At 65.5% G+C, this 461,373-nt stretch carries 395 protein-coding genes, 2 tRNA genes and 2 pseudogenes (1 of these 399 cut by a window edge); 183 read left to right on the top strand and 216 right to left on the bottom strand.

Going from position 1 to position 461,373, the window contains the following annotated elements; all coding sequences use genetic code 11:
- Positions 1 to 104: 104 nt before the first annotated feature.
- The 3 genes from BRADO_RS11345 to BRADO_RS34950 all read left to right on the top strand — a co-directional run bounded on the left by BRADO_RS11345 (position 105) and on the right by BRADO_RS34950 (position 3,653).
- The gene (locus BRADO_RS11345; protein ID WP_011925461.1) at positions 105 to 1,901 is read left to right on the top strand and encodes an NAD(P)/FAD-dependent oxidoreductase; all 1,797 of its coding nucleotides are present in this window, start codon (positions 105 to 107) and stop codon (positions 1,899 to 1,901) included.
- Positions 1,902 to 2,706: 805 nt separating this feature from the next.
- Positions 2,707 to 2,886 (top strand): hypothetical protein, encoded by a 180-nt coding sequence (locus BRADO_RS11335; RefSeq protein WP_011925459.1) that lies wholly within the window; start codon positions 2,707 to 2,709, stop codon positions 2,884 to 2,886.
- A 182-nt stretch (positions 2,887 to 3,068) separates the two neighbouring features.
- A complete protein-coding gene (locus BRADO_RS34950; RefSeq protein WP_011925458.1) occupies positions 3,069 to 3,653 on the top strand; it encodes a hypothetical protein in 585 nt (194 codons plus the stop codon).
- 250 nt (positions 3,654 to 3,903) lie between these two features.
- Here BRADO_RS34950 and BRADO_RS11325 read toward each other — a convergent pair whose 3' ends face one another.
- Positions 3,904 to 5,451: a winged helix-turn-helix domain-containing protein gene (locus tag BRADO_RS11325; protein ID WP_011925457.1), complete on the bottom strand. Its 1,548-nt coding sequence runs from the start codon at positions 5,449 to 5,451 to the stop codon at positions 3,904 to 3,906.
- Between the two features lie 97 nt (positions 5,452 to 5,548).
- Between BRADO_RS11325 and BRADO_RS11320 the strand changes: the two genes are divergently transcribed.
- Positions 5,549 to 6,028 (top strand): cupin domain-containing protein, encoded by a 480-nt coding sequence (locus BRADO_RS11320; protein ID WP_011925456.1) that lies wholly within the window; start codon positions 5,549 to 5,551, stop codon positions 6,026 to 6,028.
- Positions 6,029 to 6,107: 79 nt separating this feature from the next.
- Here the strand turns inward: BRADO_RS11320 and BRADO_RS11315 are convergent, their stop codons facing one another.
- Positions 6,108 to 6,599: a CBS domain-containing protein gene (locus BRADO_RS11315; protein WP_244423019.1), complete on the bottom strand. Its 492-nt coding sequence runs from the start codon at positions 6,597 to 6,599 to the stop codon at positions 6,108 to 6,110.
- A 463-nt stretch (positions 6,600 to 7,062) separates the two neighbouring features.
- Here BRADO_RS11315 and BRADO_RS11310 point away from each other — a divergent pair, with 463 nt between their 5' ends.
- The 8 genes from BRADO_RS11310 (at position 7,063) to soxA (ending at position 14,599) form a co-directional block, all read left to right on the top strand.
- On the top strand, positions 7,063 to 8,463 hold the full coding sequence (locus BRADO_RS11310) for an MFS transporter (protein WP_041756373.1): 1,401 nt from the start codon (positions 7,063 to 7,065) through the stop codon (positions 8,461 to 8,463).
- Between the two features lie 137 nt (positions 8,464 to 8,600).
- Entirely contained in the window at positions 8,601 to 9,050 is a 450-nt protein-coding gene (locus tag BRADO_RS11305; RefSeq protein WP_011925453.1) for a (2Fe-2S)-binding protein, read from the top strand.
- 11 nt (positions 9,051 to 9,061) lie between these two features.
- Positions 9,062 to 11,245, top strand: a complete 2,184-nt coding sequence (locus BRADO_RS11300; RefSeq protein WP_041756372.1) for a molybdopterin cofactor-binding domain-containing protein — start codon at positions 9,062 to 9,064, stop codon at positions 11,243 to 11,245.
- A 55-nt stretch (positions 11,246 to 11,300) separates the two neighbouring features.
- Positions 11,301 to 12,581 (top strand): NAD(P)/FAD-dependent oxidoreductase, encoded by a 1,281-nt coding sequence (locus BRADO_RS11295; protein ID WP_011925451.1) that lies wholly within the window; start codon positions 11,301 to 11,303, stop codon positions 12,579 to 12,581.
- On the top strand, positions 12,565 to 13,011 hold the full coding sequence (gene soxX, locus BRADO_RS11290; protein ID WP_041756371.1) for a sulfur oxidation c-type cytochrome SoxX: 447 nt from the start codon (positions 12,565 to 12,567) through the stop codon (positions 13,009 to 13,011). The genes BRADO_RS11295 and soxX overlap by 17 nt, the downstream gene beginning before the upstream one ends.
- A 6-nt stretch (positions 13,012 to 13,017) precedes the next feature.
- Positions 13,018 to 13,506, top strand: coding sequence for a SoxY-related AACIE arm protein (locus BRADO_RS11285; RefSeq protein WP_011925449.1), 489 nt, complete (start codon positions 13,018 to 13,020; stop codon positions 13,504 to 13,506).
- Positions 13,506 to 13,826 (top strand): thiosulfate oxidation carrier complex protein SoxZ, encoded by a 321-nt coding sequence (gene soxZ / locus BRADO_RS11280; RefSeq protein ID WP_011925448.1) that lies wholly within the window; start codon positions 13,506 to 13,508, stop codon positions 13,824 to 13,826. The genes BRADO_RS11285 and soxZ overlap by 1 nt, the downstream gene beginning before the upstream one ends.
- Positions 13,823 to 14,599 (top strand): sulfur oxidation c-type cytochrome SoxA, encoded by a 777-nt coding sequence (soxA, locus tag BRADO_RS11275; RefSeq protein ID WP_011925447.1) that lies wholly within the window; start codon positions 13,823 to 13,825, stop codon positions 14,597 to 14,599. The genes soxZ and soxA overlap by 4 nt, the downstream gene beginning before the upstream one ends.
- Positions 14,600 to 14,681: 82 nt before the next feature.
- Here the strand turns inward: soxA and BRADO_RS11270 are convergent, their stop codons facing one another.
- Positions 14,682 to 15,641 (bottom strand): LysR family transcriptional regulator, encoded by a 960-nt coding sequence (locus tag BRADO_RS11270; protein WP_041756370.1) that lies wholly within the window; start codon positions 15,639 to 15,641, stop codon positions 14,682 to 14,684.
- A gap of 100 nt (positions 15,642 to 15,741) precedes the next feature.
- On the opposite strand from BRADO_RS11270, the gene BRADO_RS11265 reads away from it, so the two are divergent.
- The 3 genes from BRADO_RS11265 to BRADO_RS11255 all read left to right on the top strand — a co-directional run bounded on the left by BRADO_RS11265 (position 15,742) and on the right by BRADO_RS11255 (position 17,306).
- Positions 15,742 to 16,173, top strand: coding sequence for a DoxX family protein (locus tag BRADO_RS11265; protein ID WP_011925445.1), 432 nt, complete (start codon positions 15,742 to 15,744; stop codon positions 16,171 to 16,173).
- A 64-nt stretch (positions 16,174 to 16,237) separates the two neighbouring features.
- Positions 16,238 to 16,708: a hypothetical protein gene (locus BRADO_RS11260; RefSeq protein ID WP_041756369.1), complete on the top strand. Its 471-nt coding sequence runs from the start codon at positions 16,238 to 16,240 to the stop codon at positions 16,706 to 16,708.
- On the top strand, positions 16,701 to 17,306 hold the full coding sequence (locus tag BRADO_RS11255) for a TlpA disulfide reductase family protein (protein WP_244423018.1): 606 nt from the start codon (positions 16,701 to 16,703) through the stop codon (positions 17,304 to 17,306). The genes BRADO_RS11260 and BRADO_RS11255 overlap by 8 nt, the downstream gene beginning before the upstream one ends.
- A 175-nt stretch (positions 17,307 to 17,481) precedes the next feature.
- Here BRADO_RS11255 and BRADO_RS11250 read toward each other — a convergent pair whose 3' ends face one another.
- On the bottom strand, positions 17,482 to 19,137 hold the full coding sequence (locus BRADO_RS11250) for a hypothetical protein (RefSeq protein WP_011925442.1): 1,656 nt from the start codon (positions 19,135 to 19,137) through the stop codon (positions 17,482 to 17,484).
- An 85-nt stretch (positions 19,138 to 19,222) separates the two neighbouring features.
- Positions 19,223 to 19,909, bottom strand: a complete 687-nt coding sequence (locus BRADO_RS11245) for a cysteine hydrolase family protein (protein ID WP_011925441.1) — start codon at positions 19,907 to 19,909, stop codon at positions 19,223 to 19,225.
- A gap of 562 nt (positions 19,910 to 20,471) precedes the next feature.
- Between BRADO_RS11245 and BRADO_RS33935 the strand changes: the two genes are divergently transcribed.
- Complete coding sequence (locus BRADO_RS33935; protein WP_244423017.1) at positions 20,472 to 20,741, top strand: hypothetical protein; 270 nt, start codon at positions 20,472 to 20,474, stop codon at positions 20,739 to 20,741.
- A gap of 580 nt (positions 20,742 to 21,321) precedes the next feature.
- Here BRADO_RS33935 and BRADO_RS11240 read toward each other — a convergent pair.
- Complete coding sequence (locus BRADO_RS11240) at positions 21,322 to 22,356, bottom strand: S1C family serine protease (protein WP_011925440.1); 1,035 nt, start codon at positions 22,354 to 22,356, stop codon at positions 21,322 to 21,324.
- A 152-nt stretch (positions 22,357 to 22,508) separates the two neighbouring features.
- On the opposite strand from BRADO_RS11240, the gene BRADO_RS11235 reads away from it, so the two are divergent.
- Positions 22,509 to 23,276, top strand: a complete 768-nt coding sequence (locus BRADO_RS11235; protein WP_041756368.1) for a thermonuclease family protein — start codon at positions 22,509 to 22,511, stop codon at positions 23,274 to 23,276.
- Positions 23,277 to 23,433: 157 nt separating this feature from the next.
- Here BRADO_RS11235 and cyoD read toward each other — a convergent pair whose 3' ends face one another.
- The 6 genes from cyoD to BRADO_RS11205 all read right to left on the bottom strand — a co-directional run bounded on the left by cyoD (position 23,434) and on the right by BRADO_RS11205 (position 30,077).
- The gene (gene cyoD / locus BRADO_RS11230; RefSeq protein ID WP_011925438.1) at positions 23,434 to 23,841 is read right to left on the bottom strand and encodes a cytochrome o ubiquinol oxidase subunit IV; all 408 of its coding nucleotides are present in this window, start codon (positions 23,839 to 23,841) and stop codon (positions 23,434 to 23,436) included.
- The gene (gene cyoC / locus BRADO_RS11225) at positions 23,838 to 24,479 is read right to left on the bottom strand and encodes a cytochrome o ubiquinol oxidase subunit III (protein ID WP_011925437.1); all 642 of its coding nucleotides are present in this window, start codon (positions 24,477 to 24,479) and stop codon (positions 23,838 to 23,840) included. The genes cyoD and cyoC overlap by 4 nt, the downstream gene beginning before the upstream one ends.
- Before the next feature lie 24 nt (positions 24,480 to 24,503).
- Positions 24,504 to 25,337 carry a COX aromatic rich motif-containing protein gene (locus BRADO_RS11220; protein ID WP_011925436.1) on the bottom strand — a complete coding sequence of 278 codons (834 nt, stop codon included), beginning with the start codon at positions 25,335 to 25,337 and terminating at the stop codon, positions 24,504 to 24,506.
- 72 nt (positions 25,338 to 25,409) lie between these two features.
- Positions 25,410 to 26,738: a sorbosone dehydrogenase family protein gene (locus BRADO_RS11215; protein WP_011925435.1), complete on the bottom strand. Its 1,329-nt coding sequence runs from the start codon at positions 26,736 to 26,738 to the stop codon at positions 25,410 to 25,412.
- 81 nt (positions 26,739 to 26,819) lie between these two features.
- A complete protein-coding gene (locus BRADO_RS11210; RefSeq protein ID WP_371259357.1) occupies positions 26,820 to 28,616 on the bottom strand; it encodes a chloride channel protein in 1,797 nt (598 codons plus the stop codon).
- Positions 28,617 to 28,844: 228 nt separating this feature from the next.
- The gene (locus BRADO_RS11205) at positions 28,845 to 30,077 is read right to left on the bottom strand and encodes an acetyl-CoA C-acetyltransferase (protein WP_011925433.1); all 1,233 of its coding nucleotides are present in this window, start codon (positions 30,075 to 30,077) and stop codon (positions 28,845 to 28,847) included.
- A gap of 445 nt (positions 30,078 to 30,522) precedes the next feature.
- On the opposite strand from BRADO_RS11205, the gene BRADO_RS11200 reads away from it, so the two are divergent.
- The 4 genes from BRADO_RS11200 (at position 30,523) to BRADO_RS11185 (ending at position 35,229) form a co-directional block, all read left to right on the top strand.
- Positions 30,523 to 31,971, top strand: a complete 1,449-nt coding sequence (locus tag BRADO_RS11200) for an MmgE/PrpD family protein (protein ID WP_011925432.1) — start codon at positions 30,523 to 30,525, stop codon at positions 31,969 to 31,971.
- Positions 31,972 to 32,056: 85 nt separating this feature from the next.
- Positions 32,057 to 33,028: an amidohydrolase gene (locus BRADO_RS11195; RefSeq protein ID WP_041757447.1), complete on the top strand. Its 972-nt coding sequence runs from the start codon at positions 32,057 to 32,059 to the stop codon at positions 33,026 to 33,028.
- A gap of 48 nt (positions 33,029 to 33,076) precedes the next feature.
- The gene (dctA, locus tag BRADO_RS11190; RefSeq protein WP_011925430.1) at positions 33,077 to 34,399 is read left to right on the top strand and encodes a C4-dicarboxylate transporter DctA; all 1,323 of its coding nucleotides are present in this window, start codon (positions 33,077 to 33,079) and stop codon (positions 34,397 to 34,399) included.
- A 17-nt stretch (positions 34,400 to 34,416) separates the two neighbouring features.
- On the top strand, positions 34,417 to 35,229 hold the full coding sequence (locus tag BRADO_RS11185; protein WP_041756367.1) for an ABC transporter substrate-binding protein: 813 nt from the start codon (positions 34,417 to 34,419) through the stop codon (positions 35,227 to 35,229).
- Positions 35,230 to 35,270: 41 nt separating this feature from the next.
- On the opposite strand, the gene BRADO_RS11180 is transcribed toward BRADO_RS11185, so the two are convergent.
- Complete coding sequence (locus tag BRADO_RS11180) at positions 35,271 to 36,407, bottom strand: amidohydrolase family protein (RefSeq protein WP_011925428.1); 1,137 nt, start codon at positions 36,405 to 36,407, stop codon at positions 35,271 to 35,273.
- A 138-nt stretch (positions 36,408 to 36,545) separates the two neighbouring features.
- Here BRADO_RS11180 and BRADO_RS11175 point away from each other — a divergent pair, with 138 nt between their 5' ends.
- The 7 genes from BRADO_RS11175 to BRADO_RS11145 all read left to right on the top strand — a co-directional run bounded on the left by BRADO_RS11175 (position 36,546) and on the right by BRADO_RS11145 (position 45,660).
- Positions 36,546 to 37,109 (top strand): MarR family winged helix-turn-helix transcriptional regulator, encoded by a 564-nt coding sequence (locus BRADO_RS11175; RefSeq protein WP_011925427.1) that lies wholly within the window; start codon positions 36,546 to 36,548, stop codon positions 37,107 to 37,109.
- Positions 37,110 to 37,426: 317 nt separating this feature from the next.
- Complete coding sequence (locus BRADO_RS11170; RefSeq protein WP_041756366.1) at positions 37,427 to 38,344, top strand: PepSY domain-containing protein; 918 nt, start codon at positions 37,427 to 37,429, stop codon at positions 38,342 to 38,344.
- A gap of 377 nt (positions 38,345 to 38,721) precedes the next feature.
- Positions 38,722 to 40,302 carry an efflux transporter outer membrane subunit gene (locus BRADO_RS11165; protein ID WP_011925425.1) on the top strand — a complete coding sequence of 527 codons (1,581 nt, stop codon included), beginning with the start codon at positions 38,722 to 38,724 and terminating at the stop codon, positions 40,300 to 40,302.
- On the top strand, positions 40,302 to 41,417 hold the full coding sequence (locus BRADO_RS11160) for an efflux RND transporter periplasmic adaptor subunit (protein WP_041756365.1): 1,116 nt from the start codon (positions 40,302 to 40,304) through the stop codon (positions 41,415 to 41,417). Before BRADO_RS11165 ends, BRADO_RS11160 begins: the two co-directional genes overlap by 1 nt.
- A 29-nt stretch (positions 41,418 to 41,446) precedes the next feature.
- The gene (locus BRADO_RS11155; RefSeq protein WP_011925423.1) at positions 41,447 to 44,524 is read left to right on the top strand and encodes an efflux RND transporter permease subunit; all 3,078 of its coding nucleotides are present in this window, start codon (positions 41,447 to 41,449) and stop codon (positions 44,522 to 44,524) included.
- Positions 44,525 to 44,637: 113 nt separating this feature from the next.
- Positions 44,638 to 45,327, top strand: a complete 690-nt coding sequence (locus BRADO_RS11150; protein WP_011925422.1) for a PadR family transcriptional regulator — start codon at positions 44,638 to 44,640, stop codon at positions 45,325 to 45,327.
- 30 nt (positions 45,328 to 45,357) lie between these two features.
- Complete coding sequence (locus tag BRADO_RS11145; protein ID WP_011925421.1) at positions 45,358 to 45,660, top strand: DUF3861 family protein; 303 nt, start codon at positions 45,358 to 45,360, stop codon at positions 45,658 to 45,660.
- Positions 45,661 to 45,979: 319 nt separating this feature from the next.
- On the opposite strand, the gene BRADO_RS11140 is transcribed toward BRADO_RS11145, so the two are convergent.
- On the bottom strand, positions 45,980 to 46,816 hold the full coding sequence (locus BRADO_RS11140; RefSeq protein WP_011925420.1) for a class III extradiol dioxygenase family protein: 837 nt from the start codon (positions 46,814 to 46,816) through the stop codon (positions 45,980 to 45,982).
- A gap of 5 nt (positions 46,817 to 46,821) precedes the next feature.
- Entirely contained in the window at positions 46,822 to 47,175 is a 354-nt protein-coding gene (locus tag BRADO_RS11135; protein ID WP_008966510.1) for a protocatechuate 4,5-dioxygenase subunit alpha, read from the bottom strand.
- 124 nt (positions 47,176 to 47,299) lie between these two features.
- On the opposite strand from BRADO_RS11135, the gene BRADO_RS11130 reads away from it, so the two are divergent.
- Positions 47,300 to 48,232, top strand: a complete 933-nt coding sequence (locus BRADO_RS11130; protein WP_041757443.1) for a LysR family transcriptional regulator — start codon at positions 47,300 to 47,302, stop codon at positions 48,230 to 48,232.
- 18 nt (positions 48,233 to 48,250) lie between these two features.
- Here the strand turns inward: BRADO_RS11130 and BRADO_RS11125 are convergent, their stop codons facing one another.
- The 3 genes from BRADO_RS11125 to BRADO_RS11115 form a co-directional block, all read right to left on the bottom strand.
- Entirely contained in the window at positions 48,251 to 50,479 is a 2,229-nt protein-coding gene (locus tag BRADO_RS11125; protein ID WP_041756364.1) for an alkaline phosphatase family protein, read from the bottom strand.
- A gap of 162 nt (positions 50,480 to 50,641) precedes the next feature.
- A complete protein-coding gene (locus BRADO_RS11120; RefSeq protein WP_011925417.1) occupies positions 50,642 to 51,919 on the bottom strand; it encodes an NAD(P)/FAD-dependent oxidoreductase in 1,278 nt (425 codons plus the stop codon).
- Entirely contained in the window at positions 51,912 to 52,631 is a 720-nt protein-coding gene (locus BRADO_RS11115) for a dihydrofolate reductase family protein (RefSeq protein WP_011925416.1), read from the bottom strand. Before BRADO_RS11115 ends, BRADO_RS11120 begins: the two co-directional genes overlap by 8 nt.
- Before the next feature lie 157 nt (positions 52,632 to 52,788).
- Here BRADO_RS11115 and BRADO_RS11110 point away from each other — a divergent pair, with 157 nt between their 5' ends.
- Positions 52,789 to 54,303: an alpha/beta fold hydrolase gene (locus BRADO_RS11110; RefSeq protein WP_011925415.1), complete on the top strand. Its 1,515-nt coding sequence runs from the start codon at positions 52,789 to 52,791 to the stop codon at positions 54,301 to 54,303.
- Positions 54,304 to 54,366: 63 nt separating this feature from the next.
- Entirely contained in the window at positions 54,367 to 54,720 is a 354-nt protein-coding gene (locus tag BRADO_RS11105) for a DUF2200 domain-containing protein (RefSeq protein ID WP_011925414.1), read from the top strand.
- Positions 54,721 to 54,742: 22 nt separating this feature from the next.
- Here BRADO_RS11105 and BRADO_RS11100 read toward each other — a convergent pair whose 3' ends face one another.
- Complete coding sequence (locus BRADO_RS11100; RefSeq protein WP_011925413.1) at positions 54,743 to 55,657, bottom strand: PaaI family thioesterase; 915 nt, start codon at positions 55,655 to 55,657, stop codon at positions 54,743 to 54,745.
- Positions 55,658 to 55,986: 329 nt separating this feature from the next.
- On the opposite strand from BRADO_RS11100, the gene BRADO_RS11095 reads away from it, so the two are divergent.
- On the top strand, positions 55,987 to 56,664 hold the full coding sequence (locus tag BRADO_RS11095; protein ID WP_011925412.1) for a hypothetical protein: 678 nt from the start codon (positions 55,987 to 55,989) through the stop codon (positions 56,662 to 56,664).
- A 68-nt stretch (positions 56,665 to 56,732) separates the two neighbouring features.
- Here the strand turns inward: BRADO_RS11095 and BRADO_RS11090 are convergent, their stop codons facing one another.
- Positions 56,733 to 58,274: a L,D-transpeptidase gene (locus BRADO_RS11090; RefSeq protein WP_041757442.1), complete on the bottom strand. Its 1,542-nt coding sequence runs from the start codon at positions 58,272 to 58,274 to the stop codon at positions 56,733 to 56,735.
- Between the two features lie 522 nt (positions 58,275 to 58,796).
- On the opposite strand from BRADO_RS11090, the gene fabA reads away from it, so the two are divergent.
- Positions 58,797 to 59,321, top strand: coding sequence for a bifunctional 3-hydroxydecanoyl-ACP dehydratase/trans-2-decenoyl-ACP isomerase (fabA, locus tag BRADO_RS11085; protein ID WP_011925409.1), 525 nt, complete (start codon positions 58,797 to 58,799; stop codon positions 59,319 to 59,321).
- 12 nt (positions 59,322 to 59,333) lie between these two features.
- On the opposite strand, the gene BRADO_RS11080 is transcribed toward fabA, so the two are convergent.
- The 13 genes from BRADO_RS11080 to BRADO_RS11020 form a co-directional block, all read right to left on the bottom strand.
- Positions 59,334 to 60,209, bottom strand: coding sequence for a bifunctional helix-turn-helix transcriptional regulator/GNAT family N-acetyltransferase (locus BRADO_RS11080; RefSeq protein WP_011925408.1), 876 nt, complete (start codon positions 60,207 to 60,209; stop codon positions 59,334 to 59,336).
- A 335-nt stretch (positions 60,210 to 60,544) separates the two neighbouring features.
- Positions 60,545 to 61,480, bottom strand: a complete 936-nt coding sequence (locus BRADO_RS11075; RefSeq protein WP_011925407.1) for a sugar-binding protein — start codon at positions 61,478 to 61,480, stop codon at positions 60,545 to 60,547.
- A gap of 93 nt (positions 61,481 to 61,573) precedes the next feature.
- Positions 61,574 to 62,671, bottom strand: coding sequence for an ABC transporter permease (locus BRADO_RS11070; protein ID WP_011925406.1), 1,098 nt, complete (start codon positions 62,669 to 62,671; stop codon positions 61,574 to 61,576).
- Complete coding sequence (locus BRADO_RS11065) at positions 62,671 to 63,423, bottom strand: ATP-binding cassette domain-containing protein (protein WP_011925405.1); 753 nt, start codon at positions 63,421 to 63,423, stop codon at positions 62,671 to 62,673. Before BRADO_RS11065 ends, BRADO_RS11070 begins: the two co-directional genes overlap by 1 nt.
- A gap of 46 nt (positions 63,424 to 63,469) precedes the next feature.
- The gene (xylA, locus tag BRADO_RS11060) at positions 63,470 to 64,792 is read right to left on the bottom strand and encodes a xylose isomerase (RefSeq protein ID WP_011925404.1); all 1,323 of its coding nucleotides are present in this window, start codon (positions 64,790 to 64,792) and stop codon (positions 63,470 to 63,472) included.
- Between the two features lie 6 nt (positions 64,793 to 64,798).
- Complete coding sequence (xylB, locus tag BRADO_RS11055; protein WP_011925403.1) at positions 64,799 to 66,247, bottom strand: xylulokinase; 1,449 nt, start codon at positions 66,245 to 66,247, stop codon at positions 64,799 to 64,801.
- A gap of 115 nt (positions 66,248 to 66,362) precedes the next feature.
- On the bottom strand, positions 66,363 to 67,391 hold the full coding sequence (locus BRADO_RS11050; RefSeq protein ID WP_011925402.1) for a LacI family DNA-binding transcriptional regulator: 1,029 nt from the start codon (positions 67,389 to 67,391) through the stop codon (positions 66,363 to 66,365).
- A gap of 119 nt (positions 67,392 to 67,510) precedes the next feature.
- Complete coding sequence (locus tag BRADO_RS11045) at positions 67,511 to 67,843, bottom strand: PAN domain-containing protein (protein ID WP_011925401.1); 333 nt, start codon at positions 67,841 to 67,843, stop codon at positions 67,511 to 67,513.
- Positions 67,844 to 68,186: 343 nt separating this feature from the next.
- Positions 68,187 to 69,326, bottom strand: coding sequence for a sensor domain-containing diguanylate cyclase (locus tag BRADO_RS11040; RefSeq protein WP_011925400.1), 1,140 nt, complete (start codon positions 69,324 to 69,326; stop codon positions 68,187 to 68,189).
- Between the two features lie 1,056 nt (positions 69,327 to 70,382).
- Positions 70,383 to 71,729 carry an IS1182-like element ISBrsp2 family transposase gene (locus tag BRADO_RS11035; protein ID WP_050781079.1) on the bottom strand — a complete coding sequence of 449 codons (1,347 nt, stop codon included), beginning with the start codon at positions 71,727 to 71,729 and terminating at the stop codon, positions 70,383 to 70,385.
- A 280-nt stretch (positions 71,730 to 72,009) separates the two neighbouring features.
- Positions 72,010 to 73,617 (bottom strand): tannase/feruloyl esterase family alpha/beta hydrolase, encoded by a 1,608-nt coding sequence (locus BRADO_RS11030; protein ID WP_085972862.1) that lies wholly within the window; start codon positions 73,615 to 73,617, stop codon positions 72,010 to 72,012.
- Between the two features lie 156 nt (positions 73,618 to 73,773).
- Entirely contained in the window at positions 73,774 to 74,946 is a 1,173-nt protein-coding gene (gene pobA, locus BRADO_RS11025; RefSeq protein WP_041756362.1) for a 4-hydroxybenzoate 3-monooxygenase, read from the bottom strand.
- A gap of 162 nt (positions 74,947 to 75,108) precedes the next feature.
- On the bottom strand, positions 75,109 to 76,029 hold the full coding sequence (locus BRADO_RS11020; RefSeq protein WP_011925396.1) for a helix-turn-helix domain-containing protein: 921 nt from the start codon (positions 76,027 to 76,029) through the stop codon (positions 75,109 to 75,111).
- A gap of 135 nt (positions 76,030 to 76,164) precedes the next feature.
- Between BRADO_RS11020 and BRADO_RS11015 the strand changes: the two genes are divergently transcribed.
- A complete protein-coding gene (locus BRADO_RS11015) occupies positions 76,165 to 77,328 on the top strand; it encodes a cytochrome P450 (RefSeq protein ID WP_011925395.1) in 1,164 nt (387 codons plus the stop codon).
- A gap of 376 nt (positions 77,329 to 77,704) precedes the next feature.
- Here BRADO_RS11015 and BRADO_RS11010 read toward each other — a convergent pair whose 3' ends face one another.
- Positions 77,705 to 78,823 (bottom strand): NADH:flavin oxidoreductase, encoded by a 1,119-nt coding sequence (locus BRADO_RS11010; RefSeq protein WP_011925394.1) that lies wholly within the window; start codon positions 78,821 to 78,823, stop codon positions 77,705 to 77,707.
- A 181-nt stretch (positions 78,824 to 79,004) separates the two neighbouring features.
- On the opposite strand from BRADO_RS11010, the gene BRADO_RS11005 reads away from it, so the two are divergent.
- Positions 79,005 to 79,328, top strand: a complete 324-nt coding sequence (locus BRADO_RS11005; protein WP_011925393.1) for a helix-turn-helix domain-containing protein — start codon at positions 79,005 to 79,007, stop codon at positions 79,326 to 79,328.
- A 20-nt stretch (positions 79,329 to 79,348) separates the two neighbouring features.
- Here the strand turns inward: BRADO_RS11005 and BRADO_RS11000 are convergent, their stop codons facing one another.
- Positions 79,349 to 80,833, bottom strand: coding sequence for an AMP nucleosidase (locus tag BRADO_RS11000; protein WP_011925392.1), 1,485 nt, complete (start codon positions 80,831 to 80,833; stop codon positions 79,349 to 79,351).
- Between the two features lie 257 nt (positions 80,834 to 81,090).
- Between BRADO_RS11000 and BRADO_RS10995 the strand changes: the two genes are divergently transcribed.
- Genes BRADO_RS10995 through BRADO_RS10985 form a run of 3 tightly spaced genes read left to right on the top strand, consistent with a single transcriptional unit; the run spans position 81,091 to position 83,989 of the window.
- A complete protein-coding gene (locus BRADO_RS10995) occupies positions 81,091 to 81,933 on the top strand; it encodes a shikimate dehydrogenase (RefSeq protein ID WP_011925391.1) in 843 nt (280 codons plus the stop codon).
- A gap of 24 nt (positions 81,934 to 81,957) precedes the next feature.
- Positions 81,958 to 82,809, top strand: coding sequence for an amidohydrolase (locus tag BRADO_RS10990; RefSeq protein ID WP_011925390.1), 852 nt, complete (start codon positions 81,958 to 81,960; stop codon positions 82,807 to 82,809).
- A gap of 25 nt (positions 82,810 to 82,834) precedes the next feature.
- Positions 82,835 to 83,989 carry an ABC transporter substrate-binding protein gene (locus BRADO_RS10985; protein WP_041756361.1) on the top strand — a complete coding sequence of 385 codons (1,155 nt, stop codon included), beginning with the start codon at positions 82,835 to 82,837 and terminating at the stop codon, positions 83,987 to 83,989.
- A gap of 71 nt (positions 83,990 to 84,060) precedes the next feature.
- Here the strand turns inward: BRADO_RS10985 and BRADO_RS10980 are convergent, their stop codons facing one another.
- From BRADO_RS10980 to BRADO_RS10935, 10 genes are all read right to left on the bottom strand, one after another.
- Positions 84,061 to 85,020: a Gfo/Idh/MocA family oxidoreductase gene (locus BRADO_RS10980; RefSeq protein WP_011925388.1), complete on the bottom strand. Its 960-nt coding sequence runs from the start codon at positions 85,018 to 85,020 to the stop codon at positions 84,061 to 84,063.
- Positions 85,021 to 85,884 (bottom strand): class III extradiol dioxygenase subunit beta, encoded by an 864-nt coding sequence (locus tag BRADO_RS10975; protein WP_006609597.1) that lies wholly within the window; start codon positions 85,882 to 85,884, stop codon positions 85,021 to 85,023. It abuts the gene before it with no gap.
- Entirely contained in the window at positions 85,885 to 86,274 is a 390-nt protein-coding gene (gene ligA, locus BRADO_RS10970) for a protocatechuate 4,5-dioxygenase subunit alpha (protein ID WP_008965157.1), read from the bottom strand.
- 12 nt (positions 86,275 to 86,286) lie between these two features.
- Entirely contained in the window at positions 86,287 to 87,201 is a 915-nt protein-coding gene (locus BRADO_RS10965) for an amidohydrolase family protein (RefSeq protein WP_011925387.1), read from the bottom strand.
- Between the two features lie 8 nt (positions 87,202 to 87,209).
- Complete coding sequence (locus BRADO_RS10960) at positions 87,210 to 88,133, bottom strand: NAD(P)-dependent oxidoreductase (protein WP_011925386.1); 924 nt, start codon at positions 88,131 to 88,133, stop codon at positions 87,210 to 87,212.
- Positions 88,134 to 88,136: 3 nt separating this feature from the next.
- On the bottom strand, positions 88,137 to 88,832 hold the full coding sequence (ligK, locus tag BRADO_RS10955) for a 4-carboxy-4-hydroxy-2-oxoadipate aldolase/oxaloacetate decarboxylase (protein ID WP_011925385.1): 696 nt from the start codon (positions 88,830 to 88,832) through the stop codon (positions 88,137 to 88,139).
- A gap of 13 nt (positions 88,833 to 88,845) precedes the next feature.
- The gene (locus tag BRADO_RS10950; protein WP_011925384.1) at positions 88,846 to 89,871 is read right to left on the bottom strand and encodes an amidohydrolase family protein; all 1,026 of its coding nucleotides are present in this window, start codon (positions 89,869 to 89,871) and stop codon (positions 88,846 to 88,848) included.
- 34 nt (positions 89,872 to 89,905) lie between these two features.
- Positions 89,906 to 91,282: an MFS transporter gene (locus tag BRADO_RS10945; RefSeq protein ID WP_011925383.1), complete on the bottom strand. Its 1,377-nt coding sequence runs from the start codon at positions 91,280 to 91,282 to the stop codon at positions 89,906 to 89,908.
- Positions 91,283 to 91,555: 273 nt separating this feature from the next.
- A complete protein-coding gene (locus BRADO_RS10940) occupies positions 91,556 to 92,455 on the bottom strand; it encodes a LysR substrate-binding domain-containing protein (RefSeq protein ID WP_041756360.1) in 900 nt (299 codons plus the stop codon).
- Positions 92,456 to 92,824: 369 nt separating this feature from the next.
- Positions 92,825 to 93,238 carry a TspO/MBR family protein gene (locus BRADO_RS10935; protein WP_011925381.1) on the bottom strand — a complete coding sequence of 138 codons (414 nt, stop codon included), beginning with the start codon at positions 93,236 to 93,238 and terminating at the stop codon, positions 92,825 to 92,827.
- Between the two features lie 267 nt (positions 93,239 to 93,505).
- Between BRADO_RS10935 and BRADO_RS10930 the strand changes: the two genes are divergently transcribed.
- Positions 93,506 to 94,465: a MoxR family ATPase gene (locus BRADO_RS10930; RefSeq protein WP_011925380.1), complete on the top strand. Its 960-nt coding sequence runs from the start codon at positions 93,506 to 93,508 to the stop codon at positions 94,463 to 94,465.
- A gap of 5 nt (positions 94,466 to 94,470) precedes the next feature.
- Entirely contained in the window at positions 94,471 to 95,844 is a 1,374-nt protein-coding gene (locus BRADO_RS10925) for a VWA domain-containing protein (protein WP_011925379.1), read from the top strand.
- A gap of 278 nt (positions 95,845 to 96,122) precedes the next feature.
- On the opposite strand, the gene BRADO_RS10920 is transcribed toward BRADO_RS10925, so the two are convergent.
- Complete coding sequence (locus BRADO_RS10920) at positions 96,123 to 96,398, bottom strand: hypothetical protein (RefSeq protein WP_041756359.1); 276 nt, start codon at positions 96,396 to 96,398, stop codon at positions 96,123 to 96,125.
- A 758-nt stretch (positions 96,399 to 97,156) separates the two neighbouring features.
- Here BRADO_RS10920 and BRADO_RS10915 point away from each other — a divergent pair.
- Positions 97,157 to 97,714 (top strand): DUF1236 domain-containing protein, encoded by a 558-nt coding sequence (locus BRADO_RS10915; protein ID WP_011925377.1) that lies wholly within the window; start codon positions 97,157 to 97,159, stop codon positions 97,712 to 97,714.
- Between the two features lie 5 nt (positions 97,715 to 97,719).
- On the opposite strand, the gene BRADO_RS10910 is transcribed toward BRADO_RS10915, so the two are convergent.
- From BRADO_RS10910 to BRADO_RS10895, 4 genes are all read right to left on the bottom strand, one after another.
- The gene (locus tag BRADO_RS10910; RefSeq protein ID WP_371259356.1) at positions 97,720 to 98,007 is read right to left on the bottom strand and encodes a hypothetical protein; all 288 of its coding nucleotides are present in this window, start codon (positions 98,005 to 98,007) and stop codon (positions 97,720 to 97,722) included.
- A 30-nt stretch (positions 98,008 to 98,037) separates the two neighbouring features.
- A complete protein-coding gene (locus tag BRADO_RS10905; protein ID WP_011925375.1) occupies positions 98,038 to 98,481 on the bottom strand; it encodes a RidA family protein in 444 nt (147 codons plus the stop codon).
- Positions 98,482 to 98,502: 21 nt separating this feature from the next.
- Positions 98,503 to 100,176: a benzoate-CoA ligase family protein gene (locus BRADO_RS10900; protein ID WP_011925374.1), complete on the bottom strand. Its 1,674-nt coding sequence runs from the start codon at positions 100,174 to 100,176 to the stop codon at positions 98,503 to 98,505.
- A 175-nt stretch (positions 100,177 to 100,351) separates the two neighbouring features.
- Positions 100,352 to 100,846, bottom strand: a complete 495-nt coding sequence (locus tag BRADO_RS10895) for a MarR family winged helix-turn-helix transcriptional regulator (RefSeq protein ID WP_011925373.1) — start codon at positions 100,844 to 100,846, stop codon at positions 100,352 to 100,354.
- A 317-nt stretch (positions 100,847 to 101,163) separates the two neighbouring features.
- Here BRADO_RS10895 and BRADO_RS10890 point away from each other — a divergent pair, with 317 nt between their 5' ends.
- Both BRADO_RS10890 and BRADO_RS10885 read left to right on the top strand, forming a co-directional pair.
- Positions 101,164 to 102,336 carry an ABC transporter substrate-binding protein gene (locus tag BRADO_RS10890; protein WP_011925372.1) on the top strand — a complete coding sequence of 391 codons (1,173 nt, stop codon included), beginning with the start codon at positions 101,164 to 101,166 and terminating at the stop codon, positions 102,334 to 102,336.
- Between the two features lie 20 nt (positions 102,337 to 102,356).
- A complete protein-coding gene (locus tag BRADO_RS10885; protein WP_008963203.1) occupies positions 102,357 to 102,815 on the top strand; it encodes a cupin domain-containing protein in 459 nt (152 codons plus the stop codon).
- Positions 102,816 to 102,932: 117 nt separating this feature from the next.
- Here the strand turns inward: BRADO_RS10885 and BRADO_RS10880 are convergent, their stop codons facing one another.
- The 4 genes from BRADO_RS10880 to BRADO_RS10865 all read right to left on the bottom strand — a co-directional run bounded on the left by BRADO_RS10880 (position 102,933) and on the right by BRADO_RS10865 (position 108,311).
- Entirely contained in the window at positions 102,933 to 104,180 is a 1,248-nt protein-coding gene (locus BRADO_RS10880) for a flavin-dependent oxidoreductase (RefSeq protein WP_011925371.1), read from the bottom strand.
- Positions 104,181 to 104,234: 54 nt separating this feature from the next.
- Complete coding sequence (locus BRADO_RS10875; RefSeq protein WP_041757440.1) at positions 104,235 to 106,583, bottom strand: bifunctional salicylyl-CoA 5-hydroxylase/oxidoreductase; 2,349 nt, start codon at positions 106,581 to 106,583, stop codon at positions 104,235 to 104,237.
- Positions 106,584 to 106,670: 87 nt separating this feature from the next.
- A complete protein-coding gene (locus BRADO_RS10870; protein WP_011925369.1) occupies positions 106,671 to 107,507 on the bottom strand; it encodes an enoyl-CoA hydratase family protein in 837 nt (278 codons plus the stop codon).
- A 42-nt stretch (positions 107,508 to 107,549) separates the two neighbouring features.
- The gene (locus BRADO_RS10865) at positions 107,550 to 108,311 is read right to left on the bottom strand and encodes an SDR family NAD(P)-dependent oxidoreductase (RefSeq protein ID WP_011925368.1); all 762 of its coding nucleotides are present in this window, start codon (positions 108,309 to 108,311) and stop codon (positions 107,550 to 107,552) included.
- Positions 108,312 to 108,481: 170 nt separating this feature from the next.
- Here BRADO_RS10865 and BRADO_RS10860 point away from each other — a divergent pair, with 170 nt between their 5' ends.
- The 5 genes from BRADO_RS10860 to BRADO_RS10840 are packed head-to-tail and all read left to right on the top strand — an operon-like array spanning position 108,482 to position 114,200.
- Positions 108,482 to 109,309, top strand: a complete 828-nt coding sequence (locus tag BRADO_RS10860) for an alpha/beta fold hydrolase (protein WP_011925367.1) — start codon at positions 108,482 to 108,484, stop codon at positions 109,307 to 109,309.
- Positions 109,306 to 110,592 carry an acyl-CoA dehydrogenase family protein gene (locus BRADO_RS10855; protein ID WP_041756358.1) on the top strand — a complete coding sequence of 429 codons (1,287 nt, stop codon included), beginning with the start codon at positions 109,306 to 109,308 and terminating at the stop codon, positions 110,590 to 110,592. The genes BRADO_RS10860 and BRADO_RS10855 overlap by 4 nt, the downstream gene beginning before the upstream one ends.
- Before the next feature lie 3 nt (positions 110,593 to 110,595).
- Positions 110,596 to 112,110: a class I adenylate-forming enzyme family protein gene (locus tag BRADO_RS10850; RefSeq protein ID WP_011925365.1), complete on the top strand. Its 1,515-nt coding sequence runs from the start codon at positions 110,596 to 110,598 to the stop codon at positions 112,108 to 112,110.
- Between the two features lie 12 nt (positions 112,111 to 112,122).
- Entirely contained in the window at positions 112,123 to 113,217 is a 1,095-nt protein-coding gene (locus BRADO_RS10845) for an NAD/NADP-dependent octopine/nopaline dehydrogenase family protein (RefSeq protein ID WP_041756357.1), read from the top strand.
- Positions 113,214 to 114,200 carry a 3-hydroxybutyryl-CoA dehydrogenase gene (locus BRADO_RS10840; RefSeq protein WP_041756356.1) on the top strand — a complete coding sequence of 329 codons (987 nt, stop codon included), beginning with the start codon at positions 113,214 to 113,216 and terminating at the stop codon, positions 114,198 to 114,200. The genes BRADO_RS10845 and BRADO_RS10840 overlap by 4 nt, the downstream gene beginning before the upstream one ends.
- Positions 114,201 to 115,796: 1,596 nt before the next feature.
- On the opposite strand, the gene BRADO_RS10830 is transcribed toward BRADO_RS10840, so the two are convergent.
- The 6 genes from BRADO_RS10830 to BRADO_RS10805 all read right to left on the bottom strand — a co-directional run bounded on the left by BRADO_RS10830 (position 115,797) and on the right by BRADO_RS10805 (position 122,234).
- A complete protein-coding gene (locus BRADO_RS10830) occupies positions 115,797 to 116,843 on the bottom strand; it encodes a hypothetical protein (protein WP_011925362.1) in 1,047 nt (348 codons plus the stop codon).
- Positions 116,844 to 116,876: 33 nt separating this feature from the next.
- Complete coding sequence (locus BRADO_RS10825; RefSeq protein ID WP_011925361.1) at positions 116,877 to 117,638, bottom strand: ABC transporter permease; 762 nt, start codon at positions 117,636 to 117,638, stop codon at positions 116,877 to 116,879.
- The gene (locus tag BRADO_RS10820; protein ID WP_011925360.1) at positions 117,635 to 118,411 is read right to left on the bottom strand and encodes an ABC transporter permease; all 777 of its coding nucleotides are present in this window, start codon (positions 118,409 to 118,411) and stop codon (positions 117,635 to 117,637) included. Before BRADO_RS10820 ends, BRADO_RS10825 begins: the two co-directional genes overlap by 4 nt.
- A complete protein-coding gene (locus BRADO_RS10815) occupies positions 118,408 to 119,253 on the bottom strand; it encodes an ABC transporter ATP-binding protein (RefSeq protein ID WP_011925359.1) in 846 nt (281 codons plus the stop codon). The genes BRADO_RS10820 and BRADO_RS10815 overlap by 4 nt, the downstream gene beginning before the upstream one ends.
- A 271-nt stretch (positions 119,254 to 119,524) precedes the next feature.
- Complete coding sequence (ilvD, locus tag BRADO_RS10810) at positions 119,525 to 121,231, bottom strand: dihydroxy-acid dehydratase (protein WP_011925358.1); 1,707 nt, start codon at positions 121,229 to 121,231, stop codon at positions 119,525 to 119,527.
- Between the two features lie 25 nt (positions 121,232 to 121,256).
- The gene (locus tag BRADO_RS10805; RefSeq protein ID WP_041756354.1) at positions 121,257 to 122,234 is read right to left on the bottom strand and encodes an ABC transporter substrate-binding protein; all 978 of its coding nucleotides are present in this window, start codon (positions 122,232 to 122,234) and stop codon (positions 121,257 to 121,259) included.
- A 469-nt stretch (positions 122,235 to 122,703) separates the two neighbouring features.
- Here BRADO_RS10805 and BRADO_RS10800 point away from each other — a divergent pair, with 469 nt between their 5' ends.
- Positions 122,704 to 123,054: a RidA family protein gene (locus tag BRADO_RS10800; protein WP_008965519.1), complete on the top strand. Its 351-nt coding sequence runs from the start codon at positions 122,704 to 122,706 to the stop codon at positions 123,052 to 123,054.
- Positions 123,055 to 123,074: 20 nt separating this feature from the next.
- Here BRADO_RS10800 and BRADO_RS10795 read toward each other — a convergent pair whose 3' ends face one another.
- The 8 genes from BRADO_RS10795 to BRADO_RS10760 all read right to left on the bottom strand — a co-directional run bounded on the left by BRADO_RS10795 (position 123,075) and on the right by BRADO_RS10760 (position 134,642).
- Positions 123,075 to 123,311: a hypothetical protein gene (locus BRADO_RS10795; RefSeq protein WP_011925356.1), complete on the bottom strand. Its 237-nt coding sequence runs from the start codon at positions 123,309 to 123,311 to the stop codon at positions 123,075 to 123,077.
- A gap of 58 nt (positions 123,312 to 123,369) precedes the next feature.
- Complete coding sequence (locus tag BRADO_RS10790) at positions 123,370 to 124,728, bottom strand: sigma-54 dependent transcriptional regulator (protein ID WP_011925355.1); 1,359 nt, start codon at positions 124,726 to 124,728, stop codon at positions 123,370 to 123,372.
- A gap of 12 nt (positions 124,729 to 124,740) precedes the next feature.
- Entirely contained in the window at positions 124,741 to 126,543 is a 1,803-nt protein-coding gene (locus tag BRADO_RS10785) for an ATP-binding protein (RefSeq protein ID WP_050780990.1), read from the bottom strand.
- Positions 126,544 to 126,709: 166 nt separating this feature from the next.
- Positions 126,710 to 128,032 (bottom strand): NAD(P)/FAD-dependent oxidoreductase, encoded by a 1,323-nt coding sequence (locus BRADO_RS10780; RefSeq protein WP_041756353.1) that lies wholly within the window; start codon positions 128,030 to 128,032, stop codon positions 126,710 to 126,712.
- Positions 128,033 to 128,227: 195 nt separating this feature from the next.
- Positions 128,228 to 129,547: a dicarboxylate/amino acid:cation symporter gene (locus BRADO_RS10775; protein ID WP_011925352.1), complete on the bottom strand. Its 1,320-nt coding sequence runs from the start codon at positions 129,545 to 129,547 to the stop codon at positions 128,228 to 128,230.
- A 423-nt stretch (positions 129,548 to 129,970) separates the two neighbouring features.
- Positions 129,971 to 130,312 carry a hypothetical protein gene (locus tag BRADO_RS10770; protein WP_244423016.1) on the bottom strand — a complete coding sequence of 114 codons (342 nt, stop codon included), beginning with the start codon at positions 130,310 to 130,312 and terminating at the stop codon, positions 129,971 to 129,973.
- A gap of 107 nt (positions 130,313 to 130,419) precedes the next feature.
- Positions 130,420 to 132,729, bottom strand: a complete 2,310-nt coding sequence (locus tag BRADO_RS10765; protein WP_011925350.1) for a TonB-dependent siderophore receptor — start codon at positions 132,727 to 132,729, stop codon at positions 130,420 to 130,422.
- A gap of 773 nt (positions 132,730 to 133,502) precedes the next feature.
- On the bottom strand, positions 133,503 to 134,642 hold the full coding sequence (locus tag BRADO_RS10760) for a PepSY domain-containing protein (RefSeq protein ID WP_011925348.1): 1,140 nt from the start codon (positions 134,640 to 134,642) through the stop codon (positions 133,503 to 133,505).
- A gap of 640 nt (positions 134,643 to 135,282) precedes the next feature.
- On the opposite strand from BRADO_RS10760, the gene BRADO_RS10755 reads away from it, so the two are divergent.
- Both BRADO_RS10755 and BRADO_RS10750 read left to right on the top strand, forming a co-directional pair.
- Positions 135,283 to 135,504, top strand: coding sequence for a hypothetical protein (locus BRADO_RS10755; protein WP_041756352.1), 222 nt, complete (start codon positions 135,283 to 135,285; stop codon positions 135,502 to 135,504).
- Between the two features lie 11 nt (positions 135,505 to 135,515).
- The gene (locus BRADO_RS10750; protein ID WP_050780989.1) at positions 135,516 to 135,920 is read left to right on the top strand and encodes a hypothetical protein; all 405 of its coding nucleotides are present in this window, start codon (positions 135,516 to 135,518) and stop codon (positions 135,918 to 135,920) included.
- A 257-nt stretch (positions 135,921 to 136,177) separates the two neighbouring features.
- On the opposite strand, the gene BRADO_RS10745 is transcribed toward BRADO_RS10750, so the two are convergent.
- From BRADO_RS10745 to BRADO_RS33895, 4 genes are all read right to left on the bottom strand, one after another.
- Positions 136,178 to 136,939, bottom strand: coding sequence for a Crp/Fnr family transcriptional regulator (locus tag BRADO_RS10745; RefSeq protein WP_041756351.1), 762 nt, complete (start codon positions 136,937 to 136,939; stop codon positions 136,178 to 136,180).
- The gene (locus BRADO_RS10740; RefSeq protein ID WP_041756350.1) at positions 136,936 to 140,100 is read right to left on the bottom strand and encodes a CheR family methyltransferase; all 3,165 of its coding nucleotides are present in this window, start codon (positions 140,098 to 140,100) and stop codon (positions 136,936 to 136,938) included. The genes BRADO_RS10745 and BRADO_RS10740 overlap by 4 nt, the downstream gene beginning before the upstream one ends.
- A 295-nt stretch (positions 140,101 to 140,395) precedes the next feature.
- Positions 140,396 to 140,848 (bottom strand): hypothetical protein, encoded by a 453-nt coding sequence (locus BRADO_RS35610; RefSeq protein ID WP_011925343.1) that lies wholly within the window; start codon positions 140,846 to 140,848, stop codon positions 140,396 to 140,398.
- A gap of 75 nt (positions 140,849 to 140,923) precedes the next feature.
- On the bottom strand, positions 140,924 to 141,148 hold the full coding sequence (locus BRADO_RS33895; RefSeq protein ID WP_244423015.1) for a chemotaxis protein CheB: 225 nt from the start codon (positions 141,146 to 141,148) through the stop codon (positions 140,924 to 140,926).
- 191 nt (positions 141,149 to 141,339) lie between these two features.
- Here BRADO_RS33895 and BRADO_RS10730 point away from each other — a divergent pair, with 191 nt between their 5' ends.
- Together BRADO_RS10730 and BRADO_RS10725 are read left to right on the top strand one after the other, a co-directional pair.
- Positions 141,340 to 141,741, top strand: coding sequence for a response regulator (locus BRADO_RS10730; RefSeq protein ID WP_041756348.1), 402 nt, complete (start codon positions 141,340 to 141,342; stop codon positions 141,739 to 141,741).
- Positions 141,742 to 142,089: 348 nt separating this feature from the next.
- On the top strand, positions 142,090 to 145,209 hold the full coding sequence (locus BRADO_RS10725) for a DEAD/DEAH box helicase (protein WP_244423014.1): 3,120 nt from the start codon (positions 142,090 to 142,092) through the stop codon (positions 145,207 to 145,209).
- Positions 145,210 to 145,232: 23 nt separating this feature from the next.
- On the opposite strand, the gene BRADO_RS10720 is transcribed toward BRADO_RS10725, so the two are convergent.
- From BRADO_RS10720 to BRADO_RS10665, 12 genes are all read right to left on the bottom strand, one after another.
- A complete protein-coding gene (locus BRADO_RS10720) occupies positions 145,233 to 147,767 on the bottom strand; it encodes a YbcC family protein (protein ID WP_371259355.1) in 2,535 nt (844 codons plus the stop codon).
- Positions 147,764 to 149,392, bottom strand: a complete 1,629-nt coding sequence (locus BRADO_RS10715; RefSeq protein ID WP_011925338.1) for an NADH-quinone oxidoreductase subunit L — start codon at positions 149,390 to 149,392, stop codon at positions 147,764 to 147,766. The genes BRADO_RS10720 and BRADO_RS10715 overlap by 4 nt, the downstream gene beginning before the upstream one ends.
- Positions 149,393 to 149,407: 15 nt before the next feature.
- Entirely contained in the window at positions 149,408 to 150,277 is an 870-nt protein-coding gene (locus tag BRADO_RS10710) for an NUDIX domain-containing protein (protein WP_011925337.1), read from the bottom strand.
- 23 nt (positions 150,278 to 150,300) lie between these two features.
- Positions 150,301 to 150,579 (bottom strand): 4a-hydroxytetrahydrobiopterin dehydratase, encoded by a 279-nt coding sequence (locus BRADO_RS10705; RefSeq protein ID WP_041757434.1) that lies wholly within the window; start codon positions 150,577 to 150,579, stop codon positions 150,301 to 150,303.
- A gap of 30 nt (positions 150,580 to 150,609) precedes the next feature.
- Positions 150,610 to 150,906 carry a BMC domain-containing protein gene (locus BRADO_RS10700; protein ID WP_011925335.1) on the bottom strand — a complete coding sequence of 99 codons (297 nt, stop codon included), beginning with the start codon at positions 150,904 to 150,906 and terminating at the stop codon, positions 150,610 to 150,612.
- Between the two features lie 115 nt (positions 150,907 to 151,021).
- On the bottom strand, positions 151,022 to 151,363 hold the full coding sequence (locus BRADO_RS10695; RefSeq protein WP_041756347.1) for a BMC domain-containing protein: 342 nt from the start codon (positions 151,361 to 151,363) through the stop codon (positions 151,022 to 151,024).
- A gap of 51 nt (positions 151,364 to 151,414) precedes the next feature.
- Positions 151,415 to 151,675 carry a carboxysome peptide B gene (locus tag BRADO_RS10690; protein WP_011925333.1) on the bottom strand — a complete coding sequence of 87 codons (261 nt, stop codon included), beginning with the start codon at positions 151,673 to 151,675 and terminating at the stop codon, positions 151,415 to 151,417.
- A complete protein-coding gene (locus tag BRADO_RS10685) occupies positions 151,665 to 151,955 on the bottom strand; it encodes a carboxysome peptide A (RefSeq protein ID WP_011925332.1) in 291 nt (96 codons plus the stop codon). Before BRADO_RS10685 ends, BRADO_RS10690 begins: the two co-directional genes overlap by 11 nt.
- A complete protein-coding gene (locus tag BRADO_RS10680; protein WP_011925331.1) occupies positions 151,952 to 153,484 on the bottom strand; it encodes a carboxysome shell carbonic anhydrase in 1,533 nt (510 codons plus the stop codon). The genes BRADO_RS10685 and BRADO_RS10680 overlap by 4 nt, the downstream gene beginning before the upstream one ends.
- On the bottom strand, positions 153,481 to 155,181 hold the full coding sequence (locus BRADO_RS10675) for a CsoS2 family carboxysome shell protein (protein ID WP_244423012.1): 1,701 nt from the start codon (positions 155,179 to 155,181) through the stop codon (positions 153,481 to 153,483). The genes BRADO_RS10680 and BRADO_RS10675 overlap by 4 nt, the downstream gene beginning before the upstream one ends.
- A 10-nt stretch (positions 155,182 to 155,191) precedes the next feature.
- The gene (locus BRADO_RS10670) at positions 155,192 to 155,533 is read right to left on the bottom strand and encodes a ribulose bisphosphate carboxylase small subunit (protein WP_011925329.1); all 342 of its coding nucleotides are present in this window, start codon (positions 155,531 to 155,533) and stop codon (positions 155,192 to 155,194) included.
- 71 nt (positions 155,534 to 155,604) lie between these two features.
- Entirely contained in the window at positions 155,605 to 157,044 is a 1,440-nt protein-coding gene (locus BRADO_RS10665) for a form I ribulose bisphosphate carboxylase large subunit (RefSeq protein WP_011925328.1), read from the bottom strand.
- A 150-nt stretch (positions 157,045 to 157,194) separates the two neighbouring features.
- Between BRADO_RS10665 and BRADO_RS10660 the strand changes: the two genes are divergently transcribed.
- The gene (locus BRADO_RS10660; RefSeq protein WP_011925327.1) at positions 157,195 to 158,079 is read left to right on the top strand and encodes a LysR family transcriptional regulator; all 885 of its coding nucleotides are present in this window, start codon (positions 157,195 to 157,197) and stop codon (positions 158,077 to 158,079) included.
- A gap of 232 nt (positions 158,080 to 158,311) precedes the next feature.
- Here BRADO_RS10660 and BRADO_RS10655 read toward each other — a convergent pair whose 3' ends face one another.
- From BRADO_RS10655 to BRADO_RS10615, 9 genes are read right to left on the bottom strand one after another with little or no spacing between them, the layout of a single operon-like run.
- A complete protein-coding gene (locus BRADO_RS10655) occupies positions 158,312 to 159,187 on the bottom strand; it encodes an intradiol ring-cleavage dioxygenase (RefSeq protein WP_011925326.1) in 876 nt (291 codons plus the stop codon).
- Between the two features lie 19 nt (positions 159,188 to 159,206).
- A complete protein-coding gene (locus tag BRADO_RS10650; RefSeq protein ID WP_011925325.1) occupies positions 159,207 to 160,961 on the bottom strand; it encodes an FAD-dependent monooxygenase in 1,755 nt (584 codons plus the stop codon).
- Positions 160,962 to 160,989: 28 nt separating this feature from the next.
- The gene (locus BRADO_RS10645) at positions 160,990 to 162,051 is read right to left on the bottom strand and encodes a branched-chain amino acid ABC transporter permease (protein ID WP_011925324.1); all 1,062 of its coding nucleotides are present in this window, start codon (positions 162,049 to 162,051) and stop codon (positions 160,990 to 160,992) included.
- 11 nt (positions 162,052 to 162,062) lie between these two features.
- A complete protein-coding gene (locus BRADO_RS10640; protein ID WP_011925323.1) occupies positions 162,063 to 162,926 on the bottom strand; it encodes a branched-chain amino acid ABC transporter permease in 864 nt (287 codons plus the stop codon).
- On the bottom strand, positions 162,923 to 163,630 hold the full coding sequence (locus BRADO_RS10635; protein ID WP_011925322.1) for an ABC transporter ATP-binding protein: 708 nt from the start codon (positions 163,628 to 163,630) through the stop codon (positions 162,923 to 162,925). The genes BRADO_RS10640 and BRADO_RS10635 overlap by 4 nt, the downstream gene beginning before the upstream one ends.
- Positions 163,630 to 164,349 carry an ABC transporter ATP-binding protein gene (locus tag BRADO_RS10630; protein ID WP_041757432.1) on the bottom strand — a complete coding sequence of 240 codons (720 nt, stop codon included), beginning with the start codon at positions 164,347 to 164,349 and terminating at the stop codon, positions 163,630 to 163,632. Before BRADO_RS10630 ends, BRADO_RS10635 begins: the two co-directional genes overlap by 1 nt.
- Positions 164,350 to 164,373: 24 nt before the next feature.
- Positions 164,374 to 165,654, bottom strand: a complete 1,281-nt coding sequence (locus tag BRADO_RS10625) for an ABC transporter substrate-binding protein (RefSeq protein ID WP_011925320.1) — start codon at positions 165,652 to 165,654, stop codon at positions 164,374 to 164,376.
- A 41-nt stretch (positions 165,655 to 165,695) separates the two neighbouring features.
- Positions 165,696 to 166,766, bottom strand: coding sequence for a maleylacetate reductase (locus tag BRADO_RS10620; RefSeq protein WP_011925319.1), 1,071 nt, complete (start codon positions 166,764 to 166,766; stop codon positions 165,696 to 165,698).
- The gene (locus BRADO_RS10615; protein ID WP_011925318.1) at positions 166,763 to 167,578 is read right to left on the bottom strand and encodes a dioxygenase; all 816 of its coding nucleotides are present in this window, start codon (positions 167,576 to 167,578) and stop codon (positions 166,763 to 166,765) included. The genes BRADO_RS10620 and BRADO_RS10615 overlap by 4 nt, the downstream gene beginning before the upstream one ends.
- Before the next feature lie 147 nt (positions 167,579 to 167,725).
- On the opposite strand from BRADO_RS10615, the gene BRADO_RS10610 reads away from it, so the two are divergent.
- Positions 167,726 to 168,673 carry a LysR family transcriptional regulator gene (locus tag BRADO_RS10610; protein WP_011925317.1) on the top strand — a complete coding sequence of 316 codons (948 nt, stop codon included), beginning with the start codon at positions 167,726 to 167,728 and terminating at the stop codon, positions 168,671 to 168,673.
- Positions 168,674 to 168,757: 84 nt separating this feature from the next.
- Here the strand turns inward: BRADO_RS10610 and BRADO_RS36000 are convergent.
- From BRADO_RS36000 to BRADO_RS10565, 9 genes and pseudogenes are all read right to left on the bottom strand, one after another.
- Positions 168,758 to 168,937: pseudogene (locus BRADO_RS36000) on the bottom strand (hypothetical protein); the annotation flags it as partial.
- 73 nt (positions 168,938 to 169,010) lie between these two features.
- On the bottom strand, positions 169,011 to 169,826 hold the full coding sequence (locus tag BRADO_RS10600) for a cytochrome c (RefSeq protein ID WP_011925315.1): 816 nt from the start codon (positions 169,824 to 169,826) through the stop codon (positions 169,011 to 169,013).
- Entirely contained in the window at positions 169,823 to 171,448 is a 1,626-nt protein-coding gene (locus BRADO_RS10595; RefSeq protein WP_011925314.1) for a b(o/a)3-type cytochrome-c oxidase subunit 1, read from the bottom strand. Before BRADO_RS10595 ends, BRADO_RS10600 begins: the two co-directional genes overlap by 4 nt.
- Positions 171,435 to 171,998, bottom strand: coding sequence for a cytochrome c oxidase subunit II (locus BRADO_RS10590; RefSeq protein WP_011925313.1), 564 nt, complete (start codon positions 171,996 to 171,998; stop codon positions 171,435 to 171,437). Before BRADO_RS10590 ends, BRADO_RS10595 begins: the two co-directional genes overlap by 14 nt.
- Positions 171,995 to 172,171, bottom strand: a complete 177-nt coding sequence (locus BRADO_RS35395; RefSeq protein WP_011925312.1) for a hypothetical protein — start codon at positions 172,169 to 172,171, stop codon at positions 171,995 to 171,997. Before BRADO_RS35395 ends, BRADO_RS10590 begins: the two co-directional genes overlap by 4 nt.
- Before the next feature lie 9 nt (positions 172,172 to 172,180).
- The gene (locus tag BRADO_RS10580; RefSeq protein WP_011925311.1) at positions 172,181 to 173,428 is read right to left on the bottom strand and encodes a cytochrome c; all 1,248 of its coding nucleotides are present in this window, start codon (positions 173,426 to 173,428) and stop codon (positions 172,181 to 172,183) included.
- A 20-nt stretch (positions 173,429 to 173,448) separates the two neighbouring features.
- Positions 173,449 to 174,231 carry a c-type cytochrome gene (locus BRADO_RS10575; RefSeq protein ID WP_083794856.1) on the bottom strand — a complete coding sequence of 261 codons (783 nt, stop codon included), beginning with the start codon at positions 174,229 to 174,231 and terminating at the stop codon, positions 173,449 to 173,451.
- A 163-nt stretch (positions 174,232 to 174,394) separates the two neighbouring features.
- The gene (locus BRADO_RS10570; protein WP_050780988.1) at positions 174,395 to 175,063 is read right to left on the bottom strand and encodes a PepSY domain-containing protein; all 669 of its coding nucleotides are present in this window, start codon (positions 175,061 to 175,063) and stop codon (positions 174,395 to 174,397) included.
- A gap of 99 nt (positions 175,064 to 175,162) precedes the next feature.
- Complete coding sequence (locus BRADO_RS10565) at positions 175,163 to 175,912, bottom strand: AraC family transcriptional regulator (RefSeq protein ID WP_197535380.1); 750 nt, start codon at positions 175,910 to 175,912, stop codon at positions 175,163 to 175,165.
- A 688-nt stretch (positions 175,913 to 176,600) separates the two neighbouring features.
- Between BRADO_RS10565 and BRADO_RS10560 the strand changes: the two genes are divergently transcribed.
- Entirely contained in the window at positions 176,601 to 177,716 is a 1,116-nt protein-coding gene (locus BRADO_RS10560) for an AraC family transcriptional regulator (protein ID WP_011925307.1), read from the top strand.
- 20 nt (positions 177,717 to 177,736) lie between these two features.
- On the opposite strand, the gene BRADO_RS10555 is transcribed toward BRADO_RS10560, so the two are convergent.
- The 5 genes from BRADO_RS10555 to BRADO_RS10535 form a co-directional block, all read right to left on the bottom strand.
- Positions 177,737 to 178,687, bottom strand: coding sequence for an HlyD family secretion protein (locus BRADO_RS10555; protein WP_244423010.1), 951 nt, complete (start codon positions 178,685 to 178,687; stop codon positions 177,737 to 177,739).
- A 7-nt stretch (positions 178,688 to 178,694) separates the two neighbouring features.
- Positions 178,695 to 181,022, bottom strand: a complete 2,328-nt coding sequence (locus tag BRADO_RS10550) for an ABC transporter permease (protein ID WP_041757429.1) — start codon at positions 181,020 to 181,022, stop codon at positions 178,695 to 178,697.
- On the bottom strand, positions 181,022 to 182,068 hold the full coding sequence (locus BRADO_RS10545; protein ID WP_157872550.1) for an HlyD family secretion protein: 1,047 nt from the start codon (positions 182,066 to 182,068) through the stop codon (positions 181,022 to 181,024). The genes BRADO_RS10550 and BRADO_RS10545 overlap by 1 nt, the downstream gene beginning before the upstream one ends.
- A 266-nt stretch (positions 182,069 to 182,334) precedes the next feature.
- Positions 182,335 to 183,288: a subclass B3 metallo-beta-lactamase gene (gene bla / locus BRADO_RS10540; RefSeq protein WP_244423009.1), complete on the bottom strand. Its 954-nt coding sequence runs from the start codon at positions 183,286 to 183,288 to the stop codon at positions 182,335 to 182,337.
- A gap of 84 nt (positions 183,289 to 183,372) precedes the next feature.
- Positions 183,373 to 186,153, bottom strand: coding sequence for an FAD-binding and (Fe-S)-binding domain-containing protein (locus BRADO_RS10535; RefSeq protein WP_197535379.1), 2,781 nt, complete (start codon positions 186,151 to 186,153; stop codon positions 183,373 to 183,375).
- A gap of 478 nt (positions 186,154 to 186,631) precedes the next feature.
- Between BRADO_RS10535 and BRADO_RS35995 the strand changes: the two genes are divergently transcribed.
- The gene (locus tag BRADO_RS35995; protein WP_371259364.1) at positions 186,632 to 187,144 is read left to right on the top strand and encodes an integrase core domain-containing protein; all 513 of its coding nucleotides are present in this window, start codon (positions 186,632 to 186,634) and stop codon (positions 187,142 to 187,144) included.
- Here the strand turns inward: BRADO_RS35995 and BRADO_RS35940 are convergent.
- The gene (locus BRADO_RS35940) at positions 187,047 to 187,517 is read right to left on the bottom strand and encodes an inositol monophosphatase family protein (protein ID WP_083794854.1); all 471 of its coding nucleotides are present in this window, start codon (positions 187,515 to 187,517) and stop codon (positions 187,047 to 187,049) included. The genes BRADO_RS35995 and BRADO_RS35940 overlap by 98 nt on opposite strands.
- Before the next feature lie 2 nt (positions 187,518 to 187,519).
- Positions 187,520 to 188,515 carry an inositol 2-dehydrogenase gene (gene iolG, locus BRADO_RS10520; protein ID WP_041757426.1) on the bottom strand — a complete coding sequence of 332 codons (996 nt, stop codon included), beginning with the start codon at positions 188,513 to 188,515 and terminating at the stop codon, positions 187,520 to 187,522.
- Between the two features lie 237 nt (positions 188,516 to 188,752).
- On the opposite strand from iolG, the gene iolD reads away from it, so the two are divergent.
- The 7 genes from iolD (at position 188,753) to BRADO_RS10490 (ending at position 199,026) form a co-directional block, all read left to right on the top strand.
- Complete coding sequence (gene iolD / locus BRADO_RS10515; RefSeq protein WP_011925299.1) at positions 188,753 to 190,591, top strand: 3D-(3,5/4)-trihydroxycyclohexane-1,2-dione acylhydrolase (decyclizing); 1,839 nt, start codon at positions 188,753 to 188,755, stop codon at positions 190,589 to 190,591.
- Positions 190,592 to 190,606: 15 nt separating this feature from the next.
- Positions 190,607 to 191,506 carry a myo-inosose-2 dehydratase gene (gene iolE / locus BRADO_RS10510; protein WP_011925298.1) on the top strand — a complete coding sequence of 300 codons (900 nt, stop codon included), beginning with the start codon at positions 190,607 to 190,609 and terminating at the stop codon, positions 191,504 to 191,506.
- 1,405 nt (positions 191,507 to 192,911) lie between these two features.
- Positions 192,912 to 194,033 carry an SGNH/GDSL hydrolase family protein gene (locus BRADO_RS10505; RefSeq protein WP_011925297.1) on the top strand — a complete coding sequence of 374 codons (1,122 nt, stop codon included), beginning with the start codon at positions 192,912 to 192,914 and terminating at the stop codon, positions 194,031 to 194,033.
- 5 nt (positions 194,034 to 194,038) lie between these two features.
- A complete protein-coding gene (locus tag BRADO_RS10500; RefSeq protein ID WP_011925296.1) occupies positions 194,039 to 194,464 on the top strand; it encodes an SxtJ family membrane protein in 426 nt (141 codons plus the stop codon).
- Between the two features lie 32 nt (positions 194,465 to 194,496).
- The gene (locus BRADO_RS35390) at positions 194,497 to 194,646 is read left to right on the top strand and encodes a DUF5989 family protein (RefSeq protein WP_085972790.1); all 150 of its coding nucleotides are present in this window, start codon (positions 194,497 to 194,499) and stop codon (positions 194,644 to 194,646) included.
- A 9-nt stretch (positions 194,647 to 194,655) separates the two neighbouring features.
- On the top strand, positions 194,656 to 196,491 hold the full coding sequence (locus tag BRADO_RS10495; RefSeq protein ID WP_011925294.1) for a carbamoyltransferase: 1,836 nt from the start codon (positions 194,656 to 194,658) through the stop codon (positions 196,489 to 196,491).
- 306 nt (positions 196,492 to 196,797) lie between these two features.
- Positions 196,798 to 199,026 carry an AAA family ATPase gene (locus tag BRADO_RS10490; protein WP_050780987.1) on the top strand — a complete coding sequence of 743 codons (2,229 nt, stop codon included), beginning with the start codon at positions 196,798 to 196,800 and terminating at the stop codon, positions 199,024 to 199,026.
- Positions 199,027 to 199,184: 158 nt separating this feature from the next.
- Here the strand turns inward: BRADO_RS10490 and BRADO_RS10485 are convergent, their stop codons facing one another.
- The 9 genes from BRADO_RS10485 to BRADO_RS10445 all read right to left on the bottom strand — a co-directional run bounded on the left by BRADO_RS10485 (position 199,185) and on the right by BRADO_RS10445 (position 209,826).
- Positions 199,185 to 199,568: a helix-turn-helix domain-containing protein gene (locus BRADO_RS10485; RefSeq protein ID WP_050780986.1), complete on the bottom strand. Its 384-nt coding sequence runs from the start codon at positions 199,566 to 199,568 to the stop codon at positions 199,185 to 199,187.
- 225 nt (positions 199,569 to 199,793) lie between these two features.
- Positions 199,794 to 201,254, bottom strand: coding sequence for an undecaprenyl-phosphate glucose phosphotransferase (locus BRADO_RS10480; RefSeq protein WP_050780985.1), 1,461 nt, complete (start codon positions 201,252 to 201,254; stop codon positions 199,794 to 199,796).
- 218 nt (positions 201,255 to 201,472) lie between these two features.
- A complete protein-coding gene (locus BRADO_RS10475; RefSeq protein WP_011925290.1) occupies positions 201,473 to 202,498 on the bottom strand; it encodes a peptidylprolyl isomerase in 1,026 nt (341 codons plus the stop codon).
- On the bottom strand, positions 202,495 to 203,088 hold the full coding sequence (locus BRADO_RS10470) for a hypothetical protein (protein ID WP_011925289.1): 594 nt from the start codon (positions 203,086 to 203,088) through the stop codon (positions 202,495 to 202,497). The genes BRADO_RS10475 and BRADO_RS10470 overlap by 4 nt, the downstream gene beginning before the upstream one ends.
- 1 nt (position 203,089) lies before the next feature.
- A complete protein-coding gene (locus BRADO_RS10465; RefSeq protein ID WP_041757421.1) occupies positions 203,090 to 204,955 on the bottom strand; it encodes a putative porin in 1,866 nt (621 codons plus the stop codon).
- Between the two features lie 62 nt (positions 204,956 to 205,017).
- Entirely contained in the window at positions 205,018 to 205,746 is a 729-nt protein-coding gene (locus tag BRADO_RS10460) for a TonB C-terminal domain-containing protein (RefSeq protein ID WP_050780984.1), read from the bottom strand.
- 20 nt (positions 205,747 to 205,766) lie between these two features.
- Positions 205,767 to 206,171 (bottom strand): biopolymer transporter ExbD, encoded by a 405-nt coding sequence (locus BRADO_RS10455; protein ID WP_011925286.1) that lies wholly within the window; start codon positions 206,169 to 206,171, stop codon positions 205,767 to 205,769.
- Between the two features lie 4 nt (positions 206,172 to 206,175).
- Positions 206,176 to 208,131 carry a DUF2341 domain-containing protein gene (locus BRADO_RS10450; protein ID WP_011925285.1) on the bottom strand — a complete coding sequence of 652 codons (1,956 nt, stop codon included), beginning with the start codon at positions 208,129 to 208,131 and terminating at the stop codon, positions 206,176 to 206,178.
- Complete coding sequence (locus tag BRADO_RS10445) at positions 208,132 to 209,826, bottom strand: ShlB/FhaC/HecB family hemolysin secretion/activation protein (RefSeq protein WP_011925284.1); 1,695 nt, start codon at positions 209,824 to 209,826, stop codon at positions 208,132 to 208,134. It lies immediately after the preceding gene.
- 349 nt (positions 209,827 to 210,175) lie between these two features.
- On the opposite strand from BRADO_RS10445, the gene BRADO_RS35730 reads away from it, so the two are divergent.
- Together BRADO_RS35730 and BRADO_RS35605 are read left to right on the top strand one after the other, a co-directional pair.
- Complete coding sequence (locus BRADO_RS35730) at positions 210,176 to 210,928, top strand: RNA polymerase sigma factor (RefSeq protein ID WP_011925283.1); 753 nt, start codon at positions 210,176 to 210,178, stop codon at positions 210,926 to 210,928.
- Entirely contained in the window at positions 210,870 to 211,031 is a 162-nt protein-coding gene (locus BRADO_RS35605) for a hypothetical protein (protein WP_244423008.1), read from the top strand. The genes BRADO_RS35730 and BRADO_RS35605 overlap by 59 nt, the downstream gene beginning before the upstream one ends.
- 210 nt (positions 211,032 to 211,241) lie before the next feature.
- Here BRADO_RS35605 and BRADO_RS10435 read toward each other — a convergent pair whose 3' ends face one another.
- On the bottom strand, positions 211,242 to 212,090 hold the full coding sequence (locus BRADO_RS10435) for a lytic transglycosylase domain-containing protein (RefSeq protein ID WP_244423007.1): 849 nt from the start codon (positions 212,088 to 212,090) through the stop codon (positions 211,242 to 211,244).
- A complete protein-coding gene (locus tag BRADO_RS35725) occupies positions 212,090 to 212,557 on the bottom strand; it encodes a hypothetical protein (protein WP_244423006.1) in 468 nt (155 codons plus the stop codon). The genes BRADO_RS10435 and BRADO_RS35725 overlap by 1 nt, the downstream gene beginning before the upstream one ends.
- Before the next feature lie 186 nt (positions 212,558 to 212,743).
- Here BRADO_RS35725 and BRADO_RS10425 point away from each other — a divergent pair, with 186 nt between their 5' ends.
- The gene (locus BRADO_RS10425) at positions 212,744 to 213,025 is read left to right on the top strand and encodes a hypothetical protein (RefSeq protein ID WP_011925280.1); all 282 of its coding nucleotides are present in this window, start codon (positions 212,744 to 212,746) and stop codon (positions 213,023 to 213,025) included.
- On the opposite strand, the gene BRADO_RS10420 is transcribed toward BRADO_RS10425, so the two are convergent.
- Positions 212,979 to 214,184 carry a glycosyltransferase gene (locus BRADO_RS10420; protein ID WP_244423005.1) on the bottom strand — a complete coding sequence of 402 codons (1,206 nt, stop codon included), beginning with the start codon at positions 214,182 to 214,184 and terminating at the stop codon, positions 212,979 to 212,981. The two genes, BRADO_RS10425 and BRADO_RS10420, sit on opposite strands and share 47 nt — an antisense overlap.
- Positions 214,185 to 214,243: 59 nt before the next feature.
- Positions 214,244 to 215,350, bottom strand: coding sequence for a polysaccharide biosynthesis/export family protein (locus BRADO_RS10415; RefSeq protein ID WP_011925278.1), 1,107 nt, complete (start codon positions 215,348 to 215,350; stop codon positions 214,244 to 214,246).
- A gap of 872 nt (positions 215,351 to 216,222) precedes the next feature.
- On the opposite strand from BRADO_RS10415, the gene BRADO_RS10405 reads away from it, so the two are divergent.
- Positions 216,223 to 216,528, top strand: coding sequence for a hypothetical protein (locus BRADO_RS10405; protein ID WP_011925277.1), 306 nt, complete (start codon positions 216,223 to 216,225; stop codon positions 216,526 to 216,528).
- 51 nt (positions 216,529 to 216,579) lie between these two features.
- Here the strand turns inward: BRADO_RS10405 and BRADO_RS10400 are convergent, their stop codons facing one another.
- The 4 genes from BRADO_RS10400 to BRADO_RS35720 all read right to left on the bottom strand — a co-directional run bounded on the left by BRADO_RS10400 (position 216,580) and on the right by BRADO_RS35720 (position 233,340).
- On the bottom strand, positions 216,580 to 229,707 hold the full coding sequence (locus BRADO_RS10400) for a filamentous haemagglutinin family protein (protein ID WP_083794852.1): 13,128 nt from the start codon (positions 229,705 to 229,707) through the stop codon (positions 216,580 to 216,582).
- A 322-nt stretch (positions 229,708 to 230,029) separates the two neighbouring features.
- Positions 230,030 to 230,932 (bottom strand): hypothetical protein, encoded by a 903-nt coding sequence (locus BRADO_RS33280; RefSeq protein WP_050780983.1) that lies wholly within the window; start codon positions 230,930 to 230,932, stop codon positions 230,030 to 230,032.
- 277 nt (positions 230,933 to 231,209) lie between these two features.
- Complete coding sequence (locus tag BRADO_RS10390) at positions 231,210 to 232,721, bottom strand: substrate-binding domain-containing protein (protein ID WP_011925275.1); 1,512 nt, start codon at positions 232,719 to 232,721, stop codon at positions 231,210 to 231,212.
- Between the two features lie 349 nt (positions 232,722 to 233,070).
- Positions 233,071 to 233,340, bottom strand: coding sequence for a hypothetical protein (locus tag BRADO_RS35720; protein WP_244423004.1), 270 nt, complete (start codon positions 233,338 to 233,340; stop codon positions 233,071 to 233,073).
- Here BRADO_RS35720 and BRADO_RS10385 point away from each other — a divergent pair.
- The 5 genes from BRADO_RS10385 (at position 233,324) to BRADO_RS10365 (ending at position 240,143) form a co-directional block, all read left to right on the top strand.
- Positions 233,324 to 234,004: a peptidylprolyl isomerase gene (locus BRADO_RS10385; RefSeq protein WP_244423003.1), complete on the top strand. Its 681-nt coding sequence runs from the start codon at positions 233,324 to 233,326 to the stop codon at positions 234,002 to 234,004. The two genes, BRADO_RS35720 and BRADO_RS10385, sit on opposite strands and share 17 nt — an antisense overlap.
- Before the next feature lie 66 nt (positions 234,005 to 234,070).
- On the top strand, positions 234,071 to 234,982 hold the full coding sequence (locus tag BRADO_RS10380) for a glycosyltransferase family 2 protein (RefSeq protein ID WP_011925273.1): 912 nt from the start codon (positions 234,071 to 234,073) through the stop codon (positions 234,980 to 234,982).
- Between the two features lie 22 nt (positions 234,983 to 235,004).
- Positions 235,005 to 237,197 (top strand): glycosyl hydrolase family 28-related protein, encoded by a 2,193-nt coding sequence (locus tag BRADO_RS10375; RefSeq protein ID WP_011925272.1) that lies wholly within the window; start codon positions 235,005 to 235,007, stop codon positions 237,195 to 237,197.
- A 178-nt stretch (positions 237,198 to 237,375) separates the two neighbouring features.
- Positions 237,376 to 239,175 (top strand): carbamoyltransferase C-terminal domain-containing protein, encoded by a 1,800-nt coding sequence (locus tag BRADO_RS10370; protein WP_011925271.1) that lies wholly within the window; start codon positions 237,376 to 237,378, stop codon positions 239,173 to 239,175.
- 8 nt (positions 239,176 to 239,183) lie between these two features.
- Positions 239,184 to 240,143: a bifunctional 2-polyprenyl-6-hydroxyphenol methylase/3-demethylubiquinol 3-O-methyltransferase UbiG gene (locus BRADO_RS10365; protein WP_011925270.1), complete on the top strand. Its 960-nt coding sequence runs from the start codon at positions 239,184 to 239,186 to the stop codon at positions 240,141 to 240,143.
- A 63-nt stretch (positions 240,144 to 240,206) separates the two neighbouring features.
- Here BRADO_RS10365 and BRADO_RS10360 read toward each other — a convergent pair whose 3' ends face one another.
- Positions 240,207 to 241,640: an MBOAT family protein gene (locus BRADO_RS10360; protein WP_011925269.1), complete on the bottom strand. Its 1,434-nt coding sequence runs from the start codon at positions 241,638 to 241,640 to the stop codon at positions 240,207 to 240,209.
- A complete protein-coding gene (locus BRADO_RS10355; RefSeq protein ID WP_157872549.1) occupies positions 241,640 to 242,482 on the bottom strand; it encodes a hypothetical protein in 843 nt (280 codons plus the stop codon). The genes BRADO_RS10360 and BRADO_RS10355 overlap by 1 nt, the downstream gene beginning before the upstream one ends.
- Positions 242,483 to 243,037: 555 nt before the next feature.
- Between BRADO_RS10355 and BRADO_RS10350 the strand changes: the two genes are divergently transcribed.
- The 3 genes from BRADO_RS10350 (at position 243,038) to BRADO_RS10340 (ending at position 247,198) form a co-directional block, all read left to right on the top strand.
- Positions 243,038 to 244,693 carry an FAD-dependent oxidoreductase gene (locus BRADO_RS10350; protein WP_050780982.1) on the top strand — a complete coding sequence of 552 codons (1,656 nt, stop codon included), beginning with the start codon at positions 243,038 to 243,040 and terminating at the stop codon, positions 244,691 to 244,693.
- On the top strand, positions 244,690 to 245,664 hold the full coding sequence (locus BRADO_RS10345; RefSeq protein ID WP_011925266.1) for an aldo/keto reductase: 975 nt from the start codon (positions 244,690 to 244,692) through the stop codon (positions 245,662 to 245,664). The genes BRADO_RS10350 and BRADO_RS10345 overlap by 4 nt, the downstream gene beginning before the upstream one ends.
- 247 nt (positions 245,665 to 245,911) lie before the next feature.
- Positions 245,912 to 247,198, top strand: a complete 1,287-nt coding sequence (locus BRADO_RS10340; RefSeq protein WP_011925265.1) for a glycosyltransferase WbuB — start codon at positions 245,912 to 245,914, stop codon at positions 247,196 to 247,198.
- A 91-nt stretch (positions 247,199 to 247,289) separates the two neighbouring features.
- On the opposite strand, the gene BRADO_RS10335 is transcribed toward BRADO_RS10340, so the two are convergent.
- A complete protein-coding gene (locus tag BRADO_RS10335; RefSeq protein WP_083794851.1) occupies positions 247,290 to 248,705 on the bottom strand; it encodes an oligosaccharide flippase family protein in 1,416 nt (471 codons plus the stop codon).
- A gap of 162 nt (positions 248,706 to 248,867) precedes the next feature.
- Between BRADO_RS10335 and BRADO_RS10330 the strand changes: the two genes are divergently transcribed.
- From BRADO_RS10330 to BRADO_RS10320, 3 genes are all read left to right on the top strand, one after another.
- Complete coding sequence (locus BRADO_RS10330) at positions 248,868 to 249,593, top strand: tetratricopeptide repeat protein (protein WP_157872547.1); 726 nt, start codon at positions 248,868 to 248,870, stop codon at positions 249,591 to 249,593.
- Between the two features lie 134 nt (positions 249,594 to 249,727).
- Positions 249,728 to 250,567 (top strand): methyltransferase domain-containing protein, encoded by an 840-nt coding sequence (locus BRADO_RS33870; protein WP_083794850.1) that lies wholly within the window; start codon positions 249,728 to 249,730, stop codon positions 250,565 to 250,567.
- Entirely contained in the window at positions 250,491 to 251,885 is a 1,395-nt protein-coding gene (locus BRADO_RS10320; protein ID WP_157872546.1) for an O-antigen ligase, read from the top strand. The genes BRADO_RS33870 and BRADO_RS10320 overlap by 77 nt, the downstream gene beginning before the upstream one ends.
- Here the strand turns inward: BRADO_RS10320 and BRADO_RS10315 are convergent.
- From BRADO_RS10315 to BRADO_RS10300, 4 genes are read right to left on the bottom strand one after another with little or no spacing between them, the layout of a single operon-like run.
- Entirely contained in the window at positions 251,865 to 252,797 is a 933-nt protein-coding gene (locus tag BRADO_RS10315) for a general secretion pathway protein GspK (RefSeq protein ID WP_011925260.1), read from the bottom strand. The genes BRADO_RS10320 and BRADO_RS10315 overlap by 21 nt on opposite strands.
- Positions 252,794 to 253,486 (bottom strand): prepilin-type N-terminal cleavage/methylation domain-containing protein, encoded by a 693-nt coding sequence (locus BRADO_RS10310; RefSeq protein ID WP_041756332.1) that lies wholly within the window; start codon positions 253,484 to 253,486, stop codon positions 252,794 to 252,796. Before BRADO_RS10310 ends, BRADO_RS10315 begins: the two co-directional genes overlap by 4 nt.
- A gap of 8 nt (positions 253,487 to 253,494) precedes the next feature.
- Positions 253,495 to 253,893 (bottom strand): type II secretion system protein, encoded by a 399-nt coding sequence (locus BRADO_RS10305; protein WP_011925258.1) that lies wholly within the window; start codon positions 253,891 to 253,893, stop codon positions 253,495 to 253,497.
- Positions 253,871 to 254,359 (bottom strand): prepilin-type N-terminal cleavage/methylation domain-containing protein, encoded by a 489-nt coding sequence (locus tag BRADO_RS10300; protein ID WP_011925257.1) that lies wholly within the window; start codon positions 254,357 to 254,359, stop codon positions 253,871 to 253,873. Before BRADO_RS10300 ends, BRADO_RS10305 begins: the two co-directional genes overlap by 23 nt.
- Before the next feature lie 340 nt (positions 254,360 to 254,699).
- On the opposite strand from BRADO_RS10300, the gene gspD reads away from it, so the two are divergent.
- The 8 genes from gspD (at position 254,700) to BRADO_RS10260 (ending at position 264,793) form a co-directional block, all read left to right on the top strand.
- Positions 254,700 to 256,958 (top strand): type II secretion system secretin GspD, encoded by a 2,259-nt coding sequence (gspD, locus tag BRADO_RS10295; protein WP_244423002.1) that lies wholly within the window; start codon positions 254,700 to 254,702, stop codon positions 256,956 to 256,958.
- Between the two features lie 30 nt (positions 256,959 to 256,988).
- The gene (locus tag BRADO_RS10290; RefSeq protein ID WP_011925255.1) at positions 256,989 to 257,486 is read left to right on the top strand and encodes a tetratricopeptide repeat protein; all 498 of its coding nucleotides are present in this window, start codon (positions 256,989 to 256,991) and stop codon (positions 257,484 to 257,486) included.
- 114 nt (positions 257,487 to 257,600) lie between these two features.
- Positions 257,601 to 258,266, top strand: coding sequence for a transglutaminase-like cysteine peptidase (locus BRADO_RS10285; protein ID WP_050780980.1), 666 nt, complete (start codon positions 257,601 to 257,603; stop codon positions 258,264 to 258,266).
- A 390-nt stretch (positions 258,267 to 258,656) separates the two neighbouring features.
- Positions 258,657 to 259,586 (top strand): Hint domain-containing protein, encoded by a 930-nt coding sequence (locus BRADO_RS35715; protein ID WP_371259354.1) that lies wholly within the window; start codon positions 258,657 to 258,659, stop codon positions 259,584 to 259,586.
- Positions 259,587 to 259,814: 228 nt separating this feature from the next.
- The gene (locus BRADO_RS10275; protein ID WP_011925251.1) at positions 259,815 to 260,654 is read left to right on the top strand and encodes a Hint domain-containing protein; all 840 of its coding nucleotides are present in this window, start codon (positions 259,815 to 259,817) and stop codon (positions 260,652 to 260,654) included.
- Between the two features lie 184 nt (positions 260,655 to 260,838).
- Positions 260,839 to 261,897 (top strand): GDP-mannose 4,6-dehydratase, encoded by a 1,059-nt coding sequence (gmd, locus tag BRADO_RS10270; protein WP_011925250.1) that lies wholly within the window; start codon positions 260,839 to 260,841, stop codon positions 261,895 to 261,897.
- A complete protein-coding gene (locus BRADO_RS10265) occupies positions 261,878 to 262,834 on the top strand; it encodes a GDP-L-fucose synthase (RefSeq protein WP_011925249.1) in 957 nt (318 codons plus the stop codon). Before gmd ends, BRADO_RS10265 begins: the two co-directional genes overlap by 20 nt.
- A 399-nt stretch (positions 262,835 to 263,233) precedes the next feature.
- A complete protein-coding gene (locus BRADO_RS10260; RefSeq protein ID WP_157872544.1) occupies positions 263,234 to 264,793 on the top strand; it encodes a hypothetical protein in 1,560 nt (519 codons plus the stop codon).
- Positions 264,794 to 264,882: 89 nt separating this feature from the next.
- Here the strand turns inward: BRADO_RS10260 and BRADO_RS10255 are convergent, their stop codons facing one another.
- The 3 genes from BRADO_RS10255 to BRADO_RS10245 form a co-directional block, all read right to left on the bottom strand.
- Complete coding sequence (locus tag BRADO_RS10255) at positions 264,883 to 265,275, bottom strand: WD40 repeat domain-containing protein (protein ID WP_157872543.1); 393 nt, start codon at positions 265,273 to 265,275, stop codon at positions 264,883 to 264,885.
- On the bottom strand, positions 265,235 to 266,368 hold the full coding sequence (locus BRADO_RS10250) for a toll/interleukin-1 receptor domain-containing protein (protein ID WP_011925246.1): 1,134 nt from the start codon (positions 266,366 to 266,368) through the stop codon (positions 265,235 to 265,237). Before BRADO_RS10250 ends, BRADO_RS10255 begins: the two co-directional genes overlap by 41 nt.
- A 391-nt stretch (positions 266,369 to 266,759) precedes the next feature.
- Positions 266,760 to 266,834: transfer RNA gene (locus tag BRADO_RS10245), tRNA-Gln, on the bottom strand.
- Positions 266,835 to 267,126: 292 nt separating this feature from the next.
- Here BRADO_RS10245 and BRADO_RS10240 point away from each other — a divergent pair.
- On the top strand, positions 267,127 to 268,905 hold the full coding sequence (locus BRADO_RS10240) for an acyl-CoA dehydrogenase (RefSeq protein WP_011925245.1): 1,779 nt from the start codon (positions 267,127 to 267,129) through the stop codon (positions 268,903 to 268,905).
- A 727-nt stretch (positions 268,906 to 269,632) separates the two neighbouring features.
- Here BRADO_RS10240 and BRADO_RS10235 read toward each other — a convergent pair.
- Positions 269,633 to 270,340: a hypothetical protein gene (locus BRADO_RS10235; protein ID WP_157872542.1), complete on the bottom strand. Its 708-nt coding sequence runs from the start codon at positions 270,338 to 270,340 to the stop codon at positions 269,633 to 269,635.
- A 407-nt stretch (positions 270,341 to 270,747) separates the two neighbouring features.
- Here BRADO_RS10235 and BRADO_RS34945 point away from each other — a divergent pair, with 407 nt between their 5' ends.
- Both BRADO_RS34945 and BRADO_RS10220 read left to right on the top strand, forming a co-directional pair.
- Complete coding sequence (locus BRADO_RS34945) at positions 270,748 to 271,122, top strand: hypothetical protein (RefSeq protein ID WP_157872541.1); 375 nt, start codon at positions 270,748 to 270,750, stop codon at positions 271,120 to 271,122.
- A gap of 201 nt (positions 271,123 to 271,323) precedes the next feature.
- Positions 271,324 to 271,581 carry a hypothetical protein gene (locus tag BRADO_RS10220; RefSeq protein WP_041756328.1) on the top strand — a complete coding sequence of 86 codons (258 nt, stop codon included), beginning with the start codon at positions 271,324 to 271,326 and terminating at the stop codon, positions 271,579 to 271,581.
- Positions 271,582 to 272,503: 922 nt separating this feature from the next.
- On the opposite strand, the gene BRADO_RS10210 is transcribed toward BRADO_RS10220, so the two are convergent.
- A complete protein-coding gene (locus tag BRADO_RS10210) occupies positions 272,504 to 273,772 on the bottom strand; it encodes a DUF892 family protein (RefSeq protein WP_011925240.1) in 1,269 nt (422 codons plus the stop codon).
- 469 nt (positions 273,773 to 274,241) lie between these two features.
- Between BRADO_RS10210 and BRADO_RS10205 the strand changes: the two genes are divergently transcribed.
- The 4 genes from BRADO_RS10205 (at position 274,242) to solA (ending at position 277,173) form a co-directional block, all read left to right on the top strand.
- Entirely contained in the window at positions 274,242 to 274,601 is a 360-nt protein-coding gene (locus BRADO_RS10205; RefSeq protein ID WP_244423001.1) for a hypothetical protein, read from the top strand.
- Positions 274,601 to 274,972, top strand: a complete 372-nt coding sequence (locus tag BRADO_RS10200; RefSeq protein WP_041756325.1) for a hypothetical protein — start codon at positions 274,601 to 274,603, stop codon at positions 274,970 to 274,972. Before BRADO_RS10205 ends, BRADO_RS10200 begins: the two co-directional genes overlap by 1 nt.
- 230 nt (positions 274,973 to 275,202) lie before the next feature.
- Positions 275,203 to 275,967, top strand: a complete 765-nt coding sequence (locus tag BRADO_RS10195) for an enoyl-CoA hydratase-related protein (RefSeq protein ID WP_011925237.1) — start codon at positions 275,203 to 275,205, stop codon at positions 275,965 to 275,967.
- A gap of 21 nt (positions 275,968 to 275,988) precedes the next feature.
- The gene (gene solA / locus BRADO_RS10190) at positions 275,989 to 277,173 is read left to right on the top strand and encodes an N-methyl-L-tryptophan oxidase (protein ID WP_011925236.1); all 1,185 of its coding nucleotides are present in this window, start codon (positions 275,989 to 275,991) and stop codon (positions 277,171 to 277,173) included.
- Positions 277,174 to 277,176: 3 nt separating this feature from the next.
- Here solA and bla (BRADO_RS10185) read toward each other — a convergent pair whose 3' ends face one another.
- Entirely contained in the window at positions 277,177 to 278,064 is an 888-nt protein-coding gene (bla, locus tag BRADO_RS10185; protein WP_041756324.1) for a subclass B3 metallo-beta-lactamase, read from the bottom strand.
- Positions 278,065 to 278,189: 125 nt separating this feature from the next.
- On the opposite strand from bla (BRADO_RS10185), the gene BRADO_RS10180 reads away from it, so the two are divergent.
- From BRADO_RS10180 to BRADO_RS10150, 7 genes are all read left to right on the top strand, one after another.
- Positions 278,190 to 279,866 carry a bifunctional UDP-sugar hydrolase/5'-nucleotidase gene (locus BRADO_RS10180; protein WP_041756323.1) on the top strand — a complete coding sequence of 559 codons (1,677 nt, stop codon included), beginning with the start codon at positions 278,190 to 278,192 and terminating at the stop codon, positions 279,864 to 279,866.
- Positions 279,867 to 279,977: 111 nt separating this feature from the next.
- Positions 279,978 to 280,907, top strand: a complete 930-nt coding sequence (locus tag BRADO_RS10175; protein WP_011925233.1) for a histone deacetylase family protein — start codon at positions 279,978 to 279,980, stop codon at positions 280,905 to 280,907.
- Between the two features lie 99 nt (positions 280,908 to 281,006).
- The gene (locus BRADO_RS10170; RefSeq protein WP_006611439.1) at positions 281,007 to 281,258 is read left to right on the top strand and encodes an exodeoxyribonuclease VII small subunit; all 252 of its coding nucleotides are present in this window, start codon (positions 281,007 to 281,009) and stop codon (positions 281,256 to 281,258) included.
- 1,130 nt (positions 281,259 to 282,388) lie between these two features.
- A complete protein-coding gene (gene dxs / locus BRADO_RS10165) occupies positions 282,389 to 284,314 on the top strand; it encodes a 1-deoxy-D-xylulose-5-phosphate synthase (RefSeq protein ID WP_011925232.1) in 1,926 nt (641 codons plus the stop codon).
- A gap of 31 nt (positions 284,315 to 284,345) precedes the next feature.
- The gene (locus BRADO_RS10160) at positions 284,346 to 284,900 is read left to right on the top strand and encodes a nucleoside 2-deoxyribosyltransferase (protein WP_011925231.1); all 555 of its coding nucleotides are present in this window, start codon (positions 284,346 to 284,348) and stop codon (positions 284,898 to 284,900) included.
- Between the two features lie 379 nt (positions 284,901 to 285,279).
- On the top strand, positions 285,280 to 286,017 hold the full coding sequence (locus BRADO_RS10155; RefSeq protein ID WP_041756322.1) for a TlyA family RNA methyltransferase: 738 nt from the start codon (positions 285,280 to 285,282) through the stop codon (positions 286,015 to 286,017).
- Positions 286,010 to 287,245, top strand: coding sequence for a class I SAM-dependent RNA methyltransferase (locus BRADO_RS10150; protein ID WP_011925229.1), 1,236 nt, complete (start codon positions 286,010 to 286,012; stop codon positions 287,243 to 287,245). The genes BRADO_RS10155 and BRADO_RS10150 overlap by 8 nt, the downstream gene beginning before the upstream one ends.
- Before the next feature lie 105 nt (positions 287,246 to 287,350).
- On the opposite strand, the gene BRADO_RS10145 is transcribed toward BRADO_RS10150, so the two are convergent.
- Positions 287,351 to 287,923: a septal ring lytic transglycosylase RlpA family protein gene (locus BRADO_RS10145; protein ID WP_011925228.1), complete on the bottom strand. Its 573-nt coding sequence runs from the start codon at positions 287,921 to 287,923 to the stop codon at positions 287,351 to 287,353.
- Between the two features lie 318 nt (positions 287,924 to 288,241).
- Entirely contained in the window at positions 288,242 to 289,093 is an 852-nt protein-coding gene (locus BRADO_RS10140) for a DUF1194 domain-containing protein (RefSeq protein ID WP_041756321.1), read from the bottom strand.
- A 232-nt stretch (positions 289,094 to 289,325) separates the two neighbouring features.
- On the opposite strand from BRADO_RS10140, the gene clpS reads away from it, so the two are divergent.
- Positions 289,326 to 289,631: an ATP-dependent Clp protease adapter ClpS gene (gene clpS / locus BRADO_RS10135; protein WP_041756320.1), complete on the top strand. Its 306-nt coding sequence runs from the start codon at positions 289,326 to 289,328 to the stop codon at positions 289,629 to 289,631.
- Positions 289,632 to 289,640: 9 nt separating this feature from the next.
- Here clpS and BRADO_RS10130 read toward each other — a convergent pair whose 3' ends face one another.
- The 4 genes from BRADO_RS10130 to fabI form a co-directional block, all read right to left on the bottom strand.
- Positions 289,641 to 290,828 carry an adenylate/guanylate cyclase domain-containing protein gene (locus BRADO_RS10130; RefSeq protein WP_011925225.1) on the bottom strand — a complete coding sequence of 396 codons (1,188 nt, stop codon included), beginning with the start codon at positions 290,826 to 290,828 and terminating at the stop codon, positions 289,641 to 289,643.
- Between the two features lie 42 nt (positions 290,829 to 290,870).
- The gene (gene aroC, locus BRADO_RS10125) at positions 290,871 to 291,956 is read right to left on the bottom strand and encodes a chorismate synthase (RefSeq protein ID WP_011925224.1); all 1,086 of its coding nucleotides are present in this window, start codon (positions 291,954 to 291,956) and stop codon (positions 290,871 to 290,873) included.
- Positions 291,957 to 292,072: 116 nt separating this feature from the next.
- Positions 292,073 to 292,672 carry a histidine phosphatase family protein gene (locus BRADO_RS10120; protein ID WP_011925223.1) on the bottom strand — a complete coding sequence of 200 codons (600 nt, stop codon included), beginning with the start codon at positions 292,670 to 292,672 and terminating at the stop codon, positions 292,073 to 292,075.
- 12 nt (positions 292,673 to 292,684) lie between these two features.
- Positions 292,685 to 293,518: an enoyl-ACP reductase FabI gene (gene fabI, locus BRADO_RS10115; RefSeq protein WP_011925222.1), complete on the bottom strand. Its 834-nt coding sequence runs from the start codon at positions 293,516 to 293,518 to the stop codon at positions 292,685 to 292,687.
- A gap of 201 nt (positions 293,519 to 293,719) precedes the next feature.
- Here fabI and BRADO_RS10110 point away from each other — a divergent pair, with 201 nt between their 5' ends.
- The gene (locus tag BRADO_RS10110; RefSeq protein ID WP_011925221.1) at positions 293,720 to 294,208 is read left to right on the top strand and encodes a sigma-70 family RNA polymerase sigma factor; all 489 of its coding nucleotides are present in this window, start codon (positions 293,720 to 293,722) and stop codon (positions 294,206 to 294,208) included.
- Between the two features lie 100 nt (positions 294,209 to 294,308).
- Positions 294,309 to 295,082 (top strand): anti-sigma factor, encoded by a 774-nt coding sequence (locus tag BRADO_RS10105; RefSeq protein WP_011925220.1) that lies wholly within the window; start codon positions 294,309 to 294,311, stop codon positions 295,080 to 295,082.
- A 133-nt stretch (positions 295,083 to 295,215) separates the two neighbouring features.
- Here BRADO_RS10105 and BRADO_RS34940 read toward each other — a convergent pair whose 3' ends face one another.
- From BRADO_RS34940 to BRADO_RS10095, 3 genes are all read right to left on the bottom strand, one after another.
- Complete coding sequence (locus BRADO_RS34940) at positions 295,216 to 295,479, bottom strand: hypothetical protein (protein WP_157872540.1); 264 nt, start codon at positions 295,477 to 295,479, stop codon at positions 295,216 to 295,218.
- Positions 295,480 to 295,585: 106 nt separating this feature from the next.
- Positions 295,586 to 296,548: a DnaJ C-terminal domain-containing protein gene (locus BRADO_RS10100; protein ID WP_011925219.1), complete on the bottom strand. Its 963-nt coding sequence runs from the start codon at positions 296,546 to 296,548 to the stop codon at positions 295,586 to 295,588.
- Positions 296,549 to 296,660: 112 nt separating this feature from the next.
- Positions 296,661 to 297,023: an RT0821/Lpp0805 family surface protein gene (locus BRADO_RS10095; protein WP_371259353.1), complete on the bottom strand. Its 363-nt coding sequence runs from the start codon at positions 297,021 to 297,023 to the stop codon at positions 296,661 to 296,663.
- 167 nt (positions 297,024 to 297,190) lie between these two features.
- On the opposite strand from BRADO_RS10095, the gene pdxH reads away from it, so the two are divergent.
- Both pdxH and BRADO_RS10085 read left to right on the top strand, forming a co-directional pair.
- On the top strand, positions 297,191 to 297,841 hold the full coding sequence (gene pdxH / locus BRADO_RS10090) for a pyridoxamine 5'-phosphate oxidase (RefSeq protein WP_011925217.1): 651 nt from the start codon (positions 297,191 to 297,193) through the stop codon (positions 297,839 to 297,841).
- A 138-nt stretch (positions 297,842 to 297,979) separates the two neighbouring features.
- Positions 297,980 to 298,732, top strand: coding sequence for an SDR family NAD(P)-dependent oxidoreductase (locus tag BRADO_RS10085; RefSeq protein WP_041756319.1), 753 nt, complete (start codon positions 297,980 to 297,982; stop codon positions 298,730 to 298,732).
- 437 nt (positions 298,733 to 299,169) lie between these two features.
- On the opposite strand, the gene BRADO_RS10080 is transcribed toward BRADO_RS10085, so the two are convergent.
- Both BRADO_RS10080 and BRADO_RS10075 read right to left on the bottom strand, forming a co-directional pair.
- A complete protein-coding gene (locus tag BRADO_RS10080) occupies positions 299,170 to 299,406 on the bottom strand; it encodes a hypothetical protein (protein WP_041756318.1) in 237 nt (78 codons plus the stop codon).
- A gap of 393 nt (positions 299,407 to 299,799) precedes the next feature.
- Complete coding sequence (locus BRADO_RS10075; protein WP_011925215.1) at positions 299,800 to 300,777, bottom strand: magnesium transporter CorA family protein; 978 nt, start codon at positions 300,775 to 300,777, stop codon at positions 299,800 to 299,802.
- Positions 300,778 to 301,121: 344 nt separating this feature from the next.
- On the opposite strand from BRADO_RS10075, the gene BRADO_RS10070 reads away from it, so the two are divergent.
- Entirely contained in the window at positions 301,122 to 301,802 is a 681-nt protein-coding gene (locus BRADO_RS10070) for a L,D-transpeptidase (protein ID WP_011925214.1), read from the top strand.
- A gap of 170 nt (positions 301,803 to 301,972) precedes the next feature.
- On the opposite strand, the gene BRADO_RS10065 is transcribed toward BRADO_RS10070, so the two are convergent.
- Positions 301,973 to 303,091 (bottom strand): extensin family protein, encoded by a 1,119-nt coding sequence (locus BRADO_RS10065; protein ID WP_041756317.1) that lies wholly within the window; start codon positions 303,089 to 303,091, stop codon positions 301,973 to 301,975.
- A 128-nt stretch (positions 303,092 to 303,219) separates the two neighbouring features.
- Here BRADO_RS10065 and BRADO_RS10060 point away from each other — a divergent pair, with 128 nt between their 5' ends.
- From BRADO_RS10060 to BRADO_RS10050, 3 genes are all read left to right on the top strand, one after another.
- Positions 303,220 to 304,848: a fatty-acid--CoA ligase gene (locus BRADO_RS10060; protein ID WP_011925212.1), complete on the top strand. Its 1,629-nt coding sequence runs from the start codon at positions 303,220 to 303,222 to the stop codon at positions 304,846 to 304,848.
- Between the two features lie 168 nt (positions 304,849 to 305,016).
- Positions 305,017 to 306,222, top strand: a complete 1,206-nt coding sequence (locus BRADO_RS10055; protein ID WP_011925211.1) for an ABC transporter substrate-binding protein — start codon at positions 305,017 to 305,019, stop codon at positions 306,220 to 306,222.
- 232 nt (positions 306,223 to 306,454) lie between these two features.
- Entirely contained in the window at positions 306,455 to 307,333 is an 879-nt protein-coding gene (locus tag BRADO_RS10050; RefSeq protein ID WP_011925210.1) for a DUF1499 domain-containing protein, read from the top strand.
- A gap of 121 nt (positions 307,334 to 307,454) precedes the next feature.
- Here BRADO_RS10050 and BRADO_RS10045 read toward each other — a convergent pair whose 3' ends face one another.
- The 4 genes from BRADO_RS10045 to ribB all read right to left on the bottom strand — a co-directional run bounded on the left by BRADO_RS10045 (position 307,455) and on the right by ribB (position 312,380).
- On the bottom strand, positions 307,455 to 308,399 hold the full coding sequence (locus BRADO_RS10045; protein ID WP_050780978.1) for a metallophosphoesterase: 945 nt from the start codon (positions 308,397 to 308,399) through the stop codon (positions 307,455 to 307,457).
- Positions 308,400 to 308,919: 520 nt separating this feature from the next.
- Entirely contained in the window at positions 308,920 to 309,834 is a 915-nt protein-coding gene (locus BRADO_RS10040) for an MBL fold metallo-hydrolase (protein WP_011925208.1), read from the bottom strand.
- A 190-nt stretch (positions 309,835 to 310,024) separates the two neighbouring features.
- Positions 310,025 to 311,239, bottom strand: coding sequence for an acyl-CoA dehydrogenase (locus BRADO_RS10035; RefSeq protein WP_011925207.1), 1,215 nt, complete (start codon positions 311,237 to 311,239; stop codon positions 310,025 to 310,027).
- Between the two features lie 64 nt (positions 311,240 to 311,303).
- Complete coding sequence (gene ribB / locus BRADO_RS10030) at positions 311,304 to 312,380, bottom strand: 3,4-dihydroxy-2-butanone-4-phosphate synthase (protein ID WP_011925206.1); 1,077 nt, start codon at positions 312,378 to 312,380, stop codon at positions 311,304 to 311,306.
- A 178-nt stretch (positions 312,381 to 312,558) separates the two neighbouring features.
- Between ribB and BRADO_RS10025 the strand changes: the two genes are divergently transcribed.
- Positions 312,559 to 313,797, top strand: coding sequence for a PLP-dependent aminotransferase family protein (locus BRADO_RS10025; protein ID WP_011925205.1), 1,239 nt, complete (start codon positions 312,559 to 312,561; stop codon positions 313,795 to 313,797).
- A 12-nt stretch (positions 313,798 to 313,809) separates the two neighbouring features.
- On the opposite strand, the gene BRADO_RS10020 is transcribed toward BRADO_RS10025, so the two are convergent.
- Entirely contained in the window at positions 313,810 to 315,087 is a 1,278-nt protein-coding gene (locus BRADO_RS10020) for an amidohydrolase family protein (protein WP_041756316.1), read from the bottom strand.
- A gap of 175 nt (positions 315,088 to 315,262) precedes the next feature.
- Here BRADO_RS10020 and BRADO_RS10015 point away from each other — a divergent pair, with 175 nt between their 5' ends.
- Positions 315,263 to 315,712, top strand: coding sequence for a hypothetical protein (locus tag BRADO_RS10015; RefSeq protein WP_011925203.1), 450 nt, complete (start codon positions 315,263 to 315,265; stop codon positions 315,710 to 315,712).
- 146 nt (positions 315,713 to 315,858) lie between these two features.
- Positions 315,859 to 316,071 (top strand): hypothetical protein, encoded by a 213-nt coding sequence (locus BRADO_RS10010; protein WP_011925202.1) that lies wholly within the window; start codon positions 315,859 to 315,861, stop codon positions 316,069 to 316,071.
- Positions 316,072 to 316,143: 72 nt separating this feature from the next.
- On the opposite strand, the gene BRADO_RS10005 is transcribed toward BRADO_RS10010, so the two are convergent.
- From BRADO_RS10005 to BRADO_RS09995, 3 genes are all read right to left on the bottom strand, one after another.
- Positions 316,144 to 316,965 (bottom strand): aldo/keto reductase, encoded by an 822-nt coding sequence (locus tag BRADO_RS10005; RefSeq protein WP_011925201.1) that lies wholly within the window; start codon positions 316,963 to 316,965, stop codon positions 316,144 to 316,146.
- A gap of 182 nt (positions 316,966 to 317,147) precedes the next feature.
- Positions 317,148 to 317,591, bottom strand: a complete 444-nt coding sequence (locus BRADO_RS10000) for a hypothetical protein (RefSeq protein WP_041757404.1) — start codon at positions 317,589 to 317,591, stop codon at positions 317,148 to 317,150.
- Between the two features lie 336 nt (positions 317,592 to 317,927).
- On the bottom strand, positions 317,928 to 318,809 hold the full coding sequence (locus tag BRADO_RS09995; RefSeq protein WP_011925199.1) for an aldose 1-epimerase family protein: 882 nt from the start codon (positions 318,807 to 318,809) through the stop codon (positions 317,928 to 317,930).
- Positions 318,810 to 319,069: 260 nt separating this feature from the next.
- Here BRADO_RS09995 and BRADO_RS09990 point away from each other — a divergent pair, with 260 nt between their 5' ends.
- Positions 319,070 to 320,266 carry an amidohydrolase family protein gene (locus BRADO_RS09990; RefSeq protein ID WP_011925198.1) on the top strand — a complete coding sequence of 399 codons (1,197 nt, stop codon included), beginning with the start codon at positions 319,070 to 319,072 and terminating at the stop codon, positions 320,264 to 320,266.
- A 482-nt stretch (positions 320,267 to 320,748) separates the two neighbouring features.
- On the opposite strand, the gene BRADO_RS09985 is transcribed toward BRADO_RS09990, so the two are convergent.
- The 8 genes from BRADO_RS09985 to BRADO_RS09950 form a co-directional block, all read right to left on the bottom strand.
- On the bottom strand, positions 320,749 to 321,264 hold the full coding sequence (locus tag BRADO_RS09985; protein WP_011925197.1) for a MarR family winged helix-turn-helix transcriptional regulator: 516 nt from the start codon (positions 321,262 to 321,264) through the stop codon (positions 320,749 to 320,751).
- A gap of 13 nt (positions 321,265 to 321,277) precedes the next feature.
- On the bottom strand, positions 321,278 to 321,982 hold the full coding sequence (locus BRADO_RS09980) for an ABC transporter ATP-binding protein (RefSeq protein WP_011925196.1): 705 nt from the start codon (positions 321,980 to 321,982) through the stop codon (positions 321,278 to 321,280).
- The gene (locus tag BRADO_RS09975) at positions 321,979 to 322,770 is read right to left on the bottom strand and encodes an ABC transporter ATP-binding protein (RefSeq protein ID WP_011925195.1); all 792 of its coding nucleotides are present in this window, start codon (positions 322,768 to 322,770) and stop codon (positions 321,979 to 321,981) included. The genes BRADO_RS09980 and BRADO_RS09975 overlap by 4 nt, the downstream gene beginning before the upstream one ends.
- Positions 322,767 to 324,653: an ABC transporter permease gene (locus BRADO_RS09970; protein ID WP_011925194.1), complete on the bottom strand. Its 1,887-nt coding sequence runs from the start codon at positions 324,651 to 324,653 to the stop codon at positions 322,767 to 322,769. Before BRADO_RS09970 ends, BRADO_RS09975 begins: the two co-directional genes overlap by 4 nt.
- 166 nt (positions 324,654 to 324,819) lie before the next feature.
- A complete protein-coding gene (locus tag BRADO_RS09965) occupies positions 324,820 to 326,007 on the bottom strand; it encodes an ABC transporter substrate-binding protein (RefSeq protein ID WP_085972789.1) in 1,188 nt (395 codons plus the stop codon).
- A gap of 41 nt (positions 326,008 to 326,048) precedes the next feature.
- On the bottom strand, positions 326,049 to 326,633 hold the full coding sequence (locus BRADO_RS09960) for an amino acid synthesis family protein (protein ID WP_011925192.1): 585 nt from the start codon (positions 326,631 to 326,633) through the stop codon (positions 326,049 to 326,051).
- Positions 326,634 to 326,675: 42 nt separating this feature from the next.
- On the bottom strand, positions 326,676 to 327,563 hold the full coding sequence (locus BRADO_RS09955; RefSeq protein WP_041756314.1) for a UPF0280 family protein: 888 nt from the start codon (positions 327,561 to 327,563) through the stop codon (positions 326,676 to 326,678).
- Positions 327,560 to 329,011: a 6-hydroxynicotinate reductase gene (locus tag BRADO_RS09950; RefSeq protein WP_085972788.1), complete on the bottom strand. Its 1,452-nt coding sequence runs from the start codon at positions 329,009 to 329,011 to the stop codon at positions 327,560 to 327,562. Before BRADO_RS09950 ends, BRADO_RS09955 begins: the two co-directional genes overlap by 4 nt.
- A 271-nt stretch (positions 329,012 to 329,282) precedes the next feature.
- Here BRADO_RS09950 and BRADO_RS09945 point away from each other — a divergent pair, with 271 nt between their 5' ends.
- From BRADO_RS09945 to BRADO_RS09905, 9 genes are all read left to right on the top strand, one after another.
- Positions 329,283 to 329,765, top strand: a complete 483-nt coding sequence (locus BRADO_RS09945) for a (2Fe-2S)-binding protein (protein WP_011925189.1) — start codon at positions 329,283 to 329,285, stop codon at positions 329,763 to 329,765.
- Positions 329,765 to 333,304, top strand: coding sequence for a molybdopterin cofactor-binding domain-containing protein (locus BRADO_RS09940; RefSeq protein ID WP_011925188.1), 3,540 nt, complete (start codon positions 329,765 to 329,767; stop codon positions 333,302 to 333,304). The genes BRADO_RS09945 and BRADO_RS09940 overlap by 1 nt, the downstream gene beginning before the upstream one ends.
- A gap of 153 nt (positions 333,305 to 333,457) precedes the next feature.
- On the top strand, positions 333,458 to 334,240 hold the full coding sequence (locus tag BRADO_RS09935; RefSeq protein WP_011925187.1) for an IclR family transcriptional regulator: 783 nt from the start codon (positions 333,458 to 333,460) through the stop codon (positions 334,238 to 334,240).
- Positions 334,240 to 335,115 carry an ABC transporter permease gene (locus tag BRADO_RS09930; protein ID WP_011925186.1) on the top strand — a complete coding sequence of 292 codons (876 nt, stop codon included), beginning with the start codon at positions 334,240 to 334,242 and terminating at the stop codon, positions 335,113 to 335,115. Before BRADO_RS09935 ends, BRADO_RS09930 begins: the two co-directional genes overlap by 1 nt.
- 8 nt (positions 335,116 to 335,123) lie before the next feature.
- Complete coding sequence (locus tag BRADO_RS09925; RefSeq protein WP_041756313.1) at positions 335,124 to 336,002, top strand: ABC transporter permease; 879 nt, start codon at positions 335,124 to 335,126, stop codon at positions 336,000 to 336,002.
- Positions 336,003 to 336,016: 14 nt separating this feature from the next.
- Complete coding sequence (locus tag BRADO_RS09920) at positions 336,017 to 337,081, top strand: extracellular solute-binding protein (RefSeq protein ID WP_011925184.1); 1,065 nt, start codon at positions 336,017 to 336,019, stop codon at positions 337,079 to 337,081.
- Positions 337,078 to 338,166 carry an ABC transporter ATP-binding protein gene (locus BRADO_RS09915; protein WP_011925183.1) on the top strand — a complete coding sequence of 363 codons (1,089 nt, stop codon included), beginning with the start codon at positions 337,078 to 337,080 and terminating at the stop codon, positions 338,164 to 338,166. Before BRADO_RS09920 ends, BRADO_RS09915 begins: the two co-directional genes overlap by 4 nt.
- Before the next feature lie 84 nt (positions 338,167 to 338,250).
- The gene (locus tag BRADO_RS09910; RefSeq protein WP_371259363.1) at positions 338,251 to 339,339 is read left to right on the top strand and encodes a DUF917 domain-containing protein; all 1,089 of its coding nucleotides are present in this window, start codon (positions 338,251 to 338,253) and stop codon (positions 339,337 to 339,339) included.
- Entirely contained in the window at positions 339,340 to 340,893 is a 1,554-nt protein-coding gene (locus BRADO_RS09905; protein ID WP_011925181.1) for a hydantoinase/oxoprolinase N-terminal domain-containing protein, read from the top strand.
- 32 nt (positions 340,894 to 340,925) lie between these two features.
- On the opposite strand, the gene pncA is transcribed toward BRADO_RS09905, so the two are convergent.
- Entirely contained in the window at positions 340,926 to 341,549 is a 624-nt protein-coding gene (pncA, locus tag BRADO_RS09900; protein ID WP_041756311.1) for a bifunctional nicotinamidase/pyrazinamidase, read from the bottom strand.
- A 183-nt stretch (positions 341,550 to 341,732) separates the two neighbouring features.
- Between pncA and BRADO_RS09895 the strand changes: the two genes are divergently transcribed.
- On the top strand, positions 341,733 to 342,023 hold the full coding sequence (locus tag BRADO_RS09895; protein ID WP_041756310.1) for a hypothetical protein: 291 nt from the start codon (positions 341,733 to 341,735) through the stop codon (positions 342,021 to 342,023).
- A gap of 59 nt (positions 342,024 to 342,082) precedes the next feature.
- Positions 342,083 to 342,295, top strand: a complete 213-nt coding sequence (locus BRADO_RS09890) for a hypothetical protein (protein ID WP_041756309.1) — start codon at positions 342,083 to 342,085, stop codon at positions 342,293 to 342,295.
- Here the strand turns inward: BRADO_RS09890 and BRADO_RS09885 are convergent.
- Positions 342,292 to 342,492 carry a DUF3606 domain-containing protein gene (locus BRADO_RS09885; protein WP_011925178.1) on the bottom strand — a complete coding sequence of 67 codons (201 nt, stop codon included), beginning with the start codon at positions 342,490 to 342,492 and terminating at the stop codon, positions 342,292 to 342,294. The two genes, BRADO_RS09890 and BRADO_RS09885, sit on opposite strands and share 4 nt — an antisense overlap.
- Before the next feature lie 76 nt (positions 342,493 to 342,568).
- Positions 342,569 to 344,116 (bottom strand): aldehyde dehydrogenase family protein, encoded by a 1,548-nt coding sequence (locus BRADO_RS09880; protein WP_041756308.1) that lies wholly within the window; start codon positions 344,114 to 344,116, stop codon positions 342,569 to 342,571.
- Between the two features lie 954 nt (positions 344,117 to 345,070).
- On the opposite strand from BRADO_RS09880, the gene BRADO_RS09870 reads away from it, so the two are divergent.
- From BRADO_RS09870 to BRADO_RS09860, 3 genes are all read left to right on the top strand, one after another.
- The gene (locus BRADO_RS09870; RefSeq protein ID WP_011925176.1) at positions 345,071 to 345,841 is read left to right on the top strand and encodes an SDR family oxidoreductase; all 771 of its coding nucleotides are present in this window, start codon (positions 345,071 to 345,073) and stop codon (positions 345,839 to 345,841) included.
- Positions 345,842 to 345,954: 113 nt separating this feature from the next.
- Positions 345,955 to 346,404, top strand: coding sequence for an NUDIX domain-containing protein (locus tag BRADO_RS09865; RefSeq protein WP_011925175.1), 450 nt, complete (start codon positions 345,955 to 345,957; stop codon positions 346,402 to 346,404).
- Positions 346,328 to 348,082, top strand: a complete 1,755-nt coding sequence (locus tag BRADO_RS09860; RefSeq protein WP_157872539.1) for a hypothetical protein — start codon at positions 346,328 to 346,330, stop codon at positions 348,080 to 348,082. The genes BRADO_RS09865 and BRADO_RS09860 overlap by 77 nt, the downstream gene beginning before the upstream one ends.
- A gap of 77 nt (positions 348,083 to 348,159) precedes the next feature.
- Here the strand turns inward: BRADO_RS09860 and BRADO_RS09855 are convergent, their stop codons facing one another.
- Positions 348,160 to 348,990: a hypothetical protein gene (locus BRADO_RS09855; RefSeq protein ID WP_011925173.1), complete on the bottom strand. Its 831-nt coding sequence runs from the start codon at positions 348,988 to 348,990 to the stop codon at positions 348,160 to 348,162.
- 998 nt (positions 348,991 to 349,988) lie between these two features.
- Between BRADO_RS09855 and BRADO_RS09850 the strand changes: the two genes are divergently transcribed.
- Positions 349,989 to 350,777, top strand: coding sequence for a serine acetyltransferase (locus BRADO_RS09850; protein ID WP_041757401.1), 789 nt, complete (start codon positions 349,989 to 349,991; stop codon positions 350,775 to 350,777).
- An 84-nt stretch (positions 350,778 to 350,861) separates the two neighbouring features.
- A complete protein-coding gene (locus BRADO_RS09845) occupies positions 350,862 to 351,149 on the top strand; it encodes a hypothetical protein (protein ID WP_011925170.1) in 288 nt (95 codons plus the stop codon).
- Between the two features lie 133 nt (positions 351,150 to 351,282).
- On the opposite strand, the gene BRADO_RS09840 is transcribed toward BRADO_RS09845, so the two are convergent.
- From BRADO_RS09840 to BRADO_RS09830, 3 genes are all read right to left on the bottom strand, one after another.
- Positions 351,283 to 352,020, bottom strand: a complete 738-nt coding sequence (locus BRADO_RS09840; RefSeq protein WP_011925169.1) for a thioredoxin family protein — start codon at positions 352,018 to 352,020, stop codon at positions 351,283 to 351,285.
- 181 nt (positions 352,021 to 352,201) lie between these two features.
- Positions 352,202 to 352,672, bottom strand: coding sequence for a DoxX family protein (locus BRADO_RS09835; RefSeq protein ID WP_011925168.1), 471 nt, complete (start codon positions 352,670 to 352,672; stop codon positions 352,202 to 352,204).
- Between the two features lie 108 nt (positions 352,673 to 352,780).
- Positions 352,781 to 354,793 carry a PAS domain-containing protein gene (locus tag BRADO_RS09830; protein WP_011925167.1) on the bottom strand — a complete coding sequence of 671 codons (2,013 nt, stop codon included), beginning with the start codon at positions 354,791 to 354,793 and terminating at the stop codon, positions 352,781 to 352,783.
- Between the two features lie 234 nt (positions 354,794 to 355,027).
- On the opposite strand from BRADO_RS09830, the gene BRADO_RS09825 reads away from it, so the two are divergent.
- Positions 355,028 to 356,428, top strand: coding sequence for an amidase (locus BRADO_RS09825; RefSeq protein WP_041756306.1), 1,401 nt, complete (start codon positions 355,028 to 355,030; stop codon positions 356,426 to 356,428).
- A gap of 41 nt (positions 356,429 to 356,469) precedes the next feature.
- On the opposite strand, the gene BRADO_RS09820 is transcribed toward BRADO_RS09825, so the two are convergent.
- From BRADO_RS09820 to BRADO_RS09810, 3 genes are all read right to left on the bottom strand, one after another.
- Complete coding sequence (locus tag BRADO_RS09820) at positions 356,470 to 358,167, bottom strand: response regulator (RefSeq protein WP_011925165.1); 1,698 nt, start codon at positions 358,165 to 358,167, stop codon at positions 356,470 to 356,472.
- Entirely contained in the window at positions 358,157 to 359,677 is a 1,521-nt protein-coding gene (locus BRADO_RS09815) for an ATPase domain-containing protein (protein ID WP_011925164.1), read from the bottom strand. The genes BRADO_RS09820 and BRADO_RS09815 overlap by 11 nt, the downstream gene beginning before the upstream one ends.
- A 185-nt stretch (positions 359,678 to 359,862) precedes the next feature.
- Entirely contained in the window at positions 359,863 to 360,924 is a 1,062-nt protein-coding gene (locus BRADO_RS09810) for a YihY/virulence factor BrkB family protein (RefSeq protein ID WP_011925163.1), read from the bottom strand.
- A gap of 279 nt (positions 360,925 to 361,203) precedes the next feature.
- Between BRADO_RS09810 and BRADO_RS09805 the strand changes: the two genes are divergently transcribed.
- The 3 genes from BRADO_RS09805 (at position 361,204) to BRADO_RS09800 (ending at position 362,698) form a co-directional block, all read left to right on the top strand.
- On the top strand, positions 361,204 to 361,449 hold the full coding sequence (locus tag BRADO_RS09805) for a DUF3551 domain-containing protein (protein ID WP_011925162.1): 246 nt from the start codon (positions 361,204 to 361,206) through the stop codon (positions 361,447 to 361,449).
- Between the two features lie 221 nt (positions 361,450 to 361,670).
- Positions 361,671 to 361,799 carry a hypothetical protein gene (locus BRADO_RS35870; RefSeq protein WP_011925161.1) on the top strand — a complete coding sequence of 43 codons (129 nt, stop codon included), beginning with the start codon at positions 361,671 to 361,673 and terminating at the stop codon, positions 361,797 to 361,799.
- Positions 361,800 to 361,807: 8 nt separating this feature from the next.
- Positions 361,808 to 362,698 carry a hypothetical protein gene (locus tag BRADO_RS09800; protein WP_041756305.1) on the top strand — a complete coding sequence of 297 codons (891 nt, stop codon included), beginning with the start codon at positions 361,808 to 361,810 and terminating at the stop codon, positions 362,696 to 362,698.
- A gap of 84 nt (positions 362,699 to 362,782) precedes the next feature.
- Here BRADO_RS09800 and BRADO_RS09795 read toward each other — a convergent pair whose 3' ends face one another.
- A complete protein-coding gene (locus BRADO_RS09795) occupies positions 362,783 to 363,298 on the bottom strand; it encodes a GNAT family N-acetyltransferase (protein WP_011925159.1) in 516 nt (171 codons plus the stop codon).
- Between the two features lie 99 nt (positions 363,299 to 363,397).
- The gene (locus BRADO_RS09790) at positions 363,398 to 363,670 is read right to left on the bottom strand and encodes a hypothetical protein (RefSeq protein ID WP_011925158.1); all 273 of its coding nucleotides are present in this window, start codon (positions 363,668 to 363,670) and stop codon (positions 363,398 to 363,400) included.
- 251 nt (positions 363,671 to 363,921) lie between these two features.
- On the opposite strand from BRADO_RS09790, the gene BRADO_RS09785 reads away from it, so the two are divergent.
- Complete coding sequence (locus tag BRADO_RS09785) at positions 363,922 to 364,716, top strand: Crp/Fnr family transcriptional regulator (protein ID WP_011925157.1); 795 nt, start codon at positions 363,922 to 363,924, stop codon at positions 364,714 to 364,716.
- Positions 364,717 to 364,861: 145 nt separating this feature from the next.
- Positions 364,862 to 365,704 (top strand): hypothetical protein, encoded by an 843-nt coding sequence (locus BRADO_RS34935; RefSeq protein WP_157872538.1) that lies wholly within the window; start codon positions 364,862 to 364,864, stop codon positions 365,702 to 365,704.
- On the opposite strand, the gene BRADO_RS09780 is transcribed toward BRADO_RS34935, so the two are convergent.
- On the bottom strand, positions 365,641 to 365,916 hold the full coding sequence (locus tag BRADO_RS09780; protein ID WP_011925155.1) for a hypothetical protein: 276 nt from the start codon (positions 365,914 to 365,916) through the stop codon (positions 365,641 to 365,643). The two genes, BRADO_RS34935 and BRADO_RS09780, sit on opposite strands and share 64 nt — an antisense overlap.
- Positions 365,917 to 366,227: 311 nt before the next feature.
- Between BRADO_RS09780 and BRADO_RS09775 the strand changes: the two genes are divergently transcribed.
- The 15 genes from BRADO_RS09775 (at position 366,228) to BRADO_RS09705 (ending at position 381,845) form a co-directional block, all read left to right on the top strand.
- Positions 366,228 to 367,343 carry an inositol-3-phosphate synthase gene (locus tag BRADO_RS09775; protein WP_011925154.1) on the top strand — a complete coding sequence of 372 codons (1,116 nt, stop codon included), beginning with the start codon at positions 366,228 to 366,230 and terminating at the stop codon, positions 367,341 to 367,343.
- 2 nt (positions 367,344 to 367,345) lie between these two features.
- The gene (locus BRADO_RS09770) at positions 367,346 to 367,942 is read left to right on the top strand and encodes a histidine phosphatase family protein (protein WP_041756304.1); all 597 of its coding nucleotides are present in this window, start codon (positions 367,346 to 367,348) and stop codon (positions 367,940 to 367,942) included.
- Positions 367,939 to 369,039, top strand: coding sequence for a glycosyltransferase (locus tag BRADO_RS09765; protein ID WP_011925152.1), 1,101 nt, complete (start codon positions 367,939 to 367,941; stop codon positions 369,037 to 369,039). The genes BRADO_RS09770 and BRADO_RS09765 overlap by 4 nt, the downstream gene beginning before the upstream one ends.
- A gap of 1 nt (position 369,040) precedes the next feature.
- Positions 369,041 to 369,841 (top strand): nucleotidyltransferase family protein, encoded by an 801-nt coding sequence (locus BRADO_RS09760; protein WP_011925151.1) that lies wholly within the window; start codon positions 369,041 to 369,043, stop codon positions 369,839 to 369,841.
- Positions 369,838 to 370,602: a TIGR04290 family methyltransferase gene (locus tag BRADO_RS09755; protein WP_011925150.1), complete on the top strand. Its 765-nt coding sequence runs from the start codon at positions 369,838 to 369,840 to the stop codon at positions 370,600 to 370,602. Before BRADO_RS09760 ends, BRADO_RS09755 begins: the two co-directional genes overlap by 4 nt.
- Positions 370,599 to 371,543, top strand: a complete 945-nt coding sequence (locus BRADO_RS09750; protein ID WP_011925149.1) for a beta-xylosidase — start codon at positions 370,599 to 370,601, stop codon at positions 371,541 to 371,543. Before BRADO_RS09755 ends, BRADO_RS09750 begins: the two co-directional genes overlap by 4 nt.
- Positions 371,531 to 372,754: a phosphopentomutase gene (locus BRADO_RS09745; protein WP_011925148.1), complete on the top strand. Its 1,224-nt coding sequence runs from the start codon at positions 371,531 to 371,533 to the stop codon at positions 372,752 to 372,754. The genes BRADO_RS09750 and BRADO_RS09745 overlap by 13 nt, the downstream gene beginning before the upstream one ends.
- A 122-nt stretch (positions 372,755 to 372,876) precedes the next feature.
- On the top strand, positions 372,877 to 373,986 hold the full coding sequence (locus BRADO_RS09740; RefSeq protein WP_011925147.1) for an NAD-dependent epimerase/dehydratase family protein: 1,110 nt from the start codon (positions 372,877 to 372,879) through the stop codon (positions 373,984 to 373,986).
- Positions 373,983 to 375,044 carry an NAD-dependent epimerase/dehydratase family protein gene (locus BRADO_RS09735; RefSeq protein WP_011925146.1) on the top strand — a complete coding sequence of 354 codons (1,062 nt, stop codon included), beginning with the start codon at positions 373,983 to 373,985 and terminating at the stop codon, positions 375,042 to 375,044. The genes BRADO_RS09740 and BRADO_RS09735 overlap by 4 nt, the downstream gene beginning before the upstream one ends.
- On the top strand, positions 375,041 to 376,330 hold the full coding sequence (locus BRADO_RS09730) for a TIGR04295 family B12-binding domain-containing radical SAM protein (protein ID WP_011925145.1): 1,290 nt from the start codon (positions 375,041 to 375,043) through the stop codon (positions 376,328 to 376,330). The genes BRADO_RS09735 and BRADO_RS09730 overlap by 4 nt, the downstream gene beginning before the upstream one ends.
- Positions 376,327 to 377,451: a glycosyltransferase family 4 protein gene (locus BRADO_RS09725; RefSeq protein WP_011925144.1), complete on the top strand. Its 1,125-nt coding sequence runs from the start codon at positions 376,327 to 376,329 to the stop codon at positions 377,449 to 377,451. Before BRADO_RS09730 ends, BRADO_RS09725 begins: the two co-directional genes overlap by 4 nt.
- Positions 377,448 to 378,575 (top strand): glycosyltransferase, encoded by a 1,128-nt coding sequence (locus BRADO_RS09720; RefSeq protein WP_011925143.1) that lies wholly within the window; start codon positions 377,448 to 377,450, stop codon positions 378,573 to 378,575. The genes BRADO_RS09725 and BRADO_RS09720 overlap by 4 nt, the downstream gene beginning before the upstream one ends.
- Positions 378,572 to 379,660, top strand: coding sequence for a glycosyltransferase (locus tag BRADO_RS09715; protein ID WP_011925142.1), 1,089 nt, complete (start codon positions 378,572 to 378,574; stop codon positions 379,658 to 379,660). Before BRADO_RS09720 ends, BRADO_RS09715 begins: the two co-directional genes overlap by 4 nt.
- Complete coding sequence (locus BRADO_RS09710; RefSeq protein ID WP_011925141.1) at positions 379,657 to 380,796, top strand: glycosyltransferase; 1,140 nt, start codon at positions 379,657 to 379,659, stop codon at positions 380,794 to 380,796. The genes BRADO_RS09715 and BRADO_RS09710 overlap by 4 nt, the downstream gene beginning before the upstream one ends.
- Positions 380,793 to 381,845: a UDP-glucuronic acid decarboxylase family protein gene (locus BRADO_RS09705; protein WP_011925140.1), complete on the top strand. Its 1,053-nt coding sequence runs from the start codon at positions 380,793 to 380,795 to the stop codon at positions 381,843 to 381,845. Before BRADO_RS09710 ends, BRADO_RS09705 begins: the two co-directional genes overlap by 4 nt.
- 66 nt (positions 381,846 to 381,911) lie before the next feature.
- Here the strand turns inward: BRADO_RS09705 and BRADO_RS09700 are convergent, their stop codons facing one another.
- The 5 genes from BRADO_RS09700 to BRADO_RS09680 all read right to left on the bottom strand — a co-directional run bounded on the left by BRADO_RS09700 (position 381,912) and on the right by BRADO_RS09680 (position 386,885).
- Positions 381,912 to 382,445: a DUF4142 domain-containing protein gene (locus tag BRADO_RS09700; protein WP_011925139.1), complete on the bottom strand. Its 534-nt coding sequence runs from the start codon at positions 382,443 to 382,445 to the stop codon at positions 381,912 to 381,914.
- Between the two features lie 164 nt (positions 382,446 to 382,609).
- Positions 382,610 to 384,343, bottom strand: a complete 1,734-nt coding sequence (locus BRADO_RS09695) for a methyl-accepting chemotaxis protein (protein WP_011925138.1) — start codon at positions 384,341 to 384,343, stop codon at positions 382,610 to 382,612.
- Positions 384,344 to 384,489: 146 nt separating this feature from the next.
- Positions 384,490 to 386,160, bottom strand: coding sequence for an FAD-dependent oxidoreductase (locus tag BRADO_RS09690; protein ID WP_041756303.1), 1,671 nt, complete (start codon positions 386,158 to 386,160; stop codon positions 384,490 to 384,492).
- 64 nt (positions 386,161 to 386,224) lie between these two features.
- Positions 386,225 to 386,719 (bottom strand): MarR family winged helix-turn-helix transcriptional regulator, encoded by a 495-nt coding sequence (locus BRADO_RS09685; RefSeq protein WP_041756302.1) that lies wholly within the window; start codon positions 386,717 to 386,719, stop codon positions 386,225 to 386,227.
- An 89-nt stretch (positions 386,720 to 386,808) separates the two neighbouring features.
- Positions 386,809 to 386,885, bottom strand: a tRNA-Pro gene (locus tag BRADO_RS09680).
- A gap of 230 nt (positions 386,886 to 387,115) precedes the next feature.
- On the opposite strand from BRADO_RS09680, the gene BRADO_RS09675 reads away from it, so the two are divergent.
- From BRADO_RS09675 to BRADO_RS09660, 4 genes are read left to right on the top strand one after another with little or no spacing between them, the layout of a single operon-like run.
- Positions 387,116 to 388,117 carry an L-threonylcarbamoyladenylate synthase gene (locus BRADO_RS09675; RefSeq protein ID WP_011925136.1) on the top strand — a complete coding sequence of 334 codons (1,002 nt, stop codon included), beginning with the start codon at positions 387,116 to 387,118 and terminating at the stop codon, positions 388,115 to 388,117.
- An 18-nt stretch (positions 388,118 to 388,135) separates the two neighbouring features.
- Positions 388,136 to 389,563 carry an FAD-binding oxidoreductase gene (locus tag BRADO_RS09670; RefSeq protein WP_011925135.1) on the top strand — a complete coding sequence of 476 codons (1,428 nt, stop codon included), beginning with the start codon at positions 388,136 to 388,138 and terminating at the stop codon, positions 389,561 to 389,563.
- A gap of 9 nt (positions 389,564 to 389,572) precedes the next feature.
- On the top strand, positions 389,573 to 390,028 hold the full coding sequence (locus BRADO_RS09665) for a GNAT family acetyltransferase (RefSeq protein WP_011925134.1): 456 nt from the start codon (positions 389,573 to 389,575) through the stop codon (positions 390,026 to 390,028).
- Positions 390,029 to 390,040: 12 nt separating this feature from the next.
- Positions 390,041 to 390,622, top strand: a complete 582-nt coding sequence (locus tag BRADO_RS09660) for a pyrophosphatase (RefSeq protein ID WP_011925133.1) — start codon at positions 390,041 to 390,043, stop codon at positions 390,620 to 390,622.
- A 157-nt stretch (positions 390,623 to 390,779) separates the two neighbouring features.
- Here BRADO_RS09660 and BRADO_RS09655 read toward each other — a convergent pair whose 3' ends face one another.
- Positions 390,780 to 391,550, bottom strand: a complete 771-nt coding sequence (locus BRADO_RS09655) for an SOS response-associated peptidase (protein ID WP_083794848.1) — start codon at positions 391,548 to 391,550, stop codon at positions 390,780 to 390,782.
- 62 nt (positions 391,551 to 391,612) lie between these two features.
- Here BRADO_RS09655 and BRADO_RS09650 point away from each other — a divergent pair, with 62 nt between their 5' ends.
- The 5 genes from BRADO_RS09650 to BRADO_RS09630 all read left to right on the top strand — a co-directional run bounded on the left by BRADO_RS09650 (position 391,613) and on the right by BRADO_RS09630 (position 394,768).
- Complete coding sequence (locus tag BRADO_RS09650; protein WP_041756301.1) at positions 391,613 to 392,167, top strand: hypothetical protein; 555 nt, start codon at positions 391,613 to 391,615, stop codon at positions 392,165 to 392,167.
- A 63-nt stretch (positions 392,168 to 392,230) separates the two neighbouring features.
- A complete protein-coding gene (locus BRADO_RS09645) occupies positions 392,231 to 392,659 on the top strand; it encodes an NUDIX hydrolase (RefSeq protein ID WP_011925130.1) in 429 nt (142 codons plus the stop codon).
- A 31-nt stretch (positions 392,660 to 392,690) separates the two neighbouring features.
- The gene (locus BRADO_RS09640; RefSeq protein WP_041756300.1) at positions 392,691 to 393,101 is read left to right on the top strand and encodes a TIGR02301 family protein; all 411 of its coding nucleotides are present in this window, start codon (positions 392,691 to 392,693) and stop codon (positions 393,099 to 393,101) included.
- A 306-nt stretch (positions 393,102 to 393,407) separates the two neighbouring features.
- On the top strand, positions 393,408 to 393,674 hold the full coding sequence (locus tag BRADO_RS09635; protein WP_041756299.1) for a hypothetical protein: 267 nt from the start codon (positions 393,408 to 393,410) through the stop codon (positions 393,672 to 393,674).
- A 575-nt stretch (positions 393,675 to 394,249) separates the two neighbouring features.
- On the top strand, positions 394,250 to 394,768 hold the full coding sequence (locus BRADO_RS09630; RefSeq protein ID WP_011925127.1) for a protein phosphatase CheZ: 519 nt from the start codon (positions 394,250 to 394,252) through the stop codon (positions 394,766 to 394,768).
- Positions 394,769 to 395,037: 269 nt separating this feature from the next.
- Here BRADO_RS09630 and BRADO_RS09625 read toward each other — a convergent pair whose 3' ends face one another.
- Positions 395,038 to 396,372, bottom strand: a complete 1,335-nt coding sequence (locus BRADO_RS09625; RefSeq protein ID WP_011925126.1) for a dihydroorotase — start codon at positions 396,370 to 396,372, stop codon at positions 395,038 to 395,040.
- Between the two features lie 197 nt (positions 396,373 to 396,569).
- Between BRADO_RS09625 and BRADO_RS09620 the strand changes: the two genes are divergently transcribed.
- The 5 genes from BRADO_RS09620 to BRADO_RS09600 all read left to right on the top strand — a co-directional run bounded on the left by BRADO_RS09620 (position 396,570) and on the right by BRADO_RS09600 (position 402,364).
- Positions 396,570 to 397,454: a folate-binding protein YgfZ gene (locus BRADO_RS09620; RefSeq protein WP_011925125.1), complete on the top strand. Its 885-nt coding sequence runs from the start codon at positions 396,570 to 396,572 to the stop codon at positions 397,452 to 397,454.
- Positions 397,455 to 397,460: 6 nt separating this feature from the next.
- Complete coding sequence (locus BRADO_RS09615; RefSeq protein ID WP_011925124.1) at positions 397,461 to 398,087, top strand: DNA-3-methyladenine glycosylase I; 627 nt, start codon at positions 397,461 to 397,463, stop codon at positions 398,085 to 398,087.
- A complete protein-coding gene (locus BRADO_RS09610) occupies positions 398,084 to 398,701 on the top strand; it encodes a YfbR-like 5'-deoxynucleotidase (RefSeq protein WP_011925123.1) in 618 nt (205 codons plus the stop codon). Before BRADO_RS09615 ends, BRADO_RS09610 begins: the two co-directional genes overlap by 4 nt.
- Before the next feature lie 134 nt (positions 398,702 to 398,835).
- A complete protein-coding gene (locus tag BRADO_RS09605; RefSeq protein ID WP_011925122.1) occupies positions 398,836 to 399,342 on the top strand; it encodes a tyrosine phosphatase family protein in 507 nt (168 codons plus the stop codon).
- A gap of 337 nt (positions 399,343 to 399,679) precedes the next feature.
- A complete protein-coding gene (locus BRADO_RS09600; protein WP_011925121.1) occupies positions 399,680 to 402,364 on the top strand; it encodes a DUF2339 domain-containing protein in 2,685 nt (894 codons plus the stop codon).
- A gap of 3 nt (positions 402,365 to 402,367) precedes the next feature.
- On the opposite strand, the gene BRADO_RS09595 is transcribed toward BRADO_RS09600, so the two are convergent.
- The 6 genes and pseudogenes from BRADO_RS09595 to BRADO_RS09570 all read right to left on the bottom strand — a co-directional run bounded on the left by BRADO_RS09595 (position 402,368) and on the right by BRADO_RS09570 (position 410,195).
- Positions 402,368 to 404,053, bottom strand: a complete 1,686-nt coding sequence (locus BRADO_RS09595) for a methyl-accepting chemotaxis protein (protein WP_041756298.1) — start codon at positions 404,051 to 404,053, stop codon at positions 402,368 to 402,370.
- 203 nt (positions 404,054 to 404,256) lie between these two features.
- Positions 404,257 to 405,945 (bottom strand): methyl-accepting chemotaxis protein, encoded by a 1,689-nt coding sequence (locus BRADO_RS09590; protein ID WP_011925119.1) that lies wholly within the window; start codon positions 405,943 to 405,945, stop codon positions 404,257 to 404,259.
- 712 nt (positions 405,946 to 406,657) lie between these two features.
- Positions 406,658 to 406,891, bottom strand: a complete 234-nt coding sequence (locus BRADO_RS09585) for a hypothetical protein (protein WP_011925118.1) — start codon at positions 406,889 to 406,891, stop codon at positions 406,658 to 406,660.
- Between the two features lie 327 nt (positions 406,892 to 407,218).
- Positions 407,219 to 407,785: pseudogene (locus BRADO_RS09580) on the bottom strand (hypothetical protein); the annotation flags it as partial.
- Between the two features lie 114 nt (positions 407,786 to 407,899).
- Positions 407,900 to 408,886 (bottom strand): MDR family oxidoreductase, encoded by a 987-nt coding sequence (locus BRADO_RS09575; RefSeq protein WP_011925116.1) that lies wholly within the window; start codon positions 408,884 to 408,886, stop codon positions 407,900 to 407,902.
- Positions 408,887 to 408,950: 64 nt separating this feature from the next.
- The gene (locus tag BRADO_RS09570; RefSeq protein ID WP_011925115.1) at positions 408,951 to 410,195 is read right to left on the bottom strand and encodes an MFS transporter; all 1,245 of its coding nucleotides are present in this window, start codon (positions 410,193 to 410,195) and stop codon (positions 408,951 to 408,953) included.
- 369 nt (positions 410,196 to 410,564) lie between these two features.
- Between BRADO_RS09570 and BRADO_RS09565 the strand changes: the two genes are divergently transcribed.
- Positions 410,565 to 412,190, top strand: coding sequence for an L-aspartate oxidase (locus BRADO_RS09565; protein WP_041756296.1), 1,626 nt, complete (start codon positions 410,565 to 410,567; stop codon positions 412,188 to 412,190).
- Positions 412,191 to 412,357: 167 nt separating this feature from the next.
- On the opposite strand, the gene BRADO_RS09560 is transcribed toward BRADO_RS09565, so the two are convergent.
- The 3 genes from BRADO_RS09560 to BRADO_RS33845 form a co-directional block, all read right to left on the bottom strand.
- The gene (locus tag BRADO_RS09560; protein WP_041757399.1) at positions 412,358 to 413,836 is read right to left on the bottom strand and encodes a cell wall hydrolase; all 1,479 of its coding nucleotides are present in this window, start codon (positions 413,834 to 413,836) and stop codon (positions 412,358 to 412,360) included.
- Positions 413,837 to 414,198: 362 nt separating this feature from the next.
- A complete protein-coding gene (gene ppdK / locus BRADO_RS09555) occupies positions 414,199 to 417,150 on the bottom strand; it encodes a pyruvate, phosphate dikinase (RefSeq protein ID WP_011925112.1) in 2,952 nt (983 codons plus the stop codon).
- Positions 417,151 to 417,254: 104 nt separating this feature from the next.
- Positions 417,255 to 417,410 carry a DUF3096 domain-containing protein gene (locus BRADO_RS33845; protein ID WP_011925111.1) on the bottom strand — a complete coding sequence of 52 codons (156 nt, stop codon included), beginning with the start codon at positions 417,408 to 417,410 and terminating at the stop codon, positions 417,255 to 417,257.
- Positions 417,411 to 417,666: 256 nt separating this feature from the next.
- Here BRADO_RS33845 and BRADO_RS09550 point away from each other — a divergent pair, with 256 nt between their 5' ends.
- The gene (locus BRADO_RS09550; protein ID WP_011925110.1) at positions 417,667 to 418,014 is read left to right on the top strand and encodes a DUF1236 domain-containing protein; all 348 of its coding nucleotides are present in this window, start codon (positions 417,667 to 417,669) and stop codon (positions 418,012 to 418,014) included.
- A 403-nt stretch (positions 418,015 to 418,417) separates the two neighbouring features.
- On the opposite strand, the gene glyS is transcribed toward BRADO_RS09550, so the two are convergent.
- From glyS to BRADO_RS09515, 7 genes are all read right to left on the bottom strand, one after another.
- Entirely contained in the window at positions 418,418 to 420,736 is a 2,319-nt protein-coding gene (gene glyS / locus BRADO_RS09545) for a glycine--tRNA ligase subunit beta (RefSeq protein WP_011925109.1), read from the bottom strand.
- A 125-nt stretch (positions 420,737 to 420,861) separates the two neighbouring features.
- On the bottom strand, positions 420,862 to 421,107 hold the full coding sequence (locus BRADO_RS09540) for a CDGSH iron-sulfur domain-containing protein (RefSeq protein ID WP_008961216.1): 246 nt from the start codon (positions 421,105 to 421,107) through the stop codon (positions 420,862 to 420,864).
- On the bottom strand, positions 421,104 to 422,036 hold the full coding sequence (locus tag BRADO_RS09535; RefSeq protein WP_041757398.1) for a glycine--tRNA ligase subunit alpha: 933 nt from the start codon (positions 422,034 to 422,036) through the stop codon (positions 421,104 to 421,106). The genes BRADO_RS09540 and BRADO_RS09535 overlap by 4 nt, the downstream gene beginning before the upstream one ends.
- Positions 422,037 to 422,162: 126 nt before the next feature.
- Complete coding sequence (locus BRADO_RS09530) at positions 422,163 to 422,354, bottom strand: hypothetical protein (RefSeq protein ID WP_011925107.1); 192 nt, start codon at positions 422,352 to 422,354, stop codon at positions 422,163 to 422,165.
- Positions 422,355 to 422,458: 104 nt separating this feature from the next.
- Positions 422,459 to 423,376 carry a S49 family peptidase gene (locus BRADO_RS09525; protein WP_041756295.1) on the bottom strand — a complete coding sequence of 306 codons (918 nt, stop codon included), beginning with the start codon at positions 423,374 to 423,376 and terminating at the stop codon, positions 422,459 to 422,461.
- A gap of 234 nt (positions 423,377 to 423,610) precedes the next feature.
- Positions 423,611 to 424,384, bottom strand: a complete 774-nt coding sequence (locus tag BRADO_RS09520) for a tRNA1(Val) (adenine(37)-N6)-methyltransferase (RefSeq protein WP_011925104.1) — start codon at positions 424,382 to 424,384, stop codon at positions 423,611 to 423,613.
- Entirely contained in the window at positions 424,377 to 424,604 is a 228-nt protein-coding gene (locus BRADO_RS09515; protein WP_011925103.1) for a DUF2007 domain-containing protein, read from the bottom strand. Before BRADO_RS09515 ends, BRADO_RS09520 begins: the two co-directional genes overlap by 8 nt.
- 132 nt (positions 424,605 to 424,736) lie before the next feature.
- Between BRADO_RS09515 and BRADO_RS09510 the strand changes: the two genes are divergently transcribed.
- A complete protein-coding gene (locus tag BRADO_RS09510; RefSeq protein WP_011925102.1) occupies positions 424,737 to 425,747 on the top strand; it encodes a polyprenyl synthetase family protein in 1,011 nt (336 codons plus the stop codon).
- Between the two features lie 261 nt (positions 425,748 to 426,008).
- Here the strand turns inward: BRADO_RS09510 and BRADO_RS09505 are convergent, their stop codons facing one another.
- The 3 genes from BRADO_RS09505 to BRADO_RS09495 all read right to left on the bottom strand — a co-directional run bounded on the left by BRADO_RS09505 (position 426,009) and on the right by BRADO_RS09495 (position 430,771).
- Positions 426,009 to 426,911, bottom strand: a complete 903-nt coding sequence (locus BRADO_RS09505) for a 4-(cytidine 5'-diphospho)-2-C-methyl-D-erythritol kinase (protein WP_011925101.1) — start codon at positions 426,909 to 426,911, stop codon at positions 426,009 to 426,011.
- Positions 426,912 to 427,072: 161 nt separating this feature from the next.
- Entirely contained in the window at positions 427,073 to 428,869 is a 1,797-nt protein-coding gene (locus BRADO_RS09500; protein ID WP_085972787.1) for a tetratricopeptide repeat protein, read from the bottom strand.
- Positions 428,870 to 429,112: 243 nt separating this feature from the next.
- Positions 429,113 to 430,771 carry an electron transfer flavoprotein-ubiquinone oxidoreductase gene (locus tag BRADO_RS09495; RefSeq protein WP_011925099.1) on the bottom strand — a complete coding sequence of 553 codons (1,659 nt, stop codon included), beginning with the start codon at positions 430,769 to 430,771 and terminating at the stop codon, positions 429,113 to 429,115.
- Between the two features lie 307 nt (positions 430,772 to 431,078).
- Here BRADO_RS09495 and BRADO_RS09490 point away from each other — a divergent pair, with 307 nt between their 5' ends.
- Complete coding sequence (locus BRADO_RS09490; RefSeq protein WP_041757397.1) at positions 431,079 to 431,897, top strand: uracil-DNA glycosylase family protein; 819 nt, start codon at positions 431,079 to 431,081, stop codon at positions 431,895 to 431,897.
- A gap of 153 nt (positions 431,898 to 432,050) precedes the next feature.
- On the opposite strand, the gene BRADO_RS09485 is transcribed toward BRADO_RS09490, so the two are convergent.
- The 3 genes from BRADO_RS09485 to BRADO_RS09475 all read right to left on the bottom strand — a co-directional run bounded on the left by BRADO_RS09485 (position 432,051) and on the right by BRADO_RS09475 (position 436,035).
- Positions 432,051 to 433,559, bottom strand: a complete 1,509-nt coding sequence (locus BRADO_RS09485; protein ID WP_011925097.1) for a glycosyltransferase family 39 protein — start codon at positions 433,557 to 433,559, stop codon at positions 432,051 to 432,053.
- A 197-nt stretch (positions 433,560 to 433,756) separates the two neighbouring features.
- Positions 433,757 to 434,599 carry a ribonuclease HII gene (locus tag BRADO_RS09480; RefSeq protein WP_041756294.1) on the bottom strand — a complete coding sequence of 281 codons (843 nt, stop codon included), beginning with the start codon at positions 434,597 to 434,599 and terminating at the stop codon, positions 433,757 to 433,759.
- A 260-nt stretch (positions 434,600 to 434,859) separates the two neighbouring features.
- Complete coding sequence (locus BRADO_RS09475; protein WP_041756293.1) at positions 434,860 to 436,035, bottom strand: PA0069 family radical SAM protein; 1,176 nt, start codon at positions 436,033 to 436,035, stop codon at positions 434,860 to 434,862.
- 191 nt (positions 436,036 to 436,226) lie between these two features.
- On the opposite strand from BRADO_RS09475, the gene BRADO_RS09470 reads away from it, so the two are divergent.
- From BRADO_RS09470 to BRADO_RS09460, 3 genes are all read left to right on the top strand, one after another.
- Entirely contained in the window at positions 436,227 to 438,641 is a 2,415-nt protein-coding gene (locus BRADO_RS09470; RefSeq protein ID WP_041756292.1) for a phosphoketolase, read from the top strand.
- Between the two features lie 161 nt (positions 438,642 to 438,802).
- Positions 438,803 to 439,375 (top strand): glycosyl transferase, encoded by a 573-nt coding sequence (locus BRADO_RS09465; protein WP_011925093.1) that lies wholly within the window; start codon positions 438,803 to 438,805, stop codon positions 439,373 to 439,375.
- Between the two features lie 66 nt (positions 439,376 to 439,441).
- Entirely contained in the window at positions 439,442 to 440,380 is a 939-nt protein-coding gene (locus tag BRADO_RS09460; RefSeq protein ID WP_011925092.1) for a helix-turn-helix domain-containing GNAT family N-acetyltransferase, read from the top strand.
- A 171-nt stretch (positions 440,381 to 440,551) separates the two neighbouring features.
- Here the strand turns inward: BRADO_RS09460 and moaB are convergent, their stop codons facing one another.
- Complete coding sequence (gene moaB / locus BRADO_RS09455; RefSeq protein ID WP_011925091.1) at positions 440,552 to 441,112, bottom strand: molybdenum cofactor biosynthesis protein B; 561 nt, start codon at positions 441,110 to 441,112, stop codon at positions 440,552 to 440,554.
- Between the two features lie 11 nt (positions 441,113 to 441,123).
- A complete protein-coding gene (locus tag BRADO_RS09450) occupies positions 441,124 to 442,044 on the bottom strand; it encodes a neutral zinc metallopeptidase (RefSeq protein WP_041756290.1) in 921 nt (306 codons plus the stop codon).
- Positions 442,045 to 442,429: 385 nt separating this feature from the next.
- On the opposite strand from BRADO_RS09450, the gene BRADO_RS09445 reads away from it, so the two are divergent.
- A complete protein-coding gene (locus BRADO_RS09445; RefSeq protein WP_083794846.1) occupies positions 442,430 to 443,563 on the top strand; it encodes a site-specific DNA-methyltransferase in 1,134 nt (377 codons plus the stop codon).
- A 4-nt stretch (positions 443,564 to 443,567) separates the two neighbouring features.
- Here the strand turns inward: BRADO_RS09445 and BRADO_RS09440 are convergent, their stop codons facing one another.
- The 5 genes from BRADO_RS09440 to mutY all read right to left on the bottom strand — a co-directional run bounded on the left by BRADO_RS09440 (position 443,568) and on the right by mutY (position 451,286).
- Entirely contained in the window at positions 443,568 to 444,596 is a 1,029-nt protein-coding gene (locus BRADO_RS09440; protein WP_011925088.1) for a hypothetical protein, read from the bottom strand.
- 439 nt (positions 444,597 to 445,035) lie between these two features.
- The gene (locus tag BRADO_RS09435) at positions 445,036 to 447,597 is read right to left on the bottom strand and encodes an HWE histidine kinase domain-containing protein (protein ID WP_011925087.1); all 2,562 of its coding nucleotides are present in this window, start codon (positions 447,595 to 447,597) and stop codon (positions 445,036 to 445,038) included.
- Positions 447,594 to 448,184, bottom strand: coding sequence for a biliverdin-producing heme oxygenase (locus BRADO_RS09430; protein WP_011925086.1), 591 nt, complete (start codon positions 448,182 to 448,184; stop codon positions 447,594 to 447,596). The genes BRADO_RS09435 and BRADO_RS09430 overlap by 4 nt, the downstream gene beginning before the upstream one ends.
- A 229-nt stretch (positions 448,185 to 448,413) precedes the next feature.
- Positions 448,414 to 449,034, bottom strand: a complete 621-nt coding sequence (locus BRADO_RS09425; protein WP_011925085.1) for a glutathione S-transferase family protein — start codon at positions 449,032 to 449,034, stop codon at positions 448,414 to 448,416.
- A 1,157-nt stretch (positions 449,035 to 450,191) separates the two neighbouring features.
- Positions 450,192 to 451,286 (bottom strand): A/G-specific adenine glycosylase, encoded by a 1,095-nt coding sequence (mutY, locus tag BRADO_RS09420; RefSeq protein ID WP_011925084.1) that lies wholly within the window; start codon positions 451,284 to 451,286, stop codon positions 450,192 to 450,194.
- Between the two features lie 119 nt (positions 451,287 to 451,405).
- Here mutY and BRADO_RS33830 point away from each other — a divergent pair, with 119 nt between their 5' ends.
- The 10 genes from BRADO_RS33830 to BRADO_RS09370 form a co-directional block, all read left to right on the top strand.
- Complete coding sequence (locus tag BRADO_RS33830) at positions 451,406 to 451,690, top strand: type II toxin-antitoxin system RelE/ParE family toxin (RefSeq protein WP_083794845.1); 285 nt, start codon at positions 451,406 to 451,408, stop codon at positions 451,688 to 451,690.
- Entirely contained in the window at positions 451,662 to 451,982 is a 321-nt protein-coding gene (locus BRADO_RS09410; protein ID WP_011925083.1) for a HigA family addiction module antitoxin, read from the top strand. Before BRADO_RS33830 ends, BRADO_RS09410 begins: the two co-directional genes overlap by 29 nt.
- A gap of 18 nt (positions 451,983 to 452,000) precedes the next feature.
- On the top strand, positions 452,001 to 452,480 hold the full coding sequence (locus BRADO_RS09405) for a DUF721 domain-containing protein (RefSeq protein ID WP_011925082.1): 480 nt from the start codon (positions 452,001 to 452,003) through the stop codon (positions 452,478 to 452,480).
- Between the two features lie 118 nt (positions 452,481 to 452,598).
- Positions 452,599 to 453,255 (top strand): DsbA family protein, encoded by a 657-nt coding sequence (locus BRADO_RS09400; RefSeq protein WP_041756288.1) that lies wholly within the window; start codon positions 452,599 to 452,601, stop codon positions 453,253 to 453,255.
- A gap of 242 nt (positions 453,256 to 453,497) precedes the next feature.
- On the top strand, positions 453,498 to 456,962 hold the full coding sequence (smc, locus tag BRADO_RS09395; RefSeq protein ID WP_011925080.1) for a chromosome segregation protein SMC: 3,465 nt from the start codon (positions 453,498 to 453,500) through the stop codon (positions 456,960 to 456,962).
- A 62-nt stretch (positions 456,963 to 457,024) separates the two neighbouring features.
- Positions 457,025 to 458,014 carry a small ribosomal subunit Rsm22 family protein gene (locus tag BRADO_RS09390; RefSeq protein ID WP_041756287.1) on the top strand — a complete coding sequence of 330 codons (990 nt, stop codon included), beginning with the start codon at positions 457,025 to 457,027 and terminating at the stop codon, positions 458,012 to 458,014.
- A 177-nt stretch (positions 458,015 to 458,191) separates the two neighbouring features.
- The gene (locus BRADO_RS09385; RefSeq protein WP_011925078.1) at positions 458,192 to 458,587 is read left to right on the top strand and encodes a hypothetical protein; all 396 of its coding nucleotides are present in this window, start codon (positions 458,192 to 458,194) and stop codon (positions 458,585 to 458,587) included.
- Between the two features lie 189 nt (positions 458,588 to 458,776).
- The gene (locus BRADO_RS09380) at positions 458,777 to 459,334 is read left to right on the top strand and encodes a LemA family protein (protein ID WP_009028732.1); all 558 of its coding nucleotides are present in this window, start codon (positions 458,777 to 458,779) and stop codon (positions 459,332 to 459,334) included.
- Between the two features lie 33 nt (positions 459,335 to 459,367).
- A complete protein-coding gene (locus tag BRADO_RS09375; protein WP_011925077.1) occupies positions 459,368 to 460,546 on the top strand; it encodes a M48 family metallopeptidase in 1,179 nt (392 codons plus the stop codon).
- Positions 460,547 to 460,813: 267 nt separating this feature from the next.
- Positions 460,814 to 461,373, top strand: the 5' portion of a protein-coding gene (locus BRADO_RS09370; protein WP_041756285.1) for a hypothetical protein. 202 nt of this gene lie beyond the right edge of the window; the window shows 560 of its 762 coding nt (coding positions 1-560); its start codon is at positions 460,814 to 460,816; the stop codon falls past the right edge of the window.

Genomic DNA, 461,373 nt, shown 5'->3' with positions numbered 1-461,373 from the left:
CCAAAAACGCAGAAATTGAACGGCACGAGTCTGGATTCGCTCCATGGTTGAGATAAGCTTGCGCCAAACTCGCAGAGCAATCGAGAACGAATGGGGAGGACATCATGCTCGACACCACGCTTGCCGCACGCGTGCAGGCTTTTCTCGACAAGTTCGAAGCCACGCTTGTTGCGCGAGATCTCGACGCCGCCGCGAGCCTGTTCGCTGCTGAATGCTATTGGCGCGACCTCGTCGCATTCACCTGGAACATCAAGACGATGGAAGGCCGCGACCAGGTTCGCGACATGCTCGGCGCCTGCCTGGCGCAGGTGAAGCCGCGCGATTGGAAAATTGCCGACGGCGAGACACCGACCGAGGCCGATGGGGTGACCGAGTCCTGGATCTCGTTTGAGACCGAGGTCGCGCGCGGATACGGCCTGATCCGCCTCCAGAACGGCCAGATCTGGACGCTGTTGACGACGATGGTCGAACTGAAAGGTCATGAGGAGAAGGCCGGCTTCACCCGTCCGCTCGGCGCCCGGCATGGCGTCAATCCCGGCGCCAAGACCTGGAAGGAATTGCGCGACGAGGAAACCGAGCAGCTCGGCTTCAAGACCCAGCCCTACGTGGTCGTCATCGGCGGCGGCCAGGGCGGGATCGCGCTCGGCGCGCGGCTGCGTCAACTCGGCGTGCCCACCATCATCATCGAGAAGAATGCCCGCGCCGGCGATTCCTGGCGCAACCGCTACAAGTCGCTCTGCCTGCACGACCCGGTCTGGTACGATCACCTGCCCTACATCGACTTCCCGAAGAACTGGCCGGTGTTCGCGCCCAAGGACAAGATCGGCGACTGGCTGGAGATGTACACCAAGGTCATGGAGCTGAACTACTGGACCAGCACCACGGCCAAGCACGCCGCATGGGACGACGCCAAGAAGGAATGGACCGTCGTCGTCGAGCGCGACGGCAAGGAGATCACGCTCAGGCCGAAGCATCTCGTCTTTGCGACGGGCATGTCGGCCAAGCCGAACATGCCGCAGTTCAAGGGCATGGACAGCTTCGAGGGTGAGCAGCATCATTCCTCGCGCCATCCCGGTCCCGACCGCTACAAGGGCAAGAAGGTGGTGGTGATCGGCTCGAACAATTCCGCGCATGACATCTGCGCCGCGCTGTACGAGGCGGGCGTCGACGTCACCATGGTGCAGCGCTCGTCCACCCATATCGTGCGCTCGGATTCGCTGATGGAATCCCTCGGCGATCTGTATTCCGAGCGCGCGGTCCGCAGCGGCATGACGACGGCGAAGGCCGACCTGATCTTCGCCTCGCTGCCCTACAGGATCCTCAATCAGTTTCAGAAGCCGGTCTACGACAAGATCCGCAAGGACGACGCCGACTTCTACGCGGGGCTGGAGAAGGCCGGCTTCCGGGTCGATTTCGGCGACGACGAGTCCGGGCTGTTCATGAAGTACCTGCGCCGCGGCTCCGGCTACTACATCGATGTCGGCGCCTCGCAGCTCATCATCGACGGCAAGATCAAGCTGGTCGCCGGCCAGGTCGAGGAAATCACGCCCCATGGCGTCAAGCTCGACAACGGCAAGGAGCTGCCGGCCGATGTGATCGTCTACGCCACCGGCTACAGCTCGATGAATGGCTTCGTCGCCGATCTCATCAGCCGGGACATGGCAGACAAGGTCGGCAAGGTCTGGGGACTCGGCTCCAATACGACCAAGGACCCCGGCCCATGGGAGGGCGAACAGCGCAACATGTGGAAGCCGACGCAGCAGGAAGCGCTGTGGTTCCACGGCGGCAATCTGCACCAGTCGCGCCACTACTCGCAATTCCTGTCGCTTCAGTTGAAGGCGCGCTACGAGGGCATCCCGACGCCGGTCTATGGCCTGCAAACCGTCCATCACAAGGCCTAGGATCGCGCCGGGCTCCTCGGCAAGCATGGCCGGCTCCTGCACGAGCCGGGCAACCCTGCGCGCACGCGGGATGGAGAATTCTCTGGCGGCTGGTTCGGCAGCGATCAGTCCCGCGTGCTGTTTGGAATCGGCCGTTTGCGACACCATGAAGGCCTGATCTGGTCGCGCAGTTCTGTCGGCCAAAATCGCCGAGCGAAACTGGACACGCGCGATCTCATCCGATGCGGAGTTAGCCGTCAAACATTCACCAAAGAATTGACCTATTCGCCACAGCTGCCCGACCGGTGCGGCCGGGCGGAATGGGAGGTTTCGACATGCGCGGAATGTTGCCACCGGGCGAAGCACGGATGCGTATGTGCGTCATGCAGATCGACAAACGCGGGCGATGGACGTACCGGGACTGGGCGAGATGGCGCTTCCTGTGGAAGTTCTTCCCCTGGTATGCGCGCGAGATGCGTTATCGCGGAGATTTTTGTATCGCAGCGGGCTGCATGCACTGGTTCTGGGAGGACGCGGACAAGAAGGAGCGAGGCTATTGCTCCGCGGCCGTCTCGCGGACGCAGCACATGATGTGGCAGGATGAATGGGAGGGGCAGAATGACCGACCAGCTCCTCGCGCCGCGAAGACTTTGCCGCGGCGATAGTCAGGGCGGAGCGGCCTTGGTGCCCGGGCCCAGTCTCCGTCGGCGACGGTGTTTCGCGAGTGGCCATGCTTCCCTGCCCAACGCGAGTCGGGACTGGAAACGGCCGTTCAAGTCAAGACGCGAAGCGAGAGCCGGTCATGCGAACAGGATCGCCTTGACCAATGTGGGCATTCACTGCTGCCATCGTCGTGTTCGTCCTGACACAGGTCATAAGCGTCCTCCTGATGTTCCGATACGGCCTGCGCGATAATCAGTCGCTCCCTCCCAGCCGAGCGGCCGAAACGACACTCATGGTCGGAACACTGATCGCCATCGCCCTCGCACTCGTCGCATCGCTGTGAAGCAATCGGAGAGTTGCCCGCGCGGTTTCCTCCCCGGGCCCGCCGGGACACACTGAGTCTGCTTCATCGAAATTCAATCATGTGGCAAATTTCCAATTGACGCATCCGGCACTTGCAACCTAGGCGTTTTCAGGGCTGGACGCGCCGTGGGCGTTGAACCTTCCGGATTCCAAGAGAAGCGGATGTCACGTAGCTTTCGAGTTTTGCCACTCGGTGTTGAAGGGCAGTACTTCAAATCGACTGCAGAGGGCTGGGTGTTTGGCGCTCCCAGACCATGGCTGACGTTTGGTCCGCGTCCCACCTACTTGGTGACTGACTCACAAAGGGCCGCGCTCGCCGACCGCATTCGGCTGAGCCGCTATCTCCGCTTACCTCTAGCCGTTCCTTTGGCCACGGTGATTTTCAGTTCTCCGCATTTCATACCGGGTACCACGCTCGTCGGAACAGCGGTGATTGCTCTGATCGTCTACGTGATGGTCGCGCATCTTGTCGAATACCTGATGATCAAGTCGCTTATTGCGGGGCTTCCACCCGGGGCAGAGCGCATGACGTTGAGTGGCATGCACCGCCAGCAGTCGAAGACGATGTCCTTGAGGGCGCAGGCCGCGCTGTGCATCTTCTTCGGCCTCATCTGCGCCGGAAGTCTGGCCTGCCTTCCGTTTGGAACGCCGGACGACCGACAGATGATCATCTATCTCGCATGTCTCTCCGGCGGCTTCTTCGTTATCTGGACCCGCATGTTGATAGCGAAACTCTTCAGTCCCTGAGCCAAGCGGCAGCTCATTCCGCTTGGGCCGAAAGCGGCCATCCAGAAGTCTGACGGCATACTTCCGGTTAAACCCGGAAAGCGGACGTTGCGGGCGGCCCGATATTGCCGCTCCCTTCTGCGTTCCCTTACCCGCGGTTTCCCCCTTTGGAGGCTTTCGGACGCCGGCCGCCCGAATGTGCCGCACCGTCAATCATGCGGCCGGCATCCGAAACCCTTCACAATAACCGATGTGTTTGCGCGTCGACGGATCATTCGGGCAATCCAGATGCGCGAAGGGACTTGCCTAGTTTCGATGCCAATTCAGGCGCGCAATCTACGCCGGCGAATTGTCCGCTGATGCGAAAGCCAGGCTGCAATTCCAGCACGCAAGCTGCCGCGGCCCTCGCCTCTTCCATACGTCCGAGCGCGGAAAGCGAAGCGGCGAGTTGCACCCAGGTGATGCTATGACCGGGATTGGCGAGGTTGGCCTTGTAGGCGGCGCTGGCCGCCTCGGCGTAACTACCGCGGTTGAAATGACCGAGCGCCTGGGCGTCGTAAGCCGCGAATGCCCAGGGATCGAACGGACTCAAGCGCATGCCGCGCTCGCTCCACTCAATCGCACGCTCAGCGTCGCCCGCCCATCCGGCTACGACGCTACCGAGGATCCAGGCAAGCGCGGTCGATGGACTTAAGGCAAGTGCGGCTTCGAAGGCCGCAAAGGCGGCCTGGCGATCATGCGCGTCCATGCCAAGCGAGAACCCGGCAAAGGTAAGCGCCAGCGCATCGTCGCGGCCATGCTCGATTGCAAGGCGCGCATGCCGCACCGATGCGATGCGGTCGTCTTCGTTCAGCCCGGCGCGCAAAAAGCGGTTGTGATGACTCATCGCGGCCAGTCCGTGAGCGAGGCCATAGGTGGGTTCGAGAGCAAGCGCGCGCGACAACTGCGTCAGAGCGACATGAGCGCGATCGGGCATGCCGGAATCAACATCGGGTTGCGCGCGCAGAACAAGCTCGTAGGCATCCAGACTGTCGGGCCGTTTGCGGAGGATACGGTCAAGTTCGGCGCGCCGCAGGCTCGGCTCGATGGCGGCGACGACAGCGAGCGCGATCTCGTCCTGCAGGGCGAACAGGTCGCCCACGGTGCGGTCGTAGCGTTCGGCCCAAATCTGTGCACCACTTGTGGCGTCCGCGAGCTGCGCGTTGATGCGGACGCGATCATCGGCGCGGCGCACGCTACCCTGCAAGACATAACGTACCCCGAGATCATGGCCGACTTGCTTCACGTCAGCGATGCGACCGCGCCAAACGAAACTCGAGTTGCGCGCGATCACGAACAGCCACCTGATGCGCGACATTCCGGTGATGATGTCGTCGACGATGCTGTCGGCGAACCAGCCGGCCTCGCCGGATTGCTCGAACGGCAGCACGGCAATCGAAGGCTTTTCGGGTCTAGGAAGCGCGGCCGGTCGAGAGGCCTCGGCGTTCGCTTCGACGCGCGTCACCGGTGGGCCAATATAGCGATAGCCGCGTCGTGGAAGGGTCTCGATCCAGCATGCGCCGCCTGGCTCGAGTGCGCGGCGAAGCGCTGCAATCTGCACGGTGAGATTGCTATCGTCGACGGCGAGCCCCGGCCACGCGGCTTCGATCAACGCGTCCTTGCTCACCGGAACTGCGGCTCGCTCCAGCAGCAGGCGCAGCAGCGCCGTGCCGCGCTGGCCAAGCAAACTAGGTGCACCGTCGCGAAGCAGCGCGCCGGTCTCGGCATCGAGGGAAAATGAGCCAAATCTGTAGGCTGCTGGCGCGCGTCGGTCGATCATTTTGGCGACATTTTGTAACAATTTCGGAGATGCTTCACGACCTTGGGATGATCTACCGGCAGATTCAAGCTCCCTGAACACCCATTGGAGAGCCATCATGAACCGACAGCCGATCATCCGAAGCCCCGGCGAAGGCAAATTCGTCAAACTCGCCGGCCAGCCCATGGGATTTCTGGTCACCGGCAAAGATACCCGGCACACGTCGATGTTCGAGTGGACAATCCCGCCCGGCTTCTCTACCGGCCTGCATGTTCACCGGGTGCAGGAAGAAACTTTTTACGTGCTGGAGGGCGAGTGCGACTGGCAGGTCGGCGACAAACGCGTGCGAGCGACCCCTGGCACCTATCTCTTCTTACCGCCGGGCGTGCCGCACAATATCGCCAACGCGTCCGACGCAATCGCCCGCGTGCTCATGACCGTGTCGCCGCCCGGACACGAGCGCTATTTTGAGGAGCTCTCCGAGACAGTGGCGCGGGGCGGGGCCGATGCAGCGACGATCGCGGAGTTGCGGGCTCGCTATGATACGGATCAGCTATCGGCACTCGAAAGCAAGGCGCTTTCCAAGCCCACGGCCTGAGCATGCAATTCTGTCGGCTCCCGAATTGTCTCGTTCGGGTCACGAGCAGACATGCTGCGGATTGCACCACCCTCCTCTGTCACCCCCCCGGGCCGTCCTTCAGGATGTAACCCATCAGGTCGTCCACATTGTGCTCCAGGTCGCGGATGATGTTCTTGACGACGTCGCCGATCGAGATCACGCCCACAACCTTGCCCGCGTCGATCACGGGCAGGTGGCGGAAGCCGCGCTGGGCCATCATGGCCATGCAGCCGTCCAGCGGATGGTCCGGCCTGACCGTCACCGGGTTGGCCGTCATCACCTGGGCGACCGGCGTCTGCTTCGCATCGAGCCCCGGCAGCAGCACCTTGATAGCGCAGTCGCCCTGGGTCACGATGCCGACCAGCACGTCGTCGTCCATGACCAGCACCGACCGGACGCGGTTGTCACGCATCTTTTGCAAGGCTTCGACGACCATGTCGCCGGACCGAACCTGGATCAGGCCGCCACTCTTCTGGGCCAGAGCGCTTCTGACTGTGCTCATCGATGTTCTATTCCACTCCCTGGTCTGTCGCGCCTTGCCGGTCTGCATGGAAGCGTAAACGAAATAGGTTGCCTCGTCAGCACTGCGCCGTCGCCCGGAGGTCCGCCACCGATGGTGCGCCGCGGTGAGCGGCAGATGCGCCAGGCGTTCGGAAAGACAGGGAGGACGCGCGTTCTCTCCTAGCGCCGTTCCGGGGCGCGCGCAGCGCGAGCCCGGAACCCATACCCGCAAGACAGGGTGTGGGGCACGCCGCTGGTGGGCATCTCGTCACCCACTTCTGTCGGTCGTCATTCCGGGCCCATTCGCGCTGCTTCAAAACGGCTGCGCCGTTTTGCGCGCGAACGCCCCCGGAATGACGGAGCGAGACGGGATATCTCCTCCCGTATCGGCCTTCTCGCCTCGCAGCCTCGCGCATAAGCCCATGCGTGCGTGACGGCTGGGGCGGCCGCCCGCTCCCGTGTACATGCTGGTCCGCACGCGCCCCGCGAACCGATGGTCTCCCAAGGTCCCCATGTCCAACCGCCTCCACGCGACCAAGCCTGCCGTTGACGGCTCGACTGACGGCCTGCCCGCCAGCCAGCGGCCCTGGGCGATCGCGGCGATCTTCACGGCGCTGTCGATGGCATCGCTCGACGTCGCCATCGCCAACATCGCGCTGCCGGCGATCTCGGCCGATCTCCATGTCTCGCCGGCCGAGGTGGTGTGGGTGGTCAACATCTATCAGATCGCCCTCGTCGCGACCTTGCTGCCGCTCGGCGCGCTTGGCGAGATCGTCGGCCACCAGCGCATCTATCTCGGCGGCCTCCTGCTGTTCACGCTGGCCTCGGTCGGCTGTGCGCTGGCGTGGTCGCTGCCGTCCCTGGTGGTCGCCCGTGCGTTGCAGGGGCTCGGCGCCAGCGGCATCATGAGCGTCAACACCGCGCTGGTGCGCTACGTCTATCCGGGAAAGATGCTGGGACGAGGCCTCGGCCACAACGCGCTGGTGGTCGGCATTTCCTTCACCTTCGGACCGACGATCGCCTCGGCCATCCTCTCGCTCGGCTCCTGGCCATGGCTGTTCGCGATCAATTTGCCGTTCGGCGTGATCGCGATCGCCATCGGCCTGAAGATGCTGCCGCGCACGCCGCGCGCCGACCACGGTTTCGACTTTCTCGGCGCCGGCCTCGCCGCGCTCTGCCTCGGCCTCTTCATCACCGGCATCGGCAGCGCCGCGCATGGCGCGACGGCCCCGATGGTGGTGGCGGAGCTCGCCGGCGCGCTCGTGCTCAGCATCATCCTGACGCGACGCCAGGCCGATCATCCGGCGCCGATGCTGCCGATCGACCTGTTCCGCCGCGGTGTGTTCGCGCTGTCGGCGGCGACCGCGGTGTGTTCGTTCTCCGTCCAGGGCCTCGGCTTCGTCTCGCTGCCGTTCTACTTCGAGGACATTCTGCAGCGCTCGCAGGTCGAGACCGGCTTCTTCATGACACCCTGGCCGCTCGCGGTGACGATCATGGCGCCGATCGCCGGCCGGCTGTCGGACCGCTTTCCCGCCGGCCTGCTCGGCGGCATCGGGCTCGTGATGCTCGGAACCGGCATGGCGCTGCTGGCGATGCTGCCGGAGAACCCGAGCATCCCCAACATCGTCTGGCGGATGCTGATCTGCGGCATCGGCTTCGGCTTCTTCCAGGCGCCGAACATGAAGGCCATCATGTCGAGCGCCCCGCCTCATCGCAGCGGCGGCGCCAGCGGCATCGTCGCCACCGCGCGGCTGACGGGCCAGACCACAGGCGCGGCGCTGGCCGCGCTGTGCTTCAGCCTGGCGGGACGCGAGGGCGCAACCCTGGCACTGGCGCTCGGCGCAGGCTTCGCCGCGCTCGGCAGCGTGATGAGTTTCCTGCGACTGGCCGTGGCGCCACCGCGGGCCCAGTGAAGCCGAACGACAAATAACCCCGCCGCTTCACAAATCTTCCGCGCCGCAAACGCATATTCTTGATTTGAAGGATTCCAACGTTCGCGCCACAGTGCGGCCCTCAGTTCAACTGGCGAGTTGAACGAAAGGGATCTGCGATGGCAAACCTGACGATTAATGGAAAATCCTATTCGCTCGACGTCGAGCCGGACACGCCGCTGCTGTGGGCGATCCGCGAGAACGCCGGATTGACCGGCACCAAATATGGCTGCGGCATCGCACAATGCGGGGCCTGCACCGTGCATCTGGACGGCACCGCCGTGCGCTCCTGCGGGGTCACCGTCTCGGAAGCCGTCGGCAAGCACATCACCACGATCGAAGGCCTGGCGGGCGACAACGGCCTGCACAAGGTGCAGCAGGCCTGGCTCGAGAACGACGTTCCGCAATGCGGCTACTGCCAGAGCGGGATGATCATGGCCGTCGCCGCGCTGCTCAAGGACAATCCGAAGCCGAGCGACCAGGACATCAACGACGCCATCACCAACATCTGCCGCTGTGGAACCTTCGCGCAGGTGCGCGAGGCGATCCACGCCGCCGCGAACGCCTGAAGGAGGCCGGCATGAATCAGCACGTGACGCCGCGCCTCAACCGCCGCTCCTTCGTCATCGGCACCGCCGCGCTCGGCGGCGGCCTCGCGCTCGGGCTCGACATTCCCTTTGGCGGACCTCAGGTGGTCCGCGCGGCCGACGGCTCTCCGGAGGTCAACGCCTGGGTGGTGATCCGCCCAGATGACACCGTGGTGATCCGCATCGCCCGCTCCGAGATGGGCCAGGGCTCGCTGACCGGTCTCGCCCAGCTCGTCGCGGAAGAACTCGCCTGCGACTGGAGTAAGGTCACTACCGAATATCCGACGCCGGGCCAGAACGTGGCGCGCAAGCGGGTGTGGGGCGATTTCTCCACCGGCGGCAGCCGCGGCATCCGCTCGTCGCAGGACTACGTCCGCAAGGGCGGCGCTGCCGCGCGCATGATGCTGATCCAGGCCGCCGCCGACGAATGGAAGGTGCCGGTGGCGGAATGCACGGCGGCAAACAGCGTCATCACCCACAAGGCGTCGGGGAAGACCACGACCTACGGCAAGGTCGCGGAAGCCGCCGCCAAGCTTTCGCCGCCGGCCGACGTCAAGCTGAAGGATCCGAAGGACTGGACCCTGATCGGCAAGGGCGTGAAGCGCCTCGACACCGCCGACAAGGTCACCGGCGCGATGATCTATGGCGCCGACATCAAGCTGCCCGGCATGCTCAACGCCGCGATCAAGGACTGCCCGGTCACCGGCGGCAAGCTGAAGAGCTATGACGAGGCCAAGATCGCCGGCATGAAGGGCGTCAAGAAGGTGGTCGCGGTCGACGGCACCGCGGTGGCCGTCGTCGCCGACACCTGGTGGCACGCGAAGACGGCGCTCGATGCGCTGCCGATCGTGTGGGACGAAGGCCCCAACGCGAAGGTGTCCTCGGAGTCGATCGGCAAATGGCTCGCGGAAGGCTTGGACTCCGGTCCTGCTTTCGTCGGCAATGAGAACGGCGATGCCAAGGCCGCGCTGGCCGGCGCGGTGAAGAAGGTCGAGGCGGTCTACAACTATCCCTATCAGAACCACGCCACGATGGAGCCGATGAACGCGACCGCGCTCTACACGCCCGAGCGCTGCGAGGTGTGGTGCGGCACGCAGAATGGCGAGGCGGCATTCGCCGCTGTGCTGGAAGCCTCAGGGCTGCCGGCCGACAAATGCGAGGTGCACAAGCTGATCCTCGGCGGCGGCTTCGGCCGGCGCGGCCAGACCGACTACGTCCGCCAGGCCGTGCAGATCGCCAAGGCGATGCCGGGTACGCCGGTCAAGCTGTTGTGGTCGCGCGAGGAGGACATGACGCATGGCCGCTATCACCCGATCACGCAGTGCAAGCTGACCGGCGGCTTCGACGCCGACAACAACCTGACCGCGCTGCACATGCGCATCTCCGGCCAGTCGATCCTGTTCAGCCTGCGCCCCGATGCGCTGGTCAACGGCAAGGACCCCGCGACCTTCCAGGGGCTTGCGCCCTCGGGCGAGGCGACGATCGGCTATTCCGTGCCGAATTTGCTGATCGAGCACTCCATGCGCAACCCGCACATCAATCCGGGCTTCTGGCGCGGCGTCAACGTGAACCAGAACGCGATCTATCTCGAATGCTTCATGGATGAGCTCGCCAATGCCGTCGGCCAGGATCCGCTGGAGTTCCGCCGCAAGCTGATGGCGAAGAATCCGAAGCATCTCGCGGTCCTCAATGCCGTGGCCGAGAAGATCGGCTGGGGCACGCCGGCGCCGGAGGGCGTGCATCGCGGCCTCGCTCAGTTGCATGGCTATGGCAGCTATGTCGCGGGTGCGGCCGAGATCTCGGTGATCGACGGCAGCAAGATCAAGGTCCACCGCATCGTCGCGTCGACCGATCCGGGCTATGTCGTCAACCCGGCGCAGGTCGAGCGGCAGATCGCGGGCTCGTTCGTCTATGGCCTGTCGGCGCTGTTCTATGGCGGCTGCACGGTGAAGGATGGCCGCATCGAGCAGACCAATTTCGACAGCTACAACTCGATGCGCATCGCCGAGATGCCGAAGGTGGAAGCGATCATGGTTCCGAGCGGCGGCTTCTGGGGCGGCGTCGGCGAACCGACGATCGGCGTCGCTGCTCCTGCCGTGCTGAATGCGTTCTTCGCCGCGACCGGCAAACGCATCCGCTCGGTGCCGCTGCGCGACCAGAACATCACCTTCGCATGATCAGCGTAGCGGCAGCCATTGGGACCAATGGCTGCCGCCGTGCTATTCTCACGCAATGATATCTACCCGCAAGCGTACGCGCAGAGAGGTCGGCGGCCTGATCGCGGCAAGTGCTGCCCTGATCGCCGCGCCTGCCGTGCTGCGCGCGCAGACGGCGGCGCGCGTGGTCGTGATCGGCGGCGGCTTCGGCGGCGCCAGCTGCGCCCGCGCGCTGCGCAAGGCGGATGAGAAGCTCGACGTCACGCTGGTCGAGGCCAACAAGATCTTCACGTCGTGTCCCCAAAGCAACGAGGTGATTGCCGGCCTGCGCGACCTCGGGGAGCAGCAGTTCGGCTACGACAAGATCGCTGCCGAGGGCGTTCGCGTGATGTTGCAGGCGGCCACTGCAATCGATGCGCAAGCGCACAAGGTGACGCTCGCGGACGGCACCACCTTGAGCTATGACCGCCTCGTGCTCGCGCCGGGCATCGACATCGATTTCACCGCGCTGCAAGGCTATGACGAGGCCGCGTCTGCCATCATGCCGCACGCCTACAAGGCCGGCGAGCAGACGGTGCTGTTGCGCCAGAAGATCGAGGCGATGCCGGACGGCGGCACGGTGGCAATCTCGGTCCCCGCCAATCCCTCGCGCTGCCCGCCCGCGCCGTATGAGCGTGCCAGCCTGATCGCGCACTACCTCAAGACCCGCAAGCCGAAGTCGAAGGTTCTCATCCTCGACGCCAAGGACAGCTTCTCGCAGCAGAAGCTGTTCGAGCAGGCGTGGCAACAGCTCTACCCCGGCATGATCGAGCGCATTCCGTTGTCACAAGGCGGCCGCGTCACCGGCGTCGACGTCGGCACGCGCACCGTCGTCACCGAATTCGGCAACTACAATCCTGATGTCGCCAACATCATCCCACCACAGAAGGCCGGCCGCATCGCCGCACTCGCCGGCGCGATCGACCGTACCGGCTGGTGCCCGATCGACGCCGCGACCTTCGCCTCCAAGCTCGTGCCGGACGTCCATGTCATCGGCGACGCCTGCCTCGGCGGCGGCATTCCGAAATCGGCCGGCGCAGCGCAGGCGCAAGGCAAGGCCTGCGCGGCCGTGATCGCGCGGGACCTGATCGCACGGCGGATCGAGCCGCCGCCGCTGCTGACCGGCATCTGCTACAGCCTCGTCGCACCGGACTACGCGTTCTCGCTGTCGGGCGTCTATCAGCCCAAGGGAGATCTGTTCGCCGAAGCGGAGGGTGGCAAGGCAAGCCCGGTCGACGCCCCGCCGGCCGCCCGCGCGGCCGAGGCGAACGCGGCAACAGCCTGGTTCAAGGCGCTGACCGATGATGCGTTCGGCTAGCCGGGTCATCGCCGTGATCGTTGCCGTCCTGCCTGCGGCCGCCGCCGCGCAGGCGCTCGCGCCGTACACGATCAGCGGCGACGGCATCGCGCAATCCCTCACCGGCCAGCCGGGCGACGCCACGCGCGGCCGCGCCCTGGTGCTCGCGCGCAGCTCGACCTGCATCCTCTGTCATTCCGGCCCGTTCCCGGAAGCGCGTTTCCAGGGTGACCTCGCGCCGAGCCTCGCCGGTGCCGGCAGCCGCTCCACGCCCGCGCAGCTGCGCTTGCGGCTCGTCGATGCTCCCAGCATCAAGCCCGGGACGATCATGCCGTCCTACTATCGCGTCGACGGCCTGACCCGCGTCGGTTCCGCCTGGCGTGACAAGCCGATCCTGACGGCGGTACAGATCGAGGACATCGTCGCCTATCTCGCGACCCTGCGCGAGTAAGCTTATATGCAACGCATGTTCACCCCACCCCACCTCTCGCGCCGCCACCTGCTGCAACTGGCGGCGACGGCCACCGCGGCCAGCGCGCTACCGCTGATCACCGTTCGGCCGGCGCAGGCGACGCCGGCGATGCTGGCGTCCGCCATCCGCAACGTCGTCGGCGAGGCCAAGCTGCAAGTCGGCAAGGTCCGGCTCGATATTCCGCCACTGGTCGAGAACGGCAACACCGTTCCGATGACGGTCAGCGTCGATCACCCGATGGCGCCGGACAGCTACGTCAAGAGCATTCACGTCTTCAACGAGAAGAACCCGCAGCCCAACGTCGCCAATTATCATCTCGCGCCGAGCGCCGGCCGCGCCCAGGTGACCACCCGCATCCGGCTCGCCGACACGCAGAAGGTCGTCGCGATCGCAAAGCTCTCCGACGGCACGTTCTGGTCCGCGACCGTCGACGTCATCGTCACGCTCGCCGCTTGCACCGAGGAGATGCCGTGATGCCCGCCGCCCTCGTCAACGTTCCCGCGAAGGCCAGGCGCGGCGCGGTCATCGAGATCAAGACCTTGATGAGCCACGTCATGGAAACCGGCTATCGCCACACCGCCGCCGGCGAGGTCGTGCCGCGCGACATCATCACGAGCTTCACGTGCAAGTTCAACGGTGCCGAGATCTTCCGCGCCGATCTCTATCCCGCCATCGCCGCCAACCCGTTCCTGTCGTTCTTCACAACGGCCAGCGAGAGCGGCAGGTTCGAATTCGAGTGGATCGGCGACAACGGCTTCGTCGCCACGGCGTCCGCGGCGATCACCGTCGAATGAGGCCCTACGCGCTCCTCGCTACGGCTCTGCTGATCTTGGCGCTGCCCGTGCTGGCCGGCGAGATCGCGCCCTCCGACCGCCGCTCCGGCTATGAGTTCATGTCGTCCGACAGCAAGGCTATGCAGGATGACGACACCGCCAATCCCGCGATGCTGTCGGTGCTCGATGGCGAGACGCTGTGGAGCACGAAGTCCGGCGCGGCAAACAAGTCCTGCAACGACTGCCACGGGGACGTCACCGTCGGCATGAAGGGCACGGCGGCACGCTATCCAGCCTTCGACGCAACGAGCGCCACGCCGGTCGATCTCGGCCAACGCGTCAATCTCTGCCGCAGGCAGCATCAGCAAGCGGATCCCTTTGCGCCAGAGAGCCGCGAGTTGCTCGCGCTGACGGCGCTGATCGCAAAGCAGTCGCGCGGCATGCCGATCAACGCCGGCGACGATCCACGCCTCGCCTCATCGGTCGCGCGCGGCCGCGAGCTGTTCTTCCAGCGCCAGGGCCAGCTCAACCTCGCCTGCGCCAATTGCCACGACGACAATTGGGACAGGCACCTCGCGGGCTCGTCCATTACGCAGGGGCAGCCGACCGGCTACCCGATCTACCGCCTGGAGTGGCAGGGCATGGGCTCGCTGCAGCGCCGCCTGCGCGGCTGCATGACCGGCGTCCGCGCCCAGGCTTTCGACTTCGACGCGCCGGACATGATCGCGCTCGAGCTCTATCTGATGTCGCGCGCACGCGGCATGAAGATCGACGCACCCGCGGTGCGGCCGTGAGCGGTCAAGCCCCACGCGCCGTCAAGTGAGTGACTCGTCATGCCCGGGCTTGACGGCCGAGAGACCTTCGGCCCCAAGATCCTCACGCCTCCATTTTCCTCCCTTTCCTCGCCAGCACCGCGATCGGATCGATCGCGGACGCCGGGCCGTCCGACGCCTGCTTCATCAGCGGATCGGCGGCGATGAAATCGATGAAGGTGCGGACCTTGGCGGAGAGATATTTGCGGCTTGGATAGACCGCCAAGAGCGGCGCCTTGATCGTCAGCAGCTCCGGCAGCACGGCCTCGAGCCGCCCGGCTGCGAGATCGTCCGCCATCAGCCAGCGCGGCAGCACGGCCATGCCGAGGCCTGCGACGGCGGCCTGGTGCAGCAGCGTCTCATTGCCGCTGATCAGCACGTCGCGGAAGCCGAGCGCGACCTCGCCGTCGGCGTGGGGGACCATGATCGTCCGCACCGGATAATGCGCGTACTTCAAAAAGCCATGACCGTCGAGATCGGCGAGCGTCGCCGGCCGCCCCGCGGCGGCCAGATAGGCCGGTGACGCCACGAGCTGCATCAGCACCGGCGGCAGCGGACGCGCGATCAGCCCGTCACCCGGCGTCGCGGAGACGCGGAGCGCGAGATCAAACCCCTCCTCCACAAGGTTGACCAGCCGTCCGCTGAGATCGAGGTCGAGCACCACGTCCGGATGGCGCGCGTGATAGGCCGCGAGCATCCCGGCAAACAGCGGATTGGCGAACCACACCGGCGCGCTGACCTTCAACGTACCGCGCGGGATCACCGTGGCCTTGCTCACGACGGCCTCGGCCTCGTCGAGCTGATCGAGCATCGGACGGACCTGGTCGAAATACACCTGCCCCGCCTCGGTCAGGCCGACCCGCCGGCTGGTGCGGTTGAGCAGCCGCGTCGACAACCGCTGCTCCAGCTGCATGACGTGCTTGGACGCCATCGCCGGCGACAGGCTCAGGCGGTCGGCCGCCGCCGCGAAGCTCTTGAGCTCGGCGACTTGGCAGAATACCCGAATACTGACCAGCGTATCCATTATCAACCATAAAGAAATGATGCTTCAACGATCAGCATAATGATCAAACCAGACGAAATCATCAAGATCGGGGCTCGATTTCACTCTTGGAGACCCCGCGATGTCCGCGACGACGACGAACGACCTCCCTCTCCAGCCCTCCCTGGCGCTGCGCATCGGATTGTGGACCGCACAGGCCCTGGTCTTTGCCCTGTTCGCCTTCGCCGGCGTGACGAAGCTGTTCACGCCGATCCCGGAGCTTGCGCAGATGATGCCGTGGGCCGGGGAGTACTCGGTCGGCTTCGTCCGCACCATCGGCCTGATCGATCTCGCCGGCGGACTCGGCATCCTCTTGCCCTCGCTGACCCGGATCCTGCCGCGCCTGACGGTTCTCGCCGCGCTCGGCTGCTCCACCCTGCAGGTGTTCGCCCTTGCATTCCACCTCTCCCGCGGCGAGGGCGCCGTGACGCCGCTCAACATCGTGCTGCTGGCGCTGTCGCTCTTCGTGCTGTGGGGCCGCAACAGCAAGGCACCGATCGCACCGCGCGGCTGATCCGGCGACCACCGGCCCTGGCGAAGCCAGGGCCGACATTCCCACCGCAACATTGAGGAAGCCCATGAGCGAGCCTGTTGCACCAGTATCGCGCCGCGGCTTTCTCGCTGGCGCGACGGCCCTCGGCGCGCCAGCCCCCGCCGTGCCGGCTGTCGCGCAGCAGCACGCGAGCAAAGGCGTGGTCGTGCTGATCGACAGCAACGAGCCGCGCGTGATGGGCCACGCCATCAGCTATACGGCGAACCTGTCCAAGCATTTCGCCTCGAAAGGCCAGACCGCGCCGATCGAGATCGTCGCCAACAGCCAGGGCATCGACGTGTTTCGCGCCGATAAGTCGCCGCTCAAGGAGCCGCTCGCCGCGCTGCGCCAGATGTTTCCGACCGTCGTCCTCAGCATGTGCGCCTCGTCGAAATCGATCGCGGAGAGCAAGGAAAACCTGATCATCCCGCTGGTCGAGGGCGCAAGGCTCGTCCCGTTCGGCATCGGCCGCGTCGTCGAGTTGCAGATGAAGGGCTGGGCCTACGTCCATGGCTGAGTCCCCCAGCGCGCTCACGCGTCGTGCGGCGCTGCTCGGAGCCGCGAGCACCCTTGTCGTGTCCTCGTCCCCAGCCCACGCCGCCGCTGGCGATCCGAGCCCGCCGATGTTTCGCAGCGGCCGCAGCCAGTTCATCGTCGAGCGGCCGCGCAATCCGCTGCCGGCGCTGAAGCTGCAGGACATCAGCGGCAAGGACGTCACGCTCGCGCCGACGTCCGGCCATGTCACGCTGGTCAATCTCTGGGCCACCTGGTGCGCGGCCTGCAAGATCGACCTGCCGACGCTCGCCGCGCTGGAGCGCGCGCGGATGCCGGGGCTCGACATCTGGACCATCTGCACCGACCGCCGCGACATCAAGACGATCCGCCGCTATGCTGAGGCGATCGCGATGCCCCGCTCCTCCTTCTCCGATCCGCATGCGCAGGCGACCAACCCGGCCAACGCCGAGGCCTCCCTCTTCGCCACGCCGGCAATGCCGATCACCTATCTGATCGGGACGAGCGGCTTGATCGAGGGCTATGTCACAGGCGCGGCCGAATGGCTGTCGGATCCCGGCCAGGCCCTGCTGCGCTACTATCTCGATCAGCCGGCGGCGTGATTGGCGGAAGGCGTCACGAACGCTGATCGCGAGCATTCTCCATCAAGACCCCATCACTCCGCCGCGCGATCAAATACGAGGGAGCAAACTTTACAACTCGCCTGTCTCCAGGTCGTCATGGCCGGGCTGTCCCGGCCATGACGGGACACGAATTGGCTATCGTGGCGCAGTCGTCCTACTCCGCCGGCGCCGCATGCATGTCGGCGTGCGGCACGTAGCTCTCGGACATGCCGAGCCGTCCGAGCCAGAACAGCCCCCCGGCGACCACGACATAGGCCAGCGCCACCGCCGGCGTGACACCGAAGCCGCCGCCGATGCCGACGGCCTCGCCATGCATGAAGCCGAAATAGGTCATCACGGCGCCGGCCAGCGCGAACGCCGCCGCCTTGGTGAAATCGCGCTCGATCACGAACACGCCGATCGCGCCGAGCACGAGGCCGGCGAGGATCGAGCCGCCGCCCATCACCTCCAGCCCGTGATACAGCACGCCCTGCTGCGGCAACGCCGCGATCGCCGCGGTCTTCACCGCATCGACCTTGTCGGCCGCCAACCCGCCCACCGCCTGCGCCGCCGTGACCGTCGAGGCCAGCATCGTGTCGATCTGCAGCTTGGCCCAGGCGGCGAGATGCGGCGTGAAGGCGAGCACGATCGCGGGCGCGTGCTTGACCGGCGTGGTCTGGAACGCCTGCGCGCCGATCAGCATGCCGATGTAGAGCAGGATCGGCGAGATCGCGACCACCGGCACCAAGGCCAGCAGCACCGAGATGATGCCGAGCCAGGACAGCACGATCACCATCAGGCCGGTCGCCGCGGAATAGCCGATGCGGCCGCCCATCGCCTTCCAGCCGGGATGGCCGATATAGACGGCGTTGATGAACGGGTTGCCCATCATGCAGCCGATCAGGCTGACGACGCCATCGGCCGTCAGCACCCGCGTCGTCGGATATTCGTCGCCGGCCGCTTCCGCGCTCTCGACATTGTCCATGGCCTCGACGAGATCATAGATGCCGAACGGGATCGCGGTGACCAGGATGATGCCGAGATATTCGAAGCCGGAGAACACGGTGCCGAACGCCGGCAGCGGCACCGAGAAGCCGAAGCTCGCGAAGGCATCGCCGACGCCCTTGACGCTGAGACCGCCGAGCCCGAGGCCGAACAGGTTCGAGCCCCAGGCGATGATCATGCCGACGGCGATCGCGACGAGGCCGGCCGGCAGACCCTTTGGATATTTCACGCCGCCGAACCAGCTGACGAGAATGATCGCGAAGCACACCAGGCCGATCTGCGGCGTCATGTACATCTCCAGCGCCGGGCGCATGGAAATGAAAGTGACGGAGACGCCGGCGAGCGTGCCGAGCAGCGCGGCGCGCGGCGTGATCTTGCGGATATAGGGTGCGACGAAGCCGCCGATCATCAGGATGAAGCTCTGGAAGAACACCCAGACGAGGCCGGCCGACCAGCCCTTCAGGGGATCGCCGGTCTTGAGCGTGATCGGCAGCATGATCACGAAAGTGACGATGAACATGTGCGGCACGCTGACGCCCGACGGCAGCGCGCAGACGTCGGTCCGTCCGGTCTTCTGCGCCAGCCGATAGGCGAGAAACGCGTAGTACAGTGTCGACAGGCACATCATCAGGCCGAGTGCCGGCAGGATGCGGCCGAACACCAGGCTGTCCGGCATCTTCAGCACGAAGCGCAACAGCCCGGTGAGGACGAGCATGTTGACGAGGATGTTGGTGCCGAACCCGAAGAACGCGTTCCAGTCTCCGGGTGTCCAGAGCACCGGCTTGAAATCAGCCTTGACCGAGCTTGCCGTCCCGCTTCCGCTCATCGCCTTGCTCCCCTGTTTGCCGTCAGCGACTACATGATCGAACTCATCCGTCTCAGATCTCTCAGTCCGTCTCTCAGGCCGGTTCTCAGACCATGGCCTTCAGCACCGCGGCTGACTCCGCGACCCAGCCGAAGATGCCGCCCTGGGCCTTGATCATCTTCAGGCCCATCTCGTGGAACTCCGGGAAGTAGGACGCGCAGCCGTCGGAGACGACCACGCAGCGATAGCCGCGGTCATTGGCCTCGCGCACGGTGGTGTTGACGCAGACCTCGGTGGTGACGCCGCACACCAGCAGGTTCTCGATGCCGTGCTGCTTCAGCACGTCGCCCATCTCGGTGGCGTAAAACGCGCCCTTCCCCGGCTTGTCGATCACCACTTCGCCGTCCGTGGGATAGAGCGCGGGAATGATGTCGTGCCCGGCCTCGCCGCGAATGAGGATGCGGCCCATCGGGCCGGGATCGCCGATGCGCAAAGACGGCGCGCCGCGCTCGACCTTGGCCGGCGGCGCGTCGGAGAGATCAGGCTTGTGCCCCTCGCGGGTATGGATGACCAGCATGCCGGCCTTGCGCGCCGCGGCGAGCACGTTTGCGATCGGCTGCACGGCACGCGCGAGCTGCGACACGTCATTGCCCAGCGTCTCGCCAAAGCCGCCGGGCTCCATGAAGTCGCGCTGCATGTCGATGATGACCAGCGCCGTCTTCGACAGATCGAGCGCGATCGGCTCCGGTTCGGCCATGATCGTTGCGGTTGCCGATGCAGCTAGGTTCGCCATGTCGCCGCGTGCCTCCCCGCGAGAATGCGTCGCAGACAACGAAGCAAGCGGTGTGCCATTGTGTACAATTGGGCAGACAGCGCCGGCGGCCGCGAAGCACGAACTAATTCAATAGGTTGCTGATGTCGTTGAAGTTGCCCCTTTGCTGAGCAGTCTCCCTCCACGGGAAACTCAGCACATTTCATGAGCGGTCATTGCATGCAACGATCACCCTGATGCAACTCTGTGCGGCAAGAAACCGACTGAGTGAGACTTCGTACCATGCCGGAGGCACGACCAACCGATCGCGCCAACTAAAAGGTGTCGTCCCGGGCTTGACCCGGGACCCACAATCACCGGCTACTCTTTGACCCACAGACGTCGACCAGATCGCTCTCACCACTCCGGCCGCGGCGTATAGGTCCCGGGTCAAGCCCGGGACGACGGCGGAGGGCGACGCGTCACCTTCCGATAAAGAAAATTTTCTTGCTATTTTTCGGAACTCATGATCATCTCCGCGCATCCCGCCTCATGCAGAAGGGGCGTAGCGCGCGATCGTCACGACACGCGAGGCGGGGATGCGATGGCCGCGAGAGCTCGCAGCGTGCTCGGCAACGAGGGCGCGGACGAACGATCGATCGCGGACGTGAAGTCGCAGCGTCCTGATACCCCGATGCTGGTATCAAGCCGCGATGGCACTGACGTGCCGCGTGGTGATGGTGGCCAACAAGCCCGGCGCACCAGGGAGACTGCGTATAAGCGTGAAGACCATCGCGCAGGGAATGCCGGCGTGTTCCGGCTTTGCCTGTGGTACCTGCCGCCTGCATTTTTTCAGCAGGCGGGCCATGGGTGAGGCTGTCACCCGGCATTCCCTGCGCCCTCTGCACGATTGCGAGGGACGGACTGATACAAGCCTCGGGCAGACATGCCGCGAGATCGCGATGACGCGCCATGCTGTTTGAGACCGTGAAACCGACCACAAGCGACGCCGCCGTAGGGTGGCAAAGGCGCGCCATGAACCTGCGTTGCCAGAGAAGCACCATCGCGCGCCGTGCCCACCATTGTTACCGAGCAGGCGGATGAAAGGTGGGCACGGCGCGCTATCGACCGGAGCAAACAACTCAAAGCCCGGCGCGCCTTTGCCCACCCTACGGACCAACCACTTGCTTCAACAGCACGCCGCACGGCGATATAAGAATGCACAGTGCTCGTAACAGCGCCCTCTCCCCTTGTGGGAGAGGGCATGTAGGAAAGTTCAGCAAGCTCGGTTGGGTGAGGGGTCTCTCTCCAAAGATCATACTCGTAGAGAGAAACCCCTCACCCAACCGAGTACGCCGATGGGCCGAACATGCCCTCTCCCACAAGGGGAGAGGGCGGTGCATTGCACGGCCGTAACTAACGACCAGCGAGCGATGACGCCCCTGCTCTCCACTTCAACCCCCGGCCTGCCTCGCCGGCTTGCGCTCGACCGGGTGGATGTCGATGCCGCGCAGCCTTCCCAGCCGCAGCACGTCCATCGCGACCGTGCGGCCGATGCGGTCGCGATCGAGGATGCGGATCAGGTCGTCGACGCCGTTGATGTCGACGCCGTCGAGCCTGATCACGACATCGCCAGGCAACAGGCCGGCGCGCGCCGCCGGGCCGTCCGGCTCGATCTGCATCAGCAGCGCGCCCATCTTGTTCTCGACGCCGGCGAGCACGGCGTGACGCCGCGGCACCGGCGCGGTCTGGCCGGAGACGCCGATATAGGCGCGGCGGACGTAGCCGTGGCGGATGATCTCCGACAGCACGAACTGCGCGGTGTTGCTGGCGACCGCAAAGCAGATGCCCTGCGCGCCCTGGATGATGGCGGTGTTGATGCCGATCACCTCGGCCGCCGACGACACCAGCGCGCCACCGGAATTGCCGGGATTGAGCGCCGCATCGGTCTGGATGACGTCCTCGATCATCCGCCCCGACACCGAGCGGATCGAGCGCCCGAGCGCCGAGACGACGCCGGCCGTCACCGTCGACTCGAAGCCGAGCGGATTGCCGATTGCGACCACCAGCTGGCCGCGCCGCAGGCTCTTGGAATTGCCGAGCGCGGCATAGCGCAGGTCGCGCGCATGGTTGGCGCGCAGCAGCGCGAGATCGGTGTCGGGATCGACGCCGAGCACTTGCGCGTCGGTCACCACGCCCTCGACGTCGCGCAGCCGGATGGTCTTCGAGCTGCCGACCACATGGCTGTTGGTCAGCACGAGACCGTCGGGCGAGATCACGATGCCCGAGCCGAGGCCGCCGCGCTCGGCGCGGGAGCCCGCTTTCGGTCCAGTCTCGACGCGAACAACGGCGGGGCCGACCCGCTCGGTGACGTCGATGACCGCATTGGAATAGGCGTCGAGAAGCGCCCGGTCATCGACCGGGACAGCATCGGATGCCTGCGCCGGCGACAGCGCGTCGCCGGCGACATCGGAAGTGAAATCCAGCATGACGTAAATCCTTTGTAACGCCAGATGGGTAGCTGGTCGCCCGGGCGCAAGACGGGTCGCCGGCCGCGAACCCTTCGGGCCTTGGCGAGACTCATGGTCGATGTGATAGGACTTCAACCGGCTATGTCATGAATGTGATTGCGGGAGGATGCATGCGGCTGCGAGACCGGCTGTTGTCATTATGTGGAGCCATCGTCATCGCCGCCGGCCTGACCGGCAGCGTGCTGGCCGCGACCGCCACGGTGCGCAGCGGCGATACGATCCAGCTCGGCGACACCGTGTATCGGCTGGACGGCATCGACGCGCCCGAGGTCGACCAGCTCTGCATCGACGATCACGCCGATCCCTGGAGCTGCGGTGTCGAGGCGCGCGAGCAGCTCACCAAGCTGATCGCCGGCCGCCCGGTTCGCTGCGAGGATCTCGGTCCGGACAAGCCGCTGAAGACCCGGAAGATCGGGATTTGCGCGGTGGACGGCGACAAGGTCAGCCTCAATCAGCAGATGGCGCGCGCAGGCCTCGCGGTCAGCGTCGAGCCGGCCGTCAAGGCTCGCGTCAAGGACGATGTCGCCGCGGCCAAGGAGGGCTTGCGCGGACTCTGGAAGGGCTGCTTCGTTGCGCCGGCCGAGTTCCGCGCCGACAAGAAGGACGGCGCCCTGCTCGGCGCCTCCTGCCGCGCCGACCGCGACCGCGAGATCCGCGCCGTGCTGTTCCCGGAGACACCGAGCGCCCCGCCTGGCTGCACCATCAAGGGCAAGTTCGCGGTGCGCGCCCGCGTCACCGGCAACATCGGCATCTACCATCTGCAGGGCTGCCCGAGCTATCCGGCGACCACTGAGCCCGACCGCTGGTTCTGCTCAGAGGATGACGCAAAGGCCGCCGGCTTCCGCCGCGCCTTCAACTGCCGGGCCCAAAAGAAGTGAGTCCGTAAGGTGGGCAAAGGCGCGCCCCTGGATCGGCCGGATCATTCCCAACTCGCGCGCGCCGTGCCCACCGTCCCCACCGCGTGCGCTGAAAGATGGTGGGCACGCGCCGCCTGCGGCGTCGCTTTGCCCACCCTACGCACCGAGCAAGACCGGCTCAGCGCTGCATCTGCATCAGCTGGGTCATCGGCATCATGTTGTGGTTGAGGTTCGCCATGATCCACAGCGAACCGCCTACGACGAGGACAACGATGATCAGCCCGAACGCCAGCGCCAGCACGTTGTTGGTGTTGTCGGGGCCGGTGGTGATGTGCAGGAAGAACACCAGGTGTACGCCCATCTGCGCGATCGCCAGCACGATCAGCGCCACGGGAATCGAGGGCCGCCAAACGAGATGGGTGCCGGCGATGAAGAACGAGGTCGCCGTCAGCAGCACCGCAAGGCCGAGGCCGGCGAGGTAGAACAGGATGCGCGCGCGCAGTTCGCCGGGCTGCTGCTCGCCGGGCGCAAGGTCGCTGCGGTCGCCAAACTCCTGCTTGCCGAGCTCCTGAGCGTGATCGGTCATGTCGCACTCCCGAGCAGATAAACGACGGAGAACACCGCGACCCAGATGATGTCGAGCGCATGCCAGAACAGCGCGAAGCACAGGATGCGGCGCTCGATGTCGGCGCGGAAGCCCTTCGCCACCACCTGGGCCATCATGGTGAGCAGCCAGAGGATGCCGGCCGCGACGTGCAGGCCGTGGCAGCCGACCAAGGTGAAGAACGCCGACAGAAAGGCGCTGCGGCTCGGCCCGTCGCCGCGGCCGACGAGATCGGCGAACTCCCTGACCTCGAGCAGCAGGAAGGCGGCGCCGAGCAGGCCGGTCACAGCCATCGCGACCTGGAACCAGAGCGCGTTGTGGCGGTCGGCGGCGATGCTCGCCATGCCGCAGGTGAAGCTCGACAGCAGCAGCAGCGCGGTCTCGATCGCGACGTTGCGGATGTCGAACAGCTGGGCTCCGCCGGGCCCGCCGGCCGTGCCGCCCGACAGCACCGCGAAGCTCGCGAAGAAGCACGAGAACATCACGATGTCGGAGAGCAGGAAGATCCAGAACCCGAATCCGGTCACGATCCGCTTCGGCGCCGGCCCGGGATGCTCGGTCACGCGCAGATGATGCGGATCGGCATAGGCGGGCGCCTGCTCGACGGATGTCACCGACATCGGTTCGCTCCGGCGACGAACAGCTCAGTGCGCATGCGACGCTCCGCTCTCTTCCCGCGCCTGGTTCTCGCTGAGCTGCGGTCCCGGCGCCGGCGGGATATGCTGCATGGCGATCTTGCCGAACAGTTCGGGATCGCTGAGCCGGTAGGTCCGCGGCGTCTTCTCGACGGATTGCGCCGCAAGCTGCTTGTAGCTCGCCTCATCCAGGACCTGATCGGACTTGGCCGCATTCGCCACCCAATTGGTGAAATCGGGCTGCGCGACGACGTTGGTGTCGAACATCATGTCGGGAAAGCCGTCGCCGCTGAATTGCGAAGCGAGGCCCTTGTAGATGCCGACGTGGTCGCCGCGCAGATTGAGCCGGGTCACCATGCCGTTCATGGTGTAGATCATGCCGCCGAGCTGCGGGATGAAGAACGCGGTCATCACGCTGCCCGAGGTCAGCTCGAATTGCAGCGGCGCGCCGATCGGAACAGTCAGGCTGTTCACGGTCGCGACGCGCTGGTCGGGATAGATGAACAGCCACTTCCAGTCGAGCGACACCGCCTGGATGCGGATGGGAAGCCCGGTGCCGTCGACCGGCTTGGCGGGATCGAGCTGGTGCGAGCCGATCCAGGCGACGCCGCCGAGCAGGATCACGGTGAGCGTGGGGATCGACCACACCACGAGCTCGACCGCTCCCGAATAGGCGAAGTCCGGCCGATAGCGCGCCTTGCCGTTGGAGCTGCGGAACCACCAGGCGAAGGCCAGCACCGCGATCGAGGTCGGAACGATGATCGCCAGCATGATGATCACGGAATCGATCAGGATCGTCTGCTGGGCGGCGGCGATCGGTCCCTTCGGATCGAAGATGTTCATGCAGTCTTCCGGCGTTCAACCCCGCTCATAACCGCGTTGCGATGCCGAGGTTCCTGCGCCGCACGACACACATCAGCGGCTGACGCGCCAGATCGTGCCGTTGCCGTCCTCGGAGATCAGCAGGCTGCCGTCGCGCGCCACGGTGACGCCGACCGGCCGGCCCCACACTTCGCGATCATTGACGACGAAGCCGGTGACGAAGTCCTCGTACTCGCCCGTGGGCATGCCGTCCTTCAGCCGGATGCGGATCACCTTGTAGCCGGTGCGCTTCGACCGGTTCCACGAGCCGTGCTCGGCCGCGAAGCCATCGCCGCGATACTCCGGCGGAAACAGGTCGGCGTCGTAGAAGGTCAGGCCCAGCGAGGCGGAATGCGCCTGCAGCAGCACGTCGGGCACCGTGATCTGGCCCTTGAGATCCGGCCGCTCGCCGGCATGGCGCGGATCGGGGTTGTCGCCCATGTAGTACCAGGGCCAGCCATAGAAGCCGCCCTCCTTCACCCGCGTGACGTAGTCCGGGACGAGATCATCGCCGAGCCCGTCGCGCTCATTGGTCGAGCACCATGGCATGCCGGTCGCGGGCTGGATGGCGAGGCCGACGCAGTTGCGGATGCCGCTCGCGAACAGGCTGCGGCTCTTGCCCTCGGGATCGAACGCCAGCACGCCGGCGCGATCGGTCTCCCCGCCCCAGGCGGCGCCGAGCGGATGCGCCTTGATCCAGGCGGCGAGGCCGCCGGCCGGCTCGCCCAGGGCTTCGCCGACATTGCCGGCCGAGCCGACCGAGACCAGCATGCGCTGGCCATCTCTGGTGAAGACAATGTCGCGGGTGGAGTGGCCATAGCCTGCGGGGAGATCGGGCACGACGACCTGCATCGCGCCGGACGCCTTCATGTCGCCCGTGCGATAGGGAAAGCGCATCACCCGCTCGGTGCTCGCGACATAGACCCATTGCGGATCGGCGATCGGGTAGAACGCGATGCCGAAGGGATGGCCGAGACGATCGGCGAAGATCTCCGTCGCCTCGGCCTTGCTGCCATCCTCGTTCGGCCGCAGCACGCGGACCCGGCCCGCGCGCGTCTCGGCGACGAAGATGTCGCCGTTGGGCGCGGTGCGGATGATGCGCGGCCCGCTCAGCCCCTCGGCGAACAACGCGACCTTGAAGCCGTCGGGCACCTTGGGCACAGCAGAGGCCGGCCGCTGCACCACGCGCGAGACGTTGGCGGCAGACGCCGTCGCTCCGGGCTTCGGCAGGTTCTCGGGACGGATGAGGCGAACAGTGCCTGGCGCATCTCCCTGCCAGCCGCCGAACGCGTCCTTGCCCTTGAGCACACCAGGCTCGGCGGCAGCGGCCGTCACCACTACGCCAAGGATGGCCGCGGCAGCCGTCGTGATCCGTCTCGTCATGTGGTCCTCATCCGTCTCGCGTATCCGGCAGCCTACCCCCGTCCCGGCTCCGAGATCACGCGGGGCGGCAGACCAACGCGATCACGACAGCGCGCCGAGCACCCCGCGCGTGGCCTGGTCGATCTCCTCGACATAGCGCCGGCGCGCGAAGGACTCGGTCAGGAAGCCGATCACCTTGCGGCTGTGCTCCGACTCCAGCACGGCGAGTTCCTCGGCGCCGGTGTCGTCGAAGATCCGCATTGCCGTCTTGACGTTCATTTCGGGCAACAGCGCGACCTCGAAATATTTGGCGAGTTCGACCACCTGAATCTCGTCGGCGATGGAATCCAGCTCGCCCGAGAAAAGGTCGGGCAAGGACACCAGCCCACAATAATCGTCGCTGTTGTTGACGACCACGACAGCCTGGCGCGTGCCCAATGCAAATTCGCGGCGGCAGGCGGCGATCGAGGTGGTGGTCGGCACCTTGGCGACGTCGGAGCGCATCAGACGCTCGACCGTGAGGTTGCGCAGCCAGCCCACATCGTTGGCGCTGCGGATGGTCTCGCCACGCAGATGCAGCCGCCAAGTCGAGAACGAGTGCCCGAACAGCACGCGCACGCACACCGAGGTGACGATGCAGGCGCCGAGCACGACGGCCGTGACGTCGACGCTGCGGGTCATCTCGAGCACCAGGAAGGACATCGTCAGTGGCCCGCCAACGATGGCGACGCCGAGCGTCGCCATGCCCGTGAGCATCGCCACCAGCGGGTCGAGCGCCAGCGGCAGGCCGGCCACAGCGAGCAACCCGGCGAACAGCTTGCCGAGCAGGCTGCCGACGAACAGCGAGGCGAAGAACAGGCCGCCGCGGAAGCCGGAGGCCAGCGAGATCAGGCAGGCGGCGAGCTTGAGCACGATGATGGTGGCGATGATGCCCAATGCCATCTCGCGATGAAGGTCGAGCAGCATCGCGCCGTGGCCGGCCGCCAGCACCTGCGGCGTCACGATCGCCATAACGCCCACGCAGAGGCCGCCGATGATGGGACGAATCCAGACCGGGATACGGACGAACAGCCGCTCCACCGCAGGCGAAGCGCGCATCACCACGATGCCGATGAAGGCCACAAGCAGCGCCAGCACGAACAGCGCGATATATTGCTCGAAGCCGACGGCGCCGACCTTCTGGATCTCGAGCGAATACGGCGCGCCGGTCAGATATTGCGAGGTCAGCGCCCCCGCGAGGGATGCCGCCAGAATAGGCGCTGCGCTGCCGACCGAGTAGACGCCGACGATCAGCTCACAGGCATAGAACGCGCCGGTGATCGGCGCGCCGAAGGCGGCGGCGATGGCGGCGGCGGCGCCGCAGCCGACGATCAGCCTGAGGTCGTTGCGGCGAAGGGTGAGATACTGGCCGAGCAGCGAAGCGACGCCGGCGCCGATCTGAGTGTAGCCGGCCTCGAGGCCAACCGAGGCGCCGGAGCCGTTGGAGACCAGGGTCTGGCTGCTCACCACGATGCTGTCGCGCATCGACAGCCGGCCGCCGCGCAGCGCGTTGGCCTCGACCGGGTCGACGGCGGCCGCGATCTTCCAGCGCCGCCGCAACCATTCCATCAGTCCGAGGACGAGACCGCCGCAGGCCGGCGCGATCAGCGCCACTGCCGGGTTGACCCAGGCATTGGCACTGAGCCGGACGTCGATCGGGATGCCGTAAATGATCACATGCGCGAATTGCGCGATCAGGCTCATCACCGTCACGATCGCGCCGGTGCTGACCCCGATCACCAGCGCCAGCGGTATCAGGTAGAACTCGTTGCTGCGCAGCAGCGCCCGCAGCCGCGTGACCACCCGGTTCGAGGCCTTGCGATCGATGATGTGCGACAGCGTCGAGAGCACGAGAGCCATTTCTTCTACGAGGAGGCCTCTCGGTGGCAATAACCTGTCGCAAGTAGCGGAACAAGCGCGAATTCCTTTCCAGTCGAAACGTGGTTGACTGGTCCGGAAAGTGGAACCGTCGGGCCTCTGCGAGGAGCAGGCGTCAACGACGCAGAGCCTGGAAAGTCGCAAAGCGCCCCTCACCCGCTGCGGGTCGTCCGTAGCGGATGTTGATCAATGCGATCGAGAAATGGTCGCTCAGACGCGCTCGATGATGATCGCCGGAGCCATGCCGCCGGCGGCACACATCGTCACCAAGCCGCGCTTGAGGTCGCGCCGCTCCAGCTCGTCGAGCAGCGTTCCGATCAGGATGGAACCGGTGGCGCCGATCGGATGCCCGAGCGCAATCGAGCCGCCGTTGACGTTGACCTTGGCGCGGTCGAGCTTGAGGTCGCGGATGTACTTCTCGGCCACGACGGCGAAGGCCTCGTTGATCTCGAACAGGTCGATGTCGTCGATGGTCAGCCCGGCCTTGGCGAGCACCTTACGGGTCGCCGGCACCGGGGCGTTAAGCATCAGCGTCGGGTCGTCGCCCATATTGGCCATCGCCACCACTCGCGCCCGCGGCTTCAGGCCGTGCGCCTTGGCGTAGGACGGCGAGGCCAGCAGGATCGCCGCGGCGCCGTCGACGACGCCGGAGGAGTTGCCGGCGTGGTGCACGAACTGAATATCGAGACCCGGGTAGCGCTGCAGGATCAGGTTGCGGTAGGTCGTGCCCTTGTCGTCCAGCGCATAGTCGGCGATCGCGGGGAACGCCGGCTTCAAGCCGGCGAGCGCCTCGGCCGTGGTCTGCGGCCGGGGATACTCCTCGTGATCGAGCGCGAGGCTGCCGTCCTCGCGATGCACCGGCACCAGGCTCTTCTTGAAGTGCCCGCCCGCGATCGCCGCCGCCGCCCGCTTCTGGCTCTCCAGCCCGAGCGCATCGACATCGGACCGCGTGATGCCTTCCATGGTGGCGATGGCGTCCGCGCAAACGCCCTGGTGCGACTGCGGGTGCAGCGCGCGGAGATGCAGATTGCCGGCATCCATCATCAGCGGCCCCTCGCCGCGCCGACCTTCCATGGACATCATCTCGCAGCCGCCGGCGACGACGAGATCCTCCTGCCCGGCCATGATCTGGGCAGCCGCAATGTTGACGCTGGTGATGCCGGAGCCGCAGAAGCGGTCGAGCGTGACGCCGGAGGCGCGGATGTCATAGCCGGCATCGAGCGCCGACATGCGGCCGAGATCGCCGCTCTGCGGTCCGCGCTGCGACGAGCAGCCCCAGATGATGTCGTCGACATCGCCGGTGTCGATGCCGGTGCGCTCGGCCAGCGCACGCAGCACGGTGGCGCCGAGATGCTGCGGATGCAGACCGGCCAGCGCCCCCTTGCCGGCCTTGCCGATACCTCGCGGGGTCCTGCAGGCATCGATGATGAGTGCGTCGACCATGGCGTTTCCTTTGCCCGATGTTGTCGTGCGGTCGGCGCTCGCGCCGCCGCCTTCACTGTCGCATAGCATCGCGCCCGCGGTCGCGACAACGGTGGTTGAAGCTGCCAGCACATGCCCAAAACGCACGCCATGGCGTTGAAGCCACTCGCCTTTCCGCCACGCGGACAATCAACCGAAGCGGATTGATGGAGCCTGCTCCTGGCAGATCGGTTGAAGTTTCGCCCCGTCTCGCCGACCGGGCTGCAGTTCAGCTTGAACCGAGCAACCGCCACATGACCAATCAGCTCTCAGAGCGTTGTCCAACCTGGAGAACTGACCGTTCGTCCAACGCTCCTTGTCATACCGGGGGTGACTGCAGGATCGTCGCCCGCCATCAGCGGAGCGGGGTTTCTCCGCTCGTCCAATCACAACACGGCGCCCACCAACGCCGGTTCGGGAGGACCTCATGATCACGATGTCTCGCCGCCGCGTTCTGGCGGGTGCGGGGGCCTTGACGCTGGTCCCGCTCGTCAAGACGCGGGCAGCGGCCACCGAAACCGTCAAATCCGATCCCAAGGACGTCACGGCGACCCTCGCCCGTTACCTCGTGAATGCGCGCTACGAGGACCTGCCCGAGAACGTCCGTCAGGAAGGCGTCCGAACTCTGCTCAATTATGTCGGCGTCGCCATCGGAGGCTCGCAGCACGAGACGGTCGACGTCGCCGTCGCGGCGCTCACGCCCTTCTCGGGCCCGCCACAGGCGCGGCTGTTCGGCCGCACCGAGCGGTTCGACATCATGAACGCGGCCTTCGTCAACGGTGTGTCCAGCCACATCTTCGACTACGACGATACGCATCTGAAGACGATCATTCATCCGGGCGGCCCGGTGATCTCCGCCATCCTCGCGCTATCCGAGATGACCCCGGTCAACGGCCGCGACTTCCTGAATGCGCTCGTTCTGGGCGTCGAGACCGCATGCCGGATCGGCAACGCGGTGTACCCGAACCACTATTACGTCGGCTGGCACATTACCGGAACGGCGGGCGTGTTCGGCGCGGCCGCGGCGGCCGGACGGCTGATGGGCCTGACCGAGCAGCAGATGGTGTGGGCGCTCGGACTTGCAGCGTCCCAGCCGGTGGGCCTTCGCGAGTCGTTCGGTTCGATGAACAAGAGCTTCAATCCGGGGCGTGCCGCCGCCGACGGCCTGTTCGCGGCGATCCTCGCGTCCAAGAACTACACCAGCTCCGACGGCATGATCGAGGCCAAGCGCGGCTGGGCCAACACGATCAGCACTAAGCAGGATTATCGGGAGATCACTGGGGACCTGGGTCAGCGCTACGAGGCCGCTCTCAACACCTACAAGCCCTTCGCCTGCGGAATCGTGCTGCATCCGGCGATCGACGCCGCGATCCAGCTGCGCAACGAGTACGAGGTGACGGCGGCGCAGGTGGCATCGATCGAGATGCGGGTCAATCCGCTGGTCCTCGAACTCACTGGCAAGAAGACGCCGAAGGAAGGTCTCGAGGGCAAATTCAGCGTCTACCATTCGGTCGCCGTGGCCCTGATCGAAGGTGCCGGCGGCGAGAAGCAGTTCTCCGACCGCGCGGTGCAGGATCCGACGGTCGTTGCGCTGCGCGGCAAGGTCAGTCCTACGATCGACCCCACGATGAAGCCCGAGCAGGTCGAGATGTCGATCACGCTCAACGACGGCCGTGTGCTGACGAAACGGATCGAGCACGCGATCGGCAGCCTGGAGCGGCCGATGAGCAACGCGGATCTCGAGCGCAAGTTCAAGGATCTCGCCGACGATATCCTGCCTCCGCAGCAGATCGCGACCGTGATGGAGCGCTGCTGGCGGGTGGAAACCCTCGCCACCGCCGCCGACATCGTCGCGGCCGGCTGCAAGACGGCGTGACCGCACCGGGATCGCCGCCAGCCACCTCATCTTGAGCCGGCGACGCAGCCGTCGCTACGGCTTCCTTCTGAAGGAGACACCGACGATGTTACGACGAGACGTGCTGGCAACCATGGCCGGACTTGGCGCGGCAACCGCTCTCGGCGCGGCGCCCGCGCGCCTCGCTGCCGATGAGGCCAAGATCCCCAGTATCCCTGGCCCGGATCCCGCCACGCACACGCCTAGCTTCAGGGCCCCGCCTGGCAGCGTCGACACCCACACGCACATCTTCGGACCCGCATCGACCTATCCGTTCTCGGCTACCCGCCCCTACACGCCGCCCGATGCGCCGCTGGAGATGTTCCGGTCACTGCATGCCAAGATCGGCGTCGAGCGTGCCGTCATCGTCAACGCCACCGTCCATGGCACCGATAATCGCGTCGTCACCGACGCGATCGCGCAGAGCAATGGCAACTACAAGGGTGTCGCCAACATCAATGCCGCAATGTCGGACGCTGATCTCGACTCGCTCGGCAAAGCCGGCATCTGCGCCTGCCGTTTCGCCTTCCTCCGCCGCCTCGGCGGCGTCGGCGACATGAACGTCTTCCGCACCCTGGTCGATCGCGTCGCGGCGATCGGCTGGCATGTCGACATCTATCTCGAGGCCGGCACGATCAAGGAGTTCGTGCCGATCCTCAAGGCGCTACCGGTCACCTACGTGATCGACCACATGGGCACGATCAGCGCCGCCAACGGCCTTGACGACGCCGAGTTCGCAGCGCTGCTCGACCTGCAGGCGAGCGACGACAAATGCTGGGTCAAGATCACCGGTCCGGAACGCGCATCGGCGGCCGGAGCACCTTTCCTCGACGCCGTGCCATTCGCCAAGAAGCTGATCGACAATGCGCCGGACCGGGTCATCTGGGGCACCGACTGGCCGCATCCGAACGTCAAGATCATGCCCAACGATGGTGATCTGGTCGATCTGATCCCGCTCTACGCACCGGATCCGGCGATCCAGCGCAAACTCCTTGTCAGCAACCCCGAACGGCTGTTCAAGTTCGAGCCCAAGAGCTGACGCGGGCCGAACGCGCCGGGCGATTCGAACGTAACGACAGGACAGATCATGACTGCCACGACCCTCACTGCCGACAGCAAAGCCGGCGCCCGTCGCGCCTGGTGGAAGGAGCTGTGGGTCCAGGTCATGATCGCGATGGCCGCCGGCATCCTGCTCGGCGCTGTCAAGCCGGATCTCGGCGCCCAGATGCAGCCGCTGGGCGACGCCTTCATCAAGGCGATCCGCATGCTGATCGCGCCGATCATCTTCTGCACCGTGGTCAACGGCATCGCCCATATGGCCGACATGGCCAAGGTCGGGCGGGTCGCGATCAAGGCGCTGATCTATTTCGAGGTGATCACGACGTTGGCGCTGATCATCGGGCTTGCGGCGGTGAACCTGTTCCAGCCCGGAGCCGGCATGAATGTCGACCCGGCGACGATCAACTCCGCGACCATCGAGCCCTATGTCAAGCAGACCGCGGCGGTCGGCTTCGTGCCCTTCCTGCTCAATATCATTCCGCAGACCTTCGTCGGCGCCTTCGCCGAAGGCAACATTCTCCAGGTGCTGTTCATCTCGGTGATGTGCGGCTTCTCGCTGATCTGGCTCGGCGACCGCGCCAAGCCCGTGACCGACGTGATCGAAATCGCCGGCCAGATGATCTTCGGCGTCGTCAAGATCGTGATGTGGGCCGCGCCGCTCGGCGCCTTTGGCGCGATCGCGTTCACGGTCGGCAAGTTCGGCATCGCCTCGCTGGTCAAGCTCGGCCTGCTGCTCGGCAGCTTCTATCTGACCTGCGTGATCTTCATCGCCGTGGTGCTCGGCCCCATCGCCGCCTACACCGGCTTCAGCCTCTGGAAGCTGATCCGCTACATCCGCGACGAGGTGCTGGTCTGCATCGCGACCACGTCGTCGGAGACGGTGCTGCCGCGCATGCTGGTCAAGCTCGAGGCTGCCGGCTGCGAGCGCAGCGTCGTCGGGCTGGTGATACCGACCGGCTACTCGTTCAATCTCGACGGCACCTGCCTCTATCTCGCCACCGCGGCGGTGTTCCTCGCGCAGGCAACGAACACCCCGCTCGACATCGGCCACCAAATCGGGCTGCTGCTGATCCTGCTGGTGACATCGAAAGGAGCCGCCGGCATCGCCGGCGCGGCCTTTGTCGTGCTCGCCGCGACGCTTGCCGCCACCGGGACCATCCCGGTCGCCAGCGTCGCGCTGGTGCTCGGCATTCATCGGCTGATGTCGCAAGGGCTGACCCCGACCAACCTGATCGGCAACGCGGTGGCGACGATCGTGATCGCGAAGTGGGAAAACGCGCTGGACCAGTCGCGTCTCACGCAGGTGCTCGACGGCGGCGCCGACGCAAGCTCACTCCGGATAAAGCGTTGACCGAAGGGGAGATCGGCATGCGGCGCATCAATTCCGTGCTTGGACAAGCCCTGGCTGTCGCCCTGCTCGCCTGCGCGATCGTGCGGCCCGATCCGGGCCTGGCCGCGGACGGTGATGCTGCGACTGTTCTGGCGCCGAGCGGACGCCTGCGCGCGGGACTCTACCCGGGAACGCCGACCTCCATCCTTCCCGATGGCACCGACAATCCGCGTGGCGTCGGCTATGCCATCGGCAAGGAAATGGCGCGTCGCCTCCATGTCGACTACGAGCCCGTGGTGTTCACCAAGAATGCCGAGGTGCTCGAGGCCGTCAGGACCGGCGCAGTCGACGTCGCCTTCACCAATGCATCCGCTGCCCGAGCCAAGGAGATGGACTTCGGCCCTGTCTATCTGGAGATCGAGCTCGGCTACCTCGTGCCCGATGGCTCCACGCTGGCCAATGCCAGCGATGTCGACGCAAGCGGACGCAAGGTCGGCGTCACGACGGGCAGCACCTCGGATGCGACGCTGGGGCGCGAACTGAAGCAGGCCGCGCTGGTCCGGTCGCCGACCTTGAAGGATGCCGTCGCCCTGCTGAAGGGTCGTGAGATCGATGCCTTCGCCACCAACAAGGCAACACTGTTCGAGATGGCCGAACAGGTGCCGGGATCACGCGTACTCGACGGCCGCTGGGGCGAGGAGCGCCATGCGATCGCTATCCCCAAGGGCCGCGATGCCGGACTCGATTTCGTGCGCGCGTTCACCGCCGAGATCCGGTCGTCGGGCCTCGTCAGCACCGCCGCCGAGCGCGCCGGGCTGAAAGGCGTGATGGTGCCCGGAAAGCAGCCTTGACGCGTCAGCGGCTGCTCCAGGATCTCAGTCCGACCTCGCGCTCAGACGAGCTTGAAAAGCCGACGTGTATTGCCGCCGAGTATCGCAGCCTTCTCCGCCTCGGACAATGACAGGCTGCGAATGAGTGGAACGCCGTCCTGAAACCAGTCGCGGCGGATCGGATAGGACGCGCCGTAGAGGATGTGATCGGCGCCGAACACCTTGACGGCGCATTCGAGCTGCGCCCGTCCCCATTGCGGCGCCCCTGAGAGATCGAAGAAGATGTTGCGTGCGAGATAGCCGCGCAGCTTGGCGCTCTCATCCTCGAACCGGTCGACGGCATCGCGTCCGCCGGTGCTGGGGGGCACCAGCATGTCTGCGAAGGCGAAGAAGCCGCCGCCCAGCATGGAATGCACCAGCCTGAGATTTGGAAATTCGTCGAACAGCCCGCTGAACAGCTCGCGCCCGACAGCGGTGCCCTGGGCGAGGCAGCGTCCATACTGCCGGCGCAGGTTCGGATACTTCACGATGGCAGCGTAATCGACCGGCAGCGGCGTGTGATGCACCACCACGGGGACGCCGAGTTGATCGAGGAATTTCAGATGCGGCTTGAACGCGGGGTCGTCCAGATAGAGCTGGCCGTAATGCGCGGCCATCTGCACGCCGACAAAGCCGAGATCATGGACGCAGCGCTCGACCTCCTTCAGCGCATCAGGCGTTCCCCAAGGCGGCACGACGGCCAGCGCCTGGAAGCGGCCCGGATGGCGCTTGAGATGCGCAGCGAGCCCGTCATTGACCCGTCGGCACAGTTCGAGCGGCAGCCATTCCTGCCAGCACGGCAGCCGCAGGATCGCCTGCGCGATGCCCGCCTGGTCCATGTCGGCGATCTGCCCGGCCGCGTTGTACTGGTTCTCGGCGTAGTTCAGCACCTCGTAGCCCAGCGGCTGCTCGATCACGATCTGGCGCAGGGGCTTGCCGGGAACGGGCATGACCTTGGCGTGAATGCCGTATTCACGCGGCACCGCGCCGGCGAAGGCCGTCAGCAGCCTCTCGTCGCTGAACAGATCCTCGGGAAGCCAATGCATGTTGGCGTCGATCACGGCGCCGTCCGGCGCCTGCGCTTGGGCAGCGCCGGTGGTGACGCCGGCAACGGCCCCTGCTGCTGCGAGCTGTATCACTTCGCGTCTGCTCCTCGTCATGATGGTGGTCTCCTGGGTACACAGAACATCGCGGCGCCATCAGTGCGCCGCACTTGATATCTTTCTCGAAAGACATATAACTCAGCCTATATCTTTCTTGAAAGATATCTCTTCATGATTTTTTCGTAAGGAGAGCCGATGACGGCCGAGCGGACACCGATCGACGACTTCCTGGCGCTGCGGGCCAAGACCTGGCCCGAGGCCGCCACGCCCATCGTTGGGTTGATGGTCCGCGTCTTCCGCCTGAACAGCCTGATGCTCGAGCAGACGGAGCGTCTCGTTGCGGCCCACGCGCTGAGCTTCACCGAATTCGAGGTGCTGGTGACCTTGCGCGGACAGCCCGCGCCGCATCAGTTGCTGCCCACCGATCTCTACAGCGCCATCCTGATCTCTTCCGGCGGGCTTACCAAGGTGCTCCATGCGCTGGAGGCCCGTGGCCTGATCGCGCGCGGCCAGGACAAGGACGATCGGCGCAGCAAGCCGGTGCGCCTGACCGCAAAGGGCCGCGCCACCGCTGAGCGCGCCATGCGCGACGTGCTCGAAGCCGACGAGGCCCTCATCCACGGCACACTGTCCTCATCGGAGGTCGCTGCGCTCACGAAGCTTCTCGGCAGGCTGCTGCGCACGATCGAGCCTGGCGCCGGGCCAGCGGAGCACGAGCAAGCAGCTTCTCCACAAGGTCACCATGCTCGCTCGGAGTAGGTGTCTGATGACGCTTCGGACGGGGGACCGGAATGTTGCTGCTCTTTTCGAGCATCGTGCGGCGCGCGCTGAATCCTTGCAGCTGACAGAGCCTCGTCGCCGCCGCATTGATGCCGATCAATCGACGCATGACCTAAAATTAATAGTTCTGCTGTTTCGCAAGCGCTGCACGCTCAGCTAATAGAACGATCGCGACGACTTCTCGCGATCGCCGTACGGTCCCGCGAGAAACGATAAGAAACAATACGGAGCGAACGTCCGCGGACCACCGTCGATTGGCATCGCGCCATCGGCATGAAGATCATTCGGAGACAATCATGAACAAGCAGCTGCTGCTCAAACTCCACCGCTGGGTCAGCCTGACCTTCGCGCTGCCGCTGCTCGTGATCATCGTCACCGGACTGATCCTCTCCTTCGAGCCGATCGCGCAGGTGGCCGCCGTGAAGCCCGGCAGCGTCGATCCGGCCCGCGTGGTCGCGCTGATCAAGCAGTACGATCCCGACGGCAAGGCGCGTGGCCTCTCGATCAATCCGACGACCCAGCATCTCACCCTGCAGGGCCGGCCCGGTACCGAGCTCGACATGACGACCGGTGCAGCGGCCGACAAGCCCGCAGCAGCGAGCGTGTTTCAGTGGGCGCGCATGACCCATGAGCATCTGATCGGTCTCGAAGGCCTCACGACGATCTCCACCATCGGCATGATCGTCATCATGATCATCGGCATCCTCATGGGCCTGCCACGGCTGCGCAACACGCTGTCCGGCTGGCACAAGGGCGCGGCCTGGTTCACCTTGCCGCTGATCCTCCTGAGCCCGCTGACCGGCGTGCTGCTCGACGCCAGCAACGGCATGTTCGGCACGCCGCCGGGCGCTGCGAGACGAATCTCGCTGCCGGAGGCGGTCAGCATCGTTGCGAAGGATCATGATCTCGCGACCGTCAACATGATCGGCAATCGCGGCGGCCGAATGCTGGCGCGAATGATCGAGGGCGACGAACTGCGCGCCTATGCGATCACGCCGGACGGTCTTTCCGCGCTTCCGCGCAACTGGGTGCGGCTGCTGCACGAAGGCAACTGGTCGCTGATCGGCAGCGCCGCCAACGTGCTGATCTCGGTGGTCCTGCTGACGCTCTTGCTGACGGGCGTGCTGATCTGGACCCAACGCCGGCTGCGCCGCCCCAACCGGGCACGCGAGGTTCCGACGAAGCCCGCCGTCGCTTCCTCGATGACGTCCTGATCTCCGCGCGCCTTGCGCGCGCCCGCCGGTCAATCCTTCAGCATCTTCACCACGGCCATTCCGGGCGAGGCCATCGGTCTTGAACCGGAAGAGCCGCGACGTCGCGTCGCTTCCCTCCCTCCACGCCCAGCCGTTGCGCGCCAGCATCCGCCGGTCTGCTGATCGGCCGTAAGAGCGCCGTGCCGTGGCGACGCATCGCGCCTGAGATCTAAAAATCAGATGATCATCAGCTCGGTCGTACCCGCAGCGACCGGCGGCGGCAAGGCGTGTCGCGTCCACAACAGAGATCGCGCAGCATCGGCCCTGTCATCAACGTGACTTGACGACTCCCGGAGCGGCGAGCATCGTCCAGGCACAAAACGAAACGGTTTAGTTTTATGTCTGATCATGTCGAAATGTTTCACGCCGGCTTGCGGTGGGGCGCGGTGCGGCGCGCGACGTTGCTGCCCATCAGCCTGATCGGTTGCGGCGTCCTGCTTGCATCATGCGCCGTCGGCCCGGATTTCCTGTCACCCGATGCGCCCGCATCGGCCGGCTACGTCCGCGAGCAGCGCCTCGCTGCAACCGCCGGCGCCGCAACGCTGGGCGGTGATGCGCAGAGCTTCGCAGCAGGCGGCGACCTGCCTGCCGTCTGGTGGTCGCTGTTTCACTCGCGGCAGATCAACGCTTTCGTCACCGAGGCGATTCGCAATCATCCGGACATCGAGGCCGCGCAATTGGCGCTGCGCGCAGCGCGCGAGAACGCGCTGTCCCAACAGGGCGCGCTGTTTCCGCAGGTGAGCGCGAGTGGATCGGCCGAGCGCACCCAGGGATCCACCACCCAGCAGGGATATTGGCCGGGTCAGACGTCGCTGTATACGCTCTATGGCGCCTCGGTCAGCGTCAGCTATGCGCTGGATATCTGGGGCGGCACACGGCGTCAGGTCGAGGCGCTGCAGGCGCAGGCCGACTACCAGGCCTTCCGGATGGAGGCGACGTATCTGTCGCTCACCGCCAATGTCGTGACGGCCGCGATCACCGATGCCTCGCTGCGCGACCAAATCGCGGCGACCGAGGAGATCATCAAGGCCGAGACCGATCAGCTCGGCCGCATCCAGCGCCAGTTCGACGTCGGCGCCATCTCCAGATCCGACGTGCTGTCGCAGGAGGCGACCTTGGCGCAGGCCAAGGCCACGCTCGCTCCGTTGCAGAAACAATTGGCGCAGCAGCGCAACCAGCTGATGGCCTATCTCGGCCGGCTGCCGTCTCAGGACCGCGGCGAGCATGTGACGCTTGCGGAGCTGAGACTGCCGCGCAAGCTGCCGGTCTCCCTGCCCTCCTCGCTGGTGCGCCAGCGTCCCGACATCCGCCAGGCCGAGGCGACCCTGCACCAGGCCACCGCGACGGTGGGCGTGGGCATCGCCAATCTGCTGCCGCAGCTCACCTTGTCGGGCAGCTATGGCGCGAGCGGGCCGGAGCGGCTGTTCTCGCCGACGACCATCGTGTGGGAGGCGGCCTCCGGCGTCAGCCAGAAGCTGATCGACGGCGGCGCGCTGTATCACACCAAGGAGGCAGACGTTGCGACCTTCGAGCAGGATCTGTCGCTCTACAAAAGCACCGTGATCACCGCCTTCCAGAATGTCGCCGACTCGCTGCGCGCCATCCAATACGACGCCGAATCCCTGAAGGCGCAGGCGGCCGCCGAGAAGGCTACCGCCGACAGCCTCGCGATGGCGATCGAGCAATTCAAGAGCGGCGCCGTGCCCTACGCCAACGTCATCACGGCGCAGCAATCCTATCTCAACGCCCGCGTCTCCCGCATCAAGTCGCAGGCGACGCGCTTCACCGACACCGCCGCCCTGTTCCAGGCGCTCGGCGGCGGCTGGTGGAACCGCCAGGACGAGACACCGGCGGCGATGCCGCGCGCCAACCCCGGCTATTTCGCCGGCCCTACTCGCACGATCCAGGAAGCAATGTAATGAAGAAGCGCATGGTCATCATGCTGGCCGCGATGGCCGTTCTGTTCGGCGGCCTCTACGGTTTCCAGACGTTCAAGGGCATCATGATCGCCAAGGCGATCGGCGCCATGGCCAACCCGCCGCAGACGATCTCGACCGCGACGGCAGCGACTGCGCCGTGGCGCTCGAAACTCACCGCCGTCGGCTCGCTGCGTGCCGTCAACGGCGCCGACCTGGCGCTGCAGGCGTCGGGCATCGTGCAGAGCATCCAGTTCAATTCCGGCGATGCCGTCGAAGCCGGCCAGCCGCTGCTGCAGCTCGTCGCCACCGACGACGTCGCCAAGCTGCAGTCGCTGCAGGCCACCGCGGAGAACTACGCCATCGTCGTCAAGCGCGACGAGGAGCAGATCAAGTTCAACGCGGTCAGCCAGGCGACGCTGGACACCGACCGCGCCAACCTGAAGAACGCGCAGGCGCTCGTCATGCAGCAGAAGGCAATCGTCGAGCAGAAGGCATTGAAGGCGCCGTTTGCCGGCCGCCTCGGCATCCGCGCCGTCGATCTCGGCCAGTATCTCGGCGCCGGCACCACGATCGTGACCTTGCAGAGCCTCGATCCGATCTTCGTCGACTTCTATCTGCCGCAGCAGTCACTCGCCGACATCAGGATCGGCCAGGACGTCGGCATCTCAGTTGATGCCTTTCCCGGCGAGCGCTTCACCGGGCAGATCTCCGCGATCAACGCCAAAGTGGATTCTACCAGCCGCAACGTCCAGGTCCGCGCCACCCTGCACAATGCCAGCGCGCGCCTGCTGCCGGGTATGTTCGCCAAGGTCGAGATCGGCATCGGCCAGCCGGAGCAGCTCGTCACCCTGCCGCTCACCGCCGTCGTCAGCAATCCCTATGGCGATCTCGTCTACGTCGTCGATGATCTCAAAAACGGACAAGGCAAGGCGCGGCAGATGTTCATCAAGAGCAAGCCGGCCAAGGGCGATCGCGTCGCCATCACCGAGGGCGTCAAGCCGGGCGAGACCGTGGTGATCGCCGGACAGATCAAGCTGCGCAATGGCAGTCCCGTGAAGATCGATAACTCGCACGTGCCCGCGGCGGAAGCTGCGCCAAACGTCGTCGATCAGTAACCGCGCAAGCCCCACGTTCAGAGCTACCCATGCGTTTCACAGACATCTTCATCCGCCGGCCGGTGCTGGCGCTCGTGGTCAGCGCGCTGATCCTCGTGCTCGGCCTGCGCTCGATGACCACGCTCGCCATCCTGCAATATCCCCGCACGCAGAACGCCATCGTCACGGTTAGCACCGCCTATGCCGGCGCCGACAGCGACATCATCGCCGGCTTCATCACGACGTCCCTGGAGAACGCGATCGCCCAGGCCAACGGCATCGACTACATGACCTCGACCAGCGTGACTGGCAGCAGCACCATCACCGTCAACTTGCGGCTGAACTACGATTCCGGCAAGGCGATGACCGAGATAAACGCCAAGGTGAACTCGGTGCTGAACCAGCTGCCGACCGGCACGCAGCAGCCGACGCTCACCCTGAAGGTCGGCCAGACCATCGATGCGATGTATATCGGTTTCGCCAGCGAGGTGCTGGCGCCGAACCAGATCACCGACTACCTCACCCGCGTGGTGCAGCCGAAGCTGCAGGCCGTCTCCGGCGTGCAGACCGCCGAGCTGCTCGGCGCCAAGAAATTCGCGCTGCGCGCCTGGCTCGATCCGGACAAGCTCGCCGCCTACGGTCTGACCGCGACAGACGTATCGACGGCGCTGTCGGGCAACGACTACATCTCCGGTCTCGGCACCACCAAGGGTCGCCTGGTGCAGGTCGATCTTGCCGCCGCAACCAACCTGCATTCGCTGGAGCAGTACCGCAATCTCGTCATCAAGCAGGTCAATGGCGCGATCATCCGACTGCGAGACGTGGCCAATGTCACGCTCGGCAACGATGACTACGACAGCGCCACACGTTTCAACGGCAAGACCGCCGTCTATATCGGCATCCAGGTGGCGCCGACCGCCAATTTGCTCGATGTCATCAACGGCGTGAAGGCAGTCCTGCCGGACCTGCAGCGCCAACTGCCGAATGGCATCACCAGCGAGGTTCTCTACGACTCCACCGACTTCGTGAACTCCTCGATCGACGAGGTGGTCCACACGCTGGTGGAAGCGATAGCCATCGTGATCTTCGTCGTGTTCATGTTCCTCGGGTCATGGCGCTCGGTGCTGATCCCGGTGATCGCGATCCCGCTGTCCCTGATCGGCACCTTCGGCCTGATGCTGCTGATGGGGTTCTCGATCAATCTCTTGACCCTGCTGGCGCTGGTGCTGGCGATCGGCCTCGTCGTCGACGACGCCATCATCGTCGTCGAGGCGGTGCACCGGCTGATCGACGAGGGCGTCTCGCCGGTCGAGGCGGCGATCCAGTCGGCCCGATCGCTGGCGAGCCCGATCATCGCCATGACCGTGGTTCTGATCGCGGTCTACGTGCCCGTCGGCTTCCAGGGCGGCCTCACCGGCGCACTGTTCACCGAGTTCGCCTTCACCCTCGCCGGCGCCGTCACGGTCTCGGCGGTGATCGCGCTGACTCTGTCGCCGATGAACTGCGCCTGGCTGCTGCGCCGGACCGCGCGCGACGCCACCACCATCGAGGCGCGCCTCGTCCGCACCATCGATCACGTGCTCGAACGGCTCTCCGATGGCTATCGCCGCGGCCTCGAGAGCGTCTTTACTACCAAACCTGTCGTCGTGGTGTTCGCGCTCTCGCTGCTGGCGATGATCCCCTGGCTCTATGTCAGCTCGACCAGCGAACTCGCGCCCGACGAGGACCAGGGCATCGTGCTGTCGCTGACCAACTCCGCGCCCTCGGCCACGCTCGAGCAGCGCGAGTTCTACGGCCAGCAGCTGTTCGGCCTGATCGCGCAGCGTCCGGAGACCCGCACCGTGTTCCAGATCGACACCCCGACGCAGGCGATCGGCGGCTGGGTGCTGAAACCCTGGGATCAGCGCAAGGCGACGACCAAGACCCTGCAGCCGGAATTCCAGCAGATGCTGAACGGCATCGCCGGGGCGCGCTCCGTGGCGTTCCAGCCCGCACCGCTGCCAGGCAGCAACGGCCTGCCGGTCCAATTCGTGATCGGCACCACCGGATCGTTCTCCGAGCTCAACGACGTCTCGCGCGACTTCATGGCCAAGGCGCTGGCGAGCGGCAGGTTCATCTTCCTCGATACCGACCTGAAGATCGACAAGCCGCAGACCACCGTCGTGTTCGACCGCGACAAGGCCGCCGATCTCGGCCTGAAGATGAGCGATCTCGGCGCCGCGCTCGCGACCATGCTCGGCGGCAACTATCTGGATTATTTCAGCCTGGAGGGCCGCTCCTACAAGGTGATCCCGCAGGTTCGCCAAAATGACCGCCTCACCGACAATCAGCTGCTCGACTATTCGATCCGCACCAGCGGCAACGCGATGGTGCCGCTGTCGACGGTGGCCCGGCTCGAGCACAAGACGATTCCGGAATCGATCAACCACTTCCAGCAGATCAACGCCGCGACGATCTCGGGCGTGGCGATGCCGGGCGTGGCGATGGGCGATGCGCTCGCCAGCCTGAAGCAGCTCGCGACGTCGCTGCCATCCGGCTACTCGATCGATTATGGCGGCGCCTCGCGGCAGCTCGAACAGGAATCCGGCGGCTTCGTCACCACCTTCGTGTTCGCGCTCATCATCATTTTCCTGGCGCTCGCCGCGCTGTTCAACAGCTTCGTCGACCCGATCATCATCCTGGTCTCGGTGCCGATGTCACTGGCGGGCGCGCTGATCTTCATCAACCTCGGTCTGGGCGGCGCCAGCATCAACATCTACACCCAGGTCGGCCTCGTCACCCTGATGGGCCTCGTCAGCAAGCATGGCATCCTGATGGTCGAGGTCGCGAACGAGCTGCGCGAGCACGGCAAGGACCGCACCGAGGCAATCATCGAGGCCGCCACCATCCGGTTGCGGCCGATCCTGATGACGACGGCGGCCATGGTGCTCGGCGTCATCCCGCTGATCACCGCCAGCGGCGCCGGGGCGGTGTCGCGCTTCAACATGGGCCTGGTGATCGCCACCGGATTGGCCATTGGCACCCTGTTCACGCTGTTCGTGGTCCCCGTCGCCTACACCCTAATTGCCCATCGCGGGACGGCGCATGAGACGGCGGCTCTCGGAGGCGAGGCCACGGCAACGTCCTGATGTGCCCATAAAATCAATGGCTTGATGGGAGAATCGGCAAGTCACATCAATCGCCATTGACAAACGAAACACTAAAACGATATATCATTCGTACGAAACGGAGATCATATCGTATGAGACATCATCATTGGAATTTCGGCCCCTCCCACCGGGACGACGAGCGGCAGGAGCGCGGCTGGGGCCGTCGCGGACGGCATGAGCGGCACGGCTTCGACGAGGCCGGCGAGGAGATGCGCATGGGCGGGCGCGGCGGCGGCTTCGGCCCGCGTGCGGCCGGCCTGTTCGAGCGCGGCCGGCGTGGCGGCCGCGAGGAGTTCGGGCGTGGCGGCGGCGGCCGCTTCTTCGGCCCGGGCGATCTGCGCAGCCTGCTGCTGTGGCTGATCGGCGAGAAACCGCGTCACGGCTATGAGCTGATCAAGGCGGTCGAGCAGCTGGTCGGCGGCGCCTATTCGCCGAGCCCCGGCTCGGTCTACCCGATCCTCAATCTGCTCGAGGACATGGGCCAGATCGAAGCCGCGTCGTCGGAAGGCGGCAAGAAGCTGTTCGCGATCACTGACGCCGGACGCCAGGCCTTGAAGGACGATGCCGCCGCGATCGAGGGGCTGCTCAGCCGCCTGCGCATCATGGCGCGCTCGATGGGCGGCATGCATCCGCCGGAGCCGGTGCTGCAGGCGGTGCAGACGCTGAAGATGGCACTGAAGATGCATCGCCCTGGCTGGAGCGAGGCGGAAGGCCAGCGCGTCAGCGGCATCCTGATGCGCGCCATCGCCGAGATCCAGGGCGACGACGACTCCGCCACCTGATCACGCCCGTTTGTTGCAAGGAGCGACGAGATGCCTCACACCTATGCGATCGAAGTCAGCGACATCGGTCCGCGCGCCGACGGCGGCGCCGGCCCGACCTATGACTTCACCATCACCAGCCACGACGATCTCAACGAGATCGTCGCCCGCGTCCAGCGCCGCGGCCTGTTCGACCCGAACGAGAGCAAGGCCTTCGTCACCGGGCTGAAGCTGCTCGGCGGCGTCCTGCTGAAACACCGCGGCGAGCCGCTGTTCGCCGAGCTCGGTCCGGCGTTCCGAGAGTTCATGAAAAAGCTGAAGTCGGGCGCGCAGGCGCCGCAGGCGGAGGCTTAGCTGCGCCTCACAATCGCGCGAGCCTTGCGTCACAAAGACGCTGCGCTCCCTCTCCCCGTTCTTCACGGAAAGAGGGTCGGGTTCGGGGGCGGACGCACGGGTCGTGTCAGTCAAGGCAGTGCAACTGATAGCAACGTCCCTCGATAGCTTCCGCGGTATGGGTCCCGGCGTTCGCCGGGACGACACCTTTTATATCGCGCGGTCGCGCCAAGCCCTCCGCTGTCGTCCCGGCCTTGAGCCGGGACCCATACCGCGTGATGGTCATTGGCGGAACAGCTCGCTGTAATCGCCATCCAGAAAACAAATCCTGGAGCAGCCGTTACACCGGCTCCAGCACCATCAATCCGGTCGCCGTGTTGGAGATCGGAATGTGATAGTTCGCATGCTCCTTGCGGACCTTCTCCGGCAGCGCGCCGCGCGCGACCATCCAGTTGAGCAGCTCGACGCCCTGCGTGCCCGACAGCTCGACGAGCTCGGTCGTGGAGTACTTCGTCGCCCAGGCCGGGTCGTCGACCATGCTGGCCATGAATTTCTCGTCGAAGTCCTTGTTGATGAATCCCGCCCGCTCGCCGTCGAGCTGATGCGACAGGCCGCCGGTGCCCATCACCACCACGCGCTCGTCCTTCGGCCAGGACTCGATCGCGCGCGCCAGCGCCTGTCCGAGCTTGTAGCAGCGCGCGGCCGAGGGCAGCGGCGCCTGCACGGTGTTGACGACCACCGGCACCACGCGTACCGGCCATTTCTGGTCCGGCCAGCACAGCGCCATCGGCAAGGTGAAGGCGTGATCGACGACCATCTCCTGGCAGGTGGTGAGGTCGAAATCCTCTCCCACCAGATGCTCGATCAGGTGCCAGGACAATTCGCTGTCGCCCTTGAACGGCGCGGTCTGCGGAATGCCCCAGCCCTCGTCGGCATTGCTGTAGCTCTCGCAGGCGCCGATCGCAAAGGTCGGCATCTTGTCGAGGAAGAAATTGAGGCCGTGATCGTTGTAAACGAGCACGACGACATCCGGCTTCACCTTGGCGAGCCAGTCGCGGACGTGCGGAAAGCCGTCGAAGAACGGCTTCCAATACGGATCCTGCTGCAGCCCCTTGGCGATCGCGCCGCCGATGGCCGGAACGTGAGACGTGGTGATGCTGCCGACGATCTTTGCCATGATGCTTACCCCCTCGCCGCCAGAAGCTTGGCCTTGAACTGATCCTTGGTGAGTCCGGTCTGCTGCGCGCCGATGTCCTGCATGTCCAGGCCGAAGATGCCGGCGAACTTGGCGAGGTAATAGGCGTTGCCGCCGGCCTCGATCAGCGCGAGCACGTTGCGGCTCTTGATCGCGGCGCGCTGCTGGTCGTTGAGACCATACTTGCTGCAATAGCCGTCCTCGTCGGCGACGAAGGCCTTGCGGTTGGCGGCGTCGTTGAACGAGTAGCACATCTTGTTGAGCGCATAGCCCTTGCGGGCCTGCTCGCCGTCGAAGATTGTGGTGCCGGGCACAGGCTGCCGGGCCGATGTGGCGGACATTGGGTCCCTCCCCTGAAAGCGTTCTGACGGGCCGCGTTTGATCTGGATCAAACGCGGCGTGGTCCGTGCCCGCCAGTATCGTCAGGAGACACCGCCGATCAAGGCCATCAGGCCGATCCGATCCATGAGCCAATTCGATCATTTGGACCTCGACGGCCACCTGCTGCAGCTGCTGCTCGCCGTGATCGAGGAGGGCTCGGTGACGCGCGCCGCGCATCGGCTCGGCGTGACGCAATCGGCCGTCAGCCATCTGCTGGACAAGCTGCGCGCCATCACCGGCGATCCGCTGTTCGTGAAATCGGGCCGCGGCATCGTCCCGACGGCGCATGCGCAGCTGCTCGCCTTGCGCGCCCGAGCGCTGCTCGACGACCTCCGCAGCTTCTCGCATGCCGCCGCCTTCGAACCGGCCAAGATCTCCGCGCAGGTCACGATCGCCGCCAACGATCTGCAGCGCGATCTGCTGCTGCCGTCCCTGCTGCGCTATGCGCGCGCGCAAGCGCCCGGTCTCAGCCTGCGCGTGATCCAATCAGGCGCGCCGACACCGGAGATGCTGCGTGAGGAGCACTGCCAGCTCATGATCACGCCGCGCCCGCCCGAGGGCAGCGACATCATGCAGAAGCGGCTGTTCGAGGACAGCTACCGCGTGTTCTACGATGCCAGCCAGCGCGAGCCGCCGCGCAGCCTGGACGAGTATCTCGCAAGCGATCATGTTACCGTCGTCTATGAGCCGCGCCGCCGGCTCGACATCGATGAGGTGCTGGCCGAGCGCGGCCTCGTCAGGCGCTTCGTCGCGCAGGTTCCGGGCTTCGGCGGCATCGGCCCATTCCTGCGCGGCAGCCGCATCATCGCGACGTTGCCGGGTCTGCTGCGCGCCTACATGCTGCGCGGCCTCGCCATCGCTCCGGTGCCGGTCCCCTGCCCCGTCATGCCGATGTACATGGTCTGGCACCTGCGCCACCACGACGATCCTCTGCACCGCTGGCTGCGCCAGCAGCTCGAGATCGTGGCCGCGCCGAGCCTCGCCGCGGCGGCCGAGCACATGCCGGCCGTCGCGTAGTCGTTCAGTCTGCGCAGCTCAGCGCAGGATCTTGTGCAGCACCTCGCCATCGACCTGCTGCGGCTTGACGCCGAGGATCCGCATGATGGTCGGCGCCACGTCGATGTTGCGCATCCGCCGGATCGTCGTTCCCTCGCGAATGTCGGGACCAGCGGCGATGAAGGTCGCGCTCATCTCGGCGATCTCCGGATCGTGGCCGTGGGCGCCGTAGAAGTTCGGCATCGACAGCGTCGTCGTGGTCGCGTTGAACGGCGCGTCGCCGAGGCGGGCTATGCCGGGGTTCTGGATGCCGTCGAAATTATAGCCGGGCGCCATCAGCGCGAACACGTCGCCGAAGTCCTGGCCGATGGTCTTGCTGGTGCAGAGCCCCGTGCCGGCGTCGCATTGCAGCGGCCGGCTCTCGACCACCGTGAACAGGCGGCCGTCCTTGAGCGAGGTGTTGAACTTCGGATTGGGATCGACGGCATTCTTCACGGCATTGGCGACCTGCGTCACCAGCGCATTGTAGCTCGCCGGATCGACAGTGCCGCCCGCCTCGCGGTTCTGCAGGTTGACGTAGATGTTGACTGCGGGGCCCGAGGTGCGGATCGCCAGTTTGGTGGTGTCGATGCCGGCGTTGCGCAGGATGTTGAGCATGCTCACCGAGGTGTGGAACGGCGCGAAGCCGTGATCCGACACCACGATGACGTTGCTGTCACGGCCCGCGGTGTCGCTGATCCGCTTCACCGCCTTGTCGGCCGCCTGATACGCCGCCTTGATGTAGGACGCGTAGCGCGCGACCTTGGCTGGGTCTTGGCCGGCGCCGATCGAGTTCGGATCCTTGGGGTTGGTGCCCTGGCGCGGATCGGTCAGCAGGAACTGGTGCTCGGAGCCGTCGGGCTGCTCGATATAGATCATCACGAGATCAGCATCCGAATGCTTGCGGATGGCGCGCTCGCCGATCGCCGCCTGGTAGCGCACGAAGGTTTTGACCATGTCCTCGAACATGGCCTCGATCTCGACGTCCGGGAAGCTGGTGAAGCCCGGGCTCAGCCGCTCGGGGACGCGGTAATCGGCCTGCGGGCGCCAAAAGCCGATATTGTTGTTGATGTCGTCGACATCGGCCAGCACGGGCGCGTTGCGCGGGATGTAGTTGGCGCCGTAGCGGGCGAAGCGCACGGTCGAGAGATCAGGCGCCAGCGCGGAGACGAAATAGGCCGTGCCGACCTTGGCGCCGCTGCCCTCGAAGAAGAATGGAGCATTCTCGCCGCCGATCTTGGCGAAAGCGGGTCCCGTGGATGGCGCCTGGAACGGCCCCGCGGTGATGCCGCGGGTCGTATCGAAGAACACCAGCGTGTCGTAGTTCACCTGACCGTCATTGCTGGTGTCGATCGCGGCGACGCGGATCGCGTATTTCAGGTCGAGCGTCGCGGCACTGGTACAAGTCGCGGGCGCCGCGGAGGCGCAGGAGAAGGTCTCGATCGGCGCCGCCGTGACGAGCACCGGGCTGTAGGACGAATGGCCCGCCGACTGCAGCGCCGCGATCACGGCCGGATCCGTCACGAAGTCGCTGCGCGTCAGCGAAAAGCCTTGCGCCGACAGGCCGCCGAAGGCGCCGAACGGAACGGTGTAGTCGGTGATACGGGTCGGCTGCGCCGGCTGCACCACGGTATTGTTGATCGAGATGTCGGCGCCGTCGCCGCCCGGCCAGGTCGCGGTGACCACCTTCTTGCCGTGCTGGCGCAGTTGCACCCACAAGGGCGCCGCGGTCGGCTGCGGGCTCGGCCCGAGCGGGCTCAGCCGGTAGCCGCCGATCGGCGCGGCGAAACCGCTGATGCTGGAGGTGATCGGCGCCACGATCGCCTGAAACGTGTTCGACGGAATGTCGTTGTGAACCGCCGTGGAGCCGGTGGCGATCTCGACATGCGACACCGCCGTCAGTGATGGCGACGCCGTCACATTCTGCTTCGCGACCGCGCCGCGGCGGCTCAGCCGGGCCAGCCCGCCGTCGCGCGGCAGCACGCCCTGCTCAATGAATTTCTCGATGAAGTCGGGCTTGGCGCCGTCGAGCGAGATCAGCACCACGCGCGGCGATCGGCGGCCGCGCCGATCGTGATCGCGGTCGCGATCATGGTCGTCATCGCGGTCGTGATAGGAGCGATCGCCATTCGCATCGCGATCATCGGCGTGCACAGGCACCGCGAAAGCCGCAAGCAGGACCGCGAGCGCCGCGCTCGACAGCGCCCGGTGAAAATTCCTCGACCGCATCAGATGCCCCCATCGCTGCGCAACCTGCGCGCTCATTCTTGAAACGGGAGTATCGACTACCGGGCTTGGCTGACGCGCATGTGACGCGCGCGCGACAGATATGACGATCTCGCGACAGATGACGTGTGAACGCGCGACGTCACGCGTCCGCCGCGGAGGCGATCACCTTGCGAGGATGAGCTGCGCCGTCTGTTGACCGCTCGCCAGCGCCGCTTCCACCGTGCCCATGTCACGGCCGCGATACAGCGCCTCGCCGGAGATCAGCACCGGCCCGCCATCCCGGCGCGCAAGCAGGTCCTGGGCGCCTCGCGTGGCGAGCGTTGCGTAGGAATAGGCGCCGCGCGCAAACGGGTCCCTTGCCCAGTCGGTGACATGCGCCGCGGTGAGCTCCTGCCGGAGCACGGTCACCGGCTTGGCGAAGATATCAGCAAGCGCGACGAGCCCGGCCTCGACCAGCGCTTGGTCGTCGAGCGCCGCGAAGCCGTCGGTGGCTGGGCCGGCGAGCCAGCCGGTCAGCACGGCGTGATCGTCTGGATGCTGCGTCCACCACACCGGCACGATCGCATCCGACAGCACGAACAGCACGTCCGACAGATCGCGTGCCTCCATCGCCGTCCACCAGCGCCGCTCGAAGCGCAGCAGCAGCTTGATGACGTTGCCGAAGCCGATATCGGCGCTGGCCGCAACCTGGGCCCGCATCGCCGGCGGCAGCGCGATGGACGATAACAACGGCAGCGGCACCGTCAAAATGACCATGTCAGCGCGATGTGTCCGGCCGTCAGCACAGCGGACGAGCGCTCCGCAGTCCCCGCTCTCGATCGCCGTCACGACCGCCTCGAACGCAAACGTCACGCCGCGCGCACGGCATTCGGCGACGAGATGGTCCAGCAGCACGCCATAACCGCCGACGATACGCGCCTGCCCGCCGCGCTCGCCCCCCATCCACTCCTCGCGCAGCGCGAACACGCTGGCGCGATCGGGATCGGCGGCATCATATCCCTTGACCATGCCGAGCACGGAGTCGCGCAAGGCCGCGAACTCGGCGCCGGCGAAATGGCGATCGAGCAGCGCCGTCACCGTGAGATCCGCATCGAGCTCTGCCAGCACCCGATACAGCTGCTCCATCTGCCGGTCGGCGGGATCCCGCCGCGAGAACACGCCGTTGTCGACATGCCATCGCTCGCCTGCGATCGACTGCGCGGCGAGCCCGGCCTCAGCCAGCAGCCCGCGGGTGACCGGCGCGTCGCCATGAATGAACTCGGCGCCCGCCTCTGCCCTGTATCCGAAGGCGCGCTCGCTCAGCGGATGGATCCGGCCGCCGCAGCGGTCGCGCGCCTCGAGCAGCGTCACCGTGCGGCCGGCGCGCGACAGCTCGCGCGCGGCCATCAGTCCCGCAGCGCCGGCGCCGACGATGATGACGTGATCGCTTCGCTCATCCATGGCTGGCCTGGGCCGGCACGGCGGCGGCGTTGGTGAGCTTGTAACGCAGCCACAGCGCCCCGCCTTCCAGCGCCGTCGTGCTTTCCAGCGACATCGCCGTCACAGGCGCGCGCTGGTCGGATTCGGCCTCCGAGGAATCGAACACCATCGGCGCGCCCTTCGCGCCGTCCACGGCCGGACACAGCACGAGGTTGAGCTCGTCGACCAGCCCGGCGCGCAGGAACGTGCCGTTGACATGGCCGCCCCCTTCGAGCAGCAGACGCTTGACGCCGAGCTCGCGCGAGAGGATGTCGAGGACGCGCGGCAGGTCGATCGAGGTTGCGCCGGCGAAGATGTAGGAGACGCCCTCGCTGCGCAGACCTGCGAGATGGGCATCCGAAACGGCTTCGGTGAGCACGACGACGATCGGATCGCCGCCGATGTCCGAACGTCCCCAGCAGATCTTGCCCTGGCCGTCGAGCACCACGCCATAGGCCTTGGCCTCGCGCCTCGCGATCCAGTTCTCGCGCGGAAAGCGTTCGGTCGTCGTCGCGGGATAGGTCGTGCCCTTGGCGAATTCCTGGCCGGTGACGCGGCCGATCAGCCAGGCATCGCCGCCGAGCTTCTCGTGGACCTGCTCGAACAGGTCGCCCGAGCCCTTCGGCCGCCAGCGGCTCGGCCAGGTCCGGCCATCGACGCTCGAGGCCATCAGGCAGATCACCTCCGGTTTCATGCATCCTCCTTGCCGTTTGACGGCCCACCGAACAGGGCCGCCGCGGCGTTGTCAACGAAGCGGCGTGGGTTTCGTTCGATGCCGCCATGCCGCCGGTCGACCGGCGACTGTTACGGCGCGCATCCCTGCGCTAGGGTCGGCGGGAACGGAGCAGGTCATGGAGCGCGCGACGCGCAAGCCACACGCCATCGGGACACGCGGGATCGCCCTGCTTGTCGGCCTCGCGCTCTGCGTCACCGGCATCTTCTGGCTCGAAAGCGAGCGTGCGGGCGTGACCATCACGTCGCTGCAGGCCGGATCGACGCCCATGACGGTGTATCGTCGCGACGGCGCTCCGGCGTCGCCGGTCGTCGTGATCGCGCATGGCTTTGCCGGCTCGCGCCAGTTCATGGAGGCCTATGCGCTGACGTTGGCGCATGCGGGCTATCTCGCGGTCTCGTTCGACTTCGAAGGCCACGGCCGCAATCCCACGCCGATGTCCGGCGACGTCACCCGCGTCGACGGCACCACCCGCAAGCTGATGAGCGAGATCGGCCGCGTCACCGATGCCGCGCTGGCGTTGCCGGGCGCCGACGGCCGCGTGGCGCTGCTCGGGCATTCGATGGCGTCGGATATCATCGTTCGCCAGGCGCTGGCGGATCCGCGCATCGCGGCGACGGTGGCGATCTCGATGTTCTCGGAAGCGGTGACGGCCGGCGCGCCACGCAATCTGCTGATCATCACCGGCGAATGGGAAAGCGCGCTCCGCCGGGATGCGCTGCGCAACCTTCGGCTCGCGGATCCCGCTGCGCATGAAGGCGACACGGTCGGTGATCCCGCAACTGGCGGCGGACGCCGCGCCGTGGTGGCGCCGGGCGTCGAGCATGTCAGCGTGCTGTATTCGACGACGGGGATGCGCGAGGCACGCGACTGGCTCGACCGGGTCTTCGGTCGTACGAGCAGCGGTCCCGTGGCTGCGACCGGCGGCGCCATCGCACTGCTGCTCGCCGGCATCGTGCTGCTGGCCTGGCCGCTGGCCGCGCTGCTGCCGGCAAGCGATGCATCACCAGCGCCGATCGCCTTGCGCAGCCTCGCCATGGCGACCGTGGTGCCGGCGGTGGTGACGCCGATCGTGCTGCGGTTCGTCAATACGCGCTTCCTGCCGGTGCTCGTCGCGGACTATCTCGCCGTGCATCTGTTCGTCTATGGCGTGCTGTCTCTCACCATGCTGCGCCTGATGGGCGTCCGCTTCGGCCGCGTGGCGTGGCTTGCGGCGCTCGCGCTCGCCGCCTATGGCATCGCCATCTTTGGCGGCGCGCTCGATCGCTATGTCGCATCGTTCATGCCGATCCCCGCCCGCCTGCCGATCATCGCGGCGATCGCCGTGGGTGCCGTGCCCGCCATGCTGGCCGACAGCATCGCCAACCAGGGCGGCCATGCAGCGCTGTGGCGGACATTGTGGATCCGCACCGCCTTTCTGGCTTCGCTCGGCGGCGCGGTCGCACTCGATCTCAGGCGGCTGTTCTTCCTGCTGATCATCATCCCGGTCATCGTGCTGTTCTTCATCGTGTTCGGACTGATCGGCGGCTGCGTCGGCCGCAGGACCGGCTCACCGATGGCCGAAGGCATCGGCCTCGGCCTGATCCTGGCCTGGGCGATCGGGGTGTCGTTTCCGATGTTCCTGCCAGCCTAGCGCTCCGCTTCGATCTGCATGCGCGGTCTGCGGTGTGATATCATCGTCGGAGAGGAGATGCTGATGGCGAAACACCGCATCACCACGGCGAGCTTCGCGAGCGTGTACCCGCTCTACGTCGCCAAGGGCGAGAAGAAGGCGCGCAGCAAGGCCGAGGTCGACCAGATCATCCGCTGGCTGACCGGCTACGATCAGGCGCAGCTCGAGGCCCAATTGGAGCGGCAGACAGACGTCGAGACCTTCTTTGCGCAGGCGCCCGCCATGAACCCGGCGAGGTCACTGATCACCGGCGTCGTCTGCGGTGTCCGCGTCGAGGAGGTGAAGGAGCCGACGATGCGGGAGGTCCGCTACCTCGACAAGCTGATCGATGAGCTCGCGCGCGGCAAGGCCATGGACAAGATCCTGCGCAAGCCGTGATCGCGGGTCAAAGCGGCCGGTCTCAATCCTGCTCCTGCCCCGGCAGCTGCCGCAACATGAAGTGGCCGAACGCGGTCGCGATCGGCTTCGTGGCGTCATCCTGCCAGGCCCGCGCCTCGAAGGCGACGACGTGGCGGCCCTGCTTGACGATCGACGCGGAGGCGATGCTGTCGAGCGCGCGGCCCGAGCGCAGATAATTGATGGTGAGGCCGATCGGCTTCGGCGGCGGCACGCCCAGCTCGCGCATCACGGTGACGATCGCGGCGGTTTCGAGGAACGCGCCGGTCATGCCGCCATGGATCGCGGGCAGCACCGGATTGCCGATGATCTGCCGCGAGAACGGCATCACCAGCGTGTCGTCGTCGGCGAGGCGGATGCCGAGGCAGCGGGCGAACGGGCTATTGGCAAACAGCCCCGCGCCACCGTCCGGCGCTTCGAGCGGCGGCGGCGCGCCGGTGAAGGCCGGCCGGTCGGTCAGCATGTTGGTGCGGTTGGCGCCGATCATGAAGCAGGCCGTCGCGGTCGCGACCGGCTCGCTCTCCTCGTCCTGATAGGCGGTGGCGCGGACGAAGGCGATCGAGCGGGTGACGCGAAAGCACACCGCATGCGCCTTGATGTCGAGCCCGGGCGTCGCCGGCTTCTGGTAGTCGATGCGCAGATCCAGGGTGGTGATGGCGCTCGTGCCGTCGAGCGCGAGCTGCACCGCCATGCCGCAGCTCTCGTCGAGCATCGCCGTGACGACGCCGCCATGGATCACGCCGGTGTCGCTGTCACCGACGAACACGTCGCGATAAGGCAAGATCGACCACGCCTCGCCCGGAGCGAAGCGCTCCATCGTGAGGCCGCTGATATGGCCATAGACCGAGCGGCGATGCCGGATCGCCTCGGCAAGCTGTTCGAATGGCGGAGGAGCCGCGTTGTTCGGGGTATCGGACATGGCTGCGATTTAGATCATGATCGGCGTAGCGTGCGAAGTGCTTTTCCGGAGGGTGAGGCGCGCATGCGAAGAGCAGCCTCGTCTCGCAAGACACAGTGAGGAGAGCCGGAGAGCCGCAGCCTACGACGCCATTCCGATCGACAACCTTCAGATGCAATCAAGAACGACAGCACCTTGAAGCGGCCCGCTTTGTAGTTCAGCGCCGATGCCGTCGCACGCTCGCCCCGCAAATCTACGTGGCTCGAATGTCGCGCGGACGCGGCGCGCTTAGAACATTAGCAACCTTAATATGGTCATAATGGTCTCAATCGAATCTCGGAGACCCGCCGATGCACAAATCCACCAAGACGCCGGACGTCCCGCCGAAGAGCGGCACGGCCTCCCTCCGTATCGCCATGAGCCTGGCGCTCGCCGCGAGCGCCGGCGTGATCTGGTGGAGCGGCGGCGGCGCCCAGAGCCTGTCGTTCTCGATGGAGCGTTCGCCTTCGCTCGAGACCCGCGTCGCCGCACTGACCTCTGAGCTCAACCAGCTCAAGACGGAAACCGCGCGGCTCCGCGAGCGCCAGAACGACACGTCCGGCGAGCTGATCCAGCTGCGCGCCAGCCTGACCAGTGCGGAGACTGGCCTTGCGACCTTGCGCACCGCCGCCGACGAGAGCGAAACGCGCCGTCGCGACGTGGCCGACCGGATCGAGTCCGACATCGCGCTATTGAAGCGGCAGGCCATCCGCCTGCGCACCGCCCAGGAAGACACCTCGGCTGAGCTGAGCGGGCTGCGCGCGGCCGCGGCGACCAATGAGATCGGCATCGATCAGCTGCGCTCCACCACCGGCGAGATCCGCCAGCAGGTCGCCCGCATCGAGACCGCGCGCGACGCAACGAGCTCGATCAGCCGCCCGCACAAGCATCGTGTCCGCCGCATCGCCCGCGCATCCGAAGCCGAGCCGCAGACCGTGCAGCCGTTCGCGATGCAGTGGCCCGGCGTGGTGCCGGCCGGACGCAACTGAGCCTGCTTGAACGACCGAAATGAGATCGACCGCGCGCCCCGCGCGCGGTCACGCACCGGCCCGGCTGGCTACCACCAGCTCGGCTGCACCGGCCGGTAGTAGACCGGCGGGCCGCGGCGGCGCGACGGCGCCATGGGCTGGCCGTCCCAGCTGCGCTGGAAGAAATTGCCGAACCCCTCATCGGATCCGTCATCGCTCGCCATATCGACATTGGTCGTCGGCCGTCGCGTGACGAAGCCGCCTTGCGGCTGATTGCTCAGCACCGCCACGAACTCCGTGCGATAATTGGTCTCGCTCGACAGCGGCTCGTCGGAGACGATGATCGACGAGCGCGGCACCGCCGTCGGCGCGATCCGGGCGAGCACATCCTTTGGAATGGTGATGCGGTCGAGCGCATCCTTGGCGTCGTCGCCGTCGTCGATGGTGACGGCGGTCCAGCGCAGCCCCGCGCCATTCTGCGCCACCGCGGTGAAGATGTGCGTGCCGAGCGGCCGGTCGGGATCGCGGATCGTGACCGGCGACTCGATCGAGGTATCGAACACCTCGCCGCCGCCGTCGGGCGCCGGCTTGTGGGTGTTGCGGCGGACATAGAGCATCTGTGTCGAGCGGCTGATGTAGACCGAGACCGGCTCGCCGGCGAGCTTCGCCTCGGTGGCCGCCTTGCTGGTCTCGGACTTCTTCGCCGCCGCCGCCTTTGCGGCGTCCTTCGTCGTCGCTGCGGCGGCGAGCTTGGCTGCCGTATCCGTCTTGGCGGTCTCGAACTGCGCCGCCGCCTCGGTCGCCTTGGTGTCGGCCTTCTGCCTCGCCTCCTCGGCCTGAGCCTTCGCCTGGTCGGTCTTGGCGGCGGCGAGCTTCTTGTCGGCGGATTTCAACTCGGCCTCGGCCCTGGCCTTGGCCTGCTCCAGCTTGCGCAGCGCGGCCTTGAGCGATTTGGCGTCGCGCTCGGCCGCGGCGGCGGCCGTCTTCGCCTCGTCGGCGATCCTGGCGGCGTCCTCGGCCTCGCGGCCCAAGGTCGCGGCCCGCGACGGCGCGGCGGCCAGTGCCTCCGCACTCGGATTGAACAAGGCAGGATGCGAAAACTCCACCGGGACGGGATCGCCGGGCGCGATGATCACGCGCATGCCGATCCAGGTACGATCGAACAGCTTCTCGGCAAAGCCATAGGGCATGCGGACGCAGCCATGCGAGGCGGCGTAGCCCGGCAGCGGTCCGCCATGCAGCGCGACGCCGTTCCAGGTGATGCGCTGCATGTTCGGCATCCAGGCATCGTCATAGAGCGTCGAATGGTGGTCCTTGTCCTTCTCGATGATCGCGAACACGCCGGCCGGCGTCTCACGGCCGGACACGCCCGTCGAAACCGGCGCGCGCCAGATCCACCCCTCGGAATCATAGAAGGTGACCTTCTGGGTCTTGATCGATACGATCGCCATGATCGGATCGCCATGCGCGCGCGGCGCCGTCGCCTCGGTGACCGGGGCGGGCCGCGCCTGCCGCGCGCTGGCACCGGTTGCGGGCAGAGCCCATGTCATGACGGCCGCAACGGCCAACATGGCTGCTCCCCGCCCCTGCAGCGCTGCGATGGCCCGAGCTCCCGTCGATCGTGTCGGCATGCCGTATCCCGATTCAATGCTGTTCATCTGCGCCCTGCGCGAGCCGTGCCCGGGCATTTATAAGCTCGAACATGTGTTGGGGTGAAGTGAGGCGAAATCTCACCAGCGCTGCAACGCGCGTCGGGCCGTGAATGTGTCGAATTCTGGAACACGGCATGACGCGACGTCGTCGCCCCTTCTCTCGATTCGCCCACCCGCCCATTCCGTTCATCAAGCCGTTGCCGAGCCATTAACGCCGATCCGGCCGCGGAGGTCCGCTGGTCCGGAGCGCGGCGCGTTCGTGTGAGACGCTCGCTCATCGGCCGCCGGTTCAAAGCCAACTGACGCGAAGCCCGGGCTTGGCTAAGGCGATCTGCATTTTGATCGGCCGCGGCAAGCGCAACAGGCGATGACCGGATCGCTCACGAATCCCGACACTGTCACACGCTCAGCTATTTCGCTGCGGTCGCTTGAAGCATCGGCACTGCACTCCCATCCTTTAGCCGCGGAACCGCCGCCGATGGCAGAACCGGAGATGATGCCTTGCCCGATCCCCGCGACTTTCACGTGCCGCAATCGTCCTACAGCAAGCAGGATCTGCTTCGCTCCAGTGAGGGCGGCTATTTCGGGCCGGGCAACGCGCAGCTGCCGGCGCCGCCGATGCTGATGATGGACCGAATCACCGAATTGAGCCTGGACGGCGGCCGCTATGGCAAGGGGCGCATCGTCGCCGAGTTGGACATCACGCCGAAGCTCTGGTTCTTCGACTGCCTGTTCCGCGGCGATCCCGTGATGCCGGGCTGTCTCGGCCTCGACGCGATGTGGCAGATGGTGGGCTATTGGCTCGGCTGGTCGGGCTCGCCCGGCAAGGGCCGCGCCACCGGTGTCGGCGAGGTGAGCTTTCGCGGCGAGATCACGCCGGAGGTGAGTTGCGTGCGCTATGAGGTCGACATGCGCCAGGTCCGCCGCGGCCGCCTCGTGCTCGGCCTCGCTGATGGACGCGTGCTCGCGGACGACCGCTGCGTCTATGAAGCGCGGGACATGAAGGTGGCGCTGACGACAGCATGACAATCGATGCTGTCATGATAGACGCTTCTCGAAGAACAGGTCCGGATAGGGATCGTCGTTGAAGCGGTCGATCTCGGTCCATCCGGTGGCGCGATAGAGCTGCTGCGCCTCGCCGAGCGCGCTGTTGGTGTCGAGCCGCAGCGTCGTGATCGACAGGCTTCGCGCGGCCGTTTCGGCTGCGTCCATCAGGCGCCTGCCGAGGCCGAGGCCGCGGGCGGCCGGGGCGACCCAGAGGCGCTTGATCTCGGCGACCGCGCCGCCCGAGCCCTTCAGCCCGACGCAGCCGAGCGGCAGGCCGTCGGACAGCGCGACGAAGAAGGCGCCGCGCGGCGCCATCATGTCCAGTGCGTCGGGATCGCGCGACAGCGCGACGTCAAAACCGCGCGCGAAACGGCGCGACAGCTCGGCGTAGTACTCGCCGAGGCAATAGCGCGCGGGATCGCCGCGCGGATCGACCTCGTCGATGCGGATGCGGTCGCGACCGAGCGCGGCAGCGACCATGTCCATCGCCGCGAGCAGTGCCTCGCGCTGGCTGGAGCGCGCGAGCATCGCGGAGGCCTGCGCATTGGAGAGCGTCTCATAGGCCTCGAACTCGCGCCGGCCGGCGGCGGTGAGCTTCGCGCTGCGGCGGCGCGCATCGTCGGGATGCGGCTTCGTCGTGATCAGCCCCTCGTCCTCGAGGCCGCGCAGGAAGCGGCTCATCAGTCCGGAATCGAGCGCGAGATAGTCGCGCAACTCCGCCACGTCGCTGCGGCCATGGCCGATCGCATTGAGCACGCGCGCCGCGCCGAGCGGCCGGCCTCGGCCGAGGAACGACGTATCGAGCGCGCCGACCTCCGAGGTGACGGCGCGGTTGAAGCGGCGGACGCGAGCGACGGGATCGAGCATGATATCTGACTTAGGTCAGACATCATTCCTTGTCAACTTGAGGCATGCGGCGCGCCTTCACCAACGCTGTCATCATCCGCGCAGGCGGATGATCCAGTACGCCGCGGGCTCTCGATCGATCACGGGCGCCTCCGAATACTGGATCGTCCGCCTGCGCGGACGATGACAGGTGTGGAGGCGGTTGGCGGCGTGATCTACGGCACGGAGTGGCGCAATCATACCTGGCTTCGCCGAGCGCCCGATGCGGCAGGCGTCTGCGGCACACAAAAAGGGCGGCCCGGCCGCCGGCCGAAGCCGGGTGCCGGACCGCCAGGTTTTCCCCGGGAGGAACCGTATTAGTTCAAGAGCTTGGCGACGTTGTCCTTGGTGACGAGGTCGAGGCCGGTGTAGATCACCTCCGGCACCTTCTCGCCCTTCTTGATCGCCAGCAGCGCGTCCATCGACTTCTCGCCCATCTCGAACGGACGCTGGCCGGTCAGCGCGTTGGAATAGCCGTCGCGCAGCAACTCGAGCTGCATCTTCAGCGTATCGGCGACCACCAGCGTGAGCTTGCCGGCGTCGATGTCCTTCTTGTTCTTGTTGACGAACGCCTTGTAGCCCTCGGGCGCGAACATCGGCCAGCCGCCGACCGGGACGATCGCGCCGAGGTCCGGCGTGGCGGTGCGCAGGTCAGTCATCTGCTGCACGGCGAGTGCGGAATCGTCGTTGCAGAAGGTCGGCGAGCCCGCCACTTCGGTCCACTTCGAGCCCTTGAGCGCCTCGCGCACGCCCTCGACGCGCTCGGCCAGGTTCTTGGCGCCCGGGCCGCCCGACACCATGGCGTATTTGCCGCCGTCAGGCCGCAGCTCGCGCAGCTGCTTGCCGAGCGCGAGGCCGAAATCCTTGTTGTTGGTGCCGATATAAGCGAGGCGCTTGGAGCCCGGGGCGTCAGCGTCGAAGGTGATGACGGGGATGCCGGCCGCGGTCGCCGCGTCGATCGACTTGGTCATCGCCGCGACGTCGGCGACCGAGATCGCGAGGCCGTCGACCTTCTGGGTGATGAAGTCCTGGATGATCTGCGCCTGGGTGGCCGGCTCGTGCTCGATCGGCCCCTTGTAGATGCACTCGACATTGCCGAGCTCCTTGGCCCGCTTCATGCAGCCGTCGCGCGCGACGTCGAAGAACGGATTGTTCATCGCCTTAGGCACGACGGCAAAACGGTACTTGGTCTCGGCCTGCGCCGAGCCCATCAGGAGCGCGAGCGATGCGACCGCAAGAACGATCTTCTTCATGGGTTTCCCTCCTCATCGTCTATCCATGATGATTGTCTGTGCCGGGTGCGGATAGACGTGATCAGTCTCATCCCGGCCAGTATCCTCATTTGACTACAGCAGCCGCGAGCGGATGCGATCGACCAGTACGGCGGCGATGATGATCACGCCGACCAGCGTCTGCTGCCAGTACGAATTGACCTGCGCCAGCACCAGCCCGTTCCTGATCACCTCGAGCAGCACGCAGCCGACGATGGCGCCGAGCGGACCGCCGAGACCGCCGGCGAGATTGGCACCGCCGATCACGGCGGCGGCGATCACGTTGAGCTCGTAGGACGTCGCCATGTTGGCCGGCGCCGAGCCCAGCCAGCCGGAGATGATGATGCCCTGCAGCCCCGCAGCCACCGCGCCGATCACATAGACCTCGATCTTGACCCGCGTCACCGAGATGCCGGTCAGCTCGGCCGCCTTCTCGTTGCCGCCGATCGCGAAGACGTGGCGGCCGAACGCGCTGTGATGCAGAACCAGCGCCATCGCCAGCGCCAGCACCATCAGGTAGATGAACGGCGCCGGCACGCCATAGACGTCGCCCGAGGTCAGCGCATAGAAATAGTCGGCATCCGGACCGCCGGGAAAGCTGCCGCGGCCGTTGGAGATGACGTAGCAGAGGCCGCGCACGATCGAGAGCATGCCGAGCGTGGTCACAAACGGCGACAGGCCGAGAATGGCGATGCACATCCCGTTGATGAGGCCGACCAGCACCGACACGGCAAGCCCTGCCAGCACCGACACCAGCAGGATAAGCCCGGGCACGTTGGCGACCACGGTCTTGCCGTCGGCGGCGAGATGCACGAACAGCGCGGCCAGCGGCGTGCCGGGCGTCGACAGCGTCACCATCACCATCGAGGTGATCATCGCGGCGAGGCACATCATCGAGCCGACCGACAGGTCGATGCCCCCGGTGATGATGACGAAGGTGATGCCGAGCGTCGCGATCGCGATGAAGGAGAAGTTCTTGGCGACGTTCTGCAGGTTGCCTTCGGTGAGGAAATAAGGGCTGGCGAAGCTCATCACGATGATGAGCGCGACCAGCGCCAGCGTCACATAGGCGGTCTGCGAGGCGAACACGCCGCGGTGCCACCAGCGTGCGGCGCCGACATTGGTGAAGGTGACGTCGGGGCTCGCGGGGCTGGTCTCGGATGGAACGGACATCACGCCGCCTCCTTGGCGCCGGTGATCAGCGCGGTGACTTCCTCGGGACTGGTCTCGCCGACCGGCTTGTCGGCCCTCTTCTCGCCGCGCCGCATCACCACGACGCGGTCGCAGACTGCGAAGATGTCGGGCATGCGGTGCGAGATCAGGATCACGGCGATGCCCTGCTCCTTCAGGCGATGGATCAGGCTCAGCACCTGCTCGACCTGGCGCACCGAGATCGCTGCGGTCGGCTCGTCCATCATCACCAGCTTGGCGTTCGAGAGGCGCGTGCGCGCGATCGCCACCGCCTGGCGCTGGCCGCCCGACATGTCCTTGACGAGATCGTGCGGCCGCGTCTCCGAGCGCAGCTCGCGGAACAATTCCAGCGCGCGCGCCTCCATCCCCTTGTGATCGAGCAGCTTGAGCGGACCAACGCTGCGCTTCAGCTCGCGGCCGAGGAAGACGTTGGCCGCGGCAGTGAGATTGTTGGCAAGCGCGAGGTCCTGATAGACGACCTCGATGCCGACGCTGCGCGAATCCATCGGGCGATGGAAATGCACCTCGCGTCCGTCGAAGTTGATCGTGCCCTGGCTCGGCGGGAAGTTGCCGGCGATGATGCGCACCAGGGTCGACTTGCCGGCGCCATTGTCGCCCATCAGGCCGACGACCTCACCGGGACTGATCGAGAGATCGACCGCGTGCAGGGCGCGGATTGCGCCGAACTGCTTTCCGATGCCCTTGAGCTCAAGGACCGGTGAGGTCGCGGCCATTGCGGCGGCACCAGCCGCGCCCGTCGGTTGATGCAGGCTGCTGTCGTCAGACATAGCGGTTCACCACGCTTTCAAGATATTCCTGCCGGCCGGAGCGCGGCTGCGGATCGAGGCTGGTGTTGACGGCGCGATCGGCGAGTTCGGCGAGCGAGCGGCGCCCGGCGAGGATCGACTGTCCCTCCTCGCCGTCCCAGCCGGCATAGCGCTGCGCGAGCGGCGCCGTCAGCGCGCTGTCGGTGAGCATCTCGTCGGCCGCGATCAGCGCCCGCGCGCACGCATCCATCGAGCCGACATGGGCGTGCAGCAGATCGTCCGGATCGATCGACTGCCGGCGGATCTTGGCGTCGAAGTTCAGCCCGCCCGTGGTGAAGCCGCCGCCTCTCAGGATGTCGTGGAACACCAGCGCCAGCTCCGGCACATTCATCGCGAACTGGTCGGTGTCCCAGCCCAGCAGATCGTCGCCGCGGTTGATGTCAACAGAGCCGAACACGCCGAGCGCCTGCGCCAGCGCGATCTCGTGCTGGAACGAGTGGCCGGCCAGGATGGCATGGTTCTGCTCGATGTTGAGCTTGACGTCGGCGAGCAGGTCGTAGCGTTTCAGGAAGCCATAGCAGGTCGCGACGTCGAAATCATACTGATGCTTGGTCGGCTCCTTCGGCTTCGGCTCGATCAGCAGCGGGCCCTTGAAGCCGATCTTGTGCTTGTGCTCGACCACCATCGCGACGAAGCGGCCGAGCTGGTCGAGCTCGCGCTTCATGTCGGTGTTGAGCAGGGTCTCGTAGCCCTCGCGGCCGCCCCACAGCACGTAGTTGGCGCCGCCGAGCCGATGCGTCACCTCGAGCGCGGCGCGCACCTGGCCGGCGGCATAGGTGAAGACGTCGGGATCGGGGTTGGTCGCCGCGCCCGCCATGTAGCGGCGGTGCGAGAACAGATTCGCGGTGCCCCACAGCAGCCGCACCTTGGCGGAGTCCATCTTCTGCTCGAACAGGTCGGCGATGGCGTTGAGGTTGGCCACCGACTCCTTCAGCGTTGCGCCTTCCGGCGCGGCATCGACGTCGTGGAAGGTGAAGAACGGCACGTCGAGCAGGCGGAACAGCTCGAACGCGACATCGGCCTTGGCGCGCGCCATCGCGAGCGCGTCGTTGCCATGCTGCCACGGCCGCAGGAAGGTTTCGCCGCCGAACGGATCGCTGCCCGGCCAGCAGAACGAATGCCAGTAGCAGACGGCGAAGCGCAGATGGTCCTCCATGCGCTTGCCGCGGATGACGCGATCCTTGTCGTACCAGCGGAACGACAGCGGGCTGCGCGACTCCTGGCCGCCATAAGCGACGGTCGCGCCGGTGTGGAAGAAGGGAGCCTGGACGTTCACGAGCGGTTACTCCTTGAGAGCAGGATAGAGCTTGCGCCAGCGCGCATAGGCATCGTCGTAAGCGGTGCGCTGCGCGGCGCGCGGTTCGAAACTCTGCAGCCGCCGCGGCTTGCGGCACACATCGGCGGGCGCCTCGCCGGTCGCGGCGAGACGGCCGAGCCTGGCGGCGCCGATGGCGGCGCCGACCTCGCCCTCCTCGACGCGATGCACCGTCACGCCGAGCACATCGGCCATGATCTGCGCCCACACGACGGAGCGCGAACCGCCGCCGACCAGATCGAGGGCCGTGATCTGCTGCGCGCTGCGGCCGAGCGCGGCGAGCATGTCGCGCGAGGCATAGGCGACGCCTTCGAGCACGGCCTGCACGAGATCGTCGCGCGACGCGGCGCTGCGCAGACCGACCAGCGCGCCCGCCGCATGCGCGTCATTGTGCGGCGTGCGCTCGCCATCGAGATACGGCAGGAACTGCACCGGGCTCGGACGATCGACGCGGACGCCGAGCGGCGCCAGCAGCGCAGATTCGGGCGTCGCGAGGATGCGCGCCAGCCAGGACAGCGAGGCCGCGGCCGACAGCATCACGCCCATCTGGTGCCAGAGCCCGCCGAGCGCGTGACAGAACGCATGCACGGCCGCCTCCGGCGCCGGCGCGAAGCGGTCGGTGACGCGGAATAGCACGCCTGAGGTGCCCAGCGACAGGAATGCGTCGCCGGGCGTGATCGCGCCGAGCCCGATCGCGCTGGCGGCATTGTCGCCTGCGCCGCCGGCGATCACGACCTCGCCGCTCATGCCCCAGCGCTGCGCCAGCGCGCGCGACAGCACCGCGCTGCGCTCATTGCCTTCGACCAGCCGCGGCATGTGATCGAGTCCGAGATCCGTCGCCGCCAGCAGCTTCTCCGACCAGCGCCGCGCGCCGACATCGAGCCACAAGGTGCCTGCTGCATCCGACATGTCCTCGGCCATTTCTCCGGACAGTCGGTAACGCACATACGCCTTCGGCAGCAGCACCTTGGCCACCTGAGCGAAGATCTCCGGCTCGTGCTTTGCCACCCACACCAGCTTCGGTGCGGTGAAGCCGGGCATCGCGAGATTGCCGGCGATCGCGTGCAACTCCGGGCAACGCCGTTCGAGCTCGGCGCATTCAGCTTGCGAGCGGCCGTCATTCCACAGGATCGCAGGCCGCAGCGGCCGGCCGTCGCGGCCCAGCAAGGTGGCGCCGTGCATCTGGCCGGACAGGCCGATGCCGCGCACCACCGCAACCTCGCGCGGATGACGCGCAGCGAGATCGTCGACCGCGCCGATGACGGCCTCGACCCAATGATCGGGATTCTGCTCGGACCACAAAGGCTGCGGATGCGACAGCGCCAGCGGACGGCCGGCGCTCGCGACCAGCGCGCCCGCCTCGTCCTCCAGCACGGCCTTTACGCCGGATGTGCCGACATCCAGTCCGAGAAACACGCTTCCCTCCTCCCATACGGGCCGTCGGTCGTGAGCGATCTTCGTCGCTTCGGGACCTGGCCCACTTTCGTTTCGTTGCGTGATCGGCCGGCTGCGTAAACCGCAGCCGCCCGGCTCACGGTAGATTGTCCCGCATCACGATGTCGATGCGGATCGCTTCCTGTTCACTCAGGATCGGCTCACCGCGCGCCAGCGCCAGCAGCACGCGCACCGCGGAGCGGGCCTCGTGCCCCGGATTCTGCGAGATCGCCGCGGCCATCACGCCCGACAGCAACAGCTTGCGCGTCAAGGCGGTGACATCATGACCGACGAACACGATGTCGCCGGCACGGCCGGACTCGGTCAGCGCCTGGGCGACGCCCGCCGTGCCGGCGCCGACATTATAGAGAGCGACGATGTCGCTGGTCTCGGCGAGCAGCGCCCGCATCAGCTGTTCCGAGCGATCATCCGCATCATGCCCCTCGGCGACCGGCAAAATCTCGAGGTGCCGAAACTCCGCCGCCAGCACCTGGCTGAAGCCGAAGATGCGCTCGGCATGATCGCGCAGGCCCTGTGAGCCCGCCATGATCGCGACCCGCCCCGGCTTGCCGCCGGCGAAACGTCCGACCAGCGCGCCAGCGGTTCGGCCGGCGGCGATATTGTCGATCCCAACATAATGGTGCCGGCGCGACGACGGCACGTCCGACACCAGCGTCACCACCTTGGCGCCGGCCTCGACGAGATCGTTGATCGCCGCGCGCACGCTGGGATGATCGAGCGCGACCACCGCGACGCCGTCGACGCGCCCGACCAGATCTTCGAGCTTGCCGGCCAGCACCGCCGGATCGAACACGTCGGTGGTGACGACATCGGTCATCAGCCGTCGCGCGGCCATCCAGGCCGCGAGCTCGCCGAGATGCGCCTGGATCTGCTGCATGAAGGGATTGACGCCGGCGGGCATCACGAAGGCAAAGCGCCGCGAGCGCGCGCGGGCGAGCTCCGAGGCCGCCGCATGCGGCTGGAACGCACTGCGCGCCATCGCGTCCTTGACACGCCGCACCGTGTCCGGGCGCACGCCCGGCCGGTTGTGCAGCACGCGGTCGACGGTGGCCAGACTGACGCCGGCCTGCCGCGCGATGTCCCGCAATGTCAGCGGTGCGTTCATGCTCCTCCCCTTCGGGTTGAGGAACTTAGCGCGATTTCTGAGGTGCGCAACTCATTTTTGAGGGCGCAGAGCGCCCCTACGGAAGACAACAGACGGGCGTCGGAGTGTGAAGGGCGCTCCTAATCGATCCTCTGGCCGCCGGAAATGCCGGAGATACAACACGGATTGGCTCGCGCCCGCGGCACGACGGCCTTCAACCAGCACCGCGCGGGCGGCTGCTGCAGCCCGTGCCAGAAGGTCGGCGGCTTGACATAGGTCCAGGCGCGACAGCGCGGCAACTCGCGATTGCAGGTCTGCCGGCAGGCCTGCGCGTCGTCGAAGGTGTCGAAGCTGCGGTAGTCGCCGCCGGGACGATCGATGCTGGTCGCGAAGAAGTCGTTTGCCGAAACAGGCGTGGCAAGTGCCGAGGCGAGCCCGAACGCTGCCGCAGCCACCAGGTAACGAAGATGCATGGTGGCCTCCTGTCAACTTACGCGATCAAGTAAAGAGCAGCTCGCCCGTGTTGTCAAAACCCCGGGTCTGCTCGCCTTGGACATGGTGCGCGCGGGGGCGCGCTCTGCCCGATGCGAGCCAGGGCCATCGTGTTCGCAGATTGCGGCCAATGCGCCAGGCACCCCCACCAATCCACTCATGCCCGCAGAATAAACGGACACAACGCATCCAGCGTCAGGTTCGAGCCTCGCAGGCAGGGCGGGAACGCCCCTGCTCCGCAGCGAGGTGAACTACACGAATGCAACCTCGATGCGCTGCTCGGTGCGTGCGGTCATGCGACAGGCGCGCGAGAAGCCGTCGCTTTCAATCGCGAGCTTGAACTGCTCGGGAAGGTCGGCCGTCGAGATCACCTCCAGCGCGGCGGGTCTCCGACAGCGCGCGGACCGTGCAGTCGAAGGTGGAGCGTCCGGCGTTGAAGGCGATCTGCCCGGCCTTGAAGACGCGCCGCAGTGTCGGGGCGATCGAGGGCGCGGCCTCGACCCAGGCGATGACCTGGTTGCGGCCGCCGTTCTTCGCTGCATACATCGCGCGATCGGCGCGCGCGAGCATGGCATCGAAGGGTTGCCCGGGCGTGAGGTCGACGGCGCCGAAGCTGGCGGTGATGCGGATCGGTCCCGACGGGCTCTCGATCGAAAGGTCGGCGACGGCGGAGCGCATCTTCTCGAGCACAGCCATCGCGTCGTCCAGGCTCGTATGCGGCAGGATGATGCCGAACTCCTCGCCGCCGAGACGGCCGATCACGTCGGAGGCGCGCAGGACGTTCTGACAGGCGCCGACCACCTTCGACAGCACGAGGTCGCCGGCCGCATGGCCATGATTGTCATTCACGGATTTGAAGTGATCGACGTCGAGCAAGGCGCAGGTGAGCGGGTGACGATGGCGCTCCGCGAGCGCCCGCAGGCGCTCGCCCTCGCTGCGGAAGGCGCGGCGCGAGAGCGCACCGGTGAGACCGTCGCGCAGGCTCAGATTGCGCAGCATCAGCTCGTCGACGGCGAGCGCCGCAAGGTCCCGGAGCATCTCGACGTCGCGTGCACCGAACACCCGCGGCCTGGTGTCCATCGCGCAGAGCGTGCCGACATTGGTTCCGGAAATACGAAGCTGCGCGCCGGCATAGAACCGGATGAACGGTTTGCCATAGACCAGGACATTGCCCGCCAGGCGCGCGTCCTGATGAGTATCGAAGATGACGAGGGGCTCGGACTGCCGGATCGCAAGGTTGCAGAGCGCCGGCCGCCGGTCGCCCTCGCGCTCGGTCATGCCGTCGGCCGCCTTGAACCATTGGCGATGGCCGTCGATGAAGGTCAGCGTCGACATCGGCACGTCGAAGATCTTGCGGCACAACCCGGTGAGCCTGTCGAACGCGCGCTCGCGCGGCGTATCCAGTATATCCAGTTCCGCCAGTGCCTCCAGGCGGCAAGCATCGTCATGGTGTTCAGCTGACATCGGCAACTCCTTGGCGCCAACATCGCCCGTGCCGCTTAACGCTGGATTTAACAGCAGGATGAGGGAACTCCTAACCGAGCCGATCTCGCGCATGGAACTCGCGGTCCATCCGGACGTACTCGCTCCGGTTTAACGTGCAGGGATTGGAACGGCTCCCGACAACCATGTTCGCCGGCGCAGCGACCAGCCGCTGAACAGATTGTCGGTCCAGAAACTTCCGCTTTCCAGAAGATTCTTCTTTCGCTTTATCGGAAGATGTGCTTATCTTGCGGCCATCCTGCCTCAACGAGAGGGGCGTTGCGCGCGATCGTCACGACACGCGAGGCGGGGATGCGGTGGCCGCGGGAGATCGCAGCAGGCTCGGCGACGAGGTTGCGGACGAACGATCGCCTGCGGACGTGAAGTCGCAGCGGCCCGACACCCCGAAGCTGGTGTCATCCGCGCCATGCGCGCAAGCGCATGGTCGCGAACGCGACGAGGCTCGCCTCGCGCGGAGGTGGCCAACACGCCGGCGCACCAGGGCGACTGCGTATAAGCGTGAAGACACCGCGCAGGGAATGCCGGATGCTCGGCTGAACCTGTGGTACCTGCCGCCTGCATTTTTTCTCGCAGGCGGGCCATGGGTGAGGCCCTCACCCGGCATTCCCTGCGCCCTCTCATTGTTCGGAGGGACATGATCGATGCACGGCTCGGGCGCGATGCGCCGCGAGATCGGGATGTCATGTTCCGCGCTGTTTGAGATGTGAAGTCGCTCTTTTCAGCCGTCGTCCCGGACAAGCCGCGACGCGCAAAGCGCGGCACGGCGCCGATCCGGGACCCACAAGCCGCGGCAGACGTGTTGGGCACAAAGCCAATGACCAGCCTACCTCAAATAGCTCCCTGGGGGTATGAGTCCCGGCTCGAGGCCGGGACGACAGCGGGGCCGTAGAGCTTGTGAGCCAATTTGAGTTCAGGGCTGAGTTTGCGACGAGGGGGCTGTCGCCGCGGGATAGCCGTTGTGGGCGGCTCTGTGCGGCGGATTGTCCCGGAGGATCCCTCGGATGCCGCTCCCGGCGACTATGATGCTGCTTTTTGACAGGCGATGAGGTGCAATCCTTGCAGAAGGTTGTTGGTGAACGCGTACCAGCTCACGACGGCGCGAACCTTGTCGATGCCGCGTACCGTCACTTGCCGGAGGTCCCAGTTGCGCCAGCGGGCGTGGATGCATTCGCACAGCGAGCGGAGCTGATACTGAGCCTTGCCGGCTTCGCTCGCCATGCGCGCTCGCCAGGCCGCCACACCAGGGCCATCGGTATCTCGGGGCAGATAAGGATCAACACCGCTTTTTTGCGAGCGCGGCGGACAGTAGATCTCGATGTTCTGGCCATGCGCCCATTCGATGTCGTCGCCACGGCAGTATCCGCCATCGACGAGGTAGCGCCTGGGCAGGCGTTGCAGCTTGTCGCGCAGCCGCTCCAGCATCGGTCGCATCAGGCCGCCGTCTGATCCGTTGTTGTCGATGTCGATTGCGACCACGATCATCGCAGCTGCAGCGCTGACGACCTGCACGTTGTAGGCGGGACGGAAGCCGGCATCGGCCATCTTCATCCGCCGCGCCTGCGGATCGGTGGTGGAGGCCCGAGGCTCCTTCGGCTTCTTGCCGTTACCGCCTTTTTCCTCGAGCTTCTGGCGCTTGCGCTTGATCTCCTCCAGCGCCGCCTGCGCCGCTTCGACCTTCTGTTTATGCTCGCGTGCGGCGCGCTCACGCGCCGCGCGGATGCGCCGGTTGCTGGCTTCTGGATCTGCATCGACTTCCCGCTTGAGCTCTTCCACCACCTCCGTTGCTTCCGCCAGCTTCTGCTGCAGCCTCGCTTCGCGCCGGAACGAGCTGGCCCCCGCATTGGCGCGGATCCGCACCCCGTCCTGTGCCAGCGTATCGAGATCGACCAGCCCGGCCTCGCTCAACGCCGCCAGATGTTCGCTCATCAGGCGGTCGAGCACATCGGCACAGCCGACGCGGAAGTCCGATAGCGTGTGATAGTTCAGCGATACCCCGCCACACAGCCAGCGATAGGCATCATGGCTCTCGCACAGGCGATCCAGCGCCCGAGCACTGCCGACGCCGTCGCTGGTGGCATAGAGCCAGAGCGCCAGCAAAAGGCGTGGCGACGGTGCCGGATGACCAGGCCTGTTCTCCCGCGCCTTCACTCGGTCTTCCAACTCGCTCAGGTCGAGCGTCTCGACATAGGTCCAGATCATCCGCGCCGGATGATCCTGCCCGATCAGGCTGTCGATATCGACCGCGCGCAGCTCGACCTGGTTGCGCTCCGGAACCCGCAGACGAGGCGCACCCTTCGGAAGCTCCCGCGCTTTGGGACCCGACTGCTCCGGCAATCCATCGAAAAGCTCGTCCTTAGCCATCATGACCTCCAGCAAACCGCTCCGCTCAGAGAATCATAGTCAGCGAGAATAGGCATCGAAAGATTCACAGCCTCGTAGGGTGGGCAAAGGCGCGCCACCGCCGCAACTGATCGTCTGCGCTCCCTCCCGCGCCGTGCCCACCGCGCCTCCTGCACGCGGCAGGCGAATGGTGGGCACGGCGCGCGACACGGCAGCGCAAACATCGCGCAGCATTGGCGCGCCTTTGCCCACCCTACGTTTTCGACGTGCGCGGCCGCGACGCCGCCGACGCTCTCCCCCGCGACTACTGCGCGCACACAAAGCTCGCCGCCTGCTCGACAGGTCCCGCCTTGTAGCGCGGCCAGGCCGGCCAGCGGCACAGCGGCAGGCTGCGCGTCACCGTGAAGGCCGGCGCCTCGATCTTCTGCTCGACGACGGCGAGATCGTCCGGCGCCTTGCCGGTCTCGACCCAGTCGACCAGCACGCTCAGCATGTCGACATTGGCCGGCGCGCCGTTGCCGACATGATCGACGCCGGGCGCGGTGTAGAGCCGCGCGAATTCCGCCGTCTCGGCCTTGCCGAGCTTGCGCTCGACGCTCTCGAAATAGCGGATGCCGGCGTAAGGGCTCTGCGCATAATCGGCCATATGCTCCAGCATGACGAGCTTGCCGCCGCGGGCACGGAAGCGACTGAGATCCGGATCCGTCGAATCCATCAGTTGCGACACCTGCAGCAAGCGATCCTTGTAGTCCTCCGGCTTGTACTTGGTGACATCGAGCTTGGGATCGCGCGCGAACACATATTGCGTGCCGCCGGTGCCGAACACCCAGGCGATGCCGTTCGCGGGCGTCGGGGGCTGCGTGGGTGCCGCCTTGCCGAGCCACCACGAGATCCAGCCGCCTGCAGAGGCGAAGCCCTCGGTGTCCTCGCCGGAGATGCCCCAGCCCGGATAATCATCGAGCCCGTTGGCAAGCGCGAACGGGAACTTATACGGCGCGTGCAGCGTCGCAATCGCCTTGATCTGCGCGTCGCTCAGGCAAGCCTCGCCGCTCTTGCCGTCGGGACAACGCAGGCCGTCCAGCTTGAAACTCGCCTTGCAGTCAACCGGATTCGCGATCAGGCCATCTGCGACGCCGTCCGCCTTGTCGCAGCTCTGGCGCACGGCCTCCGCAACCAGCTTGACCTGCGCCGGGCTGATCCAGCCTTCACCCATCGTCACCAGCCCGCCGCGCGTGCCCGCATGCTGCAGCCCGACCCAGTTGATCACGGGCACACGGGCAAAGATGCCGTCGAAATCATCTGGATAACGCTGCGCCATCGTCAGCGCCTCGCGGCCGCCTTCGGACGATCCCATGAAGTACATCTTGTCAGGCGCCTTGCCATAGGCGCTCTTCATCACCGCGACCGCCGCATCGCGGACTTTCTTGTACGCGACGTGAGCAAAGTGTTCGAATGCCTCATCACTGAGCGCGAAGGTCTGCGGCGGCTCGCCCGGCTTGGACTCGTGACCGGAGTCGGTGCCATAGGTGACGAAGCCGCGCGCCAGCGGCGAGGCCTTGTCGAACGGATAGGCCGGCGGCAGACCGAGCCCGGTGATCAGCACGCCATTGAAGCCGCCGCCGCCATATTGCAGGGAGCGGCCATTCCAATCGAGCGGCAGGTTGATTTCGAACTTGATCGGCGGCGCCTGCGGATCCCTGGCCTCGAGATGCCCCAGCACCTTGCAGAAGGCGGGATTGGCCGGAACGACGCGCGCGGCCGGAGATCCGGCCTTCTCGGCGACGGTCAGTGGCGACGGCGCCTGCATGGCGGCGCTGTCGATCCGCATCGCGCCGTCGGAAACCCCAGCCAATCCGCTGCAGGTCGCTGTCGGTTCGCCGACCAGGGCCGCGGCGCCCGCGGGACCGATCATCAGCAGCGTCAGCAGGACACCGACCGCGCCCGCACGCGGCAAGCTCGTGAATGTCGTCATGTTCGTTTCCTCACCTTGTTCGTCCCGTTCAGCCGGGATCTCGAATCCGCGCCATCGCGGCGCGGATTCCCTCGTCATGTCCTAGCAGATCGATGCCTAATAAGGCAGTCCGACATAGTTTTCCGCAAGCGAACGCTGGGCTGCATCGGAGGAGAACAGATAATCGATCTCGGTGCTCTGCAGCCGGTCCTCATAGGGCAGCCGGTCCGGGAAGCGGTGCAGCAGCGTCGTCAGCCACCAGGAGAAGCGCTGCGCCTTCCAGATGCGCGCCAGAGCGCGCTGCGAATAGCCGTCGATGCCGGAATCGTCGCCCTTCTTGTAGTGATCGAGCAGCCCTTGATAGAGATAATAAATGTCGGACCCGGCCGAGTTCAGCCCGCGCGCACCGGTCGGCGGCACGATGTGGGCGGCGTCGCCGGCGAGGAACAGCCGGCCATAGCGCATCGGCTCGCAGACGAAGCTGCGCAGCGGCGCGATGCTCTTCTCGATCGACGGTCCCGTGATCAGCTTGGCAGCAACCTCTTCGGGCAGGCGGCGCTTCAGCTCCGCCCAGAACGCGTCGTCGCTCCAGTCCTCGACCTTGTCGGTCAGCGGCACCTGGACATAGTAGCGGCTCAGCACCTGCGAGCGCAGCGAGCACAGCGCGAAGCCGCGCTCGTGCTTGGCATAGATCAATTCCGGCGACACCGGCTTGGTCCTGGAGAGCACGCCGAGCCATCCGAACGGATAGACCCGCTCATACTCCTTGATCTTGTCCTGCGGGATCGACTTGCGGCTGACGCCGTGAAAACCGTCGGCGCCAATGATGTAGTCGCAGTCGACGCGGATCACCTCCTCGCCGCTGCGATAGGTGACGTAGGGCCTGTCGGTGGCGATGTCGTGGGGGGTCACGTCGGCCGCGTTGTGCACGACCTTGCCGCCGAGCTTGTCGCGGGCCTCGTAGAGATCTCGGGTCAGCTCAGTCTGGCCGTAGACCATCACCGAGTTGCCGCCGGAATATTTGTGCAGGTCGACACGGTCAAGCTTGCCGTCATGGGCGATGTAGAAGCCGTGATGGATCTCGCCTTCGCGATCCATGCGCTCGCCGCATTGCGCCTCGCGCATCAGCTTGGCGAAACCGTGCTCGAGCACGCCGGCGCGGATGCGGGACAGCACGTAGTCGCGGCTGGATTTTTCGAGGATGATCGTATCGATGCCCTGCAGGTGCAGGAGCTGCGACAGCATCAGGCCGGAGGGGCCGCCACCGATGATGCAGACTTGGACTTTCATGGGCCTCTTCTCCCGGATTCGCGACAACAGGGTTGTTGGCTTTGCTTGTCAGTCGCGAATTTTATCAAGGAGCGTGCCTGCTCACTTGGATGGACGCTGCATTCTCTTGCACTTTTCCAACGTCGCGACGGAACACCGCAGCGGTATCCGGACCCGGCGGGGTCAACGGCCGGAACCGGCGGCCTCGTCGGCCACGCCCATCGCGCGGCGATAGTCACGCGGGCTGGCGCCGGTGTGGCGCTTGAAGAAGCGACAGAAATAGGCGGGATCCTTGAAGCCGAGCTCGAATGCCAGCTTCGACACCGGCGCTGCAATATAAGTCAGCCGTCGGCACGCCTCGCGGGCGAGCCGCGCATGCACGATATCGAGCGCAGACTGTCCGGTCTCCGTCCGCGTCAGCCGGTTCAGCCGCTCCGGCGTCATGCCGAGCTCGTCGGCATAACGGGCGACCGACCAATGATCGCGGTGATGGGCCTCGACCAGCACGATGAAGCGCGTGAACAGATCCGCATGCCCGCTGCCACGCCGTCCGCCCTGCGACAGCCGCGCGCTCTGCTGCGCAAGCCGCCACACGATCGAACGCCCGAGCCAATGCGGCACCGGCGAGGCAGCCGAGTCGGCGGCGCCGAACTCGTCGGCGAGGTCGACGAACAACGCCGCAATGCGGCCCGTCGCCACCGCCTGCGGCTCGAGATGCAGGATCTGCGCTGTTGCAAACAGGTCGCGGAGCGCTTCGCCGGTGGCCGGCACGTCGCCCTCGACCACGGCACGCGGATTGAACGTGAGAACGAAACCGTCGGTCTCCCGCGAGAAGCGGAAGGCATGCACGACACCGGGCGGAATGATCACCGCAACCGGGCCGCTGCAACGCTCGCGGCGTTCGTCCAGGGCGATCTCGGCCGGGCCGGCGGCGACCCACAGGATCTGGTGCAGACCCTGATGCGTATGCGCCTCGATCTCCCAGCGATACAGCTTGCTGCGCACCTGGATCGGCTCGATGTGCAGCATGTCGGGCTGCGCGGCGGAGGCCTCGCCATACAGCGCGAAGGCGGGGATCGACGGTTTGGTGCGAAAGCGTGGCATGAGCGCGATCTAAGCCGGGATGTCGGAAAAGTGCAAGTCTTGACCGGCGTTCGTGTCTTACGCGGCGGCGACGCTCCGCTTAGGATCGTGAAAAGAACAACAACGACCATACTCAATGGAGAGGAGGCCCGACAGATGTTCACATTCGATCCGTATTCGCCGGCGGTCGATGCCGACCCGTTCCCGTTCTACAAGACCTTGCGCGACGAACATCCCTGTTTCTGGAGCCCGCAGGCCCAGGTGTGGATCCTGTCGCGCTACGCCGATGTCGCGGCGGCCGGCACCAACTGGCAGACCTATTCCTCGGCCAAGGGCAACCTGATGACCGAACTGCCGAACCGCGCCGGCGCGACGCTCGGCACCACCGATCCGCCGCGTCACGACCGCCTGCGCGGCCTCGTCCAGCACGCTTTCATGAAGCGCAATCTGGAGAGCCTGTCCGGCCCGATCCGCGACATCGCCCGGGACAGCGCCGAGTCGCTGCGCGGCCAGGAGCGCTTCGACTTCATCGAGGCGTTCTCGTCCAAGTTCACCGTGCGTGTGCTGTTCGCCGCGCTCGGCCTGCCGCTCGGCGACGAGCAGACGGTGCGCGACAAGGCGGTGCTGATGGTGCAGAGCGACCCGGTGAGCCGCGCCAAGGGGCCGCAGCACATTGCCGCCTACAATTGGATGCAGGACTATGCGGCCGGCGTGATCGCCGAGCGCCGCGCCCGGCCGCAGAACGATCTGATCTCGCATTTCAGCATGGCCGAGATCGACGGCGACAAGCTCGACGAGCGCGAGGTGCTGCTGACGACGACCACCCTGATCATGGCCGGCATCGAGTCGCTCGGCGGCTTTATGAGCATGCTGGCCTATAACCTGGCCGATCACCCAGACGCGCGGCGCGCGGTCGTCGCCAATCCCGATCTGCTGACGGATGCGGTCGAAGAGTCGCTGCGCTTCAACACCTCGGCCCAACGCTTCCGACGCTGCCTGCAGAAGGATCTCACCCTGCATGGCCAAACCATGCGCGAAGGCGACTTCGTCTGCCTCGCCTACGGCTCCGCCAATCGCGACGAGCGGCAGTTTCCCAATCCCGATGTCTACGACATCACCCGCAAGCCGCGCGGCCATCTCGGCTTCGGTGGCGGCGTGCATGCGTGCCTCGGCTCCGCGATCGCGCGCATGGCGATCAGGATCGCATTCGACGAGCTGCACAAGGTGGTGCCTGAGTATCGCCGCACCCAGGAGCAACTGCCCTGGATGCCGTCGTCGACTTTCCGCAGCCCGTTATATCTGGAGCTGACGGTGCATTAGGTGCGGGAGTGAGAGTCCCATTGTGCAAGGCGCAGCGAACATAGTTGCCTCTCACCAGACAACAACATCCGCTCCACGTCTTGGCGGGGAAGGACTAACGGGCCGCAATGGCGGTGCACCCTCTCCCCTTGTGGGAGAGGGTGGATCGCATGAGCGCAGCGAATGCGAGCCGGGTGAGGGGTCTCTCTCCGCGAGCTCCCGTGCGGACAGAGACCCCTCACCCGCCTCCGATGCTTTGCATCTCCGGCACCCTCTCCCACAGGGGGAGAGGGTGCACCGACTCCGTGGTTTTTATTCGCATCCAACTAACAACGCAGGCGACCCACGCTCTAGCAGGAGGACGCGAACGGACTTGGTGAAGAAGCCGCGACCCAACTCACACCAGCGCGCCGAGGTCCGCGGCGTTGAAGCCCTTCAGCCCGGCCTTGTCGCCGGCCTTGATCTTGGCGACCCAGTCGGCATCGCTGATCAGCGCGCGGCCGACGGCGATGAGGTCGAACTCGTCCTTCGCCATCCGCTCGAGCAGCGCGTCGAGATCGGCCGAGGTCGACGGCTTGCCGGCGAACGCCGAGAAGAACTCGTCGGACAGCCCGACCGAGCCGACACTGATGGTCGCGGCGCCCGTGATCTTCTTGGCCCAGCCGGCGAAGTTGAGCCCCTTCTCGCCGTCGATCTTCGGGAATTCCGGTTCCCAGAAGCGGCGCTGCGAGCAGTGCAGGATGTCGACGCCGGCGTCGACCAGCGGCTGCAGCCAGTCGCCCATCAGCGCCGGCGTCTCGGCCAGGCGCGTCGCGTAGTCCTGCTGCTTCCACTGGCTGACGCGCAGGATGATCGGGAAGTCGGGACCAACAGCCTTGCGGATCGCGGAGACGATCTCGCCGGCAAACCGCGAGCGCTCCTTGATGGTCGGGCCACCATAGCGGTCCTCGCGCTTGTTGGTGCCGGACCAGAAGAACTCATCGACAAGATAGCCATGGGCGCCGTGGATTTCGACCGTGTCGAAGCCGGTGCGCTTGGCATCGGCCGCAGCCTGCGCGAAGGCGGCAACCGTGTCGGCGATGTCGGTCTCGGTCATGATGTTGCCGCGTGGCTTGCCCGGCGCGACCAGGCCCGACGGGCTCTCGACCGGCGCGTCCGGCTCCCAGCGGCTTATGCCCTTGGTGGAGCCGGTGTGCCAGATCTGCGGCGCGATGCGGCCGCCGGCGGCGTGCACGGCGCTCGCCACGCTCTGCCAGCCGGCCAGCGCGGCCTCGCCGTGGAAGAAGGGAATGTTAGGCTCGTTGCGCGAGGCCGGACGGTTGATCACCGTGCCCTCGGTCAGGATCAGCCCCACGCCGCCTTCGGCGCGGCGGCGGTAATAGGCGGCGTTGGCTTCGCCGGGAACGCCGTTCGGCGCGGCGTTGCGCGTCATCGGCGCCATGACGATGCGGTTCTTCAGCTCCAGCGATTTCAGGCGAAACGGACGAAACAGCACGCTGGTATCGAGATCGGACATTCAGAAGGCTCCCTTGCGTTCGGAACCGCTCCAGTATACTTCGTAAACCTGAAGTCAATGGGGCACCCGAAGTCGCTCAGGTATCCCAAAGGAAACCACCGCCGTGACCGATGCTTCGACGTCCGAGACCGCCCCGCTCCGCTGCAAGCCGCAGCACTTCTCATCGGAATGCCCGAGCCGGGTGCTGATCGACCAGATCGCCGACAAATGGTCGATGATGGTGCTGGCCGTGCTCGACGGCGGCCCACTGCGTTTCAACGCGATCAAGAAGCAACTCGAGGGCGTGACGCAGAAGGCGCTGACGCAATGCCTGCGCCGGCTCGAGCGCAACGGCCTCGTCGCGCGCGAGGTGATCGCGGACTCGCCGGTCGCCGTGCAATACGAGATCACCCCGCTCGGCCGCACCCTGCAGCCGCCGTTCCGGGCGCTCTATGCCTGGACCATCGCCAAGATGCCCGAGGTCGAGCAGGCCCGGCAGGTGTTCGACCAGCGCCGGGGGCGCTGATTCCAGGCGGCCGCGAGCCGCTACTGAAACGCGACCTCGGCGAAGCTGCGCAGCTTGCGCGAATGCAGCCGCTCCGATTCCTGGTGCTTCAGCAATTCCAGCGCCTTCAGGCCGATCTGCAGGTGCTGGCCGACGCGCTGGCGATAGAAATCGCTGGCCATCCCGGCGAGCTTGATCTCGCCATGCAGCGGCTTGTCGGAGACGCAGAGCAAGGTGCCGTAAGGCACGCGGAAGCGATAGCCATTGGCGGCGATGGTCGCCGATTCCATGTCGAGCGCGATAGCGCGCGATTGCGACAGCCGGCGGATCACGGCCGGGCCGGAGATCTCCCAGTTGCGGTTGTCGACGCTGGCGACCGTGCCGGTGCGCATCAGCCGCTTCAACTCGAATCCGGAATACCCGGTCACGGCCTCCACCGCCTCCTCCAGCGCGACCTGCATCTCGGCAAGCGCGGGGATCGGCACCCACGGCGGCAGTTCCTGGTCGAGCACGTGATCCTCGCGGACATAGCCGTGCGCCAGCACGTAGTCGCCGAGCCGCTGCGTGTTGCGCAGGCCCGCGCAGTGCCCGACCATCAGCCAGGCATGCGGCCTGAGCACCGCGATGTGGTCGGTGACGTTGCGCGCGTTCGACGGCCCGGTGCCGATGTTGATCAGCGTGATGCCCTGGTGGCCGTGCTCGACGAGATGGAAGGCCGGCATCTGCGGCGTCCGTGCCGGCGCGGCGCCCGTGGTGCCGCCGCCGAGCCGCGCGCTGGCCGTGATCACGTTGCCGGGCTCGACGAAGGCGTCCGCGCTGCCCTGCCCGGCCGCCAGTTGCTGGCGGCCCCAGTCCGCAAAGGCATCGACGTAGAACTGGTAGTTCGTGAAGATCACGAAATTCTGGAAATGATCGGGATCGGTCCCAGTGTAGTGATAGAGCCGGCGCAGCGAGTAGTCGACGCGCGCGGCGCGAAACAGCGACAGCGGCTCGGGCATGCCCGGCTTGAGCTCCAGCGTGCCATCGGCGATGGCATCGTCCATGGTGGCGAGGTCAGGCGCGTCGAACACGTCGCGCAGCGAGCGCGTCACCAGCGGGCTCTCGTGATGCGGCAGCGCCGTCTCGATATTGATGTCGCGGCGATAGGCGAAATGCACCGGGATCGGCTCGGCGGATTCGCCGATCTCGACAGGCACGCCGTGGTTCTCGATCAACAGCCGGATCTGCTCGGTGAGATAGGAGCGGAACAGATCCGGCCGCGTCACGCTGGTCTCGTGCACGCCGGGTCCCGCGACGAAGCCGTAAGCGAGGCGCGAGTCCAGCCGGGCGTGGCTCGCCGTGGTGAGGCGCACGAACGGATAGGTCGCGCGGATGCGGCTCGCCGGCACGACGCCGTTGGCATAGGCCTCGAAATGAGAGCGCAGGAAGGCAGTGTTGCGCTCGTAGATCTCCTGGAGCCGCGCCACTGCAGCAGCGGCGTCGGTGAAGCTTTCGGTCGCGATAGAGAGCGGAGACTGAATGGTCAATCGAGATCCCTCGTAGCCGGTCGGACGCGGCCTGGAGGCTCGGCGCGACTGTGGTTCGCGATCATAGAAACCTGCCGCCACTTTGCCCAGAGGCAGGGTACTGCGATGCTGCATCCAGTCCACACCATGAAACGATGCGTGCATTGCGAAGGACACTGTGACGGAATGTTTCAATTGCATGGCTGGATCATTGTCCATAAGACGATTTCATATCGGCCGGAACAGGCCGAAATCCCGACGGGAGGCCTTGGCGCAGCATGTCGCAAGCGAACGGATTTGGACTGGCTGGCGTCATCGGCATGCCCGTCGCCCACTCGCGCTCTCCCACGATTCACAATTTCTGGCTGAACGCGCACGGGCTGCGCGGCGTCTATGTCCCGCTGGCGGTGCAGCCGGAGCGGCTCAAGGATGCCCTTGCGGGGCTGGTGGCGCTCGGCTTTCGCGGCTGCAACGTCACCATGCCGCACAAGCAGACGGCGATGCCCCTGCTGCACCGGGTCAATGACACCGCGCGGCGCATCGGCGCCGTCAACACCATCGTCGTCGAGCAGGATGGGACGCTGAGCGGCTTCAACAATGACGGCAATGGCTTCGTTCAGAGCCTCCGCGACGCCAAGCCGGCTTGGCGCGCCGACGAGGGTCCGATCCTGCTGCTCGGCGCCGGCGGCGCGGCGCGCGCGGTGGTCGTCGCACTGCTGGAGAACGGCGCCCGCGAGATCCGCATCAGCAACCGTACTGACGACAAGGCGAAAGCCATCGCCGCGGAGTTTGGCTCCGTCATCAGCACGGTGACTTGGGATCATCGCTCCGGCGCCGTCGCCGATGTCGCGCTGCTGATCAACAGCACTGATCGCGGCATGATCGGCAAGCCCGCGCTGGAGATCGACCTGACGCGGCTGTCCGCGAAGACGCTCGTGGCCGACCTGATCTACACGCCGCTGGAGACGCCCTTCCTGGCGGACGCGCGCGCCCGCGGCTGTACCACCGTCAACGGTCTCGGCCTGCTGCTCAACCAGGCGCGTCTCGCCTTCCAGGCCTGGTTTGGCGTTCTGCCGGACGTCACACCGGAGCTGATCAAGGCCATCCAAGCGACGTTCTGATGCTCAGACAATAACAACCCCGCCATGGCGCTCCCGACAGGACCACGGATCGACTGCCATATCCACGTCATCGATCCCGCGCGCTTTCCCTATGCGGCGGATACACCCTACCGCCCGACCGGAGCAGAAATAGCTCCGGCCGCACATCTGGTGCGCGTGCTCAATGTCTTCGATGTCAGGCACGCGCTGATCGTCGCGACGAACTCCGGCTACGGCTCCGACAGCCGGGTCTTGCTCGACGCACTCCGTCTCGGGAACGGGCGCTTCAAGGGCGTCGCTGTGGTCGAGAAGGATGTCGGGATCAAGGAGTTGGAACGCCTCAAGGCAGCCGGCGTGATCGGCATCGCGTTCAACGTGCCGTTCTACGGCACCCATTACTACCAGGACGCCGCGCCGCTGCTCGAGAAGCTCACCGAGCTCGATCTGTTCCTGCAGGTCCAGGTCGAGCAGGATCAGCTGCTCGACTTGCTGCCGCTGATCGAGCGATCCCGCGTTCGGCTAGTGTTCGATCATTGCGGTCGGCCGGTCGTCGAACACGGCGTCGAGCGTCCCTCGTTCCAGGCGCTGCTCGCGCTCGGTCGCGAACGCGATGCCGTCATCAAGCTCTCGGGCTACTACAAGTTCGCCAAGCAAGCTTGGCCCTACACCGATACTTGGCCCTTCATCGCCGCGCTGGTCGACGCCTTCACACTCGACCGCTGCGTCTGGGGCTCCGACTGGCCGTTCCTGCGCGCGCCCGAGCGACTCGATTACGGGCCGCTGCTGGCGGGAATCTCCGAGATTTTTCCGGATCCGGAGGATCAGCAGCGCCTGCTTTGGAAGACGCCGCGACGATTGCTCGGCTTTGCGGAGGCGCCGCCGGATCGATCGACATAAGCAAAAAAGAAATGGGGAGGACATCATGAGGCATTTGAAATTATTGAGAGGGGTGGCGTTGGCCGCCACGCTCTGGGCAGGCGCGGCGCAAGCCGAAAACACGGTCTACATTCCCGACGTCGTCGAGCTGTCCGGCCCCGGCGCGGTGTCGGGCACCAATTGGCGCGACGGTGTCGCGCTGGCGGTCGACGAGATCAACGCCGCCGGCGGCATTCTCGGCCGGAAGATCGTGACCGAACATCTGGATACGCAGAGCAATCCGGGCGTGTCGCGCGCCCAGGTGCAGAAGGTGCTCGATCGCGAGCCGTACGTGGTGCTGGGGCCGATCTATTCCGGCTCGGTCAAGGTCAACATGGCGCTGACGCAACAGGCGGAGGTGCCGCAGATCGTCGGCGCCGAGGCCGCCGATATCACCACGCAGGGCAATCCCTGGATCTTCCGCACCGCCTTCGGCCAGCAGTTCAGCATGCCGAAGATCGCCAACTATCTGCACGACCAGCTCAAGGTGAAGTCGGTCGCGGTCGTCTGGGTCAACAACGATTTCGGCAAGGGCGGCCGCGACAGCTTCGTCAAGGAGATGAAGGTCCGCGGCATCGAGATCGCGTCCGACCTCTCAACCGAGCAGGGCCAGGTCGATTTCGGCTCCGACGTCATCAAGCTGAAGAACGTCAAGGCCGATGCCGTCTTCGTCTACACCAACGAGGAGGAGAGCGCGCGCTTCCTGATCGAGGCCAAGCGTCAGGGATTGACGGTTCCGCTGTTCGGCGAGACCACGCTCCTGAGCCAGAAGGTCGTCGAGCTCGCGGGCCCCGCCGCCAATGGCGTACGCGGCCACGTCGGCCTGAGCGCGGATGCGCCCGTTCCGGCCATTCAGGCATTTGCGAAGAAGTTCAGCGATCGCTATCGCTATTGGCCGGATCACAACGGCATCAAGGGCTATACCGCGGTCTATCTCGTCAAATACGTGACCGAGATCATCGGCAAGTTCGACGGCCACGCCTTCGGCACGACCATGAAGGGCCTGACGCTGACGCCCGACAAGGCGCCGGGCATGCTGATGGAAGCGAGCTGGGATCAGAACGGCGACATCGACCGCGAGAGCTTCCTGGCGGAGATCGTCGACGGCAAGCAGAAGATCGTGGCGACCTTGCCGAAGCTGAAGCCGTCCAAGGCGCCGTAACATCGGCGCAGCCCGGCTTTCGGCCCGCAGAAGTCCTCCCCGCGCACACCGCGCGCGAGGAGGAGTTGATATCAACCCTTGGCGAGCTGCTCGTCGAGGTCGTGCAGCACCTGGTAGCAGGGCAGCACCTGGGCGACGGACGCATTCGGCTCGCGGCCCTCGCGGATCGCGGCGAAGAACTCGCGGTCCTGCAGCTCGATGCCGTTCATGGAGACGTCGACCTTGGAGACGTCGATCTTCTCTTCCTTGCCGTTCACCAGATCGTCGTAGCGGGCGATGTAGGTGCCGGTGTCGCCGATGTAGCGGAAGAAGGTGCCGAGCGGGCCGTCATTGTTGAACGACAGCGACAAGGTGCAGATCGCGCCATTGGCCGCCTTGAGCTGGATCGACATGTCCATGGCGATGCCGAGCGTCGGGTGGATCGGGCCCTGGATCGCATTGGCCTTCACGATCGGCGAGCCCGCCTGATAGGCGAATAGGTCGACGGTGTGGGCGGCATGGTGCCACAGCAGGTGGTCGGTCCAGCTGCGCGGCTGGCCCAGAGCGTTCATGTTGGTGCGGCGGAAGAAGTAGGTCTGCACATCCATCTGCTGGATGTGGAACTCGCCAGCCTTGATCTTCTTGTGCACGAACTGGTGGCTGGGATTGAAGCGCCGCGTATGACCGCACATCGCGACCAGCCTGGTCTCCTTCTGCAATTCGACGACCTGCTGCGCGTCCTTCAGCGAGTCCGCCAGCGGGATCTCGACCTGCACATGCTTGCCAGCCTTGAGGCAGTCGATCGCCTGCGCCGCGTGCATCTGCGTCGGGGTGCAAAGAATGACGGCGTCGACCTCCGGCAGCTTGAGGCTGTCGGCAAGCTCCGTCGAGACGTGCTTGATGCCGTATTTGTCGGCGACTTCCTTGGTCTGGTCGAAGCGGCGGCCGACCAGCGACACGACCTCGACGCCGTCGATGTTCTTGATGCCGTCGAGATGCTTGATGCCGAAGGCGCCGGCGCCGGCGAGCGCGACCTTGATCGTGTTGGCCATTTAGTTGTTCTCCAGGATCACATGGCCGACCGCGGTGTTGCTGGCCGGCACATGGTAGAAGCGGTGACGCACGGTCGGCGCGTTGCCCTTCTTGGTCTCGTTGACGTCGCTCATGGCGCCGCGCGCGATCAGCCACATCACGAGCTCGATGCCCTCGCTGCCGGCCTCGCGGACGTAGTCGATATGCGGCACCTTGGACAGCCCTTCCGGATCGTTGATCAGCTTGTCCAGGAAGGCGTTGTCCCATTCGCGGTTGATCAGGCCGGCGCGCGGACCCTGCAACTGGTGGCTCATGCCGCCGGTGCCCCAGATCTGCACGTTGAGCGGCTCGTCATAGCTCTCGATCGCCTTGCGGATCGCCTTGCCCAGCATGAAGCAGCGGCGGCCCGACGGCACCGGATACTGCACGACGTTGACGGCGAACGGGATCACCGGACACGGCCAAGCATCGACCTGGCCGAAGATCAGGCTGAGCGGCACGGTGAGGCCGTGGTCGACGTCCATCTTGTTGACGATGGTGAGGTCGAAATCGTCCTGGATCACCGACTGCGCGATATGCGCGGCGAGCTTCGGATGCCCGATCACCTTGGGCACCGGGCGCGGGCCCCAGCCCTCGTCGGCCGGCTGATACTCGGCCGCGGTGCCGATGGCGAACGTCGGGATCATATCCAGGCTGAAGGCGGTCGCGTGGTCGTTGAAGACCAGGAACACGACATCCGGCTTCTGCTCCTTCTCCCACTGCTTGGCGAAGTCATAGCCGGCGAACACCGGCTTCCAATAATCCTCGCCGGTCTTGCCGAGGTCGAGGGCGGCGCCGATCGCCGGAACGTGCGAGGTGAAAACGCTTGCGGAGATTTTTGCCATTTACTTCTTCTCCCCGGTGTAGCGGTTGCCCTCGGGCGAGCGGCCGCCCTTGATCATCATCTCGCGATATTGCTCTTCGGTCATGCCGGTCATGCTGCCGGCCATCTGCTGAAAGCTCTTGCCGTCGGTCGCACCGATCTTGGCGAGAAAGTAGATGTTGCCGCCGAGCGCAATGCAGCGGTTGAGGTCGCGGTCGAGAACCGCCTGCTTCTGCTCCTCGCTCATCGGCCATTCGTCGAGATAGGCGCGCTCATTGGCCTTGAAGCGCGCGCGGTTCTCGGCCTTCATGAGCGACATGCAGAACTGGTTGAGGTGATAGCCCATCCGCGACATGTCGGCGTCGAAGATGGTCGTGCCGGGAACGTCGGTATAGGGTTTGTCGAGCGACATCGCTTGCCTCCTTCAGGATTCTGCGGGCCAGTACAGCCGCATCGGATTGTCGACCAGGAGCTTCTTCTGCAGTTCCTCGGTGACGGCGATATGGGGAATGAAATCGACCAGCAGGCCGTCATCGGGCATGTGGTCCTTCAGGTTCGGATGCGGCCAGTCGGTGCCCCACAGCACGCGATCCGGGAAGGTCTCGACGATGCGCTTCGCGAACGGCACCACGTCGCGATAGGCGTTTGGCTCGCCGTTCAGCGCCGGCGGTCCCTTGACGGAAAGACGCTCGGGGCAGCTCACCTTGGACCAGACGTTGGAGTGCTCGCGCATGAACTTCACGAAGAGCTCGAACTCCGGGCCATCGACCGGCTTGGTCACGTCGGGCCGGCCCATATGGTCGACGACGACGGTGGTCGGCAGCGAGGTGAAGAAGTCCCACAGCTCCGGCAGGTCGACGGCCTCGAAGTAGATCACGACATGCCAGCCGAGCTTGTTGATGCGGTTGGCGATCTCGACCAGTTCGTCCTTCGGCGTGAAGTCGACCAGGCGCTTGACGAAGTTGAAGCGGACGCCGCGCACGCCGGCGTCGTGCATCGCCTTCAGCTCATCATCGGTGACGCTGCGCTTGACGGTCGCGACGCCGCGGGCCTTGCCGTTGGAATGCACGAGCGCATCGACCATCGCGCGATTGTCGGCGCCGTGACAGGTCGCCTGCACGACGACGTTGCGGGCGAAGCCGAGATGGTCGCGCAGCGCGTAGAGCTGGTGCTTGGAGGCGTCGCAGGGCGTGTACTTCCGCTCGGGCGCATAGGGGAATTCGGCGCCGGGGCCGAACACGTGGCAATGCGCATCGACGCTGCCGGCCGGCACCTTGAAGCGCGGCTTCGACGGGCCGTCGTACCAGTCGAGCCATCCCGGGGTCTTCTGGAACTCCATGAGGTTCCCTACTCCTTGGATCTGATCTTGTTGAGAATGCGATCGGCCTCGGTGCGCCAGTCCGGGCAGCGCGCGAAGTCCTTGGTGCCGCGGGTGCCGAACAAGCCGTCGTCGGCGAGATCGGCGACCCAGGCCTGGCGCTCGGCGGTGCCCTCAGCCGACCACGGCGTCAGGCCGATATCGCGCACGGTCTCGGCGACCTCCCTCACCTCCTCGGCGCGGCGGCGGCCATGCTCGATCACGCGCTGGAAGAAATAGGCGCCCTGCTTCTCCCAGTCGATGCCGGGGAAGGTCTCCTTCAGCGAGGCCAGCACGGCATCTTCCACGCCATAGGCGCGCGCGGTGGTGAAGCTCTCGATCACCATCGCCTCGAGGCCCTTGATCATGATGCTGCGGCACATCTTTGTCGCGGAGGCTACGCCGAGCTTGTCGCTGGCAGGCTTTGCGGCAAAGCCGAGATCGTTGAGCAGCGGCGCCAGCTCGCGCGCCCCGGCGCCGCCGAGCAGCAGCGGCACCTTGATGCGATACGGCGGCACCGAGGTCATGACCGCGCCCTCGACATAGCGCCCGCCGGCGCCGTCGATCAGCGCGGCAGCGCGCTGCTTGGCGCCGGGCGAAGCCGAGTTGAAGTCGAGGAACCAGGCGCCCGGCTTGATCGCCGCAGCGCAGGCCTCCGCCACCGCCACGTCCTGGCTCGCCGTGACCGCCGACACGATGAAGTCGGCCTGCGCCGCCAGCTCCGCATGCGACGCGGCCAGCGTCACGCCGATGCTGTCGGCATGCGCGCGCATCGCGTCGCCCCTGATGTCAGCGAGCTTCACATCATAGGCCGAGACATCAACGCCGTCCTTGCGCAGATCCTCGGCGAGGATCTTGCCGACCTCGCCGTAGCCGATCAGCCCGACATGCCACTGGTTGGACGCCGCCGTCATCGCTCAATCGATATATTTGAGCCCGGCCTTCGCCAGCGGCTCGCGCATCTTGTACATGTCGAGACCGAGCACGCCCGACGCCAGCTTCTCGCGCTTGTCGGCCTCGTTGGCCTCGCGCGCCGCCGCGGCGTCCGCCGCCTGATGCGCGACCGCAGCCGGCACCACGACGATGCCGTCGACATCGGCGACGATCACGTCACCAGGATTAACCGCGGCCCCGGCGCAGACGATCGGGATGTTGACCGAGCCGAGCGTCGCCTTCACCGTGCCGCGGGCGCTGATCGCGCGCGAGAAAACCGGGAACTGCATCTCCGTGAGATCGGCGACGTCACGGACGCCGCCGTCGATGACCAGACCCTGCGCACCGCGCGCGCGAAAACTGGTGGCCAGGAGATCGCCGAAGAAGCCGTCGGTGTTCTCCACCGTGCAGGCCGCGACGACGACGTCGCCGGGCTGGATCTGCTCGGCCGCGACATGCAGCATCCAGTTGTCGCCGGGCTGAAGCAGCACGGTGACGGCAGTGCCGCACATCTTTGCCGTCGGATAGATCGGACGCATGTAGCACTGCATCAGGCCGACCCGGCCCATCGCCTCGTGAATGGTGGCGACGCCGAACTTGGACAGCTTCTCCACCGCCGCCTTGTCGGCGCGGGTGATCTTGGTCTTGACGATGCCGAGATTGTTCATGGGGGTGCTCATGGCTCGCTTTAGATTACTTGCCCTTGGCCTTCAACGCGGCGTCGAGACGCGGGAACACGCGCCGGGCGTTGCCTTCGTAGATCTGGTGGCGCTGCTCGGGCGTCAGCTTGGCGGCCTCGATGTAGCGCTTGGTGTCGTCGTAGTAGAAGCCGGTCTCGGGATCGATGCCGCGGACGGCGCCGATCATCTCCGACGCGAACAGAATGTTGTCGATCGGGATCACGCCGGTCAAAAGGTCGATGCCAGGCTGATGATAGACGCAGGTGTCGAAGAAGATGTTGTTGAGCAGGTGATCCTTCAACAGCGGCTTCTTCAGCTCCTGCGCCAGGCCGCGGAACCGACCCCAGTGATACGGCACCGCGCCGCCGCCATGCGGAATCAGGAACTTCAGGGTCGGGAAGTCCTTGAAAAGGTCCGACGTCAGGCACTGCATGAACGCGGTCGTATCGGCGTTGAGATAATGCGCGCCCGTGGTGTGGAAGCAGGCGTTGCAGCTGGTCGAGACGTGGATCATCGCGGGGATGTCGAGCTCGACCATCTTCTCGTAGATCGGATACCAGTGCCGGTCCGACAGCGGCGGCGAGGTCCAGTGGCCGCCGGAGGGATCCGGGTTCAGATTGATGCCGACGAAGCCATACTCCTTAATACACTTTTCCAGTTCGGGAATGCAGGTCTTGGGGTCGACGCCCGGCGACTGCGGCAGCATGGCGACGCCGATGAAATTGTCGGGGAATAGCTGGCTGACACGGTAGCACAGCTCGTTGCAGATCCCAGCCCAGGTCGAGGACACCTGGAAGTCGCCGATGTGGTGGGCCATGAAGCTGGCGCGCGGCGAGAACACCGTGAGATCGCTGCCGCGCTCCTTCATCTTCTTGAGCTGGTTGCTCTCGATGCTCTCGCGCAGCTCGTCGTCGCTGATCTTGAGCTCGGAGGCCTTCGGCATCACCGAGGGATCCTTGATGCCCGCGATCTGCCGGTTGCGCCACTCTTCCAGCGCCTTCGGGGCCGTCGTGTAATGGCCGTGCACGTCGATGATCACGTCAGTCTCTCCCTCAAATTTTCTTGCGAACCGCTCAATGCGCGACCACGGGGGCGCCCGCATCCTTGCCGCTGGCGCGGCCAGCCGGTCCCACGACCTGCTTTACCACAAGGGCGAGCGCCGCGATCAAGCCGGGAACTGCGATCACGGTGAAAATCTCGCTGAAGGTCAGGTGCCGCGCGGTCAGTTCGGCGACCAGGAAGGAGCCGGCGATACCGCCGAAGCGGCCGATGCCCATCATCCAGGCGACGCCGGTGGCGCGGCCCTGGGTCGGGTAAAACGACGCCGCCAGCGCCGGCAGCGACGACTGCGCCGTGTTCATGACGACGCCGGCGACGAACACGATCACCACCAGGAAGCCCATGTTGCCGGCCGCCTGCCCGATCAGGAAGATCGTCACCGCCGTCAGCGCATAGCCGACCGCCACGATCCGGTTGGCATTGAAGCGGTCCATCAGGAACCCGAAGAACACCGCGCCGACGCCACCGAGCGGGAACAGCGCCGAGATCAGGGTCGCGGTCTGCGGGTTGAGTCCGACATCCTTGAACAGGATCGGCATCCAGTTGATCAGCGAATAGAAGATCACCAGGCCCATGAAATAGGTGACCCACAGCATCAGCGAGCCGATCCGCAGCACCGGCGACAGCACCATGCCGATACCGGTCGCGTTCACGCGCCGGGTGGTCTCCGCGTGCTCCGGCTCCAGCATCACGAACTGGCCGACATCGGCGGCCTTGGCCGAGATCCGGCGCATCACCTTGCGGACGCGTTCGACCGAAGCGCCGCGCGACAGCAAATAGTGGACGGATTCAGGCAGGATCGCGATCAGCAACACCGTGAGCACCAGCGGCGTGACGCCGCCGAGCACCAGCACGCTGCGCCAGCCCCATTGCGGGATCATCCAGGCCGCGAGGAAGCCGCCGCAGGCCGCGCCCAGCGGGAAGCCGCAGAACATCAGATTGGTCATCGTGGCGCGCAGCCGGCTCGGCGAGTACTCGCTGAGCAGGGTCACGGCGTTGGGCATCGCCGCGCCGAGGCCGACGCCGGTGACGCAGCGGAGCACGGTGAGCTCGGTGAGGTTGGTGGCGAACGCCGAGGCGAGACAGGCCACGCCGAAGATCAGCACCGAGCCGACCAGCACCAGCTTGCGGCCCAGACGGTCGGCCACCGGACCGGCGAACAGCGCGCCGGCGGCCAGGCCGAACAGCGCGGCGCTCAGCACCGGCCCGAGCGCCGACTTCTCGATGCCCCACTCCTTGAGCAGCGACGGCGCGATGAAGCCGATGGCAGCGGTGTCGAAGCCGTCCAGCAGCACGATGACGAAGCCGAGCGCGAAGATCAGCCACTGGAAACCGGAAAACGGGTGGTCGTCGAGAAAGGCCTGGACGTCGACACGGGCGGTCGTGGGCATCGCTTCTGCTTCCCTTGGGTGCTCTTGGGTGCTGTTCTGGCGCGTTGACCGAGGTCCGCAGGCGCGCGTTCGTGGCGCGGATGGGTCCTGCAGCTTCGGCAGCTTGACCGGGTATGTGACCGAGCGCGCCGGCCGGCGCCAGCGCCGGGGGGCTTCTATCAGCTATTCCGAAACGGCATAAGAGATCAGATGAGCCATGCTGAATTTAGAATGGGTCTGGAAGACGTGGAACGTAGCCTCGTGCGGCTTGTTCGGTGCACCTCGCCCCGCTCGCTAGCGCGGCAGTTTCCTGATCAGCGCCGTCGCCAGCTTGATCGTCTGCTGCGCCAGTGGCGTCGGCCGCTTGTGCGCTGACGTCACGAAGCACAGCACGCTGGTCGGGGCCGGTTCGGTCAGCGGCCGGATCGTCAACTCGCTGGCGCGGCCGGACGCTGCGACGCCGCTCGGGGTCAGCACGGCGTGGCCGTAGCCGGCGCAGACCAGATCGATGATCGAGGGCACGCTCGACACCTCCCAGGCGATGTCGAGCCTGATGCCGGCCAGCGCCGCCTGCGTCTCCAGCAGCCGCCGCATCGCGTGCACGCGCTCCGGCATGATCAGGCTGTAGCGCGACAGCTCGGTCATCGGCAGCGGCGCGGTGACGCGGCGCTTGCCCTTCGGCGCGTGGCTGACCAGCGCCAGCGGCTCCTGCAGCACCGGCGTGATCTCGATGCCGGCCTGGGCCTCGGGATTGTAGACCATGCCGACATCGATGCGTCCCGTGGTGACCCACTCCACCACATGCGTCGACAGGCCCTCGACGACGGCGAGCCGCGCTGCCGGATACTCCTTCCGGAAGCGATCGATCAGCGGCAGTGTCAACTGCCGCGCGATGCTCGGCGGCAGGCCGATGGTGACGCGGCCGACCGGCGCGTCACGGCTGGCGCCGAGATCCTCGCGCGCATGGGCCACCAGTTGCAGCACGCCGACGCTGTGGTCGAGCAGCCGCTTGCCGGCCTCGGTGAGCTCGACGCCGCGGCCATTGCGCGCGAACAGCTGCTGCTTCAACTCCGATTCCAGCGCCCGGACCTGCCGCGACAGCGCCGGCTGGGCGACGTCGAGCACGCTTGCCGCCTTGCTGAACGAGCCGAGCTCGGCCACCTGCACGAAATATTCGAGCTGCTTGAGGTTCATGGACGAACGCCCCGGCCATCCAGCGTAAGACTGCCCCGCTGCCAGCCCCACCCCCAGCTGTCGTCCCTGCGAACGCAGGGACCCATAACCACCGGCCGTGATTGTTGCGCGCGAACGGCGACTCCGAATCTTTTCCAACAATCAGCCGTCGGCGGTATGGGTCCCTGCGTTCGCAGGGACGACAGCGGAGGATGCGGCGGCAGCACGCGCCACAGTTGGCGGAGTCCCGGCGCTTGCCGGGAGGACAGCCTCGTAGGGTGGGCAAAGCGAAGCGTGCCCACCATCGATCTCCGAATCCGACGGCCGGTGGGCACGGCGCGTTGCGCCTTTGCCCACCCTACGATTCTCGGCTGCCGGTGGTCCCTCATCTCAATTCAACACATTCACCGAAAAATTCAGCACCGACGCGAACGCGACCCAGCAGGCATAGGGCACGAACAGCAGCGCCGCGATCCGGTCCGCGCGCCATTGCATGACGATGAAGGTCACGATCAGCACGAACATGCTGGCGATGATCGCGAATGCGGGCCACATCAGATGCGCGGTGAAGAACACCGGCGACCAGGCGAAGTTCAGCACCAATTGTCCCCACCACACCTGCATCACGGCGCCGCTGACCACCCGCTCATAGGTGCGCCAGCCGGCCACCGCGACCAGGATGTAGATCACCGTCCAGGCGATCGGAAACAGCCAGCCCGGCGGGGTGAACCAGGGCTTGTTGAGCGAGCCGTACCAGGCGCCGGGCATGTTGGAGGCGCCGATGATCCAGCCGCCTCCGACCACGAGGACCAGGAGGACGAGAAGATGCAGGATGGATCGGTTCATATTCCGCTCGGCGTGATTTTCGGGGGGGGCTGTCCGCCGGCGCCCGGCAGCCATGCGGCCGGAGCACCCACGCGCGCACTGGACAGAGCCGCCCTCTGCGCGTAGCCAGGACATAACACAATGCGAGGAAAAGTCAGGGTTTTCCCCTGACGCCAACGTCCAGGGACCGGAAACGCCGATCACGTCTGCGCCGGGGCCCTGATACCAGGAAACGGAGCACCGTCAGTGGCTGAGTCCCCGGCCCCCTCTCCAGCCGTTGCATCGATCCAGGCCGTCGAAGCCGGCCTTGCCGCCCAGGGCTACATCGCCAGCCGCCAGATCGCCACCGCCGTCTATCTGTCGCAGGCGATCGACAAGCCGATCCTGGTCGAGGGGCCCGCCGGCGTCGGCAAGACCGAGCTTGCGAAAGCGATCGCCGCCTGGCGCGGCCTGAAGATGATCCGGCTGCAGTGCTACGAAGGCCTCGACGAGGCCAAGGCGCTGTACGAGTGGAAATACGCCAAGCAGCTGCTCTACACCCAGATCCTGAAGGACAAGCTCGGCGAGGTGCTCGGCGGCGCCCAGACCCTGCATGCCGCGCTCGGTCAGCTGCAGGATTTCGGCGACGTGTTCTTCTCGAAGGAATTCGTCGAGCCGCGGCCGCTGCTGCAGGCGCTGCTCGAGCCGAATGGCTGCGTGCTTCTGATCGACGAGATCGACAAGTCCGACGCCGAGTTCGAATCGCTGCTGCTCGAGATCCTCTCCGATTTCCAGGTCACGATCCCCGAGCTCGGCAGCATCGCCGCTGCGAAGGCGCCGACCGTGATCCTGACCTCCAACTCCGAGCGCAATCTCGGCGACGCCTTGAAGCGGCGCTGCCTGCACCTGCACATCGGCTTCCCCGAGCAGCGGCTGGAGGAGCGCATCGTCGAGAGCCGCGTGCCCGGCATCTCGCAGATCCTGCGGCGGCAGCTCGTCGCCTTCATCCACGACATCCGCACGCTCGACCTGAAGAAGCAGCCCTCCGTCAGCGAGACCATCGACTGGGCGCGCGTCCTGGTGCTGCTGCAGGCGGCCGAGCTCGGCCATGAGGTGGTGAAGGATACGCTGAACGTGCTGCTGAAATACGAGTCCGACATCGAGGTGGCGCAGCCGCAGGTGACGAGTTTCGTCGCCAAGGCGCAGCGCCAGAACATCTTCGGGTAGGCGCCATGCAGGAGAACCTGCATCGGTTCTTCCGCGCGGCGCGCGGCGCCGGCGTCCACGTCTCGCCGGCCGAAAGCATCGACGCGATGCGCGCTGTGGCAAGTGTGGGTGTCGTCGATCGCACCGTGCTGCGCGACACGATGCTGCTGACCTTGGCCAAGAGCGAGGACGAGAAGAAGGCGCTCGGCGCCTGCTTCGACCTGTTCTTCGCCCATGTCGATCCGGCGCAGGCCGAGGCCAATGACGACGCGGCGCAGGATGGCGCTTCGAGCGAGGCCCAGGCTGCGCCACCGTCGGGACAGCCGAGCGGCGGTGAGGCGAATGCCGAGCTCGGCCCCCTCGCCCAGATGCTCCTGGCGCAGAACACCGCCGACATCTCGGCCGCGATCGCCAACGCCTCCAGCGCCGTCGGCCTGTCCGAGATCCGCTATTTCACCCAGCGCGGCCTGTTCTCCAGCCGCATGCTGGAGACGATGGGCATCCAGCGGCTGCGCGACGATCTCGATGCGCTGACGGAGACCAACCCGGCGCTGGCCGAACGGCTGCAGGCCGGCCTCGACGGCCTACGTGACACCGTACGCGACGCGGTCGCCCAGGCGCTGGCGCTGTACGGCCGCGAGGAGACCGAGAACCTGCGCCACGAGATCCTGCGCAACGCCCAGCTGTCGCGGATCGAGCCGCGCCAGGTCGCCGAGATGCGCGCGCTAATCCGGCAGATCGCCCGCCGCCTGCGCGAGCGCTACAGCAAGCCGCGCAAGCGCCAGCGCCGCGGCCATCTCGATATCAGACGCACGCTCCGCCGCAACGCCGCCTGGGGCAGCGTCCCCTTCCTCACCGCCTGGAAGCGGAAGCACCGCGACCGCCCGAAGATCGTGGCGCTGTGCGACGTCTCCGGCTCGGTCGCCCGCGTCTCCGACTTCTTCCTGCTGCTGATCCACAGCCTGCACGACGTCGTCAGCGACGTCCGCTCGTTCGCCTTCTCCGGCCATCTGATCGAGGTCAGCGAGATCCTGGAGCAGAAATCGGCCGAGGAGGCGATGGCCGAGATCATGCACAAGGTCGGCTTCGGCTCGTCCGACTACGGCTCGTCGCTGGTCGATTTCGAAAGGCAGTTCATGGCCTCGGTGACCCCGCAGACCACCGTGATCGTGCTGGGCGACGCCCGCAGCAACAAGCTCGATCCGCGCGCGGATATTTTGAAAGCCATCTCCGAACGCGCCAAGCGCGTCGTCTGGCTCAACCCCGAGGGCCGCGTCACCTGGGGCTGGGGCGATTCCGAAATGCCGCGCTACCAGACCTTCTGCAACGTGGTGCGCCCCTGCGCGACGGCGCAGCAGCTGGAGCGCGCGGTGAGCGACATCGTCTCGGCGTATCAGTAGGCCACTGCTCTCTATCCACGCGTCATTGCGAGCGCAGCGAAGCAATCCAGGGCCGTTTCCATAACTCTGGATTGCTTCGTCGCTGCGCTCCTCGCAATGACGCCGAGGGATTCGTAGTCCGTAGGGTGGGCAAAGACATCGGGCGGCGTAAGCCGCGCGATGGCGTGCCCACCGGCGGTCTATCGACGAAGAATGGTGGGCACGGCGCGATCGGACAGTACGAACAAACAACTCCCACCCGGGCGCGCCTTTGCCCACCCTACGCACCGTTCCCTGAGCTACCTTGCTCCCGCCGCGCGCTTCAACAGCGCTGCGCGCTGCGGGTCCGTAAAACTCACGCCCGACTTCTTCTCCACCACCTTCACCGCCCATGACCGCATCGGATCGTCATCCGCCCGCGCCGGCTCGCGCAGGATGGCGACGCCGATCTCCAGCATCTTGGCGTCGGCCTGATGCTCGATACCGCCGCCTGCGGTGCTCGTCACCACGAACACGCCGGCTGCCGCGCCGATCGCGGCCGCCAACGCCGCCGTCACGAAGAGTCTCCAGTCCAAGTCTGCCCCCTGCTCTCATCGCCATTGCGCGGCCACGTTCGAACAGGTTGATGGCTGCGGCATGGCGTTCCCACGTCCGTCGTCCGGCGGCATGCACATCCGTCGACCACATTTGTTCGATCGACGAATACGGTGGCCCATCCGTGTGTGACGTCATGTGTGACTGCCCGTCGCGTTACCTTGTCGCACCATCCAGCCCTTGTGTCGTCGGGCAAATCAGCACGATGCTTGCGCCCAACCTGCTTCGTGAAGAGGGACGTACGCGTCGTCACGATACGTGAGGCAGGCCGCGGTGGACGTCGTGCATCATGCGCTTTTGCGCGGACGAGTGATGCGGGACGTCCGGTGAAGTCGTGATGTCCTGATACCCCGATGCTGGTATCACGTTCGCGGCGATGCCCAGCGCATGGCGCGGACAATGGTGGCCAACAAGCCCGGCGCACCAGGGAGACCACGTATAAGCCGATAAAACATCGCGCAGGGAAGGCCGGCATGTTCGGCCCACCTGTGGTTCCTGCCCCGTGCTTTTTTTACCGCACGGGGGCCGCGGGTGTGGTGAACACCCGGCCTTCCCTGCGCCCTCGATACTGAAGGGCGGCATCAACCGACACACCTCGGACCGGACCGGTCGCGGGAACGCGATATCATGTTCAGCTGATTATTTGACCTGAGGCGGAGCGCAGCATCATACGCGGCGCGCCAGGAGGAACGGATGCCGGCGACGATGCTTAGCTCCGCAGCATCTCGCGGAGGGTTCCATGATCACCAACGATCGCAACGATCCGAATCGCCGGCGGATCAGCGTGATAGCGATGGCCGGCGGCGGCGCGATCGCCGTGCTGTTCGTCGCCCTCATCGCCTGGCCGCTGGTCAGCCGCAATCCGACCGGCACGCCGAACAGCGGCGCCAACCCCTCCTCCGCATCCGACAGCACGGTCGGCCGCACCATGCCCGCGCAGCAGGCGGCGGAAAGCGCGGTCGGCAAGAACGATCCGGCGGGCCAGGCCGACGCGACCGGCGGCCGCGAGCGCGCCATCAAGCAAAGCTCGCAGCCGCTGTCGCTGAGCGATCAGGCGCGCAACCAGGTCAAGGATGTCATCCGCAGGCAGACTGCGCCGCGCGTGCAGCAGGCGCAGTTCGAGATGATGATCGGCTCGGCAGTTCCCGGACAGGTGCAGCTGCAGGACATCCCGCCGGAGATCACGCAGATCATGAACGGCTATTGGGGCGATCAGTACGTGCTGGTGCAGGACAAGCTGGTCATTGTCGACCAGCACACGCGCCGCGTCGTCGCGATCGTGCCCGGCGTCGCCTGAACCGGTCAGGCGATGTCAGGCGCCTGGTTGACCGCAAACCGTCGCTCATGTGCGGAGATGGCAAGGTTCGCCATCCTCAACCGGTTGGTCTGGCCGCGATCCACCATCCGCGAGATCTCGGCCGCCAGAAACTGATAGGTCTCGAACTCGTCGCGGACCGCGCCGGTGCGCCAGAGGAAGTCGAGCGCGATGTCGTAGGCCTCCGCGGCCGCGGGCTGTCGGACGTCACTGAAGATCAAGCGTGCCATCGAGGAGAAGGCGCGGAAGCGAGTCTGGTTCCTATAGCGGGACATGATCTCGTGAACTCCGTACCGGCGCGGACCTCAGCGCGGCACCACCGCGGTGGCCTCGATCTCCACCCGCGCCGCCTTCTCCACCAGCCTGACAACCTGCACCAGCGCCATGGCCGGATAGTGGCTGCCGAAGATCTCGCGGTAGATCTTCCCGAGCTCCTTCAGATTGCCGAGATACTCATCCATGTCGACGACGTACCAGGTCAGGCGCACAAGGTGCTCTGGACGCGCGCCGCCTTCCGTCAGGATCGCGGCGATGTTCTGCAGTGCCTGCCGGACCTGCGCGACAAAACCCTCGGCAAGCTTCTCCTCCGCATCCCAGCCGATCACACCGCCGGTGACGACGATGCGCCCTTCGGCGCTGATGCCGTTGGCATAGCCCTTCGGCATCGGCCAGCCGCTCGGCTGCAGCACGCGCAGGCTCGAATCGTCCTGCTTCACCACGGCGAGCGTGGGCGCTTTGGTCGTGCTCACGAACGTCTCTCCTTGTCTCTGCTACGCGGCCGGGCCAGGCGCAGCCGCGGCCTGCGCGATCTGCCGCAGGGCGAACCGCTTCAGCTTGCCGGTCTCTGTCTTGGGAAGCTGCGTCACGAACTCAATCGCGCGCGGATATTTGTACGGCGCGATCTCGCGTTTGACGTGCTCCTGCAGCTCGGCCACCAGCGCCGTTGTACCTTCCGCACCCGGCGCCAGCACGACATAGGCCTTCACGACCATGCCGCGGGCCTCGTCCGGCGCACCGACCACACCGCATTCGGCCACGGTCGGATGCGTCAGCAGGGCGGCTTCGACATCGGTGCCTGCGATGTTGTAGCCCGACGACACGATCATGTCGTCGGAGCGCGACTGGTACCAGAAGTAGCCGTCCTCATCCATCACATAGGTGTCGCCGGTGACGTTCCAGCCGTTCTGGACATATTTGCGCTGGCGCTCGTCGGCGAGATAGCGGCAGCCGGTGGGGCCGCGGACGGCGAGCCGGCCCATCGTGCCCGGCGGCACGTCGCGGCCCTCGTCGTCGACGATCTTCGCCTCATAGCCCGGTACGGGCTTGCCGGTGGCGCCGGGGCGGATCTCGTCCTCAACGGCGCTGATGAAGATGTGCAGCATCTCGGTCGAGCCGATGCCGTCCATCAGCTTGAGCCCGGTGGCCTTGAGCCAGGCATCGAAGGTCGGCTTCGGCAGCGTCTCGCCGGCGGAGACGCATTTGCGCAGAGAGGAGATGTCGCGGCCTGCGAGCTTTCCGATCATCGCACGATACGCTGTGGGCGCCGTGAAGCAGACCGTCGCTCTATAGCGCTCGATGGCAGAGAGCAGGTCGTCCGGCGAAGTCTTTTCCAGCACGACATAGGAGGCGCCGATATGCATCGGGAACAGCACGCCGCCGAAGCCAAAGGTGAAGGCGAGCGGCGCGGTGCCGATGAATCGGTCGCTCTGGCTGGCGCGCAGCACGTTACGGGCATAGCCGTCGCACACCGCGAGCATGTCGCGGTGGAAATGCATGGTGCCCTTGGGATCGCCGGTCGTGCCGGAAGTGAAGGCGATCAGGCACAGATCGTCGGACGCCGTGTCGAGGGCGGCGAAGTCGGGGCTTGCATCCGCGATCAGCGCTTCCAGAGCGTCGGGCTGCCCGTTGCCCCAATACACGACCTGCTTCAGCGCCGGCGCGACCGCGCGGGTCTTCTCCATCTCGTCGGCGAGCTTGCCGTCGCACAGCGCCAGCGCGATCTGCGCCTTCTGAATCGGATAGGACAACTCCTTCGCGCGCAACAGCGGCATGGTCGCGACCACGATGCCACCGGCCTTGATCGCGGCGAGATAAGTCGCGACCATCATCGGATTGTTGGCGGACCGCAGCAGCACGCGGCCGCCGGGCACCAGGCCGAGCTTGCCGACGAGGACGTTGGCGATCTTGTTCACCAGCGCCTGCAGCTCACGATAGGTGTAGCTGACCTCCGTGCTGATGATGCAGGGCGCGTCGCCGCGTCCCTCTTCCACCCAGCGGTCGAGGAAATGCGTCACGCAGTTCAGCCGCGGCGGGTACTGGAGTTCGGGGCGGCTGAACACGAAATCCGGCCACATCTCGCGCGGCGGCAGATTGTCCTGGGCGAAGGTGTCGACGTGGGCGCTGTGCGCGCTCTCCGGCTGCTGAACCTTGGCGGCAGTGGCCATCACACGCTCCTGTCTCTAAGGGAAGGACGCCCGGCACGTTTCAGTCCTAAACATTTTAGACTTAAAACAATTGGACGCAAGAGGCGAAGAGAGCCGAAGATTGTGCACTGCCCGCAAATTGTTTGAGCGTTTGCCGCGCGCGGCGGCGCGGCCGCGACGTCGTGTCAGGCCGGCATCAGTCCTGCCGTCGCTGCACGGCCTTTTGCGCGGAGCCCTTGGTCTTGGCCAGCAGACGCATCAGCTCGCGCACGTCCTTCTCGGTCAGATCCCCGAAGATGTCCGCGATCCAGGCCTCGTGCTCGGCCGCCATCTTGCGGAATTCGGCACGGCCGAGCTTGGTCAGCCGGATCACCTGGACGCGGCGGTCGGTGTCGGAGGTGCGGCGGTCGAGATGGCCGGACTCGACCAGGCGCTCGACCAGACCCGTCACATTGCCGTTCGAGACCATCATGCGCTTGGACACGTCGGACAGAGTCATGCCGTCAGGCGCCTTGTCGAGCTGCGCCATCAGGTCGAACCGCGGCAAGGTCACGTCGAAGCGCTCGCGCAAGCGGCCGCGGATCTCCCCCTCGATCAGGGTCGTGCAGGTCAGCAGGCGCAGCCACAGCCGCAGCTCCTCGGCATGGTCCTCGGGCAGCTCGACGGCCTTGGTCTCGGAATCAAGCGTCATGACGGAATCACTTGGACGGAATGGCTTGGGGCACGTTCAGCCTCGTCGGCTGGGCTCATGAGTTTGACCTTCGGGACCTTGCGGGAGCAAGGAAAAACGTACCGGCATTTACGCCGGAGGATGATCCGGACAATTCTTTTAACCTTCAAGCAATTGGCGCGACGCTTGCATACGGCCCAAACTGCCCTTTCCGCAAGCAGTTCGCTTGCGGCTGGGGGCGTCATCAGACTAGGCTTGGTCCCAAGCTGCGGTCTGACCATCATTCGGTCAGGTGCAAAAAACATAAACCTGAATTTCCGCATCCCGGGGGAGTTGTCATGAAAGTGAGTTCGAAGCTGGCCGGTCTCGGCGTATTGGCCTGCCTGCTGGCGCAGCCAGCGCTGGCCGCCGACAAGATCAAGATCGGCGTCATCGTCACCCTGTCCGGCCCCGCGGCCGCGCTCGGCGGACAGGTCCGCGACGGCTTCAACCTTGCGATCAAGGACCTCGGCGGCAAGATGGGCGGTAAGGACGTCGAGGTGGTCGTCGCCGACGACGAGCTCAAGCCTGACGCCGCCATCACCAAGGCCAAGGGCCTGCTCGAGCGCGACAAGGTCGACTTCGTTGTCGGTCCGATCTTCTCCAACATGTTGCAGGCGATCCACCGCCCGATCACCGAGAACAAGACCTTCCTGATCAGCCCGAACGCCGGCCCCTCCAGCTACGCGGGCAAGGAGTGCAGCCCCTATTTCTACGTGACCTCGTACCAGAACGATCAGGTGCATGCGGTGCTCGGCAAGGTCGCCCAGGATCGCGGCTACAAGAAGATGTATCTCCTGGTGCCGAATTATCAGGCTGGTCGCGACAGCGTCGCCGGGTTCAAGCTCGACTACAAGGGCGAGATCGTCGAGGAGTCCTACGTTCCGCTGAACACGCTCGATTTCCAGCCCGAGCTGTCGAAAATCTCCTCGCAGAAGCCGGACGCCGTGTTCACCTTCATGCCGGGCGGCATGGGCGTGAACCTGGTCAAGCAGTTCAAGCAGGCTGGCCTCGCCGATACCGTTCCGGTGCTCTCGGCGTTCACCGTCGACGAATCCACCCTGCCCGCGCAGCAGGACGCCGCGGTCGGCATGTTCGGCGGCGCCAACTGGGCGCCCAATTTCGACAATCCGCAGAGCAAGAAGTTCGTCGCCGGCTACGAGGCCGCCTATAACAGCGTACCCGGCACCTACGCGATGCAGGCCTATGACGCCGCGCTCTTGATCGACAGCACCGTGAGGGCGGTCGGCGGCGACCTCTCGGACAAGGACAAGGTGGCGGGCGCGCTCAAGAAGGCCGACTTTGCCTCGCTGCGCGGCAACTTCAAGTTCAACACCAACGGCTATCCGATCCAGGACTTCTATCTGACCAAGGTCGCCAAGCGTCCCGACGGCAAGTTCCAGACGGAGATCGTGCAGAAGGTGTTCGAGAACTACGCCGACCGCTACGCTAGGGATTGCGCGGCCAAGTAATAACAGGGAGCGAAACCACCATGAGCCATCCGGAAATCGCCGGCATCACCCGGGCCAATGAGGGCATCCAGGGTATCTCCTGGAACATCCTCGGCCAGATCTACGTGCCGAAGAACCGCACCGAGCACAGCTTCTCCTGGCATGCGACGTTCCCGGTCGGCACCTTCGTGCCGCCGCACATCCATCCCGATCAGGACGAGTATCTCTACATCCTCGAAGGCCGGCTCGATTTCTTCCTCGACGGCGCTGAGGAATACGCCACCGCCGGCGACACGGTGCGGCTGCCGATGGGCAAGCCGCACGGCATCTTCAACAAGTCGCAGCAGACCGCGAAGACCCTGTTCTGGGTGTCGCCGACGCGGCGGCTCTATGAGCTGTTCTGGGCGATCCACAACATGCGCGAGCAGAACCCCGACGACGTGGTGAAGCTGGCCGCCGAGCACAACATCCACTTCCTGCCCCCGCCTCCGGGGGCGTGAGGCGAGGGAGGGATTGGCTTACGACTCATGCGCAGCAGACCGTGCGCTCCCTCTCCCCGTCGTTCACGGGGAGAGGGCTGGGGTGAGGGGCAGCTACTCGGGCAGTCTCAGCGACGACTACGACGCCTGCCGCGTCACCATCCGCGCCGCGAAGCCCGCCCGGCTCGCATAGCCGCGCACGATGCCCTCGCGGGCCTCGTAGTTGAGAATCGTATTGATGTCGGTGAACCCCTGCGGCGCGAGCTGCTCGACCGCATCGATCACGCCCTCCGGCCCGCCACGACGGTTCGACGCGACGATTTCGGCAGTCATCGGCAGCCGCTTCTGCTCATAGGCCATCAGCGCCTGGCGCGGGTGCTCGGAGCGGGCGAGCGCATCGGCAAGCGCGCGCGCATCGAGGATGGCCTGCGACGCGCCGTTGGAGCCGACCGGATACATCGGATGCGCGGCATCGCCGAGCAAGGTGACGCGCCCGCTCGACCAGTACGGCAGCGGATCGCGGTCGCAGCAGGGATATTCCCAGAACTCCGGCGTTGCGCGCACCATGGCCGCGAAGTCGACCTGGGGAATGGAAAAGCCGTTGACGTGCGGCATCAGCTCGTCGGCGCGGCCCAGTCGCGACCAGTCCTCGCGCCGCGGCGGCGCGGTGTTGGCATCGCCGATGCGCACCAGCACCGCCCAGTTGGTGAGCCGGGTCGCCGGGCTCGAACCTTCGGCGATCGGATAGATCACCGCCTTGGCGTTGAGGCCGCCGGCGATGATCATCGACCGCCCGGTCAAAAACACCGGCCAGTCGGTGGCGCCGCGCCACAGCATCAGGCCGTTCCAGCACGGCGCGCCCTCGTTCGGGAACAGCGTCTGCCGGACCTTGGAATGAATGCCGTCGGCGCCGATCAGCACGTCGCCACGGGCGGTGTGAACATGGGAGCCGCTGCGGTCGAAGAAATAGGCGGTGACACCGCCCTCGTCCTGGGTGAAGGAGCCGAGCCGGCAGCCGGTGTGGACCTTCTCCGGCCCGAGCCGCTGCATCACCGCTTCATGGATCACGCTCTGCAGCCGGCCGCGGTGGATCGAGAATTGCGGCACGTCGTGGCCTGCATCGACGCCGCGCGTCTCGTGCCAGACCTCCTGGCCGCGGCGGGTCAGGTAGAACAGCTCGTAGGTGCGGATGGCGAACTCATCGAGCCGGTCGAGCAGCCCGAGCTGGGCGAGCTCGCGGATCGCATGCGGCAGGGTGTTGATCCCGACGCCGAGCTCGCGGATCGCCTCGGCCTGCTCGAAGACCTCGCAGTCCATGCCGCGCGCCCTCAGCATCAAAGCCGTGGTCAATCCGCCGATACCGCCGCCCACGATGATCGCCTTCATCGTCCCCTACTCCACCTACATTGGACGTACCGGGCGGCAGCGTGGCACAGCGGCTTACTCCGCCGCAAGCGGCTTCGCAGCCTCGGCCTTCAGCTCCGCCCGAGTCTTCGGTTTAGCCTTAATCTTCAGCTCCTCGAAATCCTGCCGCTCGCGCACGCTGTTGCGGAAGATCTGCTCCTTACCCGGCAGATATTGCGGCGGACAGAACATGTCCGCGCCGTACCAGGCGGCAGCCTTCATGGTGAAGGCCGGATCGACCAGATGCGGACGGCCGAGCGCGACGAGATCGGCGCGGCCGGCGGCGAGGATGGTGTTGACCTGGTCTGCAGTGGTGATGTTGCCGACGCACATCGTGGCAACATGGGCCTCGTTACGGACCTGATCGGAGAACGGCGTCTGGAACATACGGCCGTAGATCGGCCGGGCCTCGCGCACGGTCTGGCCGGTGGAGACGTCGACGAGATCGACCCCCGCCTCGCCGAACGCGCGGGCGATCCGCACGGCATCATCGCCGGTGATGCCGCCCTCGGCCCAATCGGTTGCGGAGATGCGCACCGACATCGGCTTGTGCGCCGGCCACGCCGCGCGCATCGCCGCGAAGACTTCGAGCGGAAAGCGCAGCCGGTTCTCCAGCGAACCGCCGTACTGATCGGTCCGCTTGTTGGTCAGCGGCGAGATGAAGCTCGCGAGCAGATAGCCGTGGGCGCAATGCAGTTCGAGCATGTCGAAGCCGCAACGGTGACCGCGCTCGGCCGCCGCAACGAAGTCGGCCTTGATCGCATCCATCGACACGCGGTCGAGTTCGCGCGGCACCTGGCTGTCGGGGAAGTAAGGCAGCGGCGATGCCGAGACGACATCCCAGCCACCCTGCTCCAGCGGACGGTCCATGCCGTCCCACATCAGCCTGGTCGCGCCCTTGCGGCCGGCATGACCGACCTGCAGCGCGAACTTCGCCTGCGAGTTGGCGTGCACGAAATCAACGATGCGCTTCCAGGCCGCTTCCTGCACGTCGTTCCACAAACCGGCGCAGCCAGGCGTGATACGGGCATCGCGGCTGACGCAGGTCATCTCGGTGAACAGCAGGCCGGCGCCGCCGATCGCGCGCGAGCCGTAATGCACGAGATGGAAGTCGCCTGGCACGCCCTCCGCGGCCGAGTACATGCACATTGGCGAAAGCACCGCGCGATTGGCGAGCGTCATCTCGCGCAGCTTGAGCGGCTGGAACATTGGCGCGACCGGTTTGTCGACATCGACATCGAAACCCGTGGATCGCACTTGGCGCGCGAACGACTTGTCGACTTCGGCGACGAAATCCGGCGCGCGCAAGGTGAGATTGTCGTAGGTGATCGCCTTCGAGCGTGTCATCACGCCGAACGCGAACTGCACGGGATCGAAATCCCAGAAGCGGTCGACATGCTCGAACCAGACCAGCGACACGTCCGCGGCGTGCTGGGTCTTCTCGACCTCCTCGCGCCGGCCGTGCTCATAGAGATCGAGCGCCGCTGGAATGGTCGGTGCCCGCTGCATGGCGTCGGCCAGCGCGATGGCATCCTCCATCGCGAGCTTGGTGCCCGAGCCGATCGAGAAATGCGCGGTCGACTTGGCGTCGCCGAGCAGTACCATGTTGTCCTTGACCCAGCGCTTGTTGCGGATCATCGGGAAATTGCGCCACATAGAGCGGTTGATCAGCAGCGGGTGATCGCCGAGAAACCAGCCGAAGATGTCCTTCATGCGGTCGGCGGATTGCCGCTCGTCGAGCCCAGTCAGGCCGGCTTTCTCGAACGTCCGCGGATCGGTCTCGAAGATCCAGGTCGAGTGCCCCGCCTCGTATTGATAGGCGTGGGCGATGAACGGGCCCCACTCCGTCTCCTGGAAGATGAAGGTGAAGGCGTCGAGCGGCTTGGTCGAGCCCATCCACGCAAACTTGTTGGCGCGCAGGTCCACCTCGGGCTGGAAATGATCGACATACTTCTGGCGGAAGCGGCTATTGATGCCGTCCGACAGGATCAGCAGATCGGCATCCGCAAACTGCGTCTCCTCTTCGAGATCGACCTCGAACTGCAAGGTGACGCCGAGCTCGCGTGCGCGCTCCTGCAGAATTCGCAACAGCGTGCGGCGCGAGCAGCCGCAGAAGCCGTTGCCGCCGACGCGGTGCACCGTGCCGCGGAAGTGCACGGCGATGTCATCCCAGTAGGCGAACTCCTGGGTTATGCGCTGGTAGCTCGGCAGGTCGTTCTTTTCGAAATTATCGAGCGTGGCGTCGGAGAACACCACGCCGAAGCCGAACGTATCGTCGGCACGGTTGCGTTCGTAGACCGCGATGTCGGCCTTGGGCCGCTGCTTCTTGAGCAATATCGCCGCATAGAGACCGGCAGGTCCGCCGCCGATGATCGCGATCTTCATGAGCGCCTCCACTGGAGAGCCGAGCCAATGGAAATTATTTTAGACCTAAAATATTTCCTGGCAAGCCCCTTCGGTTCCTACAGCTGCTCAATTCCCCTGGAAGACCGGCTTCGACTTTGCCGCAAAAGCTTCGAACGCGCGGTTGAAATCCTCTGTCGTCATGCACAAGGCCTGGGCAACTGCCTCCGCCTCAATCGCTTCCTCGACGGACATCGCCCATTCCATCGCCAGCATGCGCTTAGTCATTGTGTTGGCGAAGGTCGGACCATTCGCGATCTCGGCGGCCAACGTCACCGCCTGAGCCAGAACGTCAGCGGGAGCGACGATCCGACTGAAGAAGCCCCACCGCTCGCCCTCGTCGGCGCTCATGAAGCGGCCGGTGTAGAGCAGCTCGGAGGCGCGGGACTGGCCGATGATCCGCGGCAGGATCGCACAGGCGCCCATGTCGCAGCCAGCCAGGCCGACCTTGTTGAACAGGAACGCGACCTTGGCGCCGGTCGCGGCGAGCCTGATGTCCGAGGCCATCGCAACGATCGCGCCCGCCCCCGCGCAGATCCCCTCGACAGCAGCAACGATCGGCTGCGGACAGGCGCGCATCGCTTTGACGAGGTCGCCAGTCATCCGCGTGAACGCGGTCAGACCCTTGGTGTCCATCTTGACCAGCGGACCGATGATCTCGAACACGTCGCCGCCAGAGGAGAAATTGCCGCCCGCGCCGGTCACGACAATTGCCTTGACGTCGTTGTCGAACGCGCAGGCGCGGAAGAAGTCCGTCAACTCGCGATAGCTCTCGAACGTGAGCGGATTCTTCCGCTCCGGCCGGTTCAGCGTCACCGTCGCGACGCGATCCTTGACCGTCAGCAGGAAATGGCTGGGCTTGTAGTCAGCCAACGGCACGGTGACGGGATTGGCGGGCTTGGACATGTGAGCTCCCTCGGTTCGATTGTTCTGATTGGACGACGCGGCCTAGACTTCGCCGCCCGCCACTGCGATCGCTTGCCCCGTGATGGCGCCAGCCCCCTCACCGCACAGCCACAGCACGGTATCGGCAACCTCCTGAGGCTTGATCAGCCGTCCCTGCGGATTGTGCTTGGCAAGCTCGGCGATCGCCTGCTCGCGGCTGCGACCGGTCTTCTTCATGATGTTGTCGACGCTGTCGGCAACGAGGTCAGTGCCAGTGAAGCCAGGGCACACAGCGTTGACGGTGACGCTCGTGGCGGCCAGCTCCAGGGCAAGCGATCGCGTGAGGCCGACGACCGCATGTTTCGCGGCCGTGTAGGCGCTGACATAGGGATAGCCCTTCAAGCCCGCCGTCGACGCGACAGCAACGATGCGGCCGTAGCGGCCGCCTTTCATCGCGGGCAACACGGCCTGCACCGCATGCACGACGCCCATGAAGTTGACGTCCATCATGCGACGGAACAGTTCGGCGTCCGATTTCAGGAACGGCGCCGACTCCGCGCTTCCGGCGTTGGCGACGAGGATCGTGATCGGCTGTCGCGCGGCCGCAGCGGCGACCGCCTCGCCAAGCGCAGACTGATCGGCGACATCGGCAACGGCGGCGTGGTCGGCACATCCGGCCGCGATGGCCTCACCAAGCGTTGCGCGGTTGCGCCCGACAATCGTAACGGTTGCGCCGCCGCGCTTCAGGGACTGCGCGATCTCGCGCCCGATGCCGCGGCCGCCGCCGGTCACTATCGCATGCGCTGCTGCAGGCAGTCCGGACATGCGCGGGTCTCCTCACCTTTTGCCACACGATCGCAGCTCGAGATTATTTTAAACTTCAAATTTTTGCAACAACACGGCCGAAGCGGCTTGACACTCTTGTCGACGCGGCTAGCGTTCGAAGGCCTGGAGCAAGCAGCGTTGCGGCCTCGGGCGCCATCTCGGAGGTCTGCGTGTCCGCGCTGCAAATCCTGACCACCAAGGACGGCCGCTTCGGCTACGAGGCCGCGGGAGCGCCCGATCGGCAGACCCTGGTGTTCCTGCACGGCATCGGCGGCGCGGCGCGCGCCTGGCGCGGCCAGCTTGCGCATTTCGGCGAGCGCTTTCATACGGTGGCGTGGGACATGCCAGGCTATGGGCGATCCACCAGACTCGATACGGCGAGCATCATCACGCTGGCCGCTGCGCTTCAGGACTTCCTGATCCAGATCGCCGCCCGCAAGCCGATCCTGGTCGGACATTCGATCGGTGGGATGATCGTCCAGGAATGGCTGATGACTCATGCGCAGGCTGCCAGCGCTGTGGTGCTGGCGCAGACCAGCCCGGCGTTCGGCAAGGCCGATGGCGACTGGCAGAAGTCCTTTATCGAGGCGCGCCTCGGGCCACTCGATCGCGGTGCCACGATGGCATCGCTGGCTCCGGACCTCGTGAAAGAGTTGGTCGGCGATGATCCCGACCCGCAGGGACTCGAACTCGCGACCTCCTGCATGGCGGGCGTTCCCGAGGCGAGCTATCGCGCCAGCATGCTGGCGCTGCTTGGCTTCGACCGGCGGCAGGCCCTCAAGGACATCAAGGTGCCGACGCTGGTGCTGTCGGGATCGAAGGATCGCAATGCGCCGGCGCCGATGATGGAGAAGATGGCGGGCTTCATTCCCGGCGCTCGATACGTCGAGCTCGAAGGGGCGGGTCATCTCGTCAATCTCGAACGTCCCGGCGAATTCAACGCTGCGCTCGACTCCTTTCTGAAATCATACGGCACGACGACTGCGGAGGCACGATGACCATCCAGGTGCAGAAGACGGCAACGGCCTCCGGTGAGGCGCTCGATGCGCCGATGTTCGATCCGGCTGCCTATCGGCTGACGTCTGAGCAGGCCGACATCATCAGCCGCGCACGGCAACTCGGGCAGAGCGTGCTGGCCGGCCGCGCGGCCATCTGGGACCGCGAGGCGACGTTCCCGACCGAGAACTACAAGGACCTGCATCGCGCCGGCCTGCTCGGCATCTCCGTACCGAAAGAGCTGGGCGGCCTCGGCGCCGGTTATCAGACCTACGCGCTCACCGCCGCCGAGATCGGCCGCTACTGCGGCGCGACCGCGCTGACCTGGAACATGCATGTCTGCTCGACCTTGTGGTCGGGACCGCTCGCCGACGATCTCGACATGGAGGACGACGTCCGCGCCGAGCACCAGCGGCGGCGTGCGATCCACTATAAGCGCATCGTCGAGGACGGAGCCATCTACTCGCAGCCGTTCTCCGAGGGCGGCGCGGCGGCGGCGGGCGGCGTCGCGTTCGGCACCGAGGCGAAGCCGGTGAAGGGCGGCTGGCTGGTCAGCGGCAAGAAGATCTTTGCCTCGCTCTCCGGACACGCTGACTATTACGGCGTGCTGTGCACGGAGATCAGCGAGGGCGAGAAGGCCTCGCGGCGGAATACGCTGTATCTCGCGATACCCGCGAAGAGCGAGGGCGTCTCGGTGGTCGGCGATTGGGACCCGCTCGGCATGCGCGGCACCGTGTCGCGCACGCTGATCTTCAAGGACGTGTTCGTCGACGAGGATGCGGCGCTGATGCCGCGCGGCGTCTATTTCCAGGCGGCGATGCGCTGGCCGCACATGTTCATGACCTTGTCGCCCACCTATATGGGCCTGGCGCAGGCCGCCTATGACTTCACCCGAAAGTATCTGCGCGGCGAGGTGCCGGGCATGCCGCCGGTCAAGCGGCGGATGTATCCCACCAAGCAGATCGCGGTGGCGCAGATGCAGATCAAGCTGGAGCAGATCAAGGGCATCTGGTTCCAGGCGGTCACCGAGGCGCGGGCCAATCCGACCAAGGAACAGGTGCTGCGCGCCTACGCCGCGCAGTACTCGGTGATGGAAGGCGCCAACGAGCTCGCCGCGCTCGCGATCCGCACCTGCGGCGGGCAGTCGATGCTGAAGACCCTGCCGCTGGAGCGCATCTATCGCGACAGCCGCTGTGGCTCGCTGATGCTGCCCTGGACCGCCGAGCTGTGCCTTGACCGCATCGGCCGCGAGGCGCTGTACGAGCCCGGCGAGACGGACGAGTAAAGCGTGGACCTCTGCAGCCTGATCGAGCGCAACGCGGCGTTCACGCCGGACAAGCCGGCGATCCGTTTCGAAGGCGCGACGCTGACCTATGCCGAGTTCAGCGCGCGGATCGCAGCGATGGCGCGGGCGCTGAAGTCCGAGTTCGGCGTCGGGCGCGGCGACCGCGTCGCCATTCTCAGCCTGAATCGGCCGGACTATCTGGTTCTGCTCTATGCCTGCGCCCGGCTCGGCGCGATCCTGGTGCCGCTCAACTGGCGGCTGGCGGTGGCCGAGCAGGTCTTCATCCTGTCGGATGCCGCCGCCAAGGTGCTGGTGCTGGAGCAGGCCTTTGCGCCGGTGCTGCCGGCGCTGGCGGAGCAGCATCCCGAGACGGTGCCGGTCGGCGTCGACTTTACTCCGGCGAGCGGGTTGCAGATCGACGACCTGCTCGCGCGCGGTCACGGCGATGACCGCAATCCGCATATCGATCTCTCCTGCCCGCTCCTGATCGTCTACACCTCCGGCACGACGGGCCGGCCGAAGGGCGCCGTGCTGCGGCAGGAGGCGCTGCTGTGGAACGGGGTGATGAGCCAGCACATGCATGGCCTCACCTCGGACGATCACGTGCTGACGGTGCTGCCGCTGTTCCACGTCGGCGGCCTCAACATCCAGACCACACCGGCGCTGCATCACGGCGCCACAGTGACGCTGTATGCACGCTTTACGCCGGACACGACGCTCGCAGCGATCGTCCACGAGCGGCCGACGTTGACAGTGCTGGTACCCGCAACCATTCAAGCTGTCACCGAGCATCCCGGCTGGGCGGCCGCGGACCTTTCTTCGCTCAAGGCCGTTTCGACCGGCTCGAGCATCGTGCCGCCGGCGCTGATCGATCGCATCACCGCACGCGGCGTGCCGGTGCTGCAAGTCTATGGCTCGACCGAAACCTGCCCGATTGCGGTCTACACGCGGCTCGGCGGCGACCTCTCCCGCACGGGCTCGACCGGGCTGCCCGGGCTGTGCTGCGAAGCGAAGATCATCGATCGCGAAGGTGATGAGCTCCCGGCCGGCAAGGCCGGCGAGATCGCGGTGCGCGGGCCAAACGTGTTCTTCGAATATTGGGGCAACGCCAAAGCCACGCAGCAGGCCATCCACGACGGCTGGTACCGCACCGGCGACATCGCGCAGCGTGATGCCGATGGGTACTTTTACGTGCTCGAGCGCAAGAACAACATGATCATCTCGGGCGGCGAGAACGTCTATCCGGCCGAGATCGAGCGCGTGCTCTCCGAGCATCCGGACGTCGTCGAGTGTGGCGTGATCGGCCGGCCTGATCCGCGCTGGGACGAGGTGCCGGTGGCCTTCGTCGTCAAGCGCAAGGATTGCGCGCTCGATGCGGAGACGTTGCGCGCGCATCTGCAATCGCAGCTCGCGCGCTACAAGGTGCCGCGCGACATCGTCTTCGTCGACGATCTGCCGCGCACCGCGCTCGGCAAGGTGCAGCACCATCTGCTGCGCCAGAGGCCTGATGACCGATAGGGAGACGTGCTCTTGAAGATAGCAGTGCTCGGCGGCGGCAACGGCTCGTTCGCGGCCGCGGGTGATTTCACCCTTGCAGGCCACGAGGTCCGGTTCTGGCGCCGCGATGCGGAGGCTGTGGCGCAGCACAGGGCGGCGGGCTCGATCATCACCGTCAAGGACGTCAGCGGCCGGCATGAGGCGAAGCTCGCGCTGGTGACGACCAATATCGACGAGGCGGTCCGGGGCGCCGAGTTGATCCTCTGTCCGGCGCCGGCGTTCGCGCAAGCCGATATTGCGAAACAACTCGCGCCGCATCTCACCGATGGACAGGTCGTGTTCCTGCCGCCGGCGACGTTCGGCACGATGATCTTCGCGGCAGCGGCGCGCGACGCCGGCAACAGTGCCCAGGTCAGCTACGCCGAGACCGGCACCCTGCCCTGGCTGACGCGCAAGCACGGGCCGTTCGAGGTGGCGATCACCATTCGCGCCAAGCGGCTGCCGGTCGGCGTGTTTCCGCTGAAGACGGCGGAGCATGCGCTCGACGTGATCAGCAAGGCATTCCCCGGCGTGATCGAGCCATGCGGCGATGCGCTGTCGGGCGCGCTGATGAATGCCGGCTGCATCATTCATCCGCCGCTGATCGTGATGAATGCCGGGCCGATCGAGCATTTCGAGCGCTGGGACATCCACAAGGAAGGCACCCAAGCCGCGATCCGCCGCGTCACCGATGCGCTCGACGCGGAACGGATTGCGGTGCGCGAGGCGCTCGGTTACGGCGCGCCGCATTTCCCGCTGGCGCATCACTACGCCAAGGACGGCGAGATCTGGATGTATGGCCGCGGCTCGCATGACCGTCTCACGGACTCCGGCGACTGGCGCGAGCAGCTGGTGCTGACGGAGCATCGCTACATGCGTGAGGATCTTCGGCTCGGACTGTCATTCCTGATCTCGGCTGCGGAGTTGACCGGCACGCCCACGCCGCTTGCTCGCGCGTTCCTCGCCATTGGCGGCGCGATCTGCGGCGAGGATTTCATGGCGACCGGACGCACGCTGGCCAGCCTGGGCTTTGGCAGTCTCGACCGGACCGCCTTGCAGACTCTGCTGCGCAACGGGTTCGCCGCATGAGCGCGCGCGGTCAAATCGCCTGTCTCGGCGCCGGCCGCATGGGCCGCGGCATCGCCGTCGCCTTCGCCTATGCCGGTCATCCCGTCACGATGATCGACATCAAGCCGCGTACGGCCGAGGAGTTCGGCAGGCTGGAGCGCGAGGCGCTCAGCGAGATCAGTGCGACGTTCGCGACGCTGGCGCGGCTCGGAATGCTGCAAGCCGCCGATGCCGACAGGCTGATGGGAAAGATCGACGTCGCGCCGGCGAGTGCGAGCAACGACGTGCTGGCGCAGACGACGCTGGTGTTCGAGGGCGTGCCGGAGATCGTCGATCTCAAGCGCGAGGTGCTCGGCGCGGCCTCGCGCGCCGTGGCGCCCGACGTGATCATCGCGTCGACGACGTCGACGATCCTGGTCGATGATCTCTCCGGCGCAATCGAGAAGCCCGAGCGCTTCCTCAATGCGCACTGGCTCAATCCGGCCTATCTGATCCCGCTGGTCGAGATCTCGCCGGGCCAGGCGACCGATCCCGACGTCACGGCGCGGCTGAAGGCGCTGCTCGAAGGCATCGGCAAGGTGCCCGTGGTGTGCGCGGCGACGCCGGGCTTCATCGTGCCGCGCATCCAGGCGCTCGCGATGAACGAGGCCGCGCGCATGGTCGGCGAAGGCGTCGCCAGCGCCGAGGAGATCGACAAGGCGATCCGCTACGGGTTCGGCTTCCGCTACGCGGTGCTCGGCCTGTTGGAGTTCATCGACTGGGGCGGCGGCGACATTCTGTACTACGCGAGCCGCTATCTCGAAGGCGCGCTGGGCAGCGATCGCTATCGCGCGCCCGAGGTGATCGAGCGCAACATGGCCGAGGGCCGCATCGGCCTGCGCACCGGAACGGGATTTCTCAATTATTCGGGAATGGACGTGAGCGCCTATCGCGAGCAACGGCTTGGGGCGCTGGTCGAGATGCTCAGGCATTTCAAGCTGGCCAGGCCGCCAGTGGTGGATTGAGGGCGGCACCGTAGGGTGGGCAAAGGCGCGGCACATCATCGCCGTTGCGCGACGATGTCTCTCGCGCCGTGCCCACCATCTCGCTCAACATCCGCAGATGCATGGTGGGCACGGCGCCAGCACCAGCTGAAATCCGAGACGCAGCACGGCAGCGCCTTTGCCTACCCTACGGCAGTGGGCTTCGGCCTTTCCGACGTTGATCGCGACTGCATCAACAAACACCGTCGTCATCCCGGCGAACGCCGGGATCCATAACCCCAGGGAGCGATTTGAGGCAGGCTGGTCATTGGCATTTTCCCGGCACCTCTGCTGCGGCGTATGGGTGCCGGATCGGCGCCATACCGCGCTGGCGCGCGTCATGGCTTGTCCGGGACGACAATTGTGGGTTAGTCGGATACACGGGTCAAACAGCGATCGAGATGAGTACGCACGATATGAATACGTGCGGCATGAGGACGTATTCTCGCGGCGCGTTGCGCCCGAGGTGTGCGATCAGTTCGTCCCTCTCACAATGCAGAGGGCGCAGGGAAGGCCAGGCGTGGGCTGACGCCTGCGGCCCGCCTGCGAAAAAGAATGCAGGCGGCAGGTACCACAGGTGCAGCCGGACAACGCCCGGCCTTCCCTGCGCGATGGGTTGACGGCTGCTTCGCGATCTCCCCGGTGCGCCGGCTTGTTGGCCACCGTCGTTCCCGTGATGCGTCAGCACCAGCACGAAACTTGACCTCAGCTTCGGGAGGCCAGGACCACGCGACTTGACCGTCCGCGAAAGATCGTTCGTCCGCGTCCTCGCAAGAAGACGCTGCGATCTCTCGCGGCCACCGCTCCCCGCCTCGCGTGTCGTGACGATCGCGCGCTACGCCCCTCTGCTTGAGGCGGGATGACGAGAGAGAACCATATATTCCGAAAAATGGCAAGTGATTTATTTTTTTCGGAATACATTCGATACTCGGATCGCCATCGACTGCACTTCGTCATATTGAGGCGACCTGCCGCCGCGATCGCGGTGCGCTCCCCTCCCCCAAGCGAAGCGGAGCTTCGCAAGGCGGGGAGGGGTCGGGGGTGGGGGTCTCCAGGCGCTGAACGGCGCGGGGTTCGCCAGCGCTTCAATGGACCATGCGGGTATCATCGCTGCTCGGAAACACGAGCCGTCATTGCGAGCGCAGCGAAGCAATCCAGGGTGGTGAGCGTGGCTCTGGATTGCTTCGCTGCGCTCGCAATGACGCGGTGGGGTCATCAACTTAAACTCACAGTGATCCCGCAGATGGTTTCTCAGTTCTCCTCGCTGAGAGCGGAGTGCGGGGCCCCCTCCCCGCAAGGGCAGGGCTATCGCATTTGGAGATCGCGGTTATATGCTCGTCTCTCTCCACGTCGTCATGGCCGGGCTTGTCCCGGCCATCCACGTCGTCCGGTGCCCTGAGAACGACGTGGATGCCCGGGACAAGCCCGGGCATGACGGAGTAACAAGTGAGCAGGATCGTTCGCCGGCACAGCTCCGCATCGCAATATGCGATACCCCTCCCCGCAACGGGCAGGGGAGCGCACCGCCATCGGGGCGATTGTTCGCATACGACTAAGAGCGCTATCCGAACGAGAGAACTACCCGAACACGTCCTGCAGCACGCCTTGCTTGATCACCGCAACGCCGTCCAGCTCGATCGTCGTCCCCATCATCGGCAGATCGAAATGCCCCGCTGTGTAGCGGCCGGCGAATTCGTTGGCGCCGGTGGAGAACAGGAAGTTGCCGGGGACGGCGCGCAGCTCGGTGCCGTTGGTGTCGCGCTGGTCGTACATCGTCAGCGCCTCGTAGCGGGCGCCGGGGTTCATGCCCCAGCCGACATGCGAGACGGCGTAGGCCTCGCGGTCACCCCAGGACGCCAGATAGGCGCGCATCATCGCGGCGTCGGCGCCCTCGCCTTCCAAATTCGTGATGTAGTCGTCGCGCATGGTCAGCGTGACGGGCGAGGACAGATAGCGCTTGAAGGTGAGGTTGATGTCGCCCGGCGCCATCACGATGGTGCCGTTGACGGAGCCGCTCTTGGGGAAGCTGACGACGATGCCGCCCGGCCAGTGCGCCAAGGTGCCGGGACGATCGGTCCAGCCCCAGACGCCGACCGTCGAGGCGCCCTCCATGATGACGTCGAGATCGGTGCCGGCCTTCGACGTCACGCGCATCCGCTTCGTGCCGCGCAGCATCTTTGCGGCGGCGCGGACGCGCTTCTCCAGCGCCGAGTCAGGCCGCATGCGCTCCAGCGCTTCGGGGTGCTCGTTGGAGATCACGAGAATGCGTGCGCCGGCTTTGAGGATCTCCGGCGTCTCCACGGCGTGCATCAGGCCTTCGATGGTGCAGTCGACGACGAAGCCGGCCTGCTGCAAGGCGGTCACGACGGGGCCGAGCTTGCCGATCGCCTCGGACGCGCCGGTCGAGCGCACCGGGACCGGATGCGGGTTGCGCGGCGTCGGCACCACGACGTGGAAGGGCCGCGCGCCCATGCGCAGCAGCGCCAGCTCGGCGATGTGCACGTTGAGCGGACGTGACTGCGTCTCCGACAGGATCGCGGCGGTGTCGCCGGCCTTCACCGCGCAGCGCTCGAAGATCTCGCAGAATGCGTCGATCCATTTCGCCTCGATGCGATCCGCTAGCATGGTCGTTCTCCCGATTGTCGTTCGTTGTGTTTATCAGACTGAGGGGAAGCCGCGCAGCAGATAGGCGCGCAGGCCCTGCAGCAGGGCATTGAGGATGAGACCCAAGAGCGAGATCGTGATCAGCGGCACGAACATGTCGACCGCCTGGAAGGTGCGCGCGGCGGTGACAAGCACATGGCCGAGCCCGTCGGTCGAGGTGATCATCTCCGCCAGGAACACGACGATGCAGGAAATCACGAGGCCGATGCGGCAGCCGGTCAGGATCGAGGGCATGGCGGCCGGCAGCACCACCTTCCACAGCACGTCGCGCGGCGGCGTGCCGGCGGCGAGCGCCGACCAGATCAGCTTCTGCTCGACATTGGTGGCGCCGTAATAGGTGGACAGCAGGATCGGGAACAGCGCATCCGCCGCCACAAGCATGACCTTGGATTCGTGGCCGAAGCCGAGCAGCAGCAGAAAGGCTGGATAGAGCGCGACCTTCGGCAGCGGCGCCAGCACGCGCACGATCGGCTTGACGGCGGCGTTGATCGGCGGACTCACCGCTGCGGCGATGCCGAGCGAGACGCCGAGCACGACGGCGATGGCGAAGCCGGCGAACAGCCGGAACAGCGTCGCGGCGATATCCTGCTGGAAGGTGATGCTGGAGAGTTGCTGCGCCATGCGCAGGAAGACCTGCCCGGGCGGCGGCAGCAGGGTCGCCGGCGCGTAGCCGAACGACACGAGACCCTGCCACAGCAGCAGGACGAGCACGATCGGCGCGGCACCCAGCAGGATATCGTTGGAGGTGCGCGTCATGAGAAGCTCAGGGGCATGTCGAATTGCGGCTCCGACCAGCGCACCAGCCAGCGCCTGACGATCTCGAACGCCGCGTCGAGACAGATGCCCATGGCTCCGACGATGATGATCATCGCGAACACCGTGTCGTACTGGCCCATGTCGAGCGCGTTGAACAGGATGTTGCCGGCGCCGGACTGCCGCGCGATCATCTCGCTGGTCACCATCGTGATCAGCGCCAGCACGAGCCCGGTGCGGCAGCCGGTCAGGATCTCCGGCAGCGCGGCGGGCAGCACGATGCGCAGCAGGCGCTCGGACGGCGACAGGCCCATGGCCGCGCCCGACCAAAGCATCTTCTCCTCGACGGCCTTGGCGCCTTCGAAACTGTGATAAATCACCGGCAAGCTGACGCCGAGGAAGATCACCAGCGTCTTCGAGACGTCGCCGACGCCGAGCCACAGCATGATGATCGGCATCAGGGCGGCCTTCGGCACCGGGTAGATCAGCATCAGGAGCGGATTGAAGAAGGCGGCGGTGGCGCGGCTGCGGCCCATCAGCAATCCCAGCGGGATCGAGAAGGCCAGCGCCAGCGCGAAACCGATCGCCATCCGCCGCAGCGACGCCAGGATGTTGATCAGCGATTCCTTGTCGGTGAGGATCGGCGGGATCGCGCGCAGCGACTCCAGCGCCGTCGGGAAGCTGTCGTTCTTAAGCCCGAGCGAGGCGAGTTGCCACGCCAGCAGCAGGCCGCAGCAGGCCAGCACCGGCGCCAGCGGCTTCATGAGCCCGTTCATGACGGCAGCTCGTTATCGCCGGAGGCGTCGAACATGCGCTCGATCTCGACGATATATCTCTGGTAGTTGGGATCGAGCAGCAGCTCCTCGCGTCGGCGCGGGCGCGGCAGGTCGATGTCGATGACCTCGCGGATGCGACCGGGCGAGCGCGACATCATCACCACCTTGTCCGAGAGGAACACGGCCTCCTCGACCGAATGGGTCACGAACAGCACGGTCTTGCGGTCGCGCTCCCAGATGTCGAGCAGGTCGTTCTGCAGCCGCGTCCGCGTGTGCGCATCAAGCGCGCCGAACGGCTCATCCATCAGCAGCACTTCGGGTCCGTAGGCCAGCGTGCGCGCCAGCGCGACGCGCTGCTTCATGCCGCCGGACAGCTCCTTGGGATAGAACTTCTCGAAGCCGGTCAGGCCGACCATTGCGAGCAAGGTCCGCGCCAGCGCCTCGGCCTTCGACGGCTTCATGCCCTGCTGCAGCGGGCCGTACATGACGTTGCCGAGCACGCTTTTCCAGGGAAACAGGGCGAACTCCTGGAACACCGGGCCGCGATCGGTGCCGGGGCCGGTGATCGGCTTGCCTTTCATCTTCGCGGCACCGCTGGTCGGCTTGACGAAGCCGCCGACGATGTAGAGCAAGGTCGACTTGCCGCAGCCGGAGGGACCGAGGATCGAGACGAAGGCGCCCTCGCCTACCGTCAGCGAGATGTCCGACAGCGCCGTGTGGTCGCGGCGCGACGAGGTCTTGAACACCTGCGAGACGTGCTCGATCTCGATGATCGGCGTGGCCGCGCGGCGGCCGAGGGAGACGCCCGCGAGCTGCCCGGGGCGGATCGGGGTCACGCCCATGTCGGCTTCTCTTTCCAGTGCAACACGCTTAGAGGCTCCAAATTATCATGACGGCAAACGCAGGGACTCATCTCCGTCCACATCCACCGTCATTCCGTGGCAAGACCGAAGGCCTTGAACCCGGAATCTCGAACTGGCCGGACGTTCATGCTCAACAAGCTCGAGGTTCCGGGCTCAATCATCGAGGCTTCGCCTCGACGATTGCCCTGGAATGACGGGGCGTGTGGTCGCAAGATTAGCAAAAACCCTGCCAATCGTCGCGCGTCGCGGTTCATTCCTGCTCCTGATCGAACCAGGGCCATTCCGCCGGTCCCTCATGCGTGACCGCGCCGAGCGGCGCCTGCCCCACCAGTTTCGCGTATTTCGCCAGCGCTCCCGCGCGATGCCGCGGCGGCCGCTGCGTCCACGCGCTGCGACGCGCGGCGAGCTCGCCCTCGTCGAGCAGCACGTCGAGCGTGCGCGCTTTCGCATCGATGCGAATGGGATCGCCATCACGCACCAGCGCCAGCGGGCCGCCGACGAAGGCTTCCGGCGAGACGTAGCCGATGCATAAACCGCGGGTGGCACCGGAGAAGCGGCCGTCGGTGATCAGCGCGACCTTCTCGCCCATGCCCTGGCCATAGATCAGCGCGGTGACGCCGAGCATCTCGCGCATGCCGGGGCCGCCGACCGGCCCCTCGTTACGGATGATCAGCACCTCGCCCGCCTGGTAGTTGCGGGCGCGGACGGCGGCGACGCAGGCTTCTTCATCTTCAAACACGCGCGCGCGGCCCTCGAACACCAGGCTCTTGAGACCGGCGACCTTGATGACCGCACCATCCGGCGCGAGATTGCCCTTGAGCACGGCGACGCCGCCGTCGGCCATCATCGGCCTGGCCGGCGTGAACACGACCTCGCCATCCGGCGCATTGGCCGCGCCGCAGGCCTCGGCGAGCGTACGGCCGGTCACCGTGATGCAGGAGCCGTCGATGTGGCCGCTGTCGATCAGCGCGCGGATCACGACGGCCGCGCCGCCGATGTCATACACGTCCTTCGCCGTATACTTGCCGCCGGGCCTGAGATTGCCGATCAGCGGCGTGCGCGAAAACACCTCGCCGACATCGTCGAGCGTGAAGCGGATGCCGGCCTCGTTCGCGATCGCAGGCAGATGCAGGGCCGCGTTGGTCGAGCCGCCGGTGGCGGCGACGATCGCCGCGCCGTTCTCCAGGGATTTGCGGGTGACGATGTCGCGCGGCCGCGGGCCATCGTTGGCGAGCATCTGCATGATCAGGCGCCCGGCTGCGCGCGCGACATGGGCGCGCTCGGCATAGACGCCGGGGATCATCGAGACGTTGGGCATCGACAGGCCCATCGCCTCAGACAGCATGCCCATGGTGTTCGCGGTGAACTGGCCGGCGCAGGCGCCGATCGTCGGCAGGCACGAGCGCTCGATGCCTTCGAGCGTGGCGGCATCGATCTCGCCGGTCATGTAGCTGCCGACCGCTTCGTAGGAGTCGAGCACCGTGAGCGTCTTGCCCTGGTACTTGCCGGGCAGCGCGCTGCCGCCATAGATGAAGATCGACGGCACGTTGCAGCGGACCATACCCATCATCACGCCGGGCAAGGTCTTGTCGCAGCCGCCGAAGCCGATCAGCGCGTCATAGGCTAGGCCGTGCACCACGGCCTCGATCGAATCGGCGATCAGCTCGCGGGAGAACAGAGAGAACTTCATTCCCTCATGGTTCATGCTGATGCCGTCGGAGACGGAGACGGTGGCGAATTCGCGCGGCGTGCCGCCGGACTCGGAGATGCCGGTCTTGGCGGCATCGACCTGGAAGTCGTGCGTCATGTTGCAGGGCGTCTGCTCGCCCCTCTGACTGACGATTCCGATCATCGGCTTGGCGATGTCGGCGTCATCGAGGCCCATCGCGCGCATGAAGGCGCGGTGCGGGGCGCGGTCGAGCCCCTCCACCGTCACGCGCGAACGCAGCTTCCTCATCGATGCGAGCTCCGCGTCGCGACGCCTACTGGATCGGCGCGACGATGGTGGGGTGCTTGAACTGGGCGACGTCGAGCTTCGGCAGCATGCCGGTCTCGGCGTAGATGTCGAGCATCTTCTGGATCGCGGGGAAATTCGGCGCGGCGACGGGATCGCGGCCGAAATCATTGTCCTTGAGCAGATAGGTCTCGATGACAGGCACCGGCACCTTCATCACTTCGGACACGACCTTCAAGGTCTCCTCGCGGTTGGCGAGCGCCTTCTTCATGCCGGTGGTGATGTCGCGGACATAGGCCTTCACGAGATCCGGATTCTTGTCGACGAAATCGGCGCGACACGCCTCGAGGATGTGGACGATGTTCGGCATCGCCTCGGAGAGCTGGAACAGCTTGCGGGTGCCGCCCTTCGCCTCGGCGCGCGCGGCGAACGGCTGGTTCATGTTGACGGCGTCGACGCGGCCCTGGCGCAGCGCATCCTCGGCGGTCGCGAAGCCGACCTCGACCAGCTTGATGTCCTTGGCGGGATCCAGCCCGGCCTGCTTGAGCAGCAGGTTGAACGGCCCCTGCGTGCCGCCGCCGATGACGGAGATGCCAACGGTCTTGCCCTTGAGATCGGCGATCGTCTTGATCGGCGAATCGTCCTTCACCGCCCAGTACACCGAGAACCCACCCGGCTTCTCATAGACGTGCTGGGCGACGATGTAGGCCTTGAGGCCGCCGCCAACGACGCCGTTCGACAGCGACAGCGGCGCCTGGGTCGCGCAGTCGAGCGCGCCGGCGGCGAGCGCCTGGGTCATCGGTGCCGTGCCCTGGAACTGCGTCCACTCGATATTGTAGGTCTTGCCGAGATCCGGAAACTCGGTCGGCCGCTTCATCATCCAGTACTTGGATTCTTCCGCCGGAATGGTCCAGCCGACGCGGATTGTCTGCTGCGCAAAGCTCGCTCCTGCACTCGTCGCCAATGCGACCGCCGACAGCGCCGCCAGCATCAACCGTTTCCGCATCACGCCCCTCCGAAATGGTTTAAAAGGAACCTCGCCCGGAATGTTTCATGTCTCAAATATCGGTGCAAGCGCGGAAAACGCTCCGTGCTTGCCTGCCACATGGGCAAGCCCCTGTGCAGCGCGGCGAGACAGCTTCAAACCGCAAATGTCGCTGTCCGTGTGCGATGGATACGCCGGCAACGCAAGGTCGTGCGTCGAGGCCTCATGGTTCGAGACGCGCCGCGAGCGGCGCTCCTCACCATGAGGGAATGGATTGCCCGTCAGGAATTCCGGCCTCGTCTTGAGGAGCCCGCCAACGGCGGGCGTCTCGAAAGACGATGAAGGGCACATTCCTGACCAGAGCATTGGCCAGGTCGCTTAAGAGAGGCTCATTCGCCGTCCCCGCCGCCCCTGCTTCAGCCGACTGGCGCTGCCGCGTCGCACGCGCTAGGGAAAGGCCCCGAATTGACCCTCTGAGGAGTTTCTCTCGATGTCCATCCAGCGTTTCGAAGTCGGCCCGCGCATGAGCCAGGTCGTCGTTCACGGCAATACCGTCTATCTCGCAGGCGTCGTCGCGCAGAAGACCGCCGGCGAAAGCGTGACCAAGCAGACCGAGGAGATCCTCTCCATCATCGATGGTCACCTGGCGAAGGCCGGCACCGACAAGACCAAGCTGTTGTCCGCGACGATCTACCTCACCGACATCAAGACTTTCGGCGAGATGAACGCGGTGTGGGACGGCTGGGTGTCGGCCGGCAACACGCCTGCCCGCGCCACCGTCGAGGCCGGCCTCGCGGCGCCGCAATACACGGTCGAGATCATGGTGATCGCGGCGAAGTGAGCCGCATGGCCGTCGCGACGCTATTTGGTGTCGCGGCGGCCGGTGTTGCGATTGAGCGGATCACGCCGCTCGCGCGTGAGGCCTTCGGGCAGCACCGGCTCGGTGCCGGGCAAAGGCTCGGCGCGCACATCGGCGCCCCACTGCTCGCGCTGTCGGGGCGTCGTTGCGTCCTTGACCTGCTGCGGCTGCGGCAAGCCGTCCTTGCTGACGGGATCGTAGGCGCCGGAGCGCAGGTCGCGGGTGTCTCTGCCTGTCATGGGCCGTCAACGGCGCTGCCGCAGCGTTCGTTCCTCGCCGTCACGCCGGGGAGCCGCGTCAGTGGCGCTCGCGGATGCCATCGACGTCGATCGCGAGCCGCTTGATCTTGTCGTACAAGGTCTGCTTCGGCACGCCGAGCATGGCCGCCGTCGCCGGCACGTCGCCGAGCTTGCGGCGCAGCGCGTCCTCGATGATCGAGCGTTCGACGTTCTCCAATTGCCGCGGCAGCGACAGCTCAGAGGATGGGGAAGCGGACCGGCTCAGCACCCTCCGGTCGAGCACGCCGAGCACGAAGCGGTCGGCGACGTTGCGCAGCTCGCGGACGTTGCCGGGCCAGGCATAGCCGAGCAGCAACGACATCGTCGCATCGTCGACGATTGGCGCGTCGCGCTCGAAGCGCTTGGCGGCGTCGAGCGTGAAATGCTCGAACAGGATCGGAATGTCCTCGCGCCGCTCGCGCAGGGGCGGCAGCTCGATGAAGGCGACGCCGAGGCGGTAGTAGAGATCGGCGCGGAACTGCCTGCTCTCGCTGAGCTCATAGAGATTGGCCTTGCTGGCGGCGACGACGCGGCACTCCACCGCGACCGGCTTGTTGGAGCCGACGCGCTCGATCGCGCGGTCCTGCAGCGCGCGCAGCAGCTTGACCTGGACGCTGAGCGGCATGCTCTCGATCTCGTCGAGGAACAGCGTGCCGCCATGGGCGTATTCGATCTTGCCGATGCGCTGCTTGGTGGCGCCGGTGAAGGCGCCGGCCTCATGGCCGAACAATTCGCTCTCGACCAAGGATTCCGGCAGGCCGCCGCAATTCACCGCGACGTAGTTGCCGCCGCGCCGGGCACTATGCGCATGCAGGCAGCGCGCGACGACGTCCTTGCCGGTGCCGGTCTCGCCATAGATCGTGACGTCGACATTGGTCGAGGCGAGATTGGCGACGATGCGACGCACCTCCTGGATCTGCGGCGAGCGCCCGAGCAGGCTGGCCTCGATGCCTTGGCGGTCGGCGAGCGCCGAGCGGAGGGTGCGCACCTCCAGCGTCAGCCTGCGCTTGTCGAGCGCGCGGCGCACGACGGACACCAGCTGCTCGGACGAGCACGGCTTCTCGATGAAGTCATAGGCGCCGTGGCGCATCGCCTCCACGGCCATCGAGATGTCGCCATGGCCGGTGACCAGGATCACCGGCAGGTCCGGGTCGAGCCGGTGCAACTCGGAGAGCCATGCCGTGCCGCTCTTGCCGCGCAGCTGCACGTCGGACACAACCACGAACGGCATGTCGGCACGCACGACCGCGCTCGCCGCTTCGACTGAGGCGAACGGCGTCACCGCGAAGCCGGCGAGCTGCAGCGCCTGCACGGCGCCGATGCGCACGTCCTCGTCGTCCTCGACATAGATCACGCCGATCGGCTGTTCAGAACTCATGAGCGGACCTTCTCACGCGGCAAGCGGCAGCAGCACGACGAACTCGGCCCCGATGGGCTCGAGATTGCGGGCCCGCAGCTCGCCGCCGAACGAGCGCGCGATATGATTGGCGATGACCAGGCCGAGGCCAAGGCCCTTGCCGGCCGGCTTGGTCGTCACGAACGGCTCGAACATGCGCTGCAGCACATCGGCGGCAATGGCCGGACCGCTGTTGACGATGGCGATCCGGCACTCCCCCTCGTCGCGCTCGGCGCGGATCGAGACGGACCGGCGCGCGGCTCCCTCGACGGCATCGAGCGCGTTGGCGACGATGTTGCAGAGCAATTGCTCGAGCCGGATCTGATCGGCGCGGACATACAGATCCGGCGCCAGATCGATGCTCATCTCGACGCCCCCATCCTTGACCCGCGCGCCGAGAATCGTGAGCGTCTCCGACACCGCCTGCTCGATCGAGACCACGTCGAGCGGCGCGTTCGATTTGTAGGCGAACACGCGCAGCTGCCCGGTGAGGCGCGCCAGGCGGCGCACCAGCTCACCGATACGGAGGAGATTGCCGCGGGCCTCGCTGACCATGCCGCGGTCGACAAACTGCACGGCATTGTCGGACGCGGTCTGCAGCGCCGCCAGGGGCTGATTGATCTCGTGCACCAGGCCGGCCGACATCTGGCCGAGCACGGCGAGCTTGCCGGCATGCACGAGCTCATCCTGCGCGGCGCGCAATTCCGCGGTGCGCTCCTGCACCCGCATCTCCAGCCTGTCATTGGCGGCCTGCAGCGCGGCCTGGCTCGCCAGCCGTTGCCGGATTTCGTTGCGCCGCTGCGCCAGCAGCCCGAACAGCAGCAGCGCCACGATGCAGGCGAGGCCCGAGAGCGTGCCGATGATGGAGGCCGTGCGCCGGATCGGCGCCTCGTCGTCGAGCAGCATCAGCTGCCATTGCCGCTCGTGAAGCGGCCGCTCGTCGATGCTGTAGACCGCACCGCGCTCGGTCGTCACCCGCCCGCCGCGCTCCGCGCGTTCGATGAAGGTCCAGCCGAGCGGAGAGAGGCTGGAGCTGCCATACGGCTTCGACGTCGCGATCTCCTCCAGCGCATCGACCGCGAGCGGCGTCAGCGGGCGAAAGCGCCATTCGTCGCGCGAGGAGAGAATGGTGACGCCGCGGGCGTCGGCCAGCAGCACGTCGGCGCCGCGGCTGCGCCATTCGCGCTCGAACGCATCGAGATTGACCTTGACCACCGCGACGCCGATCGTGCGTCCCTCGCGCTTGACCGCGTAGGAGAGATAATAGCCGGCGCGGGCGCTGGTGATGCCGATGCCGAAGAAGGCGCCGCGGCCGGTCGCAAGCGCCTGGCGCATATAGGGCCGGTACGACAGATTGCTGCCCACGGGCGTGCCCGGCTGGTCGAAATCGGCGGCGGCAATCGCGTTGCCGTCGACGGTCAGCACATAGAGGTTGTCGGCACCGGCCAGCAGATTGATCGACTTCAAATACAGGCTGACGCTCTGCTGCAGCGCGCGATCATCGGGCGTTCCGAGCAGCCTGAAGACGTCCGGCGACGTCTCGAGCAGCGACGGCAGATATTCGAAGCGCGAGAGATAGCCGTCGAGCTGCGCGGCTTCGACCGCCAGCCGCTGCTGGGCCGAGGCATGGCGCTGGTCGAGCCCCCGGGCGAAGGCGATGGCATAGCCGAGCCAGGCCGCCGCGCCGACCAGCACGATGGCCAGCAGGCCGCGCGCGAGCCACCCCGCGCGCGCCTGAACCACCGCGGCAACGTCGGGATGTCCCTCGAGGCCGGTCCGGAAGGGGAGGTCCGTCATCGCCTGTGCCAGGTCAATCCGGGGCGTAGCGGGCCGCGCCCATCGCGCCCGCAGGTCCACCCTAAGCCTAAGGTCTTACAAAAGAATTTGCGACCGCAAAATCCCCGCCGGTACCGCTATGCAGAGTTCAACCTCCAGCTGCGCGGAGCGGTACCATGGGCATTGATCAATGCAGCTTCACATGCGGCTCGGTGCGGCGGGTGATCAGGCGCGCCAGCGTGTCCAGCGTGACCTTGGCGAGGCCATGCAGCGCGTATTCGTGCATCTTGTACAGCGCCAGATACATCATGCGCGCGAACAGCCCCTCGAACACCAGGTTGCCGCCGACCAGCGCGCCCATCATCGAGCCGACGGTCGAGAACTCGCCGAGCGAGACCAGCGAGCCGAAATCGTGGTAGCGGTAGTCGCTGAGCGCCTCGCCCCGGATGAAGCGCGGGATCTGCTTGTAGAGATGCGACGCCTGCTGGTGCGCCGCCTGCGCCCGCGGCGGCACGTTGCCGCGCTCGCCCCACGCGCAGGCCGAGCAGTCGCCTATCGCGAAGATGCGCTCGTCGCGCGTGGTCTGCAGCGTCTGCTTCACCACGAGCTGATTGATGCGGTTGGTCTCCAGCCCCGCGATGTCCTTGAGGAAGTCCGGCGCCTTGACGCCGGCGGCCCAGACGATCAGTTCGGCCGGGATGACGCGGCCATCGGCGAGGCTGACGTGATCGGCTGCGACCTGAGCGACCTTGGCGCCGACCAGCACCTCGACGCCGAGCCTTTCCAGGAGCTTGCCGGTCTCGCTCGACACCCGCTCGGGCAGTGCCGGCAGCACCCGGGGCGCGGCCTCGATCAGCGTGATCTTGATGTCCTTCTCGGCGTCGACCTGGTCGAGCCCATAGGCCACGACCTCGCGCGTCGTGCGATGCAGCTCCGCCGCCAGCTCGACCCCGGTGGCGCCGGCGCCGATGATCGCGACCTTCAGCTGATGCAGCGCGATCGGCGTCGATTGCGAGTGAGCGCGGATGCAGGCATTGATCATACGCTCGTGGAAGCGCCGGGCGTCGCGCTGCGACTCCAGCTTGATCGCGTGGTCGACGACTCCCGGCGTGCCGAAATCATTGTTCTGGCTGCCGATGGAGATGACCAGCACATCATAGGGAATGGTGCGCTGCGGCGTCACCTCGCGCCCCTCGGCGTCGAGATAGGGCGCGACCAGCACCTCGCGCTTGTCGCGATCCAGCCCGATCATGTCGCCGATACGATAGTGGAAGCCGTGCCAATAGGCCTGCGCCAGATAGTCGACCTCGTGCGCCGAGATGTCCATGCTGCCGGCGGCGATCTCATGCAGCTTCGGCTTCCACACATGCGTGCGGTTGCGCTCGACCAGGGTGACGTCGAGCTTGCCCTTGCGGCCATATTTGTCGCCGAGCCGCGTCGCCAGCTCCAATCCGCCGGCGCCCCCGCCGACGATCACGACGCGAGGGACTCCTGACTGCGCAACGGCCATCACCAACCTCCCCAAGGGCGACCGCGGCGCCGGCGCTATCACGCCGTCAGCGCCACGTCCGCGATACCTTAGCAGATCATTTGATGTTGACCGCATCACGATTGGGCCTCGCCGGCGCGTCCGCCGGTTCAGCTCGGGATCGCCGCGAGCTGGCGACGCGCCGCCTGGCGTCGCCGCGCGCGAGCGGCGTCGGCTTCAGCCGGTCGTGACGGCGACCTCGACATCCGACGGATCGATGTCGCGGTCGAGCGCCGCGCGCAGCTTGTCGCGGTCGAGCTCGCCCTCCCACCAGGCGACGATCACGCAGGCGACGCCGTTGCCGCAGAGATTGGTCAGCGCGCGGCACTCGCTCATGAACTTGTCGATGCCGAGCACGATGGCCATGCCCGGAACGAGCTCCGGCCGCACAGCGGCGAGCGTGCCGGCCAGGGTAATGAAGCCCGCGCCGGTGATGCCGGAGGCGCCCTTCGAGGTCAGCATGGCCACGAGCAGGATCGTGATCTGCTCGCCGAAGGAGAGGTGCACGTTCATCGCCTGGGCGATGAACAAGGTCGCCAGCGTCATGTAGATGTTGGTGCCGTCGAGATTGAACGAGTAGCCGGTCGGTACGACCAGGCCGACGACCGGCTTGGAGCAGCCGAGCCGCTCGAGCTTCTCCATCATCTGCGGCAGCGCGCTCTCCGACGACGAGGTGCCGAGCACGATCAACAGTTCGTCCTTGATGTATGTCAGGAACTTGAAGATCGAGAAGCCGGCGATGCGGGCGATGATGCCGAGCACGATGATGACGAAGGCCAGCGCGGTGAGATAGAAGGTCGCGATCAGGCCGGCGAGGTTGCCGAGCGCCTGCGGGCCATAGCGGCCGATGGTGAAAGCCATCGCGCCGAACGCGCCGATCGGGGCGGCCTTCACGACGATGGCGATGACGCCGAAGATCGCATGCGCCGCGTCGTCGACGAAGGCGCGCATGGTGTGGCCGCGCTCGCCGAGGCTCATCAGCGCGATGCCGAAAAGGATCGAGAACAGCAGCACCTGCAGTATCTCGCCTTGCGCAAACGCGCCGACCACAGTGTCCGGAATGATGTGGAGCACGAAGTCGACCGACTTCATCTCGCTCGCCTGCTTGGCGTAGTTGGCAACCGCGGCGGCGTTGGTCTGGCCCTGGAAGCCGGCACCGGGCTGAATGACATTCGCGACGATCAGCCCGAGCGCAAGCGCGAAGGTCGAGACGATCTCGAAATAGATCAGCGCCTTGATGGCGACTCGGCCGACCTTCTTCACCTCGGAGACATGGGCGATGCCCGAGACGACGGTACAGAAAATGACCGGCGCGATCACCATCTTGATCAGCTTGACGAAGCCGTCGCCGAGCGCCTTGATCCAGTCGTTCTTGCCGATCTCGGGCCATAGCCAGCCGACGATCACGCCGAGCACGATCGCGACCAGAACCTGGATATAGAGGACGCGGTAGAACGGCTTCTTCGGGGCCGCGGCTGCTGGTGTGGTTGCAGACATTGAATTCGATCTCCCTGGTCTCAAGCGTCTCAATCTCGTCTCGCCGGTGACGTCCGCTTCTCCCTGCAAGCCGGGCCGAAGTCACACGTCCACGAGCGCGCGGTCCGTGTCAGGCGCGCGCGACGCGGCGCCGCCGCAAGGGCCCGCTCAGAGGTCAAGGATGGCTGTGGATTGGCATCCGGACGTTCCCTCGCGTCGTTGTTCTGGAGCTGGCGCTCGTTTGGCGGCACGCTAAGCAGCAATCGTGCCAGGGGACCCGCACGCGCGGACGCGGACGCACCGCCTTCAATTCGCTAGGTTTTCTCGACGATGCCCGTGCTGCAGACGGGGATCGGCGCAGGCCTTGTCCGAAGTTTCGGAAACGGACGGAAGGGGCCGTCCGGAAAACCGGACGGCCCGTCTGGCCGCGACGATCGGAAGGCGTCAGCCGGGGTCCGCGGGCGCGGGCTTGGCTGGCCGGCGCCGGCGCGCGCCGAACCGCGATCGCCGAATCCGCCGCTTGCGGAATTCCAAGCCGCACATGGTGCTGTCGATGCTCTCGGCCGGACGGCGCAGACGCCGGCCGTGAGAGCCGAGCCACTTGTCGACTTGCCGCAGCAGAAGACGGTCGCGCCCCAGGCGCCGCAACAACTCGTCGCGCGTATGCAGCGACGCTATGTCGACGAGATAATCGAGCTGCTCGGACAGCGTTCTTCCCACCAGCCGCGCGTAGTCACTGGATATCAATAAAGTCACGATCCGCTCGGGCAGATGCGGCTCAGCCATGTCCCATTCCCGCAATCAGCCGTGCCTTGCGGGCCGTCGACGTGCCGGCCTTGCAAAACCGACCGTGCACGCCGCTGATCCGGCCCGCAATGCACCGGCTCCCGCCGTCAGAAATTGAAGGTGGTCGAGACGAGATAGGTGCGCGGCGCACCCAGCGTGATCACGCCGCTATAGGCCGACGCCCAATACGCCGTGTTGAAGACGTTCTCGACGCTGCCGCGCACCACGATCGGCTTGCCGTTCCAAGGTGATTTGAACGTGTAGCGCGCGCCCAGATCGATCCGCGTCCAATCCGGCAAAGACAGCGTATTCGTGGCGTTGACGTATTGCGCCCCGGTGTAGACGACACGCCCTGTGAGCGTCAGATCCCGGACGAACGGCGTATCCCATTCGGCACCGAGATTCACGGTCAGCTCAGGCACGCCGATCGCGCGCTTACCGTCGGTGGTCGCGCTTGCGGTCTGCTCCTGCGCGCCGTGAATGTAGGCCATGCCGCCCAGCAGGCGGAACGCCGGGGTGACCTCGCCGAAGACGTTGAACTCGGCGCCGGTATTGCGCTGAAGCCCGTTCATGACCTGCGTCAGCGCTCCACTCGAGCTCGCCGTCGTGATGACGCTCGGGCGCGAGATGTCGAACGCGCTGAGCGTGGTCGTGATACGGCCGAAATCGACCTTGATGCCGGTCTCGGCCTGCTTGGTCTGGCCGAGCGGAAACACCTGGCCGCTGTTGGTGTAGCCCGTTGCAACGACCGCAGGGGTCTGCAGGCCTTCGATATAGTTGGCATAGAGCGAGACGCGCTCGACCGGCTTGACGACGAGCGCATAGGCCGGGGTCCAGACCGACTGATCCTCGAACGGCCGGCTCGCCGCCGGCGCGAGATCATTCGTCACCTCCGTGCCGGCGGTCTGCCGGCGGACACCGACGGTCAGCTGGATCCGCTTGTTCAGGAGCGACATGGTGTCGGAGATTCCGATGCTCCAGAGATTCGCGCCGACCGTCTGATTGCCCTGAAGCGTCGCAAAGCCCGGCAGCGCGACACTGGTAGGCTCGGTGTAGAGGCTCCAGGTCGCGCTCTTGCCGACAACCAGCAGCTGGGTATAGGTGCGGTCGGTGATGGAGTAGCCGACGTTGATGGCGTGGTTGATCGGACCGGTGTCGGCGGTCATCCGCAGGCCGGCCTCGCCCGCGAAGGTCTTGTAGGTTTCGCTCGCGGATCCAGGCGTGCCCGACAGCAGGCCGGCATTGGTCGCGAGGGTCGGCGAGGGATAGCGGTAGTTGATGTTGCTGTCGTGATAGCCGAAGCCGGCATAGGCGGTGATGCGGTCGTTGAGATCGACCTCGCCTTTCACAGTCGAGAAGAAATCCGTCGGCGCATAATACGCCCATGGCACCTGGAAATTGGTGCCAGCCGACGGCGGCGACGGAATGCTGGTGACCGAGGGGCCGACACCGAGGAAGCGCAACGGCGGGTTCAGCTTGTCGGCCTGATACCCGACATCGGCGTCCACCCGGACGTTCTCGCCGTAGTAATCGACTGCGAGGTGCGCGTTGCCGAATTCGTCGTGCTGACGGTTCCACGCCGTGTCGCCGTTCGCATAGGTGCTGTTGAGCCGTACGCCCCATTCCTTGTGCTCGCCATAGCGGCGGCTGACGTCGATCTGCTCGCCGAGCTGCGATTTCGAGGCATAGGTGGTCGTCAGTTGCGTAATGTCCTCGAGCGGCGCGTGCTTGGTGACGAGGTTGACGCTGCCCCCCACCGCGCCGCCGCTCGACGCGCCGGTGCCGCCGATCGTCATGCCGTTGAGCAGCGCGGCAGGCCCCTTCAGCAGCTCGACGCGCTCGATGAAGTTGGCGCCGGTCGAGTAATATGGCGCGATTCCGGCGAGGCCGTTCAGGCCATAGTCGCCGCTGTCATAGTAGAAGCCGCGGATGAACAGCCCATCGGCTCCGCCCCCCGCGGCCTGCACCGCCCGCACCGACGGATCGTTGATCAGCACGTCGCGGATGGTGCGAGCCTGCTGGTTCTGGATCAGCTGTGCGGTGAAGCTCGTCTGGTTGAAGGGCGTATCCATCACCCCGCGATTGCCGAGCAGTCCAAGCCCGCCCCCGCTCGCGACCTGACCACCGGCATAGAGCGACGGGGGCGCGCCGATCGTCCCCGTCGATGGCGTCACGTAGGGCACCGGAGCGCGGGGTGGCAGATTGCGCGCGGCGACGCGTCGCTGCGTGTTGCGCGTCGAGGCTGCCTGGCTCCTCTGGGTCGCCTGCCGCGTCTTCGGCTTGGGGGCATCGACAGTCACGTCGGGAAGCTTCATCTGAGCGAAGGCCGGCTGAAAACCTCCGATGCTCAACGTCAGCGCCAACGCGCTCACGAGCCCCAACGACCCGACGCCTCTATCCTTCACGCAAACAATCATTCCAATACCCCGATCATTCCAAGTTCCAAACCTGGTTCGTCGGCGCTCCTAACACACAGGTATTCGGGGATGGCGTCCTTGCACGTAGAAGTCATCTAACAAGCAGCAATTCTGTCGCGACGGATGATTCAAGAGTTTGTCGTTCCAGCAGGAATTGGCATGCAACGGATTCTTCGAAAGCCTCCAAAGAAGCGCACGCTTCCATCATCTCGAGTAGCCGTCAGCTGTCGCCTCAAGGCTTGGTGTCCCGATCACGCGGCACGCGTGAGGCGCATGACGATGAGTTCGCATGAGGCCGGCTATGAAAGTCCAAAATCCCGCTATAAATTCGCTTGGGATCGACCGCCGGCTCGTGACTATCCATCGATTTGTGTATCTAGATATTTCGCTACGGCCAAAAGTCCGCGCCTGCTGCGTCGTCAATGACGGACCGAGCAGTGGCGAATCCAAAGAGCCTCTGCGACAGCCTATCGCACCGGCGTTACTGCATGCGGCTCGCCTGCCCAGACCCGCGCTCGGATCCGCCTGAACGTACTATGACGATGATGATAGTGATGATGCGGAGCTGACGCAGCGCGTCCTGCGCATGCCGTGGATCAGCGACAGCACAATGGGCACGGACAGGCCGAGCCAGCACAGGCCGTCCCACAGACCGTCGCCAAACAATCCGAACGCAAGTCCGGCCGCCGCGACAAGCCCCGTCAGCAGCGGCGCTCGAAACACTTGCCATGTCGACCGTTGCGCGGAGCGCGACGGTGGCGCCGCGAGTGAGCTCATGACGACACCGCTGCCGCCGCGACCGCAACGCTCGACGACTTGCGTCTGGTGCCCCAGCGCTTTGCGACCCAAAGATAAAGACCGCTGCAGAGTACGATGATGGTGATGATATCGAGCAAGGCCCAGATGATCTTCAGCGGCAGCCCGCCATAATCGCCGAAATGCAGCGGCCGCGAGACCTGCAGCGCACGCAGGTACCAGGCCAAGGCCGGCGCAATCAGCTTGGCGCTGTCCTGGTCGTGAATTTCTTGGGCATCAACCAGAACAGGCGTGTACATGCGCGCCGTGAAAGGCGTCGTGCCCTTCGTCCAGACGATGAGGTGCTGAGGACTGCCGAACCGCGTCGCGGTCGGCATCGTCACCGATGCGACGACGCGATCCGGATAGGCGGTGCGGACCGCATCGACCGCGGCTTGAACCGATTTTGCCTCGGCGAGCGGCTTGCCCTGATGGGGCCCGAGCAGGGCCGGCATCGTCTGGGCGCGCCAGAGTTCCGACAGCGGCACGGCGAGCGTGTTGATCGTCCCGGTCACCCCGACCGCAAGGGTCCAGCTTACCGTGACGATGCCGAGCAGATTGTGCAGGTCGAGCCATTTGAGACGTCGCGAGCGATCCCGCACCGTTCCGAACTGCAGCCGTCGCATGAACGGCCAGTAGACCACGACGCCGGATACGATCGAGGCTGCGAAGACGAGTCCCATCAGGCCCAGAAAGAGCTCGCCCGGCAATCCAGCGAACATGTCGCGGTGGATGCGCAGGATCATGTCCATGACGTCCTGGTGCGGCGCCTCGTCACCGAGGATGGCGCCGCTGCGGGCATCGACTGTGAGCCGGTGCAGCTGTCCCGGCATCGGGACCGCGGTCGGCGACATCGCGACCACGACAAGCGGCTCGGCCGCCTTGAGGCTGACGAACAGCACATGCTGCTTCGGCTGCAGTTGCCTGGCAGAGGCGATCAGGCGGTCGAGCGGCAAGACCGGCGTATCCGCCGGCATTGCCGGCGCAGGGATGTCGTCTTCGAGGAGATGGTTGATCTCGTCATGGAAGATCAGCGGCAGCCCGGTCAGACACAACATCAGCATGAACATCATGCTGATCAGCGAAGTCCACGTGTGCACCTGAACCCACAACCGCATGACCTATGGACCCACCCTGGTTCACCATCGCGCCGAGGCGCCCTCGCCCGACCGTTGCGCTCGTCGTTGACATCGCGACGTCCGAATTTTCAGGTCGTCCGCGCGCGCCGCGCCGTTGAAGTCCGACCAATTCAGACATGATCAGGCTGAGCACCGCGCCGGCGGCTGCGTCACGATGGTTATTTGCTCCGGATCGAAGACGGCTAACAAGCCGGACAAGAACGCTCACCCTCGAGACAATCGAGAGCCGGCATCATGCTGACCGGTGCCCGCCGAGCAAATAAATTCGGCAGCAGCGCCGCTGGAATTTCTTTAAGGTGGCGCACGAAATGTGGCTTCCCGCTCGCTCGTCTCCACAGCGAATGTGCGTCGCGATGGTCGCAACGGGGCGACATTCTGAAGGCCGCCGGCACGTGCGAGCTGTCGCGTGACGAAAGCAAGGCGAAGCGTTGAGGTCCTCGACAGAGTGACGCGGCATCTCGACGCGAGACACACGGGTGACAGCAGGCGCCGCTTCAGCCTGAGCCGCCCGACGAGCGCGGCCCCCCCGATCAACGCGACCGCGACAGGAACCCTTTCGGGCCGCGCCTGTTGCGGTCACAGACCACGCGGGGACTCATTCCCCCTCAGGAGGCTCGTCATGGCAGTCCAGATCGTGATGGATCGAACCGGCGACAGCCGCTACCCGTTCGACCCGGCCAGCGCGGCGCAGGTGGCGGAAGCCGAGCGGCGCTTCCAGCAGCTCACCGGGCGCGGCTTCACGGCGGCGGCCCGGGTCGCGCCCGGACGCGTGGAGGTCATCCGCTCGTTCGATCCGCGTGTGGACGAATGCGTCTTCATCCCCCGGCTGGTGGGCGGCTAGCGGCGGCGGACATGTTCGGCCTTCTTCGATCGGAGACGCGCGCTCTGCGGCGCCTGCGCGCGGTGAATGCCCTGTTCGGCCAGCACCGGGCGCATCGCACGCCGGCTGGCCGCTCCCGGCGCCTGCTGCAGCAATGGTTGACGCCGGCGCAATGGAAGCAGTTTTGCTCCCGCGGCTATTTCGACGTGGTCGGCTCGCATAGCGGCCGCCGCTACAGGATCTACAAGGGCTCGGCAATGAATGTCTGCCTGCTCGACGAGCGCGGACGCGTCCGCCGCGGGTTCTGTTTCGTGCCGGTGGGCGACCTGCCGGCGTGCGACGTCATGCTGGCGCAGAAGCTCGCGCTGGAACTGTGCGAGGACAGCGCGATGATCGTCGCCCGCGAGTTCATCCCGCGCGCGATGTATTGGAACTGACGGCGCGCGAGGCGGCTCACGGCGGGCTGCCGCTCTGTCATCTCGTTGGAAGCATGTCTCGTTGGAAGCATGTCGTGATGGATGTGCCGTCCTTCGGGACGAGGCTGACGCGGACCTTCTCCATCCCATGGTCCGCCTTGCGGCTCGTGGCGGCCAACGCCTCGATCGTCGCAGCAGCCGCCTGCATCGAGGCGCGGGAATGCGGCGCGGCGCGCCGGGACACACGAATTCTTCCCGTGCGTCCAAGCTGAATTCATTCAACCCGGCGACGCGTCATGCGGAGATCCGTAATGCAGATACTCGGGGTCGAACATCGCAGCCTCCATCAGCGCCTTGAAATCCGGCACGGTCAGCGTCCGGTCGCGCAGCACGATGAGGCCGGCGGAGCGCAGCTCTTGCAGAGTGCGATTGACGTGAACGACCGACAGGCCGGTGGCGTCGGCGAGATCCGTCTGCGTGATCGGAAAGGTGCAGCTGGCGCCGTCGATCAGACCGACCGTTCGTAGCCGCGTCATCACCTCGCACAGCAGGTGCGCGACACGCTCATAGGCGTCGCGGCGGCCGAGGTTCAGCGTCCATTCGCGCTGGATCGCGGCATTGGAGAGCGTCTCGCACCAGAAGGCTTCTGCCAGCCTGCGGTCGCACGCGATGAGGCTCTCGAAGCGCTCGCGGTCGAGTTCGGCGTAGCTGACCGGCGTCAGCGCCGCGATCGAATGATCGAGCCGCTTCACGAAATAGACCTGCGCATCACAGGTGTCGCCGGGCAGCGCAAGGTTGACGATCTGTCGGCGGCCGTCCTCCAGCATCTTATAGCGCGCGGCCCAGCCGCTCAGCATCATGAGGACGCTGAGCGCGGCGTCTCCTTCGCGGGCCAATTCCTGTCCGGCCGGCGCGACCAGGATGTGACCACGGACCGCCTGCTCGAGCATTGCGGCCGCCTCGTCGGAGACCGCGCGGAACGCAAGCAGCCGGCGAAGCACGACATCCGCCGTGTGCGTACTGATGCTGCGCCCGCTCATCGCTGGCCGGTCGCAGGGCCCTGGACGAAACTGCGGCTGAGCGGAAGGATGATTTGAAATTGCATGCCGGCCGGATTGAACGACAATTGCGTCCTGCCCTTCAGCTCAAACGCCAGGGTGCGCTCCAGAATTTCGCTGCCAAATCCCTTTCGTTTCGACGGCTTCACCTCAGGCCCTCCTCTCTCTCGCCATTCGAACACCAATTCCTTGGGAGTCACGCTCTCATCGATATGCCAGCTGATATCGATGCGCCCGGTGGGCTGGCTCAGCGCGCCGTATTTCACCGCATTGGTCGCCAGCTCGTGGATCGCCAGCGACAAGGTCTCCGCGGCCTTGGGCTGCAGCCGCATCGACGGTCCGGAGATGCGCACCTGCTCGCCCTCGCGCGCCTTGTAGGCCATCAGTTCGTCGGCCAGGAGATATTCGAGATCCACCCCCGCTTGGGGGTCGCGCGTCACCGCCGCCTGGGTGCGCGCCAGCGCGCCGAGCCGGCCATCGAGGTGGGCGGCATACTCTTCGACGGTCGAACTGGTCTGGGCCGAGCGCCGCGCGATCGAGCGGACCACGCCGAGCGTGTTGCGCACGCGATGCTGCAGTTCGGCGAGCAGCAGCCGCTGGCGCTCCTCGGCGCGGGTGATCGCGGTAACGTCGATGAAGGTCATCACCACGCCGGCGATGAAATTATCCACACTTCGATAGGGCAGCATCCGCACGATGAACCGGGTGCCACTATCGGGCGCGATCAGCTCGCGCTCGGCGCTGGCGAGCGTGCGGAGGACCCGGCGGATGTCCTCGTACAACTCCTTGATCGGGATCCTTGCTTTGATATGCGCGATCGGCCGGCCGACATCGGTCTCGACGAGATGCAGCACCTGGGTGATGGCGGGAGTGAAATTCATCACCCGCAGATCGTTATCCACGAATACGGTCGCGATCTGCGTGCTCTCGAGAAAGTTCTTCAGATCGCTGGTCGCGCGTGTCAACTCCTGGACACGATGGGCCAGCTCGCCATTGACCGTCGTCAGCTCCTCGTTGACCGATTGCAGCTCCTCGCGCGAGGTCTCCAGCTCCTCATTGGCGGATTGCAGCTCCTCGTTCAGCGATTGATATTCCTCATTGGAGGATTTCAGCTCCTCGTTGGTGCTCTCCAGCTCCTCGATCGTCGCCTGGAGCCGCTCGCGCGTCGCCCGCAGCTCGCTCTCGAGCCGCTCGACATGCTCGCTGCGCACCAGCGCGCTGCTGCCGCTGGCCAGCGCCGTGGCGGGCGGGCGCAGCGGGCCGTCCTTGAACAGCACGACAAAGTTGCGGTGACCGTTGTCGCTATCCTCGACTGGCTCGACCGTGATGTCGACGCCGATCGTATGGCCGTTGACGCCAAGCATCACCTGGTCGGCATGCACGATCTGATTGAAGTCGCGGGCATGACCGAGCGCCGTCCGCAATTCGAGCCGCAGGTCGCGATGAACGAGGCCGAGCAGATCCAAGGTCGCGACGCCGGCGGTCGGCTCGATGAAGCGGCCGGTGCGGCCGGAGAAGTGCAGGATCTGGAAGTTGCTGTCGGTGATGACATAGGCCGGCGCATAACGCTCGGCGATGCGCTGTGCCTTGCGCTCCAGCCCGACATCGGCATTGAAGGGGCGGATCGCCGGCATGTCGACCGTCGCGCGTCCCGCGGCCGTGCTGATCGGGAATTCCGGCGGGAGCCGCGACCCGCCGTCGAGCTTGCGGAAGATGCGCGCGCGACGGTCGACCGGCGCAAACAGCTTCGGATGCCGCGTCACGTTCTCCGAATTTCCCAGGAACAGAAAGCGGCCCGGCAGCAGCGAGAAGTGGAACAGCGGGATCACGCGGTTCTGCAACTCCGCGTTCAGATAGATCAGCAGATTGCGGCACGACACCAGGTCGAGCTTCGAAAACGGAGCGTCCTTGATGACGTTGTGCTGGGAGAAGATGCACATCTCGCGCAGCTCCTTGACCACGCAATAGGTGTCACCCTCGCGCACGAACCAGCGCGCCAGCCGTTCCGGCGAGATGTTGGCTTCGATGTCGGTCCGGTAGCGGCCGACCCGCGCGGCCGCCAGCGCCTTTCCGTCGATATCGGTCGCGAAGATCTGCAGCGGGGGAGGCGCGTCGAGCCTGGCGGCGTGCTCACGCAGCAGAATGGCGATCGAATAGGCCTCCTCGCCGGTGGCGCAGCCCAGGACCCAGACGCGGATCGGATGTCCGCGCTGCCTGCCGGCAAAGATCTGCGGAATGACATCCTGCTCCAGCACCTCGAACTCCCGCCTGTCGCGAAAGAACTCGGTCACGCCGATCAGGAGGTCGTTGAACAGGTGTTGGACCTCGTCCTTGTCGTTGCGCAGGAAATCGACATAGGCGGAAACATCGCCGATCTGCGCCACCTGCATGCGGCGTTGGACGCGGCGCAGAAAGGTATTCTGCTTGTAGCCGTGGAAGTCGTTGCCGGTCTTGGTGCGCAGGATGTCGGCAATGCGGTCGAGCGAGGTGGCGGCTGCGGCGAGCACCTCGTCGAAGCCCTGGCGGTCCTCCAGCCTGCGAAGGTGACGGGCGTAGACCTGGATGTGATCCGGGATGTCCTCGGCCGCCAGCACGAAATCGGCGATCGCGGCGGCCCGGCTGCTGTCCTGCGGTTCCTCTTCCTCGCCGACCGGGCGCTCGGCGAGGGCGAGCCCGCCATGATCCTTCAACGCCGCGACGCCGAGCGTGCCGTCACCACCGGTGCCAGCCAGAATAACGCCGATCGCCTGCTCCGCGCGCTCCTCGGCAAGCGACACCAGGAGGCTATCGATGGTGGCACGCTCGCCCGGCGCCTGCGGGCTTTGACGCAGGACCGCGCGGTTGTCGTGCAAGGTCGCGATCATGTCGGGCGGACAAAGATAGATCACCTGCCCTTCGATCTCGGCGCCGTCCTCGAGAGCCCGGAGGCGGACGTTCTCCAGCGGCTGCAGCACCTGGCGCAGCCATTCTTCGTCCAAACCCTCGCGATGCCGCAGCACGAGCACAATGGCAAGGTCCTGATCGAGCGCAGCTCTGGACAGGAACCGGGCAAGGCTTTCGGTATGGCTGGTGGAGGCGCCGACGCCGATCACCAGCGGCCGCCGCTTCTTGTCGCCCGATTGAGAGACGCCGCCTGTGGCCATGTCCCGCTGCAAATCAAATCCGCCTCAGCCGAAAAGAGACGCAAGCTAGCCCATCCGTCCCGCGAACGAAATAGCCGCCTCCCTGCTCACGGAGCGAAACAACGCGCTCCTCGCCAAGGAATCCGGCGCATGCCGCTTGATCGGCCGCAAGATCGACGACGCGCTTGTCCTCGACCTGATGACCCAGGTCCGAGCCACTCAGCCTTCCGAGTCCGCACATGCAGCGGGACGGTTTAGTTCCCGGCCAGGGCCTGCACCTCGCCATGGAAGACGTCGAGCGCCTATTCGGCCTAAACTATTCACGACCGGCCGCATCGGGAACTTCGCGGACGGACATGACTGCATATTCGCCTGGTGCGCGACGGGCATCCAGTTCATCAAGCTGCCCCGCTACGAGGCCTGACGCGCAAACAGACCGGGCCAGAGACGGCGCAACATTGCCGGTCAGCGCTTCCGCTCGCGCGCGGCGAACGTGCAGATAGGCCAGCCGCTGTTCGATCAGCGCGCGATGCCGCTCCCATTGCTCCAGGCTGCCGCGCATCAGGGTCGCGAGCCGCTCGGCCTCGTCTCGCGTCCTGCAGCCGGCCGTTCCCGTCCCGGGCTCATGCATATCGGCAACCCGGCGTTCCTGATGGCGCAGTCGGATCCGGCCATCCGAGATGGATGCGATCGCCTTCTGCAGCTGCATCTGCTCGGAACGAATTTCGGCTTCTGTCTGGTCCGCATCGTCATGCGGAACGCTCGGCATGTTTGCTCCCCTTTCAGTCGGCTCCGGCGCAGGCGGCGCGATAGCGACCTGACTGATCAGATGACGGAACTCGCCTCAGCGCAAGCCGCAGCATCTCATCAGCAAGCACGTCCGATGGTGCCTGGACCGCCGCCATTCGGCCGCAGCTCGCTTCATCGCGTTGAGACCAGCCGTACCATCTGATAAAAGCCTACGTAGGACGATTCCGATGACCCTTGGCCCATCCTGCAGCGCCGCAGATCGGAACAAGGGCCCGACGGCATCGCGAACCATGTTCTCTTGTCGACGACGGCCGAGCATGATCGGGCCGTCCACGATCAGCCGACGATGATCAGGTGCCGCGAGCTAAACTGTTCCATGACCGACCGACAATCCAAGGTCCGGTTCCTCCCAAGCGCCGGTAATGGCAACACGGGTGCTTCCACACCATTTCGCGACAAGGTATTTGTCCGACAGTCGTTCCTATCGGTCATTCTCGTAGGAGAAACCTCATGCGTCAGGGCTCTGCCATTCCCCGCATGTCCTCACAGCCCTTTGCCAGGCGGTCCATCCTGATTGTCGAGGACGAGTATTTCCTGGCCGACGATTTCGCTGCCGCCTTCCGCCGTCTCGGCGCTGACGTGATCGGCCCGATGTGTGACATCGACGAGGCTCAGGTGCTGCTACGATCGGGACAGCCCGTCGACGCAGCTGTGCTCGACATCAATGTCAGGACCGAGATGATCTTCCCGGTCGCGCGCATGCTGCGTGAGCGCAACATTCCATTCGTCTTTACGACCGGCTATGACAAGGCGTCCATCCTGCCCGAATTTGCCGACGTTCCGCATTGGGAGAAACCAGTGGATGTCATGTCCGTGGCCAATGTCCTGGCGACGATGGTCGGCGCGCGTTGACGCCCCTCCTCGACGCCACCTCCCTTTGTCACTGAAGACCTCACGGAGGTCAGCGGCCGCATCGCAGCGTTTCGAACGTCCGCGCCACCCGAAGGTGCGGTGCCGCAGAGTCCGCCGCTCGACCGGTGGCCAGGACTGAGCGTCGGCAAGCGGCGGCGGAACTCTTAGGGATGAGCCAGTGTTTGGTCGGGGATGGCCAAGTCTGCAACTCCCTCGAGATCCAAACCCTCCGATGCGGTTCAGGACGCGTCCGCGCGGCCGCCGCGCCAAGTGCCGGCGTCGGACGCGCCCCTCGGACTGGTTGCCTCTCATCTGCTCCGGCTCTGGCAACAGCCGAGCACGCGAGGCGTGGTCTTCCTCTCGAGCGATGAGGCGCGTGCCGAACGTATCGCCGCCGTGCTTCACGCGATGGATCCTGACTGCGGCGTGCTGGTGCTGCCGCGCTTCGACACCGTGCCGTTTGACGACGCGGCGCCGTCGCGCGAACTCTCAGGGCGTCGCGCCCATGTGCTGAGACGGCTGGCCGAGCACGCTCGTCATCCTCTGCTCATCTCGACCGTCGAAGCCGTTCTTCCACTCGTTCCGCCACAGCGATGCTGGACCGCTGCCAGTCTGCACCTCAAGGCCGGACAGCCGATCGATTTGGAAGGGTTTCGCAACTCTCTGGCGAAACTGGGCTATGCGACCGACGAGCCGCCTGACGATCCCGGCTCCGTTCTGTTTCATGGCCAGACGACCGAGTTGTTTCCCGCCGGCGCGCTCGGCCCGGTCAGGATCAATCATGCTGACGGCATGATCAGCGACATTCACTTCTTCGATCTCGGGCATCAGAATGCCGTCGTCGCCGCCGAAACGCTGGTGATCGATCCCATGTCGGAGCGCAGTGTTGGTGGCGAAGCGCTGGTCGACCTCTTCACCTATCTGGACGGCAGTGAGATCATCGTCGACAGCACCGTACCGGATCACGCCGAGATGCGGCTTGCTGCGCTCGACGAGAGCGACGTCGACAAAGAACGTCGCAAGCGCGCCTTCGTCGATCGCAGCACCTGGCGCCACGCGTTGCGCCTCGCCACCGTTCTGCCGGCGAAGGGCCACAGCGAGCCGATTCCTGTGTTTGCCCAGCAGAGGTCAGCTCGTGCGACGCTTCGGCGCTTCATCGAGAGCGCGAGGCAGCGTGGCGCCCGGATCCTGTTCACTGCCGCAACCGAGCGCGATCTGCAGGGCATGGAGCGCGTGGCTGGAGAGAAAGCGGAGCGGCGCAAGAATTGGGCGGCAGCAACACGAGCGCGAGACGGCGCCATCACCTCGCTGCTGATCGATCTCGACCGCGGCTTCACGACCGGGACGCGCCGGCCGCTGATCGTCATAACTGCTGCCGAGGTACTCGGCAGCAGGGCGCGGCATCTGCTGCCGATGGCCAGGCAGGCTGCGGTCGCAGGCATCACGATTCCTGTGCCGGGAAGCGCGATCATCCATCTGCAGCGCGGCCTCGCACTGCTGGACGGCCTCGAACTCATTTCCGCACCCAATGTCAGCGCGCGCGACATGATCCGCCTGGTCTTCGCAAACGACGAGGCGATCCTGGTGCCGATCGCCGATCTCGGGCTGATCTGGCCCTACGCGGGCGATCCAAGCGGCGTCAAGCTGGACGATGCCGACGGCCGATCATGGGCGGCTCGCTGTCTGCGGGCGGAGGATGAGATCGATCGGACCGCCGTGAGACTGTCCGATCAGATCCGCGCGCGGCGACGCGCCGAGGCGCCGCGCATCGTTGCTCCTGCAGTGGAGTACGAGCGCTTCGTCGCACGCTTTCCCTATCTGGTCACCCCCGATCAGGCCGCCGCGATCGAAGACGTGCTGAAGGATCTCGGCGCCGGCCATCCCATGGACCGGATCGTGTGCGGCGACGTGGGCTTCGGAAAGACCGAGATTGCCCTGCGGGCCGCGGCGGCGACTGTGTTCGCCGGGCGGCAGGTTGCTCTCATCGTCCCCACGACGGTGCTTGCTGCCCAGCATGTCCAGACCTTCGTGAAGCGCTTCGCGCCGTTCGGGATCAGCGTCGGACATCTCTCGCGCCTCTCGACGACGGCGGACGCGCGGAGCACCAGGCGGCAACTCGCCGACGGTACGCTCAAGCTCGTCATCGGAACGACGGCGCTCGCCGCCGATGACGTGCGATTTGCCGATCTGGGCCTCGTCATCGTTGACGAGGAGCAGCATTTCGGGGCCGCCGACAAGGCCAGGCTTTCTGCATTGCGAGCAGGCGTCCACGCACTGACGATGAGCGCGACCCCGATCCCGCGCACGATGGCGGGCGCCATGGCAGGCTTGCGCGATCTCAGCATCATCGCGACGCCACCGGTGCGGCGTCGTCCGGTATTGACCAAGGTCGAGCCGCTGCTCGATGCCACGCTGTCGATGGCGCTCCGACGTGAGCATCGGCGAGGCGGGCAGAGTTTCGTGATCTGCCCGCGCATCAAGGATCTTGCACCGATGCGGGAGCGCCTCAGCCATCTCGTTCCCGAACTCGGCATCGCCATGATCCATGGCCGCATGCCGGCCCGCGAGATCGACGCGGAGATGATGCGGTTCGTGGCGGGCAAAGCCGACATCCTGCTGGCGACCAACATCGTCGAAAATGGGCTCGACATCCCTCGCGCCAATACGATCCTGATCTCGGGCGCCGAACATTTCGGCTTGTCGCAGTTGCATCAGCTACGCGGTCGCGTAGGACGCGGCGGCATCCGCGCCTATGCCTACCTGCTCGCCGACACTCCGGGCGACGCCGCCCAGAAGCGACTTTCCGCTCTGCAAGAGCTCCACTTCGCAGGCGCCGGATTTCAGATCAGCGCACGGGATCTCGATCTGCGCGGTGCAGGCGATCTGTTGTCCGAGCAGCAGGCTGGCCATGTCCAGGTTTTCGGGCCGGCCCTCTATCAAGAGCTGCTGTCGCGGGCCTTGCAAGGACGGCCGCACCGCGCCGCCGAGTTCTGGCTTCCGGAATTGCGCATCGACCGTCCGGCATTCCTGCCGTCGGACTACGTGCAGGACCAGGTCACGCGGCTCGACGTCTACGCCCGCCTGGCTCACGCCGAGACGGTGGCCGACATCGACGACATCGAGGACGACATGCAGCTCCGCTTCGGTCATCCGCCGCAAGAAGCGAGCAATCTGATCGCGTCAGCCCGCATCCGCCTGGACTGCCATGCCCTGGGCATCGCGCGGCTCGACGTCGGAACAGAGGGCATCGCTGCACGGCTGAGACCTGCTGCAACGGCGGGCACTCCGCGCCCCGGCCGTCCGCGCTCACGGCTCGTCTACAAGCACAAGATCCGTCCCGACCGGATCTTGACCGCCGCGATCCGATTTCTCGCTGCCCTCAAACGCGACGCTTCGAACAAGCAAGGGCAGCCTACGTCGCGGCAGCGGAGTCGCGGACGCGCGTCGCCGGTCGGAGACTCTCCCTGACCTTTGCAGGTCCTCAAACTCGATTACGATTGCGGATCAATTGCCTGCCACTGCAGTCCACTGCGATAACGATGCGACACGCGGCCCTGGCCGGATATGGCGTAAAGATGCAGCCAGGCGTTATCGACCAGCTCGCGCACACCGCTATTCTGCGCGATCACGCGGCCGATCGCTTCCAAGGGCGCCTCGATCAGCACCGCGAGCCGCAGCGGCTCGTGCACGAAACGTGTGCCGTCGTGGACGGATTGCCACGGCAGCCCCACTTTGAGATCGCCGGCATTGCCCTCCAGCACGCCGATCGTACCGGCGACGTTGTGAAGGACCTTGTTTCCGGCACCGAACGCGGCGTTGTTGACGGTCGAGCCGTAGTATTGAAGATTGATCCAGCTCGCCACCACCATCGGCGCTGTCATGATCAGCTGCAGCGTGGCGAAGTCCTTGTCCTGCCGCCAGTCATACTCATGCAGGAAGGCACGTCCACCCAGATCGATGCCGCGTGTGCGGGCGCGGGGCGCAGCGATGAAGCTGGCATTTCCGGCAAGGCCCCATTCGGGCCGCACCTGGGCCCAGTCACGGCTGCGCGTGACGACCCGCTGCTCGGCATCGGCGCGGCCGGCGACGCCGAGCAGCGTGGCACGCTCAAGGCGCGTCAGCGAGGTGGCCTTTGCCAGGAGCTCTCGGAGCACGCGCAGGTCCTCGCGATGCGATGCAGGGAGACGTTCCAGATCGTACAATTTGATCTCGTCGGTGGTCGTGTCGTGCAGGCAGCCGAGGAAGAACGTGTCCTCGGGAATATCGATGCCGCGGTCGCGCAGGCCGGCCCGGACATCGGAATCATTAAGGATCGCTGCGGCGACGCGCGCATTGGCTTCGCCGGTGTTACCGCCGCACGCGCCGCAATCGAGCCCCGCCGCGTGCGGATTGTTCACGGACGTGCTGCCGTGGCCGGTGAGCATGACGAGCCGCGCGAACGGTCCCGTCATCGACATCGCCCGCAACACGGCCTCCGCCATCGCCACGCGCTGCGCCTGGTCGAAACCGGTCGCGCGCCCGCCGACAAGACGGGGAGAGATGCGTGGGCCGAGGCGGCCGATCACAGCATCATCCAATCCATCGGTGTTCGGATCATGCACCGTACGGGTCACGGCGAGGCTGTCGCTCAGGATCTTGCCGGCGAACAGCAGCCCGGCGGTCTCGACATAGATGAAGGAGGAGACCGCCGACAGCTTGAACGACTTCCAGGCCTTGCGCACGCGGCGGCGCAGCAGGCGCATGACCAGGATCTCGGAATCCTCGTCTTCGCTCGTCCCATCCACGGCCTCGCAGACGGTGAATTGCGGTCGCAGCAGCACTGGACAATGCGCGCGGCCGGTGATGTGACCGATCGGCACAAACTCGATCGGAAAGCCGAAGAAGCCGGCGAAACCGATGGTCTCGACCGCGCTGCTGATGGATTCCATCGCGCGCCGATACACTTCCGAGCGCACGTCGATGCAGAACGCGGCCTGCACAGCCGGCCTCGCGCCCGATGCCTGCGCCGCAGGCGACTGCCCGAGCCGATGCAGCAGGCGGCGGCGGAACGCGATCTCATAGGCTTCCTGCAGCACCATGTTGATGCACAGATCCGGATCGCCGCCGAGCTTGTCGTCGAGGGGTGGCAGTGCCGCCTGCTCCATCGCCCGCCGCCATGCCTCGCGAAACTCCGCATCGGTGCGCTGGACAAACAACGCGTAGCCCCAGACGACCCGGATGGCCAGCAGTTGCTCAAGCGTGTCGTCACGATCGCCCGCGAGCTCGTGATCCCACATCAGGTAGCGCGCATAGGCCGCCCACCCGCCGATCTCGAGCAGCGCCTGATGCAGATAGTCCTCGATCGCGCGCGCCGGCACGCCGAGTCGATCGACCACCGTTGCGATCGCAGCGACGTAGTCCTCCGGCAACTCCGCGACCAGCTCGCGAAAACGCGCGATGCCCATCGCTTCGGGGTTGCGGTCGTATCGGACACTGGCGCGCCAGGCAGCATACGGACGCAAGCCGCGCGCCGGCATCCGCCACACCGATTGTCCCTCATCGAAATATGCCGCGCACCAGCGCGAGATCTCGTCGGTCATGAACGCCGTGCGGGCGACATGGCGGTCGCCGGCAGCGAGTTCGGTGAGCACCTCCGCCACCGTCGCGACCACTGCGGGATGCTTCCGCACCGTCTTGTCGTTGTCCGCGAGCTTCAGCAACTCGCCGACTTCGGTCGGCAGGCACCAGTCGGCGGGGGCGGCGGCGAGTGCCGCCGCAAGGTCGGCTCGTTCGATCGTTCCGGAACGGATCGCCTCGCGGTAGAACGCGCGCGGCATCAGCGTCTCGAGCCGAGCGACCCGGTGCAAGGTCGCGCAGGTGGCGTGGAAGCTCTGACCGCTGAAGCCCATGAATGGATTGACCGCGACAAAGTTTTTCAGCGGCCACAGCGGTGCGATGCGGCGACAGGCTCCCGCGATGGCGGCGTGCAGGGCTGGCGTTGGCGCAAGGGCGACGGCCGGTGCGTCGCATTCGATCACGTCGCTCATGTGGGCTCCCTCAGCACAATGGGAAGAGCAATCGGAGCGGGCTTCGGCGCTGGGCCGGGCCAATACTGCAGGACCAGGCGATTGGCGATGGTGTTGACATAGAAGCCGTTGGCAACATGCACGTAGAGCGCCTGCCAGCGTGGCTCCGTCGCCTGCTTCGGCACCAGGCCCTGCAGGAACGTCACAGCCGCGAAGGACAGCACCACCAGCGCCACGATCACGATCCCGATCGGCCCGCGCATCGCTTCGAGCTTCGGCAGAGCCGCGGCAAACAATTGCTCCGCGACCAGTTGCAGGCCGAAATAGGCGCCGGCAACCACGGCTGCCAAGAGCAGCGTGCGCAGCACGACGTAAGCGTTCGGCCGTTCGTCGATGCCGTTCGCGACGAGGTGGATCATGCCGAGCAGGAGCACAGCGCCGAGCGCGAAGACGCCGGGCTGGCGGGCCGGCGTCGCGCCGGTCAGCAGGCTGAACAACAGCGTCACCAGCAGCACGCCGATAATGGAGATGATCAGCCGGAATGGATGCGGCTTGCCGCCCGGGCTCGGGGTCCACGAGGCGCGAGCGATGTCGATGACGCTGCCTGAGGACAGGAAGGCATGCGCCTTGTAAAGCGAGTGGGCGACGATGTGCAGCAGCGCCGCGGCGAAGGCGCCGAGACCGCATTCCAGCATCATGAATCCCATCTGCGCGATCGTCGACCAGGCAAGCGAGACCTTGATCGACGTCTGGGTCAGCATCACGACCGAGCCAAACAACGCCGTGAAGCCGCCGACCACCGCAAGCAGGTCGAGCGACGCAAGCGACAGCGTAACCACGTCGGTGAAGCGCAGCACCAGGAACCCGCCGGCATTGATGATGCCGGCATGCAGCAGCGCCGACACCGGCGTCGGGGTCTCCATCACCTCGATGAGCCAGCCATGCAGCGGGAATTGCGCCGACTTCAAGAGACCCGCAAACACCATCAGAACAGCCGCGATCTGGATGCCGAGCGGCACCGTCTCCTGCGCCCGCATCGCCTTGGCGGCCGAGAACATCGTCTGGTAGTCGAGGCTGCCGAAGGCGGCATAGAGCAGCACCATGGCCGTGACCAGGAACAGGTCGCCGAGCCTGCTGGCGATGAACTTCTTGCGGGCGGCAATCACCGCCGCCGGCCGTTCGGCGTAGAACACCAGCAGACGATGCAGCGCCAGGCTTGTCGCCGACCAGGCCAGCGTGAATTGCAGCAGATTGCCGGATATCGCTAGCGTCAGCACCGCCGCCAGCGTCAGGCACATCAGACGGATGAAGCGGATCTGGCCGGGATCGCCGTCCATATAGGTGAAGCTGTAGCGCAGCACGATAACGCCGATGAAGGACACCAGGCAGAACATCGTGGCACTCACGCTGTCGAGATAAAGGCCAAGACCGACGCCGTTGATCGCAAGTGACGGCGTGTAGAGCGGTCCACTGATGCCGACCTGGAGCGCGGTGACGAAGGCAACCGCGCAGGCCAGACCCGAGGCGAGTCCAGCCAGGCGATTCATCGACGGATGCGAGATCGTGGGATGGATGGCCGGCACCAGCGAGGCCGCAAGCAGCGCGCCAGGACCGGATATTGCGAGCCAGAGCGAGGACGTCATCATCTTCGCAGTCCCATGTTACGAGGGGCGTGAAGTGTCGCGGATGGTCTTGTCAGCTGTCTTGAACAGCGGCAGCGGGGCCGCGGTGTCATCGGTGCGGAACATGGTGAAATGGGGCGTCCGGCTGCTCGCCGGATGCGCCGGTGTCGCGATCGCGAAATCGGCGCCAAGATGTGCCGCAAGCACGAGGTCGTTGCTGTCGCTGCAGGCCGCGCCCCACAGCGGCAGGTTGGGCCGCACCGTGCTGCGCCGCAGGTTCGCAGGGCCGACGAACGCACCGTGGGCCCCGGCGCGCTGGGCCTCCAATGCCGGCCCCTCGAGCAAAACGCGCAGATCGGCGGCCGCTGCGATGATCCGTCGTGCCAAGGCGACGCGCTGGCCGGGCGCGCATTGCGGTGCGCGTACGATGATCAAACCGGCGCCACGATCGCGAGCGGCCCTGGCTGCGGCCACAGCACCGGAAACATCGTTAACGTCGATGCAGGCCAGCAGGCGTGGCAAGCCGAGCGCAGACATCGCGCGGCCGTTGCTCGGCAGCACTGGCGCCACCGAAGGGGCTGCCGGATCGACCCAGGCGAGGCGCTGGCCTTCGCGGCCGTGCGGTGTCCCGCGCCAGGATTCGACACGATGGATGTGCAGGCGCACGCGCTTGGTGGGAAAGGCGTGCACATAACAGAGCCATGGGCGAAGCCCCGTCGCGTGGATGCCGATCTCCTCGCTGAGCTCGCGCGCGGCAGCTTCTGCGGCGGCTTCGCCCGGTTCGATCTTGCCGCCTGGTAGTTCCCAGAAGCCGGCCGCCACCTGCCGTGCCGTCCGCTCGGCGAGCAGCACGCGGCCGGAGGGCTCCTGAACCACCGCAACGGCGACATCGATCAAGGGCGGACTCATCGCACACCTCCGAATTCAATCACTCACCGGATGGTCCACGCGGCCGCCAGCACCGCGGCACGGCGCGCATAGTCGATCTCGGCCGGACCGGGCACTCCGCCGTCGCGACCGCGCAGGGTGATGTTGACGAAGGTGCGGGCAAAGCCGAGATCGGGGAACAGGCGCGTCTCCTCGGACAGCACGGCCAGCGCGTCGAGGAATTCGCGCGTCTGCGCGTAGGACGCGAACTCATATCTGCGGAACAGCGAGGGTGGTTGGCTCACCGACTTCCACGAATCGGGCAGTTCGAGAGTGGGCTGCATGTTCGCCTCCATGGCAAGGATTTGTGAGGACTACTGCGCGGCGACTTCGTCACTCAGCAGTTCGCCCTGCGGATATAGCGGCAGGATGTGCTCGACCTCGCTATGGGGGCGCGCGATGATATGGGCCGCCGCCAAGCCGTCGCCGACGCGCTCGCAGGCATCCGCGCCCGCGCGCACCGCGGCGTTGACCGCACCGGTCTCGCCGCGCACCATCACCGTGACATAGCCGCCGCCGACGAACTGGCGGCCGATCAGCCGCACCTCGGAGGCCTTGGTCATCGCATCCGCCGCCTCGATCGCCGGCACGAGACCTCGCGTCTCGATCATTCCCAACGCAATTCCAAATCGCTCGCTTGCCATTATCCTCTCCTGTCCGATCCTTATGATGGTGTTTGATCTCCGGCTGGCGTCGCTTCGAACGATCCGCTCACCGGATGAGTGGTCACTCTGCCGCCGGAATGCGCGGCATGCTCTGGTCCTCGAGACGCGTCACGCCCGGTCGCGGCAGCACGTGCTCGACCTCGATGTGCGGGCGCGCGATGATATGCGCGGCCGCCAGGCCGTCGCCGACGCGCTCGCAGGCATCGGCGCCGGCGCGCACCGCGGCGTTGACCGCGCCGGTCTCGCCGCGCACCATCACTGTGACGTAGCCGCCGCCGACGAACTGCCGGCCGATCAGCCGCACCTCGGAGGCCTTGGTCATCGCGTCCGCCGCCTCGATCGCCGGCACAAGGCCGCGTGTCTCGATCATGCCCAGCGCAATTCCCATCTTCTCTGTCGCCATCGTCCTCTCCCTTCGCTCGATGTTGATCGTCCGCTCAGCCGCGTTTCGCCGTCAGGCGCGCCAGAGCTCCTCGCTCCAGTCGTCGATGATCCCGCCGATCGTCAGATCGGTCGTGATGTTCGGATTTCCCGCCGCGGCGCGCGCCGCGGAGTAGCCGATGGTGATGACGTAGTCGCCCGGCTTGGTGCCGATCGGATCGACGACCACATCGAGATTGCCGGCGGGATCCTCGACCACGCGCAGCGATTTTGAGGCGAGCCAGAACACGCGCTTGGTGGTCACGAGGTCCCGCACGACGCGGCTAATCTGCATTGGCCACCACCTTCTGCGCGGCCCTGCCGGCCGGGTCGTCCCAGAAGTCGATGATGCCGACGATGGTTAGATCGCTTGGAAAATCCTTGCTGCCGGCGGCATCGCGGGCGGCCGAGCTGCCGACGGCGATCACCCAGTCTCCGGGCTTGCAGCCGACCGGGTCGACCGCGACCTGCTTGGCGCTGCTGCCGCGCTCCTTGACCACGAGCAGCCGGCGATTCAAGAGCCCGGGAATGCGGGCAGTCGCCACGAGCGTGCCTTCGACTTGGCAGATCTTCATCGGTGAGCCTCCGGTGGCGCGTCGTCCTGCGACGCCGTGAGATCGATCGGTGTGAGCACGCTGCCATCCGCGGCGCGAACCACGGCGGCAACAACGAGCTCGCCCTGTGCGGCCAGCACGCCGTGACGCGCCGTGATCGCGGCTGCGAGCCGACGCGCGTGCTGCCCGGCGGCGGCAAAGGCGCCTGGAATGCGCGGGTCGAACCTGATATGAACCAGCACCGGCACCGGCAGCCGGTGCGGTGCGTGATGGGCGCGCAGAATGCGGATGCCGACGTCGAGATCGTCCGCGCCCTCCTCGACGGTGCGCATCTGCGCCTGGAACGCCAGATTGCGCAGTTGCACGTCGTCGACGGGATCGCCGACCACGATCAGCCGCTCGGTGTGTCCGGCATCGGCGTAGCGCCCCTGATGCCAGTCCCGCACCGCCTCGACCTGACCGATATTGTTCTTCAGAAGATAGCCGCAGAACCAGCGCATGCCCTCGGTCTCGAGATCGTCGGCGGACGCGCCGGCGCAGGCCGCCACGGCGTCGCGAATGGCCTCCTTGGCGCTCTCGCGCGGCAGACGCGACGTGGCGTCGTACAGGCTCCCGCTGTCGACGTGGCGGCGAATGTCCATGCGGCCCGACGCATCGGGCACGTGCACGCGGATCGCGTCCGTATCCGTGTCGACGCCGACCAGCAACGTCGCGACAGACGCAGGCGCGCCGTGCAAGGCGCGCACGGCCTGCTCGAAGGCGTTCAGCCGCTCCAGCAGCGCGGAGGCGGCGCGCGTCTCGTCGCTGCCATGGGCGGCGCAGCCCTCGTGCTGCGGAGCCACGCTGCTGTAATGATAGACGCCGATCTTGAGATAACGCGTCGGTGCGTCCGCGGCATTCGGCCAGGCATCGCGCCAACGCCGCAGCTCGACGCTCTCCCAGTGCCGGACGGCGTTGTCGACGTCGAACATCGCGCCGGCGTACGACTCGCGGAATGCGACGATGCTGGAAGGCACCCGCAGAATATAGTCCGTCACACCGCTCAGCCGGCCATCGGCACAGGGTGTGATGTCGACCGCATGAAAACCCCAGCGACAGATCAGCGCATCAGCTGGCTCGCCGTCGGAGAGATTCGCCAGGCCGCGGTCGAACGCGCGCTCGATCAGCCGGCAGAACGTACCGAGCACGCATCGCGCATGCAGCGCGCGCATGTCCAGCGGCGCGGTCCAGCTCGCCGTCAGGGCCGCGTGCGGAATCTCGAGCTTCAGACGAGCGCGCATGGTCTCGGCGGCGACCTGCGCGAACTCCGGCGCGAACTGGCGCGGAGCCAGCTCCTGCAAGGTCGGCGCGATCTCGCCGAACGCAGCCTCGATCTCGTCGGCTCTCCGCCGGAGTGCCTGGCTGATCGCTCGGTCGGCGAGCGGGTGATAGCGGGCGATCGGCGCATCATCTGCCAGCGACAGACCGTCCCAGCCACGCGGCTGAATGCGGAGCCGATGGTGCGGACCGACCGAGGCGCGGCGCGCTGCGTATAAGGCTGGCCCTCTCAACTTTGTGCTCCACCGGATAGCGTGACACGGGCACCCGTCTTCGAGAAGTAGCCGAACATCCCGGTCACGAGCTGCCTGGCCTCCTCGCGCGTCGCCTTCTGCTTGAAATTGACTGCGCCAGCGAACGGCTTGGCGCGCGGGCCGCGCTCGCTCGGATTCCGCTCGACGGTGAACGCGCCTTCGGTCCCGGTCACTCGGGATGTGTCGGACCAGGCATCGCCGGTGACGACACCGTGGCTGATGCCCTCGCCCGTCAAGCGGCTGTGTCCGGCTGTGTCCCCGGCCTGGCGCAGACGGCTGCGCCCTGAGAACTCGAGATTGCCAGTGACTTTGCTGCCACCGGCTGCGAATGCGCCGGTGATGCGCCCGCTGCTCGTCACCGGGTCAGACGCCCCTGCCCGCAACTGCGCGTCGCGTTGCGGCGATCGGATCGAGAAACGCTGGCTGATCGCATCGAGCGAAATCGCGCCGACCGCATCGCCGGCTCCCACGCTTTCGGCGTGCCCATAAGGCGTGCCCGTGATGTCGCGCATGGCTCCCCGGGCGGTGCCGGTGACGCTCCGATCGTGCCTTGGCGTATCGCCGGTCACGAGCGTGGACGCGGTGCGACGCTGCCAGCGAGCGGCGGCGTCCGGCTCGGCCCATTGCGCTGCGGTCGCAGGCCCCTGGTACTGATTTCCAGTGAGCAGCAATGCGGCCGCCGGAGCATCGCCAGTGACGCGATGATGGTGCTCGACATCCGGCCCCGTGATGCGCTGTCCGCCCCAGCTCTGCGCGACCGCCACCTTCGAACGCGCGGCGGCGGCGGGCGGCGCTCCCGCGCGGGTCAGATGCTGCACGCCCGTCACTTGGTGGCCAGCCGCTGCGACATCATCGCCAGTCAGGCGCGATGAGCAACCAGGTGAACCACCTGTGACCGGCTGTCCGCTGTCGGTGATCTCGACACGCGGCGGACGCTGCCGCTGACGCGATCCGCGCGTGGCCATCGGCGCGGGTCGTCGAGTCAGATCATCCTCGGGCCCCTGCTCCACCTCACCGGTGATCGTCAATCCGCGCCCGGGCTCATCGCCGGTGATCGCCACCGCACTGCGTGTGAGCGTGCCGGACACGACGAGACCATTGCCCGTGCGTGACAGCCCGACCTTGGCCGCAGCCGGCCCCGATGCCGCGCCAGAGCTCGGCCCGAGATATTGCGTCCCGGAGACGACGTGATGCGCACCTTGCGCATCGCCGGTGATCCGGCCGCCATATCCGATGTTGCGGCCGGTGACCCTTTGGCCGCCCTGCGTGTCGGACTCGGTGACCTTCGGCACATAGCTGCGCGGCCGCTCGCGCGTCGGCGGCACAGGTGCCGGCGGCTCGATCTCGCGCGCCATCGCTGCGGGCAGCGCTGCCGTGCCGGCCTGCAGCGCCTTCTTGCCTCCTGACAACAGACGTCGCCGCTGCATCGACAACGTCCGTCCGGACAGACCAGGCGTCACAGGAGCCGGTGAAGCAATCGCGGCGGGCGTCGCGGCGGACGAGCTGATCGTCACTCCGCGCGCGAGCGCGGCATCGCTGGGCCCCCGCAGCGAAGCACTGCGAAAGCCGTCGCGCACGCGCTCGCCCGCGGGCGGCAGCGCAGTTTTGCCGGCCGCGAGGGCCGAGCGGCGCGCCATCGAAGCGGCGCGACCGGACAGAGACGATGAAGCGGACATGACTGGACCTCTAGCGTCCGCCGGCGCGATAGACGATGAACGCCGTGCCCTGTGACTGCGAGTAGTTGTCGTAACCGATCAGCCGCACGTGATGGCCGGGATTGGTGCGATGACACGCTTCGAGCTCACCCAGGATGCGCTCGATCGAGCGCTCACCGAACATCGGCAGCTTCCAGAGATACCAGAAGCTCGACATCGACTTTTCCGGCTCGGTGTGCTCGATCGCAGGGTTCCAGTTCTGCGCGATCAGATAGGCAATGTTCCGGCGCAGCCGGTCTTGCGTCATCGGCGGCAGATACGAAAACGTTTCGCCGCGGCGTTCGGCGGATTTGTAGGCGACGGCTTCGGACATGGCTATTCCCTGGCGTTCGGCTGACGCGTTGATTGCGACGATGATGGTCGAGAGATGCGGCCGCGGCCGCCTCAGGCGTTGACGACCCGGAGCATCGGGCCGGTGTCGAGCTTGTCGACCACGTCGAACTCGAACTTGATCTCCTTCCAGGTCTCCATCGCGATCTTCAGCTCGGGCGAATGCTGCGCGGCCTCGGTGAGGATCTCGCGGCCCTCGCGCTCGACCGGCCTGCCCTGGTTGCGCGCCTCGACACAGGCTTCAAGCGCGACACGGTTGGCATGTGCGCCGGCAGCATTGCCCCAGGGATGGCCGAGCGTGCCGCCGCCGAACTGGAAGCAGGCATCGTCGCCGAAGATCGCGGTGAGCGCCGGCATATGCCAGACGTGAATCCCACCCGAGGCCACCGGCATCACGCCGGGCATCGCGCCCCAATCCTGATCGAAGAAGATGCCGCGCGCGCGGTTCTCTGGAACGAAGGGCTCGCGCATCAGGTCGACCCAGCCGATCGTCGCCTCGCGATCGCCTTCGAGCTTGCCGACCACCGTGCCGGAATGCAGGTGGTCACCGCCCGACAATCGGAGGCACTTGGTCAGCACGCGGAAATGGATGCCGTGCATCGGATTGCGATCGAGCACGGCATGCATGGCGCGGTGGATGTGCAACAGCATGCCGTTCTCGCGGCACCAGTTCGCAAGACCGGTGTTTGCGGTGAAGCCGGCCGTCAGGAAATCGTGCATGATGATCGGCGCGCCCAGCGACTTGGCGAACTCGGCGCGCTTGTACATCTCCTCCGGAGTCGGCGCGGTGACGTTGAGATAGTGCCCCTTGCGCTCGCCAGTTTCAGACGTCGCCTTGTGCACCGCCTCCATGACGAATTCGAAACGGTGCTGCCAGCGCATGAAAGGCTGGCTATTGATGTTCTCGTCGTCCTTGGTGAAATCGAGGCCGCCGCGCAGACACTCATAGACGGCACGACCATAGTTCTTCGCCGACAGACCGAGCTTCGGCTTGATGGTGCAGCCGAGCAGCGGACGGCCATATTTGTTGAGCCGGTCGCGCTCGAGCTGAATGCCGTTCGGCGGCCCGCCGCAGGTCTTCACATAGGCCAGCGGAAAGCGGATATCCTCCAGTCGCAGGCTGCGCACGGCCTTGAACCCGAACACGTTGCCGACCAACGAGGTCAGCACGTTCACGACCGAACCTTCCTCGAACAGATCGATAGGATAGGCAATGAAGGCATAGAACGCGTTGTCGTCACCGGGAACCGGCTCGATGCGATAGGCGCGGCCCTTGTAATAGTCGAGATCGGTCAGCAGGTCTGTCCAAACCGTGGTCCACGTTCCCGTAGACGACTCCGCGGCGACTGCCGCCGCGGCTTCCTCGCGTGGCACGCCGGCCTGTGCGACGATCTTGAAGACCGCGAGAAGATCGGTGTCGAGCGGAACGTATTCCGGCGTCCAATACGTCTTGCGATACTCCTTGACGCCCGCCTGATAGCTCTTCTCTGCCATACCAACCTCCCTGTCGTCGTTCGTTGGGAGGAGAAAAACATCAGCTGCGTCGAATGAAAATTCAGAGGTTCTTATGCTGGCATTTGCGTTCTTGATGATTGCGCGATGCGTGCTATCGTCCGGCCGTCGAGTGCAGCGCAAAGGCGTGGCATGCACATTACTCTGCAGCATCTGCGAATCTTCGAAGCGGTGAGCCGTCATGGCGCGATCACGCGCGCGGCCTCCGAACTGCATCTGACGCAGCCGGCCGTTTCGATGCAGTGCAAACAACTCGAAGATCAGATCGGGCTGCCGCTGATCGAGCAGATCGGCAAGAAGCTGCAGCTCACGGAAGCCGGGCGCGAGTTGCTTGTTCACGCGCAACGCATCGCGGCACAGATGACCGAGCTCAAGGCTGCGATGGATCAGTTCCGTGGGCTGGAGCGCGGCGTGTTGCGGCTTGCAGTCGTATCCAGCGCCAACTACTTCCTGCCGCCGGTGATCGCCGCATTCACGCAGCGTCACCCCGGCGTCCGCGTCAGCCTGCGGGTGGTGAATCGCGACGCCGTGCTCGCGGCCTTGGCCGACAATCAGACCGACCTCGCCATCACTGGTCAGCCACCTGACAGCGCCGACATCGTCAGCCATTACTTCATGGACAACCCATTGGTCGTGGTCGCGCCGCCGGGACATCCACAGGCGGGACGCGGTACGATCGACATCGCGGCGCTGGCGGATGAGACGCTGGTGCTGCGCGAGCCCGGCTCGGGCACACGCGCAACCGTGGAGCGCTACCTCGCCGATCACAATGTGACTTTCCGGCCGGGATGCGAGCTAAGTACGAACGAAGCCGTCAAGCAGGCCGTGCAGGCAGGCCTCGGCATCGGCATCGTTCCCGCTCAGACCATCGAGCTCGAGGTCGAAACGGGACGGCTGGTGATCCTTCCCGTGGAAGGCTTTCCGCTGAACCGGCGCTGGTTCATGTTGCACAGAAGGGACAAGCGCCTGTCCGGCGCCGCCGAGGCATTCCGCGACCTGCTCGTGCGCGAGAGCTGAACAGACCAACTCCGTCGTAAAAAGTACCGATCGGTCGACGCGGAAAACGGCCACTCACGACGCCCGGCACCTTTCAGAACCACACATCGGCAGACTCGCCCCGCAATTTGATTATCGGCCGTCACACGCGATACCTGCCGGCCATGCGGGATGACCGAGCGGGAGGAAGCTGGGGCTTATGAGAGACAGGCCGCCCCTCCAGGTCGCCCGCTGCGGCGTTCGTGCGCGATATTCAGCGTGCGAGAACGAAGTCGAAGGTCGTCTCCCAGAACGGATTGGTGAATGCGAGCTGCTCGGCGCGGCTCCGATCGTCAATCCGGTCAAATTTCGCGAGCAGGCTCTTCTTGACCCCGAAGACCGCATCGGAATCGATATAGCGATCGTCAGGATCGAAGATGTGCGTCGTCAGCGTCTCGAAGCCGTCGGCCGAGATGATGAAGTGCAGATGCGCCGGCCTGTAGGGATGCCGGCCGAGCTTGCCCAGCAGCTGGCCGACCGGGCCGTCATCGGGAATCGGATAGAACCGCGGCTTGACGGCGCGGAACCAGTAGCGGCCGGCCTCGTCGGTGCGGAACACGCCGCGCAGGTTGAAGTCGGGCTGCAAGCCCTTCTGCTGCACGTCGTAGAAGCCGTCGTCATTGGTTTGCCAGACGTCGATCTTGGCGTTCGCAATCGGCCGCCCCTCGGTGTCCCGAACGACCCCGGAGATCACCATGTCCTCGCCCTTGCGGTCGAGGCAGATGTTGCTGCCGAGCGGCAGCTCCGGCGCATCGTGCACGTAGAACGGCCCGAGCACGGTGCTTTCGGACGCGCCGGCCGGCTTGCGATGATTGATCGCGTCCACCAGCATCGAGACGCCGAGCACGTCCGACAGCAAAATGAACTCCTGCCGCCAGTCGGTACACATCTGGCCGGTGCGGGTCAGGAACATGATCGCCTCGAACCATTCCTGCTGGGTCGGCTCGATCTCCTTCACCGCCTCATGCAGCTTGCGGGTGATGACCGCCATCACCTCCTTCAGCCGCGCGTCCTTGGCGTTCTTGTTGCGGCCGATCACGACCTCGGCGGAGTTCTCTTCGGTGAAATAGCCCTGCTCATGATCATCCATGAGGTCTTCCCCTTCGGCTTCAGTTCGCCAGGATTTGCTTGAACACGCGGCGCAGTTCCGCGGCCGGATCCTCAGCCAAGGTCTCGCGCCGCCAGCAGACGTGCTGATCGGGCCGAGTCAGCACGATGCCGCCGTCCCGCACCTCGCGCAACCGCGACCAGTCGCCGTCGAGATCCTGCCAGACCTGGCGCGGGCCGATGACATGCGCATCGATCTCGATGCCGAGCTCCTGGCCGAGCTTCCTGGCGGCCTGCACCCAGGTCTCACCGCCGATGCCGGTCAGCACCGTGAACTTGCCATGACCGGCAAGGTCGAGCGTGGAGATCTTGGTGCCGTCCTTGCCGAACAGCCAGGCATGCGGCAGCCGCGCGCCGGGCCAGGTCGTCTGCTGGAAATGCAGCTCGGGATCCCGGGTGAAGGCCGGCTCGGCCTGCCCATCGGTCACGATGGCGTCCGAGCGATAGCGGTGGTTCATCTCGACGCCGTGCGCGTCGAACTCATAGACCTTGCTGGCGATCGTCTCGCGGATCTTCGCGCGCTGCTGCTCGGCCTGCTCGGTGCGGTCGCAGCGCGCGTCCATGTTCTGCTGCATCTTCACGGGATCAACCGAGTCCAGCAGCCCTAGCGCCTGGAAGATCGGGCCGAACTCCTCGATCGACTTGTTGGCGCGGGTGACGATCTGCTTGGCGACCGGGGCGCGCTCGATCGTGTAGCTGTCGAGCAGCTTTGGCCCGGCGCGGTCCTTGAGGACGTAAGCGAGCTTCCAGGCCAGGTTGAAGGCGTCCTGGATCGAGGTGTTCGAGCCGAGACCATTCGACGGCGGATGCCGGTGGATCGCATCGCCCATGCAGAATACGCGGCCATGCGACGTCCGCGTCGCATACATGTTGTTGACGGTCCAGGTCGACACCGACTGCAGCTCGATCTGCAGCTCCTGATCGCCGACGAGATCCCGCGCGACCTTCACCGCAAAGGCCTCGTCGACCTCCGGCGCCGGCTGGTTGATGTCATAGCCCCACACGATCAGCCATTCGTTCCACGGCCTGACCATGCGCACCAGCCCCATGCCGATGCCGCCGACATCGGCGCCCGGCTGCACCACCCAATACAGCACCGACGGCCGGTGGGCGACGTAGCGCGACAGATCGGCCTTGAACAGGATGTTCATCGAGCCGCCGACACCCATCTTGCCCTCGAATGGGAGGCCGGCATGCTGGGCGACCAGCGAGTTGCCGCCGTCGGCGCCGATCAGATATTTCGAGCGCACCGTGAAGGTCTTGCCCGTCAGACGATCGAGCAAGGTCGTGGTGACGCCGTGATCATCCTGAACGTGGCTCTCATACACCGTGGACATCCGCGCCTGCGTGCCGCGCGAGCATGCGGTCTTGAACAGCAGCGGCTCCATATAGGTCTGCGGCAGATCGTTCATCTTCGCCGGCGACGACAGCTGATGCTCGGCGCGCGACAGCGGGTGATTGCCCCAGGTCTTGAGCCGGCCGATCTCCTCGCCGGCGAGCGAGGTGCAGAACACGTTCTCGCCCATGATGTCCTGCTGCGAGGCGAACATGTAGGCTTCGTTCTCGACGTCGCGGCCAAGGTCGCGCAGCACCTCCATCGTGCGCTGGTTGGTGATGTGGGCGCGCGGCGTGTTGGCGAGCCAGCGATAGCGGTTGACCACCATGTTCTCGACGCCATAGGTGGACAGCAGCGCCGCCGCGGCCGAGCCGGCCGGACCGGTACCGATGATGAGAACGTCTGTCGTGATGTCGGCCATCGGGCCCTCCCTGTCGTTTGTCGTCTTGTCAGTTGTCGATTGATCCGCCGCGCAGCAGGCGGCGGACCGGCAGCAGCTGGATGCCGGTCCGGCTTGCGAACAGGCCCCATAACCCTTGCGGCGCGAACAGCATGATGACGATACCGATCAGGCCGAGCGCGAGCAGATACAATGAGCCGAAATCGGCCAGCAGCTTCTGCAGGCCGAAGAAGATCAGGACGCCGACGATCGGCCCCTCGATGGTGCCGATGCCGCCGATCACCACGATGAAGATGACGTAGGCCGTCCAGTCGATCACCGAGAACGCCGCGTCCGGCGAGATCCGCGCCTTCTGCACATAGATCAGCGCGCCGACGAGCCCGGTCAGCGCGGCGCTGGTCAGATAGACCATCGCCTTCAGCCGCCGCGCATCGACACCGATGGCGCGCGCCGCCTCCTGATTGTCGCGCACGGAGGCGAGCGCGAGACCATGGCGCGAGCGCAACAGGCGATACACCGTGAAGATCGTCGCGACCGCAAGCAGCAGCGCCAGCCAGTAGCAGATGATGTCGACCGCCTGCGCCGGCCGCACGCCGAGCAGACGCTGCACGACATCGGTGCCGAACATCGCGCGAGTCGCCGCGCCCGGCAGCGAGGTGCCAGTGCCGCCGCCGAGCGTCTTCCACTGCGCGACGAGCAGTCGCACGATCTCCGCGACCACCCAGGTGCCGATCGCGAAGTAAGCGCCCTGCAGACGGAAGGCGAAAAAGCCGGCGGGAATGGCGAGCAGTGCGGCGGCGGCGCCGCCGAGCAGGACTGAGACCAGCGGATCGAGCTTCAGCAGCACGACGCCCGCGAACATCGCGTAGGCGCCGAGGCCGACGAAGGCCTGCTGGCCGACGGAGACGAGACCGGCATAGCCCGCGAGCAGATTCCAGCTCTGCGCCAGCACCAGCATGGTCAGGATGAAGAACAGGTCCTGCAAGGTCGAGCGCGGCAGATAGGCCGGCGCGATCACGCCGGCCACGACGATGAGCGCCGCGATCACGGCAAACACAATCGAGGCCTTGGTCCTCGTCTCGACACGCCAGGGGATGGATCGTCTGTGCATCGCCCTGCCCCTCAATCGACCGCGCGCGGGAAGAAGCCGCGCGGACGGACCAGCAGCACCAGCACGAACGCGATGTGACCGGCCAGGATCTGCCATTCCGGATTGATCGCGCCGCCGACCGTCTGCGCCACGCCCAGCACGACGCCGCCGGCCAGCGTGCCCCAGAGCGAGCCGAGCCCGCCCATGATCACCGCCTCGAACGCATAGATCAGGCGTGCCGGACCGATGGTCGGATCGAAATTGGCGCGGGTACCGAGAAACACTGCGGCGATCGCGACGATCGCCATGGCGATGCCGGTCGCCACCGCGAAGGTCCGGTTGGGCCGGATGCCCATCAGTCCGGCGGTGACGGCATCATCCGACGTGGCGCGGAAGGCGCGGCCGAGCTCGGTGCCGTAGAGCACGCGGTTGAGGATCAGGATCACGGCGACCGCCGAGGCGAAGGTCAGCATCGGCATGACGCCGATGTTGAACGGACCCAGCGCGACCGACGCGGTTTCCAGAGAGCCAGAGGGAATGCGGCGGCTGTCGGCGGAGTACGCCTGCAACAGCCCGTTCTGCAGCACCACCGAGAGCCCGAAGGTCACTAGCAGCGGCGGCAGGATATCCGGACCGAGCGTCCGGTTGAGGACATAGGCTTGCAGCAGCCAACCGATGCCGAACATCAGCGGCATCGCGATCAGCACAGCCACGAACGGATGCAGGCCGAGACCGCTGACCAGTACCAGGATCAGATAGGCCGCGAGCACGATCAAATCGCCATGCGCGAGGTTCACCAGCCGCATGATGCCGAACACCAGCGAAAGACCTGCAGCGAACAACGCGTAGAGGCCGCCGAGCAGCACGCCCTGCAGGATGGTGTCTGCCCAGCTCATGCGTGTGCTCCGAAATACGCCGCGTGGATCGCCTCGCGGCTGAGCTCGGCAGGCCGGCCGCTCAGGGTCACGCGGCCCTCCATCATGCAGTACAGCCGATCGGCGACCTTCATCGCCTGGCCGATGTCCTGCTCGACGATGACGATCGAGGCGCCGCTGGCGCGGATCTCCGGGAACGCCGCATAGATATCCTTGATGATGATCGGCGCGAGGCCGAGGCTCAGCTCATCGCACAGCAGCACGCGCGGGTTCGACATCAGTGCCCGTCCGATCGCCACCATCTGCTGCTGGCCGCCGGACAGCGCGGTGCCCGGGGTGTGGCGCCGCTCCTTCAGCACCGGGAACAGCCGGTAGATCGTCTCGAGCGACCACGGTCCCGGCGTCGCGCGGCCGTAGCGTCCGATCAGCAGGTTCTCTTCCACCGACAGCGAGGGAAACAGTTTTCGTCCCTCCGGCACCATCGCGACGCCGAGCGCCACGACGTCAGGCGCAGCGAGCGCGCCGATCGGACGTCCGTCGAACACGATCTGATCGGCGCCGTTGCGCAGCACGCCGGAGATCGAGCGCATCAAAGTCGACTTGCCGGCGCCGTTGGCGCCGACGATCGCAATCGTCTCGCCCGCCTCAAGCATGAGGTCGACGCCGAACAGCGCCTGGAAGTCGCGGTAGAAGGCGGTCAGCCCCTGAATTTCGAGCAGCGCCATCAGACCTCGATCCCCAGATAGATCTCGCGCACCGCGCTCGAGGCCATGATCTCCTCGGGCTTGCCGATGCCGATGACCTTGCCGAAATTGAGCACGAGTAGCCGCTGCACCACGGCGTTCAGTGCATGCAGCACGTGCTCGATCCAGACGATGGTGACGCCCGAGCCGTGAATGCCGCTGATCGTCTCGACCAGCGAGCGGCATTCGGCCTCGGTGAGACCGCCGGCGATCTCGTCGAGCAGCAGCAGCTTCGGATCGGTGGCGAGCGCGCGCGCCAGCTCGAGCCGCTTGCGCTGCAGGAGGCCGAGCCCGCCGGCCAGCGTGTTGGCGCGGTCGATCAGGCCGGTCTTGACCAGGATGTCGGCGCAGCGATCGGTGACCTCGGATTCCGCCTTGCGCGATCCCATGCTCGCGGCCACCACGAGGTTCTCGAACACGGTCAGCTTCTCGAACGGCTGCGGGATCTGGAAGGTGCGCCCCACGCCCGCATGGCAGCGCGCCATCGGCGGCATCCGCGTGACGTCGACACCGTCGAACGCCACGCGGCCCGCATCGACGCGCAGATTGCCCGTGATCAGGTTGAACAGCGTCGACTTGCCGGCGCCGTTCGGACCGATGATGCCGAGCGCCTCGCCCGGCGCGACGTCGAAGGTCACGTCATCCGTGACCTTCAACGCGCCGAAGCGCTTGGCGACATGATCGAGTTCGAGGATGGGCACGCCGGCTGCTCCGCTCATCACGCGTCAGGCGATCGGCTCGATCTTCCCGCCAGCGGGAATGTTGGGCGCCGTCTTGTTGTCGGTGATGACGAGGTCGTAGCCGCCGCCCTCCTTGAGCCGCCACTGGCCGCCAACCAGCGGCGTCTTGCAGACGTTCTTCGCGGCGAACGGCGGCAGCTTGGCGCCGTTCCACGCGATCGGACCCACAATAGTGTCGAGCTTGGTCGCCGCGACCGCGGCCGTCACCTTGTCGGCATTGCTCGGATCGTCGACGCGCTTCAGCACATCGGCTGCAATCTCGAACAGGGCGTGCACGAAGCCGATCGGCTGCGTCCACGGCCGCTTCGTCGCGGCGGTGAAGCCGTCGGCAAGCTCCTTCGCCGAGGCGCCTGTCAGCGACGATTTGAACGGATGGCTCGGCGTCCACCACACTTCGGAAGACAGATTGTGCCCCTGCTTGCCGAGCGCCTCCACGGCTTGCGGGAACAGCAGCGCCTTGCCGATCGAGGCGATCTTCGGCGCAAAGCCCTTCTGCTTGGCCTGGTTCCAGAAGGTGGTGAAATCCGGCGGGATCATCACGCCCGTGACGATCTCAATATTGCCGGTCTTAAATGCGTTGATCTGCGCGGAGAAATCATCCGACAGGTTCTGGTAGCGGCCGGGATCGATCAGTCTGTAGCCCTTCTCGGTCAGCACCGGCGGGAAGCCGACCTTCGGATCTCCCCAGGCGTTGCCGTCGCCGTCATTCGGGAAGAGACCGCCCACTTGTTTGTTGGTCGACAGCTGCGCCCACATGTTGGTGAAGACGGCGATGACGTCCTCCAGGCCCCAGAAGAAGTGATAGCTGGAGCTGAACGGCTTCCAAGAGGCGGGATCGCCTGGGTTGCCCTGCTGGCCGATGAACCAGGGCTGCCACGGCGCGACGGTCGAGATGCACGGCAGACCTTCGGACTCGCAGGTCGTCGACACCGGATTGGTCGTCTCCGGCGTCGAGGCGACGAGCATCAGATTGACCTTGTCGCTGACGATCAGCTCCTTGGCGACCTCGGCCGCGCGGTTCGGATTCGACTGGCTGTCCTTGACGACGACCTGAACCTGGAGGCCGGCCGCCTTCGCAGCGGCGTTGAAGCCGTCGATGATGAACTTGTCGGCCTCGGCGAAGGCCGCGAGCGGGCCGCTCTGCGGGCTGACATAGCCGATCTTGGCCGCCTTCCCGGCCGCGAGCGCGGGCTTGAAGATCGTATCAGTCGCCGTCAGCAGGCCGCCCGCGGCGGCCGTTTCGAGAAGCCTTCGTCGCGTAATCATGTCTCGTTCTCTCCCTGATATTTTTTAAGTCAACGATCGTTCTAGAGCGGTGGTTCTGTGCCGGCCCAGGCGTCCCGCAGCAGCGCGCGGATGTCAGCCTGGCTGAACGACCGCGGATTGGCATAGGGGTTCTTGACCGCGATCGCGGCGGCCCGATCGAGATCGGGTTCGGTCAGGCCGAGATCCTTCAGCCGCGTGGGCGCGCCGAGCTGCGTCGCAAAACGGTGCAGCGCCTTGCCGGGCGTTGCTCCGCCGAGGGCCGCGGAGAGCGGCGCCAGCAGATCGCCGGCGACCGCCACGTTGAAGCCGATCGTGTGCGGCAGCAGGATCGCATGCGTCTGCGCATGCGGCGTGTCGAAGCTGCCGCCCAGCGTGTGGCAGAGCTTGTGATGCAAGGACATCGAGGCGCCGCCAAGGGTCGCGCCGCACAGCCATGCGCCGTACAGCGCATCGGCGCGAGCGTTCTTGTCGGAGAGGTTCGCGATCACGGCGGGCAAGGCTGTCGCAAACGACCTGATCGCATCAGCCGCCATCAGCGACAGGATCGGATTGCGATCCGGCGCATACAGCGCCTCGGCCGCATGCGCGATCGCGTTCAGGCCCGACGAGACCGTCATGTCCTTCGGCAAGGTCAGCGACAGGTCGACGTCGTAGATCACCGTCTCCGGCAGGATCGCCGGATCGCGCCGGGTGGTCTTCTCGCCGCCGCTGGTCTCGCCGAGGATGTCGGTCATCTCGGAGCCGGCATAGGTGGTCGGGACGGCGATCTGATCGGCCCCGGTGCGCAGCGCGATCGCCTTGCCGAGCCCAATCGACGAGCCGCCGCCGAGCGCAATCACGCAATCCGCCCCGCTCTGCGCGTAGGCCGCCACGGCCTCGCGCGTAACGTCGACCGGAGTGTGCATGACAGCGCCGGCAAACACGCCGGCGGACGCGCTGCCGAGCCGGTCGGCGAGCGCATCGATGTCCATGCGTTGCTGCGGCGTCGCCAACAGCAACGCACGCTTGCGGCCGAGCCGCTCCATCTCGGGGACGAGCTGCGACAGCGTACCCGCGCCGAACACGACGCGCGAGCGGATGCCCGGGAAGATGAACGCCCGTATGCTGGTCATGTGGTGCTCCGCGTCTTCGGCGCGCGCGCCATGACGAAGGTGTAGGTGAGGCTCCAGGGCACGTCCTTGCGTCGCGTCGGCTTGAAGTCGGCGAGCAGGCTCGGCTTCACGCAATGCAGCGCGTCTTCGGTCGTATCAGCGCGATCGAACAGCTGCGTCGTGATCGGCTCGAAGCCATTGGCGGAGACGATGAAGTGAATGTTGGCCGGACGCCGCAGCGGACAGCCGAGCTGGCCGAGCAGCCGGCCCGCGGGACCATCGACCGGCACCGCGTAGCTCCCCGGCTTCACCGTGAGATAGTGGAACGCACCATCAGCATCGGTCGTGAAGATACCGCGCAGATTGCAGTCCGGCTGTTCGTCCGGCTGCTGGTTCTCGAAGAAGCCCTGCCCGTTGGCCTGCCAGGTCTCGACAATGGCGCCGGCAATCGGATGCCCGTCGAGATCGACCACCCTGCCCTGAACCGCAAGCGGCTCCCCGATCCTGTCGAGACAGATGTTCGCGCCATTGGCGCGGCGTGGCGCATCGCCGCGATAAAATGGTCCGCGCGGCGCGTTCGGCGTGGCGCCAACGGGCCGGCGACTGTTGATCTCCTCCACCAGCGCGGTGGCGCCGAGGAGATCGGCCAGCAGCACCCATTCCTGGCGGTTGTCGGTCGTGGCCTCGCCGACGGCCGCGAGAAACGCCATCGCCTCGCGCCACTCGGTCCGGGTCGGACGAAGGTCGCGGATCAGCTGATGGATGTGGCTGACGATGGCGATCATGCCGGTCGCAAGCCGGTCGTCGCCGGACCGCGCGATGCGCTCCGCCATGGCCTCGCCCGGCCGTCCGCCAATGCGATCGATGGGCAGCTCCTGCCGCATCGTCCCTCCCCGGAAACGTCGTCTGTTTTGAGGAACGGTAGCAGGACCCGCCAGGGGCGTTGATGATTTTTGCGCGGGATAATATAGCAGATTGCTATGAAGATCGACGAGCGTCACTTGGTCCAACTCGCCGCCGTGATCAATGCCGGCGGCGTGACCGAAGGCGCCGCGCTGCTCGGCATGACGCAGCCGGCGGTCTCGCGCACGCTGGCCGCGCTGGAGAAGCGGCTTGGCGAGCCGCTGTTCGTGAAAGGCCGCCGCCCGTTGCGCCCGACTCCATTCGGCCGGGCGCTCGCCGATCACGGCCAGGCCATGCTGCTCGCCTCACGCAAGGCGTCCGAGCTGATCGACAACTTCCGCCACGGGCTGGCCGGGACCGTACGCGTCGCCGGAACACCGTTCTTCATGGACGGCCTGATTTCCGGCCTGATCGCGGAATTCCACAACGCCCGTCCCGACGTGCGCGTGATCCAGAGCTACGGCTACATGCCGGAGCTGCAGGAGGCGATCCGCGCCGATCGCATCGATCTCGCCATCTGCCCGGTCGACGTGCTCGACGGCGACGATCTCGAGTTCCAATCGATCCTTCCCGGCCGCAACGTCGTCGCCTGCCGCGTCACCCATCCGCTGCTGATGAAGCGCAAGTTGAAGGGCCCGGAGATTCTGGACTTCCCCTGGATCGCACCGCCGCCGAACAGCCCGCTGCAGGCCGACATGCGCGCGCTGCTGCTGTCGTTCGGATCGACGGGCGTCAGCATGCCTTACGTGGGCGGCTCGCTGGCCAGCGCAATGAACTATCTCAAGCGCACCGACGCGTTGACGATCCTGCCGCACGGTGTCGTCTTCGCCTACCGCAGGGACCGCGAGATCACCGCGCTGCCGCTGCGCGTGCCGCATCCGGAGCGCGCGCTCGGCATCCTCCGGCTGGCCGGCAGCCCGCAGTCTCCAGCGGTGATGGCGTTCGCAGCATCCATCGCAGCCGGATTCGCAACACTCGCCGACCTCATCCGCCGTCACGAGCAATCCGTGATTTGGAAGGCCTAGCAAAGGCTATCTGCCAAGTTCTCGAACTTATGCCGTCGGCATTCAACTCTCACAGCTTTGCAGCTATCTTCATATTCGTTTCGCCTAAAGCGATGAGATTAAGTTCGATATCCCAAGTTTTGAGATAGTTGGCAGATTCTTTTGCGAAAAGGCCTCGAGAGCGACGGCAATTGCGGCACAAACCGTGTCGACGATTCGCGCGGCGGCCTTGCGGAGAAGGTGCTTGAGCTTCGCGAAGACCTGTTCGATCGGGTTCAGGTCGGGCACGTGGCGGCGCTTGTCATGCCACGGCCATCACCGCAGCCTCGTGGTGCATCCGCAGCGCTTTGCGGCCGGCCTATTCGGCTGCTCTGATCGTTTCGACGGGCTGCGAGGCGTAGTAGCCTGCGGCCTCCTCGATCTCCTGCGGTGTCATCGCGCGCGCGATGTTGCGCATCTGGGCGCTGATGTCGTTGCGGCGATGGCCGGACGCAAAGGCCTCGAGCTGGGCTTTCAGATAGACCGCCGACTGTCCTTCCAGCCACGGGCTGCCGGTCTTGTTGTCGAGGCTGCCATGGCAGGCGCCGCACGGCGCGATGCCGCGGGTCGGCGCGCCATAGACCACGATGCGCGTCGGGATTTGCTGCGGCTCCGGGTGATAGGCCGGCAGGCGCGGCAAATAGGCGTAGTAGGCCGCGAGATCGACCATGTCCTGGTCGGACAGATTGGCCGCGAATGGCGACATCACTGCGTTGACACGCGCACCGGAGCGGAAATCCTGCAGCTGCTTGTAGACCACGGCGCCATATTGCCCGGCGAGGTTCGGGAAGTCGGCGCGGCTGATGCCGGTCGGACCGTGGCACATCGCGCAGCGCTGCGCCAAGGTCGCACCGCGGCCGATCGATTGCGGACTGGGCTTTGCCAGGGTCGCCGCGGTCAGCACGACCTTCGAGGTCGGCGCCGCCGCGGGCCGATCCGGCGCCGGCGCGGCGTCGCGCGGCAGTCCGGCTGCCCGGCAGATCACATCCCAGAGGCCGGCGAGATCGGCCTCGCGCTGCGCATAGGGCAACACGATGAAGCCGAGCAGAGCCGTCAACACCAACAGCCCGAGCGTCACGCCGACGCTGATCCGGACATGGGGATTGCGCAGCGACAGCATCTCGGAGCTTTTCATCGCTGCGCTCCCACATAGACGGCAGGCACGGAGGTGTCGGACCGCACCGCCAGATTGAGGATCGGAACGCCATAATTGGTGATGGTCAGCACGAGCATCAGGGCGATCCACAGCCCGTGGCTGTTGAGCACGACAGGCAGCCGTGTCGGCGGATGCAGGGCCCGGCTGAACCGGTAGGCCCCGGCGTCCTGCTTCGGCGTCCTCTGCCCCCGCGCCAGGATCACCAGGAACAAGGCTCCGGAGACCAGGATGATCAAGGCACCGATCACCGAGATGATCACCGACAGCGCCTCGGGCGCCAAGGCCGGATGACTGAAATCGAAATAGGCCATGCGGCGCGGCATGCCGAGGATGCCGACATAGTGCCAGGGGAACGTCGTCACCACCATGCCGACCGTCCACAGCCAGAGCTGCAATCGCATCAGCCTGACATCGGCCAGCGGGCGCCCGGTGAGATGCGGCCACAGATCATAGGCGATGGCGAAATACATGATGACGATGGCGCCGCCAAAGATCAGGTGGAAATGCCCGGTGATCCACTGGGTGTTGTGGATGGAGGCGTCGAGCTGGTAGCTCATGTTGATCAGCCCGCCGGCCCCTCCGAAGCCGAGCATGACGAAGGAGAACGTCGCCGCCAGCATCACCGGATTGTCCCAGGGCAGCGCCTTCACCCATCCGAACAGGCCGCGGCCCCCGCGCAGACGGGCGGCGATCTCGACCGAGGCGCAGATCGTGAACACCGTCAACAAGGTCGGCAGCGCCACCAGCGCGGTGAAGGCGGAATGGATGAACTTGAAGCCGGCGCCGACCATCGGGTCGGCGAAGACGTGATGGACGCCGATCGGCATCGCCACCACCAGGAACAGGATGAAGGAGATCCGTGCCATGGTGTCGCTGTAGAGCAACCCGCCGATCGCGCGCGGCACGATAGTGTAGTAGGCGATGTAGCTCGGGATCAGCCAGAAATAGACGATCGCATGTAGGGTCCAGGAGAAGAAGATGCGCGAGAGCCCGGCGTCGATGGTGGACTTGAAGCCGAGCGCCACCGGAATGATCTGCAGCAGCAGTTCGAGCGCGGCGCCCACCGCCGTCCACGCCCACAGCGAGGCGCCCGCGACATTGGCGAACATCGCCAGCGGCACCGGCTCGCCTGGATTGGCCTTCTTCCAGACCCGCAGATTGATCGCCATCAGCGCGACCCAGATCCAGGAGCCGACCACGATCAGCACGATGCCCAGGTAGTAGAACGGGCTGCCGATCAATGGCGGATAGAAGGTGTAGAGCACCGAGGCGCGTCCAAGCGACACCGGAATCATCGCCGTGACCGCGCCGGCAGCGACCAGGCCGAAGCCAGCCCAGGCCCAGCGTGCGCCGAATAGCCGCTGCGACAGCGCGGACTCGCTGATCGCGTAGCCGAAGCCCATCGCGACCAGGGTCGGGAAGACGTAGGCCATGACGGTGCCGTGCGCCGTCAGCGAGCGGTAGTACCACTCGGGATCCGAGAGCCAGGTATGCAACGGGCTGCGGATGAACATCTGCCAGGCGCCGAGCAGCAGCGCCAACGAGAACACCCCGAACGCGAGCCAGAAATGCGCGAGAACGAGCTTCCTATTCGCCAACACAGCTGAGCCTCCCACCGCCCTTCGCACGCTCGGCGAACGCGGCCTTGTCGATCACCCTCACCTTGCCCCACATACCCTCATGGCCGAAGCTGCAGAACTCCTGGCACGGCATCAAATAGTCGCCGGTCCTGCTGAAGCGCATGGGCTGCTCCGAGATGTAACCGGGCACGAGCATGGTGTTGATGTTGGTGCCCTGGACCAGGATGCCGTGCACGACGTCGGCGCTGGTGGCGCGCAAGGTGATCGGCGTGTCCGTGGGCACCAGGATGCAGGCCGGCGTGAAGGAATATTGCTGGCCGATCGCGCGCACGGTCACCGCGCCATCGGCGCCGAGCTCCGTGCCGAGATTGGATTCGATGAACTCGCCGGAGAGATGCAGGCGCGAGGGATCGACGGTCTGGACCTGGGACTGCGGCATGGTCGCCCGATGCAGGCCGGCGCCGGCGGCGAGCCCCGTCATCACGACGATGATGACGATCGCGATCATCGCCCAGTTGCGCTCGGTCCGCGCGGCCACCGCGGCGGCGTCGCGGCTTTGCTCGATGCTCATTGCAGCGCTCCCCGGGGCAGGAAAACGAACAGGTAGAAGGCCAGCCACAGGCCGATCACGATCGCGGTGGCGATGCCCGCGATGGTCAGCGCGCCGTGCGGACCGGCGGCGACGGCGTGGCGGACGGCCTGCTCATCGGGGCCGCCGGTCTCGGACGATTCGGAATTCAGCATGGGGGACCTTCAATCGAGCGGTGCGGAGCGCAGCTCGTTGGCGTCACGGGCGCTCACGGGCGTGCCGCGATTGCCCCAGGACGTGCGGATGTAGCTGACGACGGCGGCAATCTCGTTGTCGGACAGCAGGCCCGCGAACGGGGGCATGCCATACGGCCGCGGATTGCCCTTGGTGCCCGGCGGATAGCCGCCGTTCAGCACCATGCGGATCGGATTGACGGCGGATGTCATGTTGATCGACTGGTTGTTGGCGAGCGGCGGCCAGTGCGGCGGCCTGCCCTCCCCGTTCGTCCCGTGGCAGCTGGCGCAGCGCGCGTCATAGACGGTCTTGCCGAGGCTGATCAGCAGGCTGCTCTCGCTGCCCGGCAGGTTTGAGGCCGGCGGCGCCTTCGACGACGGCTCGGCAATGCCCTTGAGGTAGATGGCCATCGCACGGGCATCCTCATCGGTGAGATATTGCAGGCTGTTGTGGACGACCTCGGCCATCGGGCCGAAGACCACGCCGCGGTTCGACACGCCGGTCTGCAGGAGGTCGGTGATGTCCTTGATGCTCCAATCGCCAAGTCCGGCCTCGCGGTTGGACGTCAGCGAGGGCGCGTACCAGTTCTGCATCGGGATCAGCCCGCCCTTGAACGCGTCGGACTGCGAGCTGCCGCCGAGCGCATTGATCGGCGAATGGCACATGCCGCAATGACCGAGGCCCTCCACAAGATAGGCGCCGCGATTCCACTCGGCCGATTTGGACGGATCGCTCTTGAACTCGCCTTCGCGGAAGAACAGCGTCCGCCAGCCCAGGATCAGTTCGCGATTGTCATAGGGAAAGCGCAGATCGTGGCTGCGGTTCTTCTGGTTCACGGCTGGGATCGACTTCAGATAGGCGAAGATCGCATCGCTGTCGGCGCGCGTCACCTTGGTGTAGGAGGCGAAGGGCATCGCGGGATACAGCAGGCCGCCATCGGGGAAGCGCCCGGTATGCATGGTCTTGTAGAAATCGTCTGCGGTCCATCGACCGATGCCGGTCGCCGGGTCCGGCGTGATGTTGGAGGTGTAGAGCGCGCCGAATGGCGTGTTCATGGCGCGGCCGCCGGCGAAGGGCTGGCCCTCCGGCGCGGTGTGGCAGGCGATGCAGTCGCCGGCGCGGGCCAGGTACTCGCCACGCGCCACGATGTCGCCGCCCGCGTTCGGCGCGCTGGACTGCGCATGCACAGCCGGCGCCGTGAACGGCAGCGCGATGATGAGCGAGAGACAACGGAGCATCGGTCGCATGGTCCTGCTCCTCAATTCGGCGCGCTGCCGCAGGCGAACGGTAGGACGTAGATGCCCTTCGGCAGCGGCGCCGCGTTCTCCGATGCCGGCAGGGTGGCGAGATAGGCCGCGACCGCGGTCACATCGGCCTCGGTCAGTTTTGCCGCGACCCGCTGCATGCAATCCGGCGACTTCGCCGTGCGGGTGCCGTAGCGCCAAGCGCCGAGCTGGGCGCTGACATAATTGGGCCGTAAGCCGAGCAGCCCGGGAATCCCCGGCTCCATGCCGGTCAGTTGCAGACCGTGACAGCTGGCGCAGGCCGGGATCTGTGAGGCTGCATCCCCGCCGGTCACCAGCACCTCGCCGCGGCGCAGGATCTCATCACTCACCGCCGTCGCGGCCGGCTGCGGCAGCGGCGGACGCTGGCCGGCGAAATAGTCCGCCATGTCCTGCAGATAGTCGTTCGGCAGGAACTCGAGCAGATAATTCATCGGCGGATATTTGCGCCGGCCGGTGCGGAACGCGAGCAGCTGATTGTAGAGATAGCCGGACGGCTTGCCGGCGAGCCGCGGGAAGTAGATATCGCTGGTGCCCTCGCCCTTGTTGCCGTGGCACGGCGTGCAGGCCTCGACGCGCGCCGCCATCGTGTCAGGCGGCTGATGGGGTGCCGTCTGCGCCAGAACCGGCGACACTTGCCGCACCAGCACAAACAACAGGCCGGCTGTCAGCAAGGTCAGCGCCAGCAGCGCTGTTGAGGACAGCGTCCTCTTTTCCACGCCCTGGACAGCTAATATCTGAGGCTTCTCTTCGGACATGTGATCGAGCTCTATGCGGGGCCTTGCGAACGGAGACAATTTTTCGCAGCGCTATCGCAGACTGATAATAAAGCAGGGGTTGCTCCGCGCATCTTGCATGCCCCGGCTGTGATTTGACTGATCTTGCGCGACCGAGCGTCTGACGCCGGTCTACAGCACCCTCTTATCTCTTGACGCCAGCGGCAGCTGCGGGCGGTTCGAGCAACACCTGCTTGAGGTCATTGCCGTCGACGCACACGATGACGAATTGCAGCCGGCCTTTATCCACCATCAGCCCAGCGCTGATGGCCTTGCCGCCGGTGGCGCGTTCTGCCACGGCGATGCCGTCCAGCAACTCCGGTCGAACGTTGCGGAGCCGGACGAGCAGCTCGCGATCGTGCGCTTCGAGATCATCGAGCGACGACACGACTGCGGTCTTGATCGTGTTGCCGGTCAGGGCATCGATGGTGGTCTCCCAAAGGCGGTTTCCTTTGACCATCCTGACCTGATAGGTCGGAGCACCGGTCTCGCCGTCGAAACCTGCATCCACCGCCCGCGATCCGGCCTGCCGCTCCTGCGCGATCGAGAGCGCTTCGCGCAGAGAAATCGATGCGGTCTTGAACCGGTCGATTTCAACCTGCAATGCCTCCTGCTCCGAGGCCTTGCTGCTTTCGGCAGAATCTCCGGCCATGACGGCCGGGGGCTCTTGCCGAACGCCGCCATGCGCTGCCGTGACCAGCAACAAGCTCAGCATGATGAGACCTGCCTGCGGCAAGGCATGTTTGCGGGCAGTCATTCCGCATCCGGCCGGCTTGCCGGCGCGTGCGATCTCTTCAAGACGTCCGGGCTTCATCGGCACGAGTTCTTTCTGGCGATTTGTCTGGGCTGGAATAGGCGTGGCACTCCGCGGCGCGAGGCGCCGCGGACGAGACAATCAGGATGCGCGTGACCTCTAGACCGGCAGCCGCTTCCGGGCGCGCTCGCGCGAATAGGCACCGGGCGTGTGCCCCGTGTAGTGCTTGAAGCGACGCGTGAAGTGGCTCTGATCGGCAAAGCCGACGGTTTGCGCAACGTCGGCGAGCGACATCTCGGCACGCTGGATCAGGTCCTTCGCCCGCTCGATGCGCGTCCGCTCGAGGTAGGCGATCGGCGACAGGCCAAAGTGCTTCTTGAAAATGCGGCTGAGGTGGAAGCGACTGATGCCGGAGGCATTAGCCAGCTCGGCCAAGGTGATCTTCGTGTCCAATGGCTGCCGCATGAACTCCAGCGCCCGCCGGATGGCTGCGACATTGCTACCTGCCAAATCGCCGTGCGCCTCTGTCACGGCCGCGTGGGTGCGCAACAGATGCGCCGAAAGCGCGGTGACGGCGGATTCCATCAGCAGATCCTGCGTCGGATGCGACGGACGCCGCAGCTCGGCCGAGAAGATCTCGCCGAGACGGTTCAGCACCGGATCCTGGGTACGAAAAACGTTCGTCAGCTTGGGCCGCGCATAGACGCCACGCCGGCCCAACGAATCTGCGATCTCGATCAGATGGTCGGGCGACAGGCCGATGCGCAGGTGAGATGGCAGGCGACCGCGAAAAACCGTTTCATGGCCGGCGGGAACGATCGACACGTCGCCAGGCCTGCACGCACTTTCGAAGCGCTGGCCGGCGCGTTGTTGCAGCACATAGGACGAGTGATCGCGCGCGATCAGCACGACATGATGGTCGCGCGGGGGCATTGGATCGCCCTGGCCGGCGTGAAACGGGCCATACTCGTCAAGCCAAAATCCGTCCCAGCACCGTCCCTCGCTCGTCGCCACCCGCGGGCGATCACCCAGCTGACGCCGCGCGAGATTGATGCTGCCGGCTCCATCTCGCTCGGATCGATATTCCATAAGCATGTTCGCGGACTCTCAAGCTTCGGCAAAGTGATTGATCCTCCGCGCAAATAACTTTGGCCGACGTTCAATGTGAAGGCTCGCTCCGGTCAGTTGTCATACCTAACCGGACAAGTCAGTCTTGAGCCGAGATTAGCAATCTGAGTTAGCGCCGCTCTGGCGTACTGGCTTTCAACGCAAACGCCGGGCCGTGCGGACGGCGCGATTGTCGCGTCCCACGATGGCCTTCTGTCCGGCATCGTCGTCGTCACACAACCATCGAGCGAATTCTGTCATTGATCAGCTGCGCGGCGGTTTGATTTCGGCAGACCTGGTCGAGGTCACTGGCCAGGCGCGCGGCAGCTGCCTGGAAGAGCAGCCATCATTGATCCTGAATGTCATATGATACCTTCTTGATTGTCGCAGAGCGCGCCACTATGAAACATTCCGGACATATAAATTTGCCGGTTGCCTGGTCATTCCGCTCGACGAAGCAGGGACGGGCTGAGCCGGCCAGCCAGTTTCAGTGCGAGGGCAATTTCCGTTGCAACAGCCCAGTACGTCGTCGCGTCGAAACGGATCAGCCCGCACCGGCGCGGTGGACGACTCCGTGGTCGGGCTCCACGAGCGGCTCTACGTCCCAACGAAGCTGGCGTCGGTCTACGACGCGCTCCTGAACGAGGGTCACTCACCATCGGACGCCTTGAAGGGCATCGGCCTGAAGCCTGATGACGTCCATTCGCCGAACACCCGGATTTCGCTCAGTCAGCTGATCACGGCCTATCGGAACGCAATCAGGCTGTCGGCCGATCCCCACATTGCCTATCGGATTGGCAAAACCGTCCATGTCTCGGCCTACGGCATGTATGGATATGCGATCATGTGCAGCCCCGACTTTCGGACTGCCGTGGATGTCACGATCCGCTACCACGTACTGGCCACGCCGCTGGCCTCGGTCGGGCTGACGGAGCAGAACGGTTTGGCCACCTGGACATTCGAGCCCAACGCCCACATCCTGGACGACGCTCCCCTTTATCGTTTCGTGCTGGAGAAGCAGGTTGGAATCCATATCTCCGTCATGCGGGACATCATGGGGACGACTTTTGTTCCGGAAGCCATCGATCTGACCTACGGCAAGGGCGGTGATTTCGACATCGACCCGGGTGATGCCGGTTGCGAGGTCCGCTATTCGCAGTCGGCCAACCGGATCGTCTTCAAGAGCGAGTGGCTGGACTCCAAGGCGACCTTGGGCAACCGGACGACGTTCTCGCACATGCTCGACCTGTGCAACACCCTGCTCGCCGACATCACATTGCGCGCAGGCGTGGCCGGACAGATCCGCGAGATTCTGCTGCGCGACATTGCCAATCCGCCCTCCTTCGAGGCCGTCGCGCGTCAGCTTGGCTCGAACGAGCGGTCGCTGCGGCGGGCGCTCGAGCGCCAGGGTCTGTCGTTCCGGACTCTTCGCGACGAGTTGCGGGGCCGGCTGGCGCTGGAATATCTGCGCGGCACCTCCCTTAACAACGACGATATCGCGGTCGCACTCGGGTTCAGCGATGGCGCGGCGTTCCGGCGCGCGTTCCAGCGCTGGACCAACAAGACGCCCAGCGACATCAGGAGCGAGCAGCCGCGGGCGAGATAGGTGGCGGTGGGAGACCTGACTCATCGCTCGATCCAGACAGTCATGCCAGGCTCCAGATCGGCCACCCTGCCTGAAGGATCGACCCGCAGCCTCAGCGTGTTCCGGTCGTGATCGCCGACAACCCGTCGCGCCTGCCAGGTCGCGAACGGACCGAGTCGGCGGATCTCGGTCACCGAACCGGCGAAGGTGTCCCGGATGCCGCCGCGGCCGAGCTTGACGCTCGTACCAACGCTCAGTCCGTCGAGGTGGTCCTCGCGGACGTTGAACGACAGCCATTCCTGGCCGCTGGCCTCGACGGCGAGGACGGGCTGCCCGGCACGAACGTTCTCGCCCACCTCGGCAACAACGACACTCACGATGCCATCCGCCGGCGCGCGCAGCACCATCTTGTCGAGCTTGCGTGCGAGGACCGCGACCGCCGCCGACGCGGCCTGGACCTGGGCATCGGAAATGGCACGCTCCTGAGGCGTCGGTCCCGCCACGGCCGCATCGTAGTTGGCCTGGGCTTGAGCGACATCCATGAGGGCGCTATCGGCGTCGTGTTGTGCCTGATCGAGGGCCTGCAGCGATTCGACATTCTGCCGCGTCAGCGAGCTCGTACGCGCCAGCTGCGCCTGGACGTAATCCAGCCGAGCATTGGCCTTTGAGATCCCGCTCCTCAGCGAATCCACCTGCTCGCGGCGTACGCCCGCGTAGACATGGTCGCGGTTCGCGACCGCCGCAGCAAGCGCAGCGCGCGCCTGATCGAGTTGGGCCGTCAACTCCACCGCATACAGCGTCGCCAGCACGTCTCCGGCATGCACGCGCGCGCCCTTGTGCACCTCGATCGAGGCGAGTTGGCCGCTGACTTCCGGGGCGATGGCGATCTCGGTCGCCCGGACGACACCTACGATCGCCGGCGACCGCTCGGCGGACGGCCTGTCATAGATCGCAATACCCGCGACCGCGGCGGCGACGATGGCTGCCGTCACGACAAGCCTACCCTTCATGTGCCAGCCTCCTCCTGGTGATGCCCGCGGAGCTTACGGCGAGTCCAAAATACACAACGACCAGGCACCACAACCCCATCCAGCTGGATGCGACCTCCCAAAGGCTCGCGCCGAGCTGATTGATGCGGACCAGTCCGTTGATGGCAAAGTCCGCAGGAAAGATCCGGCCAAGCGCGAGAGCAACATCGGGGATCGCTTCGCGCGGCCATGCGAAGCCGGTCGTGAAGAACAGCGGCAGGCTTGTCGCCAACAAGAGCAGCGTGGCGTTCTCCGGTCGCGTGAGCAGCGTGCCGATCGCCTGGCCGAGAAAGCTCGTGGCGAGCACGAACAGCGCAGCGAGGGCGAACAGCTCCGGCAGATGGCCGAGAGTGGAAAATCCGTACACATGCGGCAGCACGATCAGGTACAGCGCCAGCGCTGGCATCAAAAGCGTGAGATGCGCGATGCCTCGGCCCGCCACAGTGACGAATACGCGGCCGCCGGCGCTCAATGCCTCACGCGTCAGCATGGCCGCGCCGATCAGCAATGTCTGCTGCAGAATGAGGATGAAGACCGCGGGAACGATATAGCTGGCATAGCCACCAACCGGGTTGAAAATCGGCTGCAGCAGGACATCGGCCGGGCTGGTCCCGGCGAGCTTCGCCTTGACGAGACTGCCATCCGAACGGCCGCCTCTCGAGACGAGCTCGGAGCTCAAGGTGCCCATCGCGGTGGCGATGCCGCTCGCTGTCGACCGGAAGATGAAAAGATAGGTGGCGTCCGCATAGACGGGAACATGGACGTTGATCCCCTTGAGGAGGTCACGCTCCGTTCCTGCCGGCACCTCGACTGCGGCGAAGGCCAGGCCGCGATCGATGACGTCGCGGGCCTCTGCGAGCGTCCGGGGCCGCGCGACGACCCGCAACGCGCCGCTGACGTCCAGCGTTTCGGCCAGACGGCGGCTGACATCGCTCATGTCGCTGTCGACGACGGCGATCGGCAGCTTGCGCAGGATCTGGTTGAGATAAGGCTGCGGATAATAGAGACCATAGATGACCGGCGCGATGATGATGATCGTGAAGGCGCTGCGGGTGCCCAGCACGCGCCGCCATTCGGTCAGAAACGCACCGCCTACGCCGCTCGCTCGCTCGCCGATCGTGGCTTGCCCTGCCGCGCCGGCGTCGGCGGCCGGAAGGCTCCGGATCAGACCCCTCAGCCGAAGACATGTGAGCGCCATGGAGATCGCCGTCAGCGCCGCGAGCATGGCAAATGACAGGGCGGAGTCCGCGACAGGCAGACCGCGTGCGGCCTGGCCCAGCAGGATCGACATGTACCAGCGCAGCGGCAGGATGGCGCTCAAGCCCTGCGCAAAGAGATTCATGCCGCTGACCGGGAAGCCCACGCCTGCATAACCGAATGCCGGAGATACCAGCAATCCGGTCAGGCCGAGTCCCGTCGCGAGGTCGCGCGTCAACAGCTGCAGCAGCGCGCCCAGCGAGAGATAGCAGGCGATAAGGAGCAGGCTCGAGGCCACAAGCATCGGCAGATCGCCCTTGAACGGGATTTCCAGCACGCCCTCGAGCAGCAGCGGCACCGCGAACATCATCACGGCGAACAGTCCGAACAGCGGCGCGAGCTTGCCGGCGAGGGCAATGACTGGACTGCCGTCCGCGCACACGATCCATTCCCTCAAATTCCGCTGACGAAACTCGGATCCGACCGAATAGCCGCCGGCCACCGTGATGACGACGTGGATGACCATCGGCAGCAGGGTCCGCAACAGGAACTGGGCGTAGTTCTTCTGAGGATTGACCAGCGTGATGGTCTCGCTCACCAGCGTTCCGGTCGCGGTCGGCGCAGGCGCCGCGCGCCCCGCCGGGGCGGCGGCCGCGGCGGCCGCCGTCAACGCGTCGCTGAGTCCCGAGGAGGCGATGCCTGCCGCGGTCAGGAATTGCTGATTGTAGAACCCGACCACCTGGGGCCGCCGCTGCGCCTTCAGGTCACGTTCGAAATTCGGAGGGATGTAGACCGCGGAGATGGAATTGCCGGACCGCAGGTCCTCGACCGCATCCGACAAGCTCGCAGATCGGCCGGCAATCTGCAGGCTCGGAGATGCCGCAATGGATTCCGCTAGGGCGTTCGATGCGTCCGACCTGTCTTCGTCAACGACCGTGACGCCCAGCCCGCGGATGACCGAGTGGCTGAAGACCGTCGTGAGAACCAGAAATGCAAACAGGGGAACGGCGAAGATCAGGATCAGCGCGACACGATCGTGAAGCAGCCAATGGCACTCGCGACGGACGACGCGCAGGAAGGCCGAGCCGGAGACCATGCTCATCAGCGCGACCGCCAATCGAGATAGGCGCTCATGCCCGGCCGCAGCTCGGGCACCGGCTCGACCGGATACGCACGGATCGAAAACGTCCGCAGATCGAAATCACCCGTGGCGCGCGTCGCGCGCCAGCTTACATACTCGCCCTTCGACGCGATCAGCTTGACGACCACCGTGATCTTGCGGTCGTCGAGCGCGGGAATCCGCACGTCGAAACGGTCGCCGGTCTTCACATTCCGCATCAGATCCTCGCGAAGATCGAAGTGGATCCAGAGATCGTCGAGATTGATCAGCGATAGCAGGGGAACGCCTGGCGCGACATATTCGCCGGGCTCGACATTGCGCTGATAAACCTGTGCGGCGAGCGGCGCCTGAACGACCAGCTGATCGATCAGCGATTGAACGACCTTGATGTCCGCCTCGGCCTTCTCGACATTGGCCCTGGCGATGTCGCGCTCCTCCTTGGTGTAGCCGTTGACGGCCTGATCGTAGGCCGACTGAGCCTGATCCACGGCGCGCTCGCTCTCGTGAAGCGTGTCCGTTGCCTGATCCAGACGCGCCTGGGGCGCATTGCCCTGATCGGCCAGCGTACGCGCGCGATCGAACGTCTTCTGGGCGAGAATCCGATTGGCCTGCGCACGCTCCAGCTCGGCCTTTCGCGCCGCCACGGTTTCCGGCCGCGTACCGGCGAGAACATTGGCGAGCTGGGCCTCCGCGACCGCCTTTCCGGCCACCATCTGGTCCCGTTTGGCGACGGTCTCCGGATTGTCGATGCTCACCAGCACGGCACCTGACGCGACGTTCTGGCCGCGCGCGACCGGCACGTCCTTGACCCGGCCATCGACCCGCGCCGCGATGTCGAGCCGGGTCGCGTCAACCTCTCCCTGGACCAGCAGCGGCTGCGGCTTCAGGAGGTAGTACACGGACAGGCCGGCGACGGCGGCAGCGATCAGCAGCACGATGGCGAACGGGACCGAGGTCGAGCGCGCGCGAAGCTCTCGATCGATCGGAACGGACGACTGTCGTGATGCCGGGCTCGGTGAATCTTGCATGTCTGGCTCTGTCATCGGACCGATTACGAAACACGGCGCCTCATATTCGGACGGATCGGCGCTTCAGGCCACCAATGCGGGCCCGCGGAGCAGCCGACGCGTCCAGATGAATCGTACGGGTGAGAGATAACCGCCAAGCATCCCGCAAGATTGCGCATGGTTGCGCCGCGTTGAACGAAATTGCTCGGGATGAGCCGTTCTCGCGCCGATGCGACCGTTCAATGAGTCCACCTCCGCATTCGCGGCGACCTTTGTCCGACCACGCGCTATCTGTTGTTGCTAGGCGCGTCGGCCGACGATGTCGCGGCGGCTTTGGGAGCCCCAAGCTCCTCGTCGACCTCGTCCTCGAACGCGCGCTTCTTGCCGGCAATGAAGCGGCGATAGCCTTCCGGATCGATCCAGGCGCTGACGCCCTGCGTCTCCGCACGCTTCCGCTTACCTTCGAAATCGTAGTATTCGTTGTGCTGCGCCAGCCAGATGTCCGGCTTGATCATCTCGAGAGCGTGGTGGGTCTTGCGGTAGTCGCCCTCGATGCCGGGATACGACGGGTCCTTCGCCAGGCGGTAGCCGGGGTTGACGCCGGCGCCGTCCGGGAATGCCACCAGATAGGCCTTGCCATCCACGACGAGGTTGGCGATCCATGTGGTCGCTCCCCGCGTGTGGCCCGGCGTGTGGTAGGCGGTGAGCAGGACATCACCCATCCTGATCTGGTCGCCGTCGCGCAGCACCCGGTCGACCGTCACGCCTTCATAGGCCAGGTCGTCCGCATACTTGAAATCGCCCCTGTCGCCGCTCTCGATCGCCGCGACATCGTCCTTCATGATGGCCAGCTGCGCCCCCGTCAGCCTTTTCATGAAGGCGAACGCACCCGCATGATCGATATGCGCGTGGCCGTTGATCATCAACTTGACGTCATCCGGCTTGAAGCCAAGCTTGCGAATCGACTCCACGATCATCGGTCCGGACGACGGCATCCCCGTGTTCATCAGGATGTGTCCCTCCGACGTCACGATGAGGAATGCGCCGAGGCCTCTGGTCCCCACGAAATAGATCGGTCCTACGATCCGCACCGGCTCGGCGGGCTCCTCCCACTTGAAGATCTTCCTGGCCAGCGAAAGGAACAAATGATTGTCGTTCGCGAGCTGCTCCTTGGATGGCACGTTCGGCGGCAGCACCTGAGCCTCGACCGGCCACGCGAGCGCCAGCAGGAGCGTTGACATCAGCGTTGCGGGAAGCCGCATCGGCATTTTGATCTTTCTCATCATCACAGAAAATCACCCTTAAACCGGCAGGTCTTGTCGCCGCTAACTTGCTCGATTGGCGTCTTGCGGACGGCTCAGCTCTTCGAGCAGGAACACGAAGGATTCATAGGGGTAGCCGGTCGCATGCCGCAGCCCCATCTCACAGGTGCGGTTGGCTGAGACATAGACGTCCGCGGGATGGGCATCGAGAACGGCCTTGATCTCACGCGTCGCCGAACGGACGAGCTCTGGATGCAACAGTCCGCGATCGCCGGCGGTACCGCAGCAACCCGTCCCGATCGGGATCTCCACATCGGCGGCCAGATGCTCCGCGATATCTCGCAGTTGCTTGGCGAGGCCGAGATGGACGACGGAGCAATTGGGATGGACCGCCACCCTGTTCACTTGTCGTGAGATCGTGAGCGCGGGAAGCAGGCTGTGGCACCACGCGATCGAGTCGATGATATTCAGCTTCTCGTAACGCGCTTTCGCCTCGTCTGTGAGCTGAGAGGCGATGTCCTCGACCAGGCTCAATGAACAAGCCGCCGCATCCACCACGATCGGCAGCTTGCCTCCGTCGCTCCAACGCCAGAGCGCCTCGGCCGTCGCACGTGCCATATGTTCATGGCCATCGGCATAGGCCTTCGATTTCCACGGCGACGAGCAGCAGAAGCCACCGCAGTCGGGCGGGATCCATAGTTGTCTGCCGGCGCGTGCGGACAGCCGGACCAACGCTTCCGGCAGGGAAGGCGCTGCCGGGCTGGCGGGATCGCGTCCGAAGATCCGATTGATGCAGGCCGAGAAGTAGACCGCTGCCGGCCCCTCTCGCTCAGTCTGCGGGAGAGGCTTTGCCGGCCGCGGCATCGGACCTGGGACGGAGGGAACGAGGTCCGGACTGATCATGCTTCGCACCAGGCCGGCGAGCGCGGTAAGCGGCCTGGTCCCGATCACGCTGGAGACCAGGTGGGTGCCCGCGAGCGCAACTCGCGAAACGCTCTCGACAGTTCTCCAGTTTTTCGCGACGCGTAATGCCACCTTGTTGGACGTCGGCCCGTTTTCCTTCGCGCGCAGCTCCTTGATCACGGCGCCGGTGTTGATGCCGATCGGGCATGGGATCGCGCACGTGCCGTCGCCGGCGCAGGTTTCGATGCCATCATATTGATAGTCGGACTGCAGCTGAGCCAGCATGTCCGAACCCGGTTGCTGACGCGCCATTTCGCGCCGCAGCACGATGCGCTGACGCGGTGTCATGGTGACGTTGCGGCTCGGACAGACCGGTTCGCAGAAGCCGCATTCGATACATTGCGAAGACCCCATGATCCCCTCGATCTGAGGGACCGACTTCAGGTTCTGCATATGGAGGTTGGGATTGCGGGTCAGGATCACATTGGGCGCGAGCACGCCATGGGGATCGGCGAGCTGCTTGATCCGCCACATCATGGAGGTCGCCTTCTCACCCCATTCCGCTTCCAGGAACGGCGCCATGTTGAGGCCGGTGCCGTGCTCCGCCTTCAGCGAACCGTCATGTTTGCGAACGACGAGGTCGACGAGCTCGGCGATGAAGGCGCCGTAGCGCGTCACATGTTCCGGGATCGTAAAATTGGCGATCAGGGAAAAATGCAGATTGCCATGGCCCGCATGGCCCGCGACCCCCGACGGGAAGCCGTGCCTGGTCATGAGCGCCTGAAGGTCGTGCACGCCCTGGGCGAGTCTGTCCGGCGGAAAGCAGACATCCTCCGTGATCAGCGTCGAGCCTTCCGCGCGATTCTTTCCGATCAGGCCAAGCAGCCCCTCGCGGACATGCCACGCGAGTTCAATCGCTTCCTCGACGCTGGTGAACTCGACCGGACGGATGAGATTGGCCTTGCCGACGACGTCCAGAACCCTGGCCTGCTTTCCGACGAGAGCGACGTCGTTTTCGGCACCGAATTCGGCAAGCAGCGCGGCGGCTTTGGGATCGAGCGTCTTCCAGTAGGAGGGTGTCTCTGGAAACGCGTAACCAGCAGCCGTGAGGGCCGGCGCGACCATCAGTTCGACGGCGGAGGCGCCGAGCCCGACCAATTCCGGCACGAGCGCAACCGCTTCGTCGATCGATGGCACGGGAATCCAGGCAACGCTCGTCACCTTGGGCATTGGCACGGTTGCGATGGTAGCTTCAGCCACGAAGCCGAGCGTGCCCTCCGATCCGACCAACAGCCGGCGAAAAATCTCGAGCGGCGTCTCGCCGTCGAGCAGAGCGCAGAGGCGATAGCCATGGGTGTTTCTGATCCTGAACTTCCGGCGGATCCGCGCAGCCAGGTCAGGATCGGCAAGCAGTTCGCGCCTGAGGTCGAGAAGACCTTGCGCTAGTTCCGGCTCGGCCGCAGCAAAAGCTGCTTCGGCTCCGGCGGCCGCGGTGTCGATCACGGCGCCGGACGGCGTGACGAACGTCATCGCCGTGACGGTGCTGTAGGCGTCGGTTGCGACGGTGCAGCGCATGCCGCCCGCATTGTTCGCGATCACGCCGCCGATGGTGGCGGCGTGGGCGCTGGCAGGATCCGGCCCGAGACGCCTGCCGTATCGTGCCAACATGCTGTTGACATATCCGAGGATCATGCCGGGACGGGCGACGACACGCGCACCGCCATTCTCGATCCACGCGCCGTACCAGTGACGCCGGACGTCGATCAGGATGTCGTCCGATTGCGACTGGCCGTTGAGGCTGGTCCCCGCGGCGCGGAACGTCGCGTGCCGGCCGTTGTCGCGGCAATAGCGGAAAATCTTGGCGATCTCTTCCGCCGATCGCGGCATCACCACCACCTGGGGCATCAGGCGGTAGGGGCTTGCGTCGGAGGCGAAGCGCACCAGATCGATCGCACGATGCATCACGCGATCCGCGCCGAGAAGCGCAACCAGATCCGATTTGAGTTGCTGCGGACTGCCACCGGCAAGCGCGTCCGGAACGGCGTCCGCAGCCGGCGTGCACGCGAATCGTCCCATGCGCGCCGGGTTAGCCGCGAACAACTTTCTGACCATGCGGACTTCCTTGAGACGTATCGAGGTGGAGGCGAATTTGGGACGTCAGCTGACGCCGCCGGGCGCCCCTCGAGCAGCCGAGCCGGGGTGTCTGCAAACCTTCAGGCGATGATGGAGCCGCTGGAATTTGAACCGACCGCGGGACTGACGGCGCACGACCGCGGACAAATGCCGATGGTCTTCAACTCGCGCAGGATAGCGCGCGCGGACCGCGCTGAATGTACTCTGCTTGACGGTTTTGGACATAGGGACTCGTTTGGCGATCAGACGCAATCATCGTCGGCTCTTGCTCGCGATTGTGCAGGCAATGACCGCCATGATATTGAATGGAACGAGCGCCGCTGGAACGATCGTGCCCGATCATCACCGAAGGTCCGCTGCAGCTGCCGATCTGGACGCGGCAGCAAGGCTCTCCGGTCGCAAGCCCCGCTTATGGCGTACCCTCGCGCTTCGAGGAACGGCATCAAGCGCCGGCCCCAAACGCCGCCGCCGACTTCAACGGCGGCCGCCAGCGGCACGCCACTGCACCATCTGCAAGGCATCATCACTCCGGCCGGGCTGCACTACGAGCGACACCATGCGCGACGAGCTGCTGAACGAGATGCTGTTCTTCGGCATCGCCGACGCACGGAGCAAGATTGCTGCATGGGTCGCCGACTACAATAGCGAGCGGCCCCGCTCCTCGCTGAAATACCAGACCCAGGCGGCCTACGCTGCCACATTCACCGCAACGGGCGATCGGCTGCGCAAAAACGACCAGCTCCGCCGCTCGCCTGTTGCTCCACCCGCGCCAATCGGCGTAAACTCGACAGGACTCTAAATGCTGCTGGATGAAACTTCGGTGGCAGGTCGTGGCGAGAATACTGGCGCAATCGACGATCTGTGGCCCTGCTCCGAGCTCGTCGAGGAGGCCTCATTGCGTTGCCGTCGATCGGATCGATGATCCAGACCGCGTCGCTGGCCTCGCCGCCGCCTTCCTCGCCGATCACGGTGTCCTGGGGGAACAGCTCGGCCAGCCGTTCGCGCAGAAAGCTCTCGATGATGCCGTCGGCGACGGTGAGCCAATCCTGTGCCCCCTTCATCGTCACCCCGAGACTGTCCTTGCGGCTGAAATAATCGAGCGCGATGCGCCCGGCCTCGGCGACAAGGCCCTGGACTGCGTAGCAGCGCAGCAGCAGCTCGGTCTCCGTCATCGTCAGCTGGCCTTGACGGCGACGGGCCGCCCGCCGCGCGCCGACAAGGTCGCGGCGTCGGCGAGCATCTGGGCGCGCAGCCCATCGCGGCCGCTCGGCGACGGCGCCGCCTTGCCGGCGCAGACATCGATGAAGGCGGAGAGCTCGGCGCGATAGGCGGCGCTGTAGCGTTCGAGGAAGAAGTTCTGCACCGGGTCGGCGCGAAAACCCTGGCCGGTCGCGATCTCGACGGTGGTCTCGTGCACGTTGCCGGCACGCAGCATGCCCTTTGCGCCATGCACCTCGACGCGCTGGTCGTAGCCGTAGCTGGCGCGGCGCGAGTTCGAGATCTGCGCGATGCGCCCGCTCGCCGTCTTCATCAGCACCGCGGCGGTGTCGACGTCGCCGGCCTCGCCGATCGCCTTATCGACCAACGCTGAGCCGAGCGCGAACACCTCGACCGGCTCCTCCGCGAGCAGGAAGCGCGCCATGTCGAAATCATGGATCATCATGTCGCGAAAGAGACCGCCCGAGCGCTTCACATAGTCCACCGGCGGCGGTGCCGGATCACGCGAGATGATGCTGACGATCTCGATCTCGCCGGCCTCGCCGTTGCGCAGCCGCTTCTCCAGCGCCGCGAAGTTCGGATCGAAGCGGCGGTTAAAGCCGATCATCAGCGGCTTGCCGGCTTTTTCCACTGTGGCGAGGCAGCGGCAAATGCGGTCCGAATCGAGGTCGACCGGCTTCTCGCAGAACACCGCCTTGCCGGCCGACACCGCGGCTTCGATCAGATCGGCATGCGTATCGGTCGGCGTGCAGATCAGGATCGCGTCGATCTTGGCATCGGCGATGATCGCATCCGCATCGGCCACCTCGGCGCCGGTCGCCTGTGCGAGCGAAAGCGCGGCTTCGTTCGAGGCGTCGGCCACCGCGACGAGCCGTGCATCGCCGCGCGACGAGACATTGAGACCATGAATTCGCCCGATCCTGCCGGCGCCGAGAAGTCCAAACCGCATAATCATCATCGTTGCTTGACTCTTCGAAGAAGCATTTCATTCTCTGCGCCGTCCAGTCAAGGACGGAGCCGCTGTTCTCAATGTCATCCGCCGCATCGCAGCATCACATCGCGTCGAACGATCACGCGCTCCAACCGCCCGTGAGCGCGCGCGCTTTTGCAAAGGCATGCGCAGAGCCCAGTGCTGCATCATGTCGGCGGGCCTGATCATGTTGCGTGCTGGGTTGAGCAGGAGCGAATAATGGCGACGATCAGGCTGACGATGGCGCAGGCGCTCGTCGCCGCGATCGCGGCGCAGCGGACGGTGATCGACGGCGAGACGGTGCCGCTGTTCGCCGGCGTCTGGGCGATCTTCGGCCATGGCAATGTGGCCGGTCTCGGCGAGGCGCTGTTTGCCGTGCGCGATCGCCTGCCCACCTTGCGCGCGCATCATGAGCAGGCGATGGCCCATGCCGCGATCGCATTTGCCAAGGCCGCGCGCCGCCGGCGCATGATGGCCGTGACGAGCTCGATCGGCCCCGGGGCGACCAACATGGTGACAGCCGCAGCCGTCGCGCATGTCAACCGTCTGCCGCTCTTGCTGCTGCCGGGCGATGTCTTCGCCGGACGGCGTCCCGACCCGGTGTTGCAGCAGATCGAGGATTTTGGCGACGGCACTGTCTCGGCCAATGATTGCTTCCGCCCGGTCTCGCGCTATTTCGACCGGATCACCCGGCCCGAGCAGATCATCCCGGCCTTCGAGCGTGCGATGCAGGTTCTGACCGACCCCGCCGAATGCGGCCCGGTGACTCTCGCGCTGTGCCAGGACGTGCAGACGGAGGCCTACGACTTTCCGTCTCAATTCTTCGCCGAGCGCATCTGGCAGCCGTGCCGGCCGCGGCCCGACGCGACGCGACTGGCCGAGACTGCAACCCTCATCAAGACATCCAAGCGCCCGCTCGTCATCGCCGGCGGCGGCGTCCTCTACAGCGAGGCGGAACGCGACCTCGCCGAGTTCTGCCTGACGCACGGCGTTCCCGCGGCGGAGACGCAGGCCGGCAAGAGCGCACTGCCTCACGACCATCCGCTCAATCTCGGCGCGATCGGCGTCACCGGCACCGGCGCGGCCAATGCGGCTGCGCAGCAGGCCGATGTGGTGCTCGCGATCGGCACCCGGCTGCAGGACTTCACCACCGGCTCGCGCGCGCTGTTCGCCGAGGCCTGCCGCATCATCGGCCTCAACACGCAGCCGTTCGATGCCGGCAAGCACCGCGCGCAGCCGCTGGTCGCCGATGCCAGGGCCGGACTGGCGGAGCTCGGTACAGCCCTTCATGGCTGGACGGCGCCTGCCACCTGGACCGAACAGGCAAAAGCCGGCCGCACGGCCTGGCTGGACACCGCGGCGCGCTATCTTGCGGCTAGCAACGCGGCCTTGCCCAGCGATGCCGAGGTGATCGGTGCCGTGCAACGCCGCAGCCGGCCCGACGACGTGGTGCTGTGCGCCGCAGGCGGCTTGCCCGGCGAGTTGCACAAGCTGTGGCAGCCGGGCGCGCCCGGCGGCTATCATATGGAATACGGCTATTCGTGCATGGGCTATGAGATCGCCGGCGGCCTGGGCGCCAAGCTCGCCGATCCCGCCCGAGACGTCATCGTCATGGTCGGCGACGGATCCTATCTGATGATGAATTCCGAGATCGCCACGTCGATCATGCTCGGGGCAAAACTGATCATCGTCGTGCTCGACAATCGCGGTTTCGGCTGCATCAACCGGCTCCAGAACGCGACCGGAGGTGCCCCGTTCAACAACCTGCTGCGCGACACGCGTCACGTGACCTTGCCCGAGATCGACTTCGCGAGCCACGCAGCCAGCCTCGGCGCGATCGCGCACAAGGTCGCCGGGATCACCGAGCTCGAAGCGGCGCTCGATGCGGCGCGCGGCCACGATCGCACCAGCGTCATCGTGATCGACACCGACCCACTGCGGTCTACCGATGCCGGCGGCCATTGGTGGGAGGTGGCGGTGCCGGAGGTCTCGGAGCGCGCGGAGATCGAGGCATCCAGACGCAACTATATCGAGGCGCTGCGGCGCCGCGGCCATTGATCCAGCGAGGACGACATGCCCATCCGTATCGGCGCGAATCCCATCGGGTGGTCGAACGACGATCTGCAGGAGATCGGCGGCGAGACGCCGCTCGAGACCTGCCTCGCCGAGGCGCGCGAGGCGGGCTTCGAGGGCATGGAGCTCGGCCACAAATTTCCGCGCGAGCCGCAGGCGCTGAGGGCGGCGCTCGCGCCGTTCGGCATGGCCTGCATCTCCGGCTGGTATTCGGCCGAGCTCTTGACGCGCGACGCTGACGCGGAGATGCGGCGGTTGCGCCCGCATCTCGATCTGCTCAAGGCGATGGGCTCCAACGTGCTGGTGTTCGCCGAGACCTCGAATGCGATCCACGGCGATCGCGGCAGGCCGCTGTCGCAACGGCCGGTGATGAGGCCTAGCGACTGGGCGGAGTTCGGTCGCCGCATCACGGACGTGGCCGAGCGCACGCACGCCGAGGGGGTCAGGCTGGTCTACCATCACCACATCGGCACCATCGTGCAGAGCGCCGACGACATCGACGCCTTCATGGCGGCGACCGGCGACGCCGTGCATCTGCTGCTCGACACCGGCCACGCCACCTGGGGCGGCGCAGATCCCGCGGCGCTGGCGCGGACCTATCGCGCCCGCATCAGCCATGTCCACGTAAAGGACGTGCGTGCCGCCGTCATGGAGCAGGCGCGGCGCGAGGATTGGAGCTTCCTCGATGCGGTGCTGGGACAAGGCGACGCACTCGGCATCTACACCGTGCCCGGCGACGGCATGGTCGACTACGCCGCCGTATTCCGCGAGCTGCCGGGCTATTCCGGCTGGATCGTCATCGAGGCGGAGCAGGACCCGCGCAAAGCCCATCCGCTGACCTATGCGAAGAAGGGGTTTGCGCATATCGGGCAGACCTTGCACGAGGCGGGGCTGGCCTGAGCGGTCTGATGTTTCCCCGGGGCGATGCGAAAGCAGCGCCTGAACGCGCCGCAGACGGCGCTGCGGACCCGAACGCAGGCCGGACGCGCGCAAATTCATGCAGGATCTTGCAAGCAGCCTGGCTGGGGCGGGAGGGATCGAACCTCCGAATGGCGGAATCAAAATCAGCTTGATTTTTCAAGGAACTCAATGGGCGTTTGGAAAGGATGGCCATATTGGCTACCAGGATTATGAATAGCACAGCTGGCATTTCCAACCGGACTTCGTTCAACGCAGCAGGCTACGCCCACCACAATGCGGGAGCTGTTCTCTGGCCGGAGGACAGCCTTGCCGATCTCGGGCGGTAACCGTGCGCCAGAAGCTGCCGCGGTTTTTTTGGCGAGCTCACGCAAGCGCGTGCTGTCGACATAGACTCTCCGCTCAGCATCCGATCGTTACCCATTTTCACCGGTTTTGCTCCATGCCGATGCAAAAAGTCATTCCTTTCGTAATCTGCGCCAACCGATGTCTGGATGACGGGCCGCAGCCTGTGGTATGCCACATCCAATCGCCCAGCAGCCGACATTGACTTGCTCATCCGACTTTCAGGCGCTGTTCCCGCGCTCAAGAAGCGGGCCTGAGGTCAACGTCCAAGAGGACGCAGCCAAACGCAGTTGCCTCCCATTCATGATTCTGTAACATGGGAGGGCATGCGGAAACGGCCGCTATCGGCTGGATGGAGAGACGTCCGATGGAGCCCGCACAGAGTTCGGTTAGCGAGCGTGATCGCCTGCTGAAGGCGAGGCGCGATGCGCTGGCACAATGCGAGCAGCGGGAGATCGAGTTCCGACGTCGTGATCGCATGCAACGGGCAGCCGAGCTCAGGCTTCCGCTGTCAGAGGCATCCCGTCAGTCGCCAAGCTAGCCGCAAAGCGCCTCGCGCCTATGCGGGCCATGACGTCGAAGCACGGTGGAGGACCGATCACCCATTGCGCTCCTTCGGCGCGGCGCCGCTTCCTCCGGATTCATGTCGCTGCGGGCGAAGACCTGACAGGCGTTCCTGCCTCGCCTGGACACGGCTGGGTTCACCGCCGTTTGCTTGCGCCCCGTCGGCATCAGCCGCTTTCGTGCCTCGAGAATACCCACCACGCTTGATGCTACATGTATGATATGCATCGTAATGTGTCATTCATACGTTATCTTAATATCGTCAAAGCTTAATCTTCGGTTGATACGGAGTAGCGATCAAGGTTGCGTGCAAGCGTGAGCTCCGCTCCCGATCCGATTAGTCAGGGTCTCTGCGCCTCGATGCGCGAGTATCGTCCAGCCGGGGGTGAGCTTTGCAGACGTCGACGAGTTCAAGCACGCGACCTGCGTATCCTGCGGGGATAGCCGCCACTAATGGTCCGGCGGCACATTTCGGCCAATGACGCCTTCGGTCGACATCACAGCCATCTCGCGCCGTTCCGCTCGACCGCGTTGGCGGATCAAGGCTCTGGCGCTGGTCCTGATGACCGCGCTGACCCTGATCGCGGCCGAACTCCTGTCAGACGTGCTCTTTGCCGCGATCGTCTCACCTCAACTCGCCGCGAGGCGCGCCGATCCCGATCACTACTATCGCGTCTCGGCGGATCCGTTGCTGGGTTACGAGCTCGCGCCGGGTACTCAGATCCACCGCAACGAACGCGACCTGTTGATCAACTCTCATGGCCTCCGCGGCGCGGAGCCGGTCACGAACAAGGCTGCGCCTCGTTTCGCCGTGCTCGGGGATTCTGTGACATTCGGGATTCAGCAGTCCGAGGACCAGACGATCTCTCGTCTCATGGAGGCACAGCTGCGCCACGTCTGCGGGAGCAGCGTCGAAGTTTTGAACTTGGGCGTTCCCGGTTATGGCGCGCAGGAAGTGGGTGAGCTGCTCAGAACCCGTGCCAAGCCGCTTGCGGTCGACGGCATCGTCTACCTTCTCAATCTCAATGACTTCGCACGCCGCAATTCGCTATGGGAAGGGGCGGATAGCGGCCTCTACCGGATGTATTCCCCGCCATGGCTCAAGCTCCCGTTCTTCCTGCAGAAGGCGCTGTATCGCTGGAAGAAGGGCGGCAAGGACGACGGCATGATGCCGTCGCTCGACTGGTATCGGTGGCTGATCGATGGAACGTTCGACGCAACGATCGCCGAGATCGTGGCGATGGACGCCTGGGCCCGAACGGCGAGCATCGGCTTCTCCGTGTCGATCATGCCATCCGGCGTTGCGCTGAGTGGCGGCCAGAACGCGCTAGCCGACCAGCAACGCCGGATCGACGAGGCGCTGAGGAGCCACGGCGTTGCCGTCGTTGACGACTCCCGACCGTTCATGGATAGGCGCAAACTGTTCGACGACACTGATCACCTGACCGATCTCGGCAATCAGGTCGCCGCAACTCTGCTGGTTGGGGTGCTTGCATCGACGCAGCCGGAGCTGCTGGCGCGAGCAGGATGTCACGGTGGTTCGACGACAGCGGAACGCCCGATATCGGAGCGGACCAATATGCGCGCGGATGGGAGATAGTTGGAATGGCCACGGCGCTCGAGCATGGCTCGCATCACGGCCCGAAGCCCGGCGGTTCCGAACGGCAGTTCGGTCTCGTCTTTGCCGGCTTTTTCGTAATGGTCGCGCTTCTACCGCTGATTCGCTTCGACCCGCCGCGCTGGTGGTCGATCCCCGTTGCGCTTGTGTTCGCAGTGGTCGCGATGGCACGGCCCCAGCTCCTGAGAGTGCCAAACCGGCTATGGCTTCGCTTCGGCGACTTGCTGCACCGGATCGTCAGCCCGATTATCATGGGCGCAATCTTCTTCGGCTGCATCAGCCCGCTCGCCTGGATCATGCGACGAGCCGGACGTGACCTGCTCGCGCTGAAGCGGGATCACAACATACAGAGCTACTGGATCGATCGTCCGCGCCAGCCGCAGGATGCGGCGGCCATGAAGCGGCAGTTCTAACAGCCATTCGGATACGGGTAAGAGATCGCACCATGTCCATCGTCGCAGAATTGTGGGACTTCATCCGGGCACGCAGGAAGTGGTGGATCGCCCCGATCCTCATCGTGCTGTTCCTGTTTGGCGGGCTGCTCGTGATCGCCCAGGGCTCCGCGATCGCGCCCTTCATCTACACACTGTTCTGAGCGGCTCCGATGTACATTCTTGGTCTCTCGGCCTTCTATCACGACAGCGCCGCGGCGCTGCTGGTCGACGGGCGCATCGTTGCGGCCGCCCAAGAGGAGCGCTTCACGCGAAAGAAGCACGATTCCGGCTTTCCGACCCAAGCCATTGCCTATTGCCTCGCGGAGGCAGGCATCACGCTGGACGCCGTTGATCACGTCGTGTTTTACGAAAAGCCGTTCCTGAAGTTCGAGCGCCTGCTCGAGACCTACGCCGCCTTCGCTCCGCGCGGCTTCGGCTCGTTCTCGCGCGCGATGCCGATCTGGCTGCGGGAGAAGCTGTTCCAGAAGGATCTGCTCTGCCGCGAGTTGCGGTCGATCGGCCCCAAATCGGATTGGCGCGACAAGCTTCTGTTCAGCGAGCATCATCTCAGCCACGCCGCCAGCGCCTTCTACCCGTCTCCGTTCGAGGATGCGGTGGTGTTGACGATGGACGGCGTTGGCGAATGGTGCACCGGATCGGCGGCCATCGGCCGCGGCAAGGATCTCCGCATCGTCAAGGAAATGCGCTTTCCGCATTCGCTCGGGCTGCTCTACTCCGCTTTCACTTACTACACGGGCTTCAAGGTCAATTCCGGCGAGTACAAGGTGATGGGCCTCGCGCCCTACGGCACGCCCGACCATGTGGACACCATCCTGGACAATCTGATTGATCTCAAGGACGACGGCAGCTTCCGGCTGGACATGTCGTATTTCGACTATTGCACCGGCCTGACCATGACCAATCAGAAATTCGCGGATCTGTTCGGGCAGCCGGTGCGCGATCCCGCCAAGGACATGCTCACGCCATTCCACATGAACATTGCCGCATCGGTTCAGACGGTCGCCGAAGAGGTCATGCTGCGGCTGACCCGCGCGCTGGCGCGGGAGCATGGCGGGGGCAACCTCTGCCTCGCCGGCGGCGTAGCGCTCAATTGCGTCGCTAACGGCAAGATCCTGCGCGACGGCGCCTTCGACAACATCTGGATCCAGCCGGCCTCCGGCGACGCTGGCGGCGCGTTGGGGGCAGCGCTCGTCGCGTGGCACCAGCATGTTGGTGGCGGGCGGCAGGTCAACGGCCACGACCTGATGCAGGGCGCCTATCTCGGCCCTGCCTTCGCGCAGGACGAGGTCGAGCGCGGTCTCACCAAAGCCGGCGCGCGCTTCTCCGTCGCGACCGACGACGAGATGTTGGAAGCCACCGCGGCTTCGCTCGCCGCCGGCGAAGCCGTCGGCTGGATGCAGGGCCGTATGGAGTTCGGCCCCCGCTCGCTCGGCGCGCGGTCGATCCTCGGTGATCCGCGCTCGCCGACCATGCAGAAGACGCTCAACCTGCGCATCAAATATCGCGAGAGCTTCCGCCCGTTCGCGCCCGCCGTGCTGCGCGAGGACGTCGCCGAATGGTTCGAGCTCGATGCCGACTCGCCGTACATGCTGCTGGTCGCCGATGTCAGGAAGGAACGACGCCGGCAGATGACCAACGAGGAAGAGGCACGGTTCGGGATCGACAAGCTCAACGCCGTCCGCTCGGAGATTCCTGCGGTGACCCACATTGACTACTCCGCCCGCGTTCAGACCGTCCACGCCGACACCAATCCGCGCTTTCACGCCCTGATCTCGCGCTTCAAGGCGAAGACCGGCTGCCCCGTGCTCGTGAATACCAGCTTTAATGTACGTGGCGAGCCGATCGTCTGTACACCAAAGGATGCATTCCGCTGCTTCATGGGCAGCGAGATCGAGCTGCTCGTGGTCGGCAACTGTCTGATGCGCAAGAGCGAGCAGGATCCCGCGTTGAAGCTCGATTACAAGAGCGCCTTCGAGCTGGATTAGTGCAGGATGGAGGCTCGCACCGTACTAACCGTACCTGCCGGGTGGAGCAGAAGGACTCCGGACGCGAGCGTGCTTGGGACCCGACCACCGCCAGCCGCTCTCAGCGTTTCAAAGCAAACGGAACGACGATGATCATGCAGTTCGATTGCACAGCACCGCCGACAAGCGGAAGGCGCGATGCGCGGCCGGGCCGGCAATCGCGTTGGAGCAATCGCGCGGCCATTGGCGACCAACCCCAGGGCCGCTGCCATGCCCGGGCGTGAGCAACTTGCTGACGCGGATGTCGCGCGGCCACTTGCAGCCGTTGTGCGCGAGCTGACCGCGCTCATCCGCCGCCGCCGCTATACGCTGCTCACCGGGCCTGCCATCGGATTGATCGCCGGGCTCAGCTATCTGGCTATTGCTCCTGCCCAGTACACGGCTACCGCGACCGTGCTGATCGACAGCAGCTCCATGCGCGCGCTCCAGACGCAGGCGCAAGCGCCTGGCGCGCTCGGCTTCGACACCACTCAGGCGCCGGCGCAAATCGACATCATCGGCTCCGACAGTGTTGCGCTCGAAGTGATCCGCAAGCTCGATCTGGTGAAGGATCCCGAATTCGCCATAGCAGGCAATTCCGATGCTGGAGCGGTCGACAGCCGCGAGCGCGAGGCGCTCGACACCTTTTCGCGGCGTCTCAACGTGTCCAGGGCCCGCAACTACGTCTTCGATGTCTCCTTCACCTCTCGCGACCCGGGAACGGCCGCCAAAGTCGCCAACGCAACGGTCGAGGCGTATATTCACAATCAGGTCGAGACCCAGGACGAGGTGAGACGGCGCGCTGGAAAATGGCTGCAGGAGCGCATCAAGGAGCTCGGCGCCCAGGTCACTTACGCCGACCGCGCGATTCTGGAGTTCAAAGAGAAGAACAATATCGTCGATCTCGGCAACGCCGGAGCGGCGGGACCCGGTGCTCCCCGACGCCCGATCGACGAGCAGCAGCTCGCCGACATCAACAGCCAGTTCGCGACGGCACGGGCTGCGACCAGCGAGGCGCGCGCGCGGCTCGACCGGATCGAGCAGGTGCGCAAGATGGACATCAAGGAGGCTGCGGTCGCCGATGTGCTGCGTGACGAAGTGATCACGCGCCTCCGCACGAAATACCTCGATCTGTCGGCGCGCGAGACCTACCTGTCCGCCCGGTACGGAGCCGACCACGCCGCCGCGGAGGGCATCCGCCAGCAGATGGCGGACCTGACTGCCAGTATCGGCTCCGAGCTCGGCCGCATCGCCGCGAGCTACCAGAGCGATTACGAGATCGCCCGCGCCCGCGAGGAGAGCCTGGAGCAGCAGCTCGCCAATCTCGTATCGCGCGGCCGGCTCACCAACCGCGACCGTCTCGGGCTCGCCGAGCTCGAGAGCCTCGCGAAGATATATCATGACGTATATAATACGTTCCTGCAGCGTTACATGGATGCGAGCCAGCAGCAGACCTTTCCGATCACCGATGCCCGCGTGATCAGCGTCGCGGTACCACCGACCAGCAAAAGCAAGCCGAACACGGCACTGGCGCTGGCGATCGCACTGGCCATCGGAACGATCGGCAGCTTCGCGGCGGCCGGATTGCGCGATCTCACGGACAGCGTTTTCCGGACTGGACGGCAGATCGAGCAGGCTCTGAACGTCAGGTGCCTTGCAGTGGTTCCGCAACTGCCAAGCCTGCCGCTCGCGCGGAATAACAGCAGCAAGGCGGCGAAGCCTCCTTCCCTGCAACTGATCGGGCAAGCTGCCCGGCCCAAGCTCGAAGCAACATCACCGACGCAGCCCGGCTTGGCCTTTTCTGACGGCAGGCTACGCTTCACGGCCGACGAGCCGCTGTCCGTCTTCGCCGAGGCGGTCCGCGCCATCAAGCTGAGCATCGGCGTCGAGGGGGCACGCCGGCCAAACCATGTCATCGGCTTCACCTCGACCCTGCCCGCGGAAGGCAAATCGACGATCGCATGCAATGTCGCGATCCAGATGGCTGACGCTGGCAAGCGGGTCATCCTGCTCGATGCGGACCTTCGCAGTCCGACACTCGCCACCCACGTCGAGCCGCGCCCCAAACTCGGGCTCTTGCAGGTCCTGGCCGGTGAGAGCCGCCTGGACGATGCGATAGGCTACGAGCCCGAAACGGGACTGGCCCTTCTGCCTTTCATCCCGGACGACCGCGTCGTCCATTTCGACGAGATCCTCGCGTCGGTCGCGTTCAGAGATCTCATTGCAAAGCTCCGCGACAGGTACGAGTGCGTGATTCTCGACCTCCCGCCGCTCGCACCGGTCGTCGATGTTCGCGCCGCGCTGTCGACCATCGATTCGATCGTGTTCGTCGTGGAATGGGGCAAGACGCGAATGAGCGCGGTTGAACATCACCTGCTCTCCGACGCTGACCTCGGGAGCCGCCTGCTGGGCATCGTCCTCAACAAGGCGAACCTGAAGCAGCTCGCGAAGTTCGAGGAGCGGGGGCTCCAGCACGAGGGCTATTACAGCAACCTCGGCTATCCCCGCTCGATCTGATGCGGCTGGAGAAGCGCATCGCCGTTGGGACGGATCGGTGGACGATCACTTCAAACCACCCGGCCCGCGGGCGGAGCGGCCAGGATCAGATCAATGCGGAATGCAAGGGCCCGCGATGGCGCGCGCGAACGTCGTCATACGACTGTCATCATTGGCTGTCACTTGTTTCTGCCGGACAGGCTAGCAGCGCGCTCCTGCAGTTCCTTCAACTGGTCCTGCCAATTCAGCTTCTCCAGCAACATTTCGGCGACTAGGCGTTTCAGCTTCGCGTTCTCGGCTTCGAGTCGCTTGAGATCGCTATCGGTCGCGGATGATGCCGGTCTTTTAGGCTGCAGGTCGTTCTTGTCCGCTGCAATGTCGGACGTCGGTGCCGGGTCCGGCTGGATATTGCTTCCCACCGCCTTCTTCCAGCGATGAAAGGTCATGAGGCTGACGCCGAGGGCCTTGGATATCTCGCGTTGGGTCTTGCCTTTGGCCGCGAGCTGGGAGGCTTGGGCCATTTTCGCCGAGATTTCCTCCAAGGCATGCCGCCTGCCAGCCATCTACGTGTTCTCCGGCGTGAATCCTATCTGCCGGCCCTAGTAATGCGAAACCATCAAAGTTTTCAATAGGCAAAAGCGAAATGCCCACTGCCGGCAAGGCTTTGTACCATGCCAACAGCAGGTCACATCTGGCCCGCGGTATCGAGCCGGTTCCTCGCGGATGGTTCACATCCGGCCGGCGCTATCCATATCGTTCTACGGTCATTCAGCTCGCCGATAACGCCGTCAATAGGCATTTCGGTGCCGCATAAGCTCAAAGGCAGTACGTATCATGATATAGACATCGAGCGAAAGACTCCAGTGATCAATGTACCATAAATCCAGTGCGACACGCTGTTGCATCATTTCGAGCCGCGGCGTCCCGCCGCGCAACCCGTTGACCTGAGCCCAGCCGGTCATGCCGGGCTTGACGTGGTGGCGGAGTGCATAATTGGCGATCATCTTGCCGTATTCATCGTCATGCGCGAGGGCGTGGGGCCGTGGGCCCACGATGGACATCTCGCCGCGCAGCACGTTCCAAAGCTGCGGAATCTCGTCGATGCTGGTAGCCCGCAGAAACCTCCCGGTCTGCGTGACACGGGGATCATGCCGTTGCGCCTGAAGCACCGCGGCGCCATCCTCCATCACCGTCATCGACCGGAACTTGTAGATCATGAAGGTTTCGCCGTTGAAGCCTCGCCGGCGCTGCCGAAAGATGACGGGGCCGGCACTCTCGAGCTTCACCGCGAGGGTGGCGAGCAGCAGCAGCGGCGACAGAGCCATCAACGACGTGACCGCGACGACGATGTCGAGAATGCGTTTGGCGCACCTTTCGAGCCCGCTGAGCGGGGCCCGCTGCATCTCGACGATATAGGCGTATTGCGGCTGCGCGGTCTGCCGCCGCACCACGGAGGAGACCGCCTCGTCGGGCAACAACCGAACCGGCAACGGCACCGCCCGCAGGCAGGCGAGCAGCCAGTCGAACTCGCCGAGTTGCGACCAGGGAAGCGCGACGATGATCTCTTCCACCGGTTGCCTGCGCAACGCGGCGATGAGATCGTCGCGCGTGCTGGCCTCCCCGCGCGCTCCGGCCGTGTCCGGCAGAACGATGCGACCGAGCTCGTCCAGTCCGAACCGCAACAGCAATTCCGCCCGCGAGAGCTGCGCCAATTCGGACCGCGTTCCCATCACGAGCACGATTCGCCCTTTGATGTCCCCTCGCCGGATGGCTGAGCGCAGGCGCCACTGCGCCACCCGCCGGACCAGCGGCAGCGCCACACCGCCTAGAAGAAAGACGCAGATCATGGTGCCGCGCGAGATGTCGGCACTTGATTTCAGCAAGAACAGCGCGACCGTGAGAATGAGAATGGCGAGCGCCCAGCTTGCCAGCACGCGGCGTTTGTCCTGCTGACCTTCCAGCAGGCGATCATGCGCGTAGAGTCCAATGTGGTTGGCGACGGCGCAGTGACAGAACCCGGCAATCATGCCGAGGCCGAGATGGACCGTGACCTCGCCCAGACCCTCGCCGATCGCCGCGTGGTAACCCAAGCCTCCGAGCAAGCCCGATACGATGACGGTCACCACATCGAGGGCTGCAAACAGCGGCCCGATCACCTCGAAGCCAACCCGCAGCCGCGGCCAGACGCGCTGGTCGAAGGCCGCCCTGGACTGTCCAATTCCCGTCAGATCCGACACATCACGCCCCATGTCGAGCACCGACGGGACGTATCATATCTGAGATAACATTATCATGATTGTTGGTTAACATCGCGCGAATTGCACCGCCCGATGTTACATGGCCGGCGGCCGCGCCACGGCCGTGCAGCGGCTGCGGGCGCGCCGATAGGCCTGACGCACGCTTGCCCGCCAGCGCCCTCTTCTTGAGAGCCGGCGACCACTCCCCGCCGTTCCGCGGTGATCGAGGATTATTTTGCCGCGGTCTCCGGCTTGGCCCCGAACAGCCGCCCCAGAGCGATCTCGTTAACGACCGATGGCGTCTGCTTGACCAGTTCCGCGACATAGGCGCGGCGATTGGCGTCGGCCCGCTCCGCGCGCAGCCGCTGGATCAGGACGTCCTTGACCTCGGCAAGCGGACGCGTGGTCGAGGCATCCGTGTCGAGCAGCTTGACGACGTGCCAACCGTCATCGAGCCGGATCGGGTCGGTGACGCCGCCCTTCGCGAGGCCTGCGACCTGGCTGCGGATTTCGCCGCGCAGGTTCGGCTCGGGCACCCAGCCGATCTCGCCGTCCTTCTCCGCGGTCGCCGTCTCGTCCGAACTGGCCCGCGCCAGCGCGGCAAAGTCGGTTCCCGGCTGCTTCAGCTTGCGGACGACGTCTTCGAGCTTCTTCTTCGCGGCGTCCTCAGCGGCCTTGTCGGCATCATTGGCGAGCGCGACCAGAATCTGCGCAATGCGGAAGCGGCGCGGCACCAGGAACGCGCTCATGTTGACCTCATAGGCCGCCTTGATATCCGCCTCGCTCGGGTAGGAGTCCGGCGGCTGCGTCACCGACTGAAGGTAACCCTCCGTGAGGATGCTCTCCCGGGCGCGCGCAAGCTGCGCGACGACCGCCGGCTGCTGGTCCCACTTCTTGGCCAACGCCTCCTTGAGCACCAGCCGATTGGCGAGGATGGCGCGGACGGTCTGGCTGAGCAGCGCGGGGTCGCGCATCAAAGCCGCCTGCTGCCGCGGATCGAGCGTCACGATCGTGGCGCGTACCTCGTCGGCCGTGACGTCGCTGTCGCCGACGCGGGCGACCACCTCGTCGTTGCGGATCGCCCCCCGCTCCTCACCGGCGGCCGGCTTGGCCGCTGCGGGCGGCGTCGCCGGCGCGGCGCCGCGGGTCGGGGCCGGCGTCGCCGCGGCGGCCGGCGTGCGGCTCTGCGCAGATGCCTGCGCCGCCGCCAGGCAGAGCGTCGTAGCGAGAAGGAATGTTGCGCGCGGCCCCGTCATGGCTTCACCTTTTGATTGAGAATTCGGTCGCGGAAATCCTGGGCCGCGTTCTGGTGCTCGACCCTCTTCAACCCGGTCAGCGGCTCGTGATCCCAGAGCTTCTCCACCGGATCCATCGCCTCGTACTTGCCGACGATGTCGTTGCCGACCTTCACGAGCTCGGCGTTCTTGGCTTCGCACGATTTGGTGCGCGCCTTATAGTCGGTGGATTCGGTCAGGAACTTCAGCCGCTCGGCCTCCTTGGCGCGGGCGACGTTGGCCGCCTCGCCATAGGCGCTCTTCCATTTCTCGAGCGCTTCGTCGCGCTCCGTGATGCGCTGGTTGAAATCCGTCACCGCCTGGCGGTAGGCCTGCTCGGCCTCCTTGACCTGGGCGCGATAGGCCTCGTTCTGCTTCTTCAGCCGATCCCGCTCTTGCTCGGCCGCGGTCAGCTTGGCCTGCAGCGCCGCGCGCTGGTCCTCCAGCGAGCGCGACTGGGCGGTCGCCGCGCGCAGCGCCTCGCGCAGGCGGTCGGACTCGTTGTCGGCCGCACTGGCCGCCATGGTGCACAGCGCGAACGCGCCGGCGAGATAGAAGGGCCAACGGCGCATGTCAGAACCTCGCGCTCAAATCGACCTGGAACACGTCGACGGCGTAAGGCGCGCCCGCGACCTGGTTGGCGCTCAGCCAGCGTGCGCCGATCGTGGTGTTCCGCCCGATCGCGACATTGCCGCCGATGAAATAGCCCTTGAGGTTGGTGCCGCCGAGACCGAAATCGGAGTCGGTGAAGGCGTCGATCACGGCATCCGACTCCAGGTATTTATAGCCGACGAAGGCATTCCAGTCCCACAACTCCTTCAGGTCGCGGTGACCGACGGTGAGCCGGCCGAGATAGCCTTTGTTGCCGCCGACATAGGGACCAAAGCAAGCTTGAGTGTTCGCGTTTGCCGAATTACTGACGCAAGGTGCCGTCGCGCTTGTGCCGAGCGGATTGGCAGCAACCTTTGCTGCGATATCCGCACGATCCCAGGCAAGGTTTTGAACAAATTCACCGTCGAGGATAATGTGGATCGGATAAAAATGAGCGAGATCCAGCCGTGAACTGATAACCAGATCACGGAAGCCGGATGCGAGGCCAAAGTATTGGAATTGATTGTCCCGTCCAAACGTATTCTCGGGTACCCACCTGATATTGCGAAGCTGCATGTAAGTATTGCCTTTTTGAGCAAACAACGGACGCTTCAGATCCGTGTTGCAGAAATCCTGCGTTCCAAACACGTAGCAAGAGCTGGAGAGCCGTCCTTGAACATTGGTGAAATCGTAGTAAGCGGCTGCCAAAGTGAACTCGGTATCTGGTAGCGGGCGACTGATGGCCCCCAACTGACCACCGAACATCCATCGGTCCTCGCTACGAGCCTTGCCAATCGTCGGGTCGATCTGATTCAATTGATTGTAGACCGATCCGGCGTTGATATCGGTATTGAAGATCGGAAACGCCCCCCCAACCGCAAATGGCGTTATGTTCGACAATTCCGGGTATTTGATTTGGGCGGCGAAGCCATCAAAGCCCAGATCGCGATGATAGACGAGGTCGGTCGGGCTGAAGAACGGATTGTCGAACCGGCCTGCTTGAAGCGTTGCGATATCCTGCACCTTGTACTTTACGAAGCCACGATCAATCCAAATATTGTACTTGCTGAAGTTGCCGCCATTGCCTCCCAAGCTGGCGTTGAACGACACCGGCGAGCTACCGTCCCCGGTGGCTAAACGAATGCCTGCAGAGAAGCCGTCAAAAAGATCTGCGTCTAGCCCAAGCCTCGCCCGCAAACGGGCCCTATTCCGGTTCTGGTCGGTATCGTAGGTCGGGTAAAGATAAGGATTGCTGAAATTGGATACGTCGAACGGACTACCAGAGTTTATTGCGTTATAGTTCGTCGCCGCGAACGGATTATTGTTCTTGCCGAAGAAATCCCCTTCATAGCGTACGCGGACATCGCCATAGAATCGCAGCCGCTGCGCCCACTCCGGGTACTTCCCCGGCGACGCCCAGTTCTCTTTTTCGGCCTTGGCCATGACTTCCTGGCGGATCTCGTCGCGCAGCTGCTTCTTGACGATCTCGGGGACATAGGTGACGCGCTTGGTGCCAGGCGGCGAGGTGGCATTCGCGGCGGCGGCCGCAGTCTTCGCCGCATCGTCGGCCCGCGAAGTCGCCGTGCTCACGGCCTGGCGCGCGACATAGGCCTCGTCGTCGGCCTGCTTCACCAGCGCGGTCGCCTGCTCGTCGGTCAGCACGCCCTGCTTGACCAGCAGGTTGATCAGGTTGACCGTTGCATTCGCAGACGGCGCCGCATTGCGCGAGACCGACGGGCGGCGCACGGGCGCGCTGTCGTCCTGCGCGACGGCCGGGCCCACCGCCGCCAGCATGATGACGGCTGCAGCCGCGGCCATGCCCTGCTTCTTCAACTCAGCCTGCCCCATGACGCCAACCTTCTGCTCGTTCCAGTTCAAGTGTTGCTCTTCTTCCCCCTGCCCGACCGAGCTCAGCTCGGCGCGCGCGCCGTGACGCGCGTGATGATGGGCATGGGCATGTCCTTTGGTGGCGGCTCGCGCAGCGTCAGGCTGCCGAGCACCTGGTCGCGGATCACCGCGTCGAGTTCGGTGTTGCCGGTCGACGTCACGAGCTGCACGCGATTGATACGGCCGCCCGCGTCCGACCAGAGCCTCACCTGGATCTGCATCACCGCGCGACGCGTCTTCTCGTTGGCGCGGAGCGCAGCCTCGATCTGGGTCTGCACGATGCTCGCGTACCAGCCCCAGCGGCTGCCGCCGCCACCTCCGCCACCGCCTCCGCCGATCAATCCGCGGCCGCCGGGGCGGCCCAGCAGCTCGCCCGGTCCCTTGCCGGCATCGTCGAGACCGAGTGGGCCAGGCGGCGCGTCATTGTTGGGCGCATCGGGCGGCGCGTCCTTTGGAATATCGACGGGCTTTTCCTCGATGATCTCCTGCTTCACCGGCGTCTGCTCCACCATCTTCTGCTCCGGCTGCTGCTCCTGGGGCGGCGGTGGTGGTGGAGGGGGCGGCGGAGGCGGCAGCGGTACGATCGCGACGATCGTCATCTCGTTGACCTTGCGCGGCGGCTCGCGGTCCCCGCCGAGCAGCGTGTAGATGCCGAACGCCATCAGCATGAGCACGCCCAGCCCGCCGCCGATCATCAGCGCAAGGCGGCGCGCGGACGGCTGGTCGCTGTCGGTCTGATCGTTGTCGCTCATGGCACGCGCTCGCCCTACCCTCACTTCACCAGCGGCTTGGTGGCCATGCCGACCTGATTGAAGTTGAGACGCCCGAGCAGATCGAGCACGTCGACCACGTTCTGGTACTGGGTCTCGCGATCGCCGCGGAGTACGATGGGAAATTCAGGAGTCAGCGCGCGCTGCTGCACAAGCCGTTGTTCGAGTTCCGCCATCGTGACCGGGATTGTATCCAGGAAGATCTTGCCGTCATTGGTCACGGTGATGGCCTTGGTGGTCTGCTGCGCAAGGCTCGGCGCGGCACTTGCCTTCGGCAGATTGACCTTCATTCCCTGCACGGTTGCCGTCGTCATGATGATGAAGATCACCAGTAGGACGTAGGCAAGATCGAGCATCGGCGTGATGTTGATGTCGTCATAGGGCTTGCTTTCGGTTTGGACCTGCATCGCCTCACTCCGCTGCTTGTGCCGTGTGGTTGCCGGAATAGGTCTCGGCGATGCGTGTGATCATCTCGTCGATGAACACCTGCATCTCACTGGTGGCATCCTTGATCCGCGTGATGAGGTAGTTGTAGGCGAACAACGCCGGGATCGCGACGCCGAGGCCGGCCACGGTCGCGACCAGGGCCGCGGCGATGCCGGGCGCGATCGCGTTGACGTTCACGTCGCCCGTGGCGGCGATCGCTGCGAAGGTGATCATGACGCCGACCACGGTGCCGAGCAGGCCGAGGAACGGTCCGCCAGAGATGGCGATGGTCAGCATCACCATCATGCGGTTGAGCCGCTGTGTCTCCTGGACGAAACCGCTGTCCAACACTGCCCGGATCGACTCGATAGCAGGTCCTGACAGGCTGCTCTGACCACGCGCGAAGCGGCGGCGGATCTGCTCGGCGCCGAGATTGAACAGTCGGAACAGCGGCGAGCGCTGCAGCGCTCGCGTTTCCTTCTTCTTGGTGATGCGGCCGCCGAGCGACAGATCGGTGTCCTGCTGATCGGCGCTCAACAGTTCGGATATTTCCACCGTGCCGTCGCGGAAATGCTTGAGGAATGTCGCGTTGGCACGCGAGATCCGGTTGAGATAGGAGACGCGATCGTACATCACGAACCAGCTGATCACGGCCATCACAGCGAGCAGGCCGATCACGACCCAGCCGTCGAGCGTCACCGACCGCAGGATGACCGCGAAGTAGCCGCTCAGCCAGCTCGCGTTCTCTTCGTCGACGCTGAACGAGATCAGCTTGGCCTGCTCGGGCCCCTGGCCGATCGCCGCGAGCTTGATGAAGCCGGCCGGACGCGCGGCCTTGGCGATCTGCAGTTCATCGATATCGCCAACGAAGCCCGCCGGCGGCGCCGCAGCTGGTGCGGCGGGATCGGAAGACGCAGCCGCGGGCGCATCCGCGGCCGGCGCCACGACAGCCGATGCGGAAGGGGCATCAGCCGCTGAGCTGGCCGCCGGCACCGCGCGCCCGATCTGTGCGGTCCCGGTCATCGTCGGTAGCGCAGCTGGGATCGGCGCGACGGGATTGCCGTCGACGAACAGCGTCACCTGGTTGCTCTTGGCCGTCACGGCCAGGTGTCGCCACGTCCCGGCGTCCAGCGCAGCCGCACCGTTTGCGCGCTGTGTCGCGCCGTTGTTGAGGATCTCGACAAAGGGCACGCCATTGTCGAGACCAATCGTGAAGCTGTTCGCCCCCTCCGAGCGGGTGTAAAGCACCGCCCGCGGCTGCGGCGCGGCCATCTTGACCCAAACCGACCAACTGAGCTCGCCGCCTTCGGCCACGACCAGCGATGGCGATCCGGGCAGCGTGATCGAGGTTTGTCCGTCGAACCGCGCGCCCTGCCCGATGAGGGCCCCGTCGGCGGCCGGCACCGCGCTCTGCGCGCCGTTGGCCCAGGCCGACACGTCCTGCGCCGGCCCGCCGCGCTCGGCGAAATGATACACGAGCACCGTGTCCTGATCATAGGTGCCCTTGGCATCGACCGCCGCCGGCGCTTTCTGATTGCCGTAATACAGCCAGACCTCGTTCTTCGCGCCGGGCTTGAGGTCGGGCACGCCGACCCAGACCAGGGCTTCACCGAGCAGCGGATCGTATTTCTCGACGTGATGCTTCAGCGGCGTCTTGTCGTCCGCCGCGACGAAGCGCAAGTCGCCGCCATCGTCCTTGGCCGCGCCGAATCGGAAGTTTCCGATATGCAGCCGCACCAGCACCGGTGTCAGACCGATCGGGTCGGTGATCGCCGCGCCCGTCGGCGCGGTGTCGATCGTGATCTTCTTGCGCAGGGTCCATTGCTCGTTCCACCACGCCGAGGCGCTGCCCGGCCACAACGTGATCAGGAGTGCAATCAGCAACATCGCCTGACCACTCCAGGTCAGCGAGCGGCGCGGACGGGCGTTGACGCGCGTCATCTAGAACTCTCCCCAGAAACGAAAGCTGAAGCGCGGATGATTGACGATCGTGGCCTGCTGATTGATCAGCGGCACTCCGATCAGGAACACTCCGTTGAAGTGATTGAGCATCCTCACGCGCGTACCGACACCATAGCTGGCGAGATCGAAACGCGATTGCTGGTCGGGCAGCGGATCAATGATCTTCGCACGGCCAGCGTCGGCGAAGACATAGAAACGCCAATCGTTGAAGAGATTGAAATTGATCGGAGCGCCCATCGGATTCTCCAGCTTCTGCTGGAAATAGGGCGTGACGTCCGGCGAGCGAATCTCCAGCGTGCCAGCCGTACCGTAATCGCCGAGGGCTTCCGATTCGAGATAGCCGCGGACCGTATCCTGTCCGCCGAGGCTGAACTGTTCGCTCGACACCAGTGGCTGATCGGCGATCTGCCCCTGCACCTTTGCGAACAGCTGCATGCCGCCCGGCAGGTCCTGGGTGTGCGACAGATCCGCCTTCAGATGAATGAAGCTGGGGGTTGCATTGAAACGCTTGGCATCGAACTCCTGGAGAGAGCTGCCGATCCCGCGGGTGCCGCCGGTGATCGCCACGTTGAGCTGGGTCAGCGCATTCTCGATCTTCCAAGTCGCTCCGTAGCTCGCCACCATTGGCACGTAGTTCACAGGCGAGCTAAAAGAGCCGCCAGCGAGCGACAGCGTCTGCGCGAAGTTCTTGTAGTCGGCACCGAGCGAGATGTTGTGCACGAGATCGCCCTTGGCCGGAAGCGTAATCACGGCACGGGCGCCAATCACCTGGCCGGGACCGATCACATTGGCTCCGCCGACGGTCGCGACCGAACTCCAGGACTTCACCCCATATAACAGGACATTGAGCCAGTCGCGGTCCGTTCGCGCGAGATACGAGCCGGAGACCACCATGGCGTCCTTTCGATTGAGAGAGGCCTCCTGGTAGCTCACATTGGCGGAATCGCCCCTTTGCCAAAAATTGTCGTAGTGAAGCACGATGCTGGAGCGCAGCGCCGATGTGCTCGGGCTCTGCCGATTGTTGATCTCGTAGCTGCCGTGCAGCGGATAGGTGTCCTCGACGTTCAAATCGACGTCGACGGTGCCGGGCGTGACGCCCGCGCGCAGCGCCGGCGTGACTCGACGGTCCGGCCATTGATTGAGACTGACGATATCCCTGGTGACGGCCTTGAAGTCGGGCACCGTGCCTTCCTTGAGCGACGGCGCACTCTCCTTGATCTTGGCAAGATCGAAGTAGCGCGAGCCCTTCACGCGTAGACGGCCGACTTTGTTCTCGGCGACCTTGAGCACGACGAAGCCACGCGTCGCATCCTGCTCCGGTATGGAAACGCCGACGGTCTGCAGACCGCGATCATGATAGGCCTTCTCCAACGCCGCACGGGCCTTCTCGACATCTTCGGCCGATCGCCCCGGACCGAGGAACGGATAAACCGCAGCTTCGACATCGATCTGCGGCAGCCTGTCAGCCCCCTCGACGCGATATTCGTCGATATCGAAGCGTGGGCTCGGCTTTGTAGCCGTCCCCTTGTCGGCTCTTGCTCCGTCGCCCGGGTTCTGCTTCGGCTTCAGTTTCTTTGTCGCAGGCTTGTCCGCCGAAGGCGTCTTGCCGGTATCGCCGTCGGTGTTGGCCAGGAGCGGCCCGTGCGCCACGCTCAGCAGGAGTACGGACAGCACCGACGCACGTCTGAGCTGAGACCACGACAGGACGCAACGGCGGTGCGCGGGCACTGGACGGCACGCCGGACGCGGAATGGTACGATTAACACGATGCATCATCAACGATTAGCCCGCAGCAACGCAGCTGCGCGATCACGCCGTGATCACGCCTAACCGTTAGACGCACTATGTCAGGACATGCCGAAAAAAAACTTTGCGATCTTTGACGGAATCCGCGCAACGCTACGACACTGCGTCAAACTAACATCACTCGCCGCATTACGTTACACGCAACACATCGTCGTCACACTTCCGTAGCCCCGAAACGTTACTTTCGCCGTAAACCGAGACTTGGGGGCACAACAAAATGGCGATCGACAACATCAGAACGTTGCGCGACTTGATGCTTGCGAACTACAGCGTCATCGATCAGCAGCTCACGCGCCGTCTGGGATCGGCCGATCTGGCGTCGGAGGTCCTTCAGGAGACCTATCTCAAGATCGAGTCCATGCACTCGACCGACGAGATCAAGAGTCCGAAGGCCTATCTTTTCCGGATCGCACTGAACATCGCCAATGACCACCGGCGCGCTCAGGCGCGGCGCCTCACCACCGAGGAGGTCGACGTCCTGCTCGACATTCCGGATGATCGTCCGAGCCCAGAGCGTGAAATCGAGGAGCGTTCGGATATCGCGCTGCTGCGACGGGCTCTGGCGGACCTCCCGGAACGGCGTCGTCAAGTGCTAATGCTGTCGCGCATCGAGGGGCTACCTCATCGCGAGATCGCACAGCGGATGGGCGTGACTGTCCGGACGGTCGAGAGCGATCTGAAGCAGGCGGTGGAGCACTGCGCCGACCGTCTGAAGCGCCCCACGGTCAAATTCGGTTTTGCTGTCCGCCGTACGTCTAACCTTCAGAGACGTGTCGTTCGGGACGGATCCATCGGGCCCAGCGTCTCCCCAAGAGCGTTGGACCGTGATCAAAAGAACCGATCGATCGCCCCGCAAGACTCCCCTGGCGCGACAAGCCACCGCATGGATATTGCGACTGAAGTCAGGGGAAGTGACGCTGGCCGACGCGGAGGAGCTGCTCGAGTGGCGCGCGCGAAGCCCGGCGCATGAATACGCCTTCCGAGACGCTGTCAGGCTCTGGCGCATGATCGGCAAAGGCCTCGGTGAGGCACCACCGCGGCCCGGGTCGAGGCGAAAGAACAAGCCGAACTAGATGCCGATGACCGGCCACCCGAGTTGCTTCCGGGCCGATCGGGCCGTCGGTGTCGCGGGCTGAAGATCCTCTCTTTGCGGACTTCGTATATCGCAAACGCCCGTTTGGCTCAAACCGCGACGGATCGCCGCTCTCCCCCCGCCCCAAGGATCTTCTTTCGGACGTGAGCACGCGTTGCTGCGGCAAGGCCGTCCCACATCGTACGGCTGATTATGGCGCAGCTCTGTCCGCGTTACGGCGTGTCAGGACGTGGAGCTTCATGTTCAGGGAAACGATGTCGAGCGGACGCCCCGATACGGATGCATCTGTGCGCGCTGTGGCGACGGAGCGTCCAAAGGTCGCCTGCGGCACGTCTCCTGAGACCTGGACGCCCTGCGCGGCGAGGTGACTGCGAATTCGCAGGCAATAGGCAATCGACAAATATGAAAAGCGTGTCTCGCCGTGACCGGCCCGATATTTCATGGCGGCGGTACAGAGGTCGCCACCCGCGAGACGCCACGCGCCCGCCAGATATTTGGTGCCGTAACGGATGTTCGCCGCGGGGTCCGCAAGCTGCTCGGCCGTCCCGGTGAAGCCAAGCATGCGCGCGGTTGAGGGCATGACCTGCATCAGGCCGATCTCGCCATCAAGTCCGACCACCGTCGGAACATAGCTGCTCTCGACGGCCATGACCGCATCGACGATGGCCGGCGGCACCCCTTCCGCTGATGCCTCACGCTCGATCAAGTCGCGGTACTCGGAACGTTGTGCGCGCCAGTCCCGCGGCAGGATCATGCTGGTCGCACGCAGACCGCGGCTCGTCGCCCCGCGCGCGAACGGGCTAGCGGGCGGCAGGTCCGCGGCCGACAAGGGCCTGGGGGCGAAGCGCTCGAGCTGCAGCGGCGGAATCTCACTGTCGGATTCGTTGTCGAGCATGCTCGCGGCCGGGCTATCCTCCGCCCGCTCCGCCTCACTCGCTAGGGCTAACGCGCCGGCCGCCGCACCGAGCAACACACCGAAACCAGTCGCGGCAACCCATCGCCTCAAGCGTATCGTCCGGATCAGCAGGACCATGTTCATCAGCGGCGCGGAGCCAGATAGCTCGGCGATGCAGGCCGGAAGGGGATCGCGGAGCGGCCGTAGTTCGAGCCGTACTGCAAGCGGATCGCGGCTTCATTGGCGTTGCCGACCCGGGTGTCAGGCGACCGCGCATCGATCGGCGGCAGGTTCAGCGACGGGTTCACGCGATCGACCTCGCGCCGTAACGACTCGTTCAAACAACCGAACGAACGCTCGCTGCCGACCTCGACCTCGACACAACGCTGTTGGACGGTTCCTTGCGCAGGCTTGCCGCCGATGATGAGGCCGCCGCGCGATTGCCCGCTCTCGGGAGGCGCGGTTTGGGCCCAACCTTCTCCGCAAAAGGTGATGAGCGAGCTCGCCGCCACGACGGCCAGGCGCAACCTCACGTCAACCGCGCGTGCCTCGCGGCAACGCCGAAGCTCGGATGCAACGATCGAATCGAATACCTCGATTATCGCTTTCATGTTTCGTCCCCATGACGATTGTCTCGTCGGCGGGCCATCACCCGCTGCGCAGAGCGTGCACACGACGACAAGCCGCAGCGTTATCCTATCGTGAGTGTGTGATATTTACCGTCCGGCGCAACTCTTCCGACCGGTTTAACCGCTTCTAAAGGGCTCCGATGATCCATTGAATCGCGGAGTTTTACGATGATCATGCTCTTCTGCCTACTCTTCGGCGCCGCACTCGGCATGCGCTACAACGTGTTCTGTCTCATCCCCACCATCCTGGCCTGTGGCGCGGGACGGCTTGTGCTCGATCTCTTTCAGTCCGCCCCGACCGGCAGCACGGCCTGGCACTTCGTCGTCATCGCGGCCTCACTGCAGATCGGATATCTCATCGGATCCGTGCTGCAGACCGTCCTCGCCGGCGGCTTCGGCGCTTTCAACGGCCGCGCGTGTTCGCCGAGCCGGCATGCCAGGAGCTCGTGACAGCTTCGAGAACGTCACAGATCTGGTTGGCAGCAAGACTGATCTCGAACCGCGCCAGGAAGCAGCGGCGCGCAGCCTCACCCAACGCAGCCACCGCATCTTCCGACAACGAGATGAAACGACGGATTACAGCTTCGGTGCCGTCGACGTCATCCCGTCCGACGAAACCCGCGTCGAAGGTCTTGATCTCACGCCAGATGTTCACCCGGTCGCTGATCAGGACTGGGCGACCTGCTGCGAGCGCCTCAGTGACGACAACGCCAAAATTTTCCTGATGAGATGGCAGGACCAGCGCGGTACAACTGCGTAAGGCGCCCCATTTCGTGTCGCCCACGAGCATGTCGGGCCAGTGGATCCGACCGGCGAAGCCGGCCGCCGCAGCCGTTGCTTCAAGCCGCCGGCGCAGACCGCCCGGATCAGGACCGGCCATCACGAGATCGAGCTGGGGATGATCCCCCGCCAGGCGGCAGAACGCCTCGACGAGAACGTCGCATCCTTTCTTGAGATGAAGGCGACCAAGAAACAGCAGAAAGGGTCGGTGCGCCAATGACGGCAAACGCGCACGAAAGGCAGCAATCTGCTCAGCCGCGCTGCCGACGACGTCAGCTGTGCCGAAACCGACGACGCGTCCGTGCAGCGAATACGGCCAGAATGCATTCTGCGCGCTCGTCATCTCATCTTCGGCCGTGAACAGCACGGCGCCGGCGTTCCTCAGCAAGGGGCCCTCGGAGACGAGCCATAGCACTTGTTTAGCCGCATGCTTGACTGGGTTGTTACGCCCGAACCAGGGATCGAGCATCCCGTGCGGGAAAACGACATACGGTGTGCTCGACGGCAGGCTGCGTCGCGCGGCGAAGGTTGCGTAATTCCAAAGGCCGTTGACGACGACGATGTCATAGTCGCCGCGGTGTGCCTGCAACCATGGCACAAGTTTAGGCGTGTAGCCGAAGCGCCGCAGCGGCAAGCCCCGGCCAACAGCGGTTGAGCATCCGAAGCCGAACGTCCGCACGGGACAATCACGAACCCAAGGCGCATCGGGCGGATCCAGCGACGCGATCTCGGTGTGCCACCCCCGCCGCTCCCGTACGACCGTCTGCCGGACCAAGCCTTCGATCGCTCCGCCGTGGCGCGGGTCCACCGACCCGATGATCTCAAGCACTCTCACCGACGTTGATCCGTTACGATCGTGAATTCCAGCGAGACCATCTCAATCATCGGTCAGAGCCGGCTGTTGGCGCGAGCGACGTAGAAGTCGTTGGCAACGGTTATGCCGTTCTCTGCCGTGACCGCCACCGAATTGATGAAGCTGAGCACCTTGGTCACGTCGACCTGAGGCGCGTTGGCGACGTAGAGCAGATCGAACGGACGCATCTGCAACTTGGTCGCCAGGAAGTAGCCTGATGGATCCTGGAAGCTCACCCTGATCACGATCGGCACCTGGTCGCCGTCGACGTTGCTGCAGTTCACACCGAGCCGTTCCGCCACCTCGCGTGTCTCCCGCCTGTACAGGAAGATGGACCCGGGATCGGCCTGCACGTCGAGCAGCCCGCCTGCCTTGCCGACGGCTTGGGCCAGATTGATCCGCCAGGCGTCGAACGGAAACTCTCCCTGCGCGCCGGTCGCCCCGAAGGCGAGAAACTTGATCGGCTCGCGATACAGATAGATCCGATCGCCAGGCTGAACAAAGATGTTGTTGGAAGGATAATAGACGAGGTTACCGAACGGCACGGTCGCGCGCTTGCCGCCGCGCTCGAGCACAACCCAGGTCTCCCAGCCCGGACCGCTGATGCCGCCGGCGCGTGTGATCGCGTCAGTCAGTCGATCCTGGGCGCCGGCCGCCGGCATCGGGAAGCGCACGGGCGTTCTGACCTCGCCGAAGACGCTGACCAGCGACGATCTCTGCTGGCTGGAAGTGACCACGACTTGAGGATCGATCGCCCGCCGCTTGATGCGGCTGAGGATGTCTTCCTGGATCTGGACGTTGGTACGCCCCGCGGCACGGATCACCCCGGCATAGGGAACACTGATGTTGCCGTCGTTATCGACGGCTTGATCAGGGATCGTGACGAAATTCCCCGGACGTACGCCCGCCTCGAGCGGAATATATAAGCCACCGGCGGTGGCCTCGAAGATCGTGACGCTCACGATATCGCCGATTCCGAAGCGGATGCTCGACGGCGGCCGGCTATCGGCGAATGCCATCGGCAGGTGCCTCGGCTCCGACTTTTCGAGGATCTGCAGAACTCGGCTGTCGAGCCTGACCACGGCGAACGGCAGAGCTGTGCTGTTCTCGGATTGAATGTCCGTGCTGGCGGGCCCTGCCATCGGGATGAAACCGCATCCAGCGAGCATCACGGACGCGAGAAGCGACGCGGCTAGCGCGGAAACTGATCTCAAGCGCATCGCGCGAAGCCCACGACGACGCTCACGAAATTCCGGATACTCATGTCGCACGTCTCAGTCCCGATCTACAGATCGAACCAGCAGTCATCTCGATTCATAGACGGCTGGACTGAGCAACTTCCGAAATCAAAGATGGACGAGACCGGCGGCGTAATCCGAGATGCGTGGCTGCAGCTCTGACGCAACGAAAGCTGACATGGCTACGCCATCTGTGACGAACGGGCGACAAATTCGCAGCAGCTGCACCAGATCGACCGAACGCGCTCGTTCGATAGCATCATCGTCGTCCCGCTTGCGCCATGACCGACACCTCAGGGCAAATTCTACGACGCTCCGGCGCTTTCCCAACTTATCCGTCAGTCAGCGAGCCCGGCGCAACGAGCGATCTGAATCCGAACAGATGCCGGCGGCCCGTCCGTTCCTGCAGGCGTCCTGCAAACGTTCGATTTCGGCCCTGATGGTCAGCAATTCGCGGCTGAGGAGAGCGTTCTCACGCTTCAATTGGCGAATGCGCAGCAGACGATTATTGGCAGCCTGTCTCGTCAGAAAGTCATACAATTTGGCGGTCGGCTTCGACGTCCGCCCCCGCTTCTGCAGGTCACTATAGCTCGACGCGCACATCGCTCAGCCCCCCGGCCGATTGCAGGCTTCAGCCAGGTTTTGCGCCCCGCCCAAAACCATCGTTACATTACGGAACGTTTAGCTAAGTTTCTTATCGTTGCTGTGACCACCATTAAATCGGAAGTTACGTTTACGGCGGAGAATACGATAAATCAGTTCGGAGCTACCGCCGCGTGCCGCAGATCTGGCTCACATACGACGAATTCGCTGCACTCGTTGATTGCAGACCGGAGGCTGCGCGCAGCACCGCGCTAGCCATGCACCTCGACCGCCGCCAGAGCCGTGATGGCATGACACGTGTCAAGCTTACCAAGGCACTGACTGACGTTTTCCTCGATGCCATCTTTGAGCGTCGTCTCGACGACGAACTTGCTGCATGCGCCCATGATCTGCGTATCGTGCAGGCCCGGATGGCAAGGAGCGATGGCGCTCTGGACGGCCGCGATCCCATTGGCCGGATCAACCGCATCAGCGGATAGCGCGGCAAACGGTCACGCCATGCGCGCTCGGCCTGGTCGGTCGCACCTGTCTCAGGGCTCTTTTTTGCTACCGTCGTCGCGCTCATTCTTCTTGCTCTCGCGCGGCGAGGAGGCTGGCGGGGTCGCTCCCTCTGGTGCGCCGCCGCCGTAACCGACCACTTCCACTAGGAAGACCGAGGCCTGCTCGCGAGCGCCCGTCGCTGTCGCAGGCTCAGCGCTCTTGCCGGCTGCCGCACCCGTATTGCCCGCAGAGGTCTGTGCGGCAATGTTGGGAACGGTCACTGTGGGGATACCGGTGGTGCTACCCGAGACCTGAAAGTTGCTGGCGTTGGCGATCACCGGGGCTACGATGACGGCATTGCCCGATGATCGAACGCCGGCCGTGCCGAAATCGATCACGCCCCTCGGCGCCAAGAGGTAAAGACTGGACGGCGCCGCGGACTCGGACGCTTGCAGCGTGCCGATGCCCGACCCGGTGACATAGCCGCCGGGATCGATGCTGGGGAAGGCGTTCTGGTCGTAGACGAGCTGGATTGCCGGCGCCGACACGATCGTCTTGGAGCCACGGCCGGCGTCCAGATTGCCGTTCGAGCTCCACATGAAGACGTCACCGCCCTGCGTCGTTAGCACGCGACTGGAATTCACCAGTACGCTCTGATCGGTGAAGGTGTTGATGGCGCCGCCGCCGAGGGTCATGATGCCGAGATCACGAAGCCGCAGTATCGGGTTCGTCTCCTGCGCGAGCGATCCGACGGTGATCGTGCCGCCAGGGCCGAAGATCGAGATGTCGCCGCCGAACCGTGTCTGAATGGTGGAATGCAGTACGTCCAGGTCGCCGGTCTTGACCAGGGTGCTGGCTCCGCTTGCTCCCGTCAGGGCGTTCTCGGTGTAGCCCAATGCAGCCGGGAACATGGTCTCGACCATCTTGTAGCCGCGCTGGTTCTGCTGCGACTTGCTGTCCTGGTTGGCAAGTGCCACCGCCTTCAACTCTGCGAAGAACACCTGCTGGACGAATACGTGCTGCAAGTCGGCGGGCAGCGTCTTGAGTGCCGCAAGCACCGACATGTCGTCGCCGTTCGCGCCCTCGCCGACCTTGGTCATGAACGCGCGCAACTCGGGCATGTAGTTATGGTCGACGGAGGCAGCGTTGGCCGGGTCGACATAGGTCCTGAGAACAGCGTCATAGTCGACACCGAATTTGGTGCCGAACAGAACGTTGATGCTGGCGCCCTCGCGGGTGCCGGCGACCTCCGTGAGCTGTGTATTGCGGCGCGGACGGTCGAACGGACCGAACAGGGTCTGATTGTAGATGCCGACCGAATATTTGGAATAGTAAATGTCGCCGACCACACGCGGACTGGCGATTCCGACCGATGCGATACCTTCCTGAACCGGCGCCGCGACTGCGTTGTCATAGGCAAGCGGCAGGAATGGACCGATGTCGCCGCCCGCCTGAACCACCAGATAGCCGGGGCCTGCAATTTGCAGAGCGCCGGCATTGCTGGTGCCGGTATAGGTGATGTTGCGGCCGGCCTGAATGACGCTGACGTCGCTCGGCTTGATATTCTGGATGATGATGTTGAGATCGACGATGTCGCGGCCGGCATAGATGCTGGCTGGACGGTTGATCTGAATGCGCTGATAGTCTCTCACAGCGCCGTTGCCCACCACACCGAGCTTGAAGCCACCCACAGCCTTGATGTCGCCGGTCGTGGCATAGATGCGAGCGGTCGCATCGATACCGAGTTCGACATCGTCGGCATGCGCCAGCAGCGCCCGGCTGGACGACCCGTTGAAGCCGCTGTTGGGCTGGAACGGATCGAACGCGGTCTCGAGTAAGGCTGAACCGGCCGAGAACACCGGCAGGAATGGCGGATTATTGGCCGTCGGGGCGAGATCTGCCGTCCGGTAGCCGAAGGTCAGATCAATGCCGCCGCGCGCCAGCAGCGAGAACGTGCCGTGCTCAGAGGGGCTGAGCACAATGCCCGGGGAATTGACGCTCCCGAGAGTTGCATTCGTCTTCGGATCTCGAGGTAGATCGAGTCCGGTCGTCACGAGATTGCCGTTGAGCGCGGCGGCTTCAAAACTGGCAGGATACAACGATGGTGCATCGTTGATTGTGAAGTTCGCTTTCGATTTGTCCGTGATCGTTGTCGGCGCGATCGAGATCGTCAGATCGCCTCTCTCGGCCACCAGCGCCACCTTGCTGTCCTGACCGTAGGTGTCCATGCGCAGCGGAGAGTTCAGGTTCGCCCCGGTCTCGAACGGGTTAAAGCGGCTGGGATTTTGAGCGTGCAAGCTCGCCGGATTGATGACGCCTGCCATGGACAGCGAGCCACCTGCTGCCATCGCGATCTGGCCGGTATCGACCGCCAGGAGGGGCACGTCCTCCCTAGGCAGCGCGCTCTCTGCGAACCTCAACACCGCGCCGTTCTCGTTCTTGCCCACATTGCCGTCGGCCAAGATGCTGGCGTGCCCTGAGCCTTCGTAGAATGAGCCGCCGAGAATGTCTCGGCCGGAGCGGACCACCATGTTGCCGCTGCCGTAGAGATGCGTGACCGGCGTGCTGGCGCTAGACAGGCCGCCGCTGACCCTGCCAGTGGTCGGCAGGGAGATCGAGACATCGACCATGTCGCGGCCGGCCTTGGCCGTGACATTGCCGCCAGCACTGAGGAAGCCCTGCTGGAAGCTGCCATACTGGATCCACCAGGCCGTCTGGGAGGCGATCTTGGTCGCAGACGGAACGAACACGCCCTGCCCGAGCGCGTCGGTCGTGGCCTGCGGCAGCTCACTGTCCGACAGCAGCCACGACGAATAATATTGCGGCGCCTTGTTTGCCGTACTCACATTGCCCTTGATATCGCGCTGCGCATCGATCGCGACGTCGCCGCCAGACTCAGGGAATGCCGCCGCGGTCGGTGGACCGAAATAGGCGGTGATACCTCTATAGGCGGCATAGTTGCCATAGCCGAGCACCCGCGGCTCGTAGAAGCCGTCGGCATTGACGGCCACGATCCGGGAGACACCGTTGATCGTCTGGATCGAGTAGCCGGCGTCCGGCAAGGTTGTATTGACGCCGGCAGTATAGATCACGCCCGGCGCCACGGTGTCGGCCATTATCACGTCTCGCGCCGCAGCCACGGTGATCGCGCCGGTACCGGTACGCAACATTGTCGTCAGGTTAACGGATACGGAACTTTGCGCCGTGGCCAAATATGAGTCGGTGTCTCTGACCAGTGGTTGGCTATATGTGCTGTGACCACTGACGACGACATCACCCTTTGTGGTGCTGTCGGACAGCTGCACTCGCGCGGTGCGGCTGGCGCTCGCAAGCTCGGCGCCAGCGGTCATCGTGTAAGACCAGGATGCGGGCGTCGTCACAGTAGTGACGATGGGCGCTCCGGTTCCACACCCCGTCAGACAGACGCGCATCGCCCGCGGGAAAACATCCGACACCGCAAGATCTGCCGAAGACGGGCTGATGACGTTCCCCGCGTTCTGATAAGGTGCATTCAGAACGGATTTCAGATTATTCGGATCATATGTGTTGAGGTAGTAGGTAAAGAACCCAAAGTCGGCTGTCCTATCGAGCGTTCGTCCATTCCCACTTCTGTCAGCTGCCGCATCCGGCAGATAACTCCTGACGTTCGCGACGTAAGTCGGATCCAGATAGTTTCCGAATTGGAAGAAGCCATCGGAGATCGACGCCGCGACGTTGATATTGCCGGCCGTGCGCATCGTCAGATCACCGGCCTCGACGTTGCCCCAGGAGGGCGTTGCGAGCCGGTAGTTGAAATTGACGTAGCTCGAACTCGGATCGAACACCGTCGGCGCCTTTCCGGTGGCGGGATCAATCACCGTACCCGAAGCCAGATTGAGATTGGTTTTGACCGTGATGTCGCCACCATTGATGGCGGCGCTTGAGTTCACGAGTTCGACGCCGGGCTGGACGTGCACGACGCCAGAGCCGAACTGGCCGACCAGCGGCTGAAGCCGATTGAACAGGCCGCTGAAGCCGTAGTCTTTGCCGTTGAACGTCCAGGTCCCCTGAGTGATCTGAGTCAGGGTCGATTCGAAGAAGGTACGGTGCGGACCGTCGCCGCTGAAGGACGCCACGCCGGCCGTGTTCTGCTTGGTGGGATCGAAGCCAAACACGCCGCTCTCTACGACGGGAATGTAGGCTGTATCGGGAACGAAAGTGCCGTCGGCCAAACTGCGTCCGGAGAAGAAGTTATTTCTCAACTTGAAGGTGACTGTGGCCGTCCCTCCGCCGCCTGAAATCGTTCCTGTAAGATTGGAAGTTATGGAGTAGCCCTTGGCAGTTCCAGAGATCTGCGCGGAAACAACCTGAAGGGTCGACACCACATTGCCAAAAAACTTGCCTGGCAGGACTTGCACGCCGTTGACCATGGCGTAAGCGGGAGGCGCCGTGTAGCCCTGGCCAGGAGAGATGAGCTTAAACGAGCTCGGTATGAGAACGCCGCTTGCGTCTGTGCTCACGGTCGCGGTCCCGGCCACCCCATTTGCCCCCGCCGGCGGCTGGAATGTCATGGTCAAATTCGCATTGGGAGGAAAACCGGAGGTGGCGACAGGTAAGAAGTTATAGACGCCCATCATGAAATTCGTCAGCGTCGCTCCCGTACCCTGCCCCGTCGAGTCGATGATCGTCGCCGAGGTTGGTAGTGATGTGAATCCAGTACGAATCGTATAGGTCGCGGCGGAGGCATCCCATCCCGTCACGTTGATCCATCTACCACTGACAGCGGGCTTGCCGGTCGGGTCGAACCAGCCGGCGGGATCCATAATTCCGTCCCATCCCATGCTTGCGCCATTGAGGCCCTGATTGCTCGAGCCGGTATCGATCGCAACATAGGCATCGAAGCTCGTCGCCCGCGCGCCCTTGATGATCAGGCTGTTGCGGCCATCGATCGTGCCGCCGATGGCCGGTGTTTCGATATCGCTGCCAGCGTAGAGTTGCGCGATCTTCATATCGCCATTGCCGTCGCGCGGAGCGCGGAAGGTGACCGTGCCGCCGCTGAGGCCGCCCTTGATACCGCCGGAGACGTTGACCTCGGTGAAGGTCTGCAGATAGATCTTCGACTTGGCGTCCCATGCGATGCCGACGACCACGTCGCCGCCGCGTTCGTCGGCGTGACTGGTCGAGGCGTCGATCTTGCCCGTGCTGGCGAGCAGTACCGAATTGGCGGCGAACAGTCCGACCTGCCCGCCCGCCTGCCCGATTCCATCGGTCGTCTCGCCGTCATAGCCGCGCGCGTCGATCGTGCCCCTGACGATGATCTGACCGAACTGCCTGCCCGCGCTCGGGTCCCAGGTCGGATCATCGGCGGTCAGCGCGACCTTGTTGGCCTTCAGGGTGTGGTACTGGGCAAGCTCGAGGTTCGCTGTCCGCGTATGGATGTCGATCGCGCCGGTCACGCTGCCGGTCAGCAACTGATCGGCGAGAGCTGTCAGATCGACGGCACCCTTGGTATCGAGCTTGAATGAGCCGCCATGGCCCGGACCGCCTTCGCCACGCAGCAGTCCGCTCAGCGCGGCCTGACCGTTCAGCGCGGTGACCTTGATCTCGCCGCCATAGCCCAGGCCGCCGGCGGGCTGGGCGACATCGATCACGCTGAGCGTATCGCTGACGACGTTGCCGGCGTTGGCGGTGAGCGCCACCTTGCCGCCGGCGATGTAGGTCGTCACGTCGCGGATCTGGCTGCCATAGCCTCCTGCCGCCAGATAGGCCCGGGGCTTCAGCACGACATCGCCGGCCGTGGCCGTCAATGCTATGCTGCCGCCCTGCGCCTGGATGGTGCTGCCGACCGTGATGCTCGATCCAGTCAGCGCCAGGCTGCCGCCGGTCTCGGCGCTGTCGGCCGGCCGATCCGCAATGCCGTCGCGCGTGAAGCTGTTGGTGATGTCGACCGCGCCGGCCGTAGTGATCGCATAGGACTTGCTGTTGGCGCCGGTAGCCGCATTCACCAGGATGCCGGTCGTTCCAACAGTGAGATTGGCCGCGCCGAGATCGAGCGTTCCGGGACCGGTGATGATCACGCGATCGAGAGTGGAGATGTTCACGGCGGAGTAGCCGATCTGATTTTGAGTTCCGCCGCCGGCGAGGACCAGTGTCTTGGCATTGAGACCCAGCGTTCCCGCATTTATCGCGGCAGCCGGCGTCGTGCTGGCAGCTCCGGAATTTGATAGGGTCAAGGTGCCGCGGCTGGAGATCGTCGCGTCTCCGGTACCGTCGGCGCGCACGAGCGCTCCGGCGTCTAGCGAAAGATCGATGATCGACTGACCGGAGTTGAAGTCACCGAACACCGTGATCTCTCGCGAGAGCGATTTGAGCGCCAACGCTCCGACGTCGGCAAACTGATAGTTGTAGAGCGCGATGCTGCGGTCGGTGACCGGCGTCGGTGAGCCGATCGCCACGGTGCGGCCGACCAGGTTGAGCTGCCCGAGATGCAGATCGGCGGTGTTGATCACGATCGCCTGCTTCGACGCCGACCCCTGCATGGTCAGCGCCTTGGCCGTGATGTTGGCACCGGGCGCGAGGATCACCCGTCCGAGATCCGCAACCGCGGTCGCAGCTCCACTCACCGTGCCCACGACGTTGCCGCCCTTGCTGGTGACAAATTGCACGCTGAGCGGTGTGGCGCTCGGCCCCGTCTTGATGCTCAGACTGCTGTCGCCGCTGGCGACGAACAGCGCGCCGGCCTGTGCGCGGTATTGGTTGAGCGTCGCCAGCGCCGAGGCCGACAGCGTGCTTGGATTGGTCGCGACGGTGTCGCCGGCCGCATTCTTGACCACATAGCCGAGTTGCCCGAGATCGACGCCGGTAATGGCGGTGCCGCTCGCATCGAGCGTGCCGCCCAGCGCCGCGGCTACGTCCTGGGCCGTGACGTTGCCGGCGGGGGAGCCGAAATAGAAGTTTCGGCCGGCCCCCGGATGGACCATGCCGGTGGCCTGGATGACGCTGCCAGCGCCGACGGTGACCTCGCCGCTGGTCATGTCCTGCGACAGCGTGGTCTCGCGGACCTGGATGTTCGCACCGGTGTCGGGCGTGACGGTCAATGACTGGTAAGCGCCGGCGCTCGGGGTCGCGACGAGGATGATCTCCGGAGTGCTGAACATGTCGCCGTGCGTGTCGACGAGCACTTTGGATGCGGTGGCCGTGATCAGTGTGCCGCCCGTGGTCGAGCTGCGCTGGCCACCGATCAGCAGACTCTCGAAGCCGAAGGCGTTGAGCTGGCTGGCATCGAGCGCCAGATAACCGGCGGGCGCATCGCCCCCGGCGTACTGTCCATGCCCAACGACCGCAATCGCCTGCGATGTGCTGATATCGAGTTCGCTCCCACGGCCGACGTTGCCGTTGTCATCTCGCCCGGGCGCCGCCAGCGCCAATCCCGACAGGTCGATGTTCGTCTGTGCCCAGACCTGTAAACGGCCGGCATCCATTGGCAGCGGCGGCGGCACCGCGATGTTGTTCTTGGTCGCCTGCTGCGTGAAGTAGCTGTTGGCCCGGGAGAACTGGTATTCGCTGTATTTTCGCCAGACTGTATTGGTCTGGACTGCGAAAAGATCTTGTCCCGAGGACAGCTTGCCCGGCGCGGTGGACTGCGTGGTGTTACCGGTCACCAGCACGGTACCATCGGGCAGCGCCGTGCCGCTGGCAATGTTGCGGCCGAGATTGCTGCCGTAAGAGACGACTCGGTAGGCGCCGGGTAGCGTTGCGTAGTGGGCGGGGTAGAGCGTGTAGGTGCCGGCCGGAATTCCGTTGCCGCCGTCGACCGTGATCTGGGCGCCGGCGAGAGGCGTCGTGTCACCCGCAAGGGCGGTCTTGCCGTTATCGAGGCTGCGCGCTGTGGCGAAGTGGATGTCGTAGGCCGCAACAGCGGCGCTCGACGACGGAACCAACGCATACACGATCTGACCGAGCGGCGTCGTCGTGAGCGTATCCCGCGAGCCGCCCTTACCCTGCACCCATTCGGCCGCCTGGAGATCACCGCCGCCGCTAACGTCGATGGTCGAACCGCGGGTCACCGCGATGACGTCGCCGGCAAGCTTGAGACCCTTTTCCGACGGTGCCGTCAATGTCGCCGTGCTGAGATTGTAGTACCACCCCTTCGAGTCCAGCGTTGCGCCGAACGGCACGACCGTATCGGCGAGGCTGACCGACGTCAGACTGCCGGGGGCCAGCGTCACGGAACGGGTGGTGCCCGTCTGTCCGAGGGTGATTTGCCCGAGGGGCGCAAACAGATTGCCGCCCTGCGTCACCGTCTGGGCGACGACATTGATGCTGCCGCCGGCGGCAAGCGGAATCTGGGTACTGCTGCCGGCAGGTGCGGCAAAGGTCACATCACCTTGCGTGTTGATCGTGAAGTTCACGGCCGACAGCGGATAGATCCGCTGCGCCGACAGCTTTAGGTTGCCCGACGAGTTCAGGCTCCCAGCGAAGCTCGAGGCATCGGTACTGCCGGGCACGCCATTGACCACCTTCGGCGTGCTCAGGCGCATATCGCCCGAGCTCATCAGATTGACCAGGCCGAAGCCACTGAACGCAGCACCTTCGACATCGATCGTGTTGGCGCTGATCGTCAGCGTGTTGGCGCCCTTGGCTGTCGTTCCGTCTCCGCCGGTTAGTTCGACATAGGACGCGACCAATCTGGTATCGAACGTGCCATTGGTGGTGATCTGACCGGCGGCGATGTGCAGCCGGTTCGCAACGTTCCAGTTCAGATTACTGGAGATTGACAGCTGAGAATAACTCGGCTTGCTGTAACCATATAGATTGGTGGTTCCGCTCCAATCGGTGAACACGCGCGCTGCGCCGCCCTGGCCGGCGCCGGCATAGAGATAAACGTTGTCGAAGCCGGTAAGTTGGTCGACCGACGTGTACAGCGCGGCCGGCGCGCCACCCGCGTTGAAGCGTCCCAGTGCGGCGAGCGTTTCTCCGGCGTCCTGCGCCAGGACGATCGCGCCGCCGCCGAGCACGACGGTGCCGTTGTTCGCGCGCGTCTCGCCGCGAAGCTGACCGTCGGTGCCGACGAAGCGGCCACCGACCGCCGTAAAGCTGCCCCCCCAGGCATAGCCGGTCACGTCGACCTTGACGGTACCCGCGTCGCTCCAGGACCACACCGACGGCGCGGTGGTCCCGCGCGCTCCCCGGACCTGCACGGAGCCAGCCGCTCCGGACACGTCGACCTGGGCGCCGACATCACTCACGAGGTAATTCGCCCCGGACGGAGCGGCATAGGCCCAGATATCGTACTGATTGCCGGCCGTCGCCGTGCCCAAGGTCGTGAGCTTCAATTCTCCGGCCTCAACCTCGAACGATCCGCCTCGAATATAGCTGCCGCTCGTCAAGGGGCCGCTGACCTGACCAAAGTACGAATTTGCAACGAAGCTGCCGGAAACATCGATCTGCGCGCCGGACGAGAGATGAGTGTTGAGAGCGTTGACGAAGACGTTGCCGCCATGACTGACAATGGCGCCGCGCAGCTCCACAGTTTTGGCCGGCGGCGTGCTAAATGTGCTCACGTCTTTCGAATCGGTATAGCGCTGCTTGTAATTGATGTTACCGAGCGTGACGTTCGCCTTCGCATCGGCAATCACAGTCGACCCGCTGTCCAGGAGAATGTTGTCGGCCCGGAGGGTTAGGTTGGTCGCTTGCCGCTGATCGCCCGGTAGCAAAGTCAGTGCAGGCGTGCCCTGTCCAAGCTTGGTGCCTGTCGCAACGCCGGTGTAGTCTGCGGCGCTGTCGAGGTTGCGCTGCTGCAAGGTCAGACCGACGCCGGCCGAGACGATCACCTGCGCCGTCGCCCCAGTGTTCGCGGGGCCTGTCCAGCCGTCAGTGACAGACGCGATGGTGTAGGATCCGAAGCCACCATTGGTCAGCAACTCGACCGGCAGCGTGGATGCAACGCCACCGATCTTCAATCCAGAGATTTCGCCGGCTTGCAACGCGCCGCCGATCCTGATCGTGTCGATGCTGCTCAGGCTCAGGCTGCCGTTGCGCTCGAAACCATAGCCCCGCAGCGAGCCGTCGAGTTGGATCGTGCCCAGCGTGCCGGACGTGGGCTGGAGCGGTTCCTTCGGATCGCTGATGGAATTCCATGTACCCAGATAGGTGGAGAGCGCGATGCTCCCCGCCTTTCCTGCCAAGGTGCCTGACGAAGCCTGCTTTGGTCGGCCCTGCGCGGACACATACCCGCCGCTGGAGACGTCGAGCAGGCTGCCCGGCGCCAGGATGATACTCCCGGTCTTGTCGACCTGAGTAACGCCCTTGCTCGCCAGACTGGTTCTGATCGAAATCGAACCGCCGTCGATATAGGCAGCACCCGTGCGATTGCCGCCGCCGGAATCGTTGACGAATCGTCCGCTGACGTCGAGCGAGCCTTCGACGTAGATGTTGGCTGAAATAGCGGTCCCGGCCTTGTCTGTCGGACTCTTGAAGAAGGCGCCGAAAGACGTCGAGGTTGCGGCAGATGGGCGATCCGTTGACAGATCGATGCTGCCGCCCGCTGCCGACACCGTCCCCGAGATATCGATCGCGCCACCAGCCGCCACCGTGAAGCTGCCGCCCGGCGCAAGATTGAGGGTGCTGCCGCGCGACACCACGAGATCATTGGCGGTGATCGACAGCTTGCTCAAGCCGTAGCCTGACAGCGTTTCTGGCGAAAGCAGCGTGGTGTAGGCACTCGCCGTGACGTAGTTCGCGGATGCTGTCGCGCCAATCTGCACCGTGGACGGCGTCGTCAGCGTGAGCGCGCCCTGGTACGGAAAATCAGCATTGGCAATCTGCCGCTCACCCGCCGTCGAGCCGAAATAGATGGTGCCCTGCAGTTGCGGGATCGCGGTCGAGACCGTCACACTCCCCGCCGTCTGGCCGTCCGTATAGCCAGGCGAATAGCTCTGCGTTCCCAGCGACCAGGTTTCGGTGATCCCCCAGCGCGCGTGATTGACCGTGAACTGGCCGAAGATGCCGACATAGGTCATGTTCGGGTCGGCCTTGGCCATGCTGTAGATGCGGCCATCGGCGCCAAGCAGCCGCGTCGCCGGCACCCATCCGGCCTCGAACTTGACGCTGCCGCCGGAGACGTTGATCACGGACCCGGCCGTCTGTACCAGACCAGCCTGGCCGCCCAGATCTGTCTGCAGGCTGACTTTGCCGCCGGCGGTCATCGACTGGTAGATGCTGCGGCCGACATTTGCGACATAACCGCTGGCGTCGGCCACTGGCGTGCCGACCCAGCTGGTTCCGTCGCTCCGGGTGCCCTTGTCCCGGATATCGATCACCAGATCCTTGCCATAGAGGATGCCGTCGCGCTGAAGCGGCATATCGGCAAATTCCGCGCGTGGCGCGAACCTGATGAAATTGTAGCTCGCGGGCAGCGTCACATTGCTCAATCCGGCCACGTCGACGACGGCGCCCGGCGCGAGTAGAATCGTCCTCGGCAGAGATGGCGTCGAACTTGTCGTGTCCGCACTTGCGATACCGGGACTGAACTGTCGATAGTCGATGCCGGTTGTGGTGAGACGATCCGCCGTAGCGAAATTGACGGCCCGCAGCGCCACCTCGGCGGACGGCGCCGAGATCAGACCGGACGAACCGACCGTCACCGCGGTTTGCGCGGTCATCTCGACATAGGCCGGCTTGAACGCCTGCACCGAGCTGCCCGCCGCGCCGCCTTGCGGCAGCGGTGATGCGCCGTCATCATAGGGCAGGCTCGAAATGATGCCGTTGAGCGTGACGTTGGTCGCCGCACGGAGCATCACGAAACTGTTGAAATCGAGGGCGGTATCTGCTGAGAGCACGCCCTGGATTGCTCGACCGGCACCATCGGTCAGGGCATTGCCCGCGCCATCGCGCGGATTGTCGACCACAACCGAGTTGCCGGTCATCATCACGATGCCGCCAGGTGCGCTGATCAGACCATCGTGCGTTACCACGCCCGTGCCGGTCAGATAGGAGCTCTCTGGGTAGCCACTCGACGAATTATATTTGGATGAGAATGGCGTAACGCTGAACTCGATCCCGCGGAATGGCAGCGCTGCCCCGGTGGTCGACTCCGTGCCGAGCACGTTTTTCGATAGAACCGAAAAGCCGTTCGGCACGAGATCGACCGTTCGCGCGGACACCATCGCGACCTGGCCTGTGGGCGCCTCGATCGCGCCGGAGTTTGTGACGTTGGCGCCGAACAGGAACACCTTACCAAGCGCGGAGACGGCGTTGGCGGCATCGGCCTGCTTGTCTGTCGTGCTGGTGCGCAGCTCCGGTGCGGAATTTGCAGTGATCTTCGCGCCACGCTCCACGACGACGTCGCCGGCCACGGCGGTCGACAGCTTGTCGCCACCCGAACCCGGATCGTAGAAGGAGAATGAATTGAGATTGGCAATGCCCGTGTTCTTGAAATAGTCGTCGCGGTCGCCGAGACTCTTTCCGAGCGGACCGATATCGAGCGAGGAGGCGATCAGCGTGTGGACATTGACCTGCGAGCCCGCGCCGAAGATGATGCCGTTGCTATTGATGACATAGACGGCGCCCTTGGCGTTGATGTTGCCGTCGATACGGCTCGCCAGCAGGCTGCTTGGCGCAACCATCGATGCGACACGGTTGAACGCGATCCAATCCGCGCTGGCCTGTCGGAAATTCACCGTCGTGTTGGCCCCGACGTTGAAGGAATCCCAATAGAGCAGCGCCTTCTGCTGGGTCTGCTGGATGTCGATGGTGGTCTGCGATCCGGTGGTCGTTTGCGTCGGGCCGTTGGCGCCAACCCATTTGCCAGGATCGAGCTTGATGCCAGCGAGGGGGTCGTCCTTCGTCCCGCCATAGGGCATCAGACCGTTCGGCGTCAGCCCGTTGGGGACCGTCGAGCTTCCCCGCGCGGCGGCCGCGGCGTCCTGCTGCAGCTTACGCATCCCCGCCAGAGCCGCGCTGGCCCGTGCCAGCGACGTCTGAGCCTGGGCTGAGGCGGCCGCCGCCTGCTGCGCCGCTGTAATGGCCGCCTGTTGGGCCGCATCGGTTGGCGCGACTGCCGAGGAAAGTGACTTCAGACTGGCAGCGTCGGCCCCTGCGTCGAGAAGCGTCAGCACGAGAACACTGACGCCGCTCAGGAATATCGGCCCCAGCCTGCCAATTCGGCTTCGACGCGGTGGAACTGCATGATCGAACATGAGACGACCAACTCCGAACTCACCCCAGCGGTCCAAAATGGACCGCGCGTGCGGAGCACCGGCACGCTCTGACCGGTTTACCTTTCGTTTACCGACAGTGATATGTCACTTTTGAGTCGCCGACGCATCATAATGTAACATGGTTACATCCCCACCCGGATGTCTCCCCCTATCCGGATCGCAGCAAACTGGAAGTTGGATCAGCGCGAATGTCTCTCGATGCGAGCGTAAGATCCGGCCGGGGCAACACGTCGTCTGATCTGAGTGTTCGAAAGTCCAGCCCAGCGCGTCGGCCGATAGGCACCTACGCACGAAGACGCGATCAGGGCAGACGTTCATTGCGAAACGGATTCGGGGCAGCTGCGGGGGCGGCATCAAACGTAGGCGGCCGCACCGTGATAGTTGCCCCTGCCGGAGGCGCGGGAAGCGCCGCTGCCAGTCCAGGCGCCCTGCCCGGCGCGAAGGAATTAGCGCCGCCCGCCGGCACCGACGTCATGGTTTGGTTGGGAATGGAAGGCATCACTCTCATCGGAGCCATACCTGATGCCACCGGCATCGCGTTCTCTTTCAAATCGGGGCGCGGAAGATCCAGCAAAGCGCTGTCGAGACCCTTTCCGAGTTCGACCTGGCGCGCGCGCACGGCCCGTAGCACCCATCCATTGTAGCTCTCGCCGGCCTTCAGGCGCACGATGCTCTTGTCTGCCGTGTTCACGAAGAGCCCCAGCCGCTCGCCATCGCTGCTGAGCGCCGTCCCGATCAGGGACAAAGGCGGCTTTTCACGTTCGACCGGCGCCGGCGGCGGCGCGACCGCGACCGGTGGCTTGACGACCGGCGCTGCACGCGGCCGGCGCGAGGCCGAAAACAGCGGACGATCCCGTGTCGCCGTCAGCCGCGCAAGCGGAATGCTCCAGAGAGGATTGGCTGGTGGTTGCGTCCGATCGAGCGCGTCTGGCTGATCCGGGCCCATCTGAGATGTCCCAATCGGCGCAACGTTCTGGAGCGATGGCTCCGCCGCTTTCGGTGCCACGATCTGAGCGGGCTGACCACCAACCTGCCTCGGCGCGATCGTTTGAAGCGATGGCCGCGGCTCGACTTGCTCCGGCACCGGCTGTTTCGACGATCGCTGGAACAAATCGTCCTGCGGGTCAACGATCGCAGGAGCGGTCGCCCACGCCGTCACGCTGAAGGCAAAGACTGTCATCGAGCAGGCGATGGCCCACCGCATTGCCATGATCTCATTCTTTCCGGTCGATCATAGATAGACCTGACCCGCTTGGCATCCCGCGTGATCATTTGTCGTACCGTTCAGTCAAGCGTTGGCGTACAGATATCAGATCACATCATCCGCTTGGATGACAGGGAAACACCACGCAACCTCGGGCACCGCGATCGTCTGGGCTTCCCACCACGCCTCAAAGGACCACAACAAACAATACGCCCGGCTATTCGGCCGGGCGTACCGAGGTCTGAGCTGAAGCAATCAGGTCAGGACTTGCCTCCGATCAGTACGCACCCGCGATCGTGGCGCAGCCACCATTGCCGGTCTGAGCCGGACCGACGGCCGGGTCGCTCAGCAGCGTGTAGGTCTCGATCAGCCACGCCGACGGCACCTTCGCAAAGCCGTTGGCTTCAAGAATGTCCTTGGCGTTATTGCTGCCGTAGAGATAGTCCAGCCAGGTGCGGAACCAGATGAAGCCGTTGTTGCCGTTGGCGTGGTTCGCGTAGCACTGGTACATGTGAATCCAGGTGAAGCCCGAGATCGGATAGGAGTCGGGCAGCACCGGGTTCGGGACGACGCCCTGGAGGCTCCAGGCCAGCGGATTGGTGCGGGTCGCGGCCGAGAACTGCGGAACAGCCGAGGCCATGGCGTTGGAAGCACCCGCCGGCGTTGGCGGCTGGAACTTGCCGGTATTGTTCGTGATATCCCACTGTGCCTGCAGGTTCGCCGTCTTCAAGCCATTGGTCTTGACTGGCAACCAGAAATCCGCGGAGGCATAGCCCATGGCGCCATTGGTGGACGTCACGGCCGAAACCACGCCGCTGCTGCCAGATCCGCCAGCGAACGTGCCGCCGCCCGGGTTGGAGATTACGGTGCCGCACTGATCGGTCGTGAATTGATCCGGCCAGTTCAGCTGGTTGGCGCCGCGGGCGACCGGACGCGGGCATGCGCCCGAGCGGTCGGTCCAGGGCAGAGCGTAGGAGACCGTGGTCGTGTCGGTCTCGTTGTTGGGGCCGATCTCGAACTGGCACTGGGTGGCGAGCGCATTCGAGAACAGGAAGGTGGTGCCGCTGCCGTCGGTGCGGTGCACGAAGGTGATGTTGCCGGTGCCGAGCACGCCGCCGTTGAGCGCCGTCAGGATCGGGTTGTTCCACTTCGTGATGTGGCCGGACACAATGCCGCACAGCGCGTTGCGCGACAGGTTGAGGCCACTGCTGCCGCCGGCCGGCGTCGCAGGCAGAATGTTGAGCGCAGCGCCCGCTCCGTCCTTGCCGTTGAAGCCGATCGCAACCGGACCGACCAGCGCCGGGATCGTGATCATGTTGCCGAACTTGGCCGGGTTGCCGGCGGCGTTCCAGGCGGCGATATCGCTCGCGGTCGCGACGTCGTCGCTGCCGGCGAACTGCACACCATCATAGTCGCTGATCGTGTTCACACCGATCGTCGAGTCGGTGTAGGGAACGGTGTTCGACGACGACGGCGTCGTGATGCTGGCCTTGTCGTTGGTACGCAGAACCAGCTTGCCGTTGCCCGAGCCGGTCGGAGCATAGAGGATGCCGCCGCCAAAGCCGCTGCCATTGAAGCCGGTGCAGGCCGTCGCCTTGGCCAGCGGTCCCGGCAATCCAGCGCTACCCTGCACCTGATTGTACAAACAATCCATCAGCTGGCGATAAGCGATCGAGGGGAACGTCGCGCCGGCGCCGAAGGCGTACGACCCGGCATGTGCCGAGTTCGAGGCAACGGCGGCGCACGCAAACGCAGCCGAGCCCATGATAATAGCATTTAAGTTGCGCATTTAGATTCTCTCCATGCTTCGGGGTACGGCTCCCACCGAACCCGGCGGCAACCTAATCGAGTTATGTGAGCCTTTCGTTTTTGTTTTGTGACTTATGATACACGTTACGTTATCTCTGTGGATCATCGTGGTATCGGCTTACGCGCTCCATCGGGACTCAGCTGCGGTCGTAGCTGTCACCGAGCTGTCGTCGCCGGATCACAACGCCGTCAAGGTCCTTTCGGTATGACGTCGCGCGTCTGCCGTGGGCTGAAGACCAAGACGCAGCGCATGACACCGACCGTCATGTCGGAGTTCTGGCACGGCATATCAGCATGAGATGAGCGGGGCTCTCGCTGCACGCGAGATGTTATAAAATGGATGTATCGAGCTTCATGATGCGCAGATCACTCGCCATTCGCACGCATTTCGTCGTTGCCTGCCTTGCCGCCAGTCTCGGCGCGACCGAAATCGCGCGCGCCGAGCAGGCCTCGGCCGACCCGGTCATCGCGACGGTGAACGGCTCGGAGATCCATGAGAGCGAGCTTGCAATGGTCGATGAGATCGTCGGCCGCAACCTGCCGACGCAGGACCGGATCGAACGCCGCGACACGATTTTGAAGATGATGATCGACACCATCCTGCTGTCCGACATTGCCCGCGAACGCAAGATCGTCGACGAAGCCGACATCGCGCGCCGGACGACTTTCGCTCGCAATCAGGGACTGATGACGCAACTCCTGCGCGAGGTGGGCCAGCGCGCCGTGAGCGAGGAGACGGTCCGCAAGGCCTATGAGGACGTGGTCCTGAAGGCGGCGAGCGAGCAGACCGAAGTCCACCTGCGTCATCTCGTGTTCCTGACGAAGGATGCTCCCGACGATGCGGCACGGAAAGCCATCGAGGCACGTGCCCAAGCTGCGCTCGAGCGGCTCAAGAAGGGCGAAGACTTCGCGGCTGTCGCCACTGAAACCTCGGATGATCCCGTCACGAAATCACGCGGCGGCGACTTCGGCTGGAGAATCCGACCCGAGCTCAGCAAGGAATACGCGGATGCAGCCTTCGAAATGAAAAATGGCGACATTTCGCCGCTGATCAAGACCGGCGTTGGACTGCACATCATCAAGCTCGAGGATCGCCGCACCCGACGGCCACCTGAATTCGACACGGTGCGCGAGCGGGTCGCGGCGATGGTCTCGGCGACAGCTCAGATCGAACTGGTCGACAAGGCGCGTGCTGCCGCCAAAATCGAACGCTTTGACGGAGGCGCTTCGATTGCGCCGACGGCGCAGCCCAGCAAGAAGTGAGCGAGAGGTCGGTCCTGGACGGGTCGATCGCATCCTCCTGCCCAATCTAGCGGACACGCATCCGACATGACGCTTGCCGTCGTCATCCTGACGCACAACGAAGAGCGCCACATTGTCAGGGCGCTCGCTTCGGTCGCAAAGATTGCGACCGAGATCTTCGTGATCGACAGCTTCTCCAGCGATCGCACCGTCGAGCTTGCGAGGGTAACCGGTGCAATCGTGCTGCAGAACAAGTTCATCAACTATGCCAGGCAGTTCCAGTGGGCCCTGGACAACGCGCCGATCACTGCGGCATGGGTGATGCGCCTCGATGCCGATGAAATCATCGAAGGTGATCTCGCGGCCCGCATCAAGACCGAGCTGCCGCGGCTTCCCGAGGATGTCGTCGGTATCAATCTCAAACGGAAACATATCTTCCAGGGGAGGTGGATCCGCCATGGCGGGCGATATCCGCTGATACTTCTCCGAATCTGGCGCAGGGATCATGGACGGATCGAGAATCGCTGGATGGATGAGCACATGCTGCTCTGGGGCGGACGCACCGTCACATTCGAAGGTGGGTTCTCCGACCACAACCTCAATGATCTCACTTTCTTCACCGAAAAGCACAACAAATACGCGACGCGAGAGGCTGTCGACGTCATCAACCAGCGTCGCCGTCTGTTTCCGAGCGACACAGCCCTGCCCGCTGAAGGGTCTCGACAGGCAGCGATCAAACGCTGGGTCAAAGAGACGATCTACAACAATATTCCATACCCGATCAGCACCACTGCCTATTTCCTCTATCGCATGATCTTCCAGCTCGGCTTCCTCGACGGCAAGGAAGGGCTCGTGTATCATACGCTTCAGGGGTTTTGGTACCGCTTTCTCGTGGGCGCCAAGGTCTCGGAGATCGAGGCTGCCATCCGCGGTCTCAAGGATCCCGCAGCGATCCGCGGCGAGTTGCGGCGCCTGACCGGTCTCGCGATCGACCCCTGACAAGGCATTCGGAGCCGCAGGTATGCGACATCTTGGGGCTGTTGTTGCTCTGCAGCTCATCACGTTATTCCCGTTGAGCGCTCAGCCGATGATATTCTGGTTCAACGATCCCGTCGGGCCGGACGACACCGTTATTGTCGAAGGATCGGACCTCGACGAGATCACATCAGCCAGCATCCGCAGCATCTCGGATCAGCCCGCCGAGCAGACGGCTCGTCCCGAGCTCGCGCTCGAACTGCTGCAGAGGCAGAAGACGTCATTGAAATTCATTGTCCCAAAGGATCTGGGCGAAGGTACCTATCGCTTCTCACTCAATGCACCTGCGGGTACGATCGACGGCCGCCTCAATGTGCCGACGGTTTACTGGACGCAAGGCAGCCTCGGCCGCGAAGTCGCACCGGGCGGGCGGCTCGACATCTTCGGCCGAAACATCGTCCGTCGGCCGGAGCGTACGCGTCTGCTCATGATCGCGGACGAAGGCGGCACGACCGTCACGACGTCGCTGCTGAAAGGCGGGCTGTGGCGCGGCTCCTTCCGTGTGCCCGAGGCGGTACCAAACGGACGCTACCAACTCCGGCTTTTCAACGGAGACGGAGCAGACCAGGACGGGGTGGACGCAGGCTCCATCACTTTACGAAGCCTCGATCCGAAGCGAGCGCCGTCGTTCGACATTCGGGCCTATGGTGGCAATGGCGACGGCCGCGCCGACTCGTCCCGCGCGATGCGCGCGGCGCTCGCCGCAGCGGCGGAGTCCGGCGGGGGAACGGTCTATATCCCGCGCGGTCGCTATTTGATGTCGGAGACTATCGTCATCCCGCCCGGAGTCACGTTGAAGGGCGAAGGCATCGACCTCGTCAATCTGGTTTGGCCGGACTTTCCCGTTCCGCCTCCCTCGCTGATCCAGGGCCAGTTCCGCTTTGCGATCGAGGACCTCACCATCTATGCCTCGAACCATCTTCACGTAATCAGCGGCGGCTTCGTGTTCAGGGACACGATCGTTTCGAATGCCGGCGACATCGCCGTCAGACGCGTGCGCATACGCGCCTCGGCTTACCGAGGTCAACAGGATCTGGAAACGACCATCGCACGCATGCGCGAGTTTCGGCAGCTGTTTCCCGGTGGAGGCCCTGACACCATCCGCTTGACCGGCAACCGGCTCGAAGTCGTCGATTGCGATATCCTCGGCACCGGGAATTCCATCCACCTGATCAGCGCCAGCGACGCCGTGATATCCCACAACGTCCTGTATAACGGCCGCGACGGCAACTACGCCCTGCGCGGATCGCGCCGGGTCATCTTTGAAGGCAATACCGTCATCGGCGCGGATCTGCAGGCAACGGGAGGAGGCATCACGACCTTGACCCGTTCTGCAACCGGTTCCGCGAACATCTTCATCGGCGGCAATACATTCAAGTTCATTCATGGCTGGGACCGCGAGGCGGCGACATCGGACGGTCCCGGCGGGTACTATCATGGTCACGCCCTCAGCAAAGCTCCGAACCTGATTGAGCTGCAGGATGACGCATCGCCCTCCAGCGCAACAGCCGATTGGACCGGCGCACTCCTAATGGTCATGAACGGCCCTGGCGAGGGACAATACGCCCACATTGCATCCTTTCATCGTGGCTCGCCTGGCGGTAGCGTGAATCTTGACGAACCCCTTCGGTATCCGCTGGATGCAACATCCGAGATCGTCGTCGTTCAGGGCCACGAGAACTATTTGGTCGTTGACAACGTCTTCGAAGACACCGGAGTCTCCGCGCAATGCTTCGGCACCGGCCTTGGCCACATCTTCGCTGGCAATCGCTCCAACCGCACGAGCGGCTTCGCCGTCGTGGGCCTGTCCTATGGCCAGCCACAGGCATGCTGGCGCGTGCAGATTCTCGATAATGAGACCGATGAGGGAAATGTCTATCGAGCGGGCCCCGACCGAGATGTCTTCTCGAACGAAGCGATGATCTTCGTGCGCGCCAATCAGACCGCCACCGGGGCGGGCCGCCCGCCGCTGGTCCGCGGCGTCATCATCCGAAACAATCGTATGCGCCACGATGCCCAGATCAGAATCGAGGGATTTTCGACAGCCTCCCCCGGTATCCGCGACGTCGTGGTCGAAGGCAACGCCATCGGGCCATCGCGCGTCGGGCTGACCGTCGACCGCGGCGTGGCTGACTGGCTTGCACGCCGAAATCTCATTGCGCCACGAATCCAGAAATGATGCGACGGCTCTGCGGAGATGGATCGACCGCCAACCTCCATCCAGCCGCTGAGCGGAGGTGTGACTCCTACCTCCTCGGCCGGACAGTCACGCGGCTGATATGATGCAATGATATTGGCCACCTCCGATATTGTTACATTTCGGTAGCGTGGCCAACCGGGTATCTGGAAAATCGTTCATGAGCGCGATTCTGGGGCTCAACATCAATCATCCCGATGCGTCCGCTGCTCTCATTCTGGACGGACGGGTCGTGGCCGCCGTCATGGAAGAGCGCTTCGGCCAAAGGATCAAGCACGACCCTTCCTTTCCCGAGCACGCGATCCGTTCCGTTCTGGCGATCGGGGGCATCTCGGCAGCGGAGCTCGACTATATCGCAGTCGCCCGCGACACCAGCCAGAACCGCGCAGCCAAGATCTCCTATGTCCTGCAGAACCCGATTTCGGGCGGTATGGCTGCGTTCGAGCATTTCCGACGCGCCCGCTCGGACCTCGGTGTCGAGGCTCAGGTGGCACTGGCCTGCGGCCTCGCTCCGGACGCATTGAAAGCGAGGCTCGTGAACGTCGAGCACCATCTCTCGCACATCGCCAGCGCTTATTATTGCTCGCCATTCGACGGCCTCACCGCCGGATTTTCTTATGACGGCAGCGGCGACTTCGTCAGCGCCATGGCCGCCCGCTGCGAAGGATCACGCATCGAGGTACTCGATCGCGTACGACTGCCCTCCAGCCTCGGCTTCTTCTACACGGCTTGTTGCCAGTTCATCGGGTTTGATCAATTCGGCGAGGAATACAAGGTCATGGGCCTCGCCCCCTATGGTGAGGATCGTTTCGCCGAAGCGATGCGCAAGCTCGTCGTCACGCATGACGATGCCTGGTTCAGCCTCGCCGACGGTTTCTTCGGCATGCACCGCGGCGGACACGATGCCAAGCTCGACGGCGACAACAGGATGAAGATGCTTCGTCTCTATTCGGACCGCTGGCGCGATCTGTTCGGCGAGCCACGCAGCCGCACCGAGGCGCTGTCGCAACGTGACATGGACATCGCTCGCTCGTGCCAGGTCCGGTTCGAGGAAATCGCCCTGCACTGCTTCAATCGGCTGCAACACTTGGTGCCGACTAGCCAGATCGCCTATGCGGGAGGCTGCGCACTGAACGGCGTGATGAACGCCCGGCTGCTGCGTGAGACCGCGTTCGATCGGGCCTACATGCAACCGGCTTCCTCGGACGACGGTCTCTCCGTCGGCGCGGCGCTGTGGACGTGGCATAACGTCGCCGGCGGCGGCGAGCGCTTCCACATGCAGCATGCCTATTGGGGCCCGGACCATTCGCAAGCTGCAATGCTGCGCGCCGCTGAGGCGACGGGAGCGCCGATGCGGGAATTGCCTCTCGTGCAGGTACCGCAGGCCGTCGCGCGCCTGATCCATGCGGGACTCGTGGTCGGCTGGTATCAGGGCCGGTCCGAATGGGGTCCTCGTGCACTCGGTAATCGATCGATCCTCGCCGACCCCACCAAGGCCGACATGAAGGACATCATCAACGCCAAGATCAAGCGCCGCGAGAGCTTCCGGCCGTTTGCGCCCTCGGTATTGCGCTCGGCAGTCACGACCTATTTCGAGCAGGACGTCTTCAGCCCATTCATGATGCACGTCGTCAAGCTGAAGCCTGAATGGCGGCCCCGCCTGCCGGCGATCACGCATGTGGACGGCACGGGACGGTTGCAGAGCATCGATCGCGACACCAATCCGCTCTACTACAGCGTCATCGAGTGTTTCGGTCAGCTATCCGGCGTACCGATCGTGCTGAACACCAGCTTCAACGAAAACGAGCCGATCGTCGACACGCCCCAGCAGGCCGCCGACTGCTTCATGCGCACGGGTCTCGATGCGCTCTGTCTCGGTCCCTACCTGCTGGTCAAGGGCGAGCATCTGCATGAGCTTGCCAACGCGTGCATGGAAAGTTCGGTCGCCCTGCCCTCATAGGTCGCATCATGGTCAATGTGCTCGAGCGCGCAGGAAGCACGCGCCAATCCGCTCTGCAGCCGGTGCTACGGACCCGCAGCGTTTGCCCGCTGTGCAAAAGTCCACGTCTGGCCGAGGCGCTTCGTCTCGATGGGTTTCGCATCGTCAAATGCGAGGCCTGCGAGTTCATGTTTACGCAAGATGTGATGGCGCCCGAAGCGATCACGGACTTCTATGTCGATGGCTATCATGACGCTCGCCATGCTGCTGGTCAGCGCGTCAACGCCAGCATCAATATGAGCGTCCTGGACAGCCTTGGTGTCGACGTTCGCGGCAAAGCCGCTCTCGACATTGGTGCGGGGTTCGGCTTTCTCCTCGCACGTCTTCGCCAACGCGGCGCGCAACATTGCCTCGGTGTGGAGCTGTCACGAGCCCAGCGACGGTATGCCAGTGATACGCTTGGCCTCGAGGTCGCGGCTGGACTGATGGAGCTGCGAGCTTCGGAGCAGTTCGATATCATCATGCTGTTCGAAGTGATCGAGCACATCCCGGAACCGGCCGAGTTCATCCAGTCGATCCTGCCTGTCCTGAAGCCGGGAGGATCGTTGATCGTCGGAACGGACAACTTCACGTCAGCTGCCGTCCAGACGCTGGCTGCAGGGTTCCCAAAATGGATTCCGCACGAGCATGTCAGCTTCTTTTCGCCCCAAACGCTCACCGCATTGTTGGCGCGCAGTCCCGATCTGCGGCTGGTCGACACCCGCTCCTTCACCACCTGGGAGATGCTGGCGCGCTCGCTGCTCTGCCGACTGACATCCGGACGACGAGGGGGTGTGGTCTATGATTATGAAGCGGACCAGAGGCAGGACGCGCAACGCAAGTATCGCCTCTTTACACTTCGTCTCGCGATCAACCAGTTGTGGTTCCGTCTCGCGCACCGGCGTGATCTCGGCGGCGCGATGATGTATCTGCACATGCGAAAAAGCTGAAACGATTCCGGCGATGTATCCTTTTGTCAGGAAGGATCGCGATTGATCCTCGCGTTATCGGCGCTAGAACTGAAAATAGATGAACTCGATCCGGCCAAACACGCCAAAGAGCAGAATGTAGTAAGCAAGACCCACGCCCGTGACGACCGGCAGCCGCGGCCACTTCGCCAGTGCGGCCAAAGTCCCCGGACGAAACGCCAGAAAAAAGTCGACCACGAACAGCATGATCAGCGACACTGCGAGCATCAACATCTCGAAGCTCGGCAGGCCGAGGATCTTGAACGTGCCGTAGGATAGCGGTCCGAAATGACCGAAGCTCTTCAGCATGGTCCAGGCGCCGGCGAGCGTCGGCGCGCGAAAGATGATCTCGCCGACGGTGAAGATCGCGATGGCCCAGACACCCCCGAGGATCGCCGAAAGCCGCCGCCCCAACCAGCGCTCCGCGTCGATGGTCTTGCGGACCCAGCGCTCCGCAAGCAGCCAGAACCCATAGTAGCCGCCCCACACCACATAGGTCCAGGCGGCGCCATGCCAAAGCCCGCTGGCGAGCCAGACGACCATGATGTTCCGGGCCGTCTTCAGCTCACCGCCGCGATTGCCCCCGAGCGGAAAATACAGATAGTCCCTGAACCACGAGATCAGTGAGATATTCCACTTCCGCCATAGGTCGGTGATGCTGGTGGAATAGAACGGCTGCCGGAAGTTGATCATCAGGTCGTAGCCCATGATTCTCGCGACGCCGACGGCGATGTCCGAATACCCCGAGAAGTCGCAATAGACCTGCACGATGAAACCGAGCCCCGCCAGCAGATTGTACGATCCGGAGTAATCCTGCGGATTGGCGAAGATGCCGCTGACGACTGGCGACAGGACGTCGGCCACGCAAACCTTCTTGAACAAGCCGTATCCGATGTACCATAGACCGCCCGGCACGTTCTCGAACGAGAAGCTGCGCGTACGACGGAACTGCGGCAGCATATGCGGCGCGCGCTCGATCGGTCCGGCAACGAGCTGCGGAAAAAACGCGACATACTGCGCGTAGATGATGAAGCTGCGCTCGGCTTGGATCCGACGATTGTAGACGTCAAGCGTGTAGCCGATCGACTGGAACGTGTAGAACGAGATACCGACCGGCAGAACGATGCCCAAGGCATAATCCGGCAATTGATGCCCGAACAGGCCGGCAAGACCGATCACGTTCGAGATCATGAAGTCGAGATATTTGACCGTCCCAAGGATCCCAAGGTTGATGCTCAGGGCCGTGATCATCGCCGCCCGGCGCCCCGCTTCGGTCCGAGCGGATTGCATCATCAGCCCGGTCGTGTAGTCCACAATGGTGGTCAGCGCCAGCAGGAGGGCGTAAGACGGCCGCCACCCCATGTAAAAGATATAGCTTCCGATCAGCATCGTGAACGGCTGAAAACGGGATGGCAGCGCAAAGAACGTCACCAGAAAGATGCTATAGAACGCAAAAAACTCGAACGAGTTGAACAACATCAGTCGAAGGCTCCAGTGCGCTTCAGGAGCTTGGCCAGGTCGCTCGTATAGGCCATGGCGCCGCTGAGATTCATGTGCTGCGGGTCGGAGAACATCGCCGGCGGATACAGGAAATAGTCCGGTCCAACGACCTGGATAGACGGATCATCCGCCAGCCGTGCGACGCGGTCGATGTCCGGCGCCGGAGCCGGCGCATATTGCCCGATGCGATAGGGAACGGGAATGAGAAGGATCTTGAATCCGTATTGATGGGCGAGTTGCTCGAGGCGCTTTCGGCTGTGCGACATGTCCGGTATCGCCCGCCGCTCGATCCGCGCAGGCGTGTCGGTCGGCAACGTGTAATCGTCCGGAAGTCTGTCGTTCGCGTAGTGGCTCTGTGACTTGATGAAGTACCAGCCACGCTGCTCCAGCATGCCCTGGCGCTGCTCCGCCACGTCATGAACCGCATCGGTCAGACGTCGGCGATTCTCATAGAGGAAAAGAGCGGCGTCTCTCGGCAAGGTTCTGAACGGGATTAGCATGTTGACGATCGCGGAATCGTTGCGAAGGGCCTCGATGAGCCCCTCCCCGTCCGGCCTTCCGTCCCAGGGCAAAGTCAGCGCCACATGAGTCGGTACATTTCCGGCCAGCAACGCCGCTTCGAGCAACGGCAAGAAGCGGACTTCGCCGGGGAGCCCGAGATTATATGACCGAAAGTCAGGTCCCATCGCGCTGTCCAGCTCTCGCGGACGGATGCAGGTGAGCGCCTTGCTGTGACCGAAGAACATCACCCGAAAGCGATCGTGAGGCTCGAACATCGGACGCGCGACCAGGGTGTCGAACTTGGCGTCGGCGATGACCACCGAGCCGGCGCGCAGGAATGGCAACGTGACATGTGCGACGTAACCGATGACCCAGACAAGCGCGAACAGGAGGGCGAAGCCCACGATCGGCTTCAGAGAAGCATTAGACGCGAGTGCCGAGCGCCTCGACTGGACGCCGTCGACCGCTGCGGGAGATGATTGCGACGTCAAAGTCATGCCAGCCGGTCCCGATCCCCCGCGATCAGCGATGCAGAGCGAGTGAAAGGCCCGTTTCCCCCCCTCGCGCCGGTTACGTACCTCATCGCCGCTGTTCGCCTCAGCACGCGGCCGATCTCACATGCGCCACTGCATCCGCATACCGAGACTGGCTCCCGCTCTGCCATCCTCGTCGTATGATATATTCAGTTAGCAACGCTGTATTACAGTTTGACGATATCATAAGCACGCCTGTCGCATTCCTGCATAACAGAAGAGATAATGGTCTCGCCGCATGATGCCTGACGAGTTGTCGTGATCATCTCGTATCCCGTCACGAGATCACATCCGGCGGGGCGACGCGCCTGCCTCGCAGGGTGCAAAGCTGAAGATAGGCCGATGCTGATCGACTTCTCCAATCACAACGTGATCGAAGATTACGATGTCTGCGTGGTCGGAGCGGGTCCGGTCGGGATCGCGTTGGCGATCGCGTGCGAAGATCGCGGCCTGTCGGTCCTCGTAGTTGAATCGGGCGGCGAGCACCCGGACAGCTTCACGGCGCAGCTCAGCGCCGGGCACCTGGTAAATCCGCAGCACGCGCCTGCGGATATTGCGATATGCCGAGGGCTGGGCGGTACCTCGCGGTGGTGGGGCGGCCGCTGTGTGCCGTTCGACGATGCCGACTTCGCCCCCGGTCCGGACCAGACCACGTCGGTGTGGCCGCTCGATCATCCCGAGATCACCCGCTGGTATGGCGGGGCAGCCGACTTCTTCGGCATTGCACCTGACCGTTTCGTCTCGCCGGCCGGCGGCTGGACAGCGTTCGGCGATACCCGTTGCGAGCAGCTCGAACGTTGGACGTCGCAGATCGACGCTGGCGAGCGTCACTATGCGCGGCTGGCGAGTTCACCTCAGATCACGATGCTGCTTGGAGCCACCGTCACTGCGATCGAACTGGGAGATGGCGGACGGCGCGTCTCAGGTCTCTGTCTCGCGGACCGCAAGCGGCGCACGACCATCGCCCCGCCTTGCATTGTTCTGGCCTGCGGCGGACTCGAGAGCACCAGGCTGCTGCTGCAGTTACGAACGGCCCATCCCGATGTCCTGGGCCTCAGCTCCGGCGCGCTCGGTCGCGGTTACATGGGACATCTGTCCGGCAAGATCGCGGATATCGTGCTGGCGGATCCCGATGCCATTTCGGTGCACGACTTTTTCCTCGATGGCGGCGTCTTCGCCCGGCGCCGCCTGACATTGACGGCCGCAGCGCTCCGCCGTCACGGGCTGCGCAATATCGCGTTTTGGGTCGACAACCCGGCTTTTCGCGTCGCGGATCATGGCAACGGCCTGCTGTCGCTCGTGTGGCTCGCCCTTGCGATCCCGTGGCTCGGCCGCCGGCTGGTCGCCGAGGGCGTCAGGCTCAACCATGTCGGACGCAGGCCCCACGCTTGGCTGCGGCACATCCTCAACGTTGTCAGCAATCCGTTCTCGACCATCCGGGATCTCGCTCAGATCTTGACGCATCGTTTGCTGGTGAAGCCGCGTAAGCCGGGCTTCATCTTGCACAACCGCAGCGGCCGCTATGCCCTGCACTACATGGCAGAACAGTCGGCACGTCCAGAGTCGCATGTCGACCTCTCCGATCGCAAGGATCCGCTCGGCCTGCCCTATCTGCGCGTCAATCTGCGTTATCACGAAGACGACGCACAATCCGTGCTGCGGGCTCACGACGTGCTCGACCGCGATCTGCGTCAGGCTGGGCTTGGCCGCCTCGACTATCATTGCGGCCGCGCCGAGCGTCTGGCCTCGATCCTCGACCAGGCCCACGACGGCTATCACCAACTTGGCACCGCCCCGATGGGCAGCAACCCGTCCACCAGCGTGGTCAATGCAGACTGCCGCGTGCATGGCATCGAGAACCTTTACGTCGCCTCGAGCGCAATCTTGCCGACCTCGGGTCAGGCCAACCCGACTTTCGTGACGGTTGCGCTGGCGCTGCGCCTCGCCGCGCATCTGGCGTGCAGGATCCGGCGCAGCAGGCTCGGAGTCGCCGCATGAGGACGGTTCAAATCCCGCAACTCGATCGGCAGGTGTCGGCGCTGGGCTTCGGATGCGCGTCGCTGGGATCGCGCATCTCGCCCGCAGCCGGAGGTCGCGCCATCGCCCGCGCGCTGGAGCTCGGCGTAACCTGGTTCGACGTCGCCCCCGCCTATGGGGACGGCAATGCCGAAGCCCTGCTGGGCGAAGCGCTGCGCGATGCGCGCAAGAACGTCGTGATATGCACCAAGTTCGGCATCGAGCCGCCGCAGGTCGGATTGACCGCCAGGCTGCTCCGTCCGCTGGCAAGGTCCGCGGTGGCAGCCTTCCCGCGCTTGCGCCTGGCCGCCTCGCGCGCGCGTCCGATCGGCACCCGCGCGCCGATCGATCCGGACCGCGTGGACGCGTCCGTGATCAGGAGCCTGCGTCGCCTGAAAACGGACTATATCGACGTGCTTGCGCTGCACGAGCCATCGCTCGAGGACGTCAGCAACCCGGCCATTCACGACGTGCTACGGCGGCTCCTGAAGCGCGGGATCATTCGCGCGGTCGGCATTGCCGGTGATCCCCTGGTGATGATTGCGGCGAAGCGGAGCGGACTTCCTATCGGGATCGCCCAGTTTCCGGATTCTCCGTTTTCCGATGCCGCCGGCCAGGTCCGTCGGCACCTGCAGGGCACGGCATCGCTGGTCACGCACGGCGTCTTCGGCTCAGGCGTTGTCGACCGGCTTGCAGCGCTGGACGGCGCACAGCGGACGCGACTTGCAAAGACCGCGAAGCTCCAGGGATCGCCGGTGAAGTCGAACAATGATCTCCTGCTGCGATTTGCCTTTGCCAACAACCCGGACGGCGTCGTGGTGATGTCCCAATTTGACGCCCGGCATATCGCCATCAATGTTGCCGCCGCCGCGCAATGTCCTGTTCCACAACTCGCCGACAGCATTCGCGCCGCACTCGCCTCCGAAGAGTCCGAGGTTGCCGCTGCGGTGTAAACGTGCCGACTCCGGCACGGTCCATCTCGACGATCGCTTCCCGGTGGAAAGATAACGATACGTTACGATACTTTCATGATATTCATGGTACGTAGACCAGCGATCGCCGTGCAGCATCCTGCTCTCTGCGTCTGAATAGCCAACCTGCATCGTCGACGCTCGACATCAGCGACCCGGCCGCCTTCGGATCTGCCGAGATACGTTCGATCGGGGCGAGCAAATTGCATTGGCAGATCCGAGGAACGTCATGCGCCTCTTGGTGATCGGCATCAATTATGCCCCAGATCTGATCGGCGTCGCCAAATACAATTCAGAGCTGTGTGAGGGGCTGGCCTCGCTGGGCCATGAGGTCCGCATCGTTACGGCTCCCCCCTATTATCCGGACTGGGTCATCCCGGCGGGCTATCGTTCATTATGGTATGAAAGGGAAAGGTCGTACGGCGTCGATGTCATCCGGGCGCCGATCTATGTTCCCAAGTCGCCGTCCGGCTTCAAACGTATCGTCCATCACGGTTCGTTCCTGCTTTCCGCGTCGGCTCCCGTCCTCAGCAGCGCGATGCGCTGGCGGCCGGACTTGGTCCTGGCCGTTGCACCGTCGCTGCTCTCGGCCTCTCTCGCCGCGGCTGCCGCCCGTGTTGCCAATGCATCCTGCTGGCTCCACGTCCAGGACTTCGAGGTCGATGCAGCCTTCGAACTCGGACTACTCGGAGCGAACCCGAGAATGCGCGCCGCAATGCTCGCACTCGAGCGACGCCTGATGGATGCGTTCGACCACGTCTCGACGATCTCGCCGCACATGTTGCGCTGCCTGCGCAAGAAGGGGCTCGCCGCCGCGAAGCTGTCCGAGTTGCGCAACTGGATCGATACGGAAGCGATTGCTCCCGGCCGCCACGACACCGCCTTCCGTGCGCAGCTCGGGCTTGATACGTCCGACGTGATCGCCCTTTATTCCGGCGCAATGTCCAACAAGCAAGGCCTCGACCTCGTGATCGACATGGCTGCCAGCCTGCGCGAGCGCTGCTCGCTGCATTTCGTGCTTTGCGGAAATGGGCCGATCAAGGCCGAACTGATGCGCATGGCCGGAGGGCTCGGCAACGTCCATTTCCTCGATCTGCAACCTTCCGAGCGGCTGAGCGAATTGCTCAGTACCGCCGATTTTCATCTTCTGCCGCAGAAGGCGCAGATCTCGGACCTCGTGCTCCCGTCGAAGCTCGCGGGAATGCTCGCGTCCGGCCGCCCAGTGGTCGCGATGACCACCCCCGGCTCCGGCATCGCGGAGGAGATCGAAGGCGCGGGTCTGATCGTTCCGCCGGGCGATGTCGGCGCGCTGTCAGCCGCCGTCGTGCGCCTCTCGAAGGACCAGGACATGCGCGCCGCCCTCGGCCGCGTTGCACGGCTACGCGCCCGTCAAAAATGGGATCGGTCGGTCGTCATTCGCAATATCGAGCGCGAATTCATGGCGGTCGCGGAGAGCAGGCCTCGGTCCCGATCGACACCGTCCGAGGCAGCGCGCCCGCTGCCCTCCGCCGATTAAGCGACAGCCGACGATGACGACGCACGTGAGTGCGCAGCGTCGGCGCAAGTCTGCGGCTGTGAGGGATCGTTCGACAGGCGACCGGGACATATTACCGGGGATGTGATCGTCCAAGCAGCCATCGCGCAATGACATAGAAGCCGATGAGATGGAAGGAGATCTCGCCGGCCACCAGCGCACCGATGCCGAGCCACGGGATGGCGAGCGCGGCAACGACGATGCCGCCGACACCGCTGATGACCAGGCTCCAGGCGATCGGCGCATAGGCGCCGATTGCTGCCAGGCCCTGTATCAGCACCAGCGACAGCGACACGGTGAGCACCGTCGGCGCGAACAGCGCCAGGACGGTCGACGTGCGGTGAAGGCCGAGGCTCGGTAGCTGGTCCACGGCGATGGTGGCCACCAGCATCCCGAAGGCCAGCAGAAGGGCACAGCCGAGCGCGGCCATCTGCGGCCGCAGAATGCTCCGCAGGTCCCGCGCCCCCGTGCGCGTCATCGTTTCGACCAGGGTAGGAAACTCGGCGCGGAGAACGAAGGCGACGATCTGCGTGAGCGCACTCACGATCTGCTTGGCATAGACAAACATGGCCGTTGTTTCAGCGCCAAGAAAGGCCGCGCTCAACAAGATCTGCCCACGGCCGAACAGCTGGCCCGGCAGCAGCTGGAACAGCAGCGCGACGGCGTCTCGTGCTGCCCCGGCCAGACCCGTCCGCGAGACACGCCCCAAGCGGGGCGACCAGCCATTCCGTCCAAGCACAAACCATTGCAGAAGCAGCGTCAGGCCGTAGCCGGCCGAAAACGCCAATCCCAAAAAGGCCCCTGCCGTGTCTGCGGGCAACGACGCCGCGGCGAGCAGACCGGCGGCGGTCGCGAGCGCCGGCAGCGCTGCGGTGAGACCGCTGACGCCGCTGAGGCGCAGGCCATCGAGCAGGCCCGTCCCGTTCGCGGCCCACAGCGCCAATCCGGGGACTGCCAGCAACACATAGGATCTCGAGAAGCCATGGTCCGCGATGAGGAAGCCATAGGTCACGGCGCCCGTGGCGATCACGACCGCGATCGTCGCCCGGACCAGGCTGGTCTCGGCAAAGGCCTGCCACACGAGCTGACGCGCATGAGGATCATCGCAGCGCCTTGCCATCATCCGCGCGAGCGAGGTGGTTGCGCCGGCATCGACCAGCATGATGCCGAGCACCGCGAGCGCATAGTGCAGGCCGAACTGCGCGAGCAGCTCATATTGTCCGCGCGCAATCAGCAGAGATTGGCTGACGAACAGGCTCCCCTGCCCCAGCCCGAGGCTGCCGACGAGGAGGATCAGATTGGCCAGCCGCCGCTGGCGGCTGTGCGGCGACCTCAGCCGATCTCGGAGCCCGTGCCGCAAGCGCGTCCAGGACGACGCGCCGCCGATGTCCGGATGCGGGATATCTGCATCGGGCCTGACGCTGGCAGCGCTGCTCTCGCGCATGGGCATCTCTCGTTTGACCGGCCGAGCGCTGCGATCGGCCACCATCCGACTTAGCACAAGTGCATGCGGATGATAGCCATCATACTGGACAATATGATGATGTTACATCGACCACATATGTCACGCTCCTGTTCAAAACGGTCGATAGGACTTCGCCGGTTGGGGAGTGCGCCAGGGGAGCGGGCGTCGGTCACGCGGACGGGCACGATGGCGATGCAGAGTGAACAGCACATCATGGATCGGGCCCGCGCGTTGCTCAACCGCGGCAACTCCGTCGCTGCAGCTGAGCTGTATCGCGAGCTGGTGGTGAGAAACCCCGACGATATCCACGCCGTGCACCTCCTCGGTGTCGCCGAGGCCACCGCGGGAAACATGGCGCGCGCAAAGCCCCTGTTGGATCGCGCGTTGCAGAGCCGGCCGGTCAACTCGGACTTCGTCAAGAACTCTGAGGCAGCGCTCTACGGGGAGCGTGGTACTCGCCGCATCCCTTTTGGTATCGTCCTGACTGGCGCAAATGGTGATGACGCCTGGTTCCGCATTGCGATCGGTAAGCGTTGGGGGATCAGCGGTGTAACTTCGGGTTCGGTCATCAGCGGTATGGTGAAATTGTCGGCCGATGACGGCAGATACAGCTGGAGTGATTGGGAATTCCTGTGTGGCGCCACGACACATGGAAGCAGTCCTCCCGTATTGAGTCATCAACGCGGATTTCCGCTCGACCCGCTAGCGCCGACTGCTATCGACCAGGCGCGCCTCTCTCGCGACTCCGATGAAAATGTTGCGTTGGATTTACATGTCCCAGCAGGACTGAATGCTGACAAGCCAGTTAGTCTTACCGGCGAGTTCGACGGTTACGTCACACCCGTCATACCGGCGATCAATTCCCTACCACTCGGTTCGTCATCGGCGACCTTGAACTTCATAGCCGGTTAAATCTGGCGATCAACGGCATCCGAGCACGTCGTTGATCGTCACGGCACGAAGAGGCATCTCTGCGAGCGTCATGGATCGCTCATACGCGGAGAGAATAGATCGCGGCACTCCGCGCAGATCATTCGGGGAATTCAATGAGTAACGATGTTGTTTCCAATGACCTGTTTCGAGCTAGCTCTGGCTCGCCGCAGAAGGCAGTCGCCCAAAGCGACCGAACGGATCCGAAAAGTGAAGGCGTAGCGCGCTTGGTCATCAACCTTGGATGCGGAGTGAAGACATCTGACCAGTGCGTAGACGTCGATTGGTCGGTCTACATACCGCTCTACAAGCTGCCGTGGCTGCTACCAGTCGTCAAGCAACTCATCGGTCGCGATCGAGCAGAGCGCGTCAGGTCCATGTCGGGCAAGGCCATTTTTCACAACCTGAAACACGGCATTCCATTCCAGGACAATTCCGCAGATGCGGTTTATCATTCGCATTTGATGGAGCATATTGATCGTGGACACGTTGCAGGATTTACGAAAGAAATCTTCCGTGTTCTCAAGTCAGGCGGGATCCTAAGGATATGCGTACCGGATCTAGAGCTACTGGTGAACCGCTACGTCACTTCGCTTACGAATGCCGATCTGAGTAGCGAGGCATCGAGTCGACATGACGACACGGTAGCTGCCATGCACGAGCATAGCGTTCGGCTTACACCAGGTGGCTCGCGATCTCATTCACCATTCCGGCGCAGGCAAGGCTGGGTGCTCGGCGATGCGCGGGCGCGCGGCGAGACGCATCTCTGGATGTGGGACAGGGTCAACATCCGCGCGGCGCTGCTAGACGCTGGATTCGTCGATATCTGTTCGCGGAACTGGAACGTCAGCGACATCGAAGGCTGGGAGCGGATGGGGCTTGAGCGCGCGGCTGATGGCGGCGAGTACAAGCCTGGATCGCTGTACGTCGAATGCCGGAAGCCGCTGCAGACCTGACCGGAGAGACCGCCCGTGCTCGCCCGGCGGGCATCGCGATGGAGACGATGATCGCATGATGCCGCTCACACGCTTTGGGACCTTTCTCACCATCGGCGCGTTCTGGATCTGGTGCGGGCTGCTGAGCTATCCGCTGCTGTCGCTGAAGGTCGACCTGGTGGAGGCGTGGACCGAGTACTACTCCATTGCCACGGAGAACAGCGTCATCGTCGTCAGTCAGATCGCCGGCCTTGCCCTGTTCGTCCTCGCGGTCTTCGCCCAGGGTTTCCGGGTCCAGCAAGCCATTGGCCGGCTGTCCTACACCGCACTTGGCATTCTCGCGATATTTTTCCTCTCGTTGGCCTGCCAGCTGCGCGAGCTCGACATGCCGGCGCTAATGGGCATCGCCTACACCTTGCTGCTGGTGATCACCTCGGCATCGCTTTGCGTCCTCTGGACGCTGCCGAACCGCGACCTGGAGATCTGCCTCACCGGCGCCGCCGTCTTGCTATGCTCGTTCGGCGTGGTGGCGATCGCAACGCTGGGGTGGCCGGATGGCCGCAGCGTCGGCAACATTCATCCCAATGGCTTTGCCACCCCGCTACTCGCGGCCTTCATCCTGTCGCAGTTCAGGCGCGGCTGGATCGGCGTCGCGGTTCGCGTGCTGTCGTTCGCGATGGTGACGCTGGTCAGCTCGCGGTTCGCAATGGCCGGCTGCATCGCCGCGTTCCTGCTGCATCAGGCGACGTTGAATCCATTCTCGCCCGGCAAGATCGCCGCGGCCATCCTGCTACCTTGCGCCGTCGTGCTGTTCTGGCCAGTGATTTCGGGCGTGCTCGCGCTCGACGATCCGGATCGGGGACTGACGTCCGGCATCTCAGGGCGCGACGATCTCTGGCAGCACTCGCTCGAGGCCATCGCCGAGCATCCGTTCGGGATCGGCTTCAAGCGGACGATGCTTGGCGAGGAAGGCGGCCATAACGGCTACCTGAAGACCGTTCTGGAATTCGGCATCTTCGGCGGTGGCCTGCTGATCACCTTCCTGATGTCCATCATCGCGTCCGCCGGGATCGAGGCGGTGATCACGCTGGGCAGAGATCGCCGCGACCACCAATTCGCCTGCGCCCGATTTGGCGGTCTCGTCGCGCTCGCCTTGGGCGCCTTCTTCCAACCGCAGCTCCTGAGCCTCGGTGACGCCTTTTCGCTGTCGCTTCTGTTCCTGATGTTTCGACCTCGCTTGGCGCCAGCGCCATGTTCGCTGCGATCCCGGGCGGTGGACGACACGGCCTCAAGCGGTAACGGTCCCGCTGAGTCGATCTTAACGCATCCCGCCGAGTAGCTGCCTGCGGGGTACGGCAAGATCGTCATGCCAGGACAGGACACGATAAGCCTCGCGCTCTCCCGGACCCGCGATCATGATGACGACCTCCGACGTGCGTCTCCGCCCGCTCGACAGCGTAAGGTGAATACGCAGGCGATACGCGTCGCTGCCGCGGGTCGTGGCCCCCGGCTGCCGGCCACCGAGCGCGTTGAGCACGCTTTCCGCGTCGGGCGGCAGCGTGTCGCGCGCATTGAGGAAGGCGTCCAGCTTCATCGGTGTCATCTCCGGCAAGGCCGCGAGCACGATCGGTGACGCATCGAGCACGTTGACCTCGGCAATTCCGCTATAAACCGTCACGTAAGGCAGAACACGATCGACGGTATCAGCCGGAAGCCCCAGAACAAGCCAAAGCTCCTCCGTGCTCGTAAAGGGCGCGCGGCGTGCGAGTCGGCCAGCCGCCCCGTACAGTCCATCCTCGCCATCCTGTCCGTTCGGTCCGGGGGCGCGGCGCCAGCCGGCGATACGGTCGGCGAACGTGCTAGCGGAATCCGCGTCGCTGCCGAGCGCCGCAAACAACCCTGCGAGCATCGCCCGCGGCGCCATGTTGAGATTGATGCGCGCTGCCTCCGAAAGATACTCGACCACAACCTGCGCTCCAGAAAGCCGAAATTCGAACGTACCACGCGATGGACGCCTGACCGTGCCTGCCGTTGACAGCTGATAGGCGGCCAGTTCGACCGCGGCGGTGGTCAACATATCGGTTTCCAGACCGGCATTGAGAACGGCGAGTGTACGCGCCGACTGTGTGACGTAGACCGAGGCCACGACCGCGAAACCAGCCAAGGCCGCGAGCAGCCATAGCACGAACACCAGCACGAAGCCGGCATCAGCCCGACCATCTTGTCCGCATGGCATGCGCGGATGGGTCATCGCAATTGAGCCGCCGTTGCAGCGGCCTTCGTAGGAGTGTCGTCGTCGACGGGGTCGGTGATCGGGGCCATCATGTCGACGTGGATGCGCGCAGCGGCGGAGATCTGCTGGCCGCGGCCGTTGTCCGAGTTGCTGACCGTGACGCGAACGGCCGAAGGGAGAATACCGAGATTGTACCAGGCCCGAAACCAGCGCCCTTCCGGCGATGCATAGGAGAACCTCACCGAGAACGGTGCGCGCAGCAGTACAACGGGATCAGCGAACTTGATCTGATCGCCGGAGAGGTCGCCATTTGGAAGAATGCGGAACGGCGATGTCGACCGCACCAAGGCACGCCCGCGACTGTCGGTCAGTTCCGCAATCTGAACGATCTCCAGCCCACGCCGTCCATTGGGGCTCAGCGTGGAGCGAACGAACGCGACCGACTGCTCGTCGCCGCGGAACAGCGGATTGCGAATCAGCCTATTGGGCGTGATGAACTGCGCGGCGGACAGGTCGGCAACCAGCCGCTCGAGCACGATGCTGACCTTCTCGCTCTCCTGCGCGTAACGCAGGCCGCGCTTCCAATTGGGCAGCCAGTCACGCGTGACGGCCGCGAGCATTGTCATGATCAGGCCGGTGAGCGCGATCAAGACGAGCGCCTCGATCAGCGTGAAGCCGGCATTTGCGCGATCGTCAGATGGCGGCATACGATGCGTCACGATCCGTCCCGGCTCTGCAACCTGATGGTCTCAACCGTCAGCATGGCGCCCGAGGCCGAGCGCACGCGCAATTCGATGAGCGCTGGGACGAAACGCGACTGGTCGACCCTCATGTCGCCGAACCGCGATACCCGCATTTGCCAGCGGTGCCCCGATAGTTCGCCTGCGAGTTGCTGAGGCAATGGCTCGCCGGCGCGCGGGAGCCCCGCGCCGACCAACCTGACCGTCGCGACGAGCCCGACATGCTGCTTCAGCTTATCGACGCCACGCGCGTTGGTCGCCGCGAGACTACCGATGGCAGAAAGCGTGATGGCGATCACAAGAAGCGCAACCAGCGCCTCGATCAGGGCGAACCCGGCATTGCTGCCGTGATCAGGATACGGTCTGGGCCGCAAGATCGATATCTCCCGTCAGCCAGTTGACCTTGATCTCGATGCCATGGCCCTCGCGGGCGAGCCGCAAGATGCCGCCGCAGGACATTCCGGCCGGAAAAAAGCTGATCGTCGACGAGGCCGGTTGGCCGTTGCAACGCTGCGGCAGCACCGCCTCGAAGGCGACGTCGGCCGGAAGCTGGACGAACTGCGGTCCCGAGCCGGACATGACCCGACGCGCCCGCGTATCGATCGTGGCAGCCACCTGACGATCATCTTGGAATGCCGCATTGCGATCGGATTTCAACAGCGCGGCGATCTCGATAGCATACGCCTCCAGCCGCGATGGCGACGTCGAACTTGGCAGCATGGGAAGCGCGATGGCTGCAAGCATGGCGACGATCGCCAGCACGCAGACCATCTCCAACATGGTCATCCCGGACTGCGCATGTCCAAACCGATTGATTGGCACGCCTGCCGATACAATCATGCCAGCCCATTGCTCCCGACTTGCTACGCCCTGACGTGGCCGTCCTACCTACGCCTTCTGATCACGCAGGAATGTGACATCCGGATCTACAGCTCTCAGCGGCATGCGCGATACGCATTACGTTACTCACATACGACACTCAGCGTTATGATCATATTGTCACATACGACTGTCATAGACCATGGCTAAAAGCGGGCCATTCGGCCTCGCCGTCTGTGCTCAACGGCCGTCACTCATGGTAGCGTAAGAGCAGAGGCGGACTGTGGCCGGAACATCACGCCGCATTGGCTTGTCAATTTGGCCCGCGCTCCTGTGCGTGCTGCTCGTTGGATGCAACACCGTGTCCGGGGGGGCCGACCAGACCGACCTGCGAGACGTCGATGTGCTGGACAAGGTTCGCTCGCTCGATCTGCAGGCGCGATCGCCGAGCGAAGTCTCCCAGGCCAAGGTGGACACAGGCCGCCGCGGCAAGCCGATCATCTACACGCCAGATCCGGCGGAACGCGCGTCAGACGCATCGTACGAGCGGACGAGTTCGACCGTCAGTCGCGACAAGCTTGAGCTCAACTTCGAGAACGCGGCGATCGCGTCGGTCGCGAAGATCGTGCTCGGCGACATGCTCGGAGTCGGCTATGTCGTCGACACGAGGGTTCAGGGAACGATCAGTCTGTCATCAGGGCGGCCGATCCCCAAATCCGATGTCCTGTTCGCGCTGGAAAGCGCGCTGCGCGTCGCCGGCATCGCGCTGATCCGCGACAATGGCGCGTATCGTCTGATGCCGCAGGCGGACGCGGTCGGCACCGGAAATGTCGATACAGCCGATCGTACCGAGCCGGGCTACGGAATTTCCGTGGTCCCCGTCCTGAATGTCTCCGCGCAGATGCTCACCAAGCTGGTGGAGAATTTCGGCACTAAGCAGGGCATGCTCCGGGCCGACCCGAGCCGCAACCTCATCATCGTACAGGGCACTGGCAGCGAGCGGCGGAACGCCGTGGATCTGCTGCTGAGCTTCGACATGGACTGGATGCGCGGCCAGTCGGTCGGCATTTTTCCTGTGCAGAACAGCAACCCCGAGCCGATCATCGCCGAGCTCGAAAAAATCATCGATTCCGGTGAAGGTGGCGTTTCACAACATGTCGTCAGGTTCCATCCGATCGGACGCATGAACGCAATTCTCGCGGTCGCGCGCAAACCGGAGATCCTGCAGCGGATCGAAACCTGGATCGGCCGCCTAGACAATACCAATAACGCACGCTCGTCGATTCACGTCTACTATGTGAAGTATGGCGAGGCCCGTCAGATTGCACGCGCGCTCAACGAGATCTTCGGCAGCAGCACCGCGAGCGCCGCTTCGGTCGATAGCACCGGAGGCTCGATCGCGCCCGGATCGGGCCTCGCTTCCAGCTCCAGCCCCATGAGCCGGCTGTCGGTCGGAACGCCAGGGCAGTCAGGGGGCGGGTACGGCTCAAGCGCGCGCACAGGGACCGCCGCGGGTGGTGGCGTTGACATGGGCAGCAATGCAGCCACCGGCACCGCGGCTCAGGGCCAAGCGGGCAGCCTGTTCGATGGTCCGGCTGGAGCGAGCACCGGTGGCGCGGGCCGCGTCGGCGGCACGGGCTCCATCGGCGGCGTGCTCGAGGGTGTCCGCATCACCGCCGATTCCGTGAACAATTCGCTGCTGATCTATGCGAGCCAGGAGCAGTACAGCATCGTCGAAAGAACCGTACGCCAACTGGACCGTCCACAGCGCCAAGTGGCGATCGAGGCGACGATTGCGGAGGTTACGCTGACGGATGACCTTCAGTTCGGCGTGCAGTCCTACATCATGAGCCGTGATCTCGGCCTCAAACCCGACACCGGATCCTTCGGCGATGCGGCCTCCACGGCCCTCGCCACGGCAGGCAATGTCGTGCTGAACCGCGCCATTCCCGGCTTCAATTTCCTGGTCGGGTCGGCCACCACGCCACGCCTCATCCTGAGCGCGCTCCACGCGGTGACCGACGTCAAGGTGCTCTCCAATCCCTCTCTCGTCGTGATCGACAACCAGGTCGCCACCTTGCAGGTCGGCAACGAAATTCCGATCCAGACCGGAACCGCGACGGTGCTCACGGGGAACAATACCGTTGCGAGCACCACCGACTATCGCAGCACCGGCATCATCCTGCGCGTGGTGCCGCGCATCAACGCAAACGGCAACGTTCGGCTCGACGTCGAGCAGGAGATCAGCAACGCGTTGAACGGAACGAACGGTGGAAACGGTGCGACCAACTCCCTGACCCCGACGGTTGCCACCCGCAAGCTGCGCAGCTCTGTTGCCGTGGCCAGCGGTCAGACCGTGCTGCTTGCCGGACTAATCAGCGACACTCAGAACCGCACCCGAAACGGGATTCCCGGCATCGACCAGATCCCAGGCATCGGCGATCTGTTCTCACAAAGCGGCAATAACGTTCAGCGCACCGAACTTATCATCTTCATCCGCCCGCAGATCATTCGCGACGGCGTCGACGCCAATTTTGTTGCCGAGGAGGTCCGCTCGAAGCTGAGGGGCTCACTCGGCAACGCCGAGAGCCGACAGGGGAGCGCAACGAGGCTGCGCTGATAGACGACTATTTGGGGTGAGGGTTAGATCATGCCGGGGACGCTGAGGTCTCTCCTGTTTTGTCTTGTCGCCATCTTCCTTGTACCGCGAGATGGTCAAGCGGCCTCGCTGCGCACCGTCGACAGTCTGATCGGACACGGCGACTTTCGCGCCGCCGGCGTTTTGCTGATCGCCATGGCCGAACGGGGAACCCCGCGGGCGCAGACCATGCTCGGTCTCCTCTACGAAACGGGCCAGGGTGTCCCCCAGGCCTATGATGCTGCTGCCTACTGGTATCGCCGCGCGGCGGAACAGGGCGACACGACGGCGCAGTATCTTCTCGGCCTCGCCTACGACAAGGGACATGGCGTCCCGCGCGACGATGTCGCCGCCTACAAATGGCTGAACCTCGCCGCCGCCCGCGCACCGATGCACCTGCGCGAGCGATACATCAGGCTACGCAACGCGGTGGGCACGAAAATGACCCGGAACCAGATTGCATTGGCGCAATGGCATGCGCTGCACTGGCCGCGCGAGTCGGATTTCTGAGCGAATTTGCTACGAGATTGACGGGCATTAGGAACAATTTGAAGCAATCGCTTAGCCGGATCTAGAAGGCCCTCTGCCACAATCGAGCCGATCAGGCCCGACGGATATTGGCAGATGTGGATGCTTGGCACCTCGACGACGGCCGCGCGACGCGCGATCACACGCGCCTGCGCAACAGCTGCTGTGGCGGTCTGCGCCGCTCTCGGCGCCCATCCCGCGAGCGCCTTCCTCGCACGCCCCGCTCTCTTCGCGAAGCTGGATGCCGTCGCAAAGGCGCCAAGCGGTTGGCTACGCTTCTGCGCGGATCAGCCTCAGGAATGTCGTCCGAGCGCGGATGGCCACGGCGAACTGCAACTCACGCCGGACAAGCTGCAGCAGCTTTACGTGATCAACGCCTACGTCAACGACCGCGTCAAATATACGACGGACAAGGTGCTCTACGGCGAAGAGGAGCGCTGGGCGATGCCGTTCGACCGCGGCGACTGCGAGGACATCGTGCTGCTCAAGCGTCGCCTGCTCAGCGAGGCCGGCTGGCCTGCCGGCGCGCTGCTGGTGACCGTGGTCCAAGGCCGGACGGGCGAGGTCGACCGTCACGCCGTCCTGACGGTCCGCACGGATCGCGGCGAGATGATCATGGACAACCTCACGCCGGAAATCCTGTTCTGGTACGAAACGAGCTATCGCTACCTGCTGCGACAAAGTTCGCAGGATCCCAACGTCTGGCTGGCATTCTCCAGCAGCCAACCCCGGCCTGAGCAGGTCAGCAGCGTCCGACCGTGAAGCCGCTCACGGCGCCGCGCGGCCATCTTTGTTCACGGGCCTTGCTCGTGGCCTTCCCCGCTGCGACCTGCCGATTCAGCCATATTCATTTTGATTCAACGCCTGAATCAAGCGCCTGCCAAGTTTTGCGTGATCAAGATCGGGCCACCAAACCTCGAGGGTCAAGAGTTCAGCTCATATAGCCGCTCCACTGTGGTTGATCTTTCGTCCGGGAGTTTTGCGGACCTTCGCGTGCCCCACAGATGTGTTACATTTGACGATTGATATCATTTGCACTGCGCACTTATGATATCTGTTGACGGTATATCGCAACCTTTCCGTCCAAAACACATCGTAATCAGTCCAACCTGATCGCAGCTCGCGGGCCGCAACACATCATTGGAGATCGACATGACCGACTTCCCGAAACCGGAGGCGCGAACGACACGACGCGCCTTTCTCACACGAGATCTGAAGGCGATCTGCGCGCTGGCCGCGGGTCCTCTCCTCGCCGAGATGCTGCCGACGCAAGCGCTAGCCCGCGATCGCGGCTCTGATTGGGGCTCTGGGGGCGAGCACAGTTGGGGCGGCTGGGGCAGTTGGCGCGGCGGTCACCATCGGGGTGGTGGCGGTCATCATGGCGGCGGCCATCACGGCGATGGCCACCACGGCGGCGGCCATTCCGGAGGCGGAGCCGGCGGCGGGCACGGTAATCTCTGCTTCCTGCGCGGAACGCGCATCATGACCGCCACCGGCGAGCGCGCCATCGAAGAGTTGGCCGCCGGCGATGTTCTGCCCACCGTGTTCGGAGGCCTGCGGCCGGTGCAGTGGATCGGCAGCTTCCGGCGATACCGCGCCAAGCCGGACGCAGCATGGCCGGCAGCTGCCCGTCCCGTGCGCATCGCGAAGTCCGCTCTGGGCCCGGATATTCCGAAGCGCGATCTTTACGTCACCCAGGGACATGCGCTGCTGTTCGATGGGCTGTTGGTCCCGGCCGGAACGCTCGTCAACGGCGCGACGATCACAATCGACCCGGCTTCTGAGAAAGAGGTACTGGAGTTCTTCCACGTCAAGCTCGCCAGCCACAACGTGATTTATGCCGAAGGCGCCCCTTGCGAAACGCTGCTGAACGTGAACAAGACCATGAGCAATTTCAGCAGCTATCTCGACGCGTTCGGCGACAGCCATACCACCCAGCCGCATTGTGCGCCGATCATCTGCAACGGTCCGCGCCGCGAGCTCGCAACCCGGGCCCGCAGCTTGATGTCGCCCTGGCTCGGACCGCAGCAGTTCGATCAGATCAGGACAACGCTCGAACTGCGCGCCAGAGCCCTCGCCTGAGCAACGCATCGGGTCGAGGTGGACGGAGGCGATCCGTCCACCTTACATCTGCGCCCTCATGAGCGTTGCTCTGTTGTGGACCGAACACAAACGCCGGTTGCGATGCATCATAAGACCATATTATTCGTATCGTACTTCTATGAGACTTTCGGGCCGTAGAGCAGCGTTTCTGTCTTGCATCGTAGTTCCCATCGCGAATTGAGTGCGGCTATCGGCCGCGTCAGATGATTGGAGATCGACGTGACCAACTTGATTGAGCAGGACGCCCGAACGACCCGCCGCGCATTCCTGGCAAGAGATCTGAGGGCGATATGCGCCCTGGCAGCAGGGCCGCTTCTGGCGGAAATACTGCCGTCGCAGGCTCTCGCCGGTGGAAGCGGATCTGGCAACAACGGCGGCGGCTACGGTGGCGGTGGAAAGGGTGGCGGCGGCCACGGCCATCTCTGCTTCCTCCGCGGGACGCGCATCACCACCGCGACCGGTGAGCGCGCCATCGAGGAGTTGGAAACCGGTGATGTTCTGCCGACCGTGTTCGGCGGCCTGCGCCCGGTGCAATGGATTGGCAGCTTCCGCCGGCGCCGCGCAAAACCGGGCGCAGCCTGGCCCGCTGCGGCCCGTCCCGTGCGCATCGCAAAGTCGGCGCTCGGCCCCGATATTCCGAAGCGCGATCTCTTCGTGACCCAGGGTCATGCCCTGCTGCTCGATGGCCTGCTCGTGCCGGCCGGCGCGCTGGTCAACGGCTCGACGATCACCATCGATCCTGCCATCGGGCACGAGATGCTGGAGTTCTTCCACATCAAGCTTGCCAGCCACGACGTGATCCATGCGGAAGGCGCACCTTGCGAGACCTTGCTGCATGTCGACGAGACCATAAGCAGCTTCAGCAGCTATCTGCGCGAATTCGGCGATAGCCAAACTGCCGAAACGCATTGCGCTCCGATCATCTGCAACGGTCCGGGCCGCGAACTCGCGACTCGGGCCCGCAGCCTGATGTCCCCTTGGCTCGGACCACACCGTTTCGACGAAATCAGGACAAAGCTCGACCTGCGGGCCGCAGCCCTGACTTGAGCCGCCAAGGCCGGATGGACGGCCGATCCGTCCACCCGCGCACGACGTGTCCCGGAGCGTCGATCGGCGCCGCGTTCGATCGTGAGTATCATGTCCATGTTATACTTCGATGTTACCGAGCGCTGCGCGGCGTGCGGGGCCGACGGACTTAAAGGGCGGATGCGACTTGAGTTCCAAACAGCCAGTGGCTCTGATCACGGGCGTCACCGGACAGGACGGCGCCTATCTTTCCGAATACCTTTTAGGCCTTGGCTACACCGTCCACGGCATCAAACGGCGGTCGTCGTCCTTCAATACGGCGCGCATCGATCATCTCTATGAGGACCGGCACGAAGGCAACACGCCCTTCCTGCTGCACTACGGAGATATGACCGACTCGACTAATCTTATTCGGCTGGTGCAGCAGATCCGTCCCACCGAAATCTACAATCTGGCGGCGCAAAGTCATGTCGGCGTCAGCTTCGAGAGCCCTGAATACACAGCCAATTCAGATGCGCTTGGCGTGCTGCGCCTGCTCGAGGCCATCCGCATTCTCGGCATGGAGCGCGAGACTCGGTTCTACCAGGCATCCACATCCGAGCTCTACGGGCTTGTCCAGGAGACACCGCAGCGGGAAAGCACGCCCTTTTATCCGCGATCGCCCTACGGCTGCGCCAAGCTGTACGGTTACTGGATCACGGTGAACTATCGCGAAGCCTATGGAATGTTCGCGGCGAACGGCATCCTGTTCAACCATGAAAGCCCGGTCCGCGGCGAGACGTTCGTGACGAGAAAGATCACGCGGGCGGTGGCGCGGATCGAGATGGGCCTGGAGAGCACCCTGTATCTCGGCAATCTCGAGGCAAAGCGCGACTGGGGACATGCCCGGGACTACGTCGAGGGCATGCACCAGATCCTCCAGATGGACGAGCCCGATGATTTCGTTTTGGCGACCGGCGAGACGCGCTCGGTGCGCGAGTTCGTCGAGCTTGCCTTTGCCGAGGTCGGTCGCCAGATCGAGTGGAGCGGCCGCGAGATCGAGGAAGTCGGGGTCGACCGCGAATCCGGACAAACCGTCGTTCGCATCGACCCGCGCTATTTCCGCCCGACCGAGGTGGATCTTCTGGTCGGCGATGCCAGCAAGGCGCGCGACAAGCTTGGTTGGCGGCCGAAGCGAAGTCTGAGCGAGCTGATCCGCGAAATGGTCGCAAACGATCTGCAAGTCGCCCGGGGGGAGGTCGCCCATGGCTCCCGCCACCTTTGATCTCGCCCACAAGCGCGTCTTCGTGGCTGGCCATCGCGGACTGGTCGGCAGCGCGCTGGTGCGGCGCTTGGCAAGCGAGGGCGTCGAACTGCAGACCGTGTCGCGTGGCGAGGTCGATCTGAGCGACCAGGCCGCGGTGTTTGCTTGGTTCGCGCGCGCGAAGCCCCAGGTCGTGTTCCTCGCAGCGGCCAAGGTCGGCGGCATCGTCGCCAACAACACGCTGCGCGCCGAATTCATCTACGACAACATCGCGATCGCCACCAACGTCATTCACGCCGCCCATGTGAACGGCGTCGAGAAGCTGATGTTTCTCGGTTCGTCCTGCATCTACCCGAAGCTCGCGGCCCAGCCGCTGCGCGAGGATGCGATGCTGACCGGTCCGCTGGAGCCGACCAACGAGCCCTATGCGATTGCCAAGATCGCAGGTATCAAGATGGTCGAGGCCTATCGCAGCCAGTATGGCGCCGACTTCATCAACGTCATGCCGACGAATCTCTATGGTCCCGGCGACAACTATCATCCCGAGTACAGCCACGTCGTCGCGGCGTTGATCCGCCGCTTCCACGAGGCGAAGCTTGCGGACGCGCCGGAGGTCATCGTCTGGGGCACCGGCAAGCCGCGGCGCGAATTCCTCTATGTCGACGACATGGCGGATGCCTGCGTGCACCTGATGAAGACATATTCGGAGCCCGGCCTCGTCAACATCGGGACCGGAGAGGACATCAGCATCGCCGACTTCGCTGCAATGGTCGCGACAGCCGTCGGCTACGAGGGCCGGATCCGTTTCGACCCGTCGCGGCCCGACGGCACGCCGCGCAAGCTGCTCGACGTCGGCCGGCTGACGAGCCTTGGATGGTCGGCGACAACCTCGCTTCAAGACGGTATCAGGGGAGCCTATCGGGCCTACCTCGCGGAGACGTCCCTCCAGCTGGTCTGATCTGGGACAACAACGGCGCGGTGCCGTGCAGCGCTGTCGTGAAAGCTTGACTCGCGCGTCACCGCCGCGACACCCCATCATGGTACCACAACTACACGGTGAGATCCCCGCTCGCCGCCACTCTCGCCTCGAAACACGATGGTACTCTCCGCCTCCAGGACACGGCTCGGCGCCGCCCTTCTCGTTGTGACCTGTTTCAGCAATCCCGCCAGCTTTGCGCAAACGGCTGCATCGACTCCATCGGTTGCGACGATCGCGGTCGATGCGGCCACGATCGTGTCCGATAGCGGTGGCGACGACCTCGCTACGCTCAAGAACATCTTCCAAGGCGCCAACGCGCCGCAGGACGGCACCATCGCGCCGATGCGCCAGTTGATCGCTGACGTCGGACTGAGGCGATTGCGGCTGCTGCAGGCAGACACACTTTGCGATCTCGACAGCAACGGCCGCTTCGGTGAGCGGCAGCTCGATCCCAGCGGCCAGTTCGGCCCCGTCATCGCCGGCGGCTGTGGTCCTCTCGACACGCAGATCGATTGGGCGATCAGCAGCGGCCTGTCGGTGCATATCGCGGCAGCGAGCTTCATGCCTGTGAGCTTCGTTCAGAGCGGACCGGCAGAGACCTGGTCCATGACGGAGCTCGACCGCTATCGCTCCTATGTCGATCAATTGGTTCGCCACGTCGTGCAGCGTGCCTTTGATCCCACGGCGGTCAATGGCGGTGCGCAAAGAGTCGTGTTCGAATGCAGCAACGAGCTCGACATCGCCGAACCGGAGCCGGTCAATTTTCAGGCCGTGACCCCGCCGGATCCCGCGCAGTTCGCGCTGCTGCCGCTCGGCCCGTGGGGACGCTTCCTTTGGTGGATCGATCCGAGCACCTACAAACTTCAGGAGTGGCCGGTGGTCGACGACCAGGCCTACCCCTACAGCACGGATCCACGCCGACTCGCGCGCGGTCTCCTGCCGATCCAGAAGATTTTCGCCGATCGCATCGAAGCGATCAGAAGCGAAGCCGGCTTCAGCAGCGCCTACCCGGGACGGATGCTCGAAATCGCCGGACCGGCCTTCTCGAGCGTGAGCTTCTATCATTATTCCCCAAGCGGGCTGCCGACGCTCGAGGAGCGCTTTTTGGAGCAGAGCCTGGATCCGACAGCCAGCTTCGATCCGGTCACCGGAGGTGCCCGGTTCCAGGCGCCCCTGGATCGCTTCTCGTTTCATTTCTACGGCGATTTTCAGAACGGTTGGATTCCGCAGGCGCCTTCCTACACTACGCTCGCCTACCTCGTGCAGACGATCCGCGCCAAGCTTGCGAAGCTCAATCGTCCGAGCATGCCGTTGTTTCTGTCCGAGTGGGGGCCGTCGGTGGACACCAGCAGCGATGTCAACTACTCGCACAAGGGCGCCGCCTGGGCTGCGGCGTTCTTGAAGGAAGCCGTGCGCCTCGGCATTGCCGATGGCTCCTATCTCATGCTCCACGACGGCATTGGCTACGATCCCGGCCTGATTGGCATGCCCAGCCTGATGCACAAGATGATCATCGACGGAGCTGCGTCTTATCAGCCCAAGCCGGTTGCAAATGTGCTTCGGATGTTCGCGATGATGTCGGGCCAGCGCCGCGCCGCGACGGTCCCGGCGCCGTCTGCGTTGGACGCATTCGCTGCGAGCGATGGAGTATCCGCCGGGATCGTTGTCTTCAACTACAACAGCACCTTTATAGACGCCCCGCAGACGTTCTCGGTCGAGTTCGACAACGTGCCGTTCGACGGCGCCGTCAACGTCCGGCGCTATCTCGTCGACGCAAACACGAGCAACCTTGCGGCCTATCTTCTGCAACCAACACGGCCGGATCCGACGCTTCAGGTCGTGGAGGAATTCACCGCCACGGTTCAGGACGGACGGCTGATCTTGCCCGTCCGCACTTTGGGGCTCGGCGTGACCTTCTGGCAATTTACTGCGCGATAGGCGGATCCGTTTTCGACTGGCTTCAAGCCCCGGCGTCTGAGCCGTTCTGCGCTGCCGTCGGGCCGGCGAGCGCACCCGGCCCTTATTGGTCAATCCGAGATTTTCAACGCCGGGCAGGTCGCCTGATAAGGCTCCCCGCCGAACAAGCTTCTCCAGTCATCCGCCGTGAGGTTGCGCGTCAGCCGCGAGCAGACTTCCGCCACTAGATCCTCGCCGCGGAGGAGCCAGGTTCTGACCGTTCCATTTTCCTGCAGAGTGGCAAGATACCGTCCGCGTGGGCTGAACAGCAGGGATTTCACGTCGGGCAGTGTCTCGATGCGGGCGATCTCGCTCTGCGTGCCCACCTCCCACACGCGAACCGTATCCTTAAGCCCGATCAGCGCGAGGTGGCGGCCGTCGGGGCTGAATTGGCAGCGACTCTCCTTCGCGCCGCTCGTTCCGTCAATCGTCACGAGGTCGCGTCCGCTGGCGATGTTGCGCACTCGTACTGCCGCGCGGAGATTGATGGCGACCCCACTGCGCGTCATCACTGAGCGCGCACGACGTTGTTGCGAGCCCGGAACGGTCGCCCCCGATCTCCACGACCCTAGCTTCGGTCTCTGCCGGCGGATTCCAGACGCGTAGATCGGACGGAAACCCGACGCGCCGCGCCTGGGTTTGACGCGCCTCGGCCACGATCGTCTGCCCGTTCGATGCGATCGCAGCTCTTCCCGTCAACGTGAGGGCGCCTTCCTCGCGCGTGAGCCTGAAGGACCCGAGGTCCGCCGGAGGCGTCACCTGCAAGAGGCGGAGCACATCGTCCTTGGTCTCGACGACCATGAACGCGCCGTTCGGGCTCAGCGCCAGCGATCTTGGCGTGCCATCGAAGGTGAACCGTTGCACGGTTGTTCCCGAGTTCAGGGCGATGACGCGTGTTTCGCCTGCCGTTCCGACCCCTAGCAGCATCGCACCCGGCCGGCCTTTCTCGTTCCAGCGCGCCGCATCCTCCCCCAGCCGCGTGTGATCCTTGAGCCAGGACAGATCCGTGCCGAGAGCCTTGGCGAGCTTGTCCGCCTGGGCTTCGAAGTCGTTCGGCGGCGTAAAAAATAGAAAGTCGATCTTGGCGATGGAGTCGGGGATCGGCTCGTTATCTGCCAATGTTGTGACAACGATCGGTGCCAGCCTCTTATTCAACGCGATGACCTGGGCGATTTCCCACTCGCACCATCGCGATCCGATCGACGCGCTGCTGACCAGATATATGACCGCATCGGCCTTGCGGATGAAGCCGGCGAGCTCGCGCTGCCATTCCTCGAGCAGCGGCAGATCGCGCTTATCGATCAGGACCTCAATGTTTCGCGCCTCGAGCGCAGCTACAAGCCTTTCAGCGAAATCGAGATCGGTCCGGGAATACGAAATGAATGCCTTGAGCTTGTGCACCGAAGCGCTCAACCTGCCAGCAGCTGCGGCGGCCGCAGAAGCCGGCTTGGCGGCGTTGATTGCAGCGAGCTTGCGTCCTCCCATGCTTCGTCCCGAGAACAGACGCAGCGCAGCAGTTACGAGACGCTTGGCAACTACCGAGATGTACACCTTCATGGCGGCCGCCTAACGACCCCACGCCGATGCGAGATGCCCCTGTTATGATATATCATTGCTCTACCACTGGGAATGGCTACCAGCAGACTTAGTGCGGCGCCCCTCGGCGCGACGGCGAACCGGAAAGCCGATAGCCGCTGATGGCCGCGGACAACGGCAACTTCAGCGCGCAGGCAGGCCATCATCCCCGCAGTATGCCCGAGACGTCCATGTCGACGGCGACCGCGTAGCGCGGACCCGCGTGTTGAATGGGCTGCCTTGAGGGGCGAACTCCGGCGGAAAACCAAACCAGCACAGAATTTCCAAATGAGGAGGGTACCGAATTTCCAAATGCGCGGGAGCGCAAGCCGGCCGCATATGATTTCGTGCAAAAACATTATGGGAACTATCCTGGCTGGGGCGGGAGGGATCGAACCTCCGAATGGCGGAATCAAAATCCGCTGCCTTACCGCTTGGCTACGCCCCATCAGGTCAGCCGGATAGGCCAGGCGCTCGGGCGCCAAGCGATTCCGGGTCGGCGTCCGAGGTCTACAGAGCGCGCCCGTCCATTTCAACCGCTGCGCCGCAGGATTTTTGCGCCGGCGGCGGGTGATCCGCCCCGCTCCCCAATTCGTCAATATTCGCAAGCCCTTATCCCATTCCGCCGGGATCGCTGCGGCGGCCCGCCGCAACGCCTTGCGAAAAAGTTGAGGCCCGGGCGGTTTCATGGGATGACGGCAGCCAAACCGGCACACTTCCGAAGCCCCCGAGGACACGCCATGACCTATCGCGCCCCGCTCAACGACATGCTGCTCGCCCTCAACCATGGCGCCGGGCTGAAGGCGGCGGTCGAGGCCGGCCATTACGGCGATTTCGAGCCGGACATCACCGCCGCCGTGCTCGAGGAGGCCGGCAAGTTCGCCACCGACGTGCTCGCCCCGCTCAACAAGGTCGGTGACATCAACGGCATCAAGCTCGCCGACAAGAAGGTGACGACCGCGCCAGGCTGGCCCGACGCCTACAAGCGCTGGACCGAGGCCGGCTGGAACGCGGTGTCCGGTCCCGAGGCGCATGGCGGCCAAGGCCTGCCGCTCGCCATCAACGCCGCCTGCACCGAGATCTGGAGCGCGGCCAACGTCGCCTTCGGCCTGTGCCCGCTGCTGACGCTCTCCGCCATCGAGGCGCTCGACGCCCATGGCAGCGAGGAGCTGAAGGAGATCTATCTCGGCAAGCTGATCTCCGGCGAATGGACCGGCACGATGCAGCTGACCGAACCGCAGGCCGGCTCCGACGTCGGCGCGCTGCGCACCCGCGCCGAGCGCGCCGCCGACGGCACCTACCGCATCGCCGGCAGCAAGATCTACATCACCTATGGCGAGCACGACATGACCGATAACATCGTGCATTTCGTGCTCGCGCGTCTGCCGGATGCGCCGGCCGGAACCAAGGGCATCTCGCTGTTCCTCGTGCCCAAATTCCTCGTCAACGCCGACGGCTCGCTCGGCGCCCGCAACGACATCTATGCCACCGGCGTCGAGCACAAGCTCGGCATGCACGCCTCGCCGACCTGCACCATGACGATGGGCGACAATGGCGGCGCCATCGGCTATCTGATCGGCGAAGAGAATGCCGGCATGCGCTGCATGTTCACGATGATGAACCAGGCGCGTCTGGGCGTCGGCCTCGAGGGCGTCGGCGTCGCCGATCGCGCCTATCAGCAGGCGCTGGCCTACGCGCAGGAGCGCCGCCAGGGCCGCGCGGTCGGCAGCAAGGGCGCCGGCTCGGACGCGATCATCGCCCATCCCGACGTCAAGCGCATGCTGATGCAGATGCGCTCGCTGACGGCGGCCTCGCGCTCGATCTGCTACGCCACCGCGGTCGCGCTCGACGTTGCGGTGCGCGCCAAGGATCCCGTCGTGCGTGCCGAGGCTGCCGCGCGTGGCGCGCTGCTGACGCCGATCGCGAAGGCGTTCTCGACTGACATCGGCAACGAGGTCGCCTATCTCGGCGTGCAGATCCATGGCGGCATGGGCTTCATCGAGGAGACCGGCGCCGCGCAGCATTATCGCGATGCCCGCATCACCGCGATCTACGAGGGCACCAACGGCATCCAGGCGATCGACCTCGTCACCCGCAAGCTGGGCGCCAACGGCGGCGCCTCGGTGTTCAAGCTGCTCGACGAGCTCACCGAGATCGTCCGCCGCGTCGAGGCCTCGAACGATCCGGCCTTCGGCACGACCGGTACCAAGCTGCGCGACGCGCTGGGCGCGCTCGACCGCTCCAGCCGCTGGCTGCTGGAGAAGCTCGGCACCGCGCCGAACGATGCACTGGCCGGCGCCACGCCTTACTTGCGCCTGTTCGGCTCCGCGCTCGGCGGCTGCATGCTGGCCAACGAGGCGCTGGCCGCGCGCAGCGAGAACGAAACCGACGGTGCCCGTCACGTGGCGCTGGCCCGCTTCTTCGCGGAGAATTTTGCCGTGCAGGCGCCGTCGCTGGAAAAGACCGTCACCGACGGCGCCGATGCAGTGCTCGGCGCTGACGCCGTGCTGGTGGCGTGACGCGCTAGCGCTACACATTCGGTGTCGTCCCGGGCTTGACCTGGGACCCATACCCACCGGCTGATGTGGCCAGGCGAAACTGGTCGACGACAGTGCCCCGGACTTCTCCCTGGGGTTATGGGTCCCGGGTCTAGCCCGGGACGACAGTTGGGGTGTGGCGCGCGCCCTGCCCCACATACGTAGCAGTCATTGATCCACACTCTCAAACACCCCGCGATGAGATGAGCATCCGCGTTCTCGCGACGCGTTGCGCGCCCGAGCTATGCTCTCGAGTCCCGCCCTCTCCAAGTGGAGGGCGCGAGGAAGGCCGGGCCTCGGCTGAGGCCATGGCCCGCCTGCAAACAAAAAGCAGGCGGCAGTCACCACAGGTCCAGCCGGACAGACCCGGCCTTCCCCGCGCGATGGTTTTAACAAGCTATAGCGTGCTCTTCCTGGTGCGCCGGCTTTCTGGCCACCATGTCCAGCGCGAAGCGAAGCTTCGTCAACGGGTTGATACTAGCGTCGGAGTATCAGAACCACACGCCTTCACCGTCCGCGAACCAAACGTTCGTCCGTGCTCATCACACGCCGCCCGCCCGCGTCCCCGCATCCCGCTGCCAACGTCCATGACGACCGCGAACCGTCCCGTGCCGCGCAACGGAATGCATGGACCATAATGCTGATTTGCCGAATTTGTCAAGCCGTGATTGTCGTTTCACAGACATGAGGCTGATGAGGCAGCTGCGAGCTAACCGAAGGCCTCGCGGGCGCGTTCGATAGATCCGATGACTGAGCGATGAACTTCGACGACGACGGGACGGTCCGGCTCATTTGCCAGACGCTCGTTCCAGGATGACTCCAGATCGCACAGCAGTTCGAATGCCCGGTCCCTGACCCCATAGAGGAACGCTGCGCAGGCGCCGCCGAGCCCATGAACGGTCTGACCCGCATCGCGCGGCGCGCTGATCAGCCAGAGCGCCAAAGCCTCAAAACCCGCTCGATCGTATCCCCCGAAGTGCAGCCAGATCTCGTCGATCAGACCACTATACATCCGCAGCACAGCGTCCAGATGTTCCACGTCGTCGATCGCAATGACGGGCCATGTTTGCTCTGGCCGGCCAAACAGCAGCTGCGACGTCGATATGATGTCGAAATCCGCGAAGTGAACCGATCGTTCTTGACCATCGACGATCGACCACATCGACGCCACCCGCTCGTCATGGAGTTGAGCAAAAACCCGGATCATGGCCAGTTCGCCAGCGTCTTTCCAAAGTCCGTGTATGGACGTTCCCAATCTCAGACCGGGTACGACTGGCTGCTCTCCCCCGACCGCAAACTGCCGACTCGCCGCGTGCATGCCCTGACGCATGATCGTGGTGGGCCTCAGTTCGCTCCAGCGCTGCTTGGTGTGCTTTCCGAGCTGTGCTGCACCCCACGCCTCTTTCGATGTCTTCACCTTCGAAGCTCCTCCAGAGGGCCTGCAACCCCTCAAGCCTCAATCCGCGCCGCGGCTTCATCGCAAAAAATGGGATAACGAAGATAGTCACGCGTAGCACGCGCCAATACGAGCGGCCATCGCCGTTCCGCTGCTGACTGCGATGGCGGATTGCGCCGCGCCGATCCGCCTGCTCTGTTGCTTCAAATACCAAGCCATTCCAATCCGCCCGGCAATCGGTCCGCCGCAAAATCGACCTGCAGCACGCGGCGGTGGCCGGGCTGCGCTGACGGTTCCGAGGCATGCAGGATCGGCGGCGGAAAGCGCGAGGGTCATGCGCCGGAGACTAAAGCGCCACACCAGTGCCCGGCAATTGCCCGAGCTCCGCATCCGCGCAGCGCCGCCCCTCTTCTTGATGCGAGACGTCCATGTCGATCAACTCCGTCACCACGGCTGTCACGGCCCAGTCCGCGACTGCTACCCAATTTACTGCATCGACGTCGGCTACGAGCTCGTCGGGCAGCACGTCTGAAAGCGCGTCCGGCAGCGGCAGCTCGTCGTCGGGCAAGACCGTGGTCAGCGAGGTCTCGATCACGCTCGACGGCATCACCATCACAACCACCACCTATTTCGACGGCTCGATCGAGGTGACCAAGACTGCAGCGAGCTCGGACGCGAGCACCAAGGGCGCACAGACCTATAACGCGCAAGGTGTGACGACGAACTCAACGAGCAGTGGCGGCAGCACAGCGGTGACGAGCTGCGACTTTGCGCAGCGGCTGATGTCCCCGCATTTGGCGTGACGCGCGGGACCTGTGAAGTTCCACGGAGGATCATGTCTGCGCGATGCCCCCGGTTGCAGGCGTTGCGATGCCATCACGGTAGGTGACGCCGGCAAGCCACACTGTACGGACAACGTGATACGCTCGTCATTGTTAATTTGCGCCTTCGCTCCGAGTCACGCCTGCTTGCAGTCAGCGAAAGACAGCGGGGGAGACAATCGGATGTTGCGGAGCGTGATCGGTGCGGGGATGATGATCCTGGCGATGGGATCCGAAGTCTGGGCGGCGAACGAAGCAGGTCCGGAGAAAAGGATGTCGTGCTCGGAGGTGCGCTATTACGTCGAGAAATACACGGCCGAGGTTGCCGAGATGTATGCGCGCAGCCGCGGCGCCACCGATGCGCAGATCAACCGCGCCAGGCGCTGCCTGACGCCCGTGCATGTCCGGCGGGCGGAGCGATGGCGCAACTACACGGAATAAGGCCAGGATGCGATCGCGCGGCGACACGCAGCACCATCGCATATCTACACGCTCGCGATACCTGGCCATGATGGTCAGCTTTCCTGCTGCGATGCCGGGGGTGGTGCATTGCGCGGCAAGCCACGTCAGCACGGGAGCTTCACGCGCTCGGAGAATTCCTGGGCGGCGATGGCTGGGACATGGGCGGCGATGACGATCTCCAAACGGACGACGCAACCGACTCGAGGCGCGCATCGGAGCACCTTCCACTGAGGCGGCGTTGACAGGCCATGCGGGTTGATCGCTCTGCGATTGAAATGCTCTAAAACCACGGACTCTATAATTGGCTTCGGTATCGAATTCAGCATTCCGGGCCAACGCAATCAGCGCCGGCCGCGCGCTGACGCCGACCTTCCAGAACCCTGCCCGGCGCGAGCTTCGTCGTGAACGGCGCGCAACAGGCCGCCGACCGCGCGCTGGTGAGCGCAACGGCGGAGATGAAGTCGAGGAACCGCCGCGCTGACCTTCGACGGCGAGTTCGCCAGCGTCAGCCGCAGCTGCGCCGGCAAGGGCGTGGTGCGGTACTCGTGGTGAGCAGACGCTGGCCCCGTCGGCGCTCTCCGTGCACGCTGCTGACAACCAGCCTGTATCACCGGTCTTGAAACCTGACCCTCATGGTGAGGAGCGCCGCGCCAACCAGAGCAATGCGGGGCAAGATCATTGCACGCTGCGCGTCTCGAACCATGAGGCCCCGCCGGTTGCCTCGCCCTTCGAGACGCCCGCCTCCGGCGGGCTCCTCAGGGTGAGGGGTGATAGCTGCGCACTGATGAATAGAAACGACGCGAGCTCATCGTCCCCCAGGCGATTTGGCCAAGGGGAGTCACCGTTGTCTTCCCCTGGGACAAGGGCGGATGACGCTGCGATCATCCGCCCTGCACCCTCGTCACGCCTGCTCGATGGCGGCCGGCATCTTGGCGACCGACATCAGCGATCTTGCGACCTGGTTGAGCAGCTGATCGGCGTTCTCCTCTTCCGCCAGCGACTTCGACAGCAGCGCGACGACGGCGCTGTGGCGGAGTTGCGAGGCGAGGTTGCGGGCGGTGGTGTAGCCGGACATCTCGTAATGCTCGACGCGCTGCGCCGCGCCGATCAAGGCGAGGTCGGCGGCGGCGTCCTCCTTCTCTTCGCCTTGCGCGATGATCTCCTGCCCCTCCTCGACCAGACCCATCATGCCCTTGCAGGGCTTGGCCTTGGGGGTCGTGCCGAGCATCTCGAAGCACGCGTTGATGCGCTCGATCTGGGCCTCGGTCTCCACAAGATGCTGCTCGAACAATTCGCGCAGCTGATCGAAGCGCGCGGCTTCGGCCATCTTCGGCAGCGCCTTGGTGAGCTGCTTCTCGGCGTGCAGGATGTCTCTGAGCTCCTCGATCAGGAGATCGCCGAGGCCGGCCTCGTCGACCGGCGGCGAGCTCTCGGTGACGATCGCGCTGGACGCACCGTTCTCGGTGGCCTGGATCGCCGGCGATTCCGTGAAGACCCAGTCGCCGCCCTCGTTCCATGGGCCGCGGGTGTCGATCTCGCCGTGATCGCCCGAGCCGCTGGAGTCGTTGAAGAACTGATCGACGAGGCCCGGTGTCGGCGCGATGCGGCCGACGCTGAAGGCCGGCTTGTTCATGCTCTCCAACGCCATCGCGAACGCCTTCATGTGGGTGATCTCGCGCGTCATCAGGAACTGCAGCGCGTCCTTGGTGCCGGCATCGTCGGTGAAATTGATCAGCCGCTCATAGACGATCTTGGCGCGCGCCTCGGCGGCGATGTTGCTGCGCAGGTCGACGTCGAGCTCGCCGGTGATCTTCAGATAGTCCGCGGTCCACGCATTGCCCTGCGAGTTGAACAGGTTCACGCCGCCGCCGCCGGCGATCGCGATCAGCGGGTCGGCCTCGGCGGCCTCGCGATCGAACTTCGACGGCTTCAGATGCAGGCGCGCCAGCGTGCCGACGACCTCGAGATGGCTGAGCTCCTCGGTGCCGATATCCATCAACAGATCCTTGCGATCGGGATCCTCGCAATTCAGCCCCTGGATCGAGTACTGCATGGCAGCGGCGAGCTCGCCATTGGCGCCGCCGAACTGCTCGAGCAGCATGTTGCCGAAGCGCGGATCCGGCTCGTCGACACGGACGGTGAACATCAGCTTCTTGACGTGGTGATACATGGGAGGCCTCGGACGTTTGCGGAGGATGCAAGGGCGAACGACCGGCCATCGCGGTTGTTCCTTACCTTTCGCGGCGGATCGGGCGCGCAAAGGTCGCAGCACAGCGTCTCATATGCACATTGAGGCGCACTCCGCGTGAGCGCGGCGCGAGCGGATCCGCCCACGGAACCGGGGCCCATCGATGCGGACGGGATGGGGCGGCGCCGGCCACCGTGCGACATCCTGTTGGCAGCTGGACAACTGCCTCTTGCTAAGGTTTTCCCTGCTCGCCTAAGCTGTTGTGCTGGAGAGTGACATGTTGATGCGAACACCGGCCAGGGAGAAGCCAGGTCTCGGCGAGCGAGTCCGCCGGGTCATCGAGCGACTCCGCGACCACGCATCCTCTTTCACCTCAGCCTCTCACCCAAATGAGGCAACACCGCGGAAGTCGTCCTATCAAATCGTCGAGGACGAGCTCGACGACAGCAATATGGACGTGGCGCTCGCAGCGCTGATCGATCAGATCGAACGGCCGGCGCGGACGCCGCCATCGCGGTTCCCCTCGCTTGCGCGCGTGACGACGGCGCGTCAGGCGCCGCACATCCCGGTATATGAGCGACCGCCTTATTTCGACATCGACCCGCGCCTGCCTGAACCGCGCAATCTCGATGCGCGCCCGGTCGAGGTCGAGCCGCGGCGGATGCCGAACGACGAGCCCGCCGAGCGGATCGTGCCCGAGGACGAGTTGTCCGAGCTGCGCAAGGATCTGATGAGCGCGATCTCGGCGCGGCTCGGCTCGCCCGAAGATCATCTGGCGACGATCCGCAATCTCTTGCGGTCGGTGAAGTGATGTGGGGCCGCAGCAATATCGGCAAGACCGTCGAGGAATTGACCGATCATCTGCGGCTGGTCGATCACGTGCGCGCGCTGCAGGACGGCCAGAAGGAGATCGCCGAGGCGATCCGCGCCGTGAACAGCCGCCTGACCTCCATCGAGGCCGAGTTCAGGGTGCTGAAGGCGGAGACGCAGCGCGACGCGCTGCGCGAGGTGCAGCACGCGGTGACGGGCGTTCAGAGCTCGATGCATGACGAGCTGACGCGCATGGCCACGCGACTCGCGGTGCTGGAGCAGGCGTTGCGGCGCGAGGCCGCGCGGCAGCAGGCGCCGACGGCCGCGCCACGCGCTCCCGCTACGCCGCCGCGCCCTGACGGCGCGCGCTGAGCGCATGGATGACGCCGCTGCGCTCGACGGAGGTGTCGGGGCGAAATGCTGCCGCAAACCCGTCGTCAACCATGCAAGCAGGACGACCGCGCCGACTCACGGAAATGCAACCCGAACGTGTTTTGCTCGCACGTTCAGCTCTTGGCGTGACCGGGGGATGATGTAGGTTGGCGGGAGAGAAACGACTCGATCGTCACCGCCGGCGGCCGACGCACATGCATGAGGGCTCTATGACCGACCATCTGATCGTCACCGACGAGGGCGAGACGCGGACGATCAAGCTCAGGCGTCCCGAGAAGAAGAACGCGATCACGCAGGCCATGTATCTCGGCATGAGCCATGCGATCGACACCGCGCAGAACAATCCGCTGGTGCGATGCATCATCATCACCGGCGGCTCCGGCGTGTTCACCGCTGGCAACGACCTCGAGGATTTCCTGCGGGCCGGCGATGCCGGCAGCGAGGCGGCGCGCACCTCGGCCGCGACCAAATTCCTGTATTCGCTGGCCCACAACGTCAAGCCGATCATCGCCGCGGTTGACGGCGTCGCGATCGGCATCGGCACCACGATGCTGTTCCACTGCGACTATGTGCTGGCCTCGACCACGGCGACATTCTCGACGCCCTTCATCCATCTCGGCCTGGTGCCGGAGGGCGCCTCGAGCCTGCTGATGCCACAGACCATGGGCTATCAGCGCGCGTTCGCGATGCTGGTGATGGGCCGCACCATGACCGCCGCGGATGCGCATATCGCCGGCTTCGTCAACACCGTGGTGGCGCCGGGTCATACCGAGGTCGAGGCGCACAAGGTGGCGCGCGACATCGCGCGGCTGCCCGCCGAGGCGGTCGCGATCGGACGCAAGTTGATCCGCACCGCGCCGGACGAATTGACCCGCCGCATCGACCAGGAGGCCTATCTGTTCGCCGAGCGGATGACCTCGGAAGAGGCGATCGGCGCGTTCAAGGCGTTCCTGTCGCGCAAGAAGAAGAAATGACGGCGGGGCCGTCGAACGGGCATGGCGCAGTTTGATGTCATCGTGATCGGCTGCGGCGCGGTCGGCAGCGCCGCGCTGCTGCATCTCGCCAGAGCGGGAAAACGTGTGCTCGGCATCGACCGCTTCCAGCCGCCGCACAAATTCGGCTCGACCCATGGCGAGACCCGCATCACCCGCGCCGCGATCGGCGAGGGCGTCGACTACACGCCTCTGGCGCAGCGCTCGCACCAGATCTGGCGCGAGCTGGAGCGCGACACCGGCGCACATCTGTTCGCGCAATGCGGCTGCCTGTTCATTCCGAGCCAGCATGGCGGCGAGGTTCACGGCGTCTCGAGCGCGAAGTTCTTCGCCAACATCGAGACCGCCGCCCGCCTGCACGGCGTCGACGGCGAGACGATCTCGTCGGAGCGGCTGCGCGCGGACTATCCGGGCTTTGCCACCGCGCCCGGCGATCGCGGCTTTCTTGACCGCGCGGGCGGCTATCTGCTGGTCGAGGATTGCGTGCGGACCGAGCTCGCGGTCGCCGCAGGCCACGGCGCCACGCTGCTCACCGGCCGGCGGGTGACGGCATTCCACCGCGCCCGCGGCGCTCTCACGGTGACGATGGACGACGGCGCGACGGCATCTTCGACGACGCTGATCGTCACCACAGGGCCGTGGATCACCGAGTTGATCGCGCCGCTGCAGCGGCGCGTGACCATCACGCGGCAGGTGCTGTACTGGTTCGAGGTGCTGTCCCACCCCGAACGTTTCGGCCCGGATGCGCCGGTCTTCATCTGGGACGTCAGCGGCCGCGGACGCGCGGCGTCCGACATCTACGGCTTCCCCTGGCTCGGCTCGCCTGCGAAGGGCGTGAAGATCGCCAATGAGGTGCTGACGGGCGAGACCGATCCGGACCGCGTCGCGCGTGATGTCACGGCCAGCGAGATCGAGGAGACCTACGAGACCTATGTCCGCCCGTTCGTGCCGGATCTCGGACCGCGCTGCCTGCGCAGCGAGGTCTGCCTCTACACCAACGCGACCGGCGGCCGTTTCGTCATCGACCGCGATCCGGGCGACACCAACGTGATCTACGCCTCGGCCTGCTCCGGCCATGGCTTTAAACATTCGCCGGCCGTAGGCGAGGCGCTCGCGGCGATGGCGCTGGGGGCCACGCCTCGGGTCGATCTCTCCGGCTTCACGCTGGACCGGCTCGGCGCCTTGTGATGGCTACTTGCCGGACTGCAGCGCGGCGGTCTGCTTGGCGAGCCCTTCGTTGAACTGCGCCTCGAGCTTGTCGAGATAGGCGTTGAACTCGCCCGGCTTCACGAACGGGTTCGGCGCGCCGTCGGCGATCTTGGCGCGCTTGTCGGCCATGCCATACATCTCCGGATGCGGCGCCAGCAGCACGTCGGGATGCACCGTCTTCGCCCATGCATAGGTCTTCTTGTAGTCGTCGACGATGCCCGGATAGGTCGGCCGGCCCACGAGCTGATTCAGCGCCACGGTGGCACTGCAGAAAAAGATCACGCTGCGCGTCGCGTCGCCGTCCTTCACCTCGGTGGTCCAGCTGGTGCAGCCCGGCGAATGACCGGGCGTCTCATGCGCGGTCAGGGTGACGCCGCCGAGCGTGACTGTGTCGCCCTCGCGCACGGCGCGGTCGACCTTGACCGGCGGGAAATTCAGATAGCGTTCCTCCTCGCGGCCCGGATAGAAGCCGCCTTCGAGCAGCGGCACGTCCTTGGCGCCGGCCACCATCTGCGCGCCGGTCTCCTGCTTGATCTGCGCGAGTCCCCCGGTGTGATCGATATGAGCGTGGGTGTTGATAACGTATTTGATGTCGGCGACCTTGAAGCCGAGCTTGCCGATGCTGGTCTCGATCAGCGCTGTCGATTCCGGCATCACCGTGTCGATCAGGATGTGGCCCTGCGGCGTGGTGATCAGGTAGGACGCCAGGCCGTTGGTGCCGACGTAATAGATGTTGTCGATCACCTTGAACGGCTCGGTGGGCGTGTTCCAGGTGGCGATCACCTGCTTCATGAAGTCCGGCAGCGATTGCGCTGCAGCGGGACCGGCCGTCCAAGCCAGCGTGGCGGCGAGCAACAACATTCTTTTCATCACGACCTCCCCATTCCCGGTATTGTTGTTATGAATTTGTCTTATGTCATCGCGATCGCGACGAAGCAATCGTACGTCCTCCGCTGTCCCGCATCCTCCGCGCGCCTGCCATGCCTGACCGCACCATGAGCCGTTTCCATCGCGTCGCCGTCGCCTGTCTCTTCGCCGCTTTCGTGGCCGCGAGTCTGGCCGCCCTGCCCGTTCATGCCGAGGACGAGCCGGTGTCGTTGCGCATTCTCGCCATCAACGATTTCCACGGCAATCTGAAGCCGCCAAGCGCCGGCATTCGCGTCGCCGATCCGAACGATCCGACCAAGAGCACGCCGGTGCCGGCGGGCGGAGCAGCGCAGATGGCGAGCCTCGTCAAGCTCTTGTCCGACGGGCAGCCGAACACGATCTTCGTCGCCGCCGGCGACCTCATCGGCGCAAGCCCATTTCTGTCGGCGATGTTCCATGACGAGCCGACGATCGAATCGATGTCGCAGATGGGGCTTGCGCTGTCGGCTGTCGGCAATCACGAGTTCGACGAGGGCAAGGACGAGCTGTTGCGGATGCAGAATGGCGGCTGCCATCCGACCGATGGCTGCCGCGGGCCGCACCCCTTCACCGGCGCCAAATTCCACTATCTCGCCGCCTCCACCTATCTGAAGGGCACCGACAAGACGGTGTTTCCGCCTTACGAAATCCGCACCTTCGAGGACATCCCGGTCGCCTTCATCGGGCTGACGCTGAAGGGGACCGCCGGCATCATTTCGCCGGCGAGCTCGGCGGGCCTCGAATTCCGCAACGAGGCGGAGAGCATCAACGCGCTGATCCCCGAATTGAAGGCCAAGGGGGTGCAGGCGATCGTGGTGATGATCCACGAAGGCGGCTGGCCTTCGGGCGGCATGAACGAATGCCCCGGGCTATCCGGTCCGATCGTCGACATCGTCAAGGATCTCGATAGCGCCGTCGATATCGTCATTTCCGGCCACACGCACCAGGCCTATGTCTGCACCATCGACAAGCGGCTCGTCTCCTCGGCCGACAAGTTCGGCACGCTCGTCACCGCGATCGACGTCAAGCTCGACCGCACGACGCGCGACGTGATCAGCACCAGCGCCACCAACATCGTCGTCGACGCCACGCTGCCGAAGGATCCGACGCAGACCGCGCTGATCGACGCCTACGAGAAGCTCGCCGCGCCGCTCGCGAACCGGCCCGCGGGCAACATCACGCAGGTGCTGTCGCGGCTGCCGAATGCGGCCGGCGAAAGCGTGCTCGGCGATGTCATCGCCGACGCCCAGCTCGCGGCGACATCGCCGGCGGACAAGGGCGGCGCCGTCATCGCGATGACAAATCCCGGCGGCATCCGCACCGATCTCGCCCGGCGCGACGACGGCGCGGTCACCTTCGCCGATGTGTTTGCGAGCCAGCCGTTCCGCAACCAGCTGATGACGATCAGCCTGACGGGGGCCGACATCAGGGCCGCGCTGGAGCAGCAGTGGGCCGATCCGGCGCGGCCACGAATCCTGCAAATCTCGCGCGGCTTCTCCTATGCGTTCGACGCGAAGCAGCCGGCCGGCGCGCGCATCGATGCCGCATCGATGACGCTGAATGGCAAGCCGATCGACGCGGCGGCGCCGTACCGCGTCACGGTCAACAACTATCTCGCGCTCGGCGGAGACGGCTTCACGGCGTTCAAGAACGGCCGGGATCCGGTTGTCGGTCCTTATGATGACGAGGCGCTGTTCGCCTATCTCAAATCCAACAGCCCGCTCGCCCCGCCGCCCCGCGACCGCATTTCAAACAAGGCCCCTTGACGCCCGAACGGCGGGAAAGCCAGTCAGATCCTCCGTCATGGCTCTTTCCGAGGCTGCGTTCAGCGCATAGATTGGGCACTCCCGCAACGCGCGAGTGGCAGGGCCTGTTGAATGTCGACGCTGTATCTCTCTCATGAAGCCTGCCTCGATCACGCCACCCCGTCCGGACATCCCGAGCGCGCCGACCGGCTGCGTGCCGTCGAGGAGGCGCTGACCGAGGAGCGCTTTGCCCTGCTCGATCGCGACGAGGCGCCGGAGGCCGACATCGAGCTGCCCCTGCTCTGCCACAACGAGCATTACGTCACCGAGCTGCGCCAGATGGCTCCGACTTCAGGCATCATCTATCTCGACGGCGACACCTCGATGTCTCCGGGCACCTGGGAAGCGGTCATGCGCGGCGTCGGCGGCGCGGTGGCGGCCACCGAGTCCGTGATGTCCGGCAAGCACAGGAACGCCTTCGTTGCCGTGCGCCCGCCCGGGCATCACGCCGAGATCGCCAAGCCGATGGGGTTCTGCTTCTTCGACAATGTTGCGATCGCCGCGCGCTACGCCCAGCGCACCTTCGGGATCGAGCGCGCCGCGATCATTGATTTCGACGTCCACCACGGCAACGGCACCCAGGATATCTTCTGGGCCGACAAGAGCGTGATGTACTGCTCGACCCACCAGATGCCGCTGTTCCCGGGCACCGGGGCGCGCAGCGAGCGTGGCGAGCACGACACCATCGTCAACGCGCCGCTCGCCTCCGAGGATGGCAGCCTGGAGTTCCGCTCGGCCTTCGAGAATCTGATCCTGCCGCAACTGACCAAGTTCAGCCCGGAGCTCGTGATCATCTCGGCCGGCTTCGACGCCCACTACCGCGACCCGCTGGCATCGCTGAACCTGCGCGCCGAAGACTTCGGCTGGGTCACGCGCAAACTGATGGAGCTTGCCGACAAGACCGCGGGCGGGCGTGTCGTCTCGGTGCTGGAAGGCGGCTATGATCTTCAGGGCCTTAAGGAATCCGTCTCGGCCCATGTCGCGGCGCTGACCGGGGCGTAATCCCCAGGTTCCGGGCAATCCAACCTGGCGGGGCCTGACAGAGCTCCAGCCGGAGTGTAAAAGCACGGCCCCGGAGTTGAGTATCTGCAGGGAACCCGTATGGCGGACAACACCGTAGCCGACGTCAAGAAACTGTCGTTCGAGCGTGCGATCGAGGAATTGGAGTCGATCGTGAAGCGGCTCGAGGACGGCAAGGTGCCGCTCGAGGAATCGGTGACGATCTACGAGCGTGGCGAGGCGCTGAAGCGGCGCTGCGAGGAGCTGCTGCGTCAGGCCGAGGCCCGGGTCGAGAAAATCACCACGGATGCCAGCGGCCGGGCGACCGGCACGGCGCCGCTCGACGTCCAGTAGCGGCCGCGGCTCGGCTGGGCCGCTGGACCGGTGCAAGACAAATCCTGAGATCTATTCGCAGCTGGCGTGCTGACTCGGCCCCGCCTCGGGCGTCCGACCTCGCGGAACCGGGATTCCGCGCAACAGCCAGGAAATATTTTGGCGCGGAACCGCGCGTGACCTCGGGCGCCCGTCGATCGTGCAAATCAGCCGAAAAACGGAGCAGTCGTCCGGCGAGCGATCGAGACAGAGGCCCCACGTTGGCACGAAGGGCATGATGCGATCTCGTGAAAGCATCTTGCGCTGGCAAGACGCAGTCGTGACCGAGCGATCTCTCAGTCGGCTCTCTCCGCTGCTTCCGTTAACGCTGTCTCTCGAAACAGCGTTAACGACGGGTGTCGCAGGCGCGCGCGTGCCGGCGGCTCACGATGAGCGATCACAGCTTCGGCGATCATGATGCGCGCCCCGTGCAGCCAGCGTGAATGAGCGTCCCCCTAGTTCGTCTTTCGAACCTTTCGCGACGATCATTCGCGCAAGGGGTCTCATTGTTCAAGGCCGACGTAACGTTTCACGTCCATGACGTCTTCATGATCGGATGCGACATCCGCCTCTCACACCAACGCATGGCTCATGACGCCGAGGCCCGCCCCATAGCGCTTCTGCATCGCGGGAAAAAGCCTGGACGGGGCCGGTAACTCCGGTCTATTGCGGACCCGCCGCTGCCGTCGATTTGAGCAGCTGCGTGGAACATTCATCCCACCGTCGAGGTTGAGTTTTGACGGATTGGTACCCTTTGCGGGCTTGCCATCTTGCGCCGGGTTGGCTTTAAGACGGGCTTTGGTGTAAAGCTGCTCGGAACTGCGGTTTTTTGGAAGTGCCCATCCCTCGTTCAGGATTGGACCTAAGCGCTTGCAAAAACTGAAAGAACTGACTCGGCTGAACGACTTGGCGATCTTGGGCGACAAACGAGGACGGCAAGGCTACCAAGAGTGACTTACATCACTTAGATCGATCCAAAAGCCGGCTAGGGTCCGGACCGCGGCTTCGATCCGCGCGGATGTGACCTTCGAAATACCCGGTTTCGCCGCCCGTTACGATGAACCTCTCAGACGTCGGCCCTTGAACCCGACCTGCAAAATTGGAATGTCACCGTGACCACATTTAGTAAGACGCCGCTTCTCGACACCATCAAGACTCCGGAAGATCTGCGCCGGCTGAAGGTCGAGCAGGTCCGGCAGGTCGCTGACGAATTGCGCCAGGAGACGATCGACGCGGTTTCGGTGACCGGCGGTCATTTCGGTGCAGGGCTCGGCGTCGTCGAGCTCACCACGGCCATCCACTATGTGTTCGACACGCCGCGCGACCGTCTGATCTGGGACGTCGGCCATCAGGCCTACCCGCACAAGATCCTGACCGGGCGCCGCGACCGCATCCGCACGCTGCGCACCGGCGGCGGCCTCTCCGGTTTCACCAAGCGCGCCGAGAGCGATTACGATCCGTTCGGCGCCGCGCACTCCTCGACCTCGATCTCCGCCGGCCTGGGCATGGCGGTGGCCCGCGATCTCTCGGGCGGCAAGAACAACGTGATCGCCGTGATCGGCGACGGCGCGATGTCCGCCGGCATGGCCTATGAGGCCATGAACAACGCCGGCGCGATGAACTCCCGCCTGATCGTGATCCTCAACGACAACGACATGTCGATCGCCCCGCCGGTCGGCGCGATGTCGGCCTATCTGTCGCGGCTCTACTCGGGCAAGACCTACCGCACCCTGCGCGATGCGGCGAAGCAGCTCGGCCAGCATCTGCCGAAGGTGATCGCCAACCGCGCCAGCCGCGTCGAGGAATATTCCCGCGGCTTCATGATGGACGGCGGCACGCTGTTCGAGGAGCTCGGCTTCTATTATGTCGGCCCGATCGACGGCCACAACCTCGATCACCTGCTGCCCGTGCTGAAGAACGTCCGCGACATGGAGACCGGCCCGATCCTGGTCCACGTCGTGACCCAGAAGGGCAAGGGCTATTCGCCGGCGGAAGCCGCGGCCGACAAATATCACGCGGTCGCCAAGTTCGACATCGCCACCGGCACCCAGGCCAAGGCCAAGCCGAACGCGCCGGCCTATCAGAACGTGTTCGGACAGAGCCTGGTCAAGGAAGCCGAGAAGGACGAGAAGATCGTCGGCATCACCGCCGCGATGCCCTCGGGCACCGGCATCGACATCTTCGCCAAGGCCTTCCCGAAGCGCACCTTTGACGTCGGCATCGCCGAGCAGCACGCGGTGACCTTCGCCGCCGGTCTCGCCGCCGAGGGCTACAAGCCGTTCTGCGCGATCTACTCGACCTTCCTGCAGCGCGGCTACGACCAGATCGTCCACGACGTCTGCATCCAGTCGCTGCCGGTCCGCTTCGCGATCGACCGCGCCGGCCTGGTCGGCGCCGACGGCGCCACCCATGCCGGTTCGTTCGACAACGCCTATCTCGGCTGCCTGCCGAACATGGTGATCATGGCGGCCTCCGATGAGGCCGAGCTGGTGCACATGGTGGCGACGCAGGTCGCGATCGACGATCGTCCGAGTTCGGTGCGCTATCCCCGCGGCGAAGGCCGCGGCGTCGAGATGCCGGAAGTCGGTGTGGCCCTTCCGATCGGCAAGGGCCGCATGATCCGCCAGGGTAAGCAGGTCGCGCTGCTCTCCTTCGGCACCCGCCTCGCCGAGTGCGAGAAGGCGGCCGACGAACTCGCCGCTCATGGTCTCTCCGCTTCGATCGCCGATGCGCGCTTCATGAAGCCGCTCGACGAGGAGCTGGTGCTGAAGCTGGCACGCGACCACGAGATCCTGATCACCATCGAGGAAGGCTCGATCGGCGGCTTCGGCTCGCATGTGATGCAGTACCTGGCCGACCAGGGCATGCTCGACGGCGGCCTGAAGATGCGCTCGATGGTACTGCCCGACGAGTTCCAGGACCACGACACGCCGGCGGCGATGTACGCCCGCGCCGGCCTCGACGCCAAGGGCATCGTCCGCAAGGTGTTCGAGGTGCTCGGCAAGGACTACGCCGCAGAGGCCGTCAAGCTCGCCTGAGGCGGGGCTTGGTAGCCGACGCTGGTGACTCATGAAGATCTATCTGGCAGGTCCCGACGTGTTCCTGCCGGACGCCGTTGAGATCGGCCGGCGGAAGGCCGCGATCTGCGATCGCCACGGCTTGATCGGCCTCTATCCCCTCGACAATACCGTAGATCTCGCCGCCTCCGACGCCTCGCGCCAGATCTTCCATGGCAACGAGGCGATGATGGATGGCGCAGATGCCATCATCGCCAATCTCACGCCGTTCCGCGGGCCCGGCGCCGATGCGGGCACGGTCTATGAGCTCGGCTACATGGCCGGCACGGGCAAGCTGTGCCTCGGCTATTGCAATGATCCCACGGTCTATGCCGAGCGCGCCCGGCGCTTCACCGCGCTCAGCGAGCAGGACGACCGCCTGGTCGATGCCGAGGGGCTAACGGTCGAGGATTTCGGCCTGCCCGACAATCTGATGATGATCCACGCACTCGAGCTGCATGGCGCATCGCTGGTGCTGCCGCGGGAGCGGCCGGCGGACGTGTGGCATGATCTGGCGGCATTCGAGGAATGCGTAAGGCTCGCGGCGGAGCGGCTGGGCGCGAGATAGTAGGGTTGGCAAAGCGGCGCCGAAGGCGACGCGTGCCCACCGCCCTTCCGCGTTCTCAGCCGCGGCATGGTGGGCACGGCGCGTCAATTGCGATACGAGCTTGCGGCAGCACCGTGCTCGCGCCTTTGCCCACCCTACGATTCTCGCTGTGAGGCACGATCTCGCGACCCCCTCAGCCGTCGTCCCGGCGAAAGCCGGGACCCATAACCACAGGACGTCGTGTTGGGCAAACGCGGAGTTGCCAGCTTCCTACAAACTACGTCCTGGGGTTATGGATCCCGGGTCGGCGCTCCAACGCGCGATGCGCGTTGGAGCTTTCGCCGGGACGACACCGGAATTAGGGCGCGAGCTCCACAACTCATGACCATTGATGAGACAAATGTCCCCTCCCCGCAAACGCGCTGATATCCTCCTGGTCGAACGTGGCCTGTTCGAGAGCCGGGCGCGGGCGCAGGCGGCGATCGAGGCGGGGCTGGTGTTCGCCAATGACAAGCAGGTGGCGAAGGCCTCCGAGACCATTCCCATCGATGCCGTCGTCCAGGCCGAGCCGGCGCATCCCTGGGTGTCGCGCGGCGGGGTCAAGCTGGCGGCGGCGCTGGAGCGTTACGGCATCGAGGTCGAGGACCATGTCTGTCTCGACGTCGGCGCCTCCACCGGCGGCTTCACCGAGGCGCTGCTGGCGAACGGCGCGGCGCTGGTGTTCGCGGTCGATGTCGGCCGCGATCAGCTGCATCCGTCGCTGCGCGATCACCCGAAGATCGTCTCGATGGAGCAGACCGACATCCGCAGCTATGAGGGCAAGCGGCTGCCGCAGCGGCCTGATATCGTCGTCATCGATTGCAGCTTCATTTCGCTGAAGGCCGTGCTGCCGGTGGCGCTGACCTTGGCGGCGTCGCCCATGAGCCTGCTGGCGCTGATCAAGCCGCAATTCGAAGCCAAGGGCGCGCACGGCAAGGGCGGCATCATCAAGGATGCGGCCGTCCACCGGGCGGTGTGCGACGACATCGCCGCATTTGCAGCCTCGCTCGGCTGTAGTGACATCGAGATCTTCCCGTCATCCATCAAGGGCGGCGACGGCAACGCCGAATTCTTTCTGGGAGCCCGCCGCCATGGTTGAGCGTCTCGTCATCGACCATGTCGGCCATCGCGGCGACGGCGTATCGCTGTCCTCGGGCGAGGCACTGTACGTGCCGTATACGCTGGCTGGCGAGACCGTCGAGGCCGCGGCCATTCCCGGCCATCCCGACCGCCGCAAGCTGCTCGCGGTAGAGGCACCGAGCCCGGAGCGCATCACGCCGTTCTGCCCGCATTTCGGCGTGTGCGGCGGCTGCGCCATCCAGCACTGGTCGCCGGAGCCTTATCGGCAGTGGAAGCGCAACATCGTCGTCGAGACGCTGCGCGCCGCAAAGGTCGATTGCGAGGTGGCGCCGCTGATCGACGCCCACGGCGCCGGCCGCCGCCGCGCGACGTTCCACGCGCGGATGGGCACGCACGATATTCTCAGGGTCGGCTTCTCGGCCGCGAACAGCCACGAGATCGTCCCGATCGACCGCTGCCCGATCCTCGATCCCGCGCTCGATGGCGCGCTGGAAGCTGCGTGGGCGCTGGCGGAGGCGTTGAAGCCGACCGGCAAGCCGCTCGACATCCAGGCCACCGCGACCAGCAACGGTATCGACGTCGACATCCGCGGCTCGGGCCCGCTGCCGCCGCCGCGCATCGCGGCGCTCTCGCTGGTCGCCGAGAAGCACCGGCTGGCACGGCTGACGCGGCATGGCGAGTTGGTGCTGATGCGTAATCCGCCCGTCATGACGATGGGCACGGCGCAGGTGACGCTGCCGCCCGGCTCGTTCCTGCAGGCGACCGCGCAGGGCGAGGAGACACTGGCGCAGCTGGTGCTGGATCGCGTCGGCAAGGCGAAGCAGGTCGCCGACCTGTTCTGCGGCGTCGGCCCGTTCGCGCTGCGGCTGGCGTCGCGCGGGCGCGTCATCGCGATGGACACTGACGCCGGCTCGATCGCAGCGCTGCAGAAGGCGGCGGGGACGCCTAGCCTGAAGCCGATCAAAGCCGAGGCCCGCGACCTGTTCCGCCGCCCCCTAATGCCGCCGGAGCTGCGCGACATCGACGCCGTCGTGTTCGACCCGCCGCGCCAGGGCGCCCAGGCACAAGCGAAGCAGCTCGCCGCGAGCAAGGTGCCGGTGATCGTCGCGGTGTCGTGCAACGTCACGACTTTCGCCCGCGATGTGCGCATGCTGATCGACGGCGGCTACAAGCTCGAGACCGTGGTGCCCGTCGACCAGTTCCGCCACACGCCGCATGTGGAACTGGTCGCGAGATTGGTACGGTGAGCTGACGCCCATTCAAGTCCTTGCGAGCGCAGCGAAGCAATCGAGAGTCGTTGCTGGGCCCTGGATTGCTTCGCTGCGCTCGCAAGGACGAGGAGGCCGGATGCGTTACCGTACTACGCTGACCTTCACAGGCGCGACGCCGGTGTTGACCATGCCGAGCGCCTGGGCGGCGGAGTAGGAGACGTCGACCACGCGGCCCTGCACGAATGGGCCGCGGTCGTTGACGCGGACCACCACGGAGCGGCCGGTCCTGACGTTGGTAACCTGGAGGCGCGTGCCGAACGGCAGGCTGCGATGCGCGGCCGTCAGCTCGGAGGGATCGAAGCGCTCGCCGCTCGCGGTCTTGTGTCCTTCGGAATAATAGCTGGCGAGACCGGATGATGCCGTCTGCAGCGGCGACTGGCTGGGCTCGGCATGGCGGACGCGGACCACAGAGTCCGACGCCGTCTCCACACGCTGCGGCTGGGACCGGAATTCAACGGCGGCCTGCCTCGTGGGCGTTGTCAGACGGGCCTGCCGGACCGCCGATGATTGCGCGCAGGCGGCGACCGTCGCGGCTGCCGCGCCCACCAGCGTGAGCCTCAGGATCCGGCTGGCGAGCTCTCGGGTGCCGCCCTGCCCCACCACCATCAGAGCTTCGCGCTGCCCGGGACGTTCTGTCCGGTCGATGATACGCATGTTCTGTGCGCCTCCGCCTCAACCGCTTCATGGTCGCGGCCCAATCGCGGCGGCACGGTGGCAAAGAGCATTTCGACGCGCCGCAACTCCTGGTTTTTGGAGGATGTGTGTCCAAGGGGTCACAGATCCGGAGGATCACTGGCTAACACAGGTTATCCACACGAGCGGATGATACCTGCGCTTGTGTGGAGCTCGTGTTCGCAGGGTGTGCGGAACGACTGCCTCCGCTGAGGCCGTCATGGAGCGGCTCGAACCGACGAGCGAAACGCTAACGACCTTTACCGCCCGAGTTGCGGCAGCGGACAGCACGGCAGAACGTTACCGTCCCCACCGATCCTGCCAGATCTTCTCGCCGATCAGGCAGGACACCCGCGGCTCCTTGTTGCCGTCATCGGCCACCGGAACGATGCTGGGCGGCGGCTGGCGTCCGGCGACCTCCATCAGGAGCTTGGTGCGGATCGCCTCCTTGAACTCTTCGCGGCTCTTGATCGTGACCACGAACGAACCGCGGCCGCCGGTGACGCAATCCTTGTAGTAGAGGTCGAGGTTCTCAATATCCATGGTCGAGTAGGACGGCTCCTTGACCATGATCGGCAGGCCGTTGATCGTGATCCCCTTGTTGACGGCTTCGTCGCGGGCCATCGTCACCGGAGAGGGACCGTTGTTGTTGGGACCGTCGCCGGAGATGTCGATCACCTTGCGCAGCCCGCGATAGGGATTCTCGTCGAACAGCGGCATCGCGAAATAGATCGCGCCGGAGATCGAGGTGCGCGAGGCGCGGCGGATCGGCGTCTTCATAATCTCGGCGGCGACCGCGTCGGCGCTCTCCGGTCCATCGATGACGCGCCAGGGAATGATGATCTTCTGATCGCTCGCCGCGGCCCATTCGAAATAGGTCACCGCGATGCGGCCGTGTACGCCATTCTTCAGCGCCTGCAGGAACTCCCGCGAGCTGAGCGCCTGGGCATAGCCCTCGCGCTGGATGGCGAGCTCGTCCAGGTCCATCGAGTAGGAGACGTCGACGGCAAGGATGAGCTCGACATCGACGGACGCCTCCTTTTCACTCAGCTGCGCCGGCTGAGCCCTGGGCGCCGCCACGACGCTGGCGACATCGCCGCCCGCCAAAGCGCCCGCCACGCACGCCACCCCGATCGAGATCCACCAGCGCATCAGCTGCCCTCCAATCGCGTGACGAGATGGTGACATGCAATCCGCGTCCCGCAAAGCGCGAACGCAATCCTTCATTCACATTCCAGTTAGTCCCCGGTGTTGCCCGGAGATCGAGCAGGCGGCTGCCGCGTGCGCCCTTCGACCAATGTCGCGCAGCCCGTGGTTTCCCGGAGAGCCGAGACGCTGTATTGTGGCGGCTCCGCCGCAGCAGGAACACACGGGCGCGCCCTCCATGAACGACGCCGTCACCAAGCCGAAGACGAAGGTCCGCACCAAGGTCGAGCGCCCGCGGCTCTACAAGGTCATCCTCGTCAATGACGACTTCACGCCGCGCGACTTCGTCGTGATGATCCTGAAGGCGGAATTCCGCATGACCGAGGACCAGGCCTACAAGGTCATGATCACGGCGCATAAGCTCGGCGTCTGCGTGGTCGCCGTGTTCACCAAGGACGTGGCCGAGACCAAGGCGACGCGGGCCACCGATGCCGGCCGTGCCAAGGGCTATCCGCTGCTGTTCACCATCGAGCCGGAGGAGTGAGGCGGCGAACTAATCGCCCTCCTCGCGCAGCCCGAACACGCGCTGCTCGGTCGCGAGGCCGGCGATCGGAAAGGCGCCGAGATCCTGCCACGACTCCGGACAGGCGCCTGCGAAGGCCTCCGAGGCGACCACCGTGCGCTTGAGCCGCGCGGCGATCTTCTCCAGCCTGGCCGCGAGATTGACGGCGGGGCCGATGCAGGTGAAGTCGAGCCGCTGGCCGCCGCCGATATTGCCGTACAGCAGCCGGCCGACATGCAGCGCGACGCCGAACCGGAATCGCTCGACCGTCTCGCCGATCGGATATTCCAGAGCCGCGACCCGGACGCGGGCGGCGCGCGCCGCATCGCGCGCGCGGGCGCAGACCGCGGCCGTGTCGCCGTCCTGCTTAGGAATGGGAAACACCGCCAGCAGACCGTCCCCCATGAACTTCAGCACCTCGCCGCCATGCTCGCGGATCTCGGCGACCTGGCAATCGAAATACTGGTTGAGGATGTCGACCACGGTCTCCGGCGGCAGACGGTCCGACAGCGCCGTGAAGCCGCGCAGGTCCGACAGCCAGATCACGGCGTTCATCGTGTCGGTATGGCCGCGGCGGATCTGCCCTGCCAGGATGCGCTCGCCGGCACGGTTGCCGACATAGGTGTCGAGCAGCATCGACGCGATGCGGCGCAGTCCGATGATCTCGATGTAGCGCGACAGGGCTGGGATCAGCGACCGGATCGCGTCGACCTGGGCCTCGGTGAAGCCGCCGGGCTGTCGGGTTGTCCAGCTCGACGCATGCACGTCGCCATCCAGGAAGACGAGCGGCAGCGCCAGATAGTCCGTCACGCCCTCCTCGCGCAGATCCATCAGGATCGGAAAGGCCTCGGATGATGCGGCGAACGGATCGGCGCGGACCTCACGCCCCTGCTCGAACACCACGGAGAGCGGGCTGCGCCTGAACTCCTCAGATTCCGAAAAGCCGAAGTCAACCGAGTTGACCACGACCTCCGCGCCGGGCCGCCACAGGAAGCCGCGCCCGAAGATCTCGGGATGCAAGGTCTGCAGGAAGACGCCGACGCGCCAGAGCGGAACACCGGCCTGCGTCATGCGCTCGCACGCCTCAGCCATCATCTGCGGCGGCGTCGCGGCGGAGCGCGCGCCGTCCATCATCCAGTCGATCAGGGCCTGCAGACGGGCGGAATTGATATCGGACATCGGGCCTCGCTTTTGCGACGGTGACGCAAACGCCGTCCTTCCCTACCCCACCTGGCCGCGATGGCGCAGCAGGTGGTCGGCGAGCACGCAGGCCATCATCGCCTCGCCGACCGGCACCGCGCGGATGCCGACGCAGGGGTCGTGGCGGCCCTTGGTCAGGATCTCCGTCTCATGGCCGGCGCGGTCGACGGTCTGGCGCGGGGTGAGGATCGACGAGGTCGGCTTGACCGCGAAGCGCACCACGATCGGCTGCCCCGTGGCGATGCCGCCGAGGATGCCGCCGGCATGGTTGGACAGGAAGCGCGTGCCGTCGTTGGCCGAGCGCATCTCGTCGGCATTCGCCTCGCCGGTCAATTCCGCCGCGCCGAAGCCGGCGCCGATCTCGACGCCCTTCACGGCGTTGATGCTCATCATCGCCGCGGCGAGGTCGGCGTCCAGCTTGCCGTAGAGCGGCGCGCCGAGCCCGGCAGGCACGCCTTCGGCCGTGATCTCCAGCACCGCGCCGATCGAGGAGCCTGACTTCCTGATGCCATCGAGATAGTCCTCGAAGAACGCCGCCTTGTCCTTGTCGGGACAGAAGAACGGGTTGCGCGCGATCTCGTCCCAGTCCCACTTGTCACGGTCGATCTTGTGCGGCCCCATCTGCACCAGCGCGCCACGCACCTTTACGCCGGCGATGATCTTGCGCGCGATCGCGCCGGCCGCGACCCGCGTGGCGGTCTCGCGCGCCGAGGAGCGGCCACCGCCGCGATAGTCGCGCAGGCCGTACTTCGCCTCATAGGTGAAGTCGGCATGGCCCGGGCGAAACTTGTCCTTGATCTCGGAATAGTCCTTGGAGCGCTGGTCGGTGTTCTCGATGAGCAGCGCGATCGGCGTGCCCGTGGTGACCTGCGCGCCCGTGTCGGGATCGGCCATCACGCCGGACAGGATCTTCACCTGGTCCGGCTCCTGGCGCTGGGTGGTGAAGCGGGACTGGCCCGGCCGGCGGCGGTCGAGATCGGTCTGGATCTCCGCCGCCTCCAGCGGAATCCGCGGCGGGCAGCCGTCGACCACGCAGCCGATGGCCACGCCATGGCTCTCGCCGAAGGTGGTGACGCGGAACATGTGGCCGAAGGTGTTGAAGGACATCGACTGATCACCCAATCAGAAAACCGTCATTCCCGGAATGGTCTGAAGGACCAGACCCGGACTCTCGAGATTCCGGGTTCGCCGCTCACGAGGCGCTCCGGAACGACGGGAATAAACTAACTGAACTTCTCGAACCCGTTCTCGCCGAACACATACACCGCGCCCTGCTGGATCGGCAGGTCGACGGCGTGGTTTGGCGTGGCGAAGCCGAGCGCGACCATCAGCGCCCGTGCAGTCCCGCCATGCGCCACCGCCACGATATCGCCGGTCAGCCCATCATACCAGTCGCGCACCCGGACCTCGACATCGGCATAGGTCTCGCCGCCCTCCGGCGCCAGCGTCCATTTCTCGGTCAGGCGCTTGGCGTAGAACACGGGATCGGCAGCCTGCATCTCCGGCAGGGTCGCGCCTTCCCATTTGCCGTAGCCGATCTCGCGCAGCCGCGCGTCGAGCCCGTAATCGGCCACCGGCAGCTTCAGGGTCTCGCGCACCAGCTCCATCGTCGTGCGGGCGCGGGTCAGCGGGCTTGCGACAAAAGGCAGTCGCTCCGCGTCATGACCGTTGCGCGCAACGAGGTCGCTCAGGATGTTGCCGGCCTGAACCGCCTGAAGGCGGCCGAGCGCGTTGAGCGGAATGTCCTGCGTGCCCTGCAGCCGGCCGAGAGCATTCCATTCCGTCTCGCCGTGGCGGATGTAGTAGATCGTGGGCCGGGGCATGCGCGCGATGAACTAGTCCTTGGCGCCGGCCGAGTTGCTCAGCGAGATGTCCGGTGCCTCCGGCCGCTTCATGCCGACGACATGATAGCCGGAATCGACGTGGTGCACCTCGCCGGTCACGCCGCGCGACAGGTCGGAGAGCAGGTAAAGGGCGCTGTCACCGACCTCCTCGATCGTCACGGTCCGGCGCAGCGGCGCGTTGTACTCGTTCCACTTCAGGATATAGCGGAAATCGCCGATGCCTGAGGCGGCCAGCGTCTTGATCGGACCGGCCGAGATGGCGTTGACGCGGATGTTCTTCTCGCCGAGGTCGGCAGCGAGGTAGCGCACGCTGGCCTCCAGCGCGGCTTTCGCGACACCCATGACGTTATAATGGGGCATCCACTTCTCGGCGCCGTAATAGGTCAGCGTGATGATCGAGCCACCATCGGTCATCAGCTTCTCCGCGCGCTGCGCGACCGCGGTCAGCGAGTAGCAGCTGATCAGCATGCTCTTGGAGAAATTGTCCTGCGTGGTCTCGATATAGCGGCCGTCGAGCTGGTCCTTGTCAGAGAAGGCGATGGCGTGAACGACGAAGTCGATCTTGCCCCATTTCTCCTTGAGCACGTCGAAGATGGCGTCGATGGTTGCGGGATCGGTCACGTCGCAATGCCCGAGCACGAGGCCGCCGAGCTCGGCGGCCAGCGGCTCGACCCGCTTCTTCAGCGCGTCGCCCTGATAGGTCAGCGCGATCTCGGCGCCGGCGGCGCGGGCGGCCTTGGCGATGCCCCAGGCGATCGAGCGGTTGTTGGCGACGCCGAGAATGACCCCGCGCTTGCCCTGCATCAAACCTGAAATCTGCGCCATGCGGCTTCCCATAGAGCGATTATTAACGATTGGACGTACACCACCGGTCTGGCCCGGTACAGCCCCATTCCGCCCGCTCTGTGGCAAACTCCCGGCAAGAACCGGGGCGGAATAGGTCTGCCATCGCGGGGTTATGACCATTGCAAGGCGCGGTTGCGGCCCGCGCCCTGGGCACAGAAAGGCACGGCCGCAGGACAGTCCATGAGCGCGTTTCGCCAGAGCGTCGAGGCCATGATTCCGGCACTGCGCCGCTATGCTCGCGCCTTGGCGCGCGACATGGACGCCGCTGACGACCTGGTCCAGGACACCCTGGTGCGGGCGCTGCGGTCCGAGCGGCTCTTCCTCGGCGGCGACCTGCGCAGCTGGCTCTATACGATCCTCACCAACCTCAACAAGAACCGGCGCCGCTCGCTGGCGCGGCGGCCACACTTCATGCCGCTGCAGGACGACAATCCCGATGCCAGCGGCACCGAGGCCGAGGGCCGCGACATCGAGCGCGCGCTGGCGACCCTGGTAGAGGAGCAACGCGCCGTGCTGCTGCTCGTCGTGCTCGAGGGGCTGAGCTACCGCGAGGTGGCCGACATCCAGGGTGTCCCGATCGGCACCGTGATGTCGCGCCTGGCCCGTGCCCGCGCTCATGTCCGCGCCGTCCTCGAGGGCGAGCGCCCGGCGCTGCGGAGGGTGAAATGAGGCCGCCGTTCACCGTACAAAAGCCGCTCTGCCGCGTTCGCCTGCCCAAGGCGCCTGTGGCCGCCGATCGTCGCGGCCGCCAGACTGCAACGAGATCCAGATGATGACCGATCCGACCATTCCAGTCACCGAGGACGAACTGCACGCCTATGTCGACAACGAGCTGCCGGCGGAGCGCCGCAGCGATGTCGAGCGCTGGCTCGCGGCGCATCCGGCCGACGCCGAGCGGGTCGAATCCTGGCGCAGCATGGCTGAGGCCCTGCACGCGCGCTACGATTCCGTCGTCAACGAGCCGGTGCCGCCGCGGCTGGATCTCGACGGTCTCGATCGTCGGCCGCGCCGCTGGATGCTCGGCGCGATCGCGGCGAGCGTGGCCGCCTTCGCGGTGGGGGGCGCGATCGGCTGGATCGCGCATGGCGCGGCCACATCGCCCGCGCTGCTGCAGAACCTCACCGGCGAGGCGCTGGATGCGCACCGGCTCTATGTCGTCGACGTGCGTCATCCGGTCGAGGTTCCCGGCGAGGAGAAGGCCCATCTGCAGCAATGGCTGACGCGGCGCTGCGGCCGCACCGTGCAGGCACCGGAGCTTGAGACCACCGGCCTGAAACTCGTCGGCGGCCGGCTGCTGCCGGGCCCGAGCGGGCCAGCCTCTTTCCTGATGTATGAAAGCACCTCGGGAGAGCGCTTCACGGTGTACGCGACCAAGGTAGGGATCGAGGCGGCTCAGATGCGCTATACAACCCAGGGCACGACGTCCGCGCTCTCCTGGGCAGAGCGTGGGGTCAGCTACGTCGTCAGCGGCGGCAGCGATAGGACACGTCTCACACAGGTTGCACGCCTTGTTTATGACCAAGCCGAACGCGTGGGCGGCTAGCGGCCGGTTGCGCTTCGGTCGCAGCGGCGATTCGCGGCTGCGCAATTCTCATCATCGTCAGAAGCGGTTGCAAGGCATCCGCAACCCGCCACCAGCCTGTCGCGCCGCACGCTCGCGGTTCCCCGAACACACGCTAAGGTGGATGCCGCAATTCGGTCACCGAAATTCTGGAATCATGGCGCGGGCGCGTCTCAATATCGTACCAAATACTCACGAAAAAATGAGGAGTGTTCGATCCGCCGATCGACACGGAAGCGGCCTCGACTGGGGTTTTGTACCGCGCTGGTCCCCCTTTCGAGGCCGCACTTTTTTCCCGCCACGAAGTCTCGCCAAGTTTTTCCTTGTGGCAGCGATGACCGCATTCACCATCGAAACCCGGCTCGCCGATTTTCGTCATGGCCGGGCTTGTCCCGGCCATCCACGTTGGCCCGCACCCTGGGATAGGCGTGAATGCCCGGGACAAGCCCGGGCAAGACGGAGCTAACAGCCAGCGTGATCTTTCGTTACGACAGATTGCTGCGCGGATTGTAGGGGTGCTTGTCGCGCCACTTGGTCATCAGCGCCTCGAGCTCGGCATCGTTGCCGTCGGGCAGCACGATCTTCGTGGTGATGAACAGATCGCCCGCCGAGCCGTCGCTTTTGGGCAGGCCCTTGCCCTTCAGCCGGAAAGTCCGCCCGCTGGAGGTGTTCTTCGGGATCGACAATTCGACCGCGCTGCCGAGGGTCGGGGCGCGCACCTTGGCGCCCAGCACCGCCTCGTACAGCGTGATGGGCAGATCGAGCCTGACGTCGCTGCCCTCGACCTTGAAGAACGGATGCGGCGCGATCTGGATGGTGATCAGGAGGTCGCCGGGCCGATGACCGGGCGCGCTCTCGCCCTGCCCTTTCAGCCGGATCTGCTGGCCGGCGGTGACGCCGGGCGGGACCTTGACGTTGAGCTCCTTGCCCGAGGGCAGGCGCACGCGCTTTTCGCCACCCTTGACCGACTCCTCGAGCGTCACCGACATCGCGACCTTGAGGTCGAGATCGATGCCGACACCGCCGGTGTCGAACTCGAACGGGCTGCCGCCGCCGCGTCCGCCACGCCCCGCGCCGCCGAACATGCTGTTGAGAATATCCTCGAAGCCGCCGCCACCGCCGCCGAAGCCGCCGCCCGGTCCGCCGCCGCTGCGGAAGGTGTAATTCTCGAACCCGCCGGGACCGCCACGGCCGGCGCCGCCGCCAGGAAAGCCCTGGAAGCGGGGCTTGCCGTCGGCATCGATCTCCCCGCGATCGAACTGCTTCCGCTTCTCCTCGTCGCCCAGGATCTCGTTGGCCGAGTTGATCTCGGCAAACCTGGCCGATGCCTTCGGGTCATCCTTGTTGCTGTCGGGATGATGCTTCTTGGCGAGCTTGCGATAGGCGCTCTTGATGGCCGCAGCGCTGGCGCTTCGCGGCACCCCCAAGACCTCATAGGGGTCGCGCATCCGTCACGTCTCCTTACAGAAAGTCAGATATTAACCTAAGGGCTCCCCGCCCGCTTTGCATTTCATCTGGAGAGTCCGTTGTATTTTTGCAACGGGTTCCGGAGGCATCCCGTCAGCTTTGCTGCCAGGGTTTGAGCGTCTGGATGTCCCAACGCCCCCGCTCGATCCGGCAGGCCGAGCCCTGCAGCCAGCGCTCGGTCTTCCCATTGACGTAGCTTGCCAGGAAATCCCGGCACGTGCGGCCGTTTTCAGCCGTGTAGGCCTTGGCAATCGGCGTCACCGAGCCACGCGCGCCGGTCTGCGGGTTCTGCCAGGGCTGGCTGGAATCCTTGGTGCCCTTGGTCAGCACGTCGGACGCCGCGTTGCGGGCGAAGGCGAGATCGGCCTCGGTCGGCTCGCGCTCCGGCGGTGAAGTGACGCTGCCGGTGACTTCCGCGTCCTCCATCTTGGCGAACGCCGTCTCCGGACGCGACATGCTGCAGCCACCGCCCGACAGGCCGATTAGAATGAGTGTCAAAGCGGTGCCGGCATGACCGATCGCGGATAGGCCAAGCCGGACCGATACCCTATATAGGGCCGGACCAGAATGGACTTGCACGCGCCTGGCCGCGGGTGAACGCAAAACTCGGACTCCCCAAAGACATGACCGACCCCACGAGCATCAAACACCAGACAACCTTAACATCCGGTACATCGGCTGATTTTACCCAGGCCGGGGAGCCGTTTGCGCTGTTTGCCGAGTGGTTCGCCGAAGCCAGCAAGAGCGAGCCGAACGATCCGAACGCGATGGCGCTGTCGACCGTGGACGCGGACGGCCTTCCGGATGTGCGCATGGTGCTGATGAAGGGCTACGACGCCGACGGCTTCGTCTTCTACAGCCACAAGGCCAGCCAGAAGGGCCAGGAGCTCGCCGCCAATCCAAAGGCCGCGTTGCTGTTTCATTGGAAGTCGCTGCGCCGGCAGGTGCGCATCCGCGGGCTCGTGACGCCGGTGACGGACGCGGAGGCCGACGCCTATTTCGCGACCCGGCCGAAGCAGGCGCAGCTCGGCGCCTGGGCCAGCAAGCAGTCGCAGCCGCTGGAGAGCCGGTTCGCCTTCGAACAGGCGATCGCCAAGGTCGCCACGCAATACATCATCGGCGAGGTGCCGCGTCCGCCGGGATGGAGCGGCTGGCGCATCACCCCCGTTCGCATGGAGTTCTGGCACGACCGGCCGTTCCGCCTGCACGACCGCATCGAATTCCGGCGCGAGGCTGCCGGTCAGCCGTGGACCAAGGTGCGGATGTATCCGTAGCGACCGGCGAGGCTCCGTTGAGTCTCATCGTCAACTTGTCGCTCGACAGCCTTCGACGTCGGTGCGCATGAAACGCGCACCGAACATGCAACCCTTGTGGTAAGCTGATCCCTCGTGGATCGGGAGAGATATCTCATCATGCCGACCTCCTCCAACCAGCCGCGGCGGACGATGCTGCTGACCGGCGCCAGTCGCGGCATCGGTCATGCCACCGTGATCCGATTCTCCTCCGCCGGCTGGCGCGTCATCACCTGCTCGCGGCATCCCTTCCCGGAGGAGTGCCCGTGGGGCGCCGGACCCGAGGACCACATCCAGGTCGACCTCGCCGACCCCCAGGATACGTTGCGCGCGATCGAGGAGATCAAGCAGCGCATGGACAGCGGCGAGCTGCATGCGCTCGTCAACAACGCCGCGATCTCGCCGAAGGGCCAGGGCGGCGCGCGGCTCGGGACCGTGGATACCGATCTCGACACCTGGAATCAGGTCTTCCGCGTCAACTTCTTCGCGCCGATCATGATGGCGCGCGGCCTGATCAAGGAGTTGAAGGCGGCCAAGGGCTCGGTGGTGAACGTCACCTCGATCGCCGGCTCGCGCGTCCATCCGTTCGCCGGCGCGGCCTATGCCACCTCCAAGGCGGCGCTCGCCGCGCTCACGCGCGAGATGGCGTCGGACTTCGGCCGTGTCGGTGTGCGCGTCAACTCGATCGCGCCGGGCGAGATCGACACCTCGATCCTGTCGCCGGGCACCGAGAAGATCGTGCAGGAGCAGATCCCGATGCAGCGGCTCGGCACGCCCGACGAGGTCGCCAAGATCATCTACGTGCTGTGCACCGAGACGAGCTCCTACGTGAACGGCGCCGAGATCCACATCAACGGCGGCCAGCACGTGTGAGGACGATCGGTCGCGGCCACGAGGACACGATGCGGTGTCTGCGGCTTGGTTCACACCAGCTTGCGCCGCTCAACGAACCACGGCTCGCCACACCAAGATGCGATTAACGCCATCTACAGAATGAGGCCGACGAGCCACGCGCATGAACTAACAGCGTCGCGATCGGGCGCTGCCGGACCTGCTGAACGACAGGTCCAAGGCTTCATCCCCGCACTCCGCCGTCATCCCGGCGTACGCCGGGAGCCATACTCTGCAGCAGGGGCAAGGAACGCGGGAGCTTAGTCACAGCCGGCCCGGGCCGTTACGGCGGCCGGTGGATATGGGTCCCGGCTTTCGCCGGGACGACGGCTGGGAGCGGCGCGGGCAGCGGGGCTCTGATCGAGGTTCGCGAGACGCAAGACGCAGCTGGGTCGTCCGCAGATTTTACGGACGTTGGTTCAGCCTTCGCACACCAGGCCGCGCAGGATCTGCGCGGCGCGCCAGCGCAGGCGGGCGGATTCGACGTTGAGGGCGCTGGAACAATCGTCCTCGCGCTCGTCGTCGTCGAGCTCGGCGCCGCAATAGCTGCAGGTTCGCGGCGACAGCGCATGGGCCACGACGATGTCGGCCCGGCCGCGCTGATAGCTGGCGAGATCGACCACGTTGTCAGATGCCGTTATGCGTTTCTCAACCATTGCCGCCTCTTGGCCACGAGCGCGATGACCGCGCCCTCCAGCTTCGCCTTGCACGCCACGCGCCGGAGCGCTCGTTTTTGGCCATGCTCACGAGCCGACTTATCGCAGAGAAGTTTCGATCAAACGTTCAGCGTTCCCGTCAAATTTTACCTGAGGAATTGAGGCGCCTTTGCAGCGGCGTTGCGGCGGACCTAATAAGTATTCCTGGTATGCATCTAGTGTGTTTGCTGAGGTGCATAACGCCATACCAGCGACCAATTTTTCAATGAACGAACGCTTCGTTAGTAGCTAAGATCGCGGCGCGGGCGAGGCTTGCTCTGCCGCATCAGCACGAGACCGGCGTGCTCGCACCCGCGACAAGCCCGGGCTCTGACTTCCCTTCAATCAGCGCGGCTACAGCCACTTCTTCAGCTTGAAGATGTAGTACGGCACGATCGCGCAGATCAGCATCAGCACGAGCGCCATCGGATAGCCGTGCGCCCATTCGAGCTCCGGCATGTTCTTGAAGTTCATACCGTAGATCGACGCGATCAAGGTCGGCGGCATCAGCACGACCGCCATGACCGAGAACAGCTTGATGATGTTGTTCTGCTCGAGATTGACGACACCGAGCATCGCATCGAGCACGAAGGTGATCTTGCCGGCGAGATAGGAGGCGTGGTCGGTCAGCGAGGCGACGTCGCGCTGCATGGTCTTGAGCTGCTCGCGCATGTCCTTTGACCATTTCACGCCTTCGACGACGGCGGAAAGAAAGGTCACGAGGCGACCGATCGAGACCAGGCTTTCACGTACTTTCGAGGTGAGGTCGCCCTTGCGGCCGATCGCGATCAGGATCTGGGAATACTGCTTGGCGTGGCCGTGCCGCTCGTTGTTCGGCTCGAAGATCTCGTGGCTGACCTGGTCGATGTCGGCACCGACCCGCTCGAGGATGTCGGCGCAGCGATCGATCACCGCGTCGAGCAATTCCATCAGCACCATCTCTCCGGTAATGCCGGGTGCGCAGCTGCGGGCGAGCTTGGCCTCGACCACGGCGAACGGCCGCGGCTGATCGTAGCGCACCGTCACCAGGCGGTGCCCTGCCAGGATGAAGGTCACCGCCGTCGTCCGGGGCATGTCGGTATCCGAGTGACACATCAAGGTTGCCGTCATGTAGCGGGCGCCGTTCTCGATGTAGAGGCGGCTGGAGATCTCGATCTCCTGCATGTCCTCCCGCGTCGGGACCGCGATTCCCGAGAGCTTCTCGACGGCCCGGTCTTCTGCACCGCTCGGATTGAAGAGGTCGACCCAGACCGCATTGTCGGGCAGAGCCGCCGGGTCGGTGATCTCCGCCTTCTTCAACGCCTGATCGGACGGGACGAACACCGAGAACATGAAGGGAGACTCCGAATCGCGATGGGGTTTTCGGCGGATTACCGGCAGGATGCTGCCGCCTTGTGACGCAGCTTGCCAAAACGGTCCATCGGCTTTTCGCGTGGGGGGCCTTCGGCGACGGGTTCAGGGCGAAGGGGCTTCCGACCGTGCTGTCCGGAGCACAGCTGTGGATGGCGGCCGGTGTCTTTGCGGCAAAAAAGCAACAATGAGGGCGCTGCAACCAGACCTGTGCGTGTATCGGCTGGCATCAGAGTCGATTTTGACGATAATGGGACATGTGGAATCGCGCTGCAGTGGCGCGGCCGTGTCATTGCAACGTCAGCTGTCAATTGGAAATTGGTGACATGTCGCTGAAGGTGAAACTCGGACTCCTGGCCGCGGGCCTGATGCTGTCGGGCTGTATGCAGGCCACGACGTATGAGGCCACCAACACCCAGGCGTTCAAGCCGAAAGACAAAGAGCTTCTGGCGAAGATCCGCTACACCAACACGCCGGTCGCGGAACCCTATCGCCGGGCCATCGTCGACTATCATCGCAAGGAAGCACCGGGCTCGATCGTCGTCGATTCCGACAGCCACTACCTCTATTACGTACTCGATGGCGGCAAGGCGATCCGTTACGGCATCACCGTCGGTGAAGAGGCCATGGCGTGGTCGGGCATTGCCAAGGTGGGCGCCATGACGGAATGGCCGGCCTGGCATCCGACCAAGGGCGAGATCGAGCGCCTGGGTGTGCCGACCTTCGTCGCCCCGGGTCCCGACAATCCGATGGGCTCGCGCGCGATGTACCTCTATGCCAACGGCAAGGACACGCTGTTCCGCATCCACGGTACCAACCAGCCGGAATATATCGGCGCCTCGATCTCGTCGGGCTGCATCCGCCTGACCAACGAGGACGCGATCGACCTCTACAACCGGGTCAAGGTCGGCACCATCGTCGTGGTCCTGGATCCGAAGAAGGGCGATTCGCCCTACAAGCCGCAAATGGCCCTGCAGGGCGGCGGCACCTACGCCGCGATGCAATAAGCATCTGCGCTCAACGGAATCAAAAGCCGAGAAACGCGTTTATCACCCTTTCCAAAGGCGCCGGTCACCCCGGCGCCTTTTTGTTTGGGCGCAAGGGACCAGGCAGTACAAGCCATTGTAACTCCCGCGCGGCCGCGCCGGAGCTGCCCGGACTGCGCTCCGCGGTCTGGCTATGACCTCGTCTTGTGCTTCTTCTTGCTGCCCTTGGCCAGTGGGGGCGCGGGCGGCGGCGCCGGTTCGGCTTCGTCGCCCTCGGCGGCAGCCGAACCGCCGGAGGCAGGCGCAGCCGGAGCGGCATGCGACGTGGACGTGTCGGCTGACCGGTCCGATCCCGCACGGCTCGCGCCCTTGCTTCCCTTGCCCGCCTGACCGTCGTCATCGGCTTCCGCCGTCTCGCGGGGCGGCGCGTCGTCCGGCCGCATCGCCGGCATCAGCGGCGCCACCTTCGGCAGCGGATCGAGCACGTCCCATTGGCAGATGCGGTAGTTGCTGCGGCGCTCGGCGAGATCGAGGTGGATATGATCCTCGTGATACCAGTCGCTGTCCGGACCCAGCACGGTCGCGAACTGCGCACATACCGAATGCAGCACCGCCTCGCGCAACTCGCGCGGCTGGGTGCGATCGGTCAGCTCGATCATGCGGCCATCGGACAGCTTGAAGCCGCGGACGTCGAGCGCATTGGCGCGGCCATGCTCCGACATCTGCGCACCGGCGATGTTGTTGCGGCCGCGACACTGGTACGAATCATAGTTGTCGAGCGCGGCGATCGGGCTGCCGAGACGGGCCGCGAGCGGAGCCAGATCGCCCCGCACCCAATTGGCCACGGCGGCGGCCATCGTGCAGCGCATCGTCGCGGCCGGCGTCAGCGCCACCCGCCGCTTGTCCGGCAGCACCACCGCCTCCAGCCGCACCAGATCGTCGCCGCCGCACGCGCCCGGCCCCTTGATCGGCGGGATCGAGGGAGCGATTGCGATGTCCTCTGTCAGCGCCACGCGGCAGGCCGAGAGCTGCGGCGGAGGCGGCGTCTTGGCGCCGGTCTCCTTGGGCTGCTCGGCACCCTCGTCGTTTGTGCCCGCCTTGGCAGAGTCTTTCGCCGGCTCGCGAGAGCCGGACCGTGGCGCCTCCCCCGGGCGCGGCCGCGGCAACGGCACGGCCGCCAGCGGAGGTCCGGACTGCAGCGCCGGCACAGGCCCGCCGTGCTCATGCGCGTGCCCGGCGTCCCGCGACCGCGCGGCCGCGGGGGTCATGACCCAGCTCAAGGCGAGCGCCGCAACGGCCGCGCTAACCATCGGGCCCCGCGCGACGTCATGGCCGCGACAAGGCCATTTGCGCTCGCTGCGGCGCGCGCTAAAACCGACGAAACCGATCAAAAGACCCTCGCTGTCGAAAAGCGAATACCACCCGGAGGAACGACCTGATGCTTGGATTGATGCAAGACTGGCCCCTGCTTTGCCACCGGATCATCGAGCATGCAGCGACAATTCACGGCTCCCAGGAGGTCGTGACCCGCTCGGTCGAAGGTCCCATCGTTCGCACCACCTACCGGCAAATCCACGACCGCGCGCTGAAAGTGTCCCAGAAGCTGACGCGCGACGGCATCAAGCTCGGCGACCGCGTCGCCACCATCGCCTGGAATACCGGACGCCATCTCGAGGTCTGGTACGGCATTATGGGAATCGGCGCGATCTGTCACACGGTCAATCCGCGTCTCTTCCCGGAGCAGATCGGCTGGATCATCAACCACGCCCAGGACCGCATCGTCATTACCGATCTGACCTTCGTGCCGCTGCTCGAGAAGCTCGCCGACAAGCTGCCGAGCGTCGAGCGGTATGTGGTGCTGACCGACGCGGCACACATGCCGCAGACCACGCTGAAGAACGCCGTTGCCTACGAATCGTGGATCGGGGAGGCCGATGGCGATTTCGCCTGGGGCACGTTCGACGAAAATACCGCGGCAGCGATGTGCTACACGTCCGGCACCACCGGCGATCCCAAGGGTGTGCTGTATTCGCATCGCTCCAACGTGCTGCATGCGTTGATGGCCAACAACCGCGACTCACTCGGAACATCCGCGGCAGACACAATGCTTCCGGTGGTCCCGCTGTTCCATGCCAACAGCTGGGGCATCGCGTTCTCCGCACCGTCGATGGGCACCAAGCTGGTCATGCCCGGCCCGAAGCTCGACGGCGCCTCGGTCTACGAGCTGCTCGACACCGAGAAGGTGACCTACACCGCCGGCGTGCCGACGGTGTGGCTGATGCTGCTTCAGCACATGCAGGCGCATAGGCTGACTCTGCCGCATCTGAAGATGGTGGTGTGCGGCGGCTCGGCGATGCCGCGCTCGATGATCCAGGCCTTCCTCGACATGGGCATCGGTGTGCGCCACGCCTGGGGCATGACCGAGATGAGCCCGATCGGCACACTCGCGACCCTGAAGCCGCCGTTCCTCGAAGCTGAGGGCGACGCCAAGCTCGACATCCTGCAGACCCAGGGCTTCCCGCCGTTCGGCGTCGAGATGAAGATCACCGACGATGCCGGAGCCGAGCTGCCGTGGGACGGCAAGACCTTCGGCCGCCTCAAAGTGTCCGGTCCCGCAGTGTCGAAGGCGTACTACAAGGTCGACACCAAGATCCTCGACGACGAAGGCTTCTTCGACACCGGCGACGTCGCCACCGTCGATGCCGATGGCTTCATGCGCATCACCGACCGCTCCAAGGACGTCATCAAGTCGGGCGGCGAGTGGATCTCGTCGATCGATCTGGAAAACCTTGCCGTCGGCCATCCCGCCGTCGCGGAAGCCGCCGTCATCGGCGTCTATCATCCGAAATGGGACGAGCGGCCGCTTCTGATCGTGCAGCTCAAGCAGGGCCAGACGGCGACGCGCGAGGACATCCTGAAGTTCATGGAAGGCAAGATCGCGAAGTGGTGGATGCCCGACGACGTCGCCTTCGTCGACGGCATCCCGCACACCGCGACCGGCAAGATCCTCAAGACGGCGCTGCGCGAGCAGTTCAAGGCGTATCGATTCCCGAACGCGGCGGCGTAGCAGCCGCTCCCGCTCCGCGCGTGACTCACGGCCCCTGCGACCACGCGGGGGCCGTTTGCGTTCCGGTGAAAAAGTTCCTCTGTCCTGGTTTGAACCAAAGGCGAATTGGAAAGCCCGGTTGTGGGTTCCTAAGGTCCGGCACCAAAAAAGAAACGAGGGAACGCCATCATGCGATATCAGACACGCCTGCTCCCCTGGCTGCTCGGGGCCTCACTCGCCGCTACCGCCGCGCACGCGGCCGCCAACAAGGTCGTGATCGGCGACATCGATGACATGTCAGGACTCTATGCCGACGTGATCGGCCCGGGCGGTGTCGAAGCCGCCAAGATGGCGATCGAGGATTTCGGCGGCAGCGTGCTCGGTAACAAGATCGAGTTCATGGAGACGGATCACCAGAACAAGCCCGACGTCGGCGCGCAGAAGCTGCGTGAATGGGCCGATCGCGACGGCGTCACCATGATCCTCGGCGGCTCCAACACCGGCGTCAGCCTTGCGATGGCCAATGCCGCCAAGGAGAAGAAGGTGCCGTTCATCGCGATCGGTGCCGCCGGCGCCTCGCTGACTGGCAAGGACTGCACGCCCTATACCGTCCACTACGCCTACGACACGACCTCGCTGGCCAACGGCACCGCCAAGACCATGGTCAGCCAGGGCGGCAAGAGCTGGTTCTTCCTGACCGCCGACTACGCCTTCGGCACTCAGCTGCAGGAGGCCGCCTCCAAGGTCGTGGAGGCCAATGGCGGCAAGGTGGTGGGCGCCGTGCGCGTACCGCTCTCGACTTCGGACTTCTCCAGCTATTTGCTGCAGGCGCAGAGCTCGGGCGCCCAGGTGCTCGGCCTCGCCAATGCCGGCAACGACTTCACCAACTCGATCAAGGCGGCCGATGAGTTCGGCATCGCCAAGACGATGAAACCGGCGGCGCTGCTCGCCTTCATCAGCGACATCCACAGTCTCGGCCTGAAGACCGCGCAGGGGCTGTATCTGACCACCGGCTGGTACTGGGATCTCAACAACAAGACCCGCGCCTTCGCGAAGCGCTATTTCGAGAAGACCAAGCGCGAGCCCACCATGAACCAGGCGGCGTACTACTCGGCAACACTGACCTATCTGAATGCGGTGAAGGCGGCGGGCACCACCGACTCCGACAAGGTCATGGAGCAGCTGCGCAAGACGAAGATCGACGACATGTTCACGTCCGACGGCAAGATCCGCGCCGACGGACTGATGGAGCATGAGATGTACATCATGCAGGTCAAGAAGCCGGAGGAGTCGAAATACCCCTGGGACTATTACAAGCTGGTGCAGACGATGTCGGGCGAGGAGGCGTTCGGCAAGCTTGCCGATTCGGCCTGCCCCTTGGCGCACGGGCACTGAGGCCGGCAGGCGCGGCTGCGGATCAGGTCGCCACCTGCCCGCAGCCGCCGCTGCTCCGGAACGATCTCAATTTCACCGTCGTCGACGGACGAGACCCGCGAAAGCCGGCCGCAACGGCTGGTGCGGGGCGAGGCTGAGGGCTGTAGACTCCCCTTGAATTTGCCCGGGGCTCATGGTCTCAAGCGAGATCACCCGCCCCGCTCCGGGGCCCAACCCGGCAGTTCCTGACAAGATGGCCCGCAGGTTTCACGCCCCCTATCTGTCGGAGCCGACCTCCAGCCTCGCGACCTGGGCTCGCAATCTGGCGGTCTTCTCGGTCGTCGCCGTGCTGGTCTCGATCCTGATTCTGCGCTTCGACTTCCTGGAGATGAAGCCGGCGCTGGCGACGTTCTTTGGCGCGTTGGGCCTGGCCGTGCTGTCGATCCTGCTCGGGCTCGCCGCCTTCGTCGCGATCTGGCACAATGGCAGCCGCGGCATGAGCCGGGTGCTGCTTGCCTTGATGATCGACGCCGCGGTGCTGGCCTATCCGGGCTATCTCGCGCTCAAGGATCGCAAGCTGCCGAAGATCTACGACATCACCACCGATCTGGTGGAGCCGCCGAGCTTCGAGGCGCTGGCCCCCCTGCGCAATGGCGACGGCACCAACACAGCCGCCTATGCCGGCCTGTATTCCTGGGAGCAGCAGCGGACATTCTATCCGGACATCGAACCGGTGCAGGTCGAACTGCCGCCGGATCGCGCCTTCGCGGTCGCGCTGAAGCTCGTCAACCGGCGCAAATGGTTCGTGGTTGATGAACGCGCCCCGCAGCCGCCGCGCCGGGAAGGCCGCATCGAGGCGGTGGCGCGGACGCCCATCATGGGTCTGCGCGAGGACATCTCGATCCGCGTCAAGCCCGATGGCGAGGAGTCGCGCATCGACGTGCGCTCCGCCTCGCGCTATTCGACCTCGCCCTACCTGGATTCCGACCTCGGCAGCAACGCCGCGCGCGTCACCAAGCTGATCGAGGACCTGTCGACCGCCGCCGAAGCCGAGGCGCAGAAGCCGGTGAAGAAGGTCACGCCGCCGCCGGTGGCGAAGGGCAATGCCAACGCGAAGACGGTGAAGAAGTAGCGTCGTCGACGCCACGACAGCAGTCACCGGTCTCTCGGCCTCCATGCGGCCGGGATACGCGTCCAGCGGCTTCGCGTCATCGAGCTTGATCTCGGCAGCCGGCGTTCGCCGTTCGGTTGTCCTATAGCGTTGGAACAGCTTTCCGATCGGCCAATTCGATCGGCCCAGCGGGATAGCTGAAGCTGTCGCCCAGCTTGGCATTGCCGTCCCGATCGACCTCGGTGGACACGCCCGAGATCGTGTCCTTGTCGATGGTCAGCGTCGTAAAGCCCCAGATCTTCTGGGCATATTTCAGCACGGCGCCGGTATCGTCGGCCACATCGCCGACATTGGAATGAACCGAGTGGAGGTTGTGGTAGCCGCCATTCCCGCACACGATGAACGGCGTCGGCGTTTCAGGCGTGATGGTCTGCTCGATCCGCTGATAGTCGTGGACGTGACCCGACAGCACGAGATTCGGAACGCGCCCGGTGTCGCGAATGGCGTTCTCAAGCGCGTCCGCCATCTTTGAGCTGCCGCTGTGATAGACGTCGAATGAATAGATGGGGTGGTGCAATGCGAGGATCAGCGCCCGATCCTTCGGCGCGGTCGCGAACTCGTTGGTGATCCATTGCTGCTGGGTCGAATCGATCGACCCGTGCTCGGGCACGTTGGTGTACATCCCGATGATCGTCGCGAAGGGCGTCAACAACGTCCAATAGACATTCGGAAGATTGAGCTGTACCCGCGGAGCATCCTTCGAGATTGGATCGACATCGGGCTCCGCCTGCATGAAGTAGGCGACCCAGCCGTCCAGCGACGTCTGGAGCCGTGGATCGTCGACTTCGCCGTCGTGGTTGCCGGGAATCGAGAAGATTGGCGGCGTGTAATGCGAATAGGGCTCGTAGAACTGCGAGTAGTACTCGTCGTGCATCCCGGTGAAATAGACCACGTCTCCGACGTGATAGCAGAATTGCGGCACCTTGTCGGCGTCGCCGTGCAACTGCGCGATCATCTGTTCGGCGACGTTGTTCTGGAATTCGCCGTCCTGGACGCCGCCCGTATCACCGACGACGTGGAATACCATTTTCCCGGCGCTGCTGATCGATGCCCCGATCTCCGGGAAATGTTCCGCCAAGTCGTAGTGATAGGGCGGAAGTCCAAGCGGGCGCGGCAGCGGTTGAAAACTCGTGTTGCGATGGCTGACGGGGTGCAGGGCCGCGACGCCGCCATGGGCCTGAGATTGACCGCTCTGCGGTCGCGAGCGCGTAGCCCCAAGATGCCAAGCAGGACTAGACCGATGATGCCTGGTGACAGGACGATTCGACATGCAATATCCCCCCGTTTCAAACGACATTCATTATGGTTCAACTAAGTCGCAGATGCCGGCCCGGGCAAGCCGAGCACGCAGGTGATCAGGCGACGATGATCGCGTTGGGCGAAAAAAGCTTCGACCAGATCGAAAATTCAAACATGACGATTGCTCGCACTCTGCGCTTTATTGTCGCAGTTTACAACCTCAATGAGACTGCATCGTGACATGTCATGTTGCTGCGCCGCGATCTGCAGCGCGTCGGTGGAAGCGACGATGCCGCTCGAACGCCGCGTCAGGCCAGCCGATACGTCCCGCCGATCACCGGATCGCCCTCCGTTGCGACGATGCCGCGCGCGACGAGATCCTCCAGATGCGCCAGCACCGAATAGCCGGCAGCGGTGGTGAGCCGCGGGTCGATGCCGATATAGATCGCGCGCACCATGGTCGGGATGTCGGCCTCGCCCTTGGCGAGGCGATGCAGGATCGAGGCTTCGCGGGCCTGGCGATGGCGCATCAGGAAGCGGGTGTAGCGCGGGCCTTCGGGAATCTCGGGGCCATGGCCTGAGAAATACAAGTCCTCGGGGCGTCCCGCGAGCCGCTCCAGCGAGGCCATGTAGTCGACCATCGAACCATCGGGCGGCGCGACGATCGACGTGGACCAGCCCATCACGTGATCGCCGACGAAGGTCGTGCTGCGCTCACTCCAGGCGAAGGCGAGATGATTGGCGGTATGGCCTGGCGTTGCCACCGCCTCGAGCTGCCAGTCCTGCCCTTCGATCACGTCGCCATCGGCAACGGTGACATCAGGGGCGAAATCTCGATCGACGCCGGACTCGGGGCTGTGCTTCTCGCTCTCGTAGCGCGGCCGCGACGCGCGGTGCGGGCCTTCGGCATAGACCGTCGCGCCGGTCGCAGCCTTGAGACGTCCGGTGTTCGGCGAGTGGTCGCGATGGGTATGCGTGACGATGATATGCGACACCGTCTCGCCCCTGACCGCATCCAGCAGCGCCTGCGCATGGGCCTCGTTGTCCGGGCCGGGATCGATGATCGCAACGTTGCCGCGGCCCACGATGTAGCTGACGGTTCCGGTGAAGGTGAACGGGCTCGGATTGTTACAGAGCACGCGGCGAATGCCCGGACGCACCTCGTCGACGACGCCGGCAGCCAGCGGGAAGTTGCGGTTGAAGGGAACGTCGTCCTCGGCCATGTGCTGCCCTTACTTTCCACGAGCACGTGAACGGCCCGCTATCTGCGCCGTCATGCCCCGCGCAGGCGGGGCATCCAGTACGCCGAGACGTCTCAGCTGATCACTGTCATCTCGGCGTAGTGGATCGTCCGCTTTCGCGGACGATGACAGTTGAGGACTCAAGACCCGCCCCCGCGAACGACCAGGCGAACTAGAAGAACGCCTGGATGCCGGTGATGGCGCGGCCGAGGATCAGGGCGTGGACGTCGTGCGTGCCCTCGTAGGTGTTGACCGTCTCGAGGTTCGAGACGTGGCGCATTACCTGGTACTCGATCTGGATGCCGTTGCCGCCGTGCATGTCACGCGACACGCGGGCGATGTCCAGCGCCTTGCCGCAATTGTTGCGCTTGACGATCGAGATCATTTCCGGGGCCATCTTGCCCTCGTCCATCAGACGACCGACGCGCAGGCTCGCCTGCAGGCCGAGCGCGATCTCGGTCTCCATGTCGGCGAGCTTCTTCTGCACCAGCTGGGTGGCGGCGAGCGGGCGGCCAAACTGCTTGCGGTCGAGCGTGTACTGGCGGGCGCGATGCATGCAGTCCTCGGCGGCGCCGAGCACCCCCCAGGAGATGCCGTAGCGGGCGCGGTTGAGGCAGCCGAACGGGCCCTTGAGGCCGGACACGTTGGGCAGCAGCGCATCTTCCGGCACCACCACGCCGTCCATCACGATCTCACCGGTGATCGAGGCGCGCAGCGAGAGCTTGCCGCCGATCTTCGGCGCCGACAAGCCCTTCATGCCCTTCTCGAGAATGAAGCCGCGGATCTGGTTGTCATGCGCGGCCGATTTGGCCCACACCACGAACACGTCGGCGATCGGCGCGTTCGAGATCCACATCTTGCTGCCGGTCAGGCGGTAGCCGTCGGCAACCTTCTCGGCGCGCGTCTTCATGCCAGCGGGATCGGAGCCGGCATCCGGCTCGGTCAGGCCGAAACAGCCGACCCATTCGCCGCTGGCGAGCTTCGGCAGATATTTCTTGCGCTGGTTCTCGTCGCCATAGGCATAGATCGGATACATCACCAGCGACGACTGCACCGAGTTCATCGAGCGGTAGCCGGAATCGACCCGCTCGATCTCGCGCGCCACGAGGCCATAAGCGACGTAGCTCGCATTGGCGCAGCCATATTCCTCCGGCAGCGTGATGCCGATCAGGCCGAGCTCGCCCATCTCGTTGAAGATCTCGCGGTCGGTTTTCTCTTCGAGGTAAGCCTTGGTGACGCGCGGCAGCAGCTTGTCCTGGGCATAGGCGCGCGCGGTGTCACGCACCATGCGCTCGTCCTCGGTCAACTGCTCGTCCAGCAGAAAGGGATCGTCCCACTGGAAGCTCGACTGGGCCGGCTTGTCCTTTGCCTGAGGGCGCGCGCTCATGAATGGTCCTTTCGCGTCTCGCTGCGCACGGGTCGCAGCCGTCTGGAGGTTAAATCCTGGCAGTTCAGCCTTCAAGCCGCTCATTGGCGACGATCTCGATGCCGAAGCCAGACAGGCCCTTGTAGTCATGGACCGACGAGGTCAGGTTCCGGATCGACGTCACGCCGAGATCACGCAGAATCTGCGCGCCGACGCCGACCTCGCGCCATTGGCGATGGCGGTCGGCCTCCGCCGTATGCGGCTCCGCGACGGGCTCGACCGGAACACCGGCGGCGCCGTCGCGCAGATAGATCAGAACGCCGCGACCGTTCTTCTTGAAGTGCTGCAGCACGGCTTGAATACGCTGCGGACCCGCGATCAGATCCTTCACGATGTTGGGCTTGTGCAGCCGCGTCAGCACGTTCTTGCCGTCGCCGATGCCGTTGTAGACAAAAGCGGCGTGGGTGATCGGATCGAACGGCGAGCGGTAAGCATAGCCCTGCAGCGGGCCGATCGGGCTCTCGGTCGTGAAGGTCGACACGCGCTCGATCAGCTTCTCGCGCGCCTGCCGGTAGGAGATCAGGTCGGCGATCGTCACGTGCTTGAGGTTATGCGCCGCGGCGAAGCGGACGACCTGCTCGCCCTTCATGACGGTGCCGTCGTCGTTCATCAACTCGGAGATGACGCCGACCGGCGGCAACCCCGAAAGCTTGCAAAGATCCACGGCCGCCTCGGTATGACCCGAACGCAGCAGCACGCCGCCGTCACGCGCGATGAGCGGGAAGATATGGCCGGGGCGCGCGAAATCATTGGCGCCGGCGTTGGGATTGGCGAGCGCACGGCAGCAGGACGCGCGCTCCTCGGCCGAGATGCCGGTGCCGCCGTCCGGCTTGTAGTCGATCGAGACCGTGAACGCCGTGGTGTGGTTGGAGTCGTTGTGCGCGACCATCGGATCGAGCCGCAGCCGCCGCGCGTCGTCGGCCGTGATCGGCGCGCAGACGATGCCGGAGGTGTGGCGGATGATGAACGCCATCTTATCGGGCGTGCACAGCGAGGCCGCAACGATCAGATCGCCCTCGCCCTCGCGATCGTCATCGTCGGTCACGACGACCATCTCGCCCTTGGCGAAGGCGTGCAGAACTTCCTGGATCGAGTCGGCCATTGCAAAGTCTCGCTGCTTTTTCCGGGGCTGCTTTAGCCGGGATCGCAGGCGCACGCCAGAGCAGCGGAACCGCCGCTCGAAGGTCGCCTTCCCCGGGAAAAGAACTTGTCCAGCCGGGACAAGCACCCTGGTATCTGTTTAAAGTCGCGCCAATTCGAGAACAAGGGAGCCGCGCCTCATGGCCGCATTCGATTTTGCACCGCTCCTGGCGGCTGGGCTGCCCGCGCCGGCGGCGCGCTGGACAGGCCTGGCCAAGTACAGCTTCGTCGGCGGCAACAATGATGCCGACGCCGTGCCTGTCGAGGGCTTGCGCGCAGCCGCCGATGCGGTCCTCGCCCGCGAAGGCCGTGCGCTCGCCACCTATGGCCTTGCGCACGGACCGCAAGGCTACCGGCCGCTGCGGGATTTCCTCGCCGCCAAGCTGTCGCGCGACGCCGGCATGTCGGCTCGGGCCGACGACATCATGATCCTCTCGGGCTCGCTGCAGGGCCTCGATCTGGTCAACCAGGCGCTGCTGTCGCCGGGCGACACCGTGATCGTCGAGCAGGACAATTATCAGGGCACGCTGACGCGGCTGGCGCGGATCGGCGCCAAGCCGATCGGCATTCCGCTCGACCGGGACGGCATGCGGACCGACGTGCTGGCGGCGGTGCTGGCCGATCTCAAGGATCGCGGCATCCGGCCGAAATACATCTATACCATCCCGACGGTGCAGAACCCGACCGGCACCATCATGCCGGAGAACCGCCGCGCCGAGCTGCTGTGGCTGTCGCGCGCCTATGGCGTGCCGGTGTTCGAGGACGACTGCTATGCCGATCTGATCTGGGACGGCAGGCGGCCGCGCGCCATTCACGGCATGTCCGACCATGGCGGCGTGATCCATCTCGGCTCGTTCTCGAAATCGGTCGCGCCGGCGCTGCGGGTCGGCTTCCTGGTCGCGCCCTGGGAGATCATGTCGGTGCTGCTGGCGCTGAAGACCGATGCCGGCTCGGGCGCCCTGGAGCAGATGGTGCTGGCGGAATATTGCAGGCCGCATTTCACGACCCACGTGCCGCAGCTCGTGCGCGGGCTGCGCGCCAAGCTCGATACGCTGATGGAGGCGCTCAACGCCGAGTTCGGCACATCAGCCGAGTTCGAGGCGCCCAAGGGCGGCATCTTCCTGTGGGTCAAGCTGCCGGACCAGGTCGACGCGATGAAGCTCTCGCAGGCGGCGCTGAAGCGCGGCGTGTCGATCAATCCGGGACCGGAATGGTCGACCGACGCCGCGCATGCGCGGAGCCGGCTGCGGCTGTGCTTCGCCAGCCCCTCGCATCAGGAGATCCGCGAGGGCATCGCCGTGCTGGCCGAGGTGTGCCATCAGGAGTTCGGCGTGCCCACGCGGTCGGCCAATATCGAGCGCGGCGGCGCGCGCGATTGATCGCGCCGCCGCTCACCGCACCGAGAACGGCGATTGATACGGCCGCCCGAACGGCACGCCGTTGATCACGGTCTGCACCGGCTTGATTTGCAGCTTGCCGTCCCGCTTGTTGCCACGCGTGTCGACGAAGGTGACGGGACCCTCGACCAGTTCGACGATCGCAAGGTCGGCCGGGGCGCCGACCTGCAGCGCGCCGAGCTTGGGCGTCCGGCCGATGATCTTGGCCGGCGCCGAGGTCGTCATGCTCACCACCTGCTCCAGCGAGAAGCCCATCGCCAGGAACTTGCCCATGACGTTGGGCAGGAATGGCATGCCGGGTGTGTTGCCGGAGAACACGTGAATGTCCGAGGAGATCGTGTCCGGGCCGCAGCCGCCGGGGATGGCCACGTCCGCGACGGTGAAATCGAAGCTGCCGCCGCCATGGCCGACATCGAAGATCACACCGCGCTGCTTGGCGGCGAGCGCGGCCGGCAGCAGCTTGCCATCCTGCACGATGTTGGTGAAGGCGCCGGCGATGTTCGGGGCACCGGAATAGGCGTGAGTCAGGATATCGCCGGGCCGCAGCAGATCGAGGATCCGCGACATCAGCTCTCCGGTCTCGACGCCGCCGATATGGACCATCATCCGCGCCGGCCAGCCGCAGAGCTCGCACGCCTTGATGCCGCGTTTCAACGGCTCGATCCCGTGCTTGAAGATTACGTTCTCCGACATGCGCACCTTCACGCCGAGCAGGAAGTCCGGGTTCTCGGCCAGCGCCATGGCGCAGGCCTCGACCTGTGCGTTGTCGATGTTGTAGAGTTCGGCGACCGGGAACGCCGACAAGCCGTTGTTGGCGATATGCACAAATGCGTAGATGCGTGCACGCGACTGAGCGACGATGAAGCGCCGCAACGCGGCAAGATTGTTTACGCCTGCGTCCCCGGCCGAGACAACTGTCGTCGTGCCCTGGAATTGCACCAGCTCATCCGGCGGGATGCCGATCGCCGAGCCATAGGGATAGACGTGGCTGTGCAGGTCAATGAGACCCGGCATGACCAGCCGGCCTGCTGCGTCGATCGAACGCTGCGTCCGCTCGGCGGGGATCTCGGACTCGATCGCTTCGATGACGCCCCAGCGAATGCCGATGTCGCGCTTGCCGCGCAGCGATTGGCCGGGATCGATGACGGCACCCCCCTTGATCACCAGGTCGAACTTGTCGGCGGGCCCCATCGCCGCCAGAGCGGGCCCCGACATGGCGGCCATGCTGGCCGCTCCCGACAACAGGAATTCGCGACGCGACAGCGCAGACATGGTCTGCCTCCCCAAATCTGTTTGTAGTTGCCGTCAGCATGCGCCTTGTCCCCAAAACCGGCAAGGCTGGCTCTCGAAGAATGAGACTTTGTGCCAACGGCGCCCACGCAGCACCGTCGTTGCGACTCTGATGCAGTGCATTAAGATCTTGGCGCATTGATTTCTGCGAGACCGCATGTTGTCCGTCGTCCGCCCTCTCATCGCGATCCTCGTCGGCGTGTCATCATTCGTCTCGGCCGCTTCCGCGGACGAGGCGGTCGAGGTCGCCCGAGCCTGGGGGCTGATCGGGACCTGGGCGGCCGACTGCAGCGCACCGCCCGTGAAAGGCCGAGGCGCCATCATCTCCTACGAGGTCACGGTCGACGGAAACCTGATCTATCGCCGGGACCACGATCCGTCCGACGTCAATTCAGTCACGAGCGCACGCCTGGAGCCGGACCAGACGCTGGTACTCTCGATCGTCTTGCCGAAGGCGCGCCAGACGCGCGAGAACGGAATTGCCAAGTCGGCCGACGGCAACATCCGCTCCGTGTTCAATCGCGGCGAGGATGACAGCTACACCATCCGCGATGGACGCTTCGTCGCGAACGGCAAGCCGACGCCTTCGCTTCGGAAGTGCGACTGACGACGCGCCTGTGTCGCTTCACCCGCCGCTCGCGGCGCGCGGCAAACGCCAAATCTGAACGTGCATTCAGCAACTTCGCAGAAGTTCCTGCGGAACGTTCTGTCACACTTCAAGTTGACCTCGCGCAATTCATCCTGGAGGACAACATGAAGAAGATTGCTTTTGCCGTTGCTTCGCTGACTGCCATCGCGCTTGCGGCGCCGTCGATCGCCAACGCGGAGACCGTGGTGATCAAGCGCGGCGGCCACCACTATCATCACGGCTGGGATCGCTCCCGCGCCGAATATCGCATGCATCGCGACTGGCGTCCCTATCACCGCCACCACGACCGCACCGTGATCATCAAGCGCCGCGACTGATCCGCGCCGCAGAGATGGAAATGGCCCCGCGAGGGGCCATTTTTCTGCGCAGAGTTTGTCGCCGACGAACGTTCAGCGATCCCAATCCGGCGCGAAGCCCGGATTGACGAACCGCTTGTCCTTCGGCAACGCGGCGATGGTCGCGCGGTCCTCATCATCCAGTTGAACCTTCATCGCATCCCAGTTCGCCTGCTGACTCTCCGGGCGCGCGGCCTTCGGGATGGCGGCGACGCCATCCTGGTCGAGCAGCCATTTCAGCGCGACCTGGGCGGCGCCAGCGCCGTGCTTGCGGCCGATCCCGGCCAGCGTCTCGTCGCCGGCCGCCCGGCCCTGTGCGAGGGGGCAGTAGGCCACCAGGGGAATCGAGCGGCTCTTCATGTAGGCCATCAGCTTCGACTGATCGAGCATCACGTGATACTCGACCTGATTGCAGGCAACCGGCGCCTGGATGTCCTCGACGGCCTGCTTGAGCAGCGCGACGGTGAAGTTGGCGACGCCGATCGCGCGCGTGCGTCCCTCCTGCTTCAGCGCCATCAACGTCTCCATCGCGGCCGGCAGGTTCATGCCCGTCGCCGGCCAGTGAATGAGATAGAGATCGACGAAGTCGAGCCTGAGCTTCTTCAAGCTGGTGTCGAACGCGCGGCGGATGGCGTCCGGCGCGAGGTTCTCCGGCCAGACCTTTGTCGTGACGTGCAAATCCTCGCGGGCGATCTGAGCTGCCGCAAGCGCCGCGCCGATCGCATCCTCATTGGCGTACATCTCGGCGGTGTCGATGTGGCGGTAGCCGAGCGCGAGCGCGCTCTCGACCGCGTCGCGGCATACTGTGCCCTGCATGCGGAAGGTGCCGAGCCCGAGCTTGGGCAGCCGGACGCCCTGCGTTTCGATGACGTTCATGATCTCTCCTGGGACGACGCAAACCTGTGGCCAGATTCGCACTGGCGCAGCCTTGGTATATCAAGACCTTGACGGGATACGCTCAGACTGCCTGAGGCCCGCTTGGGAGTTCAAGCGAGCACTCAACCGACCACAATCAACATGTCGGGAGATTGGTTCCCGCTCAGACGGGGCCGGCGCCTTCAACGCCAGTTGCAGATGCCGCCGCTGCCCGGCTTGCACGGCCAGGTCTGGATGAAGGTCCCACTCCGCGTATCCATCGCCTGCGCATCCATCGGGTTGCCCCGCCGGTGCGCGAGCTTGGCACGAGCCGCTCCCCGCGGCCGCTCGGCCGCCATCTCGGAACGGTCACGCCGCGGCGCGACAGCGTGCGGAACGATGGAGCTTCCGTCGGACACGATCGTCGACCGGGAGACAGCCGCCCGGCGGTCCGTCCTGACATCCGTCTTGGCCTCGATCGGCACCGCCTCGAAGTGAGCTTCCGGGCCGAGTGGCTCAGGCGACAAGACAGCCTTCGACAAGTCGAGCCTGAAAAAGTCACCCGGCTCATAGGCACCTGCAGTCGCCTCAGTGCCCACGAGCAACGCGGCGCAAACAATCGTGCCGACGAACGCTCTCAACACCATTTTCGTCCTCCCGTCTTCCCGCGTCATGCCAATGACGCGCCCCTCTGCAAGATCCCTTTGCGACGCATGATTGCGGCATCGGCGAGCGGGACGATGCCGCTCACGCACGCAACTCAGCACGCCCACGATGTTCGTTGATCGACCGTTGTCAGTCGGGATAAAAAGCCGTGGAACCGCCGGTCGCTGGTTCCATGATATCCAAAGTTCCGCGCCCGTCTCTCATGTAGGACACAATGGCACCTTTTCCAGGCCGAGAACTGAGAGTCACGGTTACCGCTGTGCACGCAAGCGGGCGCTGCGAAGACAATTCAAGTCATACTCATCAAACAAGTCATACTAATTGGATGGCTCGATTCGGATGCGGCAGCGCAGCGTCTCAGCGGCACCCGGCGCGATATGCATGAGCCCCGGCTTCGCGATAAAGTCGGCGTCGACATCGAGCGGGCTGGCGAAGCCACGCCATGGCTCGATACACAGAAACGGCGCGCCTCCCGGCTTCGACCAGATTCCGAGCTGGCGGAAATTCTCCCAGGATAACTCCAGTGCAGATCCCTGAGTTCCGGCAAACCGAACCGACCGGCTGACCGGCTGATCGAGGATCAAGGCATCCTCGTCGAACAGACGTTCGTTCAATTGAAGCACACGTCCGTCGATCGGCGTCGGCTCCGGCTGCGGACGCAGCAAGCCACCAAGCAGGCGACGGATCGGCGCAGGCTCCGGCTCGGCGAAGATGAGCCGATAGCTCTCCTTCGGCTGACCGGGGAGCAGCGGCCAGTTGAAAGCGGGATGGCCGCCAAACGAGGCCGGCAGCTCCTCCGTTCCCGTGTTGGCCACCTCGATGGTGGTGTCCAGGGCATCCGCGGTGATCCGATAGCTCAGCGTGAGCCGGAAGGCGAAAGGATAGCGCGCCCGCGTCGTCTCGTCGTCGGTCAGCTGCAGCACGCAGGCGTCGGCGCTGCGCTCCAGCCAGGAGAAACGCAGATCCCGCGCGAAGCCATGCTGGGTCATCGGATAAAGGCGGCCGCGATGATGCAGCTGGTCGCCCTTGAGGCGGCCCACGATCGGAAACAGCCAGGGCGCATGGCGCGGCCAGGCCGCTCCCGCCTGCCAGAGCAGCTCAAGGCCATCGGCCGTCTTCAACGAGCACAGTTCAGCGCCATTAGCCTTGATCGTGGCGGCGATGCCGCCGGCGCTGATCGTATGGAGGTCGTTGCTCATGCCGCGTCACCCGCCTTGCCAGGGAATGACCGGGTGATGCCGGATTGCGCGGGCGGCGTCCAGGGCCCTCCCCGCCGGACCGGTCCACGAAGACCTGCTGGGTTGGCGGCGCAGTCGAATGAGGCAGGCCGAGCCGAAACTTCGGGCAGGCCGTCCGCTTGCCCGAACGATTCATTCGTGTACGAATGACCACAACCGGCTTGATGCTGCGCCGCGTGGAGGCGCAAACTGCCGCAGAACGCTCAGAAGAAGGACATCCGATGGCTCATGACGCGCCGCAAGCGACCGGTCCCAGCAAGCTGGTCATCCGCAACATCGGCCTGATGCTGTCCGGAGCGCTGGAGCGGCCGATCCTGGATGCCGACACGATCGTCGCCGAGAATGGCAAGATCACCGCCATCGGCCGCCTCAAGGACGTCGACACCTCGGGCGCGACGACTATTGTCGACGCGCATGGCACGACCGTCGCACCGGGCTTGATCGACAGCCACGTCCACCCCGTCGCCGGCGACTGGACGCCTCGGCAGAACCAGATCAACTGGATCGACTCCTACCTGCATGGCGGCGTCACCACCATGATCTCGGCCGGCGAGGTGCACATGCCCGGCCGTCCGCGCGACGTCGTCGGCTTGAAGGCAATGGCGATCTTCGCGCAGCGCGCGTTCTGGACGCTGCGCCCCGGCGGGGTGAAGGTTCACGCTGGCGCACCGGTCATCGAATGCGAGATGGTCGAGGACGATTTCAAGGAGCTGGCCGCCGCCGGCGTCAAGCTGCTCGGCGAGGTCGGCCTCGGCGGGGTGAAGGACGGCCCGACCGCGCGCAAGATGGTCGGCTGGGCGCGCAAATACGGCATCCAGAGCACGATCCACACCGGCGGCCCGTCGATCCCCGGCTCCGGCCTGATCGACAAGGACGTCGTGCTGGAGGCCGGCACCGACGTCGTCGGGCACATCAATGGTGGCCACACCGCCCTGCCCGACGACCAGATCCGCTGCATCTGCGAGGGCTGCAAGGCCGGACTCGAACTCGTCCATAACGGCAATGAGCGCTCGGCGCTGTTCACCCTGCGCACCGCGCGCGAAATGAACGAGCTCAACCGCGTCATCCTTGGCACCGACGCGCCCGCCGGCTCCGGCGTGCAGCCGCTCGGCATCCTGCGCATGGTGTCGCTGCTGTCCTCGCTCGGCGACGTGCCCGCCGAGATCGCCTTCTGCTTCGCCACCGGCAACACCGCGCGGATGCGCGAGCTCGATTGCGGCCTGATCGAGATCGGCCGCTCCGCCGATTTCGTGATCATGGACAAGGCGCAGCACTCGCCGGCCAAGACGCTGCTCGACAGCGTCCAGCTCGGCGACCTCCCCGGCATCGGCATGACCATCATCGACGGCGTCGTCCGCACCCAGCGCAGCCGCAATACGCCGCCCGCGACGAAGATCCCGGAGATCGTGGCAAAGTAGGTCGCCGATCGCTGCGCCGTCTTTGTGGGCGCGGCGGTGAGCGTTCCTAGCTCGCTCAACACCAACGGTGTCGTCCCGGCCTCGAGCCGGGACCCATACTCCCCGGCGGTCGTGGTGGGCGCGACGTCAATGACGCGCCTGCCCCAAACGACACCCTGTGGCTCTGATCCCGGCTCAAGGCCGGGACGACAGCAGAGTTTGCCGCTCCTGCATACGCAATCTCGCATGATGTGAGTGCGCGAAACCATCGCCTCACCGTCATTGCGAGCGCAGCGAAGCAATCCAGAGTCGTGTGTGACGCGCTGGATTGCTTCGCTGCGCTCGCAATGACGCGGTGAGTCTGGTTGCTACCGCGAACCAAAACCGTAGGGTGGGCAAAGCGGCGCCGTCAGGCGGCGCGTGCCCACCGTTGGCAGATGCGGTCCTGGTGAGAATGGTGGGCACGCTTCGCTTTGCCCACCCCACGAGCTCTGCGCGTTGGACTACCGCAGTCGGCTCAACAGCGACAACAGCGTCTCGCGCTCTTTCGCATCGAGCGGCGCAAGCGTTTCCTTGGAAATCGCGAGCGCCAATGGCGCGGTCTTTTCCGCGAGCTGCTGGCCCGCGCGGGTCAAGCTGACCAGCAGCCGCCGGCCGTCCTGCGGATCCGCGCTGGTCTCCGTCAGCCCCCGCGCCGTCAGCCGGTCGATCACGCCCTTGATCGTCGCAACGTCCATTGCCGTGAAGCGGCCGAGCTGATTCTGCGAGCACGGGCCGGTCTCGACCAGCTTCGACATCGCGGCCCATTGCGTCGGCGTCAGGTTGCTGCCGATGTCGCGGGCGAAGATCATGGTGTGGCGCTGCCAGACCTGGCGGAGGATGAAGCCGATCTGGTCGTCCAATACGTAGTTTGTCTTCGCAGACTTGGCGGCGGCCTTCACGGCCGACTTGGGAGCCGGCTTCGGAGCCGGCTTCGGCGCGGTCTTTGCCGGCCGTTTCAGCGTGGCGGTCTTGGCCATCTGGTTCCTCGCCTCAGATCGACAGGTGGGCGTCGCGGATGTCGGGCCGCGCGTCGAGTTCGGCCATGGTGCCGGCAAAGCAGATGCGGCCGCGTTCGATGATGTAGGCGCGATCCGAGATCAGCTTCGCGAAATGCAGGTTCTGCTCCGACACAACCAGCGACACGCCCTCCTTCTTCATCGTCAGGATGGCATCGACCATCTGCTCGACGATCTTCGGCGACAGGCCCTCGGACGGCTCATCCAGTAGCACCAATGACGGATTGCCCATCAAGGTGCGGGCGATCGTCAGCATCTGCTGCTCGCCGCCGCTCATGCGTCCACCCGGACGGTTCTTCATCTCGCCGAGATTGGGAAACAGCTTGTACAGCTTCTCGCGCGTCCATTGCGGCGCGCCCGGCCGCGGCTTCTGCCGGCCGACCTCGAGATTCTCCTCGACCGTCAGGTCGGTAAAAATGCGCCGCTCCTCGGGCACGTAGCCGAGACCGGCACGGACGATCTCATGCGTCGGCACGCTCGAAATGTCCTTGCCCTCGAACATGATCTGGCCGTCGCGCAGCGCCACCAGGCCGACGATCGAGCGGAAGGTCGTCGACTTGCCGGCGCCGTTGCGGCCGAGCAGCGCTACCACCTCGCCCTCGCCGACCTCGAGCCCGATGTCGAACAGGATGTGCGCGGGGCCGTAGTGGCTGTTGAGATTGGCAACGGACAGCTTCATGCCGAGGCTCCCTCCCGATGCCGGGCATCGTACAGCAGGCCTTCGCCGAGATAGATCGCCTGCACCTCACGGTTGGCGCGCACCTCGGCCGGCGTGCCCTGCGCGATCAGGCTGCCGCGATTGAGCACGAGGATGCGGTCGGCATGCTCGAACACGACATCCATGTCGTGCTCGGTGAACAGCACGCCGATCGACTGCTCGCGCGCGATCTTGGCCGTCAGCCGCATCAGCTCGACGCGCTCGCGCGGCGCCATGCCGGCGGTCGGCTCGTCCATCAGCAACAGCTTGGGCTGATTGGCGAGCGCGATCGCGAGCTCCAGCCGCTTGAGATCGCCATAGGCTAACTCGCCGCAAGGACGCTCGGCATAGCCGGCCATGCCGACGAGGTCGAGCAGACGATCGGCCTCGCCGCGGTCGATTCCGATCATCGGACTCCAGAAGTCGAACAGGCGGTGATGATGCGAGACCAGCGCGACCTGGATGTTCTCGCGCACCGTCATGGTCGGATAAGTCGCGGTGATCTGGAACGTACGGCCGACGCCGAGCCGCCAGACCTCGCGCGGCTTGCGGCCGGTGGTCTCCTGCCCCATCACGGTGATGCGGCCGCTGTCCGGCACGTTCTGGCCGTTGAGCATGTCGAAGCAGGTGCTCTTGCCCGCGCCGTTCGGGCCGATCAACGCGAGGATCTCGCCGGCCTGCAGCATGAACGACACGTTGCGGACGGCGTGGATGCCGCCGTAGGATTTCGACAGGCCCTCGACCGAGAGCAGCGATACGCCGAGACTCATTGCGCGCCCTCCATCTTGCCCGACAGCGTGGCAGGCTTGGGCGCCGTCGCGCGCCGCCGGTGCATGACGCTCTCGACCACGCCGACGATGCCCTTCGGGAATACCACCACGATGAGCACGATGAAGATGCCGAGCACGAGCTTCGACCAGTCGGTCTGGCTGACCAGCCAGATGTTGAGCGCCTTGTAGACGATGGCGCCGAAGATCGCGCCGGGCACGGTTTCGACGCCACCGAGCAGCACCATGACCAGCGCGTCGACCGACAGCGAGATCCCCATGTTGTCGGGGAAGACGCTCCCCTTCAGGTACGCGAACAGCGCGCCGCCGATGCCGGCGGTCGTGCCTGCGATGATGAAGGCCGTCCACTGGATGCGCTTGCCGTTGATGCCGATCGATTCGCTGCGCAGCGGCGAATCGCGCATGCCGCGCAGGGCATAGCCGAACGGCGAGAACGTGATGAGGCGCAGCACGCTGACGACGAATGCGGAAACACCGAGCGCCAGCCAGTAGAAATGCGACGGCGAGGCCGCCCATTTTTCCGGCCAAAGCCCGAGAATGCCATTGTCGCCGCCGGTCACGGCGACCCATTGGAAGGCGATCGACCAGACGATCTGGGCAAAGGCGAGCGTCAGCATCGCGAAGTACACGCCGGAGAGCTGCACGGCAAAGGCGCCGAACACGGCCGCGCCCGCCGCACCCAACAGAGGTCCAAGCAGCAGACAGGCGATCATCGGCAGTCCCGCCATCTTGGCGAGGAACGCCACACCATAGGCGCCGAGGCCGAAATAGGCAGCGTGGCCGAACGAGGCGAGGCCGCCGACCGCCATCAGGAAATGCAAGGAGGCCGCGAAGATCACGAAGATCGCGATCTCAGAGCCGACGGTCAGCGCGTAGTTGCCGGCGATAAAGGGTAGCATCGCGGCAAACGCCAGCGCGACGAGGGAGGCGAGCCGCTCGACCGAGCTCAGGGGACGCCAGGGAATGACGGTGAGACCCGGCGTGCGGCGCGCCGGCGCCTCTTTCCTGCCGAACAGGCCCCAGGGCCGTACCACCAGCACGACGGCCATCACCAGGAACACCAGGATGAGCGAGATGGTCGGGAAGATCAGGATGCCGAAGGCGTTGAGTTCGGACACCAGCACCGCGGCGACGAAGGCGCCCAAAATGCTGCCGAGGCCGCCGATCACGACGACAACGAACACCTCGACGATGATGCGCAGGTCCATCGCGTGATGCACGGCATCGCGCGGGATCTGCAGCGCGCCGCCGAGCGCGGCGAGGAAGACGCCGACAGCGAACACCGAGGTGAACAGCCATTTCTGATTGACGCCGAGCGCCGCGACCATATCGCGGTCCTGCGTCGCCGCGCGCACCAGGATGCCCCAGCGCGTGCGCTGGAACAGCAGCCACAGCGCCCCGAGCACGACGGGGCCGAGCACGATCAGGAACAGGTCGTAGCTCGGAATGTTCTGGCCGAAGAAATCGACGGCGCCCTTGAAGCCCGGCGCGCGGCGGCCGACCAGATCGTCCGGCCCCCAAATCAGGACGACCAAATCCTCGACCATCAGGGTCAGACCGAACGTGCCGAGGAGTTGGAACAGCTCCGGCGCATGATAGATCCGGCGCAGCAGCACGATCTCGACCAGCACGCCGATGACGGCCACTGCGAGCGCTGCGACGACGATGCCGCCCCAGAAGCCCAGCGGGCCCGACAGCCGCTCGGTGAGCGAGAACGCCACGTAGGCGCCGAGCATGTAGAACGCGCCATGCGCGAAATTAACAATGCGGGTGACGCCGAAGATGATCGACAGTCCCGATGCCACCAGGAACAGCGAGGCCGCGCTGGCAAGGCCGGTCAGGAACTGGACGAAATAGAAGGCCATGGGCGGTCCGCGTGAGGGAGATCGTCGATTTTGAACGAGCGGGGCGCGGATCGTGTGAAGAGCCGCAAGCGTGGGGTGAGGGTCCTCGGCCTGAACCTGTAGATCAGGCGTCAAGATCCCTCACCCCGCCCGCTCTCCCCCGCGGGCGGGGGAGGCAGGAAGTAGATCAGTCCTTCGGACGCAGCTTGGCGACTTCAGCATCGCTCGGCAGGTAGTCCGAACCCTTGCGGTAGACGGTGTCGACCATGATGCCCTTGCCATCCTTCAGCGCAGTCTTGCCGACGAAAGCGCCGAGCGTCGACTGGTGATCGATCTTGCGGAAAGTGATCTCGCCGAACGGCGACGGCACCGAGAGGTCCTCAGCGGCCGCGATCAGCTTTTCGGCATCGGTCGAGCCGGCCTTGGCGAGGATGGCGGCGGCCGACTTGATGGTCTGGTAGCCGACGATCGAGCCGAGACGCGGATAGTCGTTGTACTTGGCCTGATACGCCTTCAGGAACGCGTCATGCTCCGGCGTCTTGATCGAATACCAGGGATAGCCGGTGACGATCCAGCCCTCCGGCGTCTCCTCTTTGAGCGGATCGAGATATTCCGGCTCGCCAGTCAGGAAGCTGACGACCTTGCGGTCCTTGAACAGGCCGCGGGTGTTGCCTTCGCGGACCAGCTTCACGAGATCGGCGCCGAAGGTGACGTTGAGGATCGCCTCCGGATTGGCGGCGGCGACGGCCTGCACGACCGGGCCCGCATCGATCTTGCCCTGCGGCGGCCACTGCTCGTCGACCCACTGGATGTCAGGCCGCTTCTCGGACAGCAGCTTCTTGAACACGGCAACGGCCGACTGGCCGTATTCGTAGTTCGGCGCGATCGTGGCCCAGCGCTTGGCCGGCAGCTTGGCGGCTTCCTCGACCAGCATCGCGGCCTGCATGTAGTTCGAAGGGCGCAGGCGGAAAGTGTATTTGTTACCCTTCGACCAGGTGATGGCGTCGGTCAGCGGCTCGGCCGCCAGGAAGAACACCTTCTTCTGGTTGGCGAAGTCGCTGACGGCCAAGCCGATGTTCGACAGGAACGTGCCGGCGAGCATCGCGACGTTCTCGCTCGACACCAGCTCGTTGGCCGCGGTCTGCGCATCGGCCGGCTTGCCGCTGTCGTCCTTGGAGACGACGACGAGCTTCTTGCCGTTGATGCCGCCGGCCGCATTGATCTCCTCGACCGCGAGCTGCCAGCCCTTGCGATAGGGCTCGGTGAACGCTGGCAGCAGCGAGTAGCTGTTGATCTCGCCGATCTTGATGACATCCTCGGCGCGCGCCGTGCCCATCAGTCCCGCGACGGCAAGGCCCAGGCCTGCCGCAAGCATCGTTCTCCGTTGCATTCCCTTAGCCTCCAACTTGATTTGAATTATCGTAGACCGTCGTCGCCCTTGATCTCGGCGACCGTGAGCCCTCCGACCCTCGGCAAGGGACGCCCGCTGTCGGTGACGGCGAGCGCGACCATGATCTCGCCCGCACGCGGCGCATCGTTGATCTGCACCTCCATGCCGTCGAAATGGCTGCGCACGAAGGCGGCGTCCTTATGCCCCAAGGGAATGTCGAGCGTGCAGCCGACGCCGCCGCGCTTCTTCGACGACGGGATCAGTGCTGCGCCCTTGCCGAGCACCTTGCGCACCGGCGCGCCCATCTTCGGATGCAGGATGGCAGCGGCATGCTCAAGCTCGCCGTCGCTGCCGACGGCCGCCGCCTTCCCATAGCTGTGCGCGGCCGGTCCTTCGATGCCGAGGGCCGCGACTGCGCGCTTGGCCAGCATGTCGCCGAGTTCCTCGCCGATCGCGATCAACGGCGAGAGATCCTCGACATAGCGGCCGGCGAAGGGATTCTCGATGACGGCCACCGCCGCGGCGCGCCGCGTCGGCGGCGAGATGGTCTTGCCCATCTCCTGGCGAACTTCCTCGACCACGGTCACGATCTTGCGGATGACGGCGCTCATTGTCGGCAGTTCCTCATGTTCCAACCCGGCATGGATCAAAGCTCACGCGGCCGCCGCCCGCAACCGCGACACATTGATGATCTCGATCGAGCGCGGCCCGACGACGCGGACGGCGCCGCCGAGCTGGAGTACGGCGCCTTCGATCACGCCCGCCGCCAGCAGGTTCTGCGCGGACCGCTCGCCCGACGTCAGCGCGGTTGCGATATCATCGTCGGTCAGATCGCCGACCTCGCGTGTGACGAGCCGATGACCCAGATCGCTGTCCGGCTGCAGCTCGCAGGCCGGGCGGCGGACAACGGCTGGATGTCCGGGCAGATCGACCGCATTGCCGATGACGGTCGCGGCGGCGTCGGCCTGCGCAGCGTTGCGCGCGAGCACGGTCACCGCATCGGCGATGCCGAGCGAAAAGCTGCGGCCATGCCGGCCAGAGGTGGCCACGCCACCGACTCCATCGTTCGCGCGTAGCGTCATCCGGCGCAGGGTTCCAGCGCTGTCCGGCCGATCCATCAGTCCGACGCTAAAGGTTGCGGCATCCCGCAGATGCAGCGCAATGTCGCCGCCATTATTGACATAGGCGCGCGTCAGCTTCGCCGCGCTCAGCATCGCGCCGAGGATTTCGTCCGCCACGGCTCCGGCGACAGCCGCCATCGGCGTGATGAACAACCCGGCTGCGAACGGCGCCACCGCCGCATGCATGCGACGGGCGACGACACCTTTCAGAGAACAAAGTTCCGGATCGGCGCCGCTGCGCAGATAAGAGAGCTCCGAACAGAGCTCATCGAGCAGACCCGTGAAGCGCTCCGTTGCAGCGCGATAGGCGGCGCAGATCTCGGCCTCTGCGCCATCAGCGCCGATGATCAGATCGATCGGCCCATCCTGAAGATGCAACCGCCGGTCCGGCAACAGCGCGCTCTGCGGCTGACGGTTCATGCGCCCTGCCCCGGCCAGGGCAGCTGGCGGATATCCTTGCTGACGTCCTTGAGCAAGGCGAGCGGCTGCACATAGTCCATGTGGCCGCCGAGCGCCTCGTAGTCGGACAGTTTCATGGTGAACTCGATCGGTGCCACCAGCGCCGGTGTCGGCACGTATCCGAACGCTCCTGCGGGCATCTGCGTCACGTCGACCATGTAGGTGATGCCGCCGCCCGGCCAGACATAGACCGGCGCGCCGCCCGAGGTCACCCGCGTCAGCGCGTCCTTGACCGAGCGCGTCAGCCGCACCGGATTGTCGGTGACCCCGGCGCGCAGCGAGCCGCCGGCACCGGCCATGAACAGCACAGTGCACAGTGCCGGCTCGCAATTCTCCTGGATGCGCTCGACCGAGAACTGCAGCTCCGGCGGCATCTCGCGCTGAACCGGCTTCAGCGCTTGATCGAGCACGTAGTAGCCGGCATGCTCGCCGGTGGTCGACACCATCAGCAGCGTCGTGCCCGGCCTCGCCGTCTTCGGATCGAACGGCCCGAGAATGGCCAGCGGATCAGAGATGTCGGTGCCGCCCCAGCCGGTGCCCGGCTGTGCGACCTGGAAATAACGGCCAGGCGTCGAGCGCCGCCCCTTCATCTTGATGCCGGTCGCGGGGATGTCGAGCAGCTTGCCGGCTTGGTGCTCCGACAGCACGCCGGTGATGTGATCGTCGACGACGACGACCTCGTCGACCTTGCCCTTCCACTGCTTGGCGAACATGCCGATCGTCGCCGAGCCGCACCCGACGCGCATGCGCTCTTCCTTGACGCCGTTGACGACCGGCGGCTGCCCCGCCTGCACGATCACGCTGGCGCCGCTATCAATGACAAGCTCGACCGCCTTGCGGTTGCTGAGGTCCATCAGCGCGTCGCAAGTGACGCGCCCCTCCTTCTTCGAGCCGCCGGTGAGATGATGCACGCCGCCGAGCGAGAGCATCTGCGAGCCATATTCGCTGGTCGTCACATGGCCGACCGCTTCGCCATCGACGCGCACGGTCGCCGCTTCCGGCCCCAGATAGCGGTCGGTGTCGATCTTCACCTTGACGCCGCAATAGCTGAAGATGCCCTCGGTCACGACGGTGACCATGTCGACGCCTTCCACCTGCGACGACACGATGAACGGCGCCGGCTTATAGTCCGGATAGGTTGTGCCTGCGCCGATGGCGGTGACGAACAGCTCCGGCTGGTGCACGATCTTGCCGTCCCAGTCGCCGCTGGCCTGGAACGGCACCAGCTTGCCGCCATGCGACACCGTCCGCTCCAGCAGGATGTGCGGATCGACGCGCACCAGCACGCCGTCCTGATTGGCGTAGCGGTCACACGCCCCGGCCGCACCCGGCTTGATGTAGCACATCACCGGACAGGCATCGCAGCGGATCTTGTCCCCTGCAGCGTCGCTCGCCGTCTCAGTCACCATGCAGAGAGTCCATCTTGGGGCCGGGACCGTGGCCGCCGCGGCAATTCGTTCGTATACGAATGATGTCGCGCCCCTCATCCGGCTGTCAAGCGCCGCTGCACCTGAAAACCACCTTTGCCGGATAAACGATCAGTTTGCCCTGCACAATGACGAGAAATCGAGCACGCGCTGCAGCGCAAAACGTGGCACTTGCATGTTAGTACACAAACGATACGCTCCGGGCGATCGCGATCCGTTTCGTTAACGATAGCATAGCAGACGGCAGAAGGGCATGACGCCAGCAACGATTCGGCTGACGGTGAACGGGCGGACGCATGACGTCGCCGCCGCGTCCGACACGACCCTGCTCCATGTTCTGCGCAACGACTTCGCCCTGAACGGCCCGAAATACGGTTGCGGCCTCGGCGAGTGCGGCGCATGCACCGTGCTGATCGACGGCCGCGCCGCCCGCTCCTGCGTCATTCCGATCGAAGGCTGCATTGGCCGCAGCGTGGTCACGCTGGAGGGACTCGGCTCGCGCGACGCACCTGATCCGGTGCAGCAAGCGTTCATCACCGAGCAGGCCGCGCAATGCGGCTATTGTCTTAACGGCATGATCATGACGACCAAGGCGCTGCTTACGATGCGGCCAGATCCGTCGCTCGAGGAGATCAAGCAGGCGCTGCGTTACAATCTCTGCCGCTGCGGTGCTCACGTCGAGATCCTGCGCGCCGCGATGCGCGCGGCCGGCTACACGCTCGAGGCGCTGGACTGATGACCGAGAGCGCCACCGTGACGGCAGATCATCTGCGCGGCGTGCTGACCGTCGCGCGCGGCATGTCTGATGGCTGCTCCGAGACCTTCATCAGAATCACCGCGGCCGGCGAGGTCTCGGCCTTCAATGGCCATGTCGATCTCGGCACCGGCATCCGCACGGCGCTGGGACAGATCGTCGCAGAAGAGCTCGACGTCTCATTCGCCCGCGTCCTGGTCGTGCTCGGCGACACCGCCGTCGTGCCCAATCAGGGCGCGACGATCGCCAGCGAGACCATCCAGATCACCGCGGTGCCGCTGCGCAAGGCTGCAGCGCAAGCGCGCGGCTTCCTGCTGGCGCGCGCGGCGGCGCAGCTCGGCCTCTCCGAACACGATCTGACGATCGAGGACGGGCTCGTCCGCGGTCCCGACAATCGCGTGCTCAGCTACGGCGAGCTGATCGGCAACGACACGATCCGCCTCGAGCTCGCCGAAGACATCGCCGTCAAGTCGGCGGATAACTATCAAATCGTCGGCCGCTCGGTGCCGCGCGTCGACCTGCCGGCGAAGGCGACGGGCGAGCTGACTTACGTGCACGACGTGCGCGTGCCCGGCATGCTGCACGGCCGCGTCATCCGCCCGCCTTATGTCGGCGTCGATGCTGGTCCCTTCGTCGGCACCAGCCTGATCGGCATCGACAAGGAGTCGGTGCGCGACGTGCCCGGCCTGGTCGACGTCGTCGTGATCGGCGACTTTATCGGCGTCGTCGCCGAGCGCGAGGAGCAGGCGATCCTGGCGGCCGAGCGGCTCCAGGTGAGCTGGAAGCCCGTGCCGACCTTGCGCGATCTCGACGATGTCGAGACCGCGTTGCGTGCCAATCCATCCGAGCCGCGCCGACTGCTAGACAAGGGCGACGTCGATGCCGCCATCGCAGGGGCCGCGAAGCCGATGCGGCGGACGTATCTCTGGCCCTATCAGATGCACGGCTCGATCGGGCCGTCCTGTGCCGTTGCCGACGTTCGCGACGGCCACATCCGGATCTATTCCGGCACGCAGAACCCGCACATCCTGCGTGCCGATCTCGCCAAGTTGATCGACTGCCCCGAGCACCAGATCGAGCTGATCCGGCTCGAGGCCGCCGGTTGCTACGGCCGCAATTGCGCCGACGACGTCACCGCCGATGCGCTGCTGCTGTCGCGCGCGGTCGGCCGCCCCGTGCGCGTGCAGTTGACGCGCGAGCAGGAGCATCTGTGGGAGCCGAAAGGCACCGCGCAGCTGATGGACGTCAATGGCGGCCTCGATGCCGACGGCTCCGTCGCGGCCTATGAGTTCGCCACGCGCTATCCCTCGAACGGCGCGCCGACCCTGGCGCTGCTGCTGACCGGCCGCGTCGCGCCGGAGCCCGCCGTGTTCGAAATGGGCGACCGCACCGCGATCCCGCCTTACGATTACGACCACATGCGCGTGACGGCGCATGACATGGCGCCGATCGTCCGCGCCTCCTGGATCCGCGGCGTCTCGGCGCTGCCCAACACCTTTGCGCATGAATCCTATATCGACGAACTCGCCGCCGAGGCTGAGGTCGATCCAATCGAGTACCGGCTGCGCTATCTGAAGGACGAGCGCGCGCGTGACCTCGTGAATGCGGTTGCCGAGCGCGCCGGCTGGACTCCGCGACCGGTGCGGCAGGAGAAGACGCCGGAAAATGGCGTCGTGCACGGCCGCGGCTTTGCCTACGCGCTCTACGTGCACAGCAAGTTCCCCGGCTATGGCGCAGCGTGGTCGGCTTGGATCGCCGATGTCGCCATCAACACGACGACGGGTGACATCAGCGTCACGCGCGTGATCGCGGGCCAGGACTCCGGCCTGATGATCAATCCGGACGGCGTGCGCCACCAGATCGAAGGCAACGTCATCCAATCGACCAGCCGGGCGCTGATGGAGGAGGTCCCGTTTGCGCGCGGCAAGGTGGCGGCACGGGAATGGGGCGCTTATCCCATCATCACCTTCCCCGACGTGCCGAAGATCGACGTCCTGATGCTGCCGCGGCCGGACCAGCCGCCGCTCGGCGTCGGCGAGTCCGCGTCGGTGCCGAGCGCCGCCGCGATCGCCAACGCGATCTACGACGCCACCGGCGTTCGCTTCCGCGAGCCGCCGTTCACGCCGGAACGCATCCTGAAAGGCCTGCGCGGCGAACAGGTCGAGCCCGCCAAGCCGCAACCGCTGCCTGCGCCGGAGAAGCCCGCGGCCACTTGGCTGCAGCCTTTCGCCAAACGCAGTGGCGTGATGGCCAGCGCGGTCGCGGCCTGTGCCGCGGCGATCGGCGTCGCGATGGCCGTGCTGCCGTGGCGCGCCATCGCACCGATCACCCGTCCCGATCCCTCGGTCTATTCCGCAGCGACCATCGCACGCGGCGAGGTGCTCGCGGCGCTCGGCAATTGTGCCGTCTGCCACACCTCAGATGGCGGCCTGATAAATGCCGGCGGCCGCGCGCTGGAGACCCCGTTCGGGAGGATCTTCAGCACCAACATCACGCCCGACGTCGAGACCGGCATCGGCGCCTGGTCCTATCCGGCCTTCGAGCGCGCGATGCGCGAGGGCGTGCATCGTGACGGCCGGCAGCTCTATCCGGCATTTCCCTACACGCATTTCGCGCGCGCCAGCGACGCCGATCTGCAGGCGCTGTACGCCTATCTGATGGCGCAGCAGCCCGTGCGGCAGCAATCGCCAGACAATCAGCTGCGCTTCCCATTCAATTTGCGGCCGCTGGTTGCCGGATGGAATGCGCTGTTTCATAGCACTGAAACCTTCAAGCCCGATCCGACCCAATCGGAGCAGTGGAATCGCGGCTTTTATCTAATCGAGAGTCTCGGCCATTGCAGCGCCTGCCACTCGCCGCGCAATGCGCTCGGCGCCGAGCAGCGCAACGCCTATCTCGCCGGCGGCTTTGCCGATGGCTGGGAAGCGCCCGCGCTCACCGCGCTCTCTTCAGCGCCGATCCCGTGGACCGACGACGAGCTCTTCACCTACCTGCGCTCCGGCCAGTCGCGCTTCCACGGCGTGGCCGCAGGACCGATGGCGCCGATCGTCAAGGATCTCGCCAAGCTTCCCGACGCCGATATCCGGGCGATGGCGGCCTATCTCGCCTCCTTCCAGACGCCCTCGCCCGAGCCGGCGAAGCTGGAGGCGATAGCCTCTGATCTCGAAGCCCGAACCAAGGTCACCTCAGCCTCGTCTCCCGCCGCGCGACTCTATCTCGGCGCATGCGCCGTCTGTCACGAGGTCGGCGGTCTGCCGCTGTTCGGCAGCCGGCCGTCGCTCGCGCTCAACAGCAATTTGCACAGCGCGACGCCCGACAACCTGATCCAGGTGATCCTGCATGGCATCATGAAGCCGGCGTCGTCCGACCTCGGCTACATGCCAGCCTTCAAGGATCATCTGAGCGACGCGCAGCTCGCCGAGCTCGTCAGCTATCTTCGCGGCCAGTTCGCGCCGGACAAGCCGGCCTGGACCGACGTCGAGGACGCCGTCAGTCGCATCCGGTCGACGATCCCGCACTGAGCGCGACCATGCTTCGGATTCCGCTGGCGCCACGACCACCACCCTGACGCGCAATCGAGCAACATTCTGCCCCTAATTTCGCCTTGCGGCAGACTCCCCGTCGCTTCTAGAATTTGGCACTAGGTTCCTAAAAATGGAACAAACGGTATCATCATGAGCGCTCTGACCAACGCTATCGACATCCTCCGCTGCTTCTCGACCACGCGGCCCGACCTTTCCTTCGCCGACGTCCAGGTCCTGACCGGCAAGCCGAAGAGCTCGACCTCCCGCCTGCTCCGTTCGCTGCGCGATTGCGGCCTACTCGAGCAGGACCCGCACAGCCGCCGCTACCGCCCCGGCCTACTCACCTTCGAGCTCGGCCGGCTGCATCGCGCCCATGACGACCTGCTCGCGATTGCCGAGCGCGAGCTGCGCGACGTCTGCGCGCGCACCGGGCACACCGGCTACATCGCGGTGCTCGACGGCTATCAGCAGGTCGTGCTGCGCATCGTGCCCGGCTCCAACCCGCTGCGCGTCGTCAACCCGCCGGGCCAGCGCACGCCGGCGATCGTCACCTCCAACGGCCGCGCGATGCTGGCCCGCCTGTCGGACCAGGAGATCCGCGCCCGCGTGCCGCTCAACTATCCGAAGGTGCCCGCCAACTCGCCGCAGAACTTCAATGAGCTGATGGCGCGGCTGAACGAAATCCGCCGGACCGGCATCTCCGAGGCCGCCGACGAGGCGATCGAGGGCGTCGGCTCGCAGGGATTTGCGCTGTCCAGCGGCGAGAGCGGTGAGCTGATCGGCATTGCGGTGTCGTATTCAGTGCAGGCCACCACCGAGATCGAGCGCGCCAATGTCCGCCGCGAGCTCGGCGCGATGGCGGCGGAGCTGCGGCGCATGACCGGCGATCCGCTGGGACAGACCATCGAGCAATTGGCTGGACTGGCCTCCTGATGCCAGGTAATAGCGCGCCGCGCGTCAACAGACTTGCGCTGTTGATCCTGCCTAGCGCGCTGCTGTTCGCGTTGTTCTTCTTCCTGCCGATCGGACTGATGGCTGTCATGAGCGTGCTGACGGGAAATCCCGTCGTCACGCCGAACGTCGCGTTCACCACCAAGCACTACGCCCGGATGGGCACCGACAGCTATTATCTCGAGGTGATCTGGACTACGCTCCGGATCGGTCTGTGGACCACGCTGGCTTCGTTGTTGGTCGGCTACCCGCTGGCGCATTGGATGGCGCGGATCAAGAGCCGCACCGGCCATGCGCTGCTGCTGATGGCCGTGCTGGCTCCGATGCTGACAGGCATCGTCGTGCGTACCTTCGCCTGGATGACGCTCTTGTCCGACAAGGGCGTCATCAACCAGATCCTGACGTCGCTCGGACTCATCACCAAGCCGCTGCAGCTGATGTACAACGAGACCGGCATCATCGTCGGCCTCGTCCACATCTACGTGCCTTTCATGGTCCTGACTTTGACCGGTGTGATCGGACGCATCGACGAGCGACTGGAGCAGGCCGCAGAAAATCTCGGCGCCAGCCCGTGGCGCGCGTTCGTCGAGGTGACGCTGCCGCTGAGCCTGCCCGGCATCCTCGCCGGCTCGCTCCTGGTGTTCGCACTGGCGATCAGCGCCTATGTCACGCCGATCCTGCTCGGCGGCTTCCAGATCATGACCTTGCCGATTCTGATCTATCAGCAGATCTCGGCGAATTTCAACGTCGGCTTCGCCGCGGCCCTCGGTATGGTACTGCTGGTCATTTCGCTCGTGCTGGTCATCGCCTACAATCACGTGCTTGGCCTCGTGTCGGGGCAGCGCGAGCTGCGATGAGGGCGCAGATGACGAGCCTTTCCAAGGGATCGCAGCGTCCGTTGGCCGCATCGATCGAACACACGGGCTCGCCGGCGTTGCGTGGCAGCAAGTCGCCGATCCGGTGGGGCCGCAAGCTCTATCTCGCAGCAAACATCGCGATCATTCTCTTCTTGCTCGCGCCAATCGCAATCGTGATCGTGTTCGCGCTGAACCCGACGCCGTTCATCCAGTTTCCGCCGGTCGGCGTCTCGCTGCGCTGGTTCGAGAAGTTCTTCGCCTCGCGCGACTTCATGCATGCGCTGTTGTTCAGCCTCGAGATCGCGGCGATGACGACAGTCGCATCCACCGTGCTCGGCGCGTCGGCGGCGCTCGCCATCGCCCGCGGCAACCTGCCGGGCTCGCGGCTGATCGTGGCGACCGTGCTCTCGCCCTTGATGCTGCCGGCGATCCTCACCGGCCTGGCGCTGTTCCAGTCCTACGTCCTGGTCGACATCGGCCGGCCGTTGTGGGGGCTGGTGGCGGGTCACACGCTGGTGACGATCCCCTATGTTGTTCGTACCACGCTTGCCGTGCTGCATAACTTCGATGTGCGGCTGGAGGAAGCCGCCCAGAATCTCGGCGCGAGCCCGGCGCGGACGTTCTTCGAAGTCACCCTGCCCCTGGTGAAGCCGGGCGTGATGGCGGGCGCGATCTTCGCCTTCATCGTCTCGTTCGACCAGTTTCCGGTGTCGCTGTTCCTGGTCGCTCCGGGCAGCGAGACCCTGCCGATCACGCTGTTCAACTATCTCAAATTCGATCTCGACGGCACCATCGGCGCCGCCTCCGTCATTTCGATCCTCCTCGCCTTCATCGTCGTCATCGCGCTCGACCGCACCGTTGGCCTGCGGTCCACCGTCAAACTGTAAGGGAGCTCCCGGATATGACCGCCTCATCGCGTCGCTTCCCCCTCAGCCGCCGCCGCCTGCTGACCGCGGCAGCTTCGCTCGGCGCCGGCTTCGTCGCGGCGCCTTATGTCGCGCGCGCCGAGGAGCCGGTGCTGAACGTCACCGGCTGGGGCGGCAAATGGGGCGAGGTGATGAAGGCCGAGATCGGCCTGGCCTTCGAGAGCGAGTTCAAGTGCAAGCTCAAGACCGACACCGCGCTGCCCTTCCTGCCGAAGCTGCAGGCGAGCTCGCGCTCCGCGCCGGTCTACGACGTGCTGCACACCAACTCCAACGAGCAATGGGCCGCCGTCGAGATGGGGCTCGTCGAGCCGAAGGTCGACCCCAAGCTGGTGCCGAACATCGCCGACGTCTATCCCTACGCGGTCAGCGACAAGATCGTCGGCGTCTGCATCTTCACCAGCGCCATCGGCCTGGGCATGCGCACCGACAAGGGCTATGGCAGCGTCACGTCGTGGAAGGACTATTGGGACGCCAAGTTCAACGGCGCCCGCGGCGGATACGTCATCCCCGCGAACAGCCTCGGACAGGCGTTCGTGATGATGTGCGGCACGCTCTACGGCAAGGGCCAGACCGATCTCGATGCCGCCTATGCGGCGTTGGAGAAGCTGAAGCCGATCAAGCTGGTCGATTTCACCGGCGCGATGGAGAAGCTGATCCTGTCGGGCGAGGCCGGCATCGGCATCCTCCACGATTCCGGCATCTATCGGTATGACGGGCAGAACCAGCCGATCGACTTCGTCACGCCGAGCGAGGGCGTGCTGTCGCTCGAGCAGGTGCTGAGCATCACGCCGGGCAGCAAGGTGAAGGAACTCGGCAACGCCTACATCAACTACATGCTGCGCCCGGATGTTCAAAAGCGCCTCGCCGAAACCGTGTGGTACTCGCCGGCCAACAAGAAGGTGAAGCTCGACGCCAAGTATGACGCGAAGCTTCTGACCACGCCGGAGAAGGTCGGCAAGCTGATCCAGGTCGACTGGAAGTGGTACAACGCGCAGAAGGACGAGATCGACAGCAGGGTCAACCGGATCTTCCGTGCATGAGCGCTGCGATCGAGATTGCCGGGGTCAGCAAGATCTATGACGGCGGCGTGCGCGCCGTCGATGCGGTGGCGATGGACATCAGGCCCGGCGAATTCTTTTCGCTGCTCGGCCCGTCCGGCTGCGGCAAGACCACGACATTGCGCATGATCGCGGGCTTCGACAGCCCGAGCACCGGCGAGATCCGTCTCGACGGCGCCGACATCACCCATGTGCCCGCGCACAGGCGCGACATGGCGATGGTGTTCCAGAACTACGCGCTGTTTCCGCACCGGACAGTGGCCGAGAACGTCGCCTTCGGCCTGCGCATGCGCAAAGTCGACAAGGCCACCATTGCCGCCAAGGTGAAGGCGGCGCTGGCGATGGTCGAATTGTCGGGCATGGATAATCGCCGGCCGGCGCAGCTCTCTGGCGGCCAGCAACAGCGCGTTGCGCTCGCCCGCGCCATCGTCATCTCGCCGCGGGTCCTGCTGTGCGACGAGCCGCTCGGCGCGCTCGACAAGAAGCTGCGCCAGCAGATGCAGTTCGAGCTGAAGCAGCTGCAGAAGAACCTCGGCGTGACCCTCGTCTTCGTGACCCACGACCAGGAGGAGGCGCTGGCGATGTCCGACCGCATCGCGGTCATGAATGCCGGCCGCGTCGAGCAGATCGGCACGCCGGTGCAAATCTACGAGCAGCCGCGTACGCGCTTCGTCGCGGACTTCATCGGCGACACCAACATCTTCCGCGGCCAGCGCGTGGCGATGGATCATGGCTGTGGCATCGCTGTCGGCAATGGCATGGTGCTGACGCTGCCGCGCATGGTCGCGAGCGCCGACGGCGAGGCGATCTCGGTTGCGCTGCGGCCCGAAAAAATCACGGTGTCCGCGGCCGCACCGTCCGATGCCCGGAGCATCGGGATGTCGGCGAGTGGCACGGTCGAGAGCACGAACTTTCTGGGCGGCGCCGTGCTCTATCGCATCGTGCTCGAGGGCGGCCAGCGCGTACTGGCGCAGCAGCCGAATTCCGGGGCCGGACCGCTCCATGCACCCGGCCAGGCGGTCACGCTGGGCTGGCGTCCGGCCGATCTCGTCATACTCGAGGATTGATGTTTTGAAGCTTGTTGTTTCCTTCCCGCAGCGACCTTGCGCGCAACTCACCGGTGGCGGAGCGCGACGGTGAGCACAGACGACATGACGACGATCAGCCTCGACGACATCGAGGCGCTCGCGGTCGGCGCCTGGATCCTCGGCACCGGCGGTGGTGGCAGCCCTTATCTCGGCCTGCTCAATCTGCGCCGGCTGTATGCCGAGGGCCATCGCCTGCAGATGATGTCGCCGCTCGATCTCGCAGACCACGACTGGGTGGCTGTCGTCTCGAACATGGGCGCGCCGCTGGTCGGCCAGGAGCGCCTGGCCGATAGCCGCAGCATCGCGCGCGCGGTGCGGATGCAGGAAGAGATCAACGGCATCACCTTCCGCGCGGTCATGTCGGTCGAGATCGGCGGCGGCAATGGCATGCAGGCGCTGATGGCGGCGGCGCATCTTAACATTCCCGTCGTCGATGCCGACTGCATGGGCCGCGCCTTTCCGGAGGCGCAGATGACGTCGGTCGCCATCGGCGATCTCAAGCCGTATCCCTGCACCCTGTATGATCCGCGCGGCATCGAGGCCGTCGTCACCAAGGTCCCCTCGTGGAAGTGGATGGAGCGCGCCAGCCGCAAGATCTGCGTCGAGATGGGCTCGATCGCCTCGACCAGCAAGGCGCCGCGGACCGGGCGCGAGGTCAAGGACTGGGGCATTCATTTCACCACCACCAAGGCGATTGCGATCGGACGCGCTGTGAACGCCGCCAACAAGAACCACCAGGACCCGATCGCGGCGATCCTCGCCTGTGAGGGCGGCCAGCGGCTGTTCACCGGCAAGGTCGTCGACGTCGAACGCCGCACCACCGAGGGCTTCCTCCGCGGCAGCGCCGTCATCGAGGGCAGCGACGAGGACCGCGGCACGCAGCTCAAGCTGTCGTTCCAGAACGAGTGGATCGTGGCCTGGAGAGGCGACGAGGCGATCGCGATGTCGCCGGACCTGATCTGCGTGCTCGACAGCGTCAACGGCCATGGCATCGGCACCGAGACCGTGCGCTATGGCCAGCGCGTGACGGTGATCGCCCTGCCCGCGCCCGCCGTGCTGACCAGCCCGCGCGGCCTGGAGTTCGTGGGCCCCCGCGCCTTCGGGTACGACCTCGATTTCCGGTCGCTGTTTGCGACCTCCGGAGCAGAGTGAATGAAGCGGATTGGCATTGACGTCGGCGGCACCAACACCGACGCGGTCCTGATTGCCAACGACAAGGTCGTCCACTCGGTCAAGGCCGCCACCACCGCCGACGTCACCTCCGGCATCCTCGCGGCGCTGAAGGCGCTGCGCGACAATCCCGCAGCGGCCGTGCCTGTCGACGCGGTCGTGATCGGCACCACGCATTTCATCAACGCGGTGGTGCAGCGGCGGCATCTGCAAAGGATCGGCGCCGTCAGGATCGGTATGCCCGCCTCCGCCTCGCTGCCGCCGTTCTGCGACTGGCCGGCGGACCTTGCCGACCTCGTCAGCGGCGAGACGTTCATGCTGGAGGGCGGCCATGACTATGACGGACGCCCCTTCATGCCGCTCGACATCGACGGCCTGAAAGCCGCCGCGCGCGCGATCAAGGCCAAGGGGCTGCGCGCTGTCGCAGTCGCCTCTTCGTTCTCGCCGCTCGATCCGAGCTGCGAGATCACCGCGCACGAAATCTTCGCCGAGATCTGCCCCGACGTCGCGGTCACGCTGTCGCACCACCTCGGCCGCATCGGCCTGCTCGAGCGCGAGAACGCTGCGCTCCTCAACGCCGCGCTCCACGACCTCGCCGTCACCACCGTCGCCGCTTTCCGCAAGGCGATCGCGGATTCCGGCATCGATGCGCCGCTGTTCCTGACGCAGAACGACGGCACCGTGATGCAGGCGGAGATCGCGACCGCCTTCCCGGTCATGAGCTTCGCCTCCGGCGCCACCAATTCGATGCGCGGCGCCGCGTATCTCTCCGGCCTCGACGACGCCATGGTGGTGGACGTCGGCGGCACCACCTCCGACATCGGCCAGCTGCGCCACGGCTTTCCGCGCGAGGCGAATGCCGTGGTCGAGGTCGGCGGCGTCCGCACCCTGTTCCGCATGCCCGACCTGCTGTCGATCGGCCTGGGCGGCGGCAGCCACGTCGCGCGCGAGCCGGTGCGCGTCGGCCCGGTCAGCGTCGGATATCGGCTCACCACCGACGCGATGGTGTTCGGCGGCGGCCAGCTCACCGCGACCGACATCGCGGTGGCGGCCGGGCTGATCGACATCGGCGACCGCGCGCGCGTCGCGCATCTGCCGAAGAGCCTGATCGATGCCGCGCTCGCTGACGCCCATCGCCAGCTCGAGGGCGACATCGACCGCATGAAGACCGAGGCCGGCGACGTGCCGCTGCTCGCGGTCGGCGGCGGCGCGTTCCTCGTGCCGGCGCGGCTCGCCGGCATCTCCGAAATCGTCCGCGTGCCCCATGGCGACTGCGCCAATGCGGTCGGCGCGGCGATCGCGCAAGTGTCGGGCGAGGCCGACCAGGTGTTCCGCGACATGACCCGCGACGAGGCCATCGCGGCTGCCCGCCGCATCGCCGAGGAGCGCGCGGTGCAGGCGGGCGCCGAACGCGGCTCGCTCAAGACGGTCGACGTCGAGGATATGCCGATCGCCTACCTCCCCGGCAATGCACTCCGTGTCCGCGTCCGCGTCGCCGGCGCCATCGCCGAGCCCGACATCGATGCGGCGGCGTAGCTCAGCCGCATCGCCAGCCTCACCATCTCATCTCACACGAGCTCCGCGATCCGCTCCACGCCGGCCTCCGCGCCTTGCGCCTTGGCCGCTGCCATCGAGCCGCCGAGATCGATGCCGCGGCACGCGTTGTCGATGACAACAGCCGAAAAGCCGAGCCGCCGCGCGTCGACCGCCGAGTAGTGCACGCAGAAATCGGTCGCGAGCCCGACCAGGAACACCCGCTTCAGGCCGCGCTCGCGCAAATAGCCGGCGAGGCCTGTGGGCGTGGTCTTGTCGTTCTCGAAGAACGCGGAATAGGAATCGATCGCCGCGCGAAACCCCTTGCGGATGATCAGCTGCGCCTTGTCTGTCGCGAGATCGTCATGAAACGCCGCCCCCTTTGTGCCCTGGATGCAATGATCCGGCCACAGGGTCTGCGGCCCATAGGGCATGGTCACGCTCTCGAACGGCGCCTTACCGGGGTGGCTGGAGGCGAACGAGCTGTGGCCTGCCGGATGCCAGTCCTGGGTCAGCACGACGTGATCGAACAGCCCGCTCAGCCGGTTGATGACGGGCACGACGGCGTCGCCCTCGGCGACGGCAAGCTGCCCGCCCGGACAAAAATCGTTCTGCACGTCGATGACGAGCAGCACATCCTCATGGGTCTTGATCTGCATTCCTATCCACACCCGCTTGCCTGAATTGACCCGAGGATGACCGCAGCCGGGGCCGATCTCAAGCCGGGACAGCGAAGATTCTGCCTGGGGGAGGAGCCCCTCCAATTCGGAATCCCTGCCCTGCAGGCCCGGCCTGGAAACGCCGCGCCGATCGTGGATTCTCCCTCCAGGAGAGATTCGCCGATGCCCACGCTCGTCAGACGCCCCGCGATCCGCAGCCTCCATGGCTGGGCGATCGCCACCTTGCGCGAGGCCGGCGCGGTCGTCGAATGCGAGGCCCACGGCTGGATGCTGGAGCGCGGTGATCCGCATGCGCTAGCCCGGGCGCTCGCGCTTGCGCGCCACGATCCGCCGGGCGGCGTCTGCAGTCCGGACGCGGTCGCAGCCATCGAGGAGGCCCTGTCCGGCATCGGCGACACCTGCCCCGACTGCTCACGGTCCGGCGATCCGGAGGAGGTGCCACGATTCAAATAAGTGATTCCCCGACTGCCACATTCCGGCCTAGCCTGTGGCCTCGCTCGGGAGACGTTGCCATGTTGAGGCGTCCGACCCATTGGCTGGTGCGCAAGCCATGTCCGACCTGCGGACGCCCTCTCGCGGTGCGAGAGGCGCAGCGATCGTGCAAGGGCGAGCGCGGCGAGCTGACCTGCCGGGTCTGCGACGGTCCCGATCCGCTGCATTCGCCCAAGGCGATCGGCTGGACGAAAGGATCGCTGCGGCCGCCGCAGCGGCCGCAGAAGCATTAGCGCGCGAGCTTGCGCTCGACCGTCTTGCGGCTGTTGCCGACCTTCTTGACCGCCTTCTTCACGGCCGTGGCCGAGCGGCCGCTCTTCCTCGCTTCGTAGCGGACTTCGTAGTCCTGGCCGCCGGCGACGCGGGCGCGATCCTGATTGCGTCCGCGGGACGACTTCGCCGTCGAGGTCTTCTTCTTTGCTGCTGCCATGATGCATCTCCTTGTCAGCGCGCAACGCACGAATCCGCGAACCGGTTCCGCGAACAGAGGAGACACACCGCATCGCTCACCCCAGATCGAACTTGACGCCCTGCGCCAGCGGCAGGCTGCGGCCGTAGTTCACGGTGTTGGTGGCGCGGCGCATATAGGCCTTCCAGGCATCCGAGCCGGATTCGCGGCCGCCGCCGGTCTCCTTCTCGCCGCCGAACGCGCCGCCGATCTCGGCGCCCGACGGGCCGATATTGACATTGGCGATGCCGCAGTCGGAGCCGCGCGACGACACGAACAGCTCGGCCTCGCGCAGATCGTTGGTGAAGATCGACGACGACAGCCCCTGCGGCACCGCGTTGTGCAGCTCGATCGCGGCGGCGAGATCGCGATACGGCATCACATAGAGGATCGGCGCGAAGGTCTCGCGCTCGACCGGCCCGCTCTGCGTGGGGATCTCGACCAGCGCCGGGCGCACGTAGTAGGCCTCCGCGCAGCCATCGACCGCGACGCGGTCTCCGCCGAACACGCGCCCGCCATGATCCCGTGCGGCGCTCAGCGCATCCTGCATCGCCTCGAAGGCGGCGCGGTCGACCAGCGGACCGATCAGGGTGCCCGGCTGCAGCGGATTGCCGATCGCCACCGACCCATAGGCCTGCTTGAGGCGGGGCACGAGCTGCTCATAAACGTCGGCATGGACGAACAGGCGGCGCAGGCTGGTGCAGCGCTGGCCGGCCGTGCCCATCGCCGCGAACGCGACCGCGCGCAAGGTCAGATCGAGATCCGCCGTGGGTGTGACGATGGCGGCGTTGTTGCCGCCAAGCTCGAGGATCGCGCGGGCAAAGCGGCCGGCGAGGCAGGCGCCGACCACGCGCCCCATCGCGGTCGAGCCGGTCGCCGACACCAGCGGCACCCTGGCGTCGTCGACCAGCATCTCGCCGACTTCGCGCCCGCCGAGCATCAGGCCTGCGAGCCCCTCCGGCGCGACGCCGCCCTCGCTGCGATAGCGGGCGAGCGCGCGGGCGAGCAGCGCATCGGAGGCGAGCGCCGTGAGCGGCGTCTTTTCCGAGGGCTTCCAGACGACGCTATTGCCGCACACCAGCGCGATGGCCGCGTTCCAGGCCCACACCGCGACCGGAAAGTTGAACGCCGAGATCACGCCGGTGACCCCCAGGGGATGCCACGTCTCCATCATGCGGTGCTCGGCGCGCTCGGTCGCGATCGTCAGGCCATAGAGCTGGCGCGACAGGCCGACCGCAAAGTCGCAGATGTCGATCATCTCCTGGACCTCGCCGAGCCCCTCGGAGACGATCTTGCCGGCCTCGATCGACACCAGCCGGCCGAGCGCCGTCTTGTGAGCGCGCAGCTCCTCGCCGAACAGCCGCACCAATTCGCCGCGCTTCGGCGCCGGCACCAGCCGCCACTGCAGGAATGCCGCGTGGGCGCGCGCGATCACCGCCGTTGCATCCGCCCGGGTGTCGTCCCGCACCTGCGCCAGCACCTCGCCGGTGACCGGCGAGCGGGCTGCGCGCGTGCCGCCGCGCAGCCGCTCCGGCGCGACGCCGAGCGAGGTCAGGATCTCAGTCGCTTCCGCGGCAAGATGGAGGGGCTGGTGGCTGAGGGACATCTGCAACTCCGTATCGTCTCTCGCGCCGTTGCGAGCAGGACATCGTGGGTGGTCGATCATGGACGCCCCCGTGTAGATCATAATCCGCGAGCGCGCGAGCGCCCGGCGCTGTGCAATCGGCCACTTGGCAATGTGTCCCAGGCCGTTGGCCGGCCTGCCCTTCCATCAGCCGCCCACGCAGGCGGGTCAAACCGCTGGAGGTCGCACGAAGCCCCATCCGGAGCCTACCGCCGCTTCCGCCGCGCCTCATCGCACGCCGACGCCGGACGCACGGGAAAGACCCCGCGACGCCGCAGCGTCCGGGCTGGTGGGTTCGACGAGCCCTCTGAATCACGAGGGCGCAGGGAATGCCGGGCGCTGGCCGCAACCCATGGCCCGCCTGCAGCAAAAAAAGCAGGCGGCAGTTACCACAGGTTCAGCCGAACTCCGGCATTCCCTGCGCGATGGTTTTTACGCTTACTTCGTGATCTCCCCGGTGTACGGCTCGTTAGCCACCGTCGTCCCCGGCGATCATCATCCGCCAAGGACTTGACGCCAGCCTCGCGGCGCCAGGACCACACGACTTCACGTCCGCAAGCTGCCGTTCGTCCGCGCGCCGAAGCGCGCTCCGGCAAACCAGCGGCCATCGCCTTCCCGCCTCACGTGTCGTGACGATCGCGATACGCCCCTCGTGGCGAAACGGGATGGCGGGAGTAGAGCATATTTTCTGTAAAAGCGAAAGGAGAATCTTTTTCCACGATCGACATGATCCTTGGGGGTGTTGGCCCGCTCCAGATGTTTCGCTTCGTCAGATTCGGCCGGCCGAACACACTCGATCACTGGGACGGACTTGAAACGAGGAGTCGCATGATCGAAACTGCGTCCAGCCGCTCGCACGCGGTCGCCGCGGCCGGTTGTTGCTGCGCTGCCCAGGCCGGATCATCCCGACGTCGAGTGAGATCTTGGAGTTGAAGCGTGGCGCAAGTGGTCGTGATCAGTGGCGGCGGCACCGGCATCGGGCTTGCGACGGCGCGGACCTTCGCTGGACGTGGAGCACAGGTCGTGATGGTGGGACGCCGCAAAAGCGTGATCGAGGCCTCGGCCGCGTCGATCGCCGCTGAGCAGCCGCATGCGCCGGCTCCCTTGGCCATCACGGCGGACCTTGCGGAGGTGGAGCAGGTCGAAGCAACACGAATGACGCTGGAGCAGCGGTTCGCGGCCGTCGACGTACTGGTGAATGCTGCCGGCGGCCATGTGGCGCGGCGTGCGCCGACCAACACCTATGATGACGGTCTGGCGGGCGTGGCGCGGCGCTGGACCGACAATTTCCGCATCAACACGCTGACGGCCGTGCTGCTCACCGAAGCGCTCATGCCGCGCCTGCGTGCGCCGGGCGGACGGATCATCTTCGTGAGTTCGATCGCGGCCTATCGCGGATCGGGCGAAGGGTCTTATGGCGCGGCCAAGGCAGCACTGCACCCCTACTCCGCCGATCTCGCCAAACGGCTCGGACCACGCGGCATCACGGTGAACGTCGTCGCGCCGGGCTATGTCGCGGACACGGAATTCTTCGGCGCGGCGATGAGTGAAGCACAGCTGAAATCGAGGATCGATGAGACGATGAACGGCCGCGCGGGGACGCCCGACGACATCGCCGCGACGATCGGCTGGCTCGCCTCGGCGGAGGCGGTGCATGTCACCGCGCAGATCGTTCAGGTGAATGGCGGGGCCGAACGGGGGCATTAAGGCAAACGGCTTGCGAGTTCGATTCGCCGCCGTAGGCAGGGACTGCAAGTGGATGCACGTACCAGTCACATAGCGAAGCTACGCTCAACGAGTCCTGGTTGCGGATGGCAGCAATGATCGATCAACATCAACGCCCCTATCTCGCTTCCTACTGCATGCTGCGCGTAAACGACAGCATCCTGCTGCAGAGGCGCTTCAACACAGGCTACCTGGACGGGTTATGGGCGCTACCTTCAGGACACGTCAACACCGGAGAAGACGCGATCAGCGCCGCCTCACGCGAATTGCGCGAGGAGACAGGACTTGTCGTGAAGCCCGACGCTTGGCGCTTCGTCTGCGCGATGCACCGCCAAACGGATCGCACCATCATCGATCTGTTTTTCGCCACGGACGTGTTCGCCGGCGAGCCGAAAATCCGCGAGCGTGACAAATCCGACGGTTTGGAGTTCTTTCCGCTCGATACGCTTCCTCGCGAGCTCGCTGGTTATGTCGGCGTTGCGATCCGCTGCCTTCTGGGACAAGCTCTCCCTCAAGGCTCATTCTACATGGAAGGATGGGGTTGAGCTGGAGAGGCGGAACGCGGATGCCGAGCAACGAGCTCTTGCGGTTTGCCCGCCGAGGACCGGTTTGACTGGGTCAACTGTCCGATCCATTCGGAGGCGTCTCATGGAGACGAAACGAGAGCACTGGCATGCGGCGCGACATTGGTTGGCCGCAGCGTTCGTCCTTGGACTGGGACTCACGATTCCCATGCGCCCTGGCCTCACGGCCGGACCTCCGCCGGACCGTGTCGCGGTGGTGCAGATCGGAGCCGACCACACCTGGGCGTTGGCCATTGCCCCCGACTGGACTTGGTTCGTGGCCGGCACCCAATCCGCGATCGCCGTTCGGGATCTGAAGACCGGAACCATTCTGCGCGAATTCCTGGCGGACGCTGAGGACTGGTTCACCCGCATCGCGATCTCGCATGACGGGCGCAGCGTCGTTGCACGGCTCGCGCGCGATGGCAACGAGGTCGCGACGATCGGCTGGTCTGCGCAGACGGGCGCGCGGATCGACGATACCGCTGATATCGCGGGCTCCCTCGGCCCCGGCGACTGGAGCTGGGTCGTTCACAAATGGCCGTCATCCTGGCCGCATCCTACCGGAAGGTACGAGCGGACCGATGAGAAGGCCTATCTGATCGCGCAGAAACTGGCGACGCTGGTCGATGTCGAAAAGGTCGAAGGCATCGATGCGACCGAGCGCCCGGACATCATCCAAGTCACGACCTCGGGCGAAGCCAAGGACGCGTTCGATCCGATGGATCCACTGGCGGAGCCAGCCTTTTCCTATCACGTCTATTTCATCGACATGAACCGGAAGACGATCGTGGCCGATGTCTCTGGAAAGACGCTGCGCACCTTCTGCGGGCGTCCGCACGGAGCGTTTGCATTCGACGGCCACCATCTGCTGCTCGCGCCGACCGAACTCGACGCCAGCAGCGCCAGCATCGATGCGATGCTCGTCGATCTCGACGCGGCGCCTCCGGCGGTGCGATGGGCCTCGCCGTGCAGGAACTACCAGGTGTCCGGCATCGAGTTCTCGCGCGGGCTGATCGTCGTATCGGAGACGCCGGATCAGGCGACGCTATGGGACCCCGCAACGGCGCGCCGCGTGATCCATATCGACGACATCTTCGGCAGCGACCTCCTCACCTGGTCCGACGATCGCACGACGTTTGCCGTCGGCTACGATTATCAGCGGGCGGTCGACGAGCCGCGCGCGTTCGGCGTCGAGATCATCCGCGCCAACAAACGGCAGCTGCTGGTGACGGAGGCCGAGGTCCTCGAGATTCGCCTCGGCGCCGACGGCAGCAAGGTCTTCGCCCGGACCAAGGACGGCTGGTCGGCCTGGGACAGCGCAAACGGCGCGAGGCTGTCATCCTTCAGCGTCCCCGCTGCGCCTGAGGATTCCGTCAGGGAGGCTCGCGCGGACGATCCCGCGCGGGCCCAGGTCTACGTCCGTTCTCTTCGCACGTTCGATCCCTGTCCGGATCTCCGCGCGGCGGCGTTTCTCTCCCTCAAACTCTGCGACGTCGCGTCGAAACATGCGCTCTGGCTGGCAACGGCGGGCGAGACCGCGTACGGCCGCGAATTTCTGATCATGCGCTTTGAGGATGGGCGGGTTCTCGCGTCGGACGGAGCGGACGACTTCATTAAACTCGTGAAAGAGTTCGATGCGCAGCCGTTCGCGCGTTAGCGAGCCGCTTGGTGGGCGCGACGCATGGAGGAGATCTCCTTCAAAGCAACGCGGCAGCGGTTGGTGCTGCCCGCAGCTCAAATCGAGCTTTCGCTCAACGCTCGCCGGATCGCGATCTCGACCGGCGAATAGGCCGCATCCGCTCGATCGAGACAGACCGGCTCCTTTGGATGCAGCGGCGGCTGGGCGAGAAAGCGCGGCTCCGTGCCCCGGTGCATCTGCGCCGCATGCGCCAGGAAGGGGTGGCAGAGATAGACGTCGCCGGCCTCTCCGGTCGCGAGCACCTGCGGGCGCTCGAGGTGGTCGGCGAACTGGCTTAGCTCGTCCGCGGAGCGACCGGCCTCGCCCGCCGGCGCGAGAAAGCGCGCGACGTCGAGATGCGAGGCGGTCTTGATGCGCGTCGGCGCGTCATGCTCGTCTGTGTCGGAAAACAGGAACAGCATAAGCAGCGCGCGGCCTTCGGAACGCCAATTGACGCGCCAATCGGGGAAGCCCGTCTGCCGGTCCGGGCTGCTGTCAGGGCCGGGAAAGCTCAGATCGACGTGCCAGCCGGCATCGCCGGGATCATCGGGATGCGGAAAGCGCACCGGGAAGGTGCCGAGGCCCGGACGGGGCCGCCAGCCTCCGGGACCGACCAGCTGATCAAAGGCGGCGTGGAGGCGCGGCGTGTTGACGGCCTGCTTGAACGGCTCGTCGTGATATTGGCCGAGCCGGACGACCGGGCGCGTCCATGAGGACGGATCGTCAGCGCGGCACGGCAGGTCGCGCCAGAGAATGTCACGCGCAGCCGCGGCCAGCTCGCGCGGAAACGCGCGTTCGAGCTTAACGAAGCCGTCACGGATGAACTGATCGATCTGCGCAGGCGACAGCGCAGGCGGCCGCGCCGCCGAGATAGGATTGTCGGGCATGGAGAAGCTCTCATCGCTTGGCCAAGTGAGATAGGTCCGCGCGCTGCGCGGTCACTGGCGGGGTCTGATCCTGAAACACGCGGCGGTGGGCCGCGCCATGTCGTGCGCCCGCGGAGCGGGCCGCAATCAACGGTTCAGGAAGAAGACCGATGCGATGGAGATGATGCTTTTCATACTGAGTTACTAACACGCGTGCTGATGATGATCAAGACGTCGCGGGAATTGCACGTCCGTGGCTACGGCATCAGAACAAACTTCGTATCCTGAAAATCGATCGTCCTGCCCTGGAAACGCGGCGCATGCCGCGGAGTGACGAGCCAGGCTCACGCCATCGACCTGCTGCACCAGCCGCACGGGCAACTCGTCGACAGCGTACCAGCCGGTCGATACGCCATGGACGATGACCCAGCGCTTGATCTCGTCATACTCCTCCGCCCAGAAGAGCCGGCAGCGTCGTGCGGCCGCGGTCCTGCGAAGCCAGCCCCGTCAGCTCGCGCAGCATCGCGGCAGCCCTCTCGCTCAGGCGGAAGTTGGCGGGGATGAACCGACCTTCTCGAAACCGTTGCTTGGCATTGCGCACTCCGCCTGAGATTGTTTGTCCCTATCGCCTCCCGGAGACCGAGCGTTAGTTCTGCGCACCCGTACCGACCATGGCCATTGCGGATGATCAGTAAGAGCTTTTGGCAAAACTGTCTCCACAACGTCATGCCGGGGCTCCGTCCCCGAGCATCCACGTCGTTCTCAGTATGTCGGACGACGTGGATGGCCGGGACAAGCCCGGCCACGACCGCGTGGAAGCAGCACAACACGTCGATCGCCAAATGCGATAACCCTCAATCGGAGGATGGTTTGAGCGCGCGAGCTTGCGGCACAGCGGGACGATAGCGTGATTATTCGCCGGAGGGAGGGCTCGGAAGTCGCGAACTCGTCCCTGGGCGCTGGCAAGAGCGTCAGCGTCGCTCTATCCTGCCGCCGTTGCCCGGGGAGCCATGACCGCCATGACGAGCAGCCCGACCACCCGAAAGCACGATTTGTGGTCATCCCTCCGTCGCGAGGCAGAGCTGGCCGCCGCGCGCGATCCCGTATTCGGCCGTGCCCTGTCCGCCGCCGTCCTCGATCATCCCGGTCTCGGCAGTGTCGTCGCGCAGCAGATCGGCGCTCGGCTTGGCCGTAGCGCGGCTCAGCAGGCACGGTTTGCCGCGCTCGCGCGCGAGGCGCATCTCGTGGCGCCCGGGCTCGTCGACGCGGCGCATCGCGACCTCGATGCGATTGCGGCGCATGATCCGGCCACCACGGCGCTGCTGCCGCCGCTCTTGAACTACAAGGGCTACATCGCGCTGCAGGCGTTTCGCGTCGCGCACTGGCTGTGGACCGCCGGGCGGTCTGATCTGGCCCTGCTGCTGCAGGCAGAGAGCTCGACGGCGCTGCAGGTCAGCATGCATCCCTCGGCGCGGATCGGCACGTCGGTGTTTCTCGATCACGCGACGGGCATCGTGATCGGCGCCCATAGCAGCATCGGCGACGAGGTGACGATCCTGCAGAACGTCACGATCGGGCGGCGCGATGCGCTGCCCGGCCGCGGCCCGCGCATCGGCCGCGGCGTGCTGCTGTCCTCCGGCGCGATCGTGCTGGGCGACGTCGCGATCGGCGACTTCGCCAAGATCGGCGCGGGCGCCGTCGTCACGGCCGATGTGCCCGCAGGCTGCACGGCGGTGGGAACGCCGGCGCGGCTGACAAACTGCCCGCGGCAGCCAGTGTCGACGCAGTCCGATCACGGGACCGCGTGAGGCAGCTCACAGCCGTCCACACTCCGGAGTTGCAATCGTCCGGCGTCGCATCGTCGCGACGGATGACAACAAGGAACCGGACCCATGGCCAACATCGACTACAAGCGCGGCACCTATTCGATTCCCGCCCACGCCACCCAGCAGTTCACGTTCTGGTGGGGACGTGACTCGAAGACTCCCGATGAGTTCTTTGACGTCTCGATCGCTCCGCATTTCGACAAGAACCATCGCGCGATGGAGCCGCTGCGCCAGACGGCCAGGACCGTGGTCTGGGACACGACAGCCGGCGTCGGAACCGTTCTGACCTTGACGCTGCAGAATCCCAACAACTTCCAGGTCACGTTCGAGGCCAATCACGTCCGCATCTACTAAGGCGGGCGATTCGTGACAGGCCGCGCGATGTCGGTGACCATGCACGCGGTCCGTTGCTCTCGATAGTTGCATTGTCACCGCGATCGAGCAGGCGGCGGATCACGCTGCGCTGATCCGCCCCACGCTCGTAGGACTAGTGCCCGCGATCGCCGCTTCGCGTGTTGCTATCCTCATATTCGTCGTGCAGGCGGACCCAGTCCGAGAGATTGCCGCGACCGGTCTCGTTGCGGCCCTTGGGCGTGAGATCGAGATAATGATAGGCGCCGATCAGTGGATCGCCGCCGCGGGAGCGGACCTGGAATGTGCAGAAGATGTCGCCGGCCGCGTCCCTGGTGAATACGGTGAGGCCCGGAAGCTCGTGCGAGCCACGACGCAGCGGCGCAAAATTGTAGATCGCCTGTCCCGTGGCGATCTGCTCGTCAGAGAACGAGACCTGGAAGTCGAAATTGAAGTCGCTTCCGTACGAGGACACCCAATCGAACGCCCAGCCCATCCGCGTCTTGAACGGCACGATCTCGGCGAGCGGGGCACGCGATACGGCGACCAGGCTGACGTCGTGATGGGCGAGATGCTGGTTGGCGCCGTCAATATGGTCGCACAGGAAGGAGCAACCGGGACAGCGGTGCGGATCGCCGGGCGCCATCATGAAATGGTAGACGATCAGTTGGCTACGGCCCTGAAACAGCCCGCCGAGACTGACGGACCCCTGCGGCGCCTGGAACAGATAATCCTTCTCGACCCTGAGCCAGGGCAGCGCCCGACGCTCGGCTGCCAGCGCATCACGTTGCCGCATGAAGGCCTTTTCCTTGAGGAGATGGGCGCGATGCGCCTCGGTCCATGCGTCAAGATCGACGATCCTCGGGATGGTCATGTCAGTTCCTCCTGGTTGGACGCTCGGAGGACGATCCGACAACCGCTCTTCCGACAAATGTCTCCATGATTATCTACGGCGCATTGGGTGTCGCAGGTCCGTGTAATCCGGCCGCAGCAACTCCGAGGAAAAAGCCGCCCGTGGGCGGCTGGGGTTCGCTCGTGCGATGCTGGTACGCCGCTCAGGCGCCGGCGCTCGCGGGCACGACGGAAACGCGCGGCCTCGCCTTGACGAGATGCGCCTTCCAGGCCTCGATGCCGACCGCGAGCGAGGTGATCGCCCAGAACACCGGGTATTCATAGCCGCCGGTATTCCAGGTCCAGCCAAAGCCCTTCACGACCTGCAGCGCGTAGACGGCGAACAGCAGCAGCACGGTGGCGCCGAGCGCGGCGAAGCGGGTGCAGATGCCGAGGACCAAAGCGATGCCGGCGGCGCATTCGGACGCGGCGGCAAGCACGACCCAGACCTCCGGCGGATGAAAGCCGGCCTTGGCGAAGAAGCCGGCTGTCGCCGCAGACACCGCGCCGCCGGCGAATTTCCCGGCGACGTGCGGAAACAGAAACAATCCGCAGATGATGCGAAGAATGTTCAGGCCATTCGACAAATCAAAATTGTCCGCCTTGATGCGGAAGTCGTCCTTGGTGAGCCACATCGATAGATCTCCTTTTCGTCGACGCCATGTTGACGAAAGGAGAGCCGCCGCCGTTGCGGCAAATCAAAATCGTCCTGCGTTCCACGCAGGACTGATTTGCGGGCGCGCTTAGTTCGCAGGCGTGCGCGGCAAGGTCACGGTGAACGTCGTGCCGACGCCGGCCTCCGATGTCAGCGAGATGTTGCCGTGCATGCGCCCGACCAAGGACTTCACATGCGCAAGGCCGATGCCCTCGCCGGGCTGGTCGCGCTGGCCGGCGCGCTGAAACAGCTCGAACACCCGCGCCTGGTCCTCCGGGCGGATGCCCCGGCCGTTGTCGGCGACATGGACGACCACCTCACGGCCGCGCGCCTCGCCAGAGACCGTGATGCGGCCGGGGCGGTCGGGATCGAGATATTTGACCGCATTGTCGAGCAGGTTGCCGAAGATCTGACCGACCGCGAGCGGATCCGCCACCAGCGACGGCAACGGCTCGATGGTGATGACGGCGCCCGCCGTCTCGGTCTGATGACGAATGGCATCGGCGAGCTTCCTCACCAGAGCCTCCATGTCGAGCGGCTCGGGATGCAGCGGCTGCTGGCCATGGCGCGACACTTTGAGGATGGCGGTGATCAGGCCGTCCATCTTCTGCGTCGCGGCGCGGATGAAGGACAGCGACTCGTCGAAATCGCGCTCGGCCTGCACACGCTGCGGATCGGCCTTGGGCAGCTGCCCGGCGGCGAACATCTCGTCGCGCTGGCTCTGCAGCTCCTGGGCGAAGCCCATGATGTTGACGAGCGGCGCGCGCAGATCGTGGCTCACCACATGAGCGTAGCGCTTGATCTCCTCATTGGCGACCTCCAGCCGCTCGTTGAGATCGCGCAGCCGCGCCTCAGCGGTCTTGCGCGCGGTGATATCGATCGCCGTGCCGATCAGGCGCACGCAATGACCGGCCTCGTCGAACAGGCCGCGACCCTTGGCGGCGACCCAGCGCAGCGCGCCGTCGTTCTTGCCGATGGTGCGATACTCGACGTCGTAGAGCGCCCGCTGGGCGGGATCGGCGGCGGCGGCGAAGGCGGCCGTCGTCGGCTCGCGGTCGTCCGGATGCAGGCCTTCGTAGAAGTCCGCGATCGTGACCGGCACGTCCTCGGCGACGCCGAACATCGCCCGGACGAGTGGCGGCCAGATCAGCACGCCGGTCGCGGGATCGTAGTCCCAGAAGCCGATCTCGGCGACCTGGGTCGCCAGCCGCAGCCGCTCCTCGGTCTCGCGCAGCGCCGCCTCGGCGGCGTGACGCGCGTTGACGTCGAGCAGAACGCCGGGGAAGCGCACCGGCTTGCCGTCGCGCAATTCGACGCGGCCGTTGGCCTCGATCCAGTGATAGCGGCCATCGCGACGGCGGACGCGATATTGGTGCGCGTAGTCGCCGCCGCGCGTCAGGGCGTCCTGAATGGCGGCGGCGAGCCCGGCCTGATCGTCCGGGTGCACGGTCATCGTGACCTGCTCGAGGCTCAGGCCTTCGCGCCCGAGCGCGGGATCGAGACCGAAATTGACCGCAAAATTCTCGTCGATGGTGAAGCGGTTGGCGGGGATGTCCCAGACCCAGGTGCCGATGATGGCGCCCGCCGCCAGCGCGAGCTGGATGCGCTCCGCATCGGCACGCGCCTGCGTCTCGCTGTCGCGCAGCGCCTGCTCGGCCTGGACCTGCGCCGACACTTCGGTGTTCACGCCGAACCAACGGCGGATCCGGCCCGAGGCGTCGCGCATCGGCTGGATCCGGGTGAGGAATGGGCGGAAGACTCCGTCGGCGCCGCGCAGCGGAAACGTCATCTCGAACGGCTCGCCGGTGGCGATCGAGGCCTGCCAGCGCTGCATCACGGAGGGAAGCTGCGCGGGGTCGTGCACCGACTGCCAGCCCCAGCCTTCCATCTGCGTCGGCGTGCTGCCGCAGTATTCGTGCCAGCGGCGATTGTACCAGACGATGTAGCCGTCGCCATTGGCGATCCAGCACAGCGTGGGAATGCCGTCCGCGAGCAGCCGGAAATCATGATCCTCGAGGCGGCCCGCGGCGAGGTCCGCAAGCGCGTAATCGACAGAGGTCTGATTGCGCCAGAAGGTCCGCCCGAACTCACGACTGATCATCCATCCCCCTGGCCGGCAGCGACATTGCCGCCTCATCGCGCACCATCGCGGACAGGCGGGAGCGGACGCATCGACGTAACGGCCGCGTGAGGGCAAAGTTCCCGCCAGAGGAACACAATTTTTCGCCCATGGCCGCCGAGTCACCTATGCTCGCGCGGTTAGGACGTGACGCTGGGGCTGCGCGCCCTGCTTCGCGGCTGAATCATTGGTTTGGATCACAAAGGTTCGCTTCGCATGGATACCCCGCTGTGGCGCTGGTCGGCCACGCAACTCGCATCCGCCATCCGCAACAAAGAGGTCACGAGTCGCGAGGCCGTGACGGCCTGTCTCGACCGCATCGGCGCGGTCAATCCCGAGTTCAACGCCGTGGTCTCGGTGCAGGCGGAGGAGGCGCTCGCGGCGGCCGACCTCGCTGACCGCATGGTGGCCGCGGGGACCACGCTGGGGCCGCTGCACGGCGTGCCGGTGACGACCAAGATCAATGTCGACCAGAAGGGCCTGCCGACCACCAACGGCGTCGTCGCCTTCAAGGACAACATCGCCGCGGACGACGCGCCGGTCGTCGCCAATCTGCGCAAGGCGGGCGCCGTGATCATCGGCCGCACCAACACGCCGGCATTCTCGATGCGCTGGTTCACCGACAACGAGCTGCACGGCCGCACGCTCAACCCGTGGCGGCCCGGCCGCACGCCGGGCGGCTCCAGCGGCGGCGCGGCGGTCGCAGCGGCGACCGGCATGTGCGCGATCGCACATGGCAATGACGGCGGCGGCTCGATCCGCTATCCGGCCTATTGCACCGGCACCGTGGGCCTGCGCCCATCCTTCGGCCGCGTGCCGGCATTCAACGGCACCGCGCCGTCCGAGCGGCAATTGTCGCTGCAGCTGATCTCGGTGCAGGGCGCGATCACGCGCAACGTCGAAGACGCAAGGCTGGCGCTGGCCGCGATGGCCGCGCCCGATCCGCGCGATCCCTGGCACGTCGCGATGCCGCTCGAGGGCCCGCGCATCGATCATCCCGGCGTCGCCGCCTGCCTCGATCCCGCGGGCGTCGGCATGGCGCCGGAGGTCGAGGCGGCCGTGCGCAAGGCCGCGGCGATCCTGCACCGCGCAGGCTATGAGGTGACGTGGCGCGATCCGCCGGATGTCGCCGCCGCTGCGCAGGCCTGGAATGATTTCGCACAAGGCGAGGCGCGCGTGACGCTGGCTTCGCAAGTGGAGCAGCATGGCGACGCGCTGGCGCGGCGCGCCTTCGCGCTGATGATGAACCGCACGCCTGAGCTCGACGTCACCGGACTGATCAAGGCGTCTTCGGCGCGCGCGACCTATCTGCGGCGCTGGCAGCTGTTCATGCAGGAGCACCCGCTGGTACTCTGCCCCGTGGCGATGGAGACGGCGCTGCCCTATGGCGTCGATCTCGACAGCGACGCCAGCGTCGACCGGCTGTATCGCTCGCACGTCTTCCTGTTCGCGACCGCGTATCTCGGGCTGCCGTCGATCAGCGTGCCGACGGGCGTGCACGAGGGCATTCCGATCGGCGTTCAAATCGTGGGACCGCGCTTCCGCGAGGATCTCGTGCTGGATGCGGCCGCTGCGGTCGAGCATGCCGCCGCCGAGGCGGCGCCGACGCTATCGTAAGCGTCCGGCATCACGTCAGCACATGAGAGGGCCGCGCGGGTTCAGGAGCTGCGCGCGCGGCTCCATTCGCTCTCCATTTTTGCCGCATCGATCGCCGCCGCCAGCTCGTCGATCCGGTAAGGCTTTGACAGGATGCGGACGCCCGCTTCCCTGGCGGCGTGAACCGCAGCTCCCGAATAGCCGCTGGTGAGCAGGATCGGCATGTCGACCCGCCGCCGCTGGATCTCGCGCGCGAGCTCGACCCCGTTCATGCCCCCGGGCATCATGACATCGGAGAAGACGAGATCGACCGGACGTCCGTCGGCGAGCGCGCCGAGCGCCGCGGCGGCGCTCGAGGCGCGGGTCACGTCATAACCGAGCTGGCGCAGCATCTCGCTGACCAGCGCCGCAACCTCGTCGTCATCCTCGACCAGAAGAACGCGCCCCTCGTCGTGAAGGCGCGATCTCGGTCGCTGCAGATCGAGGAGGTGCGGCTGGACGCCCGAGGCGGCATGCTCCGACCGCGGCAGGTAGAGCGAAATCGCGGAGCCGCGCCCGAGCTCGGACTCGATGCAGACGGAGCCGCGGGACTGCTTCGCGAAGCCGTACACCTGGGCCAGACCGAGACCCGAGCCCTTGCCAATGTCCTTGGTCGTGAAGAACGGCTCGAACACGCGTGCCCGGACCTCCTCCGTCATGCCGGTCCCGGAGTCGATCACCGACAGCCGGACGTAGTCGCCTGCGACCTCATCGTCCCGCCAATTCGGCAGGTTCTCGCCGTGCACCACGATGGTGCCGCCGGTCGGCATCGCATCCCGCGCGTTGACCGCGAGGTTGAGCACGACAAGCTCGAGCTCACCGGGATCGACCTCGACCGGCCAGAGGTCCTCCGGAAACTCGAACTGCACGTGCACATCGCCGCGCAGGCTGCGATCGAGCAGCTCGCGCATGCCGCCGATCTGGCGGGCGATGTCGACCGGCTCGGGCTTCAGCTCCTGCCGGCGGGAAAAGGCGAGCAGCTGGCGGGTCAGGCTGGCGCCACGCTGCGCCGCCTGGATCATGCCGTCCATCAGGCGGCGGCGGCGCGCCGGATCGGCCTGGCGGTCCAGCATGTCGAGCCCGCCCGAGATCACCATCAGCAGATTGTTGAAATCATGCGCGACGCCGCCGGTCAGCCGGCCGATGGCCTCGATCTTCTGGGCCTGACGCAAGGTCTCCTCGACGCGCGCGCGCTCGGCCATCTCCAGGCGGAGGTGTTCGTTGGACTCGGCGAGCGCGCGGGTGCGCTCCACCACCAGTCGCTCGAGCTCCTGCGCGGCCTGTTCACGTGCGTGAATCAGTGCGCGGATTTCATACTGGCGACGCCTGGCCCGCATCGCCGATTGCACCGCGCTCAGGAGCGTGATCGGCTGGATCGGCCGTTCCAGCAGCGACACGTTGCGCAGCGCGCGCACCAGGCTGCGGCGCCAGGCGACGACCGCGGGTTGGTCCCGATGGCTTGTCAGCACGATGAACGGGAGATCGGACCACGCGGGCTGCCGCTCGACCCACTCGGTGAGCGGCGCCGTGTCTCTCGCGAACAGCCCCTCCTCCGCCACCACGACCACGCTGACGCCCGCGCTCAACTCATGGACGAGCTCGGTAAGGGCGGAGCAGATCTGCGTATCGATCCTCGCGCTCCGTAGCAGCTCCGCGGAGGCCGGACCATCGCGCCCGATCGGCGCGAAGAGGAGAACGCGCTGATCCTGCTCAGTGCTCATCTCGCTTGTCCACATCGGGGATCACGGCGCCGGAGAAGCGCGGATTGCCAAGGAAGATTCCGCTGAAATCGGTCAGCGGCGGACCGAGGGTGATTCCCTTGGCGCTCAAGCGAAACTCCCGGATCGTATGCTCGTGATAGCCGCTGCGCTTCTTGACCACGGACAGAGCGCGGCGCACGGTCCCGGCAACCTCGAAGTAGCGCAGCATCAGCACCGCGTCGCTGAGATAGCTGATGTCCAGCGGCGTCTCCATCGGCCCGACCAAACCGTTTTGGGCAAGGACGAGGACGGTCAGGACGCCCTGCTGGCCGAGATAGCTCAAGAGCTCGTGCATCTGCAGAATTAAGAAGCGCTCGTCCGGCATCGCATTGAGATAGCCGTTGAGGCTGTCGATGATCATGACGCGGGCATGGTCGCCTTCGACGCTGCGCCGGACGATGGCGCCGAACTCGCCGGGCGACAGCTCGGCCGGATCGATCTGCTGGAAGCGGATCAAGCCGGAGTCGAGGTACCGCTCGAGCGGCAGGCCGAGCGTCCGCGCGCGCGCCTCGACGGTGCCGCGCCCCTCATCGAAGGCAAAGAACACGGCATGCTCGCCACGTTCGGCCGCGGCGATCGCGTAGCTCAGCGCGACCGATGATTTGCCGACGCCGGCCGCGCCGATCAGCAATGCGTTGGTGCCGCGTTCGAGCCCGCCGCCGAGCAGCTGATCGAGCTCTGCATTGCCGCTCGACGTGTATTCGCCCAGGAACGAGCGGTGATGCTCGGAGGCGACGAGCCGCGGAAAGATCCGCAACCCGCCCTCGGTGATGGTGAAATCGTGGAAGCCGCCGCGAAACGAAATACCGCGCATCTTGATCACGCGCAGGCGGCGGCGCTCCGCGCCATATTCGATGGCAAGCTGCTCCAGCATCACGACGCCATGTGCCACGGAATGCAGTTGCAGGTCATCCTGCGAGGACGAGAGATCATCGAGCAGGATGACCGTGCAGTTGCGCTTGGCGAAAAAATGCTTCAAGGCGAGCACCTGGCGGCGGTAGCGCAGCGGGCTCTGCGCGAGCAACCTGAGCTCGGACAGGCTGTCGATCACGACGCGTGCGGGATCGATGCGCTCGACCTCCTTGAACATCAGGCCGGTGGTTTCGCTGAGCTCGACCTCCGCCGGATGAAACACGGTGAGCTCCCGCTCCGGATCGAGCGTCGTCTCCGGCGGCACCAATTCGAACACGTCGACGCCGTCGAGCGACCAGCTGTGCCGCTCGGCGACGACCTCGAGCTCCCGCTTGGTTTCGGACAGCGTGATGTAGAGCGCCCGCTCGCCGAGACTCTTGCCCTTCAAGAGAAACTGCAGCGCGATCGTCGTCTTGCCGGTCCCGGGCCGCCCCTCGTAAAGATAGAGCCGATTGGCATCGAGCCCGCCGCCGAGAATATCGTCGAGGCCGTCGCTTCCGGTGGAAATGCGGGAGAGATCCTCGCGCTCGCGAGTGCCGCCAGCAAGCTCCTCCGTCATGCAAAGCTCCGTGGTGAAATGACGAGATGGCAATGGTTGCCACGCGGGCGGACCGTCGGACCCACCAGCACCGCGGCAATCCAACAAGGAACACGATTCAACCCAGTCGGGTTCCCGCGGAACCCGACTGACTTGCTGCCGTGATGAAGAAGCCTCAGATGCTCGCGCCCGCGAGCATGGCGGCGTCAGGTCGACCGTCCGACCGTGTCGGCCATCGTGGCCCCGCGGGTTCCGAGCGGCCGCTCCCCGCCCATCGTCGTATCGCGCAAGGTCTGATGCTCCAGTTCCGCATCGAGCTCGGCGCCGATAAGGATGACGATGGCCGAGATCCAGATCCAGGTCATGAAGCCGACGGCCGCGCCGAGCGAACCGTAGGTCGCGTTGAAACTGCCGAAGTTGGCCGCATACCAGGAGAACAGCGCCGACCCGCCGAGCCAGAGCGCCGCCGCCAGCGCGCTGCCCCAGCTGATCCAGCGCCATTTCGGCTCCTCGCGATCCGGGCCATAGCGGTAGATCAGCGCGAGACCGAGCGAGACACAGATGAAGATCGCGGGCCAGCGGCCGATGCGCAACAGCAGATCGGCCGCATCCGACAGGCCGACATACTGCAAGATCACCGGCACCACGACGATGGCCGCGATGGCGAGCAGTGCGAACAGGATGGCGCCGCCGGTGAACAGCAGCGAGATCGCGTTCAGCTTGATGAAGCCGCGTCGCTCGGGCTCGCGATAGACGACATTCAGCGTATCGAACAGCGACTTCATCGCCGCGTTCGCGCTCCACAGTGAGATCGCGAGGCTGACCAGAAAGGTGACGCCAAGCGCCTGGCTGCCTTTGGCCGACACCCGCGTGAGCTGGTCGCGTGCGATGTCGATCGCGCCTCCGGGCATCAGGCCCTGCAATTGCTCGAGATGGCCGGTGATCTTGGCGGGATCGGAGAACAATCCATAGATCGCGACCATCGCGGCGAGCGCCGGGAAGATCGCCAGCAGCGTGTAGAACGTCATGCCCGCGGCGAGCGCGACGATCCTGTGATCGCCGACGTTCTCGTAGACGCGATACAGAACATCCTTCCAGCCCTTCGCAGGAATCTCCGACGGCGAGTCGGCGAGACGGCCGCGGCCGCGGCCGTCGTCGGAAACGTGGCGCTGCTGAGGGTCGGTGTGCTCGGGGCGCTGGTCGAGATATTGGATCAGGAACGCAAGCCAGAGCAGCGCGAGCATGCCGCCCGTTCCCGGCCCCCGCATGCGGCGCGAGGCGAGCAGGCCAGTGGTGTCCAGAGACTCCTCATTCGATTTCCTCGATCGACCGAACATCGCGAGCATCCCTCATTTTCGGATGAAGCAACCGGAGGACTCTGCGAATGTTCCGGGTCCGACCTCAGCCGGTCAGAGACGCACCACAGCCAGCATCGCGACGAACGAACGCATCGGCGTTGCGCCGGCACGACAGTTAATGTTGCGGACGAGGAACGTGCCCGTGCAGCCTCGCGTTGCAACGGCACCTTCCATCGCAAGGATAAACTTATGCGCCGCCTGCTCTTTGCTTCGCTGTCCATCACCGCCGTCCTGACAGCCTTTGCCGCGACCTCGCCTGCTTCCGCTGCGCAGGACCGGTTCTGCCTGCAGGGCAGAGGCTGGGGCTATCCCGGCAATTGTCAGTTCTCCACCTATCAGCAGTGTCTCGCCACCGCCTCCGGGACTGGCGCCGGCTGCGGCATCAACCCGGCCTATGCCTTTGCACGCCAGCGCGGCTACTATCCCCGCTACTGACGTCCCTTGTTCGACGCGCCCGGACGCTGCCGCGATCGATTCGATGCAGCCATGACATGAGGATGGCGGTGGTGTTGATCCCGCCGCCCCGGACCCCAGAACCGCGCAGGCGATTGCAAGTCACGGGGCTTCGCCGTGATCCCCTCCGTTGAGACACGCCCAAGCCACGTGCTGCATCGCCGCGCAACTCTCTCCTCCGCCGCCGCTTGGCGCGCGGAACATTGCGCGTCGCCGTCGCTTATACGGCCACGGATTTCGTATCGGAGGAGGAAACCATGGACGGACTGATTTATCTGGTGGGCTTGATCGTTGTGGTCATGGCCATCCTGTCGTTCTTCGGCCTGCGCTGAGGACGCCCATGGCGATGGAAACTACGCCGGTCGCCACGTCGCCCATCGGGCGCGTGACCACCGAAAGCTGGACGCTGCAATGGACGCCGGTCATTGCAGGCGCCCTCACCGCCGCGGCCGTCTCCTCGATCCTCATCAGTTTCGCGATGGCGGTCGGGCTCGGCGTCAGCTCGACGGCGCCGACCTGGCGCGATGCGTCAGTGGCGCTCTGGCTGCTGTCGGGGCTCTATCTCGTGCTGCAGGCGCTCGTCAGCTTCGGCTGCGGCGGCTATGTCGCGGGAAGGGTCCGTGCGCCCTACGGGCCCGCCGAGAGTGACGAGACGGAGAAGCGCGACGGTCTGCATGGCATCGCCGCCTGGGCGCTTGCGGTCGTGCTCGGTACCGTGTTGGCGGCCATGGTGGCGTCCGCGGCCACGCATCCGAATGCGACCGGCACCCCGCCGGCCGCCAACGAGCCGTCGGTCCTGAGCTACGAGCTCGATCATCTGTTCCGCGCCGCACGGCGTGCGCCCAGCCCAGAGCTGGCGCCGGCGCGCAGCGAGGCGGGACGCATCCTGTTGACGGCATCGAGCCATAGCGGCGTCAGCACCGACGATCGCAACTATCTGGTGCAGCTCGTCAATGCCACGACGGGGTTGACCGGTCCCGACGCCGAGCGCCGGGTCGACACCACCATCGCCAACGCCAAGACGGCGCTGTCGCGAAGCCGCGCGAGCACGACCATCCTCGCCTTCTCGGTAGCGACCGCACTCCTGCTCGGGGCGGTCGCTGCCTGGATGGGCGCCGAGAGCGGGGGCCGCCATCGCGACGGCAAGCCGGTGTCGGGCTGGATGCTGCATGCCAACCGCTTCAGCCGGCGGCGTGACATGTGGCGACGCCCGGTGTCGATGCCGGAATAGGATGTCGAGACACAACACCACGGCCCGGTCGGCGACCGGGCCGTTTGCTGTTGGGATGGCGGCATTGGCCCTCAAGCGGCCCACTCAAGCGAGATCGCGCCTCATCAGACACGCGTCCGCGCCATAACTCGTCAGCTTGCCGTCATCGGGCTCCGCAGCGATTGAAAATCCCTGCTTGCGCCAGAACGGCGCGGAGCCGTTGACCGCGACCAGCGACAATGACGGCAGCCCCAGCTCACGCGCGTGCGCGGTCAGCGCGGTCACAATGCTGGCTGCAGCGCCGCTGCCGCGCGCATCCGGGAGCAAAGCAAGATCGTGAATGTAAAAAGTGGCCGCGACTGAGGGGATGCCGCCGATTAGGACATTCAGGGCCGGCGGTGCGCCGAGATGCCAGGGATGACTGATGACGTAGCCTAATACGGTGGCGGCCGCGAGCACACGGCAACCCTCGCCGTGAAGCTGCAGCCGCTCAGCAAACACCGCCATGTCTTCGGGATAGCCAGGGTGGACGCGGGCGGCGATCGCATCGACCGCGGCGAGATCGTCGGAGCTCATCGCGCGCCAGCCGAGCGGTCCGTTCTTGCCGCGCAGATGGCTCATCTTGTGACGGACAGTCCGGCTGCGGGCAGCTGCCTCACTTGGCGAATTCACTTGGCGAATTCACTTGGCGAATTCACTTGGTGAGCTCACTTGGCGAACTCACTTGGCGAGCGCCAGCCAGCGTTCGCTGGCGGACACCGCCGCCGGCCACAATGTCTCCGTGGGCTTCCCGCGGTGCAGCGCCTTGCCGACCTCGCAGATCGACAAGAAGGCCGAGGAGCGCGCCTCCTCGGTTTCGAACGGCTGCTCGGCGCTCGGGCTGCGCACCAGCCCCATCAAGCCGTTCAGCATCTGCAGCGCAGCATCAGGTGCCGCGGCCTGCGCCGATCGCAACGCCGCCACCACCTGCTCAGCCTTCTCCGTCTCCGTCACCGCAGCCTCTCGTTCGTGCGACCCACGGCAAAGTTAGCAAGACGGATCTCACTGTGCAACGCGGGCCGCGACAGCCGTGCTGAGGAGCGCGGCAGAGCCGCGCTCCCCGTTACACCGGCTGATGGTCCGACGTAGGGGACACGACGGCGCACAACGGGAACAATAGGAACGATCCACCCCGCCAATGTTGAACTCCATTGTGAGTGGGAAGGGGCCGCCGGCGATCCGGCGGCTGATGAGGACGACGCCGGATGCAGGCAGGGTTTGCGTTTACGAAGCTGGCCGACCGCCTGACCAGCCTGATCGAGCTGTCCACCGACGATCTTGAGCTCCTGTCGCGGATGCCCAGCTCCATTCGCAGCTTCGTTCCGCATGAGGAGGTCTGGCGCAAGGACGATCAACCCTCAGCCTGCTGCCTGCTTCTGCAGGGCTATCTCTGCTGGAAGGATACCGAGGCCGGCGCCGGCCAGATCACCGCGATCTACGTTCCAGGCGATGTGCCCGATCTCTTCACGACCATCGTGCCGCGGGTGAACGCGCAGCTTTGCGCGCTCAGTCCGGCCGTGGCGGCGTTCGTGCCGCACGGCTTCTTCCGCGAGGCTCGCGCACACTCCGCACGGCTGGCCCAGGCGCTGTCTCTGCTGATGCTGGCCGATGCGGCCGCGCTGCGGACGTGGCTCACCAGTCTCGGCAGCCGGGACTCGCTGAGCCGGGTGGCGCATCTGATCTGCGAGATCACGATGCGGCTGCGGGCCGTCGGGCTCGGGCGAGACCTGCGCTTCGCGTCGCCATTCACGCAGTCCGACCTCGCGGCGATCTGCGGCATCTCGCCGGTGCACGCGAACCGGACCATCCAGGACCTCCGCCGCCGAGCCCTGCTGCACTGGCATTCGCGCACGATCACCGTCACGGATTGGGACGGGCTGACCCGGCTGGCCGGCTTCCGGCCGGACTATCTGATGCTGCGCCAGCCGCCGGCCCTGGATCTCCAAACCCCCGCCCAGCAGGACGCGCGTTCTCCGCTCGAATCTTCCGCACCGGGCTGATCGCAGCGACACGTTCCCGAAGACATTGTGCAAGCTCCGCGACGACCCCGGACCAGTCTCCGGGATGACGCTGGTGAAACAACCGCGCTCGCGGATACCAATAGGTCCGTTGCCCCGCGGCAGGCCAGCGCCAGTCGCATGCGGCATGCAGCATGATCCACGTCTCGCATCCGAGCGCACCCGCCAGATGCGCCACCATCGTGTCCACCGTGATGACAAGATCAAGCGCACGCAGCGTGCCGGCGAGCACCTCGATGTCGGGGCTACTGACATCGTGCGCGCCGACCTCAGCGACCTCTGTTGCGTCGAGATCGGGCTGCAAGGAATATGCAACCACGCCGGGGCTCACGAGCGTTCGAACAAGGCTGGCCGGCAGCTCGCGCCGCCTGTCCCAATTTCCGACACGCCATACCAGGCCGACGGACAGCCCCGCATGCCTGGTGAGCGACACTGGAGGCCCCACCGCCGCAAGATACGGACCTCGCATGCGGACGTCGTCCGTGTCCGCCCGGAGCGCATGCGCAAGCTCCATGATCTCGATATCGACATCGAAGTCGACATCCGGCGCACTCTCGTGCAAGGGAAGCACGCGCCCGACGCCCGGCATCCGTCCGATCAGGCCGCACAGCGGCGGCTGGCACCAGACGATGACCTCGCGTGCGACCCGCGAAAGCGCAGGCAGGAAACGGGCGAACTGAATCGTATCGCCGAGGCCGTGATAGCAACGCACCAGAACGGTCCGGCCGGCGAGCTCCTCGCCGCGCCAGATCCTCTGCAGGTGACGCGGCCCCTCGTGCTTCGCGGGGCCGCTCATGCGCAGTGTGGCCAGATCACGATCAGCGATCGTCCAGGCTCGGGCAAACTGCTGCGCCCGCATCGCGGCGACCCAATCGTTCTCGATCGGACTATGACCCTGCGGCTCGCTCACCCGTGGCGACGGACGAACTTGTGGAACCGGCTGATCTTCCCGTCCTTGGTGCGATCCTGATGAAGAAATGCAAGCTCGGATTCGTCAAACTTGCGGAAGAACTCGTCCCAGCCGATCTCATCCAGAGCCTTCTCCTTGGGCCCGAAGTCGATGCGCAGAATGCCTGCATGACCGTCCTCTTCCGTCGCTGCCACGGTTGACGGACGACCGTCGCGCTCCTCGGCCCATTTGCGGATTTTCTTATGGTCGGTGGTGGTTGCGCTCTCGCTCATGGCGGACCTCCTCATAGAACTTACGAGGCTGACGCCTCGCTGCTCATCAAACGCCAGAGCGTGCAAATCGTTCGTGGATCAAAAGCGCCGCGGATGCTTCGAGCTTCTTCATCATTGAAGAACATCGTTCCTGAGCGATGCGTGCGGTTTCTAATGTAGATCAGCTTTTCCGCTGTTTTTGCCGCTAATCACCGCCACACGGCGGACGAAGGCCGCGCCAACAGGAACGAACATACCTTGGGCACGTTCGCCGACGTACTTAGGTTTCATTCGCGTGACGTCATCACGCCGCCACCGGAGGACGACACCCGATGCACTCCCGTGTTCAAGACAGACGCCGCGTCCGTGTCGGTGTCGTCGGGGTCGGCAACTGCGCCAGCTCCTTGATCCAGGGCCTCAGCTACTATCGTCATGCGACATCCAACGAGCCTGTTCCCGGGCTGATGAATGCGGAAGTCGGCGGCTATCACATCAGCGACGTCGAGATTGCCTCGGCGTTCGATGTCCACGCCGGCAAAGTCGGCCGCGATGTCGCCGACGCGATCTGGGCACGACCCAACAACACGTTCCGCTTTGCGCCCGTGGACGAGACCGGCGTCACTGTCGCACGCGGTCCCGTGCTCGACGGCATCGGACGCTACCTCGAGGACGACGTCCCGGTTGCGGATGCGCCCGAAGCCGACGTCACCGATGTGCTGAAGCGCTCGCGCACGGACATCGTCGTGTCCTATCTGCCGGTCGGCGCACAGCAGGCGACAGAGTTCTATGCCGCGCGCGCCCTCGAGGCCGGATGCGGCTTCGTCAACTGCATTCCCGTCTTCATCGCCTCCGATCCGTCCTGGCGCGAGCGCTTCGAGCAGGCCGGCCTGCCCATTGTCGGCGACGATATCAAGAGCCAGGTGGGCGCCACCATCGTTCACCGCATGCTCGCCAACCTGTTCCGCGAGCGGGGTGTCCGGCTCGACCGCACCTATCAGCTCAATGTCGGCGGCAACACCGATTTCAAGAACATGCTTGAGCGCGAGCGGCTCAGCTCCAAGAAGATCTCGAAGACGCAGGCTGTGACCAGCCAGTTCGAGGTGCCGCTGGACGCCGACAATGTCCATGTCGGCCCGAGCGACCACGTGCCCTGGCTGACCGACCGCAAGCTCGCCTACATCCGCCTCGAGGGCACGACGTTCGGCGGCGTGCCGCTGAGTGCCGAGTTGAAGCTGGAGGTGTGGGATTCGCCGAACTCCGCGGGCGTCGTGATCGACGCCGTCCGCTGCGCCAAGCTGGCCATGGATCGCGGCATCGGCGGCGCGCTCACCGGCCCGTCCAGCTATTTCATGAAGTCGCCGCCCCTGCAGTTCACCGACGAGGAGGCGAGACGCAGGACACGCGCCTTCATCGACGATGTACCTCTCGACGACGCGGCTGAAGGCTGATCATGACGACAACCATTCATCTGATCCGGCACGGGCATCATCCTCTGCTCGGCCGTATTCTCTGCGGTCGGATGCCTGGGGTCGAGCTGGACGATCAGGGTTGCCGCGAGGTCGAGATCTGCGCCTCGCTGATTGATCCAAACCCCTCGCTGATCCAGTCGAGCCCGCAGCTGCGCGCACTGCAGACCGCCGATATCATCGCCCGCCATTGCCGTCTGCCTGTCGAGATTGCGCCGGCGCTGGACGAGCTTGACGCCGGCGACTGGACCGGCCGCGGCTTCGCCGAGCTCGAGGCCGATCCGGTCTGGCAGCGATGGAATGAGAAGCGCGGATCGAGCATGCCGCCGAATGGCGAGAGCATGGCGGCCGTGCAACAGCGGATCGTGTCTCACATCGACCAACTTTGCCGCGCGCGCAGCGGTGAATGCATCGTGCTCGTCAGCCATGCCGAGCCGATTCGCGCCACCATCATGCATGTCGCGCGGATCGCGCTCGATGACTTCCATTCGGTCGAGGTCGCCCCAGCCAGCATCAGCACGCTGGTCGCGGACTCCACGGGCATCAAGCTTGAGCAAGCCAACCAGAAGGCGCCGGCGTGAAGATCGTCATTTTCGGCCTGACCATCTCGTCATCCTGGGGCAATGGTCACGCCACGTTGTGGCGCGGGCTGTGCAAGAACCTGATCCGCGCCGGACATCGCGTGGTGTTCTTCGAGCGCGACGTGCCCTATTACGCTGATCATCGCGACATGGCGGAGCTTACCGGCGGCCGCCTGGTGCTCTACCGGTCATGGCAGGATTGTGAGGCGATCGCCGGCGCCGAGATTCGCGACGCGGATGCTGCCGTCCTGACCTCCTATTGTCCGGACGGACATGAGGTCACGGCACTCATCCTCGATCAGGCACGCGGACTGAAGGTGTTCTACGATCTCGACACGCCGGTCACACTGGAGCGTCTGAGGGCTGGAGATACCCTGTCCTATATCGGTCCGCGCGGCCTTTCCGATTTCGACCTCGTGCTCAGCTTCACCGGCGGGCCGCGGCTCGTCGAGGAGTATCGCAACCGGCTCGGCGCCCGCGAGATCGCGCCGCTCTACGGCCATGTCGATCCCGACGTGCACCGGCCGGTCGCGCCACAGCCGCATTACCGGGCTGCGCTGTCCTATCTCGGAACATATTCGGCCGATCGCCAGGCCGCAGTCGAGGAATTGTTCGTGGATCCAGCGCGCGCGCGCGGCGACCTGCGCTTCCTGATCGGCGGCGCCCAATATCCGCAGGATTTTCCCTGGTCGTCCAACATCTATTTCGTCCGCCACCTGCCGCCCGCCGAGCACGCCGCGTTCTTCGCATCGTCGCGGCTGACGCTCAACGTGACGCGCCGCGCGATGGCCGAGATGGGCTGGTGCCCGTCGGGACGGTTGTTCGAGGCAGCCGCGTGCGGCGTCCCGCTGCTCAGCGACAGCTGGGAGGGCATCGAGCAATTCTTCACACCGGATGCGGAGATCATCCTGGCAGGCCGTGCGCAGGACACGCTCGATGCGCTCGCGCGTGACGAGAGCGAGCTGGCGCGCCTCGCAGCCCGCGCCCAGCAACGCACGCTCGACGAACACAGCTCGCAGAAGCGCGCGAGCGAGATGATCAGCCTGTTCGAGCGGACAGTCCGGCGCGAACCGACATTCACGACACAGGAGGCCTGACATGTGGGGCATCGTCCCAGCCGCCGGCCGCGGCAGCCGCATTCAGCCCTTGGCATTTTCCAAGGAGCTGCTGCCGGTCGGCAGCCGCAGCGACGGCGGCATCGAGCGGCCATGCGCCGTCTCGGAATATCTCGTCGAGCGGCTGATCCTCGGCGGTGCCGACAAGATCTGCTTCGTGATCTCGCCGGGCAAGTCCGACATCCTGGAATATTTCGGCGATCGTTATGGCGGTGCGCGTCTCGCCTATGTCGTTCAGCCCGAGGCCGCCGGCCTGTGCGACGCCGTCTTCCGCGCTTCGACCGTGATCGGTGACCGCGACGATGTGCTGGTCGGCTTGCCCGATACCGTCTGGTTTCCGAAAGCCGCGCTGGCCGGCCTGCCCGATGCCGACCTGTCATTCCTGCTGTTTCCCGTCGAGCATCCGGAGTTCTTCGATGCCGTCGTGCTCGACGGCGAGGCCGTGATTCAAATCCAGGTCAAACAGCGCGACGCGACGTCCAAGTGGATCTGGGGCGCGTTCCGCATGTCGTCTCGCGGCTTCAACGATCTGAACACGCTGTGGGAGACCCGTGGCCGCAGCGACGAATATTTCGGCACTCTGGTGAACAGCTATCTCGCCGCCGGCGGCGCCGGCGTCGGCATCAAGGCGGGCGAGGCCTATGTCGATGTCGGCACGATGAACGGCTACCGCACGGCGATCGCACTGCTCGCCGCGTCACAGGACAGCGGCGGGCCGCGGCCGACCGTGCGCGCTGCTGTCCGCAGGGAGGTCCTTCCAACTCTTGACGGAGCAGGAGCATGACGAGCGACGTGCTCTCGCGCGATGAGATCCGCCGCCGGGTGGATGCGCTCGGGCCGTGGTTTCACAACCTCGACCTGAGGGGCGTGCCGACCGCGCCCGCGCACTTCCTCGGCGACTATCCGAACGTGAAGTGGCGGCGCTTCGCCGACATTATCCCGGATGATCTCACCGGCAAGTCCGTGCTCGACATCGGCTGCAATGCTGGCTTCTACGCCATGGAGATGAAGCGCCGCGGCGCGATGCGCGTGCTCGGCCTCGACACCGACGACGATTATCTGGCGCAGGCGCGCTTCGCCGCCGACGTCAACGGACTGGACATCGAATTCCGAAAGCTCTCGACCTATGACGTCGGACAGCTCGGCGAGACCTTCGATCTCGTGATCTTCATGGGCGTGCTCTACCATCTGCGTCATCCGCTGCTCGCGCTCGATCTGATCCGCGAGCACGTGGTCGGCGATCAGCTGCTGTTCCAGTCGATGCAGCGCGGCTCCGCCGAGATCGACGAGATCGCGCGCAACTATGATTTCTGGACGACCAGTCCTTTCGACAGTCCAGGCTATCCCAAACTGCATTTCATCGAGCACAAATATGCCGATGACCCCACCAATTGGTGGGCGCCGAACCGCGCCTGCGTCGAAGCCATGCTGCGCAGCGCCGGCTTTGCGATCCTCGCCCATCCCGAGGAGGAGGTCTATCTGTGCCGCAAGGTGCCGCGACCACAGCAGGACGGTCCCGTCTATCCAGCGCGAGGTGAGAGATGATCGAGGCGGCGAAGATCTGGAACGAGCCGAACAACAAATCGCACTGGGACCTGCAGCTCGATCCGGACTGGGGGCGCTTTGCGGAGACCGCGATCGCGACCGGCAAGGCGATCCGTTCGGCGCACGCGACGCTGCCGCGTGTGCTTGGCGGCATCTCGCCGATCGATCCTGCCTTCATCAACAACATGAAGGCGCGCGGCGTGCTCGATCACGTCGATGCGGTGGCGGTACACGGCTTCCCGCTGGACTGGAATCTCTGGAAGATCGACGAATGGCCCGCGAAGCTCGCCGAGATTCAGGCGCTCGTATCGGTGCCGGTGTGGGTCACCGAGGTCGGCGTGTCCTCGTTCGGCGCCGACGAGGTGCAGGCCTGGGGCCTGCAACGGACGGCCGAGTTGCTCAACGGTCGCGCACCGCGCATCCATTGGTACAGCCTCTACGATCTTCCAACCGCCTGGGAGGCGACGACGCGCCACAAGGAGGCCGAAGGCTCGTCCTACTATCGGCACTTCCACATGGGCCTCTTGCGCGAGGACGGCTCGCCGAAGCTGGCAGCCGAGATGTTTCCCGAGCATGCGCATGGCATGGGTCTCTGCCAATGGTTTCACTTCGAGGATCATCGCTTGGATGACGCTGTGCGCTGGCTGCGCCGGCTCGGTGTCCGGCACGTAAGAACCGGACTGTCCTGGGCCGACAGCTTCCGCCCCAACGCGCTCGCCTGGTTCGATCGCCAGATGGAGGCGCTGGCGGAGTTCGACGTCACCGTGACGTTCTGCTTCACGCCGGAGCATCGCGGCATCGCTCCGCATCACACCAGCCCGCCACTCGACGTCAACGAGTTCGCCGATTTCTGCGCCGGCATGATCCTGCGCTATTGTGCGACGACCGGCGCGGCCGCTCCGCCCCCTGCGGTTCCGGAGTCGCTGCCATGCGCGCCTTGATCGTGGTGATGGACTCTGTCGGCATCGGCGGCGCGCCGGACGCGGCCGGTTACGGCGACGAGGGCGCGGACACCGTCGGCCACATCGCCGAGGCCTGCGCGGCCGGCCAAGCGGACAGCGATCAGCGCCAGGGACCGTTACAGCTGCCCCATCTCGCTGCGCTGGGGCTCGGCGAGGCCTGCGAACATGCGACCGGCCGGCGGCCGCCAGGCCTGCAGCAAAAAGCCGGCGCAGGTGCCGCGTTCGGTTGCGCCAGTGAACGGTCGCGCGGCAAGGACACGCCATCGGGACATTGGGAAATCGCCGGCGTGCCCGTTCCCTTCGAGTGGGGCTATTTCCCGAAGACCGTTCCCGCCTTTCCGCCCGACCTGATCGACCAGCTCTGCGCGTCGGCCGGACTGACGGGCATCCTCGGTAACCGGCATGCCTCGGGCACCGACATCATTTCCGATCTGGGCGAGGCTCATCTGCAGACGGGGCAACCCATCTGCTATACGTCCGCCGATTCCGTGTTCCAGATCGCGGCGCATGAAGAGGCGTTCGGTCTCGATCGGCTCTATCGACTGTGCGAGGCGACACGGCCGCTGGTCGATCGCTTCAACATCGGTCGCGTGATCGCGCGCCCCTTCGTCGGACGTTCAGCCTCCGGTTTCAGGCGGACGGCGAATCGCCGCGATTACGCCGTGCCGCCCCCTGAACCCACGATCCTCGATCTTGCCACCGCAGAGCGGCGCCACGTTGTCACGATTGGAAAGATCGCCGACATCTTTGCGCATCGCGGCACTGGCCACAATCTCAAGGGCGACAGCAACGACACGCTGTTCACGCGCATGCTTGAGGGTCTCGATGCGCTCGACGACGGCGGCCTGCTGTTCGCCAACTTCATCGACTTCGATACGCTCTACGGCCATCGCCGTGATGTCGCCGGCTATGCCTCCGCGCTCGAAGCGTTCGATGCGCGACTTCCCGAGCTGTTGGACGCGCTGCGCGACGACGATCTCCTCGTCATCACGGCCGACCACGGCTGCGATCCAAGCTGGAGCGGCTCCGACCACACAAGGGAGCGCGTTCCCGTGCTGATTGTCAATGGTCGGAGCGCTGGATCGATCGGAGCGCGCACGAGCTTCGCAGACACGGGCGCCACTATCGCTCAGCATCTGCAGCTGCCGCCCACGCGTCATGGAAACTCGTTCTGGCCGAACGGCGCCTGATGTACATTATTGATGTAGGTTAGAGAAATTATTGTTTGTACGTGACGTAGGAACCAACATTCATTGCGCCGCTTCTCACACGGAGACGTCGTTCCAAATTCACTTAGAGGGAGTAGCGCGGCATGACACGTGTCCTGATCACCGGAGGCGCAGGGTTCATCGGCTCGCATACCGCCGATGCGCTAATCTCCGCAGGCTACGAGGTCCGGCTGCTCGACACGCTCGCTCCACAGGTCCACGGCTCGCAGCGGCAGCGTCCATCTTATCTGCACGCCGATGCCGAACTGCTGATCGGCGATGTCACCGATCCGATCGCCGTCGAACGCGCGCTGCGCGGCGTCGACAAGGTGCTGCATCTTGCCTCCAGTGTCGGTGTCGGCCAGAGTATGTACGACATCGAATCCTATGTGCGCACCAACGAGCTCGGCACAGCCGTGCTGCTGCAGGCCTTGGTCAACCGGCCCGTCGCACGCCTGGTCGTTGCATCCTCGATGAGCGTCTATGGCGAGGGCGCTTGCCGCGCCGGCGACGCTTCGGTCGTCGCGCCGGAGGAGCGTACGCTCGATCAGCTGAAACGCGGCGAGTGGGAGTTGGCCGGCGCAGGCGGCGCGCTCGAACCGATACCGACCCCCGAGACCAAGCAGCCGACTCTAAGCTCGATCTACGCGCTTAACAAATATGCGCAGGAGCGGATGTGCCTGATCACCGGAAAGGCGTACGGCATTCCCACTCTCGCACTGCGCTTCTTCAACGTGTTCGGCCCGCGCCAGGCCTTGTCCAATCCCTATACCGGCGTGCTCGCGATCTTCGCCGCACGGCTTCTCAACGACCGTTCGCCACTGGTGTTCGAGGATGGCCTGCAGCGCCGCGACTTCGTCCATGTCCATGATGTTGCCCGTGCCTGCGTGCTCGCGCTCGAGAGCGATCGTGTTGACGACGTGTTCAATGTCGGTTCGGGCCAGAGCCGCAGCATCGTCTCCGTTGCCGAGGATCTCGCGCGCGTGATGGGGCGCTCGCAGATGACGCCGACGATCACAGGCAAGTATCGCGCCGGCGACATCCGGCATTGTTTCGCCGATATCTCGAAGACCGAGCGTCTGCTCGGGTTCAAGCCCGCGGTGCGATTTGAGGATGGGCTGGACGAGCTGGCACATTACCTCGCCGACCAGATCGCCGACGACCAGGCGGAGAAGGCGACCGAAGAGCTGTCGCAACGCGGGCTGGTTGCATGATGGAAGCGACCTCGACTCAGGCTCCGATCGTGATCACCGGGGGCTGCGGCTTCATCGGCTGCAACCTTGCCGACCGGCTCGCGACGCGTGGCGACCATGTGCTGATCCTCGACAACCTCGCGCGCGCCGGGGTGCGTGAAAATGCGCAATGGCTGAAGTCGCGCCATGGCGATCGGATCACCATCACGGTCGGCGACATCCGCGAGCCGATCACGGTAATCGACACCGTGAAACAAGCCAAGGCCGTGCTGCATCTCGCGGCACAGGTTGCGGTGACTTCCAGCCTCGACAACCCCGTCGACGATTTCGAGATCAATGCACGCGGCACTTTGAACGTGCTGGAAGCCGTTCGCTTGCACAATGCAGCCGCGCCCGTGCTGTTCGCCTCGACCAACAAAGTGTACGGACGACTGATCGACGACGACGCGATCGCCCGCATTGGTCAGCGCTATCAGCCAATCAGCACGACGCTGACCCAAGGCGTCTCCGAGCAGACGTCGCTCGATCTCTACAGCCCCTACGGCTGCTCCAAGGGCGCGGCCGATCAGTACGTTCACGACTATGCCCGCGTCTACGGCCTGAACACGGCGGTTCTGCGGATGAGCTGCATCTATGGTCCGCGGCAGTTCGGCAATGAGGATCAGGGCTGGATCGCGCACTTCGTTCTCTCGGCCCTGCGCGGCGCGGCGTTGACGATCTATGGCGACGGCTGTCAGGTGCGCGACGCGCTGTACGTCGCCGATGCGGTCGACGCCTGGCTCGCGGTGCTCGATCAGATCGAGGCGACGCGCGGGCGCGTGTTCAACCTCGGCGGTGGCCCGTCGAACGCCATCAGTCTGCTGGAGCTGATCGACCAGATCGGGCAACTTTCCGGGCCGGTCAATTACAGCTTCTCGGATTGGCGCCCCGGCGACCAGCCCTGGTACGTCACCGACATCGGCGCACTCGCGGGCGCGACCGGATGGCGGCCGCGGACATCCTTCGTCGAGGGACTTCGCGAGTTGCATGGCTGGCTGGCAACCCGCTTCGCCGAACGCGGCCAGGGGGCGCTGGCATGACCCGCGTCGCCCTGATCAATCCGAACTGGACGTTCGACGGCAGCATCTATTTCGGCTGCCGCAGCCCGCATCTGCCGATCGAGCTCGGCATTTCCGAGCATCTGCTGCGCCAGGCCGGCCACGCCACGCTGCTGCTGGATGCCCACATGTTCGACCTGTCGCCGTCGGATATCCTCGCCGAGCTCGCGGCGTTCCGGCCTGACATGATCGTGCTCACCACAGCGCCGACCTATCTGTTCTGGCGCTGCGCACCGCCCGAGCTGCGCGTGCCGCAGGAGTTGGTCATGACACTGCGCGAGAGCGGCGCCGTGCTCGTCGCGGTCGGTCCGCACGGCTCGACGACGCCCCGAATGACGTTGCGCAAGCTCCGTGTCGACGTCGTCGTGATGGGCGAATGCGAGCACAGCATTGTGCGGCTGGCGAATGGCGAGCGCGATTTCGCCGGCATCTGCTTCAAGGCCGCCAATGGCGACGTGACCGTTCATGGCGGACCGCAGGCCGCGATGTTCACCGATCAGCCGGCGCTGCAATGGCCGGCGGAGATGATCCGCCGGCATCATCATCACCATCACCGCTTCGAGGCGACACCAGTCGGCCCCGGCGCGGAGGTCGAGGGGTCGCGCGGCTGTCCCTATCACTGCACGTTCTGCGCCAAGGACCATTTCCGCAACGGATATCGCAAGCGGCCGTCCGCCGTGATTCTCGACGAGGTCGATCGCCTGCGGACGCAAGGCGTGGAGTATGTCTACTTCATCGACGAGATCTTCCTGCCCAATGCCGAGCTGCTGCAGGGCCTGGTCGCCCGCGGGCTCAAATTCGGCGTGCAGACTCGCATCGATCTCTGGAAGCCGGAGATGCTCGAGCTGCTCGGGCGCGCCGGCTGCGTGTCGATCGAGGCCGGCATCGAGAGCCTGACGCCGGAGGGCCGCGCCGCGCTGGCCAAGAATTGCCGGATGACGACTGAGCAGCTCGCCGACCGATTGATCGAGGCGCGGCGGCACGTGCCCTTCGTCCAGGCCAATCTGATCGAGATGCCGCAGGACGACGATCCCGTCGTACAGCGCTGGCGGCAACGGATGCAGGGTGCCGGCGTGTGGGCCAACGATCCGGTGCCGCTCTATCCCTATCCGGGCTCGCCGGACTACCAGAAGCTCTGGGGCGTTCCGGACGATCAATCCTGGGAGCGCGCGCACACGCACTATTTGGAGCTGTTCAGCAAGTTCAGCGACGTGCAAAACGAGCGACCGATCCCGCTTGCCGCCCTCGAGCTGCAGGTCGCGCCATGAGCACGCTCGCCGGCGTCCGTGTCCTGATGACGACCGATGCCGTCGGCGGCGTTTGGAGCTACGCGACGGCTCTGTCCGTGGCCCTGGCCGCCCGCAATGCGAACGTCCACCTGGTCAGCATGGGCCGGCAACCGCGGCCGGATCAACGCGCGATGCTGAGCGGCAGCGGCGTCCGTCTGATTGAAACCGATCTCGCGCTGGAATGGCAGGACCCCGACGCCAAGCATCTCGATCAGGCGCGCCGCATGCTCCTCTCGCTGGAGCGCGAGATCAGGCCCGACATCGTGCACCTCAACAGCTTCCGCGAGGCCGCCTTCGACTGGCGCGCGCCGGTTGTCGTGGTTGCTCATTCCTGCGTTCACTCCTGGGCGAAGGCTTGCGGCGAAACCGCGTTTCTGCGGGAGCCGCGCTGGCAGCGCTATCGCGCGCTCGTCGCTGAAGGATTGCAGAACGCGGCGAGCTGGGTGGCGCCCAGTTGCGCGTTCGGCGAGGTCATCGGACGGCTGTACGAGCCGCAACGTCCGGGCGCGCTGATCTGGAATGGCATTGCCTCCCGCGGCGACGTTGAAACCCGGCAAGAGACGTTCGCCCTCGCAGCCGGACGAATGTGGGACAAAGCCAAGAATCTGCGTGCGCTGGCCGAGGCCGCCGATGGTCTGCCCTGTCCGGTTCGCGTCGCCGGAGCCGGTTCGGATGGCGCGGTGCTGTCGTCCAATCTGCAGATGCTGGGCGAACTCTCACATCACGATCTGCGCGACTGGATGTCCCGCGCGGCGGTCTTCGTGAGCCCCGCGCTGTACGAGCCATTCGGGCTCTCGGTGCTCGAGGCGGCAAATGCCGGTTGCGCCCTGGTGCTGGCGGACATCCCGACCTTCCGCGAGCTGTGGCAGGACGCGGCGGTGTTCGTCGTCCCGACCGATGTCAAAGCCCTCAAGAGCACGCTGACTTGGCTTGCGAGTGATGACGATGCGCGCATCAGGCTGCAGGACGCCGCACGCCAGCGCGCGGCCAGATACACAATTGATCGCATGGCGGCGTCCTATGCCGAACTCTATCGCGACCTGCTGAAGCCGGCCGTTCCGGAGCATCGATCGAACACCCTCGCCGAGGCCTGTGCATGAAGTGCGTACTTTTCTACCATGCGTTCTCGTCGTGCTGGAACAACGGCAATGCCCACTTCGTGCGCGGCGTTGCGCGCGAGCTGCATGCGCTCGGCAACGAGGTCGTGGTCTATGAACCCGTTGATGGCTGGAGCCGCTTGAACGCGATCAAGGACGGCGGCGATGCCAGCCTACGCCAGATCCCGGGCTTGTTCCCGGGCGTCGACCTCAGGACCTACGACTCGAGGCTCGATCTCGACCAGGCGCTCGATGGCGCCGACCTCGTCATCGTGCACGAGTGGAACGAGCCCGACCTTGTCCGGGTAATCGGGCGTCGTCGCATCGCCGAAGGGCGCTTCGTGCTGCTGTTCCACGATACGCATCACCGCGCGGTGACGGCGCCGCATGAGCTCGCCCGTTTCGACCTCGCCGGCTATGACGGCGTGCTCGCCTTCGGCGAGGTGCTGCGCCAGATCTATCTCGCGCTCGGCTGGACGTCGCGCGCCTTCACCTGGCACGAGGCAGCGGATACCGCGTTGTACCGTCCATTCCCCGACGTGATTCCGCGACAGGATCTCGTCTGGATCGGCAATTGGGGCGACGATGAGCGCAGCGCCGAGCTCCGTGAATTCCTGATCGCTCCGGTGGCGGCGCTGCAACTCAACGCCACCATCTACGGCGTCCGTTATCCCGATGACGCACTCACGGCGATGCGGCAGGCCGGCATCCGTTACGGCGGTTGGCGGCCCGCGCACCGCGCGCCACAAGCCTTCGCACAGGCCCGTGTCACCGTCCACGTGCCGCGCGCGCCATATGCCCGATCGCTGCCTGGCATTCCGACCATCCGCATGTTCGAGGCGATGGCCTGCGGCATTCCGATCGTCTCCGCGCCTTGGAATGACGTCGAGGCGCTGTTTCCCGAGGACACATATCTGCGCGCCTCCGACGGGGCGGAGATGCGCGAGGCGTTACGCCTCCTGCTGTCCAATCCCGATTTCGCCGCCGACATCGCCGCCAAGGCACGCGACGCCGTGCTTTCCCGCCACACCTGCCGGCACCGGGCCGAGGCGCTGCTGCAGATTTCGGACAGGCTGCGAGGACGGGATCAGGCAGTCTCCACGCAACTCGCAGGAGCCGCATCGTGAACATCTGCTTTTTCGGCTCCAGCCTGGTGTCGTCCTACTGGAATGGAGCGGCGACCTATTATCGCGGCATGCTGAAGGAGATTGCCAGGCTCGGCCATCACATCACCTTTTATGAGCCGGACGCGTTCGAACGGCAGGCCCATCGCGATATCGACGATCCGCCTTGGGCCAGGGTCGTCGTATATCCGGCCACGCCTGATGGCTGGCAACGCGCGGTGGATGAGGCCGTGCAGTCCGCCGACCTGCTGATCAAGGCGAGCGGCGTCGGTGTCTTCGATCCCGAGCTCGAGGAAGCGATCGCCACGATCTCGACCGATGCGCTCCGTATCTACTGGGACGTCGACGCACCGGCCACGCTGGATGCGATCGCCGCCGATCCGCAGCACCATCTCCGCGAGGCGGTTCCCCGCTATGATGTCGTCCTGACCTATGGCGGCGGCGATCCGGTCGTCAGGGCCTACCGCGCCGCTGGCGCCCGCGATTGCGTGCCGATCTACAATGCGCTCGACCCGGCGACCCATCATCCGGCGCCGCCGCGCGCCGAGTTCAGCTCCGATCTCAATCTGCTCGCCAACCGCCTGCCGGACCGCGAGGCTCGGATCGAGCGCTTCTTCATCGACGCCGCCGCGCAGCGTCCCGGCCAGAGCTTCGTGCTCGGCGGATCCGGCTGGCACGACAAGCCGATGCCCGCCAACATTCGCGCCGTCGGCCACGTCGGCACGGCCGATCACAACGCGTTCTTCTGTTCCGCGCGCGCAACCCTCAACGTCAATCGCGACAGCATGGCAGCCTACGGCTTCTCGCCGCCGACCCGCGTGTTCGAAGCGGCAGGGGCCGGCGCCTGTCTGATCACCGATCAATGGCAAGGCATCGATCTCTTCCTCGAGCCGGACCGTGAAGTTCTGGTCGCCGCCGACGGGGTCGCCGTGGCGGCTCACCTCGATGCGCTGTCGCCCGAACGCGCCCGCGCCATCGGCGAGCAAGGCCGCGCGCACATCCTGGCGCATCACACCTATCGTCAACGCGCTCACCAGTTCAACACCCTGCTCGAGGGAATGAGCCCCCGCATCGAGGCCGCAGAATGAATCTGAACATCGTCGTCATCGGATTGTCGGTCACATCGTCGTGGGGCAACGGCCACGCCACGACATATCGCGCGCTGCTGTCGGCGCTCGCGCGGCGCGGCCACAGCGTGACCTTTCTGGAGCGCGACGTGCCCTGGTATCGCGACCATCGCGACCTCACCGATCCCGGCGGCTGGAGCGTGAAGCTCTATCAGTCCTTGCAGGACCTGCCGCGGCTGTTCGGTGCGACCGTACGCGACGCCGATCTCGTGATCATCGGATCTTATGTGCCCGACGGGATCGCCATCGCCGACTGGGCGACGTCGCATGCCCGCGGCGTGACCGCCTTCTATGACATCGATACGCCCGTGACCCTGGCGCAGCTCGAGCACGGATTGGAGTATCTGTCGCCGGCGATGATTCCGCGCTTCGACCTCTATCTCTCGTTCTCCGGCGGACCCGCGCTGGCAATGATCGAGGATCTCTATGGCAGCCCGCTGGCGCGCGTGCTGTATTGCAGCGCCGACCTCGATCTCTATCAGCCGCGCAAGACGCAGCAGCGCTGGACGCTCGGCTATCTCGGCACATACAGCGCAGACCGCCAGCCGCAGCTCGAGCGCTTCCTGCTCGATCCGGCGCGCGAGCGCGCCGTGGACAATTTCGTCGTCGCAGGCGCGCAATATCCGGACACGATCGCCTGGCCGGCGAACGTCGAGCGCATCGCTCATCTCCCGCCGCACGAGCACGCGGACTTCTTCTGCGCGCAGCGCTTCACGCTCAACGTCACCCGCGCCGACATGCGCGCCCTCGGCTTCTCGCCGAGCGTGCGGCTGTTCGAGGCCGCCGCCTGCGGCACGCCGGTGCTGTCGGATCATTGGCCCGGCCTCGAAACCATCTTCGTGCCGAACAGCGAGATCCTCGTGGTGTCGACGCCGCAGGACGTCAGCGCGATCCTGCAGGAGATGACGGAGGACACGCGCCGAGGCATCGCCGAGCGCGCCAGCCGCCGTGTCCGCCGAGACCACACGCCCGATCACCGCGCCCGCCAGCTCGAGGACTATTACCGCGAGGCGCTGTCCCGCCGGACCCGCCCGGTTCGCCAGGCGCTGAAGCAAGCCTCGACCGAGGCCGTCGAACTGAAACTGGGACTGTCATGACCGTTCAGATTTCCATCCCCACACGACGATCGCTCCGCACCCTCGTCGCCGGCGGCGCGGGCTTCATCGGCTCGCATATCTGCGACACGCTACTGCGGCGCGGCGACACCGTGATCTGTGCCGACAATCTGCATACCGGCTCGCTGCGCAACATTCGTCCGCTGCTCAACCACCCGAACTTCAGCTTCATCGAGCACGACGTGCGCGAGCCGCTGGACATCGAAGGCCGGCTCGACCGCCTCTACAACCTCGCCTGCCCGGCTTCGCCGCCGCATTATCAGCAAGACCCCATTGGCACGATGAAGACCTGCGTGCTCGGCACGCTCAACCTGCTCGAGCTCGCGCGTGAGAAGTCCGCACGGATCCTGCAGGCCTCGACCAGCGAGGTCTATGGCGACCCCGAGGTGCATCCGCAGCCCGAGACCTATGCCGGCCACGTCAACACCATCGGCCCGCGCGCCTGTTACGACGAGGGCAAGCGGGCCGCCGAGACGCTGATGTTCGACTATCAGCGCATGTATGGCATCGAGATCAAGGTCGCGCGGATCTTCAATACCTATGGTCCACGTATGCATGAGAACGACGGCCGCGTGGTGTCCAACTTCATCGTCCAGGCGCTCCGCGGAGCACCGATCACGGTGTACGGCTCCGGCAGCCAGACGCGCAGCTTCTGCTTCGTCGACGATCTCGTCCGCGGCCTGGAGATGCTGATGGAAAGTCCGGGCTCGGTCACGGGCCCCATCAATCTCGGCAATCCGCACGAGATGAGCATCGAGGCGATCGCGCGCGAGGTGCTGGCCTGCACGCAGTCACCCTCCACGCTTGAGTTCAAGCCGCTGCCGGTCGACGATCCCAAGCGGCGCAAGCCGGTGATCGCGACGGCCGAGCGGCTGCTCGGCTGGCACCCGCAGATTCCGCTGCGCAAGGGCCTCGAAGCGACGATCGCCTATTTCGCGCTCGAGGTTGCCGGCCGCGTCCTCCCGGAGCCGAACAAGCGGCCGCCGCGGCGACCCGGACGCGCCCAACTCGCCTTGGCGCGATCACAATAGGACTCGAAACAATGCCGCCCGGGATCAACCTGGGCGGCACAGCTTGGCCTCAACGCAGTTGCTCGGTCACTTGCTGATCGACTTGGCCATGTCGAGATGCTTCTGCAGCACCGGCACGGTCTGCTGCGCGAAGTCCGACAGCGGCGAGTTCGCTGCCGCTTCCTTCTGGTACTTCTTGATGTCCTCCTGATGGTCGCGCACCATCGCCTGGCCGAATGCCCGGTCGAAGCGCTCGCCTGAGAGGCCCTCGAGCTTGTTATAGATCGCGAGCTGCTTCTTGCTGGGCTGCGACGGCACCTGCATCCCGTTCTGGCTCGCCAGCTGCTGCGCCTTCTGGAGATGCTCGCCATGGTCCTGCTGCAGCGCCTGGCCGAACTGCTTGACCTGGTCGCTCTGCCCTTTCTGCTGCGCGAGCTTGCCCATGTTCACTTCGGACAGATCGCCTTGGATCGCCTCCGTCATGAAATGCTGATCCTTCGCCGGCGACTGGCCTTTCGGCGCGGCGGCCGCGCTGCCGGCCACGAGCAGGGTCACGGCGCATGCCGCGAGCACGGTCGGGATCATTCTCTTCTGATAGGCGCCTGCTGTCTTGCTTCTCATCGCTTTCTCCAGGGTTCGAAACGGTCGTCGCGACTGAAAGAATCACCGCGTTCGATTGTTCCTAAGCCCGCTCGCCGCGTGCTGAGTTTGTCGCACGGCCAGCCAGAGGTTCCCGCAAGATCGTGGATGCCTGCCGTCGATCTGCTCGAACACCTCGAGAGCGCTCAAGCCGTGCGCACGCGGGCGAGGAAGCTCACGACCTCCTGCTTCAGGCGCAGGCCGTCGGCGGACAGCGACTGCGCCGCGGTCAGGACCTGCGATGATGCCGCACCGGTGTGGGTGGCGCCGGACTGCACCTCGACGATCCCCGATGACACCTCGGACGCACCGACAGCAGCCTGCTGCACGTTACGGGAGATTTCCTTGGTTGCGTTGCCCTGCTCCTCGGCGGCAGCGGCGATGGCGCCGGTGATCTCCGACATGCCCGCGATCGTGGACATGATCTCCTTGATCGCGCCGACCGCCGTCGAGGCCGCGGACTGGATCTCGGCGATGTAGCCGGAGATGTCCTTGGTCGCGTCGGCCGTCTGGGCGGCGAGTTCCTTCACCTCCGAGGCCACGATCGCAAAACCGCGGCCGGCGGAGCCCGCGCGCGCGGCTTCGATCGTGGCATTGAGCGCCAGCAGATTGGTCTGCTGCGCGATCGCGGTGATCATGCCGACGATGCTGCCGACCTTGTCCGCGGCACCGGCCAGCTTGGTCATCGACTGGTCCGTGCTCGTCGCCTGCGCCACCGCGCTCTGGGCAACGCGCGATGCGCCCTCGATCTGACGACCGATCTCGGCCGCGGTCGCGGCCATCTCCTCGGTCGCGGCCGCGACCGACTGGACGCTGGCGGACGCCTCCTCCGAGGCGGAGGCCACCGTCGTCGACAGCTCCCTCGTGGTCGACGCGGTGTTCGCGAGCGTGGACGCCGCCTGCTCCAGGCTGAGTGAGTTTGACGAGACACGATCGACGATGCCACCGATCGCGCTCTCGAACGCCGCGGTGAAGGCATCGACGTCCTGCTTGCGCTGAGCGTCCGCGCGCGCTTCCGCCGCGACCTGCTCGGCACGCAGGCGATGCGTTTCAATCAGGCTGGTCTTGAACACCTGCGTCGCCCGCGCCATGTCGCCGACCTCGTCACCGCGTTCCAATCCGGTGATCGAAACCTGCAACTCGCCGCCCGCCAGCGCGGTCATGTTCTGCACCATCCGGCCGATCGGCCGCGACACTGCGAAGACGCTCATCAGGCCCGTCGCGGCCAGCACGAGAACCGCGATGGCGCCCATTGCGACAGAAACTGTTTCGGATTTGGAGATGACCGCCCAGACCGCTCGCTTGTCGGCGGCCGCTTTGGAGGATGCGAAGCTCACGATGGTGTCGGACACTTCATCGATCGTCTTTGCAATCGGCAAAGTGACGTTGCGCGCCAGCGCCGCCGCCTCGGCTTCACGTGCCGCAGTGTCCGCGGATCTGCCCGCCGCGAGGTCGTCGGCGATCCTCTGCCGGATCGCGACGATGCGCTTGGCGTCGCCGGCGTAGGCCTCGATCGCGGTCTGCAACGCCTGGACACGGGCCTTGGTCTCGGCCGACGCGGGCTTGAGCGTCATCTCGGCGCAGAACTCGTCGGCCGCCCGGCGTCCGTCGGCAAGGCGCTGCTCTGCGGCACCGATCTCGGCGTCGGAGTTCGCCAGTCTGATGTCGCGCACGGCAAGCTGCATCTGCCGCGCCGCGGCCTTGGTGTCCATCGCCAGCCTGGCGATGTCCTGCTGGTCGAAGGCGAGGTTGAGATCGCGGTCAATGCTGGCGTTGCCGACGATCTGACTCGTGATCATGATGACGACGAACATCATTCCGCCGAGCGTGGCGGTCACGAGCTTGGTCGAGATTCGGAAGCGGTTGAGGAATCGGAACATGGCGGGCTGAGACTTGCGAGTTGCACTCAGCGCGGTTTCGCATTCGCCGGATCCGGGATCGTTGTGTCAGCACAAGCATCAACGCGAGATTTCTCGCGACACGACCAAATCTATTAACGCGCTCTTCACGCCTTGTCCGGTCCGCCTCATCGAGCGAGGCCCCCGTGCCCGAGCGCCTGCGCCAGCACGCGCGGAAACATGCCGGCCTGGGCCGCACCGCCGCGCCAGGCCACGATCTGATCGGGACGTATGAGCGCGAGATCGGCCTCGTAGAGATCGCGTAGGGCACGCGGCAGCGTGAGGATCGTCAGGTCGACGTCGAGCGACCGCGCAACCTCTTGCAGACCGTCCTTGTCGACATCGCTGCCCTCGAAATGCAGCAGCGTCCACTCGAAGCCGAAGCGGTCATACAGCGATATGCCAGGGCCAAGCCACGCATGCGGTGCGCGCCCGCCCGGACAGGCGCTGGGAACATAAACATCGGCAGCATCCGGCGGCGGCCGGGTGCCGTCGGGGACGATGATCGGGGAGCCGTCATAGCGGCCGCCGAAGGTGATGCCGGGAATGTTGAACTCGGCCCGCGCGTGCTGGCTGAAATAAGCGCCGGCGGCACCGCGCGCCTCCTCTCCCGCCTGGGTCGCATCCTCGATCTCGGGAACCGCAGCGAACAGACCGAGCGAATCCGCGAACCGGCGGGCGTAGTCGGTGTTGCGCAGCGCCACAGGGCGCCGCTCCGCCGCGTAGCTGTCGAGCAGCGCCATCGGGCTGATGCCCTTGACCACGTGAGCGAGCTTCCAGCCGAGATTGACGGCGTCCTCGATCGCGGTGTTGTGGCCGAGCCCGCCGGTCGGCGTGAACAGATGCGCCGCGTCGCCACCAAGAAACACCCGGCCGCGCTGCATGCTCTCGGCCACCAGCGCATGGCCCGCGGTCCAGGTCAGATGCGACAGCACCTCGCACGGGATGCTGCTGCCGCAGGCGCGCTGGAACGCGGCCTTCGCCTCATCAGCCGTGATCGCGCTCTCGTCCTCGCCGGGCCGCAGCTGGGTGTGAAAGGCGAACTCGTCGCGGCCGTTCACGGCCGCCATGAAGGCACGACGATCGCGGTTGAAGCAGACATACATCCAGGCCTTGTCGTGCGGGACCTGAGCATAGAACTCCGGCGCGCGGAGATAGACGGCGAGCATGCGGCCGCCCATGAAATCGCGCTGCACGCCGGTGGTGCCGGCATAGGAGATCCCGAGAGACTGCCGCACTTGGGATCGCGGGCCATCGGCGCCGACCAGGACAGCGGCCGCGATCTGGATGCGTGCGCCATCGCCGACACGCTCGACCTCGGCGGAGATGCCAGCGTCATGGCTGACGTAGCCGATCAAGCGATGGCCGTAATGCAGCTGAATGCCGGCGAACTCCCGGGCATGGCGCAGCAGGATCGCCTCGACGAATTTCTGCGACACCCGATGCGGCAGCTCGGCCGCGCTCCACGAGCCGGACAGACCCTTGATCAGTTCGGTCGCCCGCGCCGCAGACGGCAGCTGGAAGCGCGCCAGCTCGTACGCCGTGTAGCGCGTGAAATAGGCGACATCGGTCGGATAGTCCGCCGGCAGGCCGGCGCGGCGGATCTCGCCGGCGAAGCCGAGCCGGCGGTAGTGCTCCATCGTCCGCGCCTGGGTCGCGTTGGCCTGCGGATTGAACGCCGTACCCGGCTTCTCGTCGACCAGGATCGCGGACACGCCGCGGCGACCGAGCTCGTTGGCGAGCATCAGCCCGCACGGCCCACCGCCGACGATCAGGACCGACGTGGTCAGACGTTGCATCACCGCGCGCCTCCCGTTTCGACGGCCATGCTATGGCGTCCGGGAAATTAGTCAAGCAACCTGACTATATCGACTCCTGCAGCGGATCGAAGCGCGCGCCATAGGCTGCCAGTCCATCCACGATCACGTCCATCGCCGCCTTGCCGAGTTCCTTGCGCATCTCGGCCTCGGCGATGTCCACGGCCTCGCCGAACGCCTGGAGCCATGTCAGGCCCGCCGGCGTGAAGCGGACGAGGCGCGCGCGGCCGTCGTCCGGATCGGCGACGCGCGTCACCAGGCCCAGCTCCGCACATTGATCGACCAGCTCGCCCATGGCCTGCTTGCTCATCGAGGCGCGCCGCGCGAGCTCCGTCAGCCGCGTGCCTTCGATGTCGAGGTTGCGGGTGAGGCTGACATGGGCGATCCGCGACTCCGGATGGCCGCTCGCCACCATCAACTCCAGCACGCGCGACTCGAACCGTCGCACCGCATTGTTGAGCAGCCGGCCGACATTGCCGCGACGCCACGCCGTTCCGGCTCGCGCCGCAGGCGGCACCTTGCGAAAGGGTTTCGCGGTCATTTGGGGGCACCTCGTCCGATCGCGCCGCAGAAAGTGCACGCAGTGATCGAGAGGTGACATCGGGAAAGCGTGAATTGTCACGCGAGAAATGGTCGGAGCGGCAGGATTCGAACCTGCGACCCCTGCGTCCCGAACGCAGTGCTCTACCGGGCTGAGCCACGCTCCGACTTGGGAAGCCGGCTTATAGCGTCGGGTTTCCGTCTTCGCAAGGCACACGAGGCAGGAAATCGCATCGAAATCGCTAACCTGAGAAGGAGGGGTTAACTGCCTGAGAGACCGAGGCTTTGCCGGCGTGACCAGAGCCGGTCGCAGCCCAGCGGCGCATTTGCGCGCTTCATTCGGGCGTCCCCGCCCGCTATAGCCGAGCGCGACCGCTCTCCTCGTGCCGTACCCGTCATGCCCGCGCCAGACATGCCCGCGATCGAGACCCGAATCCTGCCTGCTGCTGCGGCCGGCATCGCGCAAGCCGCGGCGATGTTCGCGCGCGGCGGGCTGGTCGCGTTTCCGACCGAGACCGTCTACGGCCTCGGCGCCGACGCCGCCAATGCGGCGGCGATCGCGCACCTCTATCAGGCCAAGGGCCGCCCGGCGTTCAATCCGCTGATCGCTCATGTCGCCGACGCAGCGGCGGCGCGGCGGATCGGCCGCTTCGATGCCACGGCGGAGCGCCTGGCCGCCGCCTTCTGGCCGGGACCGCTGACCCTCGTGGTGCCGCAGGCCGATCAGTGCCCCGTTGCGGATCTCGCCACCGCCGGCCTCGACACCGTCGCGATCCGCGTGCCGGCGCATCCGACCGCGCGGGCGCTGCTCGCCGCGTTCGGCGGCGCGGTCGTCGCGCCCTCGGCCAACATCTCCGGCCATGTGTCGCCGACCACGGCAGCGCATGTCGCCGCGGATCTCAGTGGGCGCATCGATCTGATCCTGGATGGCGGCGCCGTCGATGTCGGTGTGGAATCGACCATTATAGGCTGCTTCGCAGAGCCTACCTTGCTGCGCCCAGGCGGAGTTCCCAGCGAGGCGATCGAGGCGGTGCTCGGCCAGCCGCTCGCCCGCCTCGCCGTAGCCGAGGCACATGCCGCGGAGCAGCCGCTCGCGCCGGGCATGCTGGCCTCGCATTATGCGCCGCACGCCGCCGTCCGCCTCGATGCCACCAATGTCGCGCCGGATGAGGCGCTGCTCGCCTTCGGTCCTGTGACGTTGCCGGGCGCCGCGCAGGCCGCCGCGATCCTCAACCTGTCGCCCGTCGGCGATCCGGCAGAGGCGGCGACGCATCTTTTCGGCTATCTTCGCAGCCTCGATGCGAGCGGCGCGCGCAGCATCGCCGTGATGCCGATTCCCAACGATGGCCTCGGCGAGGCCATCAACGACCGGCTGCGCCGTGCCGCCGCGCCGCGATAACATTGGAAGCGACCGACCATGAACATCAGCCAGCCTGCCTTCCCGCCGCTGCCCCCCGAGCTGATCGCGCAGTTCGCCGCCATCGTCGGCGAGCGCCAGGCGCTGACCGCGGAGAACGACGTCGCGCCCTACGTCACCGAGGAGCGCAATCTGTTCCACGGCCGCTCGCCGCTGGTGCTGCGGCCGGGCTCGACCGCCGAGGTCGCCGCGATCTGCAAGCTCGCCAGCGCGCATCGCATCGCGCTGGTGCCGCAGGGCGGCAACACCGGCCTCGTCGGCGGTCAGACGCCGCACAATGGCGAGGTCGTGGTGTCGCTGAAGCGCATGGACAGGATTCGCGACGTCGACACCGCGTCCAACACGATGATCGCCGAGGCCGGCGTCGTGCTGCAGGTCGCGCAGCAGAAGGCCGCCGAGGTGGACCGCCTGTTCCCGCTGTCGCTCGGCGCCGAGGGCAGCTGCACCATCGGCGGCAATCTCTCCACCAATGCCGGCGGCACCGCTGCGCTGGCCTACGGCGTCGCGCGTGAGATGGCGCTGGGCGTCGAGGTGGTGCTGGCCGACGGGCGGGTGCTGAATGCGCTGTCGAAATTGAAGAAGGACAACACCGGCTACGATTTGCGCAATCTGTTCATCGGCGCCGAGGGGACGCTCGGGATCATCACCGCGGCGAGCCTGAAGCTGTTCCCGAAGCCGCGCGCGATCGAGACCGCCTTCGTCGGGCTGAAGTCGCCGGAGGATGCGCTCAAGCTGCTGTCGATCGCGCAACGCGAGGCCGCGGGCAGCCTCACCAGCTTCGAACTGATCGCCCAGATCGCGCTCGCCTTCTCGATCCGCCATGTCTCCGGCAACCGCGCGCCGCTGTCCGGTCCGCATCCCTGGTTCGTGCTGATGGAATTGTCGTCGTCGCGCGACGACGCCCGGGCCACGCTGGAGACCATCCTCGAACAGGGTTTTGAGGCCAGCATCGTGGACGACGCCGTGATCGCCGAGAATCTCACCCAGCGCATGGCGTTCTGGAAATTGCGCGAGGACATTTCCTGGGCGCAGAAGCCGGAGGGCGGCTCGATCAAGCACGACATCTCGGTGCCGGTGGCCGCGGTGCCGGCGTTCATCGCGGAAGCCAACGAGGCCGTCGTCAGGAAAGTGCCCGGCGCACGCCCCGTTCCGTTCGGCCATCTCGGCGACGGCAACATCCACTACAATGTCAGCCAGCCGATCGGCGCCGACACCGCCGACTATCTCGCGCGTTGGCACGAGGTGAATTCGGTCGTGTTCGAGATCGTGCTGCGCATGGGCGGATCGATCTCGGCCGAGCACGGCATCGGCGTGCTCAAGCGCGACGAGCTGCCCGACGTCAAGGACCCGACCGCGATCGCGCTGATGCGCGCAATCAAGGCGCAGTTCGATCCGCTGGGGATCATGAACCCGGGCAAGGTGCTCTAGGCTCGCAACATGGACAGTGCCCCTGCTCTCGCCATCTCCGACATCACCGATGCCGACGTGCCCGCGATCATCGCGCTGTGGCAGCGCTGCGGCCTGACAAGGCCGTGGAACGATCCCGCCGCCGACATCGCGCTCGCCCGCCGCGGCGACGACTCCACCGTGCTGGTCGGCCGCTTCGGCGGCGCGATCGCGGCTTCCGCCATGGTCGGCCATGACGGCCACCGCGGCTGGGTGTACTATGTCAGCGTCGATCCCGACCATCGCGGCCAGAACCTCGGCCGCGCGATCATGGCCGCCGCCGAGGACTGGCTGCGCGGGCGCGGCATCGCCAAGCTGATGCTGATGGTGCGCGGCGACAACACCAAGGTGCAGGCGTTCTACCAGGCGCTCGACTACGCCGTGCAGGACAGCGTGGTGTTCTCGAAATGGCTCGACGGCCGGCCGCCGACGCCCGGCATGAAGTAACAGAGGGTCCGCATGAGCATCTCCGATCGCATCCGCGTGCATGAGCGGCGCGTGCTCTCCGATCATTATGGCACGCTCACCTCGACGAAATTCGAGTGGCGACGCGACGACGGCACTTGGCAAATGCAGAGCCGCGACGTGTTCGAGCGCGGCAACGCGGCGGCGATCCTGCCGTACAATCTGGCCCAGCGCAGCGTCATCCTGGTCAAGCAGTTCCGCTATCCGGCTTTCATCAACGGCTACGATGATCTCCTGATCGAAGCGGCCGCCGGCCTGCTCGACAACGCCTCGCCCGAGGAGCGCATCCGCCTCGAGGCCGAGGAGGAGACCGGGTTCCGCCTGCACGATGTGAAGTTCGTGTTCGAGGCGTTCATGAGCCCGGGCGTCGTCACCGAGAAGATCCACTTCTTCGTCGCGGAGTACGAGCCCGAGATGCGCGTCAGCGCCGGCGGCGGGCTCGCACATGAGGGCGAGGAGATCGAGGTGCTGGAACTCTCGATCGACGCGGGCCTGGCGATGATCGGCGACGGCCGCATTCAAGACGCCAAGACCATCATGCTGCTGCAGCACGCAGCGCTGCGGATTTTCAGATAGGTCGCGTCCCATCTGCAGCTTGTATTCTCCGCTGTCGTCCTCCGCGAAAGCGGGGGAGCCAGTATTCCACCGCTGTTCGTTGCAATCCGAGAGGCCGCGGCGTACTGGATCCCCGCCTTCGCGGGGATGACGACCTTCTCGGTTGATACGGCTTGCCTCAGAACAGACTCCCCTGGCCGTCATCGGTCGACGCAGTTGCAGCCTTGCGTGACGCAACCTTCTTCGCGGGCTTGCGCTGGGCGTCTTCCGCGGCGCGCATCTCCTCGGTCATCGGCAGCAGCAATTGCGGATCGTCGTTGGCCACCGCGTTGACCCGCGTCGAGACCTCGTACCAGCTGAACTCTCCTTGCTCCGGCGCGACCATCAGATGCATGATGTCGCCGGCATCGTGGTTGCGGCAGTCGAGCCAGAGCGAAAAGTCGTCGGGCCTGATCGTCACGGGAACACGGTCATGCAAGGTGGCGAGATCGGTGTTCGCTGCGGCGGTCACGATCGCTACCGTGTCGACCTCCTCGCCGTTCGGCCCCATCCAGGTCTCGGCGAGCGCGGCGAAGCCGAACGGCGCCTTGTCGCTGCGGTGGATGAACAGCGGCCGCTTGCGGCCGTCGATGAGCTGCCACTCATAATACCCATCAGCGGGCACAAGCACGCGCCGGCGACGAATGGCATTCTTGAATGCAGGCTTCTCGCGGACGGTCTCCGAACGCGCATTGATCAGCAACGTAAAACCACGGGGATCCTTGACCCATGCCGGCAGGAAACCCCAGCGCATCAGACGAAAATGCCTGACGTCCTGATCCAGGAAAACTACGGGAATAGGCTGCGTCGGAGCAATATTGTGCCGCGGCGGAAAGTTCGGCTGCTCCTGATAGCCGAAGATCTGCCGCAATGCTGCGGGTGGTGAAGTGATTACGAAGCGTCCACACATAATCTCACTCAAATCCTGGTGTGTTCAGCACCTTTTAACCGGGGTTGGGAACACTGCAGCCGATGACCGCAGCGGCCACCCATTCCGTGCCTACCGATCGCACGACCCCACGACCGGCGGGCAGCGCCATTGATCCGGCGCGGGCCGCGATCCTGCGCGCCGCCAACATCAATCCGCGCACCGGGCTTGCCACCGACTATCTGAATCATTTCAACGAAGCCGTCATGCTGCTCGAAATGATTCCGGATATCCCGGAATGCGCCGAGGACTTTCTCGCGTGGTCGCCGCTGACCTATCCTGAACATTTCACGCACACCAATTTCAAGGCCCGCGATCTCGTGATCGAAGCCTATGAGCAGGCCGAGCCCGCGATCCGCGACCGCTTCGACCATCTCACCAAGACCATGACCGACATCCTGCTCGCGGTCGGAACCGCGATGCGCGAAGCCAAGCAGGACTCGACCAAGGCCAAGCTCGCCGAGCAGGCCGCGGGCTGGGTCAAGCCGCTGGTGTCGCAGGCCGGCGGCATCATCAATGGCGACATCGAGTTCGACCCCGAGCCGGTGGCGGAGGTCGACGAGGTCGACGCCGTCGATGCCATCATGGCAAGCTTCTGAGCCGGCTGCCATCGCCGCGGTCTCCACGTTACAGTGCGGGCCACGCCTGGAGTCCCCGCTGCCATGACCGATCCCACACCACGCCATCCCCAGCTCGCCGTGAGCGCCGCCATCTTCCGCGATGGCGAAATCCTCCTGGTGCGCCGGGCGCGGTCGCCGGCCAGGGGCGTCTACACCCTGCCCGGCGGCAGGGTCGAGTTCGGCGAGGATCTGCACACGGCGGTCGCGCGCGAGGTGACGGAGGAGACCGGTCTTTCGATCGCCATCATCGGCCTCGCCGGCTGGCGCGAGATATTGCCGGCCAGCCAGGGCGGCAAGGGCGGCGACGGCCATTATGTGATCCTCCCTTTCGCCGCACGCTGGCAGGCGGGCGAGCCCACGCTCAACGACGAGCTCGACGATGCGCAATGGCGGCATCCCGATGCGCTGGACGGCCTGACACTCACCGACGGCCTGCCGGACATCATCGCCGCCGCCCGCCGGCTCCTTTAGCCGCCTTGCGTCCGCCATCCGGCAAAGGCATATGACGTCGGTGCGTCCGATCACCCCCACCCGCCTCCTCACAAGCCTCCTGGCTGGCGTCATGCTCGTGCTGGCCTGCGCCGCGGCGCCTGCGCGGGCGCAGGATGCGGCTGCGCCGTTCGACGGCGACCTGCAGCGGCTGGCCGAAATCCTCGGCACCTTGCATTACCTCCGCGGCATCTGCGGCAACAACGAGGGCGCGAAATGGCGCATTCAGATGCAGGCGCTGATCGACGCCGAGACGCCCTCCGGCGAGCGCCGCGCCCGCATGATCGCCGGCTTCAACCGCGGCTATAATGGCTTCCAGCAGACCTACCGGACCTGCACGCCGGCCGCGATGGTGGCGATCCGCCGCTACATCGACGAGGGCTCCAAGATCTCGCGCGATCTCACCGCCCGCTACGCGAACTAGCGGCATTCTCCGTCATGCCCGCGCAGGCGGGCATCCAGTACGCCGTGACATCTCGGCTGATCACCACTGCCGGTGAGTACTGGATCCCCACATTCGCGGGGATAACACCGGTGGCTGCCGCAGCATCACGGGAGGTCGCGGCAGCAGCGATCAACTGCGCCTGTCAAACGAACGTTTGTGTTAACCTTGTTAACCTTTCCTAAAGAACTGGCCTAGGCGTCCGCGTTCCCCGTGGTAAACCTGTCTCGTCCGGCGCGCCCGCGTCTGGATTTCCTTGCGCTTCGGCGCGCCGCCAGACTGAATTCAATGAGTTTCCCCGTTACCTTCAGTGCCCTTCCCGCCGCTTTGCCCGATCACGAGCAGAAGCAGGCCGCGCTCAGCTACCTCAACGAGGCCTGGGCCGAAGCGCGCCATGACGGCGTCGATGGCGACTGCCTGGCCCAGGCCAGCCTGTTCGCCGCGCTGGCCGAGCTCGTCACCACTTACGGCGAGGACGCGGTCGCGAGCTTCGTCGAGGCCATGCCCGAGCGCGTCCGCAACGGCGAATTCTCGCTCGCACGCGCCACGCAGTAGGTTTTTCGCGCAAGTCGCCATAGGCCGTAGGGTGGGCAAGGGCGAGCCGCGCGGCCGCTGCTCCCGCCGTGGTCTCGCCCGCGCCGTGCCCACCATCGCGCACCGCATGCGCCTCACGACGGTGGGCACGCGACCGCCCTGGGGGCGGCTGCTTTGCCCACCCTACCGCTTACATGCGCAGCCGCGCCCGTGATGGCGCTCATCAGCATCGGCATCCACCTCTCACATCTCAAATAACCTCGGGACACACCCCATCGTCGTCGCGGCGCGATGCTTCCGAGCGATGACCGGCGTGCGGCGTTTGCTCTCGCGCGCCGGAATACCGCCCTGCGGAAGAACGCCGCGCGAGAATATTGAACGCGGCGAAACCAGGAACGCTTGGATAGCGATACGCGCGGTTTTTATCGAAATGATTTAGTAGGTCTTCTTTGCTGATACTACCTTGGTCAAAGTCGATCGCTGAGTGCGCGCCGGAACAAGGTCTCCGCCGAATCGAACCTGCCAGTCGCTGCAGACGAGCAGGCCGAGATTCGTAAATGAAACTTAATCGTTGAAGGGAAAGTCGGAGATTTCTGATGATTGCGCCGGAGGAAGAGAGATTGCTGAAAACCTACCTGGTCGAGATGTTCGGTCAGATCAGCAGCATGCGGCGGGAGCTCGCCGCTCTTCAGGGCGACAAGGGCAGTTTCGCGTCGATGACCGACACCCTCGACGCGATCGTGGAAAATACGGAAGCCGCCGGCAACACCATTCTCGAAAGCATGGAGGCGATCAGCGCCAGCGTCGGGAAGCTGCAGGGCACCAAGGATCCGTCCACGGCCGCGATCTGCGACGAGATCGTCGACAACACCAACAAGGTGTTCGAGGCGTGCGCATTTCAGGACCTCACCGGGCAGCGGATCACGCGCGTGGTCAAGTCGCTGAAGTTCATGGAGGAGCACATCAACCGGCTCGTCCGCATCTGGGGCAAAGAAGAGCTGGCGCGGATGGCCGCCGAGCTGGCGGCCCCCCCAACCGCGCCAAGCCTGCTGAACGGGCCGCAGCGGACGGGCGTGGCGATTTCCCAAGACGACATCGACAAGCTGTTCGGGTGAACGGCCTCGCGCCGGAAATCGGTGACAGCGGTCGACCGATTGCGGCGAGGTGGGATCCCCGCTCCGCGTCATTGCGAGCTAGTCAACGGGCAACTTCGATACGGCCACAGCGTCTCCACGAGCCGGTCTTGTAGCCCGGATGAGCGCAAGCGATATCCGGGGTCTCATGAGCTGTGGAGGTGAACCCGGATGTCGCTTGCGCTCATCCGGGCTACGAGAAACCGCTCCTCGTCATTGCGAGCGCAGCAACATGGCGCGGAGCGGCGCGGTTACGCCCGCAGCGTCTCCATGAAGCGCACCGGCTCGCCGGTGGCCGGGGTCAGCAGTTCGCCCTGCCACATTACGCGCTGGCCGCGCACGAAGGTGCCGACCGGCCAGCCGGTCACGCGCACGCCGTCATAGGGCGTCCAGCCGGCTTTCGAAGCAACCCATTTGTTGGTGATGGTCTCGCTGCGCTTGAGATCGACGATCGTAAGATCGGCGTCGTAGCCGGCGGCGATGCGGCCCTTGCGGGCGATGTTGTAGATGCGCGCCGGGCCGGCGCTGGTGAGGTCGACGAAACGGGCGAGCGACAGCCGGCCGGCGTTGACGTGATCGAGCATGATCGGCACCAGGGTCTGCACGCCGGTCATGCCGGAGGGTGAGGCCGGATAGGTCTTCGCCTTTTCCTCGGCGGTATGCGGCGCGTGGTCGGAGCCGAGGATGTCGACGATGCCCTGGTGGACGCCCCACCAGATCACGTCGCGATGATCGGCTGAGCGCACCGGCGGATTCATCTGCGCGTAGGTGCCGAGCCGCTCGTAGCACTCGGGCGCGGCGAGCGTGAGATGATGCGGCGTGGCTTCGACGGTGGCGACGTCCTTGTGGTCGCGCAGATAGACGATCTCTTCCTTGGTCGAGATGTGCAGCACGTGGATGCGCTTGCCCGTCTCATGCGCGAGATTGACGAGGCGCTGGGTGGCGCGCAGCGCCGCCTCCTCGTCGCGCCACACCGGGTGCGAGCGCGGATCGTTCTCGACGCGCAGGCCCTTGCGCTCGTTGAGGCGGTACTCGTCCTCGGCGTGGAAGGCCGCACGGCGGCGGATCACCTGAAAGATTCGGCGCAGGCTGTCATCGTCCTCGACCAGCAGCGAGCCGGTGGAGGAGCCGACGAACACCTTCACACCCGCACAGCCCTCGGCGCGCTCCAGCACCGGCAGCTCATCGACGTTCTCGCGGGTGCCGCCGATGAAAAAGGCGAAGTCGCAATGCATGCGATGGCGGCCGGCTTCAATCTTGGCGGTGAACGCCTCTTCGGTGACCGTCAGCGGATTTGTGTTGGGCATCTCGAACACGGCGGTGACGCCGCCCATCACCGCGCTGCGCGAGCCGGTTTCGAGATCCTCCTTGTGGGTGAGGCCGGGCTCGCGGAAATGCACCTGGGTGTCGATCACGCCGGGCAGCACGTGAAGGCCCTTGCAGTCGATGATCTCGGCCGCGGAAGCTATGCCGAGATCGCCGATCTCGACGATGCGCCCCGCCGTGATGCCGATGTCGCGGACACCCTCGCCGTCCTGATTGACCACCGTGCCGGATTTCAGAATGACGTCGAAGCGCTGGCTCATGAACCCCTCTAGGATTTCATTCTCCTGATCACCTCAAGGCAGATGGATCGTGCTGCGCGCCTGCCCATTTGCTGGTCTGCGAGGCCGCTCGCGTCTCGATCTTTAGAATGAAGCCACCGCAGTGCAGCGTTTCAGCCTTGTGGTTTATGCCAGGGCGGCTTACGTTTCGGTGCGGCGTGTCGCAAGAGGTTTTTCGGATGAAAGCGACGTTTCTCGACGACCGGGGCGTGGTCCAGGTCAGCGGCGACGATGCACGCAAGTTCCTCAACGGCCTGGTCACCACCGACGTCACCAAGCTCGTTCCGGGCGACGCCCGGTTCGGCGCGCTGCTGACGCCGCAGGGCAAGATCATCATCGACTTCCTGGTGGCGCAGGCGCCCACGGGCGATGCCGGTGAACGCTTCCTGCTGGATTGCCCGCGCGCGCTGGCGCAGGCGCTGGCGGACAAGCTCAACCTGTACAAGCTGCGCGCCAAGCTCACCGTCGCCAACCTGTCGGACCAGCTCGGCGTCATCGCCGTCTGGAACGGCACGCCGGCGACAGCGCTCGATTTGAGCTTCACCGATCCGCGCCATGATGGCCTTGGCCACCGCATCATCGCGCCGCAGACGGAACTCGCCGAGATCGCCACACGGCTCGGCGCCGAGGTCGTTACGGCCGATGCCTATGAGGCCCACCGCATCGAGTGCACAGTGCCGCGTGGCGGGCTCGATTTCATGTATGGCGACGCCTTCCCCTACGAGACCAACATGGACCGGCTGCACGGCGTCGACATCGGCAAGGGATGCTATGTCGGCCAGGAGGTCGTGAGCCGGATGCATCATCGCGGCACGACGCGGACGCGGACCGCCAAGGTGCTGCTCGACGGTCCGAGCCCCGAGCCGGGCACGCCGATCCTGGCCGGCGAGAAGACGGTGGGCACGATGGGCTCGGCCGCCGCGCAGAAGGGCCTGGCGCTGCTGCGCATCGATCGCGCCGCAGAGGCGATGGAAGCCGGCACGCCGCTGACCGCGGGCGGTCTCACCTTGCGCATCGCCGATCCCGACGCGCTGCAGGGCCCGCCGAAGCAGACGGTCGCCTGAGCCGGTATGGGCCGCGTCGCTGTCGTCCATTCCGATGGTCTGACGCGCTGCCCCTGGCCGGGCAGCGATCCGCTCTACGTCGCCTATCACGACAGCGAGTGGGGCGTGCCCGAATATGACGACCGCGCGCTGTATGAGAAGCTGATCCTCGACGGCTTCCAGGCCGGGCTGTCGTGGATCACGATCCTGCGCAAGCGCGACAATTTCCGCCGCGCCTTCGATGACTTTCAGCCGGAGAAGATCGCGCGCTACACCGACAAGAAGATCCACGCGCTGATGAACGATGCCGGCATCGTGCGCAACCGCGCCAAGATCGAGGGCGCCATTCTCAGCGCGAAATCCTGGCTCGACATCCAGGACAACGGTCCCGGCTTCTCGAAGCTCTTGTGGGGCTTCATGGACGGCGCGCCCAAGGTCAACGCGTTCAAGACCACCGCGAGCGTGCCGGCCTCGACGCCGCTGTCGATCAAGATGTCGAAGGAGCTGTCGTCGCGCGGCTTCAAGTTCGTCGGTCCGACGATCGTCTACGCCTTCATGCAGGCGACCGGGATGGTCAACGACCATCTCGTCACCTGCTTCTGCCACGAGACCTGCAGCGGCAAGCGCCGCGCGCCGCGCCTCAAGATCAAATGACGACCAGGACGCCCGGAAGCGGGCAGGACCGCGTCTGGCAGCGCATGCTGTCCGGCCGGCGGCTCAACCTCATCGATCCCTCGCCGCTCGACGTCGAGATCGGCGATATCGCGCACGGGCTGTCGCGCGTGGCGCGCTGGAACGGCCAGACCTCGGGCGCGCACATTTTCTCCGTGGCGCAGCACACGCTGCTGGTAGAGACCGTGATGCGCGCGAAGAAGCCGAACATCGATGCCCGGCTGCGGCTTGCCGCGCTGCTGCACGATGCGCCGGAATACGTCATCGGCGACATGATCTCACCGTTCAAGGCCGTGCTCGGCGGCAGCTACAAATCCGTCGAGAGGCGGCTGCTCGGGGCCATCCACATCCGCTTCGGCCTGCCGGCGGAGCTTTCGCCGGAGGTCGAGCGCCAGATCAAGGCGGCCGACCGCGGCGCCGCCTATCTGGAGGCGACCCGGCTCGCCGGCTTTTCCGAAAGCGAGGCCAGGCGCCTGTTCGGCCGCGACCCCGATCTACCGGCGGCCACGGTGACGGACTATCTGACGCCGTGGAGCGCGGCCAAGGCGGAGAAGCGGTTCCTGACCCGGTTCAACCTCGTGCTGGGCTCGTGCTGAGACGCCGCTGACGGCAGATGCCTTGTGGCGCCGACCTGCGCCGCACACGCATGCGCCCACCCGACAGCTGGCATCCAAAACGCGCTTTTGCCCTCATGTCGCCGTTCGTATAATCGGGCGTCCAAAGGCATCCCATGATCCACGTCTGCTCACTCGCCGCCCTGCCCGAGACCGTGCGCCTGACCGGCGCCAGCCACGTGCTGACCATCATGGCCAATGTCGAGCAGGTGCAGCGGCCGGAGAGCATCCGGCCGGAGAACCATCTGCGGGTCTCGGTCGACGACATCACCGAGCAGCTGCCGGGCTTCATGGCGCCGAGCGACGACCATGTCGCGCAGGTGCTGGAGTTCGTGCGCGGCTGGGACCGTGCGGCGCCGCTGGTCATCCACTGCTATGCCGGCATCAGCCGCTCGACCGCGAGCGCCTTCGCGGCCGCCTGCGCGCTCAATCCGCAGCGCGACGAGCTCGACATCGCCTGGGCGATCCGCCAGGCTTCGCCGATCGCCTCGCCCAACCGCCTGATCGTCAGCCTCGCCGATCGCGCGCTGGGCCGCCAGGGGCGCATGGTCCGCGCGCTGGATGCGATCGGCCCGGGCGCGATGATGGTCGACAGCCAGCCGTTCCGTATCGACCTGGAGTGATCCTCCCCGTCATTCCGGGGCGCCGCGTCAGCGGCGGACCCGGAATCTGGATATGATGGCTTCGATCCCCGATCAGCTCGGCTCGAACCTCTGGGTTCCGGGTTCGCGCGCTGCGCGCCCCGGAACGGCGGTCGGGCGAATGGCGTGTGCCGCGTAGCGGCTTACCTGCGCGGCTTGAACTTCCCTCTCGCGGTTTGACACTCAAGGAACTGCAGCCATCGTGACGGCACGCGCGTGCCCGTCACACCGATTCGCGGCACACGCCGCGGGCCGGCATGGCCCCATTCCCCTCATGACGCCAGCGGGCGCCATCGATTTCAGGACTGCGACCCCCGTGATGTTCGATTGGCCCCTGGACTGGATTGCCCTCCTGGTCGCGTTCGTGGCGCTGGCCTTCGCGCGCCGCACCTCGGACCGACTGGCCGCGCTGCAGTCGCGCCTGGACAGGCTGGAGGCTGCGCGGCTCGTGGTCGCCGCACCTGAGGTGCCGGCCGCGTCGCCGCTGAGCCCACTCCAAGAGGGCGTGGCAGCCGCGCCGGTGCCGCCGCCGTTGCCGGAGGTCGCCGAGGCCGCCCTGCAGCCCGCGGCCATCACAAGCGACGAGGCGGCCGATCAGCCGCCCCCGCTGGCGCCGCCGCTGCCGCAAGCGCCGGCCGGCTTCGAGGAGCGCATCGGCACCCGCTGGGTGGTGTGGATCGGCGGACTGACGCTCGCGCTCGGCGGCTTCTTCCTGGTGCGCTATTCAATCGAGGCGGGGCTGATCGGCCCAGGGGTACGCGTTGGGCTCGGCGCGCTGTTCGCCGCGGCGCTGCTGGCCGCGGGCGAATGGACGCGGCGCAAGGAGAGCATCTCGCAGATCGCGGCGCTGCCGATCGCCAATATCCCGGCGATCCTGACCGCCGCCGGGACGGCGGTGGCTTTCGCCACCGTCTACGCGTCCTACGCGCTATACGCCTTCCTGCCGCCGGCGATCGCCTTCGTGCTGCTCGGCCTCGTCGCGCTCGGCACCCTCGCGGCGGCGCTGCTGCACGGCCCGGCGCTCGCCGGGCTCGGCCTGGTGGCCGCCTTCACGACGCCGGTGCTGGTTTCGACCGGCCAGCCGAACTACTGGGCGCTGTACATCTATCTCGCCATCGTCACCGCCGCGGCGTTCGCGCTGGCGCGCGCGCGGCTGTGGCGGTGGCTGGCGATGACCACGATCGCGCTGTCGTTGCTGTGGACGCTGCCCGGCCTCGACATGGCCGTCGAGACAGTCGCGCCGCACGTCTTCCATATCGGCGCGGGCTTTACGCTGGCCGCCCTGATCGTCGTCTGCGGCTTCGTGTTCGGCCCGGTGGTCGACAATGACGAGGTCGAGCCGATCTCCTCCGTTGGTCTTGCGGTCTATCTGCTCGGCGCCATGCTCGTCACGCTTGCGAGCTTCCATGACGGCCTGGCGCTGATCTGCTTCACGCTGCTGGTCGCTGCGACGCTGGCGGTCGCCTGGCGCGCGCCGAGCGCAACCGGCGCGGTCGCAGCGGCGGCAGCCACGGTTTTCCTCGTGTTCGCCGAATGGGCGCTGCGCGACAATCCGGATCTGCTGGTGCTGCCCGGCGGCGCGCTGCCGGGCATGGGGCCGAACCCGCTCGGCGCATCCGTCACGTCGCACCTGACCGCAGCAGCGATCTTCGCGCTCGGCTTCGGCGGCGCGGGCTTCCTGGCGCAGGGGCGCGCGCAGAATGCCGTGGTGCCTGTGGTGTGGTCCGCGGCCGGCGTGTTCACGCCACTGGCGCTGCTGGTCGCGCTCTATGCCCGCATCGCGCATCTCGACCGCTCGATTCCGTTCGCGATCCTCGCGGTCGTGCTTGCGGCTGCCTTTGCCGTCGCGACAGAGCTTCTGACGCGGCGCGAGGAGCGTCCGGGCCTCTCCGCCTCGATCGCGCTGTTCGCGACCGGCACGCTCGCGGCGCTGGCGCTGGCGTTGACCTTTGCGCTGGAGAAGGGCTGGCTGACGATCGCGCTGGCGCTGATGTCGCTGGGCACCGCCTGGGTCTTCGAGAACCGGCCGATTCCGTTCCTGCGCACACTCGCCGCCGCCTTCGCCGGTCTCGTGGTGCTGCGCATCGGCTATGATCCGCGCATCGTCGGCGCCGATGTCGGCACCACGCCGATCGTCAACTGGCTGTTGTGGGGTTATGGCGTGCCGGCGGCGGCGTTCTGGGGTGCGAGCACTCTCATGCGCCGCTATGGCGACGATGCGCCGTTGCGTGCGGTCGAGGCCGCGGCGATCCTGTTCACGACGCTGCTCGCGTTCATCGAGATCCGCCACGCCGTCAATGACGGCGACATGCTGGCAGTGCCGTCGCTCGCCGAAGTGGGGCTCGACGTCTGCGTCGCGCTGGCGCTCGCCATCGGCCTGGAGCGGCTGCGCGAGCGCAGCCGCAGCCTCGTGCACGACATCGGCGCCGTGATCCTCACCGGCCTCGCCGGCGGCGCGACCGTCATGGGCCTGCTGCTGTTCGAGAACCCGATGCTCTCCAACGTCGCGATCAGGGGCAGCGTGCTCAACATCCTGATTCTGGCCTACGCGTTCCCCGCGGTGCTGATGCTGCTGTTGTCCTACGCGGTCGCGGGGCGCCGTCCGCCGGCCTATGGCAACACGCTGGCGGGCGGCGCGCTGATCCTCGCGCTGTCCTATGTGAGCCTGGAGATCCGGCGCATCTATCATGGCCCCGATCTGGCGAGCGGCGTCACCAGCGCGGCCGAGCAGTACACCTACTCGATCGCCTGGCTCGCCTTCGGCGTCGTGCTGCTCGGCATCGGCGTGGTGGTGTCGTCGCAGCGCGCGCGGCTGGCCTCCGCCATCGTGATCGCGCTGACGATCCTGAAGGCCTTCCTCGTCGACATGTCCGAACTGACCGGCGTCTGGCGCGCGCTGTCCTTCATCGGCCTCGGCCTGGTGCTGGTCGCGATCGGCTGGCTGTATCAGAAGGTGCTGTTCCGGCGGCAGCAGCAGGCCCCGCCTGCTGCGCCGGCGGCGTGATCGTCAGGCGGCGCGAACCGACTGCAGGAACGAAGCGACCTCCCGCTTGAGCCGGTCGCTGTCCGTGGCCAGCGACTTGGCGGCGCCGAGGACATGCGCCGACGCCTGGCCGGTCTCCGCTGCGCCGCGCTGCACGTCGACGACGCTGGACGAGACCTGCTGGGTGCCATGCGAGGCCTGCTGGACGTTGCGGGAGATCTCCTGCGTTGCCGCGCCCTGCTCCTCGACCGCAGCCGCGATCGCCGACGAGATCTCCGAGAGCCGCTCGATCGTCCCGGAGATGTCACGGATGGCGCCGACCGATTCCTGCGTCGCCGCCTGAATGCCGGAGATCTGCTGGCCGATCTCGCCGGTGGCCTTCGAGGTCTGCTCGGCCAATGCCTTCACCTCGGACGCGACCACCGCGAAGCCGCGACCAGCCTCGCCGGCGCGCGCGGCCTCGATCGTTGCGTTCAGGGCGAGCAGGTTGGTCTGGCCGGCGATCGAGTTGATCAGCTCGACGACATCCCCGATGCGCGCCGCGGCCTTCGACAATTCGCTGACGCGGTCATTGGTCTGACGCGCCTGCGTCACGGCCTCCGAAGCCATGCGCGCGGATTCCTGAACCTGGCGGCTGATCTCGGTGATGGACGACGACAGCTCCTCGGTAGCGGAGGCGACCGACTGCACGTTGGTCGACGCCTCCTCCGAGGCCGCCGCGACCGCGGTCGAGATCTCCTGGGACCGCGTCGCGGTCGACGACAGCGCGCCCGCGGAATGCTCGAGCTCGGTCGAAGCCGACGACACCGTCTGCACGATCTCGCCGATCGTGTTCTCGAACTGGCGGGTGATGTTGTCGACGCGGCGGCCGCGCTCGATCTTGGCCTCGGCGTCGGCCGCGGCGCGCGCATCGGCGTCGCGCTTGGCGATCAGCGCCTCCTTGAACACCTGCAGCGTGTCGGCCATCGCACCCATCTCGGTCGGCTCGCCGCGGTGCGGCACCTCGGCCGAGAGATCGCCCTCGCCGAGCGCCTGCATCGGCTTGATGATCGAGGCGATGCCGGAAGAGACGTCGTTGACGAGATAGAAGCCGACGGCGACACCGGCGGCGACGGCCGCGAGAATGATCGAGGTCACCACCCAGAAGGTGCTGTTGTAGCCATCCGCCGCGTCGCGCGTGGCCGCTTCGGCGCCCTTGTCGTTGTATTCGATCGCCTTGGTGAGGATGTCCTCTTGCACCGTCGCGGCCGCACCGGGGGCCTTGAACAGCGCATCGACGTCCTCGGGCAGCTTGCCGATGCTCCTGCGCGAGACCTCAAGCACCTTGTCGGCCTCGGCCGTGTAGTTGTCCCAGGCCCGCACCCAGGAGTCGTAGATGCTGCGCTCCTCCGGCGTCGAGATCAGCGGCTGATAGGCCTTGATGTCCTTCTGCACCTTTGCGAACACCTCGGCCATGCGCTTGTCGTTGTTGGCCTTGGCCTCGGCCGTTAGCGCCATCACATGGGCGCGGAGCGTGAGCCGGTAGACGTTGATGTCTGCGCGCAATGCCCCGAGCGCCCGCACGCTCGGCAGCCAGTTGGTGGATATGTCGACCGTTCGCGCATTGATGTCGCGCATGCTGCGCAGCGACAGCAGGCCCATGCCGGCCATCACCACCAGCAGGAAGGCGATCACGCTGATGATCTTGAGGCGAATGGAAAGCTTGGACACGTCCGTTGATCCTCCGAGAGAAAACGTCTCGCACCACCGGTCGTATCTGCGCGGCCACGACGCCATTGCGATGGCCGGCGTACCGCTGCGAAACGAAAAAGCGGCAACTGCCGCCGCGCAGTTTGCCGCTTCGTCCGCAAAGTTCCGTTAACGCAGACCTTCGTACTAATACGGTCCCAATCGCCCTGCGCAGCTGCAGTTCATCACGCCGCGCGTACCGATTGCAGGAACGACGCGACCTCACGCTTCAATCGGTCACTGTCTGACGCCAGCGACTGCGCTGCGGACAGAACATGCGCCGACGCCTGGCCCGTCTCCGATGCACCGCGCTGCACGTCGACGACATTCGAGGAGACCTCCTGCGTGCCTTGCGAGGCCTGCTGGACGTTGCGCGAGATTTCCTGCGTCGCCGCGCCCTGCTCTTCCACGGCCGCGGCGATCGCGGACGAGATCTCGGACAGTTTTTCGATGGTGGTGGAGATCGCGCGGATGGCGCCGACCGATTCCTGCGTTGCGGCCTGGATGCCGGAGACCTGCTGGCCGATCTCGTCCGTCGCCTTGGCCGTCTGCTCGGCCAGCGCCTTCACCTCGGACGCGACGACCGCGAAGCCGCGGCCGGCCTCGCCGGCGCGGGCGGCCTCGATGGTGGCATTCAGCGCCAGCAGGTTGGTCTGGCCGGCAATCGTGTTGATCAGCTCGACGACGTCGCCGATGCGCGCGGCGGCCTTGCTCAGCTCGCTGACGCGATCATTGGTCATGCGCGCCTGATCCACGGCCTCGGTCGCCATGCGCGCGGATTCCTGGACCTGGCGGCTGATCTCGGTGATCGACGAGGACAGCTCCTCGGTGGCGGAGGCAACCGACTGGACATTGGTCGACGCCTCCTCCGACGCGGCCGCGACCGCCGTGGAGATTTCCTGGGAGCGCGTTGCCGTCGAGGACAGTGCGCCGGCGGAATGCTCGAGCTCGGTCGAGGCCGACGACACCGTCTGCACGATCTCGCCGATCGTGGCCTCGAACTGGCGCGTGATGTTGTCGACGCGGCGGCCGCGCTCGATCTTGGCCTCGGCGTCGGCGGCCGCACGCTCGTCGGCCTCCTTCTTGGCGATCAGCGCTTCCTTGAACACCTGCAGGGTGTCGGCCATCGCGCCGATTTCGGTCGGCTCGCCGCGATGCGTCACTTCGGCGCCGAGATCGCCCTTGGCAAGCTCCTGCATCGGCTTGATGATCGAGGCGATGCCGGACGAGACGTTCTGCACCAGATAGTAGCCGACCGCGACACCCGCGATCACGGCCGCGACGATGATCGAGAGGACCAGCCAGATCGCGCGTGAAAAACTCTCCGCCGCCTGCCGCGTGGCGTCGTCGGCGCCCTTGTTGTTGAATTCGATGTCCTGCACGAAGTATTTGTCGGCATCGCGCGCGATGGCTGCGGCCGACTTCTCCAGCAATTCGGTCGCCTCCCGCGGAAGTCGTCCGACGCTCTTGTTCGATTCGTCGATCACCTGCTTGATCGCGACGACATACTTCTCCCAGGCCTGCACCCAGTTGTTGTAGATCGCGCGCTCCTCCGCCGAGGTGATCATCGGCTCATAGGTCTTGCGGTCCTTGTTGATGGTCTCGAGGATACTGTTGACCCGCTTCTCGCCTGCCTGCTTGGCCTCCGCTGTCTCCGCCATCACATGGGCGCGCAGCGCGATGCGCAGCAGATTGATGTCGGCGCGCAGCTCGCCGATCGCGCGTACGCTGGGCAGCCAGTTGGTCGCGATATCGACCGTGTTCGCGTTGATGGACTGCATGCTGGTGACGGCGAGCGCGCCGAGCCCGCACAGGGTCACGAGCATGAACGCGATGACCGAGATGATCTTCTTACGAATGGACATTCTGGACACGATGACCCCAGCTGACTTAGCGGATCGCCACTCTCTTCCAGCGTCACGGACGGCCTGAACGGTCAGGACAGCGCTGCGCTGCGCGGCGTCGAGGTCAGAGGATCAGAGGACGTGGCGAGAGCCAAAGTCCGAATTCCGCTCTGACCATGCCATTGGCGGCCAGATCGGCTTATCGAAGGTTAATTCGAAGCCCGTAAGACTACCGAGAATACACGTAAAAGGCCCACCATCGCGCCCCGCGCGGTGTTCTGAAACCGTTCCTCAACGCGACGCGACGTCGCAGCGTCTCGCAAGGCGCGCAAAACAGGAAGGAACCTCCAGCTATGTTCGGTGACCCGTTCAATCTCTGGTATGCCAGCCAATCATAGAGAACGGGTTAAGAGCACAACCTGGACTGGCATTTCGATGCTGGAAGACGGAGGGCTGCACAACAGCGATCCCGGATGCCGAAGCCCGTGCCGCGGTAGCGTGATATACTGACAGCTTGCGTCTATTGGTGCTGGCTTGGCTGTCTCGATCAGGCGGACAGGAGGCGATCGAACGCCGTCGGCTGAGGCCGACGGCGAGATCGATCGCGCGACAAAGGCTTGTCGCGCAATTCGTTGTCTCCAAGACGACGACGGATTCGCGGCAGGCGACACGGCTGACCGCAGCGAAAGTCAGACCGCGGCTCCGGCGTTCAGCGGCTCAGATCATCCCCCGATGACCTGATTCAGCCGACTGCTTCCGAGACCAGACGAATCCGGAACACCGGCTGCTTGGTTTCGTCGAGCAGTTCCATCTGCCACTCGGTGCCCTGCTGGAGCGTCTTCGAGATCCCCCCGATCAGGTCCGAGCAGACAGCCGTCAACTCGTTCCAGGCAGACTCCCGATTGGCAAATTCATAAGGCTGATCAGCCGCGCCGGAATAACGGCCTTGGCTGATACGGAAGAAGTAGAGCGACATTACCGACCCTTTCTATTGGGCCACCCCCCTGGTCGCACACTGCTGATGAGTCGCTACCGAGGCATGAATCTAGGGAACCGTACGACTACGGCGCAATGACCGCTAGCGTGCGGTTCCATCTTAAATGTTGCTCTATGTTAATCGCAGCTGGTTTTTTGAAAGTCGGTCAACTAACAACTAATCGGTCGAGCGACGAAGCTCGGGCGCCACATCGGCCTTGGCAGCCTCCGTCTTCGCAGACTCCGTCTTGGCAGACTCCGCCTTGGCGGTCTCCGGCTTTGAACCTTCGGACCTGGAACCGTCAGACTTGGAACCGTCAGACTTGGAACCCTCGGACCTGCCAGTGTCGGCCTTCGCGGCCTCCGACTTGACGGGTTCCACCTTGCTCCGCTCGACACGGGGCGTCTCCACGCGCGCGGCCACCTCGGTGTGGGCCGGATCGGCGGCCACGGCGGCGCGCGCCGAGCGCGGCTTGGCCACCGCGCGAGCCATCAGCATGGTGGCTCCGCCCTGGTGCTGGAAGTCGCAATAGGCAAACGCGCCGAGGCCGGAGACCGAGCCGCGGAAGCTGCGCTCGTCCTTCTTGTCGAGGTTGAAGCACGGCTCGAAGGGCATGCCCTTGATCGAGGCGCAGACATTCTCGCCACGGATCTGCAGCGTGTTGCCGGGAAGCCGGATGTGGCGGACCGGGCCCGAGCCCGAGAACTGCACCGCGCCTGCAGCGCCCATGTCGTCGAGAATGCGGCCCGCGCCGCGGGTGCCGTCGACGCAGGTGAAGGCGAACACCTTGCCGGCCACGAATTTGCGCGCCTCGTCGGCCGTCATCGATCCCGCGATCGCGGGCGCGACCATGGCACCAACCGCAACGGTCCCCAGCAACAAACGCGCGAGCATGCTTCCAACTCCCACTTAACCCCTCACAGCGGGTAAGGCGGTATCTTTACCCCATGCTTACCATACCAACCATGGCAACAATGGAGCATCATGGTTTGAAAAGTCTGAACATCCTCAGGATATCCTTACCACCGTGCGGCCACGAACCTGGCCGGCGAGAATCTGCGGGCCCAGCGAGGCGACCTGATCCAAGGCGATTTCGTGAGTTATTTCAGCCAGTTTTGACCGATCCACGTCTGTTGCGAGGCGCGCCCAGGCGGCCTTCCGCGCGGACAGCGGACACATCACCGAATCGATGCCGAGCAGGCACACCCCGCGCAAAATGAACGGCGCGACCGAGGATGGCAGGTCCATGCCGGCCGCAAGCCCGCAGGCGGCAATGGCGCCGCCATACCTGGTCATCGACAGCAGGTTGGCCAGCGTGTTGGAGCCGACGCTGTCGACGCCCCCGGCCCAGCGCTCCTTGGCAAGCGGCTTGGCCGGCCCGGACAGCTCGTTGCGGTCGATGATTTCGGCGGCGCCAAGGGACTTGAGATAGTCAGCCTCGGCGACGCGCCCGGTCGAGGCGATCACGTGATAGCCGAGCTTGGCCAGCACCGCGGTGGCCACCGAGCCGACGCCGCCGGCGGCGCCGGTGACCACGACCGGTCCACTGGCCGGGGTCAGACCGTGCTTTTCCAACGCGAGGACCGAGAGCATCGCCGTGAACCCGGCTGTACCGATCGCCATGGCATCGCGGGCCGACAGGCCCTGCGGCAGGGCGACCAGCCAGTCGCCTTTGACCCGCGCCTTCTCGGCGTAGGCGCCGAGATGGGTCTCGCCCATGCCCCAGCCCGTGCAGACCACGGCGTCACCCGGCTTCCAGTCCGGATGGCTCGACTGCTCGACCGTGCCGGCGAAATCGATGCCGGCGATCATCGGGAAGCGGCGCACCACCGGCGCTTTGCCGGTCAGCGCCAGCCCGTCCTTGTAGTTGAGATCGGACCACTCGACCTTGACGGTGACGTCGCCGTCCATCAGCTCGGCTTCGTCGAAGTCAGTCAGAGCAGCCGTGGTCCCCTTGTCGGCCTTGTCGATCCGGATCGCCTTGAACGTTCCCACAGCGGCACTCCCTGCGCTTGTTCGATTTCGGGCCATGTTTAGCGAAACGGCCCGGCGGCGCAACTCAGGTGGCGGGTACGGCCCGTGCCACCGGCTTCTCGACGATTGGCAGGTTGATCAGCGCGGAGAGCACACCGAACATGATCGAGAGCCACCAGATCGGCGTGTAGGAGCCATAGCGCTCGAACACGATGCCGCCGAGCCAGACGCCGAGAAAGCCGCCGACCTGATGGCTGACGAAGGCGAAGCCGTAGAGCGTGGCCAGCCAGCGCGTGCCGAACATGATCGCGACCAGCGACGAAGTCGGCGGCACGGTGGAGAGCCAGGCAAGGCCGGAGACGGCGCCGAAGGCGATCGCCGTGGCCGGCGTGACCGGAAACGAGATGAAAGCGAGCGTCGCCAGCGCGCGGGTGAAATAAATGAAGGAGAGGATATAGCGCTTGGGCAGCCGGCTCTGCAGCCAGCCGACGCTGAGCGAGCCGATGATGTTGAACAGGCCGATCGCCGCGATCACCCAGCCGCCGACCTGCGCCGACAGGCCGCGATCGACCAGGAACGCCGGCAGATGCACGGTGATGAAGGCGAGCTGGAAGCCGCAGGTGAAGAAGCCGAGCACCAAGAGCACGTAGGAGCGATGGCCGAACGCCTCCATCAGCGCCGTCGTGAACGACTGCTGCTCGGCGTCCGTCGGCTTGGCCTCGGCGGCGGGCGGCGTCGCCACCGCGAGCGACAGCGGCACGATGAACAGCATCAGCGTCGCGAAGACCATCAGCGCGCTCTGCCAGCCGAACTGATCGATCAGCGCCACGCCGAACGGCGCGAACAGGAACTGGCCGAGCGAACCGGCCGCCGTTCCGGCGCCGAGCGCCAGCCCGCGCCGCTCCGGCGGCAGCAGCTTGCTGAAGGCCGACAGGATCAGATTGAACGAGCAGCCTGAGAGGCCGAAGCCGACCAGCACGCCGGCGCCGATGTCGAGCTGCAACGGCGTGGTCGCATAGCGCATCATCAACAGGCCGCTTGCATAGAGCAGCGCGCCGACGCAGATCACGCGCAGCACGCCGAAGCGGTCGGCGATCGCGCCGGCGAGCGGCTGGCCGAGGCCCCACAGCAGATTCTGCACGGCGACCGCGAGCGCGAACACGTCGCGGCCCCAGGCGAATTCGCGGCTCATCGGCTGCACGAAGAAGCCGAGGCTGGAGCGCGGACCGAAGCTGAGCAGCGCGATCGCACAGCCGCAGATGATGATGACCACCGGCGTTCGCCACGTCTGTGTCCGGGAGGCGCCGAGATCGCCGGCCTGTATCGACATGTTGGTCCTCCCCGAAGCGCGGCGTCACCCGGCCGCTCGTGACGGATTAATGCATTTGCATCCACCACCCAAGAGCAAAACAACCGCAAAACCGGACCTCAGCCATGAAAAAATTCCATGCCGCGTCCCATCATGAGCAGACGTCATGCGGGCCGAGTTCCGTCGATGGAACTCGTGAATGCCGCGGCTCCACGACGGCATCAGTCGCTATACGCGAGTGACAAACAAGGATTCACGCTGTGCGGGAGCGACGTGCAGAACAGCCGCGATTTGTCGCCAAACACCTCTAAACAACGAGGGATGTCTCTGAAGAAGAGCTAACTGGTAGCTTGATACATATGTGCACCGAATGTGGAATTTGGACAGCCGATGCACTGCGACCAGATCGAAACCTCAAGCCGCGACACGTCAGGTCAGGACACGTCAAGTCACGTCGTGATCGTCGGCGCCGGCGTCGCGGGATTGTATTGCGCGCTGAAGCTCGCACCGCGCCCTGTCATCTTGATCTCCGCAACGTCGCTCGCAGAGGACTCGTTCGGCGCGACGATGCAGGCCGATATCGCCGCGGCGGTATCTGCGGGCGACAGCCCCGAAAGCCATGCCGCCGACATGATCGCCGCCGGCTGCGGCCTCGTGGACGAAGATGCGGCGCGCGCGCTCGCGCGTGATGCGGCAGCACGGATCGAGGATCTCGCGCGCCTCGGCGTGACGTTCGATCGCGACCCCAGGGGCGCACTGGCGACGTCGCGGGCAGCCGTTCATTCCGCGCGGCGCATCCTGAGCGTGCGCGGCGACTTCACCGGACAGGTCATCATGGCGGCCCTCGCCAAGGCCGTGCGCGCCAGCCCCTCGATCAGGCTGATGGAGGGATACGTCGCTGACGCGCTGCTGACCGACGATGGCGCCGTGCGCGGTCTGCGGCTGCGTCGTGCGGATGATGCTGCCGCGGCGCCCTTGCTGATCGCCGCCCCGACGATCGTGCTCGCCACCGGCGGCGTCGGCCATCTGTTCGCCGTGACCACCAACCCTGCTCATGCGAACGGCATCGGCCTTGCGATCGCCGCGCGCGCCGGCGCTGTCGTTGCGGATCCGGAGTTCGTGCAATTCCATCCGACCGCGATGGCGGGACAGGATCCGGCGCCAGTGGTCAGCGAGAGCCTGCGCGGCGCCGGCGCGATCCTGATCAACCGGCGCGGTCAGCGATTCATGCTGCCGCGTCATCCGCTGGTCGATCTCGCGCCGCGCGACACGGTTGCGCGCGGCATCATGGCCGAGATCACGGCCGGGCGCGGCGCCTTTCTGGATGCGCGCGACGTGCTCGATGAGGATGTCGCGGAGCGCTATCCGGTGCTGCACCGTGCCTGCGTCGCCGCCGGGCTCGATCCGACCCGGCAACCGATTCCGGTGGCACCGGCGGCGCATTTCCACATGGGAGGCATCGCCGTGGATGCGCGCGGCCGCAGCTCGATCGACGGGCTGTGGGCGGCCGGCGAGGTCGCCGCGACGGCGACCGATGGCGCCAATCACATCGCTGGCAACGCGCTGCTTGGGGCCCTGGTGTTCGCCAACAGGATCGCTGAGGACATTGCGGGCCGAACCTTCGCGCCGTGTCCTGCCCTGCATGACGTCAAGTTCGCGGCGCCAGCCGGGATCGATGCCCCATGGGGCGAGCAGATGCTGCGCGATATCATGACCGGTCAGGTCGGGGTGATCCGCGACGAGGACGGCCTGGCCGAAGCTGTCACGACGATCGCCCGGCTCGAGCGCGATAGCCTCGACCCCGCGCTCCGCAACATGGCGAGCGCAGCGCTCCTGATCGCGACCGCCGCCTGGAGCCGGCGCGAGAGCCGCGGCGCGCATTGCCGGGTCGATTGTCCGGCGGAAAATCCGGCCTTCGCGCAGCGGACCATGACCACGCTCGCCGCTGCGCGCGAAATCGCCGACGAGCTCGCGGCACGGCCGACGACGCGGCTGCCACGATCCTTGAGCGCGTAGCGCCGCTGATCTTCTCTGTCATAACCCCGTCGTTCCAGCGCAAGGCCGCAGGCCTTGAACCCGGAACCTCGCGCTTGTTTTGCGCGCATCGCCAGCCAGCTCGGCATTCTGGGTTCAATCGCTCACGCGCCACGGCGCGTGAACGATTGCCCCGGAATGACGGTGGCCTAGCGTCGCGTCCAGTTCGGATTGATCTCGGCTTCGCTCTTGGCGGCCTCGGCGAGCTCGGCTGAAATGGCCGCGGTCTGCTGCGGCGTGCCCCAGCTCGGCGCCTCGCTGCCGTCGCCCCAGCGCTTGGGCCGGTAGAAGGTGTGAACGCCGAACTTGTACGTCCGCTTCATCTCGGCGACCCAGGACGGCCGCACCCAATAGGCGTGATAATGCGTCGACTTGCCGACCTCGGGCAGCCAGACCAGTCCGTCGAGCATCGCCTTGGCAATCTTCTTGGCGCGGTCCCACATGTCGGGCTCGCGGATCACGTCGGCATTGTTGTCGCAGGCAAAGGTGAACTGGCAGGCGAAGTGGCGATATTTATTCTGGTAGACGACGCCGCACACCGTGGTCGGGTAGTAGCCGGAGAACGCGCGGTTCAACACCACCTGCGCCACCGCCATCTGGCCGCGCACGGCCTCGCCACGGGCCTCGAAATAGATCGCCTCCGCGAGGCACTTCTCGGACTTGGAGCGTGACTTCTCGTCGGTCAGCCCGAGACGCTCGGCCGGCGTGCGGACGCGCTGATTATCGGCATTGACCTCGCCTTTCGGCGCGATGCTCTCGCCGCCGTCACCGGCCTTCGCCACATCTTCCGCAGGCGGCAGAAGGACGGTCATCGGCTTGAGGTCCGGATCCGGCATCACGATTAGCGGCGCTTCGCCGGGTTGCCAAGTCTCCATGGTTCCGGCGACGCCGCCAAGCGACGTGGCGCCGAAATAGAGATTCGCTGTCTTGATGTTCAAACCATCGAGCGCCGCGCCGCCATCGGGGGCCGGCGGCTCGCTCGCGGGCTTGAGCTCGCCGGAGGGACGGATCTCGGGCTTCGTGGAATCGTACTGCGCCAGCGGCGGCGCGCTCAGCGCCTCCTGCAATTCGGGATCGAGCGCCGCGCGCGGCGGCACCAGAATGGTCGCGGGCGCTTCGCTGGTCTTGGCGCCGAACACCGACGAGTTCGAATCGGGCTGGGCGGGGGCGGCGGGAGCGGGCGCGCTCGGCGCGGTGTCGACCGGCTCGGCCGCTTCCGTCGGAGGCTCTGGTGGCGCGGCGGGACGGACCACGAGGCGATCACCCTTCAAGGTGCGATCGACGGTCGGAAAATCGGAAGGGCGATAGCGCGGCGGAACCTGCAGCGCGGGATTGCGCGGCGTCGTGCTGCCGGTGATGTCGAGGTCGCGCTCGCTCAGGCTCGCGAGGCGAATGCCCTGCGGCGCCGAGGTGCCGATCGGAAGTCCGAAACTATAGGTGGCGACCTGAACTGAGGCCGCAGCCGAGAACACGCGCTTCTGCCAACGTTCGGCGACGCCCGGCTGGCGGGCGAGCCGTGAAGCGATGTCTTGATACCCGGTCTCTGTCGGCATCAGAGCGAAGACGCAGAGACCGAGGCCGAAGGACGCAATACGCGCGCCCTTCGGACCTGGACGCAGAACTAACATCGATACGCTCAACGCAACGCTACGCTACTCACGCGACCGAACGACAGTGCTTCCGTGCAATTCGATCTGTCATGTTCGTATCGGGTTTAGGTTGCCGAGGAGTTAACCCGCGTTGCGCGATCGAAACATGCAAGCGGTGAAGTTGTGCTGCGGCGCGCGATCGATCTGCGTGGTAAACAGCGGCGTGACGAGAGAGGTGAACATCCGGTCAACGAACGCGGTGAATGGAACTGTAAGCGGTCAAGGCGGACGTTTCTTCCGCCTTCGAGAGACAGTCAGCCAGTTCGACTCGCGCGATCGCCTCAAAGAAAAAGGCCGGCAACATGTGCCGGCCTCCTCAATTCGAAACGTTCGCAGCAGCATCACGCCTGGCTGGCGATCTCCTTGCCGAGCGCGGATTGCGCGGCGGCGAGGCGGGCGATCGGCACGCGGTAGGGCGAGCACGAGACATAGTTCATGCCGATCTTGTGGCAGAACGCGACCGAGGCCGGGTCACCGCCATGCTCGCCGCAGATGCCGACCTTCAGCTTCGGACGCGTGGCGCGGCCGCGCTCGACGCCGATCTTGACCAGCTCGCCGACGCCGGCGCGATCGATCGAGATGAATGGATCGATCTCGAGGATGCCCTTGGCGACATAGGCGCCGAGGAAGCTGCCGGCGTCGTCGCGGCTGATGCCGTAGGTCGTCTGCGTGAGATCGTTGGTGCCGAACGAGAAGAACTCGGCGGCCTCCGCGATCTGGCCCGCCATCAGCGCCGCGCGCGGCAGCTCGATCATGGTGCCGACCTGGTACTCCAGCTTGGCGCCGGTCTCGCGGATCACCGCCTGCGCCATCGCGTCGATGCGCGCCTTGACGAGATCGAACTCGGCCTTGGTCGCGATCAGCGGCACCATCACTTCGAGGCCGACGGCCTCGCCGGTGCGCTTCTCGGCCTCGACCGCGGCCTCGAAGATCGCCCGGGCCTGCATCTCGGCAATCTCCGGATAGGCGATCGCGAGACGGCAGCCGCGGAAGCCGAGCATCGGGTTGAACTCGCTGAGCTCGCGGGCGCGGTCGGCGAGACGGCGCGGATCGGTGTTCATCGCGCGCGCGACTTCCTCCACCTCGGCCTGGGTGTGCGGCAGGAACTCGTGCAGTGGCGGATCGAGCAGACGGATCGTGACCGGCAGGCCCTTCATGATCTCGAACAGCTCGACGAAGTCGGCGCGCTGCATCGGCAAGAGCTTCGCAAGCGCGGCGCGGCGCTCCTGCTCTTCTTCCGAGAGGATCATCTCGCGCACCGTGCGGATGCGGGTCTCCTCGAAGAACATGTGCTCGGTGCGGCACAGGCCGATGCCCTCGGCGCCGAACTTGATCGCGGTGCGCGCATCCTCCGGCGTATCGGCATTGACGCGCACGCCGGTCTCGCGCACGGCGTCCGCCCAGCCCATCAGGGTGCCGAACTCGCCGGACAGCTCCGGCTCGATCATCGGCATGCGCCCCGCGAGCACCTGCCCGACCGAGCCGTCGATGGTGATGACGTCGCCGGTCTTGAAGGTGCGACCGCCGATGCTCATCGTGCCGCGGCCGTAGTCGACGCGGATGGTGCCGCAGCCGGAAACGCAGGGCTTGCCCATGCCGCGCGCGACCACCGCCGCATGCGAGGTCATGCCACCGCGGGTGGTGAGGATGCCTTCCGCGGCGTGCATGCCGTGGATGTCCTCCGGCGAGGTCTCGATGCGGACGAGGATGACCTTGCGGCCGTCGGCCTGCAGCTTGGTGGCTTCATCCGAGGAGAACACGATCTCGCCCGAGGCTGCGCCCGGCGAGGCCGGCAGGCCGGTGGCCACCACGTCGCGCTTCGCGGCAGGATCGATGGTCGGATGCAGCAGCTGATCGAGCGAGGCCGGGTCGACGCGCAGCACGGCGTCGTTCTCGGAGATCAGGCCTTCATTGGCGAGCTCGACGGCGATGCGCAGCGCCGCCTTGGCGGTGCGCTTGCCGCTGCGGGTCTGCAGCATCCACAGCTTGCCGCGCTCGACCGTGAACTCCATGTCCTGCATGTCGCGGTAGTGCTTCTCGAGCAACGTGTAGATCCGCGTCAGCTCGTGGAAGGCGTCGGGCATCGCGACTTCCATCGACGCCTTGTCGGAGCCGGACTCGATGCGCGCATCTTCGGTGATGTCCTGCGGCGTTCGAATGCCGGCGACGACGTCCTCACCCTGCGCGTTGATCAGGAACTCGCCGTACAGCTTGCTCTCGCCGGTCGACGGATTGCGGGTGAAGGCGACGCCGGTGGCCGACGTATCACCCATGTTGCCGAACACCATGGCCTGGACGTTGACGGCCGTGCCCCAGGATTCCGGAATGTCGTGCAGCTTGCGATAGGTTACCGCGCGCGCGTTCATCCAGGATGAGAACACGGCGCCGATGGCGCCCCACAGCTGGTCGTGCGGGTCCTGCGGAAAATCCTTGCCGGTCTCGTGCGCGACGGCGTCCTTGTACTTGCCGACCAGCATCTCCCAATCTTCCGACGAGAGATCGGTGTCGAGCTGATAGCCCTGGCTATCCTTGAAGCTGTCGAGGATGTCCTCGAAATGATGATGCTCGAAGCCGAGCACGACATCGGAGTACATCGTGATGAAGCGGCGATAGCTGTCGAAGGCGAAACGGCGGTCGCCGGACAGCGTGGCCAGCGCCTCGACCGTCTGGTCGTTGAGGCCGAGGTTGAGCACGGTGTCCATCATGCCCGGCATCGAGGCGCGGGCGCCGGAGCGTACCGACACCAGCAGCGGGTTTTCCGGATCGCCGAACTTCTTGCCGGTCAGCTTGCCGATGTAGTCGAGCGCCTTGTCGACCTGCGACTGCAGCTCCTTCGGATAGGTCTTGTCATTGGCGTAGAAGTAAGTGCAGACCGAGGTCGGGATGGTGAAGCCCGGAGGCACCGGCAGGCCGAGATTGGCCATCTCGGCGAGGTTGGCGCCCTTGCCGCCGAGCAGATCGCGCAGGCCCGCTTTACCCTCGGCCTTGCCGTCGCCGAAGGTATAGACCCACTTGTTCGGCTTGATCGCGGTGGCGGCGCTCTTCGGCGCGGGCTTCGCCGCAGCCTTTGCAACCGGCTTGGCCGTCGCCTTGGCCGGCTTCTTCGGAGCGGTTTTCACCGGCGCCTTGGCGGCCGGCTTCGTCGCAGCCTTCGCCGAGGCCTTTGCAGCAGGCTTCGGTGCCGTCTTCAGCGCCTTGCGCGGCGGGGCGAGCGGAGCGGCCTTGGCCTTGCCCGTCTTGGAAGGCTTTGATTTCGCTGCGACTTTCTTAGACTTCGCTACCGCTTTGGCCATGAGATGGTTCGATCCGCAAATGGGGAGGAGAAATCGCGCGCCTTACACCACTTTGGGCGCTGCGGCGCAAGCACAGAGGTTCCCGACCTTGGGAGGAGGCGGGACTAGAAATGCAGCCACTTCAAGAGGCCCATGCCGATCAGGCCGTTCAGGATCAGGAAGATCGCGATGATGAAGTTCAACAGGCGCGGCATGATCAGGATGAGAACGCCGGCGATCACGGACATGATCGGCGAGATGTGGGCAACGGTCAGATGCATCGGCGAACTCGGAATGGATTGAAAGAGAGCAGACAGGCGATTCGATGGGGCGGACTTTATCCCGGCCGATCGTGGCGGAATAGGAGACGCGCGGGGTGGGTTCCGGTTCCCCGCAAACAGGAACTGCCGCGAAAATGCCCGGAGTTCCTAGGGGAACGATGACCTGAGACCGGGATTGGGAGGCAGGTGCCGGCACGCGCGCCGGTCTCAAATTCGGGGAGCGTCCCCGCGGATCAACAGTCAAGGAGTCCTGCTTATGCGAACCCAAGTCACTCTTGCCGCCCTGGTGGCTGCACTCGTGATCCCGGCAGTGGCGCAGGCGCAGTCCTACACGGTGGGACGCGGCGTCGTCGTCGAGGAGGACGCGCCTGTCATCACGGTCGAGCGCCGTCCCGAATTCCGCGAATATGTCGTGCGCGAGCGTGTTCCCAACTATGTGATCCCTGATCGCGTCGTTGTGGGGACCGTCCTGCCCGAGTCGGGTGTTACCTATTACGACGTTCCGCAGCGCTTCGGTGCGACACCTTATCGCTACACGGTGGTGAACGGCGAAACTGTTCTGGTCGAACCGCGATCGCGACGGATCATTCAGGTGGTTGAGTAGTTATCGAGCTGCATTTGGTCGCCAACGCCCCCGCAAGCGGCCAGATGTAAAGGCCCTGCCCGGTTCCCCCCGCCGGGCGGGGCTTACTTTTTTTGGAACGCTGTTAGCTCCGGTCGTCATCGCGAGCGCCAGCGAAGCGATCCAGGGGCCACACGGACAGTCTGCCTGCACGGCCCCTGGATTGCTTCGGCGCAAGAGCGCCTCGCAATGACGCGTGCGGCAGGCTTGATCCTACAGTCACTGCTGTCATCGCCCGGCTTGACCGGGTGATCCAGTACGCCGAGACGATTGTGATTTAACCGATACGCGGCGGCGTACTGGATGCCCGCCTGCGCGGGCATGACAGCGGGGGATGTCGCTCCCCCTCCTTCATCTCGAGCGCAGCGAAGCGATCAAGGGCCGCTCAGCCCTCGATCTTCGAGAAATCCGCCACCGCGCGCGTGGCGCTGCGGATCTCGTTCAACAGCTTCAGCCGGTTCTCACGGATCGCGGCGTCATCGTCGTTGACCTTGACCTTGTCGAAGAACGCATCGACCGCCGGGCGGAGCTTGGCCATCGCGCGCATCGCCGCGGCAAAATCCTCCTTGGCGACGGCCGCGCCGGCTTCCGCGCCGACCTCGCCGATCGCCCTGGCCAGCGCCTTCTCCTCGTCGAGCTTGTAGAGCGCCGCATCCGGCGCGCCGTCGAACTTGCGCTTGTCCTTCTTCTCCTCGATCGCGAGGATGTTGGAGGCGCGCTTGGTGCCGGCGAGCAGGTTCTTGCCGTCGTCGCTGTCGAGGAATTTTCCGAGCGCCTCGACGCGGCGCACGACCATCAGGAGATCGTCTTTCATCTCCTCTTCCTGCGACGGCTCACGATCAAGGGCCTCTTCGCTGCCGGCTGCCTCGATGAGATCAAGCCTGCCTGCACCGCTCCTCGCCGCATCCGATCTCCACCACGGGGAGGGTGATGTGGCGAAGACGGCATCGACAAGATCGTGCCGCGCGCCTTGCTCGCGAAGCTGGACTTTGAGACGGTCGGCGAAGAACGAGATGAGATCGACAACTTTCACTGGGACGCTACGCGTGCCGAACGTTTGCGCATCCACTCTCACAACAAAACGAGTTAACCCAGGCTTTTCACCACTTTCCGCCTGCTCCACTTCATTCCCGACCTCGCGCGCGCGAATTGCCGTCGCCAGATCGAAGAACGCGGGCCCGCAGATATCGGCGAGATGAACGCGGAGATCATTCTCCAAGATGATTCGGATCACACCCAGCGCTGCACGCCTCAGCGCGTACGGATCCTTCGAGCCCGTCGGCTTCTCGTCGATGGCCCAGAACCCGACCAGCGTATCGAGCTTGTCCGCCAGTGCCACGGCCACGCTCACCGGGTCGGCCGGCACGCGATCACCCGGACCCTGCGGCTTGTAGTGCTCCTCGCACGCGGCGGCGACCGAGGCGTCCTCGCCCTGGGCGAGCGCGTAGTACTTGCCCATCAGGCCCTGTACTTCCGGAAACTCGCCGACGACCTCCGTCAGCAGATCGGCTTTCGCAAGCTTCGCCGCGCGCGCGGTCTTCGCGGCGTCGGCGCCGACCATCGGCGCGATCTCGGCGGCGAGCTTCTCGATGCGTGCGATGCGCGCGGCCTGCGTGCCCAGCTTCTCGTGGAACACGATCTGCTCGAACTTCGGCAGCCGGTCCTCGAGCTTGGTCTTCAGGTCCGTCTCGTAGAAGAACTTCGCGTCCGACAGCCGCGCGCGGATGACGCGCTCGTTGCCGGCGATGATGGTCTTGCCGCCGTCGGTCGCCTCGATGTTGGCGGTCAGGATGAACTTTGGCGCCAGCCCGCCCGTCTTGGGGTCGCGGACCACGAAGCATTTCTGGTTGTTGCGGATGGTGGCGCGGATCACCTCGCCCGGGACCTTCAGATACTCCGGATCGAACGAGCCCATCAGCACGACCGGCCATTCGACCAGGCCCGCGACCTCGTCGAGCAGGACGGGATCCTCGACCAGCTCATAGCCCTGCGCGAAGGCGAGCTGCTTGGCGTCGGTGACGATGGTGTCCTTGCGGCGCTGCGGGTCGAGCACGACCTTGGCGTCGAGCAGTTTTGCTTCGTAGTCCTCGAAGCGGCGCACGGTGAACGCCGATGGCGCCAGGAAGCGGTGGCCATAGGTGGTCTGCCCGGCCTCGATGCCGTCGACGGCGAAGCTTATGACATCGGGCTCCTCGGTCTCCAGCCCGAAAGTCGCGGTGATCGCGTGCAGCGGCCGCACCCAGCTCAGCGCGCCCGGCTTCTCCGAGCGCTGGCCCCAGCGCATCGACTTCGGCCACGGGAAGGTGCGCACGATCACCGGCAGCATCTCGGCGAGCACGTCGAGCGTGGCGCGGCCGGGCTTCTCGATCAGCGCGACGTAGAAATCGCCCTTCTTCGGATCGCGCTGGATCGTCGCCTCTTCGAGCGAGGCGAGACCCGTGGCCTTGAGAAACCCCTGGATCGCCGCATCGGGTCCGCCGACGCGCGGCCCCTTGCGCTCTTCCTTCAGATCCGCCTGCCGCGCCGGGATGCCGTGCACAGTCAGCGCCAGCCGGCGCGGCGTCGCAAATGCCTTGGCGCCCTCGTAGACCAGGCCCTCGGCGACGAGCTTGTCGGTCACCATGCGGCGCAGATCGTCGGCCGCCTTGGCCTGCATGCGCGCGGGGATTTCTTCGGAGAACAGTTCGAGAAGGAGATCGGGCATTGCAACCGCTCTTGGCGCGACGTGAGGCGCAAACAGGATGGAGCACGGCGAGACAACTCGCCGTCACTTGTGAGAACCGTCAGGGTGAACCGCGCCGGGATCTCCGGGAGATCCCGCGGCGACCGTCACGCCGGCAGCTTCGAATGCGCTCCGTCGCACAGCGGCGCATTGGCGGTGCGCTTGCATGTGCAGAAGAACGCCTTCTTGGTTTCAGGGGCCGTGTATTGCATCGGCGCGAAGGAGGAGCCCGCATGGCTGCCGTCACAGAACGGCTGCTTGGCGGATTTCCCGCAGGTGCACCACCAATAGTCCTTGCCCGCCTCGACCTCGATGGGAAGCGGCGTCCGGCCGCCGATCGCTGGTTCGCTCATGATGCCCCTCCGGCTTCGGTATGCAGCCAGGCCTCGCCGCAGGCCTTGGCCAATTCGCGCACGCGCAAAATGTAGCTCTGCCGCTCGGTGACGGAGATGACGCCGCGGGCATCGAGCAGGTTGAAGACGTGGCTGGCCTTGATGCACTGATCGTAGGCCGGCAGCGCCATCAGATGCTCTTTGCGGTTGCCGTCACGCCAGCCGGCGTCGAGATACTTCCGGCAGGCGCTCTCGGCCATCTTGAACTGCTCGAACAGCACCGCGGTGTCGGCGTGCTCGAAATTGTGCCGCGAATATTCCTGCTCGGCCTGCAGGAAGACGTCGCCATAGGTGACCTTGGCGTCGCCGTCGCGGCCGTTGAAGTTGAGGTCGTAGACGCGGTCGACGCCCTGCACGTACATCGCGAGGCGCTCGAGGCCGTAGGTCAGTTCGCCCGCGACCGGCGCGCATTCGAAGCCCGCGACCTGCTGGAAATAGGTGAACTGCGACACCTCCATGCCGTCGCACCAGCACTCCCAGCCGAGGCCCCAGGCGCCGAGCGTCGGGCTTTCCCAATCGTCCTCGACGAAGCGGATGTCGTGCACGGCGGCGTCGATGCCGATCGCGCCGAGCGACTTCAGGTACAGCTCCTGAAGGTTCGGCGGCGACGGCTTCATGATCACCTGGAACTGGTAGTAGTGCTGCATCCGGTTCGGATTCTCGCCGTAGCGGCCGTCCTTCGGCCGCCGCGACGGCTGCACGTAGGCCGCATTCCACGGCTTCGGCCCGAGCGCGCGCAAGGTCGTCGCGGGATGGAAGGTGCCGGCGCCCATCTCCATGTCGTAGGGCTGCAGGATCACGCAGCCCTGTTCGGCCCAGAAGCGTTGCAGGGCCAGGATGAAGCCCTGGAACGAACGTTCGGGGCGCATATGCGGAGGCAGCGAATCCATCGTCGGCATCGGTCTTTCGCGGGTCTGAAAAGCGCGCGGACCGTATCGGCGAGGACCTCAGGAATCAAGGCAAAGGGGCGGACAAAACGGCGGCGGAGGCCGCCGTTTCGATTGCAGTGGGCGGCGTCAGCCCGGCCGGTAGGCGCCCGTGACGGGGTCGCGGCGCAAGGTCTTGATCTCGGTGGGCTGTGCGGCCTCGGCGGCACGCGCCAGCCGCATCTCCTCGAGCTCGCGGTTGATCTTCTGAGCGGTCTTGTAGGCCCAGCGAACCGCGGCAAGCCCGCCCAGCATACCCGCGACAGCGACGAACGGCGGCATCGATCGATCCTTGTTCATGAGGAAAGCCACCCCGACTCGCATTGTCGCCGATCCCGGTTCCCCCTGCAATCCGGATTGCAGGGGGCAAAATGGCGCGGGAGGGCTCAAAAGCCAAATCGGGCCCAGATGGCGCGGGTTTCGGCCGCGGAGATCAGCTCCTCGGCGAGCCCCGACCAGCCGATTCCCAAACCTTGCGCGGTCAGGCTGCCGGCGCCTGCGGACTTGCGGCCGAGCAGGCCGGACAGCAGGCCGCCAGCCGGTGCCACCACGGGCATCGCGACCTTGTCCCCGAACCGGGCGCGCAGCACGGCGCGCAGGTCGCCGATCGCATCCGCCAGGCCGAGCGTCACCGCGGTATCGCCGGCCCAGTACTCGCCCGTGAACAGCAAATCGTCGGCACCCTTCAGCCGGTTTGTGCGGCTCTCCTTGACCAGCGAGATGAACAGCGCGTGGATCTCGCGCTGGATCTTCTTCAGCCGTGCCACGTCGTCCGGATTCTCGGGCAGGAAGGGATCGAGCATCGCCTTGTGCTCGCCGGCCGTGTACAGCCTGCGCTCGATGCCGATCCTCTTGATCAGATCCTGCAGGCCGAACGAGCCGCCGACGACGCCGATCGAGCCGACGATCGAAGACGGGTCGCAAAAGATCTCGTCGCCCGCGCAGGCGATCATGTAGCCGCCGGACGCCGCGACATCCTCGACGAAGACGAGCACCGGGAGCTTCTTCTCGGCGGCGAGCTGGCGGATGCGCAGATAGATCTGGCGAGACTGCACCGGCGAGCCGCCGGGCGAGTTGATCACCAGCGCCACCGCCTTGGCGTTGCGCATCGAGAACGCGCGCTCGAGCATCTTGGCGACACCGGCCAGCGTGAGCCCCGGTCGCAGCGGCGTGACCGCGCCGATCACGCCGGACAGGCGGACCACGGGCACCACCGGCGCGCCGCGCAGCCGCGCCGGCAGCAGCGCCTTCAACCGATCAAAAGGCCCCGCTGCATCGCTGGGTTGTGTCAATTTGTCCACCATCCTGTTACCTCGGATTAACCACTTTTTATCGCGCCGCTGCCATTCAATAGGCTGGAACAAGCCTTGCAATGGCCTGGGCAATTGCACGGCTGAACAAGTTGCAGAGTGCGGCGGAGGAATTCATGAAGGTCTACCTGTTGATGCTGCTGATCGGTACTCTCTTGACGGCCATCCACTTCACGTCGGTAACCGAACGCCGGTCGGAGGCGCAGACACAATAACGTCGGACCCCGATCAACCGTTCAGGGGGCCGGCCAGCGCCAGCGCCCCCTGCCCCTCCAGCACCCGAACAACCTCGTCATTCGGCACACCTGCCGCTTCATTGAGCACCACACCGGGCAGGATCTGCGTCGGCGCCCGCCCGCCCTTAACGGCCCTCACCAGGATACGGATTGCAGGCTTTCCAGCCTGCCCATGCACCGGTTGCAGCGCCAGGCTGCCGTAGCCGCGCGCCAAAGCTGCCAGGACGTCACTCAGCCCATCGGCCCGCCAGATCAAGGTCAGCGCGCCCCCGGATTTCAGCATTCGCCGCGCGGCATGCGTCCACAGCTCCAGCGTGGTCGCCTTCGCCATGTGCGCGCCGGCACGCGCAGTGTCGGGCGAGGCGCGGTGTCGCGCGGCATCATGGAACGGCGGATTCATCAGCACGACGTCAACACTGTCGGACCCGAGGCCTGCTGCGGCAAACGCGGCGGCCTCGCTTGTTACGTCCAGCGCGATGACATCGGCCTGCAGATCATTCGCACGCGCATTGTCACGCGCGAGCTCGGCAAGATGCGGCTCGCGCTCCACCAGCATCAGCGCCAGACCATCGACACGCCGCGCCAGCGCCAGCCCGGCCGTCCCCACGCCCGCGCCGAGATCGACGACACGATCGCCTGCCCGCGCAGCCGTCGCGGCCGCCAGCAGGATCGCGTCATGACCGGCGCGATGGCCCGAGGTCGGCTGGCGCAGCCGCAGGCGGCCGCCGAGCACGGCATCCTCCGACGTCGCGCCGGCCTCACTCATCGGGTCGCAGTTCGTGCGCCAGCCCGGCCTCGGTGAGCAGCCGCCGGGCCTGCAGATTGTCATCCTCATGCACGAGGATTCGACGCGGCAGGATGCCGAGTGAGCCCTCTATGATGCTCATGTTCTGGTCGAGGACGAGATGATGGATATCAGCGCCGTCGAGCAGCGCTCCGATTGCTGAAACCAGCACGATATCGTTGGTCCGAACCAATTCCTTCAATCGTTATGTCTCCACGCGCGCCAGGGTCAAGCAGGGCTTCCAAAGGCTCGGGTCAAGGTTCCGTGTCCGCCCTTGCCGCCCGCGGCCGCAGTTTCTATTGTCGTTTCGAGCATAGCAAAATCGGAGACAAGCGTGGCGGTTATCGTACCTTTCGAGAGTCCATCGGGCGCCTCCATCGATGGGCTGGTCGGGCTGGTCACAGCCGACATGGAACGAGTCAACGCCACGATCCTGTCGCGCACCGGCTCCGACGTGACGATGATTCCAGAGGTCGCCAACCACCTGATCTCCTCGGGAGGCAAGCGGCTGCGCCCGATGCTGACGCTCGCGATGGCGCATCTCACCGAGTATGCCGGCGACGGTCACGTCAAGCTCGCTGCTGCCGTCGAGTTCATGCACACCGCGACTTTGCTGCATGACGACGTGGTTGATGAAAGTGAAATGCGCCGCGGCAAATTGTCCGCGCGCATGCTGTGGGGCAACGAGGCCAGTGTGCTGGTCGGCGACTTCCTGCTCGGACAGGCGTTCCGCATGATGGTCGAGGTCGGCTCGCTGCGCGCGCTCGACATCCTCTCGGCGGCCGCCGCCACCATCGCCGAGGGCGAGGTGATGCAGCTCGCCGCCGCCAAGAACACCGCGACGACGGAGGACGAATATCTCGCCGTCATCCGCGGCAAGACCGCGGAATTGTTCGCCGCCGCCTGCGAGGTCGGACCCGTGCTCGCCGACCGCCCCAAGGCCGAGCAGACCGCGTCGCGCTCGTTCGGCATGAACCTCGGCATCGCCTTCCAGCTCGTCGACGACGTGCTCGACTATGGCGGCAAGGCCGCCAAGCTCGGCAAGAATGTCGGCGACGATTTCCGCGAGGGCAAGATCACGCTGCCCGTGGTGCTCGCCTTCCGCCGCGGCAGCGACAGCGAGCGCGCGTTCTGGATCAAGTCGCTGGAGCGCGGCGAGATCAATGACAGCGATCTCGATCACGCCATCGGCCTGATGAACAAGCACCGCGCGCTCGAGGACACGATCAGCCGCGCGCATCATTACGGCGCCATGGCCGTGGATGCGCTCGCGCTGTTCCCGGCCTCGCCGATGAAGACCGCGCTGGAGCAGGTCGTGGCGTTCTGTCTGGCGCGGTCGCATTAGTTCGCGGTCGTATGCCTGCCCCACTGACGCTGTCATGCCCCCCGCGCACGCGGTGCCGGTGAATGCGCCCTCGCCCCTTGTGGGAGAGGGCATCGCCGGACCATCCACGGGCTCGGTTGGGTGAGGGGTATCTCTCCGCGAACACCGAGCTTGCGGAAACAGACCCCTCACCCAAGCGAGCTCGTTGATCTGTCATACATGCCCTCTCCCACAAGGGGCGAGGGCGCTGTATTGGATAGTCGTTTCGCGGCGATTAATTAGTTAGCTCAGCGTGCCCGCATGCACCCACCATTCGGGATGCGCCGCTGCGATCGCGGCACCCGCGATCTTCGCATCAGCATCGCCGCCATAGATCGCAAAGCACGTCGCGCCGGAGCCGGACATCCGCGCCAGCAGCACTCCGTTGCTCGCACGCAGCGCATCGAGCACGGTACCGATGATCGGCTGCACCTTCAGCGCCGGGGGCTCGAGATCGTTCTTCACCTGGTCGAGCGCCGCGACCCAATCGCCAATCGACGCGCCAGCCTTCGGCCACGCTGGCGCCGCCAGCACGTCGCTCACCCCGACCAGCAGATCGCCCGGCTTCAGCCCGAGCGCCTGGAACACGTCCTTGGTCGCGACCGGCACGCGCGGGTTGATCATCACGCACGGCAGGACGGGCAACGCCAGCGGCTGCAGGTTCTCGCCGACGCCGGTCATGGTGCAGGCGCGCGAGGGCACGCAGACCGGCACGTCGGCACCGGTCTTCAGCGCCACCGCCTGCAGGCGCGGATCATCGAGGGACAGACCGTTCAGCCTCGCCAGCAGCCGCAGCGCGGCCGCCGCGTCGGCCGAGCCGCCGCCGATGCCGGCGGCCACCGGCAGCACCTTCTCCAGAGTGAAGGCGCCGAGCGTCAGGCCGGGAACGGCCTCAGCGAGCAGGCGCGCCGCCTTGAGCACGAGATTGTCCGAAGTGTCGCCGCACGCGTCCGCCAGCGGCCCGGTGGTGGTCAGCGTGAGCTCCGGGCTCGGCGCCAGCGTGAGCTGGTCGGCGCAGTCGGCGAACGCCACCACGCTTTCGAGATCATGATAGCCGTCGGCGCGGCGGCCGACGACGCGCAGCGTGAGATTGACCTTGGCGCGGCCCTGCTCCTGCAGCGCGCCGGTGACCGTGGACGCCAACATCGGCGCAATGCCCCCTAATTAGTCCGTGGTGGATGCCTTCACGCCGTCAGCCGGAGGCCGCAACGAACGTGGCCGGCAGCACCACACCTTCATCAAAATCAATCCGGGCTCCCCGGCAAGCCGAGGAGCCCGTGATGGCTTCAATCCTGATCGGAACCGACCTAGCCGCCCTTGCCGTCGTCCTTCTTGGCGTCGGCCGGCGCGTCCTTGGTGTCGGCGCTCGCGGCGGCCGGCGCCGGATCCTCGGTGAGGCCGTTCTGGATCTTGGCCTCGATCTTCGGCAGCTCCTCGGGCTCCGGCTTCAGATCGCGGGCATGAGCCCATTGGAACTTGGCTTCGAGCTTGCGGCCGACCTTCCAATAGGCGTCGCCGAGATGATCGTTGATGGTCGGATCCTCGGGCTTGAGATCGATCGCGCGCTCGAGGTTCTTCACCGCCTCCTCGTAATTGCCGATGCGGAAATAGGCCCAGCCGAGCGAGTCGACGATGTAGCCGTCGTCGGGACGCTGCTCGACGGCGCGCTTGATCATCTTCATGCCTTCGTCGAGATTGATGCCCTGGTCGATCCAGGAATAGCCGAGATAGTTCAGCACATGCGGCTGGTCGGGCTGCAGCTCGAGCGCCTTGCGCATGTCGGCCTCGGCCTTCGGCCACTGCTTCGAGCGCTCAAGGCAGATGCCGCGATAGTAGTAATAGACGCTGTTCGCCTTGTCGTTGTTCGCCGGCAGCGAATCGATGCCGAGCGTGTAGGTCTTGGCGCAATCGGCGAACTTCTTGCGGCCGCGCTCGATATTGCCAAGCGCCATGATGGCCTCGAGGTCCTTCGGATCCTGTGCGATCACGTCCTTGAGGATCTTGATCGCATCGTCACTGCGGTCGGCGCTGTCGAGATCGGTGGCGAGCTGGATCTGCGCGTTGCGCTTCAGCGGCGAACTGGCCGGCACCCGCTCATAGACCTTGATCGCCATCTGCGGCTTCTTCACCGTCTCGTAGAGGTCGGCGAGCGACAGCAGCGCCAGCGGATGGTTCGGCTGCAAATGCAGCGCGAGCTGCAGATAGACCAGCGCAAGGTCCTCGCCGCCGCGGCGGCTCAAGGTCGCGCCGATGCCGTACAGCGCCTCGGCGGCGCCGGCCTGCGGCGAATCGACCAGCGGCGGCAGCTTCTTGCCGGCCTTGGTGTCGCGCAGGCCTTCCAGCACCAGCGGATGACGCGCGAGCTTCTTGTCGAAGGCCTCATAGATCGCGGTGGCGGAGGCCGCGTCCTTGTTGCGCGACAGCCAGTGCGCATAGGCCTCGGTGATGCGCAGCATCGAATCGTCGAGCTTGTAGGCGCGCTCGAAGCGGGCGCCGGCTTCCTTCTCCTTGCCGGCGAGCTCCAGGATCATGCCGGCGTGAAGATCCTTGAACAGCGGATACCATTCCGGACCGGTCAGCTTGTCGATGTTGGCCACGGCGCCCTTGGAATCGCCCGCACCGGCAGTCGCCCAGGCCGAGAGCAGAGTGGCGACGAGATCGGTGATCGGACCGCGCACCGACTGATTGATGTTGTTCTGCGCGGAGGCGTATTTCTTCTGCTTGATGTCCTGCACGCCCATCACGAGGCGGGCGATGCGGTTGGACTTGTCGACGGAGAGCACACGCTCGGCGAGCTTCACGGCTTCATCGATGTCGCCGTCGGCCACCGACGAGATGAAGGCGCGATCGAGCAGCTCGTTGTTCTTCGGATCGCTGCGCAGCGCGGAGCGGTAGAAGGCTGCGGCCGACGCCGCGTCGCGTTCGACGCTGGCGTGGCGGGCGGCGAGATAGCTGCCCGAGGTGGTGAGCGATTTCAGATCGACGTTGGTCGGAAACTTCGTGGCGGTGTCCGCCGGATGATCCGGAGTCTGAGCCAGGACGGTACCGGGAAGCAGCAAGGCAGCAATGGCAATGGCGGTCCAGCGATTGCGAATGAATAACATCACGGTGCGCTCTGGTTGTTGGGTAAGGATTGGTCGTATCGGACTCGAACCCGGTCGGCCGCTCGTCAATGCGCCGACAATGCCGCGTTTGGCGGCCAACCGCAAGGATTTGCAGGATATTCGGGTCAGCCGGAAGCCCCTTTGGCCAAGGTCTCCTGCGACAAACCGCGCCAAGATGGCCGTATCGTGGCCGGTCGCCCCTCACGGGGCGACCGCCTCACGCAAACGTGCGTGAAGAAGAGCTTACATCGCCTCGTAGTTCGGGCCCCCGCCGCCTTCCGGAGGAACCCAGGTGATGTTGCCATTGGGATCCTTGACGTCGCAGGTCTTGCAGTGGACGCAGTTCTGCGCGTTGATCACGAAGCGCGGACTTGCGCCATCCTCGACCCACTCATACACGCCGGCCGGGCAGTACCGGTTGGACGGGCCGGCATAGACGTCGTGCTCGGAGTTCTTCTGCAGGGCCATGTCGGCGACCTTCAGATGCACGGGCTGGTCTTCCTCGTGATTGGTGTTCGACAGGAACACCGAGGACAGGCGATCGAAGGTCAGCTTGCCGTCGGGCTTCATCGGCGGCCGCGGCTGATGCGCCTTGGCGGGATCGAGCGTGGCGCGATCGGGCTTGGCGTGCGACTGGGTGCCGAACAGCGAGAAGCCGAGCGTGTTGCACCACATGTCGAAGCCGCCGAGGATGACGCCGACCACCGTACCGAACTTCGACCACAGCGGCTTGACGTTGCGGACCTTGAACAGATCCTCGCCGACCGGCGAGGAGCGCCAGGCATTCTCGTACTCGACCAGTTCGTCATTGGCGCGGCCGGCGGCGAGCGCCGCGTTGAGATGCTCGGCGGCGAGCATCGCGCTGCCCATCGCATTGTGCACGCCCTTGATGCGCGGCACGTTGACGAAGCCCGCAGCGCAGCCGATCAGCACGCCGCCGGCGAACGACAGCCGCGGCACCGACTGATAGCCGCCCTCGGTGATCGCGCGCGCGCCATAGGCTAGCCGCTTGCCGCCCTCGAACACGCCCTTGATCGAGGGATGCGTCTTGAAGCGCTGGAATTCCTCGAACGGCGACAGATACGGATCGTCGTAGTTCAGATGCACGACGAACCCGACCGCGACGAGGTTGTCGTCGTAATGATAGAGGAACGAGCCGCCGCCGGTCTTCATATCGAGCGGCCAGCCGAACGAATGCTGGATCAGGCCCTTCTGATGCTTGGCAGGATCGATCTGCCAGACTTCCTTGAGGCCGATGCCGAATTTCGGCGGCTCGCTCTTGGCGTCGAGCGCGAACTTCGAAATCAGCTGCTTGGACAGGCTGCCGCGCGCGCCCTCGGCGAACAGCGTGTACTTGCCGAGCAGCTCCATGCCGCGGGTGAACGAGGCCTTCGGCTTGCCGTCCTTGCCGATGCCCATGTCGCCGGTGGCGATGCCGCGCACCGCGCCCTGCTCGTCATACAGCACTTCCGTCGCGGCGAAGCCCGGATAGATCTCGACGCCGAGCGCCTCGGCCTTGCGCGACAGCCAGCGACAGACATTGCCGAGCGAGCCGACGAAGCAATGATGATTGTCCATGAAGGGCGGCATCGCGAAGCCCGGCAGCTTGATCGCGCCGCTTTCGGTCATCCAGAAGAACTTGTCCTCCTGAACCTGCGTCTTCAGCGGGCAGTCGTCGTCCGTGCGCCAGTCGGGAATGAGCTTGTCGAGCGCAACCGGGTCGATCACCGCACCCGACAGGATGTGCGCGCCGACCTCGGAGCCCTTCTCGACCACGACCACGTTGAGGTCGGCATTGAGCTGTTTCAGCCGGATCGCAGCGGTCAGGCCCGACGGGCCGGCGCCGACGATGACGACGTCAAACTCCATGGATTCGCGCGGAGGTAATTCTTCGGTGCTCATTCTCTCGATCTCAAGGCCGGCTGGTGCAGCTGGATGTGGCCCCTGCCGCCCCCTGGCGCAAGCAAAGGTCAAACCCGAAGAGCTGCAATGGCAACAATGACTTAACTAGAGTTCCGAGGGGCGTCCGCGCTTCGCCGGGGCGTGGTCCTGAGAGGGGAGCGAAGGCCTTCACCGGAACACTAGGGCGTTCCGTCCCATTCTTGGGTTATTCCAAGCTCTTGTTTCCGATTTTTCGGGGCAGGACAACCACGTAAATGCATTCCGCCATGCGCCGGGGCGGCGTACACTGTCGCCGCGATCGAACATGATGAATCCCGAGCCCCTCCCCGACGTCCGGCAGCTGCTCGCCTTCTATCTGGAGGCCGGGGTCGATTGCGCGCTCGCCGATGATCCGATCAACCGGCTGGTGGAGCCGGACGCGGCGCCGGCGCCCGTCGCCGCTGCCGCCCGCCAGGCCGCGCCGCAGCCGGGCCGGTCGCCCGCACCCGCGATCATTTCGCCGCGCGGAGAACCGCCGCCCGCGCCCGACGCTGCCATCGCCTCGGCGCGCGAGTCGGCCCGGACGGCGCCGACGCTGCAGGCGCTCCGCGAGCTCCTGGAGACGTTCGACGGCTGCGCGCTGAAACAGACGGCGTCGCGGCTGGTGTTCGCCGACGGCAACCCGGAGGCGCGCGTCATGCTGGTGGGCGAGGCGCCGGGGCGCGACGAGGACATCGAGGGGCTGCCCTTCGTCGGCCGCTCGGGAAAACTGCTCGACCGCATGATCGGCGCCATCGGGCTCGATCGCACGAAGGTCTACATCGCCAACGTCATCCCGTGGCGGCCGCCGGGCAACCGCACGCCGACTCCGCAGGAGACGCAGATCTGCCTGCCCTTCATCCGACGCCAGATCGAGCTGGTCGATCCCGACGTGCTGGTGACGCTCGGCAACCCCTCGACCCAGGCGCTGCTCGGCACCACCGAGGGCATCATGCGCACGCGCGGCAAGTGGCGCGACTACGACACCGGCAAGCGCACCATCCGCGCGATCGCGACCTTCCACCCGGCCTATCTGCTGCGCTCGCCCTCCTACAAGCGGCTGTCCTGGCAGGATCTGCGCGCGATCGCAACGGTGCTCGCGGTCTAGACGCCCGGCCTCCGTCATTGCGAACGAAGCGGCGAAGCGAAGCAATCCAGAGTGGTGGGCGGGACTCTGGATTGCTTCGTCGCTTCGCTCCTCGCAAGGACGGAGAACGCGGTGAGCGCGACGTTTTTTGCCAAAAGGGGCCTTCTGAGAGCCCTACGACCCCTTCGGCCGCACGATCGCCCAGCCGATGCGCAGTACGGGCTGGCGGCCGTTGATCAGCCAGTCGAATCCGCGCGGCACCTCGGGGATCAGGCCGGGGAAGCGGCGGGTCAGCTCAGGCGGCGGGGTGCCGGCGGTGTCGGAGGCGCGCCAGACGACGATGCCGCCGGACTCGGCGAATCTGGCCGGCGTGATCCACGGCGTCCGCTGCGGCATGGCGTCGAGGAAGAGATGCGCGCGGCGGCGGCCGAGCGCGACGAGGCTGGCGAGTTGCGGATCGCCGGCAACCGCCTGCAGCCTTTGATTGGTGCGGCGCTCAAAACTTTCGACGAAGAAACGGGAGATGTCGCGCGCCGGCATCGACGTCGCGACCTCGCCATCACCGAGCAGGGGCTTCACCACGGCGCCGCCGGCGACGAGCAAAGCGGGCGCGGCGACCGCCGCCGCCCAGACCATGCGCAGCAGCCGCTGCCGGCGCAGATAGATCAGGTCGCCCGAGGCGACCACCAGAGCGAGGCCGACCAAGGTCAGCGTGACGGCAGTCCCGCCCAGCAAGGTGGGAAGCCCAAACAGGCCGGAGATGAGACTGCTGGCCAAGGCCGGCGCGATAGCGAAGCAATAGACGAAGTCGCGGGCAAGAGGCGGAACGGACCGGCGATAGATGATGGGCGCATCGGTCTCGCCGTGGCTGATCCAGCCGGCGTCGAGCAGCACGAGCAGCAGCACCGCCGAAAGCGCCAAAAGCAGCCCGCCGGCCAACGCCAGCCAGAGCCAGCCGCGCGCCGAGAGCTCGGCGAGAATGGGCAGCGCCGGAAGGCCGACGCTGTCGGAGCGCACCACGAAGATCAGATAGGGCAGAGCCAGCGCCAGCACCACGAGCAGCGCGAACAGCGGATCGAACGAGCGCAGCACGCGACGGCCCTGCGCGGTCGAGATGGCAAAACCGGCGATCAGCAACAGCAGGCCGGCGGCCGCCGGCGTGGTCAGCAGCAGCAGGCCGGCCTCGATCGACCAGGCGAACCAGGCATTGCGCCGGCCTTGTCCGAGGATTCGCCAGCTGTGCAGAAGCAGCAGCGCCCAGAGCGGCCGCGCCAGCACCTCGGGTCCGAACTCGAGGGTTGGCGCGCCGAAGGCCGTGATCGTCATGGTCAGCAGCACCGCCAGCACCGCCTGCTGGCCGCCGACGATCGTGCGCGACAACAGATAGACGACCCAGAGGCTGAGCGCCGAGCACAGCACGGCCAGCAGATAGACGCCGAAAAGATGATTGCCGGCGACGCGATAGGCGATGTCCGCCAGCCAGAACGACAGCGGCGGTCCGAGGTCGGTGCCGACCTGATATTCGCGTCCGAAGGCGATGCTGATGGCGAGCTGGCCGGGCGGGCTGCGGTAGAACAGCACGGCTGTGCCGAGCCACATCAGGGCCTGGCACAGCACCACGATGACGACGACCAGCCGCGGTCTGGCGCGGATCAGTTCGACAACCAGTGACGTGAAACGCATGAACGGCTGGATCGCTTGGCTGGATCGTTGGGACGTCGAGGAGGCCGGCCGGACCGTCCCTCATCCGCAGCGCTGTCCGACGCCCGCAATCGATACCGCACGAGGCGCACAGGACCGCCCCCGCTGCGAGGAGTGACAATTCGTGCTGGTTGGCTCTCTCAAGCTTTAAGACCGCGGCGCGGTCGAGGCAACCAGCATCAGGCTTCCAGCGAGATTTCCGTCGAGGTCACCACGGTCACCTCTGCGAACAGGTCGGGCTCGGGCACGTCGGTCCAGGGCTGATGCTTGCGACGGGCCGCGACCACCGGCGCGAACAGGCTGCGGTGATGGACCGATGGACCCAGACGATCGAGCGCGGCGAGATGCTCGGGCACCGCATAGCCCTTGTGCTGCTCGAAGCCGTAACCAGGACAATCCTGCGCCAGCGCGCACATCAGGCGATCGCGCGTCACCTTGGCGACGATCGAGGCCGCGGCGATCGACATCACCAGCCCATCGCCGCCGATCACGGCCTCACAGTTGCAGTCGACGTCGATGCGGTCGCGGCCGTCCACGAACACATGCTTCGGCGCCTCAGGCAGGGCTCTCACCGCCCGCGACAGCGCCCACAGCGACGCCCGCAGAATGTTGTCGCGATCGATTCGCGTCGGCGAGGCGTACGCGACAGCGAACGCCGAAGTCTTACAGATCTTGTCGAACAGCGCCTCGCGCTGCTCGGCGCTCAGGCGCTTCGAATCGTCGAGGCCTTTCGGGATGCGGTTGGGATCGAGAATGACGGCGGCCGCCACCACAGGGCCTGCGAGCGGACCGCGGCCTGCCTCATCGCAGCCGGCGACCGGCCAGATGCCCTGCTTGAGCAGCGCCCGCTCGCGCCGAAAGCTCGGCAGCGCCACCGCAATGACGCCCTTGCCGAGCTTGGCGCCAGCCCCGCTCGCCGCGGCCGGCTTGGCCGCACTTTTCGTCAGAGGGCTCTTCCTTGCGGCAGTGGCCGCTTTCGCCCTGCCCGGCTTGTTGGCCTGATTCCGAATCATGACGGGCATCCTGCGGATCGGTCGCCGCCGACGCAACCTGGGATCCCGCTCAATTCCCCGCTATTCAAGGCCCGCCGGCCATACTCCTTGACCCGGCGGGATTGGTAGAGGCAGGCGGCTCGACGGCTTGCCCCTCTTTCCAACCACCGGGTAGTTCCTGCGTTTTCGACCGCAACCGCCAGATGCAGATAGTCTCCAGTGACAGGCACCGGCTAACTATCGCTTCGTCCCTTGCGCTGCAAGCAGATCGTGGACGCCCGCTTCGACGCTTAGAATAAACTCAACTGCTGCCCGCCGCCCTTCGGCCGCACGAAATGATCCGTCGTCAGCTTGGTCCGTCGCTTGTTCAACCCGAGCTTTTCGCAGGCGATCTCGAACCGACGGCCGATCATCCAGGCCATCGGCCCCGTGCCCTTCATCCGCGTTCCCCATTGCGAATCGTAGTCGCGGCCGCCGCGCATGTCGCGGATGAGCGTGAAGACGTGGCGGTAGCGGTCCGGATAATGCTCGAGCAGCCATTCGCGGAACAGATCGCGCACCTCCAGCGGCAGCCGCAGCAGGACATAAGCGGCTTCCTTCACGCCGGCATGGGCGGCGGCATCGAGGATGCGCTCGATCTCGCTGTCGTTGAGCGCCGGGATGACCGGCGCCACCATGACCGTCGTTGGAATGCCGGCCTTCGACAGCGCCTGCAATGCTTCAAGTCGCTTCGAGGGCGTCGACGCCCGCGGCTCCATGGTCCGCGCCAGCTTCGGATCCAGCGTGGTCACTGATATCGCGACCTTCGCCAAGTTCTTCTTGGCCATCCGCGCCAGGATGTCGGCATCACGCATCACCAGCGCCGACTTGGTCACGATCCCGACGGGATGGCCAACCTTCTCCAGCACCTCGAGGATGCCGCGCATGATCTTCCGCTCGCGCTCGATCGGCTGATACGGATCAGTGTTGGTGCCGATCGCGATCATCCGCGGCTCATAGCCGCTGGCCGCCAGCTCCTTCTCCAGGAGCGCCGGCGCGTCGGGCTTCACGAACAGCTTGGATTCGAAATCGAGCCCCGGCGACAGGCCGAGAAAGGCGTGGGTCGGCCGCGCGAAGCAGTAGACGCAGCCATGCTCGCAGCCCCGATACGGATTGATCGAGCGATCAAAGCCGATGTCCGGCGAGTCGTTGCGGGTGATGACCTTGCGCGAGGTGTCGGTCGCGACCGTGGTCTTGAACGGCGGCAGTTCCTCGAGGCTCTGCCAGCCGTCGTCGAAGACAACACGAGCCTCCGCCTCGTAGCGGCCGCTCGCATTGGATTGTGCACCCCGGCCGCGGCGCCGGCCCCGTTCGATGGCAACCGCGAGTTCGGGAAGGTCCTGAGGACCTGAGGAAGGCGCGCCCACCGGCTCGGAGGGCACCTGGACCGGTGGGCGCTTGAGGGCATGTGAAGATGCTCGGCTCATGGCCAAGACATAGCACAAAATGAGAACATAACAAGAATAAAATAGAACGAAGGCTCAGACGCGGATCTGAGCGCGCGCAAGGTCAGCCATCACATTCCCGTTCTATCCTCAGGACGCGCTGGAACGGGATGGTGCTGCGCTACTCTCCTGTACGCTCCCGCAGGCGCGAAGCGGAAGGCAAGCGAGGTCCCATGCAGAGTTCTCCCCACCCCACCAGCCCAGCCGACGATCTCGATCTGCTCGACCGCTACTGGCGCGCCGCCAACTATCTCTCGGTGGGCCAGATCTATTTGCTCGACAACCCGCTGCTGCGCGAGCCGCTGAAGCCCGAGCACATCAAGCCGCGCCTGCTCGGCCATTGGGGCACCACGCCCGGGCTGAACTTCATCTACGCTCACCTCAACCGCGCCATCGCCGCCCAGGATCTCGACGTGATCTATGTCTGCGGCCCAGGCCATGGCGGCCCGGGCATGGTCGCCAACACCTATCTCGAAGGCAGCTACACCGAGTTCTATCCGGACATCACGCGCGATGTGGATGGCTTGCGCAAGCTGTTCCGGCAGTTCTCCTTCCCCGGCGGCATTCCGAGCCACGCGGCGCCGGAGACGCCGGGCTCGATCCACGAAGGCGGCGAGCTCGGCTACGCCCTGGTCCATGCCTATGGCGCAGCGTTCGACAATCCCGACCTGATCGTCGCCTGCGTCGTCGGCGACGGCGAAGCCGAGACTGGTCCGCTCGCCGCATCCTGGCATTCGAACAAGTTCCTGAACCCGGCGCATGACGGCGCGGTGCTGCCGATCCTGCATCTCAACGGCTACAAGATCGCCAACCCGACCGTGCTCGGCCGCATGGGCGACGCCGAGATCAAGTGCCTGTTCGAGGGCTACGGCTACGCGCCGCTGTTCGTCGCAGGCGACGAGCCCGAGGCGATGCACCGGCAGATGGCGGACGCGCTCGACGTGGCGCTCGCGAGCATCCGCTCGATCCGGCAGAACGCGCGCCAGCCGGATGCGGCGATCCAGCGCCCGCGCTGGCCGATGATCATCCTGCGCAGCCCGAAGGGCTGGACCGGACCGAAGGAGGTCGACGGCCTCAAGGTCGAAGGCTTCTGGCGCGCCCATCAGGTCCCGATCGCCAATCCGCGCGGCAAGCCGGAGCATCTCGCTTTGCTCGAAGCCTGGATGAAGAGCTATCAGCCGGAGACGCTGTTCGACGCGCAGGGCCGGCTCGTGCCGGAGCTGCAGGCGCTCGCGCCCAAGGGCCGGCGGCGCATGGGCGCCAATCCGCATGCCAATGGCGGGCTGCTCAAGCGCGAGCTGAAGCTGCCGGACTATCGCGCCTTTGCGGTCGAGGTGCGCTCACCGGGCGAGACCATCGCCGAGGCAACGCGCGAGCTCGGCAAGTTTCTGCGCGAGGTGATCACGCTGAACGCGGATCATAAGAACTTCCGCATCATGGGCCCGGACGAGACCGCCTCGAACCGGCTCGACGCAGTGTTCGAGGTCACCGAACGAGTCTGGATGGAAGGCATCGAGCCCTATGATGTCCATCTCGCGCATAATGGCCGTGTCATGGAGGTGTTGAGCGAGCATCTCTGCCAGGGCTGGCTCGAAGGCTATCTGCTCACGGGCCGCCATGGCGTGTTCTCCTGCTACGAGGCCTTCATCCACATCATCGATTCGATGTTCAATCAGCACGCCAAATGGCTGAAAGTATCGCGCCATCTGCCATGGCGGCGACCGATCGCCTCGCTGAATTATCTCCTCACCTCGCATGTGTGGCGGCAGGACCATAACGGCTTCAGCCACCAGGACCCCGGCTTCGTCGACCTTGTCGCCAACAAGAAGGCCGACATCGTCCGCATCTACTTTCCGCCCGATGCGAATACGCTGTTGTGGATATCAGACCACTGCCTGCGCACCTACAATCGCATCAACGTCATCGTCGCCGGCAAGCAGCCGTCGCCGCAATGGCTCTCGATGCCGGAAGCGGCCGTGCATTGCGACGCCGGCATCGGCATCTGGCCGTGGGCCGGCACCGAGCGCGGCGGCGCGGAGCCGGATGTCGTGATGGCCTGCGCCGGCGACATTCCGACGATCGAGACACTGGCGGCGGTCGACCTGCTGCGCAGGGCGCTCCCAGACTTGAGGATCCGCGTCGTCAACGTCGTCGATCTCATGACCCTGCAGCCCGACACCGAGCATCCGCATGGCCTCAGCGACCGCGACTTCGACAGCCTGTTCACGACCAGCAAGCCGGTGATCTTCGCCTATCACGGCTATCCGCACCTGATCCATCGCCTGACCTACAGCCGCGCCAACCATGCCGGCATGCATGTGCGCGGCTTCATCGAGGAAGGCACCACAACGACGCCGTTCGACATGGTCGTGCTGAACGAACTCGATCGTTTCCATCTCGCGATCGAGGTGATCGAGCGCGTGCCCGGGCTCAGCGTCTCGGCCGCCCAGGTGAAGCAGAGCTTCCGCGACGCGCTGATCGCGCATGCGCGCTACGTGCGCGAGCATGGCGAGGACATGCCGGAGGTCCGCGACTGGATCTGGCCAAACAGCGCAGGCGGGACGACGCCGGCCCAGGCGGCGGATTGACACGTCTGGAGGTTCCGGCGAGGCCGAGTTCACCCATCGTGCATTGCCCGAACGGCGTTCCCGGGGCCTGCTGCAAAATTCCGCAGTGCAGCGGGCTGATTTGACCATGACAAGATGATAACAAGGGAACCGGAGGGACTGCCAACAAAGATGCCAGGTTCATGCTGAGCGTGATCATCCCGACTGATGGGGTCGAGCAGACCGCCGTGGCCACCTTGTCCGCGCTGGTGCCGGGTGCGGCGGCCGGCGTCGTCACCGAAGTGCTGCTCGTCGACCGCTCGGCGGATCCGAGCGTGATCGAGCGCGTCGCCGATGTCGCCGGCTGCCACTTCCTGAAGTTCGAGGGCTCCCATGCCGCGGCCCTGGCCGCCGGCGCCGCCCGCGCGCGGGCGCCGTGGCTGATGTTTCTGCCGGCGGGCGCCGTGCTCGATCCCGGCTGGATCGACGAGACCATGCAGTTCGTCCAGAGCGTCGGGGCCGCGGGCCGGCCCCTCGCCGGCGTGTTCCGCTACGCCCGCTCCCCCTATGCCGTCGTCAGCCTGCGGGACCGCCTCCGTTCGGTCGCTCGTGCGGTGGTGGGACCGCTCGGCGACCAGGGTCTGCTGATCGCCAGGGAGCACTACCGGCAGGTCGGCGGCTATCGGCCGGACGTCAAGCGGGCGGAGACACGGCTGCTTCGCCAGCTCGGGCGCTCCTCCCGCACGACGCTGCGCAGTCGCATTGTGATGGTCTGAGCGCCCGCTCGATACTTGCCAAAGTCAATCATTTCATTGACAATGGCAAATATTGGAGACGACGCCATGACCAACTTGCCGTCCGACAGCCAGGTCGCCGCCGTTCGCGCCTTCAACCGTTTCTACACGAGGAAGCTCGGCGCGCTCGATCAGCATCTGCTCGACAGCCCGTTCTCCCTGGCAGAGGCGCGTGTGCTCTACGAGCTGGCGCAGCAGGAGCCGATGTCGGCCAAGGAGATCGGTCTTTCGCTCGGCCTCGACGCCGGCTATCTCAGCCGCATCGTCCAGAGCTTCGACGAGAAGGGCCTGATCAGCCGCACGCCGCTGCCGTCGGATCGCCGGCAGCAGCAGCTCAGTCTGACCGCGAAGGGGCGGCAGGCCTACGCCAAGCTCGATCGCAGCTCGCAGAAGGAAATCACTGCCATGCTGGCGCCGCTCGCACCCGAGCTGCGCGACCGGCTCGTCGGCGCGATGGCGACCATCGAGACGGCACTCGCACCGTCGCAGCCGCAACGCTCACCAGTGCTGTTGCGCAGCCACCGGCCCGGCGACATCGGCTGGGTGGTCTCCCGACATGGCGCCGTCTATGCCGAGGAGTACGGCTGGGACGCCACCTTCGAGGCGCTGGTCGCCGAGATCGGGGCGCAGTTCATCCGCAGCTACGATCCGACGCGCGAGCATTGCTGGATCGCGGAGCTCGCCGGCGAGCCGGTCGGTTCGATCTTTCTCGTCAAGGGCAGCGACGATGTCGCCAAGCTGCGGCTGCTCATGGTCGAGAAGAAGGCGCGCGGGCTCGGCGTCGGCCGCGCCCTGACCGAGCAATGCATCCGCTTCGCGCGCGAGACGAACTACACGGCGATCGAGCTATGGACGCAGAGCATCCTCACGGCCGCGCGCGACATCTACGCCCGCGCCGGCTTCCGCAAGATCGCCGAGCAGCCGCATGCATCGTTCGGCGCGGAGCTGATCGGCGAGACATGGCGGCTCGACCTCCAGCCGCGCTGACCTCGCTTTATCACGACCACCGTCATTCCGCGGCAAGGCCGCAGATCTTGAACCCGGAATCCCGGGCCTGGCGTGCGCGCGTCAACGAGCTCGAGATTCCAGGTTCAGGCGCCGACACGCAGTCGCTGTGCGGCTGCATATCCGAGCCTGCCCCGGAATGACGGCGCGCGGCTACGCCGTCGCACCCTGGGCCTTCGGCCGGCGTAGATGCTCGTCGAGCCGAGGCATGATCTCGACGAAGTTGCAGGGCCTGGTGCGATAATCGAGCTGGGCGGCGAGGATGCCGTCCCAGCCGTCGCGACAGGCGCCAGGCGAGCCCGGCAGACAGAAGATGTAGGTGGCGCCCGCCACGCCCGCGGTCGCACGGCTCTGGATCGTGGACGTCCCGATCTTGGCGTGGCTCAGCAGATGGAACGCGATCGAGAAACCGTCCATGCGTTTTTCGAACAGCGGCTCGATCGCCTCCGGCGTGACGTCGCGGCCGGTGAAGCCGGTGCCCCCTGTGGTGATGACGACATCGACGCCGGGATCGGCGATCCATGCCTTCACCACGCTGCGGATCTTCTCTACGTCATCGGTGACGATGTCGCGCGCGGCGAGCGTGTGGCCGGCGGCGGTCAGCCGATCGCTCAGGGTATTGCCGGACTTGTCGTCGGCGAGCGATCGGGTGTCTGACACCGTCAGCACGGCGATGTTGAGGGGGATGAAGCTCTTGCTCTCATCGATCGCCATGATCGCGTCTCCTAAAGCGAATTGGCGCCGAACGTATTGCAGGCCTGCACCGTGCCCTGCTGGTAGCCGGTCATGAACCAGCGCTTGCGCTGCGCGGCCGAGCCATGCGTGAACGAATCCGGCACCACGCGCCCGGTCGCCTGGCGCTGCAGGGTGTCGTCGCCGATCGCCGACGCCGTCGTCAGCGCCGCATCGATGTCGCCCTCCTCGATGAAGCCCGGACGCTTCTTGGCCTCGCGATTGACCCAGACGCCGGACAGGCAGTCGGCCTGCAGCTCGACCTTGACCTGCAGCGCGTTGGCCTCGGCCTTGCTGCCGACCTGCTGCTGCATGCGGGTCACCCGCGGCAGGATGCCGAGCAGGTTCTGGACGTGATGTCCTGCCTCATGCGCGATGATGTAGGCCGCGGTGAACTTGCAGGCGTTGCCGGAGCACCCGCGGAAGCGGGTCTCGACCTCACGGAAGAATCCCGTGTCGAGGAAGATCTGCTTGTCCGGCGGACAATAGAACGGCCCCATCGCCGACTGCGCCATGCCGCAGCGGCCGCCATTGGTGCTGTTGCGGAACAGCACGATCTTCGGCCCGGTGTAGCTCTGGCCTGACGCCTGGAAGATCTCGCTCCAGCGGTCGTCGATCTCGCCGAGCACGCCGGCGATCATGTCGCCCATCTCGTCCTTCGGCGCGCCGCTCTTGCCCGCCGAGCGGCGGTCGGTCTGATAGGTCGGCGCGCCGCCATGGCTGATCATCTCGGCGCCGCCGATCAGGATGCGCGGGTCGATGCCGAAGGCGTAGCCGATCAGGCCGAGCACGATGATCGTGCCGATGCCGAGCCCGCCGCCGCCGATCGGCAGACCCATACCGCCGCCCATCCCGCCGCCTTCGTCGCGACGGTCGTCGATGTCGTCGCTGCGACGGAAATCATCGTAACGCATGGCGGCCTTTCCTCACTGTCCTTGCGCGGCTCTGCGCGAAATGCCCAACGCGGCAAACAGGTAAAATTTCCACTGTGTTAATCAATATCCCGGCCGGCAGATTTTGCCTAGCTCACGCCAAAAAATCCATCATGCGCACCACCCCGCGCCAGCCGCAGTCTGCGCGCGCCGCGGCGAAAACGCGATTGCAATCGTCACCTTGCAGAGCGCGCGCACGACTCAGCGGCTTGCATCCTGCCGCCGGTGCACGTGATGAACATGCTTGCTGAGATGCGAAAAATTTTCCCGGTTAAGTCCATTTTTACTTTGCCCGGTCAATATGTGGGCAGTCGGTTGTTAGGTCCCGCGTCGCCGACAGCGTCGCCTGAGTCAGAGTTCTTGAGTCATGGTTGAGTCGCGTCGCGGGGCGTCTGCAAGGGCGCCCCGCACTAAATTCCAGGCTCTTGAAGAGCACCGAATCATCGTCGGCGACTGCGTCGCCGAGATGTCGAAACTGCCAGGCGCATCCGTCGACCTGGTGTTCGCTGATCCGCCCTACAATCTGCAGCTCAAGGGTGAGCTCAAACGTCCCGACGAATCGCAGGTCGATGCCGTCGACGACGATTGGGACAAGTTCTCCTCGTTCACGGCCTACGACGATTTCACGCGCGCCTGGCTGCTCGCCGCGCGCCGCGTGATGAAGCCGAGCGCGACGATCTGGGTGATCGGCTCCTATCACAACATCTTCCGCGTCGGCGCGATCATGCAGGATCTCGGCTTCTGGATCCTCAACGACATCGTCTGGCGCAAGTCGAACCCGATGCCCAACTTCCGCGGCCGCCGCTTCACCAACGCGCACGAGACCATGATCTGGGCCGCGCGGGACGAGAAGGCGAAGGGCTACACCTTCAACTACGAAGCGCTGAAGGCGTCGAACGAGGACGTGCAGGCGCGCTCGGACTGGCTGATCCCGCTGTGCACCGGCGAGGAGCGGCTGAAGGACGGCGACGGCAAGAAGGTTCATCCGACGCAAAAGCCGGAAGGCCTGCTCGCGCGCGTGCTGCTGTCATCGTCGAAGCAGGGCGACCTGGTGATCGATCCTTTCAACGGCACCGGCACCACCGGCGCCGTGGCCAAGCGCCTCGGCCGCCGCTACATCGGCTTCGAGCGCGACAAGGCCTATGCGGAAGCCGCCGAGCGGCGTATTGCCGCGGTCGAGCCGCTCCCCGCGGAGACGCTCGCGCCGTTCATGACGGCGCGCGAGGCGCCGCGGGTGGCCTTCTCAGAACTGATCGAGCGCGGCATGATCGCGCCAGGCGCCAAGCTTGTCGACTCCAAGCGCCGCTACGGCGCGCTGGTGCGCGCCGACGGGGCGATCATGCTGGGCGACAAGGTCGGTTCGATCCACCGCATCGGCGCAGTAGCGCAGGGATTGCCGGCCTGCAACGGCTGGACGTTCTGGCACGTCGAGACCAAGGGCGGCCTCAGGCTGATCGACGAGCTGCGCGCCGAGATCCGCTCCGAGATGAACGCCGCCTGAGACGTTACGACCTGCTCCGTCCCTGTCCGGAATAGCGCGCCAGGAGGTCCTCGACCTCGTACTGCTCGTCGTAGCGCGCGTCGTCGCGCGGCACCACCGACAGCTGCGCCGCGCGCTCGCGGCGCGCAGCGGCGGCGGCATGGAAGTCGTCCACCCGCGGCAAATGCATGCGGTCGAGCTCCGGCTCGGTCGGCCAGCGCGACACATAGCGGGCAGCGGCCGGCTCGATGCGCAGTTGCCGCTTGGCCCGCGCGCGCGCCAGCAGCACGCTGGTCGAGAAGCCCGCGACCGCGACTGCACCGAGGAAGGCGAACAGCCGGGTCCGCGCCGCATTGTCGGGCAGGCCGCCGACGGACGTCAGCGGAGCAACATCAGCTGTCGGCTGCGATGCCACGACCGGCGCGACGTCGGCCGGCGCCGCGTCGCTTGCCGCCGCGGCCAGCGTCAAGGTGGGTGCTCGCGCCGGCGCAGGCTGGGTCTGCAAAGTGCCGGAGGAATCCGGCCACCGCGTCGCGACCGCCGAGTCGCTCGTGGCGGAATCGGACGTATCCACCGCGGGCGCGGAGCTCAACGGCTCGGGGCTTGTCGGCGTCTTCGCCGCGGCTGGCGCGGTCGCAGCTGCCGGCACAGTCGGAAACGCGGCCACGGGCGGGAACACCGCCGCCGTGCGCGCACCCGAACTCGGGACCGCCGACGCGGTCTTCGTGTCGTCGCCGGATGGCGACGATTGGATCTCCGCCCGCGCATCGGCCGCTGACGACGACATCGTCGTGCGATCCCGATGCGACGCCAGCTTGCGCGTCACGAGCGAGGCGCCCTGCGACGCGCGATCATCCTCGCGCAGGTACCAGCACTGCTTCTTCGTCGTGCGATCGACACGATAGAACCAGTGCTTCCCCGCCGGAGTCCCACCAGGCTTCGCAAGGCATTCGTCAGCAGCCGATGCCGGTTTAAACTCGATTGTCGCCGCAGCCGCTCCCGCCAGCGCGGCGACAGCAACACACGGCAACAAACTCGCCGTTCGATTCGTCATCAGACCTCCGACGATTCAACGCGCCCCCGTTGCGTCGTTTCAGCGATGACTTCGTTCGGAATAAGGCTGCTCAGGTTCCATTTGTCGAAACAATGTTAGAACGACGGTGTCCCTTGGACGCGTTCTAATTTTTCTGGGCTGTTTTGCCGCAGCCACAGTGGGAATAAGCGGCGATGTGTTCGCTTATTACCTCTCGTCGCGGTCGCGATAACACGCGGATGTGAGACGGCGCGCACAGGAAAATTCTGCACACCCGTCATTGCAAGCCGCTGGCGGTCGCGATTGGCGAGCGCGAAGAGCACGTTTGTTCAACCTTCGAACTACACGTGAACAAACATCCGCGCCAAGGTTGATTCGCGCTGTTCCAAGCGACGTGGCCGCGACCACCGGCCGCTACCATCACACCCATCCGGTGGCGCATCGGATGATGATCGATCCATCAACCGGGATCGCGCGCCGGCGCGGCCTGCTTCATCATCTTCGACAGCGCCTTCTCGACCAGCTCGCGCGTGTAAGGCTTCTGGATGACCGGCGCCTCGGAGAGCTCCGCGGGAATCGGCGCGCGCTCGCCATAACCGGTGGCGAACATGAAGGGCACGCCGAGCTCCTTGAGGCGATGCCCGACTGGCAGGCTGCTCTCCGCGCCCAGGTTGATGTCGAGCAGCGCGAAGCTCGGCACCGCGCGTTCGATCGACTTCAGCGCCTGATTCACCGAAGCCGCCGTGTCGATGTGGCGCGCGCCGAGCTCGAGCAGGATCACCTCGGCCCCCATCGCGATGATCAGATTGTCCTCGACGATCAGCACCGTGCCGGAGAGCCTTGGTGTCTGCTCTTCCTTGGTCTGTTGACGCGACGGTGCGCCGGACAGCGCGGGCACCATCTGCACGAAATTGGCGGGAATGACGAAGCGCGCCTGAACTCCGAGCAGGTCGAAGCGGATCTCGGCGTCGCCCTTGAGATCGAACGGCACCGAGCGTTCGATGATCGTGGTGCCGAAGCCGCGCCGCGACGGCGGCTGCACCGGCGGCCCGCCGCTCTCCTTCCAGTCGATCACGAGGCTCGATCCGGGATCGAGCCGCCACAGCACCTGCACCTGGCCCGTGGAGTCGGCGAGCGCGCCGTACTTCGCCGAATTCGTCATCATCTCGTGGACGACGAGCGCGAGCGTCGCGAACGCCTTGGGATCGAGCGCGACGTCGGGGCCTTCCATCCTGACACGCCCGGCGCGCGCGCCGAGATACGCGCCCGCTTCGGATTCGAGCAGCGACCGCAGCGCGACCGGTGCCCAGTTGAGATTGGTGATCTGGTCGTGCGCCCGCGCCAGCGCCTGAATGCGGCCGCCCAGCACCGAGGCGAACTCCTCGACCGACGTCGCGGTATCCTTGCTCTGGGCGACGAGGCCGCGCACGAGGCTCAGGATGTTGCGGACGCGATGGTTGAGCTCGGCGATCATCAGCTCCTGCCGCTCCTGTGCGCCGCGGCGCTCGCGCGCGGCGAGCTCCGACAATTGCAGGATGACTTCCAGAAGCGTGACACGCAGGCTCTCGGCGATGCGCAGATCCGCCGTGGTCCACGGCTTGGACTGACCGGCCACCGTCTGCTGCCACAGCTCGAAACTCTTGCGCGGCGTCAGCCGCGCGCCGAGCGGCCCCTCGGCATAGGTCTTGTTGGGATCGCCGGCCCAGTTGACCGAGCGCAGCACCTCGCGCCGGAAGAACACCAGGCAGTCGCGCGGCGTGCGCGAGATCGGGATCGCAAGGAAGCCGGCCGCACGGTCGCGGAACGCCTCGCCGGACGCGTAGACCTTGGCGATCTCCGCGCTGGCGCAGATCTGGCCCGGCGACGTCCGGTTGATGAAGCCGATGAGCTCCTGCACCTCCTCCTCGGTCGGCGTCTCGCCATCGAGCGTGATCTCGTCGTCGGACCAGATCGCAAGGCCGTCGCATTCGATCATCTGGCGATACTCGCCGACGAACTCCAGAATGGCGCGTTTGCTGTGCGCCTGCGTCGCCGCGCGCTCGATCAGCCGTTCCTGGATCTGGTGCGCGCGGCTTTCATAGGCGACGTCGGTCTCGCGCTCGCGGGCCTCGAGCAGCCAGGAATACATCTGGCCGAACAGCTCGGCCGCGGTCCGCTTCTCGAACGAGAGATGACGCGGCGAATAATGGTGGCAGGCGAACAGGCCCCACAGCTTGCCATCGCGCAGGATCGAGACCGACATGGAGGCGCCGACGCCCATGTTGCGGAGATATTCGATGTGAACAGGCGACACCGCGCGCAGCACGCTCATTGACAGGTCGAGCAGCGGCGCATTGTGGGCCGGCGTCGACAGCAGCGGCGCCGGCGCGGCGTCGATGTCGGCGATGATGCGCAGCCAGTTGCGCTGATAGAGCTGCCGCGCCTGCCGCGGAATATCCGAGGCCGGATAGTGCAGACCGAGGAAAGGCTCGAGGCCCGAGCCCGCCGTCTCCGCGATGACCTCGCCGGAGCCGTCCGGATGGAATCGATAAACCATCACGCGATCGAAGCCGGTCAGCAGCTTGAGCTGCCGCGCCGCCTCCTGCGCCAGGTCGATCATGCCGGTCGTCTTGCGGATGCGGCCGAGCATCAGCCGCACCAGCTCGCCGGAATTGACGCCGGGCTCGATGAGGCTGGGCTCGGCTTCGACGACGAGATAGGCGCCGGAGAAATGGATGGCGAGATCGAACAGACGCCCCTGCCCCTGCAGGTCGACGCCGAAGACGCGCTCGACCGCATCCGGCCCGCTTAGATAGTCGACGCGAGCGCGGATCGCCGCCTCGGCACTCTCGCAGACCACCGCGCCGAGCGATTTGTGCAACAGCCAGCCGATGTCGCCGTCGAGGAAGTCCGGCGCGTTCTCCGAGGCCATGCAGATCGTGAAGTCCGACACCAGCGCCAGGAGGAAGCCGAACGGCTGGACGCTGCCGGGGACATGGATCGGCTCGCGATCGCAATTGGTAAGGTTGACCGGCTCGTTCATGCTGCAGCCATCGCGGTCGCAAACAGCGCGAACGCGGCGTGCGCGCCGGCGATCGCCTTGCCTTCGTCATCCGACGTCATCGGCTCGCGTGCGAGCCGCGCCAGGAAGCTCGGCCACAGCCCCTGGCCGGCGCCATGGCGGAGATAGCGCGTCGCGCGCCTCACGCGCGGATCGGCGGAGGCCGAGACGATGCGCAGCAGATACACGGCGCCCAGTCGCGAGCCTTCCAGGACGTAGAGCTTGCCGAGAATGCAGGGCCGCGCGAGCGAGTCCCCTGACAGCTGCAGCGGAGCGGCCGTCCCCTGGAGATCGGCAAGGTCTGCTCGCAGGGCGTCGCTTCGCCGACGCGCGGTCCAGTCGTCGACGATGCCGGCCGCCCCGCTCTCCTCGAGCAGCTGCTCCAACGGCCACAGCGCCGCGGCGCTGGCCTGAAGGAACCGGCGATAATGCGCCGTCGTGGTGAGATCGAGCTGGGCGAGCCGCTCATCCAGCGCGTGATGCGCCGATGCAGTGGCCGCTTTCAATCGTTCGCGAATCCCGGTGCTGGTCGTGCGCGAGGAATCATCGGAAATCGCTGCCAGCAACATCAAAGGGCCCAGAAATAGGAGATCGGCCGCAGGCGCATGCCACGGCTCGAAGCAACGTCACTGGGCCGACCGGGGTTCCCGCTGCCTTGTTGTTTTTTCTCGGCCGTCAGCCTTCCTCCACCGGGCTCGACCATTCCGCCCGCGTGCGGCGTCGGCCGACCGGATCGCTGGCGTCTCGACCGGCGGCGCCGCCATGAGGCGCTGCAAGGTGCGGGTCAATCAGACGGCGTCAGGCCGCGAGCTCCGCGAAGGCCTTCTGGACCGCGGGCCGCTCGGCCATGCGCGCGACGTGATCGGCGACCTTCGGGAAGGCCTTGATGTCGACGCCGTCGCCCTCGAGCCATTGCGCGATCGTGAACAGATAGGGGTCACAGATCGTATACTGCCCACCCATCACGAAAGGACCGCGCAGCATCTTCTGCTCGATCAGGGCGAAGCAGGCGCCCATCGTCTCCGGAATCTTGCGCTTCATGTCGGCAAAGGATGATTCCTCATTGGCCCAGCGATAACCGCGCATCTTATGCGCGTGAGCGATGTGGACGGTGGAGCAGAGATAGCTGGTGAACGACTGCACCTCGGCAAAGGCAAACGCATCTTCGAGCGGCGCGAGCCGGGCCCGCGGAAAACGCTGCGCGACATAGGCGAGCATCGCGGGAGTCTCGGTCAGGATACCCTTCTCCGTCACCAGCGCCGGCACCCGCCCCTTGGGGTTGATCGCGAGATAATCCGGGCTGTTCTGCTGGTTGGTCTTGAAGCTGAGCTTCTCGATCGTGTAGTCGGCACCCGTCTCAGCCAGCGCGATGTGGGACGCGAGCGCACAGGTGCCTGGCGCGACATAGAGCTTGAGCATGGTGATCCCCCGATAAGATAAGCCGCGAACCTAGCGACCGCGGGATCGGCCGTCCATCCCACCGGCAAATGAACAAATCTGCGCGGCCGGCATGTGCCGGCCTCGGGAACGGCACCTTTCATGTCCGCTCAGGGCGGCGCGACATCCATCGTGTGGGCCGAGGCGATTCTATCGCTGTGGTCACGAGACAGACACGCAGGCGCCTGCGCCGCTGGATCCCGCCCGCAGCGCTAATTTGATTCTGCTAAAAATAATTATATTGCTATTTATCGGAATTCATGATTATGTCCCTCCCATCCCGCCTCACTGCAAGGGGCGTAGCGCGCGATCGTCACGACACGCGAGGCGGGAATGCGGTGGCCGCCAGAGATCGCAGCGTCCTCTTAACGGGGGCGCGGACGAACGATGTCTTGCGGACGCGAAGTCGCAGCGTCCTGACACCCCGAAGCTGGTGTCCCCCGCGCGGTGCGCAAGCATCGTCGTGGCATGGTGGCCAACAAGCCGGCGCACCAGGGAGACTGCGTATAAGCGTGAGACCATCGCGCGGGGAATGCCGGTTGTTCTCGGCTGAACCTGTGGTGACTGCCGCCTGCTTTTCTTGTCGCAGGCGGGCCATGGGTGCGGCCAGCATCCGGCATTCCCTGCGCCCTCTGCATATTTGCGAGGGACGAACTGACCGCAAAGCTCGGGCATGATGTGCCGCGAGAACGCGGGTTCATGTCCAGCGCCTCTCTAGCCTCATTGTTAGTACAACTGTTAACTGCTGATGCAGCCCGCTGTTTGAACCGCGAATCCGCCTCACCCTCCGTCGTCCCGGACAAGCCACGGCGTGCGACAGCGCGGCGTGGCGCCGATCCGGGACCCATCCGCCGCGGCCGTGGTGATCGGCAAAATGCCGACGGTCACCGTGCCTCGAACTGCTCCCTGGGGGTATGGGTCCCGGCGCAAGGCCGGGACGACAGCCGTGGTTGTAGCTGCCGCAGGGTGGGCAAAGCGGCCGCCGCAGGCGGCGGCGTGCCCACCGTCTTGCGGCGGACTCGGGGGCACGATGGTGGGCACGGTGCGCGAGACAGCTCGCCGAACTCAAGAGCAGCGGGGCGCGCCTTTGCCCACCCTACGGACTACTGCGGACCACAAATGACATGCGAAGCGCAGGCTCACTCCCCCAATCCGTGCGCCACGACCTTGCGCATCACGTTTGGCAGCGCCTCGCCGTCGAGCGTCGCGATCTTCGCCCAGCGCATTCCGTCAGGGGCGCGGGTGCGGGCCGGCACTGTCGCGGTGTAGACCACAAGTTCGAGCGGGAAGTGCGTGAAGACGTGGGTGACGACACCGAGCTTGCGGTGCCAGCGTTTCACGGCCGCGATGTCCGGCGCCTGTGCCAACGCCTCCACATCATCATGGCCGGCCAGCCAGTTCGAGCCGGGGACCTCGGTCATACCGCCGAGCAGGCCTTTGGCGGGACGCGAGCGGACCAGCAGTTCGTCGCCTCTGACGACCACGAACGCCGCGCCGCGCCTCAGCGTGCCCGTCTTCTTCGCCGCCTTGCGCGGGAACGTCTCTTGATCGCCGTGCTGGCGCGCCGCGCAATCCTCGTTGAGGGGACAGAGCGAGCAGGCCGGCTTCTTCGGCGTGCAGATGGTGGCGCCGAGGTCCATCAGCGCCTGGGCGCTGTCGCCGGCGCGCGAGGGCCCGAGCAAGGTGGCGGCGAGCGCCTGGATCTGCGGCTTGGCCTGCGGCAGCGCCTGCTCGACCCTGAACAGCCGCGTCGTGACGCGCTCGATGTTGCCGTCGACCGGCATGGTCTGGCGATCGAAGGCGATTGCCGCGATCGCGGCGGCCGTGTACGGGCCGATGCCGGGCAGCTTTCGCAGCCCCTCCTCGGTGTCCGGGAACACGCCGCCATGTTCGCGCAGCACGGTCACGGCGCAGGCGTGCAGGTTGCGCGCCCGCGAGTAGTAGCCGAGCCCGGCCCACATCCGCAGCACGTCCTCGAGATCGGCGCTGCCGAGCGCCGAGACATCCGGCCAGCGCGCCAGGAATTTCTCGAAGTACGGCCCGACCGCCTTCACCGTGGTCTGCTGCAGCATGATCTCCGACAGCCAGACCCGATACGGATCCGAGCGCTGCCCGGAGGGCGCGCGCCACGGCAGCCGCCGCCGGTGACGGTCGTACCACGCGAGCAGTTGCGCCGGGCGCTCGGCAGAGGCGGCGTCGTGCTGGTGTTTTCGAGAAGCCTTGTGATGAGCCACGTCTCCTCAATAAAGCGAAAACAAAGGACGGACCAGCGCACCGGCCTGGAAGTCCCCAGCTCAAGCGGCGTCAAACAGAATGTCCTCGCCTTCTATGACGCCGCGCGTTATAATCTGACGTGATCCAGAGCTTCGCGGATCGCGAGACGGAGCTGATATGGAGCGGCCGACGGAGCCGGAGATTGCCGTCCGACATTCAGGATGTCGCACTTCGCAAACTTCGTCTTCTCAATCAGGCCCGGGTTCTTGACGATCTCCGGGTGCCGCCGGGGAACCGGCTCGAGGCTTTGAAGGCCGATCGCGTCGGGCAACATTCGATCAGGATCAACGATCAACGGCGAATTTGCTTCGTCTGGGATGATAGAGGACCGGCGCATGTCGAAATCGTCGACTACCACCGCTAGAAGCAATCTGCTGCACAATCCGCATCCCGGCGAGATCCTGTTGGAGGAGTTCCTCAAGCCGATGGGACTGAGCCAGAACGCGCTGGCACGCGCCGTTCATGTGCCGCCCCGCCGGATCAACGAGATCGTGCTCGGCAAGCGCGACATCACCGCAGATACGGATCTGCGCCTCGCCCGCTATTTTCGTGTCTCCGAGGGCTTCTTCCTGGGTCTTCAGATGGATCATGACCTCATGCAACGGCGGCGCGAGATTGCCCCCGACCTGAAAGCGATCCGTCCGCGCGCCGCGTGACGGCAGCGAGAAAGCATCATGGCAAAGCCCGGCCGCCTCACCGCAAAGCCTCTCGCGCTGATGATGGGCGACGTGCTCACGGCCGCCTATGCCAAGCAGGGGTTTGCCGCGCGCGAGCTGGTGACGCGCTGGCCGGAGATTGCGGGGCGCGAGATCGCCGAGCATGCGCAGCCGCTGAAGATGCAATGGCCGCGGCCGGTCGAGGGCCAGCCGCAGGAGCCGGCGACCTTGATCCTGCGCGTCGAGGGGCCGATGGCGCTGGAGATCCAGCATTCGTCGGATGTCATCCTCGAGCGGGTCAACCGCTTCTTCGGCTGGCATGCCGTCGGCAAGCTGGCGCTGCGCCAGGGGCCGCTGACGCGGCCTCCCGTGAAGCGACGGCCGGCGCCGCCCGATCCGAAGCAGGTGGCCAAGGTCGCGGCAAGCCTGACCGCCATCGAGGACGACGCGCTGCGCGATGCGCTGGCGCGGCTGGGCGCGGCCATCAAGCGAAATTGACGTTCGCCGTTTGATCCGGGGTTGAGGCGCGGCATTGCCTCAGACTGGGTTTCAAGCTAGCGAAAAGCCAAGTTGAGAGCGTTTCAGGCGCGAGATGCGCCCATTCCGGAGCAGAGCCTTGATCATTACCCGCCGCGCCTTCACCGCCGCCTTGTCGCTGACCGGCCTCGCCGCGCTGGCCGGCTTCTCGCCGCTGCGGCTGATCTCGGAGGCCTTCGCGCAGAGCGCCGCCGACGTCGCCAAGCCGCAGTCGCTGCCCGACATGGCGATCGGGCCGACCGACGCTGCCGTCACCATCACCGAATACGCCTCGATGACTTGTCCGCATTGCGCGGCGTTCAACGCGACCGTGTTCCCGAAGCTGAAGGCCGAATACATCGATACCGGCAAGGTGCGCTACATCTTCCGCGAGTTCCCGCTCGACATCAAGGCCGCCGCCGGCTCGATGCTGACGCGCTGCATCGCCAAGGACGACGCGCAGAAGTATTTCGCCGTCACCGACATGCTGTTCCGCTCGCAGAACGACTGGGTGGTCAAGAACACCACCGAGACCCTGACCCGGATCGGCAAGCAGGCCGGCCTCAGCCAGCAGCAGGTCGAGGCCTGCCTAAAGGACCAGGCTCTGCTCGACAAGATCGCCGCCGATCAGAAGTACGCCAGCGACGTTCTTAAAGTTGATTCGACGCCGACCTTCTTCATCAACGGCGAGAAGATCAAAGGCGAATCCTCGATCGAGGAGTTTCAGAAGCGCATCAACCCGCTTCTGAAGAGCTGATCCGAATCACTGAGTCAAACGAGACACAGTGCGGCCCCTTCGTGGGGTCGCTTCTGTTTGGTGGCTGATTCGGTCGAGAAAGCCTTGGAAAAGCGGGGCGAGCGGGTTGCCCTCACGGATCGGCGTCGCCATTGTCCCGCCCTCAGAATGGGGCGCAACGGCGACTCAAGTCACTTTGACTTTGCCATCCATGGTATTGTCAGGGCTGTGAGATTCGTTTCCCGCCAACAGAGAATCTGTGCATGAAACTCACGCGTCTTCGTCTCCACGGTTTCAAGACGTTCGTCGAACCGACTGACTTCGTGATCGAACCCGGCCTCACCGGCGTCGTCGGTCCGAACGGCTGCGGCAAGTCGAATCTGGTCGAGGCGCTGCGCTGGGCGATGGGTGAGACCTCGCACAAATCGCTGCGCGCCGCCGACATGGACGCGGTGATCTTCTCCGGCTCGAACACGCGTCCGTCGCGCAACCACGCCGAAGTGGTGATGACGATCGACAACAGCGATCGCACCGCGCCGGCCGCCGTAAACGACCGCGACATCCTCGAAATCTCGCGCCGCATCGAGCGCGAGGCCGGCTCGGTCTATCGCATCAACGGCCGTGACGTGCGCGCCCGCGACGTGCAGATCCTGTTCGCCGACGCCGCCACCGGCGCGCGCTCGCCGGCCCTCGTCCACCAGGGCAAGATCGGCGAGATCATTCAAGCGAAACCCGAGCAGCGCCGCCGCGTGCTGGAAGACGCCGCCGGCGTCGCCGGCCTGCATGCGCGCCGCCACGAGGCCGAGCTGCGGCTGAAGGCGGCCGAGACCAATCTGCTCCGCGTGGAAGACGTCATCGGCCAGCTCTCCGGCCAGATGGAAGGCCTGCGCAAGCAGGCGCGCCAGGCGATCCGCTATCGCGAGGTCGCGGCCAAGGTGCGCAAGGCGGAAGCGACGCTCTATCATCTGCGCTGGATGGGCGCGCATGCCGACCTCAACGACGCCGCGCATACGCACGACGTCGCCGTGCGCGAGATGGCGGAGCGAACGCGCGAGCAGGCCGAATCGGCGCGCATCCAGGCGATCCGCTCGTCGCATCTGCCGGCGCTGCGCGAGGCCGAGGCACGCGCCGCTGCGACGATGCAGCGGCTGAAGAACGCCCGCGATCTGCTCGATCGCGAGGAGGTGCGCGCCAAGGAGCGCGCCGGCGAGCTCGACCGCCGCCTGATGCAGCTCACCGCCGACGTCGCCCGCGAGCAGCAGCAGAACCAGGACGCGCAGGTCGCGCTGCAGCGTCTCGAGACCGAAGACGCGGAGCTGAAGGAAGAGATCAAGGCGCGCGTCGAGATGCGCAGCGGCGTCGACGAGCGCGTCGCCGAGGCCGAGGCGCTGCTTCTCGAAACGGAACGCCAGTTCACCGAGCTGACGACGCAGCTCGCCGACCTCACCGCGCGCCGCAACCAGCTCGAGGCCAACGTCCGCAGCCATCGCGAGCGGCTCGCCCGCCTCGACCAGGACATCGCCAATGTCCGCGCCGACGAGGAACGGCTGGCGCAGGAGACCGCCCATCTCGGCGATCTCGACACCCTCGCCGCCGCGCTCGAAGCCGCTGAAGAGGCCGAGGCGCAGGCCGAGGCCGCCGTGCAAACCAACGAGGCCGCGCAGGCCAATGCCCGGCAGAAGCTCGAAGCCTCGCGCGCCCCGCTCGCGGACGCCGAGAAGCGGGCGCAGCGGCTGGAGACCGAGGCGCGTACCATCTCCAAGATGGTGAACAGCGAGACCAAGAATCTGTGGCCGCCGATCATCGACGGCGTCACCGTTGCCAAGGGATATGAAAAGGCGCTCGGCGCCGTGCTCGGCGACGATCTCGACGCGCCGGTCGATGCCTCCGCGCCGATGCACTGGACGGTGGCCGGCGCCGAGGTCACTGACCCCGCGCTGCCCGATGGCGTCGAACCGCTGGCTGCGTATGTGCAGGCGCCGCCGGAGCTGTCGCGCCGTCTCGCCCAGATCGGCGTGGTGTCGCGCGAGCGCGGCGCGCAGCTGGTGTCGCAGCTGCGCACCGGCCAGCGGCTGGTGTCGCCGGAGGGCGACGTCTGGCGCTGGGACGGCTTCATCGCCGCCGCGCATGCGCCGACCGGCGCCGCACGCCGCCTCGCCGAGCGCGCCCGCCTGATCGACATCGAGGCCGAGCTGGAGCAGGCGCGCATCGACGCCGCCGGCAAGCGCCAGGCGCTGGAGAGCGCCGAAGCCGAGGTGAAGGCTGCGACGGCTGCGGAAAGCGCCGCGCGCGAAGCGTGGCGCGCCGCGCAGCGCGAGGTCAATTCGGCGCGCGAGCGCCATGCTAATGCCGAGCGCGAGATCAACCGCCATTCGGCGCGCAAGTCGGCGCTGGTCGAGGCCTCGACCCGCCTCGCCCATGACCGCGCCGAGATCGCCGAGCTGCACCAGAATGCGCTGGAAGCGATCGAGGAGCTGCCGGCGACCACCGAGGCCGACGGCCGTCTGGCGGCCGTGCGCGCCGAGATCGAGACCAAGCGCCGTGCGGCAGCGCAAGTTCGCGCCGAGGCCCAGGCGCTGGCCCGCGAGGCTGAGCTCGCGGACCGCCGCGTCCAGGCGATCATCAACGAGCGCAACGACTGGTTCAACCGCATCCGCGGCGCCGGCTCGCAGATCGCCACCATCGAGGCCCGCATCGCCGAGGTCCGGGACGAGCGCGCCGAGCTCGACAACGCGCCGGAGATCTTCGCCGAGAAGCGCAGCGCGCTGATCGACGAGCTCGCGATCGCCGAGGAAGAGCGGCAGGTCGCGGCCGACGCGCTGGCCGAGGCCGAGACCGCGATGGGCGACACCGACCGCGCCGCCAAGGCCTCGCTCGAAGCATTGTCGAAGTCGCGCGAAGCGGCGGCCCGCGCCGAGGAGCGGCTGGAGAGCGCCAAGCGCCGCGTCGCCGACGTCGAGCGCGAGATCCACGACATGCTCGAATGCGAGCCGAATGCGGTCGCCGCCATGGCCGAGATCGGCCCGGACACGCAGCTGCCGCCGCTGCACGAGATCGAGGACAGCCTGGAGAAGCTGCGCCGCGACCGCGAGCGGCTCGGCGCCGTCAACCTGCGCGCCGAGGAAGAGCTGACCGAGGTCGAGGGTTCGCATACGGCACTCACCACCGAGCGCGACGACCTCGTCGAAGCCATCAAGCGGCTGCGCCAGGGCATCCAGAGCCTCAACAAGGAGGCGCGCGAGCGGCTGCAGGCGTCGTTCGAAACCGTCAACGACCATTTCAAGCGGCTCTTCACCGAGCTGTTCGGCGGCGGCGAGGCCGCGCTGCATCTGATCGAGAGCGACGATCCGCTCGAGGCCGGCCTCGAGATCATCGCCAAGCCGCCGGGCAAGAAGCCGCAGACGCTGTCGCTGCTCTCGGGCGGCGAGCAGGCGCTGACGGCGATGGCGCTGATCTTCGCGGTGTTCCTCACCAACCCCTCGCCGATCTGCGTGCTGGACGAGGTCGACGCGCCGCTCGACGACCACAACGTCGAACGCTTCTGCAATTTGCTGCACGAGATGAAGGGCTCGACCGAGACCCGCTTCATCATCATCACCCACAATCCGATCACCATGGCGCGCATGAACCGGCTGTTCGGCGTCACCATGGCCGAGCGCGGCGTGTCGCAGCTCGTCTCGGTCGCGCTCGACGAGGCCGTGAAGATCCTCGACCAGCAGGTGGCGTGATCGTGGTCCCTCGTTCCGGATCGCCGCATCAGCGGCGCCCGGACTGACTCTTGGAGAGAGCCATGATCTCTCCTGACCTGCCCCCACACCTCAAAGCTGCGCTCGAAGCCGGGCTGCATAGGCAGTCGCGGCAGGATGCAGCGGCTCGCGCCGCGCGCATCTCGGCGGCCTATCGCAGCGGCGGCAATTCCGGAACGATCACCAGCGAGGCCGACGCCATTGCCTACGCCGCGGTGCGCATGCCGGCGACTTACGCGGCGATGGCGGCGAGCCTGAATGCCGTGATGCAGGCGAGCCCGGAGTTTGCCCCGGTCTCGCTGCTCGATGTCGGCGCCGGACCGGGGACCGCGAGCTTCGCTGCAGCCGAAGCTTTCGCATCGCTGGCCGCGTTCCACGCGATCGATGCCAATCCGGCGCTGCGCGCGCTGGCCCTCGCTCTTGCTGACGAAACAATGCGGATGCGCGATCTGGCCTACACGCTCGGCCAGGCGCGAGCGCTGCTCGATCGCGCCGGTGGCGCCGATCTCGTCATCGCCAGCTACATGATTGGCGAGTTGAGCGAGGCCGAGCGCGGCCCGATCATCGATATGCTCTGGGTCGAGACGCACCAAACTCTCCTGATCGTCGAGCCCGGCACGCCGGCTGGCTATCAGCGCATCATCGCCGCGCGCGATCGGCTCATCGCGGCCGGCGCTCACGTCGCCGCACCCTGCCCGCATACGGCGGCTTGTCCGCTGATCGCCCCGGACTGGTGTCATTTCGTCCAGCGGCTGGCGCGGTCGCGGGCGCATCGCGAGCTCAAAGGCGCGGACGTCCCGTTCGAGGACGAGAAGTTCAGCTTCATCGCCCTGACCCGCCAGCCGGTCACGCATCGCCCGGCTGCGCGCGTGCTCGCGCCGCCGCTGGTCACGAAGATCGCTATGACGGCGAAGCTGTGCCAAGCCGATGGGACCGCGGCCGCGGTCAGCATTCCCCGCCGCGACAAGCCCGCCTTTGCCGCCGCGCGGCGATGGGACTGGGGCGACGGCGTGGAGCCGCCGACACGGCCATGAATAGCTTCGCGGCCTGGCTTGGTTAACGCTGGGTCGACTTTGTCTCTTATTTTCCCGACTTCGCGAAACCCGAGAAAAACCCGCGCTTGCTACGGTGAGCTGCAGGAGGCGCTGAATGCGCTGCTCACAAGGGAACGCGTGTCGATGTTCAGGACGATGACAATCGCTGCAATTCTGGTGGCTTCGGCAGGAACGGCCTTCGCCGGAGGGCACGGCGGCGAGTCGTCGGCGCCGCCGCCCCCGAAGCAGGAAGGTCCCCCGGCCAAGGCCGTCATCGGCAAGAACGGCCCGGTACTCACGGACCCGAAGGGCATGACGCTGTATTATACTGAGCGCGATAACACCGGCCGCCAATCGACCTGCGACGGCGCCTGCGCCGAGAAGCGGCCACCGCTGATGGCGCCGGACAACGCGGTTGCCACCGGCGATTTCACGGTCATCACCCGCAGCGACGGCAAGAAGATGTGGGCCTATCGCTACCGCCCGCTCTACACCTCGCAAGCCGACAGCGCCCCCGGCGAGATCAAGGGGGACGATCCCGCCCAGCAGTGGCGGATCGCCCGGCCGTATTGATCGTCCTGCCCGAGCCCAGCTGACACCGCCGCCGCCGTCTGGACGCCTGGCGAACAAACCAAAGCGTCCGAACTGGCTTGAACGGCCAACCGCCCTGCCGCGACCAATGCACGCCGGTCCACCCCAGGACCGGCGGCGCCGCCACGTGCTGGCCGCCTCGTCCTCCTGCCCTCTCCCTCGGAGCCCGTCATGTCCGGCTGGATCGTCCTCGGCATCCTCGTCATTCTCGTGCTGTTCGCCTTCGGCGCCTACAACAGGCTGGTGGCCCTTAGCCAGCGCGTCGGCCAGGCCTTTGCCGATATCGACGTCCAGCTCAAGCTGCGCCACGATCTGATTCCGAACCTCGTCGAGACCGTGAAGGGCTATGCCGCGCACGAGCGCGGCACCCTGGATGAGGTCATCAAGGCCCGCAATGCGGCCATCTCGGCGCAAGGGCCGGCCCAGGTTTCCGCCGCCGAGGGTCAGCTGTCCGGCGCGCTCGGCCGGCTGATCGCGCTCTCCGAGGCCTATCCGGACCTCAAGGCCAACGCCAACTTCCAGCAGCTCGCGGGCGAGCTCTCCGACATCGAGAACAAGATCGCCGCCAGCCGCCGCTTCTTCAACAATGCGGTGCAGGAGTACAATACCGGCATCCAGCAGCTGCCGGCGGCGCTGTTCGCCGGCACGTTCGGCTTCACCCGCAAGGAATTCTTCGATCTCGGCACCAGCCGCGCCGAGGTCGAAGCGGCCCCGAGCGTCAAGTTCTGAGCCCGCGTCCTCCCCGCTGAAGGGCCCGACGCCATGGCCGCCTACGGTCTCTACACCCATATCGCATCGAACAAGACCCGTTCGATGGTGCTGCTCGGCGGCCTGTTCCTGCTGATCTACGTGCTGGTGTTCGCCGGCGCACTGATCGCGGAGGTGATGATCAACGGCAATGGCAGCGTCGCCTACTACATGCACGCCGCCACCCGCGACCTGATCAAGGCGCTGCCCTGGGCCACCCTGGGCGCGGCGACCTGGATCGTGATCGCCTATTTCTTCCACCAGAAGATGATCGACGCGGTGACCGGCGGCGCGGCGGTGACCCGCCAGGAGCAGCCGCGGCTGTACAATCTGCTCGAAAATCTCTGCATCTCCCGCGGCATCACCATGCCGCAGCTGAAGATCATGGACAGCCCGGCGCTGAACGCGTTCGCGACCGGCCTCAACCCGCGGCAATATTCGGTCACCGTCACCACAGGCCTTCTCGCGGCGCTCGACGACCAGGAGATCGAGGCGGTGCTGGGTCACGAGCTGACCCACATCCGCAACGGCGACGTCCAGCTGATGGTGGTCGCTGTCATCATCGCCGGCGTGGTCGGCTTCTTCGGCGAATTGTTCTTCCGCCTGTTCACCAACATGAGCTGGGGCGGCGGCTGGGGCCGCTCGTCCTCTTCCTCGTCGTCGGATTCCGACCGCAAGGGCTCCGGCGGCGGCGCGATCGTCGTGGTGCTGATTGCGGTAGTGCTGATCGTGGTGGCCTGGCTGATGTCCCAGGTCGTCAAGCTGGCGCTGTCGCGCACCCGGGAATACCTCGCTGACGCGGGCTCCGTGGAGCTGACCAAGAACCCGGACGCGATGATCAGCGCGCTGCGCAAAATCGAGGGGCGCGGCGAACTGCCCGGCGCGACCTCGGCGGTGATGGAGCTGTGCGTCGACAATCCGCGCGAGGGCTTTGCCGATCTGTTCGCCACCCATCCCTCCGTCGAGTCCCGCGTCCAGGCGCTGATCAAGTTCGCGGGGGGCCACGATCCCGGCCCGCTGGCGCTGCCTTCGGACGAGGCGGAGGAGAACGATACCGGTCCCGAAGCTGCCGATGGCGCGGGCCCTCCGTCGTTGCCGCCGGCGGGTCCCTGGAGCCATGCCGGTGATCCCGGCGCATCGCCCGGCTCGACGGCGGAAGGCGGCCCGTGGAGCACGCCGGCCGCGGGCCCATAGGGCAGGCACTAGACCTCGGTGCCCTGCTCCAATCCGGGACAAAAGTCGACCGTCGTCTTGCCAGTCGCTCTCAGCTGCTTCCGCATCACAGCCTGGCTTTCGGTCCGGTTGGTCCTGATTGCCAGTGCCTGTTGCAGGAAAGGCGCACATTTCCCCCGTGCCGTGCAGCAATGAATTTGAATTCTTCAGCGTTTCTGCCATGTTCGCGCCCAAAGCAGAATGCAAAGCGCCGGCCCTCTGGCCGGCCTCAGGGCTGAAGGACTTTCCATGGCGAAACCGGCAGTGGTGGTGGTGGGTGCGGACAAGGGCGGGGTCGGCAAGACCACGGTGTCGCGGACGTTGCTCGATTATTTCAGCGCCAACAACGTCCCCACAAGGGCGTTCGACACCGAACATCCGCGCGGCACGCTGAAGCGCTTCCACCCGGAGATCACCGAGATCGTCGACATGAATTCGACGCCGGACCAGATGAAGATCTTCGACACGCTGAGCGCCGTCGCCCCCTCGGTGACCGTGATCGACGTCCGCGCCGGCCTGATGTCCCCCACCCTCGCCGCGCTGCGCGACATCGGCTTCCTCGACGCCGCCCGCTCCGGCCAGATCACCTTCGCGGTATTCCACATCCTGGGCTCCTCGATCGCCTCGCTCGACGAGATCGCCGAGACGGCGAGCTACATGATCGGGGCAAAATATTTCCTGGTGAAGAACTTCATCAACAACACCAGCTTCTTCGAGTGGGACCAGTCGACCTACAATTCCTACTTCCACCGCATCAAGGATGCGACCGAGCTGACCATCCCCAAGCTGAACGAGATGGCGTTCGAGCA

This window comes from Bradyrhizobium sp. ORS 278 (assembly GCF_000026145.1).
GTDB lineage: Bacteria > Pseudomonadota > Alphaproteobacteria > Rhizobiales > Xanthobacteraceae > Bradyrhizobium.
Note: the sequence above shows the minus strand (reverse complement) of the source record. Positions and strands in the feature narration are given on the sequence as shown.

Coding starts and splice junctions, on each gene's coding strand:
- BRADO_RS10500 (WP_011925296.1), top strand. CDS start 194,039: ATGGCCACGGCGCTCGAGCATGGCTCGCATCACGGCCCGAAGCCCGGC.
- clpS (WP_041756320.1), top strand. CDS start 289,326: ATGAACGACGCCGTCACCAAGCCGAAGACGAAGGTCCGCACCAAGGTC.
- BRADO_RS09475 (WP_041756293.1), bottom strand. CDS start 436,035: ATGAGCCGAGCATCTTCACATGCCCTCAAGCGCCCACCGGTCCAGGTG.
- BRADO_RS09670 (WP_011925135.1), top strand. CDS start 388,136: ATGAACATCAGCCAGCCTGCCTTCCCGCCGCTGCCCCCCGAGCTGATC.
- BRADO_RS10505 (WP_011925297.1), top strand. CDS start 192,912: ATGACGCCTTCGGTCGACATCACAGCCATCTCGCGCCGTTCCGCTCGA.
- BRADO_RS11205 (WP_011925433.1), bottom strand. CDS start 30,077: ATGGTCGACGCACTCATCATCGATGCCTGCAGGACCCCGCGAGGTATC.
- BRADO_RS10785 (WP_050780990.1), bottom strand. CDS start 126,543: ATGACGGACCTCCCCTTCCGGACCGGCCTCGAGGGACATCCCGACGTT.
- BRADO_RS09520 (WP_011925104.1), bottom strand. CDS start 424,384: ATGAGTGAGGCCGGCGCGACGTCGGAGGATGCCGTGCTCGGCGGCCGC.
- BRADO_RS10945 (WP_011925383.1), bottom strand. CDS start 91,282: ATGCCCACGACCGCCCGTGTCGACGTCCAGGCCTTTCTCGACGACCAC.
- BRADO_RS09540 (WP_008961216.1), bottom strand. CDS start 421,107: ATGAGCGAACCAGCGATCGGCGGCCGGACGCCGCTTCCCATCGAGGTC.
- BRADO_RS09915 (WP_011925183.1), top strand. CDS start 337,078: ATGAGCGCTGCGATCGAGATTGCCGGGGTCAGCAAGATCTATGACGGC.
- BRADO_RS10650 (WP_011925325.1), bottom strand. CDS start 160,961: ATGGCCGACATCACGACAGACGTTCTCATCATCGGTACCGGTCCGGCC.
- soxZ (WP_011925448.1), top strand. CDS start 13,506: ATGCCCGCCGCCCTCGTCAACGTTCCCGCGAAGGCCAGGCGCGGCGCG.
- BRADO_RS10570 (WP_050780988.1), bottom strand. CDS start 175,063: ATGAAGCCCGGACGTCTTGAAGAGATCGCACGCGCCGGCAAGCCGGCC.
- BRADO_RS10380 (WP_011925273.1), top strand. CDS start 234,071: ATGACGCTTGCCGTCGTCATCCTGACGCACAACGAAGAGCGCCACATT.
- BRADO_RS10485 (WP_050780986.1), bottom strand. CDS start 199,568: ATGGCTGGCAGGCGGCATGCCTTGGAGGAAATCTCGGCGAAAATGGCC.
- BRADO_RS09860 (WP_157872539.1), top strand. CDS start 346,328: ATGTCGGCGTTGCGATCCGCTGCCTTCTGGGACAAGCTCTCCCTCAAG.
- BRADO_RS09895 (WP_041756310.1), top strand. CDS start 341,733: ATGCCCACGCTCGTCAGACGCCCCGCGATCCGCAGCCTCCATGGCTGG.
- BRADO_RS10765 (WP_011925350.1), bottom strand. CDS start 132,729: ATGATTGTTTGCGTGAAGGATAGAGGCGTCGGGTCGTTGGGGCTCGTG.
- BRADO_RS09405 (WP_011925082.1), top strand. CDS start 452,001: ATGGCAAAGCCCGGCCGCCTCACCGCAAAGCCTCTCGCGCTGATGATG.
- BRADO_RS10990 (WP_011925390.1), top strand. CDS start 81,958: ATGGCGCTCCCGACAGGACCACGGATCGACTGCCATATCCACGTCATC.
- BRADO_RS10620 (WP_011925319.1), bottom strand. CDS start 166,766: ATGACCAGCATACGGGCGTTCATCTTCCCGGGCATCCGCTCGCGCGTC.
- BRADO_RS10710 (WP_011925337.1), bottom strand. CDS start 150,277: ATGAGTCCGCCCTTGATCGATGTCGCCGTTGCGGTGGTTCAGGAGCCC.
- BRADO_RS11150 (WP_011925422.1), top strand. CDS start 44,638: ATGAGACATCATCATTGGAATTTCGGCCCCTCCCACCGGGACGACGAG.
- BRADO_RS09665 (WP_011925134.1), top strand. CDS start 389,573: ATGGACAGTGCCCCTGCTCTCGCCATCTCCGACATCACCGATGCCGAC.
- BRADO_RS10475 (WP_011925290.1), bottom strand. CDS start 202,498: ATGACGGGGCCGCGCGCAACATTCCTTCTCGCTACGACGCTCTGCCTG.
- BRADO_RS11270 (WP_041756370.1), bottom strand. CDS start 15,641: ATGGATACGCTGGTCAGTATTCGGGTATTCTGCCAAGTCGCCGAGCTC.
- BRADO_RS10670 (WP_011925329.1), bottom strand. CDS start 155,533: ATGTCCGAAGCCGTCGCCTACAAATCCGCCGAACGCCGCGGCGAAACG.
- fabI (WP_011925222.1), bottom strand. CDS start 293,518: ATGGCGCAGATTTCAGGTTTGATGCAGGGCAAGCGCGGGGTCATTCTC.
- moaB (WP_011925091.1), bottom strand. CDS start 441,112: ATGGCGATCGATGAGAGCAAGAGCTTCATCCCCCTCAACATCGCCGTG.
- BRADO_RS10170 (WP_006611439.1), top strand. CDS start 281,007: ATGGCGGACAACACCGTAGCCGACGTCAAGAAACTGTCGTTCGAGCGT.
- BRADO_RS10175 (WP_011925233.1), top strand. CDS start 279,978: ATGTCGACGCTGTATCTCTCTCATGAAGCCTGCCTCGATCACGCCACC.
- BRADO_RS09755 (WP_011925150.1), top strand. CDS start 369,838: ATGACGAGCGACGTGCTCTCGCGCGATGAGATCCGCCGCCGGGTGGAT.
- BRADO_RS11140 (WP_011925420.1), bottom strand. CDS start 46,816: ATGGCAAAGATCGTCGGCAGCATCACCACGTCTCACGTTCCGGCCATC.
- BRADO_RS10815 (WP_011925359.1), bottom strand. CDS start 119,253: ATGGGCGTGACCCCGATCCGCCCCGGGCAGCTCGCGGGCGTCTCCCTC.
- BRADO_RS10760 (WP_011925348.1), bottom strand. CDS start 134,642: ATGCGGTTGTGGGTTCAGGTGCACACGTGGACTTCGCTGATCAGCATG.
- BRADO_RS35730 (WP_011925283.1), top strand. CDS start 210,176: ATGGCGATCGACAACATCAGAACGTTGCGCGACTTGATGCTTGCGAAC.
- BRADO_RS10795 (WP_011925356.1), bottom strand. CDS start 123,311: ATGACAGGCAGAGACACCCGCGACCTGCGCTCCGGCGCCTACGATCCC.
- BRADO_RS10025 (WP_011925205.1), top strand. CDS start 312,559: ATGGCCGCATTCGATTTTGCACCGCTCCTGGCGGCTGGGCTGCCCGCG.
- BRADO_RS10050 (WP_011925210.1), top strand. CDS start 306,455: ATGGCCCGCAGGTTTCACGCCCCCTATCTGTCGGAGCCGACCTCCAGC.
- BRADO_RS11320 (WP_011925456.1), top strand. CDS start 5,549: ATGAACCGACAGCCGATCATCCGAAGCCCCGGCGAAGGCAAATTCGTC.
- BRADO_RS10730 (WP_041756348.1), top strand. CDS start 141,340: ATGCGTCAGGGCTCTGCCATTCCCCGCATGTCCTCACAGCCCTTTGCC.
- BRADO_RS11080 (WP_011925408.1), bottom strand. CDS start 60,209: ATGCTCGATCCCGTCGCTCGCGTCCGCCGCTTCAACCGCGCCGTCACC.
- BRADO_RS10665 (WP_011925328.1), bottom strand. CDS start 157,044: ATGGCAGAGAAGAGCTATCAGGCGGGCGTCAAGGAGTATCGCAAGACG.
- BRADO_RS09570 (WP_011925115.1), bottom strand. CDS start 410,195: ATGTCGATACAGGCCGGCGATCTCGGCGCCTCCCGGACACAGACGTGG.
- BRADO_RS09635 (WP_041756299.1), top strand. CDS start 393,408: ATGAGTTTCCCCGTTACCTTCAGTGCCCTTCCCGCCGCTTTGCCCGAT.
- BRADO_RS10040 (WP_011925208.1), bottom strand. CDS start 309,834: ATGGCCGAGGACGACGTTCCCTTCAACCGCAACTTCCCGCTGGCTGCC.
- BRADO_RS10480 (WP_050780985.1), bottom strand. CDS start 201,254: ATGGGGCGTGATGTGTCGGATCTGACGGGAATTGGACAGTCCAGGGCG.
- BRADO_RS10800 (WP_008965519.1), top strand. CDS start 122,704: ATGTCCATCCAGCGTTTCGAAGTCGGCCCGCGCATGAGCCAGGTCGTC.
- dctA (WP_011925430.1), top strand. CDS start 33,077: ATGACTGCCACGACCCTCACTGCCGACAGCAAAGCCGGCGCCCGTCGC.
- BRADO_RS09935 (WP_011925187.1), top strand. CDS start 333,458: ATGAGCGCTCTGACCAACGCTATCGACATCCTCCGCTGCTTCTCGACC.
- BRADO_RS09430 (WP_011925086.1), bottom strand. CDS start 448,184: ATGTTGCTGGCAGCGATTTCCGATGATTCCTCGCGCACGACCAGCACC.
- BRADO_RS10700 (WP_011925335.1), bottom strand. CDS start 150,906: ATGATCGAGACGCGAGGTCTCGTGCCGGCGATCGAGGCGGCGGATGCG.
- BRADO_RS10360 (WP_011925269.1), bottom strand. CDS start 241,640: ATGTTGTTCAACTCGTTCGAGTTTTTTGCGTTCTATAGCATCTTTCTG.
- BRADO_RS09850 (WP_041757401.1), top strand. CDS start 349,989: ATGACGAGCAGCCCGACCACCCGAAAGCACGATTTGTGGTCATCCCTC.
- BRADO_RS10900 (WP_011925374.1), bottom strand. CDS start 100,176: ATGGCCACTGCCGCCAAGGTTCAGCAGCCGGAGAGCGCGCACAGCGCC.
- BRADO_RS10915 (WP_011925377.1), top strand. CDS start 97,157: ATGATCACCAACGATCGCAACGATCCGAATCGCCGGCGGATCAGCGTG.
- BRADO_RS11095 (WP_011925412.1), top strand. CDS start 55,987: ATGCACAAATCCACCAAGACGCCGGACGTCCCGCCGAAGAGCGGCACG.
- BRADO_RS11295 (WP_011925451.1), top strand. CDS start 11,301: ATGATATCTACCCGCAAGCGTACGCGCAGAGAGGTCGGCGGCCTGATC.
- smc (WP_011925080.1), top strand. CDS start 453,498: ATGAAACTCACGCGTCTTCGTCTCCACGGTTTCAAGACGTTCGTCGAA.
- BRADO_RS09675 (WP_011925136.1), top strand. CDS start 387,116: ATGCCCGCGCCAGACATGCCCGCGATCGAGACCCGAATCCTGCCTGCT.
- BRADO_RS11130 (WP_041757443.1), top strand. CDS start 47,300: ATGAGCCAATTCGATCATTTGGACCTCGACGGCCACCTGCTGCAGCTG.
- BRADO_RS10455 (WP_011925286.1), bottom strand. CDS start 206,171: ATGCAGGTCCAAACCGAAAGCAAGCCCTATGACGACATCAACATCACG.
- pobA (WP_041756362.1), bottom strand. CDS start 74,946: ATGAAAGTCCAAGTCTGCATCATCGGTGGCGGCCCCTCCGGCCTGATG.
- BRADO_RS10335 (WP_083794851.1), bottom strand. CDS start 248,705: ATGGTGGCCGATCGCAGCGCTCGGCCGGTCAAACGAGAGATGCCCATG.
- BRADO_RS09820 (WP_011925165.1), bottom strand. CDS start 358,167: ATGAGCACTGAGCAGGATCAGCGCGTTCTCCTCTTCGCGCCGATCGGG.
- BRADO_RS09940 (WP_011925188.1), top strand. CDS start 329,765: ATGACCGAGAGCGCCACCGTGACGGCAGATCATCTGCGCGGCGTGCTG.
- BRADO_RS11195 (WP_041757447.1), top strand. CDS start 32,057: ATGTTACGACGAGACGTGCTGGCAACCATGGCCGGACTTGGCGCGGCA.
- BRADO_RS09410 (WP_011925083.1), top strand. CDS start 451,662: ATGTCGAAATCGTCGACTACCACCGCTAGAAGCAATCTGCTGCACAAT.
- BRADO_RS09690 (WP_041756303.1), bottom strand. CDS start 386,160: ATGCAACGTCTGACCACGTCGGTCCTGATCGTCGGCGGTGGGCCGTGC.
- BRADO_RS09825 (WP_041756306.1), top strand. CDS start 355,028: ATGGATACCCCGCTGTGGCGCTGGTCGGCCACGCAACTCGCATCCGCC.
- BRADO_RS09885 (WP_011925178.1), bottom strand. CDS start 342,492: ATGGCAGCAGCAAAGAAGAAGACCTCGACGGCGAAGTCGTCCCGCGGA.
- BRADO_RS09720 (WP_011925143.1), top strand. CDS start 377,448: ATGAAGTGCGTACTTTTCTACCATGCGTTCTCGTCGTGCTGGAACAAC.
- BRADO_RS11185 (WP_041756367.1), top strand. CDS start 34,417: ATGCGGCGCATCAATTCCGTGCTTGGACAAGCCCTGGCTGTCGCCCTG.
- BRADO_RS09600 (WP_011925121.1), top strand. CDS start 399,680: ATGTTCGATTGGCCCCTGGACTGGATTGCCCTCCTGGTCGCGTTCGTG.
- BRADO_RS11100 (WP_011925413.1), bottom strand. CDS start 55,657: ATGTCCGATACCCCGAACAACGCGGCTCCTCCGCCATTCGAACAGCTT.
- BRADO_RS11035 (WP_050781079.1), bottom strand. CDS start 71,729: ATGATGGCTAAGGACGAGCTTTTCGATGGATTGCCGGAGCAGTCGGGT.
- BRADO_RS10545 (WP_157872550.1), bottom strand. CDS start 182,068: ATGCAAGATTCACCGAGCCCGGCATCACGACAGTCGTCCGTTCCGATC.
- BRADO_RS09585 (WP_011925118.1), bottom strand. CDS start 406,891: ATGTCGCTCTACTTCTTCCGTATCAGCCAAGGCCGTTATTCCGGCGCG.
- BRADO_RS10005 (WP_011925201.1), bottom strand. CDS start 316,965: ATGAACGTCATCGAAACGCAGGGCGTCCGGCTGCCCAAGCTCGGGCTC.
- BRADO_RS10745 (WP_041756351.1), bottom strand. CDS start 136,939: ATGAGCGGGCGCAGCATCAGTACGCACACGGCGGATGTCGTGCTTCGC.
- BRADO_RS10120 (WP_011925223.1), bottom strand. CDS start 292,672: ATGCCCCGGCCCACGATCTACTACATCCGCCACGGCGAGACGGAATGG.
- BRADO_RS10985 (WP_041756361.1), top strand. CDS start 82,835: ATGAGGCATTTGAAATTATTGAGAGGGGTGGCGTTGGCCGCCACGCTC.
- BRADO_RS10075 (WP_011925215.1), bottom strand. CDS start 300,777: ATGTTCTCGGTGTTCGTCCCGTCCGATCAGGCGTTGAAGAAGGCGGAG.
- BRADO_RS10550 (WP_041757429.1), bottom strand. CDS start 181,022: ATGAGCATGGTCTCCGGCTCGGCCTTCCTGCGCGTCGTCCGTCGCGAG.
- BRADO_RS10450 (WP_011925285.1), bottom strand. CDS start 208,131: ATGACGCGCGTCAACGCCCGTCCGCGCCGCTCGCTGACCTGGAGTGGT.
- BRADO_RS10600 (WP_011925315.1), bottom strand. CDS start 169,826: ATGAAAAGCTCCGAGATGCTGTCGCTGCGCAATCCCCATGTCCGGATC.
- BRADO_RS11335 (WP_011925459.1), top strand. CDS start 2,707: ATGTGGGCATTCACTGCTGCCATCGTCGTGTTCGTCCTGACACAGGTC.
- BRADO_RS10085 (WP_041756319.1), top strand. CDS start 297,980: ATGCCGACCTCCTCCAACCAGCCGCGGCGGACGATGCTGCTGACCGGC.
- BRADO_RS10575 (WP_083794856.1), bottom strand. CDS start 174,231: ATGTCCGAAGAGAAGCCTCAGATATTAGCTGTCCAGGGCGTGGAAAAG.
- ilvD (WP_011925358.1), bottom strand. CDS start 121,231: ATGAGGAAGCTGCGTTCGCGCGTGACGGTGGAGGGGCTCGACCGCGCC.
- solA (WP_011925236.1), top strand. CDS start 275,989: ATGGCGCAGTTTGATGTCATCGTGATCGGCTGCGGCGCGGTCGGCAGC.
- BRADO_RS11160 (WP_041756365.1), top strand. CDS start 40,302: ATGAAGAAGCGCATGGTCATCATGCTGGCCGCGATGGCCGTTCTGTTC.
- glyS (WP_011925109.1), bottom strand. CDS start 420,736: ATGCCCGATCTCCTTCTCGAACTGTTCTCCGAAGAAATCCCCGCGCGC.
- BRADO_RS10720 (WP_371259355.1), bottom strand. CDS start 147,767: ATGAGCGACGTGATCGAATGCGACGCACCGGCCGTCGCCCTTGCGCCA.
- BRADO_RS10770 (WP_244423016.1), bottom strand. CDS start 130,312: ATGGCTGAGCCGCATCTGCCCGAGCGGATCGTGACTTTATTGATATCC.
- BRADO_RS09845 (WP_011925170.1), top strand. CDS start 350,862: ATGGCCAACATCGACTACAAGCGCGGCACCTATTCGATTCCCGCCCAC.
- BRADO_RS10865 (WP_011925368.1), bottom strand. CDS start 108,311: ATGTCCGGACTGCCTGCAGCAGCGCATGCGATAGTGACCGGCGGCGGC.
- BRADO_RS09770 (WP_041756304.1), top strand. CDS start 367,346: ATGACGACAACCATTCATCTGATCCGGCACGGGCATCATCCTCTGCTC.
- BRADO_RS10460 (WP_050780984.1), bottom strand. CDS start 205,746: ATGAGCGACAACGATCAGACCGACAGCGACCAGCCGTCCGCGCGCCGC.
- BRADO_RS11345 (WP_011925461.1), top strand. CDS start 105: ATGCTCGACACCACGCTTGCCGCACGCGTGCAGGCTTTTCTCGACAAG.
- BRADO_RS10965 (WP_011925387.1), bottom strand. CDS start 87,201: ATGGAGTTCCAGAAGACCCCGGGATGGCTCGACTGGTACGACGGCCCG.
- BRADO_RS10140 (WP_041756321.1), bottom strand. CDS start 289,093: ATGCGCTGGTGGATCTCGATCGGGGTGGCGTGCGTGGCGGGCGCTTTG.
- BRADO_RS09950 (WP_085972788.1), bottom strand. CDS start 329,011: ATGGTGACTGAGACGGCGAGCGACGCTGCAGGGGACAAGATCCGCTGC.
- BRADO_RS10300 (WP_011925257.1), bottom strand. CDS start 254,359: ATGATTGTATCGGCAGGCGTGCCAATCAATCGGTTTGGACATGCGCAG.
- BRADO_RS09910 (WP_371259363.1), top strand. CDS start 338,251: ATGACGACGATCAGCCTCGACGACATCGAGGCGCTCGCGGTCGGCGCC.
- BRADO_RS09505 (WP_011925101.1), bottom strand. CDS start 426,911: ATGTTGGCGTCCACGGTCACCGGCGCGCTGCAGGAGCAGGGCCGCGCC.
- BRADO_RS10385 (WP_244423003.1), top strand. CDS start 233,324: ATGATGATCGACACCATCCTGCTGTCCGACATTGCCCGCGAACGCAAG.
- BRADO_RS10020 (WP_041756316.1), bottom strand. CDS start 315,087: ATGTCTGCGCTGTCGCGTCGCGAATTCCTGTTGTCGGGAGCGGCCAGC.
- BRADO_RS11215 (WP_011925435.1), bottom strand. CDS start 26,738: ATGACGAGACGGATCACGACGGCTGCCGCGGCCATCCTTGGCGTAGTG.
- BRADO_RS09955 (WP_041756314.1), bottom strand. CDS start 327,563: ATGAACCGTCAGCCGCAGAGCGCGCTGTTGCCGGACCGGCGGTTGCAT.
- BRADO_RS10100 (WP_011925219.1), bottom strand. CDS start 296,548: ATGCGCGACCCCTATGAGGTCTTGGGGGTGCCGCGAAGCGCCAGCGCT.
- BRADO_RS10695 (WP_041756347.1), bottom strand. CDS start 151,363: ATGGCGACAGAGAAGATGGGAATTGCGCTGGGCATGATCGAGACACGC.
- BRADO_RS10045 (WP_050780978.1), bottom strand. CDS start 308,399: ATGGTATTCCACGTCGTCGGTGATACGGGCGGCGTCCAGGACGGCGAA.
- BRADO_RS10840 (WP_041756356.1), top strand. CDS start 113,214: ATGAGCGCGCGCGGTCAAATCGCCTGTCTCGGCGCCGGCCGCATGGGC.
- BRADO_RS09380 (WP_009028732.1), top strand. CDS start 458,777: ATGTCCGGCTGGATCGTCCTCGGCATCCTCGTCATTCTCGTGCTGTTC.
- BRADO_RS10790 (WP_011925355.1), bottom strand. CDS start 124,728: ATGAGTTCTGAACAGCCGATCGGCGTGATCTATGTCGAGGACGACGAG.
- BRADO_RS10205 (WP_244423001.1), top strand. CDS start 274,242: ATGGACGTGGCGCTCGCAGCGCTGATCGATCAGATCGAACGGCCGGCG.
- BRADO_RS35940 (WP_083794854.1), bottom strand. CDS start 187,517: ATGACGGAGACCGAGCTGCTGCTGCGCTGCTACGCAGTCCAGGGCCTT.
- BRADO_RS10010 (WP_011925202.1), top strand. CDS start 315,859: ATGAAGAAGATTGCTTTTGCCGTTGCTTCGCTGACTGCCATCGCGCTT.
- BRADO_RS10755 (WP_041756352.1), top strand. CDS start 135,283: ATGGCAGTCCAGATCGTGATGGATCGAACCGGCGACAGCCGCTACCCG.
- BRADO_RS10645 (WP_011925324.1), bottom strand. CDS start 162,051: ATGCACAGACGATCCATCCCCTGGCGTGTCGAGACGAGGACCAAGGCC.
- BRADO_RS10210 (WP_011925240.1), bottom strand. CDS start 273,772: ATGTATCACCACGTCAAGAAGCTGATGTTCACCGTCCGTGTCGACGAG.
- BRADO_RS10080 (WP_041756318.1), bottom strand. CDS start 299,406: ATGGTTGAGAAACGCATAACGGCATCTGACAACGTGGTCGATCTCGCC.
- BRADO_RS09730 (WP_011925145.1), top strand. CDS start 375,041: ATGACCCGCGTCGCCCTGATCAATCCGAACTGGACGTTCGACGGCAGC.
- BRADO_RS10130 (WP_011925225.1), bottom strand. CDS start 290,828: ATGTCCGATATCAATTCCGCCCGTCTGCAGGCCCTGATCGACTGGATG.
- BRADO_RS10830 (WP_011925362.1), bottom strand. CDS start 116,843: ATGCTAGCGGATCGCATCGAGGCGAAATGGATCGACGCATTCTGCGAG.
- BRADO_RS10740 (WP_041756350.1), bottom strand. CDS start 140,100: ATGGCCACAGGCGGCGTCTCTCAATCGGGCGACAAGAAGCGGCGGCCG.
- BRADO_RS09800 (WP_041756305.1), top strand. CDS start 361,808: ATGGCGATGGAAACTACGCCGGTCGCCACGTCGCCCATCGGGCGCGTG.
- cyoC (WP_011925437.1), bottom strand. CDS start 24,479: ATGTCGGTGACATCCGTCGAGCAGGCGCCCGCCTATGCCGATCCGCAT.
- BRADO_RS10070 (WP_011925214.1), top strand. CDS start 301,122: ATGTCGCTGAAGGTGAAACTCGGACTCCTGGCCGCGGGCCTGATGCTG.
- BRADO_RS35610 (WP_011925343.1), bottom strand. CDS start 140,848: ATGCCGAGCGTTCCGCATGACGATGCGGACCAGACAGAAGCCGAAATT.
- BRADO_RS11175 (WP_011925427.1), top strand. CDS start 36,546: ATGACGGCCGAGCGGACACCGATCGACGACTTCCTGGCGCTGCGGGCC.
- BRADO_RS09685 (WP_041756302.1), bottom strand. CDS start 386,719: ATGACCGCGAAACCCTTTCGCAAGGTGCCGCCTGCGGCGCGAGCCGGA.
- BRADO_RS10660 (WP_011925327.1), top strand. CDS start 157,195: ATGCACATTACTCTGCAGCATCTGCGAATCTTCGAAGCGGTGAGCCGT.
- BRADO_RS10610 (WP_011925317.1), top strand. CDS start 167,726: ATGAAGATCGACGAGCGTCACTTGGTCCAACTCGCCGCCGTGATCAAT.
- BRADO_RS09990 (WP_011925198.1), top strand. CDS start 319,070: ATGGCTCATGACGCGCCGCAAGCGACCGGTCCCAGCAAGCTGGTCATC.
- BRADO_RS09610 (WP_011925123.1), top strand. CDS start 398,084: ATGACGACCAGGACGCCCGGAAGCGGGCAGGACCGCGTCTGGCAGCGC.
- BRADO_RS09745 (WP_011925148.1), top strand. CDS start 371,531: ATGCGCGCCTTGATCGTGGTGATGGACTCTGTCGGCATCGGCGGCGCG.
- BRADO_RS11125 (WP_041756364.1), bottom strand. CDS start 50,479: ATGCGGTCGAGGAATTTTCACCGGGCGCTGTCGAGCGCGGCGCTCGCG.
- BRADO_RS11305 (WP_011925453.1), top strand. CDS start 8,601: ATGGCAAACCTGACGATTAATGGAAAATCCTATTCGCTCGACGTCGAG.
- BRADO_RS09465 (WP_011925093.1), top strand. CDS start 438,803: ATGCTGAGCGTGATCATCCCGACTGATGGGGTCGAGCAGACCGCCGTG.
- BRADO_RS34950 (WP_011925458.1), top strand. CDS start 3,069: ATGTCACGTAGCTTTCGAGTTTTGCCACTCGGTGTTGAAGGGCAGTAC.
- BRADO_RS09840 (WP_011925169.1), bottom strand. CDS start 352,020: ATGACCATCCCGAGGATCGTCGATCTTGACGCATGGACCGAGGCGCAT.
- BRADO_RS10780 (WP_041756353.1), bottom strand. CDS start 128,032: ATGGCCGTTGCGCAGTCAGGAGTCCCTCGCGTCGTGATCGTCGGCGGG.
- bla (WP_244423009.1), bottom strand. CDS start 183,288: ATGTCAACGCTCCTGCTGGCGCTCGCGTGGCCGGTCGAGGCTCAGGTG.
- BRADO_RS11120 (WP_011925417.1), bottom strand. CDS start 51,919: ATGGATGAGCGAAGCGATCACGTCATCATCGTCGGCGCCGGCGCTGCG.
- BRADO_RS10690 (WP_011925333.1), bottom strand. CDS start 151,675: ATGCAGATTAGCCGCGTCGTGCGGGACCTCGTGACCACCAAGCGCGTG.
- BRADO_RS35395 (WP_011925312.1), bottom strand. CDS start 172,171: ATGCTGAATTCCGAATCGTCCGAGACCGGCGGCCCCGATGAGCAGGCC.
- BRADO_RS10820 (WP_011925360.1), bottom strand. CDS start 118,411: ATGAACGGGCTCATGAAGCCGCTGGCGCCGGTGCTGGCCTGCTGCGGC.
- BRADO_RS33845 (WP_011925111.1), bottom strand. CDS start 417,410: ATGCATCTGACCGTTGCCCACATCTCGCCGATCATGTCCGTGATCGCC.
- BRADO_RS10055 (WP_011925211.1), top strand. CDS start 305,017: ATGCGATATCAGACACGCCTGCTCCCCTGGCTGCTCGGGGCCTCACTC.
- BRADO_RS10000 (WP_041757404.1), bottom strand. CDS start 317,591: ATGGTGTTGAGAGCGTTCGTCGGCACGATTGTTTGCGCCGCGTTGCTC.
- BRADO_RS10885 (WP_008963203.1), top strand. CDS start 102,357: ATGAGCCATCCGGAAATCGCCGGCATCACCCGGGCCAATGAGGGCATC.
- BRADO_RS10635 (WP_011925322.1), bottom strand. CDS start 163,630: ATGGCGCTGCTCGAAATTCAGGGGCTGACCGCCTTCTACCGCGACTTC.
- BRADO_RS11015 (WP_011925395.1), top strand. CDS start 76,165: ATGTTCACATTCGATCCGTATTCGCCGGCGGTCGATGCCGACCCGTTC.
- BRADO_RS10345 (WP_011925266.1), top strand. CDS start 244,690: ATGAGGACGGTTCAAATCCCGCAACTCGATCGGCAGGTGTCGGCGCTG.
- BRADO_RS11145 (WP_011925421.1), top strand. CDS start 45,358: ATGCCTCACACCTATGCGATCGAAGTCAGCGACATCGGTCCGCGCGCC.
- BRADO_RS09725 (WP_011925144.1), top strand. CDS start 376,327: ATGAGCACGCTCGCCGGCGTCCGTGTCCTGATGACGACCGATGCCGTC.
- ppdK (WP_011925112.1), bottom strand. CDS start 417,150: ATGGCCAAAGCGGTAGCGAAGTCTAAGAAAGTCGCAGCGAAATCAAAG.
- BRADO_RS09695 (WP_011925138.1), bottom strand. CDS start 384,343: ATGTTCCGATTCCTCAACCGCTTCCGAATCTCGACCAAGCTCGTGACC.
- BRADO_RS11260 (WP_041756369.1), top strand. CDS start 16,238: ATGAGCGAGCCTGTTGCACCAGTATCGCGCCGCGGCTTTCTCGCTGGC.
- BRADO_RS10875 (WP_041757440.1), bottom strand. CDS start 106,583: ATGAAGATCGCGATCATCGGCGGCGGACCTGCCGGTCTCTATGCGGCG.
- iolD (WP_011925299.1), top strand. CDS start 188,753: ATGGCGACGATCAGGCTGACGATGGCGCAGGCGCTCGTCGCCGCGATC.
- BRADO_RS10980 (WP_011925388.1), bottom strand. CDS start 85,020: ATGGCCAACACGATCAAGGTCGCGCTCGCCGGCGCCGGCGCCTTCGGC.
- BRADO_RS10825 (WP_011925361.1), bottom strand. CDS start 117,638: ATGACGCGCACCTCCAACGATATCCTGCTGGGTGCCGCGCCGATCGTG.
- BRADO_RS09630 (WP_011925127.1), top strand. CDS start 394,250: ATGATTGCGCCGGAGGAAGAGAGATTGCTGAAAACCTACCTGGTCGAG.
- BRADO_RS09390 (WP_041756287.1), top strand. CDS start 457,025: ATGATCTCTCCTGACCTGCCCCCACACCTCAAAGCTGCGCTCGAAGCC.
- BRADO_RS11235 (WP_041756368.1), top strand. CDS start 22,509: ATGCGGCTGCGAGACCGGCTGTTGTCATTATGTGGAGCCATCGTCATC.
- BRADO_RS11030 (WP_085972862.1), bottom strand. CDS start 73,617: ATGATCGGTCCCGCGGGCGCCGCGGCCCTGGTCGGCGAACCGACAGCG.
- BRADO_RS10975 (WP_006609597.1), bottom strand. CDS start 85,884: ATGGCAAAAATCTCCGCAAGCGTTTTCACCTCGCACGTTCCGGCGATC.
- BRADO_RS09975 (WP_011925195.1), bottom strand. CDS start 322,770: ATGAGTCTCGGCGTATCGCTGCTCTCGGTCGAGGGCCTGTCGAAATCC.
- BRADO_RS09490 (WP_041757397.1), top strand. CDS start 431,079: ATGAATCCCGAGCCCCTCCCCGACGTCCGGCAGCTGCTCGCCTTCTAT.
- BRADO_RS09965 (WP_085972789.1), bottom strand. CDS start 326,007: ATGCTTGCGGCAGGCCTGGGCCTTGCCGTCGCGGGACTGATGGGCACG.
- BRADO_RS10705 (WP_041757434.1), bottom strand. CDS start 150,579: ATGCAGCCCACTCTCGAACTGCCCGATTCGTGGAAGTCGGTGAGCCAA.
- BRADO_RS10590 (WP_011925313.1), bottom strand. CDS start 171,998: ATGAGCATCGAGCAAAGCCGCGACGCCGCCGCGGTGGCCGCGCGGACC.
- BRADO_RS10435 (WP_244423007.1), bottom strand. CDS start 212,090: ATGAACATGGTCCTGCTGATCCGGACGATACGCTTGAGGCGATGGGTT.
- BRADO_RS10200 (WP_041756325.1), top strand. CDS start 274,601: ATGTGGGGCCGCAGCAATATCGGCAAGACCGTCGAGGAATTGACCGAT.
- pncA (WP_041756311.1), bottom strand. CDS start 341,549: ATGCAGATCAAGACCCATGAGGATGTGCTGCTCGTCATCGACGTGCAG.
- BRADO_RS10890 (WP_011925372.1), top strand. CDS start 101,164: ATGAAAGTGAGTTCGAAGCTGGCCGGTCTCGGCGTATTGGCCTGCCTG.
- BRADO_RS09655 (WP_083794848.1), bottom strand. CDS start 391,550: ATGTGTGGACGCTTCGTAATCACTTCACCACCCGCAGCATTGCGGCAG.
- BRADO_RS10715 (WP_011925338.1), bottom strand. CDS start 149,392: ATGATGACGTCCTCGCTCTGGCTCGCAATATCCGGTCCTGGCGCGCTG.
- bla (WP_041756324.1), bottom strand. CDS start 278,064: ATGAAAAGAATGTTGTTGCTCGCCGCCACGCTGGCTTGGACGGCCGGT.
- BRADO_RS11115 (WP_011925416.1), bottom strand. CDS start 52,631: ATGAAACCGGAGGTGATCTGCCTGATGGCCTCGAGCGTCGATGGCCGG.
- BRADO_RS11010 (WP_011925394.1), bottom strand. CDS start 78,823: ATGTCCGATCTCGATACCAGCGTGCTGTTTCGTCCGTTTCGCCTGAAA.
- BRADO_RS33935 (WP_244423017.1), top strand. CDS start 20,472: ATGGCCGCGAGAGCTCGCAGCGTGCTCGGCAACGAGGGCGCGGACGAA.
- BRADO_RS35725 (WP_244423006.1), bottom strand. CDS start 212,557: ATGAAAGCGATAATCGAGGTATTCGATTCGATCGTTGCATCCGAGCTT.
- BRADO_RS11075 (WP_011925407.1), bottom strand. CDS start 61,480: ATGAAGAAGATCGTTCTTGCGGTCGCATCGCTCGCGCTCCTGATGGGC.
- BRADO_RS09525 (WP_041756295.1), bottom strand. CDS start 423,376: ATGGTGGACAAATTGACACAACCCAGCGATGCAGCGGGGCCTTTTGAT.
- BRADO_RS10180 (WP_041756323.1), top strand. CDS start 278,190: ATGAGCCGTTTCCATCGCGTCGCCGTCGCCTGTCTCTTCGCCGCTTTC.
- BRADO_RS10035 (WP_011925207.1), bottom strand. CDS start 311,239: ATGAGCGCGCGCCCTCAGGCAAAGGACAAGCCGGCCCAGTCGAGCTTC.
- ribB (WP_011925206.1), bottom strand. CDS start 312,380: ATGGCCGACTCGATCCAGGAAGTTCTGCACGCCTTCGCCAAGGGCGAG.
- BRADO_RS09560 (WP_041757399.1), bottom strand. CDS start 413,836: ATGTTAGTTCTGCGTCCAGGTCCGAAGGGCGCGCGTATTGCGTCCTTC.
- BRADO_RS10310 (WP_041756332.1), bottom strand. CDS start 253,486: ATGCCGCCATCTGACGATCGCGCAAATGCCGGCTTCACGCTGATCGAG.
- BRADO_RS10340 (WP_011925265.1), top strand. CDS start 245,912: ATGCGCCTCTTGGTGATCGGCATCAATTATGCCCCAGATCTGATCGGC.
- BRADO_RS11265 (WP_011925445.1), top strand. CDS start 15,742: ATGTCCGCGACGACGACGAACGACCTCCCTCTCCAGCCCTCCCTGGCG.
- BRADO_RS10160 (WP_011925231.1), top strand. CDS start 284,346: ATGAAGATCTATCTGGCAGGTCCCGACGTGTTCCTGCCGGACGCCGTT.
- BRADO_RS11090 (WP_041757442.1), bottom strand. CDS start 58,274: ATGCCGACACGATCGACGGGAGCTCGGGCCATCGCAGCGCTGCAGGGG.
- BRADO_RS11255 (WP_244423018.1), top strand. CDS start 16,701: ATGGCTGAGTCCCCCAGCGCGCTCACGCGTCGTGCGGCGCTGCTCGGA.
- BRADO_RS10805 (WP_041756354.1), bottom strand. CDS start 122,234: ATGCGGAAACGGTTGATGCTGGCGGCGCTGTCGGCGGTCGCATTGGCG.
- BRADO_RS34940 (WP_157872540.1), bottom strand. CDS start 295,479: ATGACGAAAATCGGCGAGCCGGGTTTCGATGGTGAATGCGGTCATCGC.
- BRADO_RS10465 (WP_041757421.1), bottom strand. CDS start 204,955: ATGGGGCAGGCTGAGTTGAAGAAGCAGGGCATGGCCGCGGCTGCAGCC.
- BRADO_RS09450 (WP_041756290.1), bottom strand. CDS start 442,044: ATGCGTTACGATGATTTCCGTCGCAGCGACGACATCGACGACCGTCGC.
- BRADO_RS11180 (WP_011925428.1), bottom strand. CDS start 36,407: ATGACGAGGAGCAGACGCGAAGTGATACAGCTCGCAGCAGCAGGGGCC.
- BRADO_RS09985 (WP_011925197.1), bottom strand. CDS start 321,264: ATGGCCAAGACCGCCACGCTGAAACGGCCGGCAAAGACCGCGCCGAAG.
- BRADO_RS09705 (WP_011925140.1), top strand. CDS start 380,793: ATGACCGTTCAGATTTCCATCCCCACACGACGATCGCTCCGCACCCTC.
- BRADO_RS10375 (WP_011925272.1), top strand. CDS start 235,005: ATGCGACATCTTGGGGCTGTTGTTGCTCTGCAGCTCATCACGTTATTC.
- BRADO_RS11315 (WP_244423019.1), bottom strand. CDS start 6,599: ATGCAGACCGGCAAGGCGCGACAGACCAGGGAGTGGAATAGAACATCG.
- BRADO_RS10390 (WP_011925275.1), bottom strand. CDS start 232,721: ATGCGCAACTTAAATGCTATTATCATGGGCTCGGCTGCGTTTGCGTGC.
- BRADO_RS09785 (WP_011925157.1), top strand. CDS start 363,922: ATGCAGGCAGGGTTTGCGTTTACGAAGCTGGCCGACCGCCTGACCAGC.
- iolE (WP_011925298.1), top strand. CDS start 190,607: ATGCCCATCCGTATCGGCGCGAATCCCATCGGGTGGTCGAACGACGAT.
- BRADO_RS10290 (WP_011925255.1), top strand. CDS start 256,989: ATGCCGGGGACGCTGAGGTCTCTCCTGTTTTGTCTTGTCGCCATCTTC.
- BRADO_RS09445 (WP_083794846.1), top strand. CDS start 442,430: ATGGTTGAGTCGCGTCGCGGGGCGTCTGCAAGGGCGCCCCGCACTAAA.
- BRADO_RS09795 (WP_011925159.1), bottom strand. CDS start 363,298: ATGAGCCATCTGCGCGGCAAGAACGGACCGCTCGGCTGGCGCGCGATG.
- BRADO_RS10195 (WP_011925237.1), top strand. CDS start 275,203: ATGACCGACCATCTGATCGTCACCGACGAGGGCGAGACGCGGACGATC.
- BRADO_RS10250 (WP_011925246.1), bottom strand. CDS start 266,368: ATGAAGGTGTACATCTCGGTAGTTGCCAAGCGTCTCGTAACTGCTGCG.
- BRADO_RS09645 (WP_011925130.1), top strand. CDS start 392,231: ATGACCGATCCCACACCACGCCATCCCCAGCTCGCCGTGAGCGCCGCC.
- BRADO_RS33870 (WP_083794850.1), top strand. CDS start 249,728: ATGAGTAACGATGTTGTTTCCAATGACCTGTTTCGAGCTAGCTCTGGC.
- BRADO_RS11285 (WP_011925449.1), top strand. CDS start 13,018: ATGCAACGCATGTTCACCCCACCCCACCTCTCGCGCCGCCACCTGCTG.
- BRADO_RS09495 (WP_011925099.1), bottom strand. CDS start 430,771: ATGAGCACCGAAGAATTACCTCCGCGCGAATCCATGGAGTTTGACGTC.
- ligA (WP_008965157.1), bottom strand. CDS start 86,274: ATGTCGCTCGACAAACCCTATACCGACGTTCCCGGCACGACCATCTTC.
- BRADO_RS09485 (WP_011925097.1), bottom strand. CDS start 433,559: ATGCGTTTCACGTCACTGGTTGTCGAACTGATCCGCGCCAGACCGCGG.
- BRADO_RS10625 (WP_011925320.1), bottom strand. CDS start 165,654: ATGATTACGCGACGAAGGCTTCTCGAAACGGCCGCCGCGGGCGGCCTG.
- BRADO_RS10640 (WP_011925323.1), bottom strand. CDS start 162,926: ATGAGCTGGGCAGACACCATCCTGCAGGGCGTGCTGCTCGGCGGCCTC.
- BRADO_RS10060 (WP_011925212.1), top strand. CDS start 303,220: ATGCTTGGATTGATGCAAGACTGGCCCCTGCTTTGCCACCGGATCATC.
- BRADO_RS10065 (WP_041756317.1), bottom strand. CDS start 303,091: ATGGTTAGCGCGGCCGTTGCGGCGCTCGCCTTGAGCTGGGTCATGACC.
- BRADO_RS09700 (WP_011925139.1), bottom strand. CDS start 382,445: ATGAGAAGCAAGACAGCAGGCGCCTATCAGAAGAGAATGATCCCGACC.
- BRADO_RS10470 (WP_011925289.1), bottom strand. CDS start 203,088: ATGCGCCGTTGGCCCTTCTATCTCGCCGGCGCGTTCGCGCTGTGCACC.
- BRADO_RS09565 (WP_041756296.1), top strand. CDS start 410,565: ATGCACTGCGACCAGATCGAAACCTCAAGCCGCGACACGTCAGGTCAG.
- BRADO_RS10285 (WP_050780980.1), top strand. CDS start 257,601: ATGTGGATGCTTGGCACCTCGACGACGGCCGCGCGACGCGCGATCACA.
- BRADO_RS09460 (WP_011925092.1), top strand. CDS start 439,442: ATGACCAACTTGCCGTCCGACAGCCAGGTCGCCGCCGTTCGCGCCTTC.
- BRADO_RS33895 (WP_244423015.1), bottom strand. CDS start 141,148: ATGCTCGGCCGTCGTCGACAAGAGAACATGGTTCGCGATGCCGTCGGG.
- BRADO_RS11070 (WP_011925406.1), bottom strand. CDS start 62,671: ATGTCCGTTCCATCCGAGACCAGCCCCGCGAGCCCCGACGTCACCTTC.
- BRADO_RS35390 (WP_085972790.1), top strand. CDS start 194,497: ATGTCCATCGTCGCAGAATTGTGGGACTTCATCCGGGCACGCAGGAAG.
- BRADO_RS10400 (WP_083794852.1), bottom strand. CDS start 229,707: ATGTTCGATCATGCAGTTCCACCGCGTCGAAGCCGAATTGGCAGGCTG.
- BRADO_RS10350 (WP_050780982.1), top strand. CDS start 243,038: ATGCTGATCGACTTCTCCAATCACAACGTGATCGAAGATTACGATGTC.
- BRADO_RS11155 (WP_011925423.1), top strand. CDS start 41,447: ATGCGTTTCACAGACATCTTCATCCGCCGGCCGGTGCTGGCGCTCGTG.
- BRADO_RS11325 (WP_011925457.1), bottom strand. CDS start 5,451: ATGATCGACCGACGCGCGCCAGCAGCCTACAGATTTGGCTCATTTTCC.
- BRADO_RS10105 (WP_011925220.1), top strand. CDS start 294,309: ATGATGACCGATCCGACCATTCCAGTCACCGAGGACGAACTGCACGCC.
- BRADO_RS10895 (WP_011925373.1), bottom strand. CDS start 100,846: ATGACGCTTGATTCCGAGACCAAGGCCGTCGAGCTGCCCGAGGACCAT.
- BRADO_RS11310 (WP_041756373.1), top strand. CDS start 7,063: ATGTCCAACCGCCTCCACGCGACCAAGCCTGCCGTTGACGGCTCGACT.
- BRADO_RS09740 (WP_011925147.1), top strand. CDS start 372,877: ATGACACGTGTCCTGATCACCGGAGGCGCAGGGTTCATCGGCTCGCAT.
- BRADO_RS10960 (WP_011925386.1), bottom strand. CDS start 88,133: ATGACGGCGGCGTCCAACCAGTGGCATGTCGGGCTGATCGGCTACGGC.
- BRADO_RS10220 (WP_041756328.1), top strand. CDS start 271,324: ATGTTGCGGAGCGTGATCGGTGCGGGGATGATGATCCTGGCGATGGGA.
- BRADO_RS10995 (WP_011925391.1), top strand. CDS start 81,091: ATGTCGCAAGCGAACGGATTTGGACTGGCTGGCGTCATCGGCATGCCC.
- BRADO_RS09780 (WP_011925155.1), bottom strand. CDS start 365,916: ATGAGCGAGAGCGCAACCACCACCGACCATAAGAAAATCCGCAAATGG.
- BRADO_RS11200 (WP_011925432.1), top strand. CDS start 30,523: ATGATCACGATGTCTCGCCGCCGCGTTCTGGCGGGTGCGGGGGCCTTG.
- BRADO_RS09890 (WP_041756309.1), top strand. CDS start 342,083: ATGTTGAGGCGTCCGACCCATTGGCTGGTGCGCAAGCCATGTCCGACC.
- BRADO_RS09970 (WP_011925194.1), bottom strand. CDS start 324,653: ATGGCCTTCTATTTCGTCCAGTTCCTGACCGGCCTTGCCAGCGCGGCC.
- BRADO_RS35995 (WP_371259364.1), top strand. CDS start 186,632: ATGACCGCCATGATATTGAATGGAACGAGCGCCGCTGGAACGATCGTG.
- BRADO_RS09830 (WP_011925167.1), bottom strand. CDS start 354,793: ATGATCAGTCGTGAGTTCGGGCGGACCTTCTGGCGCAATCAGACCTCT.
- BRADO_RS09865 (WP_011925175.1), top strand. CDS start 345,955: ATGATCGATCAACATCAACGCCCCTATCTCGCTTCCTACTGCATGCTG.
- BRADO_RS11040 (WP_011925400.1), bottom strand. CDS start 69,326: ATGTCAGCTGAACACCATGACGATGCTTGCCGCCTGGAGGCACTGGCG.
- BRADO_RS10415 (WP_011925278.1), bottom strand. CDS start 215,350: ATGGCAGGGCCCGCCAGCACGGACATTCAATCCGAGAACAGCACAGCT.
- BRADO_RS09425 (WP_011925085.1), bottom strand. CDS start 449,034: ATGCTCAAGCTCTATGTCGCGCCAGGCACCTGTGCGCTCGCGTCCCAC.
- ligK (WP_011925385.1), bottom strand. CDS start 88,832: ATGAGCACCCCCATGAACAATCTCGGCATCGTCAAGACCAAGATCACC.
- BRADO_RS11245 (WP_011925441.1), bottom strand. CDS start 19,909: ATGGCGAACCTAGCTGCATCGGCAACCGCAACGATCATGGCCGAACCG.
- BRADO_RS10655 (WP_011925326.1), bottom strand. CDS start 159,187: ATGGATGATCATGAGCAGGGCTATTTCACCGAAGAGAACTCCGCCGAG.
- BRADO_RS10940 (WP_041756360.1), bottom strand. CDS start 92,455: ATGAACCTCAAGCAGCTCGAATATTTCGTGCAGGTGGCCGAGCTCGGC.
- BRADO_RS10910 (WP_371259356.1), bottom strand. CDS start 98,007: ATGTCCCGCTATAGGAACCAGACTCGCTTCCGCGCCTTCTCCTCGATG.
- BRADO_RS09805 (WP_011925162.1), top strand. CDS start 361,204: ATGCGCCGCCTGCTCTTTGCTTCGCTGTCCATCACCGCCGTCCTGACA.
- BRADO_RS11135 (WP_008966510.1), bottom strand. CDS start 47,175: ATGTCCGCCACATCGGCCCGGCAGCCTGTGCCCGGCACCACAATCTTC.
- BRADO_RS10425 (WP_011925280.1), top strand. CDS start 212,744: ATGATCATGCTCTTCTGCCTACTCTTCGGCGCCGCACTCGGCATGCGC.
- BRADO_RS11165 (WP_011925425.1), top strand. CDS start 38,722: ATGTCTGATCATGTCGAAATGTTTCACGCCGGCTTGCGGTGGGGCGCG.
- BRADO_RS10155 (WP_041756322.1), top strand. CDS start 285,280: ATGTCCCCTCCCCGCAAACGCGCTGATATCCTCCTGGTCGAACGTGGC.
- BRADO_RS09775 (WP_011925154.1), top strand. CDS start 366,228: ATGCACTCCCGTGTTCAAGACAGACGCCGCGTCCGTGTCGGTGTCGTC.
- BRADO_RS10685 (WP_011925332.1), bottom strand. CDS start 151,955: ATGAAGATCTGCCAAGTCGAAGGCACGCTCGTGGCGACTGCCCGCATT.
- BRADO_RS09945 (WP_011925189.1), top strand. CDS start 329,283: ATGACGCCAGCAACGATTCGGCTGACGGTGAACGGGCGGACGCATGAC.
- BRADO_RS10145 (WP_011925228.1), bottom strand. CDS start 287,923: ATGCGTATCATCGACCGGACAGAACGTCCCGGGCAGCGCGAAGCTCTG.
- BRADO_RS09605 (WP_011925122.1), top strand. CDS start 398,836: ATGATCCACGTCTGCTCACTCGCCGCCCTGCCCGAGACCGTGCGCCTG.
- BRADO_RS09995 (WP_011925199.1), bottom strand. CDS start 318,809: ATGAGCAACGACCTCCATACGATCAGCGCCGGCGGCATCGCCGCCACG.
- BRADO_RS09660 (WP_011925133.1), top strand. CDS start 390,041: ATGAGCATCTCCGATCGCATCCGCGTGCATGAGCGGCGCGTGCTCTCC.
- BRADO_RS09530 (WP_011925107.1), bottom strand. CDS start 422,354: ATGCCGCCGTTCGTCGCTGTCGCGGGTATGCTGGGCGGGCTTGCCGCG.
- BRADO_RS11300 (WP_041756372.1), top strand. CDS start 9,062: ATGAATCAGCACGTGACGCCGCGCCTCAACCGCCGCTCCTTCGTCATC.
- soxX (WP_041756371.1), top strand. CDS start 12,565: ATGATGCGTTCGGCTAGCCGGGTCATCGCCGTGATCGTTGCCGTCCTG.
- BRADO_RS11020 (WP_011925396.1), bottom strand. CDS start 76,029: ATGCCACGCTTTCGCACCAAACCGTCGATCCCCGCCTTCGCGCTGTAT.
- BRADO_RS10855 (WP_041756358.1), top strand. CDS start 109,306: ATGACCATCCAGGTGCAGAAGACGGCAACGGCCTCCGGTGAGGCGCTC.
- BRADO_RS10015 (WP_011925203.1), top strand. CDS start 315,263: ATGTTGTCCGTCGTCCGCCCTCTCATCGCGATCCTCGTCGGCGTGTCA.
- BRADO_RS10880 (WP_011925371.1), bottom strand. CDS start 104,180: ATGAAGGCGATCATCGTGGGCGGCGGTATCGGCGGATTGACCACGGCT.
- BRADO_RS34945 (WP_157872541.1), top strand. CDS start 270,748: ATGTCGATCAACTCCGTCACCACGGCTGTCACGGCCCAGTCCGCGACT.
- BRADO_RS10265 (WP_011925249.1), top strand. CDS start 261,878: ATGGCTCCCGCCACCTTTGATCTCGCCCACAAGCGCGTCTTCGTGGCT.
- BRADO_RS11250 (WP_011925442.1), bottom strand. CDS start 19,137: ATGAGCGGAAGCGGGACGGCAAGCTCGGTCAAGGCTGATTTCAAGCCG.
- BRADO_RS09925 (WP_041756313.1), top strand. CDS start 335,124: ATGACGAGCCTTTCCAAGGGATCGCAGCGTCCGTTGGCCGCATCGATC.
- BRADO_RS09640 (WP_041756300.1), top strand. CDS start 392,691: ATGACGTCGGTGCGTCCGATCACCCCCACCCGCCTCCTCACAAGCCTC.
- BRADO_RS11220 (WP_011925436.1), bottom strand. CDS start 25,337: ATGAACATCTTCGATCCGAAGGGACCGATCGCCGCCGCCCAGCAGACG.
- BRADO_RS10330 (WP_157872547.1), top strand. CDS start 248,868: ATGGCGATGCAGAGTGAACAGCACATCATGGATCGGGCCCGCGCGTTG.
- BRADO_RS09375 (WP_011925077.1), top strand. CDS start 459,368: ATGGCCGCCTACGGTCTCTACACCCATATCGCATCGAACAAGACCCGT.
- pdxH (WP_011925217.1), top strand. CDS start 297,191: ATGACCGACCCCACGAGCATCAAACACCAGACAACCTTAACATCCGGT.
- BRADO_RS35720 (WP_244423004.1), bottom strand. CDS start 233,340: ATGGTGTCGATCATCATCTTCAAAATCGTGTCGCGGCGTTCGATCCGG.
- BRADO_RS34935 (WP_157872538.1), top strand. CDS start 364,862: ATGCAGCATGATCCACGTCTCGCATCCGAGCGCACCCGCCAGATGCGC.
- BRADO_RS10870 (WP_011925369.1), bottom strand. CDS start 107,507: ATGTCCAAGCCCGCCAATCCCGTCACCGTGCCGTTGGCTGACTACAAG.
- BRADO_RS09625 (WP_011925126.1), bottom strand. CDS start 396,372: ATGAGCCAGCGCTTCGACGTCATTCTGAAATCCGGCACGGTGGTCAAT.
- BRADO_RS09615 (WP_011925124.1), top strand. CDS start 397,461: ATGGGCCGCGTCGCTGTCGTCCATTCCGATGGTCTGACGCGCTGCCCC.
- soxA (WP_011925447.1), top strand. CDS start 13,823: ATGAGGCCCTACGCGCTCCTCGCTACGGCTCTGCTGATCTTGGCGCTG.
- BRADO_RS09435 (WP_011925087.1), bottom strand. CDS start 447,597: ATGAACGAGCCGGTCAACCTTACCAATTGCGATCGCGAGCCGATCCAT.
- BRADO_RS11210 (WP_371259357.1), bottom strand. CDS start 28,616: ATGGCTCTCGTGCTCTCGACGCTGTCGCACATCATCGATCGCAAGGCC.
- BRADO_RS09750 (WP_011925149.1), top strand. CDS start 370,599: ATGATCGAGGCGGCGAAGATCTGGAACGAGCCGAACAACAAATCGCAC.
- BRADO_RS09500 (WP_085972787.1), bottom strand. CDS start 428,869: ATGTTATTCATTCGCAATCGCTGGACCGCCATTGCCATTGCTGCCTTG.
- BRADO_RS09550 (WP_011925110.1), top strand. CDS start 417,667: ATGCGAACCCAAGTCACTCTTGCCGCCCTGGTGGCTGCACTCGTGATC.
- BRADO_RS09650 (WP_041756301.1), top strand. CDS start 391,613: ATGACCGCAGCGGCCACCCATTCCGTGCCTACCGATCGCACGACCCCA.
- BRADO_RS09710 (WP_011925141.1), top strand. CDS start 379,657: ATGAATCTGAACATCGTCGTCATCGGATTGTCGGTCACATCGTCGTGG.
- BRADO_RS09835 (WP_011925168.1), bottom strand. CDS start 352,672: ATGTGGCTCACCAAGGACGACTTCCGCATCAAGGCGGACAATTTTGAT.
- BRADO_RS10110 (WP_011925221.1), top strand. CDS start 293,720: ATGAGCGCGTTTCGCCAGAGCGTCGAGGCCATGATTCCGGCACTGCGC.
- BRADO_RS10095 (WP_371259353.1), bottom strand. CDS start 297,023: ATGTCGCGTCCGGAGACGGCGTTCGCCAAGATGGAGGACGCGGAAGTC.
- BRADO_RS09815 (WP_011925164.1), bottom strand. CDS start 359,677: ATGACGGAGGAGCTTGCTGGCGGCACTCGCGAGCGCGAGGATCTCTCC.
- BRADO_RS11105 (WP_011925414.1), top strand. CDS start 54,367: ATGGCGAAACACCGCATCACCACGGCGAGCTTCGCGAGCGTGTACCCG.
- BRADO_RS10675 (WP_244423012.1), bottom strand. CDS start 155,181: ATGTCCGCTTCATCGTCTCTGTCCGGTCGCGCCGCTTCGATGGCGCGC.
- BRADO_RS09535 (WP_041757398.1), bottom strand. CDS start 422,036: ATGGATTCGCTGCCTCCGCATATGCGCCCCGAACGTTCGTTCCAGGGC.
- BRADO_RS09920 (WP_011925184.1), top strand. CDS start 336,017: ATGACCGCCTCATCGCGTCGCTTCCCCCTCAGCCGCCGCCGCCTGCTG.
- BRADO_RS10495 (WP_011925294.1), top strand. CDS start 194,656: ATGTACATTCTTGGTCTCTCGGCCTTCTATCACGACAGCGCCGCGGCG.
- BRADO_RS09440 (WP_011925088.1), bottom strand. CDS start 444,596: ATGACGAATCGAACGGCGAGTTTGTTGCCGTGTGTTGCTGTCGCCGCG.
- BRADO_RS11065 (WP_011925405.1), bottom strand. CDS start 63,423: ATGGCCGCGACCTCACCGGTCCTTGAGCTCAAGGGCATCGGAAAGCAG.
- BRADO_RS10615 (WP_011925318.1), bottom strand. CDS start 167,578: ATGGCGGAGCGCATCGCGCGGTCCGGCGACGACCGGCTTGCGACCGGC.
- BRADO_RS10580 (WP_011925311.1), bottom strand. CDS start 173,428: ATGCTCCGTTGTCTCTCGCTCATCATCGCGCTGCCGTTCACGGCGCCG.
- BRADO_RS33280 (WP_050780983.1), bottom strand. CDS start 230,932: ATGCGGTGGGCCATCGCCTGCTCGATGACAGTCTTTGCCTTCAGCGTG.
- BRADO_RS09735 (WP_011925146.1), top strand. CDS start 373,983: ATGATGGAAGCGACCTCGACTCAGGCTCCGATCGTGATCACCGGGGGC.
- BRADO_RS09880 (WP_041756308.1), bottom strand. CDS start 344,116: ATGTCCCTCAGCCACCAGCCCCTCCATCTTGCCGCGGAAGCGACTGAG.
- BRADO_RS11240 (WP_011925440.1), bottom strand. CDS start 22,356: ATGCTGGATTTCACTTCCGATGTCGCCGGCGACGCGCTGTCGCCGGCG.
- BRADO_RS09810 (WP_011925163.1), bottom strand. CDS start 360,924: ATGCGGGGGCCGGGAACGGGCGGCATGCTCGCGCTGCTCTGGCTTGCG.
- BRADO_RS09980 (WP_011925196.1), bottom strand. CDS start 321,982: ATGAAGCTGTCCGTTGCCAATCTCAACAGCCACTACGGCCCCGCGCAC.
- BRADO_RS09760 (WP_011925151.1), top strand. CDS start 369,041: ATGTGGGGCATCGTCCCAGCCGCCGGCCGCGGCAGCCGCATTCAGCCC.
- BRADO_RS09470 (WP_041756292.1), top strand. CDS start 436,227: ATGCAGAGTTCTCCCCACCCCACCAGCCCAGCCGACGATCTCGATCTG.
- BRADO_RS09855 (WP_011925173.1), bottom strand. CDS start 348,990: ATGCCCGACAATCCTATCTCGGCGGCGCGGCCGCCTGCGCTGTCGCCT.
- BRADO_RS10750 (WP_050780989.1), top strand. CDS start 135,516: ATGTTCGGCCTTCTTCGATCGGAGACGCGCGCTCTGCGGCGCCTGCGC.
- BRADO_RS10925 (WP_011925379.1), top strand. CDS start 94,471: ATGCAGGAGAACCTGCATCGGTTCTTCCGCGCGGCGCGCGGCGCCGGC.
- cyoD (WP_011925438.1), bottom strand. CDS start 23,841: ATGACCGATCACGCTCAGGAGCTCGGCAAGCAGGAGTTTGGCGACCGC.
- BRADO_RS11110 (WP_011925415.1), top strand. CDS start 52,789: ATGGAGCGCGCGACGCGCAAGCCACACGCCATCGGGACACGCGGGATC.
- BRADO_RS09905 (WP_011925181.1), top strand. CDS start 339,340: ATGAAGCGGATTGGCATTGACGTCGGCGGCACCAACACCGACGCGGTC.
- BRADO_RS09480 (WP_041756294.1), bottom strand. CDS start 434,599: ATGCCCGTCATGATTCGGAATCAGGCCAACAAGCCGGGCAGGGCGAAA.
- BRADO_RS09960 (WP_011925192.1), bottom strand. CDS start 326,633: ATGAGCGCCGTCATCCGCAAGATCGTGACCGTGGTCGAGGAAGTTCGC.
- BRADO_RS11170 (WP_041756366.1), top strand. CDS start 37,427: ATGAACAAGCAGCTGCTGCTCAAACTCCACCGCTGGGTCAGCCTGACC.
- BRADO_RS09620 (WP_011925125.1), top strand. CDS start 396,570: ATGAAAGCGACGTTTCTCGACGACCGGGGCGTGGTCCAGGTCAGCGGC.
- BRADO_RS11050 (WP_011925402.1), bottom strand. CDS start 67,391: ATGAACGCACCGCTGACATTGCGGGACATCGCGCGGCAGGCCGGCGTC.
- BRADO_RS10240 (WP_011925245.1), top strand. CDS start 267,127: ATGACCTATCGCGCCCCGCTCAACGACATGCTGCTCGCCCTCAACCAT.
- aroC (WP_011925224.1), bottom strand. CDS start 291,956: ATGTCCTTCAACACCTTCGGCCACATGTTCCGCGTCACCACCTTCGGC.
- BRADO_RS11045 (WP_011925401.1), bottom strand. CDS start 67,843: ATGCATCTTCGTTACCTGGTGGCTGCGGCAGCGTTCGGGCTCGCCTCG.
- BRADO_RS10365 (WP_011925270.1), top strand. CDS start 239,184: ATGGTCAATGTGCTCGAGCGCGCAGGAAGCACGCGCCAATCCGCTCTG.
- BRADO_RS09930 (WP_011925186.1), top strand. CDS start 334,240: ATGCCAGGTAATAGCGCGCCGCGCGTCAACAGACTTGCGCTGTTGATC.
- BRADO_RS35715 (WP_371259354.1), top strand. CDS start 258,657: ATGACCGACTTCCCGAAACCGGAGGCGCGAACGACACGACGCGCCTTT.
- BRADO_RS10150 (WP_011925229.1), top strand. CDS start 286,010: ATGGTTGAGCGTCTCGTCATCGACCATGTCGGCCATCGCGGCGACGGC.
- BRADO_RS10775 (WP_011925352.1), bottom strand. CDS start 129,547: ATGTCTGCAACCACACCAGCAGCCGCGGCCCCGAAGAAGCCGTTCTAC.
- BRADO_RS10315 (WP_011925260.1), bottom strand. CDS start 252,797: ATGACCCATCCGCGCATGCCATGCGGACAAGATGGTCGGGCTGATGCC.
- BRADO_RS10370 (WP_011925271.1), top strand. CDS start 237,376: ATGAGCGCGATTCTGGGGCTCAACATCAATCATCCCGATGCGTCCGCT.